428 protein-coding genes, 2 tRNA genes, 1 other RNA gene and 7 pseudogenes (2 of these 438 only partly in view) are annotated in these 461,373 nt (G+C 71.1%); 217 read left to right on the forward strand and 221 right to left on the reverse strand.

The genetic code is table 11. The annotated features are described in order from the left end of the window. The 7 genes from O7623_RS13840 to O7623_RS13870 form a co-directional block, all read right to left on the reverse strand. Positions 1-886, reverse strand: partial view of an oligosaccharide flippase family protein gene (locus O7623_RS13840; protein ID WP_282229030.1) — the 5' portion only. 650 nt of this gene lie to the left of the window's left edge; 886 of the gene's 1,536 nt are visible here — the first part of the coding sequence; the start codon lies at positions 884-886; its stop codon lies beyond the left edge, outside the window. Beyond that, positions 879-3,068 carry a glycosyltransferase gene (locus O7623_RS13845; protein WP_282229031.1) on the reverse strand — a complete coding sequence of 730 codons (2,190 nt, stop codon included), beginning with the start codon at positions 3,066-3,068 and terminating at the stop codon, positions 879-881. The genes O7623_RS13840 and O7623_RS13845 overlap by 8 nt, the downstream gene beginning before the upstream one ends. A gap of 183 nt (positions 3,069-3,251) precedes the next feature. Then, on the reverse strand, positions 3,252-6,998 hold the full coding sequence (locus tag O7623_RS13850) for a DUF4082 domain-containing protein (RefSeq protein ID WP_282229032.1): 3,747 nt from the start codon (positions 6,996-6,998) through the stop codon (positions 3,252-3,254). A 407-nt stretch (positions 6,999-7,405) separates the two neighbouring features. Then, positions 7,406-8,680 (reverse strand): O-antigen ligase family protein, encoded by a 1,275-nt coding sequence (locus O7623_RS13855; protein ID WP_282229033.1) that lies wholly within the window; start codon positions 8,678-8,680, stop codon positions 7,406-7,408. Between the two features lie 98 nt (positions 8,681-8,778). Beyond that, positions 8,779-9,936: a hypothetical protein gene (locus O7623_RS13860; RefSeq protein ID WP_282229034.1), complete on the reverse strand. Its 1,158-nt coding sequence runs from the start codon at positions 9,934-9,936 to the stop codon at positions 8,779-8,781. Positions 9,937-10,255: 319 nt separating this feature from the next. Further along, positions 10,256-12,169, reverse strand: coding sequence for a DUF4082 domain-containing protein (locus O7623_RS13865; protein ID WP_282229035.1), 1,914 nt, complete (start codon positions 12,167-12,169; stop codon positions 10,256-10,258). Positions 12,170-12,659: 490 nt separating this feature from the next. After that, positions 12,660-13,589, reverse strand: a complete 930-nt coding sequence (locus O7623_RS13870; RefSeq protein ID WP_282229036.1) for a glycosyltransferase — start codon at positions 13,587-13,589, stop codon at positions 12,660-12,662. Between the two features lie 202 nt (positions 13,590-13,791). Between O7623_RS13870 and O7623_RS13875 the strand changes: the two genes are divergently transcribed. Both O7623_RS13875 and O7623_RS13880 read left to right on the forward strand, forming a co-directional pair. Continuing rightward, the gene (locus O7623_RS13875; protein WP_282229037.1) at positions 13,792-14,616 is read left to right on the forward strand and encodes a WecB/TagA/CpsF family glycosyltransferase; all 825 of its coding nucleotides are present in this window, start codon (positions 13,792-13,794) and stop codon (positions 14,614-14,616) included. Beyond that, positions 14,613-15,602: a glycosyltransferase family 2 protein gene (locus tag O7623_RS13880; RefSeq protein WP_282229038.1), complete on the forward strand. Its 990-nt coding sequence runs from the start codon at positions 14,613-14,615 to the stop codon at positions 15,600-15,602. The genes O7623_RS13875 and O7623_RS13880 overlap by 4 nt, the downstream gene beginning before the upstream one ends. Positions 15,603-15,674: 72 nt before the next feature. Here O7623_RS13880 and O7623_RS13885 read toward each other — a convergent pair whose 3' ends face one another. The 4 genes from O7623_RS13885 to O7623_RS13900 form a co-directional block, all read right to left on the reverse strand. Beyond that, entirely contained in the window at positions 15,675-16,490 is an 816-nt protein-coding gene (locus O7623_RS13885) for an alpha/beta fold hydrolase (protein WP_282229039.1), read from the reverse strand. 43 nt (positions 16,491-16,533) lie between these two features. Then, positions 16,534-16,752 (reverse strand): hypothetical protein, encoded by a 219-nt coding sequence (locus O7623_RS13890; RefSeq protein WP_282229405.1) that lies wholly within the window; start codon positions 16,750-16,752, stop codon positions 16,534-16,536. 178 nt (positions 16,753-16,930) lie between these two features. Continuing rightward, positions 16,931-18,643 (reverse strand): 3-hydroxybutyryl-CoA dehydrogenase, encoded by a 1,713-nt coding sequence (locus O7623_RS13895; RefSeq protein WP_282229040.1) that lies wholly within the window; start codon positions 18,641-18,643, stop codon positions 16,931-16,933. 77 nt (positions 18,644-18,720) lie between these two features. Next, positions 18,721-19,260: an FHA domain-containing protein gene (locus tag O7623_RS13900; RefSeq protein WP_282229041.1), complete on the reverse strand. Its 540-nt coding sequence runs from the start codon at positions 19,258-19,260 to the stop codon at positions 18,721-18,723. A gap of 286 nt (positions 19,261-19,546) precedes the next feature. On the opposite strand from O7623_RS13900, the gene O7623_RS13905 reads away from it, so the two are divergent. Continuing rightward, positions 19,547-21,049 (forward strand): aldehyde dehydrogenase family protein, encoded by a 1,503-nt coding sequence (locus tag O7623_RS13905; RefSeq protein ID WP_282229042.1) that lies wholly within the window; start codon positions 19,547-19,549, stop codon positions 21,047-21,049. A gap of 84 nt (positions 21,050-21,133) precedes the next feature. Here the strand turns inward: O7623_RS13905 and O7623_RS13910 are convergent, their stop codons facing one another. Both O7623_RS13910 and nucS read right to left on the reverse strand, forming a co-directional pair. Further along, positions 21,134-22,507: a DUF2786 domain-containing protein gene (locus tag O7623_RS13910; protein WP_282229043.1), complete on the reverse strand. Its 1,374-nt coding sequence runs from the start codon at positions 22,505-22,507 to the stop codon at positions 21,134-21,136. A 74-nt stretch (positions 22,508-22,581) separates the two neighbouring features. Next, complete coding sequence (nucS, locus tag O7623_RS13915) at positions 22,582-23,238, reverse strand: endonuclease NucS (protein WP_282229044.1); 657 nt, start codon at positions 23,236-23,238, stop codon at positions 22,582-22,584. A gap of 70 nt (positions 23,239-23,308) precedes the next feature. Between nucS and O7623_RS13920 the strand changes: the two genes are divergently transcribed. After that, positions 23,309-23,926, forward strand: coding sequence for a DUF4126 domain-containing protein (locus O7623_RS13920; RefSeq protein ID WP_282229045.1), 618 nt, complete (start codon positions 23,309-23,311; stop codon positions 23,924-23,926). Positions 23,927-24,074: 148 nt separating this feature from the next. Then, positions 24,075-24,995 carry a polysaccharide deacetylase family protein gene (locus O7623_RS13925; RefSeq protein ID WP_282229046.1) on the forward strand — a complete coding sequence of 307 codons (921 nt, stop codon included), beginning with the start codon at positions 24,075-24,077 and terminating at the stop codon, positions 24,993-24,995. 7 nt (positions 24,996-25,002) lie between these two features. On the opposite strand, the gene O7623_RS13930 is transcribed toward O7623_RS13925, so the two are convergent. From O7623_RS13930 to O7623_RS13950, 5 genes are read right to left on the reverse strand one after another with little or no spacing between them, the layout of a single operon-like run. Continuing rightward, a complete protein-coding gene (locus O7623_RS13930) occupies positions 25,003-25,746 on the reverse strand; it encodes an ABC transporter permease (protein WP_282229047.1) in 744 nt (247 codons plus the stop codon). Continuing rightward, positions 25,743-26,645: an ABC transporter ATP-binding protein gene (locus O7623_RS13935; protein WP_282229048.1), complete on the reverse strand. Its 903-nt coding sequence runs from the start codon at positions 26,643-26,645 to the stop codon at positions 25,743-25,745. Before O7623_RS13935 ends, O7623_RS13930 begins: the two co-directional genes overlap by 4 nt. A 10-nt stretch (positions 26,646-26,655) precedes the next feature. Continuing rightward, entirely contained in the window at positions 26,656-27,381 is a 726-nt protein-coding gene (locus O7623_RS13940) for a hypothetical protein (protein ID WP_282229049.1), read from the reverse strand. After that, a complete protein-coding gene (locus tag O7623_RS13945; protein ID WP_282229050.1) occupies positions 27,378-28,310 on the reverse strand; it encodes an ABC transporter ATP-binding protein in 933 nt (310 codons plus the stop codon). The genes O7623_RS13940 and O7623_RS13945 overlap by 4 nt, the downstream gene beginning before the upstream one ends. Continuing rightward, on the reverse strand, positions 28,307-28,675 hold the full coding sequence (locus tag O7623_RS13950; protein ID WP_282229051.1) for a GntR family transcriptional regulator: 369 nt from the start codon (positions 28,673-28,675) through the stop codon (positions 28,307-28,309). The genes O7623_RS13945 and O7623_RS13950 overlap by 4 nt, the downstream gene beginning before the upstream one ends. Before the next feature lie 145 nt (positions 28,676-28,820). Between O7623_RS13950 and O7623_RS13955 the strand changes: the two genes are divergently transcribed. Together O7623_RS13955 and O7623_RS13960 are read left to right on the forward strand one after the other, a co-directional pair. After that, positions 28,821-29,681, forward strand: coding sequence for an ABC transporter ATP-binding protein (locus O7623_RS13955; protein WP_282229052.1), 861 nt, complete (start codon positions 28,821-28,823; stop codon positions 29,679-29,681). A 68-nt stretch (positions 29,682-29,749) separates the two neighbouring features. After that, positions 29,750-30,526, forward strand: coding sequence for an ABC transporter permease (locus O7623_RS13960; protein WP_348775162.1), 777 nt, complete (start codon positions 29,750-29,752; stop codon positions 30,524-30,526). A gap of 10 nt (positions 30,527-30,536) precedes the next feature. Here O7623_RS13960 and O7623_RS13965 read toward each other — a convergent pair whose 3' ends face one another. Continuing rightward, positions 30,537-31,091 carry an AAA family ATPase gene (locus tag O7623_RS13965; protein WP_282229054.1) on the reverse strand — a complete coding sequence of 185 codons (555 nt, stop codon included), beginning with the start codon at positions 31,089-31,091 and terminating at the stop codon, positions 30,537-30,539. A gap of 179 nt (positions 31,092-31,270) precedes the next feature. Then, on the reverse strand, positions 31,271-31,489 hold the full coding sequence (locus O7623_RS13970; protein WP_281551357.1) for a winged helix-turn-helix domain-containing protein: 219 nt from the start codon (positions 31,487-31,489) through the stop codon (positions 31,271-31,273). Positions 31,490-31,850: 361 nt separating this feature from the next. Here O7623_RS13970 and O7623_RS13975 point away from each other — a divergent pair, with 361 nt between their 5' ends. Continuing rightward, complete coding sequence (locus O7623_RS13975; RefSeq protein ID WP_282229055.1) at positions 31,851-32,255, forward strand: DivIVA domain-containing protein; 405 nt, start codon at positions 31,851-31,853, stop codon at positions 32,253-32,255. Then, complete coding sequence (locus tag O7623_RS13980; protein WP_282229056.1) at positions 32,252-32,917, forward strand: GNAT family N-acetyltransferase; 666 nt, start codon at positions 32,252-32,254, stop codon at positions 32,915-32,917. Before O7623_RS13975 ends, O7623_RS13980 begins: the two co-directional genes overlap by 4 nt. A 13-nt stretch (positions 32,918-32,930) precedes the next feature. Here the strand turns inward: O7623_RS13980 and O7623_RS13985 are convergent, their stop codons facing one another. From O7623_RS13985 to murA, 4 genes are all read right to left on the reverse strand, one after another. After that, the gene (locus tag O7623_RS13985; protein WP_282229057.1) at positions 32,931-33,218 is read right to left on the reverse strand and encodes a type II toxin-antitoxin system RelE/ParE family toxin; all 288 of its coding nucleotides are present in this window, start codon (positions 33,216-33,218) and stop codon (positions 32,931-32,933) included. Beyond that, entirely contained in the window at positions 33,215-33,502 is a 288-nt protein-coding gene (locus O7623_RS13990; RefSeq protein ID WP_282229058.1) for a type II toxin-antitoxin system Phd/YefM family antitoxin, read from the reverse strand. Before O7623_RS13990 ends, O7623_RS13985 begins: the two co-directional genes overlap by 4 nt. Before the next feature lie 59 nt (positions 33,503-33,561). After that, entirely contained in the window at positions 33,562-34,410 is an 849-nt protein-coding gene (locus O7623_RS13995; protein WP_282229059.1) for a 3-hydroxyacyl-CoA dehydrogenase family protein, read from the reverse strand. A gap of 130 nt (positions 34,411-34,540) precedes the next feature. Beyond that, positions 34,541-35,944 carry a UDP-N-acetylglucosamine 1-carboxyvinyltransferase gene (gene murA / locus O7623_RS14000; RefSeq protein WP_282229060.1) on the reverse strand — a complete coding sequence of 468 codons (1,404 nt, stop codon included), beginning with the start codon at positions 35,942-35,944 and terminating at the stop codon, positions 34,541-34,543. On the opposite strand from murA, the gene O7623_RS14005 reads away from it, so the two are divergent. Both O7623_RS14005 and O7623_RS14010 read left to right on the forward strand, forming a co-directional pair. Next, positions 35,943-36,515, forward strand: a complete 573-nt coding sequence (locus O7623_RS14005) for a cob(I)yrinic acid a,c-diamide adenosyltransferase (RefSeq protein WP_282229061.1) — start codon at positions 35,943-35,945, stop codon at positions 36,513-36,515. The genes murA and O7623_RS14005 overlap by 2 nt on opposite strands. A gap of 15 nt (positions 36,516-36,530) precedes the next feature. Continuing rightward, positions 36,531-36,920: a VOC family protein gene (locus O7623_RS14010; protein ID WP_282229062.1), complete on the forward strand. Its 390-nt coding sequence runs from the start codon at positions 36,531-36,533 to the stop codon at positions 36,918-36,920. Between the two features lie 7 nt (positions 36,921-36,927). Here the strand turns inward: O7623_RS14010 and O7623_RS14015 are convergent, their stop codons facing one another. The 15 genes from O7623_RS14015 to prmC form a co-directional block, all read right to left on the reverse strand. Further along, the gene (locus O7623_RS14015; protein ID WP_282229063.1) at positions 36,928-37,365 is read right to left on the reverse strand and encodes a DUF2550 domain-containing protein; all 438 of its coding nucleotides are present in this window, start codon (positions 37,363-37,365) and stop codon (positions 36,928-36,930) included. 13 nt (positions 37,366-37,378) lie between these two features. Then, the gene (locus O7623_RS14020; RefSeq protein ID WP_282229064.1) at positions 37,379-37,669 is read right to left on the reverse strand and encodes a F0F1 ATP synthase subunit epsilon; all 291 of its coding nucleotides are present in this window, start codon (positions 37,667-37,669) and stop codon (positions 37,379-37,381) included. Between the two features lie 85 nt (positions 37,670-37,754). Beyond that, positions 37,755-38,885 (reverse strand): LCP family protein, encoded by a 1,131-nt coding sequence (locus tag O7623_RS14025; protein WP_282229065.1) that lies wholly within the window; start codon positions 38,883-38,885, stop codon positions 37,755-37,757. Between the two features lie 199 nt (positions 38,886-39,084). Then, positions 39,085-40,539: a F0F1 ATP synthase subunit beta gene (gene atpD / locus O7623_RS14030; protein WP_282229066.1), complete on the reverse strand. Its 1,455-nt coding sequence runs from the start codon at positions 40,537-40,539 to the stop codon at positions 39,085-39,087. Then, positions 40,539-41,471: a F0F1 ATP synthase subunit gamma gene (locus tag O7623_RS14035; RefSeq protein WP_282229067.1), complete on the reverse strand. Its 933-nt coding sequence runs from the start codon at positions 41,469-41,471 to the stop codon at positions 40,539-40,541. Before O7623_RS14035 ends, atpD begins: the two co-directional genes overlap by 1 nt. An 11-nt stretch (positions 41,472-41,482) precedes the next feature. Continuing rightward, positions 41,483-43,129, reverse strand: coding sequence for a F0F1 ATP synthase subunit alpha (gene atpA / locus O7623_RS14040; RefSeq protein WP_282229068.1), 1,647 nt, complete (start codon positions 43,127-43,129; stop codon positions 41,483-41,485). A 56-nt stretch (positions 43,130-43,185) separates the two neighbouring features. Next, positions 43,186-44,010, reverse strand: a complete 825-nt coding sequence (locus O7623_RS14045; protein WP_282229069.1) for a F0F1 ATP synthase subunit delta — start codon at positions 44,008-44,010, stop codon at positions 43,186-43,188. Continuing rightward, positions 44,010-44,552: a F0F1 ATP synthase subunit B gene (locus O7623_RS14050; RefSeq protein ID WP_282229070.1), complete on the reverse strand. Its 543-nt coding sequence runs from the start codon at positions 44,550-44,552 to the stop codon at positions 44,010-44,012. Before O7623_RS14050 ends, O7623_RS14045 begins: the two co-directional genes overlap by 1 nt. Before the next feature lie 67 nt (positions 44,553-44,619). Next, positions 44,620-44,829, reverse strand: coding sequence for an ATP synthase F0 subunit C (atpE, locus tag O7623_RS14055; RefSeq protein ID WP_278171189.1), 210 nt, complete (start codon positions 44,827-44,829; stop codon positions 44,620-44,622). 111 nt (positions 44,830-44,940) lie between these two features. After that, complete coding sequence (atpB, locus tag O7623_RS14060) at positions 44,941-45,741, reverse strand: F0F1 ATP synthase subunit A (protein ID WP_282229071.1); 801 nt, start codon at positions 45,739-45,741, stop codon at positions 44,941-44,943. A 28-nt stretch (positions 45,742-45,769) separates the two neighbouring features. Beyond that, positions 45,770-45,901: a hypothetical protein gene (locus O7623_RS14065; RefSeq protein WP_282229072.1), complete on the reverse strand. Its 132-nt coding sequence runs from the start codon at positions 45,899-45,901 to the stop codon at positions 45,770-45,772. A gap of 345 nt (positions 45,902-46,246) precedes the next feature. Further along, on the reverse strand, positions 46,247-46,645 hold the full coding sequence (locus tag O7623_RS14070) for a hypothetical protein (protein WP_282229073.1): 399 nt from the start codon (positions 46,643-46,645) through the stop codon (positions 46,247-46,249). A gap of 56 nt (positions 46,646-46,701) precedes the next feature. After that, complete coding sequence (locus O7623_RS14075; RefSeq protein WP_282229074.1) at positions 46,702-47,319, reverse strand: phosphotyrosine protein phosphatase; 618 nt, start codon at positions 47,317-47,319, stop codon at positions 46,702-46,704. Beyond that, complete coding sequence (locus O7623_RS14080) at positions 47,320-47,964, reverse strand: L-threonylcarbamoyladenylate synthase (protein WP_282229406.1); 645 nt, start codon at positions 47,962-47,964, stop codon at positions 47,320-47,322. It abuts the gene before it with no gap. Between the two features lie 90 nt (positions 47,965-48,054). Beyond that, the gene (prmC, locus tag O7623_RS14085) at positions 48,055-48,918 is read right to left on the reverse strand and encodes a peptide chain release factor N(5)-glutamine methyltransferase (RefSeq protein ID WP_282229407.1); all 864 of its coding nucleotides are present in this window, start codon (positions 48,916-48,918) and stop codon (positions 48,055-48,057) included. A gap of 163 nt (positions 48,919-49,081) precedes the next feature. On the opposite strand from prmC, the gene O7623_RS14090 reads away from it, so the two are divergent. Beyond that, positions 49,082-50,638, forward strand: coding sequence for a GGDEF domain-containing protein (locus O7623_RS14090; protein WP_282229075.1), 1,557 nt, complete (start codon positions 49,082-49,084; stop codon positions 50,636-50,638). Between the two features lie 43 nt (positions 50,639-50,681). On the opposite strand, the gene prfA is transcribed toward O7623_RS14090, so the two are convergent. From prfA to thrB, 4 genes are all read right to left on the reverse strand, one after another. Then, a complete protein-coding gene (gene prfA, locus O7623_RS14095) occupies positions 50,682-51,770 on the reverse strand; it encodes a peptide chain release factor 1 (RefSeq protein ID WP_282229076.1) in 1,089 nt (362 codons plus the stop codon). Between the two features lie 100 nt (positions 51,771-51,870). Next, positions 51,871-52,095, reverse strand: coding sequence for a 50S ribosomal protein L31 (rpmE, locus tag O7623_RS14100; protein ID WP_282229077.1), 225 nt, complete (start codon positions 52,093-52,095; stop codon positions 51,871-51,873). Between the two features lie 235 nt (positions 52,096-52,330). Next, positions 52,331-54,244 carry a transcription termination factor Rho gene (gene rho / locus O7623_RS14105; protein WP_282229078.1) on the reverse strand — a complete coding sequence of 638 codons (1,914 nt, stop codon included), beginning with the start codon at positions 54,242-54,244 and terminating at the stop codon, positions 52,331-52,333. Positions 54,245-54,533: 289 nt separating this feature from the next. Further along, a complete protein-coding gene (gene thrB, locus O7623_RS14110; RefSeq protein WP_282229079.1) occupies positions 54,534-55,478 on the reverse strand; it encodes a homoserine kinase in 945 nt (314 codons plus the stop codon). Between the two features lie 76 nt (positions 55,479-55,554). On the opposite strand from thrB, the gene O7623_RS14115 reads away from it, so the two are divergent. Continuing rightward, positions 55,555-55,929 (forward strand): hypothetical protein, encoded by a 375-nt coding sequence (locus tag O7623_RS14115; protein WP_282229080.1) that lies wholly within the window; start codon positions 55,555-55,557, stop codon positions 55,927-55,929. On the opposite strand, the gene O7623_RS14120 is transcribed toward O7623_RS14115, so the two are convergent. From O7623_RS14120 to O7623_RS14135, 4 genes are all read right to left on the reverse strand, one after another. Continuing rightward, entirely contained in the window at positions 55,858-56,088 is a 231-nt protein-coding gene (locus O7623_RS14120; RefSeq protein WP_282229081.1) for a hypothetical protein, read from the reverse strand. The genes O7623_RS14115 and O7623_RS14120 overlap by 72 nt on opposite strands. Positions 56,089-56,102: 14 nt before the next feature. Next, a complete protein-coding gene (locus tag O7623_RS14125; protein ID WP_282229082.1) occupies positions 56,103-56,978 on the reverse strand; it encodes an SPFH domain-containing protein in 876 nt (291 codons plus the stop codon). Between the two features lie 83 nt (positions 56,979-57,061). Further along, positions 57,062-58,291 carry an MFS transporter gene (locus O7623_RS14130; RefSeq protein ID WP_282229083.1) on the reverse strand — a complete coding sequence of 410 codons (1,230 nt, stop codon included), beginning with the start codon at positions 58,289-58,291 and terminating at the stop codon, positions 57,062-57,064. Between the two features lie 121 nt (positions 58,292-58,412). Beyond that, complete coding sequence (locus O7623_RS14135; RefSeq protein WP_282229084.1) at positions 58,413-61,697, reverse strand: efflux RND transporter permease subunit; 3,285 nt, start codon at positions 61,695-61,697, stop codon at positions 58,413-58,415. Positions 61,698-61,850: 153 nt separating this feature from the next. Here O7623_RS14135 and O7623_RS14140 point away from each other — a divergent pair, with 153 nt between their 5' ends. Further along, positions 61,851-62,396: a MarR family transcriptional regulator gene (locus O7623_RS14140; RefSeq protein WP_282229085.1), complete on the forward strand. Its 546-nt coding sequence runs from the start codon at positions 61,851-61,853 to the stop codon at positions 62,394-62,396. On the opposite strand, the gene thrC is transcribed toward O7623_RS14140, so the two are convergent. The 4 genes from thrC to argS are packed head-to-tail and all read right to left on the reverse strand — an operon-like array spanning position 62,364 to position 67,893. Then, positions 62,364-63,413, reverse strand: coding sequence for a threonine synthase (gene thrC / locus O7623_RS14145; protein ID WP_282229086.1), 1,050 nt, complete (start codon positions 63,411-63,413; stop codon positions 62,364-62,366). The genes O7623_RS14140 and thrC overlap by 33 nt on opposite strands. Positions 63,414-63,453: 40 nt before the next feature. Beyond that, positions 63,454-64,758, reverse strand: a complete 1,305-nt coding sequence (locus O7623_RS14150; RefSeq protein WP_282229408.1) for a homoserine dehydrogenase — start codon at positions 64,756-64,758, stop codon at positions 63,454-63,456. A 36-nt stretch (positions 64,759-64,794) separates the two neighbouring features. Beyond that, a complete protein-coding gene (gene lysA, locus O7623_RS14155; protein ID WP_282229087.1) occupies positions 64,795-66,180 on the reverse strand; it encodes a diaminopimelate decarboxylase in 1,386 nt (461 codons plus the stop codon). Between the two features lie 48 nt (positions 66,181-66,228). Beyond that, complete coding sequence (gene argS / locus O7623_RS14160; RefSeq protein WP_282229088.1) at positions 66,229-67,893, reverse strand: arginine--tRNA ligase; 1,665 nt, start codon at positions 67,891-67,893, stop codon at positions 66,229-66,231. Positions 67,894-67,996: 103 nt separating this feature from the next. On the opposite strand from argS, the gene O7623_RS14165 reads away from it, so the two are divergent. The 7 genes from O7623_RS14165 to O7623_RS14195 all read left to right on the forward strand — a co-directional run bounded on the left by O7623_RS14165 (position 67,997) and on the right by O7623_RS14195 (position 73,614). Next, complete coding sequence (locus tag O7623_RS14165; protein ID WP_282229089.1) at positions 67,997-68,896, forward strand: DUF3105 domain-containing protein; 900 nt, start codon at positions 67,997-67,999, stop codon at positions 68,894-68,896. 17 nt (positions 68,897-68,913) lie between these two features. Beyond that, complete coding sequence (locus O7623_RS14170; protein WP_282229090.1) at positions 68,914-69,621, forward strand: DUF305 domain-containing protein; 708 nt, start codon at positions 68,914-68,916, stop codon at positions 69,619-69,621. 204 nt (positions 69,622-69,825) lie between these two features. Next, a complete protein-coding gene (locus O7623_RS14175) occupies positions 69,826-70,521 on the forward strand; it encodes a winged helix-turn-helix domain-containing protein (protein WP_348775146.1) in 696 nt (231 codons plus the stop codon). Positions 70,522-70,597: 76 nt separating this feature from the next. Further along, positions 70,598-70,669 (forward strand) — tRNA-Arg (locus O7623_RS14180). A gap of 289 nt (positions 70,670-70,958) precedes the next feature. After that, complete coding sequence (locus O7623_RS14185) at positions 70,959-71,741, forward strand: GntR family transcriptional regulator (protein WP_282229092.1); 783 nt, start codon at positions 70,959-70,961, stop codon at positions 71,739-71,741. Between the two features lie 12 nt (positions 71,742-71,753). Beyond that, on the forward strand, positions 71,754-72,680 hold the full coding sequence (locus tag O7623_RS14190; RefSeq protein ID WP_282229093.1) for a DMT family transporter: 927 nt from the start codon (positions 71,754-71,756) through the stop codon (positions 72,678-72,680). Further along, a complete protein-coding gene (locus tag O7623_RS14195; RefSeq protein WP_282229094.1) occupies positions 72,667-73,614 on the forward strand; it encodes a UTRA domain-containing protein in 948 nt (315 codons plus the stop codon). Before O7623_RS14190 ends, O7623_RS14195 begins: the two co-directional genes overlap by 14 nt. Positions 73,615-73,974: 360 nt before the next feature. On the opposite strand, the gene O7623_RS14200 is transcribed toward O7623_RS14195, so the two are convergent. Continuing rightward, positions 73,975-74,862, reverse strand: a complete 888-nt coding sequence (locus tag O7623_RS14200) for a class I SAM-dependent methyltransferase (RefSeq protein ID WP_282229095.1) — start codon at positions 74,860-74,862, stop codon at positions 73,975-73,977. Positions 74,863-75,075: 213 nt separating this feature from the next. On the opposite strand from O7623_RS14200, the gene O7623_RS14205 reads away from it, so the two are divergent. Next, a complete protein-coding gene (locus tag O7623_RS14205; protein ID WP_282229096.1) occupies positions 75,076-75,525 on the forward strand; it encodes an SCP2 sterol-binding domain-containing protein in 450 nt (149 codons plus the stop codon). A gap of 35 nt (positions 75,526-75,560) precedes the next feature. On the opposite strand, the gene O7623_RS14210 is transcribed toward O7623_RS14205, so the two are convergent. Next, positions 75,561-75,827: a helix-turn-helix transcriptional regulator gene (locus tag O7623_RS14210; protein WP_282229097.1), complete on the reverse strand. Its 267-nt coding sequence runs from the start codon at positions 75,825-75,827 to the stop codon at positions 75,561-75,563. Positions 75,828-75,911: 84 nt separating this feature from the next. On the opposite strand from O7623_RS14210, the gene map reads away from it, so the two are divergent. Further along, entirely contained in the window at positions 75,912-76,700 is a 789-nt protein-coding gene (gene map / locus O7623_RS14215; protein ID WP_282229098.1) for a type I methionyl aminopeptidase, read from the forward strand. A gap of 106 nt (positions 76,701-76,806) precedes the next feature. Then, positions 76,807-78,531, forward strand: coding sequence for a cellulose binding domain-containing protein (locus tag O7623_RS14220; protein WP_282229099.1), 1,725 nt, complete (start codon positions 76,807-76,809; stop codon positions 78,529-78,531). A 282-nt stretch (positions 78,532-78,813) separates the two neighbouring features. Here O7623_RS14220 and O7623_RS14225 read toward each other — a convergent pair whose 3' ends face one another. Then, entirely contained in the window at positions 78,814-80,544 is a 1,731-nt protein-coding gene (locus O7623_RS14225) for a S8 family peptidase (protein WP_282229100.1), read from the reverse strand. Positions 80,545-80,744: 200 nt separating this feature from the next. Here O7623_RS14225 and O7623_RS14230 point away from each other — a divergent pair, with 200 nt between their 5' ends. The 4 genes from O7623_RS14230 (at position 80,745) to O7623_RS14245 (ending at position 87,854) form a co-directional block, all read left to right on the forward strand. Beyond that, the gene (locus O7623_RS14230) at positions 80,745-83,348 is read left to right on the forward strand and encodes a tetratricopeptide repeat protein (RefSeq protein ID WP_282229101.1); all 2,604 of its coding nucleotides are present in this window, start codon (positions 80,745-80,747) and stop codon (positions 83,346-83,348) included. Between the two features lie 180 nt (positions 83,349-83,528). After that, complete coding sequence (locus O7623_RS14235; RefSeq protein WP_282229102.1) at positions 83,529-84,122, forward strand: hypothetical protein; 594 nt, start codon at positions 83,529-83,531, stop codon at positions 84,120-84,122. A 146-nt stretch (positions 84,123-84,268) separates the two neighbouring features. Then, positions 84,269-85,795 carry a catalase gene (locus tag O7623_RS14240; RefSeq protein WP_282229103.1) on the forward strand — a complete coding sequence of 509 codons (1,527 nt, stop codon included), beginning with the start codon at positions 84,269-84,271 and terminating at the stop codon, positions 85,793-85,795. Between the two features lie 139 nt (positions 85,796-85,934). Next, positions 85,935-87,854: a LamG-like jellyroll fold domain-containing protein gene (locus O7623_RS14245; RefSeq protein WP_282229104.1), complete on the forward strand. Its 1,920-nt coding sequence runs from the start codon at positions 85,935-85,937 to the stop codon at positions 87,852-87,854. Between the two features lie 68 nt (positions 87,855-87,922). Here the strand turns inward: O7623_RS14245 and O7623_RS14250 are convergent, their stop codons facing one another. Next, complete coding sequence (locus O7623_RS14250; RefSeq protein WP_282229105.1) at positions 87,923-88,504, reverse strand: TetR/AcrR family transcriptional regulator; 582 nt, start codon at positions 88,502-88,504, stop codon at positions 87,923-87,925. 146 nt (positions 88,505-88,650) lie between these two features. On the opposite strand from O7623_RS14250, the gene O7623_RS14255 reads away from it, so the two are divergent. Further along, positions 88,651-89,484 carry an alpha/beta hydrolase gene (locus O7623_RS14255; protein WP_282229106.1) on the forward strand — a complete coding sequence of 278 codons (834 nt, stop codon included), beginning with the start codon at positions 88,651-88,653 and terminating at the stop codon, positions 89,482-89,484. A 70-nt stretch (positions 89,485-89,554) separates the two neighbouring features. On the opposite strand, the gene O7623_RS14260 is transcribed toward O7623_RS14255, so the two are convergent. Together O7623_RS14260 and O7623_RS14265 are read right to left on the reverse strand one after the other, a co-directional pair. Further along, entirely contained in the window at positions 89,555-89,929 is a 375-nt protein-coding gene (locus O7623_RS14260) for a sensory rhodopsin transducer (RefSeq protein ID WP_282229107.1), read from the reverse strand. 104 nt (positions 89,930-90,033) lie between these two features. Next, the gene (locus O7623_RS14265) at positions 90,034-90,312 is read right to left on the reverse strand and encodes a type B 50S ribosomal protein L31 (RefSeq protein ID WP_282229409.1); all 279 of its coding nucleotides are present in this window, start codon (positions 90,310-90,312) and stop codon (positions 90,034-90,036) included. Positions 90,313-90,455: 143 nt separating this feature from the next. Here O7623_RS14265 and O7623_RS14270 point away from each other — a divergent pair, with 143 nt between their 5' ends. Continuing rightward, complete coding sequence (locus O7623_RS14270; protein WP_282229108.1) at positions 90,456-90,749, forward strand: hypothetical protein; 294 nt, start codon at positions 90,456-90,458, stop codon at positions 90,747-90,749. Here the strand turns inward: O7623_RS14270 and O7623_RS14275 are convergent. From O7623_RS14275 to O7623_RS14325, 11 genes are all read right to left on the reverse strand, one after another. Beyond that, complete coding sequence (locus O7623_RS14275; protein ID WP_282229109.1) at positions 90,734-92,413, reverse strand: TIGR03773 family transporter-associated surface protein; 1,680 nt, start codon at positions 92,411-92,413, stop codon at positions 90,734-90,736. The two genes, O7623_RS14270 and O7623_RS14275, sit on opposite strands and share 16 nt — an antisense overlap. Beyond that, positions 92,413-93,528 carry a DUF916 domain-containing protein gene (locus O7623_RS14280; RefSeq protein ID WP_282229110.1) on the reverse strand — a complete coding sequence of 372 codons (1,116 nt, stop codon included), beginning with the start codon at positions 93,526-93,528 and terminating at the stop codon, positions 92,413-92,415. Before O7623_RS14280 ends, O7623_RS14275 begins: the two co-directional genes overlap by 1 nt. Positions 93,529-93,618: 90 nt before the next feature. Next, on the reverse strand, positions 93,619-95,088 hold the full coding sequence (locus O7623_RS14285) for a choice-of-anchor M domain-containing protein (RefSeq protein WP_282229111.1): 1,470 nt from the start codon (positions 95,086-95,088) through the stop codon (positions 93,619-93,621). 107 nt (positions 95,089-95,195) lie between these two features. Further along, entirely contained in the window at positions 95,196-96,131 is a 936-nt protein-coding gene (locus O7623_RS14290) for an anchored repeat-type ABC transporter permease subunit (RefSeq protein WP_282229112.1), read from the reverse strand. Then, positions 96,131-96,886: an anchored repeat-type ABC transporter ATP-binding subunit gene (locus O7623_RS14295; RefSeq protein WP_282229113.1), complete on the reverse strand. Its 756-nt coding sequence runs from the start codon at positions 96,884-96,886 to the stop codon at positions 96,131-96,133. The genes O7623_RS14290 and O7623_RS14295 overlap by 1 nt, the downstream gene beginning before the upstream one ends. Then, positions 96,883-97,776, reverse strand: coding sequence for a choice-of-anchor M domain-containing protein (locus O7623_RS14300; protein ID WP_282229410.1), 894 nt, complete (start codon positions 97,774-97,776; stop codon positions 96,883-96,885). The genes O7623_RS14295 and O7623_RS14300 overlap by 4 nt, the downstream gene beginning before the upstream one ends. 55 nt (positions 97,777-97,831) lie before the next feature. Beyond that, positions 97,832-99,379: an anchored repeat ABC transporter, substrate-binding protein gene (locus O7623_RS14305; protein WP_282229411.1), complete on the reverse strand. Its 1,548-nt coding sequence runs from the start codon at positions 99,377-99,379 to the stop codon at positions 97,832-97,834. Between the two features lie 178 nt (positions 99,380-99,557). Continuing rightward, complete coding sequence (locus O7623_RS14310) at positions 99,558-100,211, reverse strand: choice-of-anchor M domain-containing protein (protein WP_282229412.1); 654 nt, start codon at positions 100,209-100,211, stop codon at positions 99,558-99,560. Between the two features lie 32 nt (positions 100,212-100,243). Continuing rightward, complete coding sequence (locus O7623_RS14315; protein WP_282229114.1) at positions 100,244-100,930, reverse strand: choice-of-anchor M domain-containing protein; 687 nt, start codon at positions 100,928-100,930, stop codon at positions 100,244-100,246. 59 nt (positions 100,931-100,989) lie between these two features. Next, the gene (locus O7623_RS14320; RefSeq protein ID WP_282229115.1) at positions 100,990-102,309 is read right to left on the reverse strand and encodes a GTP-binding protein; all 1,320 of its coding nucleotides are present in this window, start codon (positions 102,307-102,309) and stop codon (positions 100,990-100,992) included. Between the two features lie 48 nt (positions 102,310-102,357). After that, on the reverse strand, positions 102,358-103,245 hold the full coding sequence (locus tag O7623_RS14325; protein WP_282229116.1) for an AraC family transcriptional regulator: 888 nt from the start codon (positions 103,243-103,245) through the stop codon (positions 102,358-102,360). A 91-nt stretch (positions 103,246-103,336) separates the two neighbouring features. Between O7623_RS14325 and O7623_RS14330 the strand changes: the two genes are divergently transcribed. Further along, positions 103,337-104,350, forward strand: coding sequence for an aldo/keto reductase (locus O7623_RS14330; RefSeq protein WP_282229117.1), 1,014 nt, complete (start codon positions 103,337-103,339; stop codon positions 104,348-104,350). Positions 104,351-104,378: 28 nt separating this feature from the next. Here the strand turns inward: O7623_RS14330 and O7623_RS14335 are convergent, their stop codons facing one another. After that, on the reverse strand, positions 104,379-104,879 hold the full coding sequence (locus tag O7623_RS14335) for a DUF456 domain-containing protein (protein ID WP_282229118.1): 501 nt from the start codon (positions 104,877-104,879) through the stop codon (positions 104,379-104,381). 109 nt (positions 104,880-104,988) lie between these two features. Here O7623_RS14335 and O7623_RS14340 point away from each other — a divergent pair, with 109 nt between their 5' ends. Together O7623_RS14340 and O7623_RS14345 are read left to right on the forward strand one after the other, a co-directional pair. Continuing rightward, positions 104,989-107,055, forward strand: coding sequence for an alpha-glucuronidase (locus tag O7623_RS14340; protein ID WP_282229119.1), 2,067 nt, complete (start codon positions 104,989-104,991; stop codon positions 107,053-107,055). Positions 107,056-107,188: 133 nt separating this feature from the next. After that, on the forward strand, positions 107,189-110,041 hold the full coding sequence (locus O7623_RS14345) for a hypothetical protein (RefSeq protein ID WP_282229120.1): 2,853 nt from the start codon (positions 107,189-107,191) through the stop codon (positions 110,039-110,041). 44 nt (positions 110,042-110,085) lie between these two features. Here O7623_RS14345 and O7623_RS14350 read toward each other — a convergent pair whose 3' ends face one another. Then, on the reverse strand, positions 110,086-110,643 hold the full coding sequence (locus tag O7623_RS14350) for a Uma2 family endonuclease (RefSeq protein WP_282229121.1): 558 nt from the start codon (positions 110,641-110,643) through the stop codon (positions 110,086-110,088). Positions 110,644-110,856: 213 nt separating this feature from the next. Continuing rightward, the gene (locus O7623_RS14355; protein WP_282229122.1) at positions 110,857-111,453 is read right to left on the reverse strand and encodes a hypothetical protein; all 597 of its coding nucleotides are present in this window, start codon (positions 111,451-111,453) and stop codon (positions 110,857-110,859) included. A 159-nt stretch (positions 111,454-111,612) separates the two neighbouring features. Here O7623_RS14355 and O7623_RS14360 point away from each other — a divergent pair, with 159 nt between their 5' ends. The 7 genes from O7623_RS14360 (at position 111,613) to O7623_RS14390 (ending at position 116,145) form a co-directional block, all read left to right on the forward strand. Beyond that, on the forward strand, positions 111,613-112,461 hold the full coding sequence (locus tag O7623_RS14360) for a helix-turn-helix transcriptional regulator (protein ID WP_282229123.1): 849 nt from the start codon (positions 111,613-111,615) through the stop codon (positions 112,459-112,461). Next, positions 112,458-112,676 (forward strand): DUF397 domain-containing protein, encoded by a 219-nt coding sequence (locus O7623_RS14365; protein WP_282229124.1) that lies wholly within the window; start codon positions 112,458-112,460, stop codon positions 112,674-112,676. Before O7623_RS14360 ends, O7623_RS14365 begins: the two co-directional genes overlap by 4 nt. A gap of 257 nt (positions 112,677-112,933) precedes the next feature. Further along, positions 112,934-113,623: a hypothetical protein gene (locus tag O7623_RS14370; RefSeq protein ID WP_282229125.1), complete on the forward strand. Its 690-nt coding sequence runs from the start codon at positions 112,934-112,936 to the stop codon at positions 113,621-113,623. Between the two features lie 128 nt (positions 113,624-113,751). Then, a complete protein-coding gene (locus O7623_RS14375) occupies positions 113,752-114,636 on the forward strand; it encodes a diguanylate cyclase (protein WP_282229126.1) in 885 nt (294 codons plus the stop codon). Between the two features lie 176 nt (positions 114,637-114,812). Beyond that, the gene (locus tag O7623_RS14380; RefSeq protein WP_282229127.1) at positions 114,813-115,010 is read left to right on the forward strand and encodes a DUF397 domain-containing protein; all 198 of its coding nucleotides are present in this window, start codon (positions 114,813-114,815) and stop codon (positions 115,008-115,010) included. Between the two features lie 34 nt (positions 115,011-115,044). Next, a complete protein-coding gene (locus tag O7623_RS14385; protein WP_282229128.1) occupies positions 115,045-115,575 on the forward strand; it encodes an HAD domain-containing protein in 531 nt (176 codons plus the stop codon). A 357-nt stretch (positions 115,576-115,932) separates the two neighbouring features. Continuing rightward, the gene (locus O7623_RS14390; protein ID WP_282229129.1) at positions 115,933-116,145 is read left to right on the forward strand and encodes a DNA-binding protein; all 213 of its coding nucleotides are present in this window, start codon (positions 115,933-115,935) and stop codon (positions 116,143-116,145) included. 559 nt (positions 116,146-116,704) lie between these two features. On the opposite strand, the gene O7623_RS14395 is transcribed toward O7623_RS14390, so the two are convergent. After that, positions 116,705-117,130 carry a hypothetical protein gene (locus O7623_RS14395; RefSeq protein ID WP_282229130.1) on the reverse strand — a complete coding sequence of 142 codons (426 nt, stop codon included), beginning with the start codon at positions 117,128-117,130 and terminating at the stop codon, positions 116,705-116,707. 73 nt (positions 117,131-117,203) lie between these two features. On the opposite strand from O7623_RS14395, the gene O7623_RS14400 reads away from it, so the two are divergent. The 7 genes and pseudogenes from O7623_RS14400 (at position 117,204) to katG (ending at position 125,285) form a co-directional block, all read left to right on the forward strand. After that, positions 117,204-117,878, forward strand: a complete 675-nt coding sequence (locus O7623_RS14400; protein WP_282229131.1) for a nucleotidyltransferase domain-containing protein — start codon at positions 117,204-117,206, stop codon at positions 117,876-117,878. After that, positions 117,875-118,633 carry a nucleotidyltransferase domain-containing protein gene (locus tag O7623_RS14405; protein WP_282229132.1) on the forward strand — a complete coding sequence of 253 codons (759 nt, stop codon included), beginning with the start codon at positions 117,875-117,877 and terminating at the stop codon, positions 118,631-118,633. Before O7623_RS14400 ends, O7623_RS14405 begins: the two co-directional genes overlap by 4 nt. A 1-nt stretch (position 118,634) precedes the next feature. Next, entirely contained in the window at positions 118,635-119,531 is an 897-nt protein-coding gene (locus tag O7623_RS14410) for an ADP-ribosylglycohydrolase family protein (protein WP_282229133.1), read from the forward strand. Positions 119,532-120,122: 591 nt separating this feature from the next. Next, positions 120,123-121,229: pseudogene (locus tag O7623_RS14415) on the forward strand (endo-1,4-beta-xylanase); the annotation flags it as partial. A 213-nt stretch (positions 121,230-121,442) separates the two neighbouring features. Beyond that, positions 121,443-122,369: a dienelactone hydrolase family protein gene (locus O7623_RS14420; RefSeq protein WP_282229413.1), complete on the forward strand. Its 927-nt coding sequence runs from the start codon at positions 121,443-121,445 to the stop codon at positions 122,367-122,369. A gap of 190 nt (positions 122,370-122,559) precedes the next feature. Further along, entirely contained in the window at positions 122,560-123,015 is a 456-nt protein-coding gene (locus O7623_RS14425; RefSeq protein ID WP_282229134.1) for a Fur family transcriptional regulator, read from the forward strand. Then, a complete protein-coding gene (gene katG, locus O7623_RS14430; RefSeq protein WP_282229135.1) occupies positions 123,012-125,285 on the forward strand; it encodes a catalase/peroxidase HPI in 2,274 nt (757 codons plus the stop codon). Before O7623_RS14425 ends, katG begins: the two co-directional genes overlap by 4 nt. Before the next feature lie 76 nt (positions 125,286-125,361). On the opposite strand, the gene O7623_RS14435 is transcribed toward katG, so the two are convergent. The 7 genes from O7623_RS14435 to O7623_RS14465 form a co-directional block, all read right to left on the reverse strand. After that, entirely contained in the window at positions 125,362-126,987 is a 1,626-nt protein-coding gene (locus tag O7623_RS14435) for an FAD-dependent oxidoreductase (RefSeq protein ID WP_282229136.1), read from the reverse strand. 234 nt (positions 126,988-127,221) lie between these two features. Then, positions 127,222-129,258, reverse strand: coding sequence for a beta-galactosidase (locus tag O7623_RS14440; RefSeq protein WP_282229137.1), 2,037 nt, complete (start codon positions 129,256-129,258; stop codon positions 127,222-127,224). Then, positions 129,255-129,944 (reverse strand): DUF624 domain-containing protein, encoded by a 690-nt coding sequence (locus O7623_RS14445; protein WP_282229138.1) that lies wholly within the window; start codon positions 129,942-129,944, stop codon positions 129,255-129,257. Before O7623_RS14445 ends, O7623_RS14440 begins: the two co-directional genes overlap by 4 nt. Continuing rightward, positions 129,941-131,467 (reverse strand): xylan 1,4-beta-xylosidase, encoded by a 1,527-nt coding sequence (locus tag O7623_RS14450; RefSeq protein WP_282229139.1) that lies wholly within the window; start codon positions 131,465-131,467, stop codon positions 129,941-129,943. The genes O7623_RS14445 and O7623_RS14450 overlap by 4 nt, the downstream gene beginning before the upstream one ends. A gap of 91 nt (positions 131,468-131,558) precedes the next feature. Then, on the reverse strand, positions 131,559-133,208 hold the full coding sequence (locus O7623_RS14455; RefSeq protein WP_282229140.1) for an extracellular solute-binding protein: 1,650 nt from the start codon (positions 133,206-133,208) through the stop codon (positions 131,559-131,561). 64 nt (positions 133,209-133,272) lie between these two features. Then, positions 133,273-134,199, reverse strand: coding sequence for a carbohydrate ABC transporter permease (locus O7623_RS14460; RefSeq protein ID WP_282229141.1), 927 nt, complete (start codon positions 134,197-134,199; stop codon positions 133,273-133,275). Then, positions 134,196-135,194: an ABC transporter permease subunit gene (locus tag O7623_RS14465; protein ID WP_282229142.1), complete on the reverse strand. Its 999-nt coding sequence runs from the start codon at positions 135,192-135,194 to the stop codon at positions 134,196-134,198. Before O7623_RS14465 ends, O7623_RS14460 begins: the two co-directional genes overlap by 4 nt. A 299-nt stretch (positions 135,195-135,493) precedes the next feature. On the opposite strand from O7623_RS14465, the gene O7623_RS14470 reads away from it, so the two are divergent. From O7623_RS14470 to O7623_RS14480, 3 genes are all read left to right on the forward strand, one after another. Continuing rightward, positions 135,494-136,585 carry a LacI family DNA-binding transcriptional regulator gene (locus tag O7623_RS14470; RefSeq protein WP_282229143.1) on the forward strand — a complete coding sequence of 364 codons (1,092 nt, stop codon included), beginning with the start codon at positions 135,494-135,496 and terminating at the stop codon, positions 136,583-136,585. Positions 136,586-136,603: 18 nt separating this feature from the next. Further along, entirely contained in the window at positions 136,604-137,596 is a 993-nt protein-coding gene (locus O7623_RS14475; RefSeq protein ID WP_282229144.1) for an acetylxylan esterase, read from the forward strand. A gap of 287 nt (positions 137,597-137,883) precedes the next feature. Next, positions 137,884-138,153 (forward strand): LysR family transcriptional regulator, encoded by a 270-nt coding sequence (locus O7623_RS14480; protein WP_282229145.1) that lies wholly within the window; start codon positions 137,884-137,886, stop codon positions 138,151-138,153. A gap of 98 nt (positions 138,154-138,251) precedes the next feature. Here the strand turns inward: O7623_RS14480 and O7623_RS14485 are convergent, their stop codons facing one another. Next, positions 138,252-138,608, reverse strand: coding sequence for a hypothetical protein (locus O7623_RS14485; protein ID WP_282229146.1), 357 nt, complete (start codon positions 138,606-138,608; stop codon positions 138,252-138,254). Between the two features lie 51 nt (positions 138,609-138,659). On the opposite strand from O7623_RS14485, the gene lxmK reads away from it, so the two are divergent. From lxmK to O7623_RS14575, 18 genes are all read left to right on the forward strand, one after another. Then, a complete protein-coding gene (gene lxmK, locus O7623_RS14490; RefSeq protein ID WP_282229147.1) occupies positions 138,660-139,760 on the forward strand; it encodes a class V lanthionine synthetase subunit LxmK in 1,101 nt (366 codons plus the stop codon). Next, positions 139,757-140,740 (forward strand): T3SS effector HopA1 family protein, encoded by a 984-nt coding sequence (locus O7623_RS14495; RefSeq protein WP_282229148.1) that lies wholly within the window; start codon positions 139,757-139,759, stop codon positions 140,738-140,740. Before lxmK ends, O7623_RS14495 begins: the two co-directional genes overlap by 4 nt. 119 nt (positions 140,741-140,859) lie before the next feature. Then, a complete protein-coding gene (locus O7623_RS14500) occupies positions 140,860-141,048 on the forward strand; it encodes a hypothetical protein (protein WP_282229149.1) in 189 nt (62 codons plus the stop codon). Positions 141,049-141,118: 70 nt separating this feature from the next. After that, entirely contained in the window at positions 141,119-141,307 is a 189-nt protein-coding gene (locus tag O7623_RS14505) for an LxmA leader domain family RiPP (protein WP_282229150.1), read from the forward strand. 79 nt (positions 141,308-141,386) lie between these two features. Next, a complete protein-coding gene (locus O7623_RS14510; protein ID WP_282229151.1) occupies positions 141,387-142,403 on the forward strand; it encodes a methyltransferase in 1,017 nt (338 codons plus the stop codon). Positions 142,404-142,433: 30 nt separating this feature from the next. Beyond that, complete coding sequence (locus tag O7623_RS14515; RefSeq protein WP_282229152.1) at positions 142,434-144,278, forward strand: ABC transporter ATP-binding protein; 1,845 nt, start codon at positions 142,434-142,436, stop codon at positions 144,276-144,278. Then, positions 144,275-145,240: an LLM class flavin-dependent oxidoreductase gene (locus O7623_RS14520; protein ID WP_282229153.1), complete on the forward strand. Its 966-nt coding sequence runs from the start codon at positions 144,275-144,277 to the stop codon at positions 145,238-145,240. Before O7623_RS14515 ends, O7623_RS14520 begins: the two co-directional genes overlap by 4 nt. Then, a complete protein-coding gene (locus O7623_RS14525) occupies positions 145,237-145,908 on the forward strand; it encodes a flavoprotein (RefSeq protein ID WP_282229154.1) in 672 nt (223 codons plus the stop codon). Before O7623_RS14520 ends, O7623_RS14525 begins: the two co-directional genes overlap by 4 nt. Further along, positions 145,905-146,795 carry a phosphotransferase gene (locus O7623_RS14530; protein WP_282229155.1) on the forward strand — a complete coding sequence of 297 codons (891 nt, stop codon included), beginning with the start codon at positions 145,905-145,907 and terminating at the stop codon, positions 146,793-146,795. Before O7623_RS14525 ends, O7623_RS14530 begins: the two co-directional genes overlap by 4 nt. 8 nt (positions 146,796-146,803) lie before the next feature. Then, the gene (locus tag O7623_RS14535) at positions 146,804-149,467 is read left to right on the forward strand and encodes a M16 family metallopeptidase (protein WP_282229156.1); all 2,664 of its coding nucleotides are present in this window, start codon (positions 146,804-146,806) and stop codon (positions 149,465-149,467) included. A 43-nt stretch (positions 149,468-149,510) separates the two neighbouring features. Beyond that, the gene (locus tag O7623_RS14540) at positions 149,511-149,969 is read left to right on the forward strand and encodes a hypothetical protein (RefSeq protein WP_282229157.1); all 459 of its coding nucleotides are present in this window, start codon (positions 149,511-149,513) and stop codon (positions 149,967-149,969) included. Beyond that, the gene (locus O7623_RS14545; RefSeq protein ID WP_282229158.1) at positions 149,966-150,283 is read left to right on the forward strand and encodes a transcriptional regulator; all 318 of its coding nucleotides are present in this window, start codon (positions 149,966-149,968) and stop codon (positions 150,281-150,283) included. Before O7623_RS14540 ends, O7623_RS14545 begins: the two co-directional genes overlap by 4 nt. Before the next feature lie 64 nt (positions 150,284-150,347). Further along, positions 150,348-151,508 carry a nucleotide disphospho-sugar-binding domain-containing protein gene (locus tag O7623_RS14550; protein ID WP_282229159.1) on the forward strand — a complete coding sequence of 387 codons (1,161 nt, stop codon included), beginning with the start codon at positions 150,348-150,350 and terminating at the stop codon, positions 151,506-151,508. A gap of 119 nt (positions 151,509-151,627) precedes the next feature. Next, positions 151,628-152,503: an ABC transporter ATP-binding protein gene (locus O7623_RS14555; RefSeq protein WP_282229414.1), complete on the forward strand. Its 876-nt coding sequence runs from the start codon at positions 151,628-151,630 to the stop codon at positions 152,501-152,503. Then, positions 152,500-153,354: an ABC transporter permease gene (locus O7623_RS14560; protein ID WP_282229160.1), complete on the forward strand. Its 855-nt coding sequence runs from the start codon at positions 152,500-152,502 to the stop codon at positions 153,352-153,354. Before O7623_RS14555 ends, O7623_RS14560 begins: the two co-directional genes overlap by 4 nt. A gap of 46 nt (positions 153,355-153,400) precedes the next feature. Further along, positions 153,401-154,036 (forward strand): GPP34 family phosphoprotein, encoded by a 636-nt coding sequence (locus O7623_RS14565; protein ID WP_282229161.1) that lies wholly within the window; start codon positions 153,401-153,403, stop codon positions 154,034-154,036. 7 nt (positions 154,037-154,043) lie between these two features. Further along, on the forward strand, positions 154,044-155,264 hold the full coding sequence (locus O7623_RS14570; protein ID WP_282229162.1) for a glycosyltransferase family 4 protein: 1,221 nt from the start codon (positions 154,044-154,046) through the stop codon (positions 155,262-155,264). A gap of 223 nt (positions 155,265-155,487) precedes the next feature. Then, positions 155,488-156,849: a helix-turn-helix domain-containing protein gene (locus tag O7623_RS14575; RefSeq protein ID WP_282229163.1), complete on the forward strand. Its 1,362-nt coding sequence runs from the start codon at positions 155,488-155,490 to the stop codon at positions 156,847-156,849. Positions 156,850-156,903: 54 nt separating this feature from the next. On the opposite strand, the gene O7623_RS14580 is transcribed toward O7623_RS14575, so the two are convergent. Further along, positions 156,904-157,098 carry a hypothetical protein gene (locus O7623_RS14580; RefSeq protein ID WP_282229164.1) on the reverse strand — a complete coding sequence of 65 codons (195 nt, stop codon included), beginning with the start codon at positions 157,096-157,098 and terminating at the stop codon, positions 156,904-156,906. A 416-nt stretch (positions 157,099-157,514) separates the two neighbouring features. Between O7623_RS14580 and O7623_RS14585 the strand changes: the two genes are divergently transcribed. The 5 genes from O7623_RS14585 to O7623_RS14605 all read left to right on the forward strand — a co-directional run bounded on the left by O7623_RS14585 (position 157,515) and on the right by O7623_RS14605 (position 161,893). Next, positions 157,515-159,059 carry a S8 family peptidase gene (locus O7623_RS14585; protein ID WP_282229415.1) on the forward strand — a complete coding sequence of 515 codons (1,545 nt, stop codon included), beginning with the start codon at positions 157,515-157,517 and terminating at the stop codon, positions 159,057-159,059. Positions 159,060-159,303: 244 nt separating this feature from the next. Then, positions 159,304-159,714 carry a hypothetical protein gene (locus O7623_RS14590; protein ID WP_282229165.1) on the forward strand — a complete coding sequence of 137 codons (411 nt, stop codon included), beginning with the start codon at positions 159,304-159,306 and terminating at the stop codon, positions 159,712-159,714. After that, on the forward strand, positions 159,711-159,857 hold the full coding sequence (locus O7623_RS14595) for a fibronectin type III domain-containing protein (RefSeq protein WP_282229166.1): 147 nt from the start codon (positions 159,711-159,713) through the stop codon (positions 159,855-159,857). The genes O7623_RS14590 and O7623_RS14595 overlap by 4 nt, the downstream gene beginning before the upstream one ends. Positions 159,858-159,904: 47 nt before the next feature. After that, on the forward strand, positions 159,905-160,417 hold the full coding sequence (locus O7623_RS14600; RefSeq protein WP_282229167.1) for a DinB family protein: 513 nt from the start codon (positions 159,905-159,907) through the stop codon (positions 160,415-160,417). An 81-nt stretch (positions 160,418-160,498) separates the two neighbouring features. Beyond that, positions 160,499-161,893 (forward strand): glycoside hydrolase family 6 protein, encoded by a 1,395-nt coding sequence (locus tag O7623_RS14605; protein ID WP_282229168.1) that lies wholly within the window; start codon positions 160,499-160,501, stop codon positions 161,891-161,893. 101 nt (positions 161,894-161,994) lie between these two features. On the opposite strand, the gene O7623_RS14610 is transcribed toward O7623_RS14605, so the two are convergent. Further along, positions 161,995-163,092, reverse strand: coding sequence for a cellulose binding domain-containing protein (locus tag O7623_RS14610; protein ID WP_282229169.1), 1,098 nt, complete (start codon positions 163,090-163,092; stop codon positions 161,995-161,997). A 215-nt stretch (positions 163,093-163,307) separates the two neighbouring features. After that, positions 163,308-164,000: an ElyC/SanA/YdcF family protein gene (locus tag O7623_RS14615; RefSeq protein WP_282229170.1), complete on the reverse strand. Its 693-nt coding sequence runs from the start codon at positions 163,998-164,000 to the stop codon at positions 163,308-163,310. Positions 164,001-164,075: 75 nt separating this feature from the next. Here O7623_RS14615 and O7623_RS14620 point away from each other — a divergent pair, with 75 nt between their 5' ends. Further along, positions 164,076-165,452, forward strand: coding sequence for a PQQ-binding-like beta-propeller repeat protein (locus tag O7623_RS14620; RefSeq protein ID WP_282229171.1), 1,377 nt, complete (start codon positions 164,076-164,078; stop codon positions 165,450-165,452). Between the two features lie 121 nt (positions 165,453-165,573). Here the strand turns inward: O7623_RS14620 and O7623_RS14625 are convergent, their stop codons facing one another. The 4 genes from O7623_RS14625 to O7623_RS14640 all read right to left on the reverse strand — a co-directional run bounded on the left by O7623_RS14625 (position 165,574) and on the right by O7623_RS14640 (position 171,099). Beyond that, the gene (locus O7623_RS14625; protein ID WP_282229172.1) at positions 165,574-166,605 is read right to left on the reverse strand and encodes an iron-siderophore ABC transporter substrate-binding protein; all 1,032 of its coding nucleotides are present in this window, start codon (positions 166,603-166,605) and stop codon (positions 165,574-165,576) included. A 116-nt stretch (positions 166,606-166,721) separates the two neighbouring features. Continuing rightward, positions 166,722-167,783, reverse strand: coding sequence for an iron chelate uptake ABC transporter family permease subunit (locus O7623_RS14630; protein ID WP_282229173.1), 1,062 nt, complete (start codon positions 167,781-167,783; stop codon positions 166,722-166,724). 19 nt (positions 167,784-167,802) lie between these two features. Next, positions 167,803-168,873, reverse strand: coding sequence for an iron chelate uptake ABC transporter family permease subunit (locus tag O7623_RS14635; RefSeq protein WP_282229174.1), 1,071 nt, complete (start codon positions 168,871-168,873; stop codon positions 167,803-167,805). 3 nt (positions 168,874-168,876) lie between these two features. Next, on the reverse strand, positions 168,877-171,099 hold the full coding sequence (locus O7623_RS14640; protein ID WP_282229175.1) for a glycoside hydrolase N-terminal domain-containing protein: 2,223 nt from the start codon (positions 171,097-171,099) through the stop codon (positions 168,877-168,879). A 136-nt stretch (positions 171,100-171,235) separates the two neighbouring features. On the opposite strand from O7623_RS14640, the gene O7623_RS14645 reads away from it, so the two are divergent. Continuing rightward, positions 171,236-172,102: a DUF3152 domain-containing protein gene (locus O7623_RS14645; protein ID WP_282229176.1), complete on the forward strand. Its 867-nt coding sequence runs from the start codon at positions 171,236-171,238 to the stop codon at positions 172,100-172,102. Here O7623_RS14645 and O7623_RS14650 read toward each other — a convergent pair. Further along, complete coding sequence (locus tag O7623_RS14650; protein ID WP_282229177.1) at positions 172,037-173,047, reverse strand: sulfite exporter TauE/SafE family protein; 1,011 nt, start codon at positions 173,045-173,047, stop codon at positions 172,037-172,039. The two genes, O7623_RS14645 and O7623_RS14650, sit on opposite strands and share 66 nt — an antisense overlap. 142 nt (positions 173,048-173,189) lie before the next feature. Beyond that, positions 173,190-174,605, reverse strand: a complete 1,416-nt coding sequence (locus O7623_RS14655) for a GH1 family beta-glucosidase (RefSeq protein ID WP_282229178.1) — start codon at positions 174,603-174,605, stop codon at positions 173,190-173,192. A 340-nt stretch (positions 174,606-174,945) separates the two neighbouring features. On the opposite strand from O7623_RS14655, the gene O7623_RS14660 reads away from it, so the two are divergent. The 3 genes from O7623_RS14660 (at position 174,946) to O7623_RS14670 (ending at position 177,829) form a co-directional block, all read left to right on the forward strand. Beyond that, positions 174,946-175,599, forward strand: coding sequence for a hypothetical protein (locus tag O7623_RS14660; RefSeq protein WP_282229179.1), 654 nt, complete (start codon positions 174,946-174,948; stop codon positions 175,597-175,599). Positions 175,600-175,858: 259 nt separating this feature from the next. Continuing rightward, a complete protein-coding gene (locus O7623_RS14665; protein WP_282229180.1) occupies positions 175,859-177,058 on the forward strand; it encodes an RtcB family protein in 1,200 nt (399 codons plus the stop codon). Between the two features lie 141 nt (positions 177,059-177,199). Beyond that, positions 177,200-177,829, forward strand: coding sequence for a hypothetical protein (locus O7623_RS14670; protein WP_282229181.1), 630 nt, complete (start codon positions 177,200-177,202; stop codon positions 177,827-177,829). A gap of 18 nt (positions 177,830-177,847) precedes the next feature. Here O7623_RS14670 and O7623_RS14675 read toward each other — a convergent pair whose 3' ends face one another. Together O7623_RS14675 and O7623_RS14680 are read right to left on the reverse strand one after the other, a co-directional pair. Beyond that, positions 177,848-178,768, reverse strand: coding sequence for a DUF72 domain-containing protein (locus O7623_RS14675; protein ID WP_282229182.1), 921 nt, complete (start codon positions 178,766-178,768; stop codon positions 177,848-177,850). A 148-nt stretch (positions 178,769-178,916) separates the two neighbouring features. Continuing rightward, complete coding sequence (locus O7623_RS14680; RefSeq protein WP_282229183.1) at positions 178,917-179,948, reverse strand: glycoside hydrolase family 11 protein; 1,032 nt, start codon at positions 179,946-179,948, stop codon at positions 178,917-178,919. Between the two features lie 483 nt (positions 179,949-180,431). On the opposite strand from O7623_RS14680, the gene O7623_RS14685 reads away from it, so the two are divergent. The 4 genes from O7623_RS14685 to O7623_RS14700 all read left to right on the forward strand — a co-directional run bounded on the left by O7623_RS14685 (position 180,432) and on the right by O7623_RS14700 (position 183,586). Then, entirely contained in the window at positions 180,432-180,971 is a 540-nt protein-coding gene (locus tag O7623_RS14685; protein WP_282229184.1) for a SigE family RNA polymerase sigma factor, read from the forward strand. A 14-nt stretch (positions 180,972-180,985) separates the two neighbouring features. Beyond that, on the forward strand, positions 180,986-181,633 hold the full coding sequence (locus tag O7623_RS14690; protein WP_282229185.1) for a hypothetical protein: 648 nt from the start codon (positions 180,986-180,988) through the stop codon (positions 181,631-181,633). A gap of 98 nt (positions 181,634-181,731) precedes the next feature. Next, positions 181,732-182,547: a class I SAM-dependent methyltransferase gene (locus O7623_RS14695; protein ID WP_282229186.1), complete on the forward strand. Its 816-nt coding sequence runs from the start codon at positions 181,732-181,734 to the stop codon at positions 182,545-182,547. A 31-nt stretch (positions 182,548-182,578) separates the two neighbouring features. Beyond that, positions 182,579-183,586, forward strand: coding sequence for an ADP-ribosylglycohydrolase family protein (locus O7623_RS14700; protein WP_282229187.1), 1,008 nt, complete (start codon positions 182,579-182,581; stop codon positions 183,584-183,586). A gap of 37 nt (positions 183,587-183,623) precedes the next feature. Here the strand turns inward: O7623_RS14700 and O7623_RS14705 are convergent, their stop codons facing one another. After that, positions 183,624-184,151 carry a hypothetical protein gene (locus O7623_RS14705; protein WP_282229188.1) on the reverse strand — a complete coding sequence of 176 codons (528 nt, stop codon included), beginning with the start codon at positions 184,149-184,151 and terminating at the stop codon, positions 183,624-183,626. 267 nt (positions 184,152-184,418) lie between these two features. Here O7623_RS14705 and O7623_RS14710 point away from each other — a divergent pair, with 267 nt between their 5' ends. The 4 genes from O7623_RS14710 (at position 184,419) to O7623_RS14725 (ending at position 188,643) form a co-directional block, all read left to right on the forward strand. Continuing rightward, positions 184,419-185,306 carry a helix-turn-helix transcriptional regulator gene (locus O7623_RS14710; protein WP_282229189.1) on the forward strand — a complete coding sequence of 296 codons (888 nt, stop codon included), beginning with the start codon at positions 184,419-184,421 and terminating at the stop codon, positions 185,304-185,306. Between the two features lie 211 nt (positions 185,307-185,517). Next, entirely contained in the window at positions 185,518-185,748 is a 231-nt protein-coding gene (locus O7623_RS14715; RefSeq protein ID WP_282229190.1) for a hypothetical protein, read from the forward strand. A 507-nt stretch (positions 185,749-186,255) separates the two neighbouring features. Further along, positions 186,256-186,432, forward strand: a complete 177-nt coding sequence (locus tag O7623_RS14720; protein WP_282229191.1) for a DUF397 domain-containing protein — start codon at positions 186,256-186,258, stop codon at positions 186,430-186,432. A 429-nt stretch (positions 186,433-186,861) separates the two neighbouring features. After that, complete coding sequence (locus O7623_RS14725) at positions 186,862-188,643, forward strand: family 43 glycosylhydrolase (RefSeq protein WP_282229416.1); 1,782 nt, start codon at positions 186,862-186,864, stop codon at positions 188,641-188,643. Between the two features lie 175 nt (positions 188,644-188,818). Here the strand turns inward: O7623_RS14725 and O7623_RS14730 are convergent, their stop codons facing one another. The 4 genes from O7623_RS14730 to O7623_RS14745 form a co-directional block, all read right to left on the reverse strand. Then, entirely contained in the window at positions 188,819-192,460 is a 3,642-nt protein-coding gene (locus tag O7623_RS14730) for a hypothetical protein (protein ID WP_282229192.1), read from the reverse strand. Positions 192,461-192,491: 31 nt separating this feature from the next. Then, entirely contained in the window at positions 192,492-197,132 is a 4,641-nt protein-coding gene (locus O7623_RS14735; RefSeq protein ID WP_282229193.1) for a hypothetical protein, read from the reverse strand. Positions 197,133-197,212: 80 nt separating this feature from the next. Beyond that, positions 197,213-198,064, reverse strand: coding sequence for a ThuA domain-containing protein (locus O7623_RS14740; protein ID WP_348775147.1), 852 nt, complete (start codon positions 198,062-198,064; stop codon positions 197,213-197,215). Further along, positions 198,061-198,840, reverse strand: coding sequence for a helix-turn-helix domain-containing protein (locus O7623_RS14745; protein WP_282229194.1), 780 nt, complete (start codon positions 198,838-198,840; stop codon positions 198,061-198,063). Before O7623_RS14745 ends, O7623_RS14740 begins: the two co-directional genes overlap by 4 nt. 173 nt (positions 198,841-199,013) lie before the next feature. Here O7623_RS14745 and O7623_RS14750 point away from each other — a divergent pair, with 173 nt between their 5' ends. Together O7623_RS14750 and O7623_RS14755 are read left to right on the forward strand one after the other, a co-directional pair. Then, positions 199,014-199,964, forward strand: coding sequence for an ABC transporter ATP-binding protein (locus O7623_RS14750; protein WP_282229195.1), 951 nt, complete (start codon positions 199,014-199,016; stop codon positions 199,962-199,964). Then, positions 199,961-201,568, forward strand: a complete 1,608-nt coding sequence (locus O7623_RS14755; protein ID WP_282229196.1) for an ABC transporter permease — start codon at positions 199,961-199,963, stop codon at positions 201,566-201,568. Before O7623_RS14750 ends, O7623_RS14755 begins: the two co-directional genes overlap by 4 nt. Positions 201,569-201,624: 56 nt before the next feature. Here the strand turns inward: O7623_RS14755 and O7623_RS14760 are convergent, their stop codons facing one another. The 4 genes from O7623_RS14760 to O7623_RS14775 form a co-directional block, all read right to left on the reverse strand. Then, positions 201,625-202,698 (reverse strand): HAMP domain-containing sensor histidine kinase, encoded by a 1,074-nt coding sequence (locus O7623_RS14760; RefSeq protein ID WP_282229197.1) that lies wholly within the window; start codon positions 202,696-202,698, stop codon positions 201,625-201,627. Continuing rightward, on the reverse strand, positions 202,691-203,437 hold the full coding sequence (locus O7623_RS14765) for a response regulator transcription factor (RefSeq protein ID WP_282229198.1): 747 nt from the start codon (positions 203,435-203,437) through the stop codon (positions 202,691-202,693). Before O7623_RS14765 ends, O7623_RS14760 begins: the two co-directional genes overlap by 8 nt. A gap of 8 nt (positions 203,438-203,445) precedes the next feature. Then, positions 203,446-204,003 (reverse strand): DM13 domain-containing protein, encoded by a 558-nt coding sequence (locus tag O7623_RS14770; protein ID WP_282229417.1) that lies wholly within the window; start codon positions 204,001-204,003, stop codon positions 203,446-203,448. Positions 204,004-204,137: 134 nt separating this feature from the next. After that, positions 204,138-204,539 (reverse strand): hypothetical protein, encoded by a 402-nt coding sequence (locus O7623_RS14775; protein ID WP_282229199.1) that lies wholly within the window; start codon positions 204,537-204,539, stop codon positions 204,138-204,140. A gap of 132 nt (positions 204,540-204,671) precedes the next feature. Here O7623_RS14775 and O7623_RS14780 point away from each other — a divergent pair, with 132 nt between their 5' ends. The 4 genes from O7623_RS14780 (at position 204,672) to O7623_RS14795 (ending at position 207,778) form a co-directional block, all read left to right on the forward strand. Further along, positions 204,672-205,223 carry a TetR/AcrR family transcriptional regulator gene (locus tag O7623_RS14780; RefSeq protein ID WP_282229200.1) on the forward strand — a complete coding sequence of 184 codons (552 nt, stop codon included), beginning with the start codon at positions 204,672-204,674 and terminating at the stop codon, positions 205,221-205,223. A gap of 79 nt (positions 205,224-205,302) precedes the next feature. Next, positions 205,303-206,280, forward strand: a complete 978-nt coding sequence (locus O7623_RS14785) for an oxidoreductase (protein ID WP_282229201.1) — start codon at positions 205,303-205,305, stop codon at positions 206,278-206,280. Beyond that, positions 206,277-206,864, forward strand: coding sequence for a TetR/AcrR family transcriptional regulator (locus tag O7623_RS14790; protein ID WP_282229202.1), 588 nt, complete (start codon positions 206,277-206,279; stop codon positions 206,862-206,864). The genes O7623_RS14785 and O7623_RS14790 overlap by 4 nt, the downstream gene beginning before the upstream one ends. A gap of 2 nt (positions 206,865-206,866) precedes the next feature. Continuing rightward, complete coding sequence (locus tag O7623_RS14795; protein ID WP_282229203.1) at positions 206,867-207,778, forward strand: oxidoreductase; 912 nt, start codon at positions 206,867-206,869, stop codon at positions 207,776-207,778. 1 nt (position 207,779) lies between these two features. Here O7623_RS14795 and O7623_RS14800 read toward each other — a convergent pair whose 3' ends face one another. After that, entirely contained in the window at positions 207,780-208,685 is a 906-nt protein-coding gene (locus O7623_RS14800) for an SDR family NAD(P)-dependent oxidoreductase (protein WP_282229204.1), read from the reverse strand. A gap of 62 nt (positions 208,686-208,747) precedes the next feature. Between O7623_RS14800 and O7623_RS14805 the strand changes: the two genes are divergently transcribed. Further along, positions 208,748-209,377, forward strand: coding sequence for a winged helix-turn-helix transcriptional regulator (locus tag O7623_RS14805; RefSeq protein ID WP_282229205.1), 630 nt, complete (start codon positions 208,748-208,750; stop codon positions 209,375-209,377). Here the strand turns inward: O7623_RS14805 and O7623_RS14810 are convergent. Continuing rightward, positions 209,352-210,050: a hypothetical protein gene (locus tag O7623_RS14810; protein WP_282229206.1), complete on the reverse strand. Its 699-nt coding sequence runs from the start codon at positions 210,048-210,050 to the stop codon at positions 209,352-209,354. The genes O7623_RS14805 and O7623_RS14810 overlap by 26 nt on opposite strands. 368 nt (positions 210,051-210,418) lie before the next feature. On the opposite strand from O7623_RS14810, the gene O7623_RS14815 reads away from it, so the two are divergent. Next, on the forward strand, positions 210,419-210,670 hold the full coding sequence (locus tag O7623_RS14815) for a hypothetical protein (RefSeq protein ID WP_282229207.1): 252 nt from the start codon (positions 210,419-210,421) through the stop codon (positions 210,668-210,670). Positions 210,671-210,678: 8 nt separating this feature from the next. Here the strand turns inward: O7623_RS14815 and O7623_RS14820 are convergent, their stop codons facing one another. After that, the gene (locus O7623_RS14820; RefSeq protein WP_282229208.1) at positions 210,679-211,014 is read right to left on the reverse strand and encodes a hypothetical protein; all 336 of its coding nucleotides are present in this window, start codon (positions 211,012-211,014) and stop codon (positions 210,679-210,681) included. Between the two features lie 588 nt (positions 211,015-211,602). Between O7623_RS14820 and O7623_RS14825 the strand changes: the two genes are divergently transcribed. Beyond that, a complete protein-coding gene (locus O7623_RS14825; protein WP_282229209.1) occupies positions 211,603-212,031 on the forward strand; it encodes a hypothetical protein in 429 nt (142 codons plus the stop codon). Positions 212,032-212,056: 25 nt separating this feature from the next. Continuing rightward, a complete protein-coding gene (locus O7623_RS14830; RefSeq protein WP_282229210.1) occupies positions 212,057-212,488 on the forward strand; it encodes a hypothetical protein in 432 nt (143 codons plus the stop codon). 46 nt (positions 212,489-212,534) lie between these two features. Here the strand turns inward: O7623_RS14830 and O7623_RS14835 are convergent, their stop codons facing one another. The 3 genes from O7623_RS14835 to O7623_RS14845 all read right to left on the reverse strand — a co-directional run bounded on the left by O7623_RS14835 (position 212,535) and on the right by O7623_RS14845 (position 215,729). Beyond that, entirely contained in the window at positions 212,535-213,434 is a 900-nt protein-coding gene (locus O7623_RS14835; protein ID WP_282229211.1) for a carbohydrate ABC transporter permease, read from the reverse strand. Further along, the gene (locus O7623_RS14840) at positions 213,431-214,384 is read right to left on the reverse strand and encodes a sugar ABC transporter permease (RefSeq protein WP_282229418.1); all 954 of its coding nucleotides are present in this window, start codon (positions 214,382-214,384) and stop codon (positions 213,431-213,433) included. The genes O7623_RS14835 and O7623_RS14840 overlap by 4 nt, the downstream gene beginning before the upstream one ends. Before the next feature lie 79 nt (positions 214,385-214,463). Beyond that, complete coding sequence (locus O7623_RS14845; protein ID WP_282229212.1) at positions 214,464-215,729, reverse strand: extracellular solute-binding protein; 1,266 nt, start codon at positions 215,727-215,729, stop codon at positions 214,464-214,466. 291 nt (positions 215,730-216,020) lie between these two features. Between O7623_RS14845 and O7623_RS14850 the strand changes: the two genes are divergently transcribed. The 4 genes from O7623_RS14850 to O7623_RS14865 all read left to right on the forward strand — a co-directional run bounded on the left by O7623_RS14850 (position 216,021) and on the right by O7623_RS14865 (position 220,245). Then, entirely contained in the window at positions 216,021-216,668 is a 648-nt protein-coding gene (locus tag O7623_RS14850; RefSeq protein ID WP_282229213.1) for a LysE family transporter, read from the forward strand. 125 nt (positions 216,669-216,793) lie between these two features. After that, positions 216,794-217,126, forward strand: coding sequence for a hypothetical protein (locus tag O7623_RS14855; protein WP_282229214.1), 333 nt, complete (start codon positions 216,794-216,796; stop codon positions 217,124-217,126). Between the two features lie 283 nt (positions 217,127-217,409). Further along, positions 217,410-218,051, forward strand: coding sequence for a hypothetical protein (locus O7623_RS14860; protein WP_282229215.1), 642 nt, complete (start codon positions 217,410-217,412; stop codon positions 218,049-218,051). A gap of 313 nt (positions 218,052-218,364) precedes the next feature. Then, positions 218,365-220,245, forward strand: a complete 1,881-nt coding sequence (locus tag O7623_RS14865) for a S8 family serine peptidase (RefSeq protein WP_282229216.1) — start codon at positions 218,365-218,367, stop codon at positions 220,243-220,245. A gap of 98 nt (positions 220,246-220,343) precedes the next feature. On the opposite strand, the gene O7623_RS14870 is transcribed toward O7623_RS14865, so the two are convergent. Continuing rightward, positions 220,344-221,393 (reverse strand): aldehyde reductase, encoded by a 1,050-nt coding sequence (locus O7623_RS14870; protein ID WP_282229217.1) that lies wholly within the window; start codon positions 221,391-221,393, stop codon positions 220,344-220,346. A 132-nt stretch (positions 221,394-221,525) separates the two neighbouring features. On the opposite strand from O7623_RS14870, the gene O7623_RS14875 reads away from it, so the two are divergent. From O7623_RS14875 to O7623_RS14885, 3 genes are read left to right on the forward strand one after another with little or no spacing between them, the layout of a single operon-like run. Continuing rightward, positions 221,526-223,568: a serine hydrolase domain-containing protein gene (locus O7623_RS14875; RefSeq protein ID WP_282229218.1), complete on the forward strand. Its 2,043-nt coding sequence runs from the start codon at positions 221,526-221,528 to the stop codon at positions 223,566-223,568. Positions 223,569-223,621: 53 nt separating this feature from the next. After that, the gene (locus O7623_RS14880; RefSeq protein WP_282229219.1) at positions 223,622-224,962 is read left to right on the forward strand and encodes a histidine kinase; all 1,341 of its coding nucleotides are present in this window, start codon (positions 223,622-223,624) and stop codon (positions 224,960-224,962) included. A gap of 11 nt (positions 224,963-224,973) precedes the next feature. Beyond that, complete coding sequence (locus O7623_RS14885; protein ID WP_282229419.1) at positions 224,974-225,660, forward strand: response regulator transcription factor; 687 nt, start codon at positions 224,974-224,976, stop codon at positions 225,658-225,660. A gap of 75 nt (positions 225,661-225,735) precedes the next feature. On the opposite strand, the gene O7623_RS14890 is transcribed toward O7623_RS14885, so the two are convergent. Beyond that, on the reverse strand, positions 225,736-226,149 hold the full coding sequence (locus O7623_RS14890) for a Rid family hydrolase (RefSeq protein WP_282229220.1): 414 nt from the start codon (positions 226,147-226,149) through the stop codon (positions 225,736-225,738). Positions 226,150-226,230: 81 nt separating this feature from the next. Here O7623_RS14890 and O7623_RS14895 point away from each other — a divergent pair, with 81 nt between their 5' ends. Continuing rightward, on the forward strand, positions 226,231-226,605 hold the full coding sequence (locus O7623_RS14895; protein WP_282229221.1) for a helix-turn-helix domain-containing protein: 375 nt from the start codon (positions 226,231-226,233) through the stop codon (positions 226,603-226,605). Here O7623_RS14895 and O7623_RS14900 read toward each other — a convergent pair. Continuing rightward, on the reverse strand, positions 226,584-227,504 hold the full coding sequence (locus O7623_RS14900; protein ID WP_282229222.1) for a hypothetical protein: 921 nt from the start codon (positions 227,502-227,504) through the stop codon (positions 226,584-226,586). The two genes, O7623_RS14895 and O7623_RS14900, sit on opposite strands and share 22 nt — an antisense overlap. Before the next feature lie 77 nt (positions 227,505-227,581). Between O7623_RS14900 and O7623_RS14905 the strand changes: the two genes are divergently transcribed. From O7623_RS14905 to O7623_RS14930, 6 genes are all read left to right on the forward strand, one after another. Next, positions 227,582-227,986, forward strand: a complete 405-nt coding sequence (locus O7623_RS14905; RefSeq protein WP_282229223.1) for a hypothetical protein — start codon at positions 227,582-227,584, stop codon at positions 227,984-227,986. Positions 227,987-228,070: 84 nt separating this feature from the next. Then, positions 228,071-228,859 (forward strand): DedA family protein, encoded by a 789-nt coding sequence (locus O7623_RS14910; protein WP_282229224.1) that lies wholly within the window; start codon positions 228,071-228,073, stop codon positions 228,857-228,859. A 349-nt stretch (positions 228,860-229,208) separates the two neighbouring features. Further along, a complete protein-coding gene (locus O7623_RS14915) occupies positions 229,209-231,818 on the forward strand; it encodes a sensor histidine kinase (RefSeq protein ID WP_282229225.1) in 2,610 nt (869 codons plus the stop codon). Positions 231,819-231,850: 32 nt separating this feature from the next. Beyond that, positions 231,851-232,255 (forward strand): roadblock/LC7 domain-containing protein, encoded by a 405-nt coding sequence (locus tag O7623_RS14920; RefSeq protein WP_282229226.1) that lies wholly within the window; start codon positions 231,851-231,853, stop codon positions 232,253-232,255. Positions 232,256-232,260: 5 nt separating this feature from the next. Continuing rightward, positions 232,261-233,478: an ABC transporter substrate-binding protein gene (locus O7623_RS14925; RefSeq protein ID WP_282229227.1), complete on the forward strand. Its 1,218-nt coding sequence runs from the start codon at positions 232,261-232,263 to the stop codon at positions 233,476-233,478. A gap of 103 nt (positions 233,479-233,581) precedes the next feature. Beyond that, positions 233,582-235,474 (forward strand): CocE/NonD family hydrolase, encoded by a 1,893-nt coding sequence (locus O7623_RS14930; RefSeq protein WP_282229228.1) that lies wholly within the window; start codon positions 233,582-233,584, stop codon positions 235,472-235,474. A 109-nt stretch (positions 235,475-235,583) separates the two neighbouring features. On the opposite strand, the gene O7623_RS14935 is transcribed toward O7623_RS14930, so the two are convergent. From O7623_RS14935 to O7623_RS14945, 3 genes are read right to left on the reverse strand one after another with little or no spacing between them, the layout of a single operon-like run. Further along, positions 235,584-236,216, reverse strand: coding sequence for a TlpA disulfide reductase family protein (locus tag O7623_RS14935; RefSeq protein WP_282229229.1), 633 nt, complete (start codon positions 236,214-236,216; stop codon positions 235,584-235,586). Continuing rightward, positions 236,213-236,668, reverse strand: a complete 456-nt coding sequence (locus tag O7623_RS14940) for a hypothetical protein (RefSeq protein WP_282229230.1) — start codon at positions 236,666-236,668, stop codon at positions 236,213-236,215. The genes O7623_RS14935 and O7623_RS14940 overlap by 4 nt, the downstream gene beginning before the upstream one ends. Next, positions 236,665-238,713, reverse strand: coding sequence for a M6 family metalloprotease domain-containing protein (locus O7623_RS14945; RefSeq protein WP_282229231.1), 2,049 nt, complete (start codon positions 238,711-238,713; stop codon positions 236,665-236,667). Before O7623_RS14945 ends, O7623_RS14940 begins: the two co-directional genes overlap by 4 nt. Before the next feature lie 244 nt (positions 238,714-238,957). Between O7623_RS14945 and O7623_RS14950 the strand changes: the two genes are divergently transcribed. Beyond that, entirely contained in the window at positions 238,958-240,157 is a 1,200-nt protein-coding gene (locus O7623_RS14950) for a helix-turn-helix domain-containing protein (RefSeq protein ID WP_282229232.1), read from the forward strand. A gap of 60 nt (positions 240,158-240,217) precedes the next feature. Here O7623_RS14950 and O7623_RS14955 read toward each other — a convergent pair whose 3' ends face one another. Together O7623_RS14955 and O7623_RS14960 are read right to left on the reverse strand one after the other, a co-directional pair. Then, positions 240,218-240,658 carry a GNAT family N-acetyltransferase gene (locus O7623_RS14955; RefSeq protein WP_282229233.1) on the reverse strand — a complete coding sequence of 147 codons (441 nt, stop codon included), beginning with the start codon at positions 240,656-240,658 and terminating at the stop codon, positions 240,218-240,220. A 31-nt stretch (positions 240,659-240,689) separates the two neighbouring features. Continuing rightward, a complete protein-coding gene (locus tag O7623_RS14960; RefSeq protein WP_282229234.1) occupies positions 240,690-243,182 on the reverse strand; it encodes a hypothetical protein in 2,493 nt (830 codons plus the stop codon). 146 nt (positions 243,183-243,328) lie between these two features. Between O7623_RS14960 and O7623_RS14965 the strand changes: the two genes are divergently transcribed. Then, complete coding sequence (locus tag O7623_RS14965; protein ID WP_282229235.1) at positions 243,329-244,096, forward strand: aspartate/glutamate racemase family protein; 768 nt, start codon at positions 243,329-243,331, stop codon at positions 244,094-244,096. Positions 244,097-244,155: 59 nt separating this feature from the next. Here O7623_RS14965 and htpG read toward each other — a convergent pair whose 3' ends face one another. The 6 genes from htpG to O7623_RS14995 form a co-directional block, all read right to left on the reverse strand. Continuing rightward, positions 244,156-246,069, reverse strand: a complete 1,914-nt coding sequence (gene htpG, locus O7623_RS14970; protein WP_282229236.1) for a molecular chaperone HtpG — start codon at positions 246,067-246,069, stop codon at positions 244,156-244,158. Further along, complete coding sequence (locus O7623_RS14975; protein ID WP_282229237.1) at positions 246,066-247,235, reverse strand: ABC transporter ATP-binding protein; 1,170 nt, start codon at positions 247,233-247,235, stop codon at positions 246,066-246,068. Before O7623_RS14975 ends, htpG begins: the two co-directional genes overlap by 4 nt. Further along, entirely contained in the window at positions 247,232-247,957 is a 726-nt protein-coding gene (locus tag O7623_RS14980) for an ABC transporter permease (protein WP_282229420.1), read from the reverse strand. Before O7623_RS14980 ends, O7623_RS14975 begins: the two co-directional genes overlap by 4 nt. A gap of 131 nt (positions 247,958-248,088) precedes the next feature. Then, positions 248,089-248,889: a molybdate ABC transporter substrate-binding protein gene (modA, locus tag O7623_RS14985; protein WP_282229238.1), complete on the reverse strand. Its 801-nt coding sequence runs from the start codon at positions 248,887-248,889 to the stop codon at positions 248,089-248,091. After that, complete coding sequence (locus O7623_RS14990) at positions 248,889-249,281, reverse strand: excisionase family DNA-binding protein (RefSeq protein ID WP_282229239.1); 393 nt, start codon at positions 249,279-249,281, stop codon at positions 248,889-248,891. Before O7623_RS14990 ends, modA begins: the two co-directional genes overlap by 1 nt. A 77-nt stretch (positions 249,282-249,358) precedes the next feature. Then, positions 249,359-249,934 carry a TetR/AcrR family transcriptional regulator gene (locus O7623_RS14995; RefSeq protein ID WP_282229240.1) on the reverse strand — a complete coding sequence of 192 codons (576 nt, stop codon included), beginning with the start codon at positions 249,932-249,934 and terminating at the stop codon, positions 249,359-249,361. Between the two features lie 79 nt (positions 249,935-250,013). On the opposite strand from O7623_RS14995, the gene O7623_RS15000 reads away from it, so the two are divergent. Together O7623_RS15000 and O7623_RS15005 are read left to right on the forward strand one after the other, a co-directional pair. Further along, entirely contained in the window at positions 250,014-251,954 is a 1,941-nt protein-coding gene (locus O7623_RS15000; protein ID WP_282229241.1) for an ABC transporter ATP-binding protein, read from the forward strand. 53 nt (positions 251,955-252,007) lie between these two features. Beyond that, positions 252,008-252,685: a hypothetical protein gene (locus O7623_RS15005; RefSeq protein WP_282229242.1), complete on the forward strand. Its 678-nt coding sequence runs from the start codon at positions 252,008-252,010 to the stop codon at positions 252,683-252,685. Here the strand turns inward: O7623_RS15005 and O7623_RS15010 are convergent. Then, positions 252,663-253,466: a bacterial transcriptional activator domain-containing protein gene (locus O7623_RS15010; protein ID WP_282229243.1), complete on the reverse strand. Its 804-nt coding sequence runs from the start codon at positions 253,464-253,466 to the stop codon at positions 252,663-252,665. The two genes, O7623_RS15005 and O7623_RS15010, sit on opposite strands and share 23 nt — an antisense overlap. Positions 253,467-253,803: 337 nt before the next feature. Between O7623_RS15010 and O7623_RS15015 the strand changes: the two genes are divergently transcribed. The 11 genes and pseudogenes from O7623_RS15015 (at position 253,804) to O7623_RS15065 (ending at position 264,200) form a co-directional block, all read left to right on the forward strand. Continuing rightward, the gene (locus O7623_RS15015) at positions 253,804-254,139 is read left to right on the forward strand and encodes a TcmI family type II polyketide cyclase (RefSeq protein WP_282229244.1); all 336 of its coding nucleotides are present in this window, start codon (positions 253,804-253,806) and stop codon (positions 254,137-254,139) included. Then, on the forward strand, positions 254,136-255,989 hold the full coding sequence (locus O7623_RS15020; protein WP_282229245.1) for an acetyl-CoA carboxylase carboxyltransferase subunit alpha: 1,854 nt from the start codon (positions 254,136-254,138) through the stop codon (positions 255,987-255,989). Before O7623_RS15015 ends, O7623_RS15020 begins: the two co-directional genes overlap by 4 nt. After that, positions 255,989-256,525 (forward strand): biotin/lipoyl-containing protein, encoded by a 537-nt coding sequence (locus tag O7623_RS15025; RefSeq protein ID WP_282229246.1) that lies wholly within the window; start codon positions 255,989-255,991, stop codon positions 256,523-256,525. The genes O7623_RS15020 and O7623_RS15025 overlap by 1 nt, the downstream gene beginning before the upstream one ends. A gap of 65 nt (positions 256,526-256,590) precedes the next feature. Then, positions 256,591-257,964: an acetyl-CoA carboxylase biotin carboxylase subunit gene (locus O7623_RS15030; RefSeq protein ID WP_282229247.1), complete on the forward strand. Its 1,374-nt coding sequence runs from the start codon at positions 256,591-256,593 to the stop codon at positions 257,962-257,964. Positions 257,965-257,995: 31 nt separating this feature from the next. Continuing rightward, positions 257,996-258,736: an SRPBCC family protein gene (locus O7623_RS15035; RefSeq protein WP_282229248.1), complete on the forward strand. Its 741-nt coding sequence runs from the start codon at positions 257,996-257,998 to the stop codon at positions 258,734-258,736. After that, positions 258,733-259,104, forward strand: a pseudogene (locus O7623_RS15040) (cupin domain-containing protein); the annotation flags it as partial. The gene O7623_RS15035 and the pseudogene O7623_RS15040, both read left to right, overlap by 4 nt. Positions 259,105-259,226: 122 nt before the next feature. Next, positions 259,227-260,510, forward strand: a complete 1,284-nt coding sequence (locus O7623_RS15045; RefSeq protein WP_282229249.1) for a beta-ketoacyl-[acyl-carrier-protein] synthase family protein — start codon at positions 259,227-259,229, stop codon at positions 260,508-260,510. Then, the gene (locus O7623_RS15050; protein ID WP_282229250.1) at positions 260,507-261,775 is read left to right on the forward strand and encodes a beta-ketoacyl synthase N-terminal-like domain-containing protein; all 1,269 of its coding nucleotides are present in this window, start codon (positions 260,507-260,509) and stop codon (positions 261,773-261,775) included. The genes O7623_RS15045 and O7623_RS15050 overlap by 4 nt, the downstream gene beginning before the upstream one ends. A gap of 129 nt (positions 261,776-261,904) precedes the next feature. Beyond that, positions 261,905-262,633 (forward strand): hypothetical protein, encoded by a 729-nt coding sequence (locus tag O7623_RS15055; RefSeq protein WP_282229251.1) that lies wholly within the window; start codon positions 261,905-261,907, stop codon positions 262,631-262,633. A gap of 16 nt (positions 262,634-262,649) precedes the next feature. Then, entirely contained in the window at positions 262,650-263,099 is a 450-nt protein-coding gene (locus O7623_RS15060) for a SitI3 family protein (protein ID WP_282229252.1), read from the forward strand. A gap of 132 nt (positions 263,100-263,231) precedes the next feature. Further along, positions 263,232-264,200, forward strand: coding sequence for a TIGR03557 family F420-dependent LLM class oxidoreductase (locus O7623_RS15065; RefSeq protein ID WP_282229253.1), 969 nt, complete (start codon positions 263,232-263,234; stop codon positions 264,198-264,200). Positions 264,201-264,231: 31 nt separating this feature from the next. Here O7623_RS15065 and O7623_RS15070 read toward each other — a convergent pair whose 3' ends face one another. After that, positions 264,232-264,450: a hypothetical protein gene (locus tag O7623_RS15070; RefSeq protein ID WP_282229254.1), complete on the reverse strand. Its 219-nt coding sequence runs from the start codon at positions 264,448-264,450 to the stop codon at positions 264,232-264,234. A 166-nt stretch (positions 264,451-264,616) separates the two neighbouring features. Between O7623_RS15070 and cobF the strand changes: the two genes are divergently transcribed. Together cobF and O7623_RS15080 are read left to right on the forward strand one after the other, a co-directional pair. Further along, complete coding sequence (gene cobF, locus O7623_RS15075) at positions 264,617-265,387, forward strand: precorrin-6A synthase (deacetylating) (protein ID WP_282229255.1); 771 nt, start codon at positions 264,617-264,619, stop codon at positions 265,385-265,387. After that, positions 265,369-266,340, forward strand: coding sequence for a WYL domain-containing protein (locus tag O7623_RS15080; protein WP_282229256.1), 972 nt, complete (start codon positions 265,369-265,371; stop codon positions 266,338-266,340). Before cobF ends, O7623_RS15080 begins: the two co-directional genes overlap by 19 nt. A gap of 59 nt (positions 266,341-266,399) precedes the next feature. On the opposite strand, the gene O7623_RS15085 is transcribed toward O7623_RS15080, so the two are convergent. Beyond that, complete coding sequence (locus O7623_RS15085) at positions 266,400-267,314, reverse strand: SDR family oxidoreductase (RefSeq protein ID WP_282229257.1); 915 nt, start codon at positions 267,312-267,314, stop codon at positions 266,400-266,402. A gap of 379 nt (positions 267,315-267,693) precedes the next feature. Between O7623_RS15085 and O7623_RS15090 the strand changes: the two genes are divergently transcribed. Next, the gene (locus O7623_RS15090) at positions 267,694-269,256 is read left to right on the forward strand and encodes an RICIN domain-containing protein (protein ID WP_282229421.1); all 1,563 of its coding nucleotides are present in this window, start codon (positions 267,694-267,696) and stop codon (positions 269,254-269,256) included. A 119-nt stretch (positions 269,257-269,375) separates the two neighbouring features. On the opposite strand, the gene O7623_RS15095 is transcribed toward O7623_RS15090, so the two are convergent. The 3 genes from O7623_RS15095 to O7623_RS15105 all read right to left on the reverse strand — a co-directional run bounded on the left by O7623_RS15095 (position 269,376) and on the right by O7623_RS15105 (position 273,001). After that, positions 269,376-270,278: a hypothetical protein gene (locus tag O7623_RS15095; protein WP_282229258.1), complete on the reverse strand. Its 903-nt coding sequence runs from the start codon at positions 270,276-270,278 to the stop codon at positions 269,376-269,378. Further along, entirely contained in the window at positions 270,275-271,393 is a 1,119-nt protein-coding gene (locus O7623_RS15100; RefSeq protein WP_282229259.1) for a DUF916 domain-containing protein, read from the reverse strand. The genes O7623_RS15095 and O7623_RS15100 overlap by 4 nt, the downstream gene beginning before the upstream one ends. Before the next feature lie 99 nt (positions 271,394-271,492). Next, positions 271,493-273,001: an HtaA domain-containing protein gene (locus O7623_RS15105; protein ID WP_282229260.1), complete on the reverse strand. Its 1,509-nt coding sequence runs from the start codon at positions 272,999-273,001 to the stop codon at positions 271,493-271,495. Positions 273,002-273,219: 218 nt separating this feature from the next. Here O7623_RS15105 and O7623_RS15110 point away from each other — a divergent pair, with 218 nt between their 5' ends. From O7623_RS15110 to O7623_RS15140, 7 genes are read left to right on the forward strand one after another with little or no spacing between them, the layout of a single operon-like run. Beyond that, a complete protein-coding gene (locus O7623_RS15110) occupies positions 273,220-274,107 on the forward strand; it encodes a hypothetical protein (protein ID WP_282229261.1) in 888 nt (295 codons plus the stop codon). Then, positions 274,104-275,189, forward strand: coding sequence for an ABC transporter substrate-binding protein (locus tag O7623_RS15115; protein ID WP_282229262.1), 1,086 nt, complete (start codon positions 274,104-274,106; stop codon positions 275,187-275,189). The genes O7623_RS15110 and O7623_RS15115 overlap by 4 nt, the downstream gene beginning before the upstream one ends. Before the next feature lie 5 nt (positions 275,190-275,194). Continuing rightward, positions 275,195-276,244 (forward strand): iron ABC transporter permease, encoded by a 1,050-nt coding sequence (locus O7623_RS15120; RefSeq protein WP_282229263.1) that lies wholly within the window; start codon positions 275,195-275,197, stop codon positions 276,242-276,244. Further along, positions 276,241-277,146 (forward strand): heme ABC transporter ATP-binding protein, encoded by a 906-nt coding sequence (locus O7623_RS15125; protein ID WP_282229264.1) that lies wholly within the window; start codon positions 276,241-276,243, stop codon positions 277,144-277,146. The genes O7623_RS15120 and O7623_RS15125 overlap by 4 nt, the downstream gene beginning before the upstream one ends. Beyond that, a complete protein-coding gene (locus O7623_RS15130) occupies positions 277,143-277,829 on the forward strand; it encodes a biliverdin-producing heme oxygenase (protein ID WP_282229265.1) in 687 nt (228 codons plus the stop codon). Before O7623_RS15125 ends, O7623_RS15130 begins: the two co-directional genes overlap by 4 nt. After that, entirely contained in the window at positions 277,826-278,203 is a 378-nt protein-coding gene (locus tag O7623_RS15135; protein ID WP_282229266.1) for a DUF2470 domain-containing protein, read from the forward strand. Before O7623_RS15130 ends, O7623_RS15135 begins: the two co-directional genes overlap by 4 nt. Before the next feature lie 41 nt (positions 278,204-278,244). After that, positions 278,245-278,691 (forward strand): hypothetical protein, encoded by a 447-nt coding sequence (locus O7623_RS15140; RefSeq protein WP_282229267.1) that lies wholly within the window; start codon positions 278,245-278,247, stop codon positions 278,689-278,691. 25 nt (positions 278,692-278,716) lie between these two features. Here the strand turns inward: O7623_RS15140 and O7623_RS15145 are convergent, their stop codons facing one another. Next, positions 278,717-280,339: a PQQ-dependent sugar dehydrogenase gene (locus O7623_RS15145; protein ID WP_282229268.1), complete on the reverse strand. Its 1,623-nt coding sequence runs from the start codon at positions 280,337-280,339 to the stop codon at positions 278,717-278,719. 114 nt (positions 280,340-280,453) lie between these two features. On the opposite strand from O7623_RS15145, the gene O7623_RS15150 reads away from it, so the two are divergent. Continuing rightward, positions 280,454-281,611, forward strand: a complete 1,158-nt coding sequence (locus O7623_RS15150) for a tetratricopeptide repeat protein (RefSeq protein WP_282229269.1) — start codon at positions 280,454-280,456, stop codon at positions 281,609-281,611. Between the two features lie 2 nt (positions 281,612-281,613). Here the strand turns inward: O7623_RS15150 and O7623_RS15155 are convergent, their stop codons facing one another. Beyond that, the gene (locus O7623_RS15155) at positions 281,614-281,883 is read right to left on the reverse strand and encodes a GlsB/YeaQ/YmgE family stress response membrane protein (RefSeq protein WP_282229270.1); all 270 of its coding nucleotides are present in this window, start codon (positions 281,881-281,883) and stop codon (positions 281,614-281,616) included. 245 nt (positions 281,884-282,128) lie between these two features. Between O7623_RS15155 and O7623_RS15160 the strand changes: the two genes are divergently transcribed. From O7623_RS15160 to O7623_RS15180, 5 genes are all read left to right on the forward strand, one after another. Then, a complete protein-coding gene (locus O7623_RS15160; protein WP_282229271.1) occupies positions 282,129-283,289 on the forward strand; it encodes an LCP family protein in 1,161 nt (386 codons plus the stop codon). A gap of 108 nt (positions 283,290-283,397) precedes the next feature. Beyond that, a complete protein-coding gene (locus O7623_RS15165) occupies positions 283,398-284,138 on the forward strand; it encodes a Crp/Fnr family transcriptional regulator (protein ID WP_282229272.1) in 741 nt (246 codons plus the stop codon). Positions 284,139-284,317: 179 nt separating this feature from the next. After that, positions 284,318-285,208, forward strand: a complete 891-nt coding sequence (locus tag O7623_RS15170) for a hypothetical protein (protein WP_282229273.1) — start codon at positions 284,318-284,320, stop codon at positions 285,206-285,208. Then, entirely contained in the window at positions 285,199-287,469 is a 2,271-nt protein-coding gene (locus O7623_RS15175; RefSeq protein WP_282229274.1) for a hypothetical protein, read from the forward strand. Before O7623_RS15170 ends, O7623_RS15175 begins: the two co-directional genes overlap by 10 nt. Continuing rightward, positions 287,469-288,182, forward strand: coding sequence for a hypothetical protein (locus tag O7623_RS15180; protein WP_282229275.1), 714 nt, complete (start codon positions 287,469-287,471; stop codon positions 288,180-288,182). Before O7623_RS15175 ends, O7623_RS15180 begins: the two co-directional genes overlap by 1 nt. Positions 288,183-288,226: 44 nt before the next feature. Here the strand turns inward: O7623_RS15180 and O7623_RS15185 are convergent, their stop codons facing one another. Together O7623_RS15185 and O7623_RS15190 are read right to left on the reverse strand one after the other, a co-directional pair. Further along, complete coding sequence (locus tag O7623_RS15185; RefSeq protein WP_282229422.1) at positions 288,227-289,009, reverse strand: response regulator transcription factor; 783 nt, start codon at positions 289,007-289,009, stop codon at positions 288,227-288,229. A 23-nt stretch (positions 289,010-289,032) separates the two neighbouring features. Then, positions 289,033-290,277 carry a histidine kinase gene (locus O7623_RS15190; protein WP_282229276.1) on the reverse strand — a complete coding sequence of 415 codons (1,245 nt, stop codon included), beginning with the start codon at positions 290,275-290,277 and terminating at the stop codon, positions 289,033-289,035. Between the two features lie 153 nt (positions 290,278-290,430). Between O7623_RS15190 and O7623_RS15195 the strand changes: the two genes are divergently transcribed. The 4 genes from O7623_RS15195 (at position 290,431) to O7623_RS15210 (ending at position 293,124) form a co-directional block, all read left to right on the forward strand. After that, positions 290,431-291,342: an ATP-binding cassette domain-containing protein gene (locus O7623_RS15195; protein ID WP_282229277.1), complete on the forward strand. Its 912-nt coding sequence runs from the start codon at positions 290,431-290,433 to the stop codon at positions 291,340-291,342. After that, positions 291,339-292,073 carry an ABC transporter permease gene (locus tag O7623_RS15200; protein WP_282229278.1) on the forward strand — a complete coding sequence of 245 codons (735 nt, stop codon included), beginning with the start codon at positions 291,339-291,341 and terminating at the stop codon, positions 292,071-292,073. The genes O7623_RS15195 and O7623_RS15200 overlap by 4 nt, the downstream gene beginning before the upstream one ends. Then, a complete protein-coding gene (locus O7623_RS15205; RefSeq protein ID WP_282229279.1) occupies positions 292,060-292,782 on the forward strand; it encodes a hypothetical protein in 723 nt (240 codons plus the stop codon). The genes O7623_RS15200 and O7623_RS15205 overlap by 14 nt, the downstream gene beginning before the upstream one ends. Positions 292,783-292,917: 135 nt before the next feature. Further along, complete coding sequence (locus O7623_RS15210; protein ID WP_282229280.1) at positions 292,918-293,124, forward strand: hypothetical protein; 207 nt, start codon at positions 292,918-292,920, stop codon at positions 293,122-293,124. A 10-nt stretch (positions 293,125-293,134) separates the two neighbouring features. On the opposite strand, the gene O7623_RS15215 is transcribed toward O7623_RS15210, so the two are convergent. Further along, positions 293,135-293,602 (reverse strand): PPOX class F420-dependent oxidoreductase, encoded by a 468-nt coding sequence (locus tag O7623_RS15215; protein WP_282229281.1) that lies wholly within the window; start codon positions 293,600-293,602, stop codon positions 293,135-293,137. A 69-nt stretch (positions 293,603-293,671) separates the two neighbouring features. Here O7623_RS15215 and O7623_RS15220 point away from each other — a divergent pair, with 69 nt between their 5' ends. Both O7623_RS15220 and O7623_RS15225 read left to right on the forward strand, forming a co-directional pair. Further along, a complete protein-coding gene (locus tag O7623_RS15220; RefSeq protein WP_282229282.1) occupies positions 293,672-294,424 on the forward strand; it encodes a DUF2071 domain-containing protein in 753 nt (250 codons plus the stop codon). Between the two features lie 89 nt (positions 294,425-294,513). Then, the gene (locus O7623_RS15225; RefSeq protein WP_282229283.1) at positions 294,514-296,124 is read left to right on the forward strand and encodes a hypothetical protein; all 1,611 of its coding nucleotides are present in this window, start codon (positions 294,514-294,516) and stop codon (positions 296,122-296,124) included. 33 nt (positions 296,125-296,157) lie between these two features. On the opposite strand, the gene O7623_RS15230 is transcribed toward O7623_RS15225, so the two are convergent. The 7 genes from O7623_RS15230 to O7623_RS15260 all read right to left on the reverse strand — a co-directional run bounded on the left by O7623_RS15230 (position 296,158) and on the right by O7623_RS15260 (position 301,808). Next, positions 296,158-297,036 carry a helix-turn-helix transcriptional regulator gene (locus O7623_RS15230; protein ID WP_282229284.1) on the reverse strand — a complete coding sequence of 293 codons (879 nt, stop codon included), beginning with the start codon at positions 297,034-297,036 and terminating at the stop codon, positions 296,158-296,160. A gap of 8 nt (positions 297,037-297,044) precedes the next feature. Continuing rightward, a complete protein-coding gene (locus O7623_RS15235) occupies positions 297,045-297,854 on the reverse strand; it encodes an SAM-dependent methyltransferase (RefSeq protein ID WP_282229285.1) in 810 nt (269 codons plus the stop codon). A 101-nt stretch (positions 297,855-297,955) separates the two neighbouring features. Beyond that, a complete protein-coding gene (locus tag O7623_RS15240; protein ID WP_282229286.1) occupies positions 297,956-300,289 on the reverse strand; it encodes an EAL domain-containing protein in 2,334 nt (777 codons plus the stop codon). A 101-nt stretch (positions 300,290-300,390) separates the two neighbouring features. Next, positions 300,391-300,675: an adhesin gene (locus O7623_RS15245; protein ID WP_282223712.1), complete on the reverse strand. Its 285-nt coding sequence runs from the start codon at positions 300,673-300,675 to the stop codon at positions 300,391-300,393. Positions 300,676-300,965: 290 nt separating this feature from the next. After that, positions 300,966-301,133, reverse strand: a complete 168-nt coding sequence (rpmG, locus tag O7623_RS15250) for a 50S ribosomal protein L33 (protein ID WP_282223713.1) — start codon at positions 301,131-301,133, stop codon at positions 300,966-300,968. Next, on the reverse strand, positions 301,133-301,369 hold the full coding sequence (gene rpmB, locus O7623_RS15255; RefSeq protein ID WP_282223714.1) for a 50S ribosomal protein L28: 237 nt from the start codon (positions 301,367-301,369) through the stop codon (positions 301,133-301,135). Before rpmB ends, rpmG begins: the two co-directional genes overlap by 1 nt. After that, on the reverse strand, positions 301,353-301,808 hold the full coding sequence (locus O7623_RS15260; RefSeq protein ID WP_282223715.1) for a winged helix-turn-helix domain-containing protein: 456 nt from the start codon (positions 301,806-301,808) through the stop codon (positions 301,353-301,355). Before O7623_RS15260 ends, rpmB begins: the two co-directional genes overlap by 17 nt. Positions 301,809-301,854: 46 nt before the next feature. On the opposite strand from O7623_RS15260, the gene O7623_RS15265 reads away from it, so the two are divergent. Next, a complete protein-coding gene (locus O7623_RS15265; RefSeq protein ID WP_282223716.1) occupies positions 301,855-303,096 on the forward strand; it encodes a GTP-binding protein in 1,242 nt (413 codons plus the stop codon). A gap of 81 nt (positions 303,097-303,177) precedes the next feature. On the opposite strand, the gene O7623_RS15270 is transcribed toward O7623_RS15265, so the two are convergent. After that, positions 303,178-303,795 (reverse strand): hypothetical protein, encoded by a 618-nt coding sequence (locus tag O7623_RS15270; protein ID WP_282229423.1) that lies wholly within the window; start codon positions 303,793-303,795, stop codon positions 303,178-303,180. A 525-nt stretch (positions 303,796-304,320) separates the two neighbouring features. Between O7623_RS15270 and O7623_RS15275 the strand changes: the two genes are divergently transcribed. Continuing rightward, positions 304,321-305,232, forward strand: a complete 912-nt coding sequence (locus O7623_RS15275) for a ParA family protein (protein WP_282223717.1) — start codon at positions 304,321-304,323, stop codon at positions 305,230-305,232. A gap of 9 nt (positions 305,233-305,241) precedes the next feature. Further along, positions 305,242-305,682 carry a hypothetical protein gene (locus O7623_RS15280; protein WP_282223718.1) on the forward strand — a complete coding sequence of 147 codons (441 nt, stop codon included), beginning with the start codon at positions 305,242-305,244 and terminating at the stop codon, positions 305,680-305,682. A gap of 2 nt (positions 305,683-305,684) precedes the next feature. Here O7623_RS15280 and O7623_RS15285 read toward each other — a convergent pair whose 3' ends face one another. The 7 genes from O7623_RS15285 to O7623_RS15315 form a co-directional block, all read right to left on the reverse strand. Beyond that, positions 305,685-307,844: an ATP-binding domain-containing protein gene (locus O7623_RS15285; RefSeq protein WP_282223719.1), complete on the reverse strand. Its 2,160-nt coding sequence runs from the start codon at positions 307,842-307,844 to the stop codon at positions 305,685-305,687. 152 nt (positions 307,845-307,996) lie between these two features. Then, positions 307,997-310,579: an ABC transporter permease gene (locus O7623_RS15290; protein WP_282223720.1), complete on the reverse strand. Its 2,583-nt coding sequence runs from the start codon at positions 310,577-310,579 to the stop codon at positions 307,997-307,999. 7 nt (positions 310,580-310,586) lie between these two features. After that, on the reverse strand, positions 310,587-311,357 hold the full coding sequence (locus O7623_RS15295) for an ABC transporter ATP-binding protein (protein ID WP_282223721.1): 771 nt from the start codon (positions 311,355-311,357) through the stop codon (positions 310,587-310,589). A gap of 127 nt (positions 311,358-311,484) precedes the next feature. Beyond that, a complete protein-coding gene (locus tag O7623_RS15300) occupies positions 311,485-312,162 on the reverse strand; it encodes a response regulator transcription factor (protein WP_282223722.1) in 678 nt (225 codons plus the stop codon). Continuing rightward, positions 312,159-313,409, reverse strand: coding sequence for a histidine kinase (locus tag O7623_RS15305; protein WP_282223723.1), 1,251 nt, complete (start codon positions 313,407-313,409; stop codon positions 312,159-312,161). The genes O7623_RS15300 and O7623_RS15305 overlap by 4 nt, the downstream gene beginning before the upstream one ends. Positions 313,410-313,463: 54 nt before the next feature. Then, positions 313,464-314,657: an FAD-dependent oxidoreductase gene (locus O7623_RS15310; RefSeq protein WP_282223724.1), complete on the reverse strand. Its 1,194-nt coding sequence runs from the start codon at positions 314,655-314,657 to the stop codon at positions 313,464-313,466. After that, positions 314,654-315,274, reverse strand: a complete 621-nt coding sequence (locus tag O7623_RS15315) for a TetR/AcrR family transcriptional regulator (RefSeq protein ID WP_282223725.1) — start codon at positions 315,272-315,274, stop codon at positions 314,654-314,656. The genes O7623_RS15310 and O7623_RS15315 overlap by 4 nt, the downstream gene beginning before the upstream one ends. A gap of 212 nt (positions 315,275-315,486) precedes the next feature. Here O7623_RS15315 and O7623_RS15320 point away from each other — a divergent pair, with 212 nt between their 5' ends. Then, positions 315,487-316,317 carry a hypothetical protein gene (locus O7623_RS15320; protein ID WP_282223726.1) on the forward strand — a complete coding sequence of 277 codons (831 nt, stop codon included), beginning with the start codon at positions 315,487-315,489 and terminating at the stop codon, positions 316,315-316,317. Here the strand turns inward: O7623_RS15320 and O7623_RS15325 are convergent. After that, positions 316,314-318,143 carry a BTAD domain-containing putative transcriptional regulator gene (locus O7623_RS15325; RefSeq protein WP_282223727.1) on the reverse strand — a complete coding sequence of 610 codons (1,830 nt, stop codon included), beginning with the start codon at positions 318,141-318,143 and terminating at the stop codon, positions 316,314-316,316. The two genes, O7623_RS15320 and O7623_RS15325, sit on opposite strands and share 4 nt — an antisense overlap. Positions 318,144-318,361: 218 nt before the next feature. Here O7623_RS15325 and O7623_RS15330 point away from each other — a divergent pair, with 218 nt between their 5' ends. From O7623_RS15330 to O7623_RS15345, 4 genes are all read left to right on the forward strand, one after another. Continuing rightward, entirely contained in the window at positions 318,362-318,496 is a 135-nt protein-coding gene (locus O7623_RS15330; RefSeq protein WP_282223728.1) for a hypothetical protein, read from the forward strand. Positions 318,497-318,579: 83 nt separating this feature from the next. Continuing rightward, a complete protein-coding gene (locus O7623_RS15335; protein ID WP_282223729.1) occupies positions 318,580-319,893 on the forward strand; it encodes a YcaO-like family protein in 1,314 nt (437 codons plus the stop codon). Between the two features lie 48 nt (positions 319,894-319,941). Further along, a complete protein-coding gene (locus O7623_RS15340; RefSeq protein WP_282223730.1) occupies positions 319,942-320,382 on the forward strand; it encodes a helix-turn-helix transcriptional regulator in 441 nt (146 codons plus the stop codon). Between the two features lie 10 nt (positions 320,383-320,392). After that, positions 320,393-320,800, forward strand: a complete 408-nt coding sequence (locus tag O7623_RS15345; protein WP_282223731.1) for a VOC family protein — start codon at positions 320,393-320,395, stop codon at positions 320,798-320,800. Positions 320,801-320,989: 189 nt separating this feature from the next. Here O7623_RS15345 and O7623_RS15350 read toward each other — a convergent pair whose 3' ends face one another. The 4 genes and pseudogenes from O7623_RS15350 to O7623_RS15365 form a co-directional block, all read right to left on the reverse strand. After that, positions 320,990-321,358, reverse strand: a complete 369-nt coding sequence (locus O7623_RS15350; RefSeq protein WP_282223732.1) for a hypothetical protein — start codon at positions 321,356-321,358, stop codon at positions 320,990-320,992. Between the two features lie 327 nt (positions 321,359-321,685). Further along, a complete protein-coding gene (locus O7623_RS15355; RefSeq protein WP_282223733.1) occupies positions 321,686-322,603 on the reverse strand; it encodes a glycine betaine ABC transporter substrate-binding protein in 918 nt (305 codons plus the stop codon). Between the two features lie 122 nt (positions 322,604-322,725). Continuing rightward, complete coding sequence (locus O7623_RS15360; RefSeq protein WP_282223734.1) at positions 322,726-323,613, reverse strand: proline/glycine betaine ABC transporter permease; 888 nt, start codon at positions 323,611-323,613, stop codon at positions 322,726-322,728. Between the two features lie 83 nt (positions 323,614-323,696). Continuing rightward, positions 323,697-324,873, reverse strand: a pseudogene (locus tag O7623_RS15365) (glycine betaine/L-proline ABC transporter ATP-binding protein); the annotation flags it as partial. A 995-nt stretch (positions 324,874-325,868) separates the two neighbouring features. Here O7623_RS15365 and O7623_RS15370 point away from each other — a divergent pair. Next, positions 325,869-326,816 carry a hypothetical protein gene (locus O7623_RS15370; protein ID WP_282223736.1) on the forward strand — a complete coding sequence of 316 codons (948 nt, stop codon included), beginning with the start codon at positions 325,869-325,871 and terminating at the stop codon, positions 326,814-326,816. Between the two features lie 290 nt (positions 326,817-327,106). Further along, the gene (locus tag O7623_RS15375) at positions 327,107-328,540 is read left to right on the forward strand and encodes an FAD-binding monooxygenase (RefSeq protein ID WP_282223737.1); all 1,434 of its coding nucleotides are present in this window, start codon (positions 327,107-327,109) and stop codon (positions 328,538-328,540) included. Here O7623_RS15375 and O7623_RS15380 read toward each other — a convergent pair. The 3 genes from O7623_RS15380 to O7623_RS15390 all read right to left on the reverse strand — a co-directional run bounded on the left by O7623_RS15380 (position 328,492) and on the right by O7623_RS15390 (position 331,969). Then, positions 328,492-330,231, reverse strand: a complete 1,740-nt coding sequence (locus O7623_RS15380; RefSeq protein ID WP_282223738.1) for an insulinase family protein — start codon at positions 330,229-330,231, stop codon at positions 328,492-328,494. The genes O7623_RS15375 and O7623_RS15380 overlap by 49 nt on opposite strands. Then, positions 330,228-331,175 (reverse strand): hypothetical protein, encoded by a 948-nt coding sequence (locus tag O7623_RS15385; RefSeq protein WP_282223739.1) that lies wholly within the window; start codon positions 331,173-331,175, stop codon positions 330,228-330,230. Before O7623_RS15385 ends, O7623_RS15380 begins: the two co-directional genes overlap by 4 nt. A 74-nt stretch (positions 331,176-331,249) precedes the next feature. Next, complete coding sequence (locus tag O7623_RS15390) at positions 331,250-331,969, reverse strand: LuxR C-terminal-related transcriptional regulator (protein ID WP_282223740.1); 720 nt, start codon at positions 331,967-331,969, stop codon at positions 331,250-331,252. 207 nt (positions 331,970-332,176) lie between these two features. On the opposite strand from O7623_RS15390, the gene O7623_RS15395 reads away from it, so the two are divergent. Further along, the gene (locus O7623_RS15395) at positions 332,177-332,866 is read left to right on the forward strand and encodes a DsbA family oxidoreductase (RefSeq protein ID WP_282223741.1); all 690 of its coding nucleotides are present in this window, start codon (positions 332,177-332,179) and stop codon (positions 332,864-332,866) included. An 18-nt stretch (positions 332,867-332,884) separates the two neighbouring features. On the opposite strand, the gene O7623_RS15400 is transcribed toward O7623_RS15395, so the two are convergent. After that, positions 332,885-333,238, reverse strand: coding sequence for a hypothetical protein (locus O7623_RS15400; RefSeq protein WP_282223742.1), 354 nt, complete (start codon positions 333,236-333,238; stop codon positions 332,885-332,887). Between the two features lie 28 nt (positions 333,239-333,266). Next, positions 333,267-334,523, reverse strand: coding sequence for an extracellular solute-binding protein (locus O7623_RS15405; RefSeq protein ID WP_282223743.1), 1,257 nt, complete (start codon positions 334,521-334,523; stop codon positions 333,267-333,269). A 185-nt stretch (positions 334,524-334,708) separates the two neighbouring features. Here O7623_RS15405 and O7623_RS15410 point away from each other — a divergent pair, with 185 nt between their 5' ends. From O7623_RS15410 to O7623_RS15425, 4 genes are all read left to right on the forward strand, one after another. After that, positions 334,709-335,677, forward strand: a complete 969-nt coding sequence (locus O7623_RS15410; protein WP_282223744.1) for a hypothetical protein — start codon at positions 334,709-334,711, stop codon at positions 335,675-335,677. A 125-nt stretch (positions 335,678-335,802) separates the two neighbouring features. Next, a complete protein-coding gene (locus O7623_RS15415; RefSeq protein ID WP_282223745.1) occupies positions 335,803-337,020 on the forward strand; it encodes a M20/M25/M40 family metallo-hydrolase in 1,218 nt (405 codons plus the stop codon). Between the two features lie 28 nt (positions 337,021-337,048). Further along, positions 337,049-338,170, forward strand: coding sequence for a glutamate--cysteine ligase (locus O7623_RS15420; protein WP_282223746.1), 1,122 nt, complete (start codon positions 337,049-337,051; stop codon positions 338,168-338,170). A gap of 179 nt (positions 338,171-338,349) precedes the next feature. After that, positions 338,350-338,949 (forward strand): nitroreductase family protein, encoded by a 600-nt coding sequence (locus tag O7623_RS15425; protein ID WP_282229424.1) that lies wholly within the window; start codon positions 338,350-338,352, stop codon positions 338,947-338,949. Positions 338,950-338,997: 48 nt separating this feature from the next. On the opposite strand, the gene O7623_RS15430 is transcribed toward O7623_RS15425, so the two are convergent. The 3 genes from O7623_RS15430 to O7623_RS15440 all read right to left on the reverse strand — a co-directional run bounded on the left by O7623_RS15430 (position 338,998) and on the right by O7623_RS15440 (position 341,945). After that, positions 338,998-340,551 carry an NAD(P)-binding domain-containing protein gene (locus O7623_RS15430; protein ID WP_282223747.1) on the reverse strand — a complete coding sequence of 518 codons (1,554 nt, stop codon included), beginning with the start codon at positions 340,549-340,551 and terminating at the stop codon, positions 338,998-339,000. 123 nt (positions 340,552-340,674) lie between these two features. Next, positions 340,675-341,286 carry a copper resistance CopC family protein gene (locus O7623_RS15435; RefSeq protein WP_282223748.1) on the reverse strand — a complete coding sequence of 204 codons (612 nt, stop codon included), beginning with the start codon at positions 341,284-341,286 and terminating at the stop codon, positions 340,675-340,677. A gap of 71 nt (positions 341,287-341,357) precedes the next feature. Continuing rightward, entirely contained in the window at positions 341,358-341,945 is a 588-nt protein-coding gene (locus tag O7623_RS15440) for a hypothetical protein (RefSeq protein WP_282223749.1), read from the reverse strand. A gap of 275 nt (positions 341,946-342,220) precedes the next feature. Here O7623_RS15440 and argG point away from each other — a divergent pair, with 275 nt between their 5' ends. Further along, a complete protein-coding gene (gene argG, locus O7623_RS15445; RefSeq protein ID WP_282223750.1) occupies positions 342,221-343,639 on the forward strand; it encodes an argininosuccinate synthase in 1,419 nt (472 codons plus the stop codon). A gap of 72 nt (positions 343,640-343,711) precedes the next feature. Here the strand turns inward: argG and O7623_RS15450 are convergent, their stop codons facing one another. Both O7623_RS15450 and O7623_RS15455 read right to left on the reverse strand, forming a co-directional pair. Beyond that, positions 343,712-346,153, reverse strand: a complete 2,442-nt coding sequence (locus O7623_RS15450) for a DUF4132 domain-containing protein (protein ID WP_282223751.1) — start codon at positions 346,151-346,153, stop codon at positions 343,712-343,714. After that, positions 346,153-346,551 carry a hypothetical protein gene (locus tag O7623_RS15455; RefSeq protein WP_282223752.1) on the reverse strand — a complete coding sequence of 133 codons (399 nt, stop codon included), beginning with the start codon at positions 346,549-346,551 and terminating at the stop codon, positions 346,153-346,155. The genes O7623_RS15450 and O7623_RS15455 overlap by 1 nt, the downstream gene beginning before the upstream one ends. A 73-nt stretch (positions 346,552-346,624) precedes the next feature. On the opposite strand from O7623_RS15455, the pseudogene O7623_RS15460 reads away from it, so the two are divergent. The 3 genes and pseudogenes from O7623_RS15460 to O7623_RS15470 form a co-directional block, all read left to right on the forward strand. Beyond that, a pseudogene (locus O7623_RS15460) lies at positions 346,625-346,852 on the forward strand (type II toxin-antitoxin system RelE/ParE family toxin); the annotation flags it as partial. After that, the gene (locus O7623_RS15465; protein ID WP_282223753.1) at positions 346,849-347,166 is read left to right on the forward strand and encodes a helix-turn-helix transcriptional regulator; all 318 of its coding nucleotides are present in this window, start codon (positions 346,849-346,851) and stop codon (positions 347,164-347,166) included. The pseudogene O7623_RS15460 and the gene O7623_RS15465, both read left to right, overlap by 4 nt. Before the next feature lie 51 nt (positions 347,167-347,217). After that, positions 347,218-347,517 carry a helix-turn-helix transcriptional regulator gene (locus tag O7623_RS15470; RefSeq protein ID WP_282223754.1) on the forward strand — a complete coding sequence of 100 codons (300 nt, stop codon included), beginning with the start codon at positions 347,218-347,220 and terminating at the stop codon, positions 347,515-347,517. Positions 347,518-347,533: 16 nt separating this feature from the next. Here O7623_RS15470 and O7623_RS15475 read toward each other — a convergent pair whose 3' ends face one another. Beyond that, entirely contained in the window at positions 347,534-348,769 is a 1,236-nt protein-coding gene (locus O7623_RS15475; protein ID WP_282223755.1) for a helix-turn-helix domain-containing protein, read from the reverse strand. Continuing rightward, a complete protein-coding gene (locus O7623_RS15480) occupies positions 348,766-348,909 on the reverse strand; it encodes a hypothetical protein (RefSeq protein WP_282223756.1) in 144 nt (47 codons plus the stop codon). The genes O7623_RS15475 and O7623_RS15480 overlap by 4 nt, the downstream gene beginning before the upstream one ends. A gap of 249 nt (positions 348,910-349,158) precedes the next feature. Between O7623_RS15480 and O7623_RS15485 the strand changes: the two genes are divergently transcribed. Next, positions 349,159-350,526 (forward strand): hypothetical protein, encoded by a 1,368-nt coding sequence (locus O7623_RS15485; RefSeq protein ID WP_282223757.1) that lies wholly within the window; start codon positions 349,159-349,161, stop codon positions 350,524-350,526. Between the two features lie 853 nt (positions 350,527-351,379). Here the strand turns inward: O7623_RS15485 and O7623_RS15490 are convergent. Next, positions 351,380-353,554 (reverse strand): annotated as a pseudogene (locus O7623_RS15490) (restriction endonuclease fold toxin); the annotation flags it as partial. An 81-nt stretch (positions 353,555-353,635) separates the two neighbouring features. On the opposite strand from O7623_RS15490, the gene O7623_RS15495 reads away from it, so the two are divergent. Both O7623_RS15495 and O7623_RS15500 read left to right on the forward strand, forming a co-directional pair. Further along, positions 353,636-353,989 (forward strand): type II toxin-antitoxin system RelE/ParE family toxin, encoded by a 354-nt coding sequence (locus O7623_RS15495; RefSeq protein WP_282223758.1) that lies wholly within the window; start codon positions 353,636-353,638, stop codon positions 353,987-353,989. A gap of 2 nt (positions 353,990-353,991) precedes the next feature. Next, complete coding sequence (locus O7623_RS15500) at positions 353,992-354,291, forward strand: helix-turn-helix transcriptional regulator (protein WP_282223759.1); 300 nt, start codon at positions 353,992-353,994, stop codon at positions 354,289-354,291. 11 nt (positions 354,292-354,302) lie between these two features. On the opposite strand, the gene O7623_RS15505 is transcribed toward O7623_RS15500, so the two are convergent. The 3 genes from O7623_RS15505 to O7623_RS15515 form a co-directional block, all read right to left on the reverse strand. Beyond that, the gene (locus tag O7623_RS15505; RefSeq protein ID WP_282223760.1) at positions 354,303-355,541 is read right to left on the reverse strand and encodes a helix-turn-helix domain-containing protein; all 1,239 of its coding nucleotides are present in this window, start codon (positions 355,539-355,541) and stop codon (positions 354,303-354,305) included. Further along, entirely contained in the window at positions 355,538-355,681 is a 144-nt protein-coding gene (locus O7623_RS15510; protein ID WP_282223761.1) for a hypothetical protein, read from the reverse strand. Before O7623_RS15510 ends, O7623_RS15505 begins: the two co-directional genes overlap by 4 nt. Positions 355,682-355,815: 134 nt before the next feature. Beyond that, complete coding sequence (locus O7623_RS15515; RefSeq protein ID WP_282223762.1) at positions 355,816-357,000, reverse strand: helix-turn-helix transcriptional regulator; 1,185 nt, start codon at positions 356,998-357,000, stop codon at positions 355,816-355,818. 380 nt (positions 357,001-357,380) lie between these two features. On the opposite strand from O7623_RS15515, the pseudogene O7623_RS15520 reads away from it, so the two are divergent. After that, a pseudogene (locus O7623_RS15520) lies at positions 357,381-357,962 on the forward strand (ISAs1 family transposase); the annotation flags it as partial. Positions 357,963-357,978: 16 nt separating this feature from the next. Beyond that, on the forward strand, positions 357,979-358,593 hold the full coding sequence (locus tag O7623_RS15525; protein WP_282223763.1) for an ISAs1 family transposase: 615 nt from the start codon (positions 357,979-357,981) through the stop codon (positions 358,591-358,593). 36 nt (positions 358,594-358,629) lie between these two features. Here the strand turns inward: O7623_RS15525 and O7623_RS15530 are convergent, their stop codons facing one another. Continuing rightward, a complete protein-coding gene (locus O7623_RS15530; RefSeq protein ID WP_282223764.1) occupies positions 358,630-359,142 on the reverse strand; it encodes a hypothetical protein in 513 nt (170 codons plus the stop codon). Then, positions 359,139-366,368: an RHS repeat-associated core domain-containing protein gene (locus O7623_RS15535; RefSeq protein WP_282223765.1), complete on the reverse strand. Its 7,230-nt coding sequence runs from the start codon at positions 366,366-366,368 to the stop codon at positions 359,139-359,141. The genes O7623_RS15530 and O7623_RS15535 overlap by 4 nt, the downstream gene beginning before the upstream one ends. A gap of 435 nt (positions 366,369-366,803) precedes the next feature. Here O7623_RS15535 and O7623_RS15540 point away from each other — a divergent pair, with 435 nt between their 5' ends. The 9 genes from O7623_RS15540 to O7623_RS15580 all read left to right on the forward strand — a co-directional run bounded on the left by O7623_RS15540 (position 366,804) and on the right by O7623_RS15580 (position 374,655). Beyond that, positions 366,804-369,944 carry a DNRLRE domain-containing protein gene (locus O7623_RS15540; RefSeq protein WP_282223766.1) on the forward strand — a complete coding sequence of 1,047 codons (3,141 nt, stop codon included), beginning with the start codon at positions 366,804-366,806 and terminating at the stop codon, positions 369,942-369,944. Between the two features lie 176 nt (positions 369,945-370,120). After that, positions 370,121-370,396 carry a hypothetical protein gene (locus tag O7623_RS15545; protein ID WP_282223767.1) on the forward strand — a complete coding sequence of 92 codons (276 nt, stop codon included), beginning with the start codon at positions 370,121-370,123 and terminating at the stop codon, positions 370,394-370,396. 47 nt (positions 370,397-370,443) lie between these two features. Next, complete coding sequence (locus O7623_RS15550; protein WP_282223768.1) at positions 370,444-371,004, forward strand: RICIN domain-containing protein; 561 nt, start codon at positions 370,444-370,446, stop codon at positions 371,002-371,004. Between the two features lie 193 nt (positions 371,005-371,197). Beyond that, positions 371,198-371,539: a metalloregulator ArsR/SmtB family transcription factor gene (locus tag O7623_RS15555; protein WP_282223769.1), complete on the forward strand. Its 342-nt coding sequence runs from the start codon at positions 371,198-371,200 to the stop codon at positions 371,537-371,539. 3 nt (positions 371,540-371,542) lie between these two features. Next, the gene (locus O7623_RS15560) at positions 371,543-372,046 is read left to right on the forward strand and encodes an SRPBCC family protein (RefSeq protein ID WP_282223770.1); all 504 of its coding nucleotides are present in this window, start codon (positions 371,543-371,545) and stop codon (positions 372,044-372,046) included. Beyond that, positions 372,046-372,681 (forward strand): dihydrofolate reductase family protein, encoded by a 636-nt coding sequence (locus O7623_RS15565; protein WP_282223771.1) that lies wholly within the window; start codon positions 372,046-372,048, stop codon positions 372,679-372,681. Before O7623_RS15560 ends, O7623_RS15565 begins: the two co-directional genes overlap by 1 nt. Before the next feature lie 170 nt (positions 372,682-372,851). Then, the gene (locus O7623_RS15570; RefSeq protein ID WP_282223772.1) at positions 372,852-373,268 is read left to right on the forward strand and encodes a DUF1622 domain-containing protein; all 417 of its coding nucleotides are present in this window, start codon (positions 372,852-372,854) and stop codon (positions 373,266-373,268) included. 71 nt (positions 373,269-373,339) lie between these two features. Then, positions 373,340-374,062 (forward strand): response regulator transcription factor, encoded by a 723-nt coding sequence (locus O7623_RS15575; RefSeq protein ID WP_282223773.1) that lies wholly within the window; start codon positions 373,340-373,342, stop codon positions 374,060-374,062. A gap of 110 nt (positions 374,063-374,172) precedes the next feature. Beyond that, positions 374,173-374,655, forward strand: coding sequence for a hypothetical protein (locus tag O7623_RS15580; RefSeq protein ID WP_282223774.1), 483 nt, complete (start codon positions 374,173-374,175; stop codon positions 374,653-374,655). A 155-nt stretch (positions 374,656-374,810) separates the two neighbouring features. On the opposite strand, the gene O7623_RS15585 is transcribed toward O7623_RS15580, so the two are convergent. Continuing rightward, positions 374,811-375,923, reverse strand: coding sequence for a hypothetical protein (locus O7623_RS15585; protein ID WP_282223775.1), 1,113 nt, complete (start codon positions 375,921-375,923; stop codon positions 374,811-374,813). Then, on the reverse strand, positions 375,920-376,636 hold the full coding sequence (locus O7623_RS15590) for a Crp/Fnr family transcriptional regulator (RefSeq protein ID WP_282223776.1): 717 nt from the start codon (positions 376,634-376,636) through the stop codon (positions 375,920-375,922). The genes O7623_RS15585 and O7623_RS15590 overlap by 4 nt, the downstream gene beginning before the upstream one ends. A 273-nt stretch (positions 376,637-376,909) precedes the next feature. On the opposite strand from O7623_RS15590, the gene O7623_RS15595 reads away from it, so the two are divergent. From O7623_RS15595 to O7623_RS15610, 4 genes are read left to right on the forward strand one after another with little or no spacing between them, the layout of a single operon-like run. After that, a complete protein-coding gene (locus tag O7623_RS15595; RefSeq protein ID WP_282223777.1) occupies positions 376,910-378,625 on the forward strand; it encodes a dynamin family protein in 1,716 nt (571 codons plus the stop codon). Next, positions 378,610-379,251, forward strand: a complete 642-nt coding sequence (locus O7623_RS15600) for a hypothetical protein (protein ID WP_282223778.1) — start codon at positions 378,610-378,612, stop codon at positions 379,249-379,251. Before O7623_RS15595 ends, O7623_RS15600 begins: the two co-directional genes overlap by 16 nt. Before the next feature lie 15 nt (positions 379,252-379,266). Further along, positions 379,267-381,165 carry a dynamin family protein gene (locus tag O7623_RS15605; RefSeq protein WP_282223779.1) on the forward strand — a complete coding sequence of 633 codons (1,899 nt, stop codon included), beginning with the start codon at positions 379,267-379,269 and terminating at the stop codon, positions 381,163-381,165. Between the two features lie 8 nt (positions 381,166-381,173). After that, positions 381,174-383,228, forward strand: coding sequence for an Hsp70 family protein (locus O7623_RS15610; protein WP_282223780.1), 2,055 nt, complete (start codon positions 381,174-381,176; stop codon positions 383,226-383,228). Here the strand turns inward: O7623_RS15610 and O7623_RS15615 are convergent. Together O7623_RS15615 and O7623_RS15620 are read right to left on the reverse strand one after the other, a co-directional pair. Next, entirely contained in the window at positions 383,209-383,754 is a 546-nt protein-coding gene (locus O7623_RS15615; protein WP_282223781.1) for a hypothetical protein, read from the reverse strand. The two genes, O7623_RS15610 and O7623_RS15615, sit on opposite strands and share 20 nt — an antisense overlap. A gap of 37 nt (positions 383,755-383,791) precedes the next feature. Continuing rightward, a complete protein-coding gene (locus tag O7623_RS15620; protein ID WP_282223782.1) occupies positions 383,792-384,175 on the reverse strand; it encodes a hypothetical protein in 384 nt (127 codons plus the stop codon). 98 nt (positions 384,176-384,273) lie between these two features. On the opposite strand from O7623_RS15620, the gene O7623_RS15625 reads away from it, so the two are divergent. From O7623_RS15625 to O7623_RS15640, 4 genes and pseudogenes are all read left to right on the forward strand, one after another. After that, positions 384,274-385,557 carry a glycosyltransferase gene (locus O7623_RS15625; protein ID WP_282223783.1) on the forward strand — a complete coding sequence of 428 codons (1,284 nt, stop codon included), beginning with the start codon at positions 384,274-384,276 and terminating at the stop codon, positions 385,555-385,557. A 202-nt stretch (positions 385,558-385,759) separates the two neighbouring features. Further along, complete coding sequence (locus O7623_RS15630; protein ID WP_282223784.1) at positions 385,760-386,128, forward strand: metalloregulator ArsR/SmtB family transcription factor; 369 nt, start codon at positions 385,760-385,762, stop codon at positions 386,126-386,128. Positions 386,129-386,156: 28 nt separating this feature from the next. Continuing rightward, positions 386,157-386,377, forward strand: a pseudogene (locus O7623_RS15635) (glyoxalase); the annotation flags it as partial. A gap of 936 nt (positions 386,378-387,313) precedes the next feature. After that, positions 387,314-388,105: an AraC family transcriptional regulator gene (locus tag O7623_RS15640; RefSeq protein WP_282223785.1), complete on the forward strand. Its 792-nt coding sequence runs from the start codon at positions 387,314-387,316 to the stop codon at positions 388,103-388,105. Positions 388,106-388,196: 91 nt separating this feature from the next. On the opposite strand, the gene O7623_RS15645 is transcribed toward O7623_RS15640, so the two are convergent. The 5 genes from O7623_RS15645 to O7623_RS15665 form a co-directional block, all read right to left on the reverse strand. Then, positions 388,197-388,643: a DUF305 domain-containing protein gene (locus O7623_RS15645; RefSeq protein WP_282223786.1), complete on the reverse strand. Its 447-nt coding sequence runs from the start codon at positions 388,641-388,643 to the stop codon at positions 388,197-388,199. A gap of 35 nt (positions 388,644-388,678) precedes the next feature. Next, complete coding sequence (locus tag O7623_RS15650) at positions 388,679-388,906, reverse strand: hypothetical protein (protein ID WP_282223787.1); 228 nt, start codon at positions 388,904-388,906, stop codon at positions 388,679-388,681. Between the two features lie 564 nt (positions 388,907-389,470). Next, positions 389,471-390,064: a YetF domain-containing protein gene (locus O7623_RS15655; RefSeq protein ID WP_282223788.1), complete on the reverse strand. Its 594-nt coding sequence runs from the start codon at positions 390,062-390,064 to the stop codon at positions 389,471-389,473. 222 nt (positions 390,065-390,286) lie between these two features. Beyond that, positions 390,287-390,359 (reverse strand) — tRNA-Ala (locus tag O7623_RS15660). A gap of 72 nt (positions 390,360-390,431) precedes the next feature. Next, positions 390,432-390,986, reverse strand: coding sequence for a YqgE/AlgH family protein (locus O7623_RS15665; RefSeq protein WP_282223789.1), 555 nt, complete (start codon positions 390,984-390,986; stop codon positions 390,432-390,434). 361 nt (positions 390,987-391,347) lie between these two features. Here O7623_RS15665 and O7623_RS15670 point away from each other — a divergent pair, with 361 nt between their 5' ends. Further along, positions 391,348-392,151, forward strand: coding sequence for an S-methyl-5'-thioadenosine phosphorylase (locus O7623_RS15670; RefSeq protein WP_282223790.1), 804 nt, complete (start codon positions 391,348-391,350; stop codon positions 392,149-392,151). Here O7623_RS15670 and O7623_RS15675 read toward each other — a convergent pair. The 11 genes from O7623_RS15675 to O7623_RS15725 all read right to left on the reverse strand — a co-directional run bounded on the left by O7623_RS15675 (position 392,113) and on the right by O7623_RS15725 (position 401,697). Next, complete coding sequence (locus tag O7623_RS15675) at positions 392,113-392,370, reverse strand: hypothetical protein (RefSeq protein WP_282223791.1); 258 nt, start codon at positions 392,368-392,370, stop codon at positions 392,113-392,115. The two genes, O7623_RS15670 and O7623_RS15675, sit on opposite strands and share 39 nt — an antisense overlap. A 48-nt stretch (positions 392,371-392,418) precedes the next feature. Further along, a complete protein-coding gene (locus O7623_RS15680) occupies positions 392,419-393,399 on the reverse strand; it encodes a hypothetical protein (protein ID WP_282223792.1) in 981 nt (326 codons plus the stop codon). Positions 393,400-393,508: 109 nt separating this feature from the next. After that, positions 393,509-393,882: a transfer-messenger RNA gene (gene ssrA / locus O7623_RS15685) on the reverse strand. Between the two features lie 128 nt (positions 393,883-394,010). Next, positions 394,011-394,691: a cellulose binding domain-containing protein gene (locus O7623_RS15690; protein ID WP_282223793.1), complete on the reverse strand. Its 681-nt coding sequence runs from the start codon at positions 394,689-394,691 to the stop codon at positions 394,011-394,013. Between the two features lie 35 nt (positions 394,692-394,726). Then, positions 394,727-395,203, reverse strand: coding sequence for an SsrA-binding protein SmpB (gene smpB / locus O7623_RS15695; RefSeq protein WP_282223794.1), 477 nt, complete (start codon positions 395,201-395,203; stop codon positions 394,727-394,729). Positions 395,204-395,399: 196 nt separating this feature from the next. Further along, on the reverse strand, positions 395,400-396,275 hold the full coding sequence (ftsX, locus tag O7623_RS15700; RefSeq protein WP_282223795.1) for a permease-like cell division protein FtsX: 876 nt from the start codon (positions 396,273-396,275) through the stop codon (positions 395,400-395,402). Positions 396,276-396,385: 110 nt separating this feature from the next. Next, the gene (gene ftsE, locus O7623_RS15705; RefSeq protein ID WP_282223796.1) at positions 396,386-397,066 is read right to left on the reverse strand and encodes a cell division ATP-binding protein FtsE; all 681 of its coding nucleotides are present in this window, start codon (positions 397,064-397,066) and stop codon (positions 396,386-396,388) included. A gap of 212 nt (positions 397,067-397,278) precedes the next feature. Beyond that, entirely contained in the window at positions 397,279-398,400 is a 1,122-nt protein-coding gene (gene prfB, locus O7623_RS15710) for a peptide chain release factor 2 (protein WP_282223797.1), read from the reverse strand. 45 nt (positions 398,401-398,445) lie between these two features. Then, positions 398,446-398,961 (reverse strand): PadR family transcriptional regulator, encoded by a 516-nt coding sequence (locus O7623_RS15715; RefSeq protein ID WP_282223798.1) that lies wholly within the window; start codon positions 398,959-398,961, stop codon positions 398,446-398,448. Positions 398,962-399,181: 220 nt separating this feature from the next. Then, positions 399,182-400,558, reverse strand: coding sequence for a serine/threonine-protein kinase (locus O7623_RS15720; RefSeq protein ID WP_282223799.1), 1,377 nt, complete (start codon positions 400,556-400,558; stop codon positions 399,182-399,184). Positions 400,559-400,632: 74 nt separating this feature from the next. Beyond that, a complete protein-coding gene (locus O7623_RS15725; protein ID WP_282223800.1) occupies positions 400,633-401,697 on the reverse strand; it encodes a hypothetical protein in 1,065 nt (354 codons plus the stop codon). Positions 401,698-401,881: 184 nt separating this feature from the next. Here O7623_RS15725 and pruA point away from each other — a divergent pair, with 184 nt between their 5' ends. Beyond that, the gene (pruA, locus tag O7623_RS15730; RefSeq protein WP_282223801.1) at positions 401,882-403,510 is read left to right on the forward strand and encodes an L-glutamate gamma-semialdehyde dehydrogenase; all 1,629 of its coding nucleotides are present in this window, start codon (positions 401,882-401,884) and stop codon (positions 403,508-403,510) included. A gap of 83 nt (positions 403,511-403,593) precedes the next feature. On the opposite strand, the gene O7623_RS15735 is transcribed toward pruA, so the two are convergent. Continuing rightward, on the reverse strand, positions 403,594-404,094 hold the full coding sequence (locus tag O7623_RS15735) for a hypothetical protein (protein WP_282223802.1): 501 nt from the start codon (positions 404,092-404,094) through the stop codon (positions 403,594-403,596). Between the two features lie 106 nt (positions 404,095-404,200). Here O7623_RS15735 and O7623_RS15740 point away from each other — a divergent pair, with 106 nt between their 5' ends. Further along, on the forward strand, positions 404,201-404,428 hold the full coding sequence (locus O7623_RS15740; RefSeq protein WP_282223803.1) for a helix-turn-helix domain-containing protein: 228 nt from the start codon (positions 404,201-404,203) through the stop codon (positions 404,426-404,428). A 168-nt stretch (positions 404,429-404,596) separates the two neighbouring features. Then, positions 404,597-405,280 (forward strand): Rv3235 family protein, encoded by a 684-nt coding sequence (locus O7623_RS15745; protein WP_282223804.1) that lies wholly within the window; start codon positions 404,597-404,599, stop codon positions 405,278-405,280. 73 nt (positions 405,281-405,353) lie between these two features. Here the strand turns inward: O7623_RS15745 and secA are convergent, their stop codons facing one another. Further along, complete coding sequence (secA, locus tag O7623_RS15750; RefSeq protein WP_282223805.1) at positions 405,354-408,272, reverse strand: preprotein translocase subunit SecA; 2,919 nt, start codon at positions 408,270-408,272, stop codon at positions 405,354-405,356. Between the two features lie 171 nt (positions 408,273-408,443). On the opposite strand from secA, the gene O7623_RS15755 reads away from it, so the two are divergent. After that, entirely contained in the window at positions 408,444-409,574 is a 1,131-nt protein-coding gene (locus O7623_RS15755) for a GNAT family N-acetyltransferase (protein WP_282223806.1), read from the forward strand. A gap of 64 nt (positions 409,575-409,638) precedes the next feature. On the opposite strand, the gene raiA is transcribed toward O7623_RS15755, so the two are convergent. The 5 genes from raiA to mtrA all read right to left on the reverse strand — a co-directional run bounded on the left by raiA (position 409,639) and on the right by mtrA (position 415,841). Continuing rightward, the gene (gene raiA, locus O7623_RS15760; RefSeq protein ID WP_282223807.1) at positions 409,639-410,328 is read right to left on the reverse strand and encodes a ribosome-associated translation inhibitor RaiA; all 690 of its coding nucleotides are present in this window, start codon (positions 410,326-410,328) and stop codon (positions 409,639-409,641) included. Between the two features lie 265 nt (positions 410,329-410,593). Further along, positions 410,594-411,328, reverse strand: coding sequence for a ComF family protein (locus O7623_RS15765; protein WP_282229425.1), 735 nt, complete (start codon positions 411,326-411,328; stop codon positions 410,594-410,596). A 115-nt stretch (positions 411,329-411,443) separates the two neighbouring features. After that, a complete protein-coding gene (locus O7623_RS15770) occupies positions 411,444-413,306 on the reverse strand; it encodes an LpqB family beta-propeller domain-containing protein (protein ID WP_282223808.1) in 1,863 nt (620 codons plus the stop codon). Then, positions 413,303-415,021, reverse strand: coding sequence for an MtrAB system histidine kinase MtrB (gene mtrB / locus O7623_RS15775; protein WP_282229426.1), 1,719 nt, complete (start codon positions 415,019-415,021; stop codon positions 413,303-413,305). The genes O7623_RS15770 and mtrB overlap by 4 nt, the downstream gene beginning before the upstream one ends. Positions 415,022-415,151: 130 nt before the next feature. Continuing rightward, a complete protein-coding gene (gene mtrA, locus O7623_RS15780; protein ID WP_282223809.1) occupies positions 415,152-415,841 on the reverse strand; it encodes an MtrAB system response regulator MtrA in 690 nt (229 codons plus the stop codon). A 188-nt stretch (positions 415,842-416,029) separates the two neighbouring features. On the opposite strand from mtrA, the gene O7623_RS15785 reads away from it, so the two are divergent. From O7623_RS15785 to O7623_RS15805, 5 genes are read left to right on the forward strand one after another with little or no spacing between them, the layout of a single operon-like run. Then, a complete protein-coding gene (locus tag O7623_RS15785; RefSeq protein ID WP_282223810.1) occupies positions 416,030-416,863 on the forward strand; it encodes a hypothetical protein in 834 nt (277 codons plus the stop codon). After that, positions 416,860-417,579 (forward strand): DUF4129 domain-containing protein, encoded by a 720-nt coding sequence (locus O7623_RS15790; RefSeq protein ID WP_282223811.1) that lies wholly within the window; start codon positions 416,860-416,862, stop codon positions 417,577-417,579. The genes O7623_RS15785 and O7623_RS15790 overlap by 4 nt, the downstream gene beginning before the upstream one ends. Next, positions 417,576-418,961, forward strand: a complete 1,386-nt coding sequence (locus O7623_RS15795; protein WP_282223812.1) for a DUF4350 domain-containing protein — start codon at positions 417,576-417,578, stop codon at positions 418,959-418,961. The genes O7623_RS15790 and O7623_RS15795 overlap by 4 nt, the downstream gene beginning before the upstream one ends. Further along, on the forward strand, positions 418,958-419,956 hold the full coding sequence (locus O7623_RS15800) for a MoxR family ATPase (RefSeq protein WP_282223813.1): 999 nt from the start codon (positions 418,958-418,960) through the stop codon (positions 419,954-419,956). Before O7623_RS15795 ends, O7623_RS15800 begins: the two co-directional genes overlap by 4 nt. A gap of 37 nt (positions 419,957-419,993) precedes the next feature. Continuing rightward, complete coding sequence (locus O7623_RS15805) at positions 419,994-421,418, forward strand: DUF58 domain-containing protein (RefSeq protein WP_282223814.1); 1,425 nt, start codon at positions 419,994-419,996, stop codon at positions 421,416-421,418. Here the strand turns inward: O7623_RS15805 and O7623_RS15810 are convergent. Next, positions 421,391-422,380, reverse strand: a complete 990-nt coding sequence (locus tag O7623_RS15810) for a stage II sporulation protein M (RefSeq protein ID WP_282223815.1) — start codon at positions 422,378-422,380, stop codon at positions 421,391-421,393. The two genes, O7623_RS15805 and O7623_RS15810, sit on opposite strands and share 28 nt — an antisense overlap. Before the next feature lie 16 nt (positions 422,381-422,396). Here O7623_RS15810 and O7623_RS15815 point away from each other — a divergent pair, with 16 nt between their 5' ends. From O7623_RS15815 to O7623_RS15825, 3 genes are all read left to right on the forward strand, one after another. Then, positions 422,397-423,503, forward strand: coding sequence for an RDD family protein (locus O7623_RS15815; protein ID WP_282223816.1), 1,107 nt, complete (start codon positions 422,397-422,399; stop codon positions 423,501-423,503). Between the two features lie 160 nt (positions 423,504-423,663). Continuing rightward, a complete protein-coding gene (locus tag O7623_RS15820) occupies positions 423,664-424,926 on the forward strand; it encodes an ISL3 family transposase (RefSeq protein WP_282223817.1) in 1,263 nt (420 codons plus the stop codon). 152 nt (positions 424,927-425,078) lie between these two features. Then, positions 425,079-425,228, forward strand: a complete 150-nt coding sequence (locus tag O7623_RS15825; protein WP_282223818.1) for a hypothetical protein — start codon at positions 425,079-425,081, stop codon at positions 425,226-425,228. 265 nt (positions 425,229-425,493) lie between these two features. Here the strand turns inward: O7623_RS15825 and manA are convergent, their stop codons facing one another. The 9 genes from manA to O7623_RS15870 all read right to left on the reverse strand — a co-directional run bounded on the left by manA (position 425,494) and on the right by O7623_RS15870 (position 432,831). Further along, a complete protein-coding gene (gene manA, locus O7623_RS15830) occupies positions 425,494-426,684 on the reverse strand; it encodes a mannose-6-phosphate isomerase, class I (protein WP_282223819.1) in 1,191 nt (396 codons plus the stop codon). A 12-nt stretch (positions 426,685-426,696) separates the two neighbouring features. After that, positions 426,697-427,902 (reverse strand): SIS domain-containing protein, encoded by a 1,206-nt coding sequence (locus O7623_RS15835; RefSeq protein ID WP_282223820.1) that lies wholly within the window; start codon positions 427,900-427,902, stop codon positions 426,697-426,699. Beyond that, entirely contained in the window at positions 427,902-428,084 is a 183-nt protein-coding gene (locus O7623_RS15840) for a Trm112 family protein (protein ID WP_282223821.1), read from the reverse strand. Before O7623_RS15840 ends, O7623_RS15835 begins: the two co-directional genes overlap by 1 nt. A gap of 43 nt (positions 428,085-428,127) precedes the next feature. Next, positions 428,128-429,504: a phosphomannomutase/phosphoglucomutase gene (locus O7623_RS15845; RefSeq protein WP_282223822.1), complete on the reverse strand. Its 1,377-nt coding sequence runs from the start codon at positions 429,502-429,504 to the stop codon at positions 428,128-428,130. A 178-nt stretch (positions 429,505-429,682) separates the two neighbouring features. Then, positions 429,683-430,555, reverse strand: a complete 873-nt coding sequence (locus O7623_RS15850; RefSeq protein WP_282223823.1) for a hypothetical protein — start codon at positions 430,553-430,555, stop codon at positions 429,683-429,685. A gap of 103 nt (positions 430,556-430,658) precedes the next feature. Further along, positions 430,659-432,140, reverse strand: a complete 1,482-nt coding sequence (locus O7623_RS15855; RefSeq protein ID WP_282223824.1) for an aldehyde dehydrogenase family protein — start codon at positions 432,138-432,140, stop codon at positions 430,659-430,661. Positions 432,141-432,184: 44 nt separating this feature from the next. Further along, positions 432,185-432,427 (reverse strand): hypothetical protein, encoded by a 243-nt coding sequence (locus O7623_RS15860; protein ID WP_282223825.1) that lies wholly within the window; start codon positions 432,425-432,427, stop codon positions 432,185-432,187. Between the two features lie 19 nt (positions 432,428-432,446). Next, complete coding sequence (locus O7623_RS15865) at positions 432,447-432,653, reverse strand: hypothetical protein (protein ID WP_282223826.1); 207 nt, start codon at positions 432,651-432,653, stop codon at positions 432,447-432,449. 43 nt (positions 432,654-432,696) lie between these two features. Further along, positions 432,697-432,831 carry a hypothetical protein gene (locus O7623_RS15870; RefSeq protein WP_282223827.1) on the reverse strand — a complete coding sequence of 45 codons (135 nt, stop codon included), beginning with the start codon at positions 432,829-432,831 and terminating at the stop codon, positions 432,697-432,699. Between the two features lie 122 nt (positions 432,832-432,953). Between O7623_RS15870 and O7623_RS15875 the strand changes: the two genes are divergently transcribed. From O7623_RS15875 to O7623_RS15890, 4 genes are read left to right on the forward strand one after another with little or no spacing between them, the layout of a single operon-like run. Beyond that, positions 432,954-433,718, forward strand: coding sequence for a DUF5753 domain-containing protein (locus tag O7623_RS15875; protein WP_282223828.1), 765 nt, complete (start codon positions 432,954-432,956; stop codon positions 433,716-433,718). Then, positions 433,715-433,903, forward strand: coding sequence for a DUF397 domain-containing protein (locus O7623_RS15880; RefSeq protein ID WP_282223829.1), 189 nt, complete (start codon positions 433,715-433,717; stop codon positions 433,901-433,903). Before O7623_RS15875 ends, O7623_RS15880 begins: the two co-directional genes overlap by 4 nt. Before the next feature lie 38 nt (positions 433,904-433,941). Next, a complete protein-coding gene (locus O7623_RS15885; RefSeq protein ID WP_282223830.1) occupies positions 433,942-434,376 on the forward strand; it encodes a hypothetical protein in 435 nt (144 codons plus the stop codon). Positions 434,377-434,422: 46 nt separating this feature from the next. After that, complete coding sequence (locus O7623_RS15890; protein WP_282223831.1) at positions 434,423-434,992, forward strand: hypothetical protein; 570 nt, start codon at positions 434,423-434,425, stop codon at positions 434,990-434,992. A 76-nt stretch (positions 434,993-435,068) separates the two neighbouring features. Here the strand turns inward: O7623_RS15890 and O7623_RS15895 are convergent, their stop codons facing one another. Further along, entirely contained in the window at positions 435,069-435,818 is a 750-nt protein-coding gene (locus O7623_RS15895) for an NADPH-dependent F420 reductase (protein WP_282223832.1), read from the reverse strand. 85 nt (positions 435,819-435,903) lie between these two features. Here O7623_RS15895 and O7623_RS15900 point away from each other — a divergent pair, with 85 nt between their 5' ends. From O7623_RS15900 to O7623_RS15920, 5 genes are all read left to right on the forward strand, one after another. Next, on the forward strand, positions 435,904-436,269 hold the full coding sequence (locus O7623_RS15900; protein ID WP_348775089.1) for a MerR family transcriptional regulator: 366 nt from the start codon (positions 435,904-435,906) through the stop codon (positions 436,267-436,269). 183 nt (positions 436,270-436,452) lie between these two features. After that, positions 436,453-437,103 carry a GntR family transcriptional regulator gene (locus tag O7623_RS15905; RefSeq protein WP_282223833.1) on the forward strand — a complete coding sequence of 217 codons (651 nt, stop codon included), beginning with the start codon at positions 436,453-436,455 and terminating at the stop codon, positions 437,101-437,103. Positions 437,104-437,125: 22 nt separating this feature from the next. After that, complete coding sequence (locus O7623_RS15910; protein WP_282223834.1) at positions 437,126-437,947, forward strand: MerR family transcriptional regulator; 822 nt, start codon at positions 437,126-437,128, stop codon at positions 437,945-437,947. Between the two features lie 76 nt (positions 437,948-438,023). Beyond that, on the forward strand, positions 438,024-438,383 hold the full coding sequence (locus tag O7623_RS15915) for a nuclear transport factor 2 family protein (RefSeq protein WP_282223835.1): 360 nt from the start codon (positions 438,024-438,026) through the stop codon (positions 438,381-438,383). A gap of 13 nt (positions 438,384-438,396) precedes the next feature. Next, entirely contained in the window at positions 438,397-439,221 is an 825-nt protein-coding gene (locus O7623_RS15920; protein WP_282223836.1) for an alpha/beta hydrolase, read from the forward strand. Positions 439,222-439,270: 49 nt separating this feature from the next. Here O7623_RS15920 and O7623_RS15925 read toward each other — a convergent pair whose 3' ends face one another. Next, on the reverse strand, positions 439,271-439,807 hold the full coding sequence (locus O7623_RS15925; RefSeq protein ID WP_282223837.1) for an alpha/beta hydrolase: 537 nt from the start codon (positions 439,805-439,807) through the stop codon (positions 439,271-439,273). Between the two features lie 262 nt (positions 439,808-440,069). Between O7623_RS15925 and O7623_RS15930 the strand changes: the two genes are divergently transcribed. After that, positions 440,070-441,506, forward strand: a complete 1,437-nt coding sequence (locus O7623_RS15930; protein WP_282223838.1) for a gamma-aminobutyraldehyde dehydrogenase — start codon at positions 440,070-440,072, stop codon at positions 441,504-441,506. A gap of 26 nt (positions 441,507-441,532) precedes the next feature. Here O7623_RS15930 and O7623_RS15935 read toward each other — a convergent pair whose 3' ends face one another. Then, positions 441,533-442,363, reverse strand: coding sequence for a hypothetical protein (locus tag O7623_RS15935; protein WP_282223839.1), 831 nt, complete (start codon positions 442,361-442,363; stop codon positions 441,533-441,535). 327 nt (positions 442,364-442,690) lie between these two features. On the opposite strand from O7623_RS15935, the gene O7623_RS15940 reads away from it, so the two are divergent. Next, positions 442,691-443,557: a DUF559 domain-containing protein gene (locus O7623_RS15940; RefSeq protein WP_282223840.1), complete on the forward strand. Its 867-nt coding sequence runs from the start codon at positions 442,691-442,693 to the stop codon at positions 443,555-443,557. Between the two features lie 115 nt (positions 443,558-443,672). On the opposite strand, the gene O7623_RS15945 is transcribed toward O7623_RS15940, so the two are convergent. From O7623_RS15945 to O7623_RS15965, 5 genes are read right to left on the reverse strand one after another with little or no spacing between them, the layout of a single operon-like run. Next, positions 443,673-444,881 (reverse strand): saccharopine dehydrogenase C-terminal domain-containing protein, encoded by a 1,209-nt coding sequence (locus O7623_RS15945; RefSeq protein ID WP_282223841.1) that lies wholly within the window; start codon positions 444,879-444,881, stop codon positions 443,673-443,675. A gap of 39 nt (positions 444,882-444,920) precedes the next feature. After that, on the reverse strand, positions 444,921-445,748 hold the full coding sequence (locus tag O7623_RS15950; protein WP_282223842.1) for an ABC transporter permease: 828 nt from the start codon (positions 445,746-445,748) through the stop codon (positions 444,921-444,923). Beyond that, complete coding sequence (locus tag O7623_RS15955) at positions 445,748-446,695, reverse strand: ABC transporter permease (RefSeq protein ID WP_282223843.1); 948 nt, start codon at positions 446,693-446,695, stop codon at positions 445,748-445,750. Before O7623_RS15955 ends, O7623_RS15950 begins: the two co-directional genes overlap by 1 nt. Next, a complete protein-coding gene (locus tag O7623_RS15960) occupies positions 446,692-447,840 on the reverse strand; it encodes an ABC transporter ATP-binding protein (protein WP_282223844.1) in 1,149 nt (382 codons plus the stop codon). Before O7623_RS15960 ends, O7623_RS15955 begins: the two co-directional genes overlap by 4 nt. 9 nt (positions 447,841-447,849) lie before the next feature. Continuing rightward, positions 447,850-449,088 carry a spermidine/putrescine ABC transporter substrate-binding protein gene (locus O7623_RS15965; RefSeq protein WP_282223845.1) on the reverse strand — a complete coding sequence of 413 codons (1,239 nt, stop codon included), beginning with the start codon at positions 449,086-449,088 and terminating at the stop codon, positions 447,850-447,852. A gap of 237 nt (positions 449,089-449,325) precedes the next feature. Between O7623_RS15965 and O7623_RS15970 the strand changes: the two genes are divergently transcribed. The 4 genes from O7623_RS15970 (at position 449,326) to O7623_RS15985 (ending at position 454,025) form a co-directional block, all read left to right on the forward strand. After that, positions 449,326-449,808, forward strand: coding sequence for an Lrp/AsnC family transcriptional regulator (locus O7623_RS15970; protein ID WP_282223846.1), 483 nt, complete (start codon positions 449,326-449,328; stop codon positions 449,806-449,808). A 114-nt stretch (positions 449,809-449,922) separates the two neighbouring features. Beyond that, positions 449,923-450,783 (forward strand): SPFH domain-containing protein, encoded by an 861-nt coding sequence (locus tag O7623_RS15975; protein WP_282223847.1) that lies wholly within the window; start codon positions 449,923-449,925, stop codon positions 450,781-450,783. A gap of 396 nt (positions 450,784-451,179) precedes the next feature. Continuing rightward, a complete protein-coding gene (locus O7623_RS15980; RefSeq protein WP_282223848.1) occupies positions 451,180-452,526 on the forward strand; it encodes an aspartate aminotransferase family protein in 1,347 nt (448 codons plus the stop codon). A 149-nt stretch (positions 452,527-452,675) separates the two neighbouring features. Then, positions 452,676-454,025 carry an FAD-dependent oxidoreductase gene (locus O7623_RS15985; RefSeq protein ID WP_282229428.1) on the forward strand — a complete coding sequence of 450 codons (1,350 nt, stop codon included), beginning with the start codon at positions 452,676-452,678 and terminating at the stop codon, positions 454,023-454,025. A gap of 25 nt (positions 454,026-454,050) precedes the next feature. On the opposite strand, the gene O7623_RS15990 is transcribed toward O7623_RS15985, so the two are convergent. Then, positions 454,051-454,425, reverse strand: a complete 375-nt coding sequence (locus O7623_RS15990) for a DUF3499 domain-containing protein (protein WP_282223849.1) — start codon at positions 454,423-454,425, stop codon at positions 454,051-454,053. Between the two features lie 220 nt (positions 454,426-454,645). Here O7623_RS15990 and O7623_RS15995 point away from each other — a divergent pair, with 220 nt between their 5' ends. Next, the gene (locus tag O7623_RS15995; RefSeq protein WP_282229429.1) at positions 454,646-455,011 is read left to right on the forward strand and encodes a metallopeptidase family protein; all 366 of its coding nucleotides are present in this window, start codon (positions 454,646-454,648) and stop codon (positions 455,009-455,011) included. Positions 455,012-455,083: 72 nt separating this feature from the next. Here O7623_RS15995 and O7623_RS16000 read toward each other — a convergent pair whose 3' ends face one another. The 6 genes from O7623_RS16000 to O7623_RS16025 form a co-directional block, all read right to left on the reverse strand. Next, positions 455,084-455,341 carry a WhiB family transcriptional regulator gene (locus tag O7623_RS16000; RefSeq protein ID WP_123605977.1) on the reverse strand — a complete coding sequence of 86 codons (258 nt, stop codon included), beginning with the start codon at positions 455,339-455,341 and terminating at the stop codon, positions 455,084-455,086. A gap of 474 nt (positions 455,342-455,815) precedes the next feature. Continuing rightward, positions 455,816-456,181 (reverse strand): phospholipase, encoded by a 366-nt coding sequence (locus O7623_RS16005; protein ID WP_282223850.1) that lies wholly within the window; start codon positions 456,179-456,181, stop codon positions 455,816-455,818. A 52-nt stretch (positions 456,182-456,233) separates the two neighbouring features. Next, the gene (locus O7623_RS16010) at positions 456,234-457,622 is read right to left on the reverse strand and encodes a DUF4331 domain-containing protein (protein WP_282223851.1); all 1,389 of its coding nucleotides are present in this window, start codon (positions 457,620-457,622) and stop codon (positions 456,234-456,236) included. 92 nt (positions 457,623-457,714) lie between these two features. Next, positions 457,715-457,993: a hypothetical protein gene (locus O7623_RS16015; RefSeq protein ID WP_282223852.1), complete on the reverse strand. Its 279-nt coding sequence runs from the start codon at positions 457,991-457,993 to the stop codon at positions 457,715-457,717. A gap of 192 nt (positions 457,994-458,185) precedes the next feature. Continuing rightward, on the reverse strand, positions 458,186-460,735 hold the full coding sequence (locus tag O7623_RS16020) for a bifunctional FO biosynthesis protein CofGH (protein ID WP_282223853.1): 2,550 nt from the start codon (positions 460,733-460,735) through the stop codon (positions 458,186-458,188). Positions 460,736-460,802: 67 nt separating this feature from the next. Beyond that, positions 460,803-461,373, reverse strand: the 3' portion of a protein-coding gene (locus tag O7623_RS16025; RefSeq protein WP_282223854.1) for a hypothetical protein. The gene runs 275 nt beyond the window's last position; 571 of the gene's 846 nt are visible here — the last part of the coding sequence; its start codon lies off the right edge, out of view; its stop codon occupies positions 460,803-460,805.

The following is a 461,373-nucleotide window of genomic DNA, read 5'->3' on the forward strand; positions in this document are numbered from 1 at the left end:
CGGCGTGCAGCGCGGCGGCCCGTGGGGACGGGTCGGTCAGCCGGGCGAACGCCGGCAGGGCGACCGCCCGGACCGCTGCGCCGAGAGCACCCATCGGCCAACTGGAGATGTTGAAGGCCATCACGTAGAAGCCGAGCAGGACCGCGCCGAGCGCGCTGCCGACAATCATGTAGTCGACGGTGAGCACCGCCCAGGAGACGACGTTCGCCGAAGCCAGCGGCAGGCCGAACCTGACCAGCCCGATCGCCATCGTTCGGTCGAAGCCGAACCGGGGCCAGACCCGGGCCAGCCGGAACTGCAGGGCACAGGCACCCGCCTGGGACACCACCCGGGCGATCGCCAACGCCATCGCACCGAACCCGAGCAGGATCAGCAGGACCGTGACGATCGCGTTGAGCACCAGGCTCAACCCGTCGACGGACATCTGTGCGGACTGGCGGAACTCGCGTTGCAGGACCGCGTACGGCACGACCGAGAAGCCGCTGAGAATCAGCGTCACCGACATCACCTGAACCACGGAGGTCGCCTCCGGGCTGCCCATGGCCATCGCGATCGGTCCGGCGAGCAGGCACATCGCGACCGCGAGCAGAGCGCTGCTGGCGGTGGCGACGGTGGTGGCGGTGCCGGCCCGCTCGGCGATGTTGCCCTTGCGGATCAGGTCAGCGCTCAAGCCGAGTTCGGCGAACGCCACCACGATCGTCTGGACGGTCAGCGCCACCGCGTAGACGCCGAACTCGCTGGGCGCTAGCAGTCGGGCGAGCATGATGCTCACCCCGAAGCTGCCCAGTCGGATGGCTATGTTGTTGAACGCGCTCCAGGCCAGCGCCCGCCGGACCCGGCCGCCGAGCCCCGCCAACTCTGCGGTCGGGGTGGTTGCCTCAGCCATCGTTGCCTCCCAGCCGGTGCCGTCGCAGGGCCGACGCCGTGCTGCGGAAGATCGCGTATCCCTGCTCGTGGCCAGGGTCATGGTCGATCAGCAGGTACCGGGGGTCGGCAAGCAGTCGACGGCAGAGCGTGAATCCCGCCGCGCCGTTGAGATAGTTGACGACAACGAAGTTGGCGTTGGCCATGTGATCGGCCGGCGGCTCGGCCCCACTGCCGGGATCAGCGATCCAGAGCAGGTCGAAGGCGGCCACCCCGTAGGCGGCAGCGAGCTCGGGCAGCAGTCCGGCGCTCCTGTCGTCGCCACGTTCGGCGGTCGCCGGACCGTCCGGCGGAGCCTGGACGATCAGCGGCCGGTTGGGGTTCGCCCGCAATCCGCCGAGCAGCGCTTCGCGGGCGGCGCCAGTCTGCGGATCCGACGAGGTCTCGTCGAGCAGCAACGCCGAGCTGATGTCCTCCTTCTCCGCCAGCTCGGCGAGTCGCCGCAGCAGCGGATCGGACGGCTGGTTGCGGGACCGGAGCCGGCTCAGCTCATAGTCGAGCCGGCGTTGCACCTTGCGGCCCAGGAGCCGGCCCTTGGCCAGCATCTCGGTGGGTCGGCCGACCGTGACCGGCCCTACCGGGCCGGCGACGGTCGAAGTCACCGACGGTTCGAACCGGCCGGCGGTGGCGGCGTACTCCTGCAGTCGAACCGCGAGCCTGACCTGGCCGGCGCGGTCCAGCATCGTGACGAAGCCGGTGATCCAGGCCGGCAACGGCGGCTCCGGCAGCAGGTGCACGGACCGCCGTACCGGCTGCTCGTGGACCTCGACCGGGCTGCCGGCGAGCAGACTCACCACGACGCGGGTCCGGTCGAGCTCCGGATGCCGCAGCCCCGGGTACTGACGGGCCCGATTGGCCCCGTCGGCGACCCGTCCCGCACACAACAGTGCCCGGACGAGGTACGCCCACTCCACCGGATCGGGCTCGGCCGCGCGATGGGTGAGCAGGGTGCCTTCGATCGTCTGGTTGAGCCAGTCCATGGCGGTGGTCGGGCGCCCCTGCTCAAGTGCGCACACCGCGAGCCGCAGCACCGGCTCGGGCATGAAGTGGTAGTTCAGACACCGCCGGTACAGGTTCTCGGCGTCGGCGTACCGCCCCTGTCGCACCGCCTCGTCGCCCTGAGCGAGCAGCACCCGGTCGAGGCCACCGCTAACCAACGGGGCGACGGTGGTCCCCGCGTCGGCGATCTCCAACGGGGCGAACGGGCGGCGCTGGACGATCCGTTGGCCGGGCCGCAGGGCTCGCCGCAAGGTGTACCACTGGAGTATCTCGTCGCGCTGGGCCGCAGTGTGCCGACTGTGCACCAGCTGGTGACCGGCGTCGGTGATCCTGGCCAGCTCCTCAGGGTGCTCGAAGAGGTGGTCGAGCTTGTCGAGCACGTCGTTCTCGTCGGCGACCACACAGTTGACCATGTCGACGAACCCAGCGGCTTCGACTGACGCCGCGCGTTCGGTCAGCAGGCAGGATCGAGCAGCGGGGATCTCGAAGTGCTTGCGAACGACTTCCTTGGCGATCGTGCCGCAGGTGGGTACGACCTGCGCGGCGTTGAGCATCCGGGCGTACCGCTCGCCGAAGATCATCCGGGCCGACTTGCGGTTGCTGAACCAGCCGCCGTGCGGAGTGGTCAACGACGGGTACGCCGCCGCGACCGTCCGGTTGATCCGGTTGCGCCATGGATAGTGGATCGCCTGGCTGCCAGCGAAGAACACTGGGACGATCTTCGACTCGCCGTAGTCCCGGTAGAGGCCCGGATCGACGAAGTTGGGCCAGACGAACATGTCGTCGGCGATGTCGGGGGTGTATTCAGCCATCGCGACCGAGATACTGACGAAGCTCTCCACCCCCCACTGCGCCATGTCTGACAGCGAGGCTGCCCGGGACAGGCAGTAGGCGTCCGAGTGGATGAAGCCGAGCTTGGGCACCTGCGGGTGGGCCGAGGTGCCCGTGATGCGCCGCTTGCCGGCATAGGCCCCGGACTCGAACAGTGTCAGATCCGGCTGGAACCGCTCACAGATCTCGCCGTAGTCGCACTCGTCGGTGACCACCGTCACGTCGAAGAACTGCGCGAGACAGTCGACTTGCTCCCGCAGGTGCAGCTGGATGAACCCCGGTAGCTCCGGCTGCAGCATGCGGAAGAAGACCATCCGCGGCTTTTCCCGAGGTGGGGAAGCCTGTTCCACCGTCGTGGGCCCCTTCGTGTCGAAGTCGATCGCTTCGTGGAGTGGTTCCATGGCTGCCGGCGTCTCCGTGGGCGACCGGCACTGGGCACGCTCAAGGATCGAGCCGAAGGCGTCGCCTTCGGCTCGATCCGTCGAGCACGTGCCGGGTTACTCCTCGTCGGGCTCGAATACCACGTCGACCCAGTAGTTGTGCACCGAGGTGTCGCTGGGGAAGCCTCCGCCGTACCGGTAGACCGCACCGGAGGCCGGCACGTGCAGCGGCGGCTGGTCCAGCCCCACCCCGGAGAAGGTGTTCAAGGTGACCGCGTAGAAGCCTACGGGGGTGAAGTACGAGGCGACATAAGTCGATCCGGCGACAATCGCAACCGGTTGGCTGAACGTCACGGTCTGCCAACCGTCCGGAGTTTCGTCGGTGAACTCAGCGGTCGCCAGCAACGTACCGTCAGCAGTCCAGAGTGTCCCGATATGGGTGCCATCGTTCTGCCAGCCCTTGAAGAAGCGCACCCCTGTGACCACGCCGTCCGTGTCCGCAGTGAACCGAACTCCGACCTCGATCGCGTTGTGGTCCGCCCAGTTGGCGGAGTCCGGAACCGCCGACGGACCGAAGATCGTCATCCCGCTCGACGTCGGACTCGGCTCCGGCGTCGGACTCGGGCTCGGCTGCGGCGACGGCGACGGCGACGGACTTGACGTCGGACTCGGGCTGCCACTCGGGCTCGGCTCCGTCGACGGGGACGGACTCGGGCTGTCACTCGGGCTCGGCGACGGTGAGCCTGTCGGATCGGGATCCGGGTTCTCCTCGCCGCCGAGGCCGGGGGCGAAGATCGGGTCGACCCAGTAGTTCGTCGACTGCCAACTATCGCTCGGGAAGCCGCTGCCGCCGTACCGGTACACCCCGTTGCTGCCACTCGGCGCGCTCAGCACGCCGTTGGTGTGTCCCGAACTGAAGTACATGCCGGTCGACGAGTAGTAGCCGTTGGAGGCGTGGTATGACACGACGTAGGTCGTCCCGGGCGTGATCGTCACCGGAGTGTCGAACATCCCGATCTGCCAGCCGACGCCGCCGGGGTCGTCGAAGGTCAGCCGGGCCAGCAACTGACCGTCCGCCGCCCAGAGCGACCCGCTGTGCGAACCGCTGTTCGCCGGGCCCCGGTAGAACCGCATGCCGACGACCGCACCGTCGACGGTCGCGGTGAATTTCACACCCAGCTCGACGGCGTTTCCGTCCGCCACCGAGACGTTCTGCGGAGCGGAGTCCGACGCGAAGAGCGTGACCAGGGACCCGTCCAGATCGGTGTGGAACGACCAGGTCATCGGGGCGGTCATGGGGTTGCCCAGGTCGTCAGTGGCCGTCACCGTGGCGGTGTACCCGGTGGTGGATGCCAGGGACGACGCCGGAGTGAACGAGGCCGTCCGGGAGCCGGCAACGTAGCCGACGGCTCCGTCAACCTCCACCGCGTCCTCGTCCACCACAGTGAACTCGATCGACTCCGGGTCGAGCTCCTTGGAGAAGGTCGCCGAGACGACCGTCGACACCGGGGCAGCGGTGGCGTCTGGTAGCGGGCTGACCGACGTCGCGATCGGCGGCGCGTCGGCGCTGACCACGAACGTGACGTCAACGTAGTAGTTGGTGTCGTTGTACGACTCGGTCGGGAAGCCAGACCCGAAGCTGAACAGACCGCTGCGCTGTCCGCTCACCGACCTCGGCACCGACAACGGGCCAGCCCGCCAGTCGTCGACGCTGAAGGCGTACTGGTCGGCCGGGTAGTGGCCCTGCGGTGCCAGGTAGGAGGCGACGTAGTCGACCCCGGCCGCGACCTGCACCGGGGAGGTGAACCGTAGCTGCTGCCATCCGGTGGCCGATTCGTTGGTGAAGGTGCCGTCGGCGAGCAGGCTGCCGGTGGACGTCCACAACCGGCCGCGGTGGGTCCCGCCGTTGCCGGCACCCTTGTAGAAACGGATCCCGGTGATCAGACCATCGACCTGCGGGGTGAACCGGACACCGAGCTCGTAGGCGTCACCGTTGCCGGCGACGGGCGTGGTCGGCTCCAGGTCACCGAACAGGGTGTGCTCGCCGGTGAGGTTGATCGTCAGGGGAACCGTCGGCTCACCTAGGTTGACACTGTCGTCGACGGCCCGGGCAAGCACCTGCTGGGTGCCGATGCCGCTGGCGTGGAACTCGTACGACCAGGTGTCGGTGCCTTCCGCCGGGTGCCAGCGCTGGCCCCCGTCGGTTGAGACCTCGATGCCGGCGACCTGCCCACCGACGTCGGTCGCGGTCCCGGTGACGGTGACGAGCGTGCCACGGGCCACCGTGGTGCCGGCTGCCGGCGCGGTGATCACCGCCGTCGGCGCCGTAACGTCACTTGACGGCGCGGCGGGCGTCAGAGCGCTCATCAGGGTGTCCGGTTGCACTCCCATGTCGGCGAAGAGGTTCACCGTGGCCTGCTGCATCGCCGAATCGGCGGGGGGCTGCCGGCCGTCGTGCTCGGCGTCCAGACCCCAGGCCCACTGGATGGTGCCGGCGGAGAAGACCAGGGCGCCGCTGGCGGCCCGGTAGAGGGTCACATGGTGGGTGGTCTGCGCTGGGGCGGTCTCCTGCGGGTTACCGAAGCCGAACAGGTACTCAGGGGTGTATCCGACACTCGTGGACAGCCGGATCAACCCGGCCGGTCGGAACCCGTTGTCGAGGTCCTCGTTCGACTCGTAGCCGACCGTGTGCTCGGCCAGCGTGGCCACCTGGCCGGGTGCCTGGCCGGCAGCGACGGTGCCCCGCCAGAAGCGGTTGCGCCCCTGTTCGGCGGGGACCTCGATCGGCATGTCGTTGTGGTTGGCCTTGTATGCCGTACCGGTCAGAGCGTTCTCTGGACGGCCACCGTCACTCGGCGGGCTGAACTGAGGGTCGCGCCAGGTGCCGGTCCACTCCTCGGAAGGATCGATCTTGGCGCCGGCCCAGGTCTCCTTGTAGCAGACAAGGGTCCGGTACGGGGTGCCGTTGCCGTCCTGGCTCTCCTCCCAGCGGGTCTTCCAGTACACCTCGTTGCCACTGAAGAACGCGAGGTTCACCCCGTGCTCACGGGCGGCCTCGACGTGTTCGCGTTGGGCACCCGACCAGTACTCGTCGTGGCCGGTCGACAGGAATACCTTGTGGTTCTTGATCAGCTCACCACGACGGTCGGAATCCACGCCGGTGGTGTAGCTGATGTCGTATCCGTTCCGCTCGAGGAATCGGATCATTGGGTACTCGTTGCTGAAGAGGAAGTCACGGCCGGAATTGTCGCCACGGGTGGCGAAGGGGCGGTTGTAGCTGACCTTGTACGCCCGACCATTGGCACCGCCGCCATAGAAGTCGGAGCCACCGTAGTTGTTGTACGCCTGCCAGGTCGTGTCGGAGGTTTGGAAGAACAGGTCGGAGGTGCTGGAATCGTCCCGCACGATGAACGGAATGTGGCTCTCACCGCCGGTGTCCGAACGGATCAGCCGCGCGATGAAGACGCCGGAGACAGCATCGCCGGGCACCGTCCAACTGGCCGAAGGCGCCCAGTTGCCGCAGTCGAAGATCTCGGTGGTCGGATCGGTGACGCACGCCGGCTGTTGTTGAGGCAACGCAGCGGACGGCGAGACGGTCGCCCACTCACGGGCTCCGTCACCGTCGTACCAGCCGAGCCGATAGATCTTGATCGAGTAGTCCGCCGCATCTGTGTCGATCTTGAAGACGACCTGTTCGCCCAGATTGGCACTTATGTCAGTGGCAAACCCCTGGATGCTGGGGTCTCCGGCACCGTCGATGTCCCAGACCGAGGCTGGCACCCCAGGCTTGCTGTTCTCACAGACGACCGGGTTGACCGGCGCGACACACGGGCCGACCGCCGCCGAGGCGGGCGGAATGCCCATCAGAGTCCCGCCGACGATCGCCACGGCGACGAAGGCCGTCAGTGATCGCCTCGAACCACGTACGAAGCGCCGCTCGCGTATCCGGGTCAACGGTACGCGGGCTCGCCTACGCCAATCGGCACCCACTGGCCGACCTCCCCTGGCATGTCAACTATATATATTTCTCTATATTGGAATACTCGAGCAAGTCTGCCTACCCTATGACCGCTCCCAGTCGCCCCCCAGTCAACTGCCCTAACGCTGCCATGCCGAACGGCATCGACGCAATTGTGCTTCCACCCGGATACGCAGGCGGCATGGCCAAGGCAGGTCCGCCATTCGGACATCCGACCACACCATTGGGCAGGCACACACGGCCCGTAACGGGTCAGTCGCGCCTCATCCTCGATCCGACCACGGTCGACCGGTCACCCCACGCGACCAAGCCATGGCGCCGAGGTACGAACCTGCCGCTTCGGGTGCGTGAATCGCCACACAGTGCCACAAAGCCCGAGCATCAACGAAAGGACCATGACATAACTGCTGAAACTGAACGAGTCAAAGGTCACCCCGACGAACATGCCAACCAGCTGTGCCGCGACCAGTGCGGCACAGAGGTGCCGGTCGGCGTACGTGGTCGACCGGCGCATCGCGATCAGCGCCAGAACGACCCCGGTGAGGTGCAGCGCGGCCAGCATGCCCACACCCACCAGGCCGTTGGTCAACGCGGTCGCCAGCCACTGGTTGTCGAGGTACTGATACTGCGGCCACACCCAGGTGCCGGTCCCTCGACCGAACCACGGGCGCTGCGCGAAGTAGTAGTTCACCATCTCGTACCGCTTGGTTCGAGCCGTGATGCTCGGATCGTCGGCGGCACCGGCGAACATCCCGTTGATCGTGCTCCACACCGCCGGTTTCGCCACGATCATCGCAGCGACCATGCAGGTGCCAAGGGCCAGTAGGTTGTACCGCATCCGCCAGCCCCAGATGGGTAGCATGACCAGGATGACGATCGCCAATCCGATGAACCCGGTCCGCGACATCGTCGCAGGTACGGCCGCCGCGACACACAGCGCCGCCACGGCGAACAACTGGCGACGTAGCCGGGTGTCGGAGAAGACCGCGAAGTGGATTGCAAACGGCAACGCGATCGCCATGATCGTGCTGAATTCGATGTAGTGGGAGGTGGTGCTCGCCACCCGGATGCCCGAGCCTCTGATCTCCAACTCCGGCACCCAGCCCTTCGCCTCCAGGCCAGGCACCGTGATGAACTGGGTAACATCCATGTACAGAATGAACTGCAGCAACCCGATGACCGCCATCATGCTGCAGCACCAGACGAACACCTGCAGCACCGACTTCATCCTGGCCCAGTTCGGCAGCCCGTCGGCAGCCATCAGGATCACCCCGACGAACACCGCGGCGCTCAACAACGCACGGTCGGCACTGTTCGCCTCGATCGTGGTCAGCCCTCGGAGCAGCCCGATCGGGTACGAAACGAGCATCGACATCAGATAGCCGAACACCGCCCACCGCATCGGCTGGGGGCCGAGCAGCACCAGTCGGGGGTTGAGCCGGGCCACCACCCACCAGACGAACAGCAGCATGCCGACGATCAGAGCCGGCCGCCCCAGGTCGGTCATGTTGGGCACGATCAGCCAGGCCGGGATCAGTGTCAGCAGGACGATCATGAGGCTGATCACCGTCGCGGCATCGATCCGGGTGAACCGACGCCGCGTGATGTAGGTGCGGTCAGCGACCAGAGACGGCTCAAAGTCTGCCGGATGCACCGCCGGAGCGGTCAATGGGGCTTGCTCCCGTTGCTCTTCGCGACCCAGCGGTCACCGGTCGCCCGGGGCAGCACCATCGTCGCGTCATCCGACTGGATCGCAATCACCGCGGTGTCGTCGGTGGCCGGCGTCCGATCGATGCGATCAGTCTGTGGCTCCGCGCCGCCCATGTTCGACCGGTACTCGTTGCCGGCCTTGCGTGGTCCCGGGACCGGGGTGCCAGCTGCCGGAACTCCGTCCGCGGCCCGCAACGGCCCACTCAGGCCCGCAGCACCAGGCAGCTCGGTCGCGAGGCCGACACCACGTTTCTCCGCAGGTCCTGCGGCCGCCGTGGTCTGGGGCGGCGTCGCTCCTACCGGCTGGCTGTGAGCGGACTGCCAACTCTTCGCGGAGACCGGCTCGGCGCTCTCGGCACGCTGGCCGTTCATCGGCAGCGGTGTCGGGCGGCCGCTGGCAGCGACATCTGTCGTGTCCGTCCGCGACGCCGAACGATCAGCGACCCCGCCGCCCGGACCCTCGGTCGGATCGATCTCACCAGCCGCGATCGCCCTACGGCGGGCACGCCGGCGCAGCCAGGCGTCGATCGCTACGGTGATACCCGCGCTCAGCAGGACGCCGGCACCGGCGATGGCGACAAGCGCCCGCTTGATCTTGGACGTCGACTCGGTGAGGTTGTCGCCCAGGTCGAGTCGTCGGGTGGTGATCGACTCGTCGCCGGACACTCCGTACTCGCTCTGCAGCGCGGCGACGCTCTCACTGAAACGCCGGACCAGCTCCTCGGTGGTCTCGGTCGCCTGCTGTTCGGTGTCGCCGATCACCTCGAACGTGATCACCGGCAGCTGGGTGTCGAACCCGATGGTGAAGTTGGTGCTGTACCCGTCCTCTTCCAACTGGTCCAGCACCGTCTGATCCTGCACCGTGATGATCGCGGCCCGGCTGAGCGACCCCAAACCAAGATCGAACCATGGGTTCCGCGGTGCCGGGGCCGCGTCCGGGTCTTCCGGATCGGCTGTCGCGGTCGGTGGGATCAGCTGTACGTAGCTGGTCGACACGTAGTCCGGCTGAATCGTGACGGCGACGACACCGGTACTGGCTGCGGCGAGGAGCAACAGCGGCGCGGCGATGTACCACCGCCGAAACAACAGCTTGGTGAGGTCCCAAAAATCCACTGCTGTCCTCTCGTGGCGGGCAAGGGGCGGCTCAAGATGACCAGGCTGTGTCTAGCCAGACGGAGGTGCGCGCGCCGCGCGCACGCCGTGACCGGGTCCAGTGTCCCGGCGTGCCGACCGCATCCGCAAGGCCGCGATGTCACAGCTTGTGCCCGAGCTTCCGACAAAGGCCCGCATGACGACCCTAGCCGAGCCGGTCGGGTCGTCAACGCGACAGCTGGCGCGATCCCGTTGACGGATGGCCACCGTCAGGTACCCGAAACGGCGGGCCCGGGCGGTGCTGACAGCACCGCCCGGGCCCGCCCGGCGCTACTCTCCGTCAGGGAGTGATCTTGTAGATGTGGTAAGTGAACTCTTGGGAAAATCCGTCCTGGATCACCCCGTCCGCGATGGCGACGGTGCGGTTCTCGAACAGCACCTCCGCCTTGCTCGCGGACAGACCTGGCGGCAGTTTCAGCTGCTGAGGCCCGGTGGTGCCGTCACGGCCCAGCATGGCGAAGACGTAGTAGGAGCCGTCGTAGGCCTTCAGCATCGTGTCCAGCCGTGGGTTGAACTCCCACTCGTACGACTGGGTGTTCAGTACCGGGGCGAGCGCGGTGACCCGCTTGTTGAGCTCGGTGACGGCCGGACGCACCGCCCGACCACAGGTGTCACGCAACACGTGCTGGGAGATACAGGAGCCACCGAAGTTGTGGTTGAAGTAGAGGATCCCCCGTGCCTCGTGGATGAGGGAGTTCATCACCGCACCGGCGATCTGGTCACCGTTGATGGTCGGTGCGTCGTTCTCGGTGAACGGGTGGCCGACCTCGACGAACGCGTAGATCGGCTGCCGCTTGCCGTCCATCGCGTCGAGTTCACGCATCCGGTCCATGGTCAGCCCGTAGTTCGCCGCCCGCCGGCAGGTGGCCGCCGTGACGCCCATGCTCGGTCCCTCCGAGGACGAGTAGCAGACGTTCGGGTCGGTGTACCAGTAGATGTCGTTGGAGATGATGTCGGTGTAGTTGTTCACGAACCGGGCCGCGTCGCCGTCCGACTGCCAGAACATGACGCCCTTGCCGTAGTTCGTGTACCTCATCCGGGTACGGTCCGGCAGCCGTTCGGTGAGCGTGTCCATGACGTCGAAGCCGCAGTCGTGCTTGTTGGGTGTGACGCAGGGATGACCCTGACCTGGATACTTGCCGGTCCAGGTGCCATCGCCGGCACCACCCCACATGTCGACCTCGTCCTGCAGGATCCACCCGATGCTCTCGTCACCCTGACCGCTGCGGCTGCCCATGGTCATCGCGGTCATTCCGTTACGCCGGATCAGTCCTAGATCAGACTGGTCGGTCAGCATCACGTAGGTGTTGAGGCCAACTTCCCGGTCCTTGTCGATCTCGCTCTGCGTGTAGACGCCTTCGTACCAGACGCCGATCGGGAAGAACGACGGGTTCGTCCAGCCGGAGGCCGTGGCATGCGGGAACGCCGCGTAGTAGGAGGGGCCACCTTCCCAACCGACCCGGGGCAAGTCCAGCGTCGGAGCGGTCGCGGTCGGTTGCGGCGCGACTGTCGGCGCGATCGTCGGCGCGACGGTGGGAGCGACAGTCGGCGAGGCGCTGGGCGTCGGGATCGGCGATGCAGACGCGCTCGGGCCTGGCTCCGGGCGGCCAGGCCCGCGTGCTTTCTGGAACGTCAGGTCGACCCAGTAGTTGCTCGCCTCCCAGGTCTGCTCGGGAAACCCGCCCGACCCGTAGGCATAGACCCCGGCTGCGCCGACGGTAGTCAACGGACCCGCGCTGATCGGCTGGGCGAAGTACTGCTGACTCGCCCGGTAACGGGAGGTGTGATACGAGACCACGTACATTTCGCCAGCGACGACATCGACCGGCTTCGGCAGGGTGACCTGCTGCCAACCGGAGCGGGACTCCCTCGTCGGGATTGCCGACGCAAGACGCTTGCCGCGCGCGTTCCAGACGCTGACCCGGTGTGCGCTGCGGTCGCCCTTGGCCTTGAGGAACCGGACCGAGGTGATCGTACCGTCGGCGCTCGAGGTGAACCGTAGTCCCAGCTCCACCGGTTTACTGTCCGGGTCGACCGCCACCTTGGACACGTCGCTGTCAGCGAAGAAGGTGTAGCCGTTCACCTGTTCGCCAGCGACCGAGGCGGTGACCACTGTCGCGGTAGCGAAGAAGCTGAGTACCACCGCGCCGATCAGCGCCAGCCGGCCCCGGCGACCGGTAGGGCGCCGTAGCACTCGCCGACGACCCTGCCCGGACCCGCTGGTGCTCGCATGCCGCGCGGTCGCCTCGGCCCCGGCGGTGCGCCGGGGCCGAGGCGACGGCCGACGGGACCGACGCGGCGCCGGGCGCGCGTCCCCACGGGCGCGCGGCGACCCGGGTAAATCGGGCGAACTGTGCATGGACGATTTCGGGAACGATTCGTCCCGCCCCCCGTCCGTCTCGTAAGAATCCTTGCTCACCACGAGATGTACACCTCTCGGGACAAAGGTCCGTAGTCGGTATCGCGTTTGGTGGATCTCCCCCAGGCACTCCGACCCCGACGCCACGGCAGCGACCCACGCCACCCGTTCAGGGCCGAGGCCGACGGTAGCCCAGCCCACAGACCTTCCCAAGGAACTTAATGCTCTCTTATGGCAACCTGGCAGGACGAAGATCACTCACCCGTTCATCGGCGAATGATGAGGTTTCTTCGCGGCAAGGATCGACGGATCGAGATCGTTGATCTTATCCTCGTCCGACATCGGAGCTACCCACCGTTGACTGTGGATCATCAGTGGCGCCGCGGGGATTCGGTCCGCCGCCACCGGGGCGGCCCCAGCCGGACCGCTCGTTCCACCCAGGAGAACGACGCATGAACTCTGCGGCAACAGTGATCGTTACATAACAGAATGCCGCAGGAACAAGTCGGGGAGTCGTCAGCACCACTCGGCGCAACCACGACCACGGGCTGGATCCAGGCACCGGATCGAGCGCAAGATCCGCGCCGCGCGGGTCGGTCCGGACGAAATGCCAGAATTCCGCATTGCCCGCCCGGGAGCGGGCCACCCGGCGGACAAGTTCGCCGGTACGGCGTGGAGCCACCACCCGTACGGGCAGGTCAACGTCGCGCTTCTCGGTCGACCGCACCACAGCGTCAAGAAACATGTCGTCGGCGATAATGTCCGGAAAATTGGTGAATCGCGCACGTGCCTCGGCCGACAATGCGATCAGACCCCGGCCGAACAGTCGGCCACTGAAGACCGGCAGGCGCGAGTTGATCGCGTAGTAGGCACGCACCGGCCACGTGCTGCCCGACGCGTCGATCACCGGCCGGGGTGCCGCCGCCTCCACACCGGGTTCGGCGATCGCGGCCGCCAGCGCGCGCAGCAACTCGACCGGCGCGGCGATGTCGGCATCGAGATAGATCCGTACGTCTCCGTCGGCGATCGCGTCGGCTGCGTTCAGCGCGGCGATTTTGGACGGAGTGGCGATCTCCAGGACCCGGACGCCGCAGGCGCGAGCAACCTCCGCCGTGCGGTCGCTGCAGCCGTTCGCGGCCACGATAATGTCGATGTCCGGCCCAAAGTGTGGAGATTCGGTCATTGCACGCAAGGCCGCGCCGATCCCCTCTTCCTCGTTGAAGGCCGGCATGATGACAGTAATCTGCACAGGCACGATGCTTCCATTTCTGGGGGATACGGCAACCAGTCGAATGGGCAACCTCACTATCGCCTAGCTGACACCGGATGGACCATCCGTTGGACCATCCCGGCAAGTACCGTGTGCTGCTGTGCCCCATGACCAGGACACCATCACCCCAAATAGGCGCCGCATTACTCTGTGTGACGTCAGTTTCGATCACGTCCGCGAGCAGGACGTGGTCGACGAGGTGGTCACCGCGCTCGATGCTGGGCGGGGTGGGCAGATCATCACCCCGAACGTGGACATTCTGCGCCGCGCGAGCCGCGAACCGGAGTGCCGCAAACACGTAGAGTCATCAACTCTGGTGGTGGCGGACGGCGCCCCGCTGATCTGGGCCAGTCGCCTCCAGGGCGACCCGCTGCCGGCCCGGGTCCCCGGCTCCGACCTGATCTGGAGCCTGTCGGCCGCCCTCGGTGCCCGGGGCCGGTCGGTCTACCTGCTCGGCGGCGAGCCCGGCACCGCCGTACGGGCGGCCGAGGTGCTGCGCGCCGCGTTCCCGCAGCTGGTGATCGCTGGCGAGCTGAGCCCGCCGTTCGGGTTCGACACCTCCGAGGAGCAGCTCGCTGCGATCTGCGCCGAGGTGACCGCTGCCGCACCTGACCTGGTCTACGTCGGTCTCGGTTTCCCCAAGCAGGAGCGGCTGATCGCCCGGCTCCGTCCGCTGCTGCCCGGGACCTGGTTCATGGGCTGCGGTGCGGCGATCGGCTTCGTCGCCGGAGTGCACCGTCGCGCCCCGCGCTGGATGCAGCGCACCGGGTTGGAATGGGTGCACCGGCTGCTCGGCGAACCGCACCGTCTGATGCGCCGCTACCTGCTGCACGACGTACCGTTCGCGTTGCGGCTGCTCGGCGGTAGCGCCCGGAACCGGTTGCGGCCCGGCCGCCCGGCGGCGGAGGCACCGACGGAGGTCTCGGCCGCGCCGACCCGGCGGATCCCGGCCCCACGGGGCGGCCGGCGGCAGCGTCGGCCCGACACGGTGGGCACCGGGAGGCGGCGGTGAGCCGCCCGGACGTCTCGGTCGTCATCGTCTCGTACAACACCCGCGAGCTGATCCTGCGCTGCCTGACCGAGCTGTACGCCAGCCTGGCCACCGCACCGTCGGTGTCGGTCACCGCCGAGGTGGTGGTCGTCGACAACGCCTCGACCGACGGGTCGGCCGACGCCGTCGCCGAACGGTTCCCCCAGGTCCGACTCGTCCGGCTCACCGACAACGTCGGGTTCGGCCGGGGCGTCAACCGGGGTGCGCTGGTCAGCTCCGGCCGCTACCTGCTCTGCCTCAACCCGGACACCGAGCCGGTCGGCAACCCGGTCGCCGCGCTGGTCGACTTCGCCGACCGGCACCCCGGCCATGGCATGTACACCGGCCGGACGCTGCGCCCGGACGGCACCGACGACAACTACTCGTGCTGGGGCCTACCGACGTTGTGGAGCACGGTCGGGTTCGCCACCGGGCTGTCGACCGTCCTGCGCGGCCGGGCCTGGGCGGATCCGGAAGGGCTGCCCAACTACGACCGGCGGACCGTCCGCGAGGTGCCGGCGCTGTCCGGCTGTCTGCTGCTGATCGAACGGGAGCTGTTCGGACGGCTCGGCGGCTTCGACCCGCGCTATTTCCTCTACAGCGAGGACATCGACCTGAGCACCCGGGCCCGGGCGCTCGGGGCCCGACCGGTGCTCACCCCGGACGCGCAGGTCGTCCACCTTGTCGGTGCCTCGTCCAGCTCCGAAGGGCAGCGCATCCGGTTGCTCCGCGGCCGGTCCACCTACCTGCGGCAACACTGGTCACCGACGCGCGCCCGGCTGGGGATCGGGTTGCTGACCGCCGGCGTCGGGCTCCGCGCGCTCGGCAGGACGCTGCTGGGCCGCGACCGGTCCCGGGGAGTCGATTGGGTCGACGTCTGGCGGTCCCGGGGCGACTGGGCACCCGGATATCCGCCCGTCGACGAGGACCGGCCGACCACCGAGCGGCTCGCCAGCGTCCCCCACTGACAGACCGGACCCGGACCCGGGCGGCCCGTGCCCGACGCAGGCTGACCGGTGGGTACGACACCGGCCGACCGGTCAGGCCGGGTCGGCGTCGCGCTGTGCCGGGCCGGTGACCGGCACGTCCGCGAATGCGGCCACCGTACGGTCGGCGTACGCACTGGAGTCACCGACCTCCATCGGGCCGTCCCAGCTGGTCGGCAGCGGCACCGGCACCTGTGGCGCGACCCGCCGCACCACCTCGTCGAGCACCCGTTCGACGTCGCCGACCCACAGGTGCCGGGCACCCGGCACCCCGACCACCTCCGCCTGGCTGATCGCGGCGAACCGTTCGGTCGCCGCCGCCGGTCGCAGGTAGTCGTCCAGCTCCGGCACCAGGGCGGTCACCGGCTTGCCCGACTCCGACCAGGTGGCCAGGTCCGCGTCGGTGGCGAAGCGCAGCGGCGGGGAGAGCAGGACGGCCCCGGCGACCGCCGGGTCGCAGCCGTACCGCAGGGCCAGGTCGGTGCCGAACGACCAGCCGACCAGCCAGATCCGGGGCAGCTCGGCGAACTCGGCGTACTCGATGGCCGCCGCGACGTCGTACCGCTCCCCCTCGGCGTTGTCGAAGCTGCCCTCGCTGGTGCCGCGTTCACTGGCCGTACCCCGGGTGTTGAACCGCAGCACGGCCAGCCCGGCCAGCGCCGGCAGCCGCCAGGCCGCCTTGCGGAACACGTGGCTGTCCATCATGCCGCCGTGGGTCGGCAGCGGATGCAGGCAGATCAGCGTGGCGACCGGTGGGCGGTCGACCGGCAGCGCCAGCTCGCCGACCAGGGTGAGCCCGTCGGCGGTGTGCAACTCGATGTCGCGGCGCTCGGCGGGCAGGATCGACATGGACCGGATCGGCTCGCTCACCGGACCAGTCTGCCACCGTCGCGACCGGGTCGGCCGTAGCGGGTCAGCCGTAGCGGGGTGCGGATCGGGAGCGCTCGATCCCGGGCTGCCGCTGCTGGCGGGCCCGCCAGCAGCCGGTGTGCCAGTGCCGCCGGTCGGTCAGGTCACCGCGGCCGTCCACCGGCCAGGCGACCAGGTGCGGCACCCCGGGGCGGATCTCCTGCACGCAACCGGGACACCGGTACGTCTTGGTCGCCGCCGGTCCCGGCACCGACCGGACCATCCAGTCGCCGTCGGACCACGACTGCACCGCGGCGACGCCCCGGCGTACCCGCTCCGGGTCGATCGGCTCGGGCTGACCTGCCGCGCCGGGCCCGGAACGGCCGCCGGAGCCGGTCCGGCGGACCGGACGGTTGCGGCGCGGACTCATGGTCGCAAGGGTACGTCGGTTGGTCGCCCGGTCAGCTCTGCGGGTACGGCCGGAACCCGTGGCCGACGTGCCGGCCGAGCCGGCCGGCGGTCACCAGGTGCCGCAGCAGCGGCGCCGGGGCGAGGCCCGGTTCCCGCGTCTCGTCGTACAGCGCCCGCGCGACGGCCAGGACGGTGTCCAGGCCGAGGGTGTCGATCAGCGCGAACGGGCCGGTCGGGTAGCCGCAGCCGAGGGTCATCGCCGCGTCGATGTCGTCGGCCGTCGCGTACCCGGCCTCCAGCATCCGCACGGCGTCGTTGAGGTACGGCGTCAGCAGTGCCCCGACCAGCTGACCGGCCCGGTCGTCGCAGGTCACCACGGTCTTGCCGAGGCCGGTGCAGAACCCTGCGACGGTGGCGACGGCCTGCGGGGCGGCGCGGATCGTGCGGACGAGCTCGACGAGGTCGCCCTGCGGGGCCGGGGCGGGCAGGTGCAGCCCGAGCACCTGCTCCGGCCGGCCGGTGGCCATCGCCAGGTCGACGACGGACAGCGTCGAGGTCGTGGTGGCCAGGACGGCGGCCGGCTGGCAGACGGTGTCCAGCGCGGCGAGCAGCGCCCGGGTGGTCGCCAGGTCCCCGGCGAGCGTCTCGACGACCAGGTCGGCGTCGGCGAGTCCGGCCAGGTCGGTGCCGGGGCCGTCGTAGGCGACAGCGACGACGGTGTGCCCGGCGGCGACGCAGGCCGCCGTGAGGTGGTCGGCGGTCGGTCCGCCGCCGACGATCCCGACGGTACGCACCGCCACCGCGCCACCGGCCGGCTCCGAACCGGCCGGCTGCTGAGCGGTTGGGCCGGCCGGACCGGCCGGCGGGGTCCGGTCGTCGGCGACGAGCCGCGCCGAACCGGGCGCTTCGTAGGTGTAGAACCCCCGCCCTGACTTGCGACCCAGCAGCCCGGCGGTGACCATCTGGCGCAGCAGCGGAGCCGGGGCGTGCCGGCGGTCCCGGCCACCCCGGCGATACATGGTGTCCAGCACCTCGTAGGCGGTGTCCAGGCCGATCAGGTCGAGCAGCGCGAGCGGGCCCATCGGCAGCCGGCAGCCCAGTCGCATCGCGGTGTCGATGTCCTCGCGGCTGGCGTACCGGGACTCGTACATCCCGATCGCCTGGTTGAGGTAGCCGAACAGCAGCCAGTTGGCGATGAAACCGGCCCGGTCGCCGACCGTCACGCCGACCTTGCCGAGCCGCCGACAGAGCGCTTCGACGTCGGCGACGACCGCCGGGTCGGTGACCACCGTCCGGACCACCTCGACGAGTCTCATCACCGGCGCCGGGTTGAAGAAGTGCAGGCCGACGACCCGTTCGGGGCGGCCGGTGGCGACCGCGATCTCGGTGACGCTCAGCGAGGAGGTGTTGGTGGCCAGGATCGCGTCCGGCTTGCAGGTGTGGTCGAGCGCGGCGAGCAGGCGTTGTTTGAGGTCGAGCCGCTCCGGGACGGCCTCGACGACCAGGTCGACCTCGCTCAGCGCGGCCAGCCCCACGGCGAAGGTGACCCGGGCGTGCAGGGCGTCGCGGTCGGCCGGGTCGAGCTTGCCCCGGGCGACGGCCCGGTCGGTGGAGGCGGCCAGGTTGGCCCGGCCCCGGTCCAGCGCCGCCTGGTCGATCTCGACCGCGACCACCGGTACGCCGTTGCGGGCGAAGACCTCCACGATCCCCGCGCCCATCGTGCCGAGTCCGACGACTCCGACCGTGCTGCACTCGCGCGCCATGCCGCCTCCACCCGCCGTGCCTGAACGTCAGCTGAGCCTTGCCGGGCAGTCTGCCACGTCCCAGGCCGCGACACCGCTCAGGTGATGACCACGACCAGCCAGGTGACCCAGCCGACCAGGAACACTGCGGCGAGGCCGGCCATCAGCATCAGGCTGGGCCGACGGGACGGTCGCATCGCCTGGGTGGGTTCGCCGAGCGCGGCGTGCAGCGGCGACCGCAGGCCGGTGGTCGGCCGGACCGGTACGCCCGACGGCGCGGCGGTCGGCAGCGGTATCCGGGTGCCGACCGGGTCGGTCAGGGCCGACGCGGGGTCGTAGTAACGCAGCTCGATCCCGCCGATACGGATCCGGTCGCCGTCGCGCAGCTCGGTGGGCTGGGCGATCCGCAGCTCGTTGACCCAGGTCCCGTTGGTCGAGGCCTGGTCGGTGAGGACGGTGCGGCCACCGCCCACCTCGATCGTGGCGTGACACCGGCTGACCTTGACGTCGTCGATCGTGATGTCCAGGCCGGTGTCCCGGCCGATCACCCGGTTGCCGGCGGAGAGGCGGTAGCTGGCCCCGGGGGTCGGGCCGTTGACGATCTGCAGGAGAGGTAACAGCGACTGATGTTCGGACATCTGCTGGTGTGGCGCCCTTCCACCCTCGATCGCGACGCACGTCGCGTCACCGATGCAGCTTGCCAGGTCGCCCCAGACGTAGCCACGGTCCCTCGTCCGGTGTTGGCTACCGGGCGGGCCAGCGCCGCGCCACCGGTTCGGCGACCGCCTGCGACAACCGGACACTCGACGCAACGACACCCGGTCAGCCGTGCCAATACATTGCCATGAATCAACGTCCGATTACCTGCGAGTATCTTTCACGAATACACTTCGGGTCGGCCCCGACGAGCGACGAGGAGCAGCGTTGACAGCGGTACGGATTCCCGGTCAGCCGGAGCTCATCGACGGGTTCCTTCTCTCCTCCCACCCGGCCACCGGCGCCGAGGTCGGCCGGTTCCCGGTCGCCGACGCCGCCGGTGTCGCCACGGCGGTGACCGCCGCCCGGGCCGCTGGTGCCTGGTGGGTCGGGCTCGGCCACGCGCAGCGCCGCCGCCGGCTGCTGCGCTGGCGGTCGCTGATCGCCAACCGGATGACCGAGCTCGCCGAGGTGGTCAACCGGGAGGGCGGCAAGCCGGTCGCCGACGCGGTCGTCGAGATCGCCGCCGCCGTCGAGCACATCGACTGGGCGGCGCACCATGCCAAGCGGGTGCTCGGCCACCGGCGGACCCGAACCCGGCTGGTCACCGCCGAGTTCAGCGGTCACCTCGAGTACCAGCCGCTCGGCGTGGTCGGGGTCATCGGCCCGTGGAACTACCCGGTGGTGACCCCGATCGGTTCGATCGCGTACGCGCTGGCCGCCGGCAACGCCGTCGTCTTCAAGCCCAGCGAGTACACCCCGGGCATCGGTCAGTGGCTGGTCGACACGTTCGCCGAGGTGGTCGGCGAGCACCCCGTACTGCAGATCGTGCACGGGCTCGGCGACGTCGGCGCCGCGCTCTGCGGCGCGGGCGTCGACAAGATCGCGTTCACCGGCTCGTCGCGCACCGGCCGGGCGGTGATGGCCGCCTGCGCGCAGACCCTCACCCCGGTGCTGATCGAAGCCGGCGGCAAGGACGCGATGATCGTCGACGACGACGCCGACATCGAGGCGGCGGCCGAGGCGTGCGTCTGGGGCGCGATGACCAACGCCGGGCAGAGCTGCATCGGCATCGAGCGGGTGTACGTGCTCGACACGGTGCACGACGCGTTCGTCACCGCCGTGGTGGACCGGGCCGCCCGGCTGACCGTCGGCACCGACCCGACCGACCAGCTCGGCCCGATCACCATGCCCGGTCAGATCGACGTGATCCGCCGACACATCGACGACGCGATCGCCAGCGGCGGCCGGGCGGTGCTCGGCGGCCCGGCTGCGGTCCGCCCGCCGTTCGTGCACCCGACGGTGCTGGTCGACGTGCCGCACGACTGCGCCGCGGCCCGGGAGGAGACCTTCGGCCCCACCGTCGTGATCAACCGGGTCGCCGACATCGACGAGGCGATCGCCCGGACCAACGACAGCCGGTACGGGCTCGGCGGCGCGGTCTTCGGCAAGCGCCGGGCGATCGCGGTCGCCCGGCGGATCCGCAGCGGCATGGTCTCGGTCAACTCCACGCTGACCTTCGCCGGCTTCAGCGAGCTGCCGTTCGGCGGGGTCGGCGACTCCGGGTTCGGTCGCATCCACGGCGAGGACGGCCTGAAGGAGTTCGCCCGGGCCAAGGCGATCACCTACCGGCGGGCCCCGTCGCTGCTGCCGACGACGACCTTCGAACGTACGGCGGCGGACGTGGCCCGGATCGTCACCGCGATCCGGCTGCGCTACGGCCGCTGGTGACGGCCGGGCCGGCCAGTGGCCGTCGCCCGGCGTCAGCGGATGACCGGCCCGCCTTGCGTCAGCGGATGACCGGCCCGCCTTGCGTCAGCGGGTGACCGGCGCGCGCGTGCCCAGGCTGGCCTGGTCGGCGGCGGCCGTACCGGCGACCCAGCCGGCCTGGTTGTTGCCGGAGATCATCCGCGCACCCAGCTCCGGGAAGAGCTGCTCGGTGGTCTGTCGGACCTGCTCGTCGCGGGCTGCCAGCACGGGCACCAGGTCGGTGCCGGTCCGGGTGGCCGCCGCCCGGCCGGCGTCGTCGGCGACCGTGCTCAGCCGCTGGCCGATCCGGACCGCGTACGCCTCCAGGAACGACTGGCGGAACGACCGGGTCGTCGACTGCCCACCCCGCCCCCGCTGCGACCCGTTGCGCAGCATCGCCGCTGTCGCCTGGACCAGTAGCGACGTGTGCAGCAGCTCCACCGACTCGCAGTCCGCGGCGAACCCGACCACGGTGGCGAAGCCGAGCCGCCCCGACCACACCGACCGGCACCGGTTCGCCTCCGCGACCTGCTGCAGCAGGAATGCCTTGGCCTGCTCGTACGGCGCGTCGAGGCCGACCCGTACGGCGATCGGGGTCGGCGCGGTGTCCCCGGAGCGGGCGGCGGCCAGCAGCGCGTGGTCGATGCTGTGCCGGGTCATCAGTTCCTGGGCCTTGGCCGACAACGCCTCGGCCTCCTCCGGGAACTCGGTGGACTCGGCCTTGGCCAGCAACGCCCGGATCCGGCCGAGCTGACGTTCGTCCACGCTGGAGACATCTGGCCTGGCCGGCCGTGCTCCACGGTCCGGGCCGGCGGCGCCGGGGCGGACGGTGCCCGGGGGTGGGGCGACCGGCTCCAACGACGGCAGGCCCGAGAGCAGGGCGAGTGCCTGTGCCGCCGCCGTCAGGGCCGCCGTACGGTCCAGGTTGGACCGACCGGCCCAGGCGGTCAGCCGGTGATCGACCGGGTCGGTGCCCCAGACGTCGATCTCCAGCTCCCGCAACTGCCGGTGCCAGCGCTCGGCGACGGTCGCCGCCGCGTACCCGCGCAGTTGCGCCGCCAGCTGCCCGGCGACCAGGCCGACCGGGCGTTTGCCGTGCTCGCGCCGGACCACCCGCAGCAGGTCGGCGGGCATCCAGCCGTGCCGCCACAGGGCGGCGAGGAGCAGCGTGAAGGCGGCATCCACCACCTGGTCGACGAGCCGGTCGTCGGCGGCGACCAGCGCCGCGACGGCGTCGTCGAACACCTCGGCCCGGTCCTCGGCCATCGCGTGCGCGGCCGCGCGCAGCAGGTCGTCGATCCGGTCCGCCTCGGTGGGCGCGGCGAAGGCGCCGAACGGCGGATACCCCGTGCCGCCAGCGGTGGCCTCCTGCCGGATGCGCTGACGATGCTCGCGGGCCTTCTTCTTGGCCGCGCGACGCTGCTGGTTGCGAATGCCCACGCTGGACCTCCTCGGGTCGGCACCGTTGTCCGGTCTCGACGGAGTCAACGGCGCGACCCGCCCGCTGGTGCCGGTCAGAACAGGGTCAGCTCGTCACGTTCGATGCCCCGCAGCTTGTCGTAGTCGACGACCACGCAGCGGATGCCCCGGTCCTCGGCGAGGACCCGGGCCTGGGGCTTGATCTCCTGAGCGGCGAAGATGCCGGCCACCGGGGCGAGCAACGGATCCCGGTTGAGCAGCTCCAGGTAGCGGGTGAGCTGCTCGACCCCGTCGATCTCGCCCCGCCGCTTGACCTCGATCGCGACGGTGGCGGCACCGTCGCGGCAGAGCAGGTCGACCGGGCCGATCGCGGTCATGTACTCCCGTCGGACCAGGGTGAACCCGTCCCCGAAGGTGGTCGGGTTGGCCGCCAGCAGCTCCTGCAGGTGGGCCTCCACACCGTCCTTGCGCAACCCCGGGTCGACACCGAGATCGTACGAGGTGTCGTGAATGATCTCCTCGATGGTGATCCGCAGCTCCTCGCCGGCCTTGTTCACCACCCGCCAGACCCCGGGCGACTCGGTCAGCCGGCACGGCGGGCTCATCCAGTTCAACGGCTTGTAGGCCCGGTCGTCGGCGTGGATCGACACGGACCCGTCCGCCTTGACCATCAGCAGTCGGGTCGCCGGCGGCAGATGCGCCGAGAGTCGACCGACGTAGTCCACCGCACACCGCGCAATCACCAGCCGCACCCGACGAGGGTAGCGGCAGCGGCGGCTGCTCGCCGCGCAGGGCTGGCGCGGCGGTGCGATCCTGGATCATGTGTTCGAACTGCTGACCGGGACCGGGCTGGCGGCGTCCGCCGGGCTCAACGCGTACATCCCGCTGCTGACCGTGGGGCTGCTGGCCCGCTACACCAGCCTGATCACGCCGCCCGACGGGTGGCAGTGGATCAGCAACGGCTGGGTGCTGGCCATCCTCGCCGGGCTGCTCGCCGTCGAACTGGTCGCCGACAAGGTGCCGGTGGTCGACCACGTCAACGACGTGGTGCAGACAGTGGTGCGGCCGACCGCGGGCGGACTGGCGTTCGGCGCGGGCTCGTCGTCGGAGACCGTGACGGTCAGCGATCCCGGCGAGTTCTTCACCTCGAACCAGTGGATTCCGGTGGTGGTCGGGGTGCTGATCGCGCTCGGCGTGCACACCCTCAAGGCCACCGCCCGCCCGGTGATCAACACAGCGACCGCCGGGGTCGGCGCTCCGGTGGCGAGCACCGCCGAGGACGTCACCAGCGTGGTGATGTCGGTGGTGGCCATCCTGTTGCCGGTGCTGGTCCTGGTATTCCTGGTCGTGCTGGTGATCGGTGGGCCGCTGCTGATCCGTCGGGCCGTACACCGCCGCCGGGAACGCAGGGCCGCCCGCGCCGCCGGGTACCGGGTCTGACCGGGCACCCCACCCTGAACTGACCGCGCCCCACCCTGAACTGACCGCGCCGGGCCATGACCCGACCGCGCCGATCCTGCGCGCCGAACGGTCGAAAACGCGAGGACCCGTTCATCATCGCCCGACCCGGCCTGCGACGATCTCCGCCGTGGGTTCACGTTCGGCGGCACTGGCGGCGGCGACGGCGGTCGCCGTCGTCGGCCTCGGCGCGATCGCCGTCGGCCTGGTCACCACCGGAGACGGCGCGGCCGCCGAGGACCCGGCGGTCGCCGGCACCGTCGGCCCGGCACCGTCGACGGGTGGTCCGGGCGACGACACCGGTACGCCGGTCCCGCCGACAGCCGCACCGTCCGCCCCGCCCGGCCCGGCCGAGCAGCCCGGTGCGACCCGGCCCGGGACCCGCCCACCCGTGGTCGATCACGGACCGCGCACCGGCAACCTGGTCGCGTTGACCTTCGACGCGGACATGACCGAGGGAATGCGATACAGCCTGCGCAGCGGCGAGGTCCGCTCGTACGCGAACCTGGCCATCGTCGAGCTGCTGGAACGCGAGCAGGTGCCGGCGACCTTCTTCCTCACCGGCATGTGGGTCGAGGAGTACCCGGATCTGACCCGCCGGCTGGCCGCCAACCCCCGGTTCGAGCTGGCCAACCACACGTACGACCACGCGGCGTTCACCGCCGACTGTTACGGCCTGCCGCAGGTGCCGGCGAACGCGATGACCGCCGACGTGGCGAAGACCTTCGACGTGATCGCACCGTACGGCGGCCGGCAGACCCGCTACTTCCGGTTCCCCGGGCTGTGCCACGACGGGGCGGCGCTGGCCGCGCTCGCCCCGCTCGGGCTGACCGTGGTCGACGGCGACGTGATCAGTGGCGACCCGTTCGCCACCGCCTGGCAACCGATCGTCGACGCGGTGCTGTCCGGCGTACGGCCAGGCTCGGTGGTGGTGCTGCATGTCACCGAGGCCAACGCCGCGATGACCGACGAGGCGTTGCCGCACATCCTGGCCGGGTTGCGGGACCGGGGGCTGACCCCGGCCACCCTGTCGGAGGTGCTGGCCGGATAGTGCCGGCTCACCTCCACCGGAACAAGCGGGCGGCCAGCACTCCCGCGCCGACCAGGTAGCCGACCAGCACCAGCAGGTGCAGTGGCCGCACCGGGCCGCCCGTCCAGGTGGCCTGCATGCTCTGGCTGAGCGCGCCGAGCGGCGTGACGTCGGCGATCCGGCGGATCGTCTCGGGCATCAGCGGCCCCGGCGTCCACACCCCGGCGAAGAACAGCATCGGGAAGTACAGCAGCATGCTGACCGCGTTCGCCGATCTGCTCGTCGGCACCAGGGCGGCGACCAGCAGGCCGATGGCGAAGGTGGCCGCCGCACCGAGCAGGAAGACCACTGCGAAGCTGGCCGGCCGGGCCGGCAGCGGCACCCGGAACCCGACCGCGGCCGCCGCGACCGCCAGGCCGATCGCGACCGTGGTGGCGGCCACCGCGACGATCAACTGCGCGCCGAGCAGCTTCCCCGGACGCACCGGGGTGGTCGCCATCCGGCGCAGCACTCCGCGCTCCCGGTAGGCGGCCACCGTGGTGGGCAGCGAGTTGAGCGCGACGGTGGCCACCGACAGGGCGACGACCACCGGCAGGTAGAGGTCGATCGGGCGCAGCCCGTCGAGCTCCGGGACCGGGGTACGGAAGCCCGGCATCACCGCGCCCAGCACGATGATCAGCAGCATCGGGAAGACCAGCGCCATCACCACCGCCGCCGGATCCCGCAGCAGCAGCTTGGCCTCCATCACGGTGAGTCGCCGCAGCGCGGTCATCGGTGGCCTCCGGTGAGTACCAGGAACGCGTCGTCCAGGGTGGCCTGCTGCATCCGCAGTTCGCGTGGGGTCACGTCGTGGCGCGACAACGCCGCCACCACCGCGAGCAGCAGGTCCGCCGTACCGTCGACGACGACCTCGCGCCCGTCGACGGTGACCGCCGTGACCTGCGGCAGCCCGGCCAGCAGCGCCGGGTCGATCGGTCGGTCCACGACGAACCGGATCCGCTGCCCGGCTTCGACGCTGGCGGCCAGCCCGGCCGGGGTGTCGACGGCGACCACCCGGCCGGCGTCGATCACCGCGACCCGGTCACAGAGCCGCTCCGCCTCCTCCATCAGGTGGGTGACCAGCACGAGGGTGACGCCCTGGTTGCGGACCGACTCGATCAGCGACCAGGTGTCCCGGCGGGCCGCCGGGTCCAGCCCGGTGGTCAACTCGTCGAGGAACGCCACCTGAGGGTTGCCGACCAGGGCCAGCGCGACCGACAGCCGCTGCTTCTGCCCGCCGGAGAGTTGGCCGAACCGGGTGTCGTGTCGCGACGACAGGCCGAGCAGGTCGAGCAGCTCGCGCCAGTCGGCCGGCGAGCGGTAGAAGGAGCTGTAGAGCTCCAACGCCTCCCATACCTTCAACCGCTCCGGCAGCTGGCTCTCCTGCAACTGGGCGCCGAGGCGGTGGCGCAGTGCCGCGCCGTCGCGCTGCGGGTCCATCCCGAGCACCCGTACGGTGCCCCGGTCCGGCCGGCGCAGCCCGAGCGCGCACTCCACGGTGGTGGTCTTGCCGGCACCGTTGCGGCCCAGGATGCCGAAGATCTCCCCTTCGTCGACGGTGAACGACACGTCGTCCACCGCGACCAGGTCGCCGTACCGTTTGTGCAGGTGTTCGACCTCGATGACGGGCATCACGGCCTCCTCAGCCGGTGATCTTCTTGAGCGGCAGCCGGCGGATCAGCACCCAGGTGACCGCGCAGGCGACCAGCAACGTCGCCACGGCGACGACCGAGCCGGTGCCGAGGTGTCCCTCGTCGCCGAGGCCGAGCAGCCGGCCGAGCACGACACCGGCCCACTCGGTGCGGAAGCCGATCTCGACCACGAACGCCGGCAGCAGCACGACCGGCAGCAGCAACGTCGCCCACCAGGGGCTGAGCACGTGGTAGGCGATCGCGCAGAGCACGCCGGCCGCCGTGTATGCAAGGTTGATCAGTCCGAACTCCAGCCAGATCGCGGCGGCCCCGCCCGCCGAGTCGACCGGGTACGGCTCGGTCAGCCCGCCGAGCAGCCCGAGCGCGTCGAACGTCAGGTACTCGACGCCGAATCCGATCGTCGTCACGGCGGCGAAGCCGACGGCGTACGGCAGCAGGAAACCCCAGGCCCCGACGAGCGCGTCCCGCCGGGTGACGCCGTGGGCGACGAACACCGGCAGGTACGCGCCGACGGCGGTGATGCCGAAGACGAAGGTGAACCAGCGTGGTGCCTGCAGTCCGATGTTCTCCCACATGCTGACCTCGATGGTCCCGAGCCGTGACGTCAGGCCGATCACCACGGCCCAGGCCAGGTAGAGAATCACCCAGTACCACCCGGCCAGCGGCAGCGACCGGCGCAGCAGCGTCCGGCTGACGGTCCATGCGGTGGCGCTCATCGCCGCGCCTCCTTCTTGGTGTCTGTGGCGCCGGCGGCCGTGCGGTCGGTGGTGCCGGCGGTATCGGCCGTGAGGTGTACGAACAGGTCCTGCAGCCCGATCGGGCCGAGCTCAAGGCCGGCGGCGCGGGCGGCCGTCCGGTCGGTGTCGTCGAGGGTGCCGAAGACGGTGGTGGAGCGGGTGCCGCCGAGCTGCTGGCTGCCGAGCACGGTGCGCCCGGCGACGAACGTGTCGACGGCGGCGGCCGGGCCGGTCACCGTGGTCCCCCGGGCCCGCAGCGTCTCGGTCTCCTCGTGGGCGACCAGCCGGCCCCGGTGCAGGATCACCACCTCCTCGAACAGCGCGCCGACCTCCTCGATGAGGTGGGTGGAGAGCACGATGGTGCGCGGGTGGGCGACGTAGTCGGCCAGTACCTCGTCGTAGAAGGCGTACCGGCTGGGGGCGTCGAGGCCGAGGTAGGCCTCGTCGAAAATGGTCAGTGGTGCCCGCGCGGCCAGCCCGAGGGTGACGCTGAGCGCGGACTTCATGCCCCGGCTCAGTCCGTTGAGCCGCTTGCGCAGCGGCAGGTCGAAGCGCTCGATCAGGCGTTCGGCGTAGGCGGCGTCCCAGTTGGGGCGCAACGTCGCGGCGAGGTCCAGGATGCAGCCAACGCGGTCGGTGTCCTGGGCGTCGACCCGGTCCCGGACGAACGCGATCTGCGACATGATCGCCGCGTTCTCGTACGGGTCGGCGTCGCCGACCTGCACGATGCCGCTGGTCGCCTGCCGGAAGGCGGCCAGTACGGCGAGCAGGCTGGTCTTTCCGGAGCCGTTGCGCCCGAGCAGTCCGTAGATCTTGTCGGGGGCGAGGGTGAGGTCGAGCGAGTCGACGGCGACGGTATCGCCGTAGCGGATGGTGAGCCCGCTGGTGGAGATACCGAGGCCGGTCACTGCTGCTCTCCTTCTGCTGCTTGCTGGATACGGGCGACGACGTCGGCGAGCGGGATGCCGATGATCCGGGCCTCGGCGAGCATCGGGTCGACGACCTCGGCGAAGAACCGGTCGCGGCGCTGGCCGCGCAGGGTCTCGCGGGCGTTGGGGCTGACGAACATGCCGATGCCGCGCTTCTTGAACAGCACACCTTCGTCGATGAGCTGGTGGAAGCCCTTGGCGGCGGTGGCGGGGTTGATCCGGTAGTAGCTGGCGTACTGGTTGGTGGACATGACCTGCTCGCCCTCCTGCAGCGCCCCGCTCAGGATGTCGTTTTTGATCTTGTCGGCTATCTGCTGATAGATCGGACTTCGATCATCGAACACGGGAGCACCTCTGGTTCACTGGTTCATTACTCGTGTAATGAACCGTAGCACCGATGAACCAGTGCGGTCCAGCTCCCGGCGGCCTCCGTCACCTCCCCGACACCCGGCCGCCCCCGCCTACCCGACAGGGGCGATAGTTGACGCCATGAGCGACAAGGCAGCGGACCTGCCGGCCATCGAGGTGCGCGGACTACGCAAGACGTACGGTGGATCGGCGGCGGTGGACGGAGTCGACCTCAGCGTCCAGCGCGGCGAGGTCTTCGCCCTGCTCGGCCCGAACGGCGCCGGCAAGACCACCACCGTGGAGATCCTGGAGGGCTACCGCCGCCGCGACGCCGGCGAGGTCCGGGTGCTCGGCGTCGACCCCGACCCCGGTACGCCGCAGTGGCGCTCCCGCATCGGCATCGTGCTGCAGGGCACCGGCGAGTTCGACGAACTGACCGTCGGCGAGGTCGTCGAACACTTCGCCGCCTTCTATCCGGCGCCGGACGACCCGGCGACGGTGATCGACCGGGTCGGCCTGTCCGCCAAGGCGAAGGCCCGCACCCACACCCTCTCCGGCGGGCAGAAGCGCCGCCTCGACGTGGCACTCGGCATCGTCGGTCGCCCCGAGCTGCTCTTCCTCGACGAGCCGACCACCGGCTTCGACCCGGAGGCGCGACGCGAATTCTGGGAGCTGATCCGGGCACTCGCCGCCGGCGGCACCACGATCCTGCTGACCACCCACTACCTCGACGAGGCGGAAGCCCTCGCCGACCGGGTCGGGGTGATCGCCGCCGGCCGGCTCGTCGAGGTGGCACCGCCGGCCGAGCTGGGCGGCCGGCGCGATGCCCTGGCCACCGTCTCCTGGCGTACCGCCGACGGGACCACGCGGCACGAGGAGAGCGCGACGCCGACGGCGCTGATCGCCGACCTGGCCGCGCGCTTCGACGGCGAGGTCCCCGGCCTGACCGTCACCCGCCCCACCCTGGAAGACGTGTACCTGCGGATGATTGGACACAAGTGAACGCGACCACTGGCGGCACCGCCAGCGCCGTCACCCCGCCGGCCGTCGTCCGGGTCGGCCCGACCCGGCTGGGGCTGCGCCAGGGCAAGCTGGAGATCCGGCAGTTCATGCGCAGCCGCGAGTCGGTCGTCTTCACGATGGCCTTCCCGGTCATCATGATCCTGATCTTCGCGTCGATCTTCACCGGCGAGATCACCGACGGCGTACGGTTCACCCAGTACTTCATCACCGGCATGATCGCCACCGGGCTGATGACCGTCGGCTTCCAGAGCCTGGCCATCCAGATCCCCATCGAGCGCGACCGGGGCGTGCTCAAGCGGCTGCGCGGCACCCCGATGCCGAAATGGGTCTACTTCGCCGGCAAGGTCATCATGGTGGCGGTGATCGGATTCGCTGAAACGGTGCTCCTACTGGCCGTCGCGACGCTGCTGTTCGACCTGCAGCTACCGGACACGGCGACGAAGTGGTTCACCCTGGGCTGGGTGTCGGTGCTCGGCATCACCGCCTGCACGCTCTGCGGCATCGCCTTCTCGTCGCTGGCCCGCAGCGGGCGCAGCGCGTCGGCGGTGGCCACCCCGGTCTCGCTGATCCTGCAGTTCACCTCCGGCGTCTTCTTCGTCTTCACCGCCCTGCCCGGCTGGATGCAGCAGATCGCCGCGCTGTTCCCGCTCAAGTGGATGTGCCAGGGGCTGCGCTCGGTCTTCCTGCCGGAGGCGTTCGGCACCCAGGAGCCGGGCGGCTCGTTCGAGCTCGGCAGGGTCGCGCTGGTGCTCGGCATCTGGTGCGTCATCGGCCTGGTGCTCTGCCTGACCACGTTCCGCTGGACCACCAAACGCGACGGCTGACCCTGCCCGCTCATCGTCCGGCGTTCACGAAAGCGCCGATCTCGTCGAGCCCAGGACGATAGCCGTCGCTGGCGTCCACCTCGATCTCGGGTACGCCGAGTCGGACCGGCTGGAAGCCGTGGTGGCCGACGGCATGGGTCTGATGGTCACCGAGGTACGCATCGGCGTGGGCACGCCGGGTTGCGTTCTCGTTCTGCCGTCGCTGGACGCGGTCGAAGGCCGTCTGCGCGGCGACCCGACAGTGCACCACCCGAATGTCGGCGATCCCGATCAATGGCTGCAGGCCCGGGCGCCACAGGCGGTCCTGGAAAGCTGCCTCGGCGACCGTGGTGACCCCTGCGGTCAGCAGCAGTCGCAGCACGTTGAAGAAAGTGGGCAGGGTCCGAAGGGTCAGCTCGTCGCTCGGTGCGGCGACGAAGTCGCCGGCCGCATGGACCATGCCCTCCTTGATCTCGTCCCGGCAGATCGCCGGGCAGCCGATCCGCCGGGCGAGCAGGTGGGCAAGCGTCGTCTTGCCAGCCCCCGGTGGTCCGCTGATGACGACAAGGGTCGGCTTTGTTTCCACCACGTCGTTATAGCTCGACCGGTGCACGGCAGGGAGCGACCCCGAGTAGTAGCCGATGCCGAACGGTATCGAGGTGACGCCTACGCACGCTAAAACGCGAAAATAACGTGCGTAGGCGTCACCTGATCATGAACTACGGCCGCCCGAGCCACCCCGCACCGCCCAACGGCGACACGCAGTCACTTTGGTTCGGCCACGAACACTCCGACTCCTTCGAGGGTCTCGGTCAGCCCGGTGGCGCGGAGGATCATCATCGCCTTGCCGACGACGGTGTCCGAGACGTCGTACTCGCGGCAGAGCTGTGAGCGGCTGGGCAGCTTTGTGCCCGGTGGCCACTCGCCAGACTCGATCTTCGCTCGTAGCTCGTCGGCAAGAACTTGGTACTGCTGCTTGGGCATACACACTCCCCGGATGGCATGCCCATTTGATCACGCTTCCACCTCCGACCTCAACCAGTTGCACGTTGCTCGTTGACCTACAACCGGTGGCGATTGTAGGTTGATGGCGAACGCCCCCGGATGGCTCTTGGGGCGGTCACCTCCGGTCGGGGCGTGTAGCGAGTCACGCCGCTGGGCGTCCCGGCCCCAAAGGTTTGCCCTGGTCGCCGTACCGCCAAGGAGGGCTGCGGCGATTGGGGTGGGGGTGGCCATGCCGGCATCGGCAAGCGGCAGGGCCACCCCGTCCACCCGTCGACGACACGACACCGACACCTCGACGGCAGCACCAGCGGCAGTAGCGAGCAATGGGGAGGAAGACGAGATGCGTGAACTGTGGCGCCGGTGGCAGGTCCGCCGGCAACGACGCACCATGGCGACCACACCACCGGCCAGCTGGCCCGCTGGCAGCGCCACCGGCGTCTACCGGGCACCCGGCAACCCCGCCGGCCACAATCAGCGCGGGTCGGCGTACCGGCCGATCCGGCCCTGGCAGGTCCGCAGCCACCGCTTCCCGACGGTCCCCCGGCGCGGCGGCGGCCGGGGCCTCGACCCCGGCGAGGTCGCCGCGTTCCTCGACCGCGTCGCCCACGACCTTGGCATCGTGTACGCCGAGCTCGAACGCACCTGGGAGCAGAACGACCGGATCAAGGATGCGTTGCGCCGCTGGCAGTCCGCCCAGGCAACGCCCACGCGGCACGGCGTCTACCAGGCCGGCGTGCGCCGGTGACCAGGCCGACGCCAGCGGCCGACAGCAGTGGCGGTCCGGCGCTGACCGTACGGACCGCCACCGCTGCCGACGTCGGGCCGTTGGCGGAGTTGCTGGCGCAGTCGAGTGTGGTGGATCCGGTGGTGGCATGGCTGATCAATGATCACGCGCTGCGGTATCTGACGATGCATCAGTTCTTCACCGCCGAGCTGGAGTTCGCCGTGCGGCACGGAATCGTCGATGTGGTCGGGCACTGCGACGGGGTCGCTATCTGGTATCCGCACCCGGCGGACCGGCTCCTCGGAGCGGAGCATCAGCGGCGCAGGTTGCGGTCCTGCGGTGACCGGCACGGACCGTACGCGCACTACACCTTTGCTGCCGGCCGCCTGGAGCCGACCGGCCGACACCACCACCTGGCGTTCCTGGCGGCAGCGCCCTGGCTACGTCGCCAGGGTATCGGGTCGACGCTGCTCGCCGCGCATCATGCCCGGCTGGACCGGATCGGGATGCCGGCCGTGGTCGAGGCCAGCAGCCAACGGCAGCGGGCGTTCTACGAACGCCACGGCTACCGCGTCGTCCGGGCTGCACACCTCCCGGCGGGCGGGCCACCGCTGTGGGCGATGCGCCGCTCCGGCAACCCGGTCGACCAGCCACCCCTGGCCGCGGCACTGCGCGTCGGCTGAACCGGTGCGACCGCTACGAGCGGTAGACATCCGCTCGGTGGTCGATGCGGGTGACATGCACTGTTCGCTTGCCCTCGTCGATCCGATAGACCACCCGATAGGCGCCGCGTCGTGCCGAGTGATAGCCGGTCAGCTCGCGGGTCAACGGCTTGCCGACCACGTACGGCCTTTCCAGGAGCAGGCCGGTGAGGAACTGACCGACGGCTGCCGCGACGGCCAGTGGCAGGCCGGCAGGTGGCCCCTCGGTCAGGGCCCGCCGGGCAGCGGGTGCCACGGAAAGTCGGTACGCGTCGTCGCTCACTGCTGCTCGCGCTCCGCGCGGGCAGCAAGCTGGCGTAGCAGTTCGTCGGCGTCGACACCGTGGCCGGCGGCGATGTCAGCCTCAGCCTGCCGGATCTCCTCCAACGCGCCGGGCGTGGACAGCAGGTCGAGGGTCTCTTCGAGGGCCTCCAGGTCGGATACCGACATGATGACTGCCTCAGGTCGTCCGTTCCGGGTGATCACCACCCGCCCGTGGGTATCACGGACCTCATCGAGAACGGCAGACAGCCTTGCCTTGGCGTCCGCGAGCGGAATAGTAGTCATGACTACTATTCTAGTCACGAACCTCGGTCAGGTGGCCATGTCAGTAGCTGTCGGCGAGGTCAGTAGCTGTAGAACCCCTGGCCGGTCTTGCGACCCAGGTCGCCGGCGGTGACCATGCGCTGCAGCAGCTCCGGCGGGAAGAACTTCTCGTCGGCGGTGTCCGCGTAGATGTTCTTCGACGCGTTCAGCAGCACGTCCGCGCCGGTCAGGTCGACGGTGGCCAGCGGGCCCATCGCATGCCCGAAGCCGAGCTTGCAGGCGGTGTCCAGATCCTCGGCGGAGACCACACCGGACTCGACCAGCTGCACCGCCTCGACGACCAGCGCGGCGATCAGCCGGGTGGTGACGAACCCGGCAATGTCCCGGTTGACCACCACACAGGTCTTGCCGATCTCCTCGGCGAACGCCCGCGCGGTGGCGAGCGTGGCGTCCGAGGTCTTGTAGCCGCGCACCAGCTCGCACAGCTTCATCATCGGCACCGGGGAGAAGAAGTGCGTACCGACCACCGACTCGGGCCGGTCGGTGACCGCGGCGATCTGGGTCACCGGGATCGCCGACGTGTTGGTGGCCAGGACGGCGTCCGCCTTGCAGATCTTGTCCAGTACGCGGAAGACCTCGTGCTTGATTTCGATGCGCTCGAAGACGGCCTCGACGACGATGTCCGCGTCGGCCGCCGCTTCCAGGTCGGTGGTCGTGGTGATCCGGCCGATCGCCGCTTCGACGTCGTCGGCGCTGATCGTGCCCTTGCTGGCGAACTTCTCCAGGGACCGTCGGATGCCGTCGACGCCCCGGGCGGTGGCGGCGTCGTCGAGGTCGCGCATCGTGACCTGCCAGCCTGCCTGGGCGGCGACCTGGGCGATGCCCGATCCCATCAACCCGGCACCGATCACTGCCAGTCGACCCGCCATCTGCATCTCCTCGTCCGTGCCTACCCGATCGGAGTCCACGCCGACCCGACGGGATGTGCCCGCCAGCCCCGACGGATGTGCCCGCCAGCTTAACCGGCAGACCTGAACGATCGGTAACCCGGCCGGGGCGTCAGTCGCCGTACCGCTGCACCTGCACCCCGAGGGCGCGCAGGTCGGCAACGTAGTTCGGGTAGCCACGGTCGATGTGGTGCACCTCGGCGATCTCGGTCACCCCGTCGGCGCAGAGTCCGGCGATCACCAGCCCGGCACCGGCCCGGATGTCGGTCGCGGTGACCCGCGCCCCGACCAGTCGCTCGCGGCCCCGGACCACCGCATGATGGCCGTCGGTCTTGATGTCCGCGCCGAGCCGCAGCAGCTCGTCGACGAAGCCGAACCGGCCGTCGAAGATGTTCTCGGTCACCAGGGAGGCGCCTTCACTGACCGCCGCCAATCCGATCGCCATCGGCAGCAGGTCGGTCGCGAAGCCCGGGAACGGCAGGGTGACGACGTCCACGGCGCGCGGCCGGCGGTCCATCCGTACCCGGAAGCCGTCGCCGGTCGCCTCGACGCTGGCGCCGGCGGTCGCCACTTTGTCGAGGGCGACCTCCAGAAACGCCGGATCCACCCCGTGTACGGTGACGTCGCCCCGGGTCATCGCGGCGGCGAAGGCCCACGTCCCGCCGACGATCCGATCCCCGATCGTGGCGTGACGCACCGGCTGCAGCTCCGCGACGCCCTCGATGCGCAGGGTCGCCGTACCGGCACCGTCGATCTGCGCCCCCATGGCGGTCAGCATCGCGCAGATGTCCACGATCTCCGGCTCCCGCGCCGCGTTGTCGATCTCGGTGATCCCGTCGGCGAGCACCGCCGCCATCACCAGGTTCTCGGTCGCACCGACGCTGGGAAAGTCCAGGCAGATCGTCGCGCCGTGCAGCCCGCGCGGTGCCGAGGCCACGACCAGGCCGTTCTCCCCGGTGATGTCGGCGCCCATCCGGGCCAGGCCGGCCACGTGCATGTCGAGCCCACGCGAGCCGATCGCGTCGCCGCCGGGATGCGCGACCCGGACCTGCCCGCACCGGGCCAACAACGGTCCGAGTACGCAGATCGACGCCCGCAGCCGCCGCACCAGGTCCACGTCGGGCCGGCAGCCGGGGGCCGCCGGTACGTCGATGGTCACCGTGCTGGCCCGGGGCGATCCGGTGGCCCGCACACCGGTGAGTTCCGCACCGGCGGCGGTCACCGTGACCTCGCAGCCGAGTCCGCGCAGCACGTCGGCCATGATGGCGATGTCGGTGATCCGGGGCACGTTGTCGATCACCGTCCGGCCCGGTGCCAGCAGCGCCGCGGCCATCAGCTTCAGGGCCGAGTTCTTCGCCCCCTCCACCGGCACCGCGCCGACCAGCCGGCTCCCGCCGGTGACCGAGATGAGGTCGCCCTCGACCGCCGGGACACCGCCGCCGTCGATGGGCGGGGATGACGCTGTCTCGACACCGACTCTGCCGGTGCGGTGGAGAATCCGTACCCTGTCGCTCATGGCCGTCCACCTCACCCGCATCTACACCAAGGCCGGGGACACCGGCACGACCAGGTTGAGCAACAACGAGCAGGTCGCCAAGACCGACCCACGGATCTGCGCGTACGCCGACGTCGACGAGTGCAACGCCGCCATCGGGGTGGCGCTCGCCCTCGGCGGGCTCGACGAGCCGCTGCGTACGGTGCTCGGGCAGATCCAGAACGACCTGTTCGACGTCGGTGCCGATCTGGCGAACCCGATCGAGCCGGAGCCGGCGTACCCGCCGCTGCGGGTGACCGAGGCGTACGTGACCCGGCTGGAAGGCTGGTGCGACGAGTACAACTCGCGGCTGGCCAAGCTCGACTCCTTCGTCCTGCCTGGCGGCACCCCTGGCGCCGCGCTGTTGCACGTGGCACGGACCGTCGCTCGACGGGCCGAGCGCTCCGCGTGGGCACTGATCACTGATGAACCGGAACGAACCGGCCCCCTTCCGGCAAAGTATCTCAACCGTCTCTCGGATTTGTTGTTCATCCTGGCGAGAACCGCCAACCCGGGCGGCGACGTGCTCTGGGTGCCCGGCGGCGGCCGCTGACCCGGCGAGAAGCGCATGCCGGGACTGCACCACGTCGAGCTGTGGGTACCCGATCTACCCGCAGCTGAACCCGGCTGGGCCTGGCTGCTGGGTGAACTCGGCTGGCAGCCGTACCAGCGGTGGCCCGCCGGCCGGTCCTGGCGCTACGACGGCACCTACCTGGTGCTGGAGCAGTCTCCGGCGCTGACGGCCGACATCCACGACCGGTGCGCGCCGGGGCTCAACCATCTGGCGTTCCACGCCGGGACCCGGCAGCGGGTGGATCAGCTGGTCGCGGCCGCGCCGGCACACGGGTGGTCACTGTTGTTCGCCGACCGGCATCCGTACGCCGGCGGGCCCGACACCTACGCCGGCTACCTGACCGACCGGTACGGCTACGAGGTGGAGCTGGTGGCCGACCGGTGAGCGCCGCTCAGGCCGCCAGCCGGCGCGAATCCTCCCCCGGCAGGCTCGCCTCCAGCCAGGAGCTGAACCCGGTCACCGTGGACTCGGCCATGGCGATCTCGACCGGGGCGTGATGGCTGGTGCAGCGCAGGATCACCCAGTCGTGCGGCAGGGCCAGCCGCTCCTGGCCACGTGGGCTGCGGCGGCTCTCCACGGCCAGCCCGCGGCGGGACAGCACCCGCTTGGGGCGCAGCGCGAAACTGAACAGCCGGTACCAGCGCAGCTCGTCGCCGACGAAGCGGCCGAAGCCAGGTGACCAGCCCCGGCCGTCGACGATCGTGTTGACCCGGAAACTGAGCTTGATGGTGCCGCGTACCCGAGCCATCAGGGCACGGCGGACGATCAGCGTCAGGATCGCGACGAGCAGGACGACAACGCCGATCCCGAACCATTCGATGGTCGACATCGACGCCGCCCGCTCAGTGGCCGGACGCGGTGGCGGGGGCGGCCGGGGTGGCTTCCTCGGCGAGAATCGTCACGCCGTCGGTCGTTACCGAGAGAAACCCGCCGGCGACGTCGTAGGCGACCTGTTCGCGGCCCGGCAGCGTGATCCGCACCTGGCCGGGCTCGGCGAGCTGGCCGAGCATCGGCGCGTGACCGGGCAGTACGCCGAGCTCGCCTTCGGTGGTCCGGGCGATCACCATCTCGGCCTCGCCGGACCAGACCATCTGCTCGACGGCGACAAGTTCGACGTGCAGTTGCTTAGCCAACGCGGTCTCCTTTGGTGGCGAGGTCGTCTGCGAGTCTAGTCGGGGCGGTCTCCCGTACCCGCGCCGGGTGGCCGGCCGACGACCGTCACTTTTCGCGATTGACCAGTTCAGGACGGGTTGCCACGAACTGGTCGAGAGTTCCGGCGCGCAGCGCCGCGAGGCAGCCGTCGGCATCGGCGGTGAACCGCTCGCCGAGATACTCGCCGTCGCCGCCGGTGACCGCGACACCCGGCAGGTCCAGCAGGACGATCCGGTCGCCCCGGATCTGCCGCAGCCCCATCGCGAAGTCGACAAGCGACCGGCCCCGGGTGTCCACCACCACCGCCGTGCCGGCGGCGTCCAGGACCGAGGTCAACCGGCCCGGATCGGTGACCAGGTCCCGGGTGACCACCTGCTCGGCGAGTGCCCGGACCAGTTGCCGCTGGTGCCGCTGGCGGCCGTAGTCACCGTCCGGCAGGCTCTCCCGCTGCCGCACGTAGTCCAACGCCTGCCAACCGGAGAGCAACCGCTCCCCCTGCTTGTACTCGGCCTGGGGACCGACGTAGCCCGAACCGTCCGGGTTCGCCGGGCGCGGCCGGCCGTCGGGTTGCCGGTGTGCCGACCGCACGTCGGCGTCGATGCGCATCCGTACCCCGCCGATCGCGTCGACCAGCCGCTCCAGCCCGGCGAAGTTGACGATGACCCCGGCATCGAAACGGTCGATACCAGTACGGGCGGCGACAGTCGCGGCGAGCAGCTGGAAACCGGACACCGGGTCCGGCTCCGCGCGACCCGGCACCCTGCTGCCGTACGCCATCGCCGCGTTGATCCGGTCGACGCCGCCGGGATAGTCGCTCACCCCGAACGCCGGGATGTCCACCAGCAGGTCGCGGGGCAGCGAGATCAGGTAGGCCCGGTCCAGCCCCGCCGGCACGTGCACCAGCAGTACGGTGTCCGCCCGGGGCACCCGCTGCGGCTGGTCGGTCGGCCGGTCCACGCCGACCAGCAGCAGGTTCACCGGCCCGGTCAGCGGACCGTCCAGCGCGGCCGTTTCGCCGCCGTCGCCGAACAGGTCCGCCGTGGGCACCGACGTCACGGCCCGGTCGACGACGGTCCGGCTGAGTACCACCACCGAGCCCGCCACCATGACCAACCCGATGAGTACGGCGAGCAGCGCGAGCCGTTCCGGCCGGCTCAGCCGCGATGGGCGTGTCCGTGTCCGATCCCCCTGCGCCATCGCCCCGACCCCCGTCCGCCGCAGAGCCGGTCGGGTACCCCTGGCCGCCAGGCGCAAACAGCGGGCTGGCAACGCGACGAGCGCCGCACCGGATACCGGTGCGGCGCTCGTCGGGGTACCGCCGTGTCAGCCCTTCACTCCAGGCCGACGGCTGACGCCGTGGTCAGCCCTTCCTACAGGCCGACGGCTGACGCCGTCGTCAGCCCTTCATCAGCTCGCGGGCGTTGCGCTCCAGGTCGTCGAGCCCACCGCACATGAAGAAGGCCTGCTCGGGGAAGTGGTCGTACTCCCCTTCGCTGATCTTGCGGAAGGCCTCGATGGTGTCCTTGACCGGCACGTACGAGCCCTTGATGCCGGTGAAGACCTCGGCCGCGAAGGTGTTCTGCGACAGGAACCGCTCGATCCGCCGCGCCCGGGAGACGGTGATCTTGTCTTCCTCGGAGAGCTCCTCCATACCGAGGATGGCGATGATGTCCTGCAGGTCCTTGTACTTCTGCAGGATCCGCTTCACCTCGGAGGCCACCGCGTAGTGCTCCTGGCCGACGAACTCCGGGGCGAGGATCCGCGACGAGGACGCCAGCGGGTCCACCGCCGGGTAGATGCCCTTGTCGGAGATGGACCGCTCCAGGTTGGTGGTGGCGTCCAGGTGGGCGAAGGTGGTGGCCGGTGCCGGGTCGGTGTAGTCGTCGGCGGGCACGTAGATCGCCTGCATCGAGGTGATCGCCTGGCCGCGGACCGAGGTGATCCGCTCCTGCAGCTCACCCATCTCGTCGGCCAGGGTGGGCTGGTAACCCACTGCGGACGGCATCCGGCCCAGCAGGGTGGAGACCTCGGAGCCGGCCTGGGTGAACCGGAAGATGTTGTCGATGAACAGCAGCACTTCCTGCTTCTGCACGTCGCGGAAGTACTCCGCCATGGTCAGCGCGGCGAGCGCGACCCGCAACCGGGTGCCCGGCGGCTCGTCCATCTGGCCGTAGACCAGGGCGGTCTTGTCGATGACGCCGGACTCGGTCATCTCGTGGATCAGGTCGTTGCCCTCACGGGTCCGCTCACCGACGCCGGCGAAGACCGACGTACCGCCGAAGTTGTTCGCGACCCGGATGATCATCTCCTGGATGAGCACCGTCTTGCCGACGCCGGCACCGCCGAACAGGCCGATCTTGCCGCCCTTGACGTACGGGGCGAGCAGGTCGAGCACCTTGATGCCGGTCTCCAGCATCTCGGTCTTCGGCTCCAGGTCGGCGAAGGCCGGTGCCTTCTGGTGGATCGAGCGGCGCTCGGTCACCTGCAGCGTCTCGCCCTCGGCGAGGTTGAGGCACTCACCGATGGTGTTGAACACCCGGCCCTTGATGCCGTCACCGACCGGCACCGTGATCGGTGATCCGGTGTCGCGGACCTCCGCGCCCCGGACCATGCCGTCGGTCGGCTGCATCGAGATGGCCCGGATCACGTTGTCGCCCAGGTGCTGGGCGACCTCCAGGGTCAGGGTCCGCTCGCCACCGGCGAGCGAGACGTCCACGTGCAGGGCGTTGAAGATCGCGGGCATCGCCTCGCGCGGGAACTCGGCGTCGACGACCGGGCCGATGACCCGGACCACGCGGCCGGTAGCCGTACTGGTCGCTCCGGTTGCCTGGGTTTCTACAGAGGCAGTCATCACACTTCACTTCCCGCCGCCGCGAGCGCGTTGGCGCCGCCGACGATCTCGCTGATCTCCTGGGTGATCCCGGCCTGACGCGCCGAGTTCATTAGCCGCGTGTACTTCTCGATCATTTCCTCGGCGTTGTCGGTGGCGCTCTTCATCGCCCGCCGCCGCGCCGCCGACTCGCTCGCCGCCGATTCGACCAGCGCCGCGTAGATCCGGGTGTTGATGTACTTCGGCAGCAACGCGTCGAGCAACGCCTCGGCGTTCGGCTCGAACTCGTACGCCGGCAGCACTCCCGCCGCGGCCTCCATCGGCCGGTCCTTGACCTCCATCGGGCCGAGGATGCGGGGCACCGGAGTCTGCGTCATCAGCGACTTGAACTCGGTGGAGACGATGTGCAACTCGTCCACCCCGAGCACCTGGTCGGCCCCGGCACCGTCGGTGTCGTCGGCACCGCGTTGGAACGCCGCGATCAGCGTCTGGCCGACCTCACGGGCGTCGGCGAAGCTGGGCTGCTCGGAGAAGCCGGTCCAGCTCGCCTCGATCGGCCGGTTGCGGAACCGGTAGTACGACACGCCCTTGCGGCCGATGACGTACAGCACCGGTTCCTTGCCGTCGGCCTTGAGCCGCGCGATCAGCGACTCGGCGGTCTTGATCGCGTTGGTGCTGTACCCGCCGGCCAGCCCGCGGTCGCTGGTGATCACCAGCACGCCGGCCCGCCGCACCCGCGCACGCGCGGTCAGCAGCGGGTGGTCGACCGAGGCGTTCGAGGCCAGCGCGGTGAGCACACCGGTGATCGCGTTGGCGTACGGCAGCGAGGCCGCCACCCGCGCCTGGGCCTTGGCGACCCGGCTCGTCGCGACGAGCTCCATCGCCTTGGTGATCTTCTTCATCGACTTCGCCGAGCGGATCCGCTGGCGGAGTACCCGAACCTGCGCTGGCATCCGGAACCGCCTTACTCTTTCTCGGCGTCAGCGTCGGCCACGTACCGGGTGACGCTCTCGCGCTCCTGCTCGCCCTCCAGGGCCTCGGCCGGCGCCTCGTTGATCACCCGCGCCGGGTCCTTGGACAGGAACATCTGCTTGAACTTCTCGATCGCGTCGCTGAGCGTGGCGATGATCTCGTCGTCCCAGTTGTGCGCGGCGATCGAGTCCAAGGTGCCCTTGTGCGAGTGCCGCAGGTACTCCAGGAACTCCGCCTCGAAGCGCCGGATGTCACCGACCGGGATGTCGTCGAGCTTGCCCTCGGTGCCGGCCCAGACCGAGACGACCTGCTCCTGCACCGGGAACGGCGAGTAGTTCGCCTGCTTGAGCAGCTCGACCAGGCGGGCACCACGGTCCAGCTGGTTACGCGACGCCTTGTCCAGGTCGGACGCGAGCGCGGAGAACGCCTCCAGCTCCCGGTACTGGGCCAGGTCCAGCCGCAGCCGGCCGGCGACCTTCTTCATCGGCTTGACCTGCGCGGCGCCACCGACCCGGGAGACCGACGTACCGACGTTGATCGCCGGCCGCTGACCCTGGTTGAACAGGTCGGTCTCCAGGAAGATCTGACCGTCGGTGATCGAGATGACGTTGGTCGGGATGAAGGCCGAGATGTCGTTGGCCTTGGTCTCGATGATCGGCAGGCCGGTCATCGAGCCGGCACCCAGCTCGTCGGAGAGCTTCGCGCACCGCTCCAGCAGCCGGGAGTGCAGGTAGAAGACGTCACCGGGGTACGCCTCACGGCCCGGCGGACGGCGCAGCAGCAGCGACACGGCCCGGTACGCCTCGGCCTGCTTGCTCAGGTCGTCGAAGACGATCAGCACGTGCTTGCCGGCGTACATCCAGTGCTGGCCGATCGACGAACCGGTGTACGGCGCGATGTACTTGAAGCCGGCCGGGTCGGAGGCGGGCGAGGCGACGATGGTGGTGTACTCCATCGCGCCGTGCTCCTCCAGCACGCCCTTGATCGAGGCGATGGTGGAGGCCTTCTGCCCGATCGCCACGTAGATGCAGCGCACCTGCTTGGTCGGGTCGCCGGATTCCCAGTTGGCCCGCTGGTTGAGGATCGTGTCCAGCGCCACGGTGGTCTTGCCGGTCTTGCGGTCGCCGATGATCAGCTGCCGCTGGCCGCGACCGATCGGGGTCATCGCGTCGATCGCCTTGATGCCGGTCTGCAGCGGCTCGTGCACCGACTGCCGGGCCATCACGTTCGGCGCCTGCAGCTCCAGCTCGCGGAAGCCGTCGTTGGCGATGTCGCCGAGGCCGTCGATCGGCTCGCCGAGCGCGCTGACCACCCGGCCGAGGAAGGCGTCGCCGACCGGTACGGAGAGCACCCGGCCGGTGCGCTTGACGCGCTGACCCTCCTCGATGCCGGTGTAGTCGCCCAGGACGACCACACCGATGTCGCGTACGTCGAGGTTCAGCGCCACGCCCAGCGTGCCGTCCTCGAACTCCAGCAGTTCGTTCGCCATCGCCGAGGGCAGGCCCTCGACGTGGGCGATGCCGTCCCCGGCGTCCGCCACGGTGCCGACCTCTTCGCGAGACAGCTCCGGCGTGTAGGAAGAGACGTAGCGTTCTAGGGCACCACGGATCTCGTCCGACGAGATGGTCAGCTCGGCCATCCTCTGCTTCCTCTATGTCTAGTGGCCCGGATGAACCCGGAACGGCATGGACTGATTCAGCGCCCGGCGAGCGCCTTACGGGTGTCGATGAGGCGGCGCCGCACGGTGCCGTCGTACAGGTCGGAGCCGATCCGTACGCTCATCCCGCCGAGTACGGCAGGGTCGACCGTCAACTTGACGGAGACCTCCCGACCGTACATTCCGGCCAGCGTGGCGCCCAACCGCTGCTCCTCGGCATCGGTCAGCGCAGCAGCGACCGTGACGTGCGCGACCTGGCGGTCGCGTCGGGCGGCGGCCATCTCGACCAGGCGGTTCAGCCCGGCCCCGACGGAGCGGCCACCGAAGCCGCGGACGGCCTGCTCGGCCAGGCGCACCGTGGCCGGCAGCGCCTTGCCGGTGAGCAGCGTGCGGATCAGCTCGACCCGCCGGTCGGCCGGTACGGTGACGTCACCCACCACGGCACCCAGTTGCGGGTCACCGTCGATGATCTTGCCGAGGCGGAACAGCTCGTCCTCCACCTCGGCCAGCTCGCCAGCGGACTCGGCACCGGACAGCGCCGCGTCGACGCCGAGCCGTTCGGTGGCGTCGAGCAGCTCCGACGGTGCCGACCAGCGGACCGCCACGACGGCGCTGAGCAGTTCGACACTGTCCGCGCCGGCCTTGCCGTCGAGCAGGCCGCGCAGCAGCCCGATCCGGTCGTCGGCGGGGCGGGCCGGGTCGGCCAGTGCCCGCCGCAGCCGGGGCTGACGGCGCAGCAGGTCTGCCACGGAGAGGATCTCGTCGGCCGTGCTGGCGACCGCCGCCGGCGTGGCACCGGTGACGTAGCCGACGAGTCGGCCGGTCACCGCCGCGTAGGACTCCCGGCTGGTGGCGGACTGCATCAGCGGGCTCCCGTGCTTTCCAGGTCGGCCAGGAACCGCTCGACGGTGCCCTTGCGGCGGGCTTCGTCGGCGAGCGCGTCGCCGACGATCCGACCGGCCAGGTCGACCGCGAGCGTGCCGACCTCGGCACGCAGCTCCCGGACGATGGTCTGCCGCTCGGCGGCGAGCTGCTCCTTGCCGGCCGCGATGATCCGGTCGGACTCCTCCCGCGCCTTGGCGAGGATGTCCTGTCGGATGCCCTCGGCGTCGGCCCGGGCGTCGTCGCGGATGCGGGCCGCGTCGGTGCGCGCCTCGGCCAACTGGGCCTTGTACTGCTCCAGCAGCTGGTTCGCCTCGGCCTGGGCGGCCTCGGCCCGCTTGATCCCGCCCTCGATCGCCTCGACCCGCGCCTGGTACATGGCTTCCATCCGCGGGAACACGAACTTCAGCAGGACGGCGACGAGCAGACCGAAGGCGATCAGACCGACGATGATCTCGGACAGCGGTGGGAGCAGGATGTTCCCGCCCTCTTCCGCGGCTATGTACGTGACTTCTTCGTACATGGACACTTCCCTTCGCCCGGACCGGCGCTCATGCTGCCGGTCACCGAGTCAGACCGCGCCGGTCGTCTTAGAGTGCGAACGCGAGCACCAGACCGAGCAGGGCGAGCGCCTCGATCACGGCGAAGCCCATGAACATGTAGACCCGGGTCAGGCCGGCGCTCTCCGGCTGGCGGGCGGTCGCCTGGATGTAGGCGGCGAACACCAGACCGACGCCGATGCCGGGGCCCAGGGCGGCGATGCCGTAGCCGATGGCGTTCAGGTTGCCGGTGATCTCCATGGTTGTTTTCCTCCTGCGTTGAACGCGTGTCCATCACGCGCACGTTTAGGTGAATGTTCAGTTGTCGCCCGCGTGACGCACTGCGGACGTGTGCCGATCAGGGGGCCGGGATCAGTGCGACTCGGCCAGGGAGTGCTGCAGGTAGGTCGCGCTGAGCAGGGTGAACACGTACGCCTGGAGGATCATGATGCCGAACTCGAAGAAGGTCATCACGATCGCCATGCCCCAGCTCAGAACGGCGATGGGCTTGATGAACAGACTGTCGGCCTGGAACAGCGCCACACCACCGAGGACGAAGACCAGCAGGATCATGTGGCCCGCGAACATGTTCGCGAAGAGCCGGACTGCCAGCGTGACGGGCCGCAGGATCAGGTTCGAGACGAACTCGATCGGCACCAGGATCGGCTGCACCCACAGCGGCGCGCCGGAGACCCAGCAGGAGTGCTTGATGTAGCCGACGAAGCCCCACTTGGCGATGCCGTGCCCGATGTACATCAGCCAGCTGATCACCGCGAGCACCATCGGGAAGGCGATGTGCGACATCGGCGAGATCTGGGCGAAGGGCACGATGCCCCAGAGGTTGTTGATCAGGATGAAGCAGAACAGCACCGTGAGGTACGGCGCGAACCGCACGCCGTCCTTGCCGATCACGTCCCGGGCGATGTTGTCGCGCACCATGCCGTACACCGACTCGGCCAGCCACTGGCCCTTGGTCGGCACCAGCTTCGGGCTGCGGTAGGTCACCAGGAAGAAGATCATCACCAGCGCGGCGGCGATCCAGAGCAGCAGCGTGATCTTGGTGAAGGCGGCCGCCCAGGCGGTGCCGTCCAGCCCCGGGATCAGGCTGCGAAAGTCGAAGGCATCCACGCCGGGAGGGAACTCCGCGGCGAGAACGGTCGGCTGCTCAATCAACGCGCATCCTCCGTCGGTCGGGCCTGGTTCACGCGCCCAGCTTCTTAACGGTCAGGTAGACCCCGGCCGCCGTCCCGCCGATCAGCCCGATCAGCAGCCCGACGTTGGGCAGGTCCAGCCAACGGTCGACGAGCCACCCCGCCCCGCCCCACACAGCCATCCCGCCGAGTAGGTAGCCGAGCGCGGCGAACCCCGTGTCGGCCCCCGAGGGACCTGCGGGTTCAGAAGGTGGTTCACCGGCCATGACGCCGGAAACATATCAGGGCAACGATGGAGGCTGTGCGTCACCCCCCGCACAACCCTCGTTGTGTGGGCGACCCGGTGGCACCTCAGATGGGAGCACACGGTACTCCTCTTCCGCGCCGGCCGGTATCCACTCCCCGCAGCACGCCTGTCACGGCGTGGCGCGAACCTGCCGATCGTACCGATATTTACGGACAAATCAGCAAAATATCCCCGACGACGGAGGTACGTCGACCATGCTTCCTGGCCCTCGCCGCGAGCGTCAGCGCGGGTCGATCTCGACGTACGGGATCCGGGCCCGCCACGTCCACCACACCTGGGCGGTGATCCACGCGACAGTGCCGACGATGATCGCCACCGCGAGCATCCGCTGACCGGCCCAGTCCGACGCGGCCACCGCGAACACCGCCGCACCCAGGACCGCGAACTTCAGGCTGTACGTGAGCAGCCCCACACTGAGCACCATCCGGGGATGCACCGAGTCCGCCCAGGCCAGCGCCACCGACGACGCCACGTAGCTGACCACCACCAGCAGCACCCCGGCGGCCGCCCCTAGCGCACCCGCCGCACCGTCGAGACCGGCGCCGACGGCGGTCAGCACCGCCAGCAGCACCGCCGACACCAGCAACGGCACCGGCAGGTGCCGCAGCCGTACGGCCATCACCGCCGCACCCCGCGGACCGGCACGTCCACTCCGATCGCCTCCGTCCGACGGGTTCAGGGCAGCAGCGCCACGCTGAGCGCCCCCACCGTCTCCTCGATCTCGTCGGCGACCCGGGCGAAGGTGTGGTCGCCCCGCCCCCACGGATCGTCCAGATCGTCACCAGGCTGCGGACCGGCGCCGTCGCGCACGGCGGCGACCGCCGCCACCAACGCCACACCCCGGGCGTACACCGCCTCCGGGTTCGGCGCTACGGCCGGCAGCGCCGCGACATCCACCGCCGGCAGCAGCCGACCGAACTCGCCGAGCACGAAGGTGCGGTCGGCGGCGTCCGGCCGCAGCGCCACGACGTACTCCAGCTGGTCGGCGGTGGCGGTGAGGATCAGGTCGGCGGCGTCGATCTGGTCGGACCGCAGCTTGCGGGCGGCGAACCCGTCGGTGTCCCCGCCCCGGCCGATCACCTGCCGGGCGGCCGGCGGGTTCATCTCCTCGCCGGCGTGCCACCCGCCGGTACCGGCGCTGTGGCTGTGCAGCAGCTCCTCCACCGCCGATGCCCCGGCCGTCGGCGGCAACCGGTCGAGCCGTTCGGCGACGGCGAGCACCAGCAGGCGTTCGGCCATCGGCGACCGGCAGATGTTGCCCATGCAGACGTGGAGAACGGTGAACGGCGGCACTCAGGACTCCGTACCGACGATGTCCGGCACCACGTCACGCAGCTTCTCGATCGGCAGCGCACCGGCCCGCACCACCCGGGGCACGTCCCCGGTGAGGTCGACGATGGTGCTCGGCACCGGATCCGGACACGGCCCCGCCTCCAGGTAGGCCCGCACCGAGTAGCCGAGCTGGTCGCGGGCCTCCGCGGCGGTCACCGCCGGTGGCCGACCGGTCTTGTTCGCCGACGACACCGCCATCGGGCCGGTCTCCCGCAGTACCTCCAGTGCCACCGGGTGCAGTGGCATCCGGACCGCGACCGTGCCGTTGGTGTCGCCCAGGTCCCAGTTCAGGCTCGGTGCGTGCTCCACGATCATCGTCAACGCGCCCGGCCAGAAGGCGTCGGCGAGATCCCGGGCGGTCTGCGGCAGGATCAACACCAGACCGTCGAGGGTGTGCCGGGAGCCGACCAGCACCGGCGGCGGCATCTGCCGGTCCCGGCCCTTGGCGTTGAGCAACGCGGTGACCGCGTACGAAGTGAAGGCGTCGGCACCGACCCCGTACACCGTGTCGGTGGGCAACACGACCAGCTCGCCGTTCTTGACCGCCTCGATCGCCGCGGCGATGCCTTTGTCGCGGTCGGCGGCGGACCGGCAGTCATAGAGCATCACGGTGAGCCAGTCTGCCACGTGCCCGCAGCCTGATCCGCACCGATCAGCCCGTACCCGCGGTCACCCCGGCCGACAGCGCCGGTCGCCTCACTCAGCGGCGGCGGTCGGCACCGCCCGGCGGGCCGTGCCGAACCGGGGTCGACCGGCCAGGTCCCGGTGTCCGGTCACGTCGGCGAACCGTCCGTCGGCGGCGAGCAGCGCGCCGACCGCCGCCGCGTGGCTGTCGTCGTGTTCGACGGCGAACAGGCCGTCGGCACACAGCAGCGTGGCGGCCAGCTCCACCACCGGACGGATCACCGCCAGCCCGTCCGGACCGCCGAAGACGGCCTCCGCCGGGTCGTGTCCGGCGACCTCCGGCGGCACCGGGGTGGCGTCCGGCACGTACGGCGGGTTGCAGACCACCACGTCCACCCGACCGGACATTTCGGCGAGCAGCCCGGGGTCGGTGACGTCACCGCCCACCACCTCGATCGGCCGGTCCCCGGCCGCTGCCCGGGTCGAGGCGTTGCGGCGTAACCAGGTCAGCGCGGCGGTGGACCGCTCCACCGCGATCACCCGCGCTCCCGGCACCTCGTGGGCCACCGCGAGCGCCACCGCGCCGCTGCCGCTGCAGAGGTCGACGATGGTCGGGGAGTCGGCGGCCCGGTCGCGCACCGCGTCGACGACCATGCCGGCGAGCACCTCGGTCTCCGGCCGGGGAACGAACACCCCGGGGCCCACCGCGAGCTCCAGATAACGAAACGGTGCCGATCCGGTGAGGTGCTGCACCGGCTCCCGGGCCGCCCGCCGGGACACCAACTCATCGAAGCGAGCCTCATCGATAGGAATGAAGCCGCTGCTCAGCGCCAGTCGACCGCGGGTGGTTCCCAGGACTGAGGCGGCAATCAGCTCAGCGTCCACCCGGGCGGACGGCACCCCGGCGGCGGCCAGCCGGGCGGTCGCAGCGGTCAACACCGCCGAAATCGGCCGTCGATCCGGGATACCGGAGGTGTTTTCTGACAAGCGGTTCACGACATAATCATGGAGCGTCCACCCGGACGTCCGTGACAGCAGTCCACGGAACGTCCCCGGTGTGCGTCGCGCCAGGTTCCAGCGGGCCCCAGGGAGGTTGTGCGTGGGTTGGGTCGACCGGCTCACCGACCAGGCCGAGGCCCTGATGCAGGCCCGGGCACTGATGGAGAGCAGCCGATCGGCTGAAGCCTGCGTCGCCTTCGAGCAGGTGATCCGCACCAGCGACGATCCGTACGTGCGGGCCGACGCCCTGGTGCAGCGCCTCTCCGCGCTGCTGAACCTGGGCCGTTCCGCCGAGTACGCGGCGGCGGTGGACCACGCATTCGAGGCCGCCCGCGACATCGCCGAGCCCTACCTGCACGGCCACCTGCACGCCCTGGCCGCGTTGGCCGCCCACCACCAGGGGGCGTTCGACCGGTGCGTGACGCACCTGGTGCAGGCGTCCCGGGCGTTGGGCACGGTGCCGGACGTCGACCGGGAGACCGCCTGGGGCTGGCACGACCTGGCGATGGCCTACTCCTACCTGAGCTTCCACGGGCACGCGCTGAGCGCGATCGAACGCGCCCGCCAGCTCGGCAACGCCACCGGCATCGCCGAGGAGACCTTCGCCGCGCCGGCCATCCGGCTGCGCAACGCGGTCGCTCTGGACCACCACGGCGACACGGACGGCTGCCTGCGGGTGCTCCGGGACATCGGCACCGACCTGGTCAAGTTCGTCACCACCGGACGGACCCACCTGCTGCGTCCGAGCAGCCGGGTGGCGTACGGGTACGCCCTGGCCCGGCTGGCGGCGCTCGGCGAACCGGCCCGGCTGCCCGCCGGCGCGCCCGAGGCCACCCGTCTCATGATCGACGGCGGGGACAGCGCCCGCGCCCGGGACCTGCGGCAGCTCGGCGCGGTCTGCCTGGCGATCGCCGCCGACCGGTCGGCGGAGGCGTTGACCCGGCTGGACACGGCGGTGGTATCGGCCGAGACGCTCGGTGCGGCCGAGTCCGCCCGGCTGCGCAGCGTCGCGTACACCCGCTGCGGCGACCACGTGGCGGCACACGACGCCGACCGGTACGCATTCCGGCTGGCCAACCGTCGCAACGACCGGCTCCGCGACATGTACGTCGACGGCATCGCCGCCCGGCTCGACCACGAGGAGATGCGGCGCACCACGGCGCAGTACACCGCGGAGGCACTCACCGATCCGCTGACCGGGCTGGCCAACCGCCGCCAACTCGACCGGTACGTGTCGGACCTGGCCGGCCGCGCCGACCGGGCGATGGTGATGATCTGCGACCTCGACGGCTTCAAGTCGGTGAACACCGTGCACGGTCACCACTCCGGGGACCTGGTGCTGCAGCGCGTCGCCGGGGTGATCAACCGGGTGATGCGTCGGGGCGACTTCGTGGCCCGCTTCGGCGGTGACGAGTTCGTCGTCGTGCTGCCGGGCGCCGGCCGGGTCGAGGCCGCCGAGGTGGCCCGACGGATCACCGAGGCGGTGGCCGGCGAGGAGTGGGAGTCGCTGGTGCCGGGCACCCCGGTCGGGGTCAGTGTCGGTTGGGCCGAGGTCGACGGGACCGGGCCGGCGCTACGGGACGCGCTCAGCCGCGCCTTCGACGTCGCCACCCGGCAGATGCGCGCCACACGCCAGCACCCACATCCGGTCCGCTGAAGCCTGGCAGACGACGGTCCAGGTCGACGACGGGCCGGTTCACTCAGCGACGGCCCAGTTCGGTGTCCCCGGCGAGCCGGGCCGCCCGGTCCGCCTCGGCGAGAGCGTCGAGCACGCCGTCGAGCTCACCGCCGAGCGCCAGGTCCAGGTTGTACGCGGTGTAGCCGATCCGGTGGTCGGTGATCCGGTTCTGCGGGAAGTTGTAGGTGCGGATCCGCTCCGAACGGTCGACGGTTCGCACCTGGGACCGGCGAGCGTCGGAGGCCACCGCATCGGCCTGTTCCTGGGCTGCGGCGAGCATCCGGGCCCGCAGGATCCGCATCGCCTGTTCCCGGTTCTGCAGCTGGCTCTTCTCGTTCTGGCAGGAGACGACGATCCCGGTCGGCAGATGGGTGATCCGGACCGCCGAATCGGTGGTGTTGACCGACTGGCCACCGGGGCCGGAGGAACGGAACACGTCGATGCGCAGCTCGTTCGGGTCGATGGTGACGTCGACCTCCTCCGCCTCGGGGAGCACGAGAACGCCGGCCGCGCTGGTGTGGATCCGGCCCTGCGACTCGGTGACCGGCACCCGCTGTACCCGGTGCACCCCGCCCTCCCACTTCAGGCGGGACCAGACGCCGTTGCCACCCTCCGGTACGCCGCGCGACTTCACGGCGAGGGAGACGTCCTTGACGCCGCCCAGGTCGGAGTCCTGCGAGTCGAGCACCTCGACCTGCCAGCCGCGTCGTTCGGCGTACCGCACGTACATCCGCAGCAGGTCACCGGCGAACAGCGCCGATTCCTCGCCCCCCTCGCCCGCTTTGATCTCGACGATGACGTCCTTGGCGTCGTGCGGGTCGCGGGGGATGAGCAGTTCGGCGAGGCGGGCCTCCAGGTCCGGCAGGCTGGCCGCGATCGCCTCGGCCTCGGCGGCGAAGCTCGGATCCTCACCGGCGAGTTCCCGGGCGGCGACCAGGTCGGCCCGGGCCTGGGCGAGCTCGTCGGCAGCCTTGTGCAGCGGGGCCAGCTCGGCGAAGCGACGGCCGACCCGGCGGGCGGTGACCTGGTCGGCGTGCAGCCCCGGATCCGCCAACTGCCGTTCCAGCTCGGCGTACTCGTCGAGAAGCCCGGCGAGGCGTTCGCTGCTCATACCCGTGACTCCTTCACCCAGCGGACACCCGAACCCCGTCTACAGACACCGCGACGCCCGCCCCCGTCGTGGTGACGGAGAGCGGGCGTCGTACGGAGCGCTACTTGGTCTTCTTGGCCTGGACCTTCGCGTACTTCTGCTGGAACTTGGCCACCCGGCCCGCGGTGTCGAGGACGCGCTGCTTGCCGGTGTAGAACGGGTGGCAGGCGCTGCAGGTCTCGACGTGGATCTTGCCACTGGAGGCGGTGCTGCGGGTGGTGAACGAGGCGCCGCAGGAGCAGGTGACCTCGGTGGTCACGTACTGCGGGTGGATGTCCTTCTTCATGGGTGAGGTCCTCTCATCGTCGGTCGCCGGGTCGCCGTCGGCATCGCCCGCACCGGTGTGCGGATCGACTCGGGCGTGAACCGGAACCCTGGCCGTCGACCAGTCTGCCATGTGTCACGGTGCCGGATCGCGGCGGGCGGGCACTGCCACCCACCGCGACCGGCACGACGTACCGCCAGGCCTAACGCCCGACGCGCCCGGGCGATTCCCGCACCGGGCGCGGTCGGTGCCGGGGTCACTCCCCCGGTGTCGACTTGGCGATCTGCATCAGGAACTCGATGTTGGTCCGGCTCTGCTTGAGCCGGTCCAGCAACAGGTCGAGACCGCCCTGCGAGTCCAGCGAGTGCAGCACCTTGCGGAGCTTGTGGGTAATCGCCAGCTCCTCCGGCGCGAGCAGGATCTCCTCCTTGCGGGTGCCGGAAGGGTGGATGTCGATGGCCGGGAAGACCCGCTTGTCGGCGATCTTGCGGTCGAGTTTGAGCTCGGCGTTTCCGGTACCCTTGAACTCCTCGAAGATCACCGTGTCCATCATGGATCCGGTCTCGACGAGCGCAGTGGCCAGGATGGTCAGCGACCCGCCGTTTTCGATGTTGCGCGCCGCACCGAGGAACCGCTTCGGCGGATAGAGCGCGGTCGAGTCGATACCACCGGACATGATCCGGCCGCTGGCCGGTGCCGCCAGGTTGTACGAGCGGCCCAGCCGGGTCACCGAGTCGAGCAGCACCACGACGTCGTGCCCCAGCTCGACCAGGCGCTTGGCCCGCTCGATCGCCAGCTCGGCGACGGTGGTGTGGTCCTGCGGCGGCCGGTCGAACGTGGCCGCGATGACCTCGCCCTTCACCGACCGCTGCATGTCGGTGACCTCTTCCGGCCGTTCGTCGACCAGGACGACCATCAGGTGGCACTCGGGGTTGTTGTGGGTGATCGCGTTGGCGATCGCCTGCAACACCATCGTCTTGCCCGCCTTCGGCGGGGAGACGATCAGCGCCCGCTGCCCCTTGCCGATCGGCATCACCAGGTCGATGACGCGGGTGGTGAGGATGTGCGGCTCGGTCTCCAGCCGCAACCGGTCCTGCGGGTAGAGCGGGGTGAGCTTGTAGAACTCCGGCCGCCGCCGCGCCTCGTCCGGCTCCATCCCGTTGATCGTGTCCAGCCGTACCAGCGGGTTGTACTTGTCGCGCCGCTGCTCGCCGTCCCGGGTGGCCCGCACCGCGCCGGTTACCGCGTCGCCACGACGCAGGCCGTACTTCTTCACCTGAGACATGGACACGTAGACGTCGTTCGGCCCGGACAGGTAGCCGGTGGTGCGCACGAACGCGTAGTTGTCCAGGACGTCGAGGATGCCGGCGACCGGCACCAGGACGTCGTCCTCGGTCACCTGCGGCTCACGGCCACCACCGCTGTCGCCGCCACCGCCCTCACCGCGGTCCCCCCGCCGCCGGCGGTCGCGGAACCGGCTGCGTCGCCCGCGCCGGCCACCGCCGTCGCCGTCACCGTCGTCCTCGCTGTCCCGTGGGCCCCGGTCGTTACGGTCCCGACCTTCGTTGCGGTCGTTACGGTCCCGGCCCTCGCCCCGGTCGTTGCGCTCGTTGCGGTCACCCCGGTCGTTGCGCTCACCGCGCTCGCCCCGGTCCCGACCGTTACGGCCGTCACCGGCCCGTTCGCCGCGGGCGTCGCCGCGCTCCCGCTCACCCGGCTCGGCCGGGGCGGTCGCGGTCGTGGTCTCCGGCTCTTCGGTCCGCGACTCCTGCGCCGCCGCCCGACTCGACCGGCCCCGACGGGTGCCCCGCTCCCGCGCCGGCGGCTCCTCGACGATCGCGAGTTGCTCGCCGCCGCCGCTGTCTCGGCGCTCCGGCTCGGCGCGCACCTCGGCGCGCACCTCGTCCCGAGGGGGTGCGGTCGCCGCGGCGACCTCGGCGCGTGGCCGCGGGGCGCCGCCACCGGCCTGGCGCTCGGAGATCGCCGCGATCAACTCGCTCTTGCGCATCCGGGCGGTACCGGAGATGCCGAGCGACGCGGCGAGGCTCTGCAACTCAGGCAGCAGCATCGCGGACAGCCCGGTGCCGGACCGCCGACGGCGGGCAGGAGCAGCGGTGGTGTCGTCAGCGACGTTGGAGACATCCGACGTCACGTCGGTGGTGTCGCTCAATGGATTCCTTCCCTCGATAAGGCCGGGCTACCCGGATCGAACAGCTAGGTGGCCGGGTGGCCTCGGTGCACCCGCCTCGCATGACACGTCGCGGGAGTCTTCGCGCAGCTCGCCGAATCCGCCACACCAGCCTCGGTGAGCAGGTCTCAGCGTCTGCAGCGATCCGTGGAGACTGCGGTTTGGCGGAGGCCTAGGCAGGGGTGAGACGGGCTTACCGCCGATAGCTTCGGGGGTGCGCCGCCCCGCAGGAGATCGCGTGCTTCGCGGCTGTGCTTGGCCTAGAGCGTAATCAACTCTTCCGACCTGCGGCAACAGGGTCCCGCTCGGCGTGTCCTACTATAGCGCCTTCGATCTGCGCTCCGGCAACGTCTACCAGCAACGTCTGACTCTGCCAGTCCATTCCCGGACAGAAATCACCCGGCACGTCGGTCAGCGCCAGCACACTCGGCCCCGCCCCACTGATCACCGCGGCCACCCCGACGGCGCGCAGCCGGGCAACCAGGTCGGCGCTGGCCGGCATCCCGGCCGCCCGGTACTCCTGGTGCAGCCGGTCCTCGGTGGCGGCCAGCAGCAGCGCCGGATCGGCGGTGATCGCATGCACCAGCAACGCGGACCGGCCGGCGTTGAACGCGGCGTCGGCATGCGGCACCGTCTGCGGCAACGCCGCCCGCGCCACCTCGGTCAGCCCCCGGCCGGTCGGCACGAAGACCGTCACCGTCCGGTCCGGCGCCACCGGCAACGAGACGGCGTGCGCGCCGTCCGCCGCCGTCCAGGCGATGGTGAACCCGCCCAGCAGGCAGGGTGCCACGTTGTCCGGGTGACCCTCCAGGTCGGCGGCGATCCGCAGCGCGGCGGCGGTGTCCAGGGCCTGCGCGCCGCCGACGGACAGACCACGGGCCAGCTGTACACCGGCCACGATCGCCGCCGACGACGAGCCCATCCCCCGGGCCTGTGGGATCCGGTTGACACAGCTCAGCGCCAGGCCGGGCGGGCGGGCGCCGAGGGCGTCGAAGGTGGCGTACATGGCCCGCACCACCAGATGACTGTCGTCGACCGGCAACTCGCCGGCCCCCTCGCCGGAGACCTCGACCCGGCAGCCGCCGGCGGTCACCCGGGCGGTCACCTCGTCATGGTGGGCCAACGCCAACCCGAGCGCGTCGAACCCGGGACCGAGGTTGGCGCTGGTAGCCGGGACCCGTACGGTCACCGGCCCGGGAACGAAGCTGATAGCCATCGCACCATGCTAGGGGCGCGCCTTGCCCGCCGGCGCTAGGGTGCGGCAGGTCAGGGCGACCAGGAAGGTGGCTGGCATGGAGTTCGGCACGAGCGGCGGGATCGACCCCGGATACCTGGCGGTCCAGGTCGCGGTGCGGCTGCCGGTGATCGCGGTGCTGGTGACGGGCGTGGTGCTGCTGATGCTGCGGCGTACGGCGGTGACGGGTCGAGGCGGCGGGCTGGCGCTCAGCGGCCTGGTCGTCCTGCTGGGCGCGGTGGCGGTCGGGATCATCTGGTCGGCGTACCTGCCGGTGCTGGCCGGCAGCGGCCCACCCAGCCAAATCGGCCTGGCCTCTGCCGTGGTGGGCGGGCTGCTCACCCTGCTCGACGCCGTCGGGCTAGGGCTGCTCCTCGCCGGGCTGCTGGTGCTGGTCCGACAACTGGCCGACGCCCGGGGCAGCGCCGGCTGAGCCCGCTGAGCCGGCGGCACGACCGGCGGAGCGCAGCGCGAGCCGCAGCGCGTACTCGATCTGGGCATTGACGCTGCGCAGGTCGTCGGCGGCCCATTTGGCCATCGCCTCGTGGACCGCCGGATCGAGCCGCAGCAGCAGCTTCTTGCGTTCGGCCATCAGCCGCAACCGCCTCAGCTGTAGAGAGATCCCGTGTTGACCACCGGCTGCACCGACCGGTCGCCGCAGAGCACGACCAGCAGGTTGGCCACCATCTGGGCCTTGCGCTCCTCGTCGAGGTCGATGACGTGCTCGTCACGCAGGCGCTCCAGGGCGTTGGAGACCATGCCCACCGCGCCCTCGACGATGCGGAACCGGGCCGCGACGACCGCTGCGGCCTGCTGCCGGGCGAGCATCGCGTGGGCGATCTCGGCAGCGTACGCGAGATGGGTCACCCGGGACTCCAGCACCTCGACGCCGGCCAGCTCGACCCGCTCGCGCAGCTCGGCGGTCAACTCCTCGGCGACGACGCTGCCGTCGCGCAGGCTGGCCCGGCCGCTGTCGTGCGCCTCGTACGGGTAGCTGGTGGCCAGGTGGCGTACGGCCGCCTCGGCCTGCACCGCGACGTAGGCGACGTGGTCGTCGACCGAGAAGACGGCGTTCGCCGAGTCGACGACCCGCCAGACGACGACCGCGGCGATCTCGACCGGGTTGCCGTCGGCGTCGGCGACCTTGAGCCGGTCGGTCTCGAAGTTGCGCACCCGCAGGGTGACCCGCCGGCGCGCGGTCAACGGCCACGTCCAGTGCAGACCGGCGACCCGGATCGTGCCGAGGTAGCGGCCGAAGAACTGCACGACCTGCGCCTCGTTGGGGTTGACCACGGCGAACCCGGTGGCGGCGACGGCGACCACGGCCGCGTACAGCGCCGCCGGCACGACGATCGCGGCCGCGTCGGCACCGGTGGCCGAGGAACCGACGGTGAGCAGCACGGGCAGCGCGACGACCACACCGAGTGCCAGCAGTACGCCGACCGCCAGAAAGCCCGACACCCTGAAGACCGACCGTTCCATGACTGCTCCTCGCCCGCGAAACCGCACTATCAAAGTGATATCACGATGCTAGCAGACCGGTGCCCGGACCGGATCCGCCGGAATCAACGGGTGTCGGCTGCGGCCACCGCCAGCGGCAGCCGCCGGGTCACCAGCCACCAGCCGATGGCGTACGTCACGGTCACCAGACCGCAGCCGGCCAGGATGACCCGGATGTCCACGGTGTCGATGACGCTGGCCACCACCAGTTGGCTGACCGAGATCGCCAGCGTCGCCAGCATCAGGTCGGCGGCGAACACCCGGCCACGCAGCCGGTCCGGCACGACGGCCTGCAGGGCGTAGTTGGACAGCACCCAGTTGCTGCCGCCCCCCAGGTGTGCCAGGAACACCAACGCCAGCACCAGCGGGAACCAGCTGATCAACGCGATGCCGGTGTAGGACAACCCGTACACCGACATCGAGGCCGCCAACGCCGTCAGCAGCCAGCGCCGCCGGTTGAGCACCGGACGCATGAGCAGTGGTCCCACCACCGCACCGGCACCGCGCACCGCGAACAGCAGTCCGGTGCCGATCGCCCCGACCCCGTACACGCCGGCGAGCAGCGGGAACAACGTGAGTACGCCGTTGCCGAGGCCGACCGCGCTCTTGGCGGTGACCAGGGCCAGCACCTGCGGGCGACGACCAATGTAGACCAGGGTCTCGCGGATCGCGGCAAGGGTGCGCAACGCCGGCTCCGAGCTGTCCCGTGGGGCCTGCATCGGCCGGCGGATGGTGGCGGTGAATCCGGCCGCCACCATCAGCGCGGCCGCCGCGATCCAGAAGCAGGCGTACGGGCCGACGGCGGCGCTGACCAGGCCGCCGGCCGATGCGCCGACGATCGCCATCGTGCCCCACGCGGAGCCGGCGAACACGTTCGCGGCGGGCAGTTCCTCGGCCGAGACCACGTTCGGCAGCGCGGCCTGGGCGGCCGGTGAGTAGCAGGACTTCGCCACGGCGAGCGCGGCCACGGCGGCCAGCGCGAGCCAGGCGGTGCCCGACGAGCGCACCCCGAGCAGCAGCAGTACGGCCACCACCGCCGCCAGGTTCGCCAGGATCAGGATGCGTCGGCGGTCGAACCGGTCGGCCAGGGTCCCGGTGAACGGCAGCATCAGGGCGTGGATGCCGGTGTCGGCGGCGAGGACCAGAGCTCCCCAGACACCACTGCCGGTCAACTCCGGCAAGAGCACCAGCAGCGGAACCATGACGAACCAGTCGGCACCGAACATCACCAGCTCGGCGCTGAGCAGCCGACGGAAGTCACGATTGCCGGTAAGGACCGCTAACGGTGAGGCCACGTACCGGCACCCTACCGACCGGGGCCCGGACAGCGACCGGAATGTGATCTGCGTGACTGGCACCGGCGGCCAGGCAGGGCGGGCGGGCCCCCGTGGCGATCTCGGGGACCCGCCCGTCAGCTCAGCTGTCCGCCGGTGGCAGCGGCGACTTGCGGCTCTTCGGCAGCTTCAGCACCTCGAACTGGTCGGTGCCGTCGACCAGGGCCGCCGACGGCCGGGCCGGTGGCGCGGCCACCGGTGAGCTGCGCTCCGCCGTACCGCCGGGGGTCGACGCCCGGTCGGCCGGGGCGTCGGCGGCCGACCGCTCGCCGGCCGCGTCCGTCGGCTCGGTGTCGGTGCCACCGGACCGGGCCGCGCCGCGGCGCTCCCGCCAGCGTTCCTTGGTCCCCTCGACCATCGTGTAAAGGGTCGGCACCAGCACCAGGGTGAGCAGGGTCGAGCTGAACAGACCGCCGATCACCACGATCGCCAGCGGCTGGCCGATGAAGCCGGCCACCCCGGTCAGCCCCAGCGCCATCGGCGTCAGCGCGCAGATGGTCGCGATCGCGGTCATCAGGATCGGTCGCAGCCGTCGCCGGCCGCCCTCCACCACCGCCTGGGCCACACTCATGCCCTGTTCGCGGTACTGGTTGATCAGGTCCATCAGCACGATCGCGTTGGTCACCACGATGCCGACCAGCATCAGCGCCCCGATCAGCGCCGGCACGCCCATCGGCGTACCGGTGACGACCAGCAGACCGATCGCGCCGGTCGCCGCGAACGGCACCGACACCAGCAGGATCAGCGGCTGGATCAGGCTGCGGAACGTCGCCACCATGATCACGAAGACGATGGCGATCGCGGCGAGCAACGCCAGGCCGAGGTCGGCGAACGCCTCCGCCTGGTCGGCGCTGACCCCACCGATGGTGTACGTCACACCCGTCGGCAGCGACAGCCCGTCGAGCCGTTCGGTCAGGTCGGCGCTGGTCTGCCCGACGTTCGAGCCGGTCGCGGTGCCGGTGACGGTGGCGCTGCGTTCGCCGTCCATCCGGTTGATCTGCACCGGGCCGGTGACCTCGACGATCTCCGCCAACGCGCTCAGCGGCACCGGGCCGATCGGCAGCGCGGCCAGCTCCTCGACCGAGGCGGGGGTGGCGGTCGGGCTGAGCAGCACACTCATCCGCTCGCCGTCGAGGGTGACCTCACCCAGCGGGCTGCCCCGGAACGCCTGGGCGACGATCTGCCCGATCGCGGCTTCGGTGAGCCCGGCGCCGGCCGCAGCCGCCCGGTCGATGCGGACCTCCAGCCGGGTGGCGTCGGCGGCCAGCGAGGTGGTCACGTCGGCGACGTCCGGCGTCTGCGCCATCGCGGCCCGGACCCGTTCGGTGGCGGTCGCCAGATCGTCCGGGTCGTTGGCCTGCACGACGACCTGCAGCTGGTTGGTGCTGGCACCGCCCGGGCCGCCACCGGCGGCGCCGACGGTGATCTCACCGAGGGAGTCGCGACCGGCGAAGGCGTCCCGCAGCTGCTGCTGCAGGGCCACGTTGTCGGTGCCCTCGGTCAGGGTGATCGAGTAGCTGGCCGTGGTGGCGCCGCCGCTGCCGGCGAACGGGTTGCTGCTGTTGCCGATGGAGACCTGGTAGGACTCGATCCCGTCGGTGCGGGCCAACTCGCGCTCCACCTGGCGGGCGGCGGCGTCGACCGCCGTCAGGCTGGTGCCGACCGGCAGCTCCTGACGCATGCTCAGGGTGTCCTGGCCGGCGTCGTCGATGAAGTTGGTCTCCAGCCGGGTGCCCAGTGCGAAGGTGCCCAGCAGCACCGCCAGGCCGATGCCGACGGTCGCCCAGCGCCGGGTGGTGGCGAACCGGATCACCGGCAGGTAGCCGCGCTGCAGCGGGTTGCGCAGCTCCTTCGCCTCGGCCTGCTCGCGGACGGCGTCGACGTCGGTGCCGGCGGCGGCCGGCTTGAGGAACCAGTACGCCAGCACCGGAATGATCGTCAGGGAGACCAGCAGCGAGGCGAGCAGAGCGACGGTGACGGTGATCGCGAACGGGGCGAACAGCTGGCCGACGAACCCGCCGACGATGGCGATCGGGGCGAAGACCGCCACCGTGGCCAGCGTCGAGGAGGTGACCGCGCCGGAGACCTCCCGCACGCCGGTGAGGATCGCCGTACGCCGGTCCTCGCCGTACTCCAGATGTCGTTTGATGTTCTCCAGGACGACGATCGAGTCGTCCACCACCCGACCGACCGAGATGGTCAACGCGCCCAGGGTGAGCAGGTTGAGCGAGTAGTCGCCGATCCAGAGCGCGATCAGCGCGATGAGCACCGACAGCGGGATCGAGACGGCGGTGACGATGGTGGACCGTACCGAGAGCAGGAAGACCAGGATGACCAGGACCGCCATCACCAGGCCGAGCAGGCCTTCGGTGGTCAGCGCCTCGATCGAGCGCTCGACGAACGGCGCCTGGTCGAAGACCACGACGAGTTCGGTGTCGGCCGCGTCGCCCAGCTCGGCGAGCCGGTCGCGGATCTCGTGCGAGATGCCGACCGCGTCGCCGTCCGGGCCGGCGGTGACCGCGATGCCGAGGCTGACCGCGCCGTTGGTCCGGGTGATGGAGGTGGCCGGCGAGGTCTGCTCGCTGATCTCGGCGACCTCGTCCAACCGTACGGGTGCCCGCCCGGCCGTGCTCAGGAAGATCGCGCCGAGGTCCTCGATGGTCTCGATCCGGGTGCCGACCTGCACGGTGAGGGTCTGGTCGTCCTCGGTCAGGGTGCCGGCCGGGATGGTGACGCCGTTGGCCCGCAGGGCGGCGCTGATCGCGCCCGGGTCGTAGCCGGCGGCGGTCAACGCGGGATAGTTCGGGGTGATCGCGACGATCTGCTCGCTGGCCCCGGTGACGTCGACGGCGCGTACCCCGTCGATGCCCTCCAGCTCGGGTACGACGGTCTCGCTGAGCCGGCGGGACAGCTCCTGCTGCTCGTCGTCGGCGCCGGTGGCGGCGAGCACCACGGCGGGCAGGTCGTCGGTGCTGCCGGCGAAGACCACCGGGTCGACGCCGTCGGGCAGCTGCGCCCCGATCCGGTTGAGCGCGGTCTCCAGGTCGTTGACCGCGGCGTCGAGGTCGGTGCCGAAGGCGAACTCGATCTGGACGGTCGCGAAGCCTTCGCTGGAGGTGGAGGTGACGCTCTCCACGTCCGACACGGCGGCGACGGCGTTCTCGACCGGCTCGGTGACCTGCGCCTCGACGATCTCCGGCGCGGCGCCAGGAAAGACGGCGCTGACGAACGCGGCCGGGAACTCCAGCGAGGGCAGGAGCTGCTGTTTGAGCGTCGGGATCGTGAACGCGCCGAACAGCGTGATCACGACCGCGACGAGCGCGACGAGGCCCCGGTTGGCGAGGCTGAGTCTGGCGAGCAACGACATGTGCGGGCTCACTCCTGGGAAGGGGTCCTGCGGCGGGATACGGGAGAATACTTTGGCCAAGGCTAACAGTTAGCCTCATATGGAGTTGTTGGGATAGCCTTCGCGGCACGACGGGCGGCCCGCCCGCGTCGGACGACGGTAGAGGGAGCGCAGGTGACCCAGCGGGACGAACTGATCGACCAGATCATGGCGACCCACCGTCGACTGCAGTTGCTGTTCGCCTCCGACCGCTCCGACCCGCTGTTCGACGCGCAGCTGACCGTGCCGCAGCTGAAGATACTGCTCCTGCTCTACCTGCACGGCAGCACCTCGGGCCAGGAGTTGAGCCAGGTGCTCGGGGTCCGGATGGCCACCGTCACCGGCATCGTCGACCGCCTCGTGGCGCACCGGCTCGTCGGCCGCCGCGAGGATCCACAGGACCGCCGGGTCCGGCGGGTCGAACTCACCGACGACGGGCGGGACCTGATCGACCGGATCGTCACCGCCGGCACCGACCGGCACGCCCGGCTGCTGGCCCGGCTGGACACCGACGAACTGCGTACCGTCGCGGCGGCGGCCCGACTGATGGTCGACGCCGCCGAGGCCGACCTGGCAGAGACCGACGGCGCGGCCGGTCGGCCGCGGCCGGCAGGTGCCTGCGGTACGCCTCCGCCCGTACCGCCGGGGTCAGGCCAGGTCGAGCGCGCGGGCGGCGAGTAGCGGATCGTTGCCGATGGTCGTCGGCGCCGGCGCGGTGGAGATCGCCCACTCCGGATCCTTGAGGCCGTGCCCGGTCACCGTGCAGACCACCGTCGACCCGGCCGGCACCTTCCCGGCCGCGGCGACCTGCAGCAGCCCGGCCACGCTCGCCGCGCTGGCCAGCTCGACGAAGACACCGACCTCCCGGGCGAGCAACCGGTACGCCGCCAGGATGTCCCGGTCGGTGACCGCGTCGATCAACCCGCCGGACGTGTCCCGGGCGTCGAGGGCCTTGGTCCAGCTCGCCGGGTTGCCGATCCGGATCGCGGTGGCGATCGTCGACGGCGCGCGGACCACCTCACCGGTGACGATCGGCGCGGCGCCGGAGGCCTGGAAGCCGAACATCTTCGGCGTACGGGTGGCGTTGCCGGCCTCGAGATCCTCGACGTAACCCATCCAGTAGGCGCTGATGTTGCCGGCGTTGCCGACCGGCAGACAGTGGATGTCCGGGGCGTCACCGAGCCCGGCGACGATCTCGAACGCGGCGGTCTTCTGCCCGTGCAGCCGGAAGATGTTGACCGAGTTGACCAGCGCCACCGGGTAGTCCTGGGCGAGCTTGGACGCCATCGCCAGGCAGTCGTCGAAGTTGCCGTCGACCTGCAGCAGCTTCGCCCCGTGCACCAGCGCCTGGGCCAGCTTGCCGAGCGCGATCTTGCCCTGCGGCACGAGCACCGCGCAGGTCAGGCCGGCCCGGGCCGCGTACGCCGCCGCTGACGCGCTGGTGTTGCCGGTGGAGGCGCAGATGATCGCCTTGTTGCCCTCCTCGACCGCCTTGGAGACCGCCATCGTCATGCCCCGGTCCTTGAACGACCCGGTCGGGTTCGCCCCTTCGACCTTGAGGTAGACGTCGGCACCGACCCGGTCGGAGAGCACCGGCGCCGGCAGCAGCGGCGTGTTCCCCTCATGGAGGGTGATCACCGGCGTGGCGTCGCCGACCGGCAACCGGTCCCGGTACGCCTCGATCAGACCCCGCCACATGGCAACCTCCTCGACTTGGCCGGCACAGCGTACCGGCTGCTTACTGGCCGCCCTCGACCCGCAGCACGCTGGCGATGGACCGGACGATGTCCAGGCCGCGCAGCTCCTCGACGGTCGCGGCCAGCGCGGCGTCCGGAGCCCGGTGGGTGACGATCACCAGGCTGGCGTCGGCCTCCCGACCGGACTGGCGCACCGTGGCGATCGACACGTCGTGGCGGGCGAAGACCCCGGCGACGGCGGCCAGCACCCCGGCGCGGTCGGCCACGTCCAGGCTGATGTGGTAGCGGGTGACCGCCTCCCCCATCGGGCGGATCGGCAGATCGGCGTAGGCCGACTCGCTCGCCGCGCGTACCCCGGCGAGCCGGTTGCGGGCCACCGCGACGATGTCACCGAGCACGGCGCTGGCGGTCGGCGCCCCGCCGGCGCCCCGGCCGTAGAACATCAGCTGGCCGGCGGCGACCGCCTCGACGAAGACCGCGTTGAAGGCGTCGCCGACGCTGGCCAGCGGGTGGCTGCGCGGGATCATCGCCGGATGCACCCGGACGCTGACCGACTCGGTGCCGTCGGCACCCGGGCCCCGCTCGGCGATGCAGAGCAGCTTGATGGTGCAGCCCATCGCCTTGGCGCTGGCCATGTCGGCGGCGCTGACCTCGGTGATGCCCTCCCGGTGCACGTCGGCGGCGCCGACGCGGGTGTGGAAGGCCAGGGAGGCGAGGATGGCCGCCTTGGCGGCGGCGTCGAAGCCCTCGACGTCGGCGGTCGGGTCGGCTTCGGCGTACCCGAGGGCGGTCGCCTCCTCCAGCGCCTCGGTGAAGCTGGCGCCGGTGGCGTCCATTCCGGACAGGATGAAGTTGGTGGTGCCGTTGACGATGCCGGTGACCCGGGTGATCGAATCGCCGTGCAGGGATTCGCGCAGCGGGCGCAGCAGCGGGATGGCCCCGGCCACCGACGCCTCGTAGTACAGGTCGGCACCGCCGGCGGCGGCGGCGTCGTGCAGGGTCCCGCCGTCCTCGGCGAGCAGGGCCTTGTTCGCGGTGACCGCGCTCTTGCCGGCGCGCAGCGCCTCGACGAGCCAGGTACGGGCCGGTTCGATCCCGCCGACGACCTCCACCACCACGTCGACGTCGTCGCGCTTGACCAGCCCGAGCGCGTCGGTGGTGAACAACGCCGGGTCGACCGGCAGGTCGCCACGGGACCGGTTCGGCCGCCGTACGGCGATCCCGGCGATCTCGACCGGTGCCCCGATCCGGGCGGCGAGGTCGGCGGACTGCTCGTGCAGCAGCCGCACCACCTCGGCACCCACCGTGCCGCAACCCAGCAGCGCCAGCCGTACCGGCTTAACCATGCTCACCCCATACCTCGCGACCGCGCGCCACGCGCGCTATCCCACGTCCAGTGCCAGCAGATCGTCCTCGGTCTCCCGGCGGACGATCACCCGGGCCGCGCCGTCGCGGACCGCGATCACCGGCGGCCGGGGCACATGGTTGTAGTTGCTCGCCATGCTCCGGCAGTACGCCCCTGTGCCCGGCACCGCCAGAAGATCTCCCGGCTGCACGTCGGCGGGCAGGAATTCATCCTTCACTACGATGTCCCCGGACTCACAATGCTTTCCCACCACGCGGGCCAGGACCGGCGGCGCCGCCGAGGCCCGGGAGGCGAGAGTCGCCGAGTAGGAGGCGTCGTAGAGGGCGGTCCGGATGTTGTCGCTCATCCCGCCGTCGACGCTGACGTAGCTGCGGATGCCGTCGACGTCCTTGACCGTGCCGACCTGGTAGAGGGTGAACACCGCCGGGCCGACGATCGCCCGACCCGGCTCCACCGACAGGTGCGGCACGGCCAGCCGCAGTGCCTCGCACTCGCTGTCGACGATCTTGTTCATCCGCTTGGCCAGGTCGTGGGCGGGCGCCGGATCGTCCTGGGTGGTGTAGGCGATGCCGAACCCGCCGCCGAGGTCCAGCTCCGGCAGCTCCACGCCCCGGGCGTCGCGGATCTGTGCCTGCAACGCCAGCACCCGCCGGGCGGACACCTCGAACCCGCTGGCGTCGAAGATCTGCGAACCGATGTGCGAGTGCAGCCCCCGCAGCTCCAGCACACCCTCGTCGAGGATCCGGGCGGCCGCCTCGAAGGCCGCCCCGCCGGCCAGTGAGAAGCCGAACTTCTGGTCCTCGTGGGCGGTGGCGATGAACTCGTGGGTGTGCGCCTCCACCCCGACCGTCACCCGGACCAGCACCTTCGGCCGGACCTGCCGGTCACGGGCCAGCGCGGTCAGCCGGTCGATCTCGTCGAACGAGTCGACGATGATCCGGCCCACCCCGGCGTCCAGCGCCCGGGTCAGCTCGGCGACGCTCTTGTTGTTGCCGTGGAACCCGATCCGCTCCGGCGGCATCCCGGCCGACAACGCCACCGCCAGCTCACCGCCGGTGCAGACGTCCAGGTGCAGGCCCTCCTCGGCGATGATGCGCACCACCGCCCGGCACAGGAACGCCTTGCCGGCGTAGTAGACGTCCTGGCCGGCGAAGGCGGCCCGGAAGTCGCGGCAGCGGGCCCGCAGGTCCTCCTCGTCGAGCAGGTACGCCGGGGTGCCGTACTCGGCGGCCAGGTCCCGCACGTCCCGGCCGCCGACGGTGAGCGCCCCGGCGTCCGCGCGGGTCACCGTCCGCGGCCACAGCTGCGGCAGCAGGGAGTTGACGTCGTCCGGGGTACGCAGCCAGCCCGGCCCCCGGCTGCCGAGGTCACCGTGCAGGGCCCCGGCCTCGTGTGCGCGCACGGCACTACCGTCCTTCGTCGTTCATGGGTCTGGGTCCGTCGGCCCGGTTCACATCCGCTCGGGCGCGGAGACGCCGAGCAGGTCCAGGCCGTTGGCGATCACCGTACGGGTGGCGTCGTTGAGCCACAGCCGGGCCCGGTGCCGGTCGGTGATCTCCTCGTCGCCCAACGGCATGATCCGGCACTTGTCGTAGAACCGGTGGTACGCCCCGGCCAGCTCCTCCAGGTAGCGGGCGATCCGGTGCGGCTCGCGCAGCTCGGCGGCGGAGGCGACCACGGCGGGGAACTCGCCGATCGCCTTGAGCAGCTCGTTCTCCTTCTCGTGGTCGAGCAGCTCGGGGCGGAACGCCGCCGGGTCGCCCCGGTCCAGGCCGACGTCGGCGGCGTTACGGGCCACGCTGGCGGTCCGGGCGGCGACGTACTGGACGTAGAAGACCGGGTTGTCGTTCTTGGCCCGGGTCCACCGCTCCACGTCGATGTCGATCGGCGAGTCCGACGAGTAGCGGGCCAGCGCGTACCGGGCGGCGTCGACGCCGATCGCCTCGACCAGGTCCTCCAGGGTGACCACGGTGCCGGCCCGCTTGGACATCCGCACCGGCGCTCCCTCACGTACCAGGTTCACCATCTGCCCGATCAGGATCTCCAGCGTGACGTCCGGGTCGTCGCCGAAGCAGGCCGCCATCGCGCGGAGCCGCCCGATGTAGCCGTGGTGGTCGGCACCGAGCATCATCACGATCCGCTCGAAGCCGCGCTCCCGCTTGTCCAGGTAGTAGGCGCAGTCGGCGGCGAAGTAGGTCCACTCGCCGCTGGACTTGCGCAGCACCCGGTCCTTGTCGTCGCCGAAGTCGGTGGTGCGCAGCCAGACCGCGCCGTCGCGTTCGACGATGCGACCCTGCTCACGCAGCCGGGCCAGCGCGTGGTCCAGCTCACCCCGGGAGTGCAGGTCCTTCTCGTGGAAGAACGTGTCGAAGTGGGTGCCGAAGTCGGCCATCGACGATTTGATCTCGTCGAGCATCAGCGCGACACCTTCGACCCGGAACAGCTCCCGGGCGGCGTCGTCGTCGAGATCGCGTACCTGCGGGTGCTTGCCGACGATGACGCCGGCGATGTCGGCGATGTACGCCCCGGCGTAGCCGTCGGCCGGGGTCGGCTCACCGCGCGCGGCGGCCAGCAGCGAGTTGGCGAACCGGTCGATCTGCGCGCCGGCGTCGTTGACGTAGTACTCGGTGCCGACATCGGCCCCGGTGGCCCGCAGGATCCGGGCCAGCGAGTCACCGACGGCGGCCCACCGGCTGCCGCCGATGTGCACCGGGCCGGTCGGGTTGGCCGAGACGAACTCCAGGTTGAGCCGCTGCCCGGCGAGGTGGGTGCTGCGGCCGTACTCCCGACCGGCCAGGACCACGGTGCGGGCCAGCGCACCGGCGGCGGCCGAGTCGAGCCGGATGTTCAGAAACCCTGGTCCGGCGATCTCCACCGACGCGATCCCGTCGGCCTCGCTGAGCCGGGCGGCGAGCGCGGCGGCCAGCTCGCGCGGCGGCGTGCCGACCCGCTTGGCCAGCTGCAGCGCAAGGTTCGAGGCGTAGTCGCCGTGCTCCGGGTTGCGGGGACGCTCGACGGTGACCACGTCGGGAAGCAAAGATAGATCGAGGTCACGATCGACGAAGACCGACCGGGCCGCGGCGCGGACGATCTCAGCGAGATTGGCGGGAGTCACCAAAGCATGTTACCGGGGGTAGACTCGTGGACTTGGCGGCGACCCTTACCTGCTGGCTCCCGTCCAAGCCCCTTGACCGACCGACCTGACGAGGCACCACACCATGAGCATCAGCACCCAGGGTGGCGACAACAGCCGTCCGTCCGTGGTCAGCACCGGCAAGCCGTCGGCCGGCGGCAAGCCCAAGGCTGCGAACAAGGCCGGCGGCAGGCCGGCGACGGGCACATCGACCAGCGGCAAGGCCGGCGGCGCCAAGGCCGGTGCCGGCGCCGCGAAGGCCACGGCCGGGCGACCGGGCACGGCGGGCAAGGGCGGCAAAGGCCCCCGTAAGCCGGTCAAAGCGGTCAAGGTCTCCCAGGGCCGCAGCTGGGGTCCGATCGCGCTGATGGTCGCGGTCGGTGTGCTGGCCACCGGGATCATCGGGTACGGCGCCTGGGCGGTCTCCCAGGAGGCCCGCTCGTGGCAGGACCGCGCCTCGGACATCACCGGCCTGATCAACTACCGGGACTCCAACCCGGCGGTGCTGGAGCCGATGGAGGGCAAGCAGTCGCACGAGTGGGGCCCGCTGGAGTACGAGATCCAGCCGCCGGTCGGCAGCAGCCACAACCCCAACTGGCAGAACTGCATGGGCGACGTGTACACCGCGCCGATCGCCAGCGAGCACGCCGTACACAGCATGGAGCACGGCGCGGTCTGGGTGACCTACCGTGACGACCTGCCCGCCGACCAGGTCGAGACCCTGGCCAGCAAGGTACGCGGCAACGAGTACACGATGATGAGCCCGTACGAGGGCCTGGAGTCGCCGATCTCGCTGCAGGCCTGGGGCTACCAGCTGGCGGTCGACGACGCCAACGACCCGCGCGTCGACGAGTTCATTCGGGCGCTGCGCCAGAACGCCACCGTCGAGCCGCAGGCCACCTGCTCCGGCGGGATCACCGCCACCGGCACCACCCCGCGTGACCTGGGCCAGCAGGAGCAGGCCATGGACGGCGCCGGGTCGTGACCACGAGGACGGACCAGATGAGTGACACCGACCACGAGCCGGCGGCCGCGGCCGACGCCGGAGCGACCGGGCCGGTTGATCCGGACGCGCCCGACCCGGCGGCGGATGCGGCGTCGCCGCAGCGCCGTGGCCGGTTCGGCACCGCCTGGCTGGCCGCCGCCGTCGTGGTCGGTCTGCTCCTCGGGTACGCCGCCGGCCTGCTCACCCCGGGCCTGCTCCGCCCGGGTGACGACTCGCCGGAGGCCGGTTTCGCCCGGGACATGTCGACCCACCACGCGCAGGCGGTCGAGCTGTCGATGATCGCCCTGGAGCGCAGCGAGAACCCGGCGGTACGCACCCTGGCCAGCGACATCGCGCTGACCCAGCAGGGTCAGATCGGCGTCATGCAGACCTGGCTACGCCAGTGGGGGCTGGAGCCGACCGGCACCCAGCCCCGGATGGCCTGGATGCAGGTCAGCGGCGAGTGGGCGATCGTGGACGGGCTGATGCCCGGCATGGCCACCGACGCCCAGCGGGCCGAGTTACGCGAGGCCACCGGCGTGGAGGTCGACCGGCTCTATCTGTCGCTGATGCTCACCCACCACCTCGGCGGCATCCACATGGCGGACGGGGTCCTCGACCTGTCAGACGACGACAACGTGCGCTGGCTGGCCGAGTCGATGGTGAACGGGCAGCAGAAGGAGATCGAGCTGATTCGCACTCTCCAGTCCCAGGTAGGCGGCTGACGCCACCACACCACTGCAGCACACTCAGTGAGCGAGCCGCCCGCACCGGTCCATCCGGTGCGGGCGGCTCGCTGTCGTCGGCCGTGGACCGATGAAGCCTCACCTGCTATAACGTGATTTCCAACGATTTGCCGGACTCTACGGTCTCAGACGTTTTCTTGCTAGATATCGCTACCGTCCTGATACAGCCTCGTTGGTCCTGACGTGGGGGCAGTTCTTAGTGACACTCGGAAATCGATCACGAGCTGGTGCCGACGGCACACGCTCGGCGGTGACGGCGCGGTGGCGGCCCGCCGTCGCGGAACACGTACCGGTGACGCTGGCGGGCTGACACCGGATCAGGAACTCGAACTCATCGACATGCTGCGCGGGCGTTGGCCCGAGGAGCTCGACGTCGACGACGAACTGTGGAGCCGCCGTACCGTCGGCACGCTGATCGAACGCCGGTTCGGGCTGGCCCTTGGCCCGACGGACGTCGGCCACTACCTCGACGCCTGGGGGTTGGCGCCCCGGCGACCGACCGAGCGGGCCTGTGGGCTCTGCGTCGACGCGGTCAACGCCTGGATGGAACGGGTCTACCCGGAGGTGCTGCGGGCCGCCCGGGACCACCGTACCGATCTGTGGTGGTTGGGGCGTACCCGGCTGCATGGCACCACCCCGGCCGCCGACGTGCTGTCGGCCGCCTCGGTACGCGGCCAGATCCGGTTCATGATCCTCACGCCGTCGGTCGAGCCGCCGCTGCCACGCGAATTCCTGCTCCGGCTCTGTGGACCCGACCGGCGCGGCGCGCATCTCGTGGTGGACGGCTCCTGGGCCAGCTCCGAGCTGCCGCGCCGGCTGCCCCGCAGCATCGTCGCGCACCTGCTGCCGAGCTGCGCCCGGCCGGCCCGTGCCGCGTGACGGTCGGCGTCGGGACACGCCCTGATACCGATTCGGCAACCCGGGTAGGCGTTTGCTAGTCTTCGTGGGTCGCTGAGCCCCCGTAGCTCAGGGGATAGAGCACCGCCCTCCGGAGGCGGGGGCGCAGGTTCGAATCCTGCCGGGGGCACACTTGCTAAAGAACCCTTGACCTGCATGAAGGCCGCTGACCAGGGAAATCCTAGTCAGCGGCCTTCATCGTCTGTGCCGAAAACGTGCCGAAGTTCGGCACGGTCTCAGCCGTGGCCCAGCGCCCGTTCGACCCGTTCGTCGGAGGTGGGCTCGTAACAGACGAACGGCTCGATCAGCTGGCTTGAACCAGTTCTGAATGCACAGCGAACAGCCGCCCACTACTGGCTTGAGCCAGTCGGAGGTAGCGTGGAGCGTGTTGTTGACCCCCAGTGACAGGCAGGCCAGAAATGGACGAGCCGACCAGCACAGACAAGCGACCACCCAGCCGGCGGATAGCCGATGACCTGCGCCTGAGCATCCAAGCGGGCGAGTTGGCACCCGGTGGCAAGCTGCCATCGGAGCGGGACCTTGCCGCCCGCTACGGCACGGCACGCAACACCGCCAGGGAAGCGATCAGCATCCTGCAAGGGGAAGGCCTGGTCGTCGCGCAGCACGGGCGCGGCGTCTACGTCCGCCCCAACCGGCCCCTGATGCGCCTCGGCGCCAACCGCTACTCCCGCCAGCTCCGCAACGAGACGGGACTGTCGCCGTTCCGCATCGAGGTCACGAAACAAGGCCGCGTGCCTCGGACCGAATGCCGGTCGGTCACCCGCGACCAGCCCCCACCGGACGTCGCCGAACGCCTCGGCCTCGACGCGGACACCGCGACCGTCATCCGCCGGGAGAACTGGTACTTCGCCGATGACGAGCCGGTGCAGGTCGGCGTGACCTACATCCCCGTCGACGTCGCCGACGGATCGCCGCTGGCGACCGAGTGGACCCTCGGCGAGGGCAGCATCTACGCCAGGTTCGAAGAACTCGGCCACCAGATCACCCGCATCCGCGAAGAGATCTCGGCCCGGATGCCGTACCACGACGAGTCGACCGGGTTGTTGATGCCGCCCGGCGTACCGGTCATCGAGGTGCTGCACACAAGCTTCGACGAGCAGCACACCCCGTTCGAGGTCACCAGGTTCGTGATGCGCGGCGACCTCAACGGCCTGGACTACGACATACCCGTAGAGGACTGACGGGATCGCCTGATGAGTCGAGGCAGTCTCGTCCGGCTGGTGATGCTCGCGTTGCTCTGGGGCTCAGGATTCCTCTGGATCAAACTGGCGCTACGCGGCTTCACCCCGGTGCAGATCGTCCTTGTCCGCCTGGCCCTCGGTGCACTGGTGCTGATCCCCGTCGCCCTGCACCGAGGGCTGCGGTTCCCGACCGACCGGACAACCTGGGGGCATCTGTTCGTCGCGGCACTGGTCGCCAACGCCATCCCGTACACCCTGTTCGGCATCGGTGAGCAGACCGTTGACTCCGGTCTCGCCGGGGTCCTCAACGCCACCACGCCCCTGTGGACGGCGCTGATCGCTTTCGTCGTCGGAGCTGACCGCACGGCGACGTGGTCGCGGGGAGCGGGACTGGCCCTCGGCTTCGTCGGCGCAATGGTCATCTTCACCCCGTGGAAGTCGACCAGCGAGGTCGCCAGCTGGGGAGGGCTGGCGATCCTGGCAGCATCCGCCAGTTACGGAGTCTCCTACGTCTACATGGGCAAGTTCCTCACCAACCGGGGAATCCCGCCGATCATGCTCTCTGCCGCGCAGCTCGCTGCCGGAACGATCCTGATGACCCTGGCCCTGCCCCTCGGCGGACTGACCATGCCTGACCTCCGCGTCGACGCGGTGATCAGCCTGCTGATCCTGGGTGTCCTCGGCACCGGGGCCGCCTACGTGCTCAACTACCGGCTCATCACCGACGACGGACCTACCCTGGCATCCACGGTCACCTACCTGCTGCCGGTCGTCGCGGTGATCCTCGGGTTCCTGGTCGTTGACGAGCAGGTGACAGCCTCCATGATCCTCGGCATGCTCCTGGTCCTGGCGGGCGTCGCGCTGGTACAGCGCCGACCTCAACGGAGCAAGGTCTCCGATCCCCTGCCACTCGGAAGGAACCGAAATGGTCGTCGTTGACCCGGACTTCGTCCGACTGATGCGCAGACTCCGACAGGAACACGGGATGTCGTTCCGGGATTTGGCAAAGAAGGCTTACTTCTCGCGTTCGTACCTGTGTGAGGTGGAAAACGGCAAGAAGCCGCCCAGCCTGCACCTCGCCAAAGCGCTGGACGCCTGCCTCAACGCCGAAGGTCAGCTCACGCGACTCGTGACCACCGGTCCCGATGACCAGGAACCAGAATCCCGGTCCCGATCCGCAGCGACCGTGGACTGCCCGGACCGCGGCGTCGAAGCGTGGCGAACGCATCCGACATGGTCCGCGCAGATAGGCGGACCAGCGCTCGTCAACGAATCCCAATGGGCACAAGTCGCAACGATGCTCTACGACATCTTCGTCCGTAGCCGACCACCGCTCACGCGCCTGGGACCAGACCGGTACGCCGGCCTCTCCTTACGGCGGCAAGACCTGACACCGTTCGCCGCCGAGGCAGCCATGCAGGGACGCGCACCACGTGTCGAATGCCGCGCCGTATCCCGCCAGCAAGCGCCGCGCGACATAGCCGCCCTACTCTCCCTGAACCTGGGAGACGCAGTCGTTCTCCGCGAGAACCGTTACCTAGCCGACGACGAACCCGTCCAACTCGGCCACACCTACCTGCCCACGAGCGTCGTTGGCACGTCAACCCTCGCGACCGATCGTGACCTAGGGCCAGGCGGAACCTTCGCAGCCCTCAAACAGCTCGGATACCGGACAGCACGAATCAGAGAACAGGTCATCACCCGATTCCCGACCCGCGACGAGGCAGAGAAGCTGAAACTCCCGCCTGGCGTGCCCGTCATCGTGCTGCTACACGCCTCCTACGACAACGACGGCTTCCCATTCGAAGCAACCCGATACATCATGCGCTCCGACGCCATGAGATTTCAGTACCTGGCGACGGTCGCTGCCTGACCGCAAGCACACCCGGCACCACCGGCCGGCATGATGACATGTCCGCCCTGCTTCCTGTAAGCAATCGGCAAACGACTTCACATAGACCGACACCTTCTTCTTTCGGTCAGCCGATGACGACGGTTGGCGCTGATCAAACAGCGCCGGCGAGCAGGGGTCCGGCTCCTCAGTCGTACGTCCGTGCCGAAGTGGTGCCAAGGTCGGCGCGCTGGCGGTTCGCCGTGCACGGGCGCCCAGGTCACGAGGCTGGTGCCGACGGGGCACCTCCCGCCCTCCGAAGGCGGGGGCGCAGATTCGAATCCTGCCGGGTGCACACATTTCACCGTACGGCCGGAGCACGGCACGTCTCCTGTCCTGCTGTCAGGCCCGTTCGAGGACCAGCAGGCGGTACTCCAGCCAACGCCGCGACAGCCCGGTCTGCAACGCAGAGCCACCGATCATGTTGGCCCAGAAGGGCGTGCCGACCAGCCGGTCGCGCATCCGGGGCACGACTCCCGCCGCCCCCAGCACCACGTCGATCGCCCGGTCGCGGGGTCGTCCCAGCCGGACGTGCGCGGTGAGGTCCAGGTCCTCGACCAGCCGCAGACCAGCGGGTTCACCCATGGCGGCGAACTCCGCCACGGTGTGCAGGCTGCCGATCCGCCAGCCGGCGCGGAACTGCTCCAGGCAGCGTTCGCGGGCAGCGAGCCCACGGTCCTTGTCGGTCATCCAGTCGTCGCAGACGATCAGGCGACCGCCTGGACGCAGGCGCGCGGCCAGCGACGGGACCAGCTCCGGCAGCGACGGGGCGTGAACCATCGACTCGATCGCGACCATCGCGTGGTAGCGCGGCTCGGCGGGCAGCTGGGCGAAGTCGCCGCAGACGACCTGGCACCGGTCGGTCAGGCCCTCGGCCGCCAACCGCCGCCCGGCGATCTCTACCTGCACCTGGCTGATCGTCACGCCGGTCACCTGGGCGTCGATGGCGTGGGCCAGTCGGACAACCGTCGCACCCACTCCGCAGCCGAGGTCGAGCACCCGCCCCTCGCCCGCCGGTACGTGGCCGCTGAGGCGCTCGACCAGCAGGCGGTTGACCGCGTCGGCGGCCTCGGTGGTGTTGGTGACGCCCGGTAGCCACAGGCCACGGTGGATGGCGTCGTTGCTGGTGCTCTCGCCGAAGCGCAGGAATCGCCGGGTGTTGGCGTCGTAGTAGTCGGCCACCCGGGTGACGTGTTCTGCGGCGGCATTTCCGGGCGAATCAGAACCCATCGGCGCAACCTACCACGGGCCGCGCGGGCGGCGACGCGCCTGCCCGGGGCGGCACCACTGTGGCCGTAGGTGACCGTCGGTGCCGGGCACGATCGACCTCACGTACCGGTGGTGCGCACGGTGGGAGACCCGCGGCAGGTCCGGCACCGGAGACACTGGGGCGTGCAGGCCGGGTCAGCGGTGGCCGGGGCCGGGAACGTCGGGAGGTGACCGATGTCCATTCACGATGTGGATCCGGCGGTGGCGGATCCGGTGGAGTTCGCCCGGTTGGTGAAGCGGACCCCGGTGGAGGAGTTGCGGCAGGTGCTCGCCGGGCAACGGCGGGACGAGATCCTGCACGGGCTGCTGCGCCGGATGCCGGAGGCGTTACGCGCCGACGCCGCGCGCGGCACCGAGGCGGTGGTGCACTGGAGCATCGGCGGGCGCCCCGACGGCCGCTACGACGTCCATCAGATGGTGATCAGCGACGGCCGGTGTGTCCTGTCCGCGCAGCCGGATCAGCAGCCGAAGCTGACGCTCACCCTGGCCGCCGTCGACTTCGTCCATCTGGTGACCGGCAACGCGCGGGCCGTGATGCTCGTCATGAAGGGCAAGCTCAAGACGCGGGGCGACATCGGCCTGACCGCCAAGTTCCCGAACCTGTTCCAGGCGCCGAAGCCCTGAACCGCCCGGGCGCGGCGGTCGTCCGGCGCTGGCGGTCAGGACGCCCGTCGTACCGTTGCGGTGGACCGCCAGGCGGCGGCGAGATCGACCAGCGGTACGCCGAGGACCTCGCTGAGTGCGACGACGATGCCGAACGACGGGGCCGGCAGCCGGCCGGTTTCGATCTTGCGGAGCGTCTCGGGTGAGATGCCGGCCGCCAGTGCCACGTCGAACAAGCCGCGGTCGCCCCGCGCCGACCGTAGTGCGACACCGAGGCGGCGACCGGCCTCGATCTGTTCAGGCGTGAGTGGGCGGCGAACCATGACAGCACGGTAGGTCAGGGCCGCACAGGCGGCAACGTCGACACGACATGGTATAAATATACCAACTGTCGACGGAGGGTCACCGTGATCGAGCTCAAGTCTCCCCGAGAGATCGAACGTATGCACGTCACCGGCCAGTTCGTCGCCGACGTGCTCACCCGACTCGGCGAGCTGGCCGACGTCGGGGTGAACCTGCTCGACCTGGAGCACCACGCCCGGTCGCTGATCGCGGCACGCGGGGCGCAGTCCTGCTACTGGGACTACGCTCCGTCGTTCGGCAACGGGCCGTTCCGCAACGTGCTGTGTCTGTCGGTCAACGACGCGGTCCTGCACGGGCTGCCGCACGACTACGTGCTGCGTGACGGCGACGTGCTGAGCATCGACATGGCTGTCGGCATCGACGGCTGGGTCGCCGACTCCGCGCGTACCGTGATCGTCGGCACCCCGGCCGACGACGACCTGCACCTGGTCGAGGCCACCGAGGTCGCGCTGGCGGCCGCGATCGGGGCGGCGCGACCCGGCAATCACCTCGGCGACGTCTCGGCCGCGATCGGCGAGGTCGCCCGGCGGTACGGCTACCCGGTCAACCTGGAGTTCGGCGGCCATGGACTCGGCCGGACCATGCACGAGGCACCGCACGTGCCCAACGACGGCCGCCGGGGCCGGGGCATGAAGCTGCAACCAGGCCTGACGATCGCGATCGAGCCGTGGTTCGCCAAGACCACCGACAAGATCGTTTTTGACGCCGACGGCTGGACGATCCGCTCGGCCGACGGTTCGCGTACCGCGCACTCCGAGCACACCGTGGCGGTGACCGAGGACGAGCCGTTGGTGCTGACCAGCCGCCCGACCGGCGGGCGGACAACCGGGTAGCGGTATTGACACGTTTCGCTGGACTGCCCGAAACTAGAAAGATGGCTAAATCGGCGATCATCGATTGATTGCCGTACGCCATCACCTAGTCAGAAGGAGAGCCCCAGTGAGCATCAGCTCGGGCCGATCGAAGGTCCGTCCGACGGTCGTGATGCTGTCCGCCGCAGCACTGACGATCGCCGCGGCCGCGACGGTGGTGAGCGTCGGCTCCGCCTCCGCCGACGCCGCCACCCCCGGCCTGTTCGTCGCTTCGACCGTCGAGGACGAAGGCGCCGACTGCCCCGTACCCGGCACCGGGCCTGGCTCCTCCGCCCGGCTGCCGGATCCCTTCCGCAAGGCCGACGGCACCCGCATCACCACCAAGGCCGACTGGCGCTGCCTGCGCGCCGAGACCCGTGAGCTGGCGGAACGCACGGTGTACGGCGACAAGCCAGCGAAGCCGGCCACCGTCACCGGAAGCGTGTCGAGCAGCAGCATCACAGTCAACGTTTCCCACCAGGGTCGCAGCGCGAGCTTCTCGGCCAGCGTCCAACTGCCGACCAGCGGCGGCTCCGGACCCCACCCGGCCGTCATCGTCTACGGTGGATTCGGCGCCGACACCGCCACCATCCGCTCCGCCGGAGCAGCCGTCATCAACTTCGACCCGGCCTCGGTCGCCCGTGAAGGCACCCCCCGTAACAACAAGCAGGGTGCCTTCTACACCCTGTACGGCGCGACCAGCAGCACCGGCCTGCTGATGGCCCAGGCGTGGGGGGTCAGCCGGATCATCGACGTCATCGAACAGTCCGGCGGCAACATCCTGCGTACCGACATCGGCGTCACCGGCTGCTCCCGCTACGGCAAGGGTGCCTTCGTCGCCGGCGTGTTCGACCAACGGATCGCACTGACCATGCCGATCGAGTCCGGCAGCGGCGGGGTCGCGGCCTTCCGCAGCATCGCCACCGAAAGCGGCGCGCAACCGCTGAGCAGCGCGTACGGCGAGCAGCCGTGGCTCGGCGACGCGTTCGGCTCGTACACCGGCAACCCGGCCGGCCTGCCGGTCGACACCCACCAGATGGTCGGCATGATCGCCCCGCGCGGCCTGTTCGTCATGGACAACCCGCACATCGACTGGCTGGCCCCGACGTCCGGCAGCGTCGGTGCCCTCGGCGGCGCGGAGGTGTACCGCGCGCTCGGTGCGATCGAGAACATCACCTACTGGTCCGCCGTCTCCGACGGCACCCACTGCGCTTCCCGGTCGGAGTGGCGGACGCCGTTGCAGCAGCACATCCAGAAGTTCCTGCTGAAGACGGGCAGCTCCACCGGTACGTTCCGGATCGCCAGCAACCGGCAGGGCAACCTGGCCCAGTGGCGTGACTGGACGACGCCGACCCTGGCCGACGGCCCGACCACCCCGCCGCCGACCACCCCGCCGCCGACCACCGCGCCGCCGACCACCCCGCCGCCCACGACGCCACCGCCGACCACTCCCCCGCCGACGACGGCACCACCCACCACCACACCCCCGACGACGCCACCGCCGACCACTCCCCCGCCGAGCGGCGGCTGCACGGCCACCGTCTCACTCAACCAGTGGAACGGCGGATTCGTCGCCACCGTACGGGTGACCGCCGGGTCGACGTCGATCAGCGGCTGGATGGTCTCGATGACCCTGCCGTCGGGTGCCAGCGTCACCAACGCCTGGAACGCCAGCCGCAGCGGCAACAGCGGCGCCGTCCAGTTCACCAACGTCAGCTACAACGGGTCGGTGGCCGCCGGCCAGTCGACCGAGTTCGGTTTCCAGGGCACCGGCACGGGCTCAGGGATGTCCCCCACCTGCGCCGCCCGGTAACCTGTCACCGGACCACCACAGGGCCGGTCCGCGTGTGGAAGGTTGCCGCCTCCACACCCGGGCCGGTCCGCCGCTACCGGGTCCGTTGGACTGGCAGAGGGCCGCCCAGCGGCTGCTCTCGACCGGACAGTCCCGCACACCGCACCGTCGCCGTACCGCACCGTCGCCGTACCGCACCGTCGCCGTACCGCACCGTCGCCGTACCGCACGGGTCGGTCACGGTGGGCGCCGGGCCGTGTCCCGGCGGTCCGGCACCCACCGAGGTCGGTCACCGCGAGCTGGTCAGCTCCACGGGTTGGCGTGCTGGTCGTTGATGTACGTCCAGAACCTGGTCGTGTCCGCCGGGGTGCCGTGTGCCCAGAAGTTCCAGCCGCTGGGCCACACCAGCGGCGGCAGCCCGGGCAGCGGGAACGGGCCGAGGCGGCCCCATCTGCCGTCGTGGAACTCGGCCATCCGCCAGCCACCGCCGTGCGTGGCCGCGCAGATCCGGTTCGCCTCGGTCAGGCTGAACAGATCCGTTCCCCGGACCGGCGCGGTCAGCGCGACGTCACCCTCGGCCCAGCCGTTGTACTGGTCCGGGGTGATGCCGGCCGGGACCGACGCCCCGGTGGTGCGGATGCACAGCACCGGCAGGACCGCGTCCGGCCCGGTGTCCCCGGTGTACGGGTTGGTGACGTCGTCCGAGCCGACCAGCACCACGTTGTCGGCGCGCTGCTGCTTGACCCGCCAGGTCATGCCGGCGTGCCTGGCCGCCCCGTCGGCCAGCAGCAACAGGTTCGGTGCGCCGACGGTGCCGGACAGCACCCCGGCCGTGGCGTTGCCGGTCAGCCAGCCGGCGACCTGGGCCGGCTGCGCCGGATGGTCGGTCTGCAGGAACAGCGCCGCCGCTCCGGCCACGTGCGGGCTCGCCATCGACGTACCGGATTCCCGACGGACCGCGGTGTCCGAGGCGATGCCGGCCGAGTCGATGTCCTGACCCGGCGCGAAGATGTCGACGCAGGGGCCGAAGTTGGAGAACCCGGCGCGGCTGTCGGTGCTGTCGCTGGCCGCCACCGTGACCACCTGCGGCAGCCAGGCCGGGGAGAACGAGCAGGCGTCGGTGTTGGCGTTGCCGGCTGCCGCCACGTAGGTGATCCCGGTGGCGATCGACCCGGCCACCGCGTCGTCGAGGGCCGCGTTGCGGGGGCCGGTCAGGCTCATGTTCGCCACCGCCGGGCCGGCGGGCCGGTTGCCGGTCACCCAGTCGACGCCGGCGATGACCGCTTCCAACGTCGTCGACGGCGAGCAGCCGAACACCCGTACCGGCACCAGGGTCACGGTTTTCGCCACCCCGTGCGTGGCGCCGCCGATCGTGCCCGCCACGTGGGTGCCGTGCCCGAGGCAGTCGTTGGTGCCCCGGCCGTCCCCGACGGCGGTGAACCCGCCGGTCACCCGGCCGCCGAAGTCGGCGTGATCGGCCCGGATCCCGGAGTCGATCACGAAGACGGTGACGCCGAAGCCGGTGTGGTTGTAGTCGTAGACGCCGTCCAGCGGCCGTTGGCGCTGGTCGACCCGGTCCAGACCCCACCCCGCCGGGGTCTGCACGGTCTCCAGGGTGACCCGCTGGTCCGGGGTGACGTATGCGACGTCCGGGTCGGCCCGCAGCGCGGTCAACTGGGCGGCGGTAAGGCGTGCGGAGAAGCCGTTGACGGCGCTGCGGTAGCGGTGTCCGATCCGGACGCCCCGGGCGGTGGCGCGGGCGACGGCGTCGTCGGCGCGGGCGGCGGCGGCGGTGCCGGGCCGGCCGGTCAGGACGACGAGGTAGCTGCCGGGCACGACGTCGCCGGTGGCGACGAGCAGCGGCGCCGGCCCGGCCCGGCGCGCTCCACCGACGACAGGTTCGTCAGTCGGTACGGGTGCGGCGACCGCGCCGCCGGGCAGTGACCCGGTGCCGGCGGTGGCGAGCAGTACGGTGGCGAGCACGACGGCACCGGTGCGCCGCCATCGACGTACGGATCGGTTGATGTCAGGCATGGATGGTCCTCTCCCGGCAGGTCCCGGTCACCCGGTGGCAGCCGGTCGACCCGGATCGATGGTGTCGAGTCGCCGACGGCCGGTGACGCGTTTCCGGACAGCGGCGGAATCCCCTGGAACGCGGCGGACATCTATCGCGGACCGACCACTGCGGACTACGCTGCGCGGGTCTGTCGGTACGCACAGAAGGAACTGCCACGATGGCCGACGGCGTGGACCGGCCCGGCACGGATCCCGGGGCGCTGGACCCCTCCGCCGTGCGGACCGTGGCGGAGCTGGCGCAGGTGCTGCGCGCGCTGCGTCGCCGGCATGCCCGCCGGCGCCACGACGGTGAACTGACCTACCGGGCGTTGGCCGCGCGCACCGGCTGGTCGACCGCGGCGGTCGCCGAGTACCTCACCGGGCAGACGCTGCCCCCGACGGACCGGTTCGACGTTCTCGTCGCGCTGCTCGGGGCCACCCCGGCCGAGCAGGGAGCGCTGGCCACCGCCCGGGACCGGGTCGCCGAACACCACCGGCGGGCACCGCGTACCGCCGGTCGGGCCCGGCCGGCGGTCGTCCCCCGGCAGCTACCCGCCGACGTGTACGCCTTCACCGGGCGCGACGCGCAACTCGACCGGCTCGACACCCTGCTCGCCGGGGCAGACCAGGTCGGCACGGCAACGGTCGTTTCGGTGATCACCGGCACCGCCGGCGTCGGCAAGACCTCGCTGGCGGTGCACTGGGCGCACCGTGCCACGGACCGGTTCCCCGATGGTCAGCTGTACCTGGACCTGCGCGGCCACGACCCGGGACTGCCGGTGAGCGCCGCCGACGCGCTGGCCCGGCTGCTCGCCTCCACCGGCGTACCGCAGGCGGAGATCCCGGTCGAGGTCGAGCAACGGGCCGCCCGTTACCGTACGCAGCTCGCCGGGCGGCGAATGCTGGTGCTGCTGGACAACGCCGGCACCGCCGAGCAGGTCCGGCCGTTGCTGCCCGGCGGCTCGTCCTGTGCCGTACTGGTCACCAGCCGGGACAGCCTGGCCGGGCTGGTCGCCCGCGACGGCGCCCGCCGGGTCGACCTCGACCCGCTGCCGCTCGACGACGCCGTCGCGTTGCTCGGTCAGTTGATCGGTCCCCGCGCGGCGGCGGAACCGGACGCGGTGGCGCAACTGGCGCGGCTGTGCGCCCGGCTGCCGTTGGCGTTACGGATCGTCGCCGAGCGCGCCGGCACCCACCCGGCGGGTCCACTGGCCACGTTGGTCGCCGAGTTGGCCGACCGGCACCGCCGGCTGGAGCTGATGGATTCCGGCGACGACCCGCACGCAGCGGTCAGCGCGGTCTTCTCCTGGTCGGTGCGGCACCTGCCGGCGGCGACCGCCCGTACGTTCCGGTTGCTCGGCCTGCATCCCGGCCCGGACTTCGACGGGTACGCTGCCGCCGCGCTCGCCGGGGCGGACCTTGCCGCCGCGCGCCGTGACCTGGCGGCGCTGGCCCGTGCCCACCTGGTCCAGCCGGTCGGCGCCGACCGGTACGCCCTGCACGACCTGCTGGCCGCGTACGCGGCGCAGCTGGCCGACGCCGAGGAGTCCGAAGCCGCACGGCGGGCCGCCCGCAGCCGGCTGTTCGACCTGCAACTGGCCGCCCTGAGTGCCGCCATCGACCTGCTGCATCCGGTGGACCGGCGTAAGCATCCGGTGCCGGAACCGGAGACTGCGGTCCCGGAGCTGACCGACGCGGCGGCGGCCCGCGCCTGGCTGGACGCCGAGCGACCGGCGCTGGTGGCCGCCGCCGGGTACGCGGTGACCAACGGCTGGCCGGCGCACGCCGTCAACGTGTCCACCGCCATCTACCGGTTCCTCGAAGGCGGGCACTTCGCCGACGCGCTCGCCGTACACGGCCACGCCGCCCGTGCCGCCGAGGTGACCGGCGACGAGACCGGACATGCCCACGCTCTGGTCGACCTGGGCAGCACCTACCTGGCGTTGTCCCGGTTCGACCTGGCCGCCGAACACTTCCGGCAGGCGCTGGCCCGCTACGAACGCACCGGTGACCTGACCGGGCAGGCACGGGCCCTCGCCGACCTGGGCAAACTTGAACGTCGCCGGGGCCGGCACGAGCTGGCCACCGGCTACATCCGGCGGGCGCTGGCGGTGGCGGAGGCATCCGGTGACGGCATCGGGCACGTCCGCGCGCTGATGGATCTGGGGTTCGTCGAGACCGAGCGGGGACGCTACGACGTGGCGGTGGCCCACCACCGGCAGGCGCTGGCCCTGGCCGGCCGGCTCGGGCACCGCCTCGGTGAAGCCGCCGCGCTGGTCAACGTCGGGCTGGTCGAGCTACGGGCGAACCGCCACGCCGAGGCCATCGCCCACCTGTCGGACGCGCTCGACACGTTCCGGCAGATGGGCCACCGCACCGGGGAGGCGGCCGCGCTCAGCCATCTCGGCAACGCACTGACCAGTATCGGCGAGCCCGAGCAGGCGGTCGCCCGGCTGACCGCGGCACAAACGATCGTCTGCGACAGCGGTGACCGGGAGGGCCAGGCATGGGTGCTCAACGGGCTCGGCGAGGCCGCGTACGCCTCGGGTCGGCCCGCTGAGGCGCTCACCCGGCACAGCGAGGCGTTGGCGATCGCCGTCGACATCGACGTGCACGAGCCGCAGGCGCGGGCCCATCGCGGCCTGGGTCGCGCGTACGCCGCGCTCGGCGACCTCGCACAGGCCCGCCACCATCTGACCCTCGCGGTGGACCGCTACCGACGACTGCGGTCCCGGGAGGCCGACCAGGTCCAGGAGCTGCTGAGCGCGCTCGACCTGGGCTGACGGGCGGCTCCTGGGGGCAGTCGCTCGGGCGGCTCCTTGGCGGGTCGCGCCGCCGGCAGGTGGCCCGTGGGGGTCGGGACCTTGGTCCCGGCCACCACGGGTGTTCCGCCTCAGGTGCCACGGCTTGCTACTGCGGGAAGCTGATCTCGTCACAGAGGCAAGCGAGTCGCGGAGGCGACAATGACCACCCAGCACACCACCCACCGATCGATCGAACGGCCCCTCGAGCACGCCGAACTTCCCGGCCACATGCTCACCAGCACCGCCGCCCGGATCATGGCCGTGCTGCGGATCTCCACCGGATTCGTCTTCCTCTGGGCGTTCCTCGACAAGGCCTTCGGCCTCGGCTACGCCACCCCGACCGAGCGGGCCTGGATCAATGGCGGCTCGCCGACCAAGGGCTTCCTCTCCTCGGTCGAGGTCGGCCCGCTGCAGTCGTTCTTCCACGCGATCGCCGGCACTTGGTGGGCGAACACCCTGTTCATGGTCGGCCTCGGCGCCATCGGCATCGCGTTGATCGCTGGCGTCGGCCTGCGGGTCGCGGCCGGGTCCGGCACGCTGATGATGGTGATGATGTGGCTGGCCGAGCTGCCGCTGGTCCGGTTCACCGCCGGCGGCGAGCCGACCGGCTCGACCAACCCGCTCGTCGACTACCACATCCTGTACGCGGTCGTCATGGTCGCTCTGGCCGCCGCATACGCCGGACACACCTGGGGTCTCGGCCGGCTCTGGGCCAAGCTGCCCTTCGTGCAGCGCCACCGCTGGCTGATCTGAGCCTTCCCTCCCCCAATCCCGATGCGCCCGGACCGACATGTCGGTCCGGGCACATCGGCGTTCACACTCCGACAGGGCTGAGATGGTCGTTGGCCGGGTATGGGGTGCGTAGCGCGTACCCGACCGGGCCAACCTGAGGAGCTTTCGTGACCGACCAGCGACAACGCCCACCGACCACCACCGACGCGGGGGTGCCGGTCGCCAGTGACGAGCACTCGCTGACCGTCGGCCCGAACGGACCGCTGCTGTTGCAGGACCACTACCTGATCGAGCAGATGGCCACCTTCAACCGGGAACGGATCCCGGAGCGGCAGCCGCACGCCAAGGGCGGTGGCGCGTTCGGCACGTTCACGGTCACCGGCGACGTCAGCGCGTACACCCGGGCGGCGGTCTTCCAGCCGGGCACCGAGACCGGGACGATCGTCCGGTTCTCCACGGTCGCCGGCGAGCGGGGCAGCCCGGACACCTGGCGTGACCCGCGTGGCTTCGCCGTCAAGCTCTACACCACCGACGGCAACCTGGACATCGTCGGCAACAACACGCCCGTCTTCTTCATCAAGGACCCGATGAAGTTCCAGCATTTCATCCGGTCCCAGAAGCGCCGGGCGGACAACAACCTGCGCGACCACGACATGCAGTGGGACTTCTGGACCTTGTCGCCGGAGTCGGCCCACCAGGTGACCTGGCTGATGGGTGACCGGGGTATCCCCCGCACCTGGCGGCACATGAACGGCTACGGCAGCCACACGTACATGTGGATCAACGCGCGGGGCGAGAAGTTCTGGATCAAGTACCACTTCAAGACCGACCAGGGCATCGAGTTCTTCACTCAGGACGAGGCCGACCAGATGGCCTCGGCCGACACCGACTATCACCAGCGGGACCTGTTCGAGCACATCGCCGACGGGCAGTTCCCGTCCTGGACGCTGCAGGTGCAGATCATGCCGTTCGAGCATGCCCGGACCTACCGGTTCAACCCGTTCGACCTGACCAAGGTCTGGCCGCACCGTGACTATCCGCTGCGTGAGGTGGGCCGGCTCACCTTGGACCGCAACGTCACCGACTATCACACCGAGATGGAGCAGGTGGCGTTCGAGCCGAACAACGTGGTGCCGGGCACGGGGCTGTCGCCGGACAAGATGCTGCTGGCCCGCGGCTTCAGTTACTCCGACGCGCACCGGGCCCGGCTCGGGGTCAACTACCGGCAGATCCCGGTGAACGCGCCGAAGGTCCCGGTGCACAGTTACTCCAAGGACGGCGCCATGCGCGTCCACAATTCCACCGACCCGGTGTACGCGCCGAATTCGTACGGCGGTCCGGTCGCGCAGCCGGGTCTGACCGACGACGGCGGCACCTGGTACGCCGACGGCGACATGGTCCGGGCGGCGTACACGTCGCACGCCGAGGACGACGACTGGGGGCAGGCCGGCACCCTGGTTCGCCAGGTGCTCGACGACGCCGCCCGGGACCGGCTGGTCGACAACATCGTCGGACACCTGCTCAACGGGGTGAGCGAGCCGGTGCTGACCCGCGCCTTCGCGTACTGGCGCAACGTCGACACGCGCCTCGGCGACCGCGTCGAGGCCGGCGTACGGGCCAGGCAGGGCGAGAGGGATCCGAAGGCGCCCGGGCAGGCCAATCCCGCCCGGTCCGGGATGCAGGCCAAGGCCTGACGTCCTGCGGTACGGCGAACCGCCGGTGCGGGACCATCGGCGTCGCCGTGCCCCAGCCACAGATGATCTTCGGTGTCCGGCTGGCCGCCGTTAAGCCGGTGGTCGCGGCCCGCTCACCGGTTGGCGCGACGGTGCCAGGGTGAGTCGTGACCATCTTCGCGAGAACCTTCCGGACCGCATCGACGACCAACCCCGTACCGGCCGGCGTGCCCTGCTGCAGGCGGCGCTCGCCGCGCCCGCCGCAGGCACCGCGGCGACGCTGCTCGGCACCCCCACCACCGCCGCCGCCGGCGCGGCCGGCGCGGCCGGCGGCGGCCAGTTCGACCCGGCCAGCCCGCGCTTCGCGCTGGCGGTGATGCCGGACACCCAGTACCTGTTCGACGCCGACAGCTCCGATCCGGAGCCGCTGAAGGCCGCGTTCCGCCACCTCAACCAGCAACGTGCCGACGCCAACATCGCCTTCCTGACCCACCTCGGCGACATCACCGAACACGGCAGTGCACACGAGATCGGCCTGGCCAGCGACGCGTTCCGGACCATCGACGGCCGGCTTCCGTACAGCGTCCTGGCCGGCAACCACGACATCCGGGGCGGCGACGACCAGCGCGGCGACAGCGACTACCTACGCGCCTTCGGGCCACAGCGGTTCGCCGGCACACCGACCTTCGGCGGCGCCTCTCCCGACGGCTACAACAGCTTCCACGTGTTGCGGGCCGGTGGCCGGGACTGGTTGGTGCTGGCGCTGGACTGGCGGGCCTCCGACCAGGGGCTGGCCTGGGTACAGCGGGTGATCGACGACCACCGGACGCTGCCAGCGATCCTCACCACCCACGACCTGGCCTGGGCCGACACCGCCGGTCGGGCCCAGTTGTCCGCCCACGGCCAGCGGTTGTGGGATCGGTTGATCCGGGACAACGACCAGATCTTCCTCACCCTCAACGGCCACTACTGGCCGCCGGGGCGGACCACGATGACCAACGCGGCCGGCAACGAGGTGCACGTACACCTCGCCAACTACCAGGACCGCTACTACGGTGGTGCCGGCATGATCCGCCTCTACCACTTCGACCTGGTCCGCAACGTGATCGACGTGGAGACCTTCTCGCCCTGGGTCCTGGCCCGCGACCCGGCCAAGCGCACCCCGCTGGCGGCCGAGACGGTCGAGCTGACCGGGCCGGTCGACCGGTTCAGCGTCGAGATCGACTTCGCGGCCCGGTTCGACGGGTTCGCGCCGGTGCCGCCGCCCGCGCCCCGGCCACCGGTCGCGGCGCTGCTGCACGCCACCGTCGGCTACTGGCGCTTCGACTCGGCCGGCTTCGGTGCCGGCGCCGGCAGCCCGGTCACCGGCAACCCGGTGCTCGACGGCACCGTGGTCCGCGACCTCAGCGGCAACGGCAACGACCTGACCGTGGGCCGGATCGGCGCCGGCACCGCCGAGACGTTGACCTTCTCCGACGAGCACCACAGCGGTCAGCCGGCGCACGCCAGCCTGCGCTTCGACGGCGGCAAGGGACCGGACCGGGGCGCGGTCCTGCGGGCCGGGCCGGACGCACCGATCAACAGCATGAAGTTCCGCGACGGCTACACCATCGAGGCATTCGTCAAGTTGCCCGACCCGTTCCAGGGTGACCATGCCTGGATGGGGATTCTGAGCTGGGAGGGGCGTAGCGGCGACGCCGGCAAGACCACCGGCTGGTCGCCGTTGGAGTGCACCTGCAGTCTCAACGTCTCGCCCGAGCGGTTCCTGCAGTACGTCGTCTACGCCGACGTGCAGGACGCCGATCCGACGTCGTGGAGCCACGCCCTGCCGACCGGCCGCTGGATGCACCTGGCCGTGGTGAACGACTCGCGGCAGACGACGGTCCACGTCGATGGTTCGCCGATCGCCCGTAACCCGACCCAGCCGTCGACCGGGATCGCCACCCTCGGCCGGCCGTTCGTGATCGGGGCCACCTCGTTCGACCTACGGTACGGCCAGGGCTTCTACGGCTGGATCGGCGACGTGCGGATCACTGCCAAGGCGCTGCGCCCCAAGCAGTTCCTCCACCCGTACGCCTAGCCGCTGGCGACGGCTCGGCGCTGGTTGGTCCGGTGCCGCCGGTGGTCGAGGGACTCGGCCGCCGGCGGTTACCACTCGGCGGGCGGGGCGAGCAGACTGTCGATGAGGATCTCGGCGGCGGCGCGGGCGTGACCGGCGGCGGCGTTGCTGCCGGCGATGGCGGTGGTGGTCTGCGCCCCCTCGGCGAGGATGGCGAGTTGGGCAGCGAGGCTGGCGGGGCCGCCGGCTTCGGCGACGAGCGCGGCGACCCGGTCCTGGAACTCGGCCTTCTGCTCCCGGATGATCTCGGCGATCCGGGGGTCGACGCCGCCGAGTTCGCCGAAGGTGTTGATGAACATGCAGCCACGGAAGTCGTCCTCGGCCGACCAGCGGGTGAGCATGTCGTAGATGGCCAACAGTTTGTCGCGGGCGGTCGCTGGCGTGGCGACGGTCTCCTCGACGAGCCGGTTCCACGCTTCGCGTTGCCGGTGAAGCACCTGTTCGACGATGGCGTCCTTGGATCCGAAGATCTGGTAGAGGCGTTTGAGCGAGACACCGGCGGCGGTGCGCAGCGCGTCCATCCCCACTGCCTGCACGCCTCGGGTGTAGAACAGCTGGCTGGCGGCGGCCAGCACCTGTTCGCGTACCTCGTCGTCGGTGGCTCCCGGCATGTTTCCTCCTGCTGTGCGATCGCCTGGTGACGACTGTCACCGTCCGGTTCGCCCCGCACCACTGGCGCTGGAGAACGTTCGTTCTCTACGCTACTCCCAGGACGCCGGAGAACGATCGTTCTCCGACACACGACACGGAGGCCGTCATGCCGTACATCACCGTCGGAACCGAGAACAGCGCCAGCATCGACCTGCACTACACCGACCAGGGCACCGGGCAGCCGGTGGTCCTGATCCACGGCTACCCGCTGGACGGCGACTCCTGGGAGAAGCAGAGCGCGGCGCTGCTCGCCGCCGGCTACCGGGTGATCACCTACGACCGGCGCGGATTCGGCCGGTCCAGCAAACCCAGCGTCGGCTACGACTACGACACCTTCGCCGCCGACCTGAACACCGTGCTGGAGACCCTCGACCTGACCAACGTCGTGCTGGTCGGGTTCAGCATGGGCACCGGCGAGGTCGCCCGCTACCTCAGCCGGTACGGTTCGACCCGGGTCGCCAAGGCCGCGTTCCTGGCCTCGCTGGAGCCGTTCCTGCTGCAGACCGCGGACAACCCGACCGGCGTGCCGCAGGAGGTCTTCGACGGCATCCTCGCCGCCGTCACCGCCGACCGGTACGCCTACTTCACCGATTTCTACCGCGACTTCTACAACACCGACGAGACGCTCGGCGGCCGGCTCTCCGAAGAGGCGCTGCGCAACAGCTGGAACGTCGCGGCCGGCGCCGGCTGGTTCGCCTCCAGCGCGGTCGTGCCGACCTGGCTGACCGACTTCCGCGCCGACATCGACCGGATCGACGTACCGACGCTGATCCTGCACGGCACCGCCGACCGGATCCTGCCGATCGACGCCACCGCCCGCGAGTTCCACAAGCGGCTGCCGACCGCCGACTACGTCGAGATCGACGGTGCCCCGCACGGCCTGCTCTGGACCCACGGCGCGGAGGTCACCACCGCCCTGCTCGCCTTCCTGGGCAAGTAGTCCAGGCGCCGCGGGGCGAGGGGACCCGCGCGCGACAGGACGGGTGAGGGCAGGTCCGGGGGGCCTGCCCTCACCCGGCGTACGGGGTCACGTCGGTCAACGCCACCACCCCCGGCAGCCGGGTGTCCTGCCGCTGGAACTGCACCACCACCGGCTCCGACGAGGTCAGGACGCAGCCGAACGGCCGGCCCAGCCGGATCGGCTCCGGGTCGACGAGGTCGTTGAGCCGGGCGTGCCGGATCCGGCGGGCCCACACCACCCACCGGTACGGGCCCACCGGCTCCTGGTCGTCGTAGTACACGGTCAGCTCGACCTCGGCGTCGACGTCTCCGGCGTTGAGCAGACAGAGCTGGTCGAAGCTGGTGAATTCCGGCTCGTCGCCGTTGCTGACCAGCGGGATCCGCCCGCCGGGCACCACCCAGGTACGGGCACCGATGCCAGCCATCACGCCTCCTCGCCGACCGCTGCCGTCAGCGCCTGCCGGCTACCCGGCAGCCCGCCCGGCAAACCGGCCGCGACCGCTCGTGGGGACCCGAGGGCGGCCGTACGTCAACCGGCGGCGGCGTCGCCCCGCTCCGGAGGCTTCTTCCGGGCGTACTTGGCACGGAACTTCTCCACCCGGCCGGCGCTGTCCAGCAGCCGCTGCCGGCCGGTCCAAAAGGGGTGGCTGGCCGAGGAGATCTCCACGTCGACCACCGGGTACGTCCGGCCGTCGGTCCACTCGATCGTCTTCTGACTGGTCGCGGTCGACCGGGTCAAGAATGCGAAATCCGCACTCCGGTCCCGGAAAACTACATAATCGTACTTGGGGTGAATATCGGGCTTCATCCTCCGAAAACCAGCCTTCCTGGCGCTGATAATGGTTGTCATTTTAGCAGGAAGCTCCACGCCCGAACCCGGACATGACCACAGCACGTGGGCGACCGGATGTATGCTCGTATCGCGATATGAAGATAAATGAGGAGGCATCGATGTCCCACGCAGTGCACACCGAGCACCCGCACAGCCACTCCGCGACCTGCGGGCACGCCGCCGTCAGCCACGACGGGCACACCGATTACCTGCACGACGGGCATGTCCACCACGAGCACGCCGGGCACTGGGACGAGTGCGGGACCGACCAGCACGTGACAGCCGAGTCACATGGCGACCACGCCCATGGTCCGGACTGTGGCCACGAGACGGTGCCCCACGGCGACCACCAGGACTTCGTCCACGCCGGGCACCGGCACGCCGCGCACGGCGACCACTACGACGAGCACTGAGTCGGGCGGCGCCGCCGCGCCGCGAGCAGCACCAGTACGCCAGCGATCAACAGGGTGGCTCCGGTGGCCGGCAGATGCCACGACGATCCGGTCCTGGGCAGTCTGTCGTCACCGGAACCGCCGCCACCCGGGTTGTCGCCACCGCCCGGATTCCCGCCCCCGGGTCCGAAACCGGTGTCCGGGTCCGTCGCGTCACCGATCGCCAGGGTGAGCGTCCGGGAGTCGGTGACCGTCGACCCCGACGTCGTCGTGGCCGACATCTCGAAGGCCAGTCGGTAGATACCCGGCTCGCTGAACGCCCAGTTGCCGTGGGCATGCGTGTTGATCGGGACATCGAGCCGCTGCGGCAGCCGGTCCGCCGAGTTGAACAGCACCTCGGACTCGCCGAACGACCCCGTCAGGAACAACGCGAACCGGCCGGGACCGTCGACGCCGGCCAAGGTCCAGGTGACCGCGCCACGGACCCCGGCCACCACCGACGGATGCTGGGTGTTCCAGCCCGGCCAGACGATGCCGGAACGCTGCCCCTGCGGCAGCAGCCACACCTCGTCACCGGGGGCGCCGAGGAAATCGGCGTTGTCCGGAACGGTGATCTTCGCGTTGTCCTTGACGTGCAGCACCACGTCGGCGAGCTCGCGCCACACCGGGGGCGAGACGCTGTCGTCCTTGAGCCGGATGGTCCAGTCCGCACCGGCGAGCTCCGGGCCCATGTCGACGTGACCGTCGTCGATCACCACCCGTGACCCGTCCCGCTGGGCCGCTGCGGCGAGCGACGGCGTGGCGCTGGTCGCCGCCGGCGCGGCACCCGCCGCCAGCGGTCGCGCGGCGATCTCCGGCGACGCCGAACCGCGCGGCGCGTTGCCGCCGGTGGCGGCATCCGATGCCCTGGCCAGGCCCGCCGCAGGAACGGGAGCCGTGCCCGGAGCCGGGGCCGGAGCCGGCTGCGGATCACCCGGGCCGGGCCGGGCCGCGTCGAGCGGCGGCACCAGCACCCGGTAGTCGGCGTCGGCCGTCACCACGTCCCCGTTGGTCAGGGTCGCCGCCGCCGACAGCGTCAGCCGGTACTCACCTGCGGCGTCGAAGAGCCAGACCAGACCGCCGGTCCTGGTCGCGGCCGGCAGCCGGGCGGTACGCGGCATGGCGTCGAGGGTGCCGAGCAGCGGCGTCGGCTGGCCGAGCCCACCAAGGGTGTACGCGGCGAAGCCCCCCGGTCCGTCGACCTGACGCAGCGACAGCTCGACCGTGTCGCCGCGTACCGCCCCTGCGGGCACCGCCCGCGTGTCGAGGTACGGAAAATCGGCGTCGTCGCCGGTCAGTGCCCACACCGGCCGGCCGGCTGCGCCGAGGAACCGGAACGCCGGATGGTCCGGGGTCCGCACCACCACGCCGCCGGTCGGCCCGAGGACCACCGTCGCCGGCTTCCGGTCGGACCCGGACGCCTCGCGCGTGACCACCGACAGCGTTGCGCCGTCGAGCGTGACCGCCACCAGGTCGGACCCGGCCGCGTCCAGCGGCGCGGACGCCGCCGCCGGTGGGTCGGTCGCCGGTGCGGCGGCCGCCGGAGCCGGCACGGTCAGGGCCGCTGCCAGCGCCGACACCGTCAGGAGTGCGGCGTATCGGCGTCGGGTCGCCGTACCGGTCGGGCGGTGGATCGTCGTCGTCATCAGGTCCCCTGGGTCGTCTTCTCGTCAGTGGGTTCGGAGACCGCGCGGGCGCGAACGGCCTCGGCACGGCCCTGTTCGCGGGCGGCGGCGACGGCCTGTTCGAGCTGGTCGGTCCGTCGACGCCGGACACGTCGGCGGCGCGCGACGGCCAGCCAGCCGGCCAGCCCGATGACCAGCAGGATCATCAGGTGCGGCCACGGGACGGCCCAGAGGCCGGCCTCCCGGGTCACCGTCGGCGGGGCCGGGTCGAGCACCTCGTCGGTGGCCGCGACCGGTGCGAGGGTCAGTCGCGCACCGAGCCGGAACGTCGGCGGTACGCCGTCGACCCGTACCGTGGTCCGGAAGCTGTCACCGGGCAGAATCTCCGGCAGCGGATCGCCGGTGGCCTCGCGCCCGAACAGCCCGAACGGTCCGGTGACGGCCAGCTGCGGCCGCCCGCCGAGTCGGACGTTGCCGGTGTTGCGGACGGTGAAGGTCGTCGTGACGGAGCCACCGCCGAACGGGTCCCAGGTGCCGTCGTACGTCGTCGACAGGTCCACGACGTCCAGACCAGGCTGGAGTTCGCCGGTGACCCGCAGGTAGATCCGGGAGCCGACCCGGTGGTCGACCGCCACCTGGTTGCCCTCGGCGTCGGTGCCGGTGGCGGCGAGCGAGGCGACGATGCCGCCGGGGTGGTCGCCAGGGGTGGCGTCGTCCGGTACGGCGATGGTGAACGGCACGTCCAGGCGCGACGTCGACGGCACGGTGAAGGTGCGGGACTCGAACGTGACCCAGGAACCGACGTCGACCGGTTCCCCGGTCGCGGGCAACAGATCGAAGCCGCCCTGGTCGGTGGTGAACGCGTCGCTGGCGTACACGTCGAGGGTGATCGGCTGGTCGGAGTGGTTCGTGATCGCCACGTAGTCGGTGAGCGTGGCACCGGGGTCCAGCTTGTACTCGAACGCCGGCCGGCCGTTCGGCCCGTCCGGGCTGGACGGGGCGACGCCCCAGGTCAGCGACTGGGCCGCGACGGGCGTGCGGTGCGGCGATCCGGCCGGGACCGTTGCGGTGACCGGGCCGGTCACCGCGACGGCGGCGACGAGGAGTCCGGCGAGCAGGGCTGCTGGCGTACGCATGCGGGGTGGGTCCGTTTCGCGGAGGGTGTGGGACGGGCCGGGCGACGACCGGCACGGTGCCGTCGCCCGGCCCGTCACCGGCCGCGATCCTCAGATCGCGGTGAGGGTGAGGGTCGCGGTGTAGGTGCCGGGCGCGGTCTCGGTCGGCAGCCGCAGCTGCAGACCGGCGCCCAGGGTCGCGGTGCCCCGGCCGGCGCCGGCGGGGGCCGAGCCGAGCACGGCGCTGCTGCCGAGCCCGCCGCCGACGCCGACGACGTACGGCGCGACGGCCGGTCCGGCCACCACGCCCTGACCGGCGGACTGGTCGACCACCTGCGGGGTCCAGCCCAGGTAGCCGGAGCTGAAGGTGGCACCGTCGGGGCCGGTGAAGTTCTCCGGCAACTGGCCGGAGGCGCTCCAGCCCGGGGTGCCGGCCCGGGTGTCGGTGACGGTGACCGGGCGCAGCGTCCCGGTGCTCTCCCAACTGTCACCGCCGCTGGTCAACTGCGCCGGCGGCAGGACGACGCTGCGGTCGTCCGGGTCGACGCTGATCACCAGCGCGCCCTGGGTGGGGTCGATCGACGCGGTGATGGTCTGCGAGGTGCCCGGGTCTGTCGGGGTGAAGGCCACCCAGAGCCAGACCTCCGCGCTGGTCGCGACGACGCTGTGGTTGTCGTCGTAGAGCTTCACCTGGTACTCGCACGCGTTGAGCTCACGGGTGGCGGTGAAACTGTAGGACCCGCCGGCCTCGCCGGGGATGATGGCGAAGTCGTCGGAGCCGGGGCAGCGGCTGAACCAGTGGTAGTGGTCCAGCGCGGTCTGTGGGGTCTGGACCGCCTGCAGGGTGACGGTGTCACCGGGCTGGTACTCGTCGGCCATGCCGGCGATGCTGAGCACGGTGTCCGGGCCGGTGCCGCCGAGCTCGCCGACGACGAACGTGTAGTCCACCGGGCCGGTGCTGACGGTCGTGCCGTCGGTCAAGGTCGCGTCGACCTGGAAGGTCAACGTGTAGTCACCCTCGGCGCTGAATGCCCAGTTGGCGTGGGCGTGGGTGCGGATCGGCACGTCGATCGTGTCCGGAAGGCCGTCGTCGCTGCGGAACTTCATCAACGGGCTACCGAAGCTGTCCTGGGTGAACACCGAGACGTTGCCGGGGCCGGCGACGTCGACGAGGCTCAACTGGACCTGGTCGCCGGCGAAGGTGCCGGCGCCGAGGGTGGTGGTGTTCCAGCCGGGCCAGAGCAGGTCCGGGTCCTGGGTGAGCGGCAGCAGCCAGATCTGGGAGCCGGCCGGGCCGAGAAAGGCGAACCGGGGGTCGTCCGGCACCGCCATCGCGGCCTCGGGCAGCACCTGGAAGATCACGTCGGCCGGGTCGTGGCTGACCGACGGGCTGATCGTGTCGTCGTGGACCTCCAGGGACAGCTCGCCATCGTGGTAGTGGATGTCGACGGCGTCGGTGTGGCCCTTGGCGAGCACCACCTTCTCAGCGGCGGCCGCGGCGGTCGGCGCCAGCAGTACGCCGCCGGTGATCACCGCCGCGCCGATCAGGGCCGCGAGCTTGCGGGCACCTGTTGTTCCCATACTTCCTCCCCTCGCCCGCACCGGGGATCGGTACGGGGCGTGGTCGTGACGGGGCGTGGTCGTGACGGGGCGGGAGCCCCGATGCACCGTAACGACAATCGTTTTCATTAGCCCATCGGCCGTTCGGCCACCTCCGCCAACGCCGGTGTGACCTGCGGCTCAGGTGCGCCCCCAGGCCCAGGGGCGCCGTCCGGCTCCCGACGGCGCCGGGAGAGCAGGCCGTGACGTGGGGCGAAGACCCAGGCCAGCAGGAACACCCCGGTCGCCACCAGCACGACCGTGCCGCCGACCGGCAGGTCGTAACTCCAGGACAGGTACAACCCCACCAGCGCCGAACCGCCGCCGATCACCGGGGCGAGCAGCATCATCACGCCGAGCCGGTCGGTGAGCAGCCGGGCCGCCGCCGCCGGGGTGATCAGCAACGCCAGGACCAGAATGTTGCCGATCGTCTGCAACGAGATCACCACAGCCAGGGTGACCAGCACGTACAGCACGATGTCCAGCCAGAACACCGGCAGCCCGACCGACCGGGCCGACTCCCGGTCGAGGCTGACCGCGACCAGCTCCTTGTGCAGCAGGAACAACACCGTCAGGATCGCCAGGCCGGTGAAGCCGACCGTGTAGAGGTCCCGGTCCGGGATGCCGGTGATCGAACCGAACAGGAACTGCTGCAGCGAACCGGCGTACCCCGGTGCCTGCGAGATGATCACGATTCCCAGGGCGAAGGCTGCCACGAAGAACACCCCGATCAGGGAGTCCTCCTTGAGCCGGCGCCGCTGAGCGAAGACCGCGATCAGCAGGGCGGTCACGATCCCGGCGACCGCGCCGCCCAGCACCAGGCTGCCCTGCAGTACGAAGGCGACCGCCAGCCCGGGGAACACCGCGTGCGCCACGGCGTCCCCGATGAACGCCATCCCGCGCAGCACCACGTAGCAGCCGACCACGCCACAGACCACGCTGGACATGACCGCGATCAGCAGCGCCTTCGGCAGGAACGCCAGATCCGGATTGAGCAGGTCGGCGATGAACTCGGTGATCGGCATCAGTCCTCGCCCTCCCCCGCGCCGACCAGACGCAGCAACGGTGACCGTTCGCTGACCCCGAAGGTGCGCATCCACAGCTGCGGATCCCGCAGCTCGGTCGGCTTGCCCTCGGCGATGACCCGCCGGTTGAGCAGCACCAGCCGGGAGCAGGAGTCCATCGCCCCGATCAGGTCGTGAGTGGTCATCAACAGCGGCGTACCTTCGGCCGCGAGGCTGGCGAACAGCTCGCCGAGCAGCTCCTGGGTCGGCATGTCCAACCCGGTGAACGGCTCGTCGAGCAGCAGCAACGCTGGCTGCAACGCCAACGCCCGGGCCACCAGTACCCGCTGGCGCTGGCCGCCGGACAACTCGGCGACCGGCCGGCGACGCAGGTCGCCCAGGCGTACCCGGTCGATCGCCTCGGCGGTCGCCCGCCAGTCGGCCGCACCCGGTCGCCGCAGCAGCCCGACCCGACCGGTACGGCCGCTGAGCACCGCCTCCTGCACCGAGATCGGGAACTCCCAGGCGAACTCGTGCCGCTGCGGCACGTACCCGATCGCGCACCGCCCCGGCCGGCTCGGCACCCCGTCGACCAGCACCTGCCCCGACCGGGTCCGGATCAACCCGAGCACCGCGCGCAACAGGGTGGTCTTTCCGGCCCCGTTCGGCCCGATCAGCCCGACCAGCTCCCCCGGGTCGACGTGCAGTCGGACACCGCGCAGCACCGGGCGGCCGCCGAGGTCCACGTCGAGATCGTGTACGGCGAGAGCGGTCACGATCCGGCACGCTCCTGTTCGACCCGGCGGCGTACCGCCCGCCCCCGCAGCACGACGGCGACCAGCGCGCCGGCCAGCCCGACGGCGACCACGACGAGGCCGACGACCAGCCACGGCCCGGCACCGCCGGCGGCGTCGTCGGCCGGCCCGGCGCCATCCGGCCCGGCCGGCGGCGGCGCGGGCGCGACCTCGTCGGGTCGTGCGGCGAGCGCGTCGTCGGGGCTGGTCGCGTCGCCGACGGCGAACCGTAGATGCCGGGTGGCCGAGACCCGCTCGCCACCGACCAGGTCCGCGCTGACCCGCACGGCGACCAGGTACACGCCGGGGGTGGTGAACACCCAGTTGGCGTGGGTGTGGGTGTTGACCTCTACCCACATCGGCTGGCCGGGCGGCTCGGCGGAACGCCACAGCACCTGCGGTTCACTGAACGTGCCGTCCTGCAGGTACATGACGACCTCGCCGGGGCCGTCCACACCGGCCAGCTCCAGGGTCACGCCCCGGTCGATGGTCTCCATCACCCGGGGGTCCTGGGTGTTCCAGCCGACCCACACCACGTCGGGGTGCTGCACCTGCGGCACCACGTGCACCTGCGTGCCGGCCGGTACGCCGAGGAAGCCGTACACCGGATCGTCCGGGACGTCCCGCAGCGCGGCGTCGGTGACCCGCAGCACGGTCCGGTCCGGGTCCCGCCACACCGGCTGCGCGGCGTCGTCGTGGATCAGCAGGGTCCACTCGTCGTCGACGTAGCGTGGCCCCAGGTCGACGTGGCCGGCGGCGAGCACCGCGGGTTCGTCGGCGACCGGCAGGTCCGGCGCGATCGACTGGTCCAACACCGGGTCGGGCGACGAGGGCTGGGCGGCGGGCGATGCGGGCTGGGCGGCCAGCGTCATCGCCAGCAGCGCGGACACGGCCATCGACAGGCCGATCGACTTCACTGATGCCTCCTCAGGGTGCCAGGCAGTCGAGCAGCGACGCGGCGTTGAACCGCATCAGCTGGACGTAGGTGCGCACCCGGTCGTCGAACGTGTCGCCGTAGATCTCGCAGACCCGTACGTCGAGGTCGTCGGCGAGTTCGGTCAATGTCGACGACCGCGACCGCAGGCCGGACTCCAGGAAGACCGCCGGCACCCGCAGGTTGCGGATCGTCTCGGTGAGCCGGCGCCGGTCGGCCAGGCTCGGCTCGGCACCCGGGTGCGGGGTGACGAACCCGGAGATCTGCACGTCGTACGCGGCCCCGAGGTAACCGAACGCGTCGTGGGTGGTGATCAGATGCCGCCGGCCGGGTGGAATGAGCGCGATGGTGTCCCGCACGTGGTCGTCGAGCGCGGTCAGCTCGGCGATGTACGCTGCGGCGCGCTGCCGGTAGTCGGCCGCACCGGCCGGATCCGCCTTGATCAGGGTGTCGCGGATCAGTTCGGTGTACGCGACGACGTTGCGGACGTTCTGCCACAGGTGCGGGTCGATCTCGCCGTGTACGTGCTTGCCGAGCACCGCCTGGGGCAGCTGGAAGATCTCGGTGCCGGGGCGGCCGAGGAAGCGGAAGTCCCGGCCGGCCGGGACCTGGGCGAGGGCCTTGTTCGGCACCTCGATGACGGTGTCGGCCGGGTCGTGCACCTGCTGGTGGGCCTCGCCGGCGCCGTGCGGGTCGGCGAACAGGTACAGCGACGGCTCGCCGCGTGCCGCCGCGTCGAGGTCGACGGTGATGTCGGCGTGGCCGCCACGCAGCACGTCGGCCCCGGCCATGCCGGGCACGCTGTGCGGGTCGACGCCGACGGCGAAGGTGAAGGTCTGCTCCCCGAGGGCGACGGGGCGGCTGTCGGGGGTGACCGCCAGCCGCGCCGACATGGTGAGGCGGTAGACGCCCGGCTCGGTGAACGCCCAGCTCATGTGGGTGTGGGCGTCCGGTGGCAGGGTGGCGGTGTCGTCCCGGTAGCCGGAGGCGGCGTCGAACCCGTCGGCCGAGTCGAGGTAGACGGCCGGGTTGCCGAACGACTCGGTGAGGTAGGCGGCCATGGTGCCGGGGCCGGTCACGGTGGTGCTCTGCAGCAGGATGTCGGAGGCCCGGTCGGCGCCGTAGGTCCCGCCGGTGCCACGGACCCGCATGCCGAGCCAGATCGTGTCGAGCGCGACGTCCTCGACCAGCGGGATGATCTCGGCCGCGTACTTGATGGCACCCTCAGCGAGGGAGATGTTCGGTACGCCGTCGGGCAGGTTGGCGTCGAGCGCCTTGATGATGGCGTGCTCCTCCAGCAGCAGATAGTTGCTGAAGGCGACGTCGGCGTAGACGACGTTGCGCACGTCGCGCAGCGACGGCTCGTACGAGTGGGGGTCGGCGCCGTCGGGGACGAGCGAGGCGACCGCGACCCGGTCGCCGCCGACGTTGTCGACCAGGTCCCGCAGGATGCCGGTGGTGGTGACGACCTGGAGGCGGTCGTCGGTGGCGCTCAGCGTCGGCGGGGCCGCGCAGCCGGCCAGGGCGACGGCCAGCAGGATCGACCCGACGAGCCCCCGTACGCGCACTGTCCCACCCGCCTTCCCATCGTCCCCGCGCCGCTGCGCCTTCGCGTCCCGCACGGTAGCACGCAAACGATAATCGTTGTCATACCCGTTTCGGCGTGCAGCCGGTGCCGACCGTGGTCACGGTCGACACCGACTGGACGTACCGGCAAGGTCAGCCGACCTCGAAGGTGAACTCCTCGGTGGCGCTCACCGTCTGGCCGTTCGACGCCCGTACGCCGCTGACCTCGAACGTCGCCACGTAGGTGCCGGCGGCGTCGAAGCCCCAGTTGACATGGGCGTGGGTGTTGCGGTTGACGTTGAGGCTGTCCGGCAGCCCGTTGCCGCTGTCGAACAGCACGGTGGGGGTGCCGCCGGAGGCGGTGAAGACGCTGAAGCCGCCGGGGCCCTGCACCTCGGTCAGTTTGACCGTGACCCGGTTGAACTGCAGGGCGCCGCTGGCGACACCGGTGGTGTCCCAGCCGGCCCAGAGCAGGCCGGCGGTGTTGGTCTGCGGCAGGACGTAGGCGTACCCGCTGGTGCCGAGGAACGACCACGCGGAACTTGACGGCACGGCGGTGTACGCGGCGGACGGCACCACGAAGACGACGGTGGACGGATCCCGTTCGACGCGCGTCGAGCCGGTGTCGTCCCCGACGGTGAGCTCGATCGGCCCGCCCGCGACGTGATCGATGTCCAGGACGTCGACATGGCCGCTGGTCAACTCGATGACCGTGGCCTGCGCCACGGCCGGTACGGAGACCGCGAGCGCCGCCGCGATGGCGCTCGACGCGACACCGGCCAGCAAGCGACGGGTAGGGGTGTTCATCATGGAAGACTCCTTCTCCGATCCGGTACCGGTCAGGGCAGGACGACGAATCGCAGGTAGACCGAGTCGGACTCGACGACGGTCGTGGTGCCGGCCAGGGTGGCGCTGGCCTTGACCTTCAGCAGGTAGACGCCGGCCTTGCTGAACGCCCAGTTGGCGTGCAGGTGGTCACCGACCGGCAGGTCGACGACGTCCGGCAGCCCGTCCCGGCTGTTCGCCAGCACGCTCGGCTGGCCGAACAGGTCCTCGGTGTAGACGGCGACCTGGCCGGAGGACGGCGCGCTGATCAGCTGTTGCACGGTCAGGTCGAGCGAGTCGCCCTCGAAGACGCCCTCTTCGAGCTCCTCGGTGGCGATGCCGGCGAAGAGCAGCTCCTCGTTCTCCACCTGCGGCAGGATCCAGACCGGCGAGCCGGCGGTGCCGAGGAATCCGAAGGCAGGGTCACTGGGGACGGTGGTCCTGGCCTGCGGCTTGACGACGAAGATCACGTCGTCGTGGTGCCGGTGCTCGCCGGGCTCGACGGTGTCGTCGTGGACGCCGAGTTCCAGCTCGCCGTCGGCGTACTCGACTTCGATCACGTCGACGTGACCGGCGGACAACAGCACCGGCAGGCCGGTGCCGTGGGCCTGCGCCGGAGCCGCCGAGACGACCAGTGCGGCGATCATCGCGGCACCGGTGACGAGCGCTCCGGTGGCCCGGCGACGGGTTGCGGTCAACACAGGACAGACTCCCTCCCGGTGATCCCTGGCGGATCACCGGGAGCTAACGATAATCGTTTTCACCTAGCGGCGATAGGGGTGCCGCCTGTCGGGCTCGACACATGTCCATGTTCGTCCAGCTCGCCGAGATCCCACTCGGGAAACGGATCCGGCAGCGCGCTCCAGGCGGCCAGCCCGGCCGCCAGCCCCGCACCCGCCGCCGCGAGCTCCGCGCCGGTGAGCAGCGCACCATCGAGCGCCGCGCGCAGCCGCTGCCCGTCGAGTCCGATGCCGATGAACACCAGCTCCTGACGCCGGTCACCGAAGACCGGATCCCACCTGGACTCCAGATCGGCCCGCTCGTGCGGGTCGTCCGGCCACTCGCCGGAGCTGGCGACCGGCACCCCTGCCGGGTCACACCGCGCCGACGGACCGGCCTGCGACCACAGCGCCTGCACGTCCGGGCGGGTGGCCAGCCAGAGAAAACCCTTCGACCGTACGACGCCGAAGCCGTCCAGCTCGGCGAACAGATCCCAGAGCCGCTGCGGATGGAACGGGGCGACCGCCCGGTAGACGATGCTGCCGATGCCGTACTCGATGGTTTCCGGCACGTGCTCGCCGTTGAGTTCGGCGACCCAGCCCGGCGCGGTCTCGGCGGCCTCCAGGTCGAACCGTCCGGTGTCGAGCACCTCGCCCATCGGCACCTGCGCCCGCACGGTGCGCAGCTGGCGGGCCTTCGGGTTCAGCCGGCTGACCAGTGCCTCGACCACCGCGAGCTCGTCCGGCGCGACCAGGTCGATCTTGTTGATCAGGATCACGTCGGCGAACTCGATCTGGTCGACGAGCAGGTCGGCGATGGTGCGATCGTCGTCGTCGTACGCGGCCAGCCCTCGCTGCTCCAGGGACTCGCCGGCCCGAAGCTGGGCGATCAGGTGCGGGGCGTCGACCACGGTGACCATGGTGTCCAGCCGGGCGATGTCGTCGAGGACCCCGCCGTCGTCGGTGCCGAAGGCGAAGGTGGCCGCGACCGGCAGCGGCTCGGAGATGCCACTGGACTCGATCACCAGGTAGTCGAACCGGCCGGCCCGGGCGAGCCGGGCGATCTCCACCAGCAGGTCGTCGCGCAACGTGCAGCAGATGCAGCCGTTGGTCATCTCGACCAGGCGCTCCTCGGTCCGCGACAGGCTACCGCCGTCGCGCACCAGCGCGGCGTCGATGTTGATCTCGCTCATGTCGTTGACGATGACCGCGACCCGCAGCCCTTCCCGGTTGGCCAGGATGTGATTGAGCAGCGTGGTCTTGCCCGCACCGAGGAATCCGGAGAGCACCGTCACCGGCAGCCGGGGATCACGACGGTGGCGGGTGTCCCACCGCGAGGTGCGACGCTTCGGTACGGCCATGGACGGCTCCCCTCATCTCCGATCAGATGATAACGGAAGCCGTTTTCATTAGATCATGACGGACCGGACCTGAGCCGCGTCGCGACCCGGCGGCATGCCATACGCCTGCCGGTACTCGCGGTTGAACTGCGTCGCGCTGACGTACCCGACCGTGCGAGCCACCCCGGCGGCGGTTCCCGCACCGGTGACCAGCAGCCGCCGGGCCTGCTGCAACCGCAGGCACTTCTGGAACCGCATCGGGCTCATTCCGGTCACCGCCTTGAAGTGCCGGTGCAGGGTCGCCACGCTCATCCGGGCCGCCGCCGCGATCTCCTCGACCGTCAACGGCTCGGCGTACCGCGCCCGGATCAACCCGGCCGCCGCGCGGACCTGTGACAGCCGGGAATCGGCGACGGTGAGCTGGCGCAGCGCCGGCCCGACCGGGCTACCCAGCAGCCGGTACAGGATCTCGCCCTCCATCCGGGCGGCGAGCGGCCGGATGTCGACCGGATCGTCGAGCAGCCGGGCCCACCGGGTGACCGCCTCGACGATCGCCGGGGTCATCGCCGCGCTGGTCAACGCGACCGGATCCGGCGGCCCGGCCGCCGGCGACCCGGCCGTCGGCGGCGGAGGCTCGCCCAGCTCCAGCAGCAGATCCGCGAGCGTCCCGACGTCCAGGCGCAGTACCGCCGACCGGTACGGCACCTGCTCGAACACGGCGGTCACCGGCAGCTCCACCGAGCTGAGGAACATCGCCCCCCGGCCGACCAGCCAGCTGCGCCCACCGGCGGTGCTGCGCTTCGCGCCCTGTGCCACGAAGCAGACCATCGGCTCGTACAGCAGGTCGGTCGGCCCGGCCTGGGTATCGAAGCGGACCAGCCGCAGCCGGGGCACGGCGGTCTCGACCGCCTGCGCCGGGCAGTGCCGGGCCACGACCCGCGCCAGCTCGTCGAGCATCGATCACTCCGCCGTCGGTGAGAGGATCAGGCAACAGTACGCGCGACACACCCCATGCCGGCACGCCCGGTGCGGGCATAGCTTCGCAGGCATGACACAGACAGCGGACAGCCGGCGGCTGCCCCGGCGCAGACTCGGATCGCAGGGGCTCGAAGTCAGCGCGCTCGGCCTCGGCACCATGGGCATGACGATGGCGTACGGTCCGGGCGACCCGGCCGACGGCATCGCCACCATCAGGCGCGCGTACGACCTCGGCGTCACCCTGTTCGACACCGCCGAGGTGTACGGCATGGGCAGCGGCAGCAACGAACAACTGCTCGGCAAGGCGGTCCGGGCATTCCGCGACGACGTCGTGATCGCCACCAAGTTCGGCTACGACCTGACCGACCCGGATCGGTTCGGCATGGCCTTCGACAGTCGGCCGGAACACATCCGCGAGGTCACCGATGCCAGCCTGCGCCACCTCGACACCGACCACATCGACCTGCTCTACCAGCACCGGGTCGACCCGGACGTGCCGATCGAGGACGTCGCCGGCACCGTCGGTGAGCTGATCGCCGAAGGCAAGGTGCGCTACTTCGGGCTCAGCGAGGCCGGCCCGGACGTCATCCGCCGGGCACACGCCGTCCACCCGGTGTCGGCGCTGCAGACCGAGTACTCGGTGTTCGAACGGGCGGTGGAGTCACAGGTCCTGCCCACCGTCCGTGAACTGGGCATCGGATTCGTGGCGTACTCCCCCCTCGGTCGCGGGTTCCTGACCGGCGCGGTCCGACCCGCCGCCGAGTACCCGGACGGTGACATGCGGACCTGGGACGAACGCTGGCAGCCCGGAAACTACGAACGGAACCTGGCCGCGGTGCGGGAACTGACCGCGATCGCCGCCGCCAAGGGCATCGCCGTCACCCAGCTCGCCCTGGCCTGGCTGCTCGCCCAGGGCGAGGAGATCGTGCCGATCCCGGGCACCCGCAGCCCGCACCGGCTCGCCGAGAACGTGGCGGCGGCATCCGTCGCGCTCAGCCCGGCGGAGGTCGACCGGATCCGTGCCGTCCTGCCGCACGGCGCGGCCGGCTCCCGCTACCCGGCCGCCCGGATGCCGGTCTGGTGAGGTCCCCGCTGCCCGGGCTGCTCGTGGTTCAGGCCACGAGCAGCCCGAGCAGCCACAGTCCGGCGATGGCCAGCGCGGCACCCAACTCGATCAACATGGCGAGACCGACCGCCAGCACCGCCCGTTTCGTCGCCGGCCAGGCGGCGCCGAACTCGCCGAGCCGCAGCCGCTCGGCCAGCCACACCCCCAGCACGAAGCCGACGATCAGGCCGATGAACGGGATGACGAAGAACCCGACCAGGCCCAGGGCACCACCGATCAGCAGCGACCGGTTCGGTACGCCCGCCCGTTTGAGATCCCGTCCCGGCCACAGGTACTTCACCGCCGTACCGCCGACGGCGACCAGCGTCGCCACGGCGACGATCAACCACCGGCCGCCGCCCGCGTCGCTGAAGATCGCCCAGCCGAGCACGCCGGCCCAGCACAGCAGCAGACCGGGCAGGACCGGCACGACGACGCCGATCAGCCCGACCAGGATGGCCAGCCCGCTGAGCAGCGTGACCAGCGTCTGTGTGTCGTTGAGATCCACACCGACAGGGTGACCGACGATCGCCACCCGCGCGAAATCCGGCGGCGTCGGAGGCTGCGCCGCGCGTACTGATCGGGAAGAATGTCCCCTAGCCTGGGGAGGATTCGCTGTGACTGTCGCACCACCGTCCGGCCGCCGGTCGATCGATGTCCATCCGGCCTGGTTGCCGGCGGAGGTGTTCCGGGCGATCGGGTCGCGGCGCGTCCTGGTCTCCGGCGACGGCCTGCTCGTCGACACGGTCCACGCCGAGACGCGGACGGCCTGCGCCCGCTTCGGCGGGTCAGTGACCCGCCTGTCCATCGACGGCGACGCCGACCTGCTGCTCGCGCTGACCGGCAGCACCCGTGCCGACCTCGACGGCGACCTCGGCGACGAGGGCTACACCCTCGGCCGGGCCGGCGGCCGCACCACCGTCACCGCCGACGCCCCCGTCGGCCTGCTGTACGGGCTGTTCCACGTGGCCCGGCTCGGCGAGTCGGCCTTCCACGGCGACATCGCCACCCAGGTGCACCGGCCGGCGATCCGGCGACGGATGCTGGACCACTGGGACAACGTCGACGTGCACCCGGTGATGGGGCAGGTCGAGCGGGGCTACGCCGGCGGGTCGATCTTCTGGCGCGACGGCGCGATCACCGACGACCTCGACCGGGTCCGGGCGTACGCGCGGCTACTCGCCGCCAGCGGCGTCAACGCGCTCACCATCAACAACGTCAACGTCGGGCGTACGGAGGCGCGGCTGCTCACCGACCGGCTCGCCGACGTCGCCACGTTCGCCGACATCTTCCGCCCGTACGGCATCCGGATGCATTTGTGTGTGACGTTCGCCGCGCCGATGGTGCTCGGCGGCCTGGCCACCGCCGACCCGCACGACGAGGCGGTACGGGACTGGTGGGCGGCCACCACCGCCCAGGTCTACCGGGCGGTGCCGGACTTCGGCGGGTACGTCGTGAAAGCCGACTCCGAGGGCCAGCCCGGCCCGTTCGCGTACGGGCGCAGCCACGCCGACGGCGCCAACCTGCTCGCCGACGCCCTCGCCCCGCACGGCGGGGTGGTGCACTGGCGGGCGTTCGTCTACAACCACCGGCGGGACTGGCGGGACCGCTCCACCGACCGGGCGCGGGCCGCGTACGACCATTTCGCCCCGCTCGACGGCCAGTTCCGAGACAACGCGATCGTGCAGGTCAAGTACGGGCCGGTCGACTTCCAGCCCCGGGAGCCGGTGTCCCCGGTGATCGCCGCGATGCCGGCGACCCGGCTGGCCGTCGAGTTGCAGGTGACCCAGGAGTACACCGGGCAGCAGCGGCACGTGTGCTACCTGGCTCCGCTGTGGAGTGAGATCCTCGGCTTCCGGTTCGACGGCGACAGCCTGGAAGCCGACGGCGACGCCGACCGTGACCTGGGTGCGTCGGTCGCCGCGATCGCCGCCCGGGGCGGCACCCTCGCCGCCGTGTCGAACGTCGGCGACGACCCGTTCTGGTGCGGTCATCCGCTGGCCCAGGCCAACCTGTACGCGTTCGGCCGGCTCGGCTGGGACCCGACCGCCGACCCGGCGGCGCTGCTCGACGAGTGGATCGATTTGACCTTCCCGGCCGGCTCAGTCTCCGATCCGGTGCAGCTGCGGCAGACGCTGCACGCGATCATGGACGACTCCTGGCGTACCTACGAGCGGTACACCGCCCCGCTCGGTGTCGGCTGGATGGTCAACCCCTCCGACCACTACGGCCCGGCTGTCGACGGATACGAGTACAGCCAGTGGGGGACGTACCACTTCGCCGACCGCGACGGCGTCGGCGTGGACCGGACCCGGGCCACCGGCACCGGCTACGCCGGGCAGTATCCGAAACCCTGGTCGGACGTGTACGAGTCACTCGCCGACTGCCCCGACGAACTGCTGCTCTTCTTCCACCACGTGCCGTACGGCCACGTGCTGCACAGCGGGTCGACGGTGATCCAGCACATCTACGACACCCACTTCGCCGGGGCCGACGAGGCGGTGGCCATGCGGGACCGGTGGCGCGACGTCGCCGACGCCGGCCTCGACCCGGCCCTGTACGCCCGCGTCGCCGACCGCCTCGACGAGCAGGTCCGGTCCGCGCGGGAGTGGCGCGACCAGATCAACACGTACTTCTTCCGCAAGTCCGGCGTCCCGGACGCGCTCGGCCGCCGCATCCACTGACCCGGACCCATCTGTCCGACCCGGCCCGAGTCGCGCAACGGACAGTCACAGCAGCCGTACGGGCGACCTCTGCAGTGGACATCGATGCCTAGCATCGATACCACTCGGAAGTGAGGAGACGGCGATTCCAGCGATGACGGAGCGACCCCGGTTCGCGGGCGTACACCGTCTGTTGTCGCTGATCCGCCAGCTCGCCACCCGACCACCGTTCACCCACCGCGCGCCGGACCTGCAGGTACGCGGCGACGAGCCGCTACCGCTGGTGTGCCTGGTCGGCGGCGACGCCCCGCAACTGTTCCTCACCGCCCTCGACGCCACGCTGAACGACGCCTCGCCCCGGATTCCGCACGCCCTGGTCGACGCGGACACCGCAGGCACGAGCAGCGCCCAGCGGTGGGGCGCCCCTGCCGACGACACCGGCACCCGTGAACCGCCACTGCTGCCGCTGCTCGACGAGCTGGCTTTCCAGCTCGCCGCCGACTCCTTCGGCACCGGCCGGCTGACCCGTTTCGACCGCTACCGGCTGACCGACTGGCTCACCGGTCACCGGCTTCCGCCGGCCCGGGGCCGCGACGACCGGTCCGCGGTGCTGGCATTGCTCCGCTCGTGGAGCGGCCGCGCCGGCGGTGGTGCGGGCGGCAGCGACCCGTCCGTGTCGGTGGCCGAGATGGCGTCCGGGGTGTGGAGCCGGATCGGCCTCTGGCTGCTGATGTGGGCCGGGCGTGGCGCGCTGCGGGGGTGGCTGAGCCGCCGACCGGCCGGGCTGGGCCGCGAGGCCCGCTGGTTCATGCGCCGTCAGCCGTACATGGTGCCCCGGCACTCCACCGACTTCCTCGGCTTCGCCGAACGCCTCACTGTCGACCGTCGCGGCTTCGAAAACGTCGAGCAGATCAAGAAACTGCTGGTCCATGCGTTCCTGGAGGATCTGCGTGCCGCATACCGACGACGCCGGTGGCGCTACTTCCCGCGCCGATCCGGTTGGCGGCGCACCGGGTACGTGACCGTGCTGATCACCAACGCGACCGGGGCGAACGGCGGTGGGGAACTGCTCCGGCTGGTCAACGCGGTCCGCAACGAGACCGGCGAACTCGACCCGCTGCTGGTCGTCGCCGGCTGCGACCAGCCGCCGGAGCTGCCGGAGGGCACCGGCACCCGACCCATGCCGGCGCAGGACGCCGAACGCGCACTGCAGCTGTGGCGGCGCGGGCTGCCCCATCGACGTCAGCTACTGGCCACCGACGCACGTTACCTGGTGTTGAACCTGCCCGACCCGGTCGGGCCGGAACGGGCCCGCGAGCTCAACGCCGAGGACGAGGCCGCCTGGGAGCCGCCCGGGGCCGGGTGGCGGCCACCCCCGGCGCCCCGCCTGGCCCGGCGCGGTGTGGTGGAGGCGCTGGTCGCCGTCGCGCTGGTCGCGGTGCTCGCCGCGCCGCTGCTCACCGTCCGGCAGTACTGGCAGGAACACTGCTCGGTGCTACGGTCCCAGGTGGACGCTGCGGTGAGTGTCGAGCTTCTGAAGTTCGGTCCCGACGACACACAGTGCGTCGGCCACAGCGACAGCGCGGCGCAGGTCTTCGGCACCAACGCCCGCCTGCGGGCGGCGCAGCTCCGGGTGTTCGCCGAGAACGGGACCGCGGCGCGCAAGCTGGCCGAGATCCCGCGCCGGCCGATGATCAGCCTGGTGTACTTCGCCGGGCTGACCCACGCCGGCAGCGACCTCGACACCGATCACGCGGTCGCCGAGGAGCTCGAAGGCATCGCGCTGGCCCAGCAGCAACAGCATGCCGCGTCGTCGCTGTCCGAGCCGCTGGTGCGGGTGGTGATCGCCAACGCCGGCCGAGGCATGCGGCAGGCCCACCACGTCGCGGAGAAGCACCTGATCCCGCTGATCGACGCCGACGACAGCATCAAAGGCGTGATCGGGATGGACCGCACCGTCCCGGAGACCGAGGAGGCGATCCGGATCCTCGGTGAAGCCGGTATTCCGGTCTTCGGCACCACCCTCACCGGCACCGGGCTGGCCGAACTGTCCCAGTTGTACTTCCAGCTGGTGCCGGACAACACCCGGCAGGCGGAGCTGGTGGCCCGCTACGCCGCGCACACCGGGCGGGGCAAGGTGACGGTGTACCACCCGCCGATCGACCCGGACCACCCCGACGAGTACGTGAAGACACTGCGCGACGCCATCGCGGACCGGATGGGCGAGGCCGTCGACCTGGTCGACTGGCGCGACGACGTCAACGAACTGCCGCCGCCGTGCCGCCGGCCGGACTGGGCACAGGCGTACCAACGGGAGTTGTTCTTCTACGCCGGCCGGGAGAACAACTACCGGGACTTCCTGCGGACGATGAACGACGGCTGCGTCGATTCGGACCGTACGCCGCACATCGTCGCCGACGACGCGGTCACCCGGGCGGTCGCCCAGGCCAGCTTCCGGACCGACGACACGTTCGCCGGCTCCCGTGTGCGGTACGTCGGCCTGGGCAGCCTGGTGGTGCTCGGCGGCCGGGACTGCGTGACGAACGGCAGGCCCGCCCCCGCGTTGTCCGACATGCAGCCGATGCAGTCGTTCTGCTCCGGCTACCAGCGGCTGCGGGCACGGCTCGCCGCCGACCTGCCGCCGGCGGAGCTGCCCGCCACCTCGTACCCGGGTGAACGGGTCGGCGTCGCCTACGACACCGTACGGATGCTGGTGGACCTGGTCCGGCTCGGCGGCCGGCACCGGTGGCACCGCGCCGCGCTGGTCCAGCTGCTCCGGGAGCCGGGGTACGAGTTCCTCGGCGCCAGCGGGGTGATCAGTTTCAGCGCCTCCCGGATCGGCGACTCGCGCAACATCGCGATCCTGGAGTTGGCGATCCCGCCCTCGGGCGATCCACAGTCGCGCGAGCCCGAGCCTAGCTGTGTGTTCCTGATCGGCGACCTGTACCGGGTCGGCGAGCCCGGCAGCGACACCGGCAACGGCTGCCCCCTACCGCCGGACGACTGATCCCGCACGGTCGATCACCCCGCATCCGGTGTCCATGGTCTGCGCTACCCGTCGAGCAGTGCGCCGGAGTCGATGCGGAACGGGAACGGCCGCTCGGCGGTCAGCACCTCGCCTTTTGTCGCGGTCGTGTGCTCGACGTAGTGCTCACCGTCGAGTCGGAACAGCCGCAGGGTGACAGCGGAGAAGGCAGGTAGCTCCGGCTCCACCAGCAGGTACCACCCGATCCGCGCGGCGGCGTAGAACTGCATCTTGAGCAGCCGGTCGGTGGCGGCGTTGCTCGGCGAGGTGATCTCGCAGATCAGCACCACCTCAGCCGCATCGGTCACGGCCCCGTCCCGGCTGGTGTCGGCCACGACGAGGTCCGGGATGACGATCCGGTCGGGGCGCAACCGGACGTTGATCGCCTCGTACGCGGCCAGGCCGACCGCCCGGGCCGCCGGGTACAGCGCCGACATCAGCAGGAACGACAGCTGCTGATGCGGCTTGCTCGGGGCCGGACTGACCCACAGACCTCCGTCGATCAGCTCGATACGGTTGGGAGTCTCACCGAGGGCGAGGTACTCCTCTTCGCTCCACGGCCCCACGTGATCAAGGACGGCCATCACCGGCGGACTCACCTCCAGGCTGATGTCCCCGCCACTCTGCCATCTGCCGTTCCGGGGCGGCGGTGGTGGCGGTGATCCCGCCCCAACGGTCGCGGCAGACGTACGCGAGGTCGGCGTGTATCCACCTGCCGTCGTTGTCGCGCAGCACCGGTCGGCCGCAGTGCCGGCACGGCGCGACCCTCGGGTACGGCGGTGTGGCGGGTGCGCCGGTCACGGCAGTACGCCATCAGCGTCGCCGGTGCTGTCGGCGTCACCGTCGCCCCAGCAGAGTCCGCCGAGTCCGGCCGCCCGGTGGAACCCCGGGTGGTGTCGGACCTCCGCGCACACCTCACCGTCCGGACCGTGTACGCCGCAGAACAACGGCTCGTTGAAGTTCCACGCCTCCGCCCGCGACAGCAACGGCGCGTGCTCACCCAGCTCCGGGCACAGGATGGTGAGCCCATCGGCGTACGCGACGGCCTGCTCGCGGGCGGTGTCGAAGTCGACGGCGGCGAACGTCAGGTGCAGCGTGTACCGACCACGCCGGTCGTACCGTAGCCAGTCCGGCAGGTTGCCGATCCCGCCCGGACCGTCGCCGCTGCCGTTGGTCTGCGCCGCCGGGCGGCGGCGCTCACGCTCGTTGAGGTAGCGGTTGACCAGCGCTTCGGCGTGCCCGGCCGGCCCAACCCCGGGTCCGAGGGCGTGGGTCACGGCGGCCCGCGCCGGTTCGGACAGGTCAGCCCGATCGAGTACGGCGAACAGGTCCCGGTTGCGCTCGGTCGGATCGAGGGTCGGGTCGGTCCAGCGTGCTGAACGGTTGTCGGTCACGGACACACCTCCCGGTCGTAGCGGCTAACGCCGACATCGATACGATGCCATCGCACTGACCAAACTGCAATGTGCAGTTTCGGAGTTGAAGATCCATCTGTGCTTGCCGAGAACGGCAGCCCTCAGGTTGGATGACTCAGGACCAGCAGGGAGGCCGCGATGACGAAACGGTTCAGCCCGACCGTGCGGCGACGCAGACTCGCCAGCGAGATGCGCCGCTACCGCGAAGCCGCCGGCCTCACCCTCGAACAGGCAGCACGACACCTCGACAGCTCACACTCCCGGCTGTCGCGCATCGAGACCTCCCAGGTCGGCATTCGACCACCCGACCTACGCGTCCTGCTCGAACTCTACGAAGTGCCACCAGACGCCCGCGAAGTCATGATCACGCTCTGCCGCGAGTCCCGACAACGCGGCTGGTGGCACGGGTACGGCAACGCCGTGCCCGAATGGTTCCAGTTCTACGTCGGACTGGAGTCCGAAGCCGCCGGCCTCGCCATCTACGAGTCCCAGTTCATCCACGGGCTACTCCAGACAGAGCAGTACGCCCGAGCCGTACTCCACGCAGCCGTGAACCCACTCCCACCCAACGAGCTGGAACGCAAGGTACAGCTCCGCATGGACCGCCAGACCCTGCTCACCGAGAACGGGCTACGGATGCGCGTCGTGCTCGACGAAGCCGTCCTGCGACGCCCCATCGGCGGACCTGCCACCCTGCGCAACCAGCTACAGCATCTGCTGGAGGTCACCGACCTGCCGAACGTCTCACTCCAGGTGCTGCCGCTGGCAGCCGGCGCGTCGGTGCTCAACTCGTTCACGATCATCGACTTCCCGGACCCCGCCGACCAGGCTGTCATCTTCGTCGAGAGCCTGACCGGCGCCCTGTACCTGGAGAAGCCGGAGGAGATCCGGGACTATACGCTGAAGTTCGACTACCTACGGGCGGAAGCACGAGACCCGGCGCAGTCGACACAGACGATCGCCGAGTTGGTGAAGGAGCTGACATGAGCTACGTCGGGCACGCCACGGACCTGCCGCACGCCCGGTGGCGCAAGAGCAGCTACAGCGGCGACAACGGCGGCTCCTGCGTCGAAGTAGCCTCGCTGGCCGGCGGCACGATCGGCGTACGCGACTCCAAGGACCCGCACGGCCCGGTGCTCCTCTTCCCCGCCTCCACCTGGACCGCCTTCCTCACCTTCCTGCCAAGCCATGGCGTGCGCTAGGCGATCGGCTAGTTCGGCAGCTCGTGCCACTTGCAACTACATGTCGATCTTGGAACCAGAACATCCCCTCCATATAACAACCCGCACCAACCCACACAGATCAGCACTCTCCGTTAATCAGTAACCACCCTAAGTCAGGTAGTCATCGCAACCCACCGCGCCGCACGTAGGACGCCCTGCTTACACCTCGGCCGTTTGCGGCTGGGCACTAGACTAGTTAAATTGAAGCAATCGGATACGGCGCAGCACGGAGTGGGATGTTCAATCAGTCAATCAGAGCAGCAGAACTTGCCAGCGGCGCAGGTCAATCCGCAATCGTTACCGTGGTCATTGCAGCTATCAGCTCCGGCATTGTAGCCACTCTGATCAACACGATAACGGGTAACCTCAAAGCGAGTGCCGACTATCGAAGGGATCGCTATGCGGAAGCCATTCGATACCTCGTGGCATGGAGCGAGTATCCGTACCGAATCCGTCGGCGCACTGACGACGAACCGGCAACCCTCGCCGCGCTTGCAGAACGAGGACACGCTCTCCAAGAACAACGAGCAGCGATCGCCGCATGGATTGCAAGTGAAAGCCGGGTTGCGAAGTTGGTCTTCGACGACTGCACAAGGGAGATTTCCACCTTTGTGGGACCCGCTTGCGCGATGGCTTGGCGATCTGCGCCCATAACCGCAGCGTCTGACATGGTTCTCGGAAAATCCGCCCAACCCGAAAGCCAGATCGCTATTCAGCGGATGGAACACATGATTAGACACCGCTTCGGACTCTATCGCCTCATGTGGAGAACATGGGTATTAAAACGGATAGAAAAGGGCATCAAAACAGAAGATGACGATCTGCGTACTTCTGCAGAGAATCTGTTCAGCCGGAGTGGACCAGCTTCCACAAAAAGGGATAGCAAGCGTCATCAGAAAGACGGCAGACAGGAAGTGCGCCCGTGATCCCCTCTGGGCGTGGCAGAATTCACGCTCTAGCCGAACTCTCTCAGCACGACGAGCCTTACCGAATTCTGGTGGCGGACCCATCCAACTCGCACCAAGTCCTCGAATCAACTTTAAATGATTTCGAGATGTCGTCCAAACGATTCGTAGACGCAAAGGCAATTACACATCACCTGTCACGCAACCGAGTTGATGTTCTTGTATTTGCTGGACCAGCAAAATCTATTCAATCAGCTGCAATCGCTGCGCGCGACGCCCTTGGATCGAAGAGAGTCGCGATCGTTGCGATAGGCGACGAGTGCTTGCCGGAGCTGATCGAGCAGTCCGGACTACCAGTCGACCTACAAATAGAAACGCAAACAGAGATAGAAGAATGCGCCGCACGAGTGGCGGCTTTGGCTCGCAGGTCGAGGCTCCTTTTTGAGACATCCCCGGATACAGGTCTCCCTGGCCACACTTGGATGATCAAGAGAATCGCATCGAACATCGAGTCATCGACGGATTTTGCGCTGACCTATATAGACATTGACCGACTCAAGTCGGTCGTTGACACGTATGGGTTTGCGCGCGGTGGAGAATTCATTAAGTGCCTTGCGTCTTCCCTCCAGGAATCGGCTGCAAGGATCGGATCTCCGACACCAATCGTTAGCCACATCGGAGGGGACGACTTCTTAGTACTCTGCGCACCCAGCCAGGTCCGAACCCTACTCGAGACAGCAATTATCGCCTTCGAATTGGCCGCCGATGCACTCTATGACCCAGTTGCACAGAAACGCGGCTACCTTGAGGTAAACCAACGCCATCGAGGATGGCGAGACAACATTAGCAAGGCCGCCCTAGTAACTGTATCAGCAGGAGTTGCAGTATCGGACCAACGACGCAGATTTACCTCAGTTCGAGACGCCATAAAGAGGGCATCAGAGATGGAGCAGGTAGCCAAATCTCAACCCGGGTCCTTCATCGCCGCATCGAGCACGATCACGGAAATCTCATCACCGGCACTTTCAGCTTAGTTTACCGAGCTCAACCAAGGGTACAATTTTGTTTGGGTTCAGATCGTCAAGCTTTTGTTGTGCGAACAATCATCCTATTCCCAGGATGCAGCTAGACAGCACATCTATTGCTTGACTCACCAAACTCTCGTACCATTAAACATCTATCCGGTAACTACAGTCGACCAGAGGCACGGATGACCGCACCAGACCTGTCCCGAGCCGATTGGCGCAAGAGCAGCCGCAGCAGCGCCAGTGGCTCGAACTGCGTCGAGGTGGCCACGCTGGCCGGGGGCACGATTGGCGTACGCGACTCCAAGGACCCACACGGCCCAGCGCTCCTCTTCCCCACCGACGCCTGGACGGCGTTCGTCACCACGGTGTCCAGCCGCTGACCCGACTGGCCTACCTCTCCGACGACCGACACCCGTGCCTGCTGACCGCCCCTACGTCTTCCTCGACGTCGACGGCGTACTGATCCCCTTCGCAGCTCGTGCCACTGGCCGCTCACCTTCGCCCCACGTTGCAGCTGACGTCGAGGCCATCGGTAATCCGCTGCTGAAGCGGCTCGATCCGGAGAACGGACGCCGGCTGCTGGCGCTCGATTGTCAGCTGGTCTGGGCGACCACGTGGATGGCCGAGGCGAACGACGTCGTCGCGCCGCTGCTCGGCCTGCCGGAGCTGCCGGTCGTCCCGTGGCCGGAATCCGACGACGAGCCCCCGCGCGGCGTGCACTGGAAGACGGCGTTCCTCACCACGTGGGCGGCCGGACGCACCTTCGTCTGGCTCGACGACGAGATCTCCGACCGGGACCGGCACTGGGTGTCCGAACACCACCCAGGCAGGGCGCTGCTGCACCGCGTCGACCCACGTGTCGGCCTCACCGACGCCGACTTCTCCACCGTCCGCCAGTGGCTCGCAGCGGACGGCGGCAAAGCCATCTCTCCCCCAGTGCCATGATCAGTTGATGTCCTGCCGGACGACACGCCGGCAATCTCCAGGCAGGACATCAACTGATCATGGTGAGTCGCGGCCGGTAGCCACCCTGCCTGATCCCGCGAGTGCCGCGTCGAGGTGCGGGCTCGCGCCGGGCTGACCAGCTGGATGAGGTTGCCGCAGTTGTCGTCGAGGACCACGCCGACGAACGGACCCACCGGCGTGGGGGTCTGGAGAAGGTGACCCCGTCGGCCTGCAGCTCCCGGTAGGCCTCGTCGACGTCGTCCGACGCCGCCTTCTCCACCGTCCGCCAGTGGCTCGGCAATGTCACGCCGATGTGAGGCGCTCCAGCTGTGACGCCGGCCGGGTTACCGTGGCCGGATGAGCACTCGCAATCTGCCCGCCCAGGTCGGTGACCTGCCGCCGATCGGACGGCCCGCCAACAGTGCCCTGCTCGCAGCCGGCGTCACCACCCTCGCCCAGGTCGCCACGTACCGCCGCGACGACCTGCTGGCCATGCACGGGATCGGCCCGAAGGCCGTCGGCATCCTCGCCACCGCGCTGGCCGAACGCGGCCTCACCTTCGCCGACTGACGCACGAGGTGCCGGATGACCTCGCCGGACGGTGTCCACCTCTCACACCGCCAGCCCGCGTCGGCACTCGTACGCGAGGCCACGCTCGCCGATGTCGGCCAACTGACCGAGGTGCACACGCTGCCCGCACCGCCTACTACACGGCGGCAGGTGGGCTCGACCCGGCCGACCCGTCGCTGTCGTCCCCGGAGGCGTACGCCGAACGCCGTGCCGTCTGGTCTAACGCGGTCACCTCGCCGGAACTGTTCACCGTCGCCGCCGTCCTCGACCGCCGGATCGTCGGCTGCGCCGCGATGGGACCCGCCGCCGCCGGTCACGTCGACGGGGCCCACGTCGGTCAGCTGTACCAAATCCACGTGCTCCCCGACCGCTGAGGCCGAGGGATCGGTGGGCTGCTGCACGACGCGTTCCTCGCGTACCTGCGGCGAACCGGTCGGCCCGGCGGGGTGCTGGAGGCGTGGGAACGCAACGATCGTGGCCAGCACTTCTACACCGCTCGGGGCTGGCAGGCCGACGGCCACAGCCGCCCCGGCCCGGGCGACACCCGCTACCGCTATTTTCAGCTCACGCAGTGACGGTTGGCGATGAACTCGGCCCAGTACTCGGGGGTCTCGTGGTAGACGATGTCGAAGCCGACGATCCACATCCGTGGTTCACGCTCCCCGGGTTCGGCCTCGGACCACTGCCGGTTGACCACCGCCACCGCCGCGTCCCGCGACAACCCGTACCGGGAGACCATCAGGTCCGCGATCTCCTCGCAGAAGGCGAGAGCCTCCGCGTCACCGGCGCACGGGAACTCGCCGTACGAGCGCAGCACCGACTCGTGCACCAGATACTCGACGTCGAAGGCCTCGCCGTCGACCCAGGACCGCGCCGGGCGGGTACGGGGCCGCTCGGCCAGACCTGCCTCAGTCAGCCGGTACTCGCGCAGGAAACGGTCGAGATACGGCCGAGGGCCGACCGCCACCCAGGATGAAACCGCCATCGACCCATCCTCGCCCGGTCGAGCAAACCCAGGTCCGCCGGGGCATCACCTGGCCAGGAGTAATGTGCCGGGCGTGAGCGAGCTCGTCGAACGGCACACCGTCCTCGCCGTCGTCGTCGGATCCCGGGCGTACGGGCTGCACGGGCCGGACTCCGACTACGACCGGCGCGGCGTGTACGTGGCCCCGACCCGGCTCTTCTGGCAGCTGGACAAGCCGCCCACCCACCTCGACGGGCCGGCGCCGGAGCAGTTCTCCTGGGAGTTCGAACGCTTCTGCACCCTGGCGCTGCAAGGTAATCCGACCGTCCTGGAGGTGCTCTGGTCGCCGCTGATCGAGACGCTGCACGAGGATGGCGAGCAGCTGCGGGCCGCCCGGCAGGCGTTCCTGTCGACGCGGCTGGCCCAGACGTACGGCGGGTACGCCCGCGACCAGCTCGACCGGGTGGCGGCCCGCCGGGAACGCACCGGCGAGACCAACCACAAGCAGGCGATGCACATGATCCGGCTGCTGACCGCCGGTACGCACGTGCTGCGGACCGGCGAGGTCCTGGTCGACGTGGGACCGCTGCGGGACCGGCTACTCGCGGTCCGGCGCGGCGAGCTGCCGTGGGCGGCGGTCACCGCGTGGGCTGCGGACCTGCTGGTCGAGCTCGACGACGCGGCGGCCGGCACCGTACTGCCGGAGCAACCCGACCGGGCCGCCGTCGACCGGCTGCTCATCGGCGTACGGGAAAGGAACCTCGGGTGACCGTCGACGTGCCGCCGTGGGCGGCCGAGGTCGCCCACGCGCTGCCCCGCCCACTGCTGTTCGCCACCGTCAGCGGAGCCCACCTGTACGGGTTCGCCTCCGTCGACTCCGACCTCGACCTGCGTGCCGCGCATCTGCTCGCGCCGGCCGAGGTGGTCGGGTTACGCGTCGGCCCGCAGACGTTGCAACATCATGGGGTACGCGACGGAGTCGAGCTGGACGTGGTGAGCCACGATCTGCTCAAGTTCGCCAAGCTGCTCAACAGCCGCAACGGGTACGTGCTGGAGCAGGTGCTGTCGCCGCTGGTGCTGGTGACCACACCGGTGCATGCCGAGCTCGTCGACCTGGCCCGGCGGTTGATCACCCGGCACCACGCGCACCACTACCTGGGCTTCGCCGCAACCCAGGAGAAGCTCTACGCCAAAACGGGACTGCTCAAACCGGCTCTGTACACGCTGCGGGTACTGCTCACCGGGATCCAGCTGATGCGCACCGGCCGGTTGGAGACCGACCTCGGCGTGCTCGGGACCCATCTGGCGTACGTGCCGGACCTGATCGCCGCCAAGCGGGCGGCCGAGCGGGCCGCGCTTCCGGCGGATGCCGCGCGGCAACTGGCCCGGGACCTGCCACGGCTGCGTGCCGAGTTGGAGTCGGCCCGGGATGCTTCCGGGTTGCCGGACCGCGCCGACTCAGGCGCGGTGGACGCCTTGCACGACCTGGTGGTCCGCACCCGGCTGGGCTATGTTCCACAGTGACATGACGTCGATCGACCTCTGCTACGACAGTCTTGACGGGCTTTCCGTCGGTGATGCCCTCGGCGCCCAGTTCTTCGTCCCCGGCAGCAGCCTTGCCGCGTTGCTCGACGGGGATCCGCCGGCCGGGCCGTGGCCGTGGACCGACGACACCGAGATGGCCTGCTCGATCGTCGCCGAGTTGCGGGAGCACGACGGCATCGACCAGGACCGCTTGGCGGCCCGGTTCGCCGAGCACTTCGAGCCGTACCGAGGCTACGGTGCCGGCGCGGTGGTCCTGCTACGCCAGATCCGGCAGGGCATCCCCTGGCGGGACGCGGCCGGCGCGGCGTTCGACGGTCAGGGGTCGATGGGCAACGGTGCGGCGATGCGGGTCGCCCCGCTCGGCGCCTTCCACGCCGGCGACAACCGTACCGCCGCTCTGCAGGCCTGGCGTTCGGCGGAGGTCACCCACGCCCATCCCGACGCCGTCCTGGGCGCGGTCGCGGTCGCCGTCGCGGCGGCGGAAGCCGGCTGGTCCCGGCTGACCCGGTCGCGGCCCGAACCCGCCGAGTTGCTCGATGTAGTGCTGGCCCACCTGATCGACGGCCGACTGCACGCAGCGATCGTCCGGGCCAGACGGTTGCTGGGGGTCGACGTCGCCGAGGCGGCGTACGAGTTGGGCAACGGGTCGCAGGTGCTGGCCTTCGACACCGTTCCGTTCGCGCTGTGGGTCGCCGCGACCCGACTCGACGACTACCCGGCGGCGATCCACGCCTGCATCGAGGCCGGCGGTGACGTCGACACGACCGCAGCGATCGTCGGGGGCGTCGTGGCCGCGTACACCGGCTCCGGACCGGGCGGGATCCCGGCGCAGTGGCTGGCCCGCCGCGAGCCGCTCCCCGACCGCGTACGCCGATAGTCCGTTGCCTGCTCGCGTCGGCACGAGAGTGCCGTCACGGCGGCGTACCCAGAGTCCTTCGTCGTCCTGGCCGAACCGGACTGTTCGACGATCACGATGCCCGGTCAAGCCGCTCCTGCTCCATCGAGAGCTTGATACCGCAACTCTTCCGGAAGTCTGTCATTTCTCCACTGTGGGCGACGAAGGGCAGTCCGCCGGTACCGTCAACATAGACAACGCGTCTGCCAGGAGAAATGCGGACTTCTCCCTCCGTCACCCGGCCTGACGCCATCGGGATCCCCCGAACAACTTCCGGAAGTTGACCGGAAGTTATTGACGTCGAGCGGTGTTATCGCTCACAGTCTATGGATGCAGGGAGGGCAGACACCCCTGCAACCTGGTCGTCCACCAGGAGCCGGGCACGCACCGCCACGTCACCCATCCGCGCGCTAACGCTCACACGCGCGGCGACCTGTGCAGCTTCCGTCCACCCGGGGCCGCAGCGCGGTTCGACGCTGCCTGTCTATCGACAGCTGGACCGCAGACACGACCCCGGACAACGCCTCAGCAGGCGCTTCCTCACCTCTGTCAGAAGGGAAGGTCATGTATCGCATGGCAGGACCCACCGGACGCCGGTTGGCGTTCGGGCTGTCGGCAGGTGCGGCTGTGCTCGTCGCAGCCGCCACCGCGTTGATAGCGACCACACCGGCACACGCCGACGAGGCCACGCTCGGGGCGGCCGCCGCCCAGTCGGGCCGGTACTTCGGTGCCGCGGTCGCGGCGAACAAGCTCGGTGATTCGACGTACGTGAACATCCTGAACCGGGAGTTCAACAGCGTCACCGCCGAGAACGAGATGAAGATCAACGCGACCGAGCCGCAGCAGGGCCGGTTCGATTTCAGTAGTGGGGACCGGATCGTCAACCACGCGATCTCGCGGGGGATGGCGGTACGCGGTCACACGTTGGCCTGGCACTCGCAGCAGCCGGCCTGGATGGAGCAGATGGAGGGCTCCGCGCTGCGGCAGGCGATGCTCAACCACGTCACGCAGGTCGCCTCCTACTACCGGGGGAAGATCCACTCGTGGGACGTGGTGAACGAGGCGTTCGACGACGGCAACTCCGGTGCCCGGCGCAACTCGAACCTGCAGCGCACCGGTAACGACTGGATCGAGGCGGCGTTCCGGGCCGCCCGCGCGGCGGACCCGGGCGCGAAGCTGTGTTACAACGACTACAACATCGACAACTGGTCGTGGGCGAAGACGCAGGCGGCGTACAACCTGGTGCGCGACTTCAAGCAGCGCGGGGTGCCGATCGACTGTGTGGGTCTGCAGTCGCACTTCAACGCGCAGTCGCCGTACCCGTCGAACTACCGCACGACGCTGTCGAGCTTCGCCGCCCTCGGGGTGGACGTGCAGATCACCGAACTCGACATCGAGGGTTCCGGCACCGCCCAGGCCAACGCGTACCGGGGTGTGGTCAACGACTGTCTGGCGATCGCCCGCTGCACCGGGATCACGGTGTGGGGCATCCGGGACAGCGACTCGTGGCGGTCCTACGGCACGCCGCTGCTGTTCGACAACAACGGCAACAAGAAGCCCGCGTACGACGCCACCCTCAGCGCACTCAACGCCGGCGGCACGCCGGTCAGCCCGTCGCCGTCGGTCTCGCCGACCGCCGGCCCGTCGCCCAGCGTCAGCCCGTCGCCCAGCACACCGCCGGTCGGCAACCCGCACCAGCGCGGCCCGGACCCCACCCGTGACAGCGTGGCGGCCAACCGAGGCACCTTCGCCACCGCGGAGATGAGCGTCTCCCCCGGCAACGGCTTCAACGGCGGATCGATCTACTACCCGACCGACACCAGTCAGGGCACCTTCGGCGCGGTCGCGATCGTGCCCGGCTACACCGCGCGGTTCGAGGTCGAGGAAGCCTGGATGGGCCACTGGCTGGCGTCCTTCGGTTTCGTCGTCATCGGTGTCGAGACCAACAGCACCAACGACTTCGACACCGCCCGGGGCACCCAGTTGCTCGCCGCGCTGGACTGGCTCACCCGCAGCAGTCCGGTCCGGGACCGGATCGACGCCAGCCGTCAGTCGGTGATCGGTCACTCGATGGGCGGTGGCGGGGCACTGCACGCCGCGCTCAACCGGCCCTCGCTCAAGACCACGGTCGGGCTCACCCCGTACATGCCGTCCGGGACGACGACCAACATCACGGTGCCGACGTTGATGATCGCCGGCACCAACGACACCGTGGTCACCCCCTCGTACGTCACCGGCCTGTACAACTCCCTGCCGGCCACGACGGAGCGCGCCTACATGGAGTTCGTCGGTGCCGATCACCTCTTCCCGACCCGGCCGAACAACCTCGAAATGCGGATCCTGATCCCCTGGCTGAAGACCTTCGTCGACAGCGACTCCCGTTACACCCAGTTCCTGTGCCCGTTGATGGACTCCAGCGGCATCACCGGGTACCGCAACAGCTGCCCGCTGCTGCCGGATCAGCCGGCACCCACGCCGACGATCACCCCGACGCCCGGCCCCACCACGCCGACCCCCGGCCCGACCACACCCCCGCCCAACCCGGGGACCTGCACCGCGACGATGTCACCCGGTCAGGTCTGGGGCGACCGCTACAACACCTCCGTGACGGTCACCGGCACCAACAACTGGACCGTCGTGGTGGCCATCACCCCACCGCAGCGCATCTCGGCCACCTGGAACGGCAACCCCACCTGGGACTCCAGTGGAAACATCATGACGATCCGGGCCAACGGCAACGGCAACACCTTCGGCTTCACCACCATGTTCAACGGTAATTCCTGGGCCCGGCCCCAGATCAGATCCTGTACGGCCGGATAGCCGGCACACCCCGGGCGCGGCGGACCCGGTCGGATCGTCATCGAGCGATCCGACCCGGGTCCGCCGCGTCGTCGTGTCTGTCTGCCGTGTCGATCTGCCACCTGACCTGCGGGTTCACCGTCCGGCAACGTGCCAGCGGTACGGCGTACAGAAACTTGAACGATTCCAGAAAACGGCCTATCGTTGCCGGGTGACATCCGACCTCGAGGCGCAGCTGAGGGCGGCCTCGTTGCGGGTGACCCGACCGAGGCTGGCGGTCCTCGCCGCGCTGCACGACCACCCGCACGTCGACACCGACACGGTGATCGACCTGGTGCACGCCGATCATCCGACCGTGTCCCACCAGGCGGTCTACGATGTGCTGCGGGTCCTCACCGACGCCGGCCTGGTACGCCGTATCCAGCCCGCCGGCGCGACCGCCCGCTACGAACGGCGGGTCGGGGACAACCACCACCACCTCGTCTGCCGTTCCTGCGGCGCGATCACCGACGTCGACTGCGCCGTCGGCTCCGCCCCCTGTCTCACCGCCTCCGACGACCACGGCTTCGTGGTCGACGAGGCGGAGGTCGTCTACTGGGGCATCTGCCCCGGTTGTGCGACCGAAAGCGCCACCTCGTCATCGGTCAATCCGGAAAGGAACAGATGAGCGACATGCAGGACAACGCTCCCACCAGCGCCCAGGGTGTGGAAAAGATGTCGGCGGCCGGCTGCCCGGTCGCGCACGACTCGGTGACCGCGCACGGCAGCGAGAGCGAGAACCCGGCGATCGACTCGCCGACGCCGAAGACCGGCGGTCGGCCGCGGACCAACCGGGACTGGTGGCCCAACCAGCTCGACCTGTCGGTGCTGCACGCCCACTCGCCCAAGGGCAACCCGCTCGGCCCGGACTTCAGCTACGCCGCCGAGTTCGCCAAGCTCGATGTCGAGGCTCTCAAGCGGGACATCGTCGAGGTGCTGACCACCTCGCAGGACTGGTGGCCGGCCGACTTCGGCCACTACGGCGGCCTGATGATCCGGCTGAGCTGGCACGCCGCCGGCACGTACCGGATCGAGGACGGCCGCGGCGGCGCCGGTGACGGCGGGCAGCGCTTCGCCCCGCTCAACAGCTGGCCGGACAACGCCAACCTGGACAAGGCCCGCCGGTTGCTCTGGCCGGTCAAGGCCAAGTACGGCCAGAAGATCTCCTGGGCAGACCTGCTGGTGCTCGCCGGCAACGTCGCCCTGGAGTCGATGGGCTTCAAGACCTTCGGTTTCGGCTTCGGCCGGGAGGACGTGTGGGAGCCGGAGGAGATCTTCTGGGGCCCGGAGGACACCTGGCTCGGCGACGCCCGCTACCTCTCCGAGAAGGAGATGGCGACCGGGGTCGGCGCCACCGAGATGGGTCTGATCTACGTCAACCCGGAGGGTCCGCGCGGCAACGCCGACCCCCTCGCCGCAGCGCACTTCATCCGGGAGACGTTCGCCCGGATGGCGATGAACGACGAGGAGACCGTCGCGCTGATCGCCGGCGGCCACACCTTCGGCAAGACCCACGGTGCCGGCATCGCTGACGATCACGTCGGCCCGGAGCCGGAGGGCGCGCCGCTGGAAGCACAGGGCCTGGGCTGGCTGAGCACCTACGGCACCGGTAAGGGCGCGGACACGATCACCAGCGGCCTGGAGGTCACCTGGACCGACAAGCCGACGCAGTGGAGCAACCGCTTCTTCGAGATCCTCTTCGGGTACGAGTGGGAGCTGACCACCAGCCCCGGTGGCGCCAAGCAGTGGGTCGCCAAGGACGCCGAGGCGATCATCCCGGACGCCCACGACCCGACCAAGAAGCACAAGCCGACGATGCTCACCACCGACCTGTCGCTGCGGGTCGACCCGGCGTACGAGAAGATCTCCCGCCGGTTCCTGGCCAACCCGGACGAGTTCGCGCTCGCCTTCGCGAAGGCCTGGTACAAGCTGCTGCACCGCGACATGGGACCGGTCAGCCGATTCCTCGGACCGTGGGTCCCCGAGGCTCAGCTGTGGCAGGACCCGGTGCCGGCCGTCGACCACGAGCTGGTCAGCGACGCCGACGTCACCGCCCTCAAGGCGAAGGTCCTGGACTCCGGCCTCAGCATCGACCAGCTGGTGAGCACCGCCTGGGCGTCGGCAGCCAGCTTCCGCTCCACCGACAAGCGTGGCGGTGCCAACGGCGCCCGGATCCGGCTGGAGCCGCAGCGCAACTGGGAGGTCAACCAGCCGGAGCAGCTCGCCACGGTGCTGAGCACCCTGGAAGGCATCCAGCAGGAGTTCAACGCGGCCGGCGGGGCGAAGATCTCGCTCGCCGACCTGATCGTGCTGGCCGGTTCGGCCGCCGTGGAGAAGGCGGCCCGCGACGCCGGTGTCGAGGTGACCGTGCCGTTCCACCCGGGTCGCACCGACGCCAGTCAGGAGCAGACCGACGTCGAGTCGTTCGCGGTGATGGAGCCGCGCGCCGACGGGTTCCGCAACTACCTGCGTCCCGGTGAGAAGACCCAGCCGGAGGTGCTGCTGATCGACCGGGCGTACATGCTCAGCCTGTCCGCGCCGGAGATGACCGTGCTCATCGGTGGTCTGCGCGCCCTCGGAGCGAACTTCGGCGGTGCCCGGCACGGGGTGCTCACCGACCGGCCCGGCGTGCTCACCAACGACTTCTTCACCAACCTGCTCTCCCCGGGCACCCGGTGGAAGGCGTCGACCGACGAGCACGTGTACGAGATCCGCGACCTGGCCACCGACGAGGTGAAGTGGACCGCGACCGCGGTCGACCTGATCTTCGGCTCGAACTCGCAGCTGCGTGCCCTCTCCGAGGTCTACGCCAGCAGCGACGCCCGGGAGAAGTTCGTCACCGACTTCGTCGCCGCCTGGGTCAAGGTCATGGAGCTGGACCGCTTCGACCTGGCCTGATCCTGCACATCTGCCAGCCGTCGCCCCGCCGACCGGGTTACCCGGTCGGCGGGGCGACGGCCGTTGCGACGCCGGTTCACCGGGGACACCAACGGTTGGCGTACCCGTCGACAGAACCACAGGAGCCGATCCCCTGCGGATAGGTGAAAAAGTCCGTCGGGTCGTACTTGCGCTTGACCTCGACCAGCCGCTGGTAGTTGTCGCCGTAGTAGGCGCGCCGCCAGTCGGCCAGGTCCGGGTCCGGGAAGTTCTGGTACGCACCATGCGGCGGCTGCCCGGCGAGCAGCGCGTCGTACAGCGCGGTCAGCCAGCTGACGCTGGCCACCTCGGTCGCCGGCGGGTCGTCGTCGGCCCAGCTGGCCTCGGTGGCCATGATGAACAGGGCGTCGCGGTGCACGAACGCGGTGGCGTCCGGCGGTACGTCGTTGATCCGCCCGCCCATGCAGAACAGCGCCACCCCGGCACCGTCGGGGTTGCGGCTGCCCGGCCACTGCCGCAGCCCGGCCACCAGGGTCGCCAACCGGGCATCGTCCAGCGGGGCGCGCAGCACCGCCGACTTGGCCGCGAACTGCTGCACCGGGGTGGTCGCCGACAGCAGCTCCGCCGCCTGGGCCGGGGTGACCTGCCGGATGCTGGCCCGGTTGGCGGCGCGTTCGGCCGGGGTGCCGATCGCCAACGCCGGGGCGAGGATCGCGGCCAGTTCGTCGGCGTACCCGTAGAACTGGCCGAGCGCGTCGGCGTAGACCTGGCGATCACCGGCCGCGTCGAGGGTCACCCCGGCGCCGATCCGGCAGTCGAAGCGCCGATCGGCGATCCGGGCGGCGGCGACGTGCTGCATCGCCGCCAGCGCCGCCGCCATGCTGTCGGCACCCCAGCGGAGCTGGAAGTACGCGACCTCGCCCTGCAACCGCACGTACCGGAAGGTGAAGGCGGTGTTGACACCGAAGTTGTTGCCGGCCCCGCCCCGGCAGGCCCAGAACAGGTCCGGGTCGGTCTTCTCGTCGCAGGTCGTCGTCGTGCCGTCGGCCAGCACCACGGCCGTGGCCGCCAGCCGGTCGCAGGTCAGTCCGAACATCTTGTCGCTGAACCCGATGCCGCCGCCGAGGACCAGCCCGGCCACCCCGACCGTCGGGCAGCGGCCGGCCGGTACGAAGATCCCCTGCTGTTGCAGCAGTGGACGCAGGTCGGCGTTGACGACGCCGGCCGCCACGGTCAGCAGTCCGGCGTCCGGGGTGACCTCGATCGGGCCGTACCGCTGCGGTGGTGCCGGCGCCGGATTCGGTGCCACGGCGATGTCGCGCAGCCGGCTCGCCACCAGCAGCAGGCCGGGGGTGGTCGAGTAGCCGGCGTAGTTGTGGCCGAGGCTCGACCGGGGTACCAGCGGCATGCCGACGTCGCGGGCCCAGTTGACGGCCACCGCGACGTCGTCCGGGGTGCCGGCCGCCAGGATCGCCGCCGGCCGGACGTTGGCGTACCGGTGGTTGAACGGGATGCTCAGCGCCTCGTAGCTCGCCCCGCCCCGCCGGTAGAGGGTCGCGGCCGGCGACAGCCGCCGCTGCAGCGCATCCCACTGCGCCTCCGGTAGATCGTGCAGTGCCGGGTCCAACGGGGCCGGTACGGCCCCGGCGGGCCGCCCGAGCAGCCCGACCGTCGGGACCAGTCCGGCCACCGCACCGGCCCGTAACGCAGTCCGTCTGCTCACCATCGTCTGTGCTCCCCCGCTGGCATCATCCGGCTCGGGCGGCTCCTGCCGCCCCGGCCACCGCACCGACCCTGCCACCGGTCAGCTGTCCCGCCCGCCCCGCAGACAACAGGTCACCCGTCCGGGGGTAACTGTGACCGGTCGTCGCGGCGGGTGGAGGGTGGTGCACCCTAGCTGGCGCGGTAGGGTGCACCACCTTCCACCCGCCGCGACGGCGGGACCCGGTCCGACCAGCTAGTCGTCCTCGCGCAGCACGAGTACGCCGTACCGGTCCAGGCGCAGCGGCGCGCCGGCGGTGACCTGCTCCCCGGTCAACAGGTCGACCCCGTCGGCGCAGGCCGACAGCTCGACCGGTTCCTCGCCGTGGTTGAGCAGGAACCGGATCCGGGTGCCGTCCGGGGTGACCCGCACCGTGGACTCCAGCTCCGGCACCTCGGCGTACGGGCCGAGCAGCCCGTGCCGGTCGAGGATCCGGCGGACCACCCAGGACACCCCGGCCTGGTCGAGCCCGGTGGCCACGTACCAGCCTTCGCCGGCACCGAAGCGGTTGCGGGTGACCGCCGGGGTGCCGGCGTAGAAATCGGCCTGATAGGTGCCGACCACCTCGGCCCCCTGCGGGAGGACCAGTTCGAACAGCAGGGTCGCGTCGGCGACGATCGGCTCCGCGCCGTCCACCGTCAACGCCACCGGGTTGACCACGTCGGCGTCGCGGGCGTCCCACTCGTCGATCCGGATTCCCATCAGCGGTGCCAGCGGCCCCGGCACGTCGGCCAGGAACGCCTGGTCGTTCTCGTCGACCCGCCCGGACAGGTAGGTTCCCAGCACGGTGCCACCCTGCTGGGCCACCTCCGCCAGGCGGGCCGCGAGATCGTCTCTGACCATGTGCAGGGCCGGCGCGAGCACCACGTCGTAGCCGGTCAGGTCGGCGGTGACCGGGACGACATCGACGTCGATCCCGGCGTCCCACAGCGCCCGGTGGTACGCGAGCATCACCTGCTGGTAGCGGACCAGCCGGGACGGGCCGTCAGAGATCTCCAGCGCCCACCAGCTGTCCCAGTCGAACAGGATCGCCACCTGGGCGGGAGTGCGCGCGCCGAGGGTCGCCCCGCCGAGCCGGTCCAGCTCGGCACCGAGCGCGGCCACCTCGGTGAAGACCCGGGTGTCGGCGCGGCCGGCGTGGCCGATCACCGCCCCGTGGTACTTCTCGCTGGCGCCCCGGCCGGCCCGCATCTGGAAGTAGAGAACCGCGTCGGCGCCGTGCGCCACCGCCTGCCAGCTCCACAGACGCAGGATCCCGGGACGTTTGAGCGGGTTGACGTCGCGGCAGGCGGTGACGCTCGGTGTCTGCTCCATCAGCCAGAACGGCTGGCCGCCCTTGAGCCCGCGCATCAGGTCGTGGGTGAGCGCCATCCGGGCCGCCGACCGGTCGTCGGGCGGATAGTTGTCCCAGGACACGAAGTCCAGGTGCTCGGCCCACCGGTGGTAGTCGATCGGCCGGTACATGCCCATGAAGTTGGTGGTCACCGGGACGTCGGGGCTGGCTTCGCGGATCGCCGCCTTCTCGTCGACGAAGTTGGCGAGCATCGCGTCCGACATGAACCGCAGGTAGTCGAGGGTGATGCCCTGGAAGGCGGTGTGGTCGGGTCCGCGCCAGTGTTCGGTCAACGCCGACGGTGGCTCGATCTGGCCCCATTCGGTGAAGGTGTGCGACCAGAAGGTGGTGTACCAGGCGGCGTTGAGCGCGTCGAGGCTGCCGTACCGCTCCCGCAGCCAGAGCCGGAAGTTGGCGGCGCACAGTTCGCAGTAGCAGGCCCCGCCGTACTCGTTGTTGACGTGCCAGGCGACCAGGCCCGGGGTCCGCGCGTAGCGTTGCGCGACGCGCCGGGCCAGCTCGGTGGAGAGCCGGCGGTACGTCGGCGAGCAGGGGCAGGAGTTGTGCCGTTGGCCGAACCGGTGCCGGCGGCCGGAGAAGTCGACGCGGGTCACGTCGGGGTGGGCGCGGGCCATCCAGGCGGGGTGGGCGGCGGTGCCGGTGGCAAGGCAGATCTGCCGGCCTTCGGCGACCGCCCGCTCGACGATGCGGTCGAACCGGGAGAAGTCATACACCCCGGGTCCGGGCTGGTGCAGACCCCAGGTGAAGACCCCGATGGTGACGGTGTCGATCCGGGCGGCGTCGAACAGCCGGTAGTCGTCCTTCCAGACGTCCTCGGGCCACTGTTCCGGGTTGTAGTCGCCGCCGTACGGGATCTTCGCGACGTCGGGCAGCGTCACCGGACGAACTCCTTCTCGATCGCCGTGGTCATCGGCCGGCTGGTGCGCAGCAGCAGCAGGGTCAGCACCGAACCGGCCAGCGCCAGCACCGCCTCCGAGGTGTACGCGGTGGTTCCGGCCGCCACCACCGTCAGCGCCAGCACCCCGAGGGAGGTGCTCGGCGTACGGGTCAGGAAGTGCGCGGCGAGCCGGGCCACGTCCCGGGTGCGGAACGCGAACAGCGAGGTGATCACCAAAGCGGTACCGCCCCACACCGTCGCCGCCACCGCGATCAGCACCAGCAGCACCGCCCACCAGGTCGGTACGCCGGCCGCGTCGAAGTAGGCCAGGTTGACCGCGACGACGGTCAGCCCGGCCAGCAGCGGCAGCCAGAGCCGCAGCGTCCCGCCGAAGTTGGTGCGGTAGCCGCGCCAGAAGTCGGCGGCCGGGTTCAGGTCGGTGATGTCCGGGCGGTGCTGGGCGAGGGCGTACAGGGCGGCGGACAGTGCCGGGCCGAGCGGCACCGCGCAGAGCGCGTACAGCGGGATGTTGCTGGGGTCGCGGGCCAGCAGCAACGCCGGCACCAGTCCGGGCAGGACACCTGCGAGCAGCAGCAGCTCGACGACGATCAGCCGGTAGACGATGGCGGCGACCCGCGACAGCGGCCCGGTGCCGAACTGCCGCTGCGCGGCGACGAGGTCGTTCATGCCGGGCCGTCCCCGCCGAGCAGGCGCCGGTCGTCGCACCACGGTGGGGTCTGGTCGACCACCGGGGTGATCTCGACCAGGGTGACCTCGTGCCGGGCGAGGGTCAGGTCGACCTCGGCGCGGCCGTCGACGACCGGCAGGGCGCGGTGGCGGCGGGCCGGTTCGGCGGCGGTCCGCAGCGCGTCGAGCTGGGCGGGCCGGGGTGAGCGGGGGCGGCCCATTTCGCACCAGGCCCGCCAGGCGTTGCCGTCCTCGTCGCTGACCGACGAGCGCAGCAGGAAGGCCGACCCGGCCGGCGCGGCGACCGGCACCGACAGCTGCACGGTGTGCCGCTGCGGCGAGCGGTCCAGGTCGGTGACGTCGACCGGCGCCCAGGCCAGCACGGTGACCCGGCCGTCGGTGTCGTCGCGGGTGACCAGGTGGTCGGCGCCCCGGGCGAGCACCTGTCGGCCCATCCGGGCCAGGAAGGCGTACAGGTGGTAGGTGGGTTTCCTGATCTGCCGGTGGGTGAGCAGGCCGAAGCCGCCGTGGAAGATCGCGGCCGGGATGCCGACCTCCTCGAAGACGTCGCTGAACGTCCAGTAGGAGAACGAGTCGACCAGGTCGCCGCCGGCCGCGACGACCGGTGCCAGGTAGGCGGCGTGGAACGCGGTGTCGTGGATCGGGTTGTCCGGCCGGTAGGAGGAGTTGAACTCGGTGATGTGCACCGGCAGGTCGGCCAGGGCGGTGCCGGCCAGGTGTTTGCGCGGGCTGGCGAACTGTTCCAGCAGGTGGTCGGCGGGCATCAGCGTCTGGTGGGTGCCGAACGGCACGTGCTGGGCCGGCCCGGAGGTGTACGCGTGGCGGCTGACGAAGTCGACCGGCACGCCGCGGTCGGTGACGTACTCGGCGAACGGCACCAACCAGTCGTCGGCGCCGGGTGAGATGGCCGGACCGCCGACCTGCAGGCCGGCGTCGACGTCCTTGACGGCGTGCGCGGTCACCTCGTACAGCCGGTGGTAGGCGGCCTGGTCGGCGCCTTGCCAGAAGATGTCCAGGTTGGGTTCGTTCCACACCTCGATCGGCCAGGTACGGACCTGCTCGAGGCCGTACCGGTCGACGAGGTTGCCGATGGTGGCGCGGACCAGGTCGGCCCATTCGGTCTCGGATCGTGGTGGGGTGACGTTGCCGCGCCACCAGAAGACAGTCTGGTCGCCGGAGGCGAGCGCATCGGGCATGAAGCCGAGCTCGATGAAGGGGGCGATGCCGAGGTCGAGGTAGGCGTCGACGATCTGGTCGGCGTAGGTGAACGAGTGGTGCACGCCGCGCCGGCCGGCGTGTTCGTACGGGCGGTGGATGCCGACACCGTCGCTGAGCAGCCCGTGACCCCGGATGTAGCGGAAGCCGATCTCCCGCTGCACCAGGGCGAGGGATTCCTGGTAGTCGCGGCGCAGCGCCAGGTCGAGTCGACCGGTGCCGACGCAGGCGCGCCAGGCGTCCGGCAGGACGCCGCTGCTCTGCTCGGGAACGACGGTCCGGGGCATCCGTACTCCTGTTCCGGGTGCTGGTGCGGTGCCGGGGTGCCGGTCGTGTCCTCGTCCCGGACCCGACCGGCACCCCTGGTGGTGCCTGGGGTCAGCCGTGCTCTTCCTTGTACCGCTGGTAGGCCCCGTTGACGAGGTCGATGTACTGCTGGGCGTTCTTGCCCTCGACCTCGGTGACGTAGGCGTCCCATTCGGACAGGTCCCGCTGGCCGAGGATGAACTGCAGGGTCTGCTGCTGGACGTAGTCCTTCAGCGGGGTCTCCCAGAGAGTGGCCTGCTCGCGCTCCTCCTCGCTGAACGGCCGTGGCGGGGACACCGGCAGGGTCTCCTTCTGCCCCATCGCCTCCTGGAACTTCAACTCCTCTTCGGAGAAGGTGGACTGCAGCAGGTCGGTGGTGCCGCCGTAGGCGAAGACGCCGTTGCTGAAGCCGAAGTCCTTCTGCAGGTGCTTGCTGCCGTCGGGGTTGAGCCCGATGAAGTCGATGTCGGCGTCGAGAACCCGCTTGCCGTCGGCGTCGGTGGTGTAGGTGACCCCTTCGATGCCCCACTTGGCGAATTCCTGGCCCTCGTCGGAGTACCAGAGCCAGTCGATGAACTGCATCATCGCTACGAAGTTCTCGCTCTCGCGCGCCTCGCTGGAGATCATGATGCCGTTCTCCAGGCGGGACCCGGCCTTCACCGAGCCGACGTCACTGTCCGGCCGGGTGATCTTGGAGATGGTGGCGTTCGGGTTGTTCTGCGCCAGCGCCGGCCGGTAGTCGTTCACCAGGGTCTGCGCGTTGGTGCTGATGACGAACGACTTGCCGGTGGCGAGCTTCTGGATCGCGGTGTCGTCGTCCTGGGTCACGCTCTCCGGGTCGAGAAGTCCCTCGTCGACCAGCGAGTGCAGGAACTCCACCATCTCCTTGTACTCCGGCATGGTGCCGGTGAAGACGAACTCCTGGGCCTCGCGGTCGAAGGTGGCGTTCTGGTAGCCCCAGCCACCCATCGTGTCGTAGCCGTACGACGGGCCGATGATGTTCTGCAGCGCACCCAGCGGGGTGGGGATGCTCCACCGGTCCGACATCGGGTAGACGTCGGGGTAGGCAGCCTTCATCGCCCGCAGCATGTCCCGGAACTCGTCCCAGGTGGCCGGCTCCTCGAGGCCGAGTTCGGCGAGGATGTCGGTGCGCACGGCGATCGTGTAGTCGGTCCAGACGTCCTCGTGCAGGCCGGGCAGCAGGTAGAACTTGCCGTCCTGCTGGCGAAGCGAGTCGATGTCACCCTGCAGGTTCCACTTGGCGACCTTGTCCTGGAAGTGCGGCATCAGATCGATGTAGTCGCTGACCGGCAGGATCGCGCCGCTGGAGACGTACGCCGACTCTTGGCCGGGGTAGGTCTTCGGAATGATGAACGGCGCGTCGCCGGCGCCGATCAGCAGGCCGCGCTTCTGCTCGTAGTCGCTCAACGGCACCTCGACCGTTTCGAGCGACACGTTGGTCCGCTTGGCCAACTCCTCCCAGAACAGCCACTCCTTGTCGATCTGGTAGTTGGGGTGGTTGTTGTAGAGCAGGGAGAAGCTCAGTGCCTCGGTGGCGGTGAACTGGTCACCGACGCCGTAGCTCTCCATGGCGCCGACCCTGTTGCCGTCCAGGTCCTCGGCATCGGACTCGGCGTCGCCGCCGCAGGCGGCGACGCCGAGTGAGAGGGCGAGCAGCCCGGCGGCGGCCGCTGCGTAGCGGCGCCGGGATCGTGTGAGCATCGGACTTCCTTTCGGTGCGTGGGGATAGGCATTCAGGTGAATGGGGCGATCCTGTCCCGCAGCGCTATCCCTTGACGGCGCCGAGCATGATGCCGGATACGAAGTAGCGCTGGATGAAGGGGTACACCATGATGATCGGAAGAACGGTCAGGATGATGGTGACGGACTGGATGTTCGCGGCGGCCTGCGCGAGGCTGTCGCTACTGCTTCCGGTGGAGGTGGCGGTGGTGGCCCCGGCGATCAGGTTGCGGAGGTAGACGGTCACCGGGAACAGTTCGGAGCGGTCCATGTAGAGGAACGCGGAGAACCACGAGTTCCAGAACGAGACCGCGTAGAAGAGCACCATCGTGGCGATGATCGCCTTCGACAGCGGGATGACGATGCGCCAGAGGATGCCGTACGTGTTGAGCCCGTCGACGGCGGCGGCCTCCTCCAGTTCGGTCGGCAGGCTTTCGAAGAAGGCCTTCATCACCAGCAGGTTGAACACGTTGATCGCGTTGGGCAGCACGATCGCCCAGATGCTGTTCTTCAGTCCGAGGCTGGTGATCAGTACGTAGTTGGGGATCAGTCCGCCGGAGAAGAACATGGTGAACACGGCGATGCCGACCAGCATGCCGCGACCCTTGAGGTCCTTCTTCGACAACACGTACGCGTAGCAGGTGGTCAGCACGATCGAGATGACGGTGGCGACCAGGGTGTAGACGATGGTGTTGCGGTAGTTGGTCCAGAACATCGAGTCGGACATCACCAGCCGGTAGGTGTCCAGGTTGAACCCGCGCGGCACGATGCTGACCTGGCCGGAGCGGATGTAGCCCTCCTCGCTGAGCGAGCGGGCGACGATGTTGGCGAACGGGTAGAGCGTGACGATCACGACGGCGGTCAGGATGACCGTGTTGACGATCCGGAAGATCCGGTAGCCACGGGTGTCGTCGGGGCGGCGCGGCCGACGGCGGTCCGACCCGAACAACTTGCGGGAGGTGTCGACGGTCACCACAGGCTCGTCCCTACTGCGCGGCGGGCGATCAGGTTGGCCGACAGCACCAGGGTCAGCCCGATCAGTGCCTCGAACAGGCCGATGGCGGCGGCGTAGCTGAAGTTGCTGGAGACCACGCCCATCCGGTAGAGGTACGTCGATATGACGTCGGCGGTCGGATAGGTCAGCGGGTTGTAGAGCAGCAGGATCTTCTCGAAGCCGACCGCCATGAAGGTGCCGATGTTCAGGATCAGCAGCGTGACCATGGTGGGCCGGATGCCGGGCAGCGTGACGTGCCAGGTCTGCCGCCACCGGTTCGCGCCGTCGATCCGGGCGGCCTCGTAGAGGTCCTCGTCGATCGTGGTGAGCGCGGCGAGGTACAGGATCGTCCCCCAGCCGACGGTCTGCCACACCTCGGACGAGACATAGATGGTGCGGAACCAGCCCGGCTGCTGCAGGAACGGGATGGCCTCGCCGCCGAGGGACCGGATCATCGTGTTGACCGTGCCGTCGATCGACAGGATCTGCATCACCATCGCCGCGACGATCACGATCGACAGGAAGTGCGGCAGGTACGACACCGACTGGACGAAGCGCTTCCACCGCCGGGCCCGGACCTCGTTGAGCAGCAGCGCCAGGACGATCGGCAGCGGGAAGACAATGACCAGGGTGAGTGTGCCGAGAATCAGGGTATTGGTGAAAACCTGCCAGAAGGTCGGGTCGGCGAAGAACATCCGTACGTAGCGGAGGCCGACCCAGTACTCGCCGAAGACACTGCCGCCGGGCTGGAACCGGCGGAAGGCGATGACGTTGCCGAGCATCGGCAGGTAACGGAAGATCAGGAAGAACAACAACGGCAGGACGATCAGCGAGTAGAGCTGCCAGTCGCGCCGCAGCGCGCGACGCCAGGTACGCGATCGGGGTCGGCTCCGACCCCGCCGGGGCAGGTCGTCGACGGGCGGCAGGGGCACCTGCGCCTGCGGTGACGCATCGACCGCGCTGGGTGTGCTCATCCCAGTCGCCACCCCTCATGTCCGGTGCGCGGCGGGCTCCCTCCGGGCAGCAGGAGACACCCCGACGCGACACGAAACTCGAAACTTTCGGAAATAGGCGCGTTACCTTGCGGGGAACCTAGATTCCCCGGCATCGTTGTGTCAAGGGTCGCCGAACCGGACCTTCAACTGCATAGAGTGTGTGCGGGGTCGTCCGGGAGGTCTCATCGTCGTACGCACACCACGCCTTCGGGCCGGCTGAACCGAGTCCACCAGCAGGATGAGCTCCGGAAGTTTCGGTAACTTTTCGTGAGGTACGCATGACAGAGGCACCACCGGCCACCCCGCCGCCACCAGCCGGTCCACCGACCCGCGCATCGGACGACGCTGGCGGGCAGCCCTCCCCGGCCACCATCGCCACCATCGCCGACGAGGTCGGCGTCTCGGTCACCACTGTATCCAAGGTTCTCAATGGTAAATCGGACGTCGCGCCGCAGACCAGGGCCCGGGTCGAGGCAAGTCTCGATCGACACCAGTACCGTCGGCGGGCCCGTCGCCCACCGATCCGCACTGATCAGCTCGACCTGGTCTTCCACCAGTTCGACTCGCTCTGGGCAATGGAGATCATCAAAGCGGTCGAAACGGTGGCCAGCGCCGCCGGAATCGGCCTGCACCTGAGCCAGCTCGGCGGCCGGCACACACCGCCGGACCAGTGGCTGGACGCGACCCTGGCCCGTCGGCCACTCGGGGTGCTCTTCGTGCTCTGCCACCTCAGCGAACGGCATCGGGACCTGCTGGCCCGCCAGCTGATCCCGTTCGTGGTGATCGACACCGACAGCGCGACCTCGGCCTCGGTGCCGACGGTCGGCTCGAACAACTGGAACGGCGGGCTCATCGCCACCCGGCACCTGCTGCAGCTGGGCCACCGGCGGATCGCGATCATCTCCGGTCCCAGTGACGTGCTGTGTGCGCAGGCCCGTACCGCCGGATTCCGGTCGGCCCACGACGAAGCCGGCCTGCCGGTCCCGGCCGACCTGATCCGGCACGGCGACTTCTATGTGGACGCTGGCTTCGCGCACGGCATGGCGCTGCTGGACCGGCCGGACCGGCCGACCGCCATCTTCGCCGGCTCGGACATGCAGGCGCTGGGGGTGCTGCGGGCCGCCCGGCAACTCGGCCTGGACGTGCCCGGCGACCTGTCCGTGATCGGCTACGACAACGTGCCGGTCGCCGCCTGGACGGTCCCCGCCCTGACCACGGTCCATCAACCGCTGCGCGACATGGCCGGTACCGCCGCCCAGATGCTGCTCGACCTGGCCCGTGGCGCCGAGTTGTCGACCAGCCGGATCGACCTGGTCACCGAGCTGGTGATCCGGGAGAGCACCGCCCCGCCCGCCCCCCGCCTGATCTGAGCGTGAAGAGGAGGACGAATGCCCCAGTTCGACCTGCCGTTGGCCCAGCTGCGCTCCTACGCCCCGGTGGTGCCGGAGCCGGACGACTTCGACACCTTCTGGAAGTCCACTCTAGACGAGGCGGCCCCGCACGAGATCCTGGTCGACGTCCGGCCGGAGCCGACCGACCTACGGTTGTTCGACACGTGGCAGGTGACCTTCACCGGATTCGGCGGCGACCCGGTCCACGCCTGGTACACCCGCCCGGTCGGGATCGACACCGCGCTGCCGGCCGTCGTGGAGTACCTCGGCTACGGGCGCGGGCGTGGCCTGCCGCACGAGCGGCTCACCTGGCCCGCCGCCGGCTACGCCCATCTGCTGATGGACTCCCGCGGCCAGGGTGACCAGTACGGCAACGGCGGCGACACCCCCGATCCGCACCCGGTCGGCGTCGGCGGGCCGGGTCCGGTGACCCGGGGCATCACCGAGCCGTCCCGGTACTACTACCGACGGTTGATCACCGACGCCGTACGCGCCGTCACGGCGGTCCGGGCGCTGCCCGGCGTCGACGCGACCCGGGTGACCGCCGCCGGCAACAGCCAGGGCGGGGGCCTGGCCCTCGCCGTCGCCGGCCTGGTCGGCGACCTGGCCGCACTGGTCAGCACCGCGCCGTTCGGCTGCCACTGGCAGCGGGCGATCGAGATCACCGACGACGAGCCGTACGGCGACGTGGCCCGCTATCTGGCGGTGCACCGTGACGCCGAGGCCGCCGTGCGTCACACCTTGTCCTACGTGGATGGCGTGTCGTTCGCCCGCCGGGCGGTGGCGCCCGGGCACTTCGGTGTCGGCCTGCGGGACACCACCTGCCCGCCGAGCACCGTCTTCGCCGCCTACAACCAGTACGGCGCCGGAAATGGTCGCCCGGCACCGCCACCCGCCGAGATCCACGTCTACCCGTTCAACGGCCATGAAGGGGGCGAAGCGGAGCAGGTCCGGCGGCAACTGCGCTGGCTCCGTGCGCTCGTGGGCTGACGACGCATGTGCATTCGCAACCACGGCGGGAACCTGCCGCAGACACCCGTGCAGCGGGCCCGCCACACTCTTCGGTCATCGCAGTCATCAGAGGTGTCATCACTCGTCGACCTGGGACGAAAAGTGGACACAGGCGGATCTAACTGGACATCGCCATTGCGCATTCCGGCAAGCGACGTTGACGAGTCATGAGTCAAGTCATTACGATGACTTTGGCCGATGACAAGATGGTCAGGCCAAACGATGACAAGAAGTCACGCGGTTCAGTTGGACATCGGGGAGTCGATGTGAACGAGCGGGAGTTGCAGGCCTTCGTCGCGGTCGCCGAGCACGGTCGGATGGATCTGGCCGCCAAATCCCTTGGCTACTCACAGCCAGCGGTCAGCTACCAGATCAAGTGTCTGGAGATGGCGCTCGGCACCAAGTTGTTCGTCCGTACGTCGTCCGGTGCGACCCTCACCCGTACCGGGGCACTGGTGCTCCCCTCCGCGCAGGCGGTGCTGACCCTCATGCGTGGGATCAAGGCCACCACCGGGGATCTTGCCCTGGCCGCCTGAGCACCAGCACCAGCAGATACCGCACGGGCCTCCTGGCCCGGCGCGACCACCTCGGTCGTGGAGTGTCACCTCTCCCGAACGAGGCCCGGCCGCCCGGCTCAGGGGGCCCGCTGCGTGCGCCCGGCCGGCTGCGGTCGTCGCATGAGAGTTTTCAAAACGGCCCCCTCCCGCCGCGCCGGGCCTGCCGAACCCGCCTCGACGACGGTCACGACCCCGCTGACCTCGGTCTCGTCACTGGTGACCAGGGTCGCCGCCGCCGCCCGCCAGGGGCCGCCGCCCCCGGCACCCACCCTCACTTCGGACAAATAGCCGCCCGCCGGCAGAAACGATTTCGATGCACCGGCCGGGCGACACCTTGTCGCCGCAGGACGTTCGTGATTTTCTTCAGTCACGCGATCGACGGCAGGCAACACGACGCCGAAGTTCGGGGAATCCGTCACCACCAATTCAGACACACCAACGGTCTGTATCTTCGTGCCCGCACGAGATCACGAAAGGAGGCGACAATGACCACGAAGCAGGTGACACCGATCGATCTGGACACCGTCCCGGAGATCGATAAGATCCTTGTTGACCTGGGCCTGGGCCCGTTCGACCGGGGCTCGGTGACGTCGCCGATCGGCCGCAACGATGCTTGGCTCGGCGTCACCGCGACCGGGAGAGACGTCTTTGTCAAGAAGCTCACCGGGCACGTCGACGACACAAAGAACCGCATGCGCCGGCTTCTCGGATTCGAGCAGTTCGCGGCTGGGGCACACCTGGAGAATGTCCGCTGGCCGCAGTTCATCGGCAGCGACGAACAACACCGGGTCGTCGTATTCGAACGGGTCGCCGACGCGATCAACGGCGCGGCGCTCATGGTGGACGAGACCTTCACCACGGCACACGCCCGGCAGGTCGGACGGGCCGTCGGTCACCTGCACGCCAGCGCGGTACCGGACGACATCGAGCTGGACGAGTCCACCCCGGCGTTCCCGCCGGTGGCGTTCCTCGAAGGGCTGCCCCTGTCGGTCTTCCTCAAGTCCAGCGCCGGTGAGATCGAGGCGTGGCGGCTGCTGCAGAACGATCCGGAGCTGATCACTGCGGTGACCCGGCTGCGCGACGCCGAGCAGCAGGCACCCCGGGTGCCGTCCCACTGCGATCTGCGGGTCGACCAGTTCCTGATCAGCGACGAACACCTGTTCATCACCGACTGGGAGGAGTTCCGGCTGGCCGACCCGGCCCGCGACGTCGGCGCCTTCGCCGGCGAGTGGATCTACCGGTCGGTGCTGGACCTGGTGACGAACCGAGGCGACGAGGCCTTCGTGGACACCGAGTTCACCCACGATCTCGTGCTGCGGCGCGGCGTCGAGAAGATGCGCCGGCTGCTGCCGCTGGTCCACGAGTTCTGGCAGGCGTACCGGCAGGTCCGCCCGCAGGTCGACGCCGGACTCGCGGTCCGCGCGACCGCGTTCGCCGGCTGGCACCTGCTGGACCGCCTCGTCGCCGGGGCGCTCTCCTCCTCCCGCCTGTCCGCCATCCAGCGCGCCGCCGCCGGCGTCGGCCGGGCCGCGCTGGTCAACCCCGAACGCTTCGCCACCACCCTCGGCTTCGGAGGCGACAAATGACGCTGCACGCCGCACCACCGGCCCGACCGCAGTCACCACCGCCGCACCACCGGCTCGCCGAGTCGGTACGCGAGGCGGTCCGGCAGATCCGGGTCTCGGCGGACCGCACCACCGCCGTCGTCGGCGGCCGCGAGATCACCGCCGGGTTTCCCCGGGAACTGCGCCGGCTGCTCGCCGAGTCGATCTACAACGTGCTGCACTCCGGTCAGCCGGACGGGCAGGTGCCGACCCGGCTGCGCGACGACGCGCTCGAACGCCGGCTCATCGCCGCGGTGCCGCACCGGCAGATCGAGATCCGGGCCGTCGCCCGCTCGGCCGTCGGGCACGACGCCGCCGGCAACCCCCGGATTCTCGTCGAACGCGAAGGCCTGCGGATCTGGGTGCCGCCCACGGCGCTGACCTCGACCCACCACGCACCCGGTGAACCGGTGTCGCTGACGGTGCCGCCATGGCGCGCCGCGCTGTCGCCCGGGTTCTTCCTGGTCGACGGCTCCCGGCAGCGTGACCCCGGCCGGCGGGTACTCCGGGTCTACCTGCACCTGGTCGATGTCGACCACGCGGTGCAGGCCTGGGGGCAGGTGCTGAACCACCTGGAGGCGCACCAGGTGCCGTACCGGGCGAAGGTCCTCTCCGCCCGCGAGCTGTATCCGCGACGCGACGCGATCGTCGTCTACCTCACCGACGATCACGTCCACGTCGCCACCGACCTGGCCGGGCTCGCCCGGACGCTGCCCGGCACCGCACCGCAGACGTCGGTCTTCACCGACCGGCTCGCTCCCGGCGTCGGGACGGCCTGGGAGCCGGTCGACACCGTCGCCGGCCGGCAGGGGCTCAGCTTCGGCCAGCACCGCGCGACTGTCCTGGCCGCCGCGCTCGTCGAGGCCGCCGACGACCTGACCCGGGTGGATCCGCTGATCGTCCAGCGGTTCACCGAGGCCGGCATCGACCCGGCCAACCCGGCCCGCAACCTGGCTGGCTGACCCCGCACTCCGGCAGGACCTGAGCTCGCTCGCTGGGAGGGTCCCCATCGGGCGCTCCCAGTCTGGAGCTCAGTTCCGGCCCTGGGCGACCGTGCCCACCACCACGAAGGAGTCCACAGATGCACACCGAGACCGCCACCACCAAGACCGACGACATCGTCGAGCTCGTCGCCGGCTACGAGACCTACCTCGGCGACAGCGAGGACCTGGACGTCTCCGCCGTCGCGGACGCTCCGGCCACCACCTGGTACTGCGCCAGCGCGGCGGTCAGCTTCCTGACCGCGGTCACCTACGAGGCGACCTGCTGACCCGTACCCCCCGATCGACGTCCGCCACCGTGGCGGACGCGGCAGAAACACCATCCACAAAGGAGGAACGATGCAGGACAAGGCGAACGACATCGAGGAACTGCTCGCCGGCTACGAGACGTACAGCACCGCCGAGGACATCGACGTGTCGGCCGTCTCGGACGCCCCCGCCACCACCTGGGGCTGCGCCGCCGTCACCGCCGGCATCAGCTGGATGAGCGGCCAGGTCGTGTCGAAGACCATCGACGACGGCTGCTGAGCACCGCCCCGTCCCTTCAGCGGTGGGCCGGTGCCGTACCGGCCCACCGCTGGGCCCGACACCCCGTGAGGACGCCCCCATGACTGAGCTCGCGCCGTTCCAGCAACTGTTGACCATGACCGACCTTCTGGTCCCGGCCGCCGTGCGCGCGGCGGCGACGCTCGGGATCGCCGACCACATCGCGGGCGGCGCCACCACACCGGACGAGATCGCCCGGCGCGCCGGGTCCGTCCCCGACGTGACCGCCACGTTGCTGCGCTATCTCGCCGAGATCGGGCTGCTCGACCGCGACGACGACGACACCTACGCCCTGACGCCACTGGCCGAACCGCTGCGCACCGACCATCCGCAGAGTGTCCGCACGATGCTGCGCAACGACGGCATGATCGGTGGCAGCACCCTGGCGCTGCTGCGCCTTGACCACACCGTACGGACCGGTCGGCCCGGCTACGCCGCCGAGTACGGCCGGGACTACTGGGAGGCCGTGAACCACGACCCGGCGTTCGACGCCGAATGGCAGGAGCAGGCCGCCGCGGCGGACCGGGCCGCCGGACAGGCGCTGGCCTGGGACGCCGGCACGGTGGTCACCGGGTACGACTGGAGCACCGTCGACAGCTTCGTCGACGTCGGCGGACACCTGGGCAGCCTGACGCTGGCGCTGGTCCGCGCCCACCCGCACCTGCGTGGCACCCTGGTCGACCTGCGCAACGTCTCGACACAGGCCGGCCGCCGGTTCGCCCGCAGCGAGGTCGCCGACCGGCTGCGAGCGATCGAGGGCAGCTTCTTCGACCCGCTGCCCGCCGGTCACGACGTCTACCTGCTGTCGGCGATCCTGGCCGACTGGTCCGACGACGAGGCCGTACTGATCCTCAAGCGCTGCCGCGAGGCCGCCGGCGACCGGGGCGCGGTGCTGGTCGCCGACATCGCGATGCCGATCAGCGGGCCCGGCGCGGAGCTGCAGTTGCGCTCGATGATGCCCGCCCCGGCCCGCAGCGCCGCACAGATCGAGGAGCTGGCGGCGGCGGCCGGGCTACGGCTGTCCTGGCGCGGCCCCGGCACCGCCGTACGGACCCTGCTCGAGTTCACCACCGCCTGACGACGAGCCTGCCGAACGGAGGGATCCATCGTGAACACCTCAGGACACCCGACGAACCCGCCGCCGGAGCGTCAGCTGCGGCTGCTGCGGGACATGGCCACCCGGCATCCGCTCGCCATCACGGTCATCGGTGCGCTGGCGCTGCTGGCGACCGCGGGCACGCTGGCGTTGCCGTGGGCGGTGGGTCAGCTGATCGCGAACCTCGGTCAGGGTGAGACCGCCCGCTGGACGACGCTGATGATCGCCTTCGGGCTCGGCTCGGCGCTGGCCAACACCCTGGCAACCTTCCTGCTCTCCCGGCTCGGCCAGCAGATGATCTGCCGGCTGCGGGTGCGGACCATGGGCCACGTACTGCGGCTGCCACTGGCCGACGTCCGCCGGGAGGGCAGCGGCAACCTCGTCTCCCGGATCACCGCAGACACCTCCCGGATCAAGAAACTGATCGACGTGGGCCCGATCCAGCTGCCCATCGCCGGCCTCACGGTCGTCGGCACGCTGGTGATCATGGGCCTGCTGGACTGGCGCCTGCTCGTGGTGACCGTCGGCGCCTTCCTCGTCGCGGCCGCCCTGATCGTGCTGGTCGTCAAACGGCTGCGACGCAGCTACGTGGCGGTGCAGGAGAGCACCGGCACGCTCGCCCAGCGCTTCGCGGCGGCGGTCGACGCGGTCAAGGTGATCAAGACGTACCGGGCAGAGCGGAGCGTCACCACCGACCTGGCCGAGAACGCCACGACGGTGGCCCGCCGGGAGATCGACGCGGCCCGGATGGAGGCGTTGATGACCCCGGTGGTGAACCTCGGCCAGCAGATCGCTCTCGTGGCGGTCGTCAGCACCGGTGGCGCGCGGTTGGTCGCAGGTGGACTGAGCCTGGCGGACTTCGTCTCCTTCCTGCTCTACCTGCTGCAGCTGACCGGTCCGTTCATGATGGTGGCGGCCGGGGTGACGGCATTGCGGATGGGCGCGGTGGCCCGGGACCGGTTCACCGGCCTGTTCGCGATGCCGACCGAGGAGTCGGCGGCGCCGACTGGTCTCCCCGCCACCGTCACCGACGGGTCGGCCGCACCCGCCGACAAGCTGGCCACGCCCGCCGACAAGCTGGCCACGCCCATCGGCAGCCTGGCCGCGCCGCCCACGGCCGCCGTCCGGTTCGACCGGGTACGGTTCGGCTACGGCGCCGACCCGGTGCTGTGCGACGTCTCGTTCACGGTGCCACTGCGCGGCCTGACGGCGATGGTCGGGCTCTCCGGTGCCGGGAAGACCACCGCCGTGGAGCTGATCCAGCGCTTCGCCGACGTCGACCGGGGCAGCATCGAGGTGCTGGGGCGCGACGTCCGGCACTGGTCGCTCGCCGAGCTGCGCGGCCGGATCGCCTACGTCGACCAGGCGGCCAGTTCGGTACAGGACACCATCCGGCGCAACCTGACCCTGGGCCGGGCCGACAACGCGTTCTCCGACGGCGAGCTGATGACCGTGCTGCAACAGGTGGGGCTGGCCGAGGAGGTCCGACGACTGCCGGACGGGCTGGACACCGTACTCGCCGGGGACGTCGACCTGTCCGGCGGTCAGCGGCAGCGGCTCGCGATCGCCCGGGCGATGCTGACCGATGCCCCGGTGGTGCTGCTCGACGAGCCGTCGTCGCATCTGGACAGCGTCAACGAAGGAAAGCTGCGCGACCTGGTCGACGAGTTGGCGGCGACCCGCGCCGTCCTGGTGGTCGCGCACCGAATCTCCACGATACGTCACGCCGACCACGTGGTGGTCCTGGAAGCCGGCGAGGTCGTCGGCCAGGGCGGGCACGACGAGCTGCTGCGTGACTGCGCCACCTACACCAACCTGGTCCACGGTCAGATGCTTGCCACGGGAGCCCACCGATGACCGACTTCTCGATCATGATGCCGTTCGCTCCGCAACGACCCGAGCAGATGCTGCCGTTCGCGGCACTCACCCAGTGGAGCCCGGCCGCCTGCCTCTGGCAGGGTCAGGGCAACGTGGGGGACACCCACATCAGTTTCGCCCACGCAGCCGCAGCCGGATTCCGGGTACCGACGGGCACCTCGGTCAACCTGATGCCCTTCCTGCACCCGTACGACGCGGCGCTGCGCGCGCAGACGTTGGCGGCGACCACCGGGAACCGCGTCGTCGCCGGGTTCGGCCCAGGCGGGGCGTCGCTGCAGCGGGGCATCCTGGGGGCACCGTACCGCAGCCAGCTCGGCGCGGTCCGGGAGTACGTGACCGTGGTGCGTTCCCTGCTGGACACCGGCGAGGTACACCACGAGGGCGAGTACTTCACCTGCCGAATGGTGATGGCCCGCTACCCCCGACCACTCGTGGAGATCGGCCTGGGCGTGCTGCGGCCCCGGATGGCGGAGCTCGCCGGCGAGGTCGCCGACGTGGCGATCACCTGGCTGACATCCGCCGCGTACCTGCGGGAGACGCTGGTGCCCGCTCTGCGTCGGGGTGCGCAGCGGGCCGGTCGCCGTCCGCCCCGGCTGGTCGCGATCGTCCCGATGGCCCTGCGCGCCGACGGCCGCGACCCGGTCGAGTTGGCGCTGACCAGCAACTCGGGGCACATGCGACTGCCGCACTACGTGGACATGCTGCAGCGCTCCGGGATCGAAGTGGACATGGCCGCCGATCCCCGGGCCAGTGGCCGGGCGCTCGTCGACGGCGGGGCCTTCCTCTACGGCGACCGCGACGAACTCGCGGTCGCGGTCAAGGAGTTCGTCGCGGCCGGCGCCGACGAGGTGGCCTTCAACATGGCCGGCGTCTGCATGCTGTACGGGGCCCGCCGGACCCTCGGCGAGCTGGAGACGGTCCTGGAAAGTGTGGCGTCATGAGCGTGCCGCCGCCCCTGGAGTTCCTGGACCCGCCGGAGCTGGCGATGCGGCGGCTGCTCTTCGTCGTCACCGGCTCGGCATCGGCCAGCACCGTGCCGACCTGGCTGAACTGGATCCGGGACACGTACCCGCGACTCGACCTGGCGGTGGTGGCGACCCGCAACGCGCTGCGGTTCGTCACCCGCGAGGCCCTTGGCCTGCGCACCAGCCACGAGGTCGTCGTCGACAGCTGGGACGACTGTGTCCGGGCCCGCCACGTCGAGCACGCCGAGTGGGCCGACGCGGTCCTGGTCTACCCGGCGACGCTGCACTTCGTCGCCCGCTTCGCCCTCGGCCTGGCCGACACCCCGACCCTGCTGGCGTTGCAGTGCACCCGCGCCGCGATCGGCCTGGCCCCGGCGCTGCCCCCGGGCGGTCTGGACAGCCCGGCGTTCCAGCGGCACTGGGCCACCCTGGCCGAGCGGGGCAACGTCGCGCTCGTTCCGCCGATGCCGGGCCGCAGTCTGACCACCGGCCGCGACGACGGCTGGGTGTGCCCGCCGTTGCCGGAGGCGTTGCGGCGGTTGGAGCAGCGCCGGCTGAGCCTGGAACCGGAACCGGAACTGGAACCGCCGGCGGCGGCGCTGGCCGGTGCCGGGTCCGCCGACGGCGGCGGGGTGACCGGATGAGTACGGCCGTCGCCGCACCGGTCACCCGCGACTTCGGCACCGGACTGCTGCGTACGCAGGTGCGACCGCTGCCCGACGGTGGCCACCGCTGGCACCGCCGGCCCGGCCCGCTCGCGCCCCGACCGTTCGTGCCGTCCGTCGTCGGCCTGGCCGAGCGGCTCGGCCGGTCGGACGGGTCCGCCCCGGTGCGGTGGGTCGCCGGCCGGGCGAACGGCCCGCAGCGCAGCTACGACGTACGCGGCAACCGCGCGGTGGCCGGCCGGCTGCTGCAGGACGGTCCGACCGACGACCTCGTCGAGCTGCTGCACGGCTACGGCCGCTGTCTGCGTGCCCTGCACGCCGTCGACCCCGACGAGGTCGGGGTCGACGGCGACGGGCCGCCGCGCGGCCTGGCCCGCTTCACGACCTGGTTGGACGGTCGTGCACCACAGCCCCGGGCCGCGTACGCAGAGTCGATGCTGCGTCCCCGGCTCGGCCGTGCGGCGCTGGCCCGGCTGCGCGAGCACACCGGGCGGATCGCGGCGGCCGAGCAGGTGCTGTGCCACGGCGCACCGGGCCTCGGCGCGTTGGTGATCGCCGATCCGGGTCCGGGCGCGGACGCGTTGATCGGTGAGGACCTCTGCCGCGCACCCTGGTGGTTCGACCTCGGCTGGACCCTCGGTGAGCTGATCGAGCTGCAGTGGTACCTCGGTGGGAACCGGTCGGCCTGGCAACGTTTGATCGATGCGCTGCTGCGCGGCTACGGGCGTGACCTCGACGACCGGTGGCGGGACACGGTGGCCCTGCGGGTGCTGCTGCACGTGCACGACTACACGGCCTACGTGGGTTGGGACGCGACGGTGTTCGACAAGTACACCGGGTTCGCCCGTTACCTGCTGTCGCGGTGAGGTGTGCGATGAGCGTACCGACGGGGTACCAACCGCCGCCCGTACTGCTGCGCCGCACCCTGCCGAACGGGTTGCGGGTGGTGCTGGTGGCCCACTGGCCCACCCCGCGGGCCGCGGTGAGTGTCCACTACGGCGTCGGGTTCCGCCACGAAGCGCCCGGCCAGGAAGGGCTGGCGCACCTGGTCGAACACCTGATGTTCCGGGGCAGCGCGAATCTGCCGCCGGGCAGCTTCTACGACACCCTGCACCCGCTCGGTGGGACCGCGAACGGCACCACGCACGCCGACTACACCGACTACTTCCAGGTGGTCCCGGCGCAGGCCGTGGAGCAGGCGTTGTTCCGCGAGGCAGACCGGATGCGCGCCCCGCTGTTCACCGCCGGGGAGTTGGCCAGTCAGCTCGACGAGGTGGGCCGGGAGATCGCCGGGACGCGTGACCGCCGCCCGTACGGCGGTCTGCCGTGGCCGGGCCTGCCGGCGGTGATGTTCCGCTCCTTCGCCAACGCTCACGACGGGTACGGCGACATCGACCAGCTGCGACGGCTGACCGTCGACGACTGTGCCGCGTTCGTCGACGCCACCTACGTACCGTCGCGGGCGGTGCTGACCATCGTCGCCCCCGGCGCGCCGGAGACGGTGTGGCCGCTGGTCGAGCGACACTTCGCCGACATCCCGGACCGGCACCGGCCGACGGTGCCATCGGAGCATGAGCCACCGGCGGCGGCGCGGCGGGTCACCCGGGTGGTGCCGGCGGTCGACCGGGCGGCGGTGGCGCTCGGCTACCGGCTGCCGGATCCGGCGCGGGCGCTGCCGGATCATCTGGCGTACCTGGTGCTGGCCCGGATGGCCAGCGGCTGGCGCGGTCCAGACGGCGCGGCACGGGCCGAGGCCGGCTGTGGCTTCTTCGGGCCGTTGGACGCCCGCGCACCGGACGCGTTGGTGGTGACTTCGGTGCTGGCGCCCCGGCAGCGCCCGGACGATTTCGTGACGGAGCTGACTGCGCGGTGGCGCCAGCTGGCCGACCCGGACCGGCTGGCGACCGCCGCCCACCGGGCCGCGACGGCCGTGGCGGCGACCTACCGCCGTACGCATGCCCGGCTGGATCAGCGGTGTCGTGCGCTGGGCCGGTTCGAGCTGCTGTTCGGCCGGGCCGAACTGGTCGACGAGCTGCCTGGGCTGATCGCGGGCACCTCCGCCGAGCGGGTCGCCCGGGCCGCCCGGGAGGTGGCGGACGCACCGGTGGCCATGCTGGTGCTCGGTCCGCCCGACGTCGCCGCCCCGTCCGCTCCGGCGGCGGTCCCGGCGGCGTTCCCGGTGGCGGTCCCGGCGGCAGGGCCGGAGGCGGAGTCGACGCCGGTCCCGCCGGTCCCGCCGGTCCCGCCGGAAACAGGGTCGACGTCGACCGACGCCGCACCGGTGACAGCTGCCCGGCTGGCCGCACGGTCGGCCGGGCACCGGTCGATGCCGGCGCTGGCCCGACCGGTTGCGCCGAGGCTCGCCGGCGCGCGGCAGGTGCGGTTGCCGACCGGACTGCGGGTGGTCGCCGTACCGGACGACCGCGCCGATCTGGTCGAGCTACGGTTGCGGGTCCCATTGGGCCCGGCCGGGTGGGGTGACCCCGGTCGCGCCGGTGACCTGCTGCGGGTGCTGGCCGCCCGGACCAGTGCCGCCGGACGGGTCGCCGCCGTCGGCGGCGAGCTGCGGCTGGGGCAGGACGGGCAGTGGGCCGACGTGGACGCCTGGGCGCCGACGGGCGGCCTGCCGGAGCTGCTGCGGGTGCTGGCGGACGTGGTGACCCCCGGTGAGCTGCCCCGGTGGCGGCCGCTGCCGGGCGACGGGCCGCCGGCCTCGCCGGCGCGGCGGATGGACGACGCGTTGCGTCGGGTCTGGGCCGGGCGGCCGCCCGTGGTCGCCGCGCCCGACGACCTGACCGCCCTGCACCGGCAGGTCTTCGTGCCGGCCGGTGCGGTCCTGGTGCTGGTGGCGCCGTTGGCGGCCGAAGCGTTGGTGGCCGAGGCGACGGCGGCGCTGGCCGACTGGCGCGGCACCGACACGGGCGGGGCGCCCGGACCCGACACGGCCGCACCGCCGCAGCTGATCGTGGTGCCCGAGCCGGAGGTCGTCGCGGACGGTGGTCAGGTGCATCTCACGCTCTGCGGCCGGGAACCGTCGGGCGGTTCCGCAGAGCCGGCCCGTTACCTCGCGACGGCGCTGCTGGGTGGGCATCCGGCGGCCCGGTTGGCGCAGCGGTGCCGCCGGCTCGGGTACGCCGACGAGGTCATGCTGGCCCGGCGCGACGTACTGGCCGGGCACCGGCGGGCGGCGGTACGGCTGTCGGTGCCCCGGCGGCGGCTGGCGCGCTCGGTCGCCGACGTGCGGGCCGAGGTGCGGGAGCTGATCGGCGTACCGCCCACGGTGGAGGAGTTGACGACGGTCCGCCGGTACTGCGCCGCGCAGCTGTTGACGGCCTTCGACTCGCCGGCGCAGCTGGCCGACGCGCTGCGGCACACCACGGCCGCCGGGCGCGGGCTCGACTGGGTGGTACGCCGGCCGCAGCTCCTGCGTACACCCGATCCACAGCAGGTCAGCGCGGCGGTGGGTGACCTTTTCGGCGACCTGGACCACGTCGTGGTCCTCGGAGCCGGATCCGTTGATCTCGTTGACTTTCCATGAAGGAAACTCTAGACTTTCCTTCATGGAAACAGAAGGAGGAGTCATGGCACAGCTGGACCCACGGCAGGCCCGCGAGGCACTTGCCGGAATCGACGCCGATCGCCAGGATCTCGCCCGCCGCGCCGTCGCACCCTGGTGGTTCCACTCCGGACTCGGCCTCAGCCTGGCGATCGCCTTCGCCTCGGTCTCCCTCGGCTGGGACTGGATTCCGTACGGCGTGATCGTCGGCCTGCTGATCGGACCGATCGTGGTCGCCCAGGCGGCCAACCACGCCACCGGCGTCTCTCTCGACCGACTGCACGCCACCCCGGGCGCCCGCCGGATCAGCATCAAGTTCGGCGCGTCGCTGCCGGTGCTGATCATCGCCGGACTCGGCCTCGAATGGGGCCTCGGGCTGACCGGCGCGATGGCCGCCACCGGCCTGCTCGTCCTGGTGCTCGCCATCGTCGCCGGCCGGGCGATCGACGCGGCGCTGCTGCGGGAACTGGGGCGGACAGCGTGACCACCGGGCTCAACGAGATCATCCATCCCCTGCACCGGCTGCAGATCTGCGCGATGCTGCACCCGGTCGAGTCACTGGCCTTCGCCGCGGTGCGCGATGCGGTGTCCATGAGCGACTCAGCGCTCAGCAAGCAGCTCAAGGTGCTGCAGGAGGCGGGGTACGTCACCGTCCGGAAAGAGCCATTGAATTCTCGAATCCACGCTTGGGTGTCGCTGACCCCGCTCGGTAGAACGGTGTTCACCGCCCACATGGCCGAGCTCCGTCGGGTCGCCGACGCCGCCGTCGACACCGACCACCCGCCCGCCCGGAGCTGACCGGTCGGCCCCGCCCCGGAGCTGACCGGTCGGCCCGCTCGGAGGCTGAAACGGAGGAACGACAGTGACACCCGCCGTCGCGCACATCGCGTTCATGTCGGTCCCGCTGCACGGACACGTGAACCCGATGCTCGGAGTGGCCGCCGAGTTGACCCGGCGGGGACACCGGGTGAGCTTTGCGACCGGCGCCGGCTTCGAGTCGCTGATCGCCGAGACCGGGGCGACAGCCGTGCCGTACCGCTCGGTCCTGCCCGCCGCCGGCCCGGACGGGGCCTGGCTGGCCGCCGACGACGACGGCCGGGCCGCCGCCGCATTGTTCCGCCGGGAACGCGACCACGCGTTGCCGCAGATCGCCACCGCATACGCCGACGATCGACCGGACCTGGTCGTCTACGACACGGTCACCGCGCACGCCCCGGTGCTCGCCGCCCGCTGGCAGGTTCCCGAGGTCCAGTTCTCGCCGACACATGTGTTCCCGCGCGGAAGCGAAGAGCTGATCGGCTCCCCGGTCCGGCTCGCCCCACCCGTCACGCCCTGCGTGGTGGCCATGCCCCGGTCGTTGCAGATCCAGGCGGAGCGGACCGACCCGGCCCACCGCTTCGTCGGTCCCGTGCGGTGGCGGCGCGACGCCGACGGGGACTGGAGCGCACCTCCCGGGCGACGGGTCGCGTTCGTGTCGCTCGGCACGACCTACAACCGTCGTACGGACGTTCTCGCCCGGTGCGCGCACGCCCTGCACGCCGACGGATGGCACGTGGTGGTCGCCACCGGCGGCGACGTCGAACCCGCCCGGCTCGGCGACCTGCCGGCCGGCGTCGAGGTGCACCGGTGGGTGCCCCAGGTGCGGGTGCTCGAACAGGCCTCGGTGTTCGTCACCGCCGGCGGCACCGGCAGCGTCCTGGAAGGGCTCAGCCACGGCGTTCCGCTGGTGGTCGTGCCGCAGGGGGTCGAGCACTTCGTCACCGCCGCCCGGGTCGAGGCCCTCGGCCTGGGCCGGACGGTCCGCCCGGAGGCGTTCTCCGCCGACGCCGTCCGCGACGCGGTCGACGCGGTCGTGACCAGCGACCGGGTCCGCCAGGCGCTCGCGGCGATGCGGGCCGAGATCGAAGCGGCCGGCGGGGCCCGGGCCGCGGCCGACATCGTCGAGGCACACCTACCGGCGGACCGGCGGACCCCCCACCCGGGCGAACATCTGGACCGACACCGGAAAGGACACGCGGCGTGACCACGACAGCGACACCAACGACGGCGACACCGGCACCAGCGGCGCCCGCGACGCCCGCAGCGGCGGACCCCGGAGCGCACGGCCCGGTCACGGCGGTGGTGCAGGTACAGGGCCTGCGGATGAGCTACGGCCAGCGGCAGGTGCTGCACGGGATCGACTTCACCGTCGGCCCCGGCGAGATCGTGGCCCTGCTCGGGCCCAACGGCGCGGGCAAGAGCACCACCATCGAGGTACTGGAGGGCTTCCGGATCCGCTCTGGCGGCGAGGTCTCGGTGCTCGGCACCGACCCGGCGCACGGCGACGAGCGGTGGCGCTCGCAGCTCGGCATCGTCCTGCAGTCCTGGCGTGACCATGGCAAGTGGCGGGTACGGGAACTGCTGGCCCACTTCGCGTCGTTCTACCGGCCGTACGCTCGCGCCGCCGCCGACGCCGCCTCTGGTGGCGACGGTGGTGGCGACGGCGGTGGGCCGTGGGACGTCGACGACCTGCTCGCCACCGTCGGACTCGACGCGCACGCCCGTCAACCGGTCGCCACCCTCTCCGGCGGGCAACGCCGCCGGCTGGACATCGCGGTCGGCATCGTCGGCCGCCCGAGGGTGCTGTTCCTGGACGAACCCACCGCCGGCTTCGATCCGCAGGCCCGGCACGAGTTCCACGAGCTGGTCCGCGGGCTCGCCGACACCCAGATGTCGATCCTGCTGACCACCCACGACCTGCAGGAAGCCGAGAAGCTTGCCGACCGGATCTTGATCCTGGCCGGCGGCCGGATCGTCGCCAGCGGCACCCTCGACGAGTTGGCCGGCAAGCTGGACGGTGCCGCCGAGATCACCTGGACCGTCGGCGGCAGGGCGCACAGCGCCCGCTCGGCCGACGTCTCCGGGTTCGTCCGCACGCTGCTGTGCTCCGACGCGGACGTGCAGGACCTGCGGGTGCACCGGCCCAGCCTGGAGGACATCTACCTGAAACTGGTACACGATGCGGAGGGCATCCGATGAACCCGACCGTGCACGCCGTCGGCCTGGGCCTGCGCCGAGGTCTCACCGAGCTGCGGCAGGTACTCACCAACGGCCAGGACCTGGCCAGCAACCTGGCCTGGCTGGTCGGGTTGCTGGCCCCGATCTGGTTCATGCGCGACGACCTGCTCGCCGGCACCGACCTGTCCGTGGCCGCGTTCGTGCTACCCAGCCTGCTCAGTATGTGCGTCGGGTTCAACGGTCTGCTGATGCTCGCCCAGCAGCTGGTCGTCGAGCGTGAGGACGGCACCCTGCTGCGACTCAAGGCGCTGCCGCAGGGGATGCTGTCGTACCTGATCGGCAAGATCGTGCTGATCTCGGCGATGGTGGCCTTCGCCTGGGTCATGGTGCTCGGTGCCGGCGCGCTGCTCGTCGACGGTCTCCGGCTGCACGAACCCGGCCGCTGGGCGACGCTGCTGTGGGTGCTGCCGCTGGGCCTGCTGGCGATGCTGCCGCTCGGCGCGGTCATCGGGTCACTGATCGAAAGCCCGCGCAGCATCGGCCTGGTGATGCTGCCGGTCTTCGCCCTCGCCATCGTCTCCGGCATCTTCTACCCGGTGTCCGGCTTCCCTGCCTGGCTGCAGGTCGTCGCGCAGGCGTTCCCGCTCTACTGGCTCGGGCTGGCGGCCCGGTCGGCGCTGCTGCCGGAGACCGCGCTCGCCGTGGAGATCGGCAACTCCTGGCGGCACTGGGAGACGGTCGCGGCGCTCGGTGCCTGGAGCGTGGTCGGTCTGGTCGCCGCGCCGATCGTGCTGCGCTACGCCGCCCGGCGCGAGTCGGGGTCCATCATGTCCGAGCGCCGGGACCGCGCGCTGCGCCGCCGGACCGCGTGACCCCTTCATCGGCAACCACCGTCCACTCACCACGAGGAGAGATGACATGTCCCGTCTGGCCGAGAACCTCGTCCTGCTACTGCTCGACGACGCCACTGGTCGCAGCACCGTCGACACCGGACGCCGCTACCGCGCGGTGGGCAGCGCGGTGCTGCTCGACCTGGTCCGGGCCGGCCGGGTGACCATCGCCGCCGCCGACGACGCCCGCGAGGCCCGGGTGCAGGTCGTCGATGCCGCGCCGACCGGCGACCCGGCGCTGGACACCGCGCTGGGCAAGCTCGCCCCGAAGCCGCTGAAGGTCGGCTGGGCGGCGGAGAACCTCGGCCACGACTGCTGGCAGCCGCTGCTGGAGCTGCTGGCCGCCGACGGCGCGATCCGCCAGCAGGAGCAACGGGTGCTCGGCCTGCTGAAGACGACGACCTGGCCGGCCGGGGACGGCACCCGGGAGCGGGTGGTACGCGAGGCGATCACCACCGCGCTGCACGGCGCCGAGCCCGACGAGGAGACCGGCGTACTGATCACGATCCTGCACGGCATCGGCGCGGTACCGGGTGCCGACAACGAGGCCACCAGGGCCCGCGCGGCCCAGATCGCGAAGACCGGGTGGGCTGCCGGGCCGCTGCGGGACGCTTTCCACGGTCTGGGTACGGCGCAGCTCGTCACCCTGTTCGCGGCGAGCTGAAACCCCGATGTCCGCCGACGGGATCGTCCTCATCGTCGATCACCAGCTGCCGACGCCTGATCGGGACTCCGGTTCACTACGGCTGCGGCGCGTCATCGACGAGTTGCGCGGCCTCGGCCGCCAGGTGCTGTTCTTCCCGATGCACCCGACGGCCCCGTCGGCGTACGCCGAGCGGCTGCGCCGCGACGGGGTGGGCGTCGTGTCCGACCGGACCCAACAGCACCGGTTCCTCGCCGAACAGGGGCACCGGATCGCGCTGGCGCTGCTGTGCCGCCCCGAACCGGCCGTCGCGATGCTCGGGCCGGTACGCGACGCCGCGCCCCGGGCACTGATCGCCTACGACACGGTGGACCTGCACTTCCATCGGCTCGGGCGGCAGGCCGCGCTGGCGCGGGAGGCAGGTTCGGCCGACCGGTACGCGCTGCGCGCCCGGGCGGAGAGCATGCGGGCCGTGGAGCTGATGCTCGCCGCCGAGTGCGACGTCACGCTGGTGGTCTCCGACGACGAGCGGCAGCTCGTCGCCGCGGCGGTGCCCACGGCGACGGTGGCGGTGCTGTCCAACATCCACCAGCCGGACGGCCCGGTCCGGCCACCGGCGGACAACGCCCGGATCCTGTTCGTCGGCAACTACCGCCATCAGCCGAACGTCGACGCCGCCCGGTGGCTGTGCGCCGAGGTGCTGCCGGCCGTCCGCGCGCGGGTGCCGACGGCCGTGGTCGACCTGGTCGGCGACGGCGCACCGCCGGAGGTGGCCACGCTGGCCGGGACGGCGGTCACCGTACACGGCTGGGTCCCCGACCTACGGGCCGTCTACGCGCGGGCCCGGGTCGCGGTGGCACCGCTGCGCTACGGCGCAGGCGTCAAGGGCAAGGTCGGCGAGGCCGTCGAGTACGGGGTTCCGGTGGTCGGCACCGCGGTGGCGTTCGAGGGGATGGGGCTGCGACCCGGCCGGGACGTGCTGGCCGGGGAGACCGCCGAGGAGCTCGCCGCCGCGCTGGTGCGGGTGTTGCGCGACGATGCGCTGGCGGCCCGGCTCGCGGCGGCGAGCCGACCGGCGCTGGCGGCCCGCTGTGGCGTGGCGGCCGCCCGGTCGGTGTTGCGACGGTTGCTCCAGCAGGCGGCCGACCGGCAGTCACTCGGCCAGCAGTCACTCGGCCAGCAGTCACTCGGCCAGCAGTCACTCGGCCAGCAATCAGTCGGCCAGCAGCGCAGAGCTGCCCCGGTTTGAAATCTTTGATGACGAGGTTGTCATGACGTACCGATTTAGCTGAAATAGAACCATGAACTGCGATTCGATCGCTGCGGGACGGCGGATCGCTCCGATTCGTTCCGGCCCTCGACGCCGGGCGCTCGCCGTACGCGGTCCTCGGTCCACCGCCGGCCGCGTATCGTGCTCCCTGGCCGGCCGGGGCATGCGGTCGACCGCACGTGGCACGCATCGAAGGAACCGCATGGCAATGCAGATTGTGCAGCCCGAGTTCGGGCACCGACTGCGCCGCTTGCGCACCGAGCGCGGCATGTCGCAGCGCGAACTCGCCGTCGGTGTCGTCAACCAGTCCTACATCTCGCTGCTGGAATCCGGGGCGCGGGTGCCCACACCGGACGTCGTCAGCCACCTCGCCGAGATGCTCGGCGTACCGCTGGAGGTGATGTCCGGCGCGGCCGACCCGGCCGGGTCCGCAGGACCGAGGCCCTCGGCCGGGCCCCTGTCGCCGGCCGGGTCCCTGTCGCCGGCCGGGTCACGCTCGCTGGCCGGGCCGACCGAGCGGCCGGCGACCGACTCGCGGCTGACCGAGCCGGGTGCCGCCGAGGAGCTGGCCCGCGAGATGATCACGGTCAGTGCCATGGAACAGGGCGACCTCGACCACGCCGCGCAGGTTCTCACCGAGACCTATCTGGCGGCCCGCAGGACCGGGCGGGCCATCGCCACGCTCAGCCACGGGCTGGCCCTGGACCGGGTCCTTGAGCAGCGCAACGACCGAGCGGCGCGCTACGAACTGCTCACCGAGCTGGTCGAGGTCGCCGAGCAGGTCGGGGTGCCCGAAGCGCTGGTGCGGACCCGGATCGCACTGGCCAGCGCGGCCCGCGACATGGGCCGGCTCGCCGACGCCTTCACCCAGATCGAGCAGGCGGAGCGGGAGATCGCCGGCACGGCCTTCGTCGACGGCAGCGAACACATCCGGCTGCTCGCGGTGCACATTTCCGTACTCAGTGACGCCGGCGGCGGCGTCGAGGTGACCCGGATCGTCGACCGGATGTTGGCGATGGCGGACCGGCTGGCGGGCCCGGCCATCCTGGGCCGCGCACACTGGGTGGCCAGCATCGCCATGGCCAGGGTCGGCGAGGTGGACCGCTCCCTGGAGCATCTGCGGGCGGCCCGCGCGATGCTGACCAGTCCGACCACGTCGCTACGGGACTGGGCCCGGTTCGCCGTGGCCGCGGTTTCCGCGTTGATGGACGCCGAGGCCGACGTCGGAGAGATCACCGCGCACATGGTCGCCGCCCGCGCGGCCATCGCGGCGGCCGAGACCGCTGCGGCACCGTCCGCCGTGGCCAGTCTGGAGATGCGGTACGCGTTGGCGACCGGTGATCCGCAGCGGGCCCTGGCGATCGCCGAGTCGGTGCCCGAGGCGGACCTGCCCGGCATCGAACGGGTCCGGTTCGCGGTGGCGCTGGGGCGTGCGCTGCACCGGTGCGGACGTACGGAGGAGGCGGTGGCGGAGTTGCGCCGGGCGGCCCAGCTCGCCGAAGGTGCCGCCGCGTACCGGCGGGCGAGCCGCATCTGGCGGGAGGTCAACGACATGGCGGGGTGACCGTGCGGGCCGGTCGCGGCGTAGTCGCCGGGACCGGCCCCGCGTACCACCGGCTCACCAGGGCCAGTCGCTGGACACCCGCAGGTCCAGGTCGGCGACGCCGGTGACGGAGGTCGGGTTCGGCGCCGCCATGTCCCGATGGGCGAGGTCCGGGCCGTCGACGGCGAGAGCGGCGAGCACCACGGCCGGCATCAGCAGGCGGACGGCGCGGTGGCTGGCGTTCGTACGGGCTGCGGTGTGCTTCGTCATGACTCAATGTGTAGTGGCTCCGGCCGGCCCGGGTGGAGCCTGATTCGAAAACTTTGCGGCTGGCGGTGCCGGGCGGCACCACGCCCGGCGGCACCACGCCCGGCGGTCGCGCTCCCGCCGGAGCAGACCGGCCGGCATACCGGATTTCTGGGTATCCCACCCCAACAGTCCACTTCGCACTCGACTCTAGACATTCGAGTTGGCCTCGGATAATCTGCTTTCTGGTAGCGGTATTGATCAAAACGAATCACGTCATTTCGGCTTTCTTCTCAGCAGTTTGTGGTCAGCGTGACCGAATCACCTGATCAGCTTCTGCCTCCGGTTGGCACAACCGCAGTACAGGCCGGTCGACGATCGTCGACGCCTCGAGAAGGGAAATGCAGATGAGTGGATCCCGTCCGTCCTGGCGCAGCAGGATGACCAGACAGGGGGCGGTGGCCGCAGCGGCCGCCATGCTGATCTCGGCTACCGCGTCACCCGCCTTCGCCGCCCCCGGCGAGATCCTCGGGGCGGACCGCCCCGGCGCGATCCCGGGCAGCTATCTCGTCGTCTTCGCCGACACCGCCGGCGCGGCCAACCGAGCGCACACCACCGACCTCGCGGCGCGGTACGGCGCAAAGGTCCGGCACGTCTACTCGCACGCGTTGCGTGGCTTCGCCGCGACGATGAGCGAGTCGGCCGCACGCCGGATCGCCGCCCGGCCCGGCGTAGCCCACGTCGAGCAGGACGGTCTGGTGCAGGTGACCGACACCCAGCCCAGCCCGCCGTCCTGGGGCCTGGACCGGATCGACCAGCGGGATCTGCCGCTGAACAACAGCTACACCTACCCGACGACGGCGTCGACCGTGCGCGCCTACGTCGTCGACACCGGCATCCGGACCACCCATACCACCTTCGGCGGACGGGCCTCCTGGGGCACGAACACCACCGGGGACGGCAACAACACCGACTGCAACGGCCACGGCACCCACGTCGCCGGCACCATCGGCGGATCCCAGTACGGCGTCGCCAAGGCGGTCAGCCTGGTCGCCGTCAAGGTGCTCAACTGCGCCGGCTCAGGCTCCTTCGCCGGAGTCGCCGCCGGCGTCGACTGGGTGACGGGCCACCACGCGCCGGGTGTACCCGCGGTGGCCAACATGAGTCTGGGTGGTGCCGGGACGAACGCCACCGTCGAGAACGCGGTCCGCAACTCGATCGCCGACGGTGTCGTCTACACGATCGCCTCCGGCAACAGCAACGCCGACGCCTGCGGTTTCACCCCGGCCCGGGTCGCCGAGGCGATCACCGTCAACGCGAGCACCCGCACCGACGCGCGCGCGTCCTTCTCCAACTGGGGCACCTGCACCGATGTCTTCGCCCCAGGTGAAGCGATCACCTCGGCCTGGTCCACCAGCGACACCGCCACCAACACCATCAGCGGCACCTCGATGGCCGCCCCACACGTGGCCGGGGCGGCAGCCCTGCTGCTCGCCGCCAGCCCCAGCCTGACCCCGGCGCAGGTGGCGACGGCACTGCTCGGCACCGCCACCCCGAGCAAGATCACCAACCCGGGATCCGGGTCGCCGAACCTGCTGCTGTTCGTCGCCCAGGGTCCCCCGCCGCCGGCCTCGGTGGTCTACCGCTTCTGGAACGGCCGGGACCACATCAGCAGCACCGCCACCTCGGTCGCCGGATACCAGCGGGAGGGCCCGCTGGGATCGGTCCGCACCAGTCCGGAGGCCGGCACCCGCCCGCTCTACCAGTGTCTCGTCTCCGGTTGGGACCACATGACGTCGCTGGACGCGAACTGTGAAGGCCAGCGGGTCATCGGCCTGATCGGGTACGCGTACACCTCGCCGCCTGCCGGGTCGTACCTGACGGTACGCCGGTGCCGGATGTCCAGTGGGGACCACTTCGACTCCACTACCAGCAACTGCGAAGGACAGATCGTCGAGGGCCTGCTCGGTTACCTGACCAGCTGATCCTTTCGCAGCCGAGACCTGGTGCGGTGGTGTTCCAAAGGCCACCGCACCAGGTTCCTGCCGACGCGCCAGGCACCGGCAATTACTCGGCCACCTCCGCCAAAAGGTCAGAAGCGATGGTTCCCAACCAGCGCACAATTGGGTTGCACTGTCCCATCTCGCCCCATTGTCCGGGAGATCGACACGGCGAAGAAAGACGACCCTTGCCGCTGCCGCTCGCGCCCCATCCCGCCTGTCGACCAGATTGACCGCAGTTGCGATCACCGCGCTTCTCGCCACCACGCTCGTCGTAGCCGGACCAGCACGAGACGCATCCGCACAGGGAACCGATGCCCAGTGCCTCCAGTTTGGGCAGGTCATCGACCTGAACACCTGCCAGCTCACCACGCCGATCAATCTATTCTTCAATGATCCGGGGCTTGTTGCGCAGACCAACTGGATCCGTATCGACCTCCGGGCGGCAGGTGGCGCGTCACCGACCGGCTGCGACGCTACCTTCGCCTATCACAACCTACTCGCCAGGATCGCGAACGAAGCTCAGCATATCAAGGTAATCGGTCTACTGAGCAACGATTTCATACTCGGAGGCGGGCTCGACGTCGGTCCACGACTCTTCGGGAGCCAGGCAGGCGTAGTCGCCTGCAGCCCTGGGTGACCTTCCGCGCTACCCCGGCGAACACCACCTCCTACACCTGGACCGGGCTGACCCCCGGCACCTACCTGTGCTTCAACATCCGCTCCTGCAACGCCGCCGGATACTCCGCCTGGACACCATGGGCCTGCACCACCACCCCCTGAGGTAAACCCACTGTGAGGAAAGCGCCGTGGCCGTTAGCCTGACCGCCATGGCGCTTCCCCGCATCCGTCCGCCGTTCGACGCCGACGAGCGCACCCAGTTGGTCGGCTGGCTCGACATGCAACGCGCGATCGTGCACTTCAAGTGCGAAGGGCTGTCGGATGCCGACGCCCACCGGGCGCTGCTGCCGTCGTCACCGCTGATGACCGTCGCCGGGATCGTGTCGCACCTGCGCTGGGTGGAACAGACCTGGTTCGAGGTGTTGTTCCTCGGCGGGCCGGCCGACGGGCCGCAGTTCGACGAGACCCGTGAGGACGCAGACATGATGGTCGACGGTGTGCCGCTGGCCCATCTGCTGGCCGACTATCAGCGGCAGTGTGCCAGGTCGAACGAGATCGTCGCCGCGCACCCGCTGGAGCAGACCGGCCGGCACCCGGACTTCGGGTCGGCGGCGGCGTCGCTGCGCTGGATGCTGATCCACATGGTCGAGGAGACCGGCCGGCACGCCGGGCATCTGGACGTCATCCGGGAACTGCTGGACGGCCGCAAGGGCTACTACTGACGGCGGCAACGACGGTGCCCGATCACGGGCTCCCGCGTCGGACACTGGCCAAAGAGAGCCCTCTAATCGACACTTGTCGATATGATAGCTCAGCAATGGTCCTCGTGGGCCACCCGCTTCAGCGCGGTGCCGGCCGCCTCCGTCGCCATCGCCGTAGTCCTGGCCGGAGCCGTCGCAGCCACCGCCGGACCCAGTCACGCGGCCGCCCGACATCAGGCGAAAGTGAACAATCCGTACGCCGGCGCTCGGGTCTATGTCAACCCCGAGTGGTCGGCACTGGCCGCTGGCGAGCCGGGCGGCCACCTGGTCGCCGACCAACCGACCGCCGTACGCCTGGACCGCATCGCCGCCATCGACGGCGCCGACGACCGGATGGGCCTGCGTGAGCACCTCGACGAGGCACTGCGCCAGGGTGCCGACCTGATCCAGCTCGTCCTGCACAACCTGCCGGGCCGCGACTGCGAACGGCTGGCCTCCACCGGCGAGCTCGCCTATGACGAGCTACCCCGCTACCGGGCGGAGTTCGTCGACCCGATCAGCCAGATCCTCGCCGACCCGGCGTACGCCCGACTACGGATCGTCACCATCATCGAGCCGAACTCGCTGGCCAATCTGGTCACCCACACCTCGCCGCGACCGGACGCCACCTTCGGCTGCGACCAGGTGCTGGCGTACGGGAGCTACCCGCTCGGCATCGGCTACGCCCTGGCGCAGCTCGGTCCGCTGCCCAACGTCTATCCGTACCTGGACGTGAGTCATCCTGGGCAGCTCGGCCGGTCATCGGACTTGGCCGACCTGGTGTCGCTGCTCGAGTTCGCGGCCGACGCGTCGGGTGCCACTCCCGACCTGGTACACGGCTTCATCGCCAACGTTGGGAACTACTCGGTACTGCGGGAGAAGTACTTCCGCACCCGCGACGTGATCAACGGCGAGCCGGTGCGGACCCACAGCAGCTGGGTGGCCGGACGTGATTTCGTCGACGTGCTGCCGTACCTGGCCGCGATGCGGCACCGACTGACCGCCGCCGGGTTCCCCCGAGGAGCCGGCATGCTGGTCGACACGTCCCGCAACGGCTGGGGCGGGCCCGAGCGCCCGAGCGGGCCGGGTCCACGGACCAGCGCCGAGGAGTACGTCGAGGCCGGCCGGCTCGACCGGCGGGCCCAGGTGACGACCTGGTGCAACCAGACGGATGCGGGCATCGGCGTACGGCCGGTGGCCGCACCGGCATCCGGCATCGACGCGTACGTGTGGGCCACCGCACCGGGCACCTCGGACGGCTCCGGCACCTGGGGCAACGCGTTCCACCCGTACGAGCCGAGATGCCACCCGGACTACGCCGGCACGGACGACACCGGCGCGCTGCCCGGTGCGCCGCCAGCCGGCGACTGGTTCCCGGCGTACTTCCAGCGGTTGCTGGCCAACGCCTGGCCTCCGCTGGCCACCGGCGCCGCCGTGCGCGGCCCGGCGCGCGACTGATCCGTCACCGGTGCCCGACTGGTCCGCCATCCGTACGCGACCGCCACCCGGGGTGGGCGATGCCGGACGGTCCACTCACCCACCCCGGTACGGACGTCGGTTCAGCTCGCGGTGCAGGACGGGGTCATGCCGGACCCGCTGCCAGTGCCCTGGAAGCCGAACTCGGTCGACCCTCCGGCGGCGATCCGGCCGTTGTAGCTGACGTTGCGGAACTGCACCGCGCCGCTGTTGCCGCTGCGGTCGGCGTTCCAGGCGTTGGTGACGGCCGCCCCGCCGGGCAGGGTCATCGCGACGGTCCAGCCGTTGGTGCCGGCGGCGCCGGCGGTCACCCGTACGGTCGCGACGAAGCCGCCGTTCCACTGGTTGAGCGACACGGTGGCCGTACAGCCGCCACCGCCCGGCGGTGGTGTCGTCACCGGCGGCGGGGTGGACGGCGCGGGCGAGGTGTCCGGCGTGGTGGTCGGCCCCGGTGTGGTCGGCGACGGGGTGACCCCACCCGGGTTGAGGCTGCCCGGTACGGCGGTCAGCGCGTTGTACCAGGCGGTGGCCATCTTGCTGTACCCGGTGGCGTTCGGGTGGACACCGTCGGCGAGGTCCGCAGTGGTCAGTGCGGCGTACATGTTCACCAGATACACCTTGCGGCCGGCATTCGCCCGGCTCTGCACGATCTGCGGAATGGCCGCGTTGAAGCTGCGGATCTGGGCGTCGCTGAAGCCGGCCGGGATGATCGTGGCCACGAACAGGTACGCGTCGGGCGCGTTGGTGGTGATCTTGTCGATCAGCGCGGCGAGCCGGTTAGGGGCGTTCGGCAGGTCACGGTTCTGGGTGATGTCGTTGGTGCCGATGTGCAGCAGGATCGTCTGCGGGTTCGACGCCCGGAGCCAGTTGACGATGTTGGCGTCGATCTGGTCGATCCGCCAGCCCGAGTGGCCCTGGTGGTTGCGGTCGGGCAGGCTGGCCGGCCCGTTGGACTGGGAGCCGACGAAATCCACCGAGTGGCCGCCGGCCTGGAACTTCTGCCACAGGTCGATGCGGTAGCCACCGGGCACGTTGAAGCCGTCGGTGATCGAGTCACCGAGTGGCATCACCCGGACCGGGGCGGCCGGTTGAGCGTGGACGCTGGTACCGACCAGCAGGGTGGTGGCGGCGAACAGCACCGCCGCCAACACCGCCGTACATCGACGAATGGACACGGTCATGGAGAACTCCCTCCGAGATATCTACGAAAATCAATGTAGATACCTCGGAGGCGTCCGCCGGAACTCCGGCGACGAACGGCCGGCGCGTTGCGCCGAGCGGCGCCGGCGACGCCGGTGCCGGTGCCGGTGCCGGTGCCGGTGCCGGTGCCGGTGGCCACGGTCGCGACGCCGGTGCCGCTGGTCGCCTCCGGCGGCACGCGACCCACCGGGTGCGGTCAGCTCCGCAGGGCGTCGTCGAGACTGGACTCGCGGGGGCCGGGCAGCGCCGGTTCCCGGCCGACCAGCACGTCGTACGCGGCCTTGACCGCCGCCAACCGCTCCCGGAACGCCCCCCACCGCCAGGCCCGCTCGAAGCGGCGTACCGAATCGTCGCCGACGCCGACCGCGTCGACCCCGACCCGCCGGCAGACCGTCACCGCCCGGTCGATGTGGAAACTCTGCGTCACCACGATCGCCTGCCGTACGCCGAATACCTGCCGTGCCCGCAGACACGAGTCGTAGGTGTCCAGCCCGGCGTGGTCCTGCACGATCCGCTCCGCCGGCACGCCCCGCTCGATCAACCAGCGCCGCATCGCACCCGGCTCGTCGTAGTCCCATTCCCGGTGGTCACCGGAGACCAGCACCGCCCGCACCCGGTCGGCCTCGACCAGTCGCCGGGCCACCTCCAGCCGGCCGGCCAGGAACTCCGACGGCGTACCGTCCGGGCGGACCTGCGCGCCGAGGACCAGGGCGACCGGCGCGGCCGGCACGTCCGCCAGGTCGTAGACGTGCGCGGCCGCCGACCACCGGATCCAGTAGCCGCTGCCGGTGACCAGCAGCGCCACGCCGACCACGGCGGCGGCGAGCACAGCCAGTTTGCGATGCCACCAGCGGGTACGCCGGGGCGGATGAGCCGGGACGTCGTCCATACCGTAAGTATGGTCGACGGGTTCGTCGCGCCCGGCCGCTGGACACCCGCCGCGACAGGGAAGAGTGTGGAGCGCATGGTCATCGAGCTGGGGCTGGCCCGCGAACCCGGGCCGCCGTCGCCGTCACCAACCGGCCGGTGGTGGCGCTCACCACATGGCGTACGGCGGGCGCGCCCGCTCGCGGTCGGTGTCGGTCTGGCGCTGCTGCTCGGGCTGACCGGGGCGGCCGTGCCCAGCGGGCCGCTGCTCGTCCAGGTCGCCGCTCACCAGGTCGCGGCCCGCGACATCGTGCTTGCCGGGGACCGCCTGCTGGTCACCTCGGCCGCCCCACAGGGGTCGGCGACGGTCTGGCAGTTGGCGGCGTACGCGATACCCGCCGGTGACCTGCTGTGGACGGTGCCGTTCGACGCGGCGAGTTGGCGGCTGCGACAGGTACGCCGTACCGGTGACGTGGTGCTGGTCGACCCGCGCTCCGGGCCGGGCAGCGGCGCGACCCTGGTGCTGGACGCCGACACCGGCTCGACCCGGTGGGTGGCGCGCAGCGGGCTGACCCTGACCGACGACGGCCGGACCGCCCTGCTCCTGGAGCCGGGCGAATCCGCAGGCACCGCGTCGACGGTGGTCGCCGTCGACATCGGCAGCGGCGACGAGTTGTGGAGCAGCGGGTTGGCGGCCTCGACCGAGGTGCTCGCCGGGCCGGGCGGTCAGGCACTGCTGATCGGCGGCGACGGGCGGGCCGAGGTCCGCGACGGGCGGACCGGCGCGCTACTGCGTACCGCCGATCTGGGTGCGGTCTCCCGGCCGGACAGCATGGCCGGCGCGCTGGTGTTGCGGCAGTCGAGTGGCGGCGAGTTGGGGGTGGCCGGCTACGACCCCACGACGTTGCGGCGGCTCTGGCAGCGGCCGGTGCGGTACGGACCCGGCCGGATCACCGAGTGTGGCGGGCTGATCTGTTTCCCGGCCGGCCCGCAGATCGAGGCGGTCGATCCCCTGACCGGGGAGTCGGTGTGGCGCATCGACGCGGACCTGGTCGTCGACTTCGACAGCTATCTGGTGGCGTACAGCGTGGCGGGTGTGCCGGGGGCAGAGGGCGGTTCCGGTGCCAGCGGTGGTGCCGACGGTGGCGCGAGTGGGGGCGCCGGCGGCGACAGCACCAGCAGCGGGGCCGGGGCGGGCAGTGGCCGGATCGTCGACCCGGTGACCGGGCAGACGCTGCTGCCGCTGAGCGCCTGGTACACCGAGTTGGAGGGGCGGGGTGACGCGACGTTCGTCGGCTACCGCCAGCCGGTGGAGGACGGCCCGGCCTGGCTCGCGCTGCTGGCGCCGACGACCCGGGCGGTACGCCTCGTCGGTGTCGTGCCCGGCCCCGTCGGCGGATGTGTCGCCGACGAGACCACGATCGTCTGCCGCAGCGGAGCTGACGGCATCACCATCTGGCGCTACCAGCTCTGACCCTTGACCGCACCCTCCAAGATCCCGACGATCTTGCACTTATCGTTAGACAAAGTGGACATATCTTCTCGATAAGCGCAAGATCGTCGGGGAGGTGGCGGTCACGTCGGGGAGGTGGCGGTCAGGAGGTGGCGTCGACCTTTTCTGCGGCGGCGGCGAGGGCGGCGACGTACTCGTCGAGCCCCCAGGTCACCGACAGCGCGGTGGGCGGCGACACCGAGGCGATGAACTCGGCCCCGACCAGCGAGGCGACCGCGCCGGACTGGACCTGCGGCATGGTCTGCGCGGCCGGCGAGGCCAGGAAGGCGTCCTGCTCCTCCTGGGTGGTGGCGAACGAGACCAGAACGTCCGAGGTGAGCTGGTCGAGCTGCTCGTAGCTCATGGTGAAGTAGAACGTCGACTCGTCGGTGCCGAGGTCGTTGACGCTCTGGGCACCGGTCATGCCCAGGTCGAGGGCGAACTCGACCCGCGGGTCGGCTTCCTTGTAGACGTAGAAGGTGCCGGCGGAGTCCCAGACCATCGCGACGCTCTTGCCGGCCAGCTGCGGGTTCTCCTGCGCCTTGGTGGCGATCTGGGCGTCGATGTCGTCGAGCAGCGCCTGCGCCTCGGCACTCTTGCCGAGCGCGGTACCTACCGTGGTGATCAGGTCGCGCCACGGGGTGGCCCACGCCTCGTCCGGGTAGGCGACGGTCGGCGCGATCTTGTTGAGCAGGTCGAACTGCTCCTGGTCGATGCCGGAGTAGACAGCCAGGATCAGGTCGGGCTCGGCGGCGGCGATCTCGTCGAACGGCGGCTCCTGGGCGTCCGGCAGGACGGTGGGCACCTCGGCGCCGGTCTCGTCGAGCTTCTCGGCGATCCACGGCAGTACGCCGTTGGCGTCGCCACCGTAGCTCTGGAACGGGATGGCCACCGGCACCACGTCGAGGGCGATGGCCGCGTCGGCGCTGCCCCAGCCCCACGCGACGACCCGGGTCGGGGTGTCGTCGATGGTGGTCTCGCCGAACGCGTGCGGGATGGTCACCGGGAAACCGGCGTCGCCGCCACCGTTGTCGGTGTCGCCGGTGGAGTCGTCGCCGGAGGAGCAGGCGGCCAGGCCCAGGGTCAGGGCGAGCGGTACGGCGACAAGGACGCGGCTGAGTGTTCTGCTGTTCACTGTCTCTCCTACAGGCGCGGTCGGTCCGCGAGTCGACCCATGCAACCATGGCTTTGTTAGGTTTGGCTAGCCTATGTAATCGCGATTACCCAGCCGTGATACCGGCCCGTACCGGATCAGGCCCCGCGCCCGTCCCGGCCCGTGGTAGTCAGCAACCACAGCAGGTACGGGCCACCGAGCACCGCCGTGACGATCCCCACCGGCGCCTTCACGTTGCCGGGCAGCAGATGCTGGGCGATCAGGTCCGACCCGGTCACCACCACCACGCCGACCAGCGCGGCCGGCAGCAGCACGGGAGCGCCGGAGCGCATCAACCGCCGGGCGATCGGCATGGCGACGAACGCCACGAACGCGATCGGCCCGGTCGTCGCCGTCGCCACCGCCGCGAGCGTCACCGCGACCGCGAGCAGCACGATCCGGCCGCGCTCCAGCCGTACCCCCAGGCCGGTGGCGGTGTCGTCGCCGAACTGCAGCAGCTCCAGCGTCGCCCTCGCCACCAGCAGCACCACGGCGAGCGCGCCCAGGGTGACCGCCAGGACGACGATCTCCGTCCACCGGGCGGCACCCAGGCTGCCGACCATCCAGGCCAGCGCGGTCTGCGCCTCGCGGACCTCACCCCGGGTCAACAGATAGCCGAGCGCTCCATGGGCCATGAACGCGGCGGCGATGCCGACCAGCACGAATCGGTATCCGGTCAGTCCACCCCGCCAGGACAGCAGGTAGACGGCGGCCGCCGTACCGGTCGCGCCGACGAACGCCGCGACCGAGACCCCCAGGCTGCCGACGCCGAACACCGTCAGCGCGGCCACCGCCGCGACACTGGCGCCGCCGGTGACACCGATGATGTCCGGGCTGGCCAGCGGGTTGCGCAGCACCGTCTGGAAGATCCCGCCGGCGAGGCCGAACGCCGCCCCGGTCAGGATCCCGGCGACCAGCCGGGGCAGCCGCAGGTCGAGGATGATGAACTCGTCGCGGCCGGTGCCCTGCCCGGCGAGCGTCCGCAGCAGATCGTCGGGCGCGACCCGGTAGGAGCCGAGGCTGAGACTGAGCGCCGCCAGCAGCAGCGCGACCACCGTCAGTGTCGACACCACCACGGCGGCCCGGACGCGGCGACGCCGACGCAGTCGACGCAGCGCCGGCAACTCCCCCTCGACGTGGCGGGTTCCGGTGACGGTCATGCCGCAGCCATCCATGCCTTCATACCGCGGCCATCCGGGCCTTGCGGACCAGGGCGATCAGCACCGGAGCGCCGAGGAACGCCGCGACCAGGCCGGCTTCGACCTCCCCGGGCAGGGCGACGAGCCGGCCCACCACGTCGGCGGCCAGCAGCAGGGTCGCGCCCAGCGGCAGACTGTAGGCGAGGATCCACCGGTAGTCGGGGCCGGTGATCCACCGGGCGGCGTGCGGCACGACCAGACCGACGAAGACGATCGGGCCGGCGAGCGCGGTCGCCGACCCGCAGAGCAGCACGGTCGCCAGCAGGATCGACGCCCGGTCGCGGACCACGTGCTGCCCGAGCCCGTGGGCGACGTCGTCGCCGAGGCTGAGCGCGTTGAGCAGCCGGCCGGAGGCCACCGCGAGCACCGCGCCGACGAACAGGAACGGCAGCACCGTACGGGCGGCCGACAGGTCCCGCCCGACCAGCGAGCCGACCTGCCAGAACCGGTAGCGTTCCAAGGTCTGCAGGTTGGTCAGCAGCACCAGGGTGATCAGCGAGGTGAGAACCGCCGTCAACGCGGAGCCGGCGATGGCCAGTTTCACCGGGGTCGCCCCGCCCCAGCCCAGTGACCCCACGCCGTAGACGGCCAGTGCGGCCAGCGCCGCCCCGGCGAAGGCGAACCAGATGTAGCCGACGGTGGTGCCGATTCCGAGCCAGGTGATCGCGACGACCACGGCGAGCGAGGCCCCGGCGTTGACGCCGAGCAGCCCGGGGTCGGCGATCGGGTTGCGGGTGAGCCCCTGCATCAGCGCACCGGACAGGCCGAGGGCCGCCCCGGCGAGCAGCCCGATCACGGTCCGGGGCAGCCGGAGGTCCCAGATCACCACGTGGTCGTTGACCGTCGGATCGCGGTGTGTCAGTGCGTCGAGCACCATCGGCAGGGTGATGTCGCGGGCGCCGAGGGCCAGGCTGGCGAAGATGGTGCCGGCCAGCAGCGCGACGGCGACCAGCAACCCACCGAGCCGTCGACCGATCGTGAATCTACGCCCACCGTCGGTCACCGACCGGTCGACGACCTCACCTCGACCGCGCCGAAGTGAGGTAAGCATTCCCTAAGTATGCAGGTCCAGGGTCACCGGCTCATCGGCGGGCAGGTCGACCGGCAGCACCCCGTACGGACTGGTGACCATGACCCGTTGGGTGAGCGCCGAACGGAGCCGGACCCGCACCGAGGCCGCGTCCCAGGTCAGCTCCTCGACGGTGATCCGCCCCCGGCAGGTGACCCCCCGCAGGGTGCCGCCGGGCAGCTGCGCCGGCCAGGCCGGCACCAGGTGCAGAGCCACCGACCCGTCCGCCAGCTCGACCCGCGAGTCGACCAGCGCCTCGATCAGTACGCCGGGCAGCGCGTGCGCGGCGTCTGCGTTGTACGTCTGCAGCCCCGGGTTGTGCGCGCTCATCAACGACCGGAAGAACATGTCCGTACAAACGATCTTCCGCAGGTTGGCGGCGACCCCGTCGGCGTCGCGTAGCCGGGCGGCGACCAGCGCCCGGTGCAGGCTGCCGTGCGCGGACAGGTTCTCGTCACCGCGTACGGCCAGTGCCCGGTGTGCCGCGCGGGCCAGCTCCGGCGTGCCGTCCGGGGTGATCTCGTGCAGCGGCCACACCGGGTAGAGGTGGCTGACGTGCCGATGGTCGTCATCGACCCGGTAGCCGGGCCAGGCCCACTCGGCAAGCGCCCCCCGGTCGTCGACCAGGTAGTCCGGCAGCCGCGCGGCCAGCTCCGCCCACTCGGGCGAGCCGGTCAGCGCGCCGGCCACGCCCATCGCGTGCCGGGCCGCGGCGATGTCCATCGTCGCGTTCACCGCCAGGTAGACCGGCCGGTCTTCGTCGAGCGGGCCGGTCTCACCGGAGAACGACGGCACGATCACGAACCGCCCGTCGTCGTCGACCCGGGTCAGGAAGTCGGCGAAGAACTCGGCCGCCTCGACCAGCCATCCGGCGGCCGCGCCCAGCGGCTCGCCGGTGACCAGGTGATGTTCCCAGAGTGGATACAGCAGCCAGTCGGCCCCGGGCAGCCAGGCCGGCCACGGCCAGTCGTCGCAGAAGTGGAACAGGTGGCCGTGTTCGCCGTCCGTGCGGCCCGGTGCGAGCAGGCCCCGGCCGCCGTACACCGCCCGCGCGTTGCGCCGCCAGTCGTCGACCTGGCCGGCGATCAGCCGCTGGTACGCCGCCGTCACCTCCGGCAGCGCGCCGATCGCGGCCCCGGCCATCTGCAGGTTGAGGTTGGCGTCGGTGGTGAAGTCACCGGCCCAGGCCGCGTCCCAGGAGGCCAGCCAGAGACCGGTCAGCCGGGGCGGCAGCACACCGCTGGAGCTGATCAGCAGGTACCGGCCGGCGTGGAACAGCCGCTCCAGCAGCGCCGGTGACAGTCGCTGGTCGTCGGCGCGCTGCGCGTCGAGCAACTGGCCGACCGGCCGGTGCCGGTCGGCCTCGTCGACGCGCAGCCGCAGGCTGACCCGCTGGTACATCGGTGCGTGCAGTGTGACGTGGCGTCGTAGCAGCCGGTCGTAGTCGTGGCCGGCCAGCGCCGCCAGTCGGGCGTGCAGCGCCCCGGTGCCCCAGCCGGGTGCGTCGTAGCGGTCGAGCACGGTCAGCGTCAGCGCGTCCCCCGCGACCCGGATCCGGTCGCCGGCGATCTCGGTGTCACCGACCACCAGGGTCAGCCCCTCGAACCCGTACGCGCCGAGCCCGGGCGGGTAGCTGCCCCGGACCCGCAGGACGGCGTAACCGTCGTGCCGGTAGGCCGCGACGTCGTAGCCGACCTCGGCCGGCCGGCCGGGCAGGTCGCCGGTCGCGCCGAGCAGGCACGGCCCGGCGGCGAGCGCCACCACCGCGACCGCGTCGGCGCGGGAGACGAAGGCCCGCCGGGCGCGGTCGCCGTCCCAGGTCGCGCTGACCTCGCCAGTGCTGAAATCGGTGGTACGCCGGTAGCCGACCGGCGGCACCGGGCTGGAGCGGAACCCGACGGCGTCGATGGTCAACGCGTACCCGGGGTGGTAGGACTGGGTCCACTCCAGTTGCCGCCCGCCGGCAAGCAGCCGGCCGGCCTCGGCCCGCCGGTCGGCCAGGATCAGGTCACGGACCTGTTCGATGACGCCGGCCAGCTCCGGTGGCCGCCGGTCGCGGGTGCCGTTGGGCAGCACGAACCGGTGATGGTTGACCACGATCCGCTCCGCGACCGGGTCGCCGTACACCATCAGCCCGTATTCGCCGTTGCCGGTGAGGAAGGCGTCCTCCCAGCGGGCCGCCGGCGCGGTGTCGTCGATCCGGTGCACCGATCGACCTTAGCCAACGTCCGCCACGCGGCAACCGCCTAGTGTTCCTGCCATCTGGACCTGTGCACTCACCCGTTGCAACGCCGGATCCGTCTTGTGATGGGGTGGCCTGACGTCACCGAGGGGAGTGACAGCTGTGGACATCGGGCGAAATCGGGGCACGACCGCCGGGTTACTGGCGGCGCTGCTGGCTGCCGGCGTCCTGGTGGGATGCGGAACCGCTCCCGCGACGCCGGTGTGGCAGCCGGCACCGGGCGCGGCGGGCGGCCAGGCCGTCCCCGGCGACGGCACGCCGAGCACCGCGCCACCGAGCACCGCGCCACCGAGCCCCACCCCCAGCCCGACGCCGACGACACCACCGGACTCGGCGATCCCCCGCTCCGGTGCCGGCAGCTTCGACGCCGCCGCCGGGTCGCCGGGCCGGATCGGCATCGGCACCCGGATCGTCACCTACCGCGTGGAGGTCGAGCGGGACGTCGACTGGGGCGACCTGGAGCCGTGGACGGTGGGCCGGTTCGCCGACCGGGTGGACGGCATCCTCGCCGCGTCACAGGGCTGGACCGAGTCGGCGTTCCATCCGGTGACCGACCGCAGCGTCGGGCTGAACCAGGCGTCCTGGTCGTTCCGACGGGTCGGCGGGGACAGCTACGACGTCCGGATCCGGTTGGCCACCCCGCAGACCGTCGACCGGCTGTGCGGCCAGGCCGGGCTGGACACCGCAGGCGTCTTCTCCTGCCGGGCCGGCACCACGATAATGATCAACCTGCGGCGGTGGCTGCAGGGGGCCGACGGCTACCCGGTGACCATCGACGAGTACCAGACCAGTGTGATCAACCACGAGGTCGGCCACTACCTGGGCTTCGACCACATGGGGTGCGCCGGTGCGGGCCAACTGGCCCCGGTGATGGGGCTGCAGACGACCGACCTGGGTGGTTGCCTACCGAACCCGTACCCGTTCGACGTCGACGGCCGGTTCGTCAGCGGCCCCTGGCAGCCGTCCTGACCGCGCCGGGTCGTCGCGGCGCAGTTCGGTCCGGGCCAGGGCGGGCAGCCCGTGCCGGCGGCGGGCGGCCATCCAGCCGATCGAGCCGGCGACCACGACCACCGCGAGCAGCACCAGCAGGGCGATGTCCGGTGTGCCGAGCAGTTTGAGCGCGCTGGCCAGCAGGACCAGGGTCAGCGCCCGGCGGACCAGTCCGCCCGGGGCCCGGGAGGAGAGCTGGGCACCGAGCCAGGCCCCCGGCACCGCGCCGAGCAGCAGTGAGGCGGTCAGGTCGAGGCGGAAGTCGCCGAACAGCAGGTGCCCGAGGGCTGCGGCGATCACCAACGGGACCGCCTGCACCAGGTCGGTACCGACCAGGAACGCCGGGCGCAGCAGCGGGTAGAGCATCAGCAGCGCGATGATGATCAGCGAGCCGGAGCCGACGCTGGTCATCCCGACGATCAGCCCGCCGACCGCGCCGATCGCCACGGTGGGCAGCGGGCGGGCCTTCAGCGGGGCCTCGGCCGTGTCGGCGACCACCGGCTCGGTGCCGGCGGCGACGGCCCGGCGGCGGGCGGCGTGCTCGACCATCCGGGTGTAGGTGCGGAACACCAGGCCGGCGGCGGCCAGCAGCAGCGCCACTCCGAGGGCCACCTTGATGCCCTGCTGCAGACTCTCGCCGTCACCGAGCGCCCGCAGCAGCAGGACGCCGGCGAACGCACTCGGCACGCTGCCCAGGCAGAGCCAGCCGACCAGGGACCAGTGCACGGTCCGCCGTCGGATGTGCACCAGCCCACCGACCGGCTTCATGACCGCGCTGACCACGAGATCGCTGGAGACGGCGGCGAGCGGCGGGACACCGAAGAAGATGACCAGCATCGGGGTCATCAGCGCCCCGCCGCCCATCCCGGTCAGCCCGACGATGATCCCGATGCCGCAGCCGGCGAGCACCAACACCCAGTCCACCCCACCGAGGGTGCCGGACCGGACCGGCAATGTCTAGCTTGTCGATCGGAATTATCAAGGCGATAGGTGAACCGAATCGGGTCGGTTCCCGGTCAGTCCGCGGGCAGCGCGTTCGCCTCAGTCCGCAGGCAGCGCGTTCGCCTCAGTCCGCGGGCAGCGCGTTCGCCGCGACCACCCGGCGGTACCAGTGCGCGCTCTCCTTCCAGGTCCGCCGCAGCGTCTCGCGGTCGATGTGCACGATGCCGAACGTCTTGGCGTAGCCCCGCGCCCACTCGAAGTTGTCCATCAGCGACCACACGAAGTAGCCGCGCACGTCCGCCCCGCCCTCGATCGCCTCGGCCACCGCGGTCAGGTGCCGGTGCAGGTAGTCGATCCGACGTGGGTCGCGAACCCGGCCGTCCGGGTCGACCACGTCGTCGAACGCCGCCCCGTTCTCGGTGATCATCAACGGCAGCCCCGGGTAGTCGCGGTGCAGCCGCAGCAGCAGCTCGGTCAACCCGGTCTCGTCGATGTTCCAGCCCATCTGGGTGTACGGGCCCGGCTGGGGGACGAACTCGACATCGGCGGCGGCGATCCACGGCGACGCCGCACCGTCGGCATGGCCGTCGGCGGTCGACCGGGGCGAGACACCGTCCCACTGCCGTACCAGCACCGGGTTGTAGTAGTTCACCCCGAGCAGGTCGAGCGGGGCGTGGGCGGCCGCCTCGTCCCCGTCCTGGACGAACGCCCAGTCGGTCACCGAGGCGGTGTCGTCGATCAGGTCCCGGGGGTAGGCACCGTCCAGCATCGGGCCGAGGAAGGCCCGGTTGGCCAGAGCGTCGATCCGGCGTACCGCGTCGGCGTCGGCTGCAGACTCGCCCCGGACGTGGTGCAGGTTCAGCGTCACGCTGACCTGCGCCGCCGGGTCGATGGTGGCACGCAACGCCCGTACCGCCAGGCCGTGGCCCAGGTTGAGATGATGTACGGCGGCCAGCGCGGCGGCCGGCTCGGTCCGCCCCGGGGCGTGCACCCCGGAGCCGTAACCCAGGTACGCCGAGCACCACGGCTCGTTCAGGGTGATCCAGGTGTGCACCCGGTCACCGAACACCTCCCCCATCCGGCCGGCGTACTCGGCGAAGCGCTGTGCGGTGTCCCGGTGCGGCCAGCCGCCGGCGTCCTCCAGCTCCTGCGGCAGGTCCCAGTGGTAGAGGGTGGCCACCGGCGCGATGCCCCGGGCCCGCAGGCCGTCGATCAACGCCGAGTAGAAGTCGACACCCTTGCGGTTGAGCTGACCGCCGCCGTGCGGCAGCACCCGCGACCAGGAGATCGAGAACCGGTAGGCACCGACACCCAGGTCGGCAAGCAGGTCCAGGTCCGCCTCCAGCCGGTGGTAGTGATCGCAGGCCACGTCGCCGGTGTCGCCGTTGCTGACCAGGCCGGGGGTGTGCGCGAAGGTGTCCCAGATCGACGGCGTCCGGCCGTCGACTGCGGCAGCCCCCTCGACCTGGTACGACGCGGTCGCCGTCCCCCACAGGAAGGTGCCTGGGAAGGCGCGGCCGGACGGTACGGATGCTGACATGTGGGACTCCCCTTACGCGCTGAGCACGATCTCGAGCTGGTCGGCTTCCGGGTCGGCGGTGACCCGGACGCCCGCCCGGTGACATCGGCCGGTCCGGGACCGGTCGACGCGGCGGCGGACACTCCGACGATCATCAGGCTCCAGGATGCCTGCTGACCGCCGGTGCGCCGGGTCCGGATCCACCGTCCGACCCGGGTGACCTCGAACACGGCGCCGGGCCGTCGATCGTGTCGCCGCGCCGGGTGACCGGTCACGCTGGCGCGGATATCCTCGCAACCGTGCACTCCGCCAGCGACCTCGCAGCGGTGACGCAGGCCGGTTCCGGCATCCCCCGGCCGACGTGACCGCCGCACCGGTCCACCCGCTGCTCGCCGTCCTGCACCGGGTGGCCGACGGCGACTTCCCGCCAGCCACTGGCGGCGTCGACGTCACCGGAGCCCTGCCCGGCGGGTGGGAGTGCGTCCTGGCCTTCACCGGGTACGCGGTCGTCGCGACCGCCGTACCGCCGGCGCAGGTCCTCGCCCACTCCCCCGACGGATTCGGCGGTGCCCACGCTCCGGACTTCCTGCGCTGGCTCGCCGGCCCGCAGGGCTGGCTGGACAGCCTCGACGTCACCCTGGTCGCCCGGGGCCAGGGCACCGACGGCGGGCCCGCCCGGCTCGTCCCCCGCGACGACCTGGTGGAACATCCACGGGTACGCCGGGCGCGGCGACTACGCCAGCGGGTCGTCGCGTACGGCGACGACCGGGGCGTGGTCACCCTCGCCGACGGGCTGGCCGGCCGCCGGGAGCTCAGCATCGAGGTCACCCGACCCGCGCGGCGGACCGGACGGGCACTGCTCGCCGACGCACTGACCCTGGTGCCGGCCGGTGAGCCGGTCTTCGCCGCGGTCGCCCCGGGCAACGCGAGATCGCTGCGTGCCTTCCTGGCCACCGGCTTCACCCCGATCGGTGCCGAGGTGCTGATCGCCCCCGACCCGCGACGCCGGCCGTGACCACCCGCCCGCGACGCTGATGCACCTCGATCGCGACCCGCAGCGATCAAACCGATTGCGGCCGTCGACCGCGCCCGCCTACCGTGGACCGTACAGCGATCACCGAGGAGCCACCGATGCGCCGATTGGCGAGACCCGACGCCGCTGCACGCGGCTGAGTCTGCTCCTGTCCGCTGCGGCGCCCCCACACCGACCAGCCCGGCGACGCCGGCGCCGGTGGCCGTCGCCGCCCCACACCACCTCTCATCGGAGAGTTTCAATGAGTCACACCCTGCTGCCCGGCACCCGGGCGCCGGTCAAGGTCTGGACCGATCCGTCGACCATCGAACCGCAGGCCAGCCAGCAGCTGCGCAACATCGGCGCGCTGCCCTGGGTGCACGGCGTCGCGGTGATGCCCGACGTGCACTACGGCAAGGGCGCCACCGTCGGCTCGGTGATCGCGATGCGTCAGGCGTTGGCCCCGGCCGCGGTCGGCGTCGACATCGGCTGCGGCATGTCGGCGGTGCGCACCAACCTGACCGACGCGCAACTGCCCGACGACCTGGCAGCGCTGCGCAGCGCCATCGAGGCCACCATCCCGGTCGGGTTCCAGGCCCACGACGACCCGGTCGACCCGCGCCGGGTGCACGGACTGCCGACCGCCGGCTGGGACCGGTTCTGGTCGGCGTTCGCCGGCCTGCACTCCGGGGTCGCCGCGCTGGAGTCACGGGCGCAGCGCCAGCTGGGCACCCTCGGCGGCGGCAACCACTTCATCGAGGTCTGCGTCGAGCAGGGCGGCACCGACGCCGGCCGGGTCTGGCTCATGCTGCACTCCGGCTCCCGCAACATCGGCAAGGAGCTGGCCGAGCGGCACATCGCGGTGGCCCGCGCGCTGCCGCACAACGCCGGCCTGCCGGACCGGGACCTGGCGGTGTTCCTCGCCGACACCCCGGAGATGGCCGCGTACCGGCGGGATCTGACCTGGGCCCAGGAGTACGCGGCCCGCAACCGGGCGATCATGCTGGCGCTGCTGTGCCGGGTGCTGCGCGACGCGGTACCGGCGGCCCGCTTCGACGAGCCGATCTCGTGCCACCACAACTACGTGGCCGAGGAGACCTACGACGGGGTACCGCTGCTGGTGACCCGCAAGGGCGCGATCCGGGCCGGGCACGGTGAGCTCGGCATCATCCCCGGGTCGATGGGCACCGGCTCGTACGTGGTGCGGGGGCTCGGCAACGAGGCGGCGTACCGCTCGGCCTCGCACGGCGCCGGTCGGCGGATGTCGCGGTCGAAGGCGAAGAAGACCTTCAGCGTGACCGACCTCGCGGCACAGACCGCCGGTGTGGAGTGCCGCAAGGACGCCGGCGTGGTCGACGAGATTCCGGCAGCGTACAAGGATCTCGACCAGGTGATCGCCGAGCAGGCCGACCTGGTCGAGGTGGTGGCCCACCTGCGGCAGGTGGTCTGCGTCAAGGGCTGAGCGGCGGCAGCGCCCGCCGGCCGCCGTACCGGCTCGTCGCGGGCCCGCCGGGTCCTGTTCGGACCTGGCGGGCCCGCGGCTATTACCATGGGGCGATGCTGTCACGGAGGGTGACAGCAACCTTCCGATGGTGAGGCCCCCATGTCCCGACTCCGGGCGTACGTCGAGCATGTGAAGACCAACGACGGGCACGTCCGGCTGTGGACCGTCGTCGGCGCGCTCGCCGCCGTGATCGCGCTGCCGCTGAGTGTGGTGGTGGCACTGGCCAGCGGTGACGACGGTACCTCGACGGCGGGCCGCCCCATCCCGGCCGGCTCGGTCGAGGGCGCAGACCCGGTCGACGACCCGAGCAGAGCCACGCCGGTCGACGCGGCGTCCGACGCGCCGGACGCCACCGTGGTCCCGGCGGTCGAGGTGCGCATCCCCAGCGGCACCGGGGTGGACCTGGACGCCGGCCAGCACGAGGGCGTCCGCGTGGACGGACCGATCGGGGACATCGACCTGCACTACGACGTGGCGATGGGGCTACGCGGCAACGGTGCCGACATCTACCCGGACGAAGGGCCGAGCGCACAGGCAGCGGAGCGCTGTGCCCGCGCGGTCGCCGCCGAGCTCGACGGGCAGCCGGCGGTGGCCATCTACCGCGCCGGCCAGCAGTACTGTTTCCGCACGTCCCAGGGGACGGTGGGATGGACGCGGGTGAAGGACCGCCCGGGGATCTCCGTCGACCAGTACGTCGTGCTCGACGTCCGGCTGTGGCCGGACGCCTGATCCGTCAGGGCCGAGTGGCTAGCGGACCGTACGCAACGGACGGCGGGCGGTCGTGCCGGGTCGGGCGTCGAGACGTGCGGCCAGCCGGGTCGCGTCACGCACCGCCTGGTCGCCACAGCAGGTGTTGAACAACGCGTGCAGCTCGGTGGTGTCGGCGGCGAGTCCGCGCAGCCGCTGTGCCCAGTCGGCAAGCTCGCGGTCGCCGTAGGCGTACCGGAACTTCTCCTGCTTGTCGCCGCCGGTCCACTGCCCGCTGTGTCCATGGAACCGGACCACCGCTGGGTCCGCGGTCACCACCAGGACCGGCGGTACGGACGCCCGATGCCCCTGCGGCATGTCGACGCAGACGTACGACAGGTCGTGCTCGTGCAGCATCCGTAACGTCTCCAGGGTGTGCTGACCGAACCAGGAACCGTGCCGCAGCTCGACGGCCAGCCGGGCCGGTCCACCGGCCAACTGCCGGCACCGCCGCGCCGTGTCGAGGATCCGCTGGCGGGCCGCGTCGGAGCGCACCAGCCACGGCGGGAACTGCAGCAGCACCACGCCGAGTTTGCCGGCCGCCGCGAGCGGGTCGAGCGCGGCTCGGAACCGGGCCCACAGTTCGTCGTGCGCCTCGGGGTCCAGGTCACACCAGCGCAGCTCGCCGCCGCCGGTCGGCCGCAGGTCGGCCGGCAGCGTCCGGGCCGCCACCCGGTGCCCGGTGAACAGGCCGTACGCCTTGACGTCGAAGGTGAAACCGGCGGGGGTACGGTCGGCCCACGCCTGGGTCGTCCGCACCGCTGGAATGGCGTAGTAGCTGGTGTCCGCCTCGACCAGGTCGAAGTGTCCGCTGTAGTGGGCGAGCCGCCCGGCCGGGGTGTTCGCCGACCGCGGATACCAGCCGGAGGCGATCAGCTGCTGATCCGCCCAGGACGACGTACCCACCCGGATCACACTCATGTCGATCGTTGTCCCCAACCGGTGGTCGCGCCAAACGCCGCCGGTCCCGGACGGATCGGGTGGTGGCTCCGCAGCGCGGAGCGGGCCGACCCCCCAGCAGGGTCGGCCCGCTCGCGTACCGGATGTCCCGTTCCTCAGTGGGTCAGGGTCATGTTCGACAGGTGACCGTCGGCCATGTCCAGTTGCCGTTGGCCATGATCGTCACACCGAAGTTGTTACCACTGCCGTTCGGTCTGGCGGTGACGGTGCCACTGGTGCCGCTGACCGAAGCGTTCCAGCTGTTCTGGATGCTCTGGCCGTTGCCCAGGCTGAGGGTGACCGTCCAGTTGCTGACGTTCTGGACCGAGACGTTGAGGTTGAACCGGTCGCCGAACTGCTGGCCGGCCGACAGAACGGCGGTGCAGTTGCTCTGGCCCGGGTTGCCCGGGTTGCCCGGGTTGCCGGTGGGGCTGGGACCGGGGTTGCCGGTGCCGCCTTCCCAGACGGTGATGTCGGAGCTGCCGTTGCTCTGGTAGCCCTCGGTCGCCATCACCTGGTAGCTGTGGTTGGAGCCGAGCTGCATGCCGGCGCGCGCCCAGGCGTCGAAGTGGTTCGCGGTGGTGATGGTGCCGCCGGTGCGCTTCTGCTGCCGGACGCTCCAGTACTGCCAGAACGTCTGGGTGCCGTCGATCGACGGCGCGTTGACCCGCTGGCTGCGCAGGATGTCGTAGACGCCACCGTCGGTGGTGACCGAGCCCATCCGCTGCGCGCCGCTGCTCGGGTTGTAGCTGCCGAAGTTCTCGACCACGTAGTACTCGATGAGCTGGTTACGCGTCCACCCGTACAGGGCGAGGTAGGTGTTGTTGTTGCCCGGGTTGTAGGTGCCCGAGTAGCTGACCGTCCGGCGGGTACCGGTGGCCCAGCCCTTGCCACCGACCCAGTTGTTGGTGTTGTTGCTCCACTGGCTCGAGTAGCGGCCGTTCTCGCGCAGCGTCATGCTGGCGCTGCCGCTGTCCTTCCAGAACGAGAAGAAGTAGCCGTTGTGCGTGCCGGTCTGGTTCGAGGTGAGGGTTCGATCGGCCTCGGCGTGCGCGCTGGGGGCGATCACCAGGCCGCCGGCGACCAGCGCTGCGGCGCAGGCAGCGCCGAGGAGCAGCCGCAAGCGACCGCGGCGCCTCCGGGTGGTGGGGATGTCGTTCATGTAGTCGCGTCCTTCTCGTGACGGCTGGCAGTAGGCCAGCGATGCGGTACGACCCGACAGCTCCCCGTGGCCAGGTGACGGCCCCGGTCATCGGCGTCGCACCACGCGGTGGTGGTGGGGGGACCGGTCGTGCTGCCCGACCGGTCGGAGTGGATCGCCGTGGGGTGGCATCGACAGTGATTGAGTACTGTCGATGGCCGAGAGTATTGGGCCATCGACCAACTTGTCAACGACTTTCGGAAACATTACGGAAACACCATCGACCGGCAGACCCTGCGTGAGCGAGGCATTCCCACTGTCCAGTACCGGCAGGCGACTCGGAGCTCGGCGGCCTCCACCCTCGACTGGGCGATCATGTGCCCGGGTCGACGTAGGCCAAGGTTCCGGAAGAGTTCCGGAAGCTTGCGTGACCGCCCGACCCGCTCGTGCAACCTCGCGACGGCCGGTTCCGTCACTAGGGTGTCACGGCGGAAGGAGACCCTCTTGAGCAGCGAGCGTGACGAGCAGTTCCGGGACTTCGTCCTGGCCCGGCGTACCGATCTGGTCCGGACCGCGACGTTGTTGACCGCTGGCGACCCACATCTCGCCGAGGACCTGGTCCAGTCGGCACTGACCAAGTTGTACGTGTCGTGGCCGGCCTTCCGCCGATCCGGCAACCCCGGCGGGTACGTCTACCGGACACTGGTCAACACCCTGCGCGACGAGTGGCGACGACCCTGGCGCCGCCGCGAGAGAACAACGCCCGACCTGCCCGAACACGCGTATTCGCCGGTGGGCGACGGCGGCCCTGACGAGCGGCTGCGCGGCGCGCTGCGCGCGCTGCCGCCACGGATGCGCGCCGCGATCGTCTTCCGCTACTTCCACGACCTCGACGTGGCCGAGACCGCCGAGGCGCTCGGCTGCTCGCAGGGCACGGTCAAGAGCCAGACCGCCCGTGGACTGGACCGGCTGCGCGCCGCTCTTGGCAGCGCCGACGGCCACCGGTTCCCCTCCCCCACCACCACCCTGCCTGCGGCCTTCTGAGAGGTTTCCATCCAATGACTGACCTGCACTCCCGACTCCAGGCGATCGCCGGGCCGGTCGCCCCACCGACGTCGACCATGGTCGACGCCGACCTCGCCCGGGGGCGTCGCGCGCTGCGCCGCCGCCGTACCGCCACGCTGGTGACCGGCTCCGCCGTCGCCGCAGCCGCAGTGCTCACCGCCGTGTTGACCCTGCCGGCGGTCCTGCTCGACCGGTCCGGCGGCGACCCCGGCGGCACCAGCACCGGCACTGGCGCGGTCACCCAGCTCGTCGCCTACACCGGCGAGCAGCCCAGTGGCTTCACCCTCGACCGGGTGCCGGCCGGCTGGCAGATACAGGGCCAGGACGAATGGACCCTGACCCTGGCCCGCCCCGACGCGGCCGATCAGGACGTACGCAGCTGTGTCGGGAAGATCTGCATCTGGTTGCAGGAGTTCGTACCGACCGGCGTGGTGAGCAGGCAGGTGGAGGTAGCCGGTCGACCGGGGATCCTGGCCACGATGCACGACACCACCCATCCCGGCACCCTCTTCGTCGAGGTGCGCCCGGACGTCTACCTGACGATCCAGTTCTGGGACGGGCTGAACTGGTCCGAGACCGAAATCGTCGAGTTCGGCGCCGGCATCCACGTACACGACGATGCCAGGGTCACCCACGGCTGACGGTCACGTCGCCGGGTGCCGGCACCCGGCGACGTCGCGTCGGCGGTGCGGCCGGATATTGCGTCGCAGGTGCGCCGGCGCTCGCCGATGATGACCCGATGGCCGACACGTCGACGGCGACCATCATCGACTACTACACGTTCCGGTACCGGGAGGACCAGCGGCTGCGGTCGCGGCCGTGCAACCGCCTGGAGTGGCGGCGCACCTGCGAACTGCTCGACGAACTGCTGCCGGCGGCACCGGCCCGGATCCTCGACGTCGGCGGTGCCGACGGTGCGTACGCCCGCCGGCTGGTCACCGCCGGCCACCGGGTCCGGCTGCTGGACCTGGTCCCGGCGCACGTGGCGCAGGCCCGCGCCGGCCAGCCGACGATCGACGCCGCGGTCGCCGACGCTCGCGCGCTGCCCGAGCCGGACGACGCGTACGACGTGACGCTGTTACTCGGGCCGCTGTACCACCTTCCGGAGCCGGCGGACCGGCGTACCGCGTTGGCCGAGGCGGTGCGGGTGACCCGACCCGGTGGCCTGGTGGTTGCCGCCGCGATCTCCCGGTTCGCCGGCCCACTGCACTTCGCCGCCACCCGTCGGTGGAGCGATGCGATGGCGGGTGCGGCGCGGTTGCTGGCCGCCGACGGGCGCAACGACCCCGGGATCGGGTTCACCGTCGCCTACTTCCACCGGGTCGAGGAGTTGACCGGCGAGCTGCAGGCCGCTGGCCTGACGCGGGTCACCGTACACGGGATCGAAGGCCCTGGATGGACGGCGGCCGAGGCGGCGGCCGACGCTCCGGACGCGGACGTCGTGTTCGACCACGCGCTCGCCCTCGCCCGGGTCTACGGTCACGAGCCGGCACTGCTCGCCGCCAGCGCACATCTGCTCGCCGCCGGCACCGTCACGGCCGGCACCACCGGTTAGGCTGCCGGCGGTCGAGGCGGGGGAGGTAGCGATGCGTGGCATGGCGACGGCGGACCGGGCGTCGGGGTGTCTGTTCGGGCTGGCGTACGGCGATGCGCTCGGCAAGCCGACCGAGTTCATGCAGGTCGCCGAGATCCACCAGCGGTACGGCCAGGCCGGTCCGCGCGAGCTGGTCGGCGAGCCGGCACTGGTCACCGACGACACCCAGATGACGCTGGCGGTCGGCTGGGCGCTGCACGACGCCCCGGCGGCGACGCCGCAGGTGGTCGAACCGCTGCTGCGGGCCCGATTCCTGGCCTGGGCGGCCAGTCCGGACAACAACCGGGCGCCGGGGATGACCTGTCTGCGGGCCTGCGGCGAACTGTCCACCGGGGCACCGTGGCAACAGGCCACCGTCGCTGGCTCGAAGGGCTGCGGGGCCAACATGCGGGTCGCCCCGGTCGGCCTGGTCGCCGGGTACGACGACGACGTCGTGGCCGGGCTGGCGCAGCTGCAGGCCGGGCTGACCCACGGGCACCCGACGGCGCTGGCCGCCAGTGAGTTGACCGCCGTCGCGGTCCGGCTGCTCCGCACCGGTACGCCGTTGCCCGACCTGCCGGCGGCGCTGCGCGAGCACTGCCACCGGGAGCGGGAGGTCTACCGGGTCGACTGGCTCGGCCCGTTGTGGCAACGACCCGGCGTGGACAGCCCGACCGGGTTCATCGCGCGGGGTTGGGACGAGTGCCTGGCAGCGCTGGACCGGCTCGATGCGGCGCTCGCCGTCGGTGACGACGGCGGTGACGCCTGCCGGCTGACCGGGGAGGGCTGGATCGCCGAGGAGGCCCTGGCCACCGGGCTGCTGTGCGCCCTGTGGCACGCCGACGACCCGGTGGGGGCGCTGGCCCGGGGCGCGGCGACCGCCGGGGACTCGGACTCGATCGCCTGTCTGGCCGGGGCGTTCGTCGGTGCCGCGTACGGGATGGCGGCCTGGCCGTCGTCGTGGTCGGACCGCATCGAGTACGCCGACCAGCTGCGCGCCCTGGGCCGGGCCTGGGATTGACCTGGTCAGCCGGGCCTGGGCCTGGGCTGGTCGCCGGTCAGCCGAGCGTGACCTGGGTGACCACGCCGAGCAGGGTGCCGAGAAGGAACGTCGCCCAGGCGGTGCGGTTACCCGATCGGCGCAGGGCGGTGAGCTCCTGGTTGAGTCCGTCGAGTCGGCGGGCGACGGCGTCCACCTCGGCCTGCACGGTCGGGACGGCACCGGCGACCGTGGCCGCCTCGACCTCCCGCCGGGCGTCGTCCAGGGTGTGTGAGGCCTGTCCGAGCTCGGCCGCTGCCCGTTGGGCCCGTTGGCCGGTGACCGTCACCGTTCGGGTGATCAACGATCCGGCACCGGCGGCGATGACCACCGCCAGGAGCAGCAGGATGGTGCTGACCCACGATGAGCTGGCGTTCGGTTGTTCCCGGTCGACCGCGACGGTGATGGCCAGGCCGACCAGCATCCCGCCGACCGCGAGCACCACCAGCTTCCGGCCGATGTTGCCGCTGCCCTGTCCGGCCGGCTGCGGCCGGTCCGCGGTCACGTCATGCGGCCGGTCCGCGGTCACGTCATGCTGCCGGCTCATGGCTCAACGGTAACGACCGTACGCCACCTTCGGCAATGTCGCCGAAGGTGAGGGAGCCTTCTGCGATGTCGCAGATTCTCAGATAGTGCATAGCGATGTGATGTATCGACGGCTGAACCTGCCCCGGTTTGGGCGGAAGGAGATGCTTTTCCCGTGCCTGCCGACACCAGGAGACGCCATGTCTCACCATGTCGCTGAGTGCGATCCCATGCGGGGACAGCTAACCTGGTGCTACATCCCACATTAGTTGATCTTAGGGGAACCGCGATGATCAAAAGTGCTGATCCCGAGGTGCAGCGTCGCCGCTTGCGGATCCAGCTGCGCGACTTCCGGCAGACTCGGCAGTTGACCCAGAAGGACGTGGCGAAGGAGCTGGACTGGTCGACGTCGAAGCTCATCCGGATCGAGACCGGTGAGTCGAGTATCGCGGTCAGCGACCTACGCGCCCTACTGGCCCACTACGAGGTGACCGATCCCGACCTCGTCGAGCAACTCGTCGGGATGGCCCGGACCGCGAAGCACCAGACCTGGTCGTCGTACCGTGACGTACTGAGCCCAGCGCTGATGCTCTACCTCGGCTACGAGAGCTCCGCATCCCGGATCCGGCAGTTCGAGCCGTTGCTCATCCCCGGCCTGTTGCAGACCGAGGAGTACGCCCGCGCGATCATTCGGGCCTACTCCCCGCCGTCACGGTCGGACCGGGACATCGAACGGATTCTCCAGGCCCGGATGGAGCGCCAGGAGCTGCTGACCCGTGACGACCCGCCGGAGATCTCCTGTCTGATGGATGAGGCTGCGGTCCGCCGGGCGGTCGGCAAGCCGGGCGTGATGGTCCGACAGTTGCAGAAGCTCAAGGACCTCAACGCACAGCCGAACATCTCGATCCAGATCGTGCGGTTCAGCGCCGGTGAGCACCCTGGGATGCAGGGCCCGTTCTCGATCCTCGACTTCCCCGACCCGGCCGACGACGACCTGGTCTACCTGGAGTCCGCCACCGCCCAGACGCTCAGCGGCGAAGCGGCGGCGGTCTACATCGAGAAGTACTTCCAGATCGAGGACCTCGCCACGCCGAAGGCTCGACTGAACGAGGTCATGGACGAGCTCATCGCGGAGCTGCAGCGCACTCGGAAGCTGACACCGACAGCGGACAACTGACAACTGGTGGCACCGGGTGCGACCAGGCCGACTAAGGGGAACGCGGATGACGTCCTCACGCCCTGCGGATGAGCAGATGGAACCGTCGACCGTTGCCTGCCTGGTTCCGGGCACGCGCGCTGGCAGGGCGTCGTGGACTACGGTACGCGGCCTACCCACGGCGCTTCGCCGGCGCGTGCCATGGCAGCCGGTGGCGCTCACCGCGACACCCATGACGAGCCTGTTGACCGTGGTGCTCTACCTTCAGCTGCATCCTGCACGGTGGGCGTGGACCGCCGTGACGCTGGTCGCCATCTACGTCAGCGCGCGACTGTGGCCGACTGCCAGTCGGGTGCTGCCGGCCGCCGCCGGGCGACTGTCACGACGGTCCACGCCCCGCGCGGACGGCCAGGCGGTGGAGCACGCCACCGGCGGCGATCACCAGTACGCCGGCGACCACTAGCTGCGCCGGCCATTCGGCCCGTCCGTCGATCAGTCGGGCACCGGCACCGGCAGCGGCGGCGAGGCCGACCACCAGTGGCGCCGCGACGGCCGCGTAGGTCAACAGTCTGCGTCGCGATGGCACCACCGTGGCGCCATCGCCGGCTCCGGCCGATGAGCCGGCATCAGCACCGGAACCGATTCGTGGGTCGTCACCGGCCACCGGCGCCCTCCTCACCCTGCACATGATCCGATCAACAGCGTCGCGGTGGATCACAAGCGCGGCCGAACAGCGGCCAGGCGGAGCCGATGCTAGCATTTTCGGCCCCTGCAAATTGGACATGACGCGCAATCAATCGCGATTCGCCAGTTGATCTCGATGTGCCCGATGGCACACATATACGCGACTGCCTATACTTTGATTGCTCGATGCCGAGCGGTTCAAGCACATCAGGCGACCCGGATCAGGATGCGTGGGTCGACATCCACACACGGCGGGTCGATCCCTCGCGACTAATCGGGAGAGCTCGTGGCAGGCACACCGCAACCAGGCAACTGGCGGACGAGCACCTACAGCGGCGCCGACGGGTGCGTCGAGGTCGCACACGACGGTCACCTGGTGTACGTCCGCGACTCGAAGAGCCGCACGGCGACCCTGCGGTTCGGCCACCCACAGTGGACACGTCTGCTGCGCTCACTGAAGTAGCTCCCCGGAGCAACCTGAACGCCCGCCCCGACCCCGGAGCGGGCGTTTCTTGTCGGGTACCCGCACCCACCCCGCACGGCCGCCGGCGCACGCCGTGTTAGCGACCACATCTGGCATCCACACTGATCGGCACGGCCGTCGCGCTACCCACCCGCAGCGTCGCGCAGCCGCACACCAGTTAGCTGGCCGTCGATGGATTGCTGATGTTATCGATAACAGCTATCCTCGGCTGCGGGAGCGAGGGCACGCTTCGACGCACCGCGGTCACGACCAGCCGACCGCCGGCGTCGACGGCACCGCCCGATGGCGTCCGGGCACCCCTGTCGACACGACCAGGTAGTGGTCCCGACGGCCGGCACCGTCCGCCGGCAGTTGGACCGGTCGATCTCCGCGCCCACATCGACGCTCCACCAAGGAGTCCCGGTGACAATCACGAGACGTAACCGTGCCGTCGGTGTCGTCACGAGCCTGCTGTGCCTGGCGACGTTCCTCGTCGCCACGCCGGCCCGGGCCGACAATCCGATCGTCCAGCACATCTACACCGCCGACCCCGCCCCGCTGGTGCACGACAACCGGGTCTACCTGTACACCAGCCACGACGAGGACGGCTCGACGTACTTCACGATGCGCGACTGGCAACTGTTCTCCTCCGCCGACATGGTCAACTGGACCCACCACGGCTCACCGCTGAGCCTGACCACGTTCAGCTGGGCCAGCGCCGACGCCTGGGCCGGGCACGTCATCGAACGCAACGGCAAGTTCTACTGGTACGTACCCGTGAAGGCCAGGGCGACCAACTCGATGGCGATCGGGGTGGCGGTCGCGGACAGCCCGACCGGTCCGTTCCGCGACGCCCTCGGCCGACCGTTGGTGGCCAACGGCGAGATCGACCCGCACGCCTTCATCGACGACAACGGGCAGGCCTACCTCTACTGGGGAAACCCCAACCTGTGGTATGTCCGGCTCAACGCCGACATGATCTCGTACTCGGGCAGCCCCACTCAGATTCCGTTGACCACGGCCGGTTTCGGCACCCGCACCGGCAATCCGGACCGGCCCACCCTGTACGAAGAGGGCCCCTGGGTCTACAAACGCAACGGGATCTACTACAACGTCTTCGCCGCCGAATGCTGTTCCGAGTTCATCGGCTACTCGACGGCCCCCGGGCCGACCGGCCCGTGGACGTACCGGGGGACGGTGATGCCCCGGCAGGGTGCCAGCTTCACCAACCATCCCGGCGTCATCGACTTCGCCGGTGGATCGTACTTCTTCTACCACAACGGGGCGCTGCCCGGCGGGGGCGGATTCACCCGGTCCGTCGCGGTGGAGAAGTTCAGTTACCGCGCCGACGGCACGATCCCGACGATGAACATGACCACGGCAGGCGCGCCGCAGATCGGCACCCTCAACCCGTACGTCCGGCAGGAGGCCGAGACCGTCGCCTGGTCGGTCGGGATCGAGACGGAGCCGTCCAGCGAGGGCACCATGAACGTCGGCTGGCTCGAGAACGGCGACTACATCAAGGTCAAGGGCGTAGCCTTCGGCACCGGGGCGAGCACGTTCACGGCGCGGGTCGCCTCCGGATCCAGCGGCGGGAGCATCGAACTCCGCCTGGGCGGCCCGACCGGCACCCGGATCGGCACCTGCAGCGTGCCCGGCACCGGCGGCTGGCAGACCTGGACCACCGTCAGCTGTCCGGTCACCGGCGCCACCGGGACCCAGGACCTGTACCTGCGGTTCACCGGGGGCAGCGGCTACCTGCTCAACGCCGACTGGTGGCAGTTCTCCACCGGCGGCACCCCGCCGCCGACCACCGCGCCACCCACGACCGCGCCGCCCACGACCATGCCACCGACCACCGCACCGCCCACCACCGCACCGCCGACGCCCGGCGATCCGGGCACGTCCTGCACCGCCGCGGTGACGGTCCCGGCCACCTGGCAGGGCGGCTACGAGGGCAGGCTGACGGTGACCAACGGCACCGCGGCGACCATCGGCGGCTGGCGGGTGACCTTCACCCTGCCCGCCGGGCAGACGGTGACGCAGGGCTGGAGCGGCACGTTCAGTCAGCAGGGCACCCAGGTGACAGTGACCAACGCCAGCTACAACGGGCAGCTGGCGCCCGGGTCGTCGACCACTGCCGGATTCATCGCGTCGACCGGCGGCAGCGGCGGACAGCCACCGGGCAACGTCACCTGCACCGCCAGCTGACGATCGGGTCAGCTGGCCGGCCCGCCAGTTGACCAGATGAGCCAGCGGAGTTCCCGGGCCAGCGGTCGACGCCGACGACCGCCCCGGCCCGGGAACTCCGCGACCTACCCGCCGCCGACCACCACGACCGCCCACCCGGCCACCGGCCGGCGTCAGCCGACACCGGTCGACAGCGTCAGGACACGCAGCAGTCGCGCTCGACGGCGGACAGCGGCGACGTCCGCAGGATCCGTACCTGGCCGAGGTCGCCGCCGAGCGGGTCGGCGAAACTGCCGTTCGGCTCCGGCAGCACCTCGACGACGAGGGTGCTGACCGGCAGCCCGGCCGGCAGCCCGGCGGCCGCCAACGCGGCCCGCACCTCGGCACCGGTCCAGGCGGTCTCCCCCTCCACCGGCAGCGGCACCGAGCGGTGCTCGACCCGGCGTCGCGGAATCGCCAGCTGGCGCAGGCCGATCTGCACGTTGCGCCGGGTGCTCGCGTCGGCCTGCACCACCCGTGCGTACAGCACCGCCCACAGCTGGGTGTTCGGCGGGTCCGGCAGTGCCCGGCGCAGTCCGACGTACGGGGTGGCGTACGGGGCCCGCACCCGGATCGCCCCGTCCGGCTCGGCGAGCACCGTCGCCGCCAGCTCCGGCGCCGGGTGCGCCACCCCTTCCAGCGTCAGCGGTTCGCCGTACCGGCCCTGCGCGGTGGACCAGAGTGGATCGTCGGCCGGCCCACGGTCGTGGCCGACCCGGATCTCGTAGGTGTAGAACGAGAACAGCTCCGGCGAGCCGGCGTCGGTGTTCGGCGGCAGCGGCACCAGGAAGTGCCGGTCGCTGTCGGCGGCCGGCTCCATCCGCTGCATGGTCGCGTACCCGGCCAGGTCCTGCACCTGGCCCGGGGTGATCACCCGGACGGTCTCCGGGTCCAGCGGCAGCGTCGGCACGGTGGCCGGGTCGGCCACCGGTTCGGTGCCGGCCAGCAGCATCGGGTCCGGGGTGACAGTCAACGGCCGGACGAAGTAGGCGTCGCGCGGGTCGGCCAGCGGCTCGGCGAACTCCAGCCACAGCCGCCGGGTCCGGGGCGCGGTCGCCGCGTACGACGCGTCGGTGCCGTACGGGGTGAGTGCGACACCGGCGGCGACGACCCGGGGCACCTGCCGGGGCGGGGTGACGATCGGCAGGGCGGTGGCGATCGAGCGCGCCACGACGGCGCCGTCGGCAAGGCGCACCGCCAACTGGTACTCGACCTGCGGCTCGTACGGCAGCCCGTCGGGGCCCAGCGGTACGGCCAGCGCGTCCAGGAAGATCATCCGGACGAAGCCACGGTCCGGTGTACCACGGGTGGCCTGCACGTTGACGGATCCGATCAGTTCCATCACCCCGACCTCGGTGACGGTCTGCGGGGCGCCGGGGGCGTCCGGCAGCCGTACGGTGCGGGTCAGGGTCAGCGTCGGCGAGCCGGCGCCGCGCCAGGTCCAGTCCCGGTCCAGCAGCAGGGTCACCGCGTTGAGCCACTGCCCGGCGAGTTCGGTCGGGTCGGTGAACTCGACGCTGCCGCCGTCCGGGGCGAGATGGTGGCCGAGCCCGGCGCAGCCGAACACCACCCGCTCCCCCGGCGTGCCGAGCAGGGTCGGACCGTCGGCGACCAGGCCGAGCGCGCCGGCCAGCCGGCCGAGCAGGGCCGGGGTCGGGGCGGCCTGGGCAGCGACGGCGTGGGCCGCCGGCGGGGCACCGGCCGGGTCGGGGCGCAGGAACACCGACCGCAGGGTGTCGGCCGGCGGCAGTGGGCGCAGCAGGTCGGCGTCGCTGGCCGGGTCGGCCAGCCCGTGCAGGTCGATCCGGTCGACCGGGCCGTGCCGGGCGGCGTCGCTGCCGAAGTAGCCGAGGTCGTCGCGGCCCAGGGCCCGGACATCCAGCCGCAGGTCCCGCCCGGTGACCACGGTGACCGGGCCGCTGACCAGACCGTCCGGGCCGAGCTGGTCGGTGACGTCGACGGACCGGTAGTCGCCGGCGTCCACCCAGGACAAGTCGAGGTCGAGGGCGGCGGTGGGATCGTCGGGGAACAGCCGGGTGGTGGTGTACCACTCGACGTATCCGTCGGCGTCGGCGGCCGGGTCGTAGGCCGGCGCTTTCAGCAGCAGCCGGACCTGCAGCAGTACGGCGTCCGGGTCGGCGATGCCGGGCGGAGCCACCGCCCCCGGTGGCGCGACGTCGTTGGCGGCGATCTGGGCGAGCAGTTCGGCGCGGGCCGCCGGGCCGGCGGCGTACACCGCTTCGGGGTAGCCCAGGCGCGGGCGGTGCACCCGCAGCGCCGCGACGGTCCCGTCCGGTTCCGGGGTGTACGGGTCGTAGCTGAGCCGGGCCGGTGGTCGGTGTCGGCGCAGGTGCAGCAGCGCGGTCGGGGCCTCGCCGACGCCGCTCGGCGCGACGTCGACCGACGGTCCGCCGCCGGTGGTGTCGGCGAGCCGGACCCGGAACTCGTACGACTGGCCGTAGCGCAGCGCCACGGAGTCGGCGTCGGCCGGTACCGCCTCCTCCGGCGGCCCGGGTGCCACCTCCATCAGGCGCTGCTCGTCGTCGGTGTCGACGACGAGGGAGCCACCGCGCCAGCGGACGAACCAGGCGGGCAGCCACAGTTGGCCGCTGTGTTCGGCCGGGGCGACCTCGCTCCAGCGTTCCTCGCGGGCGGTCCCGAGGTCCACGCCGATGGTCAGCGGCGCGTCGACGAGCGACAGCGAGGTCCAGTCGGTGCCGCCGGCCGGGCGGACGTCGACCCGGTAGCCGAGCACGCCACGGGGGGCGAGCACCGGGTCCTCGCCGTCGGGTGGGGCACCGAGGGCCCGGTTCTGCCCTTCGAGGATGTCCTCGTCGTCCCAGCCGAGCTGGACGCCTTCGTCGCGGGCGATCGGCGTGCCGTCGCCCGTCTCGTCGAGCAGGTCGGCGCTGACCGGTTGCCGGGCGTGCACGATCTTGGCGAAGCCGTCGTCGAAGCGCAGCGCCTCGGCGAAGACCTTGTCGTAGTTGCCGAGGGTGGCGGACTCGGTGGCGTCGGCGCTGACCGGGAACGTCACCGGGGTGAAGACCGGCCGGGTGCCGTCGGCGGGCAGCGGCGGCACCCGGGTGGCGAAGGCGCGCAGCAGCGCCGGGTCGGCGGCGACGGCATCGGCGTAGTCGCTCTGGGCGGCCAGGTCGGCCCAGAGCCAGCCGCCGGCGGCCAGTCGCGGGTCGGCGTCGACCGGTACGTCGAGGGTGACGACCAGGCCGAGGGCTTCGGCCAGCCGGGGGCGGCGCAGCGCGTAGGCGATCGCCTCGCCCCAGCCGATCACCATCGGCGGTGCCGGCGGTGCCGGCTCCGGCGGGCATTTCATCAGACAGTGGTAGCTGGCGTCGGTGACGGCGAGCGAGGTACGTGGGCGGACGAACCCGAACGACCGGCGGTAGCTGCCCGGCAGGTACTTGCGCAGTTGCCGGGTGGTGTCGCGGCCCTGCGGGGCGAACGTGTCACCGGCTGGCCCGGCCGGGATCTCCAGGGCGGCGCCGATCGCGGTGAAGATGGGCCGGGCGTGCGGGGCGTGCAGGGTCGCCGGGGCGGCGGGCAGCGCGACGGTCTGGTCGACCCGGTCCCGCTGCGGCAGCGCCCCGAAGGTGTCCGAGATGGACACCGTGAACGCGAACTTGGCGTCGGCGAAGGCGGGCACCCCGGCCGGGGCGGGCAGCAGCGGCGCGAGCGGGTCGGCGGCCGGGGCGACCAGCAGCCGTACGGTGAAGGTGCGGCCGGTGTGGTCCCACCGCTGCAGGTACGGCACCAGGGTGAGTTTGTGCGGGGTTGCCATTGTCCGACTCCTTCGCCGACCCGACCCGGGCTCACAGGGTCGCGGTCTCGGTGACCTGGTAGGACGCACTGATGGAGATGATCAGGAAGAGATCGACCTGGATCTTCACGGAGCCGGAGTAGTCACACTTGGTGCTGCCGGCGTCGTCGTACACCAGGCCTTTGAGCTCGGCCCGGATCTTGACCTTGACGACCTTGAGGTCGACCCCGGCTTCGAGCGCGACCAGTCCGCCGTACTTGGTCTGGCCGGCGATCGCGTCGTAGACGAGCACGAAGCCGATGCCGAGGAACGCGTACGCCTTGAACGGGCCGAGCTGGCCCTGCACCCCGACGCCGGCGAACGCGACCAGTTCGAGCTTCTCGCTGGTGACCGTGCCGGAGACGAGGGCGATCGAGAAGGTGATGCTGCCGGAGACGATGATGAAGACCTTCGCGACGCCGACCGACAGCACCGGGATCTTGCCTTCGAGGCCGATCCCGAGGCTGGCCGCCCCCTTGGCCTTGCCGTCGGTGAGGCTGACCCCGGCGCTGAGCGCCACCGCCAGGCTCAGCTTGAAGTAGTCGCCGAGCGGGACGATCGTGTCCGGCAGGTCGACCTTCAGCTTGGTCTCGAACTTCAGCTCGTGCTTGGCGTTGGCCGCCGCCAGGTCGATCGGGCCCTGCACACCCCGGTCGGCGACGAACGGCAGGTACTGCAGGATCTGTTCGATCTCGGCGAGCAGCAACGACCGCAGCTGGGCGACCTGCGGCCGCTGGTCGGTGCCGCCGACGATGTGCAGCTCGGACCCGGTCAGTTCGGCCAGGCCGGCCACGTCGGTCCAGATCCGCAGCCCGGTGAAGTCGGCCGACCAGCGGTCCCCGGTGACCTCCAGACGCAGCGTCGCGCCGTCGTAGCGTAGCGCCGAGCCGTGCCCGGGGGTGCCGGCCAGTTGCAGCGCGGTCGGCGGGTTGGTGAAGGTCAGCGGGTTGCTGAACGCCAGGGTGCCGGCCGGTCCGACGTCCAGGTGCAGCGTGCCGGGGGCGGTCTCCAGGGTGTTCGGCGGCGGCGGGAACGCCCCCTTGGAGGTCGACCGGGCCAGGATGTCGGCCAGCGCGGGCCGGTGCCGCGACTCGATGCGCGGCACCCCGGGTGCCGGCACCACCGGGCGGGGGAACAGGAACGCGTGGGTCGGGGTCGACTGCACGAAGGCGTACTCGGTGGCCGGGTCGGCCGGGCGCAGCAGGTCGGCGGCGTCGGCGAACCGGTACTCCCCCGGCGTGCCGGCCAGTGGCGGTGCGCTGATCGGCGTGTCGCTGGCCGGGTAGGCGACCGGGTAGCGGCGGATCAGCGGCGTACCCCGGGTGTCGGCGACTCCGGTCGCCTCGCCGCCGCCGGGCGGCGCGGCGGCGACCGGACGGACCACCATCGACCAGGAGCCGGTCGTCGGCAGCTGCGGGGTGCCCCGCAGGGTCGCGACGAACACCGGGGTGCCGGCGTCGTCGGCGAGACCGACCTCGATCCGTTGGGCGCGCATCGGCAGGCCGCTGCCGCCGACGTCGACGACGGTGTCGACCGGCCCGCCGACCGGCCCCTGCGCCTCGATCAGCGCCCGCAGCGCCTGCGGCCCGGCCGGCACCCCGCTGGGCGCGACCTGCAGCCAGCCGAGCACCCCGAGCGCCGGCGTCGTCGTGGCGGCGCCGTCGAGGGCGAGGTCCGCGTCGAAGTGGTACGGCACCAGCCGGGCAGCGCCGTGGCCGAACTCCGCGCCCGGTGCCGGCCGGACGTTGCGCACCCCGAACAGGCCCCGGAACACCCCGGCGTCGAAGGTGTACGGGGCGACGGTGATCGTCCCCGCGTCGCGGTAGCGGTAGTCGAACAGGCCGGGGGTGAACGGCTGCCAGCCGCTGTCGCGGCGGATCACCCCGCCGCCGGGGCGACGCTCCACGGTGACCGAGCGGGTCACCCGGATGCCCCACGGGTGCAGCACGCTGTTGACTTTGACGACCTCCAGCGCGGTCCGGCCGATCATGACCCGGAACTGCACCTTGGCGGCCTCGGCGAACGCGGCGAAGGGGTTGTTCCAGTCGCTGAAGTTCGAGCCACCGTAGCCGGACAGGTCGATCCGGGTGACCGGCACCCGGGGGTCGGTGGCCATGTCGGTGTTGAAGACGGTCTCGACGCTGCCACCCGGGTCGGCGGTGGAGCCGAGCACCGACAGCCCCAGCGGGGCGCCGCTGGGCAGGTCCACGCCGTTGAGCAGTTGCCGCATCCGGCCGGCGAAGGTCGCCGACACGCCGCCGTCGTCGGGCCGGCCACCTTCGGCCTGGGCCGTGATCTGGATGCCGCCCCGGGTGTCGCCGAACTCGGGTCGGGTCAGCCCGAGCAGGTCGGCCGGGCGGGCGCCACTGTCCTGCGGCTGTACCAGCACCGCCGCGATCAGACCGAACGGGAACGTGGTGCGCACCCCGACCGGCGTACCGTCGCCGAAGGCGTCCAGGGTGCCGGCCACCGCGTCGGCGGGCACCACCGGGACGAGCCGCTGCGACCGGGCGCCGAGTGAGGTGGCGCCGCCGTCGGTGGCCGAGGCGAGCGGGGTGGGGAACCAGCCAAGGGTCATGATGTCCTGGTCGGTGTCCAGGGTGCGGACCGGTTCCCACTGCACCTGGGGCAGTGCCGTCACCCGGAGCGCGCCGACCTCTGCCTGGCTGGCCAGGCCGGCGACGGCGTAGCGGGTGTCGGGGTGGTTCGGGCCGACGCCGAGCCCGACGCCGAGCAGGTCCTGGTTGGTGGAGACGTCCAGCAGCAGCAGGTTCGGCGGCCAGCCGACCACCTCGGACAGATATCCGTCGACCATCGAGGTGGAGGTGGCGTCGGACCGGGCGGCGGCCTGGATCCGCTGGCCGCGGAGTTCGAGCTCCAGCCGACGGGCGGCGTCCCACTGTGCACCGGTCAACTTGTCCAGGCCGACGCTGCCCTGCTCGACCTGGCTGGGCCCGATGTCGGGGCCGGACGACTTCGGCGGCGGCTGCGGTGTGCCCGGTGACGCCGGGCGGCCGGTGACGGCCACGGCCGGTCCGAGTTGGCCGTCGAAGGCCACGGTCACGTCGTCCGGCGTGGTCCAGTCGATCCGGCAGACCAGCGCCGCCGGTGGCGGTTCCCGGCCGATCCGGGGCGGGGTCAGGGTGCCGGTGCAGACGTACGGGTCGGGCAGCGTCGGCGCCCAGCCGTGCAGCCCGAACGCCAGTTGGGCGCTGCCGGTGTCGACCAGCAGCGGCCCGTCGGCGCTCGGCCCGGCCGGCCCGCTGAGGGCCCCCCGGAGGTAGACGAACGCCGGTACGGTCGTCCACAGCAGCGCGTTGCGCAGCGCGAACTGATGGTGGCGTCGGGCGTTGGCCGGGATCGCCGCGCCGAGCAGGGCGGTGATCCCGCCGTCGCGGCGGTGCAGTAGCAGGGTGCCGGCGTCGGTCGGGGTCGGCACCGGCTGCCCGGCCGTGGTCACCGGCCGGTCCAGGGCCACCACGCTGTGCCCGGTGACCATCAGGTGTTCACCGTCGACGGCATCGCACCGGTAGAACAGCCAGAACGGTGCGGCGTAGCGCTGTCGCCAGGGCAGCCGGTGCCCACCGCCACCGGCGATCGCCCACAACTGGATGTCATGGGCGACCGGCGGCGACAGTGGGGCGACCGCGTCGGCGAGGACCGTCGCGCCGGACGCGGCGATCACGATCCACGCGTCACTCAGCGGATGCTCGCGCGGGTCCGGGACGTACCAGCGGGCGGCCAGTCCGGCGACCTGCAGCAGCCAGGTCGCCGCAGTCGACGCTTCGCCGAGGATCACCGGGTCGGTGGCGACCACCACCGGCAGACCGAGGCCGGCGTCGCGGACCGCGCCGGTGCCGGTGACGCCGATCAACGGGTCGCCGGCCGGGTCGGCACCGATCCGCGTACCGTCCACCGTGGTGGGCTCGACGACGTAGCCGAGCACCAGGGTCCAGAGCCGCTCGACGAACGTGGTGCGCCCGGTGGCCGGACCGAACCGGAACTCCTGCCGCCACACCTTCGCCGCGCCGGGGTCGCCGACGATCTCGACCGCGCCGGCTCGGAACCGGAAGGTCACCGAGGCGGGCAGCGCGGTGCCGGCTTCGGCACCGCGGCAGCCGTCCGCCGTGGCGGCGGGTTGCGGGTCGGGTGCCGGGTCGAGCCGCAGCACGGCGCTCAGCGGCGCCGGCACCTCGATGACGTCGCCGTGCACCGTCGCGGTGCCCAGCGTCAAGGTCCCGCCGATGACCCGCAGCCCGGCGTACGCGTCGGCCGGCAGGCCACCGAACAGGTCGCCCCGGATCCAGACGGTGCCGGCTTCGATCTCGACGACGGTGCCGGTACGCCCGACGACCGGCGGCCGGGCCTGGGTGACCACGAACGCGGGTGCGGCGGCACCGGCCTCGCTGACCTGCAGCCGGCGGGCGGCGACGAACGCCTCGTACCAGACGTCGACGCCGCCGGGGGTGCGCAGCGGGCCGACCCGGCGGGCCGGTGCCAGCCCGGTGAGGCTGTCGACGAAGCTGCCGGCGAGGAGTTGTTCCCGTTCGTCGCGGCGGTGCACCAGCCGGGCGTCCCGGGGCAGTTGCGCGGCGGACCGGGCGGCGACCGACGCCGCGAGATGCTGCAGGGCGGTACGGAATGGCTCTGACACGCGCTGCTCCTCGGGGAGGCTGCTGCCGGACGTGGGCCGGTCTGCAGCGTGCGCCAGATCACACTCCGTGTTCAATCAGATCATGGATAGTCCGCCGGACTGCAGTCGGCGGGCAACTGGCCAGCGGCGTAGCGGATGGCGCCGAGCAGGTGGGCGCGGAAGGCAGACTCGGCGTACGCCTCGACGGTGTGGCCGCCGCCGGTGTAGAAGGCGCGGCCGCCGGCGTACGACCGGCACCAGGCGTGTGGGTGCGGCGTCCCCATCCCGGCCCCGGTGTAGCTGGTCTCGTCGAGCACCGCGAGGATCCGCGCGCCGGTCGGGTCGGCCTGGTAGTCGTACCACTCGTCGGTACGCTCCCAGCGGGCCGGCAGGTGCGCGGTGGCCGGATGGGTCCGGTCGACGACCTCGACGGTGGCCGGCTGCACCGGCGGGTGCCGGGCGAAGTAGGCGCCGACCAGTTCGCCGTAGAACGGCCACTGGTGTTCGGTGTCGGCGGCCGCGTGCACCCCGACGAATCCGCCACCGGCACGAACGTAGCCCTCGAAAGCGGCCCGGCCGGCGTCGTCGAGCACGTCGCCGCTGGTGTTGAGGAAGACGACGGCGGCGTAGCCGCGCAGATTGTCCGGGGTGAAGGCGGCCGGGTCCTCGGTGGCGTCGACACCGAAGCCGTGCGCCGCGCCGAGCGCGCCGACGGCGGAGATCCCGGCCGGGATCGACTCGTGCCGGTACCCGGTGGTCCGGCTGTAGACCAGCACCCGGTACGCGGCACCCGTCGTCGCGGTCGGGCCGGTCGCAGTCGCAGTCGCAGTCGCGGTCGGGGCCGGGTCGGTCGACGTCGAGGTGCAGCCCGAGGTCATCAGCGCCACGGTACCGCAGAACAGGCCGGCGCCGATCCCGCGACGGGTGACGGCAGACGGCCTCCGCGCGGTCACCGGGCCACCCCCGGCGTGGGTACGGCGGCCGGCTGCGGCGTGGGTACGGTGGTCGGCTGCGGCGACCGGCCACGGGCGGACAGGAACGCCTGCCAGTCGGCGGTGATCCGCTCGACGTCGCGGACCACCAGGCCGAAGAACTCGCCCATCAACTGCAGCCGGTCACCGGCGGGAGTCTGCGGGCCTAGCACCGCCGCTCCGTCGGCCGCCGCGTCCGCCCAGGTGCGGAAGACGTGCACCCGTAGCGACCAGGCCCGGTACCAGAGGCCGTCGTCGACGGCGTACCGGTCGCGGCGGTGGCCGGGGGTGCGCTGCCGGGCGACGAAGCCGATCCGTTCCAGGAAGGCGATCGACTTCGAGATCGATGCCGGGCTCACCCGCAGTCGGGCGACCAGGTCGGCGGCGGTGAGCGCACCGCTGTCGCTGACGAAGAGGCTGACCAGCACCCGGGCGGTCATCCGGGGGAAGCCGGACTGGACCATCATCGCGACGAACCGCTGCTCGAACGCGGCCACGGCGGCCGGGTCCCGGCCGTACCCGGTGGTCTGCTCGACCGGCGGCCGGGCGACCGGGCCGGTCCGGCGGGCCCGGTGAGCGGTGGCCCGGTGGGCGGCGAGGGCCCGGTAGCCGCGGGACCCGCCGTTGCGGGCCACCTCGCGGCTGACGGTGGAGGTGGGACGCCCCAGTCGGCGGGCGATCTCGGCGTAGCCGGTGCCGTCGGCGAGAGCCTGCTCGATGCGCTGCCGGTCCTGATAGGTCAGCCGTCCTCCGGGCATCCGCCCCGCCCTCCGCTGCGTTCAGTCCCATTCCATTGCAACTCATCCTTACCGTTCATTGCATTAGCCGCAAGAGTCATTGCAACGATCTACGGGGCTGCGAGCTCGTGTTCTGTCGGCGTTGGCCTGGCCATTCGTTGACGGAAGCGCAAACGCAACTTAGCTTTCTCAATATGGAAACGACGATCCGGGTCCGTGGCCTCACCAAGCGGTACGGCCGCAGCACCGCACTCGACGGGCTCGACCTCACCGTGTCGGCCGGCGAGATCCACGGCTTCCTCGGGCCGAACGGGGCCGGCAAGACCAGCACCATCCGGGTGCTGCTCGGCATGGTGCGTGCCGACGCCGGGCAGGCGCAGGTGCTCGGCCGCGACCCGTGGCGGGACGCGGTCGCGGTGCACCGGCGCCTCGCGTACGTCCCGGGCGACGTCAGCCTCTGGCCGAACCTGACCGGCGGCGAAGTCATCGACCTGCTCGGCCGGCTGCGCGGCGGCCTCGACCGGCACCGCCGCGCCGACCTGCTGGAACGTTTCGCGCTGGACCCCACGAAGAAGTGCCGCACCTACTCCAAGGGCAACCGGCAGAAGGTGGCGCTGATCGCCGCCCTCGCCGCCGACGTGGAGCTGCTGCTGCTCGACGAGCCCACCTCCGGGCTGGACCCGCTGATGGAGGCGGTGTTCCGCGACTGCGTCGCCGACGCGGGTCGGCAGGGCCGCACCGTCCTGCTGTCCAGCCACATCCTCGCCGAGGTCGAGGCGCTGTGCGACCGGGTCACCATCGTCCGTGATGGACGGACCGTCGCCAACGGCACCCTCACCGAACTGCGCCACCTGACCCGTACCACGATCGTCGCCGACCTGCCGGAGGCGACCGACGCCGCGCCGGCCGGGGCGGACGCCGGGCTGGGCCCGACCGGGGCCGACCCGGCCGGGCTCGGCGGCGTACCCGGAGTGCACGGGCTCACCGTCGACGGCCACCGGGTGCGGTGCGAGGTCGACCCGGAGGCGCTCGCACCGGTGCTGCGCCGGCTCGCCGAGGCCGGCGTACGGACGCTGGTCAGCCAGCCGCCGACGCTGGAGGAACTGTTCCTGCGGCACTACCAGAGCAGCGGGGCACGGCGGTGAGCGCGCTGACCGGCACCGGCCACCTGGTCCGGCTGATCCTGCGCCGCGACCGGCTGATCCTGCCACTGTGGATCGTCTGGCTGTCGGTGATGCCGGCGAACTTCGCCGCCGCCTTCCCCGCCCTCTACCCCACCGCCGCCGACCGGTCGACGTTCGCGCAGACCAGCAACGCCAACGCCGCGCTGGTCGCGCTCTACGGTCCGGTACACACCGCCGACCTCGGTGGCCTGGTCTCCTGGCGGATCAGCATCGTCACGGTCATCGTGGCGCTGATCAGCCTGCTCACCGTCGTGCGGCACACCCGCGCCGAGGAGGAGGCCGGCCGGCGCGAGCTGCTCGGCGCCGCCCCGATCGGCCGGTACGCCGGCCCGGCGGCTGCCCTCATCGTCGTCTTCGCCGCCAACCTGCTGCTCGCCGGCGCGGTCGCCGCCGGACTGGCCGGGCAGGGGCTGCCGGTCGCCGGGTCACTCGCCCTCGGAGCCCAGTTCGCCGCGTCGGGCTGGCTGTTCGCCGCCGTCGGCGTGGTCACCGCCCAGCTCGCCGCCAGCGCCCCGGCCGCCCGGGGCATCGCCGTCGCCGCGCTCGGGGCCGCCGTCCTCGGCCGGGTCGTCGGGGACCTCAGTGGTCACACCGGCGGGCCGTTGGGCTGGCTGAGCGGGGTCTCGCCGCTCGGCTGGGTGCTGCGGCTGCGCCCGTACGCCGACGACGCCTGGTGGGTACTCGGCCCGGTCGTCGCCGCGACCGCCGGTCTGGTCGCGGTCGCCGCCGCGCTGCACGGCCGCCGTGACCTGGGGTCCGGCCTGCTGTCGGCCGGCAGCGGTCCGGCCACGGCCGGCCCCCGGCTGACCGGCCCGGTCGCGCTGGCCTGGCGACTGCACCGGGGCCCGCTGGTCGGCTGGACGGTCGGTTTCGCGCTCACCGGCGTGGTGCTCGGTGGGGTGGCCGGCGGGGTCGGGGACATGCTGACCGACAATCCCACGCTGCGCGAGCTGTTCACCCGGCTCGGCGGGTCCGCCGGACTGGTCGACCTGTTCCTGGCCGCGATGCTCGGGCTGTTCGGGATGGGTGCCGCCGGGTACGCGATCGCCGTCGTGGGGCGGCTACGGGTCGAGGAGACCAGCGGGCGGGTCGAGCCGGTGCTCGCCGCGCCGGTGTCACGGATCCGCTGGGCGGTCGGTCATCTGGTTTTCGTCCTACTCGGTCCGGTCGTGGTCATGGCGGGTGCCGGGCTGGCGATGGGGGCGACGCGCGCCCTGGTCGGTGCGGATCCCGGCCGGGAGGTGGCCCGGGTGCTGGCCGGCGCGCTGGCGCAACTGCCGGCGGTGTGGCTGCTGGCGGCGCTCACCCTGGCCCTGGTCGGGCTGGTGCCCCGGTTGGCCGCCGCCGGATGGGCGGTGCTGGTGGCGACCGTCCTGCTGACCCTGTTCGGCGCGCTGCTGCGACTGCCGGCGGCGGTGCGCGACCTCTCCCCGTTCAGCCATCTGCCGAGCCTGCCCGGCGGGCAGGTGTCGGCCGTACCGCTGGTCGTCCTGGTGCTGCTGGCCGCCGGGTTCGCCGCCGCCGGACTGGTCGGGCTGCGCCGCCGCGACCTGCCGGTCGGTTGAGGCCACCGTTGGTCAGCCGGCCGGTCACCGTTGGCCAACCTGCCGGTCACCGTTGGTCAGCTGGCGGCCGGCAGGTGGACCAGGAACCGGCAGCCGGGACCGGCGTTGGTCACCTCGACCCGGCCGCCGTGTGCCTCGACGAGACCCCGGACGATGGCCAGGCCGAGTCCGCCGCCGGCCGGCACCGGCTCGGCACGGGCCGAACCGAACGGGCCGCGCGCGGCGCCGACCGCTGCCGGGCTACGGGCCGGCTCGCCCCGGAACGCCACGTCGAACACGCGCGGCAGGTCCGCCTCCGGGATGCCGCCGCAGGTGTCGTCCACCGCCAGCCACGCCCACCCGTCCGCGCTGCCCGCGCTCACCTGCACCACCCCGTCGTACGGGGTGAACCGGATCGCGTTGCGCAGCAGGTTGCCGACGATGCGGGCCAGCTCGGGTTCGCTGGCCACGACCGCCGGCCAGCCGTGTTCGGCGGCCCGCAGCCGGATGCCCTGCAGCCGGGCCAGCGGTGCGGCGGAGGCCAGGGCGTCGGAGACCACGTCGGCCAGCGGCACCGGGCGCAGCGACAGCCGCAGTGCCCCGGCGTTGATCCGGGACAGCTCGAACAGGTCGTCGACCAGCTGGGTCATCCGGTCGGTCTCGACCCGGATCCGTCGGTGGTACTCGGCGGTGGTGATCGGGTCCGCCACGACGCCGTCCTCCAGCGCCTCGGCCATCGCCCGCAGCCCGGCCAACGGCGTCCGCAGATCGTGCGACACCCAGGCGACGAGTTCCCGCCGGTTCGCCTCGGCCTGGCGTTCGCGCTGGCGCAGCTGGTCGGCCCAGACCGCCTGACGGGCCAGCCGGGCACCGAGCCACCCGCCGACGGCGAGGCTGACCACCCCGGACGCGGCGAGCACCAGCAGGACGACGTCGCGGTCGTGGGCGGACAGGAACATCGCCTGGGCGGCACCGACGACCCCGGCGAGGACGGCGAGGACGGTGACGGTGAGCAGGACGGTGAGGTGCGCGACGATGCTGCGTCGGCGCAGGATCCGCAGCGTGGCGGCGCCGGGTACGGCGACCAGCAGCGAGGCACCCAACCCGATGCCGAGCACGGCGAGGATGTCGCCGACGGGCAGGTCAGGCATGGTCGGCCGCCGGTTCGTAGCGGTAACCGACGCCCCAGACGGTGATGATCCGCCGGGGCCGGGCCGGGTCCGGTTCGATCTTCTCCCGCAGCCGTCGGACGTGGACGGTGACGGTGGACTGGTCGCCGAAGTTCCAGCCCCACACCTCGGCGAGCAGTTCGTCGCGGCGGAACGCGCGTGCGGGATGGCGGACCAGGTGCAGCAGCAGGTCGAACTCGCGGACCGTCAGCGCCAGGTCGATGCCGCCCCGGCGGGCGGCCCGGCGGCGCACGTCGAGGGTGAGGTCACCGTCGCCGAGCAGCACCGGCCCGTCGGCGGCGACGGCGGCGGGTGCCGGGCCGGTCACCGTTCCGGCGCGGCGCAGCACCGACTGCACCCGCAGCACCAGCTCCCGGGGCGAGAACGGCTTGGTGACGTAGTCGTCGGCCCCCATCTGCAGGCCGACGATCCGGTCGGCTTCCTCACCGAGGGCGGTCAGCATGATCACGGGTACGCCGCTGGCCTGCCGGTGCAGTCGTCGGCACACCTCCAGCCCGTCCAGCCCGGGCAGCATCAGGTCCAGGACCACCAGGTCGGGCCGGTGCCGGTCGACCGTGGCCAGTGCGGCGTGCCCGTCGGCGGCCTGGTCGACCTGGCAGCCGGCCCGTTCCAGGTAGCGGCGGACCACGTCGGAGACGGTGGGGTCGTCGTCCACGACGAGGATCCGGGCGGGCGGGCCGGCGGCCAGGGGGGTGGTCATCGGCTTGCTCAGGCGCTCAGGTCGGCGGCACCGAACGACACCGAGAACCGCTTGCACCAGATGCTGACGCTGGTCAACGCGTCCAGGTCGACGTCGTCGGGGATGTCGTACACCTGATTGCCCCGGTTGCCCTTGAGCCGGTCCAGCTCGGCCCACTGCCCGTCGTCGAAGACGAACCAGCCGTCGCGGCCGTCGATCACCGGCTGATCGGAGAGCCAGACCCGCAGGTCCGGGCCGTTGGAGGTGGCGAAGTCCCGCAGCACCAGCTGGTGTCCGCCGTCGGCGAGGCGGATCAGCTGGGCGGTCCCGGTGGTCTCGTGCTCGTGGGTGACGAACTCCCCGGTGGCGATCAGCTGGTTGTCGGCCGGCGACGGGCTGGCCGGCTCGGGACTTGCCGAGGCCGGGTCGGCCGAGGCGGTGTCGGGCTCCGTGGTCTGCGGAGCCGGTGCCTGGGCCACCGGTACTGCTTCGTCGACGACCTCGTCGGTGACGAGCTTCCAGGGCTGGAACCAGTAGCCACCGAAGGCCACCGCACCGAGCAGGGCGACGGCGAGGACCCAGGTCAGTGGTTTGGTTGCGAGGCGTTTCCACACGCCGGTCAGCCTACGGCCGGTGCCGGCGGTCCCGGCACGGTCGGCTCCTTGCGAAAGTCTTACGGAGCGAGGGCCCTACGGCGCGAGCGTCCTGCGGCGTGGCTGTCTCACGGCGCGGTGGCGACGCCCCAGGCGAGCAGCAGCAGGGCGACGGCGAGCTCCGCCGCGCCGAGCACGGTCAGCGTGGTGCCGAACGAGCGCTTGCCGGGCTGGCCGATCGCCGCGTGCAGGAAGAATCCGCCGGACTGGCTGATCGTGCCGGCGGCGAGCAGCCCGCCGACCACCCAGGTGTACGGGTCGGACAGTTCGGCGCGGCCCGCGATGGTCAGCGCGGTCAGGGTCAGCACCAACAGCACCCCGGCGTGGGCGTGGCCGGCCTTGAACAGGGAGCGTTGGAAATCGGTGAGTTTGCCGGCGGCGGTCAGCCGCATCAGCGAATAGCCGCCGAACATCACCGTCGGGACGCTGACCAGTGCGATCACAGTCAGCCACTTGTCGGCCGTACTCATGGGGTCTTCTCCTCGGGGTCGGCGCGGCGTGTGCGGCACGCGGCGCGCTCGGGGCACGCGATCAAATCTTGACACTGCCAAGATACCCACGTCGGGTAGCATCTTGTCAACGACAAGATGGGAGTTCGGCCGATGCCGCAGCCGTACCACCACGGGGACCTGCGCCGGGCGCTGCTGGCCGCCGCGACCGAGGCGATCGCCGAGAGCGGGCCGGCCGCGCTGAGCCTGCGGGACCTGGCCCGCCGGGTCGGCGTCTCGCACGCCGCACCGACCCACCACTTCGGCGACAAGACCGGCCTGTTGACCGCGATCGCCACCGAGGGCCTGCACCTGCTCGCCGACCAACTGGACGCGGCCGGCGGCGACATCCTGGCGGCCGGACAGGCGTACGTCCGGTTCGGCGTCGAGCACCGCGGGCACTTCGAGGTGATGTTCGAACCGGGCCTGCTGCAGTTCGACGCGCCGGAGCTGACCGCCGCCCGCCAGCGGGCCGGCCAGGCGCTGCGCGACGCCCTCGCCGATCCCCGCGTCCCGGCCGACGACCGGGACAGCGCCTGGCTGGCCGCCTGGTCGATCGCGCACGGCTTCGCCACTCTCTGGCTGTCCGGCGCAGTGCCGCACGACCCCGACGAGGACGCCCCGGGCGCGGCGGCCGGAGTGCTCCGCCTGCTGTTCAGCCAGTGACCGGAGATCCTGACGGAGTTGACAGCTTTGAGCAAATGAGTAAAGTTCGTCTCATCAGTCAACCAGAGACAGGTGGGCAATGACGCACTGGACGTACGACGATGCCCCCGACCAGACCGGCCGGACCGCCGTGGTGACCGGCGCGAACACCGGCATCGGCTTCGAAACCGCCCGGATGCTGGCGCACAAGGGCGCCCACGTCACGCTGACCTACCGGGACGCCGGCAAGGGCACGGCCGCTCTGGAGCGCATTCGCGCCGAGGAACCGGCCGGGAAGGTCACCGGGGCGCTGCTCGACCTGGCCGATCTCGACTCGGTCGGGGCGTTCGCCGAGGCCTACCGGGCCGCTCACGACCGACTCGACCTGCTGATCAACAACGCCGGGGTGATGGTCCCGCCGTTGGGGCGCACCCGACAGGGCTTCGAACTGCAGTTCGGCACCAACCACCTGGGGCACTTCGCCCTCACCGGCGAACTGCTGCCGCTGCTCGACGCGGCCGCCGACGCCGACCGGTCCGATGCTGCCCGGGCTGGCGCCGTACGGGTCGTCACCGTCTCCAGCGTGGCGCACTGGACCGGCGGCATCGACCTCGACGACCTCAACTGGCGGCAGCGCCGCTACCGGCCGTGGCCGGCGTACGGGCAGAGCAAGCTCGCCAACCTGCTGTTCACCCTCGAGCTGCAGCACCGGCTGACCGAGGCCGGCTCGGCGGTACGGGCGGTCGCCGCCCACCCGGGCCTCACCTCCACCGACATCGGCCGCCACCAGGGCCGCGCCGCCAGCGACAACCCGTCGCGCATCGACCGGATGATCCGGATGCAGCCGCCGGACGGGGCGCTGCCGAGCCTGCGGGCCGCCACCGACCCGACCGTCACCGGCGGCAGCTACTGGGGGCCGGCCCGACGATTCGGCACGTACGGGCCACCGGCACCCGCCCGCGCCTCGGCCCGCGCCCGGGACACCGTCATCGCGCGCCGGCTGTGGACCGAGAGCGAGCGACTGACCGGCGTGACGTACCCGTTCGCGGCGATCGGGCGCGCGGAGCACCCGGCGTGACCTCCGGCAGCGCCCGCCGGGACACGATCGCCGACGCCGCCATCGACGTGTTCATCCGCTACGGATTCAAGAAGACCTCGATGGACGACCTGGCCAGGGCGGCGGACATCTCCCGGCAGGGGCTCTACCTGCACTTCAAGACCAAGGAAGAGCTGTTCGTCGCCGCCGTGGAGAGGATGGTGAGCGCGGTGTGCACGGCGACCCGTGCCGCCTTCGACCGCACCGACCTCGACGTGCGGCAACGGATCCTCGGCGCGTTCGAAGCCTGCCAGGCGCCGGGCGTGGGGGCCGCGGTGCACGGCAACTTCGAGGAGCTGCTGAGCGCCGCCGCGACCCTGAACTGCCCGCTGGCCGGCCGGATCGAGCAGGTGCTGGCCGACGGGATCGAGCAGGTGCTGGCCGACAGCGGGGCGGCCGACCGGTGGCGGTCGGCCGGGCTCTCCGCCCGTGACCTGGCCGACCATCTGCACGCGACGTCCTTCGGCCTCAAGCACAAGGTGTCGTCGATCGACGAGTACCGTGCCGGTCTGAACACCGCCGTGACCATCGTCCTCGATGGCGGCACCACAGCGGAACAGGAGTGACCGTGGCACAGTGGACGTTCGACGACATTCCCGACTGCAGTGGCCGGACCGCCGTCGTCACCGGGGCGAACACCGGCATCGGCTTCGAGACCGCCCGGATGCTCGCCGCGAAGGGCGCGCAGGTCACGCTGGCCTGCCGGGACGCCGACCGGGCCGCCGGCGCGGCCGAACGGATCCGGGCCACCGGGGTGCCGGGTACGGTGACCTGCGCCCCGCTGGACCTGGCCGACCTCGACTCGGTGGCCGCGTTCGCCGAGGCGTACCGGGCCGGGCGTGACCGGCTCGACCTGCTGATCAACAACGCCGGGGTGATGGCTCCGCCGCTGGGGCGCACCCGGCAGGGCTTCGAACTGCAGATCGGGATCAACCATTTGGGGCACTTCGCGCTCACCGGCCGGCTGCTGCCGCTGCTGCTGGCCGCCGGCGCGGGTGCCCGGGTGGTGTCCGTGTCCAGCGGCGCACATCGGGCCGGCCGGATCGACTTCGACGACCTCAACTGGCAGCGTCGGCGTTACCGGCGGTGGGCGGCGTACGGGCAGAGCAAGCTCGCCAACCTGCTGTTCACCCGGGAACTGCAGCGCCGGCTGACCGACGTCGGGTCACCGGTGCGGGCCACCGCCGCCCACCCCGGCTGGACCGCGACCGAGCTGACGCGGCACACGGTCAGCGTCGCCGCCCGGATCGGTCAGCTGGTGGCGATGACCCCGCACGACGGTGCGCTGCCGACGCTGCGGGCCGCGACCGACCCGACTGCCGCCGGCGGCAGCTACTGGGGGCCGGGCAGGCCGTTGCAGCTGAGCGGACCTCCGGTCGCCGTCGGGTGCAGCGCGGCCGCCCGCGACGACGCCACCGCGCGCCGGCTGTGGACCGTGAGCGAGCAGCTGACCGGCGTGCCGTTCCCGGTCGCCGGATGAGCTAGCCGTTACCGGTCCGGGTGGCGGTGGCGCAGGTCGCCTGGCTGAGCGCGGTGACGGCCCGGATGACCGCAGGGTCGGTGGCGCGGGCGTCCGGCCGCACCGGCGTGCCTTTCGGGCCGAGCACCGTACCGGATGGCAGGCCGCCGGAGGCGGCGGTACCGGATGACAGGCCGCCGGAGGCGGCGGCGATCGAGCTGCGGGCGGCGTCGCCGGGCCTGGTCCGGAACAAGTTGAGGTAGATCAGCGGGAAGGCCAGTCGGGCCGGCATCGGGAACAGGTCCGGACGCATGGAGCGGCCCATCTCGGTGGCGCTGGCTCCCGGGTCGGCGGCGAGCACGGTGACGCCGGTGCCGGCGAGTCGGTCGGCCAGACCCATCGTGTACGCGAGGTTGGCGAGCTTCGCCCGCCCGTACGCGGAGAAGCCGTAGTAGCGCCCGGCCACCTCGACCCGGTCCAGGGGGGTGCGGTCGGCGAGCCGGATCGCGCCCGAGGTCAGGTTGACGATCCGCCCCCGGCCGGCGGCGACCATGTCGTCGACCAGCAGCTCGGTGAGCAGGTAGCCGGAGAGGTGACTCATGGCGAAGGTCGCCTCGATGCCGTCTGCGGTGACCCAGCGCTGGCGGTAGACGCCACCGACGTTGTTGACGAGCAGGTCGAGCGGACCGACGGCGCGGATCTCGTCGGCGAGGGCGCGCACGGCGCCCATTGACGACAGGTCGGCCCCGATGAAGCGGGCAGTGGCGGGGCCGGCGGCGCTCACCTGGTCGCGGGCGGCGTCGCCACGGCGCCGGTCTCGCCCCACGATCGTGACGGCGTAGCCGTGGACGGCCAGGGCGTGGGCGGTGGCCAGGCCGATCCCGCCGGTGCCGCCGGTGACCAGGGCCCGCTTCGTTGACTCAGTCATGACTTAAAAAATAGTACTAGCTACTACTCTCTAACAAGAGTGCCGCTGGATACAGTGGCGACGTGCAGGTCGAGCAGGGCGTACTGCTGGCCGCCGTGGGTAGGCTGCGGGGCCGTTGGACGCTGCACGTCGTGCACACGCTGCTCGACGGCCCGGCCGGCTTCAACGACCTGCGCCGGGCGGTCCCGGCGGTCGGGCCGAGCACCCTGGCCCGCCGGCTCGGCGAGCTGGAGGCGGCCGGCATCGTCAGCCGTACGGTGATCGACACCAACCCACCGGGCACCCGGTACGCGCTGACGCCGACCGGTGCCGGGTTGCGCCCCGTCCTCGCCGAGATGGCTGCCTGGGCCGGGGACACCAGCGACCCGGACGCCCGCCACCACCAGCTCGACGACCTGCTGGCACTGATGCAGGAGCGCTGGATGCTGGAACTGCACTGCGCGCTGCTGGTCGGCCCGCGTCGCTTCACCGACCTGGCCCGCGACACCGGCGTCAACCAGGTCACCCTCACCCAGCGCCTCACCGACCTGGAACGACGCGGGCTCATCCAGCGACTCGCCGACGGCGGCTACGCCTTCACCGCCATCGGCGAAGGCTTTCACCGGGTCGGCGAAGCCCTCGCCCGCTGGGCGGCGGCCACCTCGGGCACCGCCGCCGACCGGCCGGTCAGGGCGCCAGGCCCCGGAAGTTGACCATCAGCTGAGTGGGACCCTGCCGGGACCAGTAGAAGACGTACGGCCGATCCGGCAGCAGCGGGGCGTCCTGGATGCCGAGGGCGACCCCGGCGGTCGGATCGATACCGAGCGCGTCGGTGCCAGCCTGCGGCGACCAGACCCACTGCTGCTGCGGTGTGAACCAGTTGCACTCGATCACGCCGCCCTCCAGGTCGACGGTGAACACGTACGGCCGCTGCCGCACCAGCGGGGTGTCCGCGACGGCGACCGCACCACCCCGCCGCCGGTAGACACCGCTGCCCGGACCGCCCTGCGCCGTCCACGTGTACTCACTGCCGGTCCAGCTCAACGCGTACATGATGCTGAGGTTGCCGACGAAGGCGAACGGTGCCAGGCCGTGGTTGGTCCAGGTCCAGGCTCTGCCGTTTTCGGCGCCCCGCCACAGATTGCCCCGCCGGTCCAGCAGGAACACCTGCGGACGGTCCGGGCTGGTGGCGGTGACGCGCAGGTTGGCTACCCCGACGACGTCGCTGCCATCGATATACTCGAACGTCCCGTCGCGCGGGGTGCCGTAGTTGAGCCAGTCGCCGGTGCCGGATCCCCAGTAGTGCAGCCACAGGTTGCCGTCCGACCCGACCACGAAGGTCTGCGGCACCTGCGGCCCGTTGAGGGACTGCGCAACGGCGAGCACGCCGACGCCGGTAGCGACCCGGACACCGTCGAACGGGACACCTAGGTCCTACCAGGACCATCCGGCACCGGTCCACCGGTTCGCCCACAGGTGGCCGTCGGCGGTACTGACGAAGGCGTACGGCTGCTTAGCTGCGCTCGGCCCACGCGCGACGGTGACCGCCCCGACGGTCCCGGTGATCGCACTGCCCGACGGCGCGCCACCGACAATCAGCCGATGCCGTTGACACCCGGCACGATGAGCCGAATCACGGTCGATACACAGACGACTGTCAGGACAGGACACCCAGGTAGCCGGTCGGATCGGCTGAAAGTCCGCTACGTCCCACCGGAAGGAGCACCAACAGGCCGACACGACTCTGGCACAGTGTGGCGACGACGATCGTCGAATCCCCGAATCAGCGCTTGCCGACGGAAGGACGACCCATGCCAGAACGCACCGGCCGGATCGACCTTTCCGACGAGGAGCCGACTCCCCGGGCGGACATTGTCGTCGATCATTCACCGCGACGGCGGACGGCAGGTCGGCCCGGCGTGCAGCTGAACCTTGCCGACTTCGAGCGGCCCAGCAGCGACGCCGATGTCAGGTTGCGCCGGCATCGGGTCGACCGGGACGACTGACCGGCGGGTCAGATGATGTACACCCGCTCGTGCTCGCCGTTGGGGTGGCGTACCAGGATGCTGCCCTCGCCACGGTCGAGCAGATCCTCGACCACCTGGTAGATCTGCAGGGCGCGGTTGATCACGTCGGTCTTCGACAGACCGGTCGCCACGCTGATCTTGTCGAGCGCATCGGCCGACCGTGGGGTCAGGTTGACCGTCACCCGGACGAGCCCGCCGGCCCCACCTGGCGCGGCAGGCGGTGGCGGCTCGGGTGCCGCTGGAGAGCCGTGCGGAGGATCGGTGTGCGGTGAGCTGGTGCCGGGTTCCTTGACCGCCGCAGGGCGACTCTTACCAGAGCTCATGACAGTTCTCACCTCCGTCGGCGGCGGGTACGCCCGACCGCTGCGCCTTTCGACGCGCGGCCACGGGTCACCGCCACACTGATTGCCTTGTCGACCATACGTCCATGAACGCACAAAGCCACGGCTCACCGGCATCTCGACCTTGGTTGGTCAGATGGGCCGGCTTCCGCGGATGAGTCAGGTCTGGTACGACCTCGGCGTCTGCGTACTATCACCACGATGCATGTAGCAATGCTGCCTCCCAAACCGGTAGTCGTCAAGTTGCACGCAGGTACCTCCCTATCCGCCGACCAGCGGAGCAGCCATCCCCTGAAGGTATGATACATGCCTGGCGAGCAGCTAAATGCACCCAAGCATCCCCGGCCAAAACCGACATTACGGCAACCAGGACCGACGGCCACGTCACACCGGATCTCGGACGACCCCTGCCCAGTAGCGTGCATGATTGCCTGTCGATGACCATCGGAAGCTACTCGCTTAATGCTTACATCACTCACATGCTGCTAACGTGAGAGCAGGTCGGCTGGATCGCCGACCTGGAGGTGGCCGCGCAGACACCTTCACCCCGCCGATCAGCGAGGTGGCACGATGGCAGCACGAGCCAGGGTGACCCGGTCGATCGACCTGCAGAGTGAGCCCGCACCAAAGGATCCGTACATCGGCCGCACGCCCACCACCGTGGACATCAAACTCGGCGTCCGGGACATCGTGCGACTGTCACTGGGTCTGCGGACGGCGGACCGCCTCCAGGGTTCGCTCGCCTTCGGTGTCATCGCCAGTCTCGCCCTCGCCGCCAGCGCCATCTTCGCCACGATCAGCATCGCCGCCGATGGCGGCTACGTCGCCACCATGCTGACGGCGGCCGCAGCGTTCCTGATCATGCTGGCGGCCGGCATGACCTTCAACTGGCACACCGTCGAACGCATCCGGCGCAGCGTCACCGAGACCGCCGCCACCAGCGGCAGGACCGACAGCCGGCGGAGTCGGCGAGCCCGCAGGACCCGGCGGAAGAAGTAGCACCACGCTGCTAACGTCGCCGTTCGTGGAGACACCGCAGAAGTCGTACCGCCCCGCACCGGACGCGCTGATGCTGGTCGGGACGGTCACCGCGCTGCTCGGCTTCCTGCTCCCCTGGTTCAAGACGACCGACCGTCACCAATGGTGGTACTCGGGCTGGAGCTACCTGACGGTCAGCAGCGGGGGCGGCTGGGTCTGGTGGGTCGTGGTCTTCCTGGCCGTCGCGATCCTCGCCAGTCTCTGGGCCCGGCGCAGCGTCGAGCTCGCTCTGCTCAGCGCCGGCGCCGCCGTCGCCGGCCTGTTCATGGCCGCTGCCGTCGTCGCGGTGACCCTCGGCGGCCTGCCGGAGCGCAGCAACATCAACTGGGTCGGGGAACTGCCGTTCGGGATCGGCCTGCCGTTGATGGCGGTCGGGTTCGGCGCCACCGCTGCCGGGGCGCTGGCCGCCCGCCGCTGACCTGGGCCGCCACCCGCCGCTGACCTGGCAGCAGCCCGGGAACTGGTCAGCCCTTGAACGCCCCTTCCATGATTCCCTGCACCAGGCGCCGGCCGACGAAGACGAACAACACCAGCACCGGCAACGTGGCCAGGAACGAGCCGGACATGGCCAGGCCCAGGTCAATGTCCCGGTTGTTCTGCAGTGCCTTGATGGCGATCTGGACGGTGTACCGTTCCGGGGACTTCAGCACGATGAACGGCCACAGGAAGTCGTTCCAGGCGTTGACGAAGCCGAACAGGCCCAGGATCATCGCCGCCGGGCGGACCACCGGGAACGCGATGCGCCAGAAGATCTGCCAGGTCGTCGCCCCGTCCACCCGGGCGGCGTTCATCAGCTCGTCGTCGACCACGTTGCCGATGTGCTGCCGCATCCAGAAGATGCCGAACGCGCTCACCAGCCCAGGGACGATCAACGCCTGAAGGGTGTCCACCCAGTTGAAGCGGGACATGATCAGGTACTGCGGCACGACTGCGAGCTGGGTCGGCACCGTCATCGTCAGCACCACGATGAGGAACAAGGTGTTGCGGCCCCGGAAGGACAGCTTGGCGAAGGCGAAGCCGGCCAGCGCGCAGAGGAACGCCTGACCCACGCCGATCGAGGTGGCCACGACCAGGCTGTTCATCAGCGCCTGCACGAACGGCACGATCTCGAAGACCAGGCTGGCCAGGTGGAAGAAGTTGCCGCCGGGCAGCACGCGCGGCGGCAGGTTGTACGCGGTGGCCGAGTCGGTGGTGGCCACCACGAACATCCAGTAGAGCGGGAACACGCTGAAGAACACCATGCCGCCGAGCGCCACGTACACGGCCGGGTGGATCCGGTTGGCGCTGCGTCGGCGATGCGGCGCGCGCCCGCCGGAGGACGATGCGGGGTCGACGCCCGCGTCGGTCGAGGGTGCGGGGTTCATGCGCTCTCCGAGCGGATGCGGGTGACCAGGAGGTAGTTGATCGCGGAGATGATCACGACCATCACGAAGAGCGCGACGCCGATGGCCGCGCCGTAGCCGAAGTGGAACCGGCCGAAGGCCTGCTCGTAGAGGAACAGGGTGAGGGTCTGGCACTGCCGCGCCGCGCCGCAGGTGAGTCCACCCACCGGGTTGGCCAGCAGCGGCTCGGTGAAGATCTGCAGCCCGCCGATCGTCGAGGTAATGACGGTGAAAACGATGATCGGTCGCAGCGAGGGCACGGTGATGTGCCGGAACTGCTTCCAGCCGTTGGCGCCGTCGACGGCGGCGGCCTCGTACAGGTCCCGGGGAACCGCCTGCAGTGAGGCGAGGTACAGCAGGGTGTTGTAGCCGGTCCACCGCCAGGCGACCATCACCGCGATCATGAAGTGGCTGCCCCACAGCGACGCGGTGAAGTCGACGTGCTCGAATCCCAGCAGCCCGAGGAGCCAGTTGAGCATGCCGTAGTCGCGGTCGAACAGCTGGGCGAAGACGATGGTCGTCGCGGCCACAGAGGTGACGTAGGGGACCAGCATCGACATCCGGAACAGGGTGGCCGCCCGCAGCCGTACGTGGTTGAGCACGTGCGCCATGCCGAGCGCGATCAGCAGCTGCGGAACCGTCGACAGCAGCCAGATGCTGAACGTGTTGCGCAGTGCACCCCAGAACCGGGGGTCGTCGACGAGGTCGGAGAAGTTCTTCAGCCCCACGTAGCTGCGTTCGCCGATCGGATTCCAGTCGAACAGGGCGATGTAGAACGTGAACAGCAGCGGGAAGAGCCCGAAAATGAAGAAGAGCAGAAAGAAGGGCGCGACGTACGCGTACGGCGCCAGTCGTTCCCGTACGCCCTGCTGGATCTGCCGGGACCGGCCCGGCCGGCTGGCGGTCCGGCGGGCCGTGGCCGGGCTGAGCATGGTGGTCACAGCGCTCACCTTCCGTGACACGCGGCGGCCGGCCGGATGCTCCGGCGGCCGCCGCACGTGGGTCGTCTGCTCAGCCGCGGAGGGCGTTCCTGACGTTGGTGAGCGCGGTTTCCCACGCGTCGTCGGGTGCGACCTGGCCCTGCTCCACGCTGGTGAGCGTGTTGAGCAGTTCGGTGCCGATGGTGGCGTCGTCGGGGCCGATGTAGAACGGCTCGATGTTCACCACGGACTCGGTGTAGATCTGGCCGATCGGCGCGTCGGAGAAGAACGGGTCGGTCTTCGCGAGCAACTGCGGGTCGGTGTAGACCGACGGCGTGGTCGGCAGCGCCCCGTGCTCCAGGAAATGCGCGAGCTGGCCCTCGGGTGACTGCATCGTGGCGATGTAGTCCCAGGCCGCAGCCGGGTTCTGCGCCCGCGCGGGGATGGCGAGGTAGCTGCCGCCCCAGTTCCCGGAACCGCCCGGAATGGTGGCGACGTCCCATTTTCCGGCGCTGTCCGGGGCGTTGGTCTTGATCGCGTTGAGCATCCAGGACGGTGCCGACATCACCGCGAAGTCGCCCTTGCTCATGCCGGCGGTCCAGCCGGGCGTCCAGGAGGCGATCCGACCGGAGATGCCCGCCTCGTACATCTGCAGCGTCAGATCGAACGCCGCCTTGACCTGCGGATTCTTGTCGTAGGACAGCTCGCGGTTGGCGTCGTAGTAGCGTTCCGAGCCCTGGTTGACCGCTTGGAAGAAGATGCTCGTCGGGGTGTTGTCCAGGAACGGCTTGCCAGTTGCCGCGACGTACTGCTTGCCGACCTCCAGGAACGCGTCCCAGGTCGGCCACAGTTCGGAGACCTCGTCCCGGTCGGTGGGCAGGCCGGCGGCGGCGAACAGGTCGGTTCGGTACGCGATCGCCATGCCGCCGACGTCGGTCGGTATTCCGATAACCTTGCCGTCCTCGGTGGTCGACTGTGAGATGACCCAGTCGAGGTAGTCGCCGGTCATCTGGTCGGCGCCGAGCGTGGTCAGGTCCACGAAGTTCTCCGGGGCCTGCATGAACTTCGGCATGTTGTCGCCCTGGATCAGCACCAGGTCGGGCACCTTGCCACCGGCCAGTGCGGCGGTGAGCGCCTGGGCTGTTTCGCTGGTGTCGCCCACTTCGGTGAGCTTGACGTCGATGTCCGGTCGGTCCCTGGTGTACGCATCGACGGATGCCTGCTGGTTGATCCCGGTGAACGACCAGAACTCGAATGTGTTCGGGTCCGACGATCCGGAGCCGCCGCCCGACCCCGGGGTACAGCCGGCGGTCAGGATCATGGCCGCCGCCGCAGCGACGGCGGTGGCAGTGGTCATGACGCGCTTCAAGCGGTCCTCCATACGGTGGTCGTCAACTGCGGCGGCTTGAGCGATTGTCGTGATCACCCCTACCCGCGAGACATTGACGAACGTTAACATCCCCAGACTGGCAGTGACGGTAGTCAATACATTCGAGCCCGTCAACGCGTCGGCCCACATTCTGGTCGGCTACCCGTGAGCGGCGTCGGCGCGTCACCCGGCGATCCCCGTACGATGCGCTGGCCCCGGACCGGACGAGGGCGCCATAACTGGTTGCCGCCTGATCCGGCGGGTCGGCATAGTCCTGCCGTGATCGAGGCGCTGACATCCGGACTGTTCGCCGGCTACGGCATCGCGATCCCGGTCGGCGCGGTCGGGGTCCTGATCGTCACCCTTGCCGCGCAGGTGTCGCTGCGCCACGGTGCTGCGGCCGGGCTCGGCACCGCCACCGCCGACGGGCTGTACGCCGTCGCCGCCGTGGTCAGTGGTGCGGCGATCGCCCGGCTGCTCCAACCGGCAATCGACACTCTGCAAGCAGTCGCCGCTGTGGTGCTCGGCGCGATCGCCGTACGCGGGATCGTCGCAGCGGCGCGGACCCACCGCACGGCGGCCGACGCGACGCGGCCGATGCCGACCGCGTCGATCGCCCGGACGTACGTCGCCTTCGTCGGGCTGACGCTGCTGAACCCGATGACCATCGTCTACTTCGCTGCCCTGGTGGTCGGCTACCAGGGCGACCCGGCGACGTCCACCGACAGCCGGATGCTCGTCGGGGCGGCGTTCGTTGGGGCGGCGTTCGTCGCCTCGGCCAGCTGGCAACTGCTGCTGGCCTCCGGCGGCGCGATCCTCGGCCGCGTGCTGGCGAGTCCACGCGGCCGGCTGATCACCGCACTGGCCGGCAACGGCATCATCGGGCTGCTCGCCGTCCGCCTCGCCTGGCAGGCCAGCCTCGGCTGAACCGCCACCGCCACTCGACCGGCACCAGCCATGCACGTCACAGAGTGCCGGGTGGGGCCACCCACTCGCTACGAGGTCCGCCGACCTCGGCGATCAGGTCGAAGTCGCGGTCGTAGTGGAGCAGAGTGGCACCGTACTCGACAGCCGCTGCGGCTGCGATCAAATCGACCGGACAACGCTTCGCCACCGCATCCGCCGAAGCGGCTCGCCACCAGGGCCGCGCCCGCCGTGCCGCCCTCAGCCACGCCGCCCTCGCCACCGCCGACCTCGACCGCGCAGACGTCGAAGCCGCCGCCACCCGAGCCGCTCACGTCGTCGAGCTGGCCGCCTCCGTCAACTCTTCCCGCACGCTGGAGACCGTCAAAGACCTCCAACATCGCCTGAAGCCGTACGGCACACTCCCCGAGGTACGCCACTTCACCACCCGCGCCACCGAACTCCTCGGCCTCGCCGCCTGACCAATAACGCATGAAGCCGCCCTCAGCGGAAGACTGACACTGGCGACAACGTGGCGCGGGCTCCACGCTGACCGCCGGGACCAGCGCTTCGAGGGGCGTTGCTGCAGGCGGTCGGGCATCGAGGCACGCTCGGGTCTGGTTCATCGTCACGGCGGGGCTCCTCACCGACGTACCCGATGATCCGGCATTCGGGCCAGGAAGTGAATCCTGCTCCGCTGCGATCGGGTGTCAGATTCGCGCGCGAGGCACCGCCGGGCCCACCGCGTTGTGCTGTACTGCCCGGATGAGGCACCGGGCAGTGTGGATCATCGGGCTGGTCGCTGCCGTGCTCGTTGCGGCCGCAGGCATCGGTGGCTGGCGGTGGTGGTACCTGCGGTCGCCGTACGGGCCGGAGGTGTTGAACGCGACCGCGACCCTGCGCCTGGTCGATCAGGCCACCGCGGACGCCGCCTTCGGCGGCCAACAACTGGAAATCTCCGCCGACGGTGACCAGGTCTTCCTCGGCCAGGTCGTGTGGACGCCGCCACTACAGGCGAAGCCCGGCGCGATGCTCATCATCGCGGTGATCGACAAACGGACCCGCACCCTGCCGGGGTTCATCTCCGCCACGTCGAATCGACCGGACGAGGTCGGGACAGGCTCCGACGGCGTTCTCAACGCTGTCGAAGAGCGCTATCCCTGGCTGCAGGGCGTCGGCGACCGCGAGAGCAACGGCGGCTTCTACACCTCCGGCAACGTCGTTACCGTCACCGCGGTCGACGCCACCCCGGTCACGTACTCCTTCGTCCTGCACCCAGCGCGCCCGGACAACCCGCCGGAGTTCGCGGTCGCGTCCGCTCCCGCCGCCGTCGACGATCTCATGGTCGCCCTGGTCAGCATCGGCCCCGACCGGCAGATCTACTGGGCCGCACGCCTACTCAACTGACCCGGCACCGAAGGTGCAGCAAATAGGGCCATCCGGGAAATAACACGATTTGGCCCACGCTCCCGGTCGGCTATTTGACAGGGTGAGGGCAATCACGCGCGGATCGTGTTTTTACGATTCCTTGAACAGCTCCTGGCCACACCCGTTCCTTAACAGAGTTTATTCATGTTGCAGAAGATCGAGGTATTGGCCGGCGTCTGCGCCCGTGATCCAATTGCAGGCGACGGGGGTCGAGCGCTCCGTCCGGCCGCAGCGCCCGGTCACCCCGGCGACTGACCGCCCGGACACACGCCGTCACGTTCGCTGGCAGTCCATGCGTCACCGTGCCCAGGAGGGCAGCATCTCCATGTCCGCACAGCGCCGATACCGCATTTCTGCGGTAGCAGCAGCCGCAATTACCGCCACTTTCGTCGTACTCGGATCCACTCCCGCTTCCGCCCAGCAGTCGACCGCACTCGCGCCGCTGCTGCCTGCCGAAACAGGCACGCCGAATGGCGGCTACATCGTCGTACTCAAGGACCAGCCGGTCGTCGGCGGCGCCGCCAACGAGCCCGCTGCCGTCGCCGAGCGCGCCGGCGGTCGGGAGATCCACCGGTACGCGCGGGTGCTGCGCGGCTTCTCCGCGAAGCTGGACGCCCGTGCCCTCGACACCGTACGGGCCAACCCGAACGTGGCCTTCATCCAGGCCGACTCGCGGGTGCAGGCCATCGAGCCCGCGCCCACCGGCGGCGGTGCCACCACGCAGCCCAACCCGCCGTCGTGGGGCCTGGACCGGGTGGACCAGCGGAACCTGCCGCTCGACCAGTCGTTCAGCTACGACACCGACGGCACCGGGACCACGGTCTACGTGCTGGACAGCGGGATCCGGACGACCCACACCGACTTCGGCACCCGGGCGCAGTTCGCCTACGACGCGGTCAACGACGGCAACAGCCCGGGTGACTGCCACGGCCACGGCACGCACGTCTCCGGCACCATCGGCGGTACGACGTACGGCGTCGCCAAGGACGTCCAGATCCGCGACGTACGGGTGTTGGACTGCCTCAACTTCGGCAGCCAGGCGGACCTCATCGAGGGCCTGGACTGGGTGGCGGCGAACGCCGGGCCCCGGTCGGTGGCGAACATGAGCCTGCAGAACTACGGCACCCTGGTGAACACGGCCGTCGAGAACATGATCGACGCCGGGGTGTTCGCGGTCTTCGCCGCCGGCAACAACAACGGTGACGCCTGCGGCAACAACCCCCGGTCGCCGCGCGGCATCGTGGTGGGCGCGACCACGAGCTCCGACGCCCGGTGGTCCAGCTCCAACTTCGGCTCCTGCATCGACGTCTTCGCCCCCGGCGCGAGCATCACCTCGGCCGGCAACTCCGGCGACACTGCGGTCGCCGCCGGCTGGTCCGGCACGTCGATGGCCGCGCCGCACGTCGCCGGCTGGGTGGCCCGCTACCTGGAGACCAACCCGACCGCGACGCTGGCGCAGGCCAAGACGGCCCTGCTGGGTGCCGCGACCACGAACGTGCTGACCGGCATCGGCACCGGGTCGGCCAACCGGCTGCTGTACGCCGACCCGGGTGGCACGGTCACCGACACCACCGCGCCGTCGACTCCCGGCACCCCGGTCGCCTCGGGCGTCACCTCGACCTCGGCCAGCCTGAGCTGGACGGCGTCGACCGACAACGTCGCGGTGACCGGCTACGACATCCAGCGGTCCACCGGTGGCGGCAGCTTCACGCTGGTCGGCACCTCGACGACGAACTCGTACGCCGCGACCGGGTTGACCGCCGGCACGTCGTACCAGTTCCGGGTGCGGGCCAGGGACGCCGCCGGTAACACGTCGGCGTACTCGTCGGCGGTCACCGTGAACACGCCGACGTCGTCGGGCTCCTGCAACGTCGAGTACGTCGTCTACCCCGGCGGTTCGACGTTCACCACCAACATCGTCATCACCAACACCGGCAGCAGCACGATCAACGGCTGGACGCTGGCGTTCACGCTGCCGTCCGGGCAGTCGTTCAGCAACGGGTGGTCCGCCACGTACGGCACCAGCGGCCAGAACGTCACCGCGGCCTCGCTGTCGTGGAACGCGACGCTCGTGCCGACCGGTACGGCGACCATCGGGTTCAACGGCACCGGCTCCGGCACCCCCGAGCCGACCGCCTTCACCCTGAACGGGGCCGCCTGCACCGTCTCCTGACGACAGTGCCCTGAGGTCCATCATCGAGGTGACGCCTACGCACCCTAAAACGCCGTCGAGACGTGCGTAGGCGTCACCTCGATCCGTGGCGCACCCGGTCAGCGCCGGCCGATCAGGCTGGTCGCCATGGCAATCACGGCGTCCTCAGCCGGGCGTGGCTGCCAGCCCAGCAGCTGCCGTGCCTTGTCAGCCGACGCCTGCCGGGGCTCCCCGAGCTCCGGCACCACGAAGGCGGCGCGTGGGCTGAACCGGGCGGCGACCCGGACCGCCCAGTCCGGCAGGGTCCGGGTCGGCACCTTGCCGGCCGCGTCCCCGAACCGGTCCCGCAGCAGGGCGGCGAGCTGCGGCAACGACATGCCGCCGGCGCTGGCCAGGAAACGTTCCCCGGCGGCGGCCGGGTCGGTCATCGCCCGCAGGTGCAGGTCGGCGACGTCGCGGACGTCGACCACGTTGACCCACATCCTGGGTAGCAGCCGTTGCCGGCCGTCGAGCAGCTTGCCGACCAGGTCGGCCCAGAGGGAGGGCTGCGGTCCGAGCACCGGCCCGAACACCCCGACCGGGTTGACCACGGCCAGCTCCATCCCGCCGCCCGCGCCGGAGCCGGCGGAACCGGCACCGGCGTCGGCCACCAGGTCCCAGGCGGCGCGTTCGGCGTACAGCTTCGATTTCGCGTACGCCGACATCGTCTCGCCGCCGGCCGGGTCGCTCCAGTCGGCCTCGGTGAAGACCCGCCCGCCGGCCCGGTCGCCGAACTTGACGGCGGCGAACGACGAGGTCAGCACCGTACGCCGGACTCCGGCGGCACGGGCGGCGCTCAGCACCCGGCGGACGCCGTCACGGGCCGGCGCGACGACGTCCTCCTCCTGCTGCGGCTCGGCCAACGGCACCGGAGAGGCGACGTGCAGCACGTAGTCGCAGCCGGCGACCGCCGCCGGCCAGCCGTCGTCGGTCAGCAGGTCGGCGGTGGCGAAGCTGAGTGCCTCCCCCGGCTCGACCCCGCCGGCGGCGATCATCGCCCGTACGTCGGCCTGCCGGCCCGCCGCGCGGACGGTCGTGCGGACCCGGTAGCCAGCCTGCAGCAGATGCCGTACGCAGTGCGCGCCGATGAACCCGGATCCGCCGGTCACCAGCACCAGTTCGCCGCTCAATCCGGCCTCCCCGCCTCGATGAGGCGTCAACGGTAATACCTGTGGAGGTAGGCGATCTCCTACTTTGGTCGCAGGTCGAATGTGGTCCCGCGCCAGATGGCCCAACCCCGCCGCTGCAGCAGGCTGATTCCCATGAACGCGAACGATGCACCAGCGCATACCCCGCCCACGCCGGGACGCCGGCTGCGCCGCCTCGGCGCCGCCCTGGTGACCGCCCTCGCCGTCGGGGCCGGCGTCGCCGGCAGCGGCGGGACGGCTGCCGCGCAGGAGCCGGACCCGACGATCGACGCCCCGGCTGCGGCCACCGGAGCTACCGTCCTGGACGCCAGCGACGTCAACGCCTGGCTCGACGAGCGGCTACCGGCGGCGTTGCGCGACAACAAGATCGCCGGGGCGACGGTCGCCGTCGTCAGCAACGGCGAGATCGTGACCACCCGGGGGTACGGCGACGCCGACACCGGGGCCGGCGGCTCGTCCGCCGTGCCGGTCGACCCGCAGGAGCACCTGTTCCGGATCGGTTCGGTGTCGAAGCTGATCACCGCGACCGCCGCCATGCAGCTCGTCGAGTCCGGCAGCATCGACCTCGACGCCGACATCGACACCTACCTCGACTACGACCTGCCGCGAAGCTTCGACGAGCCGATCACCATGCGGCACCTGCTGACCCACACCGCCGGCTTCGAGGAGCGGATCGCCGGCCTGATCGGTGAGGAAGGCACCCAGGTCGACCTGCGCAAGGCGCTCGTCACCGACCCACCGGAGCAGGTCTACCGGCCGGGCACCATGCCGGCCTACTCCAACTACGGCAACTCGTTGGCCGGCTACATCGTCGAACGGGTCAGCGGGCTGACCTTCGAGGAGTACGTCGAGGAGAACATCTTCGACCGCCTCGGCATGACCTCGTCGTCGTTCCGCCAACCGCTGCCGGCCGATCTGGCCGACCGGGTGTCGAACGGCTACGACAACGTGTCCTCGCCGGCCGGGTATTTCGAGATCATCGGCACCCCGCCCGCCGGGTCGATGAGCGCCTCGGCCCCGGACATGGCCCGCTTCATGCTCGCCCACCTGGGCGAACCCGTCGGCGACACCCCGATGCTCGACGAATCGACGCTGGAGCTGATGCACCAGCCGGCGCTCGACGAGTCCACGCTCGGCACCCTCGCCGGTGCACCGAGGATGACGTTGGGCTTCTTCGACGAGAGCCGCAACGGCCGACGGATCATCGGGCACGGCGGCGATACCCAGTACTTCCACTCGCACCTGCAGATCTACCCGGAGGAAGGCGCCGGCCTGTTCGTCTCGCTCAACAGCACCGGGACTTCGGGACTGGCCGTCCACGAGCTTCGGCAGAACCTGACGAAGGCTTTCGCCGACCGCTACTTCCCGGCAGTGCCCGATACCGCAGTGAACGACACACCGGTGAACAACTCACCGGCCGGCTCTGCCGAACGAGCCGCGCTGGCTGCCGGCACGTACGGAAGCTCCCGCGCCGTCGAGAGCAACTTCATGACCCTGTTCGGCCTGGTCGGGCGGACCACGGTGAGCGTCCAGGACGGCGATCGGCTGCTGTTCGAGCCCCGCCCGCTGTCCGATTCCGCCGCCGTCTACGAAGAGATCGAGCCCTGGGTCTGGCGTGAGGTCGGCGGGCAGAACACGGTCGCGATACGGGCGGTCGACGGCAAGGTCGACGCGATCAGCTTCGACTCCGCGTTCGCACTGGTGCCCGTCGAGGCCGCGCGCAGCACCTACCTGGCCATCCCGGTGATCGCCGCCTCGGTGCTTGTCCTGCTGCTCACCGTCCTGGCCTGGCCGATCGGGGCGATCGGTCGCCGGCTGCTGCGGCGGGCACCACGTGATCGGGCCGGCCGCACCGCACGCATTCTGAGCCGGGTCGCCGTCGTCAGCGCTCTGCTCGCGATCGGCGGCTGGGTGGGGAGCATCGTGCTCATCATGGGCATGGAGAACCTCTCCACCGTCTCGTTGCGCAACGTGCAGGTGGCTCAGCTGATCGGCCTGCTCGGGGTGATCCCCGCAGCGGTCCGGCTGGCCGACGACATCCGCCGGCGGGTCGGCTGGTCGCGGATCGCCGGCAGCGCCCTGGTCCTGCTGGCTCTGACCGGTACAGGGTGGTTCGCTGTCGAGTTCATGCTGCTCTCACCCAACATCTCCTACTGACCGTCGCGACCCGCCCGATCCGTCTCGCTCAACGAGTAGAGGATGCTGACACGGTGAACGACCACATCGGGGGCGACCCGGTCACCGCACCGGCCGCTGGGCCGACCGGGCCGGCGGACCCGTCCCGGTTGACGAAGCGGTTGGACGTACTGCTCGCCCGCCTCGGGGTCGCCGGGCCGTTCGCCCGGGACTGCCTGCTCGCGGTCGGCGTCGCCGGGCTGACGTTCACGTTGATGGCGGCTGTGTTCTGGGTCGTGACACCGCCGGGCGAGATCGTGCTCGACCCAGCGCAGGCCTGGTTGCTCGTCGCGCTCGGTGTCGGGCAGGCACTGCTGCTCTGTCTGCGTCGGGTCCGCCCGGTGGTCTGCCTCGTCGGCGCCGTCGGACTGCAGGTGGTGATGATCGCCCTGTCTCCGCCGGACGCGACGATCCGCGGGCTCGCACCGATCGTCGTCGCGTACACCATCGGGGCTCTACTGCCGGCCCGGCGGGCCTTGGCGCTGGTCGGCGCGGCGGTAGCGGTCGAGGCGACGGCGGCGTTCGTCATCGCCGCCGCGACGACACCGGCCCTGCTGCTGGCAGCGCTCGGCCCGGCTGGGTCGAGCGCGATGTCCAACCTCGGCGCATTCGCCGTCGGCAACTACGTGGCGACCCGCCGAAGCTACGTACAGCTGCTGCGGTTGCAGGCGGCTGAGGTGGTCCGGACCCAGCAGGCGAAGGTGCGGGCGGCGATCGGTGCGGAACGCACCCAGATGGCTCGGGAGCTGCACGACGTCGCCGCCCACCACCTGTCCGGCATGGTGGTGCAGGCGGCGGCGGTGCACCGGCTGATCGACCGGGATCCGGCCGCGGCGAAGGAGGGGGTGGCCTGGATCCGGTCGCAGGGCAAGGAGACGCTGGACAACCTGCGGCTGGTCGTCGGGGTGTTGCGGGGCACCCCGGGTGACCGGGCCGACGAGGCGTCCGGGCCCGGCGGGGGAAACGTGCCGGTCCCCGGACTGGGGGTGCTGGGCGAGCTGGTCCGCACTGCCCGGGACCTGGGTACGCCGGTCGAGTTCGATGTCGACGGCGTACCCCGCCCGGTGCCGCCGATCGCCGACGTCGCGCTGTACCGGATGGTGCAGGAATCGTTGTCGAACGCCCGCCAGCACGCCCCCGGCGCGTCGGTCCGGGTGGTGCTGCGCTACCTGCCGCGCGAGGTGGCCGTGTCGGTGCGCAACGCTCCACCGGCGCGCCGACCCGCACCGGCGGCCCGGGCCAGCAGCGGCGTCGGGCTCGTCGGCATGCGGGAACGGGCACAGCTGATCGGTGCCCGGTTCGCGGCCGGTCCGACCGCCGACGGTGGCTGGTCGGTCACCGCGACACTGACAGACAAGGGAGGCGACCGGTCGTGACCGGGACACAGATGGACAGTGGGGCCGAGGGCGGCACCGGGACGATCCGCGTGATGCTGGTCGACGACCAGGCGGTGGTGCGGGCCGGTTTCCGGGTGCTGCTGGAGCAGGCCGAGGAGATCGAGGTGGTGGCGGAGGCGTCCAGCGGGTCAGCTGCGGTGACCGCCGCCCGGCAGCTGCGTCCCGACGTGATCTGCATGGACGTGCGGATGCCCGGCGGGGACGGGCTCACCGCGACCCGGCAGATCCTGGCCGAGGCGGGCGAGCGGCCACCGGCCGTCCTGGTGGTGACCACGTTCGACCTCGACGAGTACGTCTTCGGCGCGCTCGAATCCGGGGCCAGCGGTTTCATCCTGAAAGACTGCGAGCCGGAGGAGCTGGTCGACGCGATTCGTCGGTTGGCCAGCGGGTACGGCCTGGTCGACCAGACGGTGACCCGCCGGGTGATCGCCGAGTTCGCCCGGCGGCGGGCGGTGGCGCCGACCGAGTCGGCGGCCGCGCACCAGCTCACCCCGCGGGAGGCCGAGATCGTCCGGCTGCTCGCCAAGGGCCTGTCCAACAACGAGATCGCCGACGAGCTGTTCATCGAGACCAGCACCGTCAAGTCGCATCTGGGGCGGGCGATGGCGAAGATCGGGGTACGGGACCGGCTGCAGACGGTGGTGTGGGCGTACCAGAACGGGCTGGTGCCCCGCTGACGCCGCAGCCACTCGCACCTCGCCGGTAGGACTGCGACCGTGGCCCCGGGTCCGCCCGGCTGCGACCCGGGCCCGTCAGTCGAGGACGGCGTCGGCTTCGATCTCGACGCGTACGTCCGGTGCGTACAGCACCTCGACGCCGATCAGCGACGACGGCGGCAGCGGTTGCGGGAGGCCGACCTCGTCGGCCACCCGGGCCACGCCGGCCATGAACTCGTCCATCTGCTCCGGTGTCCAGTCGGTGACGTAGAACCGGAGTCGGACGACGTCGGCAAAGCTCGCGCCGGCACCGGCGAGACCGCGTGCGGTGTTGCGCAGCGCCTGCGCGACCTGGTCGGCGAGGTCGTCGACGTCGCCGGCCGGCTTGCCGTCGGCGTCGCGGCCGACCTGGCCGGCGACCTGCACATGGCGGGTGCCGGTGGCGATCGACACGTGGTGGTACGGGACAGGCTGGGCCATCCCTGCCGGGGAGAGCAGCTGAACACTCACGGGTGGTTCCCTTCGTCGACCGATGATCGGTATCCAACGTATACCTGGTATCCGAAGGGAACTTCAACGATACTAGGTGTCATGCCGGAAACCACTCCCGTACACCCTGACTCTCCGCTCAGCGCCGAGCAGCGCGAGCTGCTCGACCAGGTGCTCGACAAATGGTCGCTGCGGGTACTCGAGACGCTCTGCGAGCGACCGCTGCGGTTCAACGAGCTCCGCCGGGCGATCCCGGCGGTCACCCAGAAGTCGCTGACCGCCACGCTGCGCCGGCTCGAACGCAACGGGATGGTCGAGCGGGTCGTCACCGGCACCCGCCCGCTCGCCGTCGAGTACCGCGTCGCTCCGCTGGGCAAGACCCTGCAGGACCTCGTCGACGCCCTGTTCGGCTGGACCGCCGCCAACTACGCCGAGGTCGAACGCGCCCGCCGACGCTACGACGACGAGACGGCGTAGCCGCGCGCCAACTCCGACCACCGTCGCGAACCGCCGGGCAGCGGCCAGGCCCGGGTGGGGGCGTGACCGGACCGGATCGTCGCCAGCTGCGCGGCGTACCGCCGATTGACCGCGACCACCGCGTCGGCCGCCCCCGCCGTGCCGGCCTCGACCAGCGGCCGCATCCGTTCGGTCGTCGCCTCGTAGTGCCGCAGCGCGGCCTCGGTCTCGACGTCGGCCCGCCAGGCCGACGCCAGCGACAGGGCCAGCACCGGCGGCTGTCGGCCCTCGGCGTGCGCGGCGACCAGCCGGTCGTGCCCGTCGAGCAGGACGTAGCAGTCCAGGCCGCTGATCCACCACAGCAGCACCGGCGCGAGAGTGCCGTCACGAACCTGCTTGCGGTACGCGCGGACCCGGGGATCGCCCACAGCCGCGAGCCGGCGCAGCGGCAGCACCTGGCCCGGGTCGCGCACGGCGAACCAGTCGACGACGCCCCGGTCGTCCGACAGCGGGGTGACCGCCGGGTCGGTCGCCGGCCGGCTGATCACCCACCGTCCATCGTGCAACGGGCCGAGCGGGGTCGCGTCCAACGCCGTGGCGAACCGGTGCGCCCACCGGGCGTGCCACCCTCCGTCATCGGTACCCGCGTGACGAGCCGAGACCGTGGCGAGCGGCCCGACCGACCGGGCCTGCGCGGCCCGTACCGGCGGGACCGGGCCGACGAACCGGCCGGTACGCACGTAGTCGACGCCGCCGTGGTCGGCCGCGACGACCGCGAACAGCACCGGGCTGCCGGCCTGCTCCAGCAGCAGCCGGCCGGCACCGGCCACCCGCACCCGCAGGCCGGGCCGGCGCGGTGCGGCGACGTCGCAGACGAGCGCCTGCCACGCGCCGGCGACCGGCTGGTCCATCCTGTGCATCTACGGCATGGTAGGACCCGCCCGCCTGCTCGCCCGGTCGGTAGGATGTGACCCGACGACGCGGGACGGAGGGCAGCGTGCACCTGTCGCGCCGTCGACGGCACCCGAGGCCCCTGCCGCTGCTGCTGGCCCTGCCGCTGCTGCTGGCCCTGCTGCTCTGGGTGCCGCTGTCGATCACCGCGCCCGCACCCGCAACGCAACCGGCGACCGCGGCACTACCGGTGTCGGCTGCCGTGTCGGTGGTCGCCGCGCCGGCTGCACACCAGCTGTCCCCGGTCACCGGAGGCGCACATCTGATGGCCCGGGAGGGCGCGCACCGGTCGGCACCCGCCGGGCCGGACGCCGTCGTCACGGTCGTCACCGCCGGAGCGGCATGGCGGGACTGGACCCGTCGGTCCGACCGGCGTTCGCTTCTCCCCCGGCACGGCCACGACCAGCGCGGCAGCCGGGCACCACCGAGCCGACCGGTCACGACCGACTGACCGCGACCCGCCGCCGGCGGATCGCGGCGTCGCAACTGTCCACAAGGTAGTCGGGGTCGTCGGGGTCGAGCGGAGGATGTCGGGATGATCGGTGCACTGTCGTACGTCGCTGCGGAGGTCCCGTCCAACGGGCCGCCCTCCGGTGGGATCACCGGATTCGTCGTCGACCTCATGGAGCGACTCGGCGGCCCGGGTGCCGGGCTGGCGGTGGCTCTGGAGAACCTGTTCCCACCGATCCCGAGCGAGGTGATCCTGCCGCTGGCCGGCTTCACCGCCAGCCAGGGCCGGATGAGCCTGACCGGGGCGATCTGCTGGACCACCCTGGGGTCACTGGTCGGCGCGCTGGCCCTGTACTACATCGGGGCGGCGCTCGGGCGGGACCGGGTGCGGCACATCGCCGAACGACTGCCGCTGGTCAAACTGTCGGACGTCGACAAGACCGAGGCCTGGTTCCTGCGGCACGGGAAGAAGGCGGTGTTCTTCGGCCGGATGATCCCGATCTTCCGGAGTCTGATCTCCATCCCGGCCGGCGTGGAACGCATGCCGGTCGGCGTGTTCGCGCTCTACACGGCGCTCGGCAGCCTGATCTGGAACACCGCCTTCGTGCTGGCCGGTTACTCGCTCGGCGAGAACTGGCACGTCGTCGAGTCGTACGCGGGGGTGCTGCAGAAGCTGGTGATCGCGGTCTGCGCACTGGCCGCCGGCTGGTTCGCGGTGACCCGGATCCGGCAGATCCGCCGGGCGGCGCACGCACCCGGCGTCGACACCGGCATCGAACCGGTCGCCCCGGTCGGCGGGCAGCCCGACGCCGGCACCGTATACCGCAGCAGGTGGGCCACGAACGATCCACCGTCGGACCTGTTCCCCGAGTAGGGCCACCCACCCGCGGGTTGTGGGAACGCGCCCACGCGCCCGGTCGGGCCTGCGGCTTTACACAGTTGGGGTCGACGTGCGGACGACCGGACGTGCCGGCAACCGGTCGATCGGTGGACCTGCGGTCGACCGTTGCGCGACATGGACGGGGCCGGCACGTCAATCCCGCCCGAACGCCGACCAAGAGTCTGGAATCCGACTCACGTCGCATGGTACGAATGCGCCCTGACGCGGGGTCAACGCCCGCACACGGATCGGTTTAGCTACATTCACCGACATCTGCGGCGGCGGACGGCGGCAACTCAAGGGACGGAGTTCGCAGTTGACACGGGCCTTGACGGCAGGCAGGGTGCCCAGCCACTCGGGTGCGCGCCATCGGTGGCGCATCGGCGGCAGCATCGTCGGCCTGCTGCGTTTCCTGGTGGCCGTACCGCTGGTCGCCGTGATCGGGTTCGCCGGGCTGGCGCTGCAGGGCACGGTACGCCAGGTGCTGACCGCCGACCGGGCCTCCGAGCTGGCGCTGCTCTCCACCGAGGCCGGCGCGCTGGCCCGCGCCCTGCAGGCCGAGCGGGTCGTCGCCGCCGCCGAGCTGACCACCGGCAGTGACACGGCCAGCGCCAGCTACGCCGAACAGGTCATCCGTACCGATACGGCGATCGCCGCGTTCCAGCGGCAACGCGGCGAGGTGGACTCCGACAGCGCCGTGCTGCGCCGGGTCGACGCCGGGCTGAACGCCCTGGCCACCGTCCGCGAACAGGTCCGGTCCAGCCCACGGGTGTCCCTGTCCGCAGTCGCCTTCAGCTACCGGATCCTCATCGCCGACCTGCTCGCCTTCCGTACCTCGGTGGTCGCCGAGGTCTCGGCGACCACCGCCGACGAGGTACGCGCGGCGGTGGCGGTGTCGGAGGCCGGCGAGGCGATCGGACAGTTGCAGATCATCGTGATGCGGAGTCTGGCCGGCGGTGAACTCACCGCGGCCGGCCAGCAGGAGAGCGCCGGCGCGCAGGCCCGGTTCGTCGAGGCCAGCACCTCGTTCCTCGACCTAGCCGACCCGCAGTGGGTGGTGCGCTGGGAACAGATCGGCACCGACCCGCAGGTCGTCGCCGGCCAGCGGCTCCAGGACCAGGTGGGCCGGACGCTGCCCGGGGAACGGTTCGCCCTCGACCCGGACGTCTGGGTCGAGGCCACCGACGGGTGGATCGGTCAGCTGTACGGCATCCAGCGTGAGATGGACGTCGCGGTGGCCGACGCCGTCGCCGCCGAACGTCAACAGCGCCTCTACACCGCGATCCTGCAGGGCACCGGCATCCTGCTCGTACTGGTCCTCACCGCGGTCCTCACCGGTGTGGTGGCCCGACGGATCACCAAGCGGCTCCGCAGCCTGCGCAACATCGTCACCACGGTGGCGTACGACCGGCTGCCGGCCGTGGTCCGCGAACTCGACGCGGCCCCGGCCGGCACGGTACGGCCCGACGAGGTGGCCGACCGGTCGGTGTCGGAGTTCCCGATCACCGGCACCGACGAGATCGCCGAGGTGGCGACCGCCACCCGTGCGCTGCACCGCGAAGCGGTCCGGGTCGCCGGCGTGCAGGCCGTGCTGCGGGCCAACGTCGCGGAGATCTTCGTCCACCTGTCCCGTCGTGAGCAGCGACTGGTCGACGCGATGCTCGCCCAGGTCGACGAGGTGGAGCGCGACGAGACCGACCCGGACCGGCTCGAGCAGCTGTACCGGTTGGACCACCTCGCGACCCGGATGGCCCGGATCAACCAGAGCCTGCTGGTGCTCGGCGGTTCCGGCATTTCCCGGGTACGCCAGGAGGCGGTGCCGCTCGACAGCGTCATCCAGGCGGCCCTGTCACAGATCGAGCACTACACCCGGGTCCGCATCGGCACCGTCGACCGGGAACTGTCCGTCGTCGCCACCGCGGTCGACGAGGTCGCGCACCTGCTCGCCGAACTCCTGGACAACGCGACCCGGTACTCGCCGCCGGAGACCGAGGTGCTGGTCAGCGGTCACGCCCTGGCCGACCGCGCCATCGTCGAGGTGGTGGACCGGGGGGTCGGGCTCTCCACCCAGCGCTGCGAACAACTCAACGCACAGCTCGCCAGCCCGGGGTCGGTCGACGTGTCCGGCGTACGGGCGATGGGCTTGGCCGTGGTCGCCCGGTTGGCCAGCCGGCACGGGATCCGGATCGAACTGCACCCGGGACCGGCCGGCGGCACGGTGGCCGAGGTGATCATGCCCGCGTCGGTGGTCACCCGGCGGCCGGTCGCGCAGCCCGAGCCGATGACGGTCGCTGCCCAGGTACGGCCGTCGATGGTCGGCGGCCGGCCCACCACGCCGGGAGCCGCCGACGGTGTCCCGCCGTACCCCGCGATCGGAGCCGGACGGGCTGTGGTCGGTGCCGGCCGCGCCGTCGCCAGCGCCCCGGCACCGCTGTTCCGCCCCGCGCCGACGCCGACGCCGACGCACGAGGCCGCACCCGCGCCGACGCCCGCGCCGACACCGGCACCGCGGACCGCGCCGATGACCACGCCGTCCGCGCCTGCGCCCGCCCCGGTACCGGCGGTCGCGTCGGTGCCCGTGCCGACGGGCGCGAGCGTCGCCACGACCGCGAGCGGCGTCGCCACTTCGACGCACTCCGACGGGGCGGCGACGGGCGACCGCCGGACGGTGAACGGCTGGTTCCGCACCGCCCTCGACGGTGAAGCGGTGATCGTCACCTGGCCGGACGACGGTGGCCGACGATGGGCCGCTGCCAGCGAACCCCCGCCCGCCCCGACGCCGGCACCCGACGGGCTGCTGCCTCGCCGCGTACCGCAGCACCACCTGATCCCCGACGCGCCGCAACCCGCACCCGCCGCCGCCCGCAAGCTCGACCCGGGCGCCGTGTCGGCGGCCATGTCGGCCTACGCGAAGGGCGTCGCCGGACGGCGCGCGCCAGCCGCCACCTCCTGACGCTGATTCCTCATCCGACCTGGAGCGACACCGTGACAAGCCCGAACGACCTGAGCTGGCTGCTGCAGCACTTCGTCAGTCAGACCCCGGAAGTCAGCCACGCCCTCGCCATCTCCACCGACGGGCTGGTCCTGGCGCACAACTACGGACTGCCCCGCGACCGCGCCGACCAGCTCGCCGCCACCGGAAGTGGCCTGATCGCCCTGCTGGTCGGGGCGGCCCGGTTCTTCGAAGCCGGTGAGGTGATCTCCAACGTGACCCAGATGGACGGCGGGTTCATGTTCTGCATGGCGTTCAGCGACGGGGCATCACTGCTGGTCCTCGCCTCCCCCACCTGCGACGTCGGGCAGGTCTCGTACGAGATGACCGACCTGGCGAACCGGATGGGCGAGGCGCTCACCCCGGCCGTGCGGGCCGAGCTGCTGCGGATCCTGTGATCGAGATGCGACGCCCAACCTGGTGGCAGCGGCCGCACCCGACCCGGACCGGTCACCGGCTGCTCGCGGCCGGCCTGGCCGGCGTACTCGTCGCCGGCACCGCCGGCTGCTTCGGCGGCGCGGACGACACGCCGCAGCTGATCAAGATCGGCATGCTCGCCAACATCGACGGCCAGCTCGAGGCGCCCGGCTCCGAGCTGCGCGACGGATTCCAGCTCTACCTGGACATGCACGGCGGCCAGCTCGGCGGCCACCCGGCCGAGATGGTCGTCGCCGACGAGGGCTACGACAGTCAGGTGGCCGTCGAGTCCGCCACCCGGCTGCTGGAGCAGGACGGCGTCTCGGCGATCACCGGCATCATCAACGGCGGTAACGTCACCGCGATCCTGCCGCTGATCAACGAGCACCAGGTGCCGCTGGTCGGCGGGCTGGGCCGCCCCGAGATCGACGACGTGACGTACGTCTGGCACACCAACCTGCTCTCCGAGGAGCCGGGCGTCGCCATGGCGCCGTTCGTCAAGCAGGAGGTCGGCAACGGCCGGGTGTACGCGATCGGGCCGGACTTCCAGGGCGGCCGTGACGAGTTGCGCGGCTTCGTCGACACCTTCAAGGGGCTCGGGGGCCGGATCGCCAACCCCGGCGGGCAGGCGGTGTTCTCCCCCTTCCCCGGCACCACCGACTTCCAGCCGTACCTGGAGGAGATCGCCGAGTCCGACGCGGACGCGATCTACTGCTTCTTCGACGCCCAGAGCGCCATCTCCTTCGTGCAGCAGTACGCCGAGTCGGAGGTCGCCGATCTGCCGCTGTACGCGGCCGGCTTCGTCACCGAACCGGCGAGTCTGGAAGCACAGGGCGAGGCGGCGGAGGGCATCTACAACGGGCTGAACTACTCACCCGACCTGGACAACGCGGCCAACCGGGAGTTCGTCGCCGCGTGGAACGCGGCCTACCCCGGCCGCGTGCCCACCTCGATCGTGATGGCGTCGTACGACGCGGCGGCCGTGCTGGACCGGGCGATCGCCGCCGCCGGGACCAACCCGACCCCGGCGCAGATCAACGCGGCGATCGCCAACCTCGGCCAGCTCACCAGCCCGCGCGGGCCGTGGCAGTTCGCCAAGACCACCCATGCGCCGATCCAGAAGTGGTACCTGCGGCAGGTCCGCCGCGACGGCCGGGCGCTGGCCAACGTCGTGGTCTCCGAACTGACCACCCTCGGCGGCTGACCCGCCCCCGGGGCTGACACACCCGGTGTTTTCCGACAGTTGCCGGTAGTCCCGGCCGCCACAGCGTGCCTAGCCTGACACTCCAGCCTATGAAGGAGTGTGGATGGGACGAATCGGCAGATCGTGGGGGGCCGCCACCGTGGTCCTGCCACTGGCCGTGGTGGCCGGGTTCGGCGCGTCGGCACCGGCGTACGCCCAGCCGGCACCGTCGATCGTGGTGTCCGACGGCGTCACCCAGCCGGTCTTCGGCTACGCCGACGCGATCCGGGAGAAACTGTTCATCGACTCGACCTTCGACAGCGACGGTGACGGGCTGCGCGACATCATCGCGTTCGACGTCATCCGCCCGGCAGCCACCGAAGAAGGGCTGCGGGTGCCGGTCATCATGGACGCCAGCCCGTACTACACGACGCTGTGCCGGGGCAACGACGCGCAGTGCAAGCAGGATCTCGACGGCGACGGCCTGCTCGACACCTGGCCGCTGTTCTACGACAACTACTTCGTGCCGCGCGGGTACGCGGTCGTCCTGCTGGACATGGTCGGCACCGGCGCCTCCACCGGCTGCCCGACCACCAACGCCAACCAGGACAACCTCAGCGCGAAGCAGGCGGTCAACTGGCTCAACGGTCGGGCGGTGGCCCGCGACGCGGCCGGTGAGGTGGTCACCGCCGACTGGCACAACGGCCACACCGGCATGATCGGCAAGTCGTACGACGGTTCGTTGGCGATGGCGACGGCGGTGACCGGCGTCAAGGGGCTGACCACGATCGTGCCGATCGGCGGCCCCTCGGAGTACTACGACTACGTACGCAGCAACGGGGTGGTGACCCGGGGCAACGACTACCCGTCGTACCTGGCGAACGTGGTGACCAACCCGGACCGGCGGGCGTACTGCAAGCCGGTGCGCGACGCGCTGGCCGCCGCCGACGGCGACGAGCACGGCGACTACACGGCCTTCTGGAACGAACGCAGCTACGTCAAGAAGGTCGACAAGATCACCGCGAGTGTGTTCCTGGTGCACGGGATCAACGACGACAACGTGCGCGCCGACCACATGAGCAAGTTCTGGTACGCCCTCGCCGAGCACGACGTGACCCGCAAACTGTGGATCACGCAGACCGGGCACGTCGACCCGTTCGACTTCCGGCGCGCCGAATGGGTGGCCACCCTGCACCGCTGGTTCGACTTCTGGCTGCACCAGGTGCCGAACGGGATCATGGACGAGCCGATGGTGGACGTGGAGCGGGCCGCCGACGTGTGGCAGACGTACGCCGACTGGCCGGTGCCCGGCACGGCCGAAACGGAGATCTTCCTGCAGCCCGGCGCGGCCGGTGCCGGCGGTCTCGGTCTGGTCCCGGTCGCGACGCCGACCACCGAGAGTTTCCAGGACAACCCGACGCAGAGCCAGAGCACGATGATCGGCAACCCGGAGGCGCTCCAGCCACACCGGTTGGTCTACCTCTCCGAGCCGCTGACCGCGCCGTTGCACGTCTCCGGCACCCCGCAGATCCGGATCCGGGCCGCCGCCGACCAGACCGACACCCACCTCGGGGCGATCCTGGTCGACTACGGCACCGCCGAACGGGTCGCTCACCGGGCCTCCGGCGAGGGCATCGTCACCCTGACCACGAAGGACTGCTGGGGTGAGGCGAGCGCCACCGACGACGGCTGCTTCCGGCAGACGGAGAAGCGGGTCGCCACCGCCGACACCGAGCTGGTCACCAAGGGCATCATGGACGCCAGCAACCGGCAGTCGATCCGGGTCGACGCACCACTGACCCCCGGTACGGCGTACAACTTCAGCTTCCCGCTGCTGCCCGAGGACTACGTGTTCGCCCCCGGTCACCGGATCGGGGTGATCCTGGTCGGCTCCTACCCGCAGTACTCGTCGCAGGCGGTCCAGACCCGGGCCACCATCGACGTGGCGCTCAAGACCAGTCGGATCGTGCTGCCGGTGGTCGGCGGGACCGCCGCCGCCCACGCCGCCGGCCTCTGACCGCCCGGTCCCCCGACGATCTTGCACTTATTGTCGAGCAAAGTGGACAAATGCTCTCGATAACTGCAAGATCGTCGGGGCAGGGCAGGGCAGGGCGGGGCAGGGCGGGTCACAGGGCAGCGAGCAGGTCGGTGAGGGTGGGGGTGTCCACCCCGCCGGGGAAGCCGCGCAGCAGCACTCCGCCCTTGGCGATCAGCACCACCGCCGGTGGTTCACGCACCGCGTACGCCCGCCAGATCGTCCGGTCGGCGTCGACCAGCACCGGATGCTCCACCCGGTGCCGGCGCAGGTAGTCGCGCACCTGTGCCGGGTCGTCCTCGGCGCCGACCACTCCGACGAACACCACCCGGTCGGCGTTCGCCCTGGCCAGGTCGCTCAGCGCGGTCTGCTGGTCGGCGCAGGTCGTACACCAGGAGGTGAAGAAGGTCAGCACCACCGCCCGCTCCGCCCACAGATCGGCCAACGCCAGCGGGGTGCGGTCGGTCAACGTACCGCTGACCGCCGGAGCCGGCGGGGAGTCGGTCGGGGCCGGACGCAAGCTCAGGTCGGTCGGCGCCGGGCCGGGCAGGGTCGACACTCCACCGGGCACCGGCGAGGCCACCGGGTGTACCACCAGGCCGTCGGCGTCGCCCCCGCCGGCGCAGCCGGCCAGCGCCGCCGTCAGCACCACCGCCAGCGCGGCCCTCAGCGGGCCGGCGGGCAGCTGGCGGGCACCGGCCAGCCGGCGGGGTCGGGCGGTCACGAGGGCACCACGGCGACCAGCGCCGGCCCCTCGCTGTCGTCGCGGGTCAGCGGGATCGGCGTACGGTCGTCGACGACCAGCCGGTAGCCGCCACGCGCCGCCACCTCGACCGGTACGGCGAACTCGCAGTACGTCGGCACCCGCTCCACTTCGAGGTCCTCGTCGAAGGTCGGCACCGAGGTCCCCGGCGGCAGCTCCCCGGCGGCCAGCACCTCGTCGGACGGGTCGACGATCCGGTACGGCGCGCGGTGGTGGAAGAACGTGTACGCTCCGGTGCCGGCGCAGTCGACCCCGACCGGACGGATGTCGATGTCGCGGACCAGCACCCGCACGGTGACCGCTGAGCGGGGTTCCGGCTCGGTGCCGCCGCAGGCCGCCAGGGCCACGGCGGCCCCCGCCGCGCCGACCAGCAGCGCGGCGAGGACCGCCCGGCGGGGTCGGGGCAGGGTCACGACTTGTCGACCCGGCACGTCTCGGTCCGGGTCTTCGTGGGGTCGCCGACCGAGGTGGCGGTCAGTTTGATGTAGCCGGTGGAGACCGCGTCCGCGGCGGCGGCGACCGACACCTTCACTGTGGTCGACTGACCGAACTCGGCGGTGGCCAGCGCGTTGGGCAGTTCCGCGCGCCAGCCGATGCCGGCCGCCCGGGTCGACAGCCGGTAGACGTCGGCGTCGAGGTACGCCGAGACGTCCTCCGGGTGCTGCTGACCGCCGGCCGAGAAGTTACCCGTGTTGGTGAGGGTGAACGAGCAGGTCACGCCCCGGTTGGTGGGTTTGCTGTTCGGGGTGGTCACGGTGCCCCGGGTCAACGCGACGCCGTGGGTGCTCGGGCCGCCGTCGCCGTCGAGGGAGCGCACCGCCACCGTGTACGACAGCACCCCCGTGCGGTCCCGGCGCAGGTCCAGAATGTAGAAGTGCAGCCGGTTGGCCTCGTCGACGTACTCGAACTCGCTGCCGGAGCCGGTGCCGGCGTGGAACAACGCGTCGGACAGCTGCCGGTAGTCGCCCATGGTGATCTTCTGCGGGGTGCCGTCCGGCCGGTAGAAGTCGACCATGTCGATGTCCTGCGGGTTGGCGTCGACGACCCAGATGAACGGGGCGCTGTCGGCGTTCTTGGTCTTGCTCAGCAGTACCCCGGCGTCCGGGGTGAACGAGTCCGCGCCCATCCGGTCGACGACCTCGACGGTGTAGTTGTCGAAGTTGCCGCCGTCGCACAGCGGGTCGGTGCTGGTGCTGCAGGCCGGTGAGCGGTCCCGGTCCATGGCGACGTTGATGCCGGTCAGGCCGTTGCGGCCGGCGTCGACCGCGCGGGCGGTGACGTCGGCGACGACGATCCCGGACGAGGCGAGGGCCTCCCGGGACAGCCGCAGGATGTGTTCCTCACCGACCAGCCCGATCTTGATCTTGTCGCGGACCATGTGCAGCGACCCCATCGAGCCGCCATTGGTCGGCGGGATCTGCCAGCGGGTGTGCGGGCCACCCGGTCCGTTGAACGACCCGCGCGACATCATCCCCCAGATGCCGGTGTACGTGCGGCGCAGCGGCGTGCCGTACGGGTTGTTGTAGTTGTCACCGATGCTGAGCAGATGGCTCAGCTCGTGTGCGTACACGCCCATCCCGGAGCTCTCCGCCTGGGTGGACGAACCGCCACCGGCGTTCGGCCAGATCGTCGACGCCGCCTTCCACGAGGTCCACTCGACGTAGCGGGTCCGGGCCCAGTTCGGCAGGTTCGGATCCGGCGGCCCCCAGGCGTCCGGCACGTCCTCTTTGGTCTGGAACATCATCTGGCCGAACTCCTGCCAGGTCGACGACTCGTCCTGACCGGCGGAGAGGATGAAGACCAGTTCGTACGAGTCGGCCACCTCGTCGCCGACCGCCGCCCGCCAGGCGCCCAACCCGTCGGTACGGATGTTGCGGGCGCACTGCTCGCCACTCGGGCAGGCCCCAGGGTTGAATCCGTTGTCGATGCCGTACTGGTAGGACTTCGCCGGCAGCTGGTACGGGCCGAAACCGGTCAGGTCCACGCCGTAGCGGCCGTTGGAATCCTGCATCCAGTATTCGTGCAGCGTGTGGCCCTTGTTCAGGTCGTTCGGGGTGTTCAGGAAGTCGGTGTAGAACTGGGCGACCTGCTCACGCGGGATGTTCGACGCCGTCGCCTGCGGGTTGCCGAAGACCGTCGACCGGGGGCGCTGGGTCACCACGAACGGCTGGTCCGGATAGTCCAGAGTGACCAGCGCGATGTCGAAGTTGCGCACCGACCCGGTCACCGTCGGGTCCGACCAGTCCCGGCCCGGCACCGCCACCCAGTCGTCCCAGGTCATCGTGTCCGGGTTCTGCCAGTACTGCGGGTCGAGAATCTCGAACGGTCCGCCGCCGCCGGCCGGGTTGCCCGGCGCGGCGGCAGCGGAGAGCCCGCCGGTCGGCACGATCAGTGCGGTCACGACAGCCGCGCCGAGCACCGCGCGGCGCACCGCGCGTCTGGTGGACAGTGGGCGCATCGCAGTCACCTCTCGCAGCGGGAAGCCGGCCGAGCTCGAATCTAGGAGCCGGGTGACCGACCGGTCACCGTGCAGCTGTCGCCGAGATGTGTCGATCTCTTCCGACACCTGCCGGAAGCCTGCCGGCGGAGTCTTGCGTCGCGGCCCGGCGCGGCCGAAGGTGGTTACTCGACGGCGGTACGGGCACCGCCGCAGGCGGGTGCGACGACGGGGGTACGGATTGCAGGCGGATCTGCAGCGCATCGTGGACACCGTCGCTGCCCGGGTCGGCCGACCGGCGTTGATCGAGGACCGCCGCCAGCGGGTCGTGGTCTACAGCGAACACAGCGGTCCGATGGACGACGTACGCCGCGATTCGATCCTGCGCCGGCACACCGCCGCCGAGGTCGTCGCCTGGTTCCGCGACATCGGCATCATGACGGCCCGCACGCCGGTCCGTACCCCGGCCTGCCCCGAGCTGGAGCTGCTGCCCCGGGTCTGTGTCCCGGTGCGGCACCGGGACCTGCTGCTCGGCTTCGTCTGGTTCATCGACGCCGACGGCACCATGTCCGACGCCGACATCGCGACGGCCGTCGAGGCCGCCGCAGATCTGGCGTTGGCGCTGTACCGCACCAACCTGATCGGCGAGCTGGCCTCGCAGCGGGAAGCCGAAGCCGCCCGTACCCTGCTGTCCGACTCGGCCGACATCCGCGACGAAGTGGTCCGGTCGCTGCTGTCCGACGGCGTCGTGACCAGCGACGGCCGCAGCACCGCGCTGGTCGCCCAACCGGTACCGGCCCCCGGCCAGGTCCTCGACGAGACCACCCGGATCGCCCTGGAACAGGCCCTGGTCGCCACCCGGCGGTGGGTCGGCACCCGGGAGGCCCTGCACCTGGTCCGGCACGACCACGGGGTGCTGTTGCTGCGCGACGCGCGGCTGACCGGGCGGGGCTCACCGCCGGCGACCGCCACCCAGCTGAGCAGTGCCCTGGCGACCGTCACCGACCGGCTCGCCCCGGTGCAGCGGGTCGTCGTCGGACTCGGCCAGCCACGGCCCCGGCTCGCCGACACCGTGCACTCCTACGCGGAGGCGCTGCAGGCCGCCCGGGTCGGGGTCCGGCTACCGGCACTCGGCCCCGTGGTCGCCTGGGCCAACCTGGGCATCTACCGGCTGTTGTCGCAGCTCGACGAGCATCAGCTGGATGTCGCCGGGGTGCATCCCGGGTTGGCGCGGATGTTGCGCGACGACACCCACCAGGTGCTGCTGGAGACCCTGGAGATCTACCTGGACCTGGCGGGCAACGCGCACGCCGCCGCCGAGGCGCTGCGCCTGCACCGCACCACGCTCTACTACCGGCTGCAGCGGGTGGAGCAGCTCGCCGACACCGACCTCAAGGACGGCAACGAACGGCTCTGCCTCCATCTGGCGCTGAAACTGCGCCGGCTGGCCCGGCCGGCCGCCTGACCGGGCCGGGCCAGGCGCCGGGCCAGGCCGGGCCGGGTGACCTGCCCGCGAATCCGCGCATCACGCGCCGTTCGCTGTGTCCGGTACGGGGCTGAAGGACCAGACGTAGACGACCTGCCCGTCCTCGTCGGCACCGCCGGCCCGGCGGTACGTCGCCCGCGCCGGCGCGTTGTCGACGTCGGTGATCACCCACATCCCGAAACAGCCCCGTGTGCGCGCCAGCTCCGCCAGGGCGCCGACCAGCGCCGTGCCGATCCCCCGACCCTGGTACGCCTCGTCGACGCCCAGTTCGTACAGGAACATCTCGGTGCCCTTGTCCGGGTGGGTCGTCTCCACCCCGGTGACCATCCCGGCCGGCACCCCGTCGTCGACGTAGGCGACCAGCAGGTGGTGCCGCTCGTCGGCGAGGAAGCGCTCGGTCGCCGCCGGCTGCGGGGCGTCGTCGAACAGCGCGCCGGCGGCCAGTACCTCCGCCACCGTGGTGACCCGTCGGATCCGCATGTCTCTGATTGTGCCGTGCCGGTGGCGGCGGTCAGCCCCACCAGTTGACCGTCAACTGGTCCGGGGCGAGGCTGTTCGTGGCCCGTGGCGTCCAGTAGAAGACGTACGGCCGCTGTGGGCCGATGCCGGCGTCGGTGATCGCGACCGCCGACCCGCAGCCCGGCTGACCGGGTACGGCCCGGGTGCCGTCCTGGTTCGACCAGGTCCACCGGCTGTCGGCGACGTACCAGTTCGCCGAGATCGGCCCGCCGATCTTCATGTGGTCGCAGACGAAGACGTACGGCCGCGGGTCGGCACCGGGCCGATCCGCGACGGTGAGCACCCCGGCCGGCGCGGGCGCGAGGGCCGCCGGCTGCGGCCCCTGGTGGTCGGCCCACAGCCACTGGCCACCGCCGGCGTACGACAGCGCGTAGATTCCGTGCGCCCACTGGCCGACGAACACCCAGGGGCGGACCAGCCCGGTGCCGGCGTCGGTGGTGGTGGTCACCCCGAGACCGGTCAGGATGCTGCCCGGGCTCCCCCGGTCGCTCCACGACCAGCGGGAGCCGTCCCAGCCGAGCTGCCACACCCGGCGGTGGGGCTCGATCACGAACAGCTGCGGGAACTCGGGCGCGTCCGCCGCGTACCGCATGACCGCCGCCCCGACCGGCGCCAGCCGGTACGTCGGGTCGGCCAGCGGGTTGCCGTGGTCGGACCACTGCCACCGCAGCCCGGTCCACCAGGCCGACCAGGCGCGGTGGGCGCCGGCGCCGTCGACGGCGTCGACGAACACGTACGGCCGTTGCGGGGCGCCGGGGCCGTCACGGACGGCCACCACACCGAGCGCGACGGCGACCTCGGTACCCGGCGGGGCGCCGAGGTCGCTCCACGTCCAGTTGGCCCCGTCCCACCAGCGGCACCAGAGCCGACCGTCGGCGACGACGAACACGTACGGCCGGGCCGCCGAGTCGGCGCCGTCGCGGACGGTGACCGCGCCGACGGCCGTCACCTCGGTGGCGTCCTGCGGTACGCCGTGCCAGCTCCACCGCCACCGGCCGTCGACGAGTTCGGTGCCGTACAGCTGCCCGTCGATCAGGTTGAACACGGCCGGTCGTTGCTGCCCGCCCGGCTGGTCGTCGACGGCGAGCGCGCCGACCAGCTGAGCGGCGCGCGCCTCGGGCACCGGGTTGCCGACCGGCGTGACATGCCACTTCCCGACGACGTCGGCGGGCGCCGCGGTCGGCACCCACCAGCTGACCATCAGGTGGCCGACCTGGTCGTCGTCGACGCCCGGTGACCAGTAGTAGACGAAGGGTCGCTGCGGGCCGGACGCCGTGTCGCGGACCGTCGTCGCCGCGCCGCAGCGCGGCCAACCCGGCAGCGCCTTGGTCCCCGGCAGCTCCGTCCACTGCCAGCGGGTACCGTCCCACCAGTTCGACCGGACCGGGCCGGCCGTGATGGCGTCGCAGATGAACAGGTACGGCCGGGAAGCGCTGGTCGGGCTGTCGGTGACGGTGACCGCTCCGGCCGACACCGGCAGCTGCACGTCGTAGTACGGCAGGTTCTGGTCGGACCAGGTCCACTGCGGCCCGACCGTCGGATACGACAGCGAGTAGAGGCCGTCGACGACGCCGGTGAAGGCGATCGGTGCGACCGTCGCGCCGGCGGGCGCGGGGACGGTGGTCACGTCGAGCCCGACGGTGGGCTGCGGGCCGGCCGGCCCCACCCCGTGGTCGGTCCACCGCCAACCGCTGCCGTCCCAGCCGTTGCGCCACACCTCCCCCTCGCCGGTGACGACGAACGCCTGCGGCCACTGCGGGTTCTCCGGGGCCAGCTGGATCAGGCCGACGCCGACACCGGTGGTGTACTGCGGGTGGGCCACGTCCGGGGTGCCGAGACCGTCCCACCGCCACCGGGCACCGGTCCACCAGTTCAGCCAGAGCTGCCCGCCGGTGCCGAGGACGAAGACGTACGGCCGCTGTGCCGCACCCGGGGCGTCCGCGACGGCGACGACCCCGACCCCGCCGGTCACGGCCGCCCCCGGCGGTGCCCCGAGGCCCGACCAGTTCCAGCTGGCCCCGTCCCACCAGCGACTCCACAGCTGGCCGTCGGCGGTACGGAGGAAGACGTGCGGCCGGGCCGGCGACGCCGGGCTGTCCCGTACGGTGATCGCGCCGACGCCGCCGGTGATCGGGCTGCCGCCCGGTGGCACACCGAGCGGCACCCAGCCGCGGCCACCGGTGACCAGCGTCAGGTAGAGCGCACCGTCGACGACGGTGAACACGTACGGCTGCTGTGCCCCGCCGGGGTGGTCGTCGACGGTGACCGCGCCGACCACCTCGGCCTGCCCGACCTTCGCGGTGGGGGTGCCCAGGTCGGCGACCAGCCACTGACCGTCGGAGACGTCCGACGCACCGGCGGTCGCCGTCGCCGGGTGCGGTGGGGCGGCGAAGGCCAGCGCGGCGGCCAGCGTCGCGGCGGTGAGGGTGACAGCGGTAGTGGTAGTGGCAGCGGTTCGCCGCTGAGCCCGAAACGGTACGCGCACGACCACCAGCTCCCTCGGCGGGATCCGCACGAACGAATGAGTCCACAATAGTCGACACATCGACATCCGCGACAGCCGTCGACCGGGTCGATGTTCGCCGGCGAATATCCGCCCGGCGCCCGGACACCGGGTGGCACGATGGCACCATGGTGACGATCGGCATGCTCGGCGGCATGAGCTGGGAAAGCAGCGCCCACTACTACCGGCTCGCCAACGAGCTGGTCCGCGACCGCCTGGGTGGGCACCACTCGGCGCGGTGTGTGCTCTACTCGGTCGACTTCGCCGACATCGAGCGCCGGCAGACCGCCGGCGAGTGGGACGAGGCAGCCGACCTGCTCGCCGACGCGGCCCGGCGGGTCGAGGCGGCCGGTGCCGACCTGCTGCTGCTGTGCACCAACACCATGCACAAGGTCGCCGACCGGGTCGCCGCCGCGGTCGACATCCCGCTGCTGCACATCGCCGACGTCACCGCCGACGCGGTCCGCGCCCACGGGCTGCACACCGTCGGCCTGCTCGGCACCGCGTTCACCATGGAGCAGGACTTCCTGCGGAACCGGCTGGCCAGCCACGGACTGACCGTCCTGGTGCCCGACGCCGAGGACCGCAAAATGGTCCACTCGGTCATCTACGACGAACTGTGCCTCGGGGTGGTCGACGAGTCGTCCCGGGCCAGGTACCTGAAGGTGATCGAGCGGCTGATCGCGGCCGGCGCGCAGGGCGTGATCCTCGGCTGCACCGAGATCGAGTTGCTGGTCCGCCAGGAGGACACCCCGCTACTGCTGTTCCCGACCACCCGCCTGCACGTCGCAGCCGCCGTCGACCAGGCGATCGCCGCCGCCGTCACCGAAGATCCGATCGCCGCCGCAGCCCAAGCGTCGGTCGCCGCCGCAGCCGAAGAGTCGGTCGCCGTCTGAGCCCCGGCGGGTCGGTCGACCCGCCGGGGACCCGACGTGGTGCGGTCAGACAGTGCGGGTCAGACGGTCCGGGCCAGCCGGTCGGCGAGCAGCTTGGCGAACCGGGCCGGGTCGTCCAGTTCGCCGCCCTCGGCCAGCAGGGCGGTGCCGTACAGCAGCTCGGCGGTCTCGACCAGCGCCGGGTCGTCGCCGCGCGCGTCGTGTGCCTCGCGCAGGCCGGCGACCAGCGGGTGGGTCGGGTTCAGCTCCAGGATCCGCTTGATCTTCGGCCCGTCCTGGCCCATCGCCCGGTACATCCGCTCCAACGCCGGGGTCATGTCTCCGGCGTCCCCGACCAGGCAGGCCGGCGAGGTGGTCAGCCGGCTGGACAGCCGGACCTCCTTGACGTGGCTGTCGAGAGTCTTGCCGAGCCAGGTCAGCAGCGACGCGTACGTCTGCTTCTGCTCCTGCCGCTGCGGGTCGGCCTCGGCGGCCTCGTCGTCGCCGTCCAGGTCGACCTGGCCCTTGGCGATCGAGCGCAGCTTCTTGCCGTCGTAGTCGGCGACCGATTCGACCCACATCTCGTCGATCGGGTCGGTGAGCAGCAGGACCTCGTACCCCTTGGCCTTGAACGCCTCCATGTGCGGCGAGTTCTCGATCATGGTCCGGGACTCGCCGGTCATGTAGTAGATGTCCTCCTGACCGTCGGGCATCCGCTCGATGTACCCGGCCAGGGTGGTCAGCTGCTCCGCGTCGTGGGTCGAGGCGAACGACGAGATGTCCAGGATCGCCCGCTGGTTGTCGAAGTCGTTGAGCAGGCCCTCCTTGACGGCCCGGCCGAGCTGGGTCCAGAAGGTGCGGTAACGGTCGGCGTCGCGCTCCATCAGCTCCTTGAGCGCGGAGAGCACCTTCTTGACCAGCCGGCGACGGATCAGCTGGATCTGCCGGTCCTGCTGCAGGATCTCCCGGCTGATGTTCAGCGACAGGTCCTGCGCGTCGACGACGCCCTTGATGAAGCGCAGGTACTCGGGGACCAGCGCCTCACAGTCGTCCATGATGAACACCCGCTTGACGTACAGCTGCACGCCGCGCTTCGAGTCCCGCATGAACAGGTCGTACGGTGCCTGCGCCGGCACGAACAGCAGCGCTTCGTACTCGAAGGTGCCTTCGGCCTTCCAGTGGATGATGTCGAGCGGGTCGTTCCAGTCGTGGCTGACGTGCTTGTAGAACTCCTTGTACTCGTCGTCGGTCACCTCCGAACGCGGCCGCGCCCAGAGCGCCTTCATCGAGTTGAGAGTGACCACCTCGCTGGTGGTCTCCCCCTCGGCCTCGCCGGGTCGTTCGGTGGTCATCCGGATCGGCCAGGCGATGAAGTCCGAGTACCGCTTGACGATTTCCCGGATCTTCCATTCGTCGGTGTAGTCGAAAAGCTGGTCCTCGGTGTCCTCCGGTTTGAGGTGCAGAGTGACCGTGGTGCCCTGGGGAGCGTCGTCGACCGCTTCGACGGTGTACGTGCCTTCGCCGGAGGACTCCCAGCGGGTCGCCGTGGTCTCGCCGGCCCGGCGGGTGGTCAGGGTCACCCGGTCGGCGACCATGAAGGTGGCGTAGAACCCGACCCCGAACTGCCCGATGAGCTCCTGCGACGCGCTGTCCTTGGATTCCTTGAGTTTGCGCAGCAGCTCGGCGGTGCCGGACTTGGCGATCGTGCCGATCAGGCTGACCACCTCGTCACGGGACATGCCGATGCCGTTGTCGCGCACCGTCAGGGTCCGCTGCTCACGGTCGGTTTCGATGTCGATGTGCAGGTCCGAGGTGTCGACCTCCAGATCCTTGTCGATCAGCGCCTGCAACCGCAGCTTGTCCAGCGCGTCGGAGGCGTTCGAGATCAACTCACGCAGGAAGATGTCCTTGTTCGAGTAGATCGAGTGGACCATCAACTGCAGGAGCTGCCGCGCCTCCGCCTGGAATTCGCGCGTCTCAACCCCGGTGCTCACGTGGGTTCCCTCCCTGGAGACGAACTGTTGTCGGAAGGCTTCGCTTCCGTCAAGGGAATCGTACGATCCGGCCCGGCCGGGTAGACGGCGGTCTCGGTTGCTTTCAGGCTCGCCCAGATCTGCACGCCGGGGCGCAGCCCGAGGTGCGCGGCCCCGGCGGCGGTGATGTCGGCGCCGACGGTGACCGGTCCGGTCAACTCCACCCGCAGCCGGTCGCCGTTGGGTGCGAGCGCGGCGACCCTGGCCGGCCAGGTGTTTCGGGGGCTGCCGTCCGGGCGCCGCCGGTAGAGCGCGACCGCCGACGGCGGGAAGGCGACGAAGACCTCGCCCTGCTGGGGTTCCCCGACGACCAGGGTGAACCCGCCGGCGAGGGTGACGTTCGCCCCGGCGGCCCGGCCCCGGTAGAGGTTGAGCCCGACGAGCCGGGCGACGTAGTCGGTGCGCGGCCGGGCGGTGACGGTGGCAGCGTCACCGGACTGCACCACCGCGCCGTCCTCGATGATCAGCATCCGGTCGGCGAGCACCATCGCGTCCAGCGGGTCGTGGCTGACCAGAACGGCGACACCGGGGTGCGCGGCGAGATGCTGGCGCAGGTGGGCGCGGGTGTCCAACCGGGTCCGGGCATCCAGGGCGGCGAGCGGCTCGTCGAGCAGCAGCAACTGCGGCCGTACGGCGAGTGCACGGGCCAGCGCGACCCGCTGCGCCTGCCCGCCGGAGAGTTCCCGGGGCCGCCGCCGCGCGTACCCGGACAACCCGACCCGGTCCAACCAGCGGGCCGCCTCGTCGCGGGCGGCCCGACGCGGCACCCCGTGGCTGCAGGGCCCGAACGCGACGTTGTCCAGCACGCTCAGGTGCGGAAAGAGCAGGTAGTCCTGGAAGACCACGCCGATGGACCGGCGGTCCGGGGCGAGGAAGGTACGCCGGGCCGGCTCGTCCCAGGTCCGGCCGGCCAGGCGCAGGTGGCCGCCGTGCAGTGGCTGCAGGCCAGCGAGGGCCCGCAGCGCGGTGGTCTTGCCCGCGCCGTTGGGCCCGAGCAGTGCCACGACCTCCCCGGCGGCGGCGGTCAGCCGCAGGTCCAGGGTGAAGCCGGCCCGGTGCACCAGCAGGTGCGCGTCGAGGGACGCCGGTGTCCGGTCCGGGGTCGCCGGCGTCTGGTCCGGGGTCACCGCAGCCCGCCCACCCAGCGGTCGCGCAGCCCGGCGAGGATCGCCACGGAGACGACCAGCAGCAGCAGGCTGAGCACGATCGCGGCTTCCAGGTCCTGCTCCAGGGCGAGGTAGACGGCGAGCGGCATGGTCTGCGTACGGCCGGGGAAGTTGCCGGCGAAGGTGATGGTCGCACCGAACTCGCCGAGTGCCCGCGCCCAGCACAGCACCGACCCGGCGGCGATCCCGGGGGCGACGATCGGCAGGGTGACCCGGCGGAAGGTGGTCCACCGGCCGGCGCCGAGGGTGGCGGCGGCCTCCTCGTAGCGGGGGTCGGCTCCGCGCAGGGCACCTTCGACGGCGATGATCAGGAACGGCATGGCGACGAACGCCTCGGCGAGCACCACGGCGGTGGTGGTGAACGGCACGGTGACGCCGAACGTGGTGTCCAGCCAGCCGCCGACCAGCCCGCGCCGGCCGTAGACGAGCAGCAGCGCGAGACCGCCGACCACCGGCGGCAGCACCAGCGGCACGGTGACCAGGGCGCGGATCAGCCCCCGGCCGGGCAACCGGGTACGGGCCAGCAGCCAGGCCAGTGGCACGCCGAGCATCAGGCACAGGATCGTGGCGGCGGTGGCGGTGAGCATCGACAGCCGCAGCGCGTCGAGGACACCGGGCGCGGTGAGTCGCTGCGGCAGCTGCGCCCACGGCGTCCGGATCAGCAGCCCGACCAGCGGCAGCATCAGGAAGGTCAGCCCGGCCAGGGCGGGCAGGGCGAGAAAGACCGGCAGCCGGCGGTTGCCGGCCCGGTTGCCGGTCCGGTTGCCGGTCCGGTTGCCGGTCCGGTTGCCGGTCCGTTCGGCGTCCCGGCCGGTCACGGTGTCTGGAAGCCGGCGTCGGCGAGCACCGTCTGCCCGGCGGCGGCGCGGACGTACGCGATGAAGGCGTCGGCCGCCGTCGGGTTCGCCGCCTGGGCGAGCGCCACGATCGGGTAGTCGTTGACCGCCGCGGCCGACTCGGCGAACTCGACGGCGTCCACCTCGTCGGCGGCGGCAGCGGTGTCGGTGCGGTAGACGAGTGCGGCGTCGACCTCGCCGAGGCGCACCTTGGACAGGGCGGCCCGCACGTCGCGTTCGTAGGTGACCGGGACGAGGTCGCTGCCGGCGGCGTCGAGGGCGGTGCGGGCGGCCGCCCCGCAGGGCACCTGCTCGGCGCAGAGCGCGACGGTGACCCCGGGTGCGGTGAGGTCGGCCAGCCCGGTGACGCCGGCCGGGTTGCCGTCCGGTACGGCGACGACCAGTTGGTTGCGGGTGAATACGACGGGCTCGCCGGCGGCGTCGCCGGCGTCGACGACCGTCGCCATGGTGGCCGGGCTGGCGGCGGCGAACACGTCGGCCGGGGCACCGGCGGTGACCTGCTGGGCGAGCTGGGAGCTGCCGGCGAAGCTGAAGGTCACGGTGACGCCGGGGTGGGCGGCCTCGAAGTCGGCCCCGATCCGGGTGAACGACTCGGTCAGCGAGGCCGCCGCGAGCACGGTCAGCGGCCCGGTGACCGCCGGTGACCCGCTGGCGTCGGGGTCGCCGCTGCCGCTGGCGGTGGTGCCGGCGCAGCCGGCCAGTACGGCGACAGCGACGGCAGCGGCTGCGGGCAGGGCGGCGCTGCGGAGCCGAACCATCAGGTGCTCCGTTCGACGACGACGGTGGTGGATTTGACGACGGCGGTGGCGGTCGCGCCGACCACCAGCCCCAGTTGGTCGACCGCCTCCCGGCTCATCAGCGACACGATGCGGAACGGCCCGGCCTGGATGTCGACCTGGGCCATCACGGTGTCGCGGGTGACGGCGGTGACGATGCCGCGCATCCGGTTGCGGGCCGACGACCGGGCGATGCCGTCGTCGGGGTCGTCGGCCAGCGCGCGGGCGAAGGCTGCCAGGTCGCTGCCGTCGATTTCGCGGTGGCCGTTGCCGTCGCGGGTGGCGGCGAGCCGGCCCGCGTCGATCCAGCGGCGGACGGTGTCGACGCTCACGCCGAGCAGTTCCGCCGCCGCACCGATCCGATAGCTGGTCACCCGACTCAGCCTAGGGCAGCAGATGCCAGGCAGAAAGGCCCATGCCCCCGGCAGATGCAAGGAGTGAAGGAGGCAGGCTAGGCCGCCAGGGACTTGCGCAGGCTGCGCAGGCACTGGGTCAGGGCCTCGTAGCGGGGTGCCGTGTTGTCGTTGACGTACTGCCAACCGGCGTACAGCAGCGCCCACAGCAGTTGTTGCGCCCAGGCCGGGTCGACCTGCGGGTCGATGCTGCCGTCGGCATGCCCGCGCTCGATCAGGCGCAGCAGCGACCGGTCCGCCTCGGTTTCCTGGCTCCACTCCGGGCGGCAGGCGAGCTGTGGATCGTTGAAGATGATGGTGAGCGCGTCGCCGAGAGCGAAGTACTCCTGGCAGAGTCGTTCGATGGCGGCCAGTGCGCTGCCCTGCCCAGGGCACGCCCGGTCGGTGGCCGCCGCGATGCGGTCCAGCACGTGCTGGCTCAGCGCGTCGACTAGGTCGGACCGTTCCGGGAAGTAGCGGTGCAACGTCGTGCGGCCGACGCCGGCCTCGACGGCGATGTCGCCGAGCGACGCCGCCTGGTCCCGGGCGAGCACGACGAGCGCCGCGTCCAGGATGGCCCGCCGGGTGCGCGCCCGGGTGGCTGTCTCCGCTGCCCCGGTCTGTGCCTCCACCATACTCGGCAACCTACCCGACGGCGTTCCGATAGCGAATAGCCGTTGACGCTTCTGGAACACCCGTGTTCCACTTCAAGCTATGACCGCTCCGATCAGCGTCGGCCATCCACCCGACGACCGACAGCTGCCCCGGCTCCGCCTGCTCTGGTCGTTCGCCCGACCGCACCGCCGCGCCCTCGGGCTCGGCCTTCTGCTCGCCCTGCTCGGATCGGCCGGCAGCCTCGCCACCCCGATGGTCACCAAGTGGGTGCTGGACAGCCTCTCCAGCTTCGACTCGCTGCGCGGACCGGTCCTCGCACTGCTCGGCCTGCTCACTCTCGGCGTCGTCATCTGGCTCTGGCAGTGGATCCTGCTCGGCACCGTCGGCGAGCGGGTGATCCTCGACGCCCGTGAGTCGATGGTCCGCCGGCTGTTCCGGGCCACCGTACCGGCGGTGACCAGCCGGCCGACCGGCGAGTTCATCACCCGGGTCACCTCCGACACGGTGCTGCTGCGCGAAGCCGCCTCGTCCAGCGTGATCGGCCTGATCAACGGCTCGGTGATGATGGTCGGCACCCTGGCCCTGATGGCCGTGCTCGACCTCGTGCTGCTCGGCGTAACGGTGGCCGCGGTGGTGGTGATGGCGGTGCTGTTCAGCCTGCTGATGCCCGGCATCGCCAAGGCGCAGGAGCGGGCCCAGGCACACGTCGGCACCCTGGGTGCGGTGCTGGAGGGGACCCTGCGGGCGATCCGTACCGTCAAGGTCAGCCGGGCCGAGCACCGCCAGTCCGACCGGATCGTCGGCGAGGCCCGCGAATCGGCCCGGCAGAGCGTCCGGGCCGTGCGCCGGGAGGCGTACGCCTGGACGATCGCCTGGAGCGGCATCCAGGGCGCCATCATCATGATCCTCGGCATCGGGGCGTGGCGGGTCAGCACCGGCGACCTGGCCGTTTCCAGCCTGATCGCCTTCCTGCTGTACGCCTTCGGGCTGATGGAGCCGGTCACCACGCTGAGTCGGCACCTCACGGCCCTGCAGTCGGGCATCGCCGCCGCCGGCCGGATCCGGCAGATCGAGGCGATGCCGGTGGAGTCCGACCCGACGGCCGGCGGCACCGACCCGGTGCCCACCGCCGACCCGGCGCCCATCACCACCGATGTCGATGCCGGCGAGGACCAACCGGTGCTGGAGCTGCGGCGGATCACCGCCGGCTACGGTCCCGACCTGCCGGCGGCCGTCCGCGAGGTGGACCTCACCGTGCCCCGGCGCGGTCACGTGGCGATCGTCGGGCCGTCGGGAGCCGGCAAGACCACGCTGTTCTCGCTGATCCTGCGCTTCCTCGCCCCGCAGCAGGGCGAGGTGCTGCTCGACGGCCGGCCGTACACGGCGCTGAGCCACGTCGAGGTGCGGGAGCGGCTGGCCTACGTCGAGCAGGACACCCCGGTGATTCCCGGAACCATCCGGGAGAACCTGCTGTTCACCTACCCGGACGCCACCGAGGCGGAGATCCGCCGGGCGCTGCACGCGGTCCGGCTCACCGAGAAGGTCGACTCACTCGGCGAGGGCCTGGACACCCCGCTGACCCCGTCGTCGATGTCCGGTGGTCAGCGGCAACGCATCGCGTTGGCCCGCGCCATCCTGCGCCGCCCGGACGTACTGCTGCTGGACGAGGCGACCGCCCAGGTCGACGGCCTGACCGAGGTCGCCATCCACGACTGCATCCGGGAGCAGGCCGCGCACGGCGCGGTGGTCACCATCGCGCACCGGTTGTCCACCGTCATCGACGCCGACACCATCGTGGTGATGGAGGCCGGTCAGGTCCGGGCCCGGGGTGACCACCAGACCCTGCTGGCCACCGACCGGCTCTACCGGGAGCTGGTGGAGGCGTTGCGGATCGCCCAGGCCGGGGATCCCAAGGAGCCGGCCGAGCCTCCCGCCAGGGATCCCGCCGACAAACCCACCGGCGATCCCGCCGACAAACCCACCGGCGATCCCGCCGGCACGTCGGCGGCGGACGCGCTGACGGCGAGCAGCGTCCGCTGAGTCGTTTCGCCCGCCCGGCCCCGGGTAACCGCCCCGGGCGGGAGGTGGCGGAGATGGCCGATCGACGGACGGCGACGACGGTGACGGCCCTGCTCGACCAGCAGGGCCGTACGTTCAGCGCGGACGCGGGGATCACCCTGGCCGACAAGCCCGCGCCGCTGTACCAACTGCTGGTGCTGGCGACCCTGCTCAGTGCCCGGATCTCGGCGCGGATCGCGGTCGACGCAGCCCGCGAACTGTTCACCGCCGGCTACCGCACCCCGGCGGCGATGGCGAAGGCCAGCTGGCAGGACCGGGTGGACGCGCTGGGCCGGGGCCACTACCGGCGTTACGACGAACGCACCGCCACCATGCTCGGCGACTCGGCCGAGCTGTGCCAGCGCAGATGGGGCGGTGACCTGCGGCGGCTGCACACCGACACCGGCGACGACCCGGCCGCGTTGCGCCGGGCGCTCACCGCGTTCCCCGGCATCGGCCCGACCGGTGCGGACATCTTCCTGCGCGAGGTGCAGGCGGTCTGGCCCGGCCTGCGGCCGTACCTGGACCGGCGGGTGAGCGCCGGCGCCGGCGCCCTGGACCTGCCGACGGCACCGGACCGGCTGGCCGCCCTGGTGCCCGACCGGGACCTGCCACGGTTCGCCGCCGCGCTGGTCCGGGTGGCGCTGGGCGGTGACCGGGCGGTGGCGGCCACCCATGCCGGCCGGCGGGTCAGCGGGTCGGACGCGGGCTGATCACGCCGTCGTGGCCGGGCCGGGGCCGCCGGCGTGCCGGCCCGGGGGCCCGGGTGGCCCGCATCGGGGTCAGGATGTCGGCGAGCAGCGCCGACATCGCCGCCGAGGGCTCCAGCTGCAACTCCCGCAGCACCAGATCCCGGTACGCGTAGAAGGCGTGCAGCGCCTCGTAGACGTTCCCCTCGGCCAGGTGGATCTGCACGATCAACCGGTGCGGGGTCTCCCGTAGCGGTTCGGCACCCATCGCCTCCAGGGCCGCCTGCAGGGCCTCGTCGTGCTCGCCGGCGTCCAGATGGGACCGGGCGACGTGTTCGAGCATGTGCAGCCGCAGCTGGCGCAGCCGTTCCCGCTCCAGCAGCACCCAGTCGTCGTACCAGCCGGGCAGCAGGTCGTGGCGGGCGGCGGTGAGCACCGCGTCGGCGAGCCGGGGATCGCCGCCGTCGCGGACCCGGGCGGCGGTGCGGACCAGATCGTCGACATCGACCTTGACCTGCGGATCGAGCCGTACGGTGTCCCCCACGGTCCGCAGCGGACAGGCCGGTTCCTGGCGCAGCCGCCACAGCGCGGTACGTAGCGACGACAGGGCCCGGTCCTCGGCCGCGTCCGGCCAGAGCAGGCCGGCCAGATGAGCGCGGGTAGCGCCAGGGCGCAGTCCGATCAACGCGACGATCCGCTGAAGTCCACGAGGGACGATCACTGGATCGTCGTGGCGCACCAGGCGGAACCCGCCGAGAAGGAGAAGTCGGACCGATGCCTCCGCGTTGCCTGCCTCTGACGTCACGGCCGAACCCCCTGCACGCGTCAGTCACCGGTCGCCGTACCCGCACCATGCCTCTGCGTCACGAAGATTATCAATTACGGTTACTCTCAGTCAATGACGGAGTCGGTTAGCCGATTCACCCGACGGTTGACCACGCCCCATCTGACCTGCCAATTCTCCCGACCCGACAAGGCCACAAACCAGCGACGACACCACCGAACATCACGCGCTGTACCGAGCCGCCGTGACCTCAGCGTCACCGTGGCAGCCCCGACGATCGGCCGGCCGCAACGCGGCGGTGACGCCACCGGCGGGATGGTGACCTGCGCAACGGGTTGGACGCCGCTGGGAGGAAACCATGGATCGGTCACTGATCATCGCCAAGGTGGTCCCGGACGCGGAGCAGCAGGTCGCCGAGATCTTCGCCGAGTCGGACCGCACCGACCTGCCCGGCCTGGCCGGGGTACGGCACCGGTCGCTGTACCGGCTGCACGACCTCTACGTGCATCTGATCGAGACCGACCACACCGGCCCGGAGGCGGTGACCGCCGCCCGGCAGCACCCGGAGTTCGACCGGGTCAGCCGCCGGCTCGCCACCTACATCAGCCCGTACCTGGCGACCTGGCGCAGCCCGCGCGACGCGATGGCGCACCGGTTCTACCACTGGGACGCACCAACTGGTCGGCGGCCGTGAGCGGCCCCGCCACCGCCCGCGACCTGTGGCTGCGCTGCAGCGCCTGCCACGCCCTGGTCTACCGCCGGCGGATGCGCCGCAACTTCGACGTCTGCCCCGAATGTGGACATCACCGCCGGCTGACCGCGCCGGACCGGATCGCCCAACTGGCCGATCCGGACAGTTTCACCCCGCTGCCCCACCGGGCGGCGGAGGTCGATCCGCTGGGTTTCGTCGACACCCAGCCGTACCCGCGTCGGTTGGCCCGCGCACGGGCCGCGACCGGCCTGGCGGAGGCCGTGGTCTGCGGCACCGCCCGGATCGGCGGGCAGCGCGTCGTCCTGGCCGTGATGGACTTCCGGTTCCTCGGCGGCAGCCTCGGCGCCGCCACCGGCGAACTGATCACCCGGGCCGCCGAGCACGCCCTCGCCACCGGCGACCCGCTGGTGGTGGTCACCGCCTCCGGCGGCGCCCGGATGCAGGAGGGTGCCCTGGCCCTGATGCAGCTGGCCACGATCAGCTGCGCCATCGCCGACCTGCGCGCCGTCGGCGTGTTGACCGTCAGCGTCGTCACCGACCCCACGTACGGCGGGGTCGCCGCCTCCTTCGCCACCAACACCGACCTGGTGATCGCCGAGTCCGGTGCCCGGATGGGCTTCGCCGGCCCCCGGGTGATCCGCGAGACGATCCGCCAGGAACTGCCCGCCGGTTTCCAGACCGCGGAATTCCTGCTCCGGCGCGGCCAGGTCGATCTGGTCGTCGAACGGCGTGACCTGCGACCCCGGCTGCGCGCCCTGCTCGCGTCGACCGCCGGTGGCCGCGCCGGAGCAGGTCCGGGGCCGGCACCCACCACCCGTACATCGGCACCCGCCGGCCGCCCGCCAACGCAGGGCGGCCGGGCCGCGGCATCGTCGGCCGGTGCCGCGGCGGCGGTCGTCCCGGCCGCCCGTCGGGGAGCCGACCCCGACGCCTGGCGGTGCGTACGGCTCGCCCGCGACCTGGCCAGACCCACCACACTGGACTACCTGGCCGGCGCCTTCGACGGCTTCGTCGAGCTGCACGGCGACCGGCTCGGCGCGGACTGCCCGGCGATCGTCGCCGGCCTGGCCCGCCTCGGCGACCAGCCGGTGGCGGTCATCGGGCACCAGAAGGGGCACGACGCCCGGGAGATGCTGGCCCGCAACTTCGGCATGGCCAGCCCCGCTGGCTACCGCAAGGCGCTGCGGGTGATGGGCCTGGCCGCCCGGCTGGGGCTGCCGGTGGTCACCCTGATCGACACCCCGGGAGCACATCCCGGCATCGACGCCGAGGAGCAGGGTCAGGCCGGTGCCATCGCGACCTGTCTGCGCACCATGGCGCGGCTGCCCACTCCGGTGGTCGCCGTCGTCACCGGCGAAGGTGGCAGCGGTGGTGCGCTGGCCCTGGGCGTCGCCGACCGGGTACTGATGCTGCAGAACGCCGTCTACTCGGTGATCAGCCCGGAGGGCTGCGCGGCGATCCTGTTCCACGACCGGGCCGCCGCACCCCGCGCCGCCGCCGCCCTGCGGCTCACCGCCGCCGATCTGGTCCGCCTCGGCGTCGCCGACGCCATCGTCGCCGAACCACCGGGCGGAGCCCAGCAGGACCCGGCAGGTGCGGCCGAGCGGCTGCGCGCCGCGCTCACCGCGACCCTGCCCGACCTGCGCGCCCTGCCGACCGCCGAACTGCTGCGCCGGCGGGCCCGACGGTTCCGCCGCTACGCCGCCGGCCTCGACCGTCCCGTCGGCCCAGACGCGCAACCGCGTGCCGACGGCGACGGGGGCGGGGACGGGGAACCGACCACCGGCGGCGGACCGACCGCCACCGACCGACCGATCCAGGTGATTCCGTGATGACCGCAGCCTCCGCCAACGGCAACCCGGCCGGCCCGGATCTGGCCAGCCAGCTGCGTCGGCTGGCCGAACAGACCCGGGAACTCGTCGGCGAGCTGACCGGACCGCTGCGCCGGGTGCAGGTCCGCCACGGCGACACGGTGATCGAGATCGAGTGGCACGATCGACCGGCGCCAGCCGGCGGCGCCGGGCCGAGCCTGCCCGACGCGGCCCCGGGCGGCGTGGAGCCGGGCGGCACCGGACCCACCCGTACCGGTGCGGTGACCACCGGGACGGCCCCGCCGGTACGGGCGGTCACGTCACCGATCGTCGGCACCTTCTACCGGGCCGCCGAGCCGGGCGGCAGGCCGTACGTCGACGTCGGTGACCTGGTCGAACCCGGCCAGGTGATCGGGATCGTCGAGGCGATGAAGCTGATGAACGAGATCGTCGCCGACCACCGGGGCGTCGTCGTCGAGGTGCTCGTCGGCGACGGCGAGCCGGTCGAGTTCGACCAACCGTTGATCGCGCTCGGCCCGGACCGGGAAACCGGCTGAGCGAACGGCAGAGAAGACCGTCTGAGAAGACCGGCCGAGGGATCGGCGCAGAGAGGCGGGCAACCGTGTTCGAGAAGGTCCTGATCGCCAACCGGGGTGAGATCGCGCTACGGGTCGCCCGGGCCTGCCGGGAACTCGGCGTGAAGACCGTCGCCGTGCACTCCACCGCCGACCGCGACTCGGCGGTGGTCCGGTTCGCCGACGAGACCGTCCACATCGGTCCCGCACCCAGTCGGGCCAGCTACCTCAACGCCGCGGCCATCGTCGAAGCGGCCCGGCGCACCGGCGCCCAGGCGGTCCATCCCGGCTACGGTTTCCTGTCCGAGGACGCCGACTTCGCCGAGATCTGCGCCGAGAACGGTCTGGTCTTCATCGGCCCGCCACCGTCGGTGATGCTCGCCCTCGGCGACAAGGCCAAGGCCCGTACGGTGCTCGGCGCCGCCGGGCTGCCGTTGCCGCCGGGCAGCCAGGAACCGGTGGTCAGCGCCGCGCATGCCGCCACGGTCGCCGCCGAGATCGGCTACCCGGTGATCATCAAAGCGGCGGCCGGCGGCGGCGGCCGGGGCATGAGCGTGGTCGGAGCCGAACCGGGGCTCGCGGCGGCGTACCACCGGACCCGGCAGACGGCCCGGGCCGTCTTCGGCGACGACCGGGTCTACCTGGAACGGTTCCTGACCCAGGCCCGGCACGTCGAAGTGCAGGTGCTCTGCGACGGCCACGGCAACGGCGTGCACCTGGGCACCCGGGACTGCTCGGTGCAGCGCCGCCACCAGAAACTCATCGAGGAAGGACCCGCCCCGACGCTGCCAGCGGCGATGCTCGACGAAATGGCGGCGGTCGCGTTACGCGGCGCGCTCGCGGTCGGCTACGTCGGCGCCGGGACCTTCGAGTTCCTCGTCGACGAGCACGACCAGTTCCACTTCATCGAGATCAACTGCCGGATCCAGGTGGAGCACCCGGTCACCGAGATGATCACCGGCGTGGACCTGGTGCAGGAGCAGATCCACATCGCCAGCGGCACCCCACTGCGCTGGCGCCAGCCGGACATCCGGCCACGCGGCGTCGCGATCGAGTGCCGGGTCAACGCCGAGGATCCGCAGCGGAGCTTCGCGCCGACCGCCGGGCGGTTGGACCGGTTCGTCGTACCGGGCGGGCCGTTCACCCGGGTCGACACGCACGGCTATCCCGGGTACGTCGTCGGCCCGCACTACGACCCGCTGCTGGCCAAGGTCGTCGTCTGGGCGCCCGAACGGGACCAGGCACTCAACCGGATGGAACGCGCACTCAGCGAGTTCCAGATCGACGGCCCCGGGGTCCGCACCACGATCCCGTTCCTGCGCCGGGTCCTCGACGATGCCGCGTTCCGCAAGGGACGACTGACGACATCGCTGGTCGACCGGCTGGTCGACCCGCCTTCGGCGGACCGCAGCCGCCGTTGACCGTGCAGTTTCCACCACCGAGGAGGGACGGATGAGCATCACCGATCAGCACCGGCCGGTCACCACCGCCGACATCACCGCCATCCTGGTCCGCAACTGCGGCCTGGACGCCGCCAGCGCCGCCGACGCCCCGACGGCGTCGCTGGCCGAGCTCGGCATGGACTCGCTGGCCCTGCTGGAACTGCAGGCCGTCGTGGCCGACCAGTACCAGGTACGCATCCCGTCGGACAGCGCGGAGCTGACCGTCACGCAGATCGCCGACCTGGTCGCTGCCGCGCTGGAACCGGCACCGGCTCCACCCGGCCACACGGAGAACAGCGTGGTGATCGCCGCCGGGCTGGACCTGGTCTGGGAGGTCACCAACGACGTCAGCCGCTGGCCCGACCTGTTCACCGAGTACGCGTCGGTGCAGATCCTGCACCGACGGGGCGACACGGTCCGGTTCCGGCTGACCATGTACCCCGACGAGAACGGCATCGCCTGGAGCTGGGTGAGCGAACGCACCGCCGACCGGCAACGCCGGCGCGTCCTGGCGCACCGGGTGGAGACCGGACCGTTCGAGTACATGCGGATCCGCTGGGACTACACCGAGGTCCCCGAGGGCACCCGGATGACCTGGGTGCAGGACTTCGCGATGCGGCCGGACGCGCCACTGGACGACGCCGCGATGACCGCGCGGATCAACACCAACAGCCGGATCCAGCTGGACATCATCCGGGACCGGATCGAGACCCGGGCCCGTACCGCCGACACCACCGGAGGCCGGCAGTGAACGACCCCCGCTTCGTCGCCGCCCGCGACCTCGCCCCCGACCGCCGCCGGGGCGGTGAACTGCGGGTGCTGCTCGGCCCCCGGACCGTCGGCAGCACGTCGGGGTTCCTCGGCATGGCGGTGCTGCGCCCCGGCGAACGGATCAACGAGCACTACCACCCGTACAGCGAGGAATTTCTCTATGTCGCGCGCGGTGAGATCGTCGTCGACCTGGACGACCTGCCGGTCGCGGTCCGCCGCGCCGAGGCGCTGTTCGTGCCGATGAACACCCGCCACCGGCTACGCAACGTCGGCCGGGGTCCGGCCGAGGTGGTGTTCCACCTCAGCCCGCTGGCGCCCCGGCCGGAGCTCGGCCACGTCGACACCGAGGGGCCGGCCGTGCTCGGACCGGGACCGGAGACCAACGGCACCGACGCGACCGGGCACGGCACCGGGCACGGCAGGAACGGCAGCGCCCGGTCGCGGTCGGCGACGCCGTACGGCGGACAGCAGTGACCGCGCCCGGGTCGCCCCGGCGGACCGTCGTCACCGGCATCGGGGTGGTCGCCCCCGGCGGGGCGACCCGGGACAGCTTCTGGGCGACGATCACCGCCGGGCGGACCGCCACCCGCCGGATCACCTTCTTCGACCCGGCACCGTTCCGGTCCCAGATCGCCGCCGAATGCGACTTCGACCCGGTCGCCGCCGGGCTCGGGCCACGCGACATCCGCCGCGCCGACCGGTACGTGCAGTTCGCGCTGGCCTGCGCGGACGAGGCGGTCGCCGACGCCGGGCTGAGCCTGGACGACGCCGGCCGGCAGCGGGCCGGGGTCGCGCTCGGCTCGGCCGTCGGCGGCACCATGGCCCTGGAGCAGGAGTACGTGGTGGCCAGCGACTCGGGCAGCCACTGGCTGGTCGACGCGGACTGCACCACGCCGTACCTGTATCAGGCCCTGGTGCCCAGCAGCCTCGCCGCCGACGTGGCCTGCCGGCACGGGTTGCACGGCCCGGCCCAGGTCGTCTCGACCGGCTGTACCTCCGGCATCGACGCGATCGGCTACGCCCACCAGCTGATCGTCGACGGTGACGCCGACGTGATGCTCGCCGGAGCCGCCGACTCGCCGATCTCGCCGGTCACCGTCGCCTCGTTCGACGCGATCGGGGCGACCAGCCCGGACAACGACGACCCGGCGCACGCCAGCCGGCCGTTCGACAACGACCGGCACGGTTTCGTCCTCGCCGAGGGGGCCGCCGTGCTGGTGCTGGAGGAGTTCGGCCACGCGCGGCGGCGCGGCGCGCGGATCTACTGCGAGGTCGGCGGGTACGCCACCCGCAGCAACGGCTACCACATGACCGGGTTGCGCCCCGACGGTGCGGAGATGGCGCTGGCCATCGTCGACGCGATGGGCCAGGCCCGGCTGCGCCCCGACGAGGTGTCGTACGTCAGCGCGCACGGCTCCGGCACCCGGCAGAACGACCGGCACGAGACCGCCGCGTTCAAACGGGCGCTCGGTGACGCCGCCTACCGGGTGCCGATCAGCTCGATCAAGTCGATGGTCGGGCATTCGCTCGGCGCGATCGGGTCGATCGAGATGGCGGCCTGCGCCCTGGCGATGGCCCACGGCGTGGTCCCGCCGACGGCCAACTGGCGGACCCGGGATCCGGAGTGCGACCTGGACTACGTCCCGAACACCGCCCGCGAGCTGGCGGTCGACGTCGCGTTGTCGGTCGGCAGCGGCTTCGGCGGGTTCCAGTCGGCGATGGTCTTCGCCCGTCCGGAAAGGACCCTACGGTGAACGACGACGAGGCACGGTCGCGGCTGGGCCGGCGACGGGCGGTGGTCACCGGCGTCGGGGTGGTGGCGCCGACCGGGCTGGGCGCCGACGCGCACTGGAAGGCGACCTTGGCCGGTCAGGTGCGTACCGGGCGGATCAGCCTGTTCGACCCGCAGCCGTACCCGGTCACCCTGGCCGGCGAGGTCGCCGACTTCGACGCGCTGCAGTGGACGGACAACCGGCGGGCGGTGCAGACCGACCGGTGGACCCACCTCGGTTTCGCCGGCGCGCGGCTCGCCCTGGCCGATGCCGGGTTGCCGGAGACGGCCGAGGATCCCGACCGGTACGCGGTGGCGCTGGCCAGCTCCTCGGGGGGCAACCTGTTCGGGCAGCGGGAGCTGCAGCGGCTGTGGAGCCGGCCGGGACGCACCGTCGGGGCGTACCAGTCGATCGCCTGGTTCTACGCGGCCAGCGTCGGCCAGCTCTCCATCGCCCACCAGTTCAAGGGCGCCTGCGGGGTACTGGTCGCCGAGGCGGCCGGCGGCCTGGACAGTCTGGCGCACGCCGCCCGGACCATCCGGCGCGGTGCCGACGTGGTGCTGGCCGGCGCCACCGAGTGCGCGCTGAGCCCGTACGCCCTGGCCTGTCAGCTGCGCGGCGGGCTGCTCAGCACCGGCACCGACCCGGAGACGGCCTACCTGCCGTTCGACGTCGACGCCGCCGGTTACCTGCCGGGCGAAGGCGGCGCGGTGCTGGTCGTCGAGGAGCTGGGGCACGCACTGGCCCGGGGCGCGCCGGTGATCTACGGCGAGGTCGCCGGCTGGGGTGCCAGCCACGACGCCCGGCACACCGACCGGCACAGCGGCGGTGACGTCGGCCAGTACGCGCGCGCCATCTGGCGGGCGCTGGAGAGCGCCGGGGTGGCACCCGCCGACGTCGACGTCTGCCTGCCGGACGCGCTCGGCGTACCGCGTTTCGACCGGGCCGAGGCGCAGGCGCTGCGGGCGGTCTTCGGCCCGCAGGGGCCACCGGTGACGACGCTGAAGCCGCTGACCGGGCGGGCGCATCAGGGCAGCGCCGCGCTGGACGTGGCGACCGCGCTGCTGGCGCTGCGGCACCGACTGCTGCCGCCGACGGCCGCGCCGCGCCGGACGGCCGCCGGCTGCGACCTCGACTTCGTCCGTACGGCGCGGGAGTGCCCGGGGCGGACCGCGCTGGTCGCGGCCCGGGGATTCGACGGCTTCAACAGTGCCCTGGTGCTGCGCCGCGAGCCGGACTGGGAATGATCGACTACCACCGACGGAATTTGCACGACTGGACGAATAGAAGATCAACAAGTAGAAGACCTTCCATGCCCTGGGCGATTTGACGTAAGGTCGCCAGCATGGCACCCGACGTCGCCGGCGCGGTCTGAGATGACCTTGGACAGCGTCGGCCGCGCCGTCGACGCGTTCCTCGAAAACATCAGCGGGACCAGTTCACGAATCGTCGGGACGTCCAGGAACATAACCAGGGCCCAACACGAATTCCTCCATCTGACCCGCGGTTCCCGCAACGACGAGGTCGACACGACCGTCACCGACATCACCGGCGCCCTGAATCGACTGGACGAGGCCCACCGGGCGAGCATCGCCGCGATGTACGCGATCGAGGAGTACTGCCGCGCGGTGGGCATCCCGGTGCGACCCAGGGCCGCCGATTCCTCGGCCGTCACCAGTACGCCCACCCTGCCCTCGCGGGCCGGCGACCCCCGGCCACCAGCGGGTGTTCCAACTCCGGCGCGTCCGGCCAGGAAACCGGAGACCGGACTGCGCCGGGAGAACGAATGCGCAGAAGTCCTCGCCGCGTACGGATACCACCTCGAACAGAATCCACCGAAACGACCGAACGGAAAGAAGCCGGATTACCTACTGGAAGGCCGATACTTCGACTGCTACGCACCCACGACGGAAAATATCAGCGAAATCAGAAAAATGATCAGCCGCAAGATCAAAAGGGGCCAGGCAGAGCGAATCGTACTCAGCCTCGACGACAGTCCCGTCGAACTGGACGACATCCGACAGATCCTGTACCGCAAGCCGGTGTCCGGGCTGTGCGAGGTGCTGGCCATCAGGCAGGACCGGGTAGTCGCCCTGTACCCGTGACGAGGAAAGGACCCGTGTGGCGGACGAATACTGGCTGTACAGTGCGGCCGCGGTGACCCGCGAACAGGTGCTCGCCCTGCTGGCGGCAGCGTTCGACGCCGAGCACACCGACTTCGGGCTGGGGCGCGGTGAATCCCTCGCGGTGACCGCCTGGGTCGTCGATGACCCGGAGGAGGTCGAATCAGGGCAGGACGCCGGCATCGCCGAGCCGAAGGTCGGGGCGTTGTTCCGGCTCCGCTCGGTCGACACCGTCGAGACCGCCGACCGGGAGACCCGCGAGATCATCGACGCCGTGCTCGCTCTGCTCCTGGCGTACCCGGCGGACGCCGTACTGCAGTTGGACACCGAGACCGTCCTGCGCCGCACCGACGGGCAGGTCGTACTCAACAGCGACTGGCCGGGGTGGGCCCAGATTCCCGCGCTGGCCGCCGTCGTGGCCGACCACCCGGCCCGACCCCTGGACTGATCCCTGGACCGATCCCTGGACCGACCCATGGACTGACCGGCCCGGCGCATGGATCCGTCGGGCACGGGTAGGGAGACCCTGGACGGCGCTACGGACATCGGACGTGGCGCGGGCGACCACCGGGGAGGCGACATGCAGATCGGGTACAAACTGGCCACCGAGGCCTTCGGGCCGGCCGAGCTGATCGCCCAGGCGGTCCGGGCCGAACAGGCCGGCTTCGACTTCGTCGAGATGAGCGACCATTTCCACCCGTGGCTGGACTCCCAGGGCCACTCACCGTTCACCTGGAGCGTGCTCGGCGCGATCGCCGCCCGTACCGACCGGATCGGCCTGGCCACCGGGGTGACCTGCCCGAGCCTGCGCTACCACCCGGCGATCGTCGCGCAGGCCGCAGCAACCATGGCGTTGCTGTCCGACGGTCGGTTCACCCTCGGCGTCGGGGCCGGTGAACGGCTCAACGAGCATGTCACCGGTCAGCCGTTCCCCAGCGTGCAGGGACGGCACGAACGACTCCGGGAGGCGTTGGAGATCATCCGGTTGCTCTGGTCCGGCGGCTACCACTCGTACCAGGGCAGACACCTGCAGCTCGACGACGCCCGGGTGTTCGACCTGCCGGAGACGTTGCCGGTGATCGCGGTCGCCGCCAGCGGGGCGGCCTCGGCGCGGCTGGCCGCCGAACTCGGCGACGGGCTGTTCGCCACCGAGCCGAAGGGGTCGATCGTCGAGCAGTTCCAGCAGGCCGGCGGCACCGGGCCACGGTACGCCGAGGTGCCGATGGCCTGGGCGGTCGACGACGACCAGGCCATCAAGGCAGCCTGGGAGTCCAGCCGGTGGGCACTGACCGGCTGGAAGGTGATGAGCGAGCTGCCCAACCCGGTCAACTTCGAGGCGGCCTCGGCGATGGTCGACGCCGGCGACATCGCCGAGCACTTCAGCGTGGGGCCGGACCCGGCGGTGCACCTCGAAGCGGTCAGACCGTACGTCGACGCCGGTTTCGACCACATCGTGTTGCAGAACGCCGGGCCCGACCCGGACGGATTCATGGACTTCTTCGAGCGGGAGCTGGCCGGCCGGCTGCGAGGGCTCGACAACGGCCGGTAGGCCAGCTTCCGCGTCGGCTGCGCGCCGCAGGTCAGGCGCGGGCCGGTCCGGAGTAGTCGGGGGCGACGTAGACCGGCAGCCGCTCGCCCTGACTGCGGGCGTAGCGACGGGTGTAGATGACGGGCGTGGCTCCAGACTGCAGCGGCACCGTGTACTGCGTAGGCAAGGTGTCCGCGGCAGCGGCGAGGCGGCGGGGGGTCACCTCGCGACGTTGGTCGTGCCACGGGCCACCCAGGAAGAGAACCTTCATATTGCGATCCTTGCCGCTCGCCGGCTCCCGCGCCTCCCCCGTCCGACCAATTGCCGCAAAACTGTGCCCAAAAGCGGCCACCGACCGCTAAACCTGGACACCTCTGGGTAGCCGCCACGCCGAGAGCACGGCGACCGACCCGCCGCCGGTGGGGCACACTCGCCAGGTGCGAGAGATTCTTGTGATCGGCATCGGGGCCGGTGACCCCGACCAGTTGACCGCAGAGGCGGTCGCCGCGATCCGCCGGGTGGACGTGTTCTTCCTCGTCGACAAGGGCCCGGTCAAGCAGGACCTGACCGCCCTGCGGCAGGAGATCCTGCGCCGGCACACCGACGGGGCGTACCGGCTGGTCGAGATCCCGGACCCGGAGCGGGACCGGACCGCGGCGGCCTACCCGGCGGCGGTCGAGGACTGGCGGCGCCGACGCGCCGACCGCTTCGCCCGGCACCTGGTCGAGGACCTGCCCGACGGCGGCTGCGGCGCCTTCCTGGTCTGGGGCGACCCCGCGCTGTACGACAGCACCCTCGCCATCCTCGACGACCTTCGTGAGCGCGGCGTCGTCGAATTCGACCACCAGGTCATCCCGGGGATCAGCAGCATCGCGACCCTGACCGCCCGGCACCGGATCGCACTGAACCGGATCGGCCGGCCGGTGCAGATCACCACTGGCCGCCGCCTCGTCGACGACGGCTTCCCCGCCGGCGTCGACGACCTGGTCGTGATGCTCGACGCGCAGTGCGCCTTCACCCGGTTCACCGCCGACGACCGGGTGGACATCTACTGGGGCGCCTACCTGGGCACCCCGGACGAGATCCTGGTCGCCGGCCCGGTGCACGAGGTCGCCGAGCAGATCGTCACCGCGCGCGCCGAGGCGCGCCGCCGCAAGGGCTGGATCATGGACACCTATCTGCTCCGCCGATGCGCGCTGCCCGGCTGATCTCGCTGGTCCTGCTGCTGCAGGCACGGGAATCGATGACCGCTGCGGAGCTGGCCCGCGAGCTGGAGGTTTCGGAGCGCACCATCTACCGCGACGTGCTGGCGCTGTCCGCCGCCGGGGTGCCGGTCTACGCCGACCAGGGCCGGGCGGGCGGATACCGGCTGCTGGACGGATACCGGACCCGGTTGACCGGGCTCAGCCGGGCCGAAGCCGAATCGCTGTTCCTGTCCGGGTTGCCGGGACCGGCCGGGGACATGGGTCTGGCCGAGGCGCTCGGGGTGGCCCAGTTGAAGGTGACGGCCGCACTGCCGGCCGGGCTACGCGACGCCGCCGACCGGGCCCGGCAGCGGTTCCACCTGGACGCGCCGGGGTGGTTCCGGTCGGCGCAGCCACCGCCCGCGCTGGCCGCGCTGGCCCGCGCCGTCTGGCAGGACCAGGTGGTACGGCTGGGCTACCGCCGGGGTGACGCCGAAGTGTCGCGGACGGTGGCGCCGTACGGTCTGGTACTCAAGAACGGCGGCTGGTACCTGGTGGCGGCCGTCGCCGACGATCACCGGATCTACCGGGTGGACCGGATCGCCACGGTCGTCGCGACCGGCGCGACGTTCACCCGGACGGCCGGGTTCGACCTGGGACAGCTGTGGGCGCGGCGGTCGGCCGAGTTCGTCCGCCGGGTGCTCGCGACGGAGATCACCGTACGGTTGAGTCCGGCCGGCCTGCGGGCGCTGCGCTGGGCGGTCGAGGAGCCGGCCGCCCGGGTGGCGGTGGCGTCGGCCGGGCCACCCGACGGGCAGGGCTGGGTGCACACCCGACTGCCCGTCGAGTCGCCCGACGTGGCGTTCAGCCAGTTGCAGGCCCTCGGGCCGGAGGTGGAGGTGCTCGCGCCGACGGCGCTGCGGGACCGGATGCGCGCTGCCGCCGCCCGGCTCACCGCCCTCTACGCCGCCGACTGACCGCTTGCTGCGTCACCTACCGACCGCTTGCTGAGGTCACCTGCCGACCACCGGTGACCTCAGCGGTAGCCGGTGGTGTCCGCCGGCCGGCCCGTCTCCACCACCTCGACGATGTAGCGGTACGCGTCCGGCTGGCTGCCGTCGACGTCGGTGAAGCCGTACTCCTTCGCCAGTTGCCCGCTGGACAGCGACTGTCCGGTGAACCGGGACACCTGGGGGTCGGCCGCCAATGCGGCGACCGCCCGGCCGACCAGGACCGGTGTCTCGGAGATGGCGAAGTGCGGATCCTTGGCGGTGCCGTCGCGCCAGTTCGCCTCGGTCACCTCGAAGTGCTCCAGCATCGCCTCGGACCGAATCCAGCCGGGGCTGAGCGCCACCGCGGTCGCCCCGTACGGCCGCAGCTCCTGCGCCTGGGCGAAGGCCAGCCGCAGGACGGCGTTCTTGGCGGTGTCGTAGAAGATCGACTCCCGGTAGTGGGTGCCGTTGTAGTCGGCGGTGCCGTCGGTCATCTCCACGACCAGCCCACCCGGCTGGCGGATCAGCAGGGGCAGCGCGTAGTGGCTGGTGATCAGGTGGGTGTCGATCGCCAGCCGCAGCGACCGTAGGCCACGGTCCAGCGGCTGCTTCCACACCGGTGATTCGAAGTCGGTCAGGTGGTCGGCCCCCCAGATGTCGTTGACCAGCACGTCCAGCCGGCCCTGTTCGTGATCGATCCGCTCGACCAGCGCCTGAACCTGGTCGGGCTCCAGATGGTCGGTGGGGACCGCGATGCCGACGCCGCCAGCGGCGTCGACCAGCTCGGCGGTCTCCTCGATGGTCTCCGGGCGATCCATCTCCGAACGCCGTTCGCGGGTGGTCCGCCCAGTGACGTAGACGGTGGCACCGGCGGCGCCGAGTTGAACCGCGATCTGCCGGCCGGCGCCCCGGGTCGCCCCGGCCACCAGCGCGGTCCTACCAGTCAGTGGTGTGTCCATGATGACGACGGTGCCAGCAAAACCTGACAACCGACGTCACCTTTCCCAGAGTCCTCCCCGACACTCGCCCGCCCCGCCCCCCCGCCCCCGCCCCCGCCCCCGCCCCCGCCCCCGCCCCCGACGATCTTGCAGTTATCGAGATCATTTGTCACGATTTGTCCAACGATGAGCGCAAGATCGTCGGGGCAGGGCAGGGAGGGGCGAGCGGGTTGACTTGATCGAAACACTTCGATACATTGCGGTAACGCTGGGAAAACCCTTTCCTGACGCGCTGCCGTGGGGCACCACCAGCGACGTCCAGTACACCAGGGAGGATTCAATGACAGCCACCAGATGGCGGCGCTGGCGTACTGGCATCGTCGCGCTGGCGACGACCGCCATGGTCGTCACCGGCGCCGCGGTCGGCTTGACGCCCGCATCCGCCGCCACCGTCGACACCAGCGCCTGGTACGTGCTGGTCAGCCGGCACAGCGGCAAGGCGATCGACCTGTACAACTGGGCCACCTCCGACGGTGCCCCGATCGTCCAGTGGACCCGTAACGACCTGGCGGTCCAGCAGTGGCAGTTCGTCGACGCCGGCAACGGCTACTACAAGATCCGGTCCCGGCACAGCGGCAAGTTCCTGGAGCTGCCGAACGCCAACGACGGCACCCAGCTGATCCAGAACGCCGACAATGGCACCACCCGCCAGCACTTCGGGGTCCGCGACTCCGACAGCGGCTACGTCCGCTTCGTCAACCGGCACACCAGCAAGGCCCTGGACGTGTGGGAGTGGTCGACCGCCGACGGCGGGATCATCTCCCAGTATCAGGATGTCGGCGGCTGGAACCAGCAGTGGCAGATGGTCCGGGTCGGCAGCGGCGACCCGCCGCCGACCACCCCGCCACCGGCCGGCGGCTGTGGCTCCGGCGCGTTCAACGCCGAGGCCGTCCTGAACGGATCCACCTGGACCGCTCGCAACGGCGGCAGCACCCTCTACACCGGTAGCAGCATGCTGTCGGCCATGCAGGCGGCGGTGAACAGCCTGTCGGCCGGGCGCACCAGCAAGCAGAAGGTGATCGTCCGGGGCTCCGGATCGATCAGCGCCGGCTCCCGGCTGTCCCTGCCGTCGTACACCACGCTCGAGGTCTGCGGCACCGTCAACGTGACCGGTTCCGGCTCCGGCGACCAGGCCGTGGTGTACGCCCGGGGCGTCACCGACGTCGAGGTCACCCGCCTGAACATCACCGGCAGCCCGCTGTACGGGATCTTCATCCGCAACGGCAACAACATCACCCTCGGCCAGATCGACATCCGGGTCACCGCCGGTCTGGGCATCCGGATCGACAACCACGGCGACCGCAGCCAGCGCTCCCGCAACGTCCGGATCGACAACGTGTACGTGCAGGGCACCAGCGCGCACGGGGTCGAGACGTACGGTGTGGACGGGTTGACCGTCGGCACCGTCACCGCCCGCAACACCGGATACTCCGGGCTGCTGCTCAACGACACCATCAATGCGACGGTCGGCACGGTGGACGCTCAGGGTGCCGGTACCGGCACCGGGTACGCCGGGTTCCGGATGGCCAACCGCAACGGCCGGGTCGGCGACAGCTACCCGACGAACATCCGGGTCGGAACGGTCGTCGCGCGCGGCGGCGGGCGGGGCATCTTCTGCGTGTCCGAGTCCGGCGGCGCGGTCATCGACCGGATCGACATCTCCGGTACGGGGAGCAACTCGATCCTGTTGGAGAACTGCTACAACGTGAACATCGCCGCGGTCTCCGGCACGGTCAACGGCTCGGACGTGCGGATCGCCTCGCGTACCGAGTTCCCGGTGTCGCGCGACATCACGCTGCAGAACCTGACCCTGACCAACTCACGGATCACCGAGAGCCCTTGCGGGCAGAACATCGTGATCCGCAACATCGTGCTGAACAACTCGACGATCAGCCGCTGCTGACCGTCCGTACGCCGTACCGCACCTGCGCCGGTGGCCGGCCGCCGTGACGACGGTGGCCGGCCGCCGTCGACGCTCACGGCGGGGTGGCCGGCGCAGCCCGGCGGCTCAGCTCAATGAGCTCAGCTGGCCGGCCGACGGTCGCGACGCCAGCAGACGGCCTGCCGGACCAGCAGCCCGAGGATCAGCATGCCGGCCAGGGCGGCCCAGCCCCACGGGTACCGCTCGGTCTGCACCTCGAACACCACCGCGTCGGTGTCGCCGACCGTGTCCATGGTGGTCAGCCGCCCCTGCACGGCGTACCGGCCGTACAGGGGGCCGTCGACCGGCACGACGATCCGCACGGTCGTGCCCTGCCCCGCCGGCAGCGGCGCGACGTCGGTCGCCTCGACGACCGACGTCGGGCGACCGGGCCGGCCGGTCAGCAGGGACAGCTGTGCCTCGCCGGCCTCGACGGTGCCGTCGTTGCGCAGGTCGATGTCGATGACGATCTCGCCGCGCAGCGCGAGCAGGGTCGCCCAGTCCCGCGCGGCCGGCACTACGCTCAGCCCGGCCAGTCGCAGCCCGGCCCGGCCGGGCCCGGTAGGGGCGACCGGCGCGGTCAGGTCGGTGAGGTCGATCGGGGCGGTACCGGTCACCGCGACCGTGGCGGCCTCGTCGACCGCCTCGTCCACCGCCTCGGGGGTGAGGGTCCGGGCCCGGACCACGCAGGGGCAGGCCACCGGTGGCGCGGCGACGGCGAGCCGGGCGGCGAGCGGCTGCGGGTCGGCGACGTACAGCTGCCGGGCCGCCCCGGTGGCGCAGTCGAGCGCGCCCCGCCGGGCCTGGTTGCCGCAGATCTCCAGCTGCACGATGCCGGTCGGCCAGCCGGTCAGGGTGACGGTCACCGACGCGCCGACGGAGCCGGCGGCCGGTGCGACGGTGACCTGGGGCGCGGTGGCGGTCGCGGGTGCCGACGGCAGGCCGCCGGCACCCGCGACCAGGACCAGGGCCAGGGCGCACGCCGAGGTCCGGCGACCGGTCATGACGCCGCGGTGGTCGCCGGGCCGGTGGTGGCCGGGTCGCCAAGCGGCGCCGGGGTCTGCGCCGGCTCGGCGGCCCGGTCGGCGGCAGGCACCACCGCCGGGTCGGTGGCCTGGTCGGTGGTCGCGGCCGCGCGGCCGGTGCGCCACCGCCGGACGGCGAGCCAACCGGCGAGTACGGCGATCGCGGCGAGCAGCAGCCACGGCGGTGCCCAGACGCTCGCTGTCCGGGTCACCGGTGGCAGTGCCTCGTCCACGGTGGTCGGGGCGAGGTCGACGGTGGCGGTCAGCCGCAGCGCCGGCGGTACGCCGGTGATCCGCTCGGTCACCGTGAAGGTGCTGCCGGGCAGCAGTTCGGGCAGGTCGACCGGGTCGGTGCGGGCCAGGTCCCAGCCCAGCGGGCCGGCCAGCAGCACCGTGCCGGTGCCGCCGACGCGGATGTTGCCGGTGTTGCGGACCTGGTAGGTGACGACGGCGTCGCCGTCGCCGAGCGGGTTGAGCGGGTCGTCGTAGTCGATGCTCATCGACTCGACGCTGATCGACGGCTGGACCGGCCCGTCGACCCGCAGGTAGATCCGGGCGGCCACCCGCTGGTCGACGGCGACTTGCTGGCCGTCGGCAGCGGTACGGACCTGGACCAGCGAGCCGATGATCCCGCCGGCGTGGTCGCCCGGAGTGGCGTTGGCCGGCACGCTCAGCCGGAACTCGATGTCCCGCCGCTGGCCGGCCGGCACGACGAACTCACGTTGGTCGAAGTGGACCCAGGTGCCGACGTCGGTGGCCGGTTCGTCGGCTGGAAGCAGGGCGAACGCGCCGTCGTCGGTGAGGAACCCGTCGGTGCCGTACACGGTGAAGGTCTGATCCTGGTCACCGAGGTTGCTGATCCCGACGTGGTCGGTGATCTCGGTGCCGGGGGGCAGGTCGTAGACGAAGTAGTTGCGTCCGGTCGGCCCGTCCGGGCCGGACGGTTGCACCGCCCAGGTCACCGCGTCGGCCGGGGCCGGGCTGGCCGACTGCGCGGCGGCCGGGGTGGCGCCGATCAGCGTGAGCAGGCCGGCCGCCAGCAGGCCGATGACGGTGTGGCGACGGGGCGGGCGGCGGGTGGGCGGGGCGGACATCGGGCACTCCAGTCGGGCCGGTGGCCGGTGCGGAGCCGTCGCGGCCCCGCACCGGCCGGTGGAGCTGATCCTCGGGACAGGGTCAGCTGGAGCTGATCCTCAGGACAGGGTCAGCGTCAGGGTCGCGGTGTAGTCACCCGGCACCGCCGCGGCCGGTACGCCGAGATTGAGCTGCGCGCCGCAGGTGAAGCTGCCGGCGCTGGCGCCGGCCGCCGAGGTGCACAGCGCCCGGGCGGTGCCCAGGCCCGCGCCTGGTTCGGCCACCGCACCGGGGGTCACGGTGCCGGTCGCCCCGACCAGCGGGTCGTCCACCGGGGACGCGCTCGGCACCCAGCCGAGGTTGTCCGCGGCGATGGTCGCGTCACCGGTGGCGAGGAAGTCACCGACCTGGCCGACCAGGCTCCAGCCGGCGTTGGTGCCGCGCAGGTCGGACACGGTGGCGGTGTTCAGCGCACCGCTGGTGACCGCGCCGTTGGCCACCGCAGGCAGGGTGACCGACGAGCCGGCCACGCTCAGCGTGAGCGGTCCGCCGGCCAGGACGGTCGCGGCGATCTGCTGGCTGGCGTCGCCGCCACCGGCCGGGGCCGCGAAGTCGACCGGGGTGAAGGTGTCCTGGCTGCGGTCGGCGGAACCACGTGCCGCGAACGTGATCACGTAGCACTGGGTGACGGTGCAGTCGACCGCGTTGCCGTTGCGGTCGGTGTACCGGGCGCTGATCGGCAGGGTGGTGCTGAACGAGCCGTCCGGGTTCATCGTGTCCCGGGCCTCGGTCGGCGTGTTGGTGGTGTTCACCCACTTGGTGACCTGCAGCACGCTGGCGTTGGTCCAGTGGTCGTCGACCTTCGGGCCGAACGACACGTAGATGCCGGCGGCGTTGTTGGCCTCGGGGTCGAAGCCGCTGCCGGCGACGGAGATCGTCGCGCCGGCCGGGTCGACGCCGGAGTCCGGGGTGACGGTCACCGACGGCGCGCCCGGCTCACCGCCACCGGAGGTGGCTGCGGTGAAGGAGACCGGGTCGAGCGTCTCACCGGCGGCGTAGAAGCCGGCGAATGCGCTGGCGCCCTCGTCGGTCAGGACCGCGGCCAGGGCGGTGCCGGTGATGGCGTCGGAGTCGGCGACCGGGTTGGCCGCGGTGGTGGTGAGGTCGGCAATCGTGGCCTGGGTGACGTCGACCGGCGGGAAGGCGGTGCTCTCCAGCTCGACGTCGGCCTTGAGTACCGCGGTGCCGCTGGTGACGACCACCGTCGGGTTGGCCATGGTGATGGTGAACATGTGCGCCGGGTAGGAGAAGACGATGGTGCCCCCGTACGTGGCGTTCGTCTCCCCGGTCTCGGCGTCGTAGCTGCCACCGGTGGCGGGGAAGGCGAAGGTGCCGTCGGGGTTGATCGACGCACCGTCACTCGCCGCGATCGGCGGAGTGCCGTTGCCCAGCGAGACGTAGTTGCGGAACGACGCCTTGAAGCCCCAGTTCAGGCTTCCCTCGGTGATGTCGGCCGGGGCGGCCACGGCGGGTGCGGCGCCGACGAGTGCGGTCGTGGCACCAAGTACGGCTGCTGCCGCCCAGGTCGCCGACCGTCGCCCCAGAGCACCTGCTCTGGTTGAGATCATCAACTGGTCCTTTCCGGATGGTTACTCACCGTGCTCAGACTCCGCTGTAGACACGGCCTGCGATCGAAGTTAGGTTAGCCATACCTAACGACGAACGAAACCAGCGAGGGGTACCTGATCTTCAAACCGGTCGGACCCTTGTCCTGACCTGCGCGAGTGACTTAGCTTAGGCAAACCTTCATTGAGACCTCAACCGGCGACCGTCGGAAGGATCACCCATGCCTACGCCGCTGGTCAGCGGCCGTGTCGTCGCGACCGCCGCCATCGCCACCATCGCCGTACTCGCCACGCCGCCCCTGGCCACACCCGCCGCCGCCGACACCACCGCAACCGGATCCGGCGGCCAACGGCTCACCGTCTCCACGTCCAGCGGAATCAGCCGCTCCGGCCAGACCGTCACCGTGACCGGCACCGGCTACGACACTGCCAAGGGCATCTACGTCGGCTACTGCGTGGACAACGGCGACGGGCAGCTGCCGACGCCGTGCGGCGGTGGGGTGGACACCTCCGGCACCGGCGGCAGTTCGCACTGGATCTCCAGCAACCCCCCGTCGTACGGCGAAGGGCTGGCCGTGCCGTACGGGGCCGGCGGGTCGTTTCAGGTCGCCATTCCGCTCACCACGAAGATCGGTGACGTCGACTGCACCGTACGCACCTGCGCGGTGGTGACCCGCGCCGACCACACCCGCAGCAGCGACCGCAGTCAGGACGTACGGATCCCGATCAGCTTCGCGGCCGCCGCCGCACCGGCGCGCACCAGCGCCGCACCGGCCGGCGTCGACCCGGCCCGCACCTCAGCCGCCCCGGCGGCGACCCGGGCCGGTACCGGGACCGCCGGCACCGCACCGACCGACCCCACCACCGGTGGTACGGCGAGCGCCACCCCCGCCGGCACCGACGGTGCCACCACCGACGGCACCGGTACGCCGACCGCCGCCGACGGCACGACCGTCGTCGACCCGGCCGGGCTGGCCGTCACCCGGGTCAGCACCGTCGGCCCGGCCGGCCAGTGGTGGCGCAGCACGCTGATCCTGCTGGCGCTCGGCGTACTCGCGCTGGTCGGACTGTCGGCGGCCCGCCGCCGGACCCGCCGGAGCCGGTCGTGACCGCCCGCCGGACCCGACCGGGCGCACCGCACCGGATCCGGCCCGCGCCGGGCGCACCGCGCCGGACCCGACCGGGCCGGCTGGCCGCCCTGCTCGCCGCCGCCCTGCTCGCCAACGGTGTCGCCGCCTGCGCCACGGCCGACGCCGACCCGACCGGCACCGCCGCCAGCTGTGGCCCGGTCACCGCGACCGTCGCCGACGCCGACGTGACCCCGCTGGACCCGGCCCCCACGCCGGTGCTGCCGGTCACCGTCACCGACGCCGCCGGCGACCGGGTCACCGTCACCGACGCCAGCCGGATCCTGGCCGTCAACCTGTACGGCTCCATCGCCGAGATCGTCTTCAGCCTCGGCCTCGGTGACCGGGTCGTCGGACGGGACACCTCCACCGACTTCCCGGCCGCCGCCGACCTGCCGGTGGTCACCCCCGGCGGGCACGACCTGTCCACCGAGGCGATCATGGCGCTGGACCCGAGCGTGGTGCTGCTCGACGACAGCATCGGCCCGCCCGAGGTGCTCGACCAGCTGCGGACCGCCGGCATCCCGGTGGTCCGCATCGGCGACGAGCAGAGCCTGGCCGCCGTACCGGTGCACATCCGCGAGGTCGCCGCCGCCCTCGGCGTCGCCGACGCCGGTGAGACGCTCGTCGCCCGGGTCGACGGCGAGATCGCCGCCGCCCGCGACGGCGTGGCCCCCGACGCCGACCGTCCCCGGGTCGCCTTCCTCTACCTGCGCGGCACCGCCGGGGTGTACCTGATGGGCGGCAAGGGCGCCGGCTCCGACGCGATGATCGACGCCGCCGGAGGCGAGGACGCCGGCACCGCCATCGGGCTGGAACGGTTCCGGCCGCTGACCAGCGAAGGCCTGATCAACGCCGCGCCGGACGTCATCCTGGTGATGACCAAGGGCCTCGAATCCGTCGGCGGTGTGGACGGCCTGGTCGCCATGCCCGGCGTCGCCCAGACCCCGGCCGGCCAGCAGCGACGGGTCGTCGACATGGACGACACCGTGCTGCTCAACTTCGGCACCCGCACCGGGAAGGCGATCCAGGCCCTCGCCCGCGCCATCCACGAATGCCGGTGAGCCCGGTGACCGCCTCCGCGCTCGCGGCCCGCCGGCCGCTGCTGCTCACCGGGCTCGTCGGCGCGCTGCTGGCGGTCGGGGTGGTCGCCGCCGGCACCGGTCAGGTGCAGATCGCCCCGGCCGAGGTGCTCGCCTCGGTGCTGCACCGGCTCGGCCTGGAGGTCGGCGCGCTGCCGACCGCCCCGCACGGCGAGAACGCGCTGTGGATCGTCCGCTTCCCCCGGGTCGTGCTGGCTGCGATCGTCGGCGCCGCCCTCGGCTGCGCCGGCGCCGTCATGCAGGGCGTCTTCGGCAACCCGCTGGCCGAACCCGGCGTCATCGGGGTCTCCGCCGGAGCCGCCGTCGGTGCCGCGCTGGCCATCGTCACCGGGGTCACCGCCCTCGGTGGCTGGACCCTGGCCGCCGCCGCGTTCGCCGGCGGGCTGGCCACCACCTACCTGGTCTACGCGCTGTCCCGGGCCGACGGTCGCACCGAGGTGGTCACCCTGGTGCTGACCGGGATCGCGGTCAACGCGGTCGCCGGAGCGATCATCGGCCTGCTGATGTTCGTCACCGATGCCGCCGGGGTGCAGGCGATCGCCTTCTGGAACCTCGGCAGCCTGGCCCAGGCCAACTGGAACGCCGTCGCGGTCACCCTGCCCTGCCTGATCGTCGGGCTGGCCGCCGCGTTCACCTCGGCCGGCAAACTGGACCTGCTCGCCCTCGGCGAACGCTCCGCCCGGCACCTCGGCGTCGACGTGGAGCGGCTGCGGGTACGGCTGATCGTGGTGACCGCGCTGCTCGGTGCCGCCGCCGTCGCCTTCACCGGCGTGATCAGCTTCATCGGCCTGGTGGTGCCGCACCTGGTCCGGATGGTCGCCGGTCCCGGCCACCGGGTGCTGCTGCCGGCCAGCGCGCTCGGCGGCGCGATCGTGGTGATCGCCGCCGACCTGGCCGCCCGTACCGTCGTCGAATACCAGGAGCTGCCACTCGGGGTGCTCACCGCCGTGGTCGGCGGCCCGGCCTTCTTCTGGCTGCTGCGCCGGACCCGCCGCCGCGCCGGAGGCTGGGGATGACCCGGCCGCTGCGCCGCGACCTGGGGATGACCCGGCCGCTGCGGCTGCTCGGCCGCCGCCGGCCACCGAGGATGCCCGCCGGGCACCCGGTCGGCACCCCGCTGATCGAGGTCGACGGGCTGCGAGTGCGACTCGGCGGCCGTACGGTCCTCGACGAAGTCGGCCTCGTCGTCCACACTGGCGAGGTGGTCGCCCTCGTCGGTCCCAACGGCGCCGGCAAGTCGACCCTGCTCGCCGTCGTCGGCGGTGACGTGTCGCCGACCGCCGGAGCGGTCCGCGTCGACGGAGCCGCACTGAGCGCCTGGACACCGGTCGAGCTGGCGTTGCGGCGGGCGGTGCTGACCCAACGGAGCGTCCTGTCGTTCCCGTTCACCGTCGCCGAGGTGGTCCGGATGGGCCGGGCACCGTGGGCGGGGTCGGCTGCCGAGGCCGACGACGACGAGATCGTCGACGACTGTCTGCGGGCCACCGACGTGGCGCAGTTCGCCGGCCGTACCTTCACCTCGCTCTCCGGCGGGGAGCAGGCCCGCGCCGCGCTGGCCCGGGTGCTCGCCCAGCGCGCGGCCGCGCTGCTGCTCGACGAGCCGACCGCCGCGCTCGACCTGCACCATCAGGAGCTGGTGCTGCGGATCGCCCGGCAGCGGGCCGCCGCCGGTGACGCGGTCATGGTGGTGCTGCACGACCTCGGCCTGGCCGGTGCCTACGCGGACCGGATCGCGCTGTTGTCGACCGGCCGGCTGCGGGCCGTCGGACCACCGGCCGAGGTCCTCACCGGCGACCTGCTCAGCGAGGTGTACCGGCACGACATCGAGGTGCTGACGCACCCTGGGACCGGGCTACCGCTGGTCGTCCCGAGACGGCAGGGCCTGACCGTCGACAACTGGAAGGAACCCCCACGATGAGCGACACCTTCTCCGCCCGGCTGCGGGCGGCCAGCTGGCAGGACCATCAGGCGGCCGAGTCACAGCGGTACGTCTCGGCGCTGGTCGCCGGGGAGCTGCCCCGCCAGCGCTACACCGACCTGGTCGCCCAGCACTACTTCATCTACCAGGTGCTGGAGGAGGCGGCCGAGGCGATGCGCGACGACCCGGTCGCCGGTGGGTTCGTCGACGACCGGCTGACCCGGTTGCCGGCGCTCGAAGCCGACCTGGCGTTCCTGCTCGGCCCGGACTGGGCGGGCCGGATCAGCCCGAACCTGGCGACCCGGCGCTATGTCGCCCGGATGCACGAGATCTGTTTCACCTTCGCGCCGGCGTTCGTCGCCCACCACTACACCCGCTATCTCGGCGACCTCTCCGGTGGGCTGTACATCGGCCGGCAGGTGGCGCGGGCCTACGACCTGACCCCGGCGGGCGGGGTGGCGTTCTACCACTTCGCCGGCATCGACGACGCCCGCGCGTACAAGGACGCGTACCGGGCCCGGCTGGACGCCCTGCCGTTGGACGTCACGGCGGAGGCCGCCCTGGTCGGCGAGGTCGCAGTGGCGTACCGGCACAACACGGCGGTCCTCGCCGAGCTGGGCCACGACGGCGATCCGAAGCCGGCGACGCCGACGACGCCGGAGTCGATGGAGTCGGCGGCGTGAGCGCGGCGCACGGCCAGCGGGCCGACCAGCCCCAGGACCAGCCGGCCGACCGACCGCAGGACCGGTCCGCCGATCCGTTCACCCCTGATGTCGTCGCCCAGATCGCGCACCATATGAACGACGACCATGCGGCGGACTCGCTGCTGATCTGCCGTTCGCTCGGCGGCGCGCCGGCCGCCAGCGCGGCCCGGATGACCGGGCTGGACGCCGACGGGATCGACTTCGCCGCCACCGTCGACGAGGTCGAGGTCCCGCTGCGGGTGCCGTTCGCCCACCGGTTGACCGAGCGGGCGCAGGTCCGTCGGGAGGTGGTCCGGATGTACCAGGAGGCGTGCGCCCGGTTGGGAGTCCCAGCCCGCCCCGCAGAGTCCTGACACGAAGCACCCTCCCGCATACTCTGTGCAACCATCACCGCATGACGCGGACGCGACGCAGCAGTCTCTCCGGAGCACTGACGCTGGTGGTCGTCGCACTGCTGGCGCTCGGCGGATGCACCGGCATCGGGATCGGCGAGGCCCCGGATTCGGGCACGGCCACGTACTCGGCGTGGGGGCTCAACGAGGCGTCGAGCGCGCTGACCGGCTCCGACCGGATGATCGTGCTCAACGGCGACCGACAGCGCAGCGAACAGGAGTTCTTCCAGGTCAGCGGAGTCTGGGGGCCGGACGGGTTCACCCTCGACGAGTCGTCGGCGACCAAGGTGCGCGCACTGGCGGGACAGTTGCCCGACCGCACCGGCGACCCCGACTGTCACCGGCTGGTGCTGGTCAACCACGGCTTGTTCGGCGGTGGCGCGATCGCCGTGCTGGACCCGCAGGCCTTCGCCCCCGGTGAGCCGGTCGTCGCCAAGCCGTTGACCTGACCCGACCGGCCCACACTGGCAGGCGTCAGCCGGCGGGTGCCGGCACCGGCGCGCAGGGCGCGCCGTTGAGCGTGAAGTCGGTCGGGGTACGGCCGGCACCACCGCCGGTGCCGCTGGCACCGAGGAACCCGAAGGCGACCCTGCCGCCGGGTGGGATCGTCCCGTTCCAGGCGGCGTTCGTCGCGGTCACCGCCGGGCCGTCCTGCGTCGCCACCGTGTTCCAGGCGACCGCGACCCGCTGGTCGTCGGCGAAGGTCCAGCTCACCGACCAGCCGTCGACCGGCTCGTCGCCGGTGTTGACGACCGTGACCGAGGTGGTGAAGCCCGCACCCCAGTCGCTGTCCACCCGGTACCCGACCTGGCAGCCGGGCTCCGGCTCCTGGGCACCGAACGAGATCCGGTGCAGCTGCCCCGGCAGGTCGTTGACCAGGTAGAACTCGCCGTCGGCGGCCACCCCGATCGAGGTGGGTTGGATCGGCAGCTCGCCGATGACCGCCGTGTCGTACCCGCCGTCGGCCCTCGGTCGGACCGCGTACGCGGCCGCGGAGCAGTAGTCGGTGGCCAGGTAGGTACCGGCGGCGATGTCGGCCGACGCGCTGCCCCGGTAGACGTGGCCGCCGATCACCGCGCAGCCACCGACCGAGGTCTGGTAGTGGAACACCGGGTCGACGTACTCGGCGGTCGGGTCACAGCGCTGCGGATCGAACTCGACCGGGCCCTCCCGGCAGGACCAGCCGAGGTTGGCCCCGGGCTGTCCCCGCAGGTGGTTCACCTCCTCGTAGGTGCCCTGGCCGACGTCGGCGATCCACAGCGAGCCGTCGGCCGGGTCGACCGAGAAGCGCCAGGGGTTGCGCAGCCCGTACGCCCAGATCTCGTCGCGGGCGTCGGCGTCGCCGACGAACGGGTTGTCAGCCGGTACGCAGTACGCCAGCTCGCCGCAGCGGGCCGAGACGTCGATCCGCAGGATCTTGCCGAGCAGGGTGCCGAGGTCCTGCCCGGTGCCGAGCACGTCGTCGGCGCCGCCGCCGTCACCGATGCTCCAGTAGAGGTAGCCGTCGGTGCCGAACGCCAGCTGGCCGCCGTTGTGGTTGGCGAACTCGGCGTGCGGCTGGACCAGGACGACCTCCGCCTCGTCGACCGGCACCGGCTGTTGGCCGGGGTCGTCGAGGGCGATCCGCGCCAGGGTGACCGCCCCGTCGGGCAACGCCGTGTACGCCAGATAGATCACCGGGTCGGTGGCGAAGTCCGGTGACGTGGCGATGCCGAGCAGGCCACGCTCGTTACCGCTGACGTCGACCCGGTCGCCGATGTCGAGTAGCGGTGCGGCGGCGAGACCGGTGTCCGGATGGTAGACCCGCACCCGACCGGTCTTCTCAGTGATGAAGAGTCGGCCGCTGTCGTCGTCGGGCGCGATCATCGCGGTCGGCCGTTGCAGTCCGAAGGCGACCTGGGTGGTGGTCACCGTGAGCTGCTCGAGCGGTACGGCCAGCGGGGCCGCCAGCGGATCGGTGTACGGCGCCGCCAGCGGATCGGTGTACGGCGCCGCGTGGCCGGCGGCGGGGGTCAGCATCAGCAGCGACGTCGCGACGAGGGCCGTGCCCGCGCGGCTGACCGCCGACCCGAGATATCGAGGCATTCTCATATTCATGTCGGTCAGCCTATGGCCGACCCGTCGATCGCCACACCCCCGTCGACCGGGTGGCGTATCAATTTAGCCACTTAGAGTAGTCAATCACGCGCACAGTGTGGTTACGCTGGGTACATGGAGCCGGCCACCCCCGACCCGATCCAGATCGCCGAACTGGTCATCGCCTGGTCCGGTGGGATAATTGCGGCTTTTGCACTACTGGTCACCGCGTTGACAGTCGTCTTCGTCCTGGCGGGTTTCGTCGGAGTCCGGGAACTGCGCACCATCCGGCGTACCGGGGCCCGCGCCCGGCTCGAGCTGGACCGGCAACGGGTCGTCGCCCAGGAGATCGTCGCCCAGGCCGACCGGGCGATCCTGCAGGCCGAGACGCTGTCCGGGCAGACCGACACGCTGGTCGGCCGGGTAGAGACCGCCGTCACCCGCGCCGAACGTCAGTCCGAGCAGGTCCACCTGCTGATCGAGGACATGCAGTCGCGGCTGAGCGACTTCGATCACCGGCTGACCACCCAGGTCGAGGTCTCCTACCTGTTCAACCTCGGTGAGGCCGCCTACTGGGAGGGCTACTACGAGAAGGCGGTGGAATGCCTGCGCCGGGCGGTGGAGCTCGACCCGCGCAACCCACGGGTGCGCTACCGGCTGGGCCGGTCACTGACCAACCTCGGCGAGGACGCCGCCGCCGAGGAGGAGCTCACCACGGCGATGGCGTACAAACTGCCGGCGGACGCGACCGAGCGGGCCCTGGCCCTGCTGCACCGCTACGCCCACCCCGACCGGGCACTCGCGTACGCGCGCAGCGCCACCAAGCACGGCCCCGACGACGCCCAGAACTGGAACTGCCTCGGTCTGCTGCTGCGCGACAACGGTGACTTCACCGCCGCCCGCGACGCCCACCAGCAGGCCAACCGGCTGGACCACGAACTGGTCGCGACGCCGTTCTTCCTCGCCCTGCTCGCCGCCCAGGCGCAGGCGCTGCCGCACGCCCGGGACCGCTCGGCGGAGGCGATCAACCGGCTCGACTCCAGTGAGCGCCGGGCGAAGATCAAGCCGATGTGGACCTCGTTGATCCGCTGGACCGACGAGGTGCTGCGGGGCAACTACGCCGAGGCCGACCTGCACGCGGCAGTGCTCTACCAGACCTGCCAGTCGACCCGCCGGGCCCGGGAGATCTGCGACCACATGGACTTCCTGCTGCGGGCCCTGGCCCGGGAGGAACACCGCGAACGCTACCTCGGCGCCATCGAGCGCACCTGGCTGACCGGCCGCGTCGGCTGACGTCAGGACTTGCGGCGGGCGCTGGCGCCGGAGATGACCGCCACACCGGCGGCGGCGAGGCCGACCTGCAGCGCCAGCTCGATCCAGTCGATCCCCCGGGTGTCGGCCACCCCGATCACACTCGCGACCAGGGTGCCGAGCAGGGCTGCCACCACCCCGATCAGCAGCGTCACCCAGATCTTCAGATCCTGCTTGCCGGGAATCACCAGCCGCCCGAGCGCCCCGATGACGAGTCCGATGATCAGTGCCGAGAAGATGCCGCTGATTTCCATCTGCTGCCTCCTTGTGCCGTCTGACCGGGTTGGCCGGCCCTTCCACCATGCCAGAGCCAGACAACTACCAGGCAACCATCGGGTAGCCGCCGGCACCAGGGCCGGTCGACCCTCCGGCACGCGTCCCTATACAGTGGACCGGCCCGCGACATGGACCTTCTCAGTGAATTCGCAGCTTGACGGCGTAGGGTCCCGGGTAAGACATCGGTGTCCTGGCCTCGTCACCCCTCGACTGGAGCATTGGCATGTCGGCACCGGGCGCAGCCACCAGCGCACCGAGCAGCCCCCCGACCGCGCAATCGTCGCTACCGCGACGGCGTACCCCGATCTGGGCGGTGCTGACCGTGGTCGTCGGCAGCCTGCTGCTGGCGACCAGCGCCGCCGCCCTGGTCGCCAGCAGGGTCCTCGTCGAGCGCTACACCGGCGAGATCCAGCAGCAGGACCTGCTGGCCGGCGCGGCACGGCTACCGGAGCAGGACGAGGAGCCGGGCGAAGCGCTGGACGGACCGGTCACGATGCTGCTGCTCGGCGTCGACGAGCGGGGCAGCCGCCCCGGCGAGATGCGCTCCGACACCATCATCATCCTGCACATCCCGGACACCCACGACCAGGCGTACCTGATCTCGGTGCCCCGGGACACCTGGGTCGAGGTGCCGGCGTTCGCGCCGAGCGACCACCCCGGCGGCGAGTCGAAGATCACCGACGCCTTCTACGCCGGATCCCGCAACGGTGCCGGCCGGGCCGGTGGGGCCCAACTCGTCGCACTCACCCTCAAGGAGCTCACCGGTATCGAGTTCGACGGCGCGGCGATCATCGACTTCGGCGGCTTCCGCGACGTGATCGACGCGCTCGGTGGCGTCGAGATGTGCGTCGACCAACGGGTCATGTCGCAACACATGCGGCTGGTCGACGGCATGCCGACGTGGCTGGCCGAGGCCCGTGAGATGGGCGGCGGCGAGGAGCTCTGGCACGAGGTGGGCTGCAAGCGGATGGCCGGCTGGGAGGCCCTCGACTACTCCCGCCAGCGGTACGGCCTGCCCAACGGCGACTACGACCGGCAACGCCACCAGCGACAGCTGATCAAGGCCATGGTGCAGGAGGCCAGCAGCACCGGCGTACTGACCGACCTGGCCAGGATCGACCGGGTGATCACGGCGGCGGGCAAGGCCTTCGTCCTCGACACCGGCGGGATCCCGATCGCGGATTTCGTGTTCACCCTGCGCGGCGTCACCGCCAATGACCTGATCATGGTGAAGACCAACGGCGGCGAGTTCAACCCGGCCGGATTCAGCAGTACGGCGGCCGAACGGCTCACCCCGGAGAGCCTGGAGATGTTCGACGCCGTCCGCGCCGGCACCCTCGACGAATACCTGCTGGCCAATCCCGACGCCGTCCAGCAGGACTGACGCCGGCGCGGTGCCGCCCCAGCACGGTCGGGAAATTGCCCCGACGACACCCGCGGACATACGTCACCGTGATTTCCTCCGTTCCGTCCACATCGGTACGGTGTGCGCATGGCCGCCGCATACCCGGTACGGGTCAGCTTCACCGACCACATCTCCGCCACTGACTGGCAGGCACTGCAGCAGGCCGGTCAGCTCGTGCAGATCCGGCGCAGACAGGGGCTTTTCCTGCAGGACGACCAGAGCCGTGACGTCTTCGTCCTGATCTCCGGTGCGGCCAAGGTGTACCGCACCGAAGCCAACGGCAGCGAGACCATGTTGACCGTACGCTCCACCGGCGATCTGCTGGGCGACATCGCGGCGCTGGACGGAACGCCCCGGTCGGCCAGTGTCTCGGTGCTCAGTCAGGTGACCGCCCGCAAACTCACCAACGAACAGTTTCTCGCTCTGGTCGAGGACCGGGGCCTGCACGTGGCGCTGCGCCGGTACACCAACGCGCGACTGCGCGAGTCCGACGAACAACGAGTGGAGATCGCCTCCCTCCCGGTGCCGCAGCGGCTGGTCCGGGCCCTGTTGCGGCTCGCCAAGGCGGGCCCGGACGGACCTCGCCGGGCCGTACTCGATCTCGGCATCTCCCAGGACGGCCTGGCGCAGTTGATCGGCGCCTCCCGCAACGCGGTGGTCACCGCGATCAGCGAATTGCGTCGCGACGGTCTGCTGCGTACCGCACCGCGCCGCTACGAATTACTCGACGTCGATCGGCTCGCGACCATCGGATACCGCGCCCGGCCGTACGACGACAACGGACGACGACAGCCGCGCCCCGACGACGACCCGGACCACCGCCGCTGACCGAACAGGTCGGCGGCACCACCATCTGTCGATCACGCAGCGCCCTGTTCAGACGGATGCCGTCCGTCGAGGGTGCATAGTCGTCGGCAAATAGCGACTGTGCCCACTGGATGGCAGAGATCAGTGCGGGATCCTCGGCAGGATGCGAGGCCGACGATCTCGAAGCGACAGGAGCACCAGTGGTCGCCATACCTGCGCCATTCACCACCACCAGGGAACTGCCCCCGTACACCGGCGTCCTCGCGGTCGACGCGTTGGGCTTCACCACCGAGCCCGGCAGCACCCACCAGCACATCAGTCACCTGATTCCGCAACTCGTTCGCCAGGCATTCGACGAGTCCGGCGTCGGCGAGGCATGGCAGTCACCGCCGTTCTTCGCCAACACCGGTGACGGGCTCGCCATCGGCGTACCGACCAGGCTGCTGCCCGCGCTGGTCCATCCGTTCCTCGCCGTCCTGCAGCAGGTGCTGACCAACCACAACGCCACGATCCTGCGCGGTCAGCCGGTCATCCGGTTGCGGGTCAGCCTGCACGTCGGCCCGCTGCCGGTCGACCCCGACCGGCCCGAGTACTCGGGAAACGGCACCGCCCGCAACGACACCCACCGGCTGCTGGACTCCGACGCGGTCCGGATCATGCTGGCCGCCGCCGAACCGTCGGTCACCCACGTCGCGGCGATCCTGTCCGACCGGGTCTTCTGCGACGTCGTCCGGGACGGCTACACCAGCCGGCACCCGGACCATTTCATCGAGGTCGCGGCGAGCGTGCCGGGCAAGGGTTTCAGCCAGCGTGCCTGGCTGTACGTGCCGGAGCCGTCCGGCAGCCTGCTGGCGGCCCCCCGGTTCGCGGTGCAGCCGACCGGGCAGCCGGCCGGGCCGGAGCAGGACCAGGCCGGGTCGGCGCAGCAACCTACCGGGAGCGCGGACGCGGGCCGGGAGCCGGGCGCCGACCCGCGACGGGCCCCGGACCAACGGGGTGAGCTACGGATCCGGCGCAACTCCGGGCAGGCCGCGAACCAGGTCAACGGCGGGATGTGGCAGTCCCGGGGTGGGCGTACCGGATGGCACTGACCGACGGGCTCGACGATCTGCTCGACGACGACCTGCTCGGTGCCGACGAACTCGGCCCGGAGCCGGCGGTCAGCGTCGCCGTCACCCACAACGACGGGCAGGTCGCCCACACCGTCTACGGCGGACTCCACCAGTACGTGCAGCGGGTCCGTGACTACCACGAGCTGAGCCCCGACTTCGTACGGGACCGGCTCGACGGCTTCGTCGACCCCGGCTACCACACCGTCGGCGGCGACCGGCTCGACGGCGACGGGGCGCTCACCCTGCTGCGCCGCTACGGCGGAGCGATCCTGGTCGGCGGCCCCGGCACCGGCCGGTACACGGCGGCGCTGCGCCTGCTGCAGGGCACCGGACAACAGCTACGGGAGATCCGCCCGACGTACGACCCGGCGCGGCAGGAGCAGCTGACCGTCGCCGAACTGCCCGTCGCGGCGGGCTTCGCCTACCTGCTGGAACTGCCCGAGCAGGCCCACCACATCCAGTACGGGTTCGCCCGCGACCTGGGTGCGTACTGCGCCAGCCTGGCCCGCCGCGGCTCCAGCGTCGCGGTGACCGTCACCGAGGCGACGTGGGCCCAGCTCGGTGCGGTACGCGACGGCCCGGTGCTGCGGGTCGGCGTACCGCCGCCGGGTCAGGTCCTCGGGCTGCGGCTGCGCCGGTTGCGCCCCGACCTGGATTTGCGCTGGCTGGTCGACGACCCGCAGGTGGTCGAGCTGCTGGCCGCAGCGGCACCGGCGGAGGCGGTACGGCTGGCGCAGCTCGCCGCCGACGTGCTGGCCGTGACGGTCGGGCCGGTGGCCGCCCGGCCGGCCGGGCTCGTCGACATCGTCGACGGTACGGTCACCGCCGACTCGCCAGCAGGCAAGGAGGTCGTCGCCGCGCTGCTCTCGGCGTACCACAACTGGGAAGCCGAGCTGACCACCTGGTTCCACCAGCACCCGGATCCGCACCACCGCGCCTTCCTGGTGGCGGCCGCCGCGCTGGAGGGTTCCCGCGCCGGGCGGGTGCTGGCCGCCGCCGAGGCGCTCGACGCCCGACTCACCGACCCCGCACAGCCGGCCGGGCTGCGCCGCGACGGCGTACGGGCCCTCGTCGCTGCGGTCGACGCCGACCTCGGCCCCGACCACGTGGTCCGGTTCCGCCGGGCCCGGTACGCCGAGGCGGTGCTCGACTTCGTCATCACCGACCGGGCCGACACCTTCCAGGCGGAACTGTGGCGGTGGGTGGCCGATCTACCGTTGCGGGGAGACCAGCAGCGGTCCAGTGTGGACCGGGCACTGGCCGCCCGAAGCGCCGAAATGGTCCTGCACACGGCGCTGCGGCGACGTGCCCCGGAGGTCCTCGGCCAGGTGGCGTCGCCCTGGAGCCGCCGGGCGGAACTGCGTGCCACGCTGGTGCAGATGCTCGGCATCGCCGCGCTCAGCCCGGAGATCGGTGCGGCGGTCCGCCAGCACCTCTACCGCTGGGCGCACTCCAGCGGCCGACCTCAGCTGCTGATCACGGTGGCCGAGGTGTGCGGCGGTCAGCTCGCCGACTTCTACGTCGAGCAGGCCATGGTGCGGCTGGGCCATCTGGCCCGGCACGGACTGGCCGAGGTCGACGACGCGGTGCTCGCCGCACTCGCCGCACTGTGGCAGCGGTCCCGGCTACGGCAGCCGGTGCTGCTGCGGCTGGCCCACTGGCTGGCCGGCGATCAGCCACAGCGGTCGGCGCTCGCCGCCCGCGCGCTGGAGCGCCTGGGCCGGCCGCCAGGTACCGACACCGTCGGCGATCCGGCCGGCGACGACGCCGACGACACCGCCGACGCTCCGGGCGGAACGGACGACACCGTCGTCGGTGACACCGTCGTCGGTGACACCGTCGGCGCCGCGCCGCATCGGGTACGGCGGCCGGACGCGGTGCTCGCCGAGGTCGTCGACGCGACGGTGGCGGTGCAGGACGACGTCGGCATGGCGCTGGGTCGGGCGTTGGACGCCCGGCAACTGCCGGACGGCATCGAGACGCTGCTGCACCGCTGGTTCGACGACGCCGCCGCCGATCCGGAGATCGTCGGCACCCTGACCCACGTGCTCGGCCGTACCGTCACCGCCGGTCCGGCCGCCGGCCGCCGGGTGGCCCGGTTGCGGGCGCTGCTGGCCGCCTGGCCGGCCAGCGACGAACCGGCCCGCCAGTCGGTGCTGCGGCGGCACCTCGTTCATCAGCTGCACCGTGCGGACCCGATCACGGCCCGCCGGCACTCCCGTCCTTCCCAGGAGCTGTGATGCCCGGATTCCTCGACCTGTTCCGCGCCCCCATGCCGCCCGCCGCGCCGCCCCCGCCGGCCCAGGAGGTCTTCACCGACCGGCTGCCGGCCGCCCTGGCCGGCACCGAGTTCGTCGCCACCTTCACCGCGGCCTGGCAGCCGCTGCGCCCCAGTGACCGGGCGGTGGCCACGCTGCGCTGGTGTCTGCTCGACGCCGCCCGCCGGATCGCCGCCAACCGCAAGGTCACCGAACGGACCATGCTGGAGGCCGAGCTGAACACCCGGATGCCGCAGATGGACCTGACCGCCTCGCACCTGCGGCTGGTGAGCTGCACGATCAAACTCACCGTGGACAGCGAGGCCGAGCAGGACACCGAGATGGTCGACAAGCTCAGCCGGGAACTGCGACTGCAGCGCATGCGTCACCAGCTCGAGCAGGAGCAGATGACGTACCTGCGGGAGCGGGTGCTCACCGATCCGACGACCGCCCGCTGCTACTGGCTGGCCCACCATCCGGGCACCTTGGAGCCGCTGCTGGACGACACCTTCGAACGGGTCGCGACGAAGCTGACCGGCGGCGCCGACCAGCAGAGTTCGGTGATCGCCGAGACGGTACACGATTTCGTCGGCGGGCTCAGCCCGGAGGAGCGCCGGTACCTGCTGGACCGCCTGGGTGACGTCTTCGTCTCCTTCGACCGGGGCGACCTCGCCGGCCGGGTACTCGACGCCTGACCGGTGCCGCCGGTGCCCGGCGGCACCGGCGGCACCGGCAGTTGTCAGACCAGGTCGGCGTCGTGCACCAGCAGCGCGATCTGCACCCGGTTGTTCAGCTCCAGCCGGGACAGCAGCCGGGACACGTACGCCTTGACCGTCGCGACGCTCATGAACAGCTCGGCGGCGATCTCCGCGTTGGACCGGCCCTGACCGACCGCGACGGCGACGTCGCGTTCCCGTGGGCTCAACTGGTCCAGGAGCCGGCGGGCGCGGTCCCGGCGCCCGACCGGTTCCCGCTGCGGTCCCGGCCACCGCCGCCCGGCGGCGGTGGCCGGGACCGCGTGCGGCCCGACGATGGCGGCCGGGTCGGCAGACTGCCCCGCCACGTGGGTGATGAGCCGGCGGATGACCGCCGGGGAGAGCATCGGCTCCCCGGCGTGCACCCGACGCACGGCGGCGACGATCTCTGCCGGCGGGGTGTCCTTGAGCAGGAAGCCGCTGGCCCCGGCCCGCAACGCCCGCAGTACGTACTCGTCGGCGTCGAACGTGGTCAGTACCACCACCTGGGGCGCGTCGGGCCGGGCGCGCAGCGTCTCGGTGGCGGCGAGCCCGTCGACCTGCGGCATCCGGATGTCCATCAGCACCACGTCCGGCGCGCTGGCGGCGACCGCCGCCGGCACCTCGGCGCCGTCGCCGGCCTCACCGACGATCCGCAACTCGGCCGCGCCGCCGAGGATCATCGACAGGCCGGCCCGGACCAACGGGTCGTCGTCGACGATCAGGACCCGGATCACAGCCGGCCCGGCCGGGTTGGCCGGGTCGGCCCGGTCGGCCGCCGGCGGCACATCCGCCGCGTCGGATGCTGGTGTCACCTCGGCCATGGCAGCCAGGCACCGAGCCGGAAGTCGCCGGCGTCGGTCGGGCCGTGGGTCAGCCGACCGCCGGCCAGGGCGGTACGTTCGGCGAGGCCGACCAGCCCGGTGCCGGCCCCGGGAATGGCCGTGGCCGACGGCGCCACCGGCCGGCGGCTGACGACCTCGACGGTCAGTCCGTCGCCGGGGCGGCCGGTCACCGTGACCAGGGCCGCCGCCCCGGGGGCGTGCTTACGGGCGTTGGTCAGCCCTTCCTGGACGATCCGGTAGGCGGTGCGGCCGAGCCCGGTCGGCAGTGCCGGTGCGTCGTCGACCCGGTCGACCAGGCGTACCCGGGCGCCGGCCTGCCGGGACTCGTCCACCAGGGCCGGGAGGTCGGCCAGGGTCGGCTGGGGCGGCTCCGCCGGCTGATCGTCGGGGGCAGGACCGGTACGCAGTACGCCGATCACCTCCCGCAGATCCTGCAGCGCCTGATGGGCGGTCACCCGGATCACCCCGGCGGCCCGGGTGACCTCCTCGCGGGACGCGTCCGGGCGGAACTCCAACGCCCCGGCGTGCAGGCTGAGCAGGGATATCCGGTGGGCCAGGACGTCGTGCATCTCCCGGGCGATCCGGGTGCGTTCCAGCTGCCGGGCCTGGCTGATCCGTAGCTGCTGCTCGGCCTCGGCCCGGTGGGCCCGGTCCCGCAGCGACAGGATCAGTTGCCGACGGGCCCGCACGAACATCCCCCAGGCGAGCACCGCGCCGAGGACCAGTCCGGTGAAGATCACCGCGCCGATCATGCCCAGATCCCGATCGGGGTAGATCAGGTAGTACACCGGCGCGACCGCCAGATGCCCGGCCGTCGCCGCCGCCGCGATCAGGAACGGCCGGTGCACCGCCACGGTGAACAGCAGCACCAGCAGCGCGATACCGCCGGTCACCGACAGCAGCCCGACCGGCGCGGCCAGCACCGCCAATGTCAACGGCCAGCGTCGGCGTACCCAGATCGCCGCGCAGCAGACCAGCCCGAGCGCCAGGTCGACGCGGTACAGCCAGTCCGGCGGCGGCCCGGCGGCGGTCATCGTGGGCTGCGGCTGCCGCAGGTCCCAGGCCGCCCAGACCAGGTAGGCCGCAGCGAGCCCGAACGCGACACCGTCGACGATCCAGTCGCGGGTGCTGCGCCGTCGGGTGCCGGCCGGCTCGGCGACCAGCGCCGCAGGCAGCAGCCAGGGGTTCTCCGGAGCCGGCACCGCACTCATCCGCCCAGCGTACGGAACCGGCACCGACCCGCGACAGCGACCAAAGTCGGTGCCTGTCCGTCGACCAAGGTTCATCCGACGGTGGTCCGACGGCGCACCGGTGTCGACCGTCGGCCGCTGCGCCACCGGTCGCCGGGCCGCGACGCTGGTGCGGTGATCGAAGTACGCAACCTCACCAAACGGTACGGACGGCAGGTTGCCGTCGACGACGTGTCGTTCACCTGCGCACCGGGCACGGTGACCGGATTTCTCGGGCCGAACGGGGCCGGCAAATCCACCACGCTGCGGATGCTCTGCGGCCTGGCCGCCTCCTCGGCCGGCACCGCCACCATCGACGGGCTGCCGTACCGGCGGCTCGCCGATCCGGGGCGGGTGGTCGGCGTACTGCTGGACGCGGCCGCCATGCACCCGGGCCGCAGCGGCCGGGAGACCCTGGCCGTCGCGGCGCTGGCCATGGGGGTACCCGGCCGGCGGGTCGGTGAGCTGCTCGACCGGGTCGGTCTCAACCAGGTGGCGGCCCGCCGCCGGGTGCGGGCCTACTCGCTGGGAATGCGCCAGCGGCTCGGCCTGGCGCACGCGCTGCTCGGCGAGCCACGGGTGCTGGTCCTCGACGAGCCGGCGAACGGGTTGGACCCGGAGGGCATCTTCTGGATGCGGGAGCTGCTGCGTGACTTCGCCGACCGGGGCGGCACCGTGCTGCTCTCCTCCCATCTGCTGCGCGAGGTGGAGGCGGTGGCGGACCGGCTGGTGGTGATCGGGGGTGGCCGGATCGTCGCCGACGGCGACAAGGCGGAGCTGTTGGCCGGCGACGGCGGGACGCTGGTCCGGGCCGGGGACCCGCAGGCGTTGCGGGCGGCGCTGGACCGTGCCGGCCTGGCCGTCGGCGAGGTCGACGGCCGGGTAGACGGCCGGCTGCTGGTGCAGGCCGGGCCGGAGGCGGTCGGTCAGGTCGCGGCGGAGATCGGTGCCGTGCTGCTGGAGCTGCGGCCGGCGGACAACGGCGGCCTGGAGCAGATGTTCCTGGCCCTGACCGCAGGTGACTCGGTACGGGAGGCGGTCCGATGAACCCGCTGTGGTGGCGGCTGATCCTGGTCGAGCTGCGCAAGATGCTCGACACCCGGGCCGGTGCGTGGCTGCTCGGGGCGATCGGGCTGTCGACGGCGGCGATCGTCACCGTGATGGTGATCTTCGCCGAGCCGGCCGAGCAGACCTTCACGGCCTTCTTCGTGCTGGCGCTGTTGCCGGTCGCGTTCCTGCTGCCGGTCCTGGGGGTGCTGCTGGTGACGACCGAATGGTCGCAGCGCACCGCGTTGACCACCTTCGCGCTGGTGCCGGTGCGGCACCGGGTGCTGGCGGCGAAGCTGGTCGCGGCGACCGTCGCCTCGGTCGCCTCGGTGCTGACCAGCCTGGCGTCGGCGGCGGTCGGGATGGCTGTCGCGTCGGCGACCGGCGGCACCGGCAGCTGGCGGATCGAGGCGGCACTGATCGGCTACGCCGCCCTGTTCCAGGTGATCAACGTGGTGATGGGGGTGGCGTTCGGCATGCTGCTGCTGAACAGCCCGGTCGCGATCGTGCTGCTGCTGTTGCTGCCGACGGTGTGGACCGTCCTCGGCGGCATCGTCGAGCGGCTGCGCGGCGTCGCCGAGTGGCTGGACCTCACGTTGACCACCGAACCGCTGCTGACCGCCGAGGTGACCGCCGGGCAGTGGGCCCGGTTGGCCACCTCGGTGGCGGTCTGGGTGCTGCTGCCGCTGGTCACCGGCATGCTGCGGATCCAGCGCCGTGACATCGCCTGACCCTGATGGTGCCGGCACCGTCGTCGGGCCCGGTCCCGGGCAGCGGTACGGCGTGGCCGTCCTGCTCGCCGGGCTCGGCGCCGGGGTCGGCGCACTGGTCAAACCGGTTGCCGGCTGGGCCCTGGGCCTGCCCTGGGTGCCGTTGGCCGGCCCGCTGCGCCTGATCGACGCGGTGCCGCCGGTGCCGGCGCTGATCGGCGGAGTGCTGCTGGGGGTGGTCGCCGGCCTGGTGCTGGCCGCCGCCGACGCCGCCGAACACCTGTACCTGGTGGTAGGCCGGGACCGGTTGACGCTGCGGCGCGGCGAGTCCGAGACGACGGTACGCCGAAGCGCCGTCGGTGCGGTGTTCCTGGACGGCACCAGGTTGGTGGTGCTCGGCCACCGTGGCGAGGAACTGTGTTCCCGGGCGGGTGACGTCCCGGCCGCGCGGCTCGGTGCCACGTTGACCCGGTACGGCTACCCGTGGCGGCCCGACGGTGATCCGTACCGGTCGGCGTACCGCCTGTGGGTGCCCGGCCTGCCGGGGCTGCCCGCCGGTGCGGACGCGCTGTTCACCGCCCGGCAGCGCGCCCTGGACCGCGACGACCGGGCCGAAGCGGAGCTGCTGCGCACCGAACTGGCCACGATGGACGTCGTGGTCCGCGACGAGGTGGTGCCGCAGGTCGGGCGGCGGCAGTTCTGCCGCGTGGCCACCGACGCGCCGGGGTGACCGACGCGCCGGGATGACGTGCCGGCGTTACCGACGGAGCGCCGCTGGGTACAAGGGTGCCATCCGCCGACGCGGATCCCGGCGGGACCCCGCCCGGCGGGGCCGGCACGGCGAAGCGACCTTGAGGAGGAAACGATGCGCGGCGGTTCGATATCCGGGGTGATCGTGCTCATCTGGCTGGTCATCGGTCTGGTCGCGGCGGTGCAACGCGGCTACTTCGAACGCGACGACACCAACTGCGCGCACGCCGGCACCACCATCGTCACGGTGATCGCCGGCCCGCTCAACTACATCGGCGTCAACCCGCAGATCGACTGTGACCTGCCGGAACCGTCCGAGTGACCCGTACCGGTCAGGCGTCGGCGAGGTGGGGCGGGAAGCCGCCGGTGGCGACCGGCCCCCACCTGTCGACGGTCACCTGGATCAACGACTTGCCCTGCCGCCGCATCGCCTCGCGGTACTCGTCCCAGTCCGGGTGTTCGCCGGCGATGCAGCGGTAGTACTCGACGAGCCCGTCCAACGCCTGCGGCATGTCGACGACGGTGGCGGTGCCGTCGATCTGCACCCACGGTCCGTTCCAGTCGTCGGAGAGCACCACGGCCGACACCCTGGGGTCGCGGCGGAGATTCACCGCCTTGGCCCGGTCCGGGTAGGTGGCGACGACCAGCCGCCCGCCGGTGTCGACACCGCAGGTCACCGGCGAGGACTGCGGGCGACCGTCGGCCCGGGTCGTGGTCAGCACCGCCCGGTGCCGGGTCCGCAGGAACTCCACCAGGCCGGCCCGGTCGACCCGGGTGTTCGTCGCGATGGCACGTGCCACGATGGGCTCCCTCGGGTTCGGCGCCCACGACCTGCGGGCGCACCTGGACCGGACCGGCACAATGATCCCATGCGCGCCGCTGGTCAACCGCCGGGTGAGCCGATCACCCCTACCGCCGCCCGACCGATCCGCCGACCGGTGCTCGTGCAGAGCTGGCACGATCTGGCGTTCCTGCACTGGCCGGCGGACCCGTCGATGGTCGCCGGGCTGCTGCCGCCCGGCACCCGGCCGGACACCGTCGACGGCGTCACCTACGTCGGGCTGATCGGGTTCCGGATGGTCGGCGTCGGGATGTTCGCCGGGCCCGGCATCCCGTACCTGGGGACCTTCTGCGAGACGAACGTACGGCTCTACTCGGTCGACGACGCGGGACGGCGGGCCGTGGTGTTCCGCTCGCTGGACGCGGCCCGGCTGGTGCCGGTGCTGGTGGCGTTGGCCAGCCTGCGGTTGCCGTACCGGTGGTCGTGGATGCGACTGGACCGCACCGGCGACACCCTCACGTACCGGTGCCGGCGGCGGTGGCCGGGGCCGCGCGGCGCGGCCAGCCGGATGTCGATCCGGGTCGGTGCGCCGATCGCCGAGCCGACCCCGCTGGAGCACTTCCTCACCGCCCGCTGGGGGCTGCACGAGCGGGTGTACGGGCGGACCCGCTACCTGCCGAACGAACACCCGCGGTGGCCGTTGCACCGGGCGGAGCTGGTGGACCTGGACGACGGTCTGCTCGTCGCCGCCGGGCTGCCCGCCCCGGACGGCCCACCGGTGAGTGTGCTCTACTCCCCCGGCGTACCGGTCCGCTTCGGCGCCCCGGTCGCCGTGCCGTGAGAGCGGTAGCCGTGCCGTGAGAGCGGCCGTCCCGGCGTGCGACCGGCTGTGCGGTCGCGGAACTTGCCCCCAATGATCACAATGCGGGGATGGCACGACGATGGTGGGCCGTGGCCGCGACGACGGTGCTGGTGGTGACGACCGCCGGCTGCGTCGACGGGGGCACGTCGCAGCTGCCCGCCCGGGTCGGGCAGCTGCCGGAGCAGGTCCGTGGGCTCGGTCCGGCGGTGTTCGCCGTGGCGGTGGCCGACGAACGCCGTACCGACCTGACCGGACTGGTGGCGGTGGAGCGCTTCGGCGACGAGATCGCCGGGGTGGCGCCCGACCGCCGTCATGCCGAGATCGCACTCGGCGACCCCCGCTTCCCGACCGTCGCCGACGGGCTCGCCGAGGACCGACGGGCCGCCCTGCTCGCTGACGGACGGATCGTCGACGTCGCGCTGCCCGACCACGTCTACCTCCGGACCGCGACCGGGGTCGGCCCGCAGTTGTCGATCACCGGGCCCCGTTGCCTGATCGTTCGCCGGGACGGCACGGTCGAGCAGCCAGCGGTGGAGGCTGCCTGCGTCGTCGCCGACCACGGCGGCGTGATCTGGCAGGAACGACCGGGCGACCGGTTCGGCGGAGTCGACCGGACCACCGGGGCCGTCAGCCCGACGATCGCACTGCCCAGCTACCCGATCGCCGCCTCACCGGACGGACGGCTGCTGGCCGCGCTGACCGACGACCGGCCGGCGCGGCTGATCATCGCGGACACGGCCGGCGGGAGTTGGCGCCCGACGGTCGAGGTCGCCCGTACCTTCGTCTCCGGGGTCTTCACCGACGCCGGGTTCGCCGTGACCCACCTGCGGGACGGGTTGCGGGCGGTGAGCGTGGTCCAGCCCGACGGCGTGGTCCGCACCCTGCTCAGCCCGGTCGGCGACGTGACGTTCGCGCCGGCCGGCCGGTACGCGCTGGTGGAGGAGACCGGGTCTGGTGCCCGGCGGTTGGCGGTGCTGGACCTGACGTCGGGGTCGGTGGTGCCGGTGACGGAGGCCCCCGAGCCGGCCGGTGACGCGGGCCGGCCCGGTCCGACCGATCTCCCCCCAGTGGCGGGCAACCTCGCCGTCGCGGTGGCCGGCGAGGCGGCGCTGGTCGTCGAGCTGCCGTACGACGCTGATGTGCGCCGCGACGCCGACCTGCCCAACCGGGTCTGGTCGGTCGATCTGGCGAGCGCGACCGCACGGCCGGGCCCCGACCTGCGGGGGGTGTCGTCGGCCACGGTTCTGCCCTCGACCGGGGCGTCCCTGGCGGCGCTGCGGCTGGGGCCCAGCGGTGACGCCATGACCATCGACGCGGCCGGCACCGTCACCACCGCCGGATCGCTGGCGACTCCCCGGACCGCGTTCCCGGACGGCACGGTGCTGCACGATCTGCACGACGAGGACGGTGAGCTCCGCGTCGACCGGGTGCTGCTCACCGACGGCGCGGGCCAACGCACCGAGATCGCCACCGGCGGCGGCTCCGGGCAGCGGGTGGCTGGTGTGCTGGCGACCCCCGACGGCGCGCACCTGCTCGTCTCGCTGCGGTCGGATCGCGGGGGCAGCCGTCCGCCGGGGCCGGACGATGCCCTGGTGCTGGTCCGCCGGGACGGCACCGGCGAGCCGCTGGTGCTCTACCAGGGGGCGGTGCTGGTCAGCCTGGGCATGACCACCGAATAGGCAGGCGGACGCGGGACGACGGTGGGCAGCGGGTCACAGATCGCGCAGGGCGCGGTGCAGCAGGTCACGGCTGGCGTCGGGCGGTTCGGCCTCGATGAACAGCCGGCCGACTGCGGCCGCGTACCGGTCGACGTCCTCCCGCTTGTCCAGGTAGAGCGCGCTGGTCAGGTGCTCCAGGTAGACCACGTCGGCGAGCTCCTGCTCCGGGAAGCGCAAGATGCTGAAGGCACCGCCGGCGGCCGCGTGGCCGCCGCTGCGGAACGGCACCACCTGTAGCCGTACCTGCGGCAACTCGCTGATCTGGGCAAGCGCTTCGATCTGCCCGCGCAGCACCCGGGTCCCGCCGATCGGCCGGCAGAGCACCGCCTCGTCGACCACCGCCCAGATCCGGGGTGCGTCGGGCCGGTCGAGCACCCGCTTGCGGGCCATCCGCAGCTCGACCCGCCGTTCCACCTCGGCGGGACCGCAGCCGCTGAACCCGATGCCGACGACAGCCCGGGCGTACTCCTCGGTCTGCAGCAGCCCCGGCACGAACTGGATCTCGTACGTACGGATCAGGCTGGCCGCCGATTCGAGGTCCAGGTAGTACTGGAACCAGGTGGGCAGCAGGTCGGCGTACGGGTGCCACCAGCCCGGCTGGTTCGCTTCCCGGGCGAGCGTGGTCAGCGCCGTCCGCTCGGCGAGGTCGACGACGCCGTAGAGGGTGAGCAGATCGTCGACGTCGCGTTCCTTGAACCCGACCCGGCCCAGCTCCATCCGGCTGATCTTGGACTCTGAGGCCCGGATCGCCCAGCCGGCGTCCTCCCGGCTGACCCCGTTCGCCTCCCGCAGCCGGCGCAGCCGGGCACCGAGCTGCATCCGGCGGACGGTAGGTCCGCCGGCCGGATGCCCGTGCTGTCCGACCACGCTCATGGCGCGGGCTACGGCTTGCGGCCGACGCCGCAGTACTGGTCGGACTCGGGTAGCTGCGCCTGGTCCGGCTCCGGCCGCCAGCGGTTCACCGGCACCACCCCCGGCTCGACCAGGTCGAGCCCGTCGAAGAACCGGCTGATCCGCTGCGGGCTGCGCAGGTGGTACTGCGGGTTGGCCGATTCGTTCCAGATCCGGGCGGCCTCGACCACGCCGGGGCTGGTGTCGGCACCGTCGTAGAGGGCCAGGTAGCTGCCGGACGGCAACCTCTCGAGCAGGCGACCGACGATGCCTGCGGCATCGTCGTCGGCGGCGATGTGGCCGAGGATTCCCATCAGCATCAGCGCGACCGGCTGGCTGAAGTCGAGGGTACGGCCGGCCTCCCGCACGATCGACTCCGGATCGCGCAGGTCGGCGTCGAGGTAGTCGGTGACGCCCTGCGGGGTGCTGGTCAGCAGTGCCCGGGCGTGCACCAGCACCAGCGGGTCGTTGTCGACGTAGACGATCCGGGCCTCGGGTGCGACCGCCTGGGCGACCTCGTGGGTGTTGTCGGCGGTCGGCAGGCCGGTGCCGATGTCGAGGAACTGGCGGACACCGGCGGGGCCGGCCAGGTGACGCACCGCGCGGGCCAGGAAGTCACGCGACAGCCGGGCGTTCTGCGCCATCTCCGGGAATGCGTCGCGGATCTGGTCGCCGACCTCCCGGTCGACGGCGTAGTTGTCCTTGCCGCCGAGCAGGTAGTTCCAGATCCGGGCGGTCTGCGGAACGGACGTGTCCAGCTTGGGCGCTGGAGCTGGCCCGTTCGAGGGGTCGTCGACCACGGTGCATCCTCACGATTCGGGCATGAACGAACGGTCTGCACTATAACCCCGAAGATCATCACCGCCAAGGTCGCTTGTGGAACTTCCACATTGGTTCCGGTTCACCCCGGCGGTACGGCGAGCAGCTGCCGCAGGTGGCCGACCGGCTGCGGCCGACCGTACCGGTAGCCCTGCCCCCGCGGGCAGCCGATCTCCGCGACGGCCCGGTGCTGTGTCTCGGTCTCCACCCCCTCGGCGACCACGACCAGCCCGAACGCGTCCGCCAACCGGGTGACCATCTCGACCGTCGCGTACGCGGTCGCGTCCCGGGTGTCGAGCCGGTCGACGAAACTGCGGTCGATCTTCAGATCGGTGGCCGGCAACCGGTGCAGGTAACTCAGTGACGAGTAACCGGTACCGAAGTCGTCGATCGAGATCCGTACCCGAAGCTCCCGCAGCCGGCGCAGGCCGGCGAGCACCTCGTCGGCGCTGTCGATCAACGCCGTCTCGGTCAGCTCCAGGGTCAGCCCGGCCGGCGCCAGCCCGGCCGCCGCCAGCGCCTCGTCGACCGTGCCGACCAGGTCGGCACGGAGCAGATGGGCCGGCGCCAGGTTCACCGCCACCGACATGCCCGGCGCCAGGTCCTGCCAGGACGCCGCGTCCCGGCAGGCGGCGGCGAGCACCCACCGGTCCAGCGGCAGCACCAGCCCGGTCTCCTCGGCCAGCGGCAGGAACCGTGCCGGGCTGAGGAGTCCGTGCCGGGGATGCCGCCATCGCACGAGCGCCTCGGCCGCCCGGACCACCCCGCTGCCGACCTCGACGATCGGCTGGTAGGCCAGCTCGAACTGGTCGCCGTCGTCGACCGCGCGGCGCAGGTCGGCGATCAGGTCGGCGCGGGTCACCGCCGCCTCCCGTAGGGCTGGCGTGCAGAACCGGTACGCGGACTTACCGGCCGCCTTCGCCGCGTACATGGCGATGTCGGCGTCGCGCAGCAGATCGGCGTCGCCGGTGTGCTGCGGGCCGTACTCGGCGATGCCGATGCTCGCCGAGGTGCCGCTTCCGTCGGCGAGCGCGGCCAGCAGCCGCTGCGCCAACCGTTCGGGATCGGCCGCCGGGTCGCCACGGCGGTCCGGCTCGGCCGCGGCCGACGGGTCGAGCAGGACGGCGAACTCGTCGCCGCCGAGCCGGGCGGTCAACCCCGCGCCGGCCACGACGGCCTGCATCCGGGTCGCCACCTCAGCCAGTACGGCGTCGCCGCTGGCATGCCCGAACCGGTCGTTGACCTGCTTGAACCCATCGAGGTCGAGCAGCAGGACCGCGACGGCGGGCCGGTCGGGGCCGACCATGGCATCCGGGTACGGCTCCCCTGGGTGGTCGCCGTGCCCACGGCGGGCGACGATGGCCTGCCGTAGCCGTCGGGTGAACAGCAGCCGGTTCGGCAGCCCGGTCAACTGGTCGGTGTAGGCCAGTTGTCGCAGCCGCGCGGCCAAGCGCCGGTTCTCGTTGGCTGCCAACGCCTGACGGACGGCGAGCGCCGCGAGCAGCGCCACCGCGCTGCCCTGCACCACCGGTACGGGTTGCCCGTCGACGACGATCGCCACGATCGCCGCCCCCACCGTCAGGTACGGCAGCGCCACCCGCCACCACGGCATCGGCGCGGGCTCGGCGGTCTCGTCGACCTGGTCCAGGTCGGCCGGGGGCGGGTAGCGGCTGGCGCAGGCCACCAACAGGTAGCTCAGCGGCCAGCAGACGTCGATCGGATGCCCGGCCTGGTACTGCCCCTGGGCGATCAGCGACACGTACACCGCGTCGGCCCCGGCGCGCAGGGCCAGGCTGACGCCGAGCAGGGTCAGTGGTGGCCACAGTGGGCGTGCCGGCGCGGCGACCGAGATCAGCACGGCCAGCTGGATCAGGTCCAGCATCGGGTAGAACATGCCCAGGCTGCGGGCGGTGCCGTCCAGGTCGGCACCGGCCATGTCCCGGTAGACCACCACCCAGGCGACCGGGATGAGCGCGAGCCCGACGATCACCCCGTCGAGCACCACCCGGGCCCGGCCCAGCCCGCTGCGGGGCGCCGACACCGCTGACAGCAGCGCGGCGGTGCCGGTGACGATGCCGGCGACGAAGACCGCGCCGACCAGCGGGGTGTGCGGCAACGCGTCGGCACCGAGCCGACCGACCGTCCAGATGGTACGGCCGGCGGCGGCCAGGCCCATGGTGGCCGCCAGCAGCAGCCAGAAGCGGCGCAGTGCCGGCGGGTGCCGACCGGCGGTCTCGGCGCAGGCGAGGGTGGCGCAGCCGGCGACGACGGTGGCACCGAGGTCGCTGGCCAGCGCCGCCGCTGGTCCACCGGCGACGAGCCAGGCGACCTCGACCGTGGCGGCCCCGACGCCGACGCCGAGGGCCGCCGTACCGGCTCGTCGGGGCCGTGCCGGCGCCGGACGGTCTGCTGCCACCGGCGGAATCTATCGTCCCGTACGGATGTCGCCGGGTAGGCTGTCGGCGAGTTTACAAGGGACCTGACCGGGTGGACGGTCCCGGTGGACCGGACGTCGGCTCAGCCGGCCTGGCTGGCGATGCCGAACCGCACGCCGCCGTCGTCGTCGACGGCCGCGTCGAGGGCCTTGTCCTGCAGCATCGTGGCGGCGTCGGGGTCGAGGAAGACCCGGGCGCCGGAGGAGTCCACCACCTGGTCACCGGTGTCCGGCTGGTCGGCGAGGGTGAGCGTGAGCGAGCCTGCGGTCGGGTCGGCGGCGATCCGCAGCCCGGCACTCTCCGGCGCCTGCTGTTGCGCGGCGATCTCCCGGATCACGAACACGGCGTTGTCGGTCATGGTCAGCATTGCGACTCCTCGGCTGGTGTGGTCACGGGCTGGCGTGCCCGGCGCGCGACACCGCACGATCGGCGTGCGGCGGGATCGGGATCTGCGGGATTTCTGACGGCGCGGCGGACAGTGCGCGGCGGGCGGTCAGGGCGGGCGGCGGAAGCTCCAGGTACTGGGTCGGTCGGCGGCCGTCTGCCACCCACCGTGCCCGACATCCGCCGGCCCGTCAAATCTCCCGGGTGATCCCGGCGTTTCCCGCACGACGCCTCGACGCTCGCCGCGCGACGGCCGGCACTCGCCTGGGACGCTCAGCGCTCCTCACGGAACAGCACGTGGCGACGCAGCACCGGGTCGTACTTGCGTAGCACCAGCCGGTCCGGGTCGTTGCGGCGGTTCTTCCGGGTGACGTACGTGTAGCCGGTGCCTTCGGTGCTGCGCAGCTTGATCACCGGGCGGAGTGCGGTCTGTCGGGCCATCAGATCCGCGCCCCCTTGGCCCGCAGGTCGGCGACGACGGCCTCGATGCCCCGTCGGTCGACGGTCCGCATGGCCCCCGTGGTGAGGGTCAGGGTGATCCAGCGGCGCTCGGCGGCCAGCCAGTACCGGTGCCGTTGCAGGTTGGGTCGCCACTGGCGGCGGGTGCGCCGGTGCGAGTGGGACACGGCGTTGCCGAAGCTGGGGGTGGCACCGGTGACGTCACATCGTCGGGACATGGACACTCCTATGATAATGGGAATCGTTGTCATTAAAGCGTAGCACCGCGACCGGGACGGCCCCGTCCAGCCGGTAGCCGACCCCGTGGATGGTGCGCACCACCGGCAGGTCGTCGCCGAGCTTGGCGCGCAGCCGCCGCACGTGCACGTCGACGCTGCGCGGACCGCTACGCCGGTGCCCCCACACCCGATCGAGCAGCTGTTCCCGGGTGAAGACCTGCCGGGGGCGACCAGCCAGGCAGAGCAGCAGGTCGAACTCGCGCCGGGTCAACGCGATCTCGTCCAGCCCCAGGAACACGGTCCGCGAGTCCGGGTAGATGCGCAGCGCGGCAGGATCGACCAGCTCGACCGGGCCGGCCGGGTGGGCATCGGCGGCGGGCGGCTCGTCGAGCAACCGCTCGAGCAACGCGATGAGGCGGAGTCGTACGTCGGCATCCATCCCGTTATAATGACAACCGTTTTCAAGTACGTCGAGGGGAACGTGAATGCCGTCACCGCTCGCTCCGGCCGGCCGTACCGCCCGGCCGCCCGCCGACATCCGCCCGGCGGTCACCGTGCTGACCGGCTTCTGGCCCGCCGCCACGATGGCCGTCGCCCGGACCCTGCTCGCCGCCGACCCGGGCCTGCTGATCGTCCGCCACGACCTCAGCGGAGTACGCGACGGCACCGTGCACCGGGTCGTCCGGGACGGCACCGGGACCGTCGAGGACGTCCGCGTCGATCTCGTCCACGGCTGCGTCTCCTGCACCCTGCGCGAGGACGTCCTGCCCACCCTGGCCCGGCTCGCGACCGACCGGCCCGGCAGCGACATCGTGCTCGTCCTGCCCGAGGTCGTCGAACCCGAGGCGGTCGCCGCCGCCTGCCGGCACTGCCGCGTCGGCGGCACGGCCATCGACGACCTCGTCCGATTCGACTCGTACGTCACCGTGGTCGCCGCCGAACACCTGCTCGACGGCCTGGCCAGCACCGACGACCTGGTCCACCTCGGCATCCACGCCGCCCCCGACGACCACCGCGCGCTGGCCGATGTCATCGCCCGGCAGATCGAGTACGCCGACACGGTGGTGCTCTGGGGCGAGGCCGACGGCGGCGACTTCGAGATCCACCGGCTCGGGGTCCTGCTGCACCGGATGGCCCCCTGGGCGGTCCACCTGCGCGCCGGTGACCAGCCGATCGTCGACGCCGGCTGGCTCGCCGCCCGGCTCCGGCACACCGCCCGGCACCGCCCGGAAACCCCGGACGTGCTGACCCGCGGCATCGAGGGCTACACCCTCGGCGTACACGAGCCGGTCGCCGACTGCGGCATCGTCTCGGCGGTGTTCCGCGCCCGGCGGCCACTGCACCCAGGCCGGCTGCACGCCGCCCTGGACGACCTGACGGCGGAGGCGCTGCGCTCCCGCGGCCACATCTGGCTGGCCAGCCAGCCGGAGACCGTGATCGGCTGGGAGAGCGCCGGCGGAGGCCTCGGCCTGCGCACCCTCGGCCCGTGGCTGGCCGCCGTACCCGACGCCGAGTGGGAGCAGGCCAGCGCACAGCGGCGACTGGCCGCAGCGATGGAGTGGGACCCCTACTACGGCGACCGGCACCAGCACCTGGTCTTCGTCGGCGTCGACCTCGACCCCGCCGACCTGCACCGACGACTCGCCTCCTGCCTGCTCACCGACGCCGAACTCGCCGACGGCGAAGCCGGCTGGCGGGCCCTACCGGACCCGTTCACCGGCTGCTGAGCCGCCCTGGAACACGCCGAAGGGCCGGACCCCGGGTACGGGGTCCGGCCCTTCGGCGTTCCTGTTCCCGCGGTGGGTGGGTCAGCTGTTCCAGTGCTGGGCGACGAGTTCGGCGGCCTGGGTCTCCCACTGGGCGTAGTGGAACGGGTACGCCGACACCTGCACGGTCTGGGCGGCCTCGGTCAGCGGCATGTCCTGCCAGCCGTCGACGGCCTTGAGGCCGTTGAGGAACGCGGTGGTCGAGTACTCGACGTCGGTGATCTGCTCCACCGTGCCCCAGCCCGACGACGGCCGCTGCTGGAACAGGCCCTGCGAGTCGTGGTCGTTACGGTCACCGAGGTGGCCGAGGTTCTCCAGTTTCGATTCCTGCAGGGCGGTGGCGATCGCGACCACGGCGGCCCGCTCGTCCATGCCGGCCTTCTTCGTGGCGGCGATGATGCCCTTGACGTTGTCGGTCTGCTCGCCGGACAGGGTGATGCGGGACTGCTCGCCCTGCACGCCGTGCGGGATCAGCGTGCTCGAGTCGACGCCGCTGCCGCTGTCGCTGGCCGCGGCGGAGGTGGTCGACGCGGTGACGGTGGTCGAGGCGGCCTGGACGCCGGGGGTGTGCTGGGCGGCCAGGGCGGGGGCGGCGATCGCCCCGCCGGCGAGGGTGAGACCGGCGATGCCCAGGGCGGTGTTGCGCAGGCTGGTGGCCAGGGTACGGCTGATGATCGTGGCCATAAGGGGGGTCCACCTTCCGTTTTCCGAGGGGGCACACCCGTCACCCGGCCCCTGGAACGGGCGGGTGGTGTGTGGGGTGTGCGGTAAACGGTCATCCGGGTGGTACGGGGACGCGGCGGCGGCTTCTCGCCCGCTCGGGGGCTGGCCTTCCGTGCGTCGCGACCATGTACAACCACGCCGACCGGCCGACGATTCCCGCCGGGTCGGGGCCGACGGCTCGAGTCGCAGCGCGGAGGTCTCGCCCGCCTGGCGACGCCGCCCGCCCACAATGTCACCGCGTGTAACGGCACCCGACAGGTACAACTGTTTGGGACGATATTCCTCAGAGGCATGATTATTCCTCAGAGGAATACCGCTCTACCGCAGCACCGGCCCGCCGGGGACACTCAGGCGGGGAGACCCGGGCGGTTGAGACCCGGGCGAAACCTCCCGCCAGCCGCAGACGCCCACCCGGTGGTGGTGGCGTGGCATGCTGCTGACCATGTGTGTGCGGAGCGACCAATGACCGTGGTGTCCGTCATCAACTACAAAGGTGGCGTCGGGAAGACCACGCTCACCGCCAACATCGGCGCCGAACTGGCGTACCGGGGGCACAAGGTCCTGATGATCGACCTGGACCCGCAGGCGAGCCTGACGTTCTCGTTCGTCGAACCGACCGGGTGGGAACGGGAACTGGCCGACGAGCGGACCATCCTGCAGTGGTTCGGTGACGTGCTCGACGGTGGCGGCGCCGCACCACTGGACCGGTACGTGTTCACCCCGCCGACCGTCAACGAGGTGATCGGCCAGGCCGGCCCGGGGCGTCTCGACCTGGTGCCGTCACATCTGATGCTCACCGATGCCGATCTGGACTTCGCGGCCAGTCTCGGCGGATCCCGGTTCCAACACGGCAGTCCGCGCTTCCTCGCGCTGCACCGGGCGCTCGCCGACGCGCTGGCCGCCCCGGCCTTCGCCGGATATCAGGTGGTCCTGGTGGACTGTCCGCCGAACTTCACCATGGTCACCCGGACCGGGATCGTGGCCAGCGATCACATCCTGATCCCGGCCCGACCCGACTACCTGTCCACCCTCGGCATCGATTATCTGCGCAAGAAGGTCTCCGAGCTGGTCACCGACTACAACCGGGTCGCCGCCGGCAAGGCCGACCAGATCAGCCCGGAGATCCTCGGCATCGTGTTCACGATGGTGCAGTACACCGGTCACGGCCCGCTGCTGGCGCTGCGCAACTTCATCGGTCATCCCGCCACCATCGAGATCCCGCGTTTCCAGCAGATGATCCGGGACAGCAAGACCGTGTTCGCCGCCGCCGGCGAGCAGGGGCTACCGGCGGTGCTGATGCCGGATGCGAACATCAACGTCCAGTACGAGCTGCAACAGCTCACCAGCGAGTTCCTCGCCAAGATCCGCCCGTAGGAGTCTGTCGTGACCAGCCCCGCCGATCTGTCCCACGCCGTCCTGATCCGGGTCGCCGAGTTCCTGCGTACCCTGGCACCGGATCAGCTCGCCGCACTCGCCGACGGCACCGCTGCGCTGACCGTCGCCGGCGCGTCGGCACCAGCGGCGTCGGCACCGCAGCCGCCACCCGCCCGGCGTACCCGCAGCACGGCCGCGAAGGCACCGACCGTCGTCGACACCGAACGGATCCGCGCCGATCTCGCCGCGATCGACGACCGGGTGGCCGCCGGCCGGTACCTCGACGATCTGGGGCTGAAGGTCGCCGAGTTGCGGACGTTGGCCGCCGAACTCGGCGTAGCGCTGCCCAGCCGGGCGACCAAGGCCACCATCGGCAAGAGCATCGTGCAGGCGACGGTGGGTCGCCGGCTCACCTCAGCCGTCCTCAGTCGACCGGCCACCGGCGGCTGAGGTCAGCGCTCCAGTTGACGGCGTACCTCGTCGAGGACCTGGGCCCAGTGCGCGGCCGGCGCGCCCGCGCGCAGCTGACCGGCGAGATGCTCGGCGAGCTGACGCGCGACCCGTTCGGTGAACTCGGGCTGGTCGTCGGCCGCGCCGGACGTGGCCGGACGCGGTGCCGTCAACGGCATCGGCTCGCCGACGCAGACCACGTCCAGATGTCCGGTGGTCCGGGTCAACGCGACGTACAGCATCCGGTGGCCCCGGTCGTCGTCGGCGACGATCTGCTCCGGCTCGACGACCACGACGGCGTCGAACTCCAACCCCTTGGCCTCGGCCGGGCTGACCAGGTTGATCGCCGACCCGAGGTCGCCCTGCTGGGCGCTGCTCCAGGTCACCTCGTTGTCGGCCAGGGCCGCCTCCACCTCGCGGCGGCAGCGCGGCGGGCAGACGATGCCGACGAACGCGCCCCGGTCGGCGTGCGCCGTGGCGACGGCGACGACCCGGCCGGCCCGTTCGGTCAGCCCGACCCGGTGCACGCCGGGCTCAGCCGGCCCGTCGCGGACCACCTCCGGCGGGGTCACCTGCGGCGCGGCGACCGGCAGCAGCTGGGCGGCGAACTGATACGCCTGCCGGGGCACCCGGTAGCCGTACCGTAGCGGTGCGACCCGTACCGGGTGGGTCGCCGGCAGGTGCCGGGTCACCTCGTCCCAGCTGTCGCGGGCCCAGGCCCCGGTGGACTGGGCCAGGTCGCCGAGTACGGTGCACGACCCGGTACGGCTGCGGCGGGCCACCGCCCGCAGCTGCATCGGCGACAGGTCCTGTGCCTCGTCGACGACCACGTGCCCGTACCGGCGCTGCGGTGCGCCGTCGATGAGGTGGTCCAGCTCGTCGAGCAGTGGCAGGTCGGCGGCGGACCAGACCTCCTCGGAGATCCGGTCGGCACCCCGGCGGTGCAGCAGGGCCAGCTCCTCGGCGGTGAACCCGGCGGCGGCGGCCCGCAACCGGGGCCGGGAGGCGAGCAGGCCACGCAGGAACACCGCCGGGCTCTGCTGCGGCCAGAGCCGCTCGACCAGGTTGGCCAGCGCCGGTTCGCCGCGCGGGTCGACCCCGGCCCGGTCGTGGACCAGGTCGGCGAGCCGGTCCCGGAACACCTGCCGGCGACCGCTGTACGGCAGGTCGGCGGCTGCTGCGGCGGCCAGCGCCGCCTGCACCTGCTCACCGGGGAGGGTGACGAACCGGCTGCCGAGCAGCAGCCGCTCCGCCGGATCGGGGGTGCCGATCCGGTTGCGCAGGGCCCGGTCGAGCAGCCCGGCCATTCGGGCGTCGCCCTTGAGCCGGGCCACCGCCGCCGGTTCGGCCCGGCCCCGCCGTACCGTCGGGGCGAGCCGGCTGATGTCGCGCAGCTCGACCTCGGCGTCGCCGAGGCCGGGCAGCACCTGGCTGATGTAGCGCATGAACGTCGGATGCGGCCCGACCACCAGCACGTCGTCGGCGGCCAGGTCGGCGTGCTGGAACAGCAGCCAGGAGACCCGGTGCAGGGCGATCGCGGTCTTGCCGGTGCCGGGCCCGCCCTCGACGACCAGCACCTGGTCCAGCGGGGAGCGGATCAGCTCGTACTGGGCGGCCTGGATGGTGGCGACGATGTCGCGCAGCGTTCCGGTGCGGCCCCGGGCCAGCTCGGCGAGCAGGTGGGCGTCGACCCCGGCCGCGCCGCCGGGCTCCGCTCCGCCGGTCGCTGCGGCCACGCCGGCGGCGATCTCGGCGAACAGTACGTCGTCGAGGTGCTCGATGGTGTTGCCGGTGCACCGGTAGCCGCGTTTGCGGACCAGGCCCTGCGGGTCGTCCGGGCTGGCTGTGAAGTAGCGGGCGGCGGCCGGCGCCTGCCAGTTCACCACCAGCGGGTCGGCACCGCCGCCGGCGCTGATCAGGTGCCGGCCGAGGTACAGCGCCGCGCCGGAGTCGTCGTCGATGCGGCCGAACGCGACCGCCTCGCCGGCGTCGCCGAGAGCCTGGGCGAGTGTCTTGGCGTGCTGGCGCAGCCGGGCCGCCGCCGCCTTGTCTGCGCCGCTGCCGGCGAGCGTGTCGAGCCGGGTACGTCGGCGGTCCCGTTCCGCGGCGGCGGCATCGAAATGCTCCTGCTCAGCGGCGATCTCCGCGGACATGTCGGCCATGGGCGTCCCTCCCCAGGTCGGCAGGCTCGCCACACCGTACCGGCCGGCGCCGCCGCCCGGCAGCCCCGCAGTGGGCACGAATGCCCGCGCCGGACGCCCTCCCCCGGTGGACGTCCGGCGCGGTTGCCGGTCGGTCGGCCGACAGCGTGGCGCTATTCGGCTGCCAGCGAGGTGACCACGGGTTGCCGTAGCGCCCGCCGGGCCGGCAGCACCGAGGCGACCAGGGCGGCGACCGCCGCGCCGGCGACGATCACGCCGAGCTGTGCCCACGGCACCTGCAGCTGGAAGATCCCGTCCTCGGCGTTGTTGAGGACGGCGAGCGCGCTCAACGCACCGGCCACGCCGATCGCGATGCCGCACGCCGTACCGCTGACCGCGGTCAGCACCGCCTCGGTGGCGAGCATCCGGCGCAGTTGGCCCCGGGTCAGGCCGACCGCCCGCAGCAGGGCGTTCTCCCGGGTCCGTTCGACCACCGACAGCGTGAGGGTGTTGGCCAGGCCGAGCAGTGAGATGAGGATCGCCAGGGCCAGCAGGGCCAGCACGAACTGCAGCACCGTGTCGACGGTGCTGGTGCGTGATTCGGCGTACGAGGCCCGGTCGACGAACGTCACGAACGGGTAGCTGACGACGACGGACTCCACCGCCTCGCGGGCGGCCTGATCGTCGACGCCGGCGGCCGGGTCGAGCTGCACCAGCCAGGTGTCGATGCCGGGGTAGACGGCGGTGACGTCCTCCTCGACGGCCAGCACCGTGCCGGAGACCGGCTGGTCGCCGCCGGGCGGGTCGGCGAGGACCGCGACGACGACGGCGTCGCGGGCCTGCCCGACCGGACCGGCCGGCCCGACCGGATCAGCAGGATCTGCCGGGTCTGCCGGGTCTGCCGGGACGGGCTCCAGGCGGATCCGGTCGCCGACGGCGTACCCGGTCGCCTCGTTGACGATCACCCGGCCCGGACCGAATTCCCGGACGTCTCCGTCGACCACCGCCAGTTTCGCCTTGGCCAGCAGGTCGGGGTGGCCGGCGGTCACGTAGAAACCGCCCGGTGCTCCGTACACCTCGGCGTCAGCGAGCACCACACCGAGTTCCGGCAGGTCACGCAGCCGGTCGATCAGTTCCGGCGGCACCGGATCCAGATCGGACTGTACGATGAACGCGGCTCCGATCCGGGCGTCGACCTCCCGTTCCACGGCCTGTTTGACGCTGTGCGCGCCGACCGCGAACGAGGTGACCAGGCCGATGCCGATCACCAGGGCCATCGCGGTGGCGGCGGCGCGGCGCGGGTTGCGGACGGCGTTGGCGACCGCGAGCCGGGCGGTCGGACCGGCGGCCCATCCGGTCAGTCGGCCGAGCAGCCGGGTGACCGCCGGCACGATCAACGGGCTGGCCAGCACCAGGCCGAGGAAGGTCAGGATTCCACCGGCGACGACGACCAGCAGGTCCTCCAGCCGGCCGGCGGCGACCAGCCCGAGCACACCGGCGACGAGCAGCAGCAGACCGGTGCCGAGCCGCAACCGGCCGACCGGGCGGGCTACGGTCAGTGCCGCGTCGGTCAGCGCCGCGACCGGCGGTACGGCGGTGCCGCGCCAGGCCGGCAGCAGAGCCGCGCCGACGGTGACCCCGACGCCGCAGATCAGCGCGACCGCGACGGTACGCAGGCTGATCACGGTGCCGCTCGGCGTACCGGCGCCCAGTTCGGCATAGAGCTGACGCAGTCCGACGGCGGCCACCACCCCGAGCAGCAGACCCCAGACCGCGCCGATCAGCCCGACGGCGGCGGCCTCGACGATGCCGGCCCGGAACAGTTGTGCCCGGGTGGCGCCGACGAGCCGCAGCAGCGCGGTCTCCCGGGTGCGTTGGGCGAGCAGAATGGTGAAGGTGTTGGCGATGACGAAGGCGGCGACGAAGACCGCGATCGCGGCGAACGCCAGCAGCAGGCGGGTGAACTGCTCCCCGTTGCCGACCGCGTGGTCCAGCGCGTCGGCGCGCAGTTGCTCGCCGGTGCGGGTGACGACGTAGCCGCCGACGGCGGTGCGCAGCCGTTGCGCCAGTTCGGCCTGGCCGACGCCGGGTTCGGCGACGACCAGCACCCGGTCCAGGTCGGTACGGCCGATCAGCCGGCGGGCGTCGGCGTCGACCATGCCGAGCAGCGCGCCACCGGAGTCGACGCCGGTTCCGGCGACGTCGACCAGGCCGACCACCTGCAACGGCTGCGGCTGCCGGTCGGTGGCGGCGACCCGGATCTGGTCGCCGACGGCGATGTCCCGCCGGTCGGCGGTCCGGGCGTCCAGGACGGTCTCGCCGGGCCGTTGCGGCAGCCGGCCAGCGGCCAGCGGCAGACCGGCCAGCTGGGGGTCCGCCGGGACGGTGACCATGCTGTTCATGCCGGGAATGGACTGGTTGTCCGGGCCGAGCAGCCCGATGCCGAATGAGCTGAAGGTGCCTTCGGCGGCGGCGACCCCGTCGACCTGCCGGACGGCGTCGACCAGGGTGGTCGGCAGGAGCACGCCGTCGACGTCGGGCGCGCCGGCCACACCGGGCGGTACGTCGAAGTCGCGGGTCAGTTCGACGTCGACGAAGCGGTCGAGCAGGCCGGCGCGTTCCTCGGTGGCGGCGGTCAGCCCGTCGGAGAAGATCAGAGTGCCGGTGACGAAGCCGACGCCGAGGACGATCGCCAGCGAGGAGAGCAGCAGTCGGGTGGCGTTGGCGCGCAGGGAGCGCAGGGTGAGGCGCAGCATCTCCGGTTCACCTGCCCGCGTAGGCGTCACGCCCAGCGGAGTCCAGGCGGGACATCACGTCGAGGATGGCGTCGGCGTCGGGCCGGTCCAGGTCGGTGACCCGGCGCCCGTCGGCGAGGAAGGTGACCCGGTCGGCGCGGGTGGCGGCGAGCGGGTCGTGGGTCACCATGACGACGGTCTGGCCGAGCTGGTCGACGGCGTCGCGCAGCAGCCGCAGCACCTCGGCGCCGGAGCGGGAGTCCAGGTTGCCGGTCGGTTCGTCGGCGAAGATCACCGCCGGGCGGGTGATCAGGGCCCGGGCGACGGCGACCCGCTGCTGCTGCCCGCCGGAGAGTTCGGCGGGGCGGTGGCCGAGCCGGTCGGTGAGCCCGACGGCGGCCACCACCTGCCCCAGCCAGTCGCTGTCGATCCGGCCGCCGGCGATCGCCACCGGCAGGGTGACGTTCTCCAGTGCGGTGAGGGTGGGCAGCAGGTTGTAGCGCTGGAAGACGAAGCCGATCCGGTCGCGCCGCAGCATGGTCAGCCGGCGGTCGTCGAGCCGGGTGATCTCGGTGTCGCCGATCCGGACGGATCCGGCGGTGGGGCGGTCCAGCCCGGCGAGGCAGTGCATCAGGGTCGACTTGCCGGATCCGGAGGCGCCCATGATGGCGTGGAACCGGCCGGCGGCGAAGGCGATGTCGACGCCGTCCAGCGCGGTGACCGCCGCCGCACCGTTGCCGTACACCTTGGACAGGCCGGTGGCGGTGACCGCTGCCGCGGTCGAAGTGATCGTTGACATGCGGGTAACGCTAGGGACGCGGGCGGTGTCTGGCGTCCGCCGTACTACGTCACTTGGGGGTCCGTCGCGGGTCGCAGTCGGGACCCGGCGTACGCCTCAGGTCGTACGCCGGCAAAGGTCCGTCGGGTCAGCCGGGTGTGCCGGGGCGGATCAACCCCGTCTCGTACGCCAGCACGACGGCCTGGACCCGGTCCCGCAGCCCCAGCTTGGCCAGGATCCGCCCGACGTGGGTCTTGACGGTCGCTTCGGCGACGGTGAGCCGGCCGGCGATCTCGGCGTTGGACAGCCCCTGGCCGAGCAGCAGCAGCACTTCGCGTTCCCGGTCGGTGAGCCCGTCGACGGTGGGGGCGGCCGCCCCGGCGGTGACCAGCTGCCCGGCGAAGCGGTCCAGCAGCCGGCGGGTGATCCGGGGCGCCACGACCGAGTCACCGGCGGCGATCACCCGGATCGCGGCCAGCAGTTCCTCCGGCGGGACGCTCTTGAGCAGGAATCCGCTCGCCCCGGCCTGCAGCGCGGCGAAGGCGTCGGCCTCGGTGTCGAAGGTGGTCAGCACCAGCACCCTGGGGGTGGGTCCGGTGGCGCAGATCCGCCGGGTGGCTTCGACGCCGTCGAGGACCGGCATCCGTACGTCCATCACGACGACGTCGGCGTCGACGGTACGCAGCAGCCGCAGCGCCTCGGCGCCGTCGCCGGCCTCGCCGACCACGGTCATGTCGCCGGAGTAGTCGAGCACCATCCGGAAGCCGGCCCGGACCAGGGCCTGATCGTCGACGAGGACGACCCGGATCGGGGCGGTGCCGGTCATGCCGCCGCCGCCATGGTCAGGGGGATCGACGCGCGGACCTGCCAGCCGCCGTCGAGCCGCGCGCCGGCGGTGAACTCGCCGCCGTACAGTCCGGCCCGCTCGCGCATGCCGATCAGACCGTGCCCACCGGCCGGTAGCGCGGCGGCCGGCAGCGGCAGCGGGGTGACGTTGGTCAGCGCGGGTGCCGCCGCCGTGGCCGCCCGACGGCCACCGTCGTCGACGACCTCGATGGTGATGGCCTGCCGGGTGTACGTGATCGCCACCCGCGCCGTGGCCCGTTCCCCGGCGTGCTTGAGGACGTTGGTCAGCGACTCCTGCACGATGCGGTAGACGGCGAGGGCGACCCCGTCGGGCACCTCCGGGGCGGTGCCGGTCACCGCGAACTCGACGGCCAGCCCGGCGCTGCGGGCCTTCGCCACCGCCTCGCCCACCTGGTCGAGGGCGCCGCGTGGGCGTTCCACCACCGCGTCGGCGGAGCGCTCCGGATGACGCAGTACGTCGATCAGCTGGCGCATCTCGCCGAGCGCTTCCCGGCCGGTGGCACCGATCGTGGTCAACGCGGCCCGGGTGCGCTCCGGGTCGCGGTCCAGGGCGAACCGGCCGCCGTCGGCGTGCACGATCATGACCGACAGCGAGTGGGCGATGATGTCGTGCAGTTCGCGGGCGATCCGGCCACGTTCCTCGACGACGGCGATCCGGGCCAGGTGGTCGCGTTCGCGTTCGGCGGTGGCGGCGCGCTCCTCCAGGCTGCGTACGTACAGGTGCCGGATCCGCACGGTCAGGCCGAGCAGCGTCACCCCGATGGTGACCGAGGCAGCCAGGGTGAGGACGTAGCGGTCCAGCCACGGCTGGTCGGGGCCGGTCGGGCTGAGCAGTACGGCGGCCGCGAAGCAGCCGAACAGGGTGACGCCGAGGGCGGCGAACCCGACCCAGGCGCGGTGGGCGTACTTCACGGCCGAGTAGAGCGCGACGAAGATCGCCACGTCGTGCGGCAGCAGGGTGAAGGTGTCGCCGGCGAGCAGTTGGGCGGCGGCGAGCAGGGCGACCACGGCGAACGTGGCGGCCGGGAAGCGACGCCGGGCGAGCAGCGGCAGGGCCATCAGCACCCCGTGCACGATGCCGACCATGCCGTAGGCGCCGCCGGCGATCACCGACGCGGAGCCGACGACGGCGACGATGACGAGGTCGAACAGCAGATCGCGGCCGCGCAGCATCCAGCGCGGGAGGGTCGGCGTGGGCGTCGACATGCAGCGAGCGTACCCACGGTCAGGTGCGGGACCGGCCGGCCCGCCGGGTCCGCCTCAGGTGCGGGACCGGCCGACCATCGCGCCGACGATCATCCGGTCGACGCCGGGCAGGCCGGCGGCGGCCAACGCGACCCGGCGGGCCCGCAGCCACCACTGGCGCTGCGGCACGAACCAGCGGGCACCGCGTCGAGCCACCTGCTGCTTGTCGGTGATGACCGGCCGCATCGCCGTCTCGTAGCGGCGCAGGGCGGTGGCGAGCAGGGTCGGGTCGGCGGCGGCCGTCGGGTCTGCGGTGGCGCCGAGGGCCCGGGTCAGCTCGTCGGCGAGGGTCTGCGCCCCGGCGACAGCCAGCGAGGCGCCCTGCCCGGCGAGCAACGACACCGCCTGGCAGGCGTCGCCGACCAGCACGACCCGGCCGTGGTTCCAGTACGGCAGGTCGATCTGGGCGACCTGGTCGTAGTAGATCTCGTCGGCGGGTGGGCAGGCGGCGAGCGCCTGCGGCACGATCCAGCCGAGGTCGGCGTACTCCTTGTGGAGGGCGGCCCGGGGATCCGCCGGCAGCGTCGGATCGCTGCTGTGGTGCACGGCGAAGGCCGCGACCCGGCCGTCCCGTAGGGCGTAGCAGCCGAGCTGGCGGCGGGTGCTGTCGGTGAGGGCGAACTCGTCGCCGATCTCGGCCCGTACCGCCGGGTCGTCGAACACCCAGGCGGCGGTGTGGAAGCCGAGGTAACGCAGGAAGTGGCGTTCGTCGCCGTAGACGAGCCGACGCACGGTGGAGTGGATGCCGTCGGCACCGATCAGCAGGTCGGCGCGGTGGACGGTGCCGTCGGCGGTGGTGGCGTCGACGCGGTCGGAGCGATGGTCGATGCGGGTCAGCCGGCTGTCGAAGCGCAGCGCCACCCGCTCGGGCAGCGCGTGGCGCAGAATGCGCTCCAGGTCGGGGCGCATGATGCTGGTCAGCCGGCCGTCGACCATCTCGGCGAACCGGGCGTAGCTGAGACTGGCCCGGCGGCGACCGCGCTCGTCGCGGTAGGTCAGCGCCTGCACCCGGTAGCCGTGCTCCTGCAGCTGCGGCAGCAGCCCCATCCGGTCGAGCACGTCGTAGCCGGGACCGAAGAAGTCGATCATGTAACCCTCGGTACGCGGGGCGGCCGCCTGCTCCAGCACGGTCACCGACCAGCCGGCGGCGTCGAGCCGGTGCGCGAGGGCCAGCCCGGCGATCCCGGCCCCGCAGATGACCGCCTTCACTGTCGGTCCCCTTCCGTCGTGGCGCTTCCCGTCGTGGCGCTTTCCGTCGTGGCGTCGATGACGATCATCCGGGTGAGCGGCCCGGCGGCCACGCCCGAGGTCAGAGCGGGTGACAATGGACGGTGCAGCAGCAGCCCGTCGACGGCGGCGGCGAGCACGGCGGCGGTGGCCGCCGGGTCGGCGACGCCGTGGCCGGCGAGCCAGTCGGCGAGCCGGCCGCGCAGGTCGTCGAGGACGCCGGCCAGGGTACGCCGCAGGTCGTCGTCGCGGGCGGCGGCAAGATAGGTTTCGGCGAACAGCAGCGATGTCGGGTCGGTGCCGGAGTAGCCGTCCAGGGCGGCGAGCATCGACCGTACGCCGTCGGCCGGGGTGGCCGCCGTCGTCAGCAGCGCACCCAGGTCGGCGGTCAGGTCGGTGACCGCGGTGGTGGCCGCCTCGATCAGCAGCGCCCGCACCGACGGGTAGTGGTAGTGGACCAGACCGGGTGCGACCCCGGCCCGGTCGGCGACCACCCGGGTGCTGACCGCCGACCAGCCGCGTTCGGCGATCAGCGTGACGGCGGCGGCCCGCAGCCGGGCCCGCACCTGTCGGCCGCGTTCGGCGGCGCTCTGCGTCATCCGCAACCCCTCGTCGTCTGTTGGTCGCTCGCTCCGGTAACTCGCCCTGGGCGAACGCACTGGACGTTTACCCTAGGCGAACGTCCAAGACGTTACCACGTCGATCCGTTGCGTGAAAACGACTCTGGATTCCGAGGCCGCCGCCATGCGATCCTTGTTGGCGTTTAGTAATCACACGATCACCGATGGCTACCCCTCGGCCGGAGGCGCACGTGAGCGAGTTGTACCGCAGGCCCTACTACGAACCGCCGCCGGGCAAGGACAGCGGTGCGACTCCGATGCAGGTGCTGATCACCGGCATCACCCCGCCAGCGCCGTCCGCGACGTACGGCGCAATGACCACCCTGGTCGGTCTCCGCCTCGACGGCCCCCGCCACTGGATCCGGTTCGACGAGATCCCCGCCCACCCGCTCAGCCAGTCCGCGCCCGTTCAGCGCTACGACATCGTCTCCACCGTCGCCGAGCCGGACCCCGACGACCCACGTCCGGAAAGCTGGCGGGCCCACGACGGCACCCTGCGCGTCCGCCACGAGGCACGCCAGTGGCCCCGGCGCACCGCGATCCTGCACCACCACGCCGAATGGTCCATGTGCGACATCCACCAGGCGGCGACCGAGCGCGACGACGCCCAGTCGGTCGCCCTGATCCGCGCCGCCGAGCTGCGATACCTGCGGATCGGTCGCACGCCGGTGGCGGCACCGGCCGAACGCTGGTCCGCCGCCACCTGGCGACGCCACGAACCCGACCTGTTCCGGCCGATCGTGCACGACCTGCTGCGCCGCCCGCCCTTCACCCTCGCCTACCGCTACCGGTGCCACCATGGCGGCTGCCGAGGTCACGTACAGCAGCTGCGCGACCGGGAAGTGGTCGCCTTCCAGCAGCGCCGCCGCAGATACTGCGGGCTGCCGCTGCGTCGCGCACTTGTCGGCGAGTTCTGGTGGCCGCTGCGCCAGCCCGGCCGGGAGGTGGGGTTCCTGGTCGGCAACCGCCGCGACGCCCCGGCCACCTTCGACGTACTGGACACGATCATCCTCCGCCGTTAACTCTGGCCGGGACGTTGGGCGAGGGCGAACGACCGCACGACGGGATGCAGGTGGTAGCGCCCGACGGTGTCCGACTCCAGCAACGCCAGGTCGACCAGCTCCTCCAGCAGGTCTTCGCTGTCCGGCTCGGGCCGGCCCAGCACCCGCGCCACGACGGGTAGCGCGAAGTCCGGCATACCGGTGACGGCCAGCAGGACCAGTGCCCGCTGCTGGTCCGAGGTGAGCTGCCGCCAGCTGGCCAGAAAGGTCGCGCCCACGTCGAGATCACCGGCCCGCAACGAGCCCAGCCGGTGCGCGCCGGTGAACCGGTCGCGGAACGCGCGGATCGGCCAGCCCGGCCGGGCGGCCAGCCGGGCCGCCACGATACGGACCGCCAGTGGCAGCAATCCGCAGGCCACCACGAGCTCCCGGGCCGTCTCGCGCTCGGCCGCCACCCGGTCGTGGCCGATCACCCGGCTCAGCAGCTCGATCGCCTCCGTCTCGTCGAACACGTCGAGATCGGCGTGCACTGCACCGTTCAGGCCGGCCAGCCGGGAGCGGGAGGTGACCAGGACGCCACAGGTCGCGGTGCCCGGCAGCAGCGGGGTGATCTGTGCGAGGCTGTGCGCGTCGTCCAGCACCACGAGCAGCCGACGGTCGTGGGTCGCCGAGCGGAACAGCGCCGACCTGCTGTCCAGGCAGTCCGGGACGAACTCGACCCCGAGCGCGTCGAGGAAGCCGTCCAGGACGTCCTGCGGCGACGCCGGCACGGCGTCACCGCTCCGCAGTTCCGCGTACAACTGACCATCCGGGTAATGCGCGCCGAGCCGGTGGGCGACGTGCCGGGCCAGGGTGGTCTTGCCGACACCGCCCATCCCGGCCACGGCCACGACCGGCAACGAGTCGCGGTCGGGCCGGCTCAGGGCGTCGGTGACGAGGCGGGCCACCGCTTCGCGCCCGGTGAAGTCCGCTGTGGTGGCCGGGACCTGGGCCGGCCGTGGCGCGGGTTCCTCACTCCGCGGCGTCTCGTCACTTCGCGCCGGCTCCTCGCCTCGCGCCGGCTCCTCGCCTCGTAGCGGCTCCGCACTCCGCGCCGGCGGGGCGGGCCCCTCGCTGATCAGGATCCGCCGATGGGCCTCGGCAAGCTCGGCGCTGGGTTCCAGCCCCAGCCGGTCCACGATCCTGCGGCGAGCTGCCGGGAACACCGCAGCAGCCTCCCCCGGCCGGCCACTGGCGTGCAACGCCCGGATCAGCAGCACGGAAAGGCTCTCCCGCAACGGGTTCTCGTCACTGAGAGCGCGCAACTCGGGCACGCACCAGGAGGCGCGACCGAGGTCGATGTCCAATGCCAGACGCGCCTCCAGCAGGTCCAGGTGCAGCTCACTCAGCCGGCGACGATGCCGTTGCGCGAACGGACCGGGCACCCCGGCCAGCGGTTCGCCGTTGAAGAGGGCAAGCGCCTCGGCCAGCATCGCGCGGGCGCTGCGCGCGTCGCCGGCCTGACGGGCGCGGCGGGCCAGTGCCTCGGCGTACCGCACATCGACGGCGTCCTCGGGCACCGTCAGGCGGTAGCCGTCACCGACGGTCGTCAGGATCCGGGGCTCGGCGGCGTCGTTCTCCAGCACCTTGCGCCACCGCCAGGCGTACGTACGGAGGGTTTTCGTCGCGGTGACCGGCGGATCGTCGCCCCACAGCGCCTCCATCAGAACGGCCGCGCTCACCCCCTGGCTCGGCCGCAGGAGAAGGACGGCGAGCAGGGCCTGTTGCTGCGGGCTTCCCATGTCGAGCTCGACGGAGCCCCGGCGGCCACGCACGACGCCGAGCAGGTCGAACCGAAGGGGTTCCATGTCAACCGCAGACGATCGCGTCGGTGGCGGCCCGCAAATCGACCCTCATGTCGCCATTCTGGCAAACCGCAGCGGTCGGTGGTCCCGACAGTAGGCAAAGCCATAGGACAGACGTCGTGTCCACAAGCCACACCTGCGGATATATCAACCAGGTATCGGACATCTATCGGTGTGCACGAATATCTGACCAAGGCACCTCTCGATGAAGGAGGAAGCACATGGGACTGCACGACGCGATCTACCGGCCACAGAAGGACAAGCCGGAACTCGCCGAGACCGAGCAGCGGACCCTCGACGAGCTGACCGAGCGTGACCAGGACTCCGAGGTGGCGGCGGTCGAGTCCGCCCGCTGAGTCGACGTCACAGGGCCGGGCGGGGTGCCCGTCCGGCCCACCCGCAACCCGCAGCGTCGGTGCGTTCAGTCGGAGGTGGAGCGATGTCGAGGACAGATCTTGCGGCCGGTTCGGTGGTCCAGGACGGTGAGCGGACGCTGAGCCTGCCCGAGGCCCACCAGCGGGGTACGGCGGCGGCAGCCGAGCTCGATCTGCGGGTGGACTGCACGGCGGTGCTCGACGGCGACCCGGCGGTCTGGACGGCGACGCTGTGGCGGGGCGACGACCCGGTGCCCAGCGGGCTGGGGCTCGGCAAGGGAAGTTCGGCGACGGCGCAGGTCGGCGCGGTCTTCGAGGCGCTGGAGCACCACCTCAGTGGGCTGCAGGGCCTCGCCGACGGCGGGACGACGCTGCGCCGTGCGGGTGAGATCTCCCGCGACGCGACGCTCCGGCGGGACGTGGCGCTCGCCCTGCTCGGGGAGTTGCCCGACGGGCCGATGGGGTGCCTGCCCTTCCGAGTGGTGACCAGCGGCGCCGAGGTCGACGTACCGCTGTTCCTGTCCGTGCCGGACTACCTCGACGAGGAGGCCGACCCGCTGCGGGAGAGCCTCGGTGACCACTACGACTACACCGGGGTGAGCCGCTACTCCTGCAACAACGGCTGGGCGGCGGGCACCGACCCGGTCGAGGCGGCGGTCCACGCGCTCAACGAGACCATCGAGCGGGACGCGCTGTCCCTTCTGCTGATCGACCAGTTCCTGGGGCGGCGGCGGTCCCCGCTCGTCCTCATCGACACGGAAACGTTGCCGGACGACCTCGCGGCCCTGGTGTCGGCGGCGCAGACCATCACCGGCCAGCGGCTGCACCTGATCGACATGACCACCGACCTGGGCGTACCGGCGATCTTCGCCTACCTCCCCACCCCGGACGGCGGACCGGCCCGGATCCGCGGCTGCGGCGCCTCCCTCTCCCGCCACTACGCGATCGCCCGTGCGGTGAGCGAGCTGGTCCAGGTCCACCTCGCGTCCTCGCTCGGGAACATCCACTCGGCGTTCGCCGCCATGACACCCGTGCGGCACGACTGGACCAGGCCCTATCCCACCCTCCACGCCTGCTACCGGAGCGACCTGCGCACCCGGCTCGCCGACGCCACCGTCGTGCCGTACCGGGACACGGAAGCTCCGGCCACCGCCGCCGGCCACCTCGACGCGCTCGTCGACATCCTCTCCCGACGCGGCTTCACGCCGTTGCAGCGTGACCACTACGTGACCGGCAACCTGGCCGTGGTCAACATCTTCGTCCCCGGCCTGGAGAGGTTCATGCTCGTCACCGACGGACAGGTGGTGGTGCCGGGAGCGCGGGGCATGGCGGTCAGGAACAACGGAATCCGACCTGGGCCCGTGAACGACAACCGGTAGCAACGGCCAAAGTCCCAGGGTGTCGGTGGGGCGTGGCACCCTGACCGGGTGAACGTCGAGGAAGCCGTCCGACTGCGCCGCGCCCGGGACCTGCTGGACAGGGAGTACGCCCGGCCGCTGGACGTGCCGGCGATGGCGCGGGCCGCGTACATGTCGCCGTCGCACTTCACCCGGCTGTTCCGGGCCGCCTACGGCGAGAGCCCGTACGGCTACCTGTCGACCCGGCGGGTCGAGCGGGCGAAGGCGCTGCTGCGCCGTGGCGACCTGAGCGTCACCGACGTCTGCATGGCGGTCGGGTTCACCTCGCTCGGGTCGTTCAGCTCCCGCTTCACCGAGCTGGTCGGCGAGTCGCCCAGCGCGTACCGGGCCCGGTCACATGCGGCCGGCGCGGCCATCCCGGCCTGCTACGTCAAGGCCGTCACCCGTCCGACCCGCCCGGCCGGAGCATCAAGTCGGTTTGGAGAAGCCCAGGTCAGCCGGCCGGCGTAGCGTCGCTGGCATGGCAATCACGCTTTCCCACACGTTCCTGCTCGTCCACGACCAGGACGAGGCGCTGAAGTTCTACCGCGACGTGCTCGGCCTGGAGGTCCGCACCGACATGGCGTTCGAGGGCTTCCGCTGGCTGACCGTCGGTCCGCCCGGACAGCCAGACGTCGAGATCGTGCTCGAAGTCGCCGCGATGGGTCGCGCCGCCGACCAGGAGACTCTGGAACTGCTGCTCGCCAAGGGCTCGCTCAGCGGGCTGATCTTCCTGGTCGACGACGTGGACGCGACGTTCGAGCGGGTCCGGGCCGCCGGGGCGGAGGTCATGCAGGAGCCCATCGACCAGCCGTACGGGGTACGCGACTGCGGTGTCCGCGACCCGTCCGGCAACAACATCCGTTTCTCCCAGAAGCTGTCGCAGTAGTCGTAACCATGTTGCCGAGTGGAGGGCTGGGGTACGTAATTCGGCGGAAGTTACGTACCTCAGCCCTCCACTCGGCGAGTTCACGGGCGGCGGCGGGCCGGCAAGGTGACCCGCAGTACGAGTCGGCCGAGCCCGTAGCAGTAGTCGCCGGTATTCAACGAAACCGTGTCGCCAACTCTGACCAGCGGGTCATTCCTCATCGGTGATCATTTCCACCGACTTGCCGTCGCGCAGCAGTTCCGCAAGGCGCTCGTATACGTTGAAGTCTTCCACCCGTAGAAGTTGCAGTGCGGTGTCCACCGGGCGGCATCCGTCGGTCAGGCAGCCCGCCCACTCCGCCGAGGGCCAGTGGTCGGTGACGACGCTCCTCGCGTACCGGATCGCGACGTCGCGGGTCTGCTCCTCGCTCAACTCGGGGATGGCCGGCGGTTGGGAACCTGGTACCAGGACACTCATTTCTGCCCTCCGCTGATCCTCGGAAATCTCTCCTGCGAACACTCTGGACTCCACCGGCACTCTCCCGTAAGGGTGGAGCGGCATACCCATGAAATCACTCACGTACGGAGGGGTAAGCGGTGGACATGATCATGTGGATACGTGCGCTCAAAGCAGCGCGCGTCGACAATTGACGCGATCGAGACCAGCCGACGCAAGCCGACCTTCAAGTACTTGCGGATCTCCACGTCGCGGGTGGCGATGGTCAAGGATGAAGATGCACTCGGGTGGGTCGTCGCGGGTCAGCAACTCAGCCGGTGGGTGACCGGCCGGCGGCCCGGTGCCCGACGGTGGGCCATGGCCGGCCGACGTGGCGCGAGGCTGACACGTTCGCCCGGTCCGGCGTGAGCGCCGGACCGGGCGAAAGCGCCGATCAGAGTCGTACGGCGGTCAGGAGACGCCGAGCGTACCGAGGTAGTCGGGGTTCTCGGACAGCCACGCCTCGACGGCGCCGGCCTCGTCGCCCTCGTGGACGTTGAACATCAGGTCCTCCAGCGAGCCGAGCTGCTGGTCGTCCATCTTGAACTTGCCGAGCATCTCGGTGACCTCGGGGAAGTCCTCGCCGAACCCGGTGCGGGCCAGGGTGTGGATCTCCTCGGCCTGCCCGAGGGTGCCCTCCGGGTCGGCCAGGTCCTTCAGTTCGTAGTTCGAGTACGCCCAGTGCGGGTGCCACAGGGTCACCACGATCGGCTCCTCGTCGGCGATGGCGCTCTGCAGCGCGGCGAGCATCGCCGGGGTCGACGAGGTCCGCAGCTCGTAGTCGTCCAGGCCGTAGGTCGGCATGACCTGGTCCTGGGTGGCGGCGGTCAGGCCGGCGCCCGGCTCGATGCCGATGATCTCGCCGTTGAACAGGTCGGCGTTGGCGGCGAGGTCGGCCAGCGAGTCGACGCCGTCGACGTACGCCGGGACGGCGATGCTCAGGCTGGCGTTGTCGTACCAGACGCCGAGCTGCTCGATGTCGTCGCCGTACTGCTCCATGTAGGAGGCGTGCGTCTGGGGCAGCCAGCCGTCGAGGAACAGGTCGATGTCACCGGAGGCGAGACCGGAGTAGACGACGCCGGCTTCGACGTTGGTCAGCTCGACCTCGTACCCCTGGGATTCAAGGATGTTCTGCCACAGGTAGGAGGCGGCGATCGCCTCGTCCCAGGCCATGTAGCCGATGGTGATGCTCTTGTCGGCGGAGCCGGTGGAACCGGTGCCGGTGCCGCTGTCGTCGGTGTCGTCGCTGCCGCAGGCGGCGACCCCACCGAGGGCGAGCGCGGCCGCGGCCGCGACCGCGGCCCGGCGGAGCAGTGTGTTGCCGAACATGTGTTCGTCCTTTCCGTGTGTTGCCGTTCACCGGCGGACTCGCGGTAGGCGAGGCAGGGCGCCGGCACCGGTGACCCTCCCTGCGGGATCTCGGTCTTGCGGTGCGGTGCGGTGCGGGGCGGTCAGGCCTGCGCGACGGCGCGCTGCGCCCTGGCGGATTTGGTGCGGGCGCCGATCGAGTCGGTCAGCCGGTCGAGCACGACCGCGAGGATGACGACGGCGATGCCGCCTTCGAAGCCGCGGCCGACCTGGATCCGGGCCAACGCGGTCATGATCACTTCGCCGAGGCCGCCAGCTCCGACCATGCCGGCGATGACCACCATCGACAGAGCCAGCATGATCACCTGGTTGACGCCCTGCATGATGGTCGGCAGGGCCAACGGCAGTTTGGTGCGCAGCAGTACCGCCCAGGGCGAGGCGCCGAACGCCTCACCCGCCTCGATCACCTCGCGGTCGATCTGGCGCAGGCCGAGCTCGGTCAGCCGGACCCCCGGCGGCATGCTGAACACCACGGTGGCCAGCACCCCGGGGACGGCGCCGACGCCGAAGTAGAAGATCGCCGGGATCAGGTAGACGAACGCGGGCAGGGTCTGCATGAGGTCCAGTACCGGGCGGGCCAGCGCGGAGATCCGCGGGTTCTCGGCGATGAGGATGCCCAGCGGTACGGCCATCAGCAGGGACAGTCCGCTGGCGACCAGCACCAGCGCGAGGGTGCTCATGGTCTGCTCCCAGTACGGCATGCCGGCGACGATGCCGAGGCCGACGGCGGTGCCGATGCCGAACTTCCAGCCGCGCAGCCACCAGCCGAGCGCCGCGAAGATCAGCACCATGACGATCGCCGGGGGCGCGTTCAGCAGGTCGTCGAGTGGGTCGACCAACGCCTGGACCAGCCCGGAGATGCCGTCGAAGAACGGCTCCATGTGCTCGGTGGTCCAGTCGACGACGGCTTCGAACCCCTTGCCGACCTGCACGTACGGCAGCAGCCCGTCCAGGCCGTCCGCGACGTTCACTGGTCTCCTCCTTCAGCGGTCGCATCGCTGGCGGTGTCGGCAGCGGCCGCATCGTCGGCGGCGGTCGGCTCCGTGCCGATGGCGCCGAGCGCCCGCAGCAGCGTGATCCGGGGGATCACGCCGACGAGGCGGCCGGTGCCGTCGGTCACCGCCAGCGGGTGTGGACTCTCGGCGCACGGCGCGAACAGCTCCGCGACCGGGGTCTCCTCGGCCGCCACCCGGACCTGGTCGGTCGTGACGACGTCGCGCAGCGTCTGCCGGCCGTCGCGGATCGCCTGTTCGATGCCGTCGTCGGAGACGGTGCCGACGAACCGTTTGCCCCCGGCCGGTGACGTAGACCGCCGATATCTGGTTCTCCCGCAGCACCCGGGCGGCGACCCGGGGGCCGGAGTTCTCGTCGACGACGCCGAGCGGCCGTTCCATCACCGACGAGGCGGTCAGGATCCGGGTACGGTCCACGTCGGCCACGAACTGCGCGACGTAGTCGTTCGACGGGTCGGTGAGGATCTCCTCGGCGGTGCCGATCTGGACGATCCGTCCGGCGCGCATCACCGCGATCCGGTCACCGAGGCGCATCGCCTCGTTGAGGTCGTGGGTGATGAAGACGATGGTCTTGCCGAGCTGCGCCTGCAGGTCCAGCAGCTGGTCCTGGACCTCACGACGGATCAGCGGGTCGAGCGCGGAGAACGCCTCGTCCATCAGCATGATGTCGGTGCCGGCGGCCAGTGCCCGGGCCAGGCCGACCCGTTGGCGCATCCCGCCGGACAGTTGCTGGGGCAGCTTGTCCGCCCACTGGTCGAGGCCGACCAGGCGCAACGCCTCCATCGCCTGCTCGCGGCGCTGGGCGCGGGGCAGGCCTGCCGCCTCCAGCGCGTAGCCGGCGTTCTCCAGCACGGACCGGTGCGGCAGGAGCGCGAAGTGCTGGAAGACCATACTGATCTTCTCGCGCCGGACCTTGCGCAGGGCGGCCGGTTTGAGCCTGGTGATGTCGACGCCGTCGATCTCGACGGTGCCGCTGGTCGGCGGGAGCAGGCCGTTGAGCATCCGGATCAGGGTGGACTTGCCGGAGCCGGACAGCCCCATGACGACGAAGATCTCGCCCCGGCGGACCTCGAAGTTGGCGTCGACGACCGCGCCGGTGGCGCCGAGTGCCGGGAGCGTGTCGTCCCGGCCGGCGCGCAGCTGTTCGAGGGCCTTGTCTGCGCGTTTGCCGAATATCTTGTACAGGGATTTGACGACGATTGCGGACACGATCTCCATTCCAACGGATGTCGTGACGATGGTCCCATGCAACACATGTGTCACACATGCATCGATGGCATCAAATCGTCTGACGGTCGGCGGGCGAACCAGTCCCGGTCGGTGATTGGGGGGTTGCGGTCGACCATACCTGACGGGATCCGGAGAATGAAAAATGTCCGATACCCTCACGTTACGGTCATATCGTACCTCGTCGTGTTCGTCACTCCCATCAATTCTTTACCTGTTCCATTGTCGACCGATGCACATCCGCGCCGACATTGGCACCGAGCGTGACGAGCCTGCCACCAGCGATCATCCGGCCCCACCACGCGAGGTTCGCGCGCGTCCGCGCGGATTTCTGAAACCACACCCGCCACGCCAAGCCGCCGGCGGGGTGCAATCTACGAAACGATTTGGTATCCGTTCGATAAAGGTGGTTGAAAATCTGAGAATGCATCCGTGACCCCGCCACCGACGAATGTGACAGTCGCCACGGTGCACTCGGCGTCCCACCGCCCCGACGCAGAATCACGGCGCCATTCCCCGAGGGGCGCAAACTCCCACGGGCCACCGGTGGACCGTCGCACGCATCCCCGCCCCCCGACCCGACGGGCCGGGCGACGTGGACGCGCAGCAACGGGCACCGGCACCAGTGCCGCCTCGGCATCGGCACCGGCCGGCCCGTACTGCCCGGCCGACCGGCGGACCGGCGGCATGCACGCCGCCCAGCCGACCGGCACTGCGCCCGAGCAGTATTCCCGTGAGGAATACTTATTCCTCTGAGGAACAACGTCCGGGCAGTTGTCCCGATGGGTTCCCGTCACACGCAGTTACGGCGACGTGACATGCCACCGACGCCGGTGCCGGTGCCGGACGACACGACACAACACAACACAACATGACGACCATCATGAATATCGCGACAGTGAGTGCCCACGTAGTACCGTGGCGTAGTCAACGCCGCCCGTGCGGGCGAGGCGGCCGCCGACCCGGAAAGTGGGAGATCACGCGTCATGGCCACACCGACCGTGAACGCGCCTACGTCACCCCGGCGGCGCAGGCGCGTCATCATCCTCGTCACGGTAGCAACGGCGCTGCTCGCCATGCTGGGCACCGGAGCCGCGCTCGCGCTCGCGCCGGCCGACCGTCCCCCCGCGACGGACGCTGTCGCCAGCCCCTGCGTCACACCCGGCAGCGCCGTGCCCACCGCCAGCGCCGCCGGGAGCGCCACCGTGCCCACCGCCAGCGCCGCCGGGAGCGCCACCGCGCCCGCCGCCAGCGCCGCCGGGAGCGTCGTCGGGACGACCTCGCCGGACGGGGGCGAGTTGAGCATCGTCGAATCCGGCTTCACCCAGTTCGGCAGCGCCGCCGCACCGATCACCCGGGACGCCGTGGTGAGCACCGGCGCGGTCATCGTCAACACCAGCGGCCACCTCGCGTACGGGGCGACGGTGAGCTTCCGCGTACTCGACGCCGAGGGTCGACCGGCCTCTCTCGACCCGGCCCGCGAACAGCCCCGACAGATCCCGGTCATCCTGCCCGGACAGCAGGTCGGGGTGGGCGAGCGACACTGGGTCGCCTCCCGGGGCGGCCGGCGGGTGGAGGTCGCCAGGGTCGATGTCACCGTCACCGGGGCGACCTGGCTGCCGGTGGACGGTACGCCGACCGCAGCGGTCACCACCCGTCATCTGGACACCGCCCGGTACGGCCCGGACAGCATCGACGCCACCGTCAGCTACGAGGTGCTGTCGCCGTACTGCCGGGAGTTGACCTCGACCGGCGCGGGCATCGTGTTCCGCGACGTCGCCGGCGTCATCGTCGGCGGCGGTTTCGACCCGACTGCTTCACGCTCCGGCTGTCTGCCGGGCCGGCACCGTCAGTCGGCGCTGCTGGTCCGCAGCCTGCCGCCGACGGCGGACGACACCCGGACCGAGGTGCACCAGTACTGCGCGGCCGGGTGACGGTCGCAGACCCGGCCGGTTGGACGGGTACCGGCCGGGCCTGCGCTCCGCGAGGGTCCCGCCCGGATAGGTCCCTCGGTCATCGTGTGGTTCGTGCGGCCGCCATGAACCTCTCGTGTCATGAAACAGCAGACGCCATGTTACCGCTAACATCGAAAGATGTACATACTGTGACGCTGATACCAGATCGTGACCTGACTGCGCATTCTCGAACAAGATCGTCGACATTCGACAGCTGAGAATCCTCCTGGCCTGGTTCGTATCCACAGTGGCATCAGCATGGAGGAAGCATGAATGGATCCCTGGGCGGTCGCGCCGTGGTCCTCGGGGCCAGCATGGCCGGGCTGCTCGCGGCCCGGGTCCTCACCGACCGGTACGACCAGGTCACCCTGGTCGACCGGGACGAGCTGCCACTCCACGGCGACCGACGGCCCGACGCACCGCACATCGGCGGGCAGCGGCGCGGCGTACCGCAGGGCCGGCACCTGCACGCACTGCTCGCCCGTGGCGCACAGATCCTCGACGACCTGTTCCCCGGCCTGACCGCCGACCTCACCACCGCCGGCGTACCCAGCGGCGACCTGCTCGGCGGCATCCGCTGGCTGGTCTCCGGGCAACGGATCGCCCGCGTCGACATCGGCCAGCCGGTGCTCTTCCCGAGCCGGCCGCTGCTGGAACGGTACGTCCGCGACCGGGTCCGGGCGCTGCCGGCCGTCACCGTCGTCGACGGTGCCGCCATCGTCGCGGTGACGACCACCGGTGACCGGCGGCGGGTCACCGGCGTACGGGTCCGCAGCGCCACCGACGCCGAAGCCCTGATCGACGCGGATCTGGTCGTCGACGCCACCGGGCGGGGCTCCCGCACCCCGGGCTGGCTGGCCGAACTGGGCTACCCGTCGCCGGTCACCGAGAAGATCCGGGTCGACGTCGGGTACGCGTCACGGTCGTACCGGCTGCCGCCCGACGCGCTCGGCTCCGACACGGTGATCCTGCAGAACTGGACACCGCGCCACCCGTACGGCGCCGGGCTGGCCCAACAGGAGGGCGGCCGGCACATCCTCACCCTGGCCGGCATGCTCGGCGAACACCCGCCGGCCGACCCGACGGGGTTCGAGGCCTTCGTCGACCGGCTCGAGTTCCCCGACATCGGGCAGGCGATCCGGTACGGCGAACCACTCGACGCCCCGGTCACGTTCCGCTATCCGGCGAGTGTGCGGCACCGGTACGAGCGGCTGACCCGGTTCCCGGACGGGCTGCTGGTGATCGGCGACGCGATCTGCTCGTTCAACCCGTTCTACGGTCAGGGGATGTCCGTGGCCGCGCTGCAGGCGCAGGCGCTGCGCGACGTGCTGGCCGACGGCGGGCCGCGGTGGCCGCGGTACTTCGCGGCGGTGGCGCGGGCGGTCGACGTACCGTGGCGGATCGCCGCCGGCGGCGACCTCGCCTTCCCCGGGGTGGCCGGCCGGCGCGGCGCGATGGTCCGGCTGACCAACGCCTACCTGCCCCGGTTGCACGCCGCCGCCGTGCACGATCCGACGCTGTCGGCGGCGTTCGTCCGGGTCACCGGGCTGCTGGACCCGCCGGGCAGCCTGCTGCGTCCGGACCGGCTGGCGCGGGTACTGCGCCCGGACCGGCTGGCGCGGGTACGCCCCGCCCGGTCACCCGGGCCGGGCGGTCACTCCCCCAACTCCCGCCAGGTACCGAGGAGCGACCGGGCGACGTAGACGCTCACCCCGAGTGCGGCGATCATCGGCACCACCCGGCCGGGGCCGACGGCACCGGTGACGATCCCGACACCGATGCCCACCCCGAGGGCCGCGCAGAACACCGCCCAGAAAGCGGACAGCAGGTACTTGACCCGCTCCCGTACCGGCAGCCGGCGCAGCCGGTCCCGGACGCCGGGCGGCTTCGGCCTGGTCGGCTTGCGGTAGACGGTGTCCGGTCGGGGGATCTCCTCCGGGTCGCGGGGCGGCAGGTCCACCCGCAGCTGCGGCGGTACGGCCGCGTCCACCGCCGCCGGGTCGACGTCCCGGTAGAGGGTGGGTTCGACCCGGACCACGATGGCGTCGTCGCCGATCAGCTGCCGGCCGCCGTCGGGCCAGGCCAGCATCGCCACGCAGCGGTCGTAGCGGACGGTCGCCACCCGGTCCGCCGCCGAGTCGTCCGCGTCGGAGGGATCGGCCGGGTCGGTGACGATGGTGACGCCCTGTGCGCCGACGATCAGCCTCTGCGGCAGGTCGTCCAGCCCGGGGTGCGTGGTGCCGTCGACGGTCTCGGTCGACCCGGACGGCGCCGCGACGAACCCGGCCCAGTCGGCGGACCGGCCGTACGGGGTCATCAGCAGCGACGACGCCGCCGCCTCGGTCGCCACCCGGTGCACGTCCTGCGGCGTCACCGCCTTGATCTGCCGCAGCAGGTCGTCGCTGGTGTCGATCGGGTAGCCGGTCAGCAGGTTGAACGCGGCCGAGGGCAGCCGGGCCCGGTCGGCGTCGGCGGTGGCCAGCGCGTCGGTGGCCTTGCCGATCACCGCCGCGACGTCCGCCTCCTCGATCCGGCCGACGCGCACCTTCGCCAGCACGTCGATCATGCCGCCGAGCACCGCGTCCTGCTTCTGCGGCAGCGCGTCCGCCAGGGCGGTGATCACCGAGTACCCGTCGCCGCGCGGCTCGTAGTGGGTCGCGGCGGTGTACGACAGTCCGTCGCGTTGGCGCAGCGCCCGGAACATCTCCCGTTCCAGGACTCCGCTGAAGACGCTGGCGGCGACGTCGCGCGCCACGACCGCGTCGTAGACCGTGGACCGGCTGCCGCCGGGGAAGTACGCCGGGGTGGTCGGCAGCGCCGACGAGGCCGCCGGGGTCGGCATCCGTACCCCGGAGGGCAGGTCCAGCCGCAGCCCGGCCGGGATGTCGTCGCCGGCCAGCCACAGCACCGCGTTCTCCCGGGTGAAGTAGCGGGCGACCCACTGCTGCAGGTCGTCACCGGTCAACGCGGACAGCCCCCATTCGGGGAAGGCGACCAGCCCGTGGTCGCGGGCGCCGTGGCGCCACAGCGGGATCGGGTCGGTCACCGAGTTGCCCCGGTTGCTCCACTCGGTCCGCAGGATGTCCTTCTCGGTGGCCAGCCGCTGCAGCGGCAGCTGGCGCAGCGACTGGCACACCCCGGTCAGGAAGGTGGTGACGTCGTCGACCGAGCCTTGCAGGTGGAACTGGGTGACGACGCTGCCGGTGCTGCCGTTGTAGTGGTAGTCGGCGGTGCCCAGCGGGTGCAGGACGAGATGCTCCAGCAGGTGGGTGACGCCCCGCCGGGCGAGGGTCTCGTCGGCCTGACCGACCCGGAACATCAGCCCGGCGTGCACCGGCCCGGTGGTCGGGGCCAGCAGCGCCGGTACGCCGTCGACGTCGAGTTGGCGGATCATCTCCGGCCTCCGGCGGCCAGCGCCTTGCGGCGGAACTCGGCGAACATGGCGACCGGGTCGTCGAACCGGCCCCAGACGTCCTTGCTGACCCGGTTGCCGAGCGCCGCGAAGTGCGGTGCGGCGGCGGCGTGGTCGCCGAGGAGGCTCTGGACCATGGCGAACTGGCTGGCCGCGTCGATCCACCCGTACGTGGGGCGGAAATCGGCGTGCAGCACCGACCGGGCGGCGGCCATCCGTACCTCTTCCTTCACTTCCGTGGTGGCGTACTTGGTCTGCTCCCAGGAGTTGAGCTCGACCAGGTGCTCGAAGTGCGCCTGGGCGATCAGCGACCCGTTCAGCGCGCCCTCGGGTGCGGCGGCGGCGCATTCGCGGGCGAACGTGTGCATCTCGTCGAAGCTGCCGCCCCATTTCGGACAGAGCTGCTGCAGCAGCAGTTCCTGGGCGGGCAGGTGGTGCGGGTCCTGTTCGGCGAGCCGGTCGTAGCGGCGGCGCGCCTCGGACTGGCCCAGTTGCAGGCCCCGGGCGGTGATCAGCCGGGCGGCCCAGATGGAGCAGTCGCCCGGCTGGTGCGCGGCGGCGTCGATCAGCATCAGCTCGGCGGCGCGCAGAATCTCGTGGAAGGTGCGGAACTGGCTGCGGCTGACGTGTTTGGCGCGGGCGCTGGTCCGTACCTGCCAGGCCTGGTGGATCATCAGATAGCCGAGGAGAGCGGCGGCCACCGCGTCGGCGGGGTCGGCGTCGACCTGCCGCTGCACCATCGGTCGGATGTCGGGCTCGGCGTCGGCCTGCCCGATCAGCCCGGTCTGTGTCGACGGTGGCTGGCCGGTGATCAGGGCGCGGGCGGTGGGCCAGTCGCCCGCGTGCAGCGCGGCCCGCAGCTCGCGCCACTCCGGGTAGGCGTCGGTGAGGTCGGTGGTGAGCGCGAGTTCGGGCGCGGCGGGCATCCCGGCATCCTAGGGCCCGCCGTGCCCCCGTGTGCTCCCGGTCGCCCGGTCAGCGTCTGCTCCCGGTCGCCCCGTCAGGAGGTGCCGGCGCGGGCCCGGGGTCGGATGGACTCGCGGGCCTCGGGGGCCAGCCGGGGCGGCCAACTGCCGGGCACGAGAACTCCACAGTGGTACGCCCAGGCGACCAGCGCCGTCCGGTTGGTGACCCGGGCCTGCCGCAGCAGCGCGGTCACGTGGTACTCGACGCCCTTGCGGCTCAGGTGCATGCTGGCGGCGAGTTCTGCGGTGGAGGCGCCACCGGCGAGGCCTTCCAGGACCCGGGCGCCGACCTCGGTCAGCTGTGGGCGGCGTACCCGGTTCTCCGGGGTGAGCAGCACCAGCACGGAGTCGGCGGGCGGCTCCATGCCGCGCACGGCGACGGCGGTGACGTGGCTGGCGGCGAGACGACCGTCGGTGGCGGTCACCTCGGCGAGGCCGACGAAGTGCGGGAAGGCATCGGTCAGCAGGACGCTGAACCGGTGCCGGAACCAGGCCCGCCGGTCGGGGTGCAGGACCAGTTCGAAGGGGCGGCCGGCGAGCTGGGCTCCGGACCAGCCGATCCAGCGGGTCAGGCCGGCCGACACCCGCACGACCCGGCCGTACCGGTCCAGTTGCACCGCACGGGCGTCGGGGCGCAGCCGGATCCCACCGATCAGGTCGGGATCGGCGCCGTGGCCAGGGCTGGTTTCCGTACGGGCGGCGTTGAGGATGCTGGTGGTCTCCACGACCGTACGGTGGCCCGTCGGACTGCTCATTCGGCAGTCCATTCTCTGCTCACTTCGGCCGGCGGCACACTGAAGTGGCCCGGATGGGGCGGTCAGTGCGGATCATCGTGGCAGTCGATCATCCCGGCTTCCACTGGTTACTGGGTGGTACCCCGGATATTCGCGGACGCCGTCCTGACTCTCCGTGCGGAACTGTCGTCACCGGCAGTAAGCTCGGCGACGACCTGAGAGGTGATCATGAACGTTTCCGACCCGACCGGCACCGACCTGGACAGCAGCGTGCGGGTCCGGGTCGACGTCTGGTCCGACGTCATCTGCCCGTGGTGCTATCTGGGCAAGCGACGGCTGGAGACGGCGCTGCGCGACCTGCCGTACGCCGACCGGGTCGACGTACGCTGGCACAGTTTCCTGCTCGACCCGACCCACCCGCGCGGGGTACGACAGCCGGTACCGCAGATGTTGGCGGCGAAGTTCGGCGCCGCGCCGGAGCAGGTACGGGTGATGACGCAGCGGGTCACCGAGCTGGCGGCGGCGGAGGGGCTCACGTACGCGTTGGACCGGGCGATCATGGTCAACACGGTCGACGCGCACCGGGTGACCCAACTGGCCGCGCGGCACGGACTGGACGGGGCGATGCACGAACGGCTGCTGCGGGCGCACCTGATCGAGGCCGAGGTGCTCGACGACCCGCAGACCCTGACCCGGCTCGCCGTCGAGGTCGGCCTGGCCGCCGACGAGGTCCGGCGGCTGCTGGCCGGCGACGGGTACGCGGCCGAGGTCGCCGCCGATGTACGGGCGGCCCGGCAGCGGGGCGCGACCGGAGTGCCGTTCTTCATGGTCGCCGACCGGTGGGGCATCTCCGGGGCGCAGCCGGTCGAGGTGTTCACCGCCACCTTGCAGGCGGCACACACCGCAGCCACCGGCTGACCGTCGCGCCACCATTCGTCAACCGGGCGGCGGGCCTGCGGCGCGATCTCGGTCGGTGACACGGTCCCGGTCGGTGACGTGGTCCCGGTCGGTGACGGTCGTCGCACGGTACGACCGCCAGGTCAGCCAGAGCGCCACGAAGCCCGAGATGGTCGCCGCGACACTGGCCAGCTGGTCGGCCAGGGACGGACCCAGGGCCGCGACCACCAGGGCGGCGACCAGCAGCAGGGCGAGCAGGCCGAGAGACGCCGTCCGCAGGGTCTGTCTGAGCACCGTGCCGCCCCAGCGGCGCAGCGCCGGCACGGTCAACGTCTCGGCGACGATGATGCCCGCCATCACCAGTAGCGGGATCTGCCACGGTTGGATCTCCACGGGCACCTTCCTGCCTGGTCGCCGCCGGTCAGTCGAGGGCGGTCAGCATTTCGTCGATGAACCGGGGGCCGAGGTCGGTCCCCTGGTAGAGGAATTGTTCGACGTGCTCCTTGACCACATCGGAGAAGCGTCGGTAGTTGCGGTGCGCCGGGCGGGGCAGCGCCTGCTCGACCGCCGCCCGGATCGCGCCCAAATGCGGCACCGCCGCCCGCAGGTTGGGGTCGTTGTAGGCGGCGATCGAGGTCGGCGCGAGCCCGTGCATCGCCAGGATCTTCTGGGCGTCGTCGCTGGTCACGAAGTCGATGAAGGCGCGGGCGCGGTCGGCGTACGGGCTGCGGGCGACCACCGCCAGGCTCTGACCGCCGAGGACGCCGACGGTCAACTGGTCGACCCGCACCCGGCCGGTCCGCACGTCCGGGTTGCCGAGTTGCTGCAACTCCCGGTACTTCACCGGCCAGTTGCGCATGTAGCGGGCCGGTGAGCCGGGCGCGGCGAAGCGGTCCCGGGAGTCGGCCTCGTCGCCGGAGGTCAGGACGCGGCCGGTGCCGATCGCCTCGCGCAGCGGGGTCAGCGCGCTCCGCCACAGGTCGAGGTCCTCGGAGACCCGCTCGGCTGCCGCGCCGGCGGTGGAGTCGTCGACGGGTTTGAGGACACCGGGCCGCTGCGCGGCGGCGTGTTCCAGGACGTTGACGACGAACGCCTCGTAGTACGCCGAGACGCTGGGCCGCAGTTGTCCGATGAACTGCTGGCTGCCGTCGGGGACGGCGTCGAGCAGCTCCGGCAGCGACGGCGGGGGTCCGGACGGTTCGGCGTCGCCGTCGGTACGGGCGAACAGCATCCCGACGTCGGTGTTGAACGGCACCGCCCAGTAGTGGCTGTCGTCGGTGCCGACTCGGTGGATGCCGCGCAACGAGGGCAGCAGCGGCCCGTTGTCGCCGAGCGGGAGCGCGACGATGAGTTTCTGGTCGGCGAACTCCGGTACGTCGATGATGTCCAGATTGAGCAGGTCGGCGGAGCCCTGCCGGGCCTTTTCCAGCATGATCTGCCGCTCGTCGCCGGAGCCGACGGCGATGGTCTCGACCCGGACGACGGTCTGCGGATTGTTCCGGTTCCAGATGGAGATCAGCAGGTCCCGGGCACCGGTCGGGTCGGCGCCGGTGGCGAGCGTGAGCTCCACCGACGGTGGCCGGCGACCGCCGGGCATCAGGTAGAACGTGGCGGCCGTGAAGGTCCCGGTGGCCAGCACCCCGCTGAAGAACGACCGCCGGGAGTACTGCTCCGGCATTGGCTCCCCCTTACGACGTCGTCGGACACCAGCGCTCAAGATCGACATCTGGCAATTGGTTGTGTGGGTCACACTACGGGGAGGTGTCAAGGATGTGACGGATGGCAACAGCCGACGCGACCACACTCCAAAGTGAGCAACATCGGAGAGGATCCATTCGATCACTCAGCGGATAATTCGCTGACATGACGACCCCCAAGAGTGGATCTTCGGCTCCGCAGCCCGTCACCACCGGACCCGTCACCACCCGGCCCGCCGCCGCAGGCCGGATCGTGGTCGCCGCCATCGCTGCCGGCGTCCTCCTGGCGATCCTCTGGTCCTACGAGTTCGTCGACCACGTGATCGGCGACAACGTGGCGAACGCCCTGCTCGGCCACGACGCGAAGGCCACCGCGATCGGTGGCACCGCCGCAGCGCTCGTCTTCGCCTTCGTCTCCGGCCTCGCCGGCACCTTCACCGCCTGCAACATCGCGATGGCCGCGTCGATCGGCCCGATGAGCCAGGCCGGCAGCGGCGGCACTGGCGGTGGTGGCGCGACCGGCTCCGGCCTGCGGGTCCTGGCGAAACCGATCGGCTGGCTCACCGTCGGCATGGTCGCCGTCTCCGCCGCGTACGGCGTGATCGGCGTGCTGCTCGGCGACCGGCTGCCCCAGCTGTCCACGGCCTCGGTCGGTGGTCTGCCGGTCCGACTCATCCAGGCGATGGTCGTGTTCGGGGTCATCGGGCTGGTCTTCGTCTACCTCGGCCTGGCCGTCGTGGGGATGCTGCCCGACCCGTTCGCGCACCGGCCGGTGGCCCGGGTGGTGCTGCTCGGCGCGCTCGTCGGCGGTTTCCTGATCGGCCGACCGTACCCGCTGTTCAACAAACTCTTCCTGTGGGCGGTGGACAGCGGCAACCCGCTGTACGGCGCGGGAGCGTTCGTTCTGCAGTCGATCGGCAACATCGTCATCGTGTCGGCGCTGTTCGCCCTGCTGATCGTGGCCAGTCGGGGCCGGTTCGTCCGCTGGCTCGCCAGCAACCCGGCCAGGACCGCCGCGATCACCGGCGCGATGCTGATCGCCCTCGGCGTCTTCATGATCGTCTACTGGAACGTGCGGCTACCCGCCATGTTCGACTACGGCTGGTTCCCGACGATGCCGTACAACAGCCGCTGAACCGGCCCGATCGTTGTCCCCACGTGCTCAGTTGCCCGCCCCGGCCGTGGCCGCACCCCGGCACCCGCAGAGAACGCAACCAGGAAGCTTGTCAGCCGGAGCGGACCGACCAGACCATCGGATCCATGATGGATGCAGCCGCGATCCGACGCGAAGCACAGGGCCAGGCATCGACGATGGTGCACAGACTCGGCGTACTGGTCGGCACCGAGTCACCGCCCGGCGCGCCCGGGCAGCTCGCCGCCTGCGCGGACCTGCTCGACGAGTGGGGCAGCGCGGCGTTGGGTCGCCCGGCCCGCCGGGTCGTCGTCGACGGCGTCGTCCACCTGCTCTGGCCTGCCCGCGACCAGCGGGTCCTGCTGATCGGGCACTACGACACGGTGTGGCCGGCCGGCACGATCGACGACTGGCCGTTCCGGGTCGCCGGCCCGATCGCCACCGGCCCAGGGGTGTGCGACATGAAGTCCGGGATCGTCCAGATGATCACCGCGTTGGCGTTGCTCCCGGACACCTCGCGGGTCGGCCTGCTGCTGACCGGGGACGAGGAGAGCGGGTCGCCGACGTCCCGGGCCCTGATCGAGCAGCAGGCGGGGCGCTCCCGGGCCGTACTGGTCGGCGAGCCCGCCACGGAGGACGGCGCGCTCAAGATCGCCCGCAAGGGCGGGTCGGTGTACCGGATCGCCGTACACGGGCGGGCCGCGCACGCCGGGGTGGAGCCGCACCGGGGCGTCAACGCCGCCGTCGAACTGGCCCATCAGGTGCTGGCGGTACGGGCGTTGGCCGCCGACGGCACCAGCGTCACCCCGACCATGCTCAGCGGCGGCCGGATGACCAACCAGGTGCCCGAGTCCGCCGAATTCAGCGTGGACGTACGCGCGTGGACCCGCGACGAGCTGCACCGGGTCGACCGGATGATCCGGGCGGCCACCCCTCACCTGGCCGGCGCGACCGTCACCGTCGACGGTGGCGTCAACCGCTACCCGCTGCCGGAGCAGGTGGCACTGCCGCTGCTGGAGATCGCCCGCACGGTCGGGCGCCGGATGGGGCTGGCGCCGCTCGACGGCGCGCACGCGCCCGGCGCCTCCGACGCCAACTTCACCGGCTCGCTCGGCGTGGCCACGTTGGACGGGCTCGGCGGCGTCGGCGGCGGCGCGCACGCCCGCAACGAGTGGGTCGACGTCTCGCAGATGCCGGACCGCACGGCGCTGCTCGCCGCGATGATCGCCGACATCACCGGGACGACCGCAATCGCCGCAACGGCTGGGACGACCGGGACGACCGACGGGCACCGCACCTCGACCCGGACGACTACGCTCCGGTCAACCGCGATCGGCGATCGGTAAACCTCGGTCGAGAAGGGACTCCCCCACCATGCCACCATCGAGCAGTCCACCGGATCCGGCTCCCCGGTTCGGCGTGGAGGAGGAGTTCATCGTCGTCGACGCGGCCAGTCGGGCTCCCGTACCACAGGCGGGCCAGATCGTCCGGGACGCCGCGCCGTACCTGGCCGACCGGGTCGCCGGCGAGATCACCCCGCTGCAGGTGGAGACCCGCACGGCACCGTGCGCGAGCGTCGCCGACCTGGTCTCGCAGCTCACCGGGGCCCGCAAGGTGATCGCCGACTGTGCCCGGTCGCGTGGGCTGCGCGTCGTCGCCAGCGGATCCGCGGTGATCGCCGGCCCGGTCCCACCGCCCATCACCGTCGGGCCCCGACAGTCCCGGGGCACCGAGACGTTCCGGGGCCTGCACGACGAGGTGGCGATCTGCGCGTTGCACGTCCACGTCGAGATGCCCGACCGGGAGCTGGCCGTGCAGGTCGGCAACCATCTACGGCCGTACCTGCCGGTGCTGCTCACGTTGACAGCGAACTCGCCGTACTGGGACAACCGGGACTCCGGGTACGCGAGTTGGCGGACCATGACCTGGTCGCGGTGGCCGGTGGCCGGTCCACCGCCGCTGTTCGCCTCGGCCACCCACTACGAGCAGGTGGTCGAGTCGCTGCTCGCCGCCGGCGCACTGGTCGACCGGGGCACCGTCTTCTGGGACGTCCGGCCGTCGCACACCAAGCCCACGCTGGAGGTCAGGGTCGCCGACAGCGCCGTCACCGCCGAGGAGTCGGCGCTGTACGCGGCCGTGGTGCGGGCACTGGTCACCCACCTGTCCGCAGCGGTACGCCGAGGCGAGCCACCGGTCGACGTACCGGTCGAGCAGCTCCGGGCGGCGTACTGGCGGGCGGCCCGCGACGGCCTCGACGGTCACGGACTGGACCTGTTCACCGGTCGGCTTCGGCCGGCCGCCGACCTGGTCGGCGCGCTCATCGACACCGTCGCACCGGTGCTGCGCGACCAGGAGGCCCACCCGTTCGTCGTCGACTGGTGGGGGCGGGTCCTCGCCGAGGGCACCGGTGCCCGCCGGCAACGGGCGGTGGCGGCCGACAACGACGGTGACGCCGCCGCCGTCGTCGACTGGCTCGCCGACCGTACCGCGGACTGACCCGGCAGACCGGCGGCGGACCCGGCGGGCGGCAGCAGCACGGCCGCCACCCCACACCAGGAGCGCAATTCCGAACAATCACACGGTCACGCGGTGGCGCATGCTGAGGTGGCGACCCGACTCCGGCTGGAGGACCGTTGACCACCCCGTTGCAACTCGACCGGCTCGAACCGGCGGTCATGAGCCGTACCGCCAGGGACTTCGCCGACCGGATGGCCGCCCGCCGGTCGGTGCGGGACTTCTCCGCCGAGCCGGTGCCGCTCGACGTGATCGACGAGGCGGTCCGGGCGGCCGCGTCGGCACCCAGCGGGGCGAACCTGCAGCCGTGGCGGTTCGTAGTGGTCACCGACCCGGCGCGCAAACGCCGGCTGCGGCAGGCCGCCGAGGCCGAGGAGTGGGAGTTCTACCACCGGCGCGCCCCCGAGGAGTGGCTCACCGCCATCGCCCCGATCGGCACGGACTGGGAGAAACCCTTCCTGGAAGTCGCCCCGGTGGTGATCGTGGTCTTCGAGGTGCACCAAGGGCCGCACACCCCGAAGCCGTACTACGTCAAGGAGTCGGTGGGCATCGCGACCGGGATGCTGATCACCGCGCTGCACCTGGCCGGGCTGGCCACCCTCACCCACACGCCGAGCCCGATGCGGTTCCTCAACGAGATCTGCGACCGACCCGCCGAGGAACGCGCCTGCGTGGTGATGCCGGTCGGCTACCCGGCCGACGGAGTCACCGTGCCCCAGCTGGAGCGAAAACCACTCAACGAGGTCCTGGTCCGGCGGTGATCCCGCGCCCGGCGCGGCAGCGATCCAGCCGGCTCCGGCGGTGGCCGGTCAGCGCGGCAGGTCCTTGGCGAGATGGTCCTGCAGCGGCAGGACGTGCCGGTCGGGGCGGCGCCACTCGGCCAGCAGGTCCTCCAGCAGGTGCAGTTCGTCGACCAGCTCACCGTGGCGGTAGCGGCGCAGCACCGGGTGGATGAAGGCGCTCTCCGCGGCCCGGTCCGGCTGCGGGTGACGCTCGATGGCGAACACGTCGGGGTACGGCTCCCGCCCCCAGCGCAGCCCGAACGTGTAGCAGTACTCCTCGTCGGCGAACCGCGTCACCACGAGATCCTCCGGCAGGTCGTGGTAGTGCCGGGCCTGCCCGGTGCCGGGGTCGACGACGACCGCGTCGACCAGGAACTCGAACTGGGTCCACAGCGCGGAACTCCAGTTGACCCGGTCCAGCAGAGCGCCGGTCAGCGTCTCGGCGTCGGCGGGCACCGTGTCGAAGGGCAGGGGTACGTCCTCGTACCGCTCGCGCAGCAGTGCCGTCAGGGTACGCAGGTTGTAGCGGAAGCCGTCGACGAAGGCCGACGAGGCCTTCTTGAAGTCACGGTCCTGGGCGATGGTGCCAGCGAAGTAGAGCCCGTCGACGTCGACCGACTGCCAGTCGGGTGCAGTGGCCGGCATCCGGCCGCTGGGCACCAGTTGGGGCCGGGCACCGGCGCCGAACACCGAGGTGTCCATGGCGAAGCCGGTGCAGCGCAGCACCGACTCGTAGTCCATCACGGCGGTCTCGCCGTCGGCGTGGGTGTACGTCAGATGCACCCGGTAGCCCTCGCCGGTCGGCACGATCTCGTCGATGACGCAGTCGAGCACCGAGTGCAGCGTCTTGAACTGGTAGCTGTCCATCACCGCGCCGTGGTGTCCACGTACGTCGCCGGGGTGTTTGGTGTTCCAGGCCAGCCGCATCGGCCGGGGGCTGGCCAGGTGCACCATCGAGGCGTGGCCGAGGATCGCCGACGCGGTCTCGAACGCCGAGTTGCCCTTGCCGAGGATGAGCACCCGCTGCCCGGCGTAGTCGGCCGGGTCGGTGCTCATCGACTCGTACCCGACGGCGTGCTGGATGCCGGGGACGTCCGGGATGTGGGGTCGGCCCCAGCCGGTCGCCATGATCAGGCAGTCGGCGCTGTAGACCCGGTCGGCGGTGTGCGCCAGGAACGTCCCGTCCTGCTTCGTCACCTTGTCGACGGCGACCCCGTAGTGGATCGCGAGCCGGTGGTGCGCGGCGAAGTCGGCGAGGTATCGGACCATGTCGTCGGCGTTGGGGTAGTACTGCCTGCTGTAGTCGGCGAACGGCAGGTCGAACGGCTCGTGCAGCAGCGAGTTCCAGTCCCAGCGCAGTCGGATCTCCGGGTCGGCGCTGACCGTGTGCACCTTGTTCAGCGAGATGAGCCCCCGGTGGCGGGGGAACCGCCGGAAGAACTCCCCCGGCGCGTCGGCCCGCTCCACTGTGACATAGTCGCAGCCGGTCTGCTGCAGGTAGTAGCTCAGCTGCAGGCCGGCCGGGCCGGCGCCGATGATGAGGTACCGGTGGTGCTCGGTAACGCCGGACGGGTGCGTCATCGTGGTCTCCCCGGGGTCGGAATATCCACGACGATCGAGCACCCGCGCCGGACGGTCAATACCGCGACCCGGTATTTCCCCGTCCGATGAGGAGCGAGGTTCCCGGTTCGTCAGTCGGGGTCGTCAGTCGGGGTCGTCAGGCCGGTAGGTCATCGGTCGGCCGTCGCGGGGCCGCAGCCAGAGCATCAGGATCACGCCGAGCAGCACCACGCCGTCGATGATCAGCAGCGTCGCGCTGAAGCCGTCGATCTGGTGGGCGTGCGCGGACACCTCGTCGACGCGGGCCTGCCGGTCGGCGGCGGCGAGCGGCGCCGGCGGCACCCCGGTGCCGACGCTGAAGCGGTACGCGTCGGAGGCGCTGCTGCCGTCGGGGAAGGTGACGTGGTACGCCACCGTGTAGTCCCCGGCGGCGGGCAACTCGACCGGCAACCGGATCCGGGTGGGCGTGGGCTGGTCGAAGCCGCCGCCGGTGAGCCGCCGACCGTCGGCGTCGAAGACATCCAGATGCGACAGTTCGGGCTGGACGGTGTCGCCGAAGGTCACCGACACGGCCGTCGGCGGCTCGGCCAGGACCGCCCCGGCCACCGGTTCGGCGGCCACCGCCGCACGCTGGGCCACCACCGCCGCGGGCTGGGCCGTCACGTCCGCCGGCCGGTCGTCGGCGTGGGCCGGGCCGGGGGCGACCGTGAGCAGGCCGACGAGGGCGGCGAGGGCGGCGGCCCCGGCGGCAGCCACAGGTCGCCGCCGTCCCCGCCATCGCCGCCGCCGTCCCCGCCGGACCGGGTCCAGGTCGGGCCGCATCCGGATCAGGCCGTGTGCGGGGCGAGCCGCTGCGCGGGCGTACGGTGACCGGCGCAGCTGCAGCTCATCTGCTGCCGCTCGGTGGCGTTCGGCCGCAGGTGCAGGTACATCGCGATCAGCATCGGTACGAAGACCACCGAGTTGTAGAACAGGTGCAGCTCGACCCGAGGAATGATCAACTGCACCACACTCGTGACCACCGGCTGGCCGAAGAAGATCGTCCCGGTCTGCGCCTGGATCAGCAGCAGCAGGTGTTCGATGTGATGCCAGAACTGGATGGCCAGCGCGATCGTCCACCAGGTGCGCGCCCGGCCGGTGAAGCCGCGCCGGAGCAGGAACAGGAAGGCGAGCATCACGATGGCGTAGCCGTAGTGCAGCCATTCGGAGGTGACCAGCCAGGGGAACCACTGGCCGAGCACCCCGCGGGCCTGCGGCCGGGGATAGCCGAGGACCCAGATCTGGTACGCCTGCACCAGGTGCTCGGCCCAGTGGGCGACCACCACGGCGAGAAATCCGTTCAGGGCCAGTTTGTGGTGGGCACCGTTGAGCCGCGCCAGCAGCCCGCCCGGCGCGGCGGCGACGTCCTGAGCCATGAGCGCGCACCTTCCGTGAGGCAGAGATTGACCAAGTGTGATGAAACTATCGGACCGTGGCGGGCAACTCTTCTCCCAGACTGGGCAATTGCCGGGTCGTAGTTGGCGCATGACTGATGCACCGGCATTTGTCGCAACACTCGGCGAAGGCTCGGATGCGGTCGAGGGCACACGAACAGGACGACGGGGCGCAGCCCGTACACCGGGCACCGCCCGCCCGTCGAAGCGCAGGGCGGCCCGGTCCGCCCGGGTCGGCCTCACCTAGACTGACGGCCATGTCGAAGGTGCTGCGAAAACTGCCTGTTGGTGAACGGATCGGCATCGCGTTCTCCGGCGGCCTGGACACATCCATCGCGGTCGCGTGGATGCGTGAACGCGGCGCCGTCCCGTACGCGTACACCGCCGACGTCGGCCAGTACGACGAGCCGGACCTCAGCGACGTGCCCGACCGGGCACTGATCTACGGCGCCGAGAAGGCGCGCCTGGTCGACTGCCGCGCGGCGCTGGTCGAGGAGGGCCTGGTCGCGCTGGCCTGCGGCGCCTTCCACATCCGCTCCGGTGGGCAGACGTACTTCAACACCACCCCGCTCGGGCGGGCCGTCGTCGGCACCATGCTGGTGCAGGCCATGCAGTCCGACGACATCTCCATCTGGGGTGACGGTTCGACGTTCAAGGGCAACGACATCGAACGCTTCTACCGGTACGGGCTGCTGGCCAACCCGGGGCTGCGGATCTACAAGCCGTGGCTGGACGGCGCGTTCGTCTCCGAGCTCGGTGGCCGGCTGGAGATGTCGCACTGGCTGGCGCAGCGTGACCTGCCGTACCGCGACTCGGCGGAGAAGGCCTACTCCACCGACGCCAACATCTGGGGCGCCACCCACGAGGCGAAGCAGCTGGAGCACCTCGACACCTCGATCGAGATCGTCACCCCGATCATGGGGGTGCCGTTCTGGCAGCCGGACGTCGACATCGCGACCGAGGACGTCACCGTCGAGTTCGCCCACGGCCGCCCCGTGAAGATCAACGGCCAGGGCTTCGCCAGCGCCGTCGACCTGGTGCACGAGGCCAACCGGATCGGCGGCCGGCACGGGCTGGGCATGTCCGACCAGATCGAGAACCGGATCATCGAGGCCAAGAGCCGCGGCATCTACGAGGCCCCCGGCATGGCGCTGCTGAACATCGCGTACGAGCGGCTGCTCACCGCCATCCACAACGAGGACACCGTCGCGGCGTACCAGATCGAAGGCCGCCGGCTCGGGCGGCTGCTGTACGAGGGCCGCTGGTTCGACCCGCAGGCGCTGATGCTGCGGGAGAGCCTGCACCGCTGGGTCGGCTACCCGGTCACCGGCAGCGTCACCGTCCGGCTGCGGCGCGGCCAGGACTACTCGATCGTCGACACCACCGGGCCGCACCTGAGCTACCACCCGGACAAGCTGTCGATGGAGCGCAGCCACTACCCGGCGTTCAGCCCGGACGACCGGATCGGCCAGCTGACGATGCGCAACCTCGACATCGCCGACTCCCGGGACAAGCTGGAGCAGTACGTCGCCGACGGCCCGCTGCTGCCCGGCAGCGGACTGATCAGCGAACTGCCGTTCGGCGGCGCCACCGACATCGTCCGCACCGGCGGTGAGGACGTGTCGGTCAAGCCGGACGCGTTGGACCGGGCCGCGATCGAGTCCGGCACCGACTGAGACCAGCAGGCCGGCGGGGGTGCACCGACGTGTCGGTGCACCCCCGCCGGCGTACTCAGCTCGCCGGCGTACTCAGCCGGTGGCGATGCCGATCTGCTGGGTGATCGTCGCGTCGGTGATCTCGGTTTCCCGGGCCAGCAGCATCGCCTTGCTGAGGATCACGGCGAGCACGGTGTCTCCCTCGAACGGCAGGAACGCGTCGTGACGGTCATCACCGGGGCGCGTCGCCGACCGGTCCGGCACGATGCACAGGTAGGTGTCGTTCGGGCTCATCAGGATGTTCCCCGACCCCAGGTGGATCTTGTAGGTGCGCAGCTCACCCCGGACCACCAGGAACCGGCCGTCGATGCTGGCCCGGGCACCCACCGCCAGCCGGGGCAGCAGCCGGGCCAGCAGGTCCCGGCGGGTCTGCGCCGTCGCCGACAACTCCCCGAAGCTGTACGACGACCAGTAGTCCCGGAACCGGCCCGCCGGCCCGCCATCGGACCAGGTCGGGTCGTTGCCGACGCTGGCCACCCCGACGAACAGGTCGACGTCGCGCAGCACCTCGCTGAACACCAGCGGCGGCACCTCGTGCAGCGGCATCGGCACCACCGGGGCCCGTTGCGCCCCCCACCGGCCGCCGGTGTAGCCGCCGCCGCTGGCGTGCGCCACGTTGCCGGGGGCGTCGATCGGATAGAACCGCACCTGGTCGGTGACCAGCCGCAGGTACGTACCGCTGTCGGTGGTGTCGACGCCGTAGTCGTCGCCGATGCCCTCCACCCAGTACTCCGCCCGCAGCCCCCACTGCGGCAGCTGCCGCACCGTCGGCGGATACGTGTCGTCGACCATCAACCGCAGCTTGTCCGCCCAGCCCCGGGCGGCGGCGAGCGCATGGAACTGGTGCTGGCGCAGCACGTGCCCGGCGAACCGGTTCGAGTAGGTGCCGGTCGACTCCTCCGCCGGAGTCAGCAGGTACACCTCCCGGTGGGCCTGCTTGAACGGCTGCACCACCCGGTGGCGTTCCAGCCACTCCCGCCAGGCGAGCACCTCCGGCACCGGCCGCCCGATCGGATGCCACAGCTGCACCACCGCGTCGTCGGCGGCCGACACCGGGGTGTCGTCGACCGTCCGCAGCGCGCCGTCGGCCCAGCCGCACACCACCCCGTCGACCAGCCACAGCAGCCGCCGGGCCAGGACGCCGACCACCGGATGGTCCAGGTAGCGCTCCCGCCACACCGACAGGCTCCAGTCGCGTCGGGCCAGGAAGAGCCGGTCCAGCCGGGCCGACTGCGCCGCCAACATCCCGGAAACGTCCTTCGCCAGCGCCTTCACGTCGGCCACGACCTGCGGATGGTCACGCCGTACCGCCGCCGGAGGCGACTTCACCACCCGGCCGGCGTCGTTGTGCCAGGTCACCGCGACGGTGCTGGCGCCCGCCGACAGCTCCACCCGGCAGCCGCCGACCGTCACCTCGTGCCGACCGACGTCGGTCAACCCGTAGTCGGGGACCGCCAGCTCCTCGATCTCGTCCCGGCCGATGCCGAGCGCGGCGGCCCGCGCGTCGAGCGCCTTGTCGACCTCGTTGCGGGTGCCCTTGTACGTCAGCCGGGCCGACAGCCGGGCCAGCTGGGCCAGGGCGGCGTCACCGTCGAGGCGGCCCAGCACCCCGACCGCCGCGTTGGCGATCTTCGGGCAGGCCGGCCCGACCCCCGGCAGCCGCCGCAACATCACTTCGACCAGTACGCCGAACAGGCGTACCTGGTCGGTGGTCGGGCCGGTCAGCTCCACCAGCCAGAGCAGGCCCCGCAGCACGTCGGCGTTGCCGGCGTCCGGCACCTGCTGCGGGGTGGCCGACGCGGCGGTCAGCCACCGGTCCAGCACCGTACGGGCCTGCGCCGGGTCGGCCTCGGCGAGCAACTCCCGCGCCGTCTTCAGCCAGGCCGCCGGCGGGCGGGCGGCGGTCGCGGTGCTGGCGTGCGCCAGCAGCCGGGGCCAGGCCGGGCCGAGGGTCGGCAGCTCGGTGAGGATCTGCGCGGCCCACGGGTCCACCGGCTCCAGCGGTACGCTGCCCCGCTCGGCGAGGAACTGCCGCAGTCGGGGGCTCTCCCCCGACCGCAGCTGCACCCATTTCAGTACGTCGTCCGGCAGCCCACTGGTGGCCTGCAGCCGGCGCGCCACCAGCTCCAACGCGGTCGGCGGCAGTGCGTGCGGCGCCAGGACGACGAACGCGCCCAGGGCCTCGGCGTCCTCGGCGGACAGGTCGTCGGGCAGCCGCCGGGCCAGCTGCGACAGCAGCTCCGTCGCCGCCCACGGCAGGTGGCGACCGTCGAGCCGGACGTCGATCAGGGCACGCATCAGGCGTACCAGATCGGGCCGGGACAGCGGCCGCAGCAGCGCCCGGTGCTCCGCCTTGTTGACGACCTGCCAGGCGTGCCGGTAGAGATAGCTGGCCAGGCCGGGTACGTCGGCACCGGCGACCAGCTCACGCAGCCGCTCGGCGCGCCACGGCTCGGTGTTGCCCGTGATCGACATCAGCCACCGACCAGCGGTACGAGCTTGAGGAACGTGACCTCGGTGTCCCGGCGCAGGTCGACCTCGTCGTCGAGGTCCTCGACCTGCCGGTCACCGACCAGCACCACGAACCCGTTGCGGCGGAACGCCGTCTCGGCGAGCGCGACCTGGGTGTCCGGGTCGACCCGGGGGCGGCGGCGGGCCGCCGGGTCGCCGTTGAGTGTCTGCTCGACCGGGGTCGGCGCCACCAGCGACCGGTTCGGCACGACCCCTTCGGCGGCGTGGTACTCGGCCACCTCCTGGTGGATCCGCCGACGGATCAGCTCCCGCAGCGTCAGTCGCTCCTCGAATATCCGCAGCGCCCAGGCCGGGGTACGGGCCCCGGCAGTGCTCTCGTCGACAAAGGTCACCATCGCCATGGCGCCGCAGTCTAGGTCCGCCCTGCGACAACCAGCCCCGACCGACCCCGGTGATGGCACAATCTGGGCCGGGCCGCTGGTGGACACGGTCCAGGGGTCGTCGATCGCGAACCTGAAGGAGCTGCGTCCAGGAGCCGTACGGATCCTGGACGCCTTCGACCCCTGGCGTTCCAGCATCCTGCTCGTCGCTGGCGACAAGACCGGCCGGTGGAACGAGTGGTACACCGAAGCCATCCCACTGGCCGAACACCGCTACGAGATCTACTTGAAGGAACGCGCCGAGCAGGAGGGGGAACCGTGATGGGCTACACGCGTTGGAGCGACGTCCGGAGTGCCTATGTCGAGCGGGCCGGTGGTGAGGAGGCGGTCGAGGCGGGCAAGCGGGAGCTGCTGGCCACCGTCGTCGGGCACCGCCTCGCCGAGGTACGCAAAGCCCGAGGTCTGACTCAGCAGCAGGTCGCCGACCGGATGGGCGTCACCAAGGGCCGGGTTTCCCAGATCGAGCAGGGCAAGATCTCCGGGCAGGATGTGGTGGCCCGCTACGCCGCCGCGCTCGGTGGCCGTCTGCACCAGGCCATCTACTTCGACGACGGCGACATCGCCGCGATCGCCTGACCTGCGCTCCCCGCCCGGAAGCTTCAGGCTGCAACGGCGTTGGATCTAGTCATGGGTGAGGGTGGCGGTTGGGCCGCGATGCGGGAGCGGCGGTTGGCTGAGCCGGGTGCCGCTGAGGCGTACGAGGCGGCGCGGTTGGCGTTCGAGCTCGGTCGTTCGGTGCGTGAGTTGCGTGAGCGTCGTGGTTGGAGTCAGACGCAGTTGGCTACGGCGTCGGAGATGACGCAGTCTGCGGTGGCCCGGTTCGAGGCTGGCGGGACGGTGCCGACGCTCGTGGTGCTGGAAAGACTGGCGACAGCGCTGGAGGTGAGCCTGAAGGTCGGTTTCGAGCCCCGCGACGCCGCCACCTAGCAAGGTAGCCGGCTGGTCAGGGTCGTGGGGTGAGGCCGATGGTGGTGGCGAGGCGGGTCAGGTCGGGGGTAGGACCGGTCCGTAGGAGGGTGGTGATGACGGTGTGGGTGGTGGGTCGGGTGCGGGTTTCGGCGGGGGCGGTCTGGTCGGCGGTGATGATGGCGTGGGAGGCGGCGGTGGGGTTGCCGGTGTCGAGGTAGGCGTGGGCGATGTCGATCAGGTGGGCGGCGCGGTGTTCGGCGGGTAGTTCCCGCCAGCCGTGGCTGGCGGTGGCGTGTTGGTGGTGAGTGATGGCCTGGCGTGGGTCGCCGAGGGCGGTGGCGATGTGGGCTCGGGCAAGTTCGACGGCGGTGGGCCCGAAGCCGGTGGTGGTGTCGCTGTCGTCGGGTCGCCGCTGGCGGTGGCTCATGGTGGCGGCGAGTTCGTCGGCCCGGTCGGTGAGTTGGTGGGCGGTGGTGGGGTCGTTGCCGGTGGCGGCGGCGAGGGCGGCTTCGATGAGCAGGGTGCCGGTGAGGGCGTGGTCGTCGGGTGCCGGGTGGTCGGTCGCGGCCGGGTCGATCAGCGGTACGGCGGTGAGCGCGGCTTGGATCGCGAGGGTGGGTCGGTGCAGGGCGCGTAACGCTTGGGTGAGTGGGATGGCGGCTGCGGCGGTGTGCCAGGGGTGGCCTGCGGCGGTGGTGATGGCGCGGTCGGCGGCGAGCCAGGCGAGGTGGGCTTCGTCGAGTTTGGTGAGTAGGTGTGCGGTGAGCCGGTAGACCCGGGTTTGCAGGTGGGCGGCGTCGGCTCGTGCCGTGGTGGTGTGGCGGGTGTGGGTGAGTAGGTCGGGCAGCATCCGGAGGAGTTGCGGGTAGTGGGCGTGCTGGTAGGCGGTCCAGGCGTACTGGATGCGGTGGTGCAGGTCGGCGGCGGACGGTGTGGGTTGGTCGGGGGTGGGGGTGTCGTAGCGGGCGAGGGCGGCGCGCAGGTGTTCGACGGCGGCGGCCGTGGTGTCGGTGGCGGGTTCGGGTCGGCTGCTGGTGGTGGGGGCGAGGATGGTTTCGGGGGTGACGCCGAGGACGGCGGCGACGGTGTGGATGACGGAGATGCGGTCGAGGGAGCGGATGCCGCGTTCGACCTTGTCGACCCAGGAGTGGGATTTGCCGATGCGGTCGGCGAAGACCTGCTGGGTGAGGCCGCGTCGGGCGCGCAGTTGGGCGATCCGCCGGCCGATGGGTAGTTCGGTGATGCGGTGGCGGCCGGGCGCGGTGGTCATTGGTGCAGGCTGCGGTGGATGGCTTCGGTGGTCTCGCCGCAGCGCGGGCACCACCGGGACTTGACCCGGAATGTGAACAGGCCGAGCAGGAAGCCGGGCATCAGGCCGGCGAAGACGATCGGTAGCAGTCTGGCGATCACGAGCACTCTCACCTTCTGGCGAGGCCGGCGGGTCGGAGCGTTGCCGCGCCCCGACCCGCCGACCCGTTTCACCGGTTTCGGATTCGGGTCACCGCCGGAATCCGATGTACTCAGTTGACCTCAGCCGGGTGGTGGCGGGAGGGGGTGCGCGTGGTGCGTATCGGTGCGGATCAGTGTCGGGGCAGCCTGCCGGATACCAGGTTCGCTACTGTGCGTGGGAGCGACCACTACGGGTGAAGGGTCGATGCGGTGGCGGTCAGCGGGAACGGGATCACGCGCTTATTGGCCGAGGCGGGCTGGCAGCCTGAGCAGCTTGCCCGGCGGCTGAACGAGTGCGCCGAGCGGCACGGTCGTGCGGAGCGGCTGCACCTCAAGACGCCGTACAAGTGGAAGAAGGGCGAGGTGCCGCGTAGCCCGTGGCCGTCGCTGACCGTCGCATTGCTGTCAGAGCAGGTGCAGCGGACGGTCACCCTCGATGAGCTGGGCTGGCCCGATGACGGCTTCGACGCCGCACCTGCGTCGGCTGGTCTGGAACTGTCGTGGACACCTGCCGGGGCCTTGCAGGCAGCCATGGTCGTGAACGAACCTGAGACAATGACGCACCGACGGATGTTCCTCGCTCTGCTCGGTTCCGCGCTGACGTCGCCGGCACACGAGTGGATCATCGCCCAGCAGCCGGCCGACGTCGCCTCGGCGACCGGCCGGCCGCTGTCCGGTGAGGTCGTCGACCACTTGGACACCGTCACGTCGAGCCTGCGGCGGATGGACGACCACCTCGGCAGCGGCCAGACGCTCGGCCTGGTCCGTCAGCACCTGGCGACCGTGGTCGCGGTGCTACGCGAGCGCCGCTACACCGACTCGGTGGGGCGGCGACTGCACGGCACCGCCGGTGAGCTGATGCGCCTCGCCGGCTGGCTGTCGTTCGACGCCGGCAACCACAGCCAGGCGCAACGGTTCTGGATCGCAGGCCTCTACCAGGCCCACGCCGCCGGTGACCGTGGCCTCGGCGCGAACATCCTCGGCTTCATGTCCTGCCAGGCGAAGGACCTCGGCCAGCTCCGGCAGTCGATCACCCTCGCCGAGACCGCACGGGCCAGCTACCCCGCCACCAGCCCGAAAGTCGGAACGATTCTGGACCTGCGTGCCGCTGAGGCGTACGCCAACAACCACGCCGTCACCGACACCCGCCGTGCACTGGACAGCGCGTTCGACCGGCTCACCGACGAACGCCCGGAACACGGCGACCCCGACTGGGCGTACTGGATCAACGAAGCCCAGGCTCACGCCCAGGCCGGCTACTGCTACGTCAAACTCGAAGACTGGACCCGCGCCCGCGAACACCTCCGGGCAGCGCTGCGGCTGCAGGACAACGAGTACAGCCGCGAAGGCGCGCTGCGCAACGCCCTGCTCGCCACCACCTACGTCCGACAGGACCAACCCGAACTGGACAAGGCACTCGCCCTCGGCGACCAGGCCGTCCAGACCCTCACCGGGCAGGTCACCTCCGCCAGATGCATCAAGCACGTACGCAACCTGGTCGGCGCACTCAGCCCCTACCGACGCACCCCCGCCGTCCGCCGCTTCTGCACCGACACCAAAGACCTCATCGCCACCTGAGAACGCTGCGCGACTCCAAGGCCCCCGCCGCCAGAATGCTGACCTTCGCCCCCCGCCGCTTGGACCACCTTCACCACCACCCTCAAATCCGACGGCATGCGCCGACGCATCAACCTCAATCTCTCAGTTCCGCGCTGACGTCGCCGGCACACGAGTGGATCACCGCCCAGCAGCCCCCAGCTCAGACATCGCGCCGGCGACCGGCAGACAAGTCGTTCATCCCAGCCTTGCTTAACGCACCCGCAACCATGATCAACCAACTCCGATTCACCCCTGCCGACCGAGCCATGACTCACGACGCTTGGTGCAGCATCGAATACCCCAGGAATCTGTGGGCTCCAGGTCCGCACCGTCGACCTGCCGCATCTGCACGCCTTCACCCGGGGCATGGACCGCGACCGCGACGCCGTGAACGCCGCGCTCACCCTTCCGTACAGCAACGGCCTCTAGATCAGAACTGGTCTACGTTTCTCGCAGATCCTGGTCATGTGCAGCAGAGCCATCTCCCCTTGGCCGAGAGAGAACGACTCCATCCGCCACCTGAATGACTTCACTATTCTCCCCCTCCTCGCCATCCACGAAGAAGATACCTGTGACATCAGGAAATCGGACAGCAATCTGCCGAAGGCACCCCTTCAGGAGATCAATCCCATCTCTTTGCACGCTGGCCCCATAGAAGACATGACCAATCCAATTTATTCGCACCGACTGATACAGCCAACCAGATAGGTAAAGATCACGCCGACTCGCCTCTCGACGCCAATTTTCCATATCTCCGCAGGATTGGATTATTTGTCTAATCTCTTCAATTTGTTCGAATTCGCAACTAATGTGGCCGCGAGCATCATAGTATCTAGCCATTCCTACCTAATCCGGGAACTACGCGAGCCCCCTTTTCTTCGATATACTTTACAACCGACGGATGGGCACCGTACTTGAACCAGTATTCAGCGCTCACGCCTCGCGATTCAGCCAGAGCAACGGTTCTTCTGATCTGCGCACGGGTGCTCTTACTCAGAAAATTTCGAGGCTTCAGTACTGCGGACATGCTGCGCTTAACCTGAATTATCGCGTCACTCGTCACAGCGTCGTACTCGTATCCGTCGATTAGTTCGGAAACGCCGCCGGTCTGTTTCCGTACCTGATCCTCATAATGCACATCCATAGCTTCGCCATGCTTGCCATCACGATACAGCCCCCGAGCATGGTCAGATAGTTCGGTTACGTCATCGCCGCAGTTGTGGACCAGCACCGGTTGGTTGCCGGCTACTACATGGTACGTGTGGACGTGGCTGATGGTGAGGTTGTGGACGACGGCTCGCGGGACGGTCCTGCGTTGGATGGCGGTGATCTGTACCCAGGTGCCGGAGCTGGTCTGGAGCCATTGGCCGGGTTGCAGGTCGGTGGCGTCGATCCACTCGCCCAGCTCGGGGACCCAAAAGGGGTGACCGTCGGTGGCGGTGATCTCGGCCGTCTCGCCGCCGTGGTGGCCGTCGGTGTCGATGGTGATCTTCACCAGGTGTTTGACGCCGTCGCCGGTGATGGTGGCGGCGACGGTCTCCACCTCGGTTTCGCCGGTTTCGGGGTCGGTGGCGATGACCTCGTCACCGGGCTTGACCTGTTCGATGGGTGTGGTGGTGCCGTCGGCCATCAGGACCTTGGTGCCGGGGGTGAAGCTGTTGCCGGGGTCCTCGCAGGAGTTGCCGCCGCTGGATCCGCCGTTGGAGCGGGATGAGGCGCCGGTGGTGCCGCCGGGTTTGGAGGTGTTCTTACCGCCGCCGCCGCTGGCTCGGCCGCCACCGCCGCTGGAGGCTTTGGGGTTGGTTTTGGCTTGGGCTTGTTTCTGGACGGGGTTGCCGGTTTTCTTGGATGCGTTGACGGCTTTGTTGCTGGTGGTGTTGGCCTTGTCGGCAGCCTTCTTCGCGAGGGCTTGGGCGGCGCGTTTGGCGCGTTCGGCGGCGGCTTTCTTCGCGTTCAGCGCGGCGGTTTCGGCGGCTCGGGCCGCGCGGAGGACGGACTGGGCGGCGGCTTTGGCTTTCTGCCAGGCTTTGATCGCGGAGAAGGTGCGTTCGACGGCTTTGACGATCCGGCTGAACGCTTTGAACATCTTGACGGCGGGGATGAACTCGGTGACCAGGTCGACGCAGGACCAGACGCTGCCGCCGAAGCAGCCCAGCGCGGCGTTAAGGCCGATGAACTCCTTCAACACGTCCCAGGCGACGGACAGGATGACCGAGGTCATGGTCCGGCCTGCGGCTGATCTGGCCTGGGCGACCTGCGCGGCGGACAGACCCGCCCCTGCCAGCGCAGCCGCCCGCTCCGACGAGGTGAGGCTGATCGACAGGCCGGTCGGGTCGGAGTGGGTGACGGGGTTGTTGTGGGCGTAGGTGTAGCCGTTGGCCTGGGCCGGGTCAGCCAGATCCAGCACCGGGTCAGCGGACAGGAACCGACCCACCGCCGGGTCGTACAGCCGCGCCCCGAGCGGCGTGTAGCCGGAGGAGTCGTCGCGGGTCGCACCGAGGAACCCGGTATGGGTCTGCAGATTCACCGCGAGGGGTGTGGTGGCGCGTTCGTTGCCGTACGGGTCGCGTTTGACGATCCGCACCGGCATGCCGGCCGAGGAGTTGACCTCCGCGTACGGGCTGCCCTGATGATCCGAGGCGAGCGCGGCGAGCGCGGCCGGGCTGGTGCCGTAGGCGTAACGCATCACCGCCCCACCCGGAACGGGATACGTGCGCTGGCTGACCACGTTCACCCCGCCAGCGGCGACCGTCAGCAGAGCGTCACCCAGGTGCAGGGTCGCCTGAGCGTCCTGCACCGTCAGCAGCCGGGCCCCGTCCGGGCCGTAGACATGCCGGGTCTCGTCCTGCGCCGACCACAACTGCGCCGTAGCGCCAGCGTCACAGGTGGCGAGGACGATCGGGGTCGCATTCGCCGTCGCCCCACCCAGGGTCGCCAGACACAACCCCGACACCACATGTTGCAGCTGACCGACCGCCGTACGGGTCAACCGCTGCCCGGCACCATCGTGACGACAGGTCGTCCCCGTCCGGCAGTTTCAGGCTGACACGGCCCGCGACGGCCGGACACTTGCTATAGCATCTATGCTATGGCCTGGGGTGTCGTGGAGCTGGAGCCGGAAGTAGAGAAGTGGTTGGAGAGTCTGCCGAGTGCCCTGTTCGCCCGGGCCGCGTTCTACGTCGACCTGCTGGCCGAGCAGGGGCCGCTACTGGGCGAGCCTTACACGAAGCAGCTTGATCGGAAACTCCGCGAGTTGCGGTTCCACCTTGAGCAGCACGCGGTGAGGGTCACCTACTGGATCGGGCCGGGAAGGCGGATCATCCTGCTGACGGTCTTCTTCAAAACCCGGATGCGTGAGGAGCGGGAGATCGACCGGGCGCGGCAGGCGTTGGCGCGGTGTATCGACGAGGCACACCAGGTCGAGGATGAGGAGGAGGTCTAGTCATGGGTGAGGGTGGCGGTTGGGCCGCGATGCGGGAGCGGCGGCTGGCTGAGCCGGGAGCCGCTGAGGCGTACGAGGCGGCGCGGTTGGCGTTCGAGCTCGGTCGTTCGGTGCGTGAGTTGCGTGAGCGTCGTGGTTGGAGTCAGACGCAGTTGGCCACGGCGTCGGGGATGACGCAGTCTGCGGTGGCCCGGTTCGAGGCTGGCGGCACCGTACCGACACTCGTGGTGCTGGAAAGACTGGCGACAGCGCTCGAGGTGAGCCTGAAGGTCGGCTTCGAACCACGCGACGCCGCCGCATAGCAGCCGGCTGGTCAGGGTCGTGGGGCGAGGCCGATGGTGGTGGCGAGGCGGGTCAGGTCGGGGGTGGGACTGGTCTGCAGGAGCGTGGCGACAACGGCGTGGGCGGTGGGTCGGGTGCGGGTTTCGGCGGGGGCGGTCTGGTCGGCGGTGATGATGGCGCGGGTGGCACCGGTGGGATTGCCGGTGTCGAGGTAGGCGTGGGTGATGTCGATCAGGTGGGCGGCGCGGTGTTCGGCGGGAAGCTCCCGCCAGCCGTGGCTGGTGGTGGCGTGTTGGTGGTGGGTCATGGCCTGGTGCGGGTTGCCGAGGATGGTGGCGATGTGGGCGCGGGCGAGGGTGACAGCGGTGGGTCCGAATCCGGTGGTGGTGTCGGCGTGGTCGGGTCGGCGTAGTCCGTGACAGGCTGCGGCGCGTCTGTCGGCGTGGTCGGTGAGCTGGTGGGCGGTGGTGGGGTCGTTGCCGGTGGCGGCGGCGAGGGCGGCTTCGATGAGCAGGGTGCCGGTGAGGGCGTGGTCGTCGGGTGCCGGGTGGTCGGTCGCGGCCGGGTCGATCAGCGGTACGGCGGTGAGCGCGGCCTGTACGGCGAGGGTGGGTCGGTGTAGGGCGCGTAACGCTTGGGTGAGGGCGATGGCGGCTGCGGCGGTGTGCCGGGGGCGGCCTGCGGCGGTGGTGATGGCGCGGTCGGCAGCGAGCCAGGCGAGGTGGGGTTCGTCGAGCTTGGTGAGTAGGTGTGCGGTGAGCCGGTAGACCCGGGTTTGCAGGTACGCGGCGTCGGGTGGGGCGTCGTTGGCGGTGGTGTGGCGGGTGTGGGTGAGCAGGTCGGGCAGTGTGCGGAGCAGTTGCGGGTAGTGGGCGTGCTGGTAGGCGCTGTGCGCGTACCGGATGCGGCGGTGCAGGTCGGCGGCGGACGGTGTGGGTTGGTCGGGGGCGGGGGTGTCGTAGCGGGCGAGGGCGGCGCGCAGGTGTTCGACGGCGGCGGCCGTGGTGTCGGTGGCGGGTTCGGGTCGGCTGCTGGTGGTGGGGGCGAGGATGGTTTCGGGGGTGACGCCGAGGACGGCGGCGACGGTGTGGACGACGGAGATGCGGTCGAGGGAGCGGATGCCGCGTTCGACCTTGTCGACCCAGGAGTGGGATTTGCCGATGCGGTCGGCGAAGACCTGCTGGGTGAGGCCGCGTCGGGCGCGCAGTTGGGCGATCCGCCGGCCGATGGGTAGTTCGGCGGTGCGGTGGCGGCCGGGCGCGGTGGTCATTGGTGCAGGCTGCGGTGGATGGCTTCGGTGGTCTCGCCGCAGCGCGGGCACCACCGGGATTTGATCCGGAATGTGAACAGGCCGAGGAGGAAGCCGGGCATCAGACCGGCGAAGACGATCGGTAGCAGTCTGGCGATCACGAGCACTCCGCTGTCGTGAACGGCGGCTCCGTCGAGGACTCCGATGCGTGCCGCCTGGTCGATAGCACACGGTGGTATGCGCCACACAGGACAGTAGAAGTGCTTCGTTGTTGATCTATTACTACTGGTTATGGCTACAGGTTGATTCCGAGTCGGCCAGCAAGTATCCGCAGGTCGTCGGGGACCGCGCGTCGTCGAGTGCGGTGCGTGATGGCGACGACCGCCTCGCGGGCGAGTGGGTTCAACGCGAACGGCGCCGGCGCGGCCCGTTCGGCCTGGACGAACGCCGCCAACGCCTCGGCGTCGCGGCGCCCACTGGCGGAGAACGCCCGGCCGAGGTCGAGCCAGTAGGACTGGTGACGGATGGCGGCGACGAGGGTCTGCGGACGTACTGTACGGGACAGCTCGATGACGCGGCCGTGTTCGCCCTGTTCGGCGGCTATCGACATTTCCCAGAGGCCGACGTTGGTCGGCCCGAAGCCGCACCCGTTGAAGCCCGCGCCGTCGACTGGATCCCCGAGGCTTGCCGCCTCCCTGGCCGCCTCGGTCAGGTGATCACGAGCGTTGTCCACCCGGCCACTGACAGCGCAGGTCAGTGCTGCCGCAAGGTGCAGCTGGCCGAGCATCTGCCGTACTCGCTCGTCGGCGGCGTCGGTCTGGACCTCGGCCAGCGACCGGTCTGCGGCTCGTGCCGCGAGTGCGGCGGACTCGATCGGCAAACTCTGGGTGTACGCGAACCGCGCCGCGCCGATCCATGCTGGGTCCTCGACGTCCTCGGCGGCTGTCACCGCGATCCGGGCGGCGTTCAACGCGAGATGCCGGTAGCCGAGGTTCCGCAAGCAGGTCGAGGTCAGGTAAGCCGCCTGAGCGAGCGTCGTCCCACCGACAGCGGCGGCAGCGTGCAGCAACCCGGGCAGCATCGGTGCCATCGCCGGGTAGTTCGCACTCGCCCTGAGCTGGTCAGCACGAGCGATCCGGGCGGCAAGCTCCTCAGCGCTGCCGGCAACTGGCTGCCGCTCGCCGTCCTCGATCTCGATCAGCGCGGACCAGATCTGCGGAACGCGCGCCCCCGCCCGCTCCCGTGCCGGATCCCCCGCCTCGGTGCCCTGGCCAAGCAGGTCAGCCACGGTGACCTGAAGAGCACTCGCGATAGCGACCAAAGTGGAGCGACGGTCGATACTCTTGCGCCCCGACTCCAACTGCGAAATGTACGACTGACTGACGCCAGCCAGGCCAGCGAGCACCCCCTGGCTCATCCCGCCCCGGCGCATCCGCCAGTACCGGATCCGTGCACCAACCGTGTTCACGTTCTCAGGCATACCGTCGCCTACCTCCTAGGCAGCGGGCCAGTCACCGACCGCTGGCCCGGCCGGCAGGCTCGCTACCTCGACCGTACCCGTCCCGAAGACCCGCGCGCGCCCTGACCTGTGTCCTCACTCGCGACAGTGGCGATCTTCCCAGCTTCGACAACGACCACGAGTCGCCGCTCCGCGTCTCAGTACATCGACCCGACCACGTGTCATTGGGTGGATGCAATAGCAGATGTCGAGCGCAAGTGCAGGGCTGTTGCGTAGTCGGTTGAGAGCTGGCTGAGCTGGGAGTCCGGGAGGAGTTCCGGGGTCTATGCAGGACGGGCGCGGCCCGTTGGTGATCATGAAGTTGCGAAGCCACATGATCACGAGAAGGACCGCACCCGCCGATGCCATCATCACCCACCGAGATTCTGCTGCCGCACCGGCCCACCGATACGCCACCACCGGCGGCGGTCACTGACAGCGAGCATCACGTCCTGTTCGTCGCGTTGGGGGCGGTGCCCGATCCGCGTGATCCGCGTGGCCGCCGCTACCCCCTGGTCAGCGTGCTCGCCGTCGCGGTGTGCGCGGTGCTGGCCGGGGCGTGTACCTTCGCCGCGATCGCCGACTGGGTACGGGACCTGGACCGCGTCTCGTGGGTGAGGCTCGGCTTCACCGACCGGGTCCCTGCCGCGACCACGGTGTGGCGGCTGTTGATCCGCGTCGACGCGCAGGCCCTGTCGACGGTGCTGGCCAGCTGGCTACTGGCACGCACGACACCCGTCACCCGCAGCGGGCGGCGGAGGCGCCTCGTCATCGCCGTCGACGGCAAGGTCGTGCGCGGCGCCCGACTCGCCGACGGACGTCAGGTCCATCTGCTGTCTGCCTACGACACCAGCACCGGCGTCGTGCTCGCCCAGGTCCAGATCGCCGCGAAGTCGAATGAGATCCCGGCGTTCACACCCCTGCTGCGCCTGGTCGCCGCCCAGCTGGGATCGCTGACCGATGTCCTGGTCGTCGCGGACGCCCTGCACGCCCGGAACCGGACACGCCGAGTACCTGGCCGCCGCCGGCGGGCATCTGATGGTCACGGTCAAAGCCAGCCAGCCGACCACGTTCGCCCAGCTCAAAGCTGTTCCCTGGGCGCAGGTCCCGGTCGGAGCGCGGACCCGCGACACCGGACACGGCCGAACGGAGACCCGCACCGTCAAGGCCGTCACCGTGGCGACACCCGGCGGGCTCGGCTTCCCCCACGCCCGGCAGGCCGTCCGGATCACCCGTACCCGTACGGTCAAGGGCAGGACCAGCCGCGAAACGGCGTACCTGACCGTGTCCCTGCCCGCTGGACAGGCCCAACCCGCCGACCTCGGTGCCTGGGCACGGGCAGAGTGGCATATCGAGAACCGCCTGCACTACGTCCGCGATGTCACGTTACGTGAGGATGCCCATCACGCCCGGATCGGCAACGGACCAGCCGTCTTCGCCACACTCCGTAACACCACGGTCGGCTACCACCGCGGCAACGGCGAACCCAACATCGCCCGCGCCACCCGACGAGCGAACCGCCGTTCTACAGACCTCATCGACGCCGTGACCAGGAGTTACCCGACTACGCAATAGCCCTGAGCGCAAGTGGACGTTCGCTCCGACCAAAGCTTATGCGTTTCGACGCCGCAACTGAGCCTCGGCCTCCTCGCGAACAATCTCGTCGCCATCCTCGCGCAGTCCCAGCAGAGCCCGCTCGGCCTCTGTTCCAGGCGTTCCGCCAAGACCCCAAATGGCCTTGACTGCCAGCGCCCTATTCTCATCCCAGTCGAGATAGTCGGGAATCCAGGTTGCCGCGTGATGCATGGCAGCAGTTGCGCCGGGGTCCTTTAGTTTGCCCAGCATGGAAACAACATTCTCGTGCTGCTGATGCCAGACTTCATATACCAATCCAACCAGCAACGCGAGATGCTCTGCGCCGAAGCCGAAAATATTGCAGACTATGATTGCAGCTTCAAGCTCAATCGGAGCCTTATCGTTGATCGCCTCACGCAGCAAATGCAGGCCAAGTCCGCGACCGTCATCTGTATCGAAGTGCCGAAGGATGTCGCCCCTCGAAATCTCCTTCTCTCGACCGGGAGCACTAACGAAAGAGAACACCAGATCGCAATCCTCAGGACTCATCGGACCTTCTCGAAGTTAGTGATTGCTTTATTGAATATTTTGAGTGCCGTTCCGCCACCCAGGCCGATATTTATGTGGCCAGCGCCTTCACCCTTGAAGAAGGCGAATTTATTGCGCCACCCTCTCATTACTAAAGGCATTCCGGGATAGCGCCTTGCGGTAACTGCTGAATTATTTCGAACGCCAATACTTTCGAGTGCCGCCGTGGTTCCTTCTTCAACTGTGAATCTTACCAGCACGCCCTCGTACGCTTCCGAGAAGGCCTGCGTAGGTGAAATAAACGTTTCACGGGTCGCAGAAATTCCACCGCCCGAGTCAAGGATATCGAAATGTTCCTGACTCATCGTTCGATAGTACGTCTCGCCGCCACCGCCTCCGCCGCTGGATCCGCCGTTGGAGCGGGATGAGGCGCCGGTGGTGCCGCCGGGTTTGGAGGTGTTCTTACCGCCGCCGCCGCTGGCTCGGCCGCCACCGCCGCTGGAGGCTTTGGGGTTGGTTTTGGCTTGGGCTTGTTTCTGGACGGGGTTGCCGGTTTTCTTGGATGCGTTGACGGCTTTGTTGCTGGTGGTGTTGGCCTTGTCGGCAGCCTTCTTCGCGAGGGCTTGGGCGGCGCGTTTGGCGCGTTCGGCGGCGGCTTTCTTCGCGTTCAGCGCGGCGGTTTCGGCGGCTCGGGCCGCGCGGAGGACGGACTGGGCGGCGGCTTTGGCTTTCTGCCAGGCTTTGATCGCGGAGAAGGTGCGTTCGACGGCTTTGACGATCCGGCTGAACGCTTTGAACATCTTGACGGCGGGGATGAACTCGGTGACCAGGTCGACGCAGGACCAGACGCTGCCGCCGAAGCAGCCCAGCGCGGCGTTAAGGCCGATGAACTCCTTCAACACGTCCCAGGCGACGGACAGGATGACCGAGGTCATGGTCCGGCCTGCGGCTGATCTGGCCTGGGCGACCTGCGCGGCGGACAGACCCGCCCCTGCCAGCGCAGCCGCCCGCTCCGACGAGGTGAGGCTGATCGACAGGCCGGTCGGGTCGGAGTGGGTGACGGGGTTGTTGTGGGCGTAGGTGTAGCCGTTGGCCTGGGCCGGGTCAGCCAGATCCAGCACCGGGTCAGCGGACAGGAACCGACCCACCGCCGGGTCGTACAGCCGCGCCCCGAGCGGCGTGTAGCCGGAGGAGTCGTCGCGGGTCGCACCGAGGAACCCGGTATGGGTCTGCAGATTCACCGCGAGGGGTGTGGTGGCGCGTTCGTTGCCGTACGGGTCGCGTTTGACGATCCGCACCGGCATGCCGGCCGAGGAGTTGACCTCCGCGTACGGGCTGCCCTGATGATCCGAGGCGAGCGCGGCGAGCGCGGCCGGGCTGGTGCCGTAGGCGTAACGCATCACCGCCCCACCCGGAACGGGATACGTGCGCTGGCTGACCACGTTCACCCCGCCAGCGGCGACCGTCAGCAGAGCGTCACCCAGGTGCAGGGTCGCCTGAGCGTCCTGCACCGTCAGCAGCCGGGCCCCGTCCGGGCCGTAGACATGCCGGGTCTCGTCCTGCGCCGACCACAACTGCGCCGTAGCGCCAGCGTCACAGGTGGCGAGGACGATCGGGGTCGCATTCGCCGTCGCCCCACCCAGGGTCGCCAGACACAACCCCGACACCACATGTTGCAGCTGACCGACCGCCGTACGGGTCAACCGCTGCCCGGCACCATCGTCACACCGCTGCAACTGCACCAACGAGCCGGCCGTCGTCCCGACCGGCTGCAGACACCAGTCGTCGTAGACCCGCATCGACCCCAGATCCGCATCCACCTGACCCGGGGCCACGGTGAACGCCCACCGCTGCGGCGGGGTCCGGTTGCACGAGTGCAACTGGATCCGCTGCCCCGGCACCGCCAACCCGTACGCCAGGTCCAGACAGTGCCCCGCCGGACCCACCCAGGCGGTCTTACCGCCCTGGCCCTGCCCGGCGATCCGCTCGACCTGCCCGTCCCACGTCCACGACAGCGTCTGGGCGTCGCCGGTCTGCAACGACGACACCGACTTCGTCTCACCGGTCGCCTCGTACAGCCGCTTCGCCTCGGCCGTCACCTGCGCACCCGACAGGGTCACATACTGCTTACGGACCGACGTCAACGTGCGCGGCTGCGAACCGTCCAGCTTCCCGTACGTGTAGGTGCTGGTCGCGTCTTTCGCGACGTCACCACCGAGGTCCTTCTCGACCAGCCGGGTCCGGTTACCGAGCAGATCGTACTCGTACTCCTGCCAGTAGCCGGCACCGTCCGCACCGGACGCCACCATCGCCGCCGACGGCACCGCCGCGCACGAGGACTGATCGGCCGACGTCCACGCCCGGGTCAGCTGACCCACCCCGTCGTAGCTGAAACACTGCCGCTCCGCGATCCCGGTCGCGTGCTCCCGGACCGCGGTGACGTTCCCGGCCGCGTCGTAACCGTACGACCGCTGCGACACCAGGTTCCCGGGCACGACCGCCTGATCACCGGTCTGCTCCCGGAACACCCGCTGGTCGAGCAGCGCGCCGCTGGCGTCGTCGTACGACGCCGTGGTCCACACCCGGTACGGCTGCGCGCCCAACGTCGACCGCAGCACCTGCCCGTACGGCGAGTAGACCGTCTCCGCGCCGTACCAGTCCTGACCGGACACCGACAGCGGCAGCCCGTCGGCCGTGTAGCGGACCAGGACCTCCTCGGCCGGCAACCGACCCACCGCCGGCATCCGCACCGACGCCGGCAGCCCGGTGTCGGTGTAGGAGTAGGAGTACGTGTACGACCGGGCCAGCCCCCAGGTGTCGGCGATCTCCTGCGGCAGCGTCAACGTCGTCGACGTCGGCTGGTAGTCGTCGGTGTAGCCGCCGATCTGCTGGGTGTACGCCAACCCGTCGGTGTAGCGGGTCGCCGTCGCCGGCAGCCCGGTGCCGCCCGGCGCGGTGTCGTAGCTGTACTCGGCCAGCAGGGTGCCGGCCGGCCCGTCGAGTCGCTGTGCCACCGGCCGGGACAGTTCGTCGTAGCCGTTCCAGACGGTGACGTCGCGGGCGTTGGTGGTGGTGAGCGGCCGGTCCCGGTGGTCGTACCCGATGGTGGTGGTGCCGGTGTCCGGGTCGTTCGCGGCGGTCAGCCGGCCCCGCTGGTCGTAGGACCAGGTCCACGGGTGGTCAAGGGCTTCCGAGTGGTACGCGCGGGCGAGTTGGCCACGGGCGTCGTGCTCGTACCGCATGGTGGTGAACGCGGTGCGGGCGGCGTCGGTGAAGGTGTCGACCCGGGTGGTACGGCCGATGGCGTCGGACCAGACCCGGTACGACGGCGCGCCGGCCGGGTTGATCACGGTGGAGTGGTCGGTGCCGTACTCGTAGCGGGTGGCCCGTTCGGGTGCGTCGGTGCCCCGCAGCACCGGCATCTCGGTGAGTACCCGGCCGAGGCCGTCGTAGGTGTAGCGGGTGGCGTTCGGCACGGTGGTGTCGGCGAGCGGGGTGAACAGCCGGCCACTCGGTGCGCCGTCGGCGTAGTAGGCGTTGTTGGTCTGCCAGATCTCACCGGAGGTGTTGTAGAGGGTGTCGCTGATGAGCCGGCCGCCGCCGACGGCTTCCTGCTGGCTCTGCCGTTCCCGGCCGAGTCCGTCGTAGAGGGTGACGGTGGTTTCGACCCGGTTCTCGTGGCCGCGGCTGCGGGTGACCACGTACGGCGGTTTGCCGGCCGGCAGGTGGTATTCGGCGCTGAAGTCGGGGATCGCGCCGGCGGTCGGGGTCCGTCCGGGGGCCCAGGCTTCGACGAGGCGGCCCAGCGGGTCGTACGTGGCCTGGCTGACGTGGCCGTTCGGGTCGGTGCTGCGGACGGCGACGCCCCGGCCGGGGTCGACCTCGACGGTCTGGCTGTGGCCCAGCGAGTTGCGCTCGGTCACCCGGTACGCCTGCCCGGTGGCCGGCTCGAACGTGGTCGTCGAGGTCTTTCCGTCCGGGTCGGTACGGGAGGTGACCCGGCCCAGCTCGTCAAAGGCGACGGTGCCGTCGGGCTGGTAGCCGCTGCCGTCGGCCTTGAGCGACCAGGAGCTGGTGACCAGGGCCCGGGTCGAGGCGGTCAGGGCGGCGCCGTACGCCTGGTTGTCGTAGCCGACCCGGCTGGCCGCGCTCAGCGTCGTCAGGTCGTCGAAGTTGGCGTCGGCGCAGAGGGTGGGGCTGGTCCGCACCTGCCGGGTCAGGCCGATGACGTGCTTGTCCGTCCGGTGGACGTAGCCGAAGTTGGTGCAGGACTCGTCGCCGGTGCGGCCGGTGTCGCCGAGTGACTCGACGCGGGTCGGTAGCCCGTACGTCGACTCGTAGGTGGTGCGGGTTTCGACGACCCGTTGGGTACGGGTGTCGTCGCCGGTGCCGGAGGACCGGGTGTAGGTGACCTGCCGGGGTTCGGTGACCCGCCAGGCGCGCAGTGGGCTGAGCCCGTCGTCGCGGTCGCGGCGGGCCAGTTCGGTGGCGGCCGGTACGGTGACGCTGCGGGTCAGCCAGGCAGTGTCGGCGTCGTCGGCGCTGGTGTAGGTGAGTTCCTCGGCGATGCGGCCGGCGAACGGTTCGGCGTCGGCGGCGATGACGGTGCCGTCGATGTCGCGGACGGAGACGCTGTCGCCCATGCCCCGGAAGTAGCGGGTCACCGACTTGGTCCGGGCGCTTCCGATGGCCGGGTCGTCGTCGCCGGTGACGACGGTGACCTTGGCGAAGCCGGCGAACTGCGAGTACGTCCGAGTGGACTTCTTGGTGAACTCCTGCTCGGCGAGTTTCCAGCCGGCGTCGGCGTAGGAGTAGCGGGTGACGGTCGGGAACGCCCCGTCGATCGCGGGTAGTTCCTCGACGGTGTCGACGACGTACTTGTGGAACCAGTCGATGTCCTCGACGGCCGGGTCCGGGTGCCAGAACGACGGATAGCAGAGCCGGGTGTTGGCTTTCAACGCGGCAGTGTCGTTCTTGCCGGGCAGGCCGGTGCCGGTGGCGCAGGCCCCGGTCGGCTGCTTGTACGTGACGATCGTTTCGCCGCCGTACTCGTTGATGACGCGGCCGATGCGCAGCCGGGAGAAGTTGGGCCGGTCGTCGCGGCGGACCCGGTTGGGCATGTCGTCGGGGTGTGCCTCGAAGCGGACGGCGTTGAGCGCGATCGTGCCGGCGCCGTCGCGGCCGTGTCCGGTACGGGTGACCGACTCCAGCCACAGGGCGGTGTTCAGCCCGGTCCGCAGGATCGGGAAGGACTGCTTGAGCCGGTACTCGTCGACGGTCTGCAGGGCGGTGGAGCCGGACTGCCGCTGCGCCGAGGTGGTGATCCTGTCGAGGCGTTTGCGGGTGAAGAACGCCGGGGACGAGTTCCAGCATTTCTGCCCGGCGGTGCAGTGCAGGTCGGCGGGTGTGTCGTACCAGATCCGGTAGTTGTTCGGGTTGGTGCTGGTGAAGTTGGCGTCGGTGCAGGTCAGTGCGCCTTCGGCGAAGCAGCGTTCGGCGACGGTGAAGGAGACCCGGGCCAGCGGCGCGGCCGTGTACATGCTGTCGGCGCGTTGGCCGTAGTCGATCCGGGTCAGGTAGCCGCTGCGGTCGTAGCGGACCGGGTCCTTGAAGTTGAAGTTGCGGGCGTAGTAGTTGGTCTCCTTGGCCCACCACAGGCTCATCGCGTTGCCGTGCACGTCCTCGACGTAGTCCAGCGACCAGCGCCACGCCTGGGTGCAGGCCGACCCGGCCCAGTTTCCGGCCTGGTAGCAGGGCTCACCGGCGTGGTTGCCGTACACCGGCACGGTCAGCACCGAGTTGGTCACCGGGTCCCCGGTGGACCAGCCGGGCAGCCGGTGCCGGCCGAACCAGTGCCGGGTGCCGTCGCGGGTGGTGACCACCCAGTACTCGCCGTCGGCGTCGCCGTTGGCCAGCCCCGCGTCGGTGAGCAGCTCGACGCGGGAGCCGTCGCCGTTGGCCGTGGTCCAGGTTCCGGCGTCCCACACCAGTTCGGTGGTCATGCCACCAAGTGACAGGGTGGCGTTGTTCGACCCCCAGCACAGGTCACCGGTGCGGTGGCTGGCGTTGTTGGATCCGGCCTTTGTCGAGTCCTGCCGGCAGTTGGCGTAGCTGCGGGTGATCGAGCCGGCGGCGTAGTCCCAGCCGTCGCCGATCCAGGAGGCCTGGTTGTTGGTGGCCGAGGTCCGCCCGTCCACCGACTGCGACGAGTACGAGAGGTTGACCTGCGGCATCAGTCCGCCGGTCGCCTCCGGCACCTCGATCTGGTAGCCGTAGGTGAACGCGCCGGAGGAGGAGCCGGCGGCCCAGGAACCGGAGGAGAGCAGCGGGGTGGCGGTGTAGTCGCCGGCTGCCGACGCGCCGGTGTCCAGCACACCGACCACGCTCGACGAGGTGGACGAGGCGGCGGACCGGCCGGCGTCCGACGACGCGGCGAGCAGCGCGCCGACCGGCACGGTGCCGCTGACCACCCGTCGGGTCGACTCCACCGCGACCTGGCTGGCGATCGGGGTGATCTCGCCGGTGTCGGTGACTCCGGAGCCGCCGGCCTGTGCGCCGGCGCGTTCGCCGACGCCGCCGTCGCCGGTGGCGCAGTCGCCGCCGTCGGGGTCGTCGTAGACGCAGTCGGGCAGCAGCAGGAAACCGAACCGGTCGGCGGCCTGTGGCCCGTACAGGTCGGCGAAGGTGGTGTAGTCGACGGTGAGCGCCACCTCGGCGGCCGGGTCGGCGGACGCCGGCGGGGTGATCTTCATGATCAGGCCGGCCACGCCGGCGGCCTGGGACGCTTCGGGGGCGGCGAGGCCGACGGCCCAGTTGCCGGCAAGTGCCGCCGGATCACCATTTTCCGGTACGCCGAGCGCCACCGGCAGGTCGTCGACCGGTAGCGTCTCGCCGGGCGCCACGCCGGTCAGGTCCACTGTGCCGTCGCCGGAGGACCAGGGGGTCACCGCCACCGGCTCGTACGGCACCACCGGCACCTCGTCGGCGGTGGTGAGGTCGGACTCGGCGGACTCGTCCTGGTGCAACTGGGGGGTCTGCGGCAGGTCGGGGAGCTCGACCTGCAGTCCTTCGCGGCTCATCCCGGGGCCGGGCACGGCCCACGCCTGCGCGGGCAGCACCGTCACGGTCATGACGACTGTGAGCAGCAGCAGGGTGGCGCGGCGGGCGCGTTGCCGGATGGTGTGCCCCCGTCCGGTACGGGCGGCTCGGTCGCCCTGCTGCCAGGACAGTGGACCGGTTCCACGCATGCGCGTCGACTCCCAGGCGTGAAGACAATGCGGACGGACCGCGAGAGCACACGCTGGGCGCGGCACGGTCGTGAGCACTGTGCGTCAGATTGAGCCGACACTCAAGTGACATTGGGGAGCCCCGAACGGAGCCGGAGTGAGCTCGGTCACGGGTCAATGCCGGTCGAGTGCCGTCGATCTGGTTAGGAACCGATCAAATGCACCAATCCCAATATTTGGATCAGTTGTTCTCGACAAATACGACACTCGATCACGAAGCTGGCGGTCATGACATCGATAAGTGTCGTATGTAACGGATTTATAACGACATTGATGCATGACCTGGCGGCGCGAGTCGTGCGATCGTGACCGGGCTTCTGCACCGCAGCTTGTCGGCCGGGCGCAGTGGCGTCCACAGTGCCCTCTGCCCGCCGGGTCCCACGGGAGTAGCTCGCAGTGACCGCGTCTCGCCTGATCAGCCCCTTCGTGCGCACCCGTACCCGGCTCACCGTGACGGTGGCGCTGATCTCGACCGCGCTCGTCGCCACCACCCTGCCGTGGATCGTGCCCGCCCTCGACCGGACCGCGCCGCAGCAGCCCGCCGAGGCCGCGCCCGCCGCCCCACGCGACGAAGCCGCCGCCTTCGACGAGGCACGACGCACCGGCGAAGAGGTGCTGATCGACACCGACACCACCGCCACCGCCCAGACCTGGGCGCGACCCGACGGACAGCTCCGCACCACCACGCACTCGATCCCGCAACGGGCGCGGAACGCGTCCGGACAGTGGGCCGCCATCGACACCAACCTGACCCAGATCGCCGCCGCAGACAACGGTCTGGGCGTACGACCGGTCAACCCCGCGACGCCGGTCCGCTTCTCCAGCGGCGGCCCCGCCGCCCGGTACGCCCCCGCCCGGTACCAGCCCGACACCGCTCCGCCTGTCGTCCACAGCGTGCTCGCCGAGCTGGACATCGACGGACACACCGTCGCGTACACCTGGCCAGGACCACTGCCCGAGCCCGTCCTCGACGGTTCCCGCGCCCTCTACCCGGAGGTACTGCCCGGCGTCGACCTTCTGCTGGTCGTCCGCGACGACGGCGGCTTCGGACAGCTGCTGATCGTCAAGACGCCGCAGGCCGCGGCTCTGGAGGCCGTCCAGCAGATCAGCTACGGGCTGCGGTCGACCACCGCCGTGTTCCGGCACGACCCCGTCACCGGCGGAGTCTCCGTCCTCGACGGGACCAGCGGCACCGAGATCAGTTCCATCCCCACCCCGTTCGCCTGGGACTCCTCCGGCCGCGACGACGAAGCCCCCGATGCGCCACCGCGTACCTCCGTGGCCACCACCGCCGACGTCCTGCGCCTGTCCGGGCTCAGCGGCGCCGAACCCGGTGCCGCTATCGCCCCCATGCCCAGCAGCCTCGACGGCGACGGCACCGGCGACGCCCGACTGCGACTGGACGCCGCCGCCACCGGCCTGCTCGACAACGCGGACGTACGTTTCCCGCTCTTCCTCGACCCGACGATGCGCAGCACCACCCAGGCATGGGCGACCGTCTACAGCCAGTACCCGAACACCAACACCTGGAACGGCACCAACTTCAACAACGGCACCACCGAGGCCCGGGTCGGCTACGAGCAGGACACCCCGCTGCGGGCCCGCACCTACTGGCGGATGGCCTTCGACACCCGGATGAAGGGCGCCACGGTCAGCTCAGCCACGTTCCGGGTGCTCAACATCCACTCCTGGTCCTGCAACGCTCGGGAGATGCAGCTGTGGCTGACCGGGGCCATCTCGTCGGGCACCACCTGGAACAAGCAGCCAGGTTGGCTCACCCAACAGCAGCGACGAAGCTTCGCTCACGGCTACGGCAGTCAGTGCGCCGACGCGTACGTCGGCTTCAACGTGCTCCAGGGCGCACAGGTCGGTGCCGACAACGGCCTGTCCCAGGTCACCTTCGTCATGCGCGCCACCGATGAATCGGACACCCTGACCTGGCGCAAGTTCCGGGTCAGTGCCACCGAGCTGACCGTCGTGTTCAACCGGCCGCCGGCCGAGCCGACCAACGGTACGGTCTCACCCGGCGGCGCGTGTGCACCCAGCCCCGCACCCCCCACCGTGGTCGGCCGGACCAACCTCGTGCTGGCGGCCACCGGCAGCGACGCCGACGGCAACCTGCGCGGCCTGCGGTTCCGGTTCTGGAAGGAAGGGACCACCGCACCGCCCGGAACGCTCGTCACCAGTCTCAGCAACGGCAGGGCCAGCCTCACCATCCCGGCCACTACGCTGGAGGACCGGGCCACCTACACCTGGGACGTCCGGTCCGAGGACACCGACGGAGAGGTGTCCACCTGGTTCCCACCCGGCAGCCCCCTGTGCCGGGTCGTCATCGACGCCTCCGCGCCGCCGGCACCCGTCGTCGTCAGCGACGACTTCCCCGCCGCCACGCCCGACGCCGCCACCTGGGCCAGCGTGAAGTTCGGCCAGACCGGAGCGGTGACGTTCACCGCGGCCGACGCCGCCCGGTTCAGCTACGCACTCGGCGGCCTGGAGACGACCTACGTCGACGCCACCGCCGGCACCGCGACGGTCCCGGCCCTGCGGCCACGACACTCCGGGCCGACGACCCTGCAGGTGTACGCCTACGACACCGCCGGCAACCGCAGCGCCCGTACCGACTACACGTTCTACGTACCGCCGCGTGACGTCGCCGACGGACCGGGCGATACCGGCGGCGACGGACGACCCGACCTGACGGTCATCGACGCCGACGGCCACCTGCGGACCTACCCCGGCGACGCCGGCGGCGCCCTGTACGAGTCCCTGCCTGCCTCCTACCGCGCCGGCGACCAGCTCAACCCGGCCGGACACTGGTTCGACCCGGCGAGCGGCCGGGCCGCGCTGATCACCAAGTACGGTGACGCCTTCCCTGGTGACGGCGTGACCGACCTGTTCGCCCGCACCCCCGACGGCGGCTTCTGGCTCTACCCCGGCGACGGGTACAGCAGCTTCGACGTTGACGACCGGATCCGGGTGCAGTTGCCGCCCGGTGTGCCGGACCCGGCCACCTGGACCCAGCTCAAGGCCGTCGGTGACATCACCGGTGACAAGCACCCCGACCTGGTGCTGCGCGCCGGCACCGCGTTCTGGACGTTGAGCGGCTACACCGGGGCAAGCTTCCAGCAGGCGACTCTGATGGACGGCACCGCCTGGGCCCGCCAGGAGATCGTCAACGTGGCCGACATCGACCAGGACGGCACCCCGGACCTGCTCTGGCGGCACCTGGACAACGGCATCATGTACGTCCGACACGGCCGGCCCGGCACCGTCGCAGGCAGCGTCGACCTGAACTCGTTGAAGACGGCGGCGGCTTCCCGCAATGGTGACGTCTCCTACGGCACCGGCTGGTCCGCCGCGAGCGTCGACCTGGTGGTCGGCACTCCCGATTTCAACGGTGACGGCATCCCTGACATGTGGGCCCGGTGGACATCGGACGGACAACTGCGGGTCTACCACCCCTCCACCACCAATGCGGGAACCAACGTACGGATCCTCTCCAGCACGGTCTATCCGGGAATGAAGGGTCTTGGCTGACCCTGGCGGACAGCACGACGTTCGGCGATGATCCGTGCCGATGAGGCGGAGATGGTTCGCTGTCGACAGGTTCGAGGGGTTACCCGGATGCCGGAAACCTTTCCGGGGAGCACCGACAGCTAATCGATGAGCACCTATTTTAGGCGGAAGTGCTTCCTACCCCGAGGAGAAGGCCTATGCGTACCTTGCGCACCGCCCTCGCTCTCGCCTGCGTCAGCGGCGCCCTGCTGGTGGGCGCTGCGACTCCGGCCCAGGCCGCATCACCCACCACCAGCGCGGCGTCGTACGCGGCCCCCGACAACTACCACTTCGGCACGTACTACACGCTGGAGGCCTGCCGGTACTTCGGCGAGAGCCTCACCGCCGCCGGGGTGTGGCGCTACTACAGTTGCCGCTACGAGTGGCGCAGCGGTGAGCCGCAGGGCTACTACTACTTGTACATGTACAACTGACGGCCGGGGCCACCGACCGGCACCCGGGTCGGTGGCCCCCACCGTCGATGCACGTCCACGACGACTGGCGTCTGCAGTCGGCCGGAACCACGGCCGGGGCGGCGGTGCAACTGCAGCGCTGTGACGACGGCACCGCGCAGCGACTGACCCGCACGACGGGCGGTCAGCTACAACATGTGATGTCGGGGTTGTGTCTGGCGACCCAGGGCGGGGCGACGGCGAACTCGACCCCGATCGTCCTCGCCACCTGTGATCCTGGCGCGACGGCGCAGTTGTGGTCGGCGCAGGACGAGACCCGGCACGTCTACGGCCCGGACGGCGCCCGGCTGCTGACCGTGCAGGACGCTCAGGCGACCCTGCACCTGGGCGACGCCCTGCTCACCGTCGCCGCTGGCGGGGTCAACGTGACCAGCCAGCGCACCTACCCCGCCCCGGGTGGGGCGGTGATGCGCTACGCCCACGACACCAGCCCGGCCGCGCTCGCGACCATCGCCTCACGTCGTCAGGGAGCAGATTCCGCAGCAGCTCATATGCCTCGGCCAGAACCTCTTGCTCAGATCGCAACCCCACCTGGCAGAGTTTGCCGCGAACCACGGGTTTGCCAGTGACAGGCAAACGGCGTCTGCTAGGCAAACTTGCCAGATCAGAAGGCCGAGTCGGCCGCCCCGCGCCTCAAGATCGCGACGATCTTGCACTTATCGACTGACAAACCCGACAAATCTTCTCGATAAGTGCAAGATCGTCGAGGACCATGGCTGTGGGTGGCTTGACGCATTCCGTTATGGGAATATGATGGCTGCCGTGGCACGAGCAACGACGACGTCGGACGTCTTCAACGCGATCGCCGAGCCGCAGCGCCGGGACATCCTGGCGCTGCTACGCGCGGGCGAGTGGCCGGTGACCGACCTGGCCCGGGAGCTGGGGATGAGCCAGCCACGGGCGTCCAAGCACCTGCGGGTGCTCCGGGAGGTGGGGCTGGTGCAGGTCCGCGAGTCAGGCAAGCAGCGCCTCTACGGCCTGGACGCGCGCGGCCTGCGGCCGATCCACGAGTGGGTCGGCGGATTCGAGCAGTTCTGGAACGACAGTTTCGACCGGTTGGACGCCTACGTGCAGGACCTCAAGCAGACACGACAGGGGGATTGACCGATGGCAGGAGCAGAGCAGGAAACATCGGCGGAGCCGACGACCGACCGGGAGATAGTGATCTCCCGGCTCATCGACGCTCCACCGGACCTGGTGTTCGAGGCGTTCACCGAGGTCCGGCACCTGTCACAGTGGTGGGGTCCGAAGGGTTTCAGCACCACCACGCGGTCCTTCGAGTTCCGCGTCGGCGGCGAGTGGGACTTCGTGATGCACGGCCCGGACGGCACCGACTACTCCGAATGGATCGCCTGGACCGAGATCGTCCCACCGCAGCGGATCGCGCTGCTGCACGGCGAGTCCCGCGACGACCCGAACGCCTTCGAGTCGACCCTGGGCTTCGCGCCGGAGGGCGCGGCGACGCGGATCGTGATGCGTACCGTCTTTCCCACCCGCGAGCTGCGCGACCAGGCCGTGGAGAAGTACCACGCGATCGAGGGCGGCGAGCAGACGCTGAGCAACCTGGCGGCCTACGTCGCCGAACTCGCCCAGCGGCAGGAGAGTCGCTGATGGCCGGCAAGGTGTTCTTCAGCGTGTCGATGTCGCTGGACGGCTTCATCGCACCCGAGCAGCGGGAGCAGGACCCGGAACCGGAGCGCTGGATGGCGCAGTGGATGGAACTGCAGGCGTGGGTCTTCCCGCTGCGGTTCTTCCGGGAGAATCTGAAGCTGGGCGAAGGCGGCGAGGAAGGGCGCGACAACGACATCGCCCGGGAGACGTTCGAACGTACCGGCGCGAGCATCATGGGCAGGCGCATGTTCGACTTCGGCGAGCGGGCATGGCCGGCGGAGGCACCCTTCCACACCCCGGTCTTCGTGCTGACGCACAACAGGCGTGACCCGTGGGAGCGGCCGGGCGGCACCACCTTCCACTTCGTCGACGACGGCATCCACCGTGCGCTGGACCAGGCCCGCGAGGCCGCCGGCGACCGGGACGTCCGGATCGCCGGCGGCAGCGAGACGATCCTGCAGTACGTGAACGCCGGCCAGGTCGACGAGTTCTCGATCGCGCTCGCGCCCGTGCTGTTCGGTTCCGGCACCCGACTGTTCGATGGCGTGGACACGTCGACGGTCGCGCTGGAGCCGATCCGTTCGGAACCGTCGACCCGGGTGACGCACCTGACCTACGCCGTACGCCGCCGGTAACTGGGCAGCGCTGGTCGAATGTAACTCAGGATGGAACCAGAGCGGCCGAATGTCACTGGCCTGGAGCCACATTCGGCTGCCGGCAGGGCGTCCGGTTCATCGGAACAACACGCGCGGGCAGGACGCATATGTCCTAGAGTGCGGTGGAGTGGTGATGTAAGGACGCGCCCGTGCGTCGGCCCGGCCCGATGGGAAACGTACCGATGGACTTCGAGACGGTGGTCCTGTCGATCGGTACGACGGTCGACGCCGCCGGGGTGCTGATCATCCTCATCGGGCTGGCGACCGGCACGGTCATCTACCTCAACGGCGTGTTCCGGCGCCGCGACACCCGCGCGACGTACCGCCGGTACCGGCAGGACATCGGCCGGGCGATCCTGCTCGGGCTGGAGTTCCTGGTCGCCGGGGACATCATCCGGACCGTCGCCATCTCCCCCACCTTCACCAGCGTCGGCGTACTCGCGTTGATCGTCGCGGTGCGTACCTTCCTCAGTTTCTCCCTGGAGGTGGAGCTCGACGGGCGGTGGCCGTGGGGCAAGCCGGCCGCCGCCGACGCCAGCGCGACCCGCGACGGCACCAACACGTAGCGGAACGGAAACACTCGTACGGAAAGCTGATTGCGGCTGGATTACCGCGCCGGCTGGAGGGTGGCATTTCCGTGGAGATTCTCGTACTGACGACCCGGCCGCACACCGACCCGGCCCGACGGGCGTTGCCGGCACTCGACCTGCTGCCGCATTCCGTCCGGGTCGCCGGCCACGACATGGCCGCCCTGATCTCCGGGCCGGACCCCGATGTGGTGCTGGTCGACGCCCGGCATCTGCTGGCCGAGGCCCGCGCGGCCTGTCGGATGCTGCGCACCACTGGGCTGCGGGTGCCGTTGCTGGCCGTGGTGGAGGAGGCCGGGCTGATCGCGGTATCGGCCGAGTGGGGGCTCGACGATCTCGTCCTGGCCACCGCCGGCCCGGCCGAGGTGGAGACCCGGCTGCGGTTGCTGGTCACCCGACGGGCGGCGGCCACCGGCGCGACCGGGACGATGGTCACCTGCGGCGATCTGGCGATCGACCCCGACATGTACGCGGTGAAGCTCAAGGGTCGGCCGCTCGACCTGACCTTCAAGGAGTTCGAGCTGTTGAAGTTCCTCGCCCAGCACCCGGGTCGGGTCTTCACCCGCGACCAGTTGCTGCGGGAGGTGTGGGGGTTCGACTACTTCGGCGGCCACCGCACCGTCGACGTGCACGTCCGGCGGCTACGGGCGAAGCTCGGCACCGAGTACGAGTCGATGATCGGCACCGTCCGGCAGGTCGGCTACAAGCTCGTGCTGGCGCCCCGGGCGGACCCGCAGGTCATGGTCGACGACCTGGCTGCCCTGCGCGGCTGACGGTAGGCACGACGGTCGAGGTCCGGCCGGTGCGGTGCGGCCCCTGTCCACCCGAACGCATCCAGTCAAGATCCAGTCCAGCTTCAGTCGGGTTGATCAGGATGTCGGTCGTGGACATGTTCGCACCACTGACCACCGCCGGAAGGAACCTCATGCCACTGCGCACCCACCGCCGCACCATCGCCCGGGTCTTCGCGACCCTCGCCGCAGCTGCCGCCGTCGTCGTCGCGGGGATCGCACCAGCCTCGGCCGCACCGGCCACCGCCGCGAAGGCCGCGGCTATCGAATGCTCCACCCGGATCACCACTCCGGTGCAGATCTACACGAGCTCCGTCTACTCGCTGGTCGAGGTCAGCTGCAACCAGCCGGTCGCCGCCGTCGGCGGGGGTGTCGCCCTCTACCGCGACGGCACCTTCCTGGGCAGCGTCCGGATCCAGAACAACAACCAGCAGTACGCCTACAAGCTGAACATGGTGTCCTGTGTGCCGGGCAACTACCACGCCATGGGCTACGCCTACGCCAACTTCAACGGCGGCGCGGCCGACATCTTCCGCAACGTCACCACCCCGACGGTCGCCATCACCTGCACCTGATCCGTCCCGCCTCGGTCGGGCAGTCGTCGATCCGTCCACATCGGCTGTCCGACCGGACGGCGTACCACCTGTAAAGGGTGCCGGCACGAAAACGCCGGCACCCTTTGGCGTGCGGTCAGTCGCACCGGCCGCCTGTCCTGACCTCGTCGGTCGCCTCAGGGGCCGGTGGAGTCGTCCGAGTCGTCGTAGGTCGGGCCGGCGAACGCGTCGTGGTGCCCACTGCTGAACGAGCCGCCGTGACCGGCGGCCGGGTCCGGCGCAGGCCCGGGAGTCATCTCGTCGGCCCGGCCGTCACGGTCGTCATCGCCTGGTCCATCGCCGTGCTGGTGGTCGTCGTGGTGGGTGTGCCGGTGGTCGTCGTGGTGGGTGTGCCGGTGGTCGTCGTGGTGGGTGTGCCGGTGGTCGTCGTGGTGGCGGTCGCCGTGCCCGAGCGCCGGCAGGTCGATCCCGGCGCCGAGCGCGACCAGGTCGGCGAGTTCGTGCTGGTCGTCGCGCAGCCAGTCCAGGGCGTCGCCGACGGCGTCGACCGGAAGACCACCGGAACCGACGCCGAGCTTCTCGCGTACCCGGGTCGCGACCTTGCTGAGCCCGACCAGCGTCAGCGGCGCGCGGACGCCGCGCCAGACGGCGCGGGCCGCCCGTCGGTCCGGGGCGGGACCGGATGCCGGCAGGTGGTACCAGACCTGCACCCGCGACGGCGGCTCGCCGGCACCGTTGGCGCGGGCGACGACCGGCTGTGCGTGGAACGCCTCCGCCGGCACCCCGTCGTATCGGTGACTCGTGATGACGTCACGGTAGAGGAAGTCGTCGACGATCACGATCAGGTCGGCGGCGGCGTTGCGGGGCGCGGCGAACACGTCCTTGAAGACCTGCGAGCCGACCAGGTCACCGGCGAGGATCACCGCCTGCCCGACGAAGCCGGTGGCACCGCGACCGGTGCTGCCGCCGGCGAACGCGGCCCGTAGCCGGATCCGGCCGGCCGCGCCGGGCTCGGCGTTCGCCTCGTACAGCCCGTGCCGCAGGCCGAGAATCAGCCTCGGGAGGACCTGCCCGAGATCGGTGTCCTCGGGCAGCACCGCCAACTGCCCGTCGCCGTGGTCCTGCACGTTGTCCCGGTCCAGCCGCCGGATCCTGGCCCGCTCACAGGCGAACTGGACGACCCGCAGCAGCCGGTCCTGCACGTCCAGCTGGCCGGGCACGGAACGCTTGCTGTAACCCTCGACGTCGACGAACATGCTCAAGCGGTACGGCGTCTGCGGTCGGATCACGGCGGGTCGTCTCCTTCCGGTGGCGGCAGCGTGCCGGTGGCGACCAGTTGGCGCAGCATGTCGGGGCGGCACACGATCTGCCGCCGGTACTCGGTCCTGATCACGCCGCGTTGCCGCAGGGTACGGAAGGCCCGTTGCAAGCTCGGGTCGGAGACCCCGACGAGCGAGGCGAGCTCCGGTTGGCTCAGCGGTACCTCGATGCGGATTCCAGACGGGTGGCTACGGCCGTAGGCGTCGGCCAGGTTCTCCAGCGCCAGCGCGAGGCGGACCAGGGTGGACGCGGTGGTGAAGTCGACCCGGTGCCGGGTCGCCCGCCGGAACTTGTCCGCGACCGAGGCGTGGATGGCGGTGGCGGCCTGCGGATGCTCGGCGATGAAGGCCCGCAGTGACCGGGCGGAGATCACCCGCGCCCGGACGGTCGTCGCGGTGAACACCGACGCCGCGCGAGGGGTGCCGTTCATCGCGGCGAGCTCACCGACCATGTCCCCCGCGCCGCGCAACGACAACAGTACGGTGCGCCCGTCAGCGGTCCCGCCCAGCACCTTCACACAGCCGGCCAGCACCAGGAAGGCGTCGGTGCTGGTGTCACCGTCGAGCATCAGGGCCGACCCGGCCGCGAACCGCCGCTCGGTGCCGAGGTTGGCTATCGCCTCCCGATCGGTTTCGGCAAGTGAGTGGAGCAGGGTGCCGGCCCGCCACGTGGTGGCTCCCACCGCGAAGGGTCGGTGCGGATGACTCATCGAACGCCCCACAATCGCGGCGGCCGGCCACAGGATCGTGCCGCTGTCGATGAGGACGGTAACCGCTTCCATAGTAGTGGGACATCGCTCCTTGTGGTCGACGGCAGCCGCTCTTCGTATCAATTGGCCCACTAATCGGCTCACCACTTCCCATCCGGTGATGGGAAGCGCGGCTGGCTGCGTCCCTAGCATCATCGCCACCAATGCCGGCAGCGGTCGTCGCGGCTGCCCTCGTCGCGGAGGACGGTGATCATCGTGGAGGTCCGGCCCGGAGCAGGCGTCGACGTCGACGGCGTCCTGGTGTCCTGTGCGGACCTCGCGGCGCGCGGCGGAGAACAGCTCGTTCCGCTGGCACGGGTGCTGCGTAGCGGTGGTGCCCGGCTGGGCGAGCCCATGCGGCTGGCGGTGGTCGGACAGATCAAACGGGGCAAGTCGACATTGGTCAACGCGCTGCTCGGCGAGGAGGTCAGCGCGACCGGACGGGCCGAGCTGACCTTCACGGTCAGCGAGTTCCGGTACGCCGACACACCGCAGATCGTCGTGCACTACAAGGACGGAACGACATCTGTCGGGTTCGCGCCGGAACAGTTCCACGAGTTGACCACCCGTGATTCCAGTCGCGCGGACCACCTGCGACTGATTCGGAAGGTCGAGTACGGCATCCCCAACTCGTTGCTGCACAGTTTCCATCTGGTCGACACGCCGGGGCTGGGCAGCGTGCACGTGACGGACGCGGCGAACACCCGCGACATCCTCGGCATCGGTGACATCGCCGACGGTTCCGAACGGTACGCCCTCGAACAGGCGCTCGCCGCCAGTGGCCGGGACGCGGCGGCCGTGCACCACGACAGTGCCGCCGAGCTCGACCAGGCCGACGCGGTGCTGTACCTGTTCAGCCGGGCCCTGCATCAGAGCGACCACACGGCGTTGTCGCAGTTCATCGGTACCGCCGGCACCTCGTTGACGCCGTTGAAGGCGTTCGGTGTCCTCAGCCGCTGCGACCAGTACTGGCCGGACCGGACGGCGGGCCGCGACGCCGACCCGCTCGACCATGATCCGCTGGCCGTCGGTGACCAGCTGGCCCGCCGGTTGCTCGGCTGGGCGCCGGCCGCCCGGACCTTCTACACGGTCCTGCCGATCGCCGGGCTCGTCGCCGCGGGCGCGACCCAACTGGGCGAACGCGAGTTCGAGTGGCTCGCCGACCTGGTGCGGGCCGGTGGCGCGGCGACCGCCATCCGCCGACTGCGGGATCCGGGTCGGTTCGCGACGAAGGAGGAGCTGCCCGGCGTACGGCTGCCGGTCGCACAGCGCCGTGCCCTCATCGTCCGGATCGGTGCCTGGGGCACGGCGCTGGCCTGCCGCTACCTCGACGACGGGCTCGACCCGGCGCAGGTACGGCAGCGGTTGCTCGACCACAGTGGGATTCCTCGGCTGCGCAGCCTGGTGATCCGGCACTTCGGCAACCGTTCGGCGCTGCTCAAGGTCGACGGGGTGCTGCAGCGTGCCCGTGCCGAGGTCTTCGCGTTGCGCCTGGCCGCGCAGCGCGCCGACGTGCCGGTGGCACCGGAGGTCGACCACGTCGCCGCCCGGCTCGAGATGCTGCAGGACGCGCTGCCCGGTCTCGCGGAGTTGCGGACGCTGGGCCGCTACTACACCGGCGACCTTGGGCTGGGCGAGGCGGAGGTCGCCACGCTGCTGCAGGTCACCGGCGAGCACGGGCTCGACGCGGCGTCCCGGGTCGGGCTGGCGGCCGACGCTACGGCCGCGCAGATCGCGCGGGCCGCACGCGCCGCCAGCGGGTGGTGGGCCGGGCAGTTGCAGGACCCGATGCGCGACGCCGCCGAGGTGGCGGTGGCCCGGCAGTTGATGCGCTCGTTCGAGCGGATCGAGGCCGAGGCGACGGCCGGTGGCACCCCTTCAGAGTCGGACGAGTTGGAGGCACCCTCATGCGCACGACCGTGACCCGTTGGTGGGCGGGCAGACCCCGGTGGCGGCCCCGGTCGGTCCGTCGGGACCTGCTGCGGATCGAACGCAAGGTCGACGACCTGTCCGCGGCGCTGCGCGCGATCGGCACCGCGCAGCACGCGACCGACACCGCGCAGCACGCGACCGACACCGCGCAGCACGCGACCGACACGGTGCAGCACGCGACCGACACGGTGCCGGCGATCGGCACCGTGCTGTCGGCGCCAGCCGCGCCGGTGCACGTGCCAGTGGACGTGCCAGTGGAGCCGTCCGTGGTCGAGGAGGTCCCCGACACGTTGTGGCAGCTCATCCGGATCGCCGACCGGCTGGCGGACCTGACCGCCCGGGCGGCGCCGGTCGATCCGGAGCAGGCGGCCGCCGTGCTGCGCTGGCTCGACCGGCAGCTACCGGCCGTACTGGAAGCGGCCGGCCTCGTCGCGGTCGCCGACACCAGCGGGCCGGTCGACCTCGACCGGCACGAGGTGGTGGCGAGCCGGTCGGGCCCGGTCACCGCCGAGGAGATCGCCGAGACGGTACGGGTGGGCTACCAGTGGCGTGGCGCGCTGCTGCGTACCCAACAGATCGTCACCACCTGTCCTGATTCCGTCGCGTCGTCGACCTGAGCCGGAGGAGGCCCGGTGAACCAGTTGTCCGTGCTGCGCCAGAAAGTGCTGTCGGAGTTCCGTACCGTCGTCGATCTCACCGAACGTAGCGCGCCGGCGCCGCTGCACGAGGCCGCCCAGCAGGCGTGGCACCGGCTCGCCGAGGAGCGGTACCGGGTCGTGGTCTGTGGCGAGTTCAAGCGGGGCAAGTCCACCCTGCTCAACGCGCTGGTCGACCGCGCCGGCCTGTTCCCGGTCGACGTTCAGATCGCCACCTCCGTGGTGATCGAGTTGTCCTACTCGGCCACCGAGCTGGTCCGGGTGCACTTCGGTTCGGCCATGGACCGACCGGACGACGTACCGGACCCGGTCGAGATCACGGTGGACCGGATCGGTGACTACGCCACCGAGCAGGGCAATCCGTTCAACGAGAAGAACGTGATCCGGATCGAGGTCGGCCTGCCGCTGGCGGAGCTCAGGCAGGGTCTGATCCTGGTGGACACCCCCGGGATCGGCAGCATGAACCCGGCCCACGGCGTGGTCACCCGGGCCGAGATCCTCTCCGCCGATGCGCTGATCTTCGTCACCTCGGCGCAGGAGGGGCTGAGCACGAACGAGCTCGACTTCCTCGCCGACGCCATCGAGGTCTGCCCGACGGTGATCACCGCGGTCACCTTCATCGACATGGTGGTCGACCCGGCGCAGGCGATCGCTGAGACCGCCCAGAAGATCGCCACACTGGCGGGCCGGCCGGTGGAGGAGCTGACCGTGGTGGGCGTTGCCGCGCCGCGCAAGCACGACGCCGCCGACGACGACGATCCGGAGCTGCTCACCGAGTCGGGGTTCCCGCTGCTGGAGCGGCAACTGTGGGACGGCCTGGCGGAGACCTGCGGGCGGGCCCGGGTCGCAGCGGTCCTCGACACCTGGCTGGAGCTGGTCGAGACGCTGCGGCAACCGCTGGCCGACCAGATCGCCGCGCTGCGCGCCGGGTCGTCCGCGAGTGGGATCCGCAGTCAACTCGATGAGATCAGGAAGGAGCTGGCGGACCTCGACAAGGCGCTGCCGACCGAGGCGGCCGAGCTCGCCAACGGCTTCGACCGGGCGACCCGGCCGGTGCTGGAGCGGTTGGCCGACGACTTCGACGCCCTCGGTGACGGCTTCCGGGACGCCACCAACCGGCCGACGCCGCCCGACGAACCGGCCAAGCTGGCGAAGCAGACCATCAGCCTGACCGTCGACATCGCCGACCGGGCCGGGCGCGAACTGCGGGCCGCCGCCGTCGCGGTGGCGGTGCAGTACGGGCTCGGCAACGCGTTCACGGCCGCCGCCGACGACCTGCCCGGTGGTCCGCGTGGTGCCACCGACGAGTTGACGATCCGGACCCTGACCGAACGGAGCGCGTTCAGCCGGCTGCGTACCCGGTTCAGCGGTGTCGTCATCGGCGGCGGCGCCGGCGCGGCGATCGGCGCGATCGCCGGTTCGTTCATCCCGGTGGTCGGCACCGCCCTGGGTGCCGCCGCCGGCGCGCTGGTGGGCAAGATCGGTGGCTTCTTCGCCGGCAAGAAGGAGAACGAACGGCAGGAGGCGCTCGCCGAACGCCGGGACACCGTGGCCCAGCTGCGCGACTACGTACTGCCCCGGCTCGACTCGGCCCGCCGCGCCGCCGAGCGCAGTGTCGGTGCCCTTGGCCGGGATCTGGCGATGGGTCTGGAGCAGGCCCGCCGGGCGCACCGGCAGACCCGGCGGGAGATGCTGCAGGAGCGGGCGAAGTCGCTGACCGCCGCGTTGCAGGACAATCAGCAGGAACGGGCGGCGCGCATCGCCGCGCTGGAGGAGATCCTCGACCTCTACGGCCGGCTGATCGAGCAGCAGGACGCCCTCCGGGAGCAGCTCGACGCCCTCGGCGACCAGGCCGGCGATCGGTCGGGCGTCTGATGGGGCTGGTGTACGGCATCGACTTCGGCACCTGCACGTCGGCCATCGCGGTCGGCCGGGCCGACGGCACCACCGTGATCTGCCGGGATCCCCGGGGCGAGTACGGCCAGCAGGAGAGCGTTCCCACCTCGGTCTTCCTGACCGCCGCCGGCGACATCGTGGTCGGCACCGCCGCGGAACGGGCGAAAGGCTCGCGACCGAGCCACTTCCGCAGCGACTTCAAGGCGGACGTCGGCAGCGACGTCCCGTTCATGATCGGCGGCCGGGCGTTCACCGCCGAACAGCTGGCCGCCGAGGTGCTGGGATTCCTGCGGCGCCTGGCCCGCGCCCAGGTCCCGGGGGATCCGGAGACGGTGGTGATCACCGTGCCGGCGGCGTGGGAGCAGGGCAGGCGGGACCGGATGCTGGCGGCGGCCGCGCGGGCAGGGTTCGACCCGGACACCGTACGGATCGTCTTCGAACCGGTCGCCGCGGCGGCCGAGGTCTTCGCCGGCACCACCGGCGCGCCGATGGCCGCGTTGATCTTCGACGTGGGCGGCGGCACCTTCGACTGTACGGTCGCCCGGTCGACGCCGGGCCGCCGGTTCGAGGTGCTCGGCGCGTCGGGGCACCTGTCGGACGTCGGTGGACGGTGGTTCGACCGGCGGATCGTCCGGTACATCGCCGACGAGTTCCCCGAGGCGACCGCCTTCCTCCGGGGTCCGGCCGGCGACGCCGACCTGCTGCGCCGCCGGGAGTTGCTGCGTGCGGACGCCGAACGGATGAAGATCGCTCTCTCCTGTGCGCCGTCGGCCCACGAGTTCCTGTCCGAGCTGGACGTTCCACAGGAGTTCGAGCTGACCCGCGCCGCGTTGGACGGGTTGCTCGGCCCCTACCTGACCCGCGCGCTCGACACCGCCGAGAGCATGCTCAACGACATGGGTCTGAGCTGGGCGGAGATCGACCGGATCGTTCCGGTCGGCGGCTCCAGCCGGATCCCGCTGGTGGGCCGGCTGCTGAGCCGCCGGTCAGGCCGGATCGTGCTGCGGCTGGACCGACCGGACCTGGCCGTGGTGCGCGGCGCGGTCGCCCTGGCCCGGATGCCGGCACACCACGCCTGGCCGGCCGGTGACCGGGCCAGCGACGGGGCGATCCCGCAACGGCTCATCACCGGTGAGCGGATCAGCGCCGTGTCGTTCGCCCCGACCGGCAGCCGGATCGCGCTCGGCTCGGTCGCCGACATACGGGTGCAGGACCTCACCTCGACCGGCCACGAATGGCGGACGACCGGCAGCGGCATGCCGCCCCTGCTGGTCGGTACGGCGTACCCGCCGGTCGTCACCGCGGTGGCCTTCTCCCCCACCGGCGAGCTGATGGCCAGCGGCGGTCTCGACGGCACCGCCCGGGTGTGGAACGCGGTCCGCCGGGAGCGTCTGGTGGTCGTCGACCACGCCGACTGGGTCAGTGCGGTCGCGTTCAGCCCCGACGGGCGACGACTGGCCACGGCGAGCTACGACCGTACCGCCCGGGTGTCGGACGCGATCACCGGACGCCGACTGTTCGAGCTGCCCCACCCGCACTTCGTCCGGGCCATCGCGGTCAGCCCGGACGGTCGGCTGCTCGCCACCGGTTGCGCCGACCGGCTGGTCCGGGTCTGGGACCTGCTCACTCTGCGTACCGTCCGGGAGCTGCCGCACGACGACTGGGTGAACGCGCTCGCGTTCGACGCCGACGGCCGGCGCCTCGCCGCCGCGAGCTACGACGGCCGGTGCCGGCTCTGGTCGGTCGACACCGGCGCGCTGCTGCACGAGTTGCGCCACGACGACGGGGTACGCAGCGTCGCGTTCAGTCGCGACGGCAGGTTCGTGGCGACCGGCAGCGACGACGGTACGGCCCGGATCTGGTCGGCCACCGGGGAGCTGCTGACCACGACCGTGCACAGCGGACGGGTCAGTGGCGTGGCGTTCTCACCCGGCGGCGGCCGGCTGGCCTCGGCGGGTCAGGACGGCACGGTGTTGTTCACCGCGCTGCCCGAACCGACGAGGTCAGCCCACGCCGGCGAGGTCAGCCAGCGCCGGCGCTGAGGACCAGGCTGGCCAGGCCGGCGACGACCAGCAGGACCGTGCCACGGATCGCGGCGGCGATGTGGCGGTGCTTGGTCAGCGCGATCTCGGCCAGCAGCCGGTTGAGCGCCCACGCCTCGGCCCGCAGGTCCCCTGGGCCCGGGCCGCCGTCACGCGGCGGATCGGTGCCGGCCATCGCGGGAAAGGCGAACCGGTTGGTCGGGCCGGGCGGCGTGATCCGGGGGCGCAGCGCGGCGGCCAGGTGCAGCCCGGTCGCCGCCAACGCGGCCACCAGCACGGTCAGGACGACGACGAGCACGGCGGCGGTGGGTCCGGCTCCGCTGAGCGTGGCGCGCAGCGGTCCGGCCTGGGTGACGAGCAACGTGACGACGCCGGACACCAGAACGGCGAGCATGCTCCCCTTGGTGTCGGCGTGCTGGATGCTCGCCTGGAACGACGCGGTGATCGCGCAGGCGACATCGAGCTCCTCTTTGAGCGTGAGGTCGTCGTCGCGGCGGTGGTCGGGTCCGGCGTCTTCGATCGACATGATTTCATGGGAGCACGGCGCGGCTCGCCGGACCGCATCATCCGAGGCGGTCGGGCTCACCGGGGCACGGCCCCGGTGGCCGGGCGCGGTCGGCGTACCGCCCCCGAAGGGCCACTTTGGAGATCTTTCCGGTCGGCACCCGGGGGATCTCGGGCAGCACCCAGACCTGGTCGGGAATCCACCAGGAGGCGATCCGGCCGGCCAGGTGGGCCCGCAACGCGGCGACGTCCAGTCCGGATCCGGGTACGGTGACCACGCAGGCGAGCGGGCGTTCGCCCCACCGGTCGTCGGTGATGCCGATCATGGCGGCCTCGACCACGTCGGGATGGGTCAGGATCTCGTGTTCGAGCTGGACGGGTGGCGAGCAGGGCCCGACGGGCCGGCTCGTCGAGCCCGTCGGGCACGGTGACGAGTCGTCCACCCGCGTCTATGCTGTGCCCCGGCGGTCGCCACAGAAGCCGCCCTCTGTCCACAGCGGCCAGAGGAGCTTGCCGCACGCCGCGCCGGAGGTCTGCCACCGTGGTACTCAGCATCGTCGTCCCGTACTTCCGGCAGCGCCGATGCCTGGAGCTGACCCTGCGGTCACTGGCCGATCAGCACCCGGACGCCGGCCGCTTCGAGGTCGTAGTGGTCGACGACGACTCCCGGGACGACGTCGACCACCTGGTCGCCGCCTACCGTGACCGGCTCGACGTCCGACTCGTCCGCCAGCCGGTCAACCGGGGTCGGGCGGCCGCGCGCAACCACGGCGCGGCGGCGGCGACCGGCGAACGGATCGTCCTGCTCGACGCCGATTCCATGGCCGAGGAGGGTCTGGTGGCCGGTCACGCCCGCTTCCACCGGAGCCGGCCGAACGACGTGCTGCTGGGTGTCCGGGTCGAACACGACTGGCGGGCGGTGGCCGGCAGGCCCGTCGGCGGACCGCCGACCGTCGCCGCCTATCACACGGACCTGCGGTACCGGTGGGGTCTCGATCCGACCACGTTCAGCGACGGGCCGGCACCCTGGACCTTCGCCTACAGCCACAACATGTCGGTACCGGCGCGGCACTTCCACCAGATCGGCGGATTCGACGAGCGCTTCGTCAGATGGGGCCACGAGGACATCGAATTCGCCTACCGGCTGTTCGTGGCCTCCGGGCGACGACCCGGCTACTTCCACTTCGACCCGGTGGCGCGGTGCCACCACCTTCCGCACTTCCGGCACAACGCAACGAACTGGGCCGAGGCCAACCAGATGCTCCCGTACCTGGTGGGCAAGCACCGCACGCTCGAGGTGGAGCTGTACGAGGAGGGCCCGATGGGAGTCAACGCGGCGCTTCCGGTCTACCTCACCCGGCTGCAGACCCTGCACGGCGTCGCCAACCAGGTCAGCCTCGGCGAGACACTCGACGCGTTGCCCCAACCGCTCGCGCCCGGACGGCTGGGTATCGGTATCGGGGTGGCCGACCGGATGCCGGCGACCGACGGTTCGGACGTGCTGGAGCATCGACCGGCACCCGACGCGGCACCGACCCTTATCGGAATCCGGCTGCCATTTCCCGATCACCGGTTCGCTGACCTGCTCAACTTCGACGTGTGGCGGATCGCGTCGCCGGAGCACCTGTCGAAGATGATCGTCGACGGCCTCCGGGTGGCTCGGATCATGTACCTGGGCGCGTCCCGGGAGGTGCCCGGCGGCGCGGACGTCGGTCTGATCGACTGCCCCGACTATCTCTGCGACATGCTGAGCGGACACGCCGAGACCGACGTCGTCCACGACGGGGAGCACGCCTGGGTGGTCCGGGTCCGCCGTCGGACCTGACGCCCGGGCAGCAGACCGCCGCGGCGACCTGCGAGGGTCCGGCGGTCCCGGGTACGGGCCCACCGCGTGCCTCGCCCGTGGACTGGCCGGGCACACCGGCCAGTACCAAGCCGTCGACCAGCACCGCCGCGTCGGTCAGGTCGGCCGCAGGTGGCTGACCAGCTTGACACTCACCTGACCAACCAGTAAGAACCTACTAGTTATGAAAGTCACTGGTTATATGGCCGGCCAGGCTGACCGTCTCGACGCGACGTTCGCGGCGTTGGCGGACCCGACGCGCCGGGCCATTCTCGCCCGACTGGCGATCGGCGACGCGACCGTCTCGGAGCTCGCGAGTCCGTTCGCGATGAGTCAACCCGCGATCTCCAAGCATCTCAAGGTCCTGGAGCGCGCCGGGCTGATCTCCCGCCGCCGCGAGGCGCAGCGCCGCCCCTGCCACCTGGAAGGGCAGCAGCTGCGGATGGTGGTCGACTGGCTGGAGCCGTACCGCAGTTGCTGGGCGGAGAGCTACGACCAGTTCGAACGACTCCTCGACACACTGCAGGCCGACGACAACGCCACCGACCAATAGCGACCGGAGGCAGTTCCACTCCGAGAAGCTGGGCTTCGACCTGGACCACGATGCCCGTGGCGGCGGGTACGGTCCCGTCCAGCTGACCCCGCCAGGTCGGGCTGCTCGGTGGTCATCGGCAAGGGTACGAGCCCGATGCAGCCCGGCTCACTCAAGGGCCTCCAACTGGTGGTGGCGGACATCCGCAAGGCCAGGGAGTTCCTCGTCGGACGCGGAGGCGACGTCAGTTTGACCATTCAGCTGGTCGGCTACTCCTGTTGACGATGTTGGTTCCGGCGGCCGGAACGCGGGCGGGGACCTGAGTATGCCCAGACAATAGCCCACCTGTCTTCTCTCCGCGTGCCAAGGCGGCGGCCGAGCGGACTGCCACAGTTCTCCGCCGCCGAATCAGGCCACTTCCCGACCCCCACCGCGTAGCCGGCCGAGCGTTCCATCACCCTTCGGTTATGGTCTATGTGCGCCGGGCGCAGGTTGCGCCTCGCGGCACATTCCGGGCGAACGGCACCCTGGCCCGTACGACAACGGGTGGCGTCCCGTGATTCCGACGAAGATCCCAGGAAGCCGCCCAGCTCGCGCCGACAACGACCCCTCATGCAGGGCCTTGGCCGCGCTTCAGCAGGGCACCCGCCCGCGCCCTCCGACAGCTCGCGACATGCAGAATTTCGACAATTGCCGCACACTGGGTAGCGCACGGTAACCGCGACCGAGCACACGGGAAGAAGACAAGGAATCGGGACGTCGGCGATGCTGTTCATGGTTCGGGATCGGCATTCCGAATCGAGCCGGAGCGGTTCCCCGACCGCACCGACACGGCTCCAGCAGGGCGCCCGACCCCGATCGGACGCTTCCAAACGCATCGGACACGACTGCGGCCCGCAGCGTTCGCCCCATCAGCAAACGCCGCCACGACCGCCGACGTGACCCTTGACGTGCAACATTTCGAACACGGATTTTGATAGGTAACCAATTCAGCAGGTAGCCGGCAACAAATGCAGTTTCGGAAGGAACAGAGGCCGGGCCGACACGAAGGCACACCAACGGGTCGGCTCGCCTTCCAAACCATCGGGACACCTTCCCGCTCCATATCTGACTGGAGCCCGAAAGGTTGTCCGGACATCTCACGTCGAGGCTCCGCCCATATCGGCGAACGGCACCGTATCAGCCTAATGACTAGGGGGAGAATCAATGGGCAGCTACTTCGAGGCCGCCGTCGAGCGAGCAATCGAGAAGATGCAGGAGAACCTGGGCGAAGAGCTGACAGTGGACGATCTGGCTCGCGCGGCGATGTTCAGCAAGTTCCACTTCACCCGGGTCTTTCAGCGGGTGACCGGCGTGACTCCCGGGCGTTTCCTCTCCGCGCTACGCGTCCAGCACGCGAAGGCCCTGCTGCTGTCCACCTCGATGAACGTCGCGGACATCAGTGTCCGCGTCGGCTACAACAGCATCGGTACGTTCAGCTCCCGCTTCACCCGCAGCGTCGGCATGCCGCCGACCGCGTACCGTCGCTGCGGCGGAGTCATCCGTTCCCTGCAGGCCAACCCGGTGGTGGAGACCGACCGAGCGGCGGGAATGGTGTCAGGATCGATCTCGGTCGACTCCGCTGTCTATCTCGACACGGTCTTCGTCGGCCTGTTCCGCAGCCGGATCCCGGAGGGACTGCCGGTACGGTGCACGATCGAGCAGGGCTCAGGCGGGTTCCTGCTCGACAGGGTGCCCGACGGTGACTGGTACCTGCTGTGCAACGGCCTCGGCCGGACACCTGCCAGCCGGGCCGTCGACGGGCCGGCACGGTTCGTCGGCCACCAGGGACCACTGCGGATCCGTGACGGCAACCTCGTCGACGTCAAACTGCACCTGGAGCCCGCCCGAAAGCTGGACCCGCCGCTGCTCGTGGCGCTGCCTGAGCCCGCGCCGCCGGCCAGTGGACACCAGTCCGCAGCGCCAGCGGACATGTCCCAGGTCCCACTCGCCGCATAGGCGGTTCTGGGGCACTGGTCGACGGCTCCATGTCTGGCACCGCACGGTCGGTGGGCGGGCCGCTGGGTGATGCGCCAGGGAGAAGGCCTGTTCAGTACCGGTCGTCGAGGATCCTCTTCATCTGGGCGATCTCCTCCTCCTGGGACTCCACGATCTGGTCGCAGAGTTGCACGATCTCCGGGTCGGTGATGTTCGACTCCTGGCAGACGAGGACGGCCCGGGAGTGGTGGGGGATCATGGACTTGAGAAAGTCCTCGTTACCCACGAACGGCTCGGTGCGCACCGCCGCGAACCCGCCGACGAAGAGGGCCCCCAGTACGGCGTAGAGGGCGATGTTGAGCCGCCGGTCGGTGAACATCTGGTGCATGACGCCCATCATGATCACGCCCATGACCGCCACCATGATGACCGACATGTAGAAGTTGCTCAGGTTCAGGTAGAAGTCCGACCACCTACGGATCTGCGACAGGGTGAGGACGAACATGACTGCCAAGCTGATCAGCAGGACCAGGCCAAACCGGATGTAGTTCTGTTTCATCTGTCCTCCGTTGCGTCATCGGTCAACACGTTCGTTCAACGACGAATCAGTTCAGGTGCGGCGGTGTCGAGTGGCACTGCGGTGCCGGGCACGAGGCCGAGTTGGACGCTGGGTCGAAAGCCGACGGCAGTGAAGATCCAGTCGGTGGCAAGGTGGGCGGCCCCGTAGGAGGCGGCGATGTTGGCCCCGGCGAGCCGGCCCCGCCGGACGGCGTGCTGGGCGGTCATCTTCACTTTGACGATGACGGTCCTGGGTCGAGCCATGACGGGCCCCCTCAACGGTCGGTAGTCGTTCCTCGTCCTTCCAGAGGTAACCGCAGCGATGTCAGGGAAAACGTCCCGGGGCGTCGACCTTCTCGATCGCCCGCACCTCGTCGTCATCGAGGTGCTCCGGCTGGTCGACGCCGACCCGCCCGGCGATGTCGTCGTGGTGCCCCCTGCTGGCGTTGGCGTGGGCTCCCTGGGCAGGGTCTCACCCGTTCGCGCGTGGATCAGGATGACCGAGGAACAGCTCCATGAGACGCCGCGCAAGGTCGGCAAGGGCGCGGACTGTCCCAGATGGCCAAGCACGAGGACAGCCGCCGCTACTGGTCGCCAGCCTCCCGGCGGGGAGGGTGGTCGCGTACCGCCTGGTCGGCGCGCTGAACTTCACAATAGCGGATAAACCTGAGTTAATACTTACAATTAGCAAGAATGGTCCGATGAGTGCTCCACCGCCGTTGCGTCGGTCGCGTTGGCTCCGGCCGGTCATGCCCGGTTCCCGTGTCACCCGGCTGGAGCTGTTCTTCAACCTGATCTTCGTCTCCGCCTTCCTCAACGTTGCCGGCGTCATCTCTGTCGAAGCGACCACGCGGTCCGTGCTGTCCGGTGCGGTCGCCCTGCCTCGTCGGCATTTTTGACCGGCCGGCCACCGCCCTCGTCGCGGACGTCGGCGAGAGTGCTGCCGTCACCGAGCTGACTGCGGCTGATGACGCTGAGGCTGCCATCCGTCTCCAGCACCACGGCCGCGAGGTCATGGAGGTCCCCGGCGCCCTGACTCCGGGCGGCCTGCCGGATCTCACTCTCGGCAACCCGGGCGGACCGCAGGGTCTGACTCCGCAGCTGACCATCTCGCAGCAGCATGGTCGGCCGGGCCTTAAGCAGTTTCTGCGACGGCGGCCAGCGCACGGCGAGCAGGGCGACCGCGTACTGCAACGCCACCAGCAGGGCCAGCGCGAGGATTCCCTCCGTCAGCGATACGTCCCGTGACAGCATGATCGTCGCCAGCGTCGAACCCAACGCCACCGTGACGACGAAGTCGAAGGCGTTCAGCTTGGACAAGGTCCGCTTTCCGGACACCCGCAGGATCATCACCAGCGCCGGATAGACGATCGCCGCGATCACGAGCAGGCGCACCAGGTCGGCAGGGTCGTTCAGCACCATTACGAGGACGTACCCCGAGACAGGATCCGCAAAAGCCGCCCGCGAGCCCGCTGTCCGCCACCCGGCCCGGCCGGCAAGGTCACCGTGGAGGTGTGTCTCCCTGCCCAAGGCGACCGCGGCCGCGGTCGCGGTCGCGGTCGCCTTGGATTCGGCCGCAGAAACCTTGGATTAGAAATCGGTGCCAGCCTATGGCTGACACCGATGGAACTGCACGAACACGGGTGGAGCCGAGGGGACTCGAACCCCTGACCCCCACACTGCCAGTGTGGTGCGCTACCAGCTGCGCCACGGCCCCCTGGTCGGCCCGGGGTCTCCCGGGCACTCGGCAATATTACACATGCTCCTGCACAGGGTCATCTCGCGGGGGTCAGTTCGACGAGACGTCCGCCGGGAAGTGCGCCACCGCCGACATCATGCCGCCCTGCCGGCGCAGCACCATCGGCCACAGGTCCTCCGGGCGGGTCATGAACGGATCATCCGGCAGGCCGTCCAGCACGAACCACGAGCCGGCGTTGATCTCCTCCTCGAGCTGGCCCGCCGACCAGCCCGAGTAGCCGGCGAAGACCCGGATGCCGGAGACGGACTCGGCGAGCGGGCCAGGATCGGTGGACAGATCCACCGTGCCCAGCGGCCCGGCGATCCGGTGGAAGCCCTTCACCCGGCCGGTCTGGGTGCGGGTCCGGGCCAGGCAGATCGCCGACTCCGGCTGCACCGGACCGCCTTCGAACAGCACCGAGGGCTCCCGGGCCAGGCCGGCCCAACCACCCAGCACCTCCGCTACCGGGACCTCGGTGGCCCGGTTGAGCACCACGCCGAGCGCACCGGCGACCTCGTGGGCGACCAGCAGGACCACCGTACGGTCGAAGTTGGGGTCTTTGAGCGTGGGGGTCGCGACCAGCAGTTGGCCGGTCATCGACGCCATCGACCGTCCTCCGATCCGCTGACCCTCACCGTGCACCTCGACCTCCTGTAGGCGCGCGTACCGCGCCGCTGTGACCTACCGCAGGCGCGCGTACCGCGCCGCCGTGACCTACCGCAGGCGCGCGTACCGCGCCGCCGTGACCCAGTGGATGCGCGCGTACCGCGCCGCTGTGACCCGCCGGAGCGCGTACGGGTCGCGCCGGCCGATCTGCCCACGGACCCGCGCGGCCCGAGGCCGTCTTCGGTACCGTGAACGCCATGCCTGGCACCATAGCTTGCTCGGCAGCACCCGGTTAAGGTCTAACCGCGCGGGCGTGCCATCGGTGTTTCCGGTCACCCCGCCCGACCCGGGGAGGGACCAGGTGCAGGCACAGGCGGAACTGGCGGTCGTCGGCGGTTCGGGGCTGTACGCGTTGCTGGACAACGCGACGGAGCACCGGGTGGACACCCCGTACGGCGAACCGTCCGACGTGATCACCGTCGCCGACGTCGGTGGACGCCGGGTCGCGTTCCTGCCCCGGCACGGCCGGGCACACCAGTATCCGCCGCACCTGATCCCGTACCGGGCGAACATGTGGGCGTTGCGCTCGCTCGGGGTGCGTCAGGTGCTGGCCCCGTGTGCGGTCGGCGGGCTGCGGCCCGATCACGGCCCAGGGACGTTCGTGGTGCCCGACCAGCTGATCGACCGCACCACCGGGCGGGCCCAGACCTACTACGACCGGGGGGCGGTGCACGTCAGCTTCGCCGACCCGTACTGCCCGACTGGCCGGTCGGTGCTGCTGCGGGTCGGCACCGAACAAGGCCTGGCACCGCGCGACGGCGGTACGGTCGTGGTCGTCGAAGGGCCGCGCTTCTCCACTCGGGCGGAGTCTCGCTGGTTCACCGCGATCGGCGGCACCCTGGTGAACATGACCGGCCATCCCGAGGCGGTCCTGGCCCGCGAGCTGGCCCTCTGTTACACCTCGATCGCGCTGGTGACCGATCTGGACGCGGGAGTCGACAGCGGGCACGCGGTGACCCAGGACGAGGTGTTCCGGGTGTTCGGCGAGAACACCGACCGGTTGCGCGGTCTGTTGCTGGCCGCCCTGGCGCAGTGGCCGAGCGACCGCGACTGCGATTGCCCCCGGTCACTCGACGGGATCTCCCTGCCGTTCGAACTGCCCTGACGACAGCGGCGCGGAAGACGGCGGCGCGGACGACAGCGGCGCGGTGGCAGCCGCAGTCACCAGTACGGTTGCCGCGGTGATGCCGGCCGCGTCGAGGCACATCCTGATCCGGTTCGCGGTCGCGGCGTCCCCGGCGACGACGACGGCCTCGCCAACGGCGAGACGCCAGCTGGTGCCGGCCGAATCGTCGTCGACGGGCAACCGGTGCAGCACCGCCACGGAGTCGTCGCCCGGCTCCTGACCCGGGCCATACGGCTGAGGCATGGCTCAGCCGGCCGTGACGACGTGCAACGGCGCGCCGGTGAGCGCGTCGAGCACCGTACGGGCGCCGAGCGGCTCGTCGAGGGTCACCGTGACGGGATGCAGCAACAGCTGGTCGGTGCAGGCGTCACCGCTGCGCACCACGCCGCCGGATACCACGACCGCGTCGGTGTACTCCTGAACGAACGGGGTGATCTCGCTGTCGCAGGCACCGACGCCGAGGCGGAACCCGAGATCGCTGCCGTCGACTCCGGTGAGGTCCTGGGCGACGACGAAGTCGGCCAGTCCGTCCGGTGCCGCGACCTGCGGGCTGGGTGTCGGAATACTGACACTGTCGTCGACGGCGACCCGGGCCACCGCCGTGTCGAGCTCGGCGACCTCGAACAGCCAGGCCGGCACCTGCGCGGTGCCCCGGCTGGTCAGCAGCTCGACGGTGCCGAGGGTGACCCCGGTGACGGTGAGTCCTTCGCAACCGGTCATCGGCAGGGAGTCCGTGACACTGGTGTCCGGGCCACCGCTGATCGACCCGGTCGGGTCGGGGCCGGGACGCGCCGGGTCGTCCGTCGGGCACGGCGGTGGGTCGCCCTGGTCGATGGCGGCGTACGCGTCTGCGGCGCTGATCATGGGTACGGTCAGCGTCCCGTCGGGAAAGGTGACCGTGCCGTCGGCCGGCCGATCGCCCGGCACCGGCACCGCGCTGCGAAACCAGCCGGCGAGGAACGCCTGCTCGGTCTCGGGGGTGAAACCGGGGTCGGCGGGAAGCACGGTGAGGCTCTGCAGCGGCGCATAGCCCGCCTGCCACTGCGGTCGGCCGGCAGCCGTCCGCCAGGCCTCGGCGACCACGTCGGCGCGGCGCTCGAATACCTCCCGACGCTGGTCCGCCGCGCCGCCGGGCCCGCCGGGCCCGCCGGGTCCGGTGGCGTCAGGGCGTGCGCAGGCGGCGATGAACAGCAGCGGTACGCCCAGCAGGGCAATGAAACGGCGCATGTCGGGTCAGACGCACCCCGACGGGCACCGGTTCCCGGCACCAGGCGGTCCCGCCTGGGCCTGATCATGCGACTGGCCCCCCGCCTGGTGGCGGAGGGCCAGTCGTCGTCCGTGGAGGTGCCGGGAATCGAACCCGGGTCCTTCGGCGTCTTGCCAGGGCTTCTCCGAGCGCAGCTCGCTGTGCCTCTACTCGGCCCCATCGATCACGCGAGCGAGTCGATGTGACGGGCCCAGTCGCGATTTGTCTCGCCGCACGAACCCCGCGACCGGGTTCGATTGGCCAGCCCTCTTACTGATGCCGGTTACTGGGCCGAAGGCACTCCCAGACCGACAGACTCGCTACCCGCCTCAGGCGGCGAGAGCGAAGTCAGCGCGCTTAGAGTTGGCGCTTATTGGTTTCCGACGACCGATTCTCGAGACGACGTCGGCTTCCTCGGCTCGCTTCCCCTGCCGCAACGTACGAAGTCGAAACCAGTCACCCCCTGGTATGCCCTGCGAGGCTGGGCGCACCCGACGATCTGATGCGCCCTGCGGCCCGGTGTGGTCCGCAGCTTCGTCAATCCTAACGCCTCCCGGCGACGACTTCATTCCGGTTCGGCGCGGGCCGTCGGTCAGCCGCCGACGCACGGCCGCCCGTTCACGGTACATCCGGTCGGATCGACCCGCGATGCCCGGTTTTTCTCCGCCTGGAAGCCGAACCGGACCGTGCCGCCGGGAGCAACCGGACCGCCGGTAAAGACGAGGGTGTTGCCGGCGGCGGACGGCGTGGCGTTCCAGAACCCGGTGACGGTGATCGCCACCGTGTCGGGGAAGGTCAGCCGTACGTCGAAGGTCTGGCTGCGGGCCGAGGAGTTGACCACGTCGACGTTGGCGACGAAACCCTGGTCCCAGGTGCTGCTCAACACGTACCGCGCGGTGACCTCGACCGCCGACGGCGGTGTCGACGACGGACGGGCCGCCGGGGCGGACGTGGCGGCGGTGGGCGGTGGGGTCGGCGAGGCGGTCGCCACCGACGGGGTCAGGCTCGGCGTGGCCGACGGCGACGGCGCGGTGGGCGACGGCGACGCGGAGGCTGACGGGCCGGCACCGAGACCGTGCTCGGCCACGGGCGGCGGGCCGGGCAACGAAGCGGACGGGTGGACGATGATCAGCTGGACAGGTGTCGGATCGTCCCGGGCGATCGCCGCCCAGACGGTGCCGCCGAAGACGAGGGCGAGGACGACGCCGAGCCCGACCGCCCAGCCGGAGCGGATCGGTGACAGCGACACGGTGTCGGGGGCGCGCCTAGGCATCGGTGCCTCCAGTGGTCAGGGCACCCGCCGGCATGTCAGTCCATCCCCTTGCCCCGCCGGCCGACGGCCCGCTGGATCTCCCGGTCGGCGTCCCGCTTGGCCAGGTCCTGTCGTTTGTCGTACGACTTCTTGCCCCGGGCCAGCGCCAGCTCCACCTTGGCCCAGCCGTCGGAGAAGTAGACCTGCAACGGGACCAGGGTCAGGCCGCCCTCGCGGAGCTTGCCGAGCAGCCGGTCGATCTCGGTGCGGTGCAGCAGCAGCTTGCGGGTCCGCCGAGGTTCGTGGTTGGTCCAGGTGCCCTGGTCGTACTCGGGGATGTGCATGCCGTACAGGTAGATCTCGCCCTGCCGTTCCTGGGCGAAGGCGTCCACCAGCGACGCCCGCCCGGCCCGCAGTGACTTGACCTCCGTGCCGGTCAGGGCCATGCCGGCCTCGTACACGTCGGTGATGGCGTAGTCGTGCCGGGCCTTGCGATTGGAGGCGACGACCTTGCGCCCCTTCTCCCGCGGCATCGCGCTGCCCCTCCCGACTGGCCGGACCGCACCCGCTCACCTGCGGTCGGTCGGTGTCGCCGGTCCGCCCGGCGACCGCGCAATGGTACCGCGCTACGCGGCCGGTGCCGGCACGGGTTTTCCGCGCCGGCACCGGCCGCGTCGGACGGTGGTGCCGCAGGGGGCGCCACGGTGGTGTCCAGCGGTGGCGGTCGGCTCAGACCCGCAGGTAGAACCGCAGCGTCACCCAGGCGGTCACCGCGCTGACCAGGCTGCCGACGCCGGCCATCAGCGGGAACATCAGCAGGACACTGCTCCACTCGATCGGGGTCAGCAGCTCGGTGAGGTCGCGTAGCGAGCCGTCGAGCAGGAACATCTTGCCGAGCACCAGGGCACCGAAGCCGAGGATCGCGCCGAACAGGCCGGCGACGACCGCTTCCAGGACGAACGGTGCCTGGATGAACCAGTTGGAGGCGCCGACCAGCTTCATGACGGCGACCTCTCGCCGCTTGCTGTACGCGGCGACCTGGATGGTGTTACCGACCAGCATCAACGCCGCGACCGCCATGATCGAGGCGGCGATCAGCGCCATGCTCTGCACCGAACTGAGGATGTTGAAGATCTTGTCGAGCAGTCTTCGCTGGTCGACGATCTCGTCGATGCCCTCGGTGCCGTTGTACTTGTCGAAGATCGCCTGGTACTCCTCCGGGTCGACCAGCTTGATCCGGAACGACTCCGGCAACTGTTCCGGCTTGACCGCGTTGACCAGGTCCTGGGCGTCCGCGTAGAGGGTGCGGAAGCGCTCGTACGCCTCCTCCCGGGACTCGTAGGTCACCGTGGCGATCAGCGGGTCGGCGTCCAGCGAGCTCTGCAGGCTGGTGCGCTGCTCCTCGGAGACGTCGGAGACGAGGAAGATCGAGACCTCGATCTGGTCGTAGTAGAAGTCCTTCATCGAGTTGACCTGCAGGTACATCAAGCCACTCGCGCCCAGCATGGTGAGCGACACCGCCATGGTGATGATCATGGCGACGGTCATGGTCACGTTGCGCCACAGCCCGACCATCACCTCGGACAGGACGTATTTCGCGCGCATCGGGTTCCTCTTCCGGATCTGACGCAGAATGGTCGTTCTTGGTCACCACATGCTGGTCTGCTCGGGTCACCGCGTGTCGGCCGCCGGCGACTACCGACGGCGTGGTGCCGTCACCCGTAGACGCCGCGCGCCTGGTCGCGGACGATCCGGCCGGCCTCGATCTCGATCACGCGGCGGCGCATCTGGTTCACGATGTTGGAGTCGTGGGTCACCATCACGACCGTCGTACCGGTCCGGTTGATCCGGTCCAGCAGGCGCATGATCTCGATCGACGTGTCCGGGTCCAGGTTTCCCGTCGGCTCGTCGGCGAGCAGGATCAGCGGGCGGTTCACGAACGCCCGCGCCACCGCGACCCGCTGCTGCTCGCCGCCGGAGAGCTCGTGCGGGTAGCGGTGTTCCTTGCCGCCGAGGCCGACCAGTTCCAGCACCTCGGGAACGACCCGGCGGGCCACCGCCTTGGTCTTGCCGATCACCTCGAGGGCGAAGGCGACGTTCTCGTACGCGGTGCGGTTGGGCAGCAGCCGGAAGTCCTGGAAGACACAGCCGATCGAGCGCCGGAAGTGCGGGATCTTCCAGGAGCGCATGGTCGTGACGTCCTTGCTGTTCACGACGACCTTGCCCTGGTTGGGGGTCACCTCGTGCAGCAGCAGCTTGATGATCGTGGACTTGCCGGAGCCGGAGGGACCGATGAAGAAGACGAACTCGCCCTTCTCGATCGAGACCGACACGTTGTCCAGCGAGGGCCGGGACGCCTTCGGGTACGTCTTCGTCACTTGCTCGAGCGCAATCACGGGTGGTGAGTCTACGCGGTGTAACCGCTACGCCAAGTCCAGCCTGAGGGCTGGTGTCTTGTATGTCGGCTATGCGCGAGGTTTCGTGCCAGCCGTTCCCCACGAATGCCGAGAAATCAACCGTCCGGACCGGACCGACACCACCCGAAATGATGGCGTCAGTCACAGCGAGTACCGACCCGAAAATACGAAGAGTAGTCGGCCTGCAGCGATCAGTGCTGGCCCTCGGCCATCTCCTGCTGCTTGCGCCACCGGATACCCGCCTCGATGAAGGCGTCCAGGTCGCCGTCGAAGACCGCCGTCGGGTTACCGGTCTCCTGCTCGGTCCGCAGGTCCTTGACCATCTGGTACGGGTGCAGCACGTACGAGCGCATCTGGTCGCCCCAGGAGCCGGCGGCGTCGGTCTTGAGCCCGGCCATCTTCGCCTGCTCCTCCTGCCGCTTGCGCTCCAGCAGCCGGGCCTGCAGCACGCGCAGCGCGGCCGCCTTGTTCTGCAGCTGGGACTTCTCGTTCTGGCAGGTGACCACGATGCCGGTCGGGATGTGGGTGAGCCGCACGGCCGAGTCGGTGGTGTTCACGCTCTGCCCGCCCGGCCCTGACGACCGGTAGACGTCGACCCGGATCTCGTTCTCCGGGATGTCGATGTGATCGGTCTGCTCCACCACCGGCAGCACCTCGACGCCGGCGAAGCTGGTCTGCCGCCGGCCCTGGTTGTCGAAGGGACTGATCCGCACCAGACGATGCGTACCGGACTCGACACTGAGAGTGCCGAACGCGTACGGGGCCTTCACTGTGAAGGTGGCCGACTTGAGACCGGCCTCCTCCGCGTACGACGTCTCGTAGACCTCGGTGGGGTAACCGTGCCGCTCCGCCCACCGCAGGTACATCCGCAGCAGCATCTCGGCGAAGTCGGCGGCGTCCACGCCGCCGGCCCCCGCCCGGATCGCCACCAGCGCCTCCCGGGAGTCGTACTCCCCGGAGAGCAGCGTACGGACCTCCAGCTCCTCGATCGACTTGTGCAGCCCGGCCAGCTCGGTGCCGACTTCGGCGACCGTGCCGGCGTCCTCCTCCGCCTGCGCCATCTCCAGCAGCAAGGCCGCGTCGTCCAGCCGGGCACGCAACGACTCCAGCTTGGCGATCTCCGCGTTGGCGTACGACAGCCGGGAGGTGACCTCCTGGGCCCGCGTCTGGTCGTTCCAGAGATCGGGGGCGGAGGCGGCCTCCTCCAGCTCCGCCTGGTCGCGGCGCAGTCGATCGATGTCGATGACCGCCTCGATCCGGCGAAGCGTGGCGTCAAGATCTTTAAGCTGGTCGGAATAGTCGGCACTGGTCACGACCGACAAGAATACGTCGTGACCGCCGCCGACCGGCGCCGGCGGTCAGCTCACCGGCGCGGACTTGAGCCAGGAGAGCACCGCCTTGTGGTACGCGACGGCGAACTCGAGGGCGGCGGCACCGAAGGTGTCACCGTTCTTCTTCGCCTCGCGCGCCTGCTCGCGGGCTGCCGCCAGCGCCTCGGTGTGATGCTCGCTCGCGTCCGCGTAGACCGTCTTCAGCTGCTCCGCCGTGTGGTGGTTGCCGAACGCCACCCGCAGGGCGATCGGGTTGCGCACCGAGTCACGGCCGGGCGCGTCGGCCAGCCACTTGAGGAACGCCCGCTTGCCGGCCGCAGTGATCGCGTACGGCTGGCTGGACCGTGGCCCCGGCTTACCGAGCCGGACCAGACCCTGCTCGGCCAGCACCGGCAACTCCCGGTAGACCTGGCTGCGAGTCATGGACCAGTACGCGCCGAGCTGACGCTCGGCGGTGGCCATCAGTTGCCCACCTGTCATGGGTCCTTCATGGAGCAGGCCGAGAAGGGCTGCTGCCGTTGGATTGATACGAACTTCCGCCATGCCCTCTACGCTGCCACTTTGTCGCCTCTACGTCCAGGATTTGCCGCGATCCGCGACCAATCGTGTTCTATTGTGCACTGTCTGTGGACGACGGTCCGGTAAGGAAGATCAATATTTACCATCTGGCGCTAAAGCCGACAAAAAGGAGCATACCTACCGCAAAATCCGGCCAGCCCGAGCGTATTATAGAAATTTGATGCATGAAGTCTAGTTCTTCTGACTAGTTCGGAGTGTCCGATCCGACCGTTCCGGCCAACGGCCACTGTGGGACCGGATCTCCGATCCCGACACCCGGCTGACCAGGTCGTTCACCCAGAAAGGTCGGCCAGGCCCCCGGTTCGGCCGGTGGCGTCGGCCCGACCGGCACACCTGACCCGCCCGACCCGGCCGAACCTACCTGGCCACTCGCACCGTCCTGGCCGTCCGGTCCGGTCGACCTGCTCGGCTGGCCCGGCGGCGACCCCGCCGGTGCGGTGGCGACCGGCACTCCGATGCCGCTCGTCCGACCCGTCGGCCGGACGTCCTGTCCAGCCACCAGCGTGAGGCCGATCACCGTGGACAGCAGCAGCGCCCCGCTGCCGGCCGCCGCGCCGAGCCGCAGCAGCCCCCGCTGCCGACCCGGCCGCGCCACCGGCACCCACACCCCCACCGGCCCGGTCACCCCCACCGAGGCGGTCACACCGGACGGACCACGGCTACCGGCCGAACCGGACGCCGACGCCGTCCGCGGCCACCAGGTCACCGCGTCCGCCGGCAGCACCGGCAACGCCGGACGACCGTCGAGAGCCGGCTCCAACCCGCGCAACCGGGCAGCCAGTGACGCGGCGTCGGGCCGGCGGGCCGGCTGCGGATCCAGGCACTGCTCCAGCACCGGCCACGCCACCGGCGGCAGTCCCGGTGGCGGCACCGGCACACAGCGGCCGTGCCGTGCCAACACCTCGTCGGCCGACCCGCCACGGTAGGGGGTGCGTCCACACAGCAGCTCGAACAGGACGATCCCGAGGGCGTACACGTCCGACGCCGTCCCCGGCGCCCCGCCAGCGGCGATCTCCGGTGCCGCGTACTCCGGGGTCGCCAAGGTCGACCGCCCGACCACCGGGACCGACGTCGCCCGCGCCGCGCCGAAGTCGATCAGCCGGACTGGGCCGCCGTCCGCCGGCACCAGCAGGTTCGCCGGTTTGACGTCACCGTGCACGATGCCCCGCTGGTGCAGGTAGGCCAGCGCGGTGGCGACCTGCGCGGCGACGTCGACCGCTGCCGCCGGCGGCAGCGGCCCGCCCCGACGCAGTCGGGTCCGCAGGTCGTCGCCGTCGATCAGGTCGAGCACCAACGCCGGCTGGTCGGCGACCGTCGTACGGGCACGCAGCCGGATGACGTTCGGATGGTCCAGCCGCGACAGCAGCGTCGCCTCGGTGCGGAAGCCCTCGACCAGGTCGGCCTGCCCGGCCGACTCCGGCCGCAACAGCTTCACCGCCACCGGTACGTCCTCGCGCAGGTCGTGCGCGCGGTGGACCGCACCGATCGCGCCCCTGGCGATCTGGGCGCCGAGCCGGTACCGCTGCGCCGGCGGCTGCCCACCCGTCTGCTCACCATCCACGCCGCTGACGGTAGGGCGGCACCAGCCGCCGCGCCGTCACCGAACCGACGCTTGGCACGAACCGGGGATCGGGATCAACCAGCCCGGACCGAGTCGGCCGGATCGGCCGGATCGTCGGGAACGGCCGGATCGTCGGGAACGGCCGGATCGTCGGGAACGGCCGGGCCAGCCGGGCCGGCCGGGTCGTCGGGGTCCGGGCGGCCCGGCAGGGTCCGCCCCAGACAGATCAGCGCGGTGAACGCCCCCGCGAAGAGCACCACCAACGCGGAGTTGATCCGGCCGGCGTCGGCCATGCTCTGGAACGCCTCGTCGGTCTCGCTGAACGACCGGGCCAGGCCGAGCAACTCGGCGCCACCGACCCGGGTGATCAGCTCGGCCACCAGCAGCAGCGCGCCCGGCGCGGCCCCGGCGACCAGGTACGCCGGCCACGGCAGCCTCGTCGTCGCCCGCCGCGACGCCCCGGCCAGCCAGCCGAAGGCCACCACCCCGGCGATCGCCCCGGCCAGCAACGCGCTGACCCACACGATCCGCGACTGCGCCGCCAACACCGACGCCGCTGTCTGCCCGGCGCCGAACAGCTCCAACAGTGGGCCCTTGGCCAGCTCACGCACGGTGACGGCGACCGCGACGGCCAGTCCGGCGGCGGCACCGGCCGCAGTCAGCAGCCCCGCCGACCGGTGCAGGCCGGTCAACGTACCGCCGACGAGGGCACCGGCGAACAACGCCCAGCCGAGGATGGTGACGGCAGAACCGCCCCGCCCGTCGCCGAACACCACCGCCGCCGCCGCGACGGCTCCGGTGAGCGCACCGGCGACGACCGCCACCAGCAACCGGGGCAGCACCGTCGCGTCGAGCCGACGCGCCGTGACACGGCGTACCGCCTGGCCCACGCCGGCCCCCGCGAGCAGCGCCGCGAAGATCACCGCCGGCAGGCCGTACGCGGTCTCGGTGACCGCCAGCACGCCGTCCGTGGAGGCCGCCAGGGTGGCGAGCACGGACCAGATCAGCAGCGCCAGCCAGGCGAGGGTCAGCCCGGCCAGGGTGACCGCCGCCACCACCGAGTTCGCCGGGCGGGGCGCGGGCTCGGCGTCGGCCGGAACTGGATCGGCTGCGGCGGCCGGCACGGACTGGCTGGTCAACGCGGTCACCCCCTGCTGGTGGTCATGGCGCTAGCGCCGGTTCGGACCAGGGTACGCGGACCAGCGTCCCGCCCCGACGCCCCGTGCGACGATGAGACGACGGATCCGTCGCCGTGGCCGCCCCACCGGGTACCCCGACGGATCCGGTTCCGCCGACGTTGTCGAGATCACGCCAGGAGCTGTGATGGACGCCGTAACCACCACCCCCGCCCCCCGCAACGAGCCGATCCGCGACTACGCGCCGGGCAGCCCCGACCAGGTCGGCCTCAGCCGCCGGCTGGCCGAACTGTCCGACGCCCGCATCGACCTGCCGATGACCATCGGCGGCCGGCAGCGGATGGCGGCCGGAGCACCGATCGACGTGGTGATGCCGCACCGGCACCGGCACGTACTCGGGGTCACCGGCAACGCCGAGCCGGCCGACGCCGAGGCGGCGGTGGCGGCGGCCAGGCAGGCCGCCCCGGGCTGGCGGGCCCTGCCGTACGCCGACCGGGCCGCGGTCTTCCTGCGCGCCGCCGACCTGCTCGCCGGCCCCTGGCGGGACACCCTGAACGCGGCCACGATGCTCGGCCAGTCCAAGACCGCCTACCAGGCGGAGATCGACTCGGCCTGCGAGCTGATCGACTTCCTCCGGTTCAACGTTCACTTCGGCCACCAGGTGCTGGCCGAGCAGCCGCAGTCGGCCCCCGGGGTCTGGAACCGGTTCGACCACCGGCCGCTGGAAGGCTTCGTCTACGCGATCACCCCGTTCAACTTCACCGCGATCGCCGGCAACCTGCCGTCGGCGCCGGCGCTGATGGGCAACACGGTGGTCTGGAAGCCGTCGCCGACCCAGCAGCTCGCGGCGCACTTCACGATGCGGCTGTTCGAGGCCGCCGGGCTGCCGCCCGGCGTGATCAACATGGTGACCGGGGACGGACTGGCCGTCTCCGAGGTGGCGTTGGCCGACCGGGACCTCGCCGGCATCCACTTCACCGGCTCGACCCGGGTCTTCCAGCAGCTGTGGCGCGCCGTCGGGGAAAACATCGGCCGGTACCGGTCGTACCCGAGGCTGGTCGGGGAGACCGGCGGCAAGGACTTCGTCGTGGCGCACCCGAGCGCCGACCCGGACGCGCTGCACACCGCCCTGGTCCGGGGCGCCTACGAGTACCAGGGGCAGAAGTGCTCGGCGGCGTCCCGCGCGTACCTGCCGAAGTCGCTCTGGACGGCCGGCCTACGCGACCGGCTGGTCGCCACCGTCGAGTCGCTGACCTACGGCGACGTGGCCGACTTCCGCAACTTCGGCGGGGCGGTCATCGACGCGCGGGCCTTCGCCCGGCACGCCGCAGTGCTGGACAAGGTCCGCAACGATCCGTCCTGCCAGGTACTGGCCGGCGGCACCGCCGACGACCGCGACGGTTGGTTCGTCCGGCCCACCCTGTTGACCTGCACCGACCCTGGGCACGAGGTCTTCACCACCGAGTTCTTCGGCCCGATCCTGGCGGTCTCGGTCTTCGATGACGACCAGTTCTGGGACGTGGTGGCCCAGGCGGAGTCGGTCGCGGCGTACGCCCTCACCGGGTCGGTGTTCGCGACCGACCGCCGGGTGATCGCCCGGGCCAGCGAGACGCTGCGGTACGCGGCCGGCAACTTCTACGTCAACGACAAGCCGACCGGCGCGGTGGTCGGGCAGCAGCCGTTCGGCGGTGGCCGGGCCAGTGGCACCAACGACAAGGCCGGTTCCTGGCACAACCTGCTGCGGTGGACCTCTCCGCGCACCATCAAGGAGACGTTCGTACCGCCGGTCGACCACCGCTACCCGCACATGGGCTGAGCCGGGCGGGTCTGCGCGGCCGGCGGCCGGTCGGCACGTGAGCGGTCAGTCGGCCGGCGGTCAGTCGGCCGGCCCGCAGGCGGTCAGGAGAGCAGGTCCAGTTCGGAGACGTCGTACCACTCCAGTTCGTGGTCCTCGGCGCCGTCCACGACGAACTGGGCGTCCGGGTCGCCGGCCGCCGCCTGGGGCACCGCGTCGGCTGCCGCGGTCACGTCGTCGGTCGCCTCGTCGCCGTCGACGTGCACCGCGGCGACCGAGGCCAGCGCGATCGGACCGACCAGCGCGACGCTGCTCGACCCGAGTTCCGCCACGGCGCGCTTGACCGCGTCCGCCGGCAGGTCGACGGAGACGACGACCCGCCGGCGGGGCGCGGTCGGGTCGTCGTGCAGCAGCCGCAGCGACTCCTGGGCGGCCCGGGTGAAGGCGACGTACTCCAGTTCCTCCTCGTCGCCCTCGACGTACCACTCACGCAGGGCCGGAGTGACGGTGTGCGCGGCGTCGACGGCAAGCTGGCCGTCGCGGCGCAGCGCGCCGAGCGCCGGCAGGGTGGCCGGGACGTAGACCCGGAGCTGGTTGTCGGGCACGGTCTCCCCCACTGAAGTCGTCGCTGAGCAATGTACGCCGCCCGCCGGCTCCGTCGGGCGGCGATGGCACACTGAACCGACCGACGTAGACGAGCCGGGAGTCACCGTGGAGCCGAGGTTCCTGCAGTTGTCCGACGTCGCCGCCGAACTCAACGTATCCGACTCGCAGGTCTACCACATGGTCCGCAGTGGCGAGTTGCCCGCGATCAAGATCGGTGGACGCGGACAGTGGCGGGTGGAGCGTGCCCGGCTGGAGGAGTACATCCAGCGCAAGTACGCGGAGACCGCCGAGTGGGTGCAGGGCAACCCGCTGATCGAGCGCGAGCCCGAGTAGTCGAACGCGATCCCGAGCCGTCGTCACCACTGGGAAGAGACGCGCCCGGGCCGCCGCACGAGTGTCTGATCACCGTCAATGCAAGGCGTTGACGGAGGGTGTCATGCTGACTTCAAATTGATCTGCCGAAAGCAAACGAAGGCAAACGCAAGATCAACTGGAGGACGGATGACTGTCCCGACTCGGATCCGGCGTCCACCGATCCGGCTGCGGCCCGCGCCGCCGCTGGATCCACCCTTCATCGACGAGTCTGCGGATTTCGTCGTTCACCCAGGCGTACAGCTGGCCCTGGACCTGACCGGCTCGCCGGACGCGGCGGCGGTGCGCCTGCCGGCCCAGCCGACGCGGCCACCGGACACGCCGCAACCAGCGGGCACGCCGCAACCAGCGGGCACGCCGGAGGCCGGGTTGCCGCCCGGAGCCGGACTGCCGGCCCCGGGCCTCGCCGGGGCGTCACCGGAAGCCCGGCGGGCCGCGCAGCGGTTCCTGTCGGCGGCCGTCGAGATCATCAACGGCTTCCGACCGGTGCCCCATGCCCGCCGGCTGGCCGCTCCCGCTCAGGCGTCGGTGATCTGCGCGCAGCTGACCGTCGCGGCCCAGCGGGCCCGCACCCTGGACCGGCCACCGGGTGCCGTCCGCAATCGGGGCCCTCGGCCGACGGCTCCACCGGCCGGTCGGAGCGACCGGCGCGGCGAACTGCTCCGGGTCCGCCAGCTGCGGATCTGCGAACCGACGGCGGGCGTGGTGGAGACCGCCGCCGTGCTCGGCACCACCAGCCGCAGTTGGGCACTGGCGTTCCGGCTCGAACGGCAGGCCGACACCTGGCTGAGCACGGCCGTGTACCTCGTCTGAGCCAGGGCGCCGGTCAGACGCCGCGCCGGGACGCCGGGCCCGTCAGACGCCGCAGCCGCGACACCGGAAGCGGTCAGGCACCGGGCGAGCCGTGGCAGCGCTTGTACTTCTTGCCCGAGCCGCACGGGCAGGGGGCGTTGCGCGACGGCCCGTTGCTGCTGACCGCCTGGCCGGGTGCGGTACGGCGGGCGTTGCTCACCGGCACCGGTGGGCCGGCGGCGGGCCGGCCGGCCGGCGTCGGTCGAGCGCCGGAGGTCGGCCGGGCCGACGACGGGGTGCCGCCGAGACCCAACGCCGGAGCCTGCTGCACCTGCACGCCGCCGTCTGAGCCGGCAGCGCCGTCGATGGTCGGCGACACGTACTGCAGCCGCTGCGGTCGAGGAGCCGCCTCGATGCCCTTGGCCCGGACCTGGACGTCGCCGCTGTCGGGCACCGGCACCTGGGTACCGGGCCGGTCGCCGCCCGCCGCCGGCGCGGGCTGCTGCTGCACCTGCACCTCGACGTTGAACAGGAAGCCGACCGTCTCCTCCTTGATGCCGTCCATCATGGTGGCGAACATCGCGTAGCCTTCCCGCTGGTACTCGACCAGTGGGTCCCGCTGGGCGTACGCCCGCAGGCTGATGCCTTCCTTCAGGTAGTCCATCTCGTACAGGTGTTCCCGCCATTTGCGGTCGATCACCTGCAGCAGGACCATCCGCTCCAGCTGCCGCAGCGCGTCGGCGCCCAGCTCCTCCTCCCGGCGCTGGTACGCGGCGTGCGCGTCCTGTAGTACCTGGACCCGCAGGAAGTCGGCGTCGACGGCACTGCGCTCGCCGCCGGCCTCCTCCACCAGTTCGTCGACGGTCAGCCCGACCGGGTACAGCTGCTTGAGGCTGGACCAGAGCTGGTCGAAGTCCCAGTCCTCGGCGTACCCGTCGGCGGTGGCGCCGTCGACGTACGCGCCGACCACGTCGTCGATCATCTTGGTGACCTGGCCGTGCAGGTCCTCGCCGTTGAGCACCCGCAGCCGCTCGGCGTAGACCACCTGACGCTGCTTGTTGAGCACCTCGTCGTACTTGAGGACGTTCTTACGGGTCTCGGCGTTCTGACCCTCGATCTGCGCCTGGGCGTTCTTGATCTGCCGGGTCACCATCTTGGACTCGATCGGCACGTCCTCGGGGATGTTGAAGCGCTCCATCACCGCTTCGACCGCGCCCGCGCGGAACCGCCGCATCAGCTCGTCCTGCAGCGACAGGTAGAACCGGGACTCGCCCGGGTCGCCCTGGCGGCCGGAACGGCCGCGCAGCTGGTTGTCGATCCGGCGGGACTCGTGCCGCTCGGTGCCCAGCACGTAGAGACCGCCGACGGCGGCGACCTCCTCGGCCTCGGCGGCGCAGGCCTGCTTGACCTGCGGCATGATCTCCTCGAAGGCCTTGGCGTACTCCTCGGCGTGCTCGACCGGGTCGAGTCCGCGCTGGCGCAGCTGCGCCGCAGCCTGGTACTCGGGGTTTCCGCCGAGCAGGATGTCGGTGCCCCGGCCGGCCATGTTGGTCGCCACGGTGACCGCGCCCTTGCGCCCGGCCTGCGCGATGATCTCGGCTTCCTTGGCGTGGAACTTCGCGTTGAGTACCGCGTGCGCGATGCCCCGGCGGCGCAGCAGTTGGGACAGGATCTCCGAGTTCTCCACCGAGACGGTGCCGACGAGCACCGGCTGACCGACGGCGTGACGCTCGGCGATGTCCTCGACGACGGCGTTGAACTTGGCCTTCTCGGTCTTGTAGATGACGTCGGCCCGGTCGATGCGCACCATGTCCCGGTGGGTCGGGATGGTGACGACGCCGACGTTGTAGACCTTGTTGAACTCGCCCGCCTCGGTCTGGGCGGTACCGGTCATGCCGGACAGCTTGCTGTAGAGCCGGAAGTAGTTCTGCAGGGTGATCGTGGCGAGCGTCTGGTTCTCCTGCTTGATCTCGACGCCTTCCTTGGCCTCGATCGCCTGGTGCATGCCCTCGTTGTAGCGGCGGCCGTGCAGGATCCGGCCGGTGAACTCGTCGACGATCAGGACCTCACCGTCGTTGACGATGTAGTCCTTGTCCCGCTTGTAGAGCTCCTTGGCCTTGATCGCGTTGTTCAGGTAGCCGACCAGCGGCGTGTTGACCGACTCGTACAGGTTGTCGATGCCCAGCCGGTCCTCGACCTTGGCGACGCCCCGCTCGGTGACCGCGACGGTCCGCTTGGCGTAGTCGATCTCGTAGTCGCCCTCGCCGTCCTTGCCCGGCTGCATCCGGGCCACCACGGCGGCGAACTCGCCGTACCAGCGGGCGGAGTGCTCGGCCGGGCCGGAGATGATCAGCGGGGTCCGGGCCTCGTCGATGAGGATCGAGTCGACCTCGTCGACGATGGCGAAGTTGTGCCCGCGCTGCACCAGGTCGTCCTTTGACCAGGCCATGTTGTCGCGCAGGTAGTCGAAGCCGAACTCGTTGTTGGTGCCGTACGTGATGTCCGCGTGGTACGCGGCCCGGTGCTCGGCCGACGGCCGGTTCGGCAGGATCACGCCGACGGTGAGCCCGAGGAACTCGTGCACCCGGCCCATCCAGGCGGCGTCCCGCTCGGCCAGGTAGTCGTTGACGGTGACGACGTGCACGCCCTTGCCGGACAGCGCGTTGAGGTACGCCGGCAGCACCGAGGTCAGCGTCTTGCCCTCACCGGTCTTCATCTCGGCGATGTTGCCGAAGTGCAGCGCGGCGCCGCCCATGATCTGCACGTCGTAGTGGCGCTGGCCGAGCACCCGCGACGCCGCCTCGCGGGCGGTGGCGAACGCTTCCGGTAGCAGGTCGTCGAGCGATTCGCCGTCGGCGTACCGCTGCCGGTACTGGTCGGTCAGCTCGCGCAGCTCCGCGTCGGTGAGGTCGACGTAGTCGTCCTCGATCGAGTTGACGGCCGCGGCGACCGCCTTGAGCCGGCGGACCATGCGGCCCTCGCCAGCGCGGAGGACCTTCTCAAGAATCGACACGGATCAACGCTCCCCTAGACGGTGTGCGTCACTATCGTAGGCGCTCCGATCGGGCTGACGGCAGTCGCAGCCGGCTTCTCTGCACGGAAAGAGCGACAAACCGGACCATGCTGGCCAGGTCGGCCGGCATAACCGTTATGCCCTGCGCGAAAGCTGGGCCAGGATGGGCCGGTGGAACCCGTCGAGATCACCGAAGGCGGCGTCCGGCTGCGGATGTTCCTGCCCGACGACGCCCCCGCCGTCGCGCAGGCCTGCGACGACCCGCTCACCCGGCGGTTCGTCCCTGGTATGCCGCAGCCGTACACCGTCGCCGAGGCGATGCACTGGATCACCGAAGGCTCGACCGCGGCCTGGGCCGCCGGCGGCGCCGCCTGGGCGATCGCCGACCCGGCCACCGACCAACTGTACGGCTGCGTCGGACTGAGCCGCGCCGTACCCGAACGCCGCCAGATCGAGATCGGCTACTGGATGGTGCCCAGCTGGCGGGGACGCGGGCTCGCCACCGCCGCCACCATCGCCGCCACCCGGCACGCCTTCACCAGCGGATTCGACCGGGTCGAACTGCTCACCGACGGGGAGAACGTCGCGAGCCAGCGGATCGCGCTGGCCGCCGGCTACACCCGCGAGGGGATACGCCGGGGCGCGGCGCTCGGGCCCGCCGGCGGCGACGCACCTCGCGACGATCTCGTGGTCTGGGCCCGGCTGGCCGACGACCCACCCGGCCCGACCCCACGACTGCTGCCCGACCTGCCCGGTGACGCGCTGACCGACGAGGTGGTGCGGCTGCGCCCGCTGACAGCCGCCGACACCGAGTTCAGCTACGCCCTGCAGACGTTGCCCGACGTGGTGGCCACCAGCGTCCCGTCGGTGGTGCCGACCCGGGCCGACGTGGCGACGCAGTGCGCCCTGGCCGGCAGCCGGTGGCTCGCCGGGCACCGGGCCGACCTGGTGATCTGCGACGCCGCGACCGGTGAGCCGGCCGGCCGGCTCGGCCTCTACCACCAGGAGCCGCAGACCGGGCAGGCCATGATCGGCTACTCGCTGCTGCCCCGGTGGCGCGGTCGCGGCTACACCGCCCGGGCGGTCCGGCTGGTAGCCCGGTGGGCGTTCGACCACACCACGATCGCCCGGCTCATCGCCGGCGCGTCGCCGGCGAACGTCGCCTCGCAGCGGGTGCTGGAACGGGCCGGGTTCCGCCGGGAGGCGGTGCTGCGCGGGCGACTGCCCGGACCGGACGGCACCCGGTTGGACGACGTCCAGTACGCCCTGATACCGCAGTGGCTGGCTGACAGCCGGCCGTGACACCTGTGCCGCCCGGTGCCGGGTACCCGGCACCGGGCGGCACAGGTGTCAGTTGGCCGTTGCGTCAGGTCGTCGTCGGCTCCGCCAGTGCCATGACGCCGTAGTCGTAGCCCTTGCGGCGGTAGACCACGCTCGGCCGGCCCGATTCCTTGTCCAGGAACAGGTAGAAGTCGTGACCGACCAGTTCCATCTGGAACAGCGCGTCGTCGACCGTCATCGGGTCGCCCGGGTGTTCCTTCTCCCGGACGATGTGCCACGGCTGATCGTCGTACTCGTCGTAGGCATCGTGCTCATCGTGGGTGGCGTCGGGGTCGGGACGGTCGAGCACGGCCACCGCGGCGGCGGGTTCCTCGGTCGGCTGAGCCGGCGGCAGCGGGTTGAAGCCGTTCAGTCCGGCGGTGGGCAGCCCGGCGGTCGCCTCGGCGACCGATACCGGGGCGTGTCGACCCCGGTGCACCCGACGACGGTCGGCGGCCCGGCGCAGCCGGGTGTCCAACTTGCTGATGGCGGCGTCGAGCGCGCTGTAGAAATCCTTGGCGCAGGCCTCGGCACGGATCACCGGGCCGCGGGAAACGCAGGTGAGCTCGACCCGTTGGCAGTTGTCGGACTGCCGGGGGTTGCGCTCGTGGAACAACTCGACGTCGACGCGCATCAACTTGTGGTCGTACCGTTCGACCTTGGCCAACTTCTCGGCGACATGAACCCGGTAGTGCTCGGGGACCTCGACGTTTCGGCCTTTCACCACGATGTCCACGCGTGACCTCCTGAATACGATCAGACGACCGGTAACTGGTGGGGGAATCGCCGACCGGTCCAGGTGCCACAGCGGGCCGGGCATCGACCGGTCGGGTCAGGTTCGCACCTCCCTCCGGGACACCAGCGGTGGCTGTTCAACCACCTGTCATACCCCTGATAGGCACACGCTAACGCGCCGACGGCGCAACGTCATCAGTTCCGGGAAGACCGGAGCGCGAAGTTTTCCACATCGCGAACAGCGCCCGACCCATGACCACAAGCGATTACCGCGAGTAGCGACGCCGTGTCGCGGCGATCACCACAGCGGCGTACGGAGCCAGCCCTTGCGCAGCGAGCAGCCGGTCGACAGCGGCCAATGTCGCACCCGTCGTGACGATGTCGTCCACCACGATCACACAGCGTCGCGGGTCCGGCGGTCGACGCTTGTCAAGTCCGACCCGCCGGTGCCGGAAACCGGCGCGGGCCGACGCCAGCCGGCCGGCGCTGTCCAAGCCCGCCGAGTCCGGCCGCGGCAACGCCCGCAACGGCCGGGCCACCGACACCCGCCACCCGTCGGCGCGCAGCGCGGCGACCGCGTACCGGGTGATCCGCCGCAGGTGGTCGCCGTGCCGGGCCCGCACGGCGGCAGCGGTCGACGGCACCGCGACGAGCACCACCGGGCGGGTCCGGTCGGCGGTGGCGGCCACCGCCACGGCCAGCAGCCGACCCAACGGCCGGGCCAGCCGGTGCCGGCCCCGTTCCTTGTACGCCAACAGCAGTTCCCGCAGCACCCCGGCGTACTCGCCGAGGGCCACGCAGTCAGGCAACCCGGGCGGGGCCGGGGACGGCCGCACCGGCCGGGGGCGCAGCCGCTGGACCTGTGCGACACAGCGGTCGCACACCCCGTACCGCAGCCGGACCCGACCCCCGGCGGCGGCGCGGGCCGCCGCTGTCGACCCGCAGCCGGCGCACTCCGTCGGCAGCACCAGGTCCACCAGATAGGCCCAGACATCGTCCATCAGGTAGGCCCAGACATCGCCCGGCACGCGCACGATCCCATCGGTAGGCAGGGGTCGGAGACCGACGAACGGCAGAATCTCCATCGACCGGGTCGACGGCGAAGGACCGACCGCGTCAATAGAGAAAGAACGGTGCGCTGGGGGCCACGTCGTCGGTCCCGGATTCGGCGGCGGCCGCCGGATCCACCCCCTCCACCTCCTCCAGCCGGATCTGTTCGCTCGGCTCGAAAATGTCGTACGGGATGCCGTTGGCCACGTACATCCGGGCACCGACGCCGGCCGGCGCGCCATTGACCTGGTTGGCCGGGTTGGCCGGGTAGCCGGCCAGGTGCGTCACGCTCGCCCCGCCCAGGTCACGCAGGGATCTCGTCTCGATCGCCCCGTCGACCGTCACGTCGTAGAGGGTCACCCGACCGTCCGGATTGGTGCCGGCCACCACCAGCAGCGTCTCCGCCACCCAGTCGACCTGGGTGATCTCGGACAGCGAGGTGGGCACCGCGCGCGGTGGCAGCACCTCGACCTTGTCGTCGCGGCCGAGCGCGGCCACGTAGAGCTGCCCGCCGACCACCAGGGCGATCCGATGCCCATCCGGCGCGACGCCCACCGACTGCACCGCGCCGTCGACGCCGGTGATCGTGACCGGTTCGACCGCACCGCTGCCCACCCGGAACGAGTACAGGCCGCCATCGGCGACGACCAGCCCGACGTCACCCGGTGCCTTCAGCCACACCGGTCGGCCGATGGCATTGAACGCCCGGGTGCTGGTGTCGAAGCTGGTGCCGGCACCGGTCGCCGAGCCGGTCACCAGTCGCTGCCCGTCGCCGGTCTGGACCACCAGCGCCGCGTACGTGCCGCCACCGGCCCGGGTGAAACCGGCGGCGACGACGTCACGGTTGACCTCGTCGGTGAGCACCGGGACCGGCTCGCCGCTCCGCGCCGAGCTGCGCAGCCGGTGCACCTGGCCCTGGTAGACGACGAACCGTTCCGGCGTCTCCGCCAGCGCCTGACTGGCGTTCATCGCGCGCAGGTCGGCACCTCGAAAGACCCTCGGGTTCTGGCCCTGGATCGTCAACTCCAGGTCGTTGCTGAAGTCCCCCGGCCCCAGCGACCACATCAGCTGGGCGGCGAGCCGGTCGAGCTGGCGGTCGTCGGTCAACGCCGCGGCGTCGGCGACCAGGGTCACCTTGAGCTGGTCGCCGGTGTCCGGGACGTTGCCGCCGGAGCGCAGCCCGCTCGGTAGCGCCTGCACCGCCGAGGCGAGCCAGCTCGACGGGCCGCTGATCAGCGCCTCCAGCAGGACGGTGCGACGCCGTTCCACCGGCACCGCGGCCGGCAGGTACCGCAGGTCCGGCACCAGGGCCCGCTGGCTGGTGTCCCAGAAGTAGATGGTGCGCTGCAGGTAGAAGGACTTCAGCGCGTCCTCACTGAGCAGCAGCGCCGACGGCGGGTCGAAAATGAACTTGCCCTGCTCCCCGGCGACCGAGCCGACCCGGAAGGTGTACTCGGTGAACTCGGGCTCCTGGGCCGGCAGCGGTTCCAGGGCACCGTTGGGACGCAACAGCCCCACCTGCTGGACGGTGAGCGCCACCTCCTCGATGCCGGCCTCCGCCCGGGTGATCTGCGGGCGTTCCCGCAGCCGCACCACGGTCAGCACGACCTCCGGGTTCGGGTCGCGGATATCGTCGCGGTGTACCGGGGCGACGAAATCCCGGACCTGTTCGACCGCCCGTTCCGCCTCGACGGCGGGCGCCTGCAGGAAGTTTTCCACGAACGCCTCGGTGTTGTTGCGTTCGTCGAGCCGCGAGGCCGGTGTCTGCGTCCCGCCGCTGCCGGTCGGCAGCCCGGGTGCCGGGCCCTGCCCGTCGACGCGAACCTCGGTGTACTCCGGGATGCCGCACCCGGCGAGCAGCACCGCCGCCACCACCGGGACGGCCAGTAGCGGGGTCGCCAGCAGGCGGTTGCGCCAGCGATGTCTCATGACGGTGCCCCCGCCCCGGTCACCCCGCCGGCCGGCGTCACCACGACCCGGCCCGGCTCGTCGTCGGCCGCGCCTGACTCACGGGAGGCCGCAGCTGACTCACCGGAGGCCGCACCTGACTCGCGGGAGGCCGCACCTGAACCGTCGTAGGCCGCACCTGGCGTGTCACCGGTCGGCGGCGCGGCCTGCTCCGGCACCGCAACCCGGTCGGTCGGCACCAGCCGCAACGGCGCGGACTTGAGCCGGTCCCCGGCCCGCGCCGGCAAGGTGAGCCGGAACTGTGCCCCCTGGCCCGGCGCGCCCCAGGCCTCCAGCCAGCCACCGTGCAACCGGGCGTCCTCCACGCTGATCGACAGCCCGAGACCCGTCCCACCGGTCTGCCGGGCACGCGACGGGTCGGCCCGCCAGAAGCGGTTGAACACCAGCTTCTCCTCCCCTGGTCGCAGCCCCACGCCGTGGTCGCGGACGGTCACCGCGACGGCGGCGTCGTCCATGCCCAGCGTCACCACCACCGGGCGGCCCTCACCGTGCTCGACCGCGTTGCCGAGCAGGTTGCGCAGCACCCGCTCCACCCGCCGCGGATCCACCTCGGCGATCACCGGAGTGTCCGGCAGGCGCAGCTCGATGCGGACCCCCAACCGCTCGGCCAGCCCGTCGAGGCGGTCGGCCACCCGGCGTACCACCGGGACCAGATCGGTCGGCTCGACGTCGAGCACCGCGAATCCGGCGTCGAACCGGCTGATCTCCAGCAGATCGGTGAGCAGGTTCTCGAACCGGTCCAGCTCGGTCTGCAGCAGTTCGGCACTGCGGGCGACCGCCGGGTCGAACCTGTCGCGCTCGGCGAACATCAGGTCGGCTGCCATCCGTACGGTGGTCAGCGGGGTCCGCAGCTCGTGCGACACGTCGGAGGTGAACCGACGCTGCAGCCGCGACATCTCCTCCAGCCGGGTGATCTGCCGTTGCAGGTTCGTCGCCATCTGGTTGAACGACGCGGCCAGCAGAGCGAGATCGTCCTCGCCGTCGACCACCATCCGCTGGTCCAGCAGACCGGCGGAGAGCCGCTGCGCGGTGCGCGCGGCCACCCGTACCGGGGTCACCACCAGCCGGGTGACCAGGGCCGCGAGCAGCCCGAGGAGCATGACCAGCGCGAGCCCGGTGATCAGCACGGTGGTCCGGATCTGGTTGGCGGCCTGGTCCTGGGTGGTCAACGGCGCGAGATAGTAGAGCTCGACCTGGCCGAACTTGGTCGGCACCGGTGACCCGTAGACGAGATACTTCGCCCGCCCTTCGCCCAGGTCACCGGTGCGGATCTGCTGCGCCTGGGCACCGGACCCGACCTGCTCGGCCAGCTCCGGGGTGATCATGCCGCTGGCGTCCACCGCCGGGGAGATCGCCGAGGAGATCAGCGGGTAGCTGCTCGCGGTCATCACGACCACCACCCCGCCCCGCTGGTCGGGATCGCCTCCGGCGAGGGTGCCCACGATCTGTTCGAAGGTGACCCGCAGCTGCGGATCGAAGTACTGCGGATGCACGCTCATCTGCTCGGCGGCGTAGTCCCGGCCGTGTTCCAGGCGGCGCTGGACGTCCTCCCGGGCCCGGTCGAGCAGGATGTTGGTGCTCTGCGAGGCGACCATGTAGGCGAAGCCGCCGACCAGCAGCCCGGAGGCGACCAGGGTGATGGTGACCACCCGCAGCTGCAGTGACCGACGCCACATCCGGTTGACCGCCACCACGACCAGCAGGATCCGGGCGGCCACCAGCTCCCGCGCCGGGCGCAGGGCACCGGTGACGCGGGAGAGCAGGACGGATGCGGTACGGAGTCGGCCAGCCACAGTGCGACCCAGGCTAGCCGGTGCCCGCCTTGTAGCCCACGCCCCGAACGGTGAGGATGATTTCGGGTCGCTCCGGATCCGGCTCGATCTTGGCGCGCAGGCGCTGCACGTGCACGTTCACCAGCCGGGTGTCCGCCGCGTGCCGGTAGCCCCAGACCTGCTCCAGCAGCACCTCCCGGGTGAAGACCTGACGCGGCTTGCGGGCCAGCGCGACCAGCAGGTCGAACTCCAGCGGGGTCAGTTTGACCTCCTCACCGTCGCGGCTGACCGTGTGCGCCGGCACGTCGATGGTGATCTGGTTGCCCGGTGGCCCGATGGTCAACAACTCCGGGGCGACGTCCTCGCCACGCCGCAACCGGGCCCGCATCCGGGCCACCAGCTCCTTGGGCTTGAACGGCTTCACCACGTAGTCGTCGGCACCGGACTCCAGGCCGAGCACGACGTCCACGGTGTCGCTCTTGGCGGTCAGCATCACGATCGGAATGCCCGACTCGGAGCGGATCGCCCGGCAGACGTCGATCCCGCTCATCCCGGGCAGCATCAGGTCGAGCAGCACGATGTCCGGCCGGTTCTCCCGGAACGCGGCGAGCGCCCGCTCCCCGTCGGCAACGAACGACGGCAGGAAGCCCTCGCTGCGCAGCACGATACCCATCATCTCCGCCAGGGCGGGATCGTCGTCGACAACCAGCACGCGGGCTCTCATGTGACCAATATTCCATCCCGCCTCCACCGGCGGGGGACCGCCACCGTCGACGAACCGCCCAGGCGGCCGCGCTTCCGACATTTACCGCGATCGCCCGCCCTGCCGTGGCAGGCCACGGCCAACGTGCCACGATGGGACGCTGACGCCCCGTGCATCACGGTCAACCACCTCGTCACCAGGAGTCCCGGGTGAATCAGGCCGGCCCGTCCGACGTGCTGCCGCTGCGCCCGCTCACCACGGGCGAGGTGCTCGACGCCGCGGTCGGTCTGCTGCGCGGTCACGCACCGGTGCTACTGGCCGCCGGCGCGCTGCTGGCCCTGGCCGAACAACTACTGCTACTGCCGTTACGCGAGGCCGCCGGCGCGACGCCACCGGCGTACCTGCCGACGTGGCACCGGTTCGGGCACTACTGGCTGCTGCTGGCCACCGGGGCCGCCATCGAGGTGACGGTCATCGCGCTGCTCGGTGGGCTCACCTCCCGGGCCGCCGGGGCGGCACTGCTCGGCCAACGGCTCCCCGTACGTCGGTTGCTCGATCCACGTGGCGCCCGGTTCGCCGGGGTCGTCCTGGTCGCCGGAGCGGCCGGTACGGTCATGTTCACCGCCGCGCTGGCCGGGCCGGTCTGGTTCGTGGCGTACGCGATCCTCGGTCTGGCCGTACCCGCGATCGTCCTGGACCGGATCCCGGTGTGGCAGTCGCTGGCCCGCTCGTCCGTGCTGGCCTGCCGGGCCGGGCTGCGCGCCGGACTGATCCGGATCCTCGGTTATGTGATCTGGTTCGCGATCCGCGCCGGGCTCGGGCTGGCCGCGCTGAACCTGGTCGACCCCGGATCACCATGGTTGGCGGCGGCGACGGTGGCCGGCTGGACCATGATCAACGCGCTGGTCTACCCGACGCTGGCCTGCCTCGACGCCGTACTGCACGTGGAGACCAGGATGCGCACCGAAGGGCTGGACATCGCGCTGCGCCGTACCGCCGGCGTCCGTGACCGGCCCGCGCCGCCGTTGGCGGTCGGTACGTGAGCGCGTCGCTGAGCCGCTGGTGGACCGAACGGGTGGCCGCCGTCGGCGACGTCCTGCCGCTGCCGCTGGCCGCGCTGCTGCTGGTGGCCAGCGCCGCTGTCCTCGGCGCCGGCTGGTTCAGCTGGCCTGCCTGGTGGCCCCGGCGGCGACCCGGCTGGCTGAATCCGTGGGCCTGGCTGCGCCGGTTCAGCTGGTCGACGGTATCGACTCCGGTACGCCGGTTGGCGGCGTTCGGGGTCCGCGCCGGCCGTGCCGTCGCCGCAGCGTACCGGCGGCTGACCGTCCGGGCCGTCCGGCGCTGGCTGGCCAGGCTCGACCCGCGCCGGCGCCGCCGGTCGGCCGCCGTACCCGCCAGCGTGGTCGCAGCGGTGCAGCCACGCCAGCCGGACGGCCCGCCGGACGGGCTCGCCGACCGGTTCGCCGCCCAGGGCCGGTACGCCGAGGCGGTCCGGGAACGGTTGCGGACGATGATCCGGGACGTCGCCGACCACGGCGTGGTCACCGACCGCCCCGGCTGGACGGTCACCGAACTCGCCGACGCGGCCAGCCGGGCGGCACCGGCGGCCCACCCTGCGTTGACCGAGGCCAGCGGCATCTTCAGCGAGGTCTGGTACGGCAGACGCCCGGCGCGTGCCGGGCACGACCAACGGATGCGGGAACTCGCCGACCAACTGCGTGCCGCCCTCGGGCCGACCACGCCGGGGGCGCGACGATGACCCGTACCGGCAGCGGCACCACCCGGTGGCGCTGGTTGCGGCTCGTCGTCCCGTTCGTGCTGGTCGGCGGCCTGTTCGTCGGTACGGCGGTGGCGTACCACCGGACGCATCCGGACCCGACCCGGCCCGGTTTCCTGTCCCCGACCAACGTCGGCCCGGACGGCGGCAGCGACCTCGCCGCCGCGCTGCGCGACGACGGTGTCACCGTACATCCGGCCAGCGGGACCGTCGGCGCGCTGCGGGCCGCCCAGGCCACCCCGAGCACCCTGTTCGTCCCCGCGCCGACCCTGATGCACCCCGACTATCTGCAGGTACTGACCAGGCTGCCGGCCGGCACCCGGGTGCTGCTGGTCGACCCGCCGGCCCGGCTGCTGCGCGGCAGCCCGTTGCCGGTCGACACCGCCGGCCGCCGGTGGGCCGCGCGGGCGGCGGGACCGGACGTCGACGGGCGACGCTGCGTGGTGCCCGAGGTGGCCGACGCGGGACCGGCGGCGACGGTACGGCAGCGCTACACCGCCCCGTCCGGGGTCGACCCGACCCGGTTCGACCTGTGCTACGACGCCGCCCTGGCCCGGCTGGCCTGGGGTCAGGTGGAGCTGGTGGTGGCCGGCGCGAACGACCCCTTCCGCAACGACCGGTTCGGCGAGCACCGCAACGCGTCGTTCGCCGCCGGGCTGCTGGGCACCAGGCCGCAGGTGGTCTGGCTGGATCTGGCCCGGCCGGACGCGCCGCCGCCGACCCGCGACGCGGCACCGCAGCCACCGGTCTACCTGCCGCCGGAGGATCCGGGTTCCAGCCCCAGCGCGAGCGCCACGCCGGCAGCCGGGCGGCAGTTGCCGGCACCCAACGCCACCGCGCCGTCGGACAATCCGCTGTGGGATGCTTTTCCGCCGTGGTTCTGGGCGTTGCTCGCCCAGCTCGCCCTCGCCGCGCTGGTGCTGGTGCTGTGGCGGGCCCGCCGATTCGGCCCGGTGGTGGCCGAGCCACTGCCGGTGACGGTGCCGGCCGCGGAGACCCTGCTGGGGCGGGGGCAGCTCTACCGGCGGTCCCGGGACCGCGCTGCCACCGCCGGTATCCTGCGTACCGCCATGCTGGACCGCGTCGTCGCGCTGCTGGACCTGCCGGACCGACCCCGGCCGGCCGAGATCGTGGCGGCGGTCGCCGCCCGGACCGGGGCGTCGGCCGCGCAGGTCGACGCCCTGCTGTACGGGCCGCCGCCGACGACCGACAGCGACCTGCTGGAGCTGACCCGGCGGCTGGCGGCCCTACCGGACGACCTCGCCGGGCCGGGCCGTCCGACAGCCGGGCCGGCAAGCGACCAGGCCGGGCCGACGGCACCGGCGCCCCGGTCCCCATCCGCGATCGAAGGAGAACCCCGGTGAGCCAACCCAGTGCGGTCGGTCCGGTCGACGTCCTGACCACCGACAGCGACGCCGCGCGGGCCGCGCTGCGCCGGCTGCGCGCCGAGGTGGCCAAGGCCGTCGTCGGGCAGGACGCGGTGGTCACCGGCCTGGTCATCGCGCTGCTCTGCCGGGGGCACGTCCTGCTCGAGGGGGTGCCCGGGGTCGCCAAGACGCTGCTGGTGCGGGCCGTCGCCGCCGCTCTGGATCTGGACGCCAAGCGGCTGCAGTTCACCCCGGACCTGATGCCCGGCGACGTCACCGGATCGCTCATCTTCGACCCACGTACGGCGGCCTTCACCTTCCGGGAAGGGCCGGTCTTCACGAACCTGCTGCTCGCCGACGAGATCAACCGCACGCCGCCGAAGACCCAGTCGGCGCTGCTGGAGGTGATGGAGGAGCACCAGGTGTCGGTGGAAGGGGTCCGCCGGCCGCTGCCGGCACCGTTCATCGTGGCCGCCACCCAGAACCCCGTCGAGTACGAGGGCACCTACCCGTTGCCGGAGGCCCAGCTCGACCGGTTCCTGCTGAAGCTGGCCGTACCGCTGCCCAACCGGGACGACGAGCTGGGGGTGCTGCGCGCCCACCACGCCGGCTTCGACCCGGGTGACCTGGCCGCCGCCGGAATCCGCCCGGTCGCCGGGGCCGCCGATCTGGCGGCGGCCCGACACGCCGTCCGGCAGGTGCAGGTCAGCGAGGGGGTCTTCGGCTACATCGTGGACCTGTGCCGGGCGACCCGGACGGCGCCGGCGCTGGAGCTCGGGGCCTCGCCGCGTGGCTCCACCGCGTTGCTCAACACCGCCAAGGCGTGGGGGTGGCTGGCCGGGCGCGACTACGTGACCCCCGACGACGTCAAGGCGGTGACCCGGGCCACCCTGCGGCACCGGATCCGGCTGCGGCCGGAAGCGGAACTCGAAGGCGTCACCGCCGACGGCGTACTCGACTCGGTGCTCGGCACCGTCGCGACGCCCCGGTGACCGGGTCGGCACCGCCGACGACGTCCGGCAGGTCGCGATGGTGACCTGGCGGGCGGCGGCGCTGCTCGGCGTCGGCGCGACGACCCTGCCCTGGTGGCCCGCCCCGTGGTGGGGCCTGGTGGTGATCACCGCGTCGGTGGCCGCCCTGACCGTGCTGGACGTGGCGTTGGCCGCCCCGCTGAGTCGGCTCGAACTGGGCCGCGACGGCGACCGGACCGTCTGGTTCGGCACGTCGGCGACGGTGACGGTGCGGCTGGCCAACGGCTCCCGTCGGCGGTTGCGGGCGCAGGTCCGCGACACCTGGGTCCCGTCCGCTGGCGCCGTCGCGGACCCGGCCGGCGCCGCCGTCAACACCGGCCCGGACAACGCCGGCCCAGTTGGTGCCGACCCGGATGGCGCCGACCCGGACGACGGCGGCGTGACGGCCGCCGGCAGCGACCGCAGCGGGCCGGTCTGGCGGGTACGGCTGGCCCCGGGTGCGGTCGCGGCGCTGCCCGCCGCGCTCACCCCGGCCCGGCACGGCGACCGGTCCGCCATCGAGGTGACCGTCCGCTCGTCCGGCCCGCTCGGGCTGGCCTTCCGGCAACGTCGCGGGCACCCGCCCACTCCGCAGTGGACCGTACGGGTGTTGCCGCGCTTCGACGCGCGCCGGCTGCTCGCCGAGAAACTGGCCCGGCTACGGGTCATCGACGGCATCCGGGCCACCCGGGGCCGCGGTCAGGGCACCGAGTTCGACAACCTGCGGGAGTACGTCGTCGGCGACGACGTACGATCGATCGACTGGCGGGCCAGCGCCCGCCGGTCCGACGTCCTGGTCCGGACCTGGCGCCCGGAGCGGGACCGCCGGGTGATGTTCGTGCTGGACACCGGACGGACCTCGGCGGCCCTGATCGGTGACCAGCCCCGGCTCGACGTCGCGATCGACGCCGCGCTGCTGCTGGCGACCCTGGCGAACCGGGCCGGCGACCGGTTCGACCTGATGGCGGTGGACGCGAAGGTCCGGGCGGCGATCTGGGGCGTGAGCCGGCAGGCGCTGCTGCCCCGACTGGTCCAGACCCTGGCCGGGCTGCAACCGGCGCTGGTGGAGACGGACTACGAGCTGGTCGTCGGCGAGATTCTACGGCGGGAGTCCCGACGCTGCCTGGTGGTGCTCTGCACCGCGTTGGAGCCCGGCGCGCTCGGCGACGGGCTGCTGCCGGTGCTGCCCCGGCTGGCCGCCCGCCATCAGGTCGTGGTCGCCGCCATCGGGGATCCGACGTTGCCGGCGATGGTGGACGGACCGGTGCACACGGTCGCCGACGCCTACCTGGCCGCCGCGGCGACCCGGACCGTCACCGAGCGGGGCCGGGTGAGTGCGGTGCTGCGCCGGTACGGGGTGGCGGTGCTGGACGCCTCGGCACCGACCTTCGCCGGTCGCCTCGCCGACCTCTACCTTCAGCTGAAGCTGCTCGGCCGGCTCTGAGCCACGTCGGCGCCCCGTCGGGAGCCACGCACCAGCACGTAGCCGAGGAAGGCCAGCCAGGCAGCCGCGCCGACGGCGACCCGCAGCCAGGTCGGCAGCGGGGCCGGCGTCACGAAGGCCTCGATCAGCGCGGCGACGGCGAAGACCGGCACCAGCCCGAGGGCCACCAGGACGCCGGAGAGCCCCGCGTCGGCGACGGCACGGCTGCGGCTCGCTCCGGCCGGCGGGGCGAGCCAGGCACCGCCGATGCGCAGCCCGACCCCGGCGGCGACGAACACCCCGGTCAGCTCCAGCAGCCCGTGCGGAGTGATCAGACCGAAAAAGACGTCCGCGCGATCGTAGGAGATCATCACGCCGCCGGTGACGCCGATGTTGAGGGCGTTCACCCACAGCAGGTAGAGCACCGGGACCACCAGGATCCCGGCGGCCAGGCACTGTGCGGCCAGCCAGGCGTTGTGGGTCGACAGCTGGGCGGCGAAGTTGGGGGCCGCGTACCGGGTGTAGTAGCCGGCGAAGCTCGATTCGGCGAGTTCCGCCGCGGCCCGGTCGCCGATCAGGACCCGGGCGCTGTCCGGGTGGCCGGCGACCCACCACATCAGGAATCCGGTGAGTGCGCAGAACGCCACCGCGACCGCGCCCCACCACGGGGCCGCCCGGACCACCGCCTGCGGGAACCCGGTGGCGGCGAAGTGGCCGAGAGTGCGCCAGCCGGACCGGGGGCCGGTCGTCAGCCGGGACCGGGCGGCCAGCACCAGGGTGGAGAGCCGGGCGACCAGCGCCGGGTCGGGCGAGCGGCTGCGGACCACCGACAGGTGGGTGGCGGTACGTTGATACAGCGCCACCAGTTCGTCGACCTCGGCGACGGTGAGCTGCCGGCCACGGGTCAGCTGCTCGAGCCGCCGCCACTGCGGCTCGTGCTCGGCCACGTACGCGTCGAGGTCCACGGCCACCTCCCGACCCATAGTGTTCACTGGCAGGGTGAGTGCGCACGCATCCGGGGGGACCAGGCTGGTCGGCGGTGAGGCCGTCGAGGTCGAGGTACGGCTGGCCCGGGCCGGTTCCCGGATCCTGGCGCTGCTGGTGGATCTGCTGGTCCAGGTGCTGATCGCGCTGCTGCTGGCGGTGGTGGCCGGGGTGCTGTTGGCGTCGCTGCCGTCGTCGGTCGAGGTGGACGACGCGCTCGGGCAGGCGGTGCTGACCGTGGGTGCGGTCCTGGTGCTGGTCGGTTACCCGGTGCTGTGCGAGACCCTCGGCAACGGCCGTACGGTCGGCAAGCGGGCGGTCGGGATCCGGGTGGTCCGCGACGATGGTGGCCCGCCGCAGTTCCGGCACGCGCTGACCCGCAACCTGGTCGGGGTGGCCGCCGAGTGGCCGGGGTTGCTGCTGCCGCCGCTGACCTGGCTGGCGAGTCTCGTGACGCTGATGTCGAACAGTCAGGGCAAGCGGCTCGGGGATCTGGCCGCCGGGACGATCGTGGTGCACGACCGGGCACCGGCGTCGTGGGGCTGGGTGCCGGGTATGCCGCCGGCATTGGCCGGCTGGGCCCGTACCCTCGATCTGACCCGGCTCGACGACGAGCTCGCGCTGTCGGTGCGGCACCTGTTGACCAGAGGGCACGGGTTTGCCGAGCCGGCGCGCTCGGAGCTGGTGCGGCTGGTCGCGGCGGACGTCGCCGCGGTGACCACTCCCCCGCCGCCGGCGGGGGTGCCGGGGTGGGCGTACCTGGCGGCGGTCCTGGCCGAGCGGCACCGCCGGTCCGGGCAGCGGCTGGTGCGTAGCCGGGCGGCGAGCGCCGCGCTCTGGCCGGAGCTGGCGGGGCTCAGCCCGGCCAGGACCGGCACGCTGCGGCCGGCGGCACCACCGTCCTGGGCCGATCCGCTCCGCGCGCCGGATCCGGCCGGTGCGGTGGTGCCGACGCAGCGTGACGCGGCGCAGTGGCCACGGGGCAACTGGCCCCGGCCGCCGTGGATGGGGCCGACCAGCGAACAACCGGACTGGACCGGGGTACGGCGGCCGCCGGTCGCCAGCACGCTGCGCCGCGCGTCGGTGCGGGAGCCGACCGGTCCGGGGCCGGACGGCACCTGACGGTCGGCGGTACTGCGGTGGAGCAGTATTCCTCAGAGGAATAATTATGGATCTTGTGTTGTGTCTGTGGGTGGTTCGGCGCGGCGTTGGTGGCGCACGCCGTTGCCCTGCCTAGGTTCTGGCTTGTCGAAGGTCAGAACTGGGAAAGGCGGGGAACGGCGTGCGTTCTGTCAGCGTATGGGCTGCTCTGCTCGGCGTCGAGCGGGCGGTGGTGGAGGACGTCGAGTTCGACGACGAAGACGCGTTGTTGGTGGTCCATGTACGGGTGCGTAGAGGGGCGCGGCGGCGGTGTCCGTACTGCGGCCGGCGGTGTCCGGGTTTCGACGCCGGTCACGGGCGGCGGCGGTGGCGGGCTCTGGATCTGGGCACGGTCAGGGCGGTCGTCGAGGCCGACGCGCCACGGGTGTCCTGCGCCGAGCACGGCGTGGTGGTCGCGGCGGTGCCGTGGGCGCGTCACAACGCCGGACACACCCGGGCGTTCGACGCCACCGTGGCGTGGCTGGCGGTGCGCACCGCGAAATCGACGGTGTGTCAGCTGATGCGCGTCGGTTGGCGCACCGTCGGGGCGATCGTGGCCAGGGTATGGGCCGACACCGGCGAGGTCACCGACCGGTTCGCCGGGCTGCGTCGGATCGGCATCGACGAGATCGCCTACAAGAAGGGTCACCGGTACCTGACCGTCGTGGTCGACCACGACACCGGCCGACTGGTGTGGGCCGCGCCGGGCAAGGACGCCGCGACGTTGCACGCCTTCTTCGACCAGCTCGGTGAGCAGCGCGCCGCGGCCATCACCCACGTGTCCGCCGACGGCGCCGACACGATCGCGAAGGTCGTCACCCGCCGCTGCCCGCAGGCGGTGCGGTGCGCCGACCCGTTCCACGTCGTGGCCTGGGCCACCGAAGCGCTGGACCTGGTACGCCGACAGGCGTGGAACCAGGCCGCCGGACGCGGCACCGGCCGACGCAACACCGCCCGGGGCGACGCCCGCACACTCAAGAACGCACGGTGGGCCCTGTGGAAGAACCCGGACAACCTCACCGAGGCACAGAAGGCAAAACTCGACTGGATCGCCAGGACCCAGCCCCAGCTGTACCGGGCCTGGGCCCTCAAGGAAGGCCTCCGCGCCGTGTTCGCCATGGCCAAGGACAGCCCGGCAGCGGCACTCGAAGCCCTCGACAGGTGGATCGAGTGGGCCCGCCGCAGCCGTATCGACGCCTTCGTCGAACTCCAACGCCGGATCACACGCCACCGCGACACGATCCGCGCCGCGATCGAACACCAACTGTCCAACGGACTCATCGAGTCAGTCAACGCCAAGATCCGGCTGATCACCCGGATCGCGTTCGGCTTCCACTCACCCCACGCACTGATCGCCCTCGCCATGCTCAGCCTCGGCGGCCACCGACCACAACTACCCAGATGACGATCCAGAACCGACCCACACAAACAACACAAGACCCATAATTATTCCTCAGAGGAATATCGTTCGGACAGGCGTCCTGGTGTGGCGCCGTCACGGAAGGTGACGTGACGGGCCGGGGTGGAATGCCGGCGTGGTGTGGCAGCATCGGTGCGGTGAAGGCATTCATCCCCTGGCTGGTCGTGCTGCTCCTGGTCATCGGCCTGAACGCGGTCGGGCTACGCCCGTTGGCCACCGCGCTGGCGTTGGGCTGGCTGGTCTACTGCATCTGGACCTGGGTACGCCCGGGACGCCGCCCGTCGTAGCCGATTCAGGGCCAGACCGCGACACGCCGCGAGTCGGTAATTTCCGGATTAGCTTGACAGCCTGGCTACGCACTGCAAATCTACGACTACGTCGCGTCACTAAGTTGTCACGCTGACGCGCGGGGGAACCAAACCGGGGGGATGCGCGGGGCGGCTGCAGGTGAGCGGAGCGGACGCTCACCAGGCGGCCGCCCCGCGTACGTAAGGCCCAATCCCGCAGCCGACCGAGACCAGGCGGACCGACGGAGACCAGGCGGACCGCAGACTAGGCAGGATCCAGGTTGACCGAGGCGACGAACGCCTCACCCGCGCCGGAGATCGTCAGCGACCCCGGTCGGGCCGACCCGACCGCTGCCTGCCCCGGCGGTACGGCGACCGCCGCGACCCCGTCGTCCACCGTGACTGCGCCGGTGAGGCAGAGCACCACCCGAGGGCCGGCCGCCGCCACCGCCGCCTGTGGCACGTCGGCGTCGAGCACCACCCGGTGCAGGCTGAACTCGGCTGCCGGTACCGGCCAGGTGATCACCCCGGGGGCGACCGACCGGGGCCGTACCACCGGCTCGTCGAGCACGTCGAAGCGCAACACCCGCAGCAGCTCGGCGACGTCGACCCGCTTGGGGGTCAGCCCGCCGCGCAGCACGTTGTCGCTGGCGGCCATGATCTCGATCCCGGCACCGCGCAGGTAGGCGTGCAGATTGCCGGCCGGCATCCAGACCGCCTCGCCGGGGGCCAGCCGCACCCGGTTGAGCAGCAACGCGACCAGCACCCCGGGGTCGGCCGGGTAGTGCGCGGCCAGGTCGGTCAGCAGCGCACCGTCGGCGGCGTACCGGGCCGGCAGGCCGTCGACCGCCGCAACCGCCGCCGCAACCAGCGCCGCCCGGTCGTCCGCCGGCCAGCCGAGCAGCGTCTCGATCGCCTCCGGCAGCCCGCCGGTGCCGGTCCGCAGCGACTTGACCACCGGCTCCAGGGCGTCGAGGCGCAGCGCCGCCACCGCCTGCGCGGACCGCGCCGGGTCCCGGAAGCCACAGAGCGCGTCGAACGGGCTGATCGCGACCAGCAGCTCCGGCTTGTGGTACGGATCGACGTAGTTGCGCGCCCCACTCTCGGCGCCACCGGACCGCTCGGCGGCGTACCGCTCCCGGGCCCGCGCCGCGTCCGGGTGGGCCTGCAGCGACAGCGGCGTCCGCGCGGCGAGGACCTTCATCAGGTACGGCAACCGGCCGTCGAACCGGGCGGCGGTCGGCCCGCCCAGCCAGCCCTGCGGATCCTGGTCGATCAGCTCCGCCAGGCTGACCGGCGCCCCGTTCCGCTCGACAGTGGACGGAGCGGCCGGGTGGGCACCCAGCCACAGCTCTGCCTCCGGCCCCGGCGACGGGGACGGCCGGCCCTGCAACTGGGCGATGACCTCCCGCGACCCCCAGGCGTAGTCCCGGATCTGGCTGGTCAACAGTTCCACGACGGCCCTGCCTCAGGTGGTGGAGAGTTCCTTCATCTCGGTCACCGCCGGAACCGCCATCGGATCCAGATGGTGGGCCAGCGCCAGATACACCGAGGCGAAGTCCGGCACCGCGATCAGCGAGGCGAGCCGCTCCAACGCCGACCCGCCCTCGGCGGTCAACACGTCGCAACGCACCCCACGGCGGTCGGCGAGGGTCTGCACCGCCTCGGCCCGCCGCTCCTCCACCACCAGCGGCTCGTCGGCGTCGTCCTCCGGGTTCAGCCCACCGTCGCGCAGCAGTACCAGCCGCAACCGGGTCGGTGGCTCCTCGGCCTCGTCCGGGTCGGCGAAGATGTCCCGGCTGGACTCGCCGAGACCCCCGAAGACCCCGTCGAGCAGGCCGACCCGTCCCCGGCCGGCCTCACCGAGCGCGCCGGTGACCACCGGATAACGGGCGTTCGTCGACAACGAGTCACCGAACCGGCGGGCGGCGACCGACGCCACCGGCGACGAACCCCAGACGATCGGCACCGAACCGGCCAGCCCGAGCGCGAGCGCCTTCGCCGGGTTGACGAACGACTCCGCCGCCGGCCGGCACCGTTCCGCGTCGGCGTCGAGCCGCGCGGCGGTCTCCGCGAGGTCCGCCTCGTTCACCTTCACCAGCCCCAACGCCCGCGCCGCCAGCAGCACCGGCACGGTCAACGCCCAGAGGCTGGCCCGTGCCGGAGCCCGACGCGGCACCGGGATGAACGGCGCGCGGACCCCTTCGGCGACCGACTGCAGCTGCGAGTCGGGGGCACCGACGGCGACCAGCCGGGCCCCGCGCCGGGCGGCGGCCTGCGCCGCGCCGAGCGCTTCCGGGCTGCGCCCGGAGGCGCTGACCGCGATCACCACGTCGGCCGCACCGACCCAGCCGGGCACGCCGGCGCTGCGGTGCGGGATCACCGGTACGGGGCAGCGTGGGCCGGCCACCGTGGCCAGCACGTCACCGGTACGCCCGGCGGTGCCGATCCCGGCGATCACCACCGCCCGGGGCCGCCCCTCGTCGCTGAGCACCCCGAGGTTGGCCTCGGCGGCCAACGCCGCCGACTCGCGTACCTGCGCACCGGCCGAGGCGGTGAACCGCAGCATTCCGCCCGGGTCGGCGAGGCCCAGCGCGTCGACGTCGTCGAGCAGCGCCTCGTCGGCGACCCGCTGGCCCACCACCCCGGAGGTCCCGTCGATCGGCAGCGCCATCAGGACGCCTCGCCCGGCATCCGGGCCTCGTCCAGCATCAGCACCGGGATGCCGTCACGCACCTCGAAGATCCGGGAGCACTCCGGGCAGGTGAGGGTCTGCGCGTCGGCATCGTAGGTCAACGGTGTGTGATGCGTGTCCGGGCAGGCCAGGATCTCCAGTAGCTGCGAATCCAGGGCCATCGGGTGGCTCCTTCCACGTCGCGGGGTGAACCCGAAGATGATCCTAGCCGCGGACCAGCGCCAGCACGCCGTCGCGCAGTTGCACCATCCGCTCGGTGGTCGGCGCCTCGACGTTGAGCCGCAGCAACGGCTCGGTGTTCGACGCCCGCAGGTTGATCCAGGAACCGTCGTCAAAGCTGACGGTCAGCCCGTCCAGCTCGTCGAGGTCGGCGTCGGCGTACGCGGCCTTGACCTCGGCGAGCTTCGCCTGCTGGTCGGTGACCGTCGAGTTGATCTCGCCGGAGGCGACGTACCGCTCGAACTCGTGGGCCAGCTCGGACAGCGGCTTGTCCTGCTCGCCGAGCGCGGCCAGCATGTGCATCGCGGCCAGCATCCCGGTGTCGGCGAACCAGAAGTCCCGGAAGTAGTAGTGCGCCGAGTGCTCACCGCCGAAGACCGCGTTGGTCCGGGCCATCTCCGCCTTGATGAACGAGTGACCGACCCGGGACCGGACCGGCTCCCCGCCGTTCTCCCGGACGATCTCGGCCACCGCGCTGGAGGTGATCAGGTTGTGGATGACCGTCTCACCGGGGTGCTTGGCCAACTCCCGGGTGGCGACCAGGGCGGTGATCGCCGACGGGGAGACCGGCTCGCCGCGCTCGTCGACGACGAAGCAGCGGTCGGCGTCGCCGTCGAACGCCAGACCCAGGTCGGCGCCGTGCTCCCGGACCGCCTTCTGCAGGTCGACGATGTTCTTCGGATCGAGCGGGTTCGCCTCGTGGTTCGGGAACGACCCGTCCAGCTCGAAGTACATCGGCACGATGTCCAGCGGCAGCGCCGGCAGCACCGTGGCACCCAGTACGGCGGGCACCGTGTAGCCGCCCATCCCGTTGCCGGCGTCGACGACCACCTTCAGCGGCCGGATCCCGGACAGGTCGACCAGGGTACGCAGGTGCGCCGCGTAGTCGGCGAGCAGCTCACGCCGCTCCACCCGCTCCGCACCGGACGGTGTCTCACCACTGTCGAGCAACGCCTGGGCACGGTCGCGGATGTCGGTCAGCCCGGAGTCCTGGCCGATCGGCGCCGCCCCGGAACGGCACATCTTGATCCCGTTGTACTGGGCCGGGTTGTGGCTGGCGGTGAACATCGCACCGGGCAGCTCCAACGCGCCGGAGGCGTAGTAGAGCAGGTCGGTGGAGGCCAGCCCGGCGTGCAGCACCTCGGCCCCGGCGGCGTTGGCCCCGGCGGCGAACGCGGCGGCCAGCGGCGGGGACGACTCCCGCATGTCGTGGGCGATGACGATCCGGTCGGCCTTGTCGCCCAACTCCTTGAGCACCTGCACGAACGCGGTGCCGAGGGCCCGGGCCACCGTTTCGTTCAACTGGTCGGGAGTGGTGCCACGGACGTCGTAGGCCTTGACGATTTTGGACAAGTCAGACAAGGTCTCGCTCCTCAGCCGCGCCGGTTGCCAACACAGGTGAGGGTAACGGAGCAGCGTCCGGCCGATTTGGCCAAGGCGGTCGGGCCACCCTCCGGCCGTCCGATGTTCATCCTCCCGCCGACCGGCGACGCCGCCGCGTCACCGGATCGTCGCAGGTCAGCGCTGAAGTCGGGGCAGGTCAGCGCTGAATCCGGGGCAGCAGCATCGTCGCCGAGCCGGCGGCGTCCGTACCGTCGGCACCAGGAGTCGCGTGCCGACCACCGCGCCCCCGGCGTACCAGCAGCACCAGCAGCGCCACCCCGACCGCGACCATGCCCAGGCCGACGGCGAGCACCCCGACCCCGATCCCGGGCCTTTGACCCGGCTCACCGCCGGACCCGGCGGCGGCGACCAGGTCCGGGTCCACCGGGGCGGCGACCGGCGGCGGGCTCGGGCTCGCCGCCGCCGGCACCTCGGTCGGCTCCGGGGTCGGCTCCCCGGTCGGCGACGGCGGGGCCGGCGCGTAGCTGCCGGCGAGCCGGCCGGTGGCCTTCTTCGACCCGGCCGTACGCCCGAGCAGGTCACCACCGGCGGTGTACGCCTCGGCGACGACGTGCACGGTGCCGGCCGGGGTGCCGGCCCGCAACGCCACCTGGTAGCGCACCGACCGACTCTTGCCCTTGCACAGCTCGTCTTCCGCCGGGGCGGTCCGGTCGGTGACCAGCAGCCCGTCGCCGTTGTCGGCGATCGGCACCCGCACCCAGTCGTCGTCGATCCGCACCTGCACGGCGACCTGGTCGACGGTTGCGCCGGGCAGCCGGATCGCCAGGGCGGTACGCAGCGACACGCACCCGTCGGAGCGCTTGGAGACCTTCACCGTCACCCCGGCGGCCTTCTCGCCGACGGTGAACCCGCCGGGCAGGCCGAGCTGGACCCGCACCTGGTCGTCCTGCGCGTACGCCGGTGCGGCGCCGGGCAGCGCTGTGCCGGCGCTCAGCAGGAGCACCATCGCGACCTGGGCCGCCGTACGCCGTACCGCCATGTCCCGCCTCGCCTCCCGCGTCGCCGGCACCCGCGCCTGCGACGCCGTCGCGCGACAGGTTACCGCGCGGACGCTACGCTGCCGGTCCGCGCAGCGCGCCGAGCTGGTGGGAGACCAGCGCCAGAGGCGGTGGTCAGAGATCGAGTCCAGTGAGGACCATCACCCTGGGCTCGGTGTAGTCGTCCATCGCGCTGCGGACCCCTTCGCGGCCGACGCCGCTGCCCTTGACCCCGCCGTACGGCATCTGGTCGGCCCGGTACGACGGCACGTCACCGACGATCACCCCGCCGACGGCGAGCGTGCGGTGCGCGGCGAACGCCGTCTGCAGCCGGCGGGTGAAGACGCCGGCCTGCAGCCCGTACGCCGAGTCGTTGATCGCCGCGAACCCGGCGGCGTCGCTGTCGACCCGTTGCACGACGAGCACCGGGCCGAAGACCTCCTCGGTGAGCACCCGGGCACCGGCCGGCACCTGCGTCAGCACCGTCGGCGGGTACGTCGCACCGGCACGCCGGCCGCCGACGTCGATCGTCGCCCCAGCGGTCACCGCCTCGTCCACCCAGGACTCGACCCGGATCGCGGCGGTTTCGTCGATCAACGGGCCGACGTCGGTCGCCTCGTCGGCCGGGTCACCGAGGCGCAGCGCCGCCACGGCGTCGACGAGCCGGGGCAGGAAGCCGTCGTAGAGCCATTCGTGCACGTACACCCGCTGCACCGCGATGCAGCTCTGCCCGGCCTGATAGTTGGCGAAGGTGGCGATCCGCTGCGCCGCCCAGGTCAGCTCCTCGTCGCCGGCCCAGTCCTCGCAGATCAACGCGGCCGCGTTGCCGCCCAACTCCAGGGTGACATGCTTCTCCGGCGCTGAGCGGCGGATCAGCGCGCCGACCGGGCCGGAGCCGGTGAACGACACCACCGGCAGGCGTGGGTCGGCGACCAGACCGCCGGCCCGGTCGTTCGGGACCGGCAGTACGGAGACCATCCCGGCGGGCAGCCCGGACTCCGGGCCATCCGGCTCGGTGACCTCCGCGATCAGCTCACCGAGCAACAGCGCGGTCAACGGGGTCGCCGGAGCCGGCTTGACGATGATCGGTGCGCCGACCGCGATCGCCGGGGCCACCTTGTGAGCCACCAGGTTCAGCGGAAAGTTGAACGGCGAGATGCCCAGGACCGGGCCGCGCGGCACCCGACGGACCAGCGCGATCCGGCCGGCGGCAGCCGGGTCGGTGTCGAGGCGCTGCAGGTCACCGGAGAAGCGCCGGGCCTCCTCGGCGGCCCAGCGGAACGTGGAGACCGCGCGGGCCACCTCGGCACGCGCCCATTTGATCGGTTTGCCGTTCTCGGCGGTGATCAGCCGGGCGATCTCGTCGGCGCGCTGCGCGAGCCGGGCACTGATGTGGTCCAGCGCGGCCGCCCGGCGGTACGCCGGCAGCGCGGCCGCCACCGGCGCGACCCGGTGCGCGGCGGCCACCGCCTGCTCGACCTGGTCGGGCGTGGCGTGGCTGGTCCGCCCGACGAGCCGACCGTCGTACGGGTGGTGCACGTCGAGCGGCTCGTCGCCGTGCGCCGGCTCGCCGGCCAGCCAGAACGGCGTACGCGGGGTCGGGTCGGCAGGTTCCATCCCGCCAGCCTAGGGTCAACAGCCGCGTCGGGGCAGTACGCCGCTCAGACCACGCCACGGGGCAGCCGGTAGCCGAGTTGCTGGGCGTAGGTCAGCAGCGGGCGGGTCGTCGGGACCAGCATCGTCGCCTCCGTGGACCAGTGGTGTCCCCGGTTGCCGTCGAGCCGACGACGCCGTACCGCTGTCTGCTCGCGCCGGAGTGCTTCCAGTCGCTGGGACGCCGCCGACCGGCTGGAAAACCGGTCCCGGCAGCGCAGCCACCAGTCACCCATCATCTCGATGATCATTTCTCTCCTTGATCAAGAATCAGTTTTTCGTACGTCCGGCAAGTCGATGAAGCCCTCGACGCTGGACGAATATCTCCCGCCGCTCAGCGGCGTTCCCGTCACGGTCGATCACGTATCCGGTGAGCCAGACCCAGCCGTCGTACGTCCACTTCCGGTCGACCGAGATCACCCGGAACCGGAACCCCCGGCCGTCGGCGAACTGCACGCTCGCTGCCCGGCCGATCACCAGTACGTCGCCCGACTTCGGCTGCGGCTCCCGGACCAGCCGGCTAGTCAGAGTGCCTGACCAGCGGCCAGGTCGGCCGCCCGCAGTACGGACACCACCGGGACTTCACCCGGAACGACCACAGCCCGGCGGCAAAGCCGAGCAGCGCCGCCCCGACCACCGCTTCGATTCCCACCATCCACACTCCTCTCACCCACTAACGGCGGTGCGTCGATTTCCACCCTGGACTATCGGCCGGCGTACGTAGAAGATGAACCAGGTTGAGATCACAGGCATCAGTAGGTATTCGGGGTGATAAACATGAGTGAACTCACGACGGAGCTCCGACGGCTCCGACTGGCCCGGCGCATGAACCAGACCCAGCTGGCAAAGGCGCTCTCGGTGTCGAAGTCGTTGATCGCCAGCTTCGGGACGGGCCGGCTGGTGCCGCAGGAGGACACCGCGCAGGCCATCGACCAGGTGCTGAACTCCGGCGACAAGATCCAGAAACTCGCCGAGGAGGCACGTGGAGACCTCAAGCCGTGGCTGCGGTCCTGGGTCGAGCACGAACACCGCGCGATCCTGCTGCGGGCCTGGGAGCCGACGTTGATTCCCGGACTGCTGCAGACCGAGGCGTACATGCGGCTGGTCTTCGCTGGAGTACCCACCAACAAGGGCCCGATCGAGGAGGTGGTCGCGGACCGGCTGGCTCGGCAGGCTGCGGTGCTGGACCGGGAGCCACCGGTGGAGTTGATAGCGCTGGTCGAGGAATCCGCGCTGCGACGTGGTCCCCGCGAGGTGATGAAGGAGCAGCTCGCCCACCTGGTCGACCTCGGGCACCGGCCGACGGTGCGAATCCGCGCGGTCCCCGACTCGGCCGGGCTCCACGCTGGCCTCAGCGGACCGCTCTCGCTGGCCACCCTGAGCGACGGACGACGCGTCGGCTACCTCGACGACCTGCTGCGCGGTCGCCTCGCCAGCACCACTGGTGACGTGCTCGAGCTGGAACTAATCTGGGAGGCAATCAACGAGTTGGCGCTCTCCGCCGACCAGACCAGGGACCTCATGTTAGGGATGATCCAATGAGAACTGAACCAGCCTGGCGGAAGTCGTCGCGGTCCAACGGCGCATCCGGCAACTGTGTCGAGGTGGCCGACAACCTGCCCGGCCGAGTCCTGGTCCGCGACACCAAGGACCGCGACGGCGGCACCCTGACCTTCGGCCCATCCGCCTGGCGCTGCTTCGTCGAGCTGGCCAAGCAGATTCCCTGAGCTGACGCCAACCTCCGGCGAGACTACGATCCCCGGCCGTGGCGGTACGGGTGTGGCGTCGTCCAGGCCTGTGGTGGGCGGCGGGGATCGTGGTCGTCGCACTCCTCACCTGCTGGTTCGGCAACGCGTCCCTGAAGGCCTCCGCTCGGGACGAACAGCGCAAGTCGGACCATAGCCTAGCGACCTACCTGGGGCTGCTCGTGGCAGGCGATTACTCCGGAGCCCGGCTGATGCTCTGCGGCGGAGACGACATGGCCCTCGCCCGGCTCGGCGATACGGAGCTGACGGCATGGACAGAGCACGGGATCAGCTCCTTCACCGTACGGGGAGCCCGACCCTGGTCCTCGATCGACGGCCACGGAACGGTCTACGACGTAGATCTGACCTTGTCGAGGGAAGCGACGGCCACCATCGACGTGGTGGTGGAGATCATCGACGATGAACCATGCATCGGCACGGACTTCCCCGTCTGAAGGCCGCTCGGGCAAGAGCCCGAACCCGTCGCCACAGCGTTGGCCGGTGGTCGCTCCGCCGATCGCGGTCGGCGTACTGCTGCTCGGCCTGCTGTTCAAGACGGCGACGACCACATACGTCGTCACACACTTGCGCGCGGTAGATGACGGCGTGTCCCCGGAAGACGCCGCGAACCGGAACGGACTGGAAGATCTCGCCCTTGATGTCGTTGCCAGACTTGAGTTGACCATGTCTGGCCTGGCCATTGCCGGGCTACTTTTGTCGATCACCGGTCTGGTCCGTGGCAGCGGGTGGGCACATGTCACGACCTGTGCTCTGGCCTCTCCGTTCGCGCTGTTCTGCGGCATACTGCTGGTCGACGGCAGAGGCTCCGCCGTGGCGGACATCGACGACTTGGGCCACGTCGCCCCCAGGTTCGAGATCGTACCGACCTGGGTCTCCGTCTGCGACACGCTCGGGCCACCGCTGCTCGTCGCCGGGGCGATCGCCGTCCTCGTCCTGCTGTTCCTGCCCCCGGTCTTCCGCCGTTTCTACCCGCGCCCTACCAACAGCCCGGCCCCCGGAGTCGAACTGCTCTCGGTTAACCGAAGTCCGCAAAGCCCAAGATCAATGTGAGCGGTATCGTTCTCAAATCCGCACCGTAGCAACGATGGCGCTCACATTGATCTTGTCGACCCTGCGGCCCGACCAGTCAGGCCGACGCCGGGAGCTGGAAGCCTGCCGGTTGGCGCTCGGTCGTGGCGGCCAGTTCGGCGACCGTGGCGGCCGGGGTGGGGATCAGCGGGGTGGTGGCCAGCCAGGAGTAGATTTCCGGCAGGCTCAAACCCGTTGGGACCGCCCCGGTGAAGGCCTCGAAGTACAGCGGAGTGTTGGGGCCGATGCGCCAGCTCTCGGCGAGGCCGCCGACATCGACGGTGTCGAAACCGAAGTCGTCGATCAGCTCGGTGACCTGCGCCTTGGCGGCGGGGTCATCGCCGGTGACGGGCAGAGCGGTGCGGTCCGGGGCACCGGCCGGGCGGGCCAGTTCGCGCAGCAGCCTGCCGTTGACGTCATGGAACGCCTTGACCACGGATGAGCCGGACAGGAACCGTTGCACGAGTTCGCTGGAGGTGAGTTCGTCGGCGTCGAGTTCCGGGTGCGCCCAACCCGTCACGGCCGGCGCGTAGTTCATGGTGTCGATCACCGTCCTGCCGGCGAGCGCCTCCCGTGGCAGTTGCTCGTAGTTGGCCAGCGGAATGGTCGCGACCACGAGGTCGCCCGCTTGTGCCGCCCCGGTCGGGGTGGCGGCGCGGGCGAGTGGGCCAAGCTCGGCGATCAGATCACCGAGGCTCTCCGGTCCGCGCGAATTGCTGATCACCACCTGCCAGCCGGCGCTGACCGCGCTGCGGGCGATGGCAGAGCCGATGTTGCCGCTGCCGATGATGCCCAGCGTTCCTGCCATGTGACGTACTCCTCCGCAAAGGGATGAAAGGTTGCCGTGGCTACGCTAGGAGCTGCCATTGATGTGAGGTCCCGATGATGTGGTGGTGGTCATAGTGCGCATCGGGGAGCTGGCGGCCCGCACCGGTGCCAGCGTGCGGTCGCTGCGCTACTACGAGGAGCAGGGCCTGCTGACGGCCGAGCGGGACTCGGCGGGCCGCCGCCGCTACGCCGAAACGGCTGTCGCCCGGGTGGCGCTGATCCGGCGAGGGTTCTCGGCCAGCCTGTCCAGCCGGGTGATCGCCGACCTGCTCCCGCTGCTCGAGGCCGAATGCGTACCTCGGTCACGAGCCCTGCTGGACGCGGAGCGGGAGCGGCTGGAAGCGCAGATCGCCGCGATGACCCGGGCCCGGGTACGCCTCGACGAAGTCATCGCCATCGCGACAGACCCCACCTGGAAATGCGACGCCTAGGCATCCTGGACTTGCCGCGGGCCAGGGCGCGGTAGGCGGGCCGCCGCCGGGACGATCGCCGCACGGACCAGCTGCCGGATCCCATTGACCTTGCCCTGGGCGGTGTGACTATGAGTCCCGTTGACGACAACCTGCATGTGGTGTGGAATATGTTGCATGCCGGTGCCAGGACGCGTGGGGGTTATGTCGCGGTCCCTGCTACGGGAGAACGCCTACCGGTGGATCCGGGACGCCATCGTCGACGGCACGTTGGCACCGGGCGAGCGGCTCAACGACGCGGAGCTGGCGGAATGGCTGGGAGTGAGCCGCACCCCGGTGCGCGAGGCCTTGACCCGCCTCGAGGAGATGGGCCTGGTCAAGACGAAGCCCGGCCGCTACACCATGGTGAGCCCGCTGGATGCCCACGCCGCGCGAGCGGCGCAGACAGTCACCGCCGCGATGCACGAGCTCGCGGTCCGCGAAGCGGTGCCCCGGCTGTCCGCCGATGACATCGAGGCCATGCGGGCGGCCAACGGTCGTTTCGCGGCAGCCTTGCAGGCTGACGACGTCGACGCGGCCATCGCAGCAGATGACGAGTTTCACGGCGTTGCGGTGGTTGCCTCCGCCAATCCGGCACTTCGCACGGTTCTGGAGCAGTTCACGCCCGTACTCCGGCGACTCGAGCGGCTGCGTTTCTCCTCGCTGAGCGGCCGCAGCTCGGTGGCTCTGCACGAGCGCATCATCGCGCTGTGCGAGGCGCATGACGTCGAGGGTGCCGCCACGGCCGCCCGGGAAAACTGGATGAGCCTGGACGAGGCGTTCGAACTGGGAACGGCCGGCGATTCGCCTGCGTGACGACCCGTTGGAGACTGTGACGATGCGTACGGGTCTGACCATCGGCGAGTTCGCCACCGTGACACACCTCAGCGTGCGGACCCTGCGGCGCTATCACGAGTCCGGGTTGCTGGCACCGGCGAAGGTGGACCCCGACACGAGCTACCGGTACTACCTGCCCGACCAGATCGCGACGGCGCAGGTCATCCATCGGCTCCGGGAGCTCGACGTGCCCTTGGCCGAGATCAAGTCGATCATCACGACCGACGACCCGCATCAGCGCGCCGATCTCATAGCGGGTCACCTGCACCGGCTCGAGGCCGAACTCGACCGTACGCGGGCAGCGGTGGTGTCGCTGCGCCAGTTGCTGCTGCCCGACGCTGCGGTGCTCGATGTCGAACTGCGTTCGGTCCCCGCCCGGACCGTGGTCGCCGTCAGCGCGGAGGTCCGGCTCGAGGACTCCCTCGACTGGTTCGACCGGGCGATGGACGACCTGGACGCAGCCTTTCCACCGGACGAACGCTCCGGGCCGGCCGGCGGTCGGTACGCCAACGAGCTGTTCACCGGTGGGACCGGGGTCATGACCGTCTTCCGGCCGGTGCACCGCCCGCGTGGCGATGGCCGGATCAAGGTCGTCGACCTTCCGGCGGCCGATCTGGCCGTGGCCGTCCATGCGGGCCCGCACGACGACATCGATGTCACCTACGGTCGCCTGGGGAACTGGGTGGCTTCGCATGCGCTGGCCGTGGACGGGCCCGTTCACGAGACGTACCTGGCGGGTCCCCGCGATACCGGGGACGCTCGACGGTGGCGGACCGAGATCGGCTGGCCGGTCTTCCGGCTGACCCCCGGCAGCTCACAGTGACGCAGCACCCGAACGGGTAGTGCGCCGACGTCCTTGACCCTCTCCCTGGGGGAGGCTCGATCGTTGGGCTATGAACATGGAGCCGAACCGAGAGACCGCCGTCACCTGGGAAGAGTTGCCGACCGCCATCGCGGTGTACCTGCCCGCGCATCAAGCCCGGGACCCCGAGACCGCCATCGGAGCGTTCGCCGTGGACGCGGTGGTGACGGACGAAGGCCGCACCTACCGGGGCCTGGACGAAATCAGGACATGGCTGGTAGATGGGGGCAGCGGGTACACGTACACCACGGATTTCGTCGGCGCCCACCGCGTCGGTGATGCCCAGTTCGACGTGGTGCAGCACCTGGAGGGCAACTTCCCGGGCGGATCAGCGGATCTGCACTACCGGTTCGACCTGGACGGCGCCTCCATCACCCGGCTCACCATCGAGCCATGACCGCGCAGCCAGCTTGCCGCATCGTGCTCCATGCAATATATTGCACATCAGAGGTAGCGACCGCGACCTCAGCGAGTACCCCGCCGGGCGACGCCTGCGCGGCGACGGAAGGACGAGCCACATGAGCGGCACCACCGGTGGTCAGGAGATCAAGAATGTCGTGCTCGTGCACGGCGCATTCGCTGACGGTTCGGGCTGGCGCGGCGTGTACGACAGGCTGACGGCCCAGGGCTACCGGGTCACCATCGTGCAGAACCCGCTCACCTCGCTCGAGGACGACGTCGCGGCGACCCGGAGAGTGCTCGACCAGCAGAACGGCCCGACGATTCTCGTCGGGCACTCGTGGGGCGGCACCGTCATCACCGAGGCCGGGGTCCACCCGAACGTCGCCGGGCTGGTCTACGTGTCAGCGCTCGCGCCCGACGCGGGCGAAACCACCGCCCAGCAGTACGAAGGGTTCGCCCCGACGCCCGACTTCGTCATCGACGTCACCGAGGACGGATACGGCTTCCTCAACCCGGAGAAGTTCAAGGCCGGGTTCGCGGCGGACGCCAGCGACGCCGACGCTGCCTTCCTCCGCGACTCGCAGGTGCCTGTCAACATGGCGGCGTTCTCGACCCCGGTGAAGAACGCCGCCTGGCGCCACAGGCCGAGCTGGGCTGTCATCGCGACCGAGGACAAGGCGTTCGACCAGGCGATGCTGCAGCACATGGCCAACCGGATCGGTGCCACGATCACCAACGTCCCGGCCAGTCACGCCCTGTACGCCACACAGCCAGGCGTCGTTACCGACGTGATCGTCACCGCCGCGCAGAACGCCGTCAGCGTCGCTCGCTGAGACACGACCCGACGGCCGTCGCGGTCGGCCACCAGATTCCGCCCGTCGCTTACAGTTGCGACAGGAACTCCTCGATCGCCGTACCGACGTCGCCGAGTGCCTGGGCGTAGGCCCGCAGCGGACCGGGTGGCCGTAGGCCATGGTCGCCGCCGGTGATCGTGACGACCCGCTTGCCCGTCGCCGAAGCGACGTCCGGTAGCCAGCTGCTGTCGCGGGTCCCCCCGACGAGGAGCGCGGGTGCCGGGTTCCGGCCGATCGCCTCGGCGACGACCTCGATGTGCAGCAGCGGGGTCAGCCAGATCGCCGGAAGTTGCCGTTCAGCCGCGAGCACGGCGGCGTAGCTGCCGAGCGACTTCGCGACGACCACCGGTTGTGCGCCGGGTGCAGACATGGTCAGCCGGTGGATGGCCGCCGCCACGTGTGCCCGGACGAACGGTTCCGGCCCGATGTTCAGCAGCCCGTCCGGGACGTCCCACCGCACCGTCTCCACTGGCGTCTCGCGGTCGGCGAGCGCCTCGCGGGCAAGGTCGAGCAGGGGCGCCTGCGGGCCGTAGCCACGCCCGGGAACGATGACGCCAGCGATCATCCGACGACAGTACCGACCCGGTACAGCGCCTCACGAGGTCGGACCGTCGACACGGTCGAACCCGGCGCAGCGTGACCAACCCGGCCACACCGTCGGTCGCACTACGCGGTGCGCACGGAAACAGTCGCCGTACCCCTTGTCTGCCGCGATTTCGGTCGCAAGGATGGCTCGTAGCTGGCGGATACCTCATCCTGACCTGATCCGATTCCTGACCTGATCCGATTCCTGACCTTGATCCGGGCCGACGTGCGGGAGCCGAACGATGACCGACAAGCAGACCCTGCGCAACTTCGTCGACGGCGGGTACGTCGACCCGGTCGACGGCGGCTACCAGGACCTGGTCGACCCGTGCACCGGTGAGGTGTTCGCCCAGGCCCCGACCTCCGGCCCGGCCGACGTCGACCGGGCCATGTCGGCGGCGGCCACCGCGTTCGAAAGTTGGCGGGACACCACCCCGGCGCAGCGGCAGCTGGCGCTGCTCAAGCTCGCCGACGCGGTCGAGGCCCGCGCCGCCGACCTGGTCGACGCCGAGGTACGCAACACCGGCAAGCCCCGGCAGCTGACCGCCGACGAGGAGCTGCCGCCCTGCGTCGACGAGTTCCGCTTCTTCGCCGGTGCCGCCCGGGTGCTGGAGGGCAAATCCGCCGGCGAGTACCTGGCCGGGCACACCTCCTACGTACGCCGGGAGCCGATCGGGGTCTGCGCGCAGGTCACGCCCTGGAACTACCCGCTGATGATGGCGGTCTGGAAGATCGCCCCGGCGTTGGCCGCCGGCAACACGGTGGTGCTCAAGCCGTCCGACACCACGCCGCTGTCCACGCTGCTGCTGGCCGAGATCGCCGCCGAGTTCCTGCCGCCGGGAGTGTTCAACGTGGTCTGCGGCGACCGGGACACCGGCCGGGCACTCGTCGCGCACCCGACGCCGGACTTCGTGTCGATCACCGGGTCACCCCGGGCCGGCATGGAGGTGGCGGCGGCCGCCGCCTCCGATCTCAAGCGCACCCACCTGGAGCTGGGCGGCAAGGCCCCAGTGGTGATCTTCGACGACGCCGATGTCGCGGCGGCGGCCGAGGCGATCGCCGGCGCCGGCTACTTCAACGCCGGGCAGGACTGCACCGCCGCGACCCGGGTGCTGGCCGGGCCGGGCGTGTACGACGACTTCGTCGCGGCGCTCACCGAGCAGGCCCGGGGTACGAAGACCGGCCTGCCGGACGAGCCGGACGTGGCGTACGGACCGTTGAACAACGTCGACCAGCTCGGCCGGGTCACCGGCTTCGTCGACCGGCTGCCGGACCACGCGCAGCTGCACACCGGCGGCGTACGGGTCGGTGACCGGGGCTTCTTCTACGCCCCGACGGTGGTCTCCGGGGTGCGCCAGCCCGACGAGATCATCCAGGACGAGGTCTTCGGCCCGGTGATCACCGTGCAGCGGTTCACCGACGAGGACGAGGCGGTCCGGTGGGCCAACGGCGTCCGGTACGGACTCTCCGCGTCAGTGTGGACCCGCGACCACGGGCGGGCGATGCGGATGACCCGCCGGCTCGACTTCGGCTGCGTCTGGGTCAACACCCACATCCCGTTCATCTCGGAGATGCCGCACGGCGGGTTCAAACATTCCGGGTACGGCAAGGACCTGTCGATGTACGGGCTGGAGGACTACACCCGGCTCAAGCACGTCATGCACGCCATCGACAGCTGAGCTGCCGCTGGTCCAGCCGACCCGGCTCAGCCGGCAGCGGGTGCGGGCGTCCCGCCGGCCGGGTCCGGACCGGTGCCGCTGGCCGGCTCACCAGTCGCGGTGGCCGGCGCAGTCGCAGTGGCCGGCGCAGTCGCAGTGGCCGGCCTGGCGCCAGTGGCCGACTCGGTCGCAGCAGTGGCGCCCCACCGGGGCAGCCAGCCTTCGCCAACGGCGAGACACCGGACGACCAGCAGCACCAGCAGTGGGCCGCCGAGCACCGCCACGAGCAGGCTGACCAGGTCCGGCGACATCGTGTCCGCCGGCCGTACGCTGACCACACCGGCCGGATCGACCACCAGCTCGGCCGAATCGCCGACCTGGTAACGGTCGTCGCTGAGCAGGTCCGGCACCAGGACGGCACCGCTGGTGTCCTGCCACTGGTAGTCGCAGTCGACCACGTCGCCGCGTTGCTGCGTACACTCCCGGGCGACCACCACCGCGGTGACCCGGTCCCCGGCGGCGGTGAGGTAGCCGATGCTGGCCAGGTCGGCGACGACCAGGCTGACCAGCGCCACCGCCAGGGTGATCAGCAGTCCTGGCCAGCTGCGGCGGACCCGGTAGGCGACCGCCATCGCCAGCAGTGCGCCTCCGGCCATCGCCACACCGAAGCCGATGATGCTGCCGACGTCGCCGAGGAACGCCCCGGCCGTACCGAGCAAGGCGAAGCCGGTGCCGACGGCCGCGACCCGCCATCCGACGCGGGCCGGCCACGGGTGCGGAGGCGGCCACCGCAGCAGGCCGCCGATCCGGCTCCACCCGCTGTTGCCCGCCAGCACCGTCCTGTCGCGTCGCTGCTGCTCGCCGAGATCCTCGATCACCACATCATCCTGACCGTCACCGATCCGACCCGCCGTCATCCTGACAGCCGCGACGCGGATCCGGCTCAGCCACTCGGGCGAATCCCTAGCCAGTGGCCCCTCCCACCCCCTCCCCTCGCCCGCCCCGCCCCGCCACCTCCCCCCAAGATCGCGACGATCTTGCACTCATCGTGAATTTTTGTCCACTTTGTTCCACAATAAGTGCAAGATCGTCGCGATCATGCACAGTGCGGGCGGGCAGGAAGGTTATCCACAGGGGCCGCGTTCATCCACAGCTCGGCTGACGGCACCAGCCCCGACGTAGGGCGTCGCAACAAGGTGCCAGGCATGGCTGACGCGATGCGTTACCGGGAACTGCGGAACTCCGGCATCAGCGAGGGCGAGATTCGGGGTCGGGTCGACCGCGGTCAACTCTGGCGCCCGTTCAACGACACGTACCTTCCTGCGACGTCGGCGCGACAACTCCCGCACGCCCGACTCCGGGCGCTGCTGGTCCGGCTACCGCCGGCCGCGTTGATCTGTCGGCAGAGTGCCGCGCCGTTGCACGGCTTCGGTGACTTCGTCACCCGAACCACCGACCACAGGGTGCATGTGCTGCTACCGGCAGGCGTCCCTCGACCCCGGTTGCGCGGTGTGGTCGTCCACGAAACCGCCCTGCCGGCCGAGCCCTGTCTCGTCGACGGCGTGTGGTGCACGTCCCCGGCGCGTACCGCAGTCGACCTGGCACGAACATCCGGCCGGATCGACGCCCTGCCCGTCCTTGACGGCGCGCTGCGGGCCGGCCGATGCGATCTCGACACACTCGCCGCCGAGGTGGCGCTGCACTCCGGCCTGCCGGGCGTGGTCAAGCTACGCGAACTGCTCAAGGCGGCGGATGCGGGTGCCCAGTGCCGCCAGGAGAGTCAGCTACGGCTCATCGCCATTGATGGCGGGCTGCCCCGTCCGCAGACCCAGATCAAGATCCTCGATGCCTCGTTCATCACCCGGTACGTGATCGACCTCGGGTGGGAGGAGTCGCGGGTCGGCGCGGAGTACGACGGCCGGTCGCATCTCACCGCCGAGCGAGCCCAACATGATCGGGAGCGACACAACTGGCTCGCCGCGCAGGGCTGGCGGATGCGGTACTTCACCGCCGTCGACATCTATCGACGCCCACGACACGTGGTGGCCGTCCTACGTCAGGCCCTCGCTTGATCGCGACGATCTTGCACTTATCGTGGAACAAAGTGGATATATCTTCTCGATGAGTGCAAGACCGTCGTGGTCATGGGCTGCGGGTTGCAAGAGCGTCGTGGTCATGGGCCGTGGATCAGGAGGTACGCAGGCCCCAGGGAGACCCGTACGCGGTGAGCAGGTCGAGGAACGGCTGCGCCGGGAACGCCTCCGGCCCCAGCACCCCGGTGCCGGACCAGGTCCCTCCTGCCAGCAGCTCCAACGCCACCACCGGGTTGACGGCGGTCTGCCAGACCACTGCCTGGTGGCCGTACTCGGCCATCGACCACTCGTTGTCTACCACGTGGTAGAGGTACACCTCCAGCGGTGCACCGGTCGGGGACAACCCGGTGACCCAGGTGCCGGCGCAGGTCCTGCCCCGCATCCGGTCCCCCAGGGTGGCCGGATCCGGCAGACAGGCGGCGACCACGTCGCGCGGGGCGACCCGTACGCCGCCGACGGTCACCGGCCGGGTCGAGTCCAGTCCCAGCTTGTGCAGCGTCTTGAGGACGTCGATGAACTCGGCCCCGAGGCCGTACTTGAAGGTGACCCGCTTCGCCGACACCCAGCGCGGGATCAGCAGCACCTCCTCATGCTCGACGTTGACGCACTCGACCGGGCCGATGCCGTCGGGGAAGTCGAAGACCTCCGGTTCACTGAACGGCGCCGTGGTGTACCAGCCCCGGTCGGCTTCCCAGATCACCGGCGGGTTCAGGCACTCCTCGATGGTGGTCCAGATGGAGAACGACGGGGCGAAGTCGTAGCCGTCGACGGTCAGGTTCGCGCCGTCGCGTACCCCGATCTGGTCGATCGACGAGAACAGGTGGTCGGCGGCGTAGCGGGCGAACACGTCGGACAGCCCCGGTTCGACGCCGATGCCGACCAGGGCCAGCCGGCCGGCGGCAGCCCAGTCGGCGGCGACGGCGAACTGCGCGTCGCCGAGTTTCACCCCGCATGCGGTGTGCGGCCGGTCGGGGTGCGGCGTGGACAGCGACATCGCCATGTCCAGGTAGTCGGCACCGGCGGCGTACGCGCCGTCGAAGATCGGCATGACGAAGCGCGGGTCGACGGCGTTGAGCACGTGGGTGATCCGGTGTTCCCGGCACAGCGCGGTCACCGCCTCGGCCGAGGAGGCGTCGAGCGAGCCGGCGGCGACAAAGCGAGGGTCGCTGCAGGCGGCGACAGCCCGGGCGGCGCGGGCCGGGTCGCGGTCGGCGACCACCATGGTGTCGAAGAAGTCCCGGCGGGCGGCGATCGACACCGCCGCCGCGCCCACGCCACCGGCGCCTATCAGCAGGATCCGCATCGCGCTCCCTTCGGCAGGATCCGCATCGCGCTCCCCCGATCAGCCCAGGCCGGCGCGGCGACGCCGGCCGATCGTGCCACCGAGCACCACCAGCAGCAGCGCGACCGCGAACATCGCCGTGCCGATCACGTTCACCTGCGGTGGGATACCGCGCTGCGCGGCACCCCACACGTACATCGGGAAGGTGACGGTGGTGCCGGAGGTGAAGTTGGTGACGATGAAGTCGTCGAACGACAGGGAGAACGACAGCAGCGCGGCGGCGACGATGCCGGGCAGCACCAACGGCAGGGTGATCAGCCGGAACGTCTGCCACGGCGTGGCGTACAGGTCGGTCGCCGCCTCTTCCAGCCGGGTGTCCATGCCGGCCAGCCGCGCCTTGACGGTGACCACGACGAAGCTCAGGCAGAACATCACGTGGGCGATCACCACGGTCCAGAAGCCGAGCGGCACCGCGCCGGCCACGAACAGCGTCAGCAGCGACGAGCCCAGCACCAGCTCCGGGGTGGCCATCGGCAGGAAGATCAGCAGGTTGGTCGCGGACCGGCCGCGGAACCGGTGCCGGACCAGCGCGAACGCCATCAAGGTGCCGAGGACCGTCGCGGTGAGGGTGGCCAGGAAACCGATCTGTACGCTGCGCAGCACCGCGTCGCACATGTCGCTGGTCGCGCAGGGCTGCCGCCAGTTGTCCAACGTGAACTCGTTGAAGTCGTATGACAGTCGGCTGGACGGCCGGTTGAACGACAGCCCGGCGACCACCGCCACCGGCAGCAGCAGGTAGCCGAGCACCAGCAGGCCGACGCCGAGAACCCAGTGGTCGACCAGCCACCGGGCCAGCCGCGCGCCGGTCCCCGGAACACCCGGGCCCATCACAGCACCTCCTCGGTGCCGGTACGCCGGACGTAGACCGACACGATGACCAGGATCGTCGCCATCAGCAGGAACGACAGCGCCGCCGCCTGCGGATAGTCCAGCCGCACCAGGAACGCCGAGTCGATCACGTTGCCGATCATGTACTCGTTCGGGGTGCCGAGCAGCCGGGCGTTGATGTAGTCCCCCGACGCGGGAATGAACGTGAGCAGCGTGCCGGCGACCAGGCCGGGGGCCGACAGCGGCAGGGTCACCCGCCAGAAGGCCCGCGCCGGGGAGGCGTACAGGTCACTGGCGGCTTCCAGCAGCCGGGGATCGAGCCGCTCCAGGCTCGCGTACAGCGGCAGCACCATGAACGGCAGGAAGTTGTACGTCAACCCGAGCACCACCGCGACCGGGGTGAACAGCAGCCGGCCGTCCGGGGCGAGCAGGTGCAGATCCTGCAGTACGCCGACCAGCCAGCCGTTCTCCGACAGGATCGTCTTCCAGGCCAGGGTGCGGACCAGGAAACTGGTGAACATCGGGGCGACGACGCAGACCAGCATCAGGTTCTTCCACCGGCCGGCCTGCTGGGCGATCGCGTACGCCAGGGGATAGCCGAGCAGCACCGCGATCACGGTGGCGGTGCCGGCGTAGAGGAAGCCCCGGCCGAACTGGGTCCAGTACGCCGACAGCGCCGCCGGGTAGTTGCCGAACGACCAGGTCATCGCGTACCCGGTGGCCAGCGAGCCGTTCGGGTCGTACAGGCTGGTCGCCCCGAGCTGGATCGCCGGGACCGCGAAGAACAGGATCAGCCAGGCTCCGCCCGGCAACAGCAGCAGGTACGGCAGCAGTCGGCTGCGTCCGCGTCGGGTCGGCACCGGCGGCGTGCCCGGTCCGCCCCCGGCCGGCCCCCTGCCGGCCGGTCCGCCCCCGGCCGCACCACCGACGTGCGCCAGGACGCTCATGAGGCGGGTACGGCTTCGTCGAGCAGCGGTGCGGTCTGGTCACCGGCGCCCGGTTCGCGGGCCAGCAGGAAGGCGTGCGCCGGCTGCCAGTAGGCGACCACGTCGGCACCGACCGGCGTCAGCGCGCCCTCGCCGAGGTTCGGGCTGAACACGCTCAGCTCGGTGCCCCAGCCGGTGCGCACCTGGTACTGGGTGCTGACCCCCAGGTACGCCAGGTCGGTGACGACACCGGGGACCGACTGCGCCCCGGCGGGCACCTGATCGGCGTCCCGGGCCAGGGCGAGCTTCTCCGGACGTACCCCCAGATGGACCGGACCCTCGACGGACCGGGACCTGGCCGCGGGCACCGCGAACCGCGCGCCGTACGCGGTGACCAGGATGTCGTCGCCGGATCGGCCGGTGACCTCGCCGGCGATCAGGTTCGACTGGCCGAGGAAGTTCGCGACGAACGCGGTCGCCGGGAACTCGTACATCTGCGCGGGTGGGCCGAGCTGCTCGATGCGGCCGGCGTGCATCACCGCGACGGTGTCGGCCATCGTCATGGCCTCCTCCTGGTCGTGGGTGACGTGCACGAAGGTGATGCCGACCTCGGTCTGGATCCGTTTCAGCTCGGTCTGCATCTGCCGGCGCAGTTTCAGGTCGAGGGCGCCGAGCGGTTCGTCGAGCAGCAGCACCTGCGGGTGGTTGATCAACGCGCGGGCCAGGGCCACCCGCTGCTGCTGCCCGCCGGAGAGCTGCTGCGGCCGGCGTGGGCCGAAACCGCCGAGCTGCACCAGCTCCAGCATCTGCTCGACCTGTTTCCGCACGTCGCGGATGCCGCGTCGGCGCAGTCCGAACGCGACGTTCTCGGCGATGCTCAGGTGCGGGAAGAGGGCGTAGCTCTGGAAGACGGTGTTGACCGGCCGGCGGTACGGCCGCAGCCGGGTGATGTCGTGCCCGCCGAGCAGCACCTGACCGCTGGTGGGCTGTTCCAGCCCGGCGACCATCCGTAGCGTGGTGGTCTTGCCACAGCCGGAGGCACCGAGCAGGGCGAAGAACGCCCCCTGCGGCACGGTCAGGCTCAGTTCGTCCACCGCGAGGAACGGGCCGAACCGTTTGGTCACGTTCGCCAGGTGCAGGTCACCGGCGGGCGGGTCGATCGCCATCGTGCCGCCTCAGGCCCCGATGACCTGCTGGAACTTCTGCTCGTACGAGCGTTCCTGCTCCTCGGTGAGCGCCATGAAGACCTTGGCCTGGCCGAGCAGCGCCTCGTCGGGGAAGATCAGCGGGTTGGCGGCCAGCTCCGGATCGATGGCGGCCATCGCCTCCTGGGCGCCGGCGACCGGGCAGATGAAGTTGACGTACGCGGCGACCTCGGCGGCGACCGCCGGGTCGTAGTAGTGGTCCATCAACTTCTCGGCGTTGGTCTTGTGGGCGGCCTGGTTCGGCACCTGCATGTTGTCGGAGAAGAGGATCAGCCCGGATTCGGGTGCCTGGAAGACGATGTTGGGGTCCTCGGCGGCCAACTGGATGACGTCGCCGGACCAGCCGATGCAGGCGGCCACGTCGCCCCGGGCCAGGTCGGCGGCGTAGTCGTTGCCGGTGAACCGGCGGATCTGCCCGTCGGCGACCGCCTGACGCAGCTTCTCCAGGGCGTCGTCGAACTGCGCGTCGGTGAAGTCCGACGGGTCGTGGCCGCCGGCCTGCAGCAGCAGACCCATGGTGTCGCGCATCTCGGTCAACGCGGTCACCCGGCCCTTGAGGTCGGCCCGGGTGAGCAGTTCGTCGATGGTCCGGACCTCGCCGGTGACGCTGCCGTTGTAGGCGATCCCGGTCAACCCGGACTGCCACGGTACGGCGTACGAGTCGTCGGGGTCGAACGGCCGGGCCTTCAGCGACGGCAGCAGGTTGGCCGTGACGTTGGGCAGGTTCGCCTTGTCGAGTGACTGCACCCAGCCGAGCCGGATCATGCGGGCGGCCAACCAGTCGGTGAGCACCATGATGTCGCGGCCGGTGGGCTGGCACGCCGACAGCTGGTTCTGCACCTTGCCGAAGAACTCGTTGTTGTCGTTGATGTCCTCGGTGTAGGTGACCTCGATGCCGCTGGCCTGCTGGAACGCTTCCAGGGTGGGGCGGCGGCTCTCGTCGTCGGCGTCGACGTCGATGTACTGCGGCCAGTTGGAGAAGGCGAGCGTCTTCTCGCTGTCGGAGACGTCCTCGCTGACGCAGCTGGACTCGGTCTGCTGGGCCGCCGGGGTGCCGCAGGCGGCGAGGGCGCTGCCGGCGAGCAGGACTCCGCCGGAGGCGGCGGCGCCGCGGACCAGGCTGCGGCGGCTCACCGAGCGGCCGGCGCCGAGGGCGGTGAGCAGGGCGGCGGCCGGCGCGGACGGCGGCGGGCGGAGGCGGCTACGCATGGACGGCTCCTGAAGGGGTGAGGGTCGGCGGAGCCGACCCGGAAGCAAGGCGGCGTAGTGTGTGACCAATTAGACGCCGATCCTGACATGCAGGTGCCCGCATCACAAGGGATTCCGTTGCGGAGCTCGCCATTGGCGACGAAATGCGCCAGACTCAGACTCTTAACGTCGGTCGACTCGGCGGCGTACCACCTGCAGGGAATAATGCACCGACTTTGGCAGAGAGGGAACCCTGGGATGGGCACACGGCAGTCCGGCGGCGGCGGACCGGGCCACGTACTCCTCGACGACGTGGCCAAGCAGATCATCGAACAGCTGCAGGAGGACGGCCGGCGGCCGTACGCGACGATCGGCAAGGCGGTCGGGCTGTCCGAGGCGGCGGTCCGCCAGCGGGTGCAGCGGCTGCTCGACGCCGGGGTGATGCAGATCGTCGCGGTCACCGACCCGCTGCAGCTCGGCTTCCCCCGGCAGGCGATGATCGGTCTACGTACCTCCGGGGACCTGGAGACGGTCGCCGACCGGCTCGCCGAGCTCGACGAGGTCGACTACGTGGTGATCACCGCCGGGTCGTTCGACCTGCTCACCGAGGTGGTCTGCCGCAACGACGACCACCTGCTGGAGATCCTGCAGCGGCTGCGCGACGTCGAAGGCGTCGTCTCGACCGAGGCGTTCGTCTACCTCAAACTGCGCAAACAGACCTACACCTGGGGTACGGCCTGAACCCGTACCGTTGATTGACCCACCTACCCTGACGACACACGTCGAACAGATCGGGGCGGGCAGATGCGTCGTCGTCGGGTACGGATGATCGCAGGCGTCTCAGCGGTGCTACTGGTGACCGTGGCCGGCTGCAGCACGGTCAGCACCGAATCGGACCAGGTGGCGTTGCACTACGACGCCGGGGCCTTCTCCAGCACCACATACCAGGAGTGCGTCACCCAGAACAACCGTGCCTGGGACGGGCCGGGCGAGCGGTACTACGTCTACCCGGCGGGCCAGCGTACGTTCGACTTCACCGGCCGGGAGGGCTCCGAGTCCCCGCCGTTCGTGGTGGTCTCGAAGGACAACCAGGAGCTGACCGTCTCCGGTGGACTCACCTTCCACCTGGACACCTCGTGCGAGGACGACGGCGGCATGCTGCGCGAGTTCCACGAGGAGATCGGGCTGAAGTTCCAGCCGATGGTCGACGGCGACGGCCGCACCACCGACCGGTGGCTGGAGATGCTGGCCTTCTACATCGGCCACCCGTTGCAGCGGGCGATGGCCACCGAGGCGCAGAAGTACGACTGGCTGGCGCTGTACAACGACCCGGCCACCCGGGCCGCGTTCGAAACGGCGATCAACGCCGACCTGGGCGCGGCGGTGCAGGCCACCACCGGCGGCCGGGCGTACTTCCTGCAGTTCAACCTCACCCTGCAGAAGCCGACGCCCCGTCAGGAGCTGGTCGACGGCCTCGCGGCGGTGCAGGTGGCGATCACCGAACGGCGGGCGGTCACCGAACAGAACGCCACCGTCGAGGAGAAGCTCAAGCAGATCCGCCAGCTCGTCGAGGTGCTCGGCCCGGACGCGTACGTCCTCTACGAGGTGTTCCAGCGCTGCCTGACCGACGAGACCGCCAAGGGCTGCCCGACCTTCGTGCCGGTCCCGGCCGGCGGCAGCGTCGACCTCAACGCGCCCCGCCCGACCACCGACTGACCGCCTCATCTGAGCCGGGCACCGGCCCCGACCTCAGCTTCAGCCCCGACTGCGGCCTTCGGGCGGAGGCAGGTGTCCGATCGAGCGGTATTCCTGTGACGAATGATTATTCCTCACAGGAATACCGGTCTACGGCGGTACCTGCTCGGGGAGTTGGCTCGCGGGCGCACCGTGCCACGATCGGCTGACCGCGAAATGTCATCGAGCGGCACCGCTTGGGCGACTCAGCCCGTGATGCGGATTTCGTCGTTACAGATAGCCAGGATTGCTCAAATCGTGGCCGAACGCCGCTGTTGATCTCGTGAACCTTGCAGTGCGCGCCGGATCTGTGCGATAACCGTAGCCAGGACGGCGTCTGCGCAGGCGCCGGTGCTGCCGACGCGATGGGGCCACGACATGGGCAACCCGACCGACCACCTCTGGATGCACTTCACCCGGATGTCGAGCTACCGGGACGCCCCGGTGCCGACCATCGTGCGCGGCGAGGGCGCGTACGTCTGGGACAGCTCCGGACGCCGCTACCTGGACGGGCTGGCCGGGCTCTTCGTGGTCAACGCCGGCCACGGGCGCACCGAGCTGGCCGAGGCCGCCGCGAAGCAGGCCGGCGAGCTGGCGTACTTCCCGATCTGGTCGTACGCGCACCCGACGGCGGTCGAGCTGGCCGAGAAGATCGCCGCACTCGCCCCCGGCGACCTCAACCGGGTCTTCTTCACCACCGGCGGCTCGGAGGCGGTCGAGTCGGCCTGGAAGCTGGCCCGCGCCTACTTCAAGCTGACCGGCAAGCCGACCAAGCACAAGGTGGTCAGCCGGCACATCGCGTACCACGGCACCACGATGGGGGCGCTGTCGATCACCGGGCTGCCCGGCATCAAGGCCGACTTCGAGCCGCTGGTCCCGGGCGGGATCAAGGCCCCGAACACCAACTTCTACCGCGCGCCGGAGCACGGCGACGACCCGGTGGCGTTCGGCCGGTGGGCGGCCGAGGAGATCGGCCGGGCCATCGAACGCGAAGGCCCGGACACGGTGGCCGCCGTCTTCCTGGAGCCGGTGCAGAACGCCGGCGGCTGTTTCCCGCCGCCGCCGGGCTACTTCGAGCGGGTACGCGAGATCTGTGACGCCTACGACGTACTGCTCGTCTCCGACGAGGTGATCTGCTCGTGGGGGCGGCTCGGCGCGTACTTCGGTGCCGAGCGGTACGGCTACCAGCCGGACATCATCACCACCGCGAAGGGGATCACCTCCGGCTACTCGCCGCTGGGGGCGATGATCGCCTCGGACCGGTTGATCGCGCCGTTCCTCGACGGCACCGCGTCGTTCGCGCACGGCATCACCTTCGGCGGCCACCCGGTCTCCTGCGCGGTGGCGCTGGCGAACCTGGAGATCTTCGCCCGGGAGGACCTGATCGGGCACGTACGGGCCAACGAAAGCGCTTTCCGGGCCACCCTGGAAAAGCTGTACGACCTCCCGATCGTCGGTGACGTCCGGGGCGACGGATACTTCTACGGCATCGAGCTGGTCAAGGACCGCACCACCCGGGAGTCGTTCGACGACGCCGAATCGGAGCGGCTGCTGCGCGGGTTCCTCTCCGGGGCGCTGTTCGCCGCCGGGCTCTACTGCCGGGCCGACGACCGGGGCGACCCGGTGATCCAGCTGGCCCCGCCGCTGATCGCCGACCAGACCCAGTTCGACGAGATCGAGCAGATCCTGCGCGCGGTGCTGACCGAGGCCTGGCAGCGACTCTGACCCAGCCCCAAGATCCCGACGATCTTGCACCTATCGTTGGACAAAGTGGACATATTTCCTCGATAACTGCAAGATCGTCGGGGAGCAGGGAGGGGTGGCGGGTGGTCGGGCAGCAGCGGGGCAGTGGTCCCTGGGACGTGTCGTACTGGATGTCCACGGTCGACGAGGAGCTCACCCCGAGGCCGGCGCTGGACGGTGACCGGATCGCCGACGTGGTGATCGTCGGGGCCGGCTACACCGGCCTGTGGACCGCCTACTACCTGGCCCTGGCCGACCCGACGCTGCAGATCGTGGTGCTGGAGAAGGAGATCGCCGGGTACGGCGCCTCGGGGCGCAACGGTGGCTGGTGCTCGGCGCTGCTGCCGACGTCGCTGACCGAGCTGGCCCGCCGGCACGGCCGGGACGCGGCAGTGGCCATGCAGCAGGCCATGTACGCCACGGTCGACGAGGTGGGCCGGGTCGTCGCCGCCGAGGGCATCGACTGCCACTGGCACCAGGGCGGCACCGTCACGCTCGCCCGTACCCCGGCCCAGCTGCGCCGGGCCGAGGCGGCGGTCGCCGAGGCCCACGCGTACGGCGGATCCGACGCCGACCTGACTCTGCTCGACGCCGACGCGGCCACCGCCCGGTGTGCCGCCGACGGGGTGCTCGGGGGCACCTACACCCCGCACTGCGCGGCGATCCACCCGGCGCGGCTGGTCCGTGGCCTCGCCTCGGCGGTGCAGCGGTACGGCGTGACGATCCACGAACGGACCCCGGTGACGGCGTACGGCCCCGGCCTGGCCCGCACACCCACCGGGACGGTCCGCGCGCCGGTGGTGGTCCGGGCCACCGAGGGCTACACCCCGGCGCTGCCGGGCCTGGGCCGCGCGATCACCCCGGTCTACTCGTTGATGATCGCCACCGAGCCGCTGCCCGACGAGACGTGGGACCGCATCGGGCTGGCCGGGCGGGAGACGTTCAGCGACTTCCGGCACCTGATCATCTACGGCCAGCGCACCGCCGACGGGCGGCTGGCGTTCGGCGGGCGCGGCGCGCCGTACCATTTCCGGTCCCGGGTCCGGCCGGAGTTCGACCGCGACCCCCGAGTGTTCCGCGCGCTGCGTCGGACCCTGGGTGAGCTGTTCCCGGCGCTCGGCGAGGACGTCGCGCTCACCCACGCCTGGGGTGGGCCGCTGGGCGTGGCGCGGGACTGGGCGGCGTCGGTGGGGCTGGCCCGGTCGACCGGGCTGGCCTGGGCCGGCGGCTACGTCGGCGACGGCGTGGGGCTGGCCAACCTGGCCGGCCGTACGCTGGCCGACCTGATCCGGGACGCCGACAGTGAGCTGACCGCGCTGCCCTGGGTGGGGCACCGCTCGCCGCGCTGGGAGCCGGAGCCGCTGCGCTGGCTCGGGGTCAACGCCAGCGTACGGCTGATGGGCAGTGCCGACGCGGCGGAGGCCCGGTCGGGCCGGCCGTCGCGGCGGGCGGCGCTGATGAACCGGCTGATCGGCAGCTGAGCGCTGCCGCACACGCCCCGGCCCGTCAGGGCCTCGGCGGGATCACCCGCAGGTGGCCGCGGCGCCCGGTCGGGGAGTTGATGTCCAGATCGACGACGTCCGGCTCACCCGGCCGGGGCGGCGGGGCGGGGCGGGCCGCTTCGCGGACCGCTTCGGCGAGAGCCACCAGGTCGTCGGTGGTCGGCGGCGGCGGATCGAACTCCCCTTCGTGGCGCACCACCTGCCAGCCCCGGGGCGCGGTCAGGCTACGGGCGTGCTGCTCACACAGGTCGTACGTGTGAGGTTCGGCGAACGCGGCCAATGGCCCGACGACAGCGGTCGACTCGTTGTAGACGTAGGTCAACGTGGCGACGGCCTGACGGGGACAGCCGTTCCGGGAGCAGCGCCGCTGTGACCTCACGGCCGCACGTTATCTCTAATACCGGCTTCCCGACCAGCGTGCCGCCGCGACACGCCGAGACTCCTGATCCCCCACGCCCGAACGGCCCGGATCCGGACTACGCTGAGCTGGTGACCGGAGGATTTCTGTGACCGTCCCCGCGCCGGAAAGCGCCCAGGTGCCCCGCCGTGCGCGGCGGGACCGCCGGGACCGGCACGGGCGCGGTCTGCGCGGCCGACTGGTGCCGGCGACGGTGCCACTCGCCCGGACGAAGGCCGAGGTCTTCGACGAGCTGGTGCTGGACACGGTCGAGACGCTGGAACGCCGGTTCGCCAAGGAGCTCGTCGGGGTCGAGTTCGCCGTCGAGGACGTACCACCGGATCTGAACGTCTACGACTCCGACGTACTGGAGGACGGCGAGGTGCCATTGGCCCGGCTGCTGCCGGGGCGGCCGGGCCGGCAGGAGATGCCGCCCCGGATCGTGCTCTACCGGCGGCCGTTGGAGTTCCGGGCGATGGACCGGGAGGATCTCGCCGACCTGGTGCACGACGTGATCATCGAGCAGGTGGCGAACCTGCTGGGCGTGGACCCGGACGAGCTGGCCTGACCGGCCCGGCCGGTGGCCGAAAGAGCCGTCGGCCCGGCCGGGATGTCCGGGCCGGGCCGACGTGACGGTACGTCAGGCGACGCGCCGCTTGAGCTTGCGACGTTCCCGTTCGGACAGTCCACCCCAGATGCCGAACCGCTCGTCGTGGCCGAGTGCGTACTCCAGGCACTCGGACTTCACCTCACACCGCGAGCAGATCCGCTTCGCCTCACGAGTGGATCCGCCCTTCTCCGGAAAGAACGCCTCGGGGTCGGTCTGCGAGCACAGCGCCCGTTCCTGCCACTCCGGGGCGTTCCCGAGCAGGTCCGCAACCTCCAGCCGACCATCCATACGCGTGCCTCCTTTCGCGCGCCGCCCGATCCCGGTCGGCGCAACCCCCCACGCGGAAGGCGTGTCCAACTTGCCCGTTCGATCCGGTTTTAGTACGGCCCGTCCGAGCGACCCCAGGGAAATTACACGCGTGTAATGCGTGCGTCGTCAAGACGAACCTGGTAAATAAGGCTCCCTCTCGCGGACCGGGCCGACTGACCTCCCACCGTCATCAGGCCCGCAACCTGCCCTATCGATTCAGACCCCCGCCAAGTAACGCGACATCGGCGCGTCGCCCCCGCCACCTGCGTGGATCCGCACCCGCGACCCGCTACGGCGCGGGCCGGCCACCCGCCACCGCCCCCGGCCGCACACACGCCACCGAGCCGGCACCGCCAACGCGGTACCGGCTCGGTGGCGCGGTCTGATCGACCGCCTACCTCACGTGCCCTGCTGCCCTCCCCAGGGGTCTGTCACACCCAGAAGTCGATCTCGTCACACCGCGCGCGGGATCAACCTCCCGGCGGTCGCATGCTGCGGCCAGACGAACTCGGTCACCGCGCCGCCGGTGATCGTCACCTGACCGGCCGGCACGTCCTCGGAGCGCCAGACGGTGTACGTACCAGCCCGCAGGTCGGTGTAGACCGCACTGAAGAACACCCCGTCGTGCACCTGCCGCTCGCGGACCGCGGCATGGGTACGGGGCGTCGGCTCCGCGGCGTCCGGATCGGCGACCGGGCTGATCTCGATCTCCCGGCCGTGGAACTCCTGTCCGGTGTAGATGATCAGAGCCCCCATGTCACCACCGATGTCGAGGACGACACTGCCGGTCTCCGACGGGGCCAGACTGTGCTCGTGCATTGAGCCCACCTCCTGGGGTCTTACCTGCTGGCTCGAACGTCCGCGCGCGCGGTCAGGACGGGTTGTTGAAGCCGTCGTACGGCACCCCGAGATACGGGAACTTCTTCAGGAACGGGGCGGTCACGTCGGCGGCGCTCAACCCGTGGGTCACCGCCCCCGCCGCGTCGTCCGGAGTGAAGTTCTTGTCGATCAGCGGGAACGTCAACCCGGCGATCGCCCGCAGCGCGATCGTCACCACGTCGTCGGTGGTCCGCCGCCCGTTCGGGAAGCCGGCCAGGTCACCACCGAGCAGACCGAAGCGGCTGGGCCGCTTGGCCGGCGGGATGGCGGTGTTCAGCCGCAGCATGTCGGCCTGCAGGTCGCCGGTGTTGTTCTGGAAACCGTCGATCAGACCCGCCGGGATGCCGGTCAGCAGGATCGCCACGAGGTCCGCCCGGGGCTTGCCCGACTCGTTCAGCTCCGCCAGCCGGGGGAAGACGTCCGGGTAGAGCACCGGCAGCAACTGCGCCAGTTCGGGCTTCTCGACCAGGCCGGCGAACCGCTTGTCCTCCGACGGCGGCAGCGTGTTCCACAGGTCCTTCTGCGCCATCGGCACGATGACCTCGTTGAACAGCGGGTTGCCCAAGCGGGACACCTGCACCACCGGACCTACGTTGAGGTCCGCCGCCTTGGCCTCACCGAGCACCCGGATCTGCTGACGGCCCGCCGAGGTCCACACCCCGATCACCGAACGCTGGTCGTTGACGTCGTACCGCCCGCCGCCACTGACCAGGTGCGTGATCGGAATCTGCAGCGCGATGCTGGAGACATTGACCCGGTCCGTGGCGTTGACCGGCTCGTCCGCCGCGTTGAAGATGTCCTTTCCCACCACGTGCAACTGCTGGAACGGACGCAGATTGCCCAGGTCGAAAATCGCACCGAGGTCGACGAAGAAACCTTCCGCGCGCTGCCCGGCGAATACCCGCTCGCCAGTCTTCAGCTCGAACGTCGCATCGTTGGCCAGGCCGACGTAGTCCGGGGTGGACAGCGGCCCGATGTTGCACGGAGGGCACGGCACCTTCCGGGCCAGCACCTGCGCCCGGCCGTGTGCGTCCACCTTGGTCACGCTGTAGAACTGCCGCCGGTTCCAGTTCTCACTGTCCAGCGCGTCGATCGGACCGGTGTTGTAGAGGAACGTGTTCTCGTTGGTGATCTCCGTGACGAACCGGAACTGATAGGTGATGTCCGGGTGCCCGTCACCATTGTTGTCGACGTGGATCTCGTACAGCACGTCGTCGCCGAACTCGAAGAAGTTCGGTCCGCCCGACGGCACCTGAAACGGCAGATAGTTGGCGATCAGCGTGACCGTGTCCGGCCGGTCCGGACTGACGAACGCGTACACGTCGGTGCTGTCGGCAACCGGGTCTTTTGATATCTCCGGTGCCTCGCGGTGCGAAGACATGGCGAACCTACCTCACATAGCCTGAGTAAATCGGGAATCGACGCGGGACGCGCCAGGTGAAGAAAAGCTCGGGCGTACGCCGAGGAGGGCTGTCAGCCCTTGGCGGCGCGCTGCAGCCGAGCGGCGAGCCCTTTGTCACGTACCTCGATCCGTGAGGTGCCGACGAAGACGTCCATCGTGCCGCTGGACGGATCCCGCAGGTGCACGACGATCGCCTGGTCGCCGGCGGACCCGGCGAGCCGGCTGTCCACGGCCGCAGACAGGCCGGTGACGCTGACCGCCGCCGCGCCCACACCCGCGCTTGCCGCCACGGTCAGCACCTGACGGCGGGAGATCTTGAACTTCGGTCGGTTCCGCTGGCCAGTTCTCATGGACAACCTTTCCGGTGGGTCAGGGGGTAACCCACTGTCGCGACGGGACCTTCGCCAGCGGCAGGTCCATCGGTTGCCCCGCAGCCGCCGGCAACTATCCATACGCGCGACGACGCCGAGCGGTTCGACGGTGTGCGAAACAGGTTCGTCGGAATGTCCGGCTCCGCCCGCCGCCGGCCGGGCCGACCCCGGTCACCGCTGGTACGCGGTGCTGCGCTGCACCGCTGGACGCCCGGCGGCGGCCGCGATCGCCTGCAGCTGCGCCACCGTACGGGCCGATCCGTTGGCCGAACCCGCCATCCGGGAGATCGTCTCCTCCATCAGGGTGCCGCCCAGGTCGTTGCAACCGCCGCGCAGCATCGCGACCGTGCCCTCGTCACCCAGCTTCACCCAGGAACACTGGATGTTGTCGATCCGGCCGTGCAGCAGCAGCCGGGCCATCGCGTGCACCACCCGGTTCTCCCGCCAGGTCGGGCCGGGCCGGGCCAGTCCGGCCAGGTAGATCGGCGCGTTGGTGTGCACGAACGGCAGCGCCACGAACTCGGTGAACCCTCCGGTGCGGTCCTGCACCCCGGCCAGGACCCGGAAATGCGCCAACCACTGCGCCGGATGGTCCACGTGTCCGTACATCATGGTCGAGCTGGACCGCAGCCCCACCTCGTGGGCCGTGGTCACCACCTCGACCCAGGTGGCGGCCGGAAGTTTGCCCTTGGTCAGCACCCAGCGCACGTCGTCGTCGAGGATCTCGGCGGCGGTGCCGGGAATGGTGTCGAGGCCGGCCTCACGCAACCGCACCAGCCAGTCGCGCACCGGTACGCCGGCCTTGGCCGCCGCAGTGACGATCTCCATCGGCGAGAAGGCGTGCACGTGCAGCTGCGGCACCCGCTGCTTCACCGCACGGACCAGATCGACGTACGCGGTCACCGGCAGCGCCGGATCGATCCCACCCTGCATGCAGACCTCGGTCGCCCCGGCCTGCCAGGCCTCCTCGGCCCGGTCCGCCACCTGCTGTGCGGAGAGCCGGTACGCGTCGGCGTCGCGCTCCCGCTGGGCGAACGCGCAGAACCGGCAGCCGACGTAGCAGACGTTGGAGAAGTTGATGTTGCGGTTGACGACGTAGGTGACGTCGTCGCCGACGGTGTCGCGCCGCACGTCGTCGGCGATCCGGCAGAGCTGGTCCAGGGCCACCCCGTCGGCGGCGAACAGCGCCAGTGCCGCGTCGGTGTGCCGGGGCTGCAACAACGCCGCCGGGTCCTCGGCGGCCAGCCGCAACCCGGCCCGCAGATCAGCGTCCCCGTCGGTGCCGGTTGCGGCCCCGACACCCGTGGGTACGCTGATCCGCCCGGCCACCTCGGCCCAGTCGCCGTACACCTGGTCGAAGTCGCCCCGCCGGTCGTCGGTGCGCCCGGTGGTGTCGATGGTGGCGTGCAGGTCGGTCCGGCCGGTCGAGGGGAACACCTCCTCCGGCTCCTGCCAGGGCCGACCGACCGGCCGGGCGGCGGAGTCGGCCAGCCCGGTGTCCGCCTCGGCGAGCGCCGCGACGTGCCCGGTCAGCCGTGGATCGAGCCAGGCGCCGCCACGCCGCACGTACTCGGGATAGATCGTCAACCGCTCCCGCAGCGTGAAGCCGGCGTCGGCGGTACGCCGGGCCAGCTCCTCGATCTGCGGCCACGGACGCTCCGGGTTGACGTGGTCGGGGGTCACCGGGGACACCCCGCCCCAGTCGTCGATGCCGGCCCGCAGCAGCAACGCGTACTCCCCGGCGACCAGGTTCGGTGGTGCCTGCAACCGGGCCGACGGGCCGAGCAGGATCCGGCCGACGGCGACCGTCGCTGCCAGGTCCCGCAGCTCGGCGTCCGGCATGCCGCGCATCGCCGTGTCCGGCTTGGCCCGGAAGTTCTGCAGGATCACCTCCTGGATGTGGCCGTACTCGCGGGCCGCCGACCGGATCGCGAACAGCGATTCGACCCGCTCCCGGCGCGTCTCGCCGATCCCGATCAGCAGCCCCGTCGTGTACGGCACCCCCACCCGGCCGGCGTCGGCGATCGCCCGCAACCGCACCGCCGGTTCCTTGTCCGGCGAGCCGAAGTGCGGGCCGCCCGGCTCGGACCACAGCCGGGTCGCGGTGGTCTCCAGCATCATCCCCATGCTCGGCGCGACCGGCTTGAGCCGTTGCAGCTCGGCCCAGCTCAACACGCCCGGGTTGAGATGCGGCAGCAGGCCGGTCTCCTCCAGTACGGCGATCGCACAGGCCCGCAGATAGTCGACGGTCGAGTCGTAGCCACGCTCGTCGAGCCACTGCCGGGCCGCCGGCCACCGCTCCTCCGGCCGGTCGCCGAGGGTGAACAACGCCTCCTTGCAGCCCTGGGCGGCACCGGCACGGGCGATCGCGAGGACCTCGTCGCGGTCCAGGTAGGCGGCGGGCAGCCGGCCGGGAACGGTGGCGAAGGTGCAGTAGTGGCACCGGTCCCGGCACAGCCGGGTCAACGGGATGAAAACCTTCCGGGAGTACGTGATCACCCCTGGCCGGCCGGCGTCGCGCAGCCCGGCGTCGCGGACCGCCCCGGCGATGGCGAGCAGTTCGTCCAGCTCCGCTCCGGTGGCGGCGAGCAACGCGGTCGCCTCGTCGACGTCGAGGCTGCGGCCGTCGGCGGCCCGGCGCAGCGCCCGACGCACACTCGCCGGTGTCGGGTGCTCCGCCGCGCCGTCGGCGGCGGCAACGGGGTCAGGGTGCGCGGTCACCCGTTGAGACTAGGTCCTCGCTGCCGCACTCATCGGTGGCATGCGCCACAGCTGGGCCTGGCCCCGGTCAGGAGATCCGCTGGGTCGGCTCGGCCGGTCCCGAATCGGCCGGCGGTCCCGAATCGGCCGGCGGCTCCGCAGCGCTCGGCGAACCCGATGTCGCCGGCGGCCCGGACGCGGGTCGCGGCGGGGGCGCGTACATCGGGTGCGGGTGCGGGTGCGGGTGCGGTGGACCGTACGGACCCGGAGGGCCGTAGCCACCCTGTGGGGGCGCAACGTAGCCGGCCTGCGGCGGTGGGCCGTAGCCGGGCGATGGTGGCGGGCCGTAGCCGGACTGCGGTGGCGGGCCGTAGCCGGGCGCGGGGGCGTACGGCCCCGGCGGCCCGTACCCGGCCGGCCCGGCGACCGGAGGGTTCGGCTTCGGTGCCTGGTAGCGGCCCTGCCAGAGTTGGAAGATCGCCAACCCGGCCACCCCGAGCACGGCCAGCCACGCCGCCCGGCCCAGCAGCCCCTGGAAGGCCGCCCGGATGCTGTCGTCGACCAGCACCACGAAACCGACCAGCAGACCGAACAGGCCACCGAAGACGGCCGCGACGGCGTACTCGATCAGCGCGACCAGGGTGATCAGCCGGGCCCGG

This window comes from Solwaraspora sp. WMMD791, assembly GCF_029581195.1.
Classification (GTDB): domain Bacteria; phylum Actinomycetota; class Actinomycetes; order Mycobacteriales; family Micromonosporaceae; genus Micromonospora_E.

Excerpts from the sequence above, each read along its gene's own strand:
- O7623_RS15525 (WP_282223763.1), top strand. The coding sequence starts at position 357,979 with ATGTCCTGGTCGTCGCGGACGCCCTGCACGCCCGGAACCGGACACGCC.
- modA (WP_282229238.1), bottom strand. The coding sequence starts at position 248,889 with ATGGTTCGGCTCCGCAGCGCCGCCCTGCCCGCAGCCGCTGCCGTCGCT.
- O7623_RS14555 (WP_282229414.1), top strand. The coding sequence starts at position 151,628 with ATGAGCTACGGCCAGCGGCAGGTGCTGCACGGGATCGACTTCACCGTC.
- O7623_RS14455 (WP_282229140.1), bottom strand. The coding sequence starts at position 133,208 with ATGCTCACACGATCCCGGCGCCGCTACGCAGCGGCCGCCGCCGGGCTG.
- O7623_RS15450 (WP_282223751.1), bottom strand. The coding sequence starts at position 346,153 with ATGTCGATCACGGGCAACACCGAGCCGTGGCGCGCCGAGCGGCTGCGT.
- O7623_RS14005 (WP_282229061.1), top strand. The coding sequence starts at position 35,943 with ATGGCCGTCCACCTCACCCGCATCTACACCAAGGCCGGGGACACCGGC.
- O7623_RS14410 (WP_282229133.1), top strand. The coding sequence starts at position 118,635 with ATGACGTCGATCGACCTCTGCTACGACAGTCTTGACGGGCTTTCCGTC.
- O7623_RS15110 (WP_282229261.1), top strand. The coding sequence starts at position 273,220 with ATGCCTACGCCGCTGGTCAGCGGCCGTGTCGTCGCGACCGCCGCCATC.
- O7623_RS14575 (WP_282229163.1), top strand. The coding sequence starts at position 155,488 with ATGGCAATGCAGATTGTGCAGCCCGAGTTCGGGCACCGACTGCGCCGC.
- O7623_RS15680 (WP_282223792.1), bottom strand. The coding sequence starts at position 393,399 with ATGCGCCGTTTCATTGCCCTGCTGGGCGTACCGCTGCTGTTCATCGCC.
- O7623_RS13955 (WP_282229052.1), top strand. The coding sequence starts at position 28,821 with ATGAGCGACAAGGCAGCGGACCTGCCGGCCATCGAGGTGCGCGGACTA.
- O7623_RS15200 (WP_282229278.1), top strand. The coding sequence starts at position 291,339 with ATGAACCCGCTGTGGTGGCGGCTGATCCTGGTCGAGCTGCGCAAGATG.
- O7623_RS15150 (WP_282229269.1), top strand. The coding sequence starts at position 280,454 with ATGGAGCCGGCCACCCCCGACCCGATCCAGATCGCCGAACTGGTCATC.
- O7623_RS13970 (WP_281551357.1), bottom strand. The coding sequence starts at position 31,489 with ATGCCCAAGCAGCAGTACCAAGTTCTTGCCGACGAGCTACGAGCGAAG.
- O7623_RS15805 (WP_282223814.1), top strand. The coding sequence starts at position 419,994 with ATGGTGACCTGGCGGGCGGCGGCGCTGCTCGGCGTCGGCGCGACGACC.
- O7623_RS14285 (WP_282229111.1), bottom strand. The coding sequence starts at position 95,088 with ATGGGAACAACAGGTGCCCGCAAGCTCGCGGCCCTGATCGGCGCGGCG.
- O7623_RS13850 (WP_282229032.1), bottom strand. The coding sequence starts at position 6,998 with ATGGGCATTCCGCCCGCCTCGGCGGCGGTCGGCCCGTGTGTCGCGCCG.
- O7623_RS15565 (WP_282223771.1), top strand. The coding sequence starts at position 372,046 with ATGGCCGGCAAGGTGTTCTTCAGCGTGTCGATGTCGCTGGACGGCTTC.
- O7623_RS14510 (WP_282229151.1), top strand. The coding sequence starts at position 141,387 with ATGACTGAGCTCGCGCCGTTCCAGCAACTGTTGACCATGACCGACCTT.
- O7623_RS14910 (WP_282229224.1), top strand. The coding sequence starts at position 228,071 with ATGATCGGTGCACTGTCGTACGTCGCTGCGGAGGTCCCGTCCAACGGG.
- O7623_RS14010 (WP_282229062.1), top strand. The coding sequence starts at position 36,531 with ATGCCGGGACTGCACCACGTCGAGCTGTGGGTACCCGATCTACCCGCA.
- O7623_RS14275 (WP_282229109.1), bottom strand. The coding sequence starts at position 92,413 with ATGACGACGACGATCCACCGCCCGACCGGTACGGCGACCCGACGCCGA.
- O7623_RS15765 (WP_282229425.1), bottom strand. The coding sequence starts at position 411,328 with ATGGACGATGTCTGGGCCTATCTGGTGGACCTGGTGCTGCCGACGGAG.
- O7623_RS14845 (WP_282229212.1), bottom strand. The coding sequence starts at position 215,729 with ATGACCACTGCCACCGCCGTCGCTGCGGCGGCGGCCATGATCCTGACC.
- O7623_RS15265 (WP_282223716.1), top strand. The coding sequence starts at position 301,855 with ATGCCGTCACCGCTCGCTCCGGCCGGCCGTACCGCCCGGCCGCCCGCC.
- O7623_RS15560 (WP_282223770.1), top strand. The coding sequence starts at position 371,543 with ATGGCAGGAGCAGAGCAGGAAACATCGGCGGAGCCGACGACCGACCGG.
- O7623_RS15930 (WP_282223838.1), top strand. The coding sequence starts at position 440,070 with ATGACCGACAAGCAGACCCTGCGCAACTTCGTCGACGGCGGGTACGTC.
- O7623_RS14280 (WP_282229110.1), bottom strand. The coding sequence starts at position 93,528 with ATGCGTACGCCAGCAGCCCTGCTCGCCGGACTCCTCGTCGCCGCCGTC.
- O7623_RS14705 (WP_282229188.1), bottom strand. The coding sequence starts at position 184,151 with ATGAGCCGGCAGCATGACGTGACCGCGGACCGGCCGCATGACGTGACC.
- prfA (WP_282229076.1), bottom strand. The coding sequence starts at position 51,770 with ATGAGCAGCGAACGCCTCGCCGGGCTTCTCGACGAGTACGCCGAGCTG.
- O7623_RS14710 (WP_282229189.1), top strand. The coding sequence starts at position 184,419 with ATGATCAAAAGTGCTGATCCCGAGGTGCAGCGTCGCCGCTTGCGGATC.
- O7623_RS15375 (WP_282223737.1), top strand. The coding sequence starts at position 327,107 with ATGAATGGATCCCTGGGCGGTCGCGCCGTGGTCCTCGGGGCCAGCATG.
- O7623_RS15870 (WP_282223827.1), bottom strand. The coding sequence starts at position 432,831 with ATGGTGGGAATCGAAGCGGTGGTCGGGGCGGCGCTGCTCGGCTTTGCC.
- O7623_RS15155 (WP_282229270.1), bottom strand. The coding sequence starts at position 281,883 with ATGGAAATCAGCGGCATCTTCTCGGCACTGATCATCGGACTCGTCATC.
- O7623_RS14665 (WP_282229180.1), top strand. The coding sequence starts at position 175,859 with ATGAGTCACACCCTGCTGCCCGGCACCCGGGCGCCGGTCAAGGTCTGG.
- O7623_RS14610 (WP_282229169.1), bottom strand. The coding sequence starts at position 163,092 with ATGACCGTGTCCATTCGTCGATGTACGGCGGTGTTGGCGGCGGTGCTG.
- O7623_RS15220 (WP_282229282.1), top strand. The coding sequence starts at position 293,672 with ATGCGCGCCGCTGGTCAACCGCCGGGTGAGCCGATCACCCCTACCGCC.
- O7623_RS15950 (WP_282223842.1), bottom strand. The coding sequence starts at position 445,748 with ATGGGCCCGGGTGTTCCGGGGACCGGCGCGCGGCTGGCCCGGTGGCTG.
- O7623_RS14470 (WP_282229143.1), top strand. The coding sequence starts at position 135,494 with ATGACAGAGGCACCACCGGCCACCCCGCCGCCACCAGCCGGTCCACCG.
- O7623_RS13940 (WP_282229049.1), bottom strand. The coding sequence starts at position 27,381 with ATGAGCGCCACCGCATGGACCGTCAGCCGGACGCTGCTGCGCCGGTCG.
- O7623_RS14120 (WP_282229081.1), bottom strand. The coding sequence starts at position 56,088 with ATGGCCGAACGCAAGAAGCTGCTGCTGCGGCTCGATCCGGCGGTCCAC.
- O7623_RS15530 (WP_282223764.1), bottom strand. The coding sequence starts at position 359,142 with ATGAGTCCTGAGGATTGCGATCTGGTGTTCTCTTTCGTTAGTGCTCCC.
- O7623_RS14800 (WP_282229204.1), bottom strand. The coding sequence starts at position 208,685 with ATGACTGAGTCAACGAAGCGGGCCCTGGTCACCGGCGGCACCGGCGGG.
- rpmG (WP_282223713.1), bottom strand. The coding sequence starts at position 301,133 with ATGGCCCGACAGACCGCACTCCGCCCGGTGATCAAGCTGCGCAGCACC.
- O7623_RS15915 (WP_282223835.1), top strand. The coding sequence starts at position 438,024 with ATGGAGCCGAACCGAGAGACCGCCGTCACCTGGGAAGAGTTGCCGACC.
- O7623_RS14350 (WP_282229121.1), bottom strand. The coding sequence starts at position 110,643 with ATGGCCGTCCTTGATCACGTGGGGCCGTGGAGCGAAGAGGAGTACCTC.
- O7623_RS15335 (WP_282223729.1), top strand. The coding sequence starts at position 318,580 with ATGTCGAGGACAGATCTTGCGGCCGGTTCGGTGGTCCAGGACGGTGAG.
- O7623_RS15980 (WP_282223848.1), top strand. The coding sequence starts at position 451,180 with ATGGGCAACCCGACCGACCACCTCTGGATGCACTTCACCCGGATGTCG.
- O7623_RS15105 (WP_282229260.1), bottom strand. The coding sequence starts at position 273,001 with ATGATCTCAACCAGAGCAGGTGCTCTGGGGCGACGGTCGGCGACCTGG.
- O7623_RS14045 (WP_282229069.1), bottom strand. The coding sequence starts at position 44,010 with ATGCAGTCCGCCACCAGCCGGGAGTCCTACGCGGCGGTGACCGGCCGA.
- O7623_RS14565 (WP_282229161.1), top strand. The coding sequence starts at position 153,401 with ATGTCCCGTCTGGCCGAGAACCTCGTCCTGCTACTGCTCGACGACGCC.
- O7623_RS15095 (WP_282229258.1), bottom strand. The coding sequence starts at position 270,278 with ATGACCGGTCGCCGGACCTCGGCGTGCGCCCTGGCCCTGGTCCTGGTC.
- O7623_RS14265 (WP_282229409.1), bottom strand. The coding sequence starts at position 90,312 with ATGAAGCCCGATATTCACCCCAAGTACGATTATGTAGTTTTCCGGGAC.
- O7623_RS14840 (WP_282229418.1), bottom strand. The coding sequence starts at position 214,384 with ATGCTCAGCCCGGCCACGGCCCGCCGGACCGCCAGCCGGCCGGGCCGG.
- O7623_RS14230 (WP_282229101.1), top strand. The coding sequence starts at position 80,745 with ATGGCCGACGGCGTGGACCGGCCCGGCACGGATCCCGGGGCGCTGGAC.
- O7623_RS13895 (WP_282229040.1), bottom strand. The coding sequence starts at position 18,643 with ATGGCGCGCGAGTGCAGCACGGTCGGAGTCGTCGGACTCGGCACGATG.
- O7623_RS15860 (WP_282223825.1), bottom strand. The coding sequence starts at position 432,427 with ATGATCATCGAGATGATGGGTGACTGGTGGCTGCGCTGCCGGGACCGG.
- O7623_RS14560 (WP_282229160.1), top strand. The coding sequence starts at position 152,500 with ATGAACCCGACCGTGCACGCCGTCGGCCTGGGCCTGCGCCGAGGTCTC.
- atpA (WP_282229068.1), bottom strand. The coding sequence starts at position 43,129 with ATGGCCGAGCTGACCATCTCGTCGGACGAGATCCGTGGTGCCCTAGAA.
- O7623_RS14210 (WP_282229097.1), bottom strand. The coding sequence starts at position 75,827 with ATGGTTCGCCGCCCACTCACGCCTGAACAGATCGAGGCCGGTCGCCGC.
- O7623_RS14820 (WP_282229208.1), bottom strand. The coding sequence starts at position 211,014 with ATGAGCTCTGGTAAGAGTCGCCCTGCGGCGGTCAAGGAACCCGGCACC.
- O7623_RS14965 (WP_282229235.1), top strand. The coding sequence starts at position 243,329 with ATGGTGACGATCGGCATGCTCGGCGGCATGAGCTGGGAAAGCAGCGCC.
- O7623_RS14465 (WP_282229142.1), bottom strand. The coding sequence starts at position 135,194 with ATGAGCACACCCAGCGCGGTCGATGCGTCACCGCAGGCGCAGGTGCCC.
- O7623_RS15390 (WP_282223740.1), bottom strand. The coding sequence starts at position 331,969 with ATGAGCAGTCCGACGGGCCACCGTACGGTCGTGGAGACCACCAGCATC.
- O7623_RS15325 (WP_282223727.1), bottom strand. The coding sequence starts at position 318,143 with ATGGAACCCCTTCGGTTCGACCTGCTCGGCGTCGTGCGTGGCCGCCGG.
- O7623_RS15015 (WP_282229244.1), top strand. The coding sequence starts at position 253,804 with ATGGATCGGTCACTGATCATCGCCAAGGTGGTCCCGGACGCGGAGCAG.
- O7623_RS14670 (WP_282229181.1), top strand. The coding sequence starts at position 177,200 with ATGTCCCGACTCCGGGCGTACGTCGAGCATGTGAAGACCAACGACGGG.
- O7623_RS16005 (WP_282223850.1), bottom strand. The coding sequence starts at position 456,181 with ATGCACGAGCACAGTCTGGCCCCGTCGGAGACCGGCAGTGTCGTCCTC.
- O7623_RS15035 (WP_282229248.1), top strand. The coding sequence starts at position 257,996 with ATGAGCATCACCGATCAGCACCGGCCGGTCACCACCGCCGACATCACC.
- O7623_RS14540 (WP_282229157.1), top strand. The coding sequence starts at position 149,511 with ATGGCACAGCTGGACCCACGGCAGGCCCGCGAGGCACTTGCCGGAATC.
- O7623_RS14185 (WP_282229092.1), top strand. The coding sequence starts at position 70,959 with ATGGACGAGCCGACCAGCACAGACAAGCGACCACCCAGCCGGCGGATA.
- O7623_RS15875 (WP_282223828.1), top strand. The coding sequence starts at position 432,954 with ATGAGTGAACTCACGACGGAGCTCCGACGGCTCCGACTGGCCCGGCGC.
- O7623_RS15025 (WP_282229246.1), top strand. The coding sequence starts at position 255,989 with ATGACCGCAGCCTCCGCCAACGGCAACCCGGCCGGCCCGGATCTGGCC.
- O7623_RS14655 (WP_282229178.1), bottom strand. The coding sequence starts at position 174,605 with ATGTCAGCATCCGTACCGTCCGGCCGCGCCTTCCCAGGCACCTTCCTG.
- O7623_RS14310 (WP_282229412.1), bottom strand. The coding sequence starts at position 100,211 with ATGAACACCCCTACCCGTCGCTTGCTGGCCGGTGTCGCGTCGAGCGCC.
- O7623_RS14360 (WP_282229123.1), top strand. The coding sequence starts at position 111,613 with ATGACGAAACGGTTCAGCCCGACCGTGCGGCGACGCAGACTCGCCAGC.
- O7623_RS14765 (WP_282229198.1), bottom strand. The coding sequence starts at position 203,437 with ATGACCACCCCCCTGGCCGCCGGCCCGCCCGCCCGGATCCTCGTCGTG.
- O7623_RS15070 (WP_282229254.1), bottom strand. The coding sequence starts at position 264,450 with ATGAAGGTTCTCTTCCTGGGTGGCCCGTGGCACGACCAACGTCGCGAG.
- O7623_RS15275 (WP_282223717.1), top strand. The coding sequence starts at position 304,321 with ATGACCGTGGTGTCCGTCATCAACTACAAAGGTGGCGTCGGGAAGACC.
- O7623_RS15505 (WP_282223760.1), bottom strand. The coding sequence starts at position 355,541 with ATGACCACCGCGCCCGGCCGCCACCGCACCGCCGAACTACCCATCGGC.
- O7623_RS14785 (WP_282229201.1), top strand. The coding sequence starts at position 205,303 with ATGACGCACTGGACGTACGACGATGCCCCCGACCAGACCGGCCGGACC.
- O7623_RS14125 (WP_282229082.1), bottom strand. The coding sequence starts at position 56,978 with ATGGAACGGTCGGTCTTCAGGGTGTCGGGCTTTCTGGCGGTCGGCGTA.
- O7623_RS15410 (WP_282223744.1), top strand. The coding sequence starts at position 334,709 with ATGACGACCCCCAAGAGTGGATCTTCGGCTCCGCAGCCCGTCACCACC.
- O7623_RS15180 (WP_282229275.1), top strand. The coding sequence starts at position 287,469 with ATGCCCGGATTCCTCGACCTGTTCCGCGCCCCCATGCCGCCCGCCGCG.
- O7623_RS14380 (WP_282229127.1), top strand. The coding sequence starts at position 114,813 with ATGACCGCACCAGACCTGTCCCGAGCCGATTGGCGCAAGAGCAGCCGC.
- O7623_RS15495 (WP_282223758.1), top strand. The coding sequence starts at position 353,636 with ATGGCCTGGGGTGTCGTGGAGCTGGAGCCGGAAGTAGAGAAGTGGTTG.
- O7623_RS14025 (WP_282229065.1), bottom strand. The coding sequence starts at position 38,885 with ATGGCGCAGGGGGATCGGACACGGACACGCCCATCGCGGCTGAGCCGG.
- O7623_RS15290 (WP_282223720.1), bottom strand. The coding sequence starts at position 310,579 with ATGCTGCGCCTCACCCTGCGCTCCCTGCGCGCCAACGCCACCCGACTG.
- O7623_RS15910 (WP_282223834.1), top strand. The coding sequence starts at position 437,126 with ATGCGTACGGGTCTGACCATCGGCGAGTTCGCCACCGTGACACACCTC.
- O7623_RS14050 (WP_282229070.1), bottom strand. The coding sequence starts at position 44,552 with ATGTACGAAGAAGTCACGTACATAGCCGCGGAAGAGGGCGGGAACATC.
- O7623_RS15230 (WP_282229284.1), bottom strand. The coding sequence starts at position 297,036 with ATGAGCGTGGTCGGACAGCACGGGCATCCGGCCGGCGGACCTACCGTC.
- O7623_RS15655 (WP_282223788.1), bottom strand. The coding sequence starts at position 390,064 with ATGGTGCTGAACGACCCTGCCGACCTGGTGCGCCTGCTCGTGATCGCG.
- O7623_RS15380 (WP_282223738.1), bottom strand. The coding sequence starts at position 330,231 with ATGATCCGCCAACTCGACGTCGACGGCGTACCGGCGCTGCTGGCCCCG.
- O7623_RS15415 (WP_282223745.1), top strand. The coding sequence starts at position 335,803 with ATGATGGATGCAGCCGCGATCCGACGCGAAGCACAGGGCCAGGCATCG.
- O7623_RS15145 (WP_282229268.1), bottom strand. The coding sequence starts at position 280,339 with ATGAATATGAGAATGCCTCGATATCTCGGGTCGGCGGTCAGCCGCGCG.
- O7623_RS14080 (WP_282229406.1), bottom strand. The coding sequence starts at position 47,964 with ATGCTCTATGACTGCCGGTCCGCCGCCGACCGCGACAAAGGCATCGCC.
- O7623_RS14980 (WP_282229420.1), bottom strand. The coding sequence starts at position 247,957 with ATGCTGCCGCTGGTCGGGCTGCTGATCCGGACGCCGTGGGCGCAGCTG.
- O7623_RS15925 (WP_282223837.1), bottom strand. The coding sequence starts at position 439,807 with ATGATCGCTGGCGTCATCGTTCCCGGGCGTGGCTACGGCCCGCAGGCG.
- O7623_RS15245 (WP_282223712.1), bottom strand. The coding sequence starts at position 300,675 with ATGCTGACCATGACCGACAACGCCGTGTTCGTGATCCGGGAGATCGCC.
- O7623_RS14325 (WP_282229116.1), bottom strand. The coding sequence starts at position 103,245 with ATGCTCGACGAGCTGGCGCGGGTCGTGGCCCGGCACTGCCCGGCGCAG.
- O7623_RS13900 (WP_282229041.1), bottom strand. The coding sequence starts at position 19,260 with ATGTCCGAACATCAGTCGCTGTTACCTCTCCTGCAGATCGTCAACGGC.
- O7623_RS15960 (WP_282223844.1), bottom strand. The coding sequence starts at position 447,840 with ATGGCGATCGACCCGCCCGCCGGTGACCTGCACCTGGCGAACGTGACC.
- O7623_RS15260 (WP_282223715.1), bottom strand. The coding sequence starts at position 301,808 with ATGGATGCCGACGTACGACTCCGCCTCATCGCGTTGCTCGAGCGGTTG.
- O7623_RS14255 (WP_282229106.1), top strand. The coding sequence starts at position 88,651 with ATGCCGTACATCACCGTCGGAACCGAGAACAGCGCCAGCATCGACCTG.
- O7623_RS14695 (WP_282229186.1), top strand. The coding sequence starts at position 181,732 with ATGGCCGACACGTCGACGGCGACCATCATCGACTACTACACGTTCCGG.
- O7623_RS14225 (WP_282229100.1), bottom strand. The coding sequence starts at position 80,544 with ATGCCTGACATCAACCGATCCGTACGTCGATGGCGGCGCACCGGTGCC.
- O7623_RS13890 (WP_282229405.1), bottom strand. The coding sequence starts at position 16,752 with ATGGTCCGGTCGGTGCCGGGACCGGCGGCGACCAAGACGTACCGGTGT.
- O7623_RS14865 (WP_282229216.1), top strand. The coding sequence starts at position 218,365 with ATGCGTCACCGTGCCCAGGAGGGCAGCATCTCCATGTCCGCACAGCGC.
- O7623_RS14635 (WP_282229174.1), bottom strand. The coding sequence starts at position 168,873 with ATGCTTACCTCACTTCGGCGCGGTCGAGGTGAGGTCGTCGACCGGTCG.
- O7623_RS14195 (WP_282229094.1), top strand. The coding sequence starts at position 72,667 with ATGGTCGTCGTTGACCCGGACTTCGTCCGACTGATGCGCAGACTCCGA.
- O7623_RS14715 (WP_282229190.1), top strand. The coding sequence starts at position 185,518 with ATGACGAGCCTGTTGACCGTGGTGCTCTACCTTCAGCTGCATCCTGCA.
- O7623_RS15970 (WP_282223846.1), top strand. The coding sequence starts at position 449,326 with ATGGGCACACGGCAGTCCGGCGGCGGCGGACCGGGCCACGTACTCCTC.
- O7623_RS14700 (WP_282229187.1), top strand. The coding sequence starts at position 182,579 with ATGCGTGGCATGGCGACGGCGGACCGGGCGTCGGGGTGTCTGTTCGGG.
- O7623_RS15175 (WP_282229274.1), top strand. The coding sequence starts at position 285,199 with ATGGCACTGACCGACGGGCTCGACGATCTGCTCGACGACGACCTGCTC.
- O7623_RS15385 (WP_282223739.1), bottom strand. The coding sequence starts at position 331,175 with ATGCCCGCCGCGCCCGAACTCGCGCTCACCACCGACCTCACCGACGCC.
- O7623_RS15880 (WP_282223829.1), top strand. The coding sequence starts at position 433,715 with ATGAGAACTGAACCAGCCTGGCGGAAGTCGTCGCGGTCCAACGGCGCA.
- O7623_RS15945 (WP_282223841.1), bottom strand. The coding sequence starts at position 444,881 with ATGCGGATCCTGCTGATAGGCGCCGGTGGCGTGGGCGCGGCGGCGGTG.
- O7623_RS14445 (WP_282229138.1), bottom strand. The coding sequence starts at position 129,944 with ATGAACGACCTCGTCGCCGCGCAGCGGCAGTTCGGCACCGGGCCGCTG.
- O7623_RS15300 (WP_282223722.1), bottom strand. The coding sequence starts at position 312,162 with ATGACCGGCACCGCCCCGATCCGGGTCGTCCTCGTCGACGATCAGGCC.
- O7623_RS14450 (WP_282229139.1), bottom strand. The coding sequence starts at position 131,467 with ATGCCCCGGACCGTCGTTCCCGAGCAGAGCAGCGGCGTCCTGCCGGAC.
- murA (WP_282229060.1), bottom strand. The coding sequence starts at position 35,944 with ATGAGCGACAGGGTACGGATTCTCCACCGCACCGGCAGAGTCGGTGTC.
- O7623_RS15895 (WP_282223832.1), bottom strand. The coding sequence starts at position 435,818 with ATGGCAGGAACGCTGGGCATCATCGGCAGCGGCAACATCGGCTCTGCC.
- O7623_RS14065 (WP_282229072.1), bottom strand. The coding sequence starts at position 45,901 with ATGGCTGTGTGGGGCGGGGCGGGGTGGCTCGTCGACCGTTGGCTGGAC.
- O7623_RS15545 (WP_282223767.1), top strand. The coding sequence starts at position 370,121 with ATGCGTACCTTGCGCACCGCCCTCGCTCTCGCCTGCGTCAGCGGCGCC.
- argG (WP_282223750.1), top strand. The coding sequence starts at position 342,221 with ATGTCGAAGGTGCTGCGAAAACTGCCTGTTGGTGAACGGATCGGCATC.
- O7623_RS15440 (WP_282223749.1), bottom strand. The coding sequence starts at position 341,945 with ATGGCTCAGGACGTCGCCGCCGCGCCGGGCGGGCTGCTGGCGCGGCTC.
- O7623_RS14420 (WP_282229413.1), top strand. The coding sequence starts at position 121,443 with ATGGGCCACTGGCTGGCGTCCTTCGGTTTCGTCGTCATCGGTGTCGAG.
- O7623_RS14520 (WP_282229153.1), top strand. The coding sequence starts at position 144,275 with ATGACCGACTTCTCGATCATGATGCCGTTCGCTCCGCAACGACCCGAG.
- O7623_RS14570 (WP_282229162.1), top strand. The coding sequence starts at position 154,044 with ATGTCCGCCGACGGGATCGTCCTCATCGTCGATCACCAGCTGCCGACG.
- O7623_RS15690 (WP_282223793.1), bottom strand. The coding sequence starts at position 394,691 with ATGCCTAGGCGCGCCCCCGACACCGTGTCGCTGTCACCGATCCGCTCC.
- O7623_RS15905 (WP_282223833.1), top strand. The coding sequence starts at position 436,453 with ATGTCGCGGTCCCTGCTACGGGAGAACGCCTACCGGTGGATCCGGGAC.
- O7623_RS14300 (WP_282229410.1), bottom strand. The coding sequence starts at position 97,776 with ATGACGCTGGCCGCCCAGCCCGCATCGCCCGCCGCCCAGCCCTCGTCG.
- O7623_RS16015 (WP_282223852.1), bottom strand. The coding sequence starts at position 457,993 with ATGAGAACTGGCCAGCGGAACCGACCGAAGTTCAAGATCTCCCGCCGT.
- O7623_RS15430 (WP_282223747.1), bottom strand. The coding sequence starts at position 340,551 with ATGACGCACCCGTCCGGCGTTACCGAGCACCACCGGTACCTCATCATC.
- O7623_RS14900 (WP_282229222.1), bottom strand. The coding sequence starts at position 227,504 with ATGCACAGGATGGACCAGCCGGTCGCCGGCGCGTGGCAGGCGCTCGTC.
- O7623_RS15210 (WP_282229280.1), top strand. The coding sequence starts at position 292,918 with ATGCGCGGCGGTTCGATATCCGGGGTGATCGTGCTCATCTGGCTGGTC.
- O7623_RS15535 (WP_282223765.1), bottom strand. The coding sequence starts at position 366,368 with ATGCGTGGAACCGGTCCACTGTCCTGGCAGCAGGGCGACCGAGCCGCC.
- O7623_RS14955 (WP_282229233.1), bottom strand. The coding sequence starts at position 240,658 with ATGCGGATCCGACGGGTCACCACGGTGGCGGAGGTACTGGCCGCCGGC.
- O7623_RS15305 (WP_282223723.1), bottom strand. The coding sequence starts at position 313,409 with ATGTCGACGCCCACGCCGACCCTCCCGCGCTGGATGCTGCGCGGCCGC.
- O7623_RS15470 (WP_282223754.1), top strand. The coding sequence starts at position 347,218 with ATGGGTGAGGGTGGCGGTTGGGCCGCGATGCGGGAGCGGCGGTTGGCT.
- O7623_RS14995 (WP_282229240.1), bottom strand. The coding sequence starts at position 249,934 with ATGGTGGAGGCACAGACCGGGGCAGCGGAGACAGCCACCCGGGCGCGC.
- O7623_RS14895 (WP_282229221.1), top strand. The coding sequence starts at position 226,231 with ATGCCGGAAACCACTCCCGTACACCCTGACTCTCCGCTCAGCGCCGAG.
- O7623_RS14395 (WP_282229130.1), bottom strand. The coding sequence starts at position 117,130 with ATGGCGGTTTCATCCTGGGTGGCGGTCGGCCCTCGGCCGTATCTCGAC.
- O7623_RS15190 (WP_282229276.1), bottom strand. The coding sequence starts at position 290,277 with ATGAGTGCGGTGCCGGCTCCGGAGAACCCCTGGCTGCTGCCTGCGGCG.
- O7623_RS14680 (WP_282229183.1), bottom strand. The coding sequence starts at position 179,948 with ATGAACGACATCCCCACCACCCGGAGGCGCCGCGGTCGCTTGCGGCTG.
- O7623_RS14500 (WP_282229149.1), top strand. The coding sequence starts at position 140,860 with ATGCACACCGAGACCGCCACCACCAAGACCGACGACATCGTCGAGCTC.
- O7623_RS14070 (WP_282229073.1), bottom strand. The coding sequence starts at position 46,645 with ATGGCCGTACGGCTGCGGCACCTGCCGGTGCCGTTGCTGGTGTCGGCG.
- O7623_RS13995 (WP_282229059.1), bottom strand. The coding sequence starts at position 34,410 with ATGGCGGGTCGACTGGCAGTGATCGGTGCCGGGTTGATGGGATCGGGC.
- O7623_RS14375 (WP_282229126.1), top strand. The coding sequence starts at position 113,752 with ATGTCGTCCAAACGATTCGTAGACGCAAAGGCAATTACACATCACCTG.
- O7623_RS15855 (WP_282223824.1), bottom strand. The coding sequence starts at position 432,140 with ATGGAACCTGCCGACCCGACCCCGCGTACGCCGTTCTGGCTGGCCGGC.
- O7623_RS15985 (WP_282229428.1), top strand. The coding sequence starts at position 452,676 with ATGTCCACGGTCGACGAGGAGCTCACCCCGAGGCCGGCGCTGGACGGT.
- thrC (WP_282229086.1), bottom strand. The coding sequence starts at position 63,413 with ATGTGGCGGGGTCTGATCGAGGCGTACCGGGACCGGTTGCCGGTCGGC.
- O7623_RS15965 (WP_282223845.1), bottom strand. The coding sequence starts at position 449,088 with ATGCGTAGCCGCCTCCGCCCGCCGCCGTCCGCGCCGGCCGCCGCCCTG.
- O7623_RS14885 (WP_282229419.1), top strand. The coding sequence starts at position 224,974 with ATGGACAGTGGGGCCGAGGGCGGCACCGGGACGATCCGCGTGATGCTG.
- O7623_RS15715 (WP_282223798.1), bottom strand. The coding sequence starts at position 398,961 with ATGGCGGAAGTTCGTATCAATCCAACGGCAGCAGCCCTTCTCGGCCTG.
- O7623_RS15515 (WP_282223762.1), bottom strand. The coding sequence starts at position 357,000 with ATGCCTGAGAACGTGAACACGGTTGGTGCACGGATCCGGTACTGGCGG.
- O7623_RS15165 (WP_282229272.1), top strand. The coding sequence starts at position 283,398 with ATGGCCGCCGCATACCCGGTACGGGTCAGCTTCACCGACCACATCTCC.
- O7623_RS14605 (WP_282229168.1), top strand. The coding sequence starts at position 160,499 with ATGATAGCTCAGCAATGGTCCTCGTGGGCCACCCGCTTCAGCGCGGTG.
- O7623_RS14535 (WP_282229156.1), top strand. The coding sequence starts at position 146,804 with ATGAGCGTACCGACGGGGTACCAACCGCCGCCCGTACTGCTGCGCCGC.
- O7623_RS14780 (WP_282229200.1), top strand. The coding sequence starts at position 204,672 with ATGCCGCAGCCGTACCACCACGGGGACCTGCGCCGGGCGCTGCTGGCC.
- O7623_RS15395 (WP_282223741.1), top strand. The coding sequence starts at position 332,177 with ATGAACGTTTCCGACCCGACCGGCACCGACCTGGACAGCAGCGTGCGG.
- O7623_RS15090 (WP_282229421.1), top strand. The coding sequence starts at position 267,694 with ATGGTCGTCACCGGCGCCGCGGTCGGCTTGACGCCCGCATCCGCCGCC.
- O7623_RS15835 (WP_282223820.1), bottom strand. The coding sequence starts at position 427,902 with ATGGCGCTGCCGATCGACGGGACCTCCGGGGTGGTGGGCCAGCGGGTC.
- O7623_RS15745 (WP_282223804.1), top strand. The coding sequence starts at position 404,597 with ATGACTGTCCCGACTCGGATCCGGCGTCCACCGATCCGGCTGCGGCCC.
- O7623_RS15055 (WP_282229251.1), top strand. The coding sequence starts at position 261,905 with ATGACCTTGGACAGCGTCGGCCGCGCCGTCGACGCGTTCCTCGAAAAC.
- O7623_RS14860 (WP_282229215.1), top strand. The coding sequence starts at position 217,410 with ATGAGGCACCGGGCAGTGTGGATCATCGGGCTGGTCGCTGCCGTGCTC.
- O7623_RS15370 (WP_282223736.1), top strand. The coding sequence starts at position 325,869 with ATGGCCACACCGACCGTGAACGCGCCTACGTCACCCCGGCGGCGCAGG.
- O7623_RS16000 (WP_123605977.1), bottom strand. The coding sequence starts at position 455,341 with ATGGATGGTCGGCTGGAGGTTGCGGACCTGCTCGGGAACGCCCCGGAG.
- O7623_RS15630 (WP_282223784.1), top strand. The coding sequence starts at position 385,760 with ATGAAAGTCACTGGTTATATGGCCGGCCAGGCTGACCGTCTCGACGCG.
- O7623_RS15810 (WP_282223815.1), bottom strand. The coding sequence starts at position 422,380 with ATGGGTCGGGAGGTGGCCGTGGACCTCGACGCGTACGTGGCCGAGCAC.
- O7623_RS14475 (WP_282229144.1), top strand. The coding sequence starts at position 136,604 with ATGCCCCAGTTCGACCTGCCGTTGGCCCAGCTGCGCTCCTACGCCCCG.
- O7623_RS15080 (WP_282229256.1), top strand. The coding sequence starts at position 265,369 with ATGCGCGCTGCCCGGCTGATCTCGCTGGTCCTGCTGCTGCAGGCACGG.
- O7623_RS14750 (WP_282229195.1), top strand. The coding sequence starts at position 199,014 with ATGGAAACGACGATCCGGGTCCGTGGCCTCACCAAGCGGTACGGCCGC.
- O7623_RS15475 (WP_282223755.1), bottom strand. The coding sequence starts at position 348,769 with ATGACCACCGCGCCCGGCCGCCACCGCATCACCGAACTACCCATCGGC.
- O7623_RS15840 (WP_282223821.1), bottom strand. The coding sequence starts at position 428,084 with ATGGCCCTGGATTCGCAGCTACTGGAGATCCTGGCCTGCCCGGACACG.
- O7623_RS15650 (WP_282223787.1), bottom strand. The coding sequence starts at position 388,906 with ATGGCTCGACCCAGGACCGTCATCGTCAAAGTGAAGATGACCGCCCAG.
- O7623_RS14620 (WP_282229171.1), top strand. The coding sequence starts at position 164,076 with ATGGTCATCGAGCTGGGGCTGGCCCGCGAACCCGGGCCGCCGTCGCCG.
- mtrA (WP_282223809.1), bottom strand. The coding sequence starts at position 415,841 with ATGAGAGCCCGCGTGCTGGTTGTCGACGACGATCCCGCCCTGGCGGAG.
- O7623_RS14330 (WP_282229117.1), top strand. The coding sequence starts at position 103,337 with ATGACACAGACAGCGGACAGCCGGCGGCTGCCCCGGCGCAGACTCGGA.
- O7623_RS15330 (WP_282223728.1), top strand. The coding sequence starts at position 318,362 with ATGGGACTGCACGACGCGATCTACCGGCCACAGAAGGACAAGCCGGAA.
- O7623_RS15795 (WP_282223812.1), top strand. The coding sequence starts at position 417,576 with ATGACCCGTACCGGCAGCGGCACCACCCGGTGGCGCTGGTTGCGGCTC.
- lxmK (WP_282229147.1), top strand. The coding sequence starts at position 138,660 with ATGACCACGAAGCAGGTGACACCGATCGATCTGGACACCGTCCCGGAG.
- O7623_RS14505 (WP_282229150.1), top strand. The coding sequence starts at position 141,119 with ATGCAGGACAAGGCGAACGACATCGAGGAACTGCTCGCCGGCTACGAG.
- atpD (WP_282229066.1), bottom strand. The coding sequence starts at position 40,539 with ATGACTGCCTCTGTAGAAACCCAGGCAACCGGAGCGACCAGTACGGCT.
- O7623_RS14165 (WP_282229089.1), top strand. The coding sequence starts at position 67,997 with ATGAGCATCAGCACCCAGGGTGGCGACAACAGCCGTCCGTCCGTGGTC.
- O7623_RS15000 (WP_282229241.1), top strand. The coding sequence starts at position 250,014 with ATGACCGCTCCGATCAGCGTCGGCCATCCACCCGACGACCGACAGCTG.
- O7623_RS15600 (WP_282223778.1), top strand. The coding sequence starts at position 378,610 with ATGCGCACGACCGTGACCCGTTGGTGGGCGGGCAGACCCCGGTGGCGG.
- O7623_RS15420 (WP_282223746.1), top strand. The coding sequence starts at position 337,049 with ATGCCACCATCGAGCAGTCCACCGGATCCGGCTCCCCGGTTCGGCGTG.
- O7623_RS15140 (WP_282229267.1), top strand. The coding sequence starts at position 278,245 with ATGACGCGGACGCGACGCAGCAGTCTCTCCGGAGCACTGACGCTGGTG.
- O7623_RS15955 (WP_282223843.1), bottom strand. The coding sequence starts at position 446,695 with ATGAGCGTCCTGGCGCACGTCGGTGGTGCGGCCGGGGGCGGACCGGCC.
- O7623_RS15225 (WP_282229283.1), top strand. The coding sequence starts at position 294,514 with ATGGCACGACGATGGTGGGCCGTGGCCGCGACGACGGTGCTGGTGGTG.
- atpE (WP_278171189.1), bottom strand. The coding sequence starts at position 44,829 with ATGGAGATCACCGGCAACCTGAACGCCATCGGCTACGGCATCGCCGCC.
- O7623_RS14390 (WP_282229129.1), top strand. The coding sequence starts at position 115,933 with ATGAGCACTCGCAATCTGCCCGCCCAGGTCGGTGACCTGCCGCCGATC.
- O7623_RS14835 (WP_282229211.1), bottom strand. The coding sequence starts at position 213,434 with ATGAACCCCGCACCCTCGACCGACGCGGGCGTCGACCCCGCATCGTCC.
- O7623_RS14675 (WP_282229182.1), bottom strand. The coding sequence starts at position 178,768 with ATGAGTGTGATCCGGGTGGGTACGTCGTCCTGGGCGGATCAGCAGCTG.
- pruA (WP_282223801.1), top strand. The coding sequence starts at position 401,882 with ATGGACGCCGTAACCACCACCCCCGCCCCCCGCAACGAGCCGATCCGC.
- O7623_RS14250 (WP_282229105.1), bottom strand. The coding sequence starts at position 88,504 with ATGCCGGGAGCCACCGACGACGAGGTACGCGAACAGGTGCTGGCCGCC.
- O7623_RS14585 (WP_282229415.1), top strand. The coding sequence starts at position 157,515 with ATGACCAGACAGGGGGCGGTGGCCGCAGCGGCCGCCATGCTGATCTCG.
- O7623_RS14190 (WP_282229093.1), top strand. The coding sequence starts at position 71,754 with ATGAGTCGAGGCAGTCTCGTCCGGCTGGTGATGCTCGCGTTGCTCTGG.
- O7623_RS14150 (WP_282229408.1), bottom strand. The coding sequence starts at position 64,758 with ATGGTTAAGCCGGTACGGCTGGCGCTGCTGGGTTGCGGCACGGTGGGT.
- O7623_RS14875 (WP_282229218.1), top strand. The coding sequence starts at position 221,526 with ATGAACGCGAACGATGCACCAGCGCATACCCCGCCCACGCCGGGACGC.
- O7623_RS14370 (WP_282229125.1), top strand. The coding sequence starts at position 112,934 with ATGTTCAATCAGTCAATCAGAGCAGCAGAACTTGCCAGCGGCGCAGGT.
- O7623_RS14170 (WP_282229090.1), top strand. The coding sequence starts at position 68,914 with ATGAGTGACACCGACCACGAGCCGGCGGCCGCGGCCGACGCCGGAGCG.
- O7623_RS15130 (WP_282229265.1), top strand. The coding sequence starts at position 277,143 with ATGAGCGACACCTTCTCCGCCCGGCTGCGGGCGGCCAGCTGGCAGGAC.
- O7623_RS15345 (WP_282223731.1), top strand. The coding sequence starts at position 320,393 with ATGGCAATCACGCTTTCCCACACGTTCCTGCTCGTCCACGACCAGGAC.
- O7623_RS15355 (WP_282223733.1), bottom strand. The coding sequence starts at position 322,603 with ATGTTCGGCAACACACTGCTCCGCCGGGCCGCGGTCGCGGCCGCGGCC.
- O7623_RS15770 (WP_282223808.1), bottom strand. The coding sequence starts at position 413,306 with ATGAGACATCGCTGGCGCAACCGCCTGCTGGCGACCCCGCTACTGGCC.
- O7623_RS15940 (WP_282223840.1), top strand. The coding sequence starts at position 442,691 with ATGGCTGACGCGATGCGTTACCGGGAACTGCGGAACTCCGGCATCAGC.
- O7623_RS15085 (WP_282229257.1), bottom strand. The coding sequence starts at position 267,314 with ATGGACACACCACTGACTGGTAGGACCGCGCTGGTGGCCGGGGCGACC.
- O7623_RS15065 (WP_282229253.1), top strand. The coding sequence starts at position 263,232 with ATGCAGATCGGGTACAAACTGGCCACCGAGGCCTTCGGGCCGGCCGAG.
- O7623_RS14630 (WP_282229173.1), bottom strand. The coding sequence starts at position 167,783 with ATGACCGTCACCGGAACCCGCCACGTCGAGGGGGAGTTGCCGGCGCTG.
- O7623_RS15295 (WP_282223721.1), bottom strand. The coding sequence starts at position 311,357 with ATGTCAACGATCACTTCGACCGCGGCAGCGGTCACCGCCACCGGCCTG.
- O7623_RS14775 (WP_282229199.1), bottom strand. The coding sequence starts at position 204,539 with ATGAGTACGGCCGACAAGTGGCTGACTGTGATCGCACTGGTCAGCGTC.
- O7623_RS14825 (WP_282229209.1), top strand. The coding sequence starts at position 211,603 with ATGGCAGCACGAGCCAGGGTGACCCGGTCGATCGACCTGCAGAGTGAG.
- O7623_RS14730 (WP_282229192.1), bottom strand. The coding sequence starts at position 192,460 with ATGGCAACCCCGCACAAACTCACCCTGGTGCCGTACCTGCAGCGGTGG.
- thrB (WP_282229079.1), bottom strand. The coding sequence starts at position 55,478 with ATGGCTATCAGCTTCGTTCCCGGGCCGGTGACCGTACGGGTCCCGGCT.
- O7623_RS14600 (WP_282229167.1), top strand. The coding sequence starts at position 159,905 with ATGGCGCTTCCCCGCATCCGTCCGCCGTTCGACGCCGACGAGCGCACC.
- O7623_RS14525 (WP_282229154.1), top strand. The coding sequence starts at position 145,237 with ATGAGCGTGCCGCCGCCCCTGGAGTTCCTGGACCCGCCGGAGCTGGCG.
- O7623_RS15125 (WP_282229264.1), top strand. The coding sequence starts at position 276,241 with ATGACCCGGCCGCTGCGCCGCGACCTGGGGATGACCCGGCCGCTGCGG.
- rpmE (WP_282229077.1), bottom strand. The coding sequence starts at position 52,095 with ATGAAGAAGGACATCCACCCGCAGTACGTGACCACCGAGGTCACCTGC.
- O7623_RS14115 (WP_282229080.1), top strand. The coding sequence starts at position 55,555 with ATGGAGTTCGGCACGAGCGGCGGGATCGACCCCGGATACCTGGCGGTC.
- O7623_RS14035 (WP_282229067.1), bottom strand. The coding sequence starts at position 41,471 with ATGCCAGCGCAGGTTCGGGTACTCCGCCAGCGGATCCGCTCGGCGAAG.
- O7623_RS14580 (WP_282229164.1), bottom strand. The coding sequence starts at position 157,098 with ATGACGAAGCACACCGCAGCCCGTACGAACGCCAGCCACCGCGCCGTC.
- O7623_RS14320 (WP_282229115.1), bottom strand. The coding sequence starts at position 102,309 with ATGGCCGTACCGAAGCGTCGCACCTCGCGGTGGGACACCCGCCACCGT.
- O7623_RS15405 (WP_282223743.1), bottom strand. The coding sequence starts at position 334,523 with ATGCCGGAGCAGTACTCCCGGCGGTCGTTCTTCAGCGGGGTGCTGGCC.
- O7623_RS14260 (WP_282229107.1), bottom strand. The coding sequence starts at position 89,929 with ATGGCTGGCATCGGTGCCCGTACCTGGGTGGTGCCCGGCGGGCGGATC.
- O7623_RS14235 (WP_282229102.1), top strand. The coding sequence starts at position 83,529 with ATGACCACCCAGCACACCACCCACCGATCGATCGAACGGCCCCTCGAG.
- O7623_RS13975 (WP_282229055.1), top strand. The coding sequence starts at position 31,851 with ATGCGTGAACTGTGGCGCCGGTGGCAGGTCCGCCGGCAACGACGCACC.
- O7623_RS15285 (WP_282223719.1), bottom strand. The coding sequence starts at position 307,844 with ATGGCCGACATGTCCGCGGAGATCGCCGCTGAGCAGGAGCATTTCGAT.
- O7623_RS14760 (WP_282229197.1), bottom strand. The coding sequence starts at position 202,698 with ATGCCTGACCTGCCCGTCGGCGACATCCTCGCCGTGCTCGGCATCGGG.
- O7623_RS15640 (WP_282223785.1), top strand. The coding sequence starts at position 387,314 with ATGGGCAGCTACTTCGAGGCCGCCGTCGAGCGAGCAATCGAGAAGATG.
- mtrB (WP_282229426.1), bottom strand. The coding sequence starts at position 415,021 with ATGTGGCGTCGGTCACTGCAGCTGCGGGTGGTCACCATCACCCTGGTC.
- ftsX (WP_282223795.1), bottom strand. The coding sequence starts at position 396,275 with ATGCGCGCGAAATACGTCCTGTCCGAGGTGATGGTCGGGCTGTGGCGC.
- O7623_RS14925 (WP_282229227.1), top strand. The coding sequence starts at position 232,261 with ATGCGACGCCCAACCTGGTGGCAGCGGCCGCACCCGACCCGGACCGGT.
- O7623_RS15455 (WP_282223752.1), bottom strand. The coding sequence starts at position 346,551 with ATGGCGATGGTGACCTTTGTCGACGAGAGCACTGCCGGGGCCCGTACC.
- O7623_RS15665 (WP_282223789.1), bottom strand. The coding sequence starts at position 390,986 with ATGGCGTCGATGACCGGCCAACTGCTGGTCGCGACCCCCACGCTCAAA.
- O7623_RS14015 (WP_282229063.1), bottom strand. The coding sequence starts at position 37,365 with ATGTCGACCATCGAATGGTTCGGGATCGGCGTTGTCGTCCTGCTCGTC.
- O7623_RS15315 (WP_282223725.1), bottom strand. The coding sequence starts at position 315,274 with ATGACGCAGAGCGCCGCCGAACGCGGCCGACAGGTGCGGGCCCGGCTG.
- O7623_RS15645 (WP_282223786.1), bottom strand. The coding sequence starts at position 388,643 with ATGAAACAGAACTACATCCGGTTTGGCCTGGTCCTGCTGATCAGCTTG.
- O7623_RS14270 (WP_282229108.1), top strand. The coding sequence starts at position 90,456 with ATGTCCCACGCAGTGCACACCGAGCACCCGCACAGCCACTCCGCGACC.
- rpmB (WP_282223714.1), bottom strand. The coding sequence starts at position 301,369 with ATGTCCCGACGATGTGACGTCACCGGTGCCACCCCCAGCTTCGGCAAC.
- O7623_RS14745 (WP_282229194.1), bottom strand. The coding sequence starts at position 198,840 with ATGCCCGGAGGACGGCTGACCTATCAGGACCGGCAGCGCATCGAGCAG.
- O7623_RS14930 (WP_282229228.1), top strand. The coding sequence starts at position 233,582 with ATGGGACGAATCGGCAGATCGTGGGGGGCCGCCACCGTGGTCCTGCCA.
- O7623_RS16010 (WP_282223851.1), bottom strand. The coding sequence starts at position 457,622 with ATGTCTTCGCACCGCGAGGCACCGGAGATATCAAAAGACCCGGTTGCC.
- O7623_RS15005 (WP_282229242.1), top strand. The coding sequence starts at position 252,008 with ATGGCCGATCGACGGACGGCGACGACGGTGACGGCCCTGCTCGACCAG.
- O7623_RS15100 (WP_282229259.1), bottom strand. The coding sequence starts at position 271,393 with ATGTCCGCCCCGCCCACCCGCCGCCCGCCCCGTCGCCACACCGTCATC.
- O7623_RS13935 (WP_282229048.1), bottom strand. The coding sequence starts at position 26,645 with ATGCCCGTCATCGAGGTCGAACACCTGCACAAACGGTACGGCGACCTG.
- katG (WP_282229135.1), top strand. The coding sequence starts at position 123,012 with ATGAGCGACATGCAGGACAACGCTCCCACCAGCGCCCAGGGTGTGGAA.
- O7623_RS14495 (WP_282229148.1), top strand. The coding sequence starts at position 139,757 with ATGACGCTGCACGCCGCACCACCGGCCCGACCGCAGTCACCACCGCCG.
- O7623_RS15500 (WP_282223759.1), top strand. The coding sequence starts at position 353,992 with ATGGGTGAGGGTGGCGGTTGGGCCGCGATGCGGGAGCGGCGGCTGGCT.
- O7623_RS14530 (WP_282229155.1), top strand. The coding sequence starts at position 145,905 with ATGAGTACGGCCGTCGCCGCACCGGTCACCCGCGACTTCGGCACCGGA.
- O7623_RS15615 (WP_282223781.1), bottom strand. The coding sequence starts at position 383,754 with ATGTCGATCGAAGACGCCGGACCCGACCACCGCCGCGACGACGACCTC.
- O7623_RS15160 (WP_282229271.1), top strand. The coding sequence starts at position 282,129 with ATGTCGGCACCGGGCGCAGCCACCAGCGCACCGAGCAGCCCCCCGACC.
- O7623_RS14615 (WP_282229170.1), bottom strand. The coding sequence starts at position 164,000 with ATGGACGACGTCCCGGCTCATCCGCCCCGGCGTACCCGCTGGTGGCAT.
- O7623_RS13845 (WP_282229031.1), bottom strand. The coding sequence starts at position 3,068 with ATGGTCTTCTTCCGCATGCTGCAGCCGGAGCTACCGGGGTTCATCCAG.
- O7623_RS14345 (WP_282229120.1), top strand. The coding sequence starts at position 107,189 with ATGACGGAGCGACCCCGGTTCGCGGGCGTACACCGTCTGTTGTCGCTG.
- O7623_RS14945 (WP_282229231.1), bottom strand. The coding sequence starts at position 238,713 with ATGCGCCCACTGTCCACCAGACGCGCGGTGCGCCGCGCGGTGCTCGGC.
- O7623_RS14365 (WP_282229124.1), top strand. The coding sequence starts at position 112,458 with ATGAGCTACGTCGGGCACGCCACGGACCTGCCGCACGCCCGGTGGCGC.
- O7623_RS13930 (WP_282229047.1), bottom strand. The coding sequence starts at position 25,746 with ATGACCGCGCTGCGGCGACTCACCGTGATGGAGGCCAAGCTGCTGCTG.
- O7623_RS14205 (WP_282229096.1), top strand. The coding sequence starts at position 75,076 with ATGTCCATTCACGATGTGGATCCGGCGGTGGCGGATCCGGTGGAGTTC.
- O7623_RS14200 (WP_282229095.1), bottom strand. The coding sequence starts at position 74,862 with ATGGGTTCTGATTCGCCCGGAAATGCCGCCGCAGAACACGTCACCCGG.
- O7623_RS15550 (WP_282223768.1), top strand. The coding sequence starts at position 370,444 with ATGCACGTCCACGACGACTGGCGTCTGCAGTCGGCCGGAACCACGGCC.
- O7623_RS14135 (WP_282229084.1), bottom strand. The coding sequence starts at position 61,697 with ATGTCGTTGCTCGCCAGACTCAGCCTCGCCAACCGGGGCCTCGTCGCG.
- O7623_RS13990 (WP_282229058.1), bottom strand. The coding sequence starts at position 33,502 with ATGACTACTATTCCGCTCGCGGACGCCAAGGCAAGGCTGTCTGCCGTT.
- smpB (WP_282223794.1), bottom strand. The coding sequence starts at position 395,203 with ATGCCGCGGGAGAAGGGGCGCAAGGTCGTCGCCTCCAATCGCAAGGCC.
- O7623_RS14290 (WP_282229112.1), bottom strand. The coding sequence starts at position 96,131 with ATGCCGATCACCGAGTTCATCGCCGACCTGCTCAATCCGGATCTGGCG.
- O7623_RS14690 (WP_282229185.1), top strand. The coding sequence starts at position 180,986 with ATGACTGACCTGCACTCCCGACTCCAGGCGATCGCCGGGCCGGTCGCC.
- O7623_RS15425 (WP_282229424.1), top strand. The coding sequence starts at position 338,350 with ATGAGCCGTACCGCCAGGGACTTCGCCGACCGGATGGCCGCCCGCCGG.